Source organism: Polynucleobacter sp. MWH-Braz-FAM2G (genome assembly GCF_018687635.1).
GTDB lineage: Bacteria > Pseudomonadota > Gammaproteobacteria > Burkholderiales > Burkholderiaceae > Polynucleobacter.
In genome coordinates, this window is sequence record NZ_CP061300.1 from 1 (window position 1) to 452856 (window position 452856).

471 protein-coding genes, 10 tRNA genes, 3 rRNA genes and 7 pseudogenes (1 of these 491 only partly in view) are annotated in these 452856 nt (G+C 44.0%); 348 read left to right on the forward strand and 143 right to left on the reverse strand.

Going from position 1 to position 452856, the window contains the following annotated elements:
* The 26 genes from dnaA to priA all read left to right on the forward strand — a co-directional run bounded on the left by dnaA (position 1) and on the right by priA (position 26728).
* Positions 1 to 1428 carry a chromosomal replication initiator protein DnaA gene (dnaA, locus tag FD973_RS00005; protein ID WP_251368787.1) on the forward strand — a complete coding sequence of 476 codons (1428 nt, stop codon included), beginning with the start codon at positions 1 to 3 and terminating at the stop codon, positions 1426 to 1428.
* A gap of 263 nt (positions 1429 to 1691) precedes the next feature.
* Entirely contained in the window at positions 1692 to 2807 is a 1116-nt protein-coding gene (dnaN, locus tag FD973_RS00010; RefSeq protein ID WP_215323660.1) for a DNA polymerase III subunit beta, read from the forward strand.
* An 11-nt stretch (positions 2808 to 2818) separates the two neighbouring features.
* Positions 2819 to 5317, forward strand: coding sequence for a DNA topoisomerase (ATP-hydrolyzing) subunit B (gene gyrB / locus FD973_RS00015; protein ID WP_215323661.1), 2499 nt, complete (start codon positions 2819 to 2821; stop codon positions 5315 to 5317).
* Between the two features lie 2 nt (positions 5318 to 5319).
* Entirely contained in the window at positions 5320 to 5814 is a 495-nt protein-coding gene (locus tag FD973_RS00020) for an SET domain-containing protein (protein WP_215323662.1), read from the forward strand.
* A 14-nt stretch (positions 5815 to 5828) separates the two neighbouring features.
* Positions 5829 to 6044 (forward strand): DUF3717 domain-containing protein, encoded by a 216-nt coding sequence (locus FD973_RS00025; RefSeq protein WP_215323663.1) that lies wholly within the window; start codon positions 5829 to 5831, stop codon positions 6042 to 6044.
* Between the two features lie 102 nt (positions 6045 to 6146).
* Positions 6147 to 6914: an ABC transporter ATP-binding protein gene (locus tag FD973_RS00030; RefSeq protein ID WP_215323664.1), complete on the forward strand. Its 768-nt coding sequence runs from the start codon at positions 6147 to 6149 to the stop codon at positions 6912 to 6914.
* Complete coding sequence (locus FD973_RS00035; protein ID WP_215323665.1) at positions 6911 to 7615, forward strand: ABC transporter ATP-binding protein; 705 nt, start codon at positions 6911 to 6913, stop codon at positions 7613 to 7615. The genes FD973_RS00030 and FD973_RS00035 overlap by 4 nt, the downstream gene beginning before the upstream one ends.
* A 21-nt stretch (positions 7616 to 7636) precedes the next feature.
* The gene (locus tag FD973_RS00040; protein ID WP_215323666.1) at positions 7637 to 8863 is read left to right on the forward strand and encodes an ABC transporter substrate-binding protein; all 1227 of its coding nucleotides are present in this window, start codon (positions 7637 to 7639) and stop codon (positions 8861 to 8863) included.
* Between the two features lie 16 nt (positions 8864 to 8879).
* Positions 8880 to 9800, forward strand: coding sequence for a branched-chain amino acid ABC transporter permease (locus FD973_RS00045; protein WP_215323667.1), 921 nt, complete (start codon positions 8880 to 8882; stop codon positions 9798 to 9800).
* Between the two features lie 2 nt (positions 9801 to 9802).
* A complete protein-coding gene (locus FD973_RS00050) occupies positions 9803 to 10732 on the forward strand; it encodes a branched-chain amino acid ABC transporter permease (protein WP_215323668.1) in 930 nt (309 codons plus the stop codon).
* Positions 10733 to 10847: 115 nt separating this feature from the next.
* Positions 10848 to 11579 carry a TSUP family transporter gene (locus tag FD973_RS00055; RefSeq protein ID WP_215323669.1) on the forward strand — a complete coding sequence of 244 codons (732 nt, stop codon included), beginning with the start codon at positions 10848 to 10850 and terminating at the stop codon, positions 11577 to 11579.
* Between the two features lie 113 nt (positions 11580 to 11692).
* A complete protein-coding gene (gene mnmG / locus FD973_RS00060; protein WP_215323670.1) occupies positions 11693 to 13615 on the forward strand; it encodes a tRNA uridine-5-carboxymethylaminomethyl(34) synthesis enzyme MnmG in 1923 nt (640 codons plus the stop codon).
* Positions 13608 to 14276: a 16S rRNA (guanine(527)-N(7))-methyltransferase RsmG gene (gene rsmG / locus FD973_RS00065; RefSeq protein ID WP_215323671.1), complete on the forward strand. Its 669-nt coding sequence runs from the start codon at positions 13608 to 13610 to the stop codon at positions 14274 to 14276. Before mnmG ends, rsmG begins: the two co-directional genes overlap by 8 nt.
* Before the next feature lie 14 nt (positions 14277 to 14290).
* On the forward strand, positions 14291 to 15061 hold the full coding sequence (locus tag FD973_RS00070; RefSeq protein WP_215323672.1) for a ParA family protein: 771 nt from the start codon (positions 14291 to 14293) through the stop codon (positions 15059 to 15061).
* Positions 15062 to 15084: 23 nt separating this feature from the next.
* Positions 15085 to 15975, forward strand: coding sequence for a ParB/RepB/Spo0J family partition protein (locus tag FD973_RS00075; RefSeq protein WP_215323673.1), 891 nt, complete (start codon positions 15085 to 15087; stop codon positions 15973 to 15975).
* Positions 15976 to 16044: 69 nt separating this feature from the next.
* Positions 16045 to 16539: an ATP synthase subunit I gene (locus tag FD973_RS00080; RefSeq protein WP_215323674.1), complete on the forward strand. Its 495-nt coding sequence runs from the start codon at positions 16045 to 16047 to the stop codon at positions 16537 to 16539.
* 40 nt (positions 16540 to 16579) lie between these two features.
* Entirely contained in the window at positions 16580 to 17455 is an 876-nt protein-coding gene (gene atpB / locus FD973_RS00085) for a F0F1 ATP synthase subunit A (RefSeq protein ID WP_215323675.1), read from the forward strand.
* A 45-nt stretch (positions 17456 to 17500) separates the two neighbouring features.
* The gene (gene atpE, locus FD973_RS00090; RefSeq protein WP_011901869.1) at positions 17501 to 17767 is read left to right on the forward strand and encodes a F0F1 ATP synthase subunit C; all 267 of its coding nucleotides are present in this window, start codon (positions 17501 to 17503) and stop codon (positions 17765 to 17767) included.
* A 63-nt stretch (positions 17768 to 17830) separates the two neighbouring features.
* A complete protein-coding gene (locus tag FD973_RS00095; protein ID WP_114636154.1) occupies positions 17831 to 18301 on the forward strand; it encodes a F0F1 ATP synthase subunit B in 471 nt (156 codons plus the stop codon).
* Position 18302: 1 nt separating this feature from the next.
* Positions 18303 to 18839 (forward strand): F0F1 ATP synthase subunit delta, encoded by a 537-nt coding sequence (locus tag FD973_RS00100; RefSeq protein WP_215323676.1) that lies wholly within the window; start codon positions 18303 to 18305, stop codon positions 18837 to 18839.
* 45 nt (positions 18840 to 18884) lie between these two features.
* Complete coding sequence (gene atpA, locus FD973_RS00105) at positions 18885 to 20426, forward strand: F0F1 ATP synthase subunit alpha (protein WP_215323677.1); 1542 nt, start codon at positions 18885 to 18887, stop codon at positions 20424 to 20426.
* 17 nt (positions 20427 to 20443) lie between these two features.
* Positions 20444 to 21313, forward strand: coding sequence for a F0F1 ATP synthase subunit gamma (atpG, locus tag FD973_RS00110; RefSeq protein WP_215323678.1), 870 nt, complete (start codon positions 20444 to 20446; stop codon positions 21311 to 21313).
* 56 nt (positions 21314 to 21369) lie between these two features.
* The gene (gene atpD / locus FD973_RS00115; RefSeq protein WP_215323679.1) at positions 21370 to 22770 is read left to right on the forward strand and encodes a F0F1 ATP synthase subunit beta; all 1401 of its coding nucleotides are present in this window, start codon (positions 21370 to 21372) and stop codon (positions 22768 to 22770) included.
* Between the two features lie 21 nt (positions 22771 to 22791).
* A complete protein-coding gene (locus tag FD973_RS00120; RefSeq protein ID WP_068320066.1) occupies positions 22792 to 23208 on the forward strand; it encodes a F0F1 ATP synthase subunit epsilon in 417 nt (138 codons plus the stop codon).
* A 9-nt stretch (positions 23209 to 23217) separates the two neighbouring features.
* Positions 23218 to 24336: a uroporphyrinogen decarboxylase gene (gene hemE / locus FD973_RS00125; RefSeq protein WP_215324639.1), complete on the forward strand. Its 1119-nt coding sequence runs from the start codon at positions 23218 to 23220 to the stop codon at positions 24334 to 24336.
* 265 nt (positions 24337 to 24601) lie between these two features.
* The gene (priA, locus tag FD973_RS00130; RefSeq protein WP_215323680.1) at positions 24602 to 26728 is read left to right on the forward strand and encodes a primosomal protein N'; all 2127 of its coding nucleotides are present in this window, start codon (positions 24602 to 24604) and stop codon (positions 26726 to 26728) included.
* Between the two features lie 2 nt (positions 26729 to 26730).
* Here priA and gcvH read toward each other — a convergent pair whose 3' ends face one another.
* The gene (gene gcvH, locus FD973_RS00135; RefSeq protein WP_215323681.1) at positions 26731 to 27123 is read right to left on the reverse strand and encodes a glycine cleavage system protein GcvH; all 393 of its coding nucleotides are present in this window, start codon (positions 27121 to 27123) and stop codon (positions 26731 to 26733) included.
* Between the two features lie 81 nt (positions 27124 to 27204).
* On the opposite strand from gcvH, the gene FD973_RS00140 reads away from it, so the two are divergent.
* The gene (locus tag FD973_RS00140; protein ID WP_371816863.1) at positions 27205 to 27849 is read left to right on the forward strand and encodes an MBL fold metallo-hydrolase; all 645 of its coding nucleotides are present in this window, start codon (positions 27205 to 27207) and stop codon (positions 27847 to 27849) included.
* A 20-nt stretch (positions 27850 to 27869) separates the two neighbouring features.
* Here FD973_RS00140 and FD973_RS00145 read toward each other — a convergent pair whose 3' ends face one another.
* The 3 genes from FD973_RS00145 to FD973_RS00155 all read right to left on the reverse strand — a co-directional run bounded on the left by FD973_RS00145 (position 27870) and on the right by FD973_RS00155 (position 29397).
* A complete protein-coding gene (locus FD973_RS00145; protein WP_215323682.1) occupies positions 27870 to 28055 on the reverse strand; it encodes a hypothetical protein in 186 nt (61 codons plus the stop codon).
* A gap of 41 nt (positions 28056 to 28096) precedes the next feature.
* Positions 28097 to 29248: a fatty acid desaturase gene (locus FD973_RS00150; RefSeq protein WP_371816893.1), complete on the reverse strand. Its 1152-nt coding sequence runs from the start codon at positions 29246 to 29248 to the stop codon at positions 28097 to 28099.
* A 73-nt stretch (positions 29249 to 29321) separates the two neighbouring features.
* Positions 29322 to 29397, reverse strand: a tRNA-Arg gene (locus tag FD973_RS00155).
* A 104-nt stretch (positions 29398 to 29501) separates the two neighbouring features.
* Between FD973_RS00155 and FD973_RS00160 the strand changes: the two are divergent.
* Positions 29502 to 29981 (forward strand): annotated as a pseudogene (locus tag FD973_RS00160) (cytochrome c5 family protein); the annotation flags it as partial.
* A gap of 57 nt (positions 29982 to 30038) precedes the next feature.
* On the opposite strand, the gene rsmI reads toward FD973_RS00160, so the two are convergent.
* Complete coding sequence (rsmI, locus tag FD973_RS00165; RefSeq protein ID WP_215323684.1) at positions 30039 to 30935, reverse strand: 16S rRNA (cytidine(1402)-2'-O)-methyltransferase; 897 nt, start codon at positions 30933 to 30935, stop codon at positions 30039 to 30041.
* Between the two features lie 104 nt (positions 30936 to 31039).
* Between rsmI and FD973_RS00170 the strand changes: the two genes are divergently transcribed.
* Genes FD973_RS00170 through FD973_RS00180 form a run of 3 tightly spaced genes read left to right on the forward strand, consistent with a single transcriptional unit; the run spans position 31040 to position 32698 of the window.
* Positions 31040 to 31642, forward strand: coding sequence for a phosphoheptose isomerase (locus FD973_RS00170; protein ID WP_215323685.1), 603 nt, complete (start codon positions 31040 to 31042; stop codon positions 31640 to 31642).
* A 36-nt stretch (positions 31643 to 31678) separates the two neighbouring features.
* Positions 31679 to 32329: a BON domain-containing protein gene (locus tag FD973_RS00175; protein WP_215323686.1), complete on the forward strand. Its 651-nt coding sequence runs from the start codon at positions 31679 to 31681 to the stop codon at positions 32327 to 32329.
* A 21-nt stretch (positions 32330 to 32350) separates the two neighbouring features.
* Positions 32351 to 32698, forward strand: a complete 348-nt coding sequence (locus tag FD973_RS00180; RefSeq protein ID WP_215323687.1) for a c-type cytochrome — start codon at positions 32351 to 32353, stop codon at positions 32696 to 32698.
* Here FD973_RS00180 and FD973_RS00185 read toward each other — a convergent pair.
* Positions 32695 to 33351 carry a GNAT family N-acetyltransferase gene (locus tag FD973_RS00185; protein ID WP_215323688.1) on the reverse strand — a complete coding sequence of 219 codons (657 nt, stop codon included), beginning with the start codon at positions 33349 to 33351 and terminating at the stop codon, positions 32695 to 32697. The genes FD973_RS00180 and FD973_RS00185 overlap by 4 nt on opposite strands.
* Before the next feature lie 477 nt (positions 33352 to 33828).
* On the opposite strand from FD973_RS00185, the gene FD973_RS00190 reads away from it, so the two are divergent.
* The 53 genes and pseudogenes from FD973_RS00190 (at position 33829) to dsbD (ending at position 73943) form a co-directional block, all read left to right on the forward strand.
* Positions 33829 to 35361 (forward strand): 16S ribosomal RNA (locus tag FD973_RS00190).
* Between the two features lie 59 nt (positions 35362 to 35420).
* A tRNA-Ile gene (locus FD973_RS00195) sits at positions 35421 to 35497 on the forward strand.
* Between the two features lie 30 nt (positions 35498 to 35527).
* Positions 35528 to 35603, forward strand: a tRNA-Ala gene (locus tag FD973_RS00200).
* A 267-nt stretch (positions 35604 to 35870) separates the two neighbouring features.
* Positions 35871 to 38744 (forward strand): 23S ribosomal RNA (locus tag FD973_RS00205).
* A 105-nt stretch (positions 38745 to 38849) separates the two neighbouring features.
* Positions 38850 to 38963, forward strand: a 5S ribosomal RNA gene (gene rrf / locus FD973_RS00210).
* Together the 16S, 23S and 5S rRNA genes with 5 tRNA genes alongside form the textbook arrangement of a ribosomal RNA operon.
* Before the next feature lie 105 nt (positions 38964 to 39068).
* Positions 39069 to 39153, forward strand: a tRNA-Tyr gene (locus FD973_RS00215).
* 5 nt (positions 39154 to 39158) lie between these two features.
* A tRNA-Gly gene (locus FD973_RS00220) sits at positions 39159 to 39232 on the forward strand.
* Positions 39233 to 39253: 21 nt separating this feature from the next.
* Positions 39254 to 39328 (forward strand) — tRNA-Thr (locus FD973_RS00225).
* Between the two features lie 63 nt (positions 39329 to 39391).
* Positions 39392 to 40582 (forward strand): elongation factor Tu, encoded by a 1191-nt coding sequence (tuf, locus tag FD973_RS00230; RefSeq protein WP_068320082.1) that lies wholly within the window; start codon positions 39392 to 39394, stop codon positions 40580 to 40582.
* Positions 40583 to 40595: 13 nt separating this feature from the next.
* Positions 40596 to 40671 (forward strand) — tRNA-Trp (locus tag FD973_RS00235).
* Between the two features lie 20 nt (positions 40672 to 40691).
* Entirely contained in the window at positions 40692 to 41069 is a 378-nt protein-coding gene (gene secE, locus FD973_RS00240) for a preprotein translocase subunit SecE (RefSeq protein ID WP_114637485.1), read from the forward strand.
* A 9-nt stretch (positions 41070 to 41078) separates the two neighbouring features.
* Positions 41079 to 41651 carry a transcription termination/antitermination protein NusG gene (gene nusG, locus FD973_RS00245; RefSeq protein WP_114637484.1) on the forward strand — a complete coding sequence of 191 codons (573 nt, stop codon included), beginning with the start codon at positions 41079 to 41081 and terminating at the stop codon, positions 41649 to 41651.
* Positions 41652 to 41819: 168 nt separating this feature from the next.
* Positions 41820 to 42251 (forward strand): 50S ribosomal protein L11, encoded by a 432-nt coding sequence (gene rplK / locus FD973_RS00250; RefSeq protein WP_011901890.1) that lies wholly within the window; start codon positions 41820 to 41822, stop codon positions 42249 to 42251.
* Between the two features lie 2 nt (positions 42252 to 42253).
* Positions 42254 to 42955 (forward strand): 50S ribosomal protein L1, encoded by a 702-nt coding sequence (gene rplA / locus FD973_RS00255; protein ID WP_215323689.1) that lies wholly within the window; start codon positions 42254 to 42256, stop codon positions 42953 to 42955.
* A gap of 236 nt (positions 42956 to 43191) precedes the next feature.
* Positions 43192 to 43710, forward strand: a pseudogene (gene rplJ, locus FD973_RS00260) (50S ribosomal protein L10); the annotation flags it as partial.
* 159 nt (positions 43711 to 43869) lie between these two features.
* The gene (gene rplL / locus FD973_RS00265; protein ID WP_215323691.1) at positions 43870 to 44247 is read left to right on the forward strand and encodes a 50S ribosomal protein L7/L12; all 378 of its coding nucleotides are present in this window, start codon (positions 43870 to 43872) and stop codon (positions 44245 to 44247) included.
* Positions 44248 to 44474: 227 nt separating this feature from the next.
* Entirely contained in the window at positions 44475 to 48575 is a 4101-nt protein-coding gene (rpoB, locus tag FD973_RS00270; RefSeq protein ID WP_215323692.1) for a DNA-directed RNA polymerase subunit beta, read from the forward strand.
* Position 48576: 1 nt separating this feature from the next.
* Positions 48577 to 52839 carry a DNA-directed RNA polymerase subunit beta' gene (gene rpoC, locus FD973_RS00275; protein WP_215323693.1) on the forward strand — a complete coding sequence of 1421 codons (4263 nt, stop codon included), beginning with the start codon at positions 48577 to 48579 and terminating at the stop codon, positions 52837 to 52839.
* A gap of 176 nt (positions 52840 to 53015) precedes the next feature.
* Complete coding sequence (gene rpsL, locus FD973_RS00280) at positions 53016 to 53396, forward strand: 30S ribosomal protein S12 (RefSeq protein WP_068947691.1); 381 nt, start codon at positions 53016 to 53018, stop codon at positions 53394 to 53396.
* A 170-nt stretch (positions 53397 to 53566) separates the two neighbouring features.
* Positions 53567 to 54037 carry a 30S ribosomal protein S7 gene (gene rpsG / locus FD973_RS00285; protein ID WP_068320103.1) on the forward strand — a complete coding sequence of 157 codons (471 nt, stop codon included), beginning with the start codon at positions 53567 to 53569 and terminating at the stop codon, positions 54035 to 54037.
* A 27-nt stretch (positions 54038 to 54064) separates the two neighbouring features.
* Positions 54065 to 56167, forward strand: a complete 2103-nt coding sequence (fusA, locus tag FD973_RS00290; RefSeq protein WP_215323694.1) for an elongation factor G — start codon at positions 54065 to 54067, stop codon at positions 56165 to 56167.
* Positions 56168 to 56217: 50 nt separating this feature from the next.
* Positions 56218 to 57408 (forward strand): elongation factor Tu, encoded by a 1191-nt coding sequence (gene tuf, locus FD973_RS00295; protein WP_068320082.1) that lies wholly within the window; start codon positions 56218 to 56220, stop codon positions 57406 to 57408.
* Positions 57409 to 57531: 123 nt separating this feature from the next.
* Positions 57532 to 57843 carry a 30S ribosomal protein S10 gene (gene rpsJ / locus FD973_RS00300; RefSeq protein WP_011901899.1) on the forward strand — a complete coding sequence of 104 codons (312 nt, stop codon included), beginning with the start codon at positions 57532 to 57534 and terminating at the stop codon, positions 57841 to 57843.
* Between the two features lie 198 nt (positions 57844 to 58041).
* Complete coding sequence (rplC, locus tag FD973_RS00305; protein WP_173956647.1) at positions 58042 to 58698, forward strand: 50S ribosomal protein L3; 657 nt, start codon at positions 58042 to 58044, stop codon at positions 58696 to 58698.
* Between the two features lie 11 nt (positions 58699 to 58709).
* On the forward strand, positions 58710 to 59330 hold the full coding sequence (gene rplD, locus FD973_RS00310) for a 50S ribosomal protein L4 (protein WP_114639433.1): 621 nt from the start codon (positions 58710 to 58712) through the stop codon (positions 59328 to 59330).
* Entirely contained in the window at positions 59327 to 59641 is a 315-nt protein-coding gene (gene rplW / locus FD973_RS00315; protein WP_068947693.1) for a 50S ribosomal protein L23, read from the forward strand. Before rplD ends, rplW begins: the two co-directional genes overlap by 4 nt.
* A 2-nt stretch (positions 59642 to 59643) precedes the next feature.
* Entirely contained in the window at positions 59644 to 60474 is an 831-nt protein-coding gene (gene rplB / locus FD973_RS00320; RefSeq protein WP_068947694.1) for a 50S ribosomal protein L2, read from the forward strand.
* 19 nt (positions 60475 to 60493) lie between these two features.
* Complete coding sequence (rpsS, locus tag FD973_RS00325) at positions 60494 to 60772, forward strand: 30S ribosomal protein S19 (protein WP_011901904.1); 279 nt, start codon at positions 60494 to 60496, stop codon at positions 60770 to 60772.
* Between the two features lie 7 nt (positions 60773 to 60779).
* Positions 60780 to 61112 carry a 50S ribosomal protein L22 gene (gene rplV, locus FD973_RS00330; RefSeq protein WP_197713907.1) on the forward strand — a complete coding sequence of 111 codons (333 nt, stop codon included), beginning with the start codon at positions 60780 to 60782 and terminating at the stop codon, positions 61110 to 61112.
* 8 nt (positions 61113 to 61120) lie between these two features.
* Positions 61121 to 61948 (forward strand): 30S ribosomal protein S3, encoded by an 828-nt coding sequence (rpsC, locus tag FD973_RS00335; RefSeq protein WP_215323695.1) that lies wholly within the window; start codon positions 61121 to 61123, stop codon positions 61946 to 61948.
* Positions 61949 to 61950: 2 nt separating this feature from the next.
* Complete coding sequence (rplP, locus tag FD973_RS00340; RefSeq protein WP_011901907.1) at positions 61951 to 62364, forward strand: 50S ribosomal protein L16; 414 nt, start codon at positions 61951 to 61953, stop codon at positions 62362 to 62364.
* A 14-nt stretch (positions 62365 to 62378) separates the two neighbouring features.
* Complete coding sequence (rpmC, locus tag FD973_RS00345; RefSeq protein ID WP_114637472.1) at positions 62379 to 62573, forward strand: 50S ribosomal protein L29; 195 nt, start codon at positions 62379 to 62381, stop codon at positions 62571 to 62573.
* Between the two features lie 12 nt (positions 62574 to 62585).
* Entirely contained in the window at positions 62586 to 62855 is a 270-nt protein-coding gene (rpsQ, locus tag FD973_RS00350; protein ID WP_011901909.1) for a 30S ribosomal protein S17, read from the forward strand.
* A gap of 183 nt (positions 62856 to 63038) precedes the next feature.
* Complete coding sequence (gene rplN / locus FD973_RS00355; RefSeq protein ID WP_011901910.1) at positions 63039 to 63407, forward strand: 50S ribosomal protein L14; 369 nt, start codon at positions 63039 to 63041, stop codon at positions 63405 to 63407.
* Between the two features lie 9 nt (positions 63408 to 63416).
* Positions 63417 to 63725 (forward strand): 50S ribosomal protein L24, encoded by a 309-nt coding sequence (gene rplX, locus FD973_RS00360; RefSeq protein ID WP_015420242.1) that lies wholly within the window; start codon positions 63417 to 63419, stop codon positions 63723 to 63725.
* 16 nt (positions 63726 to 63741) lie between these two features.
* Complete coding sequence (gene rplE, locus FD973_RS00365) at positions 63742 to 64284, forward strand: 50S ribosomal protein L5 (protein WP_015420243.1); 543 nt, start codon at positions 63742 to 63744, stop codon at positions 64282 to 64284.
* A gap of 9 nt (positions 64285 to 64293) precedes the next feature.
* Positions 64294 to 64599, forward strand: a complete 306-nt coding sequence (gene rpsN / locus FD973_RS00370) for a 30S ribosomal protein S14 (RefSeq protein ID WP_215323696.1) — start codon at positions 64294 to 64296, stop codon at positions 64597 to 64599.
* Between the two features lie 24 nt (positions 64600 to 64623).
* Positions 64624 to 65019 carry a 30S ribosomal protein S8 gene (gene rpsH, locus FD973_RS00375; protein ID WP_215323697.1) on the forward strand — a complete coding sequence of 132 codons (396 nt, stop codon included), beginning with the start codon at positions 64624 to 64626 and terminating at the stop codon, positions 65017 to 65019.
* A 10-nt stretch (positions 65020 to 65029) separates the two neighbouring features.
* The gene (gene rplF / locus FD973_RS00380; protein WP_215323698.1) at positions 65030 to 65563 is read left to right on the forward strand and encodes a 50S ribosomal protein L6; all 534 of its coding nucleotides are present in this window, start codon (positions 65030 to 65032) and stop codon (positions 65561 to 65563) included.
* A gap of 13 nt (positions 65564 to 65576) precedes the next feature.
* Positions 65577 to 65930 carry a 50S ribosomal protein L18 gene (gene rplR / locus FD973_RS00385; RefSeq protein ID WP_215323699.1) on the forward strand — a complete coding sequence of 118 codons (354 nt, stop codon included), beginning with the start codon at positions 65577 to 65579 and terminating at the stop codon, positions 65928 to 65930.
* An 18-nt stretch (positions 65931 to 65948) separates the two neighbouring features.
* On the forward strand, positions 65949 to 66467 hold the full coding sequence (gene rpsE / locus FD973_RS00390; protein WP_215323700.1) for a 30S ribosomal protein S5: 519 nt from the start codon (positions 65949 to 65951) through the stop codon (positions 66465 to 66467).
* Between the two features lie 24 nt (positions 66468 to 66491).
* A complete protein-coding gene (gene rpmD, locus FD973_RS00395; protein WP_015420249.1) occupies positions 66492 to 66680 on the forward strand; it encodes a 50S ribosomal protein L30 in 189 nt (62 codons plus the stop codon).
* Between the two features lie 27 nt (positions 66681 to 66707).
* Positions 66708 to 67148, forward strand: a complete 441-nt coding sequence (gene rplO, locus FD973_RS00400) for a 50S ribosomal protein L15 (protein WP_215323701.1) — start codon at positions 66708 to 66710, stop codon at positions 67146 to 67148.
* 17 nt (positions 67149 to 67165) lie between these two features.
* Positions 67166 to 68503 (forward strand): preprotein translocase subunit SecY, encoded by a 1338-nt coding sequence (secY, locus tag FD973_RS00405; RefSeq protein ID WP_215323702.1) that lies wholly within the window; start codon positions 67166 to 67168, stop codon positions 68501 to 68503.
* Between the two features lie 4 nt (positions 68504 to 68507).
* Positions 68508 to 68726, forward strand: coding sequence for a translation initiation factor IF-1 (gene infA, locus FD973_RS00410; RefSeq protein ID WP_068320132.1), 219 nt, complete (start codon positions 68508 to 68510; stop codon positions 68724 to 68726).
* Positions 68727 to 68760: 34 nt separating this feature from the next.
* Complete coding sequence (rpmJ, locus tag FD973_RS00415) at positions 68761 to 68877, forward strand: 50S ribosomal protein L36 (RefSeq protein WP_012357167.1); 117 nt, start codon at positions 68761 to 68763, stop codon at positions 68875 to 68877.
* 24 nt (positions 68878 to 68901) lie between these two features.
* Positions 68902 to 69267, forward strand: a complete 366-nt coding sequence (gene rpsM, locus FD973_RS00420; protein ID WP_215323703.1) for a 30S ribosomal protein S13 — start codon at positions 68902 to 68904, stop codon at positions 69265 to 69267.
* Positions 69268 to 69285: 18 nt separating this feature from the next.
* Positions 69286 to 69693 carry a 30S ribosomal protein S11 gene (gene rpsK / locus FD973_RS00425; RefSeq protein WP_215316691.1) on the forward strand — a complete coding sequence of 136 codons (408 nt, stop codon included), beginning with the start codon at positions 69286 to 69288 and terminating at the stop codon, positions 69691 to 69693.
* A 117-nt stretch (positions 69694 to 69810) separates the two neighbouring features.
* Entirely contained in the window at positions 69811 to 70434 is a 624-nt protein-coding gene (gene rpsD, locus FD973_RS00430; protein ID WP_215323704.1) for a 30S ribosomal protein S4, read from the forward strand.
* Between the two features lie 23 nt (positions 70435 to 70457).
* Complete coding sequence (gene rpoA, locus FD973_RS00435; RefSeq protein ID WP_215323705.1) at positions 70458 to 71438, forward strand: DNA-directed RNA polymerase subunit alpha; 981 nt, start codon at positions 70458 to 70460, stop codon at positions 71436 to 71438.
* 16 nt (positions 71439 to 71454) lie between these two features.
* Positions 71455 to 71850 (forward strand): 50S ribosomal protein L17, encoded by a 396-nt coding sequence (gene rplQ, locus FD973_RS00440; protein WP_114637458.1) that lies wholly within the window; start codon positions 71455 to 71457, stop codon positions 71848 to 71850.
* Between the two features lie 69 nt (positions 71851 to 71919).
* Positions 71920 to 72270: a divalent-cation tolerance protein CutA gene (cutA, locus tag FD973_RS00445; protein WP_215323706.1), complete on the forward strand. Its 351-nt coding sequence runs from the start codon at positions 71920 to 71922 to the stop codon at positions 72268 to 72270.
* Positions 72267 to 73943: a protein-disulfide reductase DsbD gene (dsbD, locus tag FD973_RS00450; protein WP_215323707.1), complete on the forward strand. Its 1677-nt coding sequence runs from the start codon at positions 72267 to 72269 to the stop codon at positions 73941 to 73943. Before cutA ends, dsbD begins: the two co-directional genes overlap by 4 nt.
* 31 nt (positions 73944 to 73974) lie before the next feature.
* Here the strand turns inward: dsbD and hemB are convergent, their stop codons facing one another.
* Both hemB and yihA read right to left on the reverse strand, forming a co-directional pair.
* Positions 73975 to 74997: a porphobilinogen synthase gene (gene hemB / locus FD973_RS00455; protein ID WP_371816864.1), complete on the reverse strand. Its 1023-nt coding sequence runs from the start codon at positions 74995 to 74997 to the stop codon at positions 73975 to 73977.
* Positions 74981 to 75646, reverse strand: coding sequence for a ribosome biogenesis GTP-binding protein YihA/YsxC (yihA, locus tag FD973_RS00460; protein WP_215323708.1), 666 nt, complete (start codon positions 75644 to 75646; stop codon positions 74981 to 74983). The genes hemB and yihA overlap by 17 nt, the downstream gene beginning before the upstream one ends.
* A gap of 114 nt (positions 75647 to 75760) precedes the next feature.
* Between yihA and FD973_RS00465 the strand changes: the two genes are divergently transcribed.
* On the forward strand, positions 75761 to 76489 hold the full coding sequence (locus tag FD973_RS00465; RefSeq protein ID WP_215323709.1) for a cytochrome c: 729 nt from the start codon (positions 75761 to 75763) through the stop codon (positions 76487 to 76489).
* 99 nt (positions 76490 to 76588) lie between these two features.
* Here FD973_RS00465 and lysA read toward each other — a convergent pair whose 3' ends face one another.
* Together lysA and FD973_RS00475 are read right to left on the reverse strand one after the other, a co-directional pair.
* Entirely contained in the window at positions 76589 to 77887 is a 1299-nt protein-coding gene (gene lysA, locus FD973_RS00470) for a diaminopimelate decarboxylase (RefSeq protein ID WP_215323710.1), read from the reverse strand.
* The gene (locus FD973_RS00475; RefSeq protein ID WP_251368789.1) at positions 77887 to 78078 is read right to left on the reverse strand and encodes a lipoprotein; all 192 of its coding nucleotides are present in this window, start codon (positions 78076 to 78078) and stop codon (positions 77887 to 77889) included. Before FD973_RS00475 ends, lysA begins: the two co-directional genes overlap by 1 nt.
* A gap of 17 nt (positions 78079 to 78095) precedes the next feature.
* Here FD973_RS00475 and cyaY point away from each other — a divergent pair, with 17 nt between their 5' ends.
* Positions 78096 to 78494: an iron donor protein CyaY gene (gene cyaY, locus FD973_RS00480; protein WP_251368790.1), complete on the forward strand. Its 399-nt coding sequence runs from the start codon at positions 78096 to 78098 to the stop codon at positions 78492 to 78494.
* Here the strand turns inward: cyaY and aroB are convergent.
* From aroB to FD973_RS00500, 4 genes are read right to left on the reverse strand one after another with little or no spacing between them, the layout of a single operon-like run.
* Positions 78491 to 79573, reverse strand: a complete 1083-nt coding sequence (gene aroB / locus FD973_RS00485) for a 3-dehydroquinate synthase (protein WP_215323711.1) — start codon at positions 79571 to 79573, stop codon at positions 78491 to 78493. The two genes, cyaY and aroB, sit on opposite strands and share 4 nt — an antisense overlap.
* Before the next feature lie 8 nt (positions 79574 to 79581).
* Entirely contained in the window at positions 79582 to 80106 is a 525-nt protein-coding gene (locus FD973_RS00490) for a shikimate kinase (protein ID WP_305798638.1), read from the reverse strand.
* Between the two features lie 12 nt (positions 80107 to 80118).
* Entirely contained in the window at positions 80119 to 81237 is a 1119-nt protein-coding gene (locus FD973_RS00495) for a secretin and TonB N-terminal domain-containing protein (protein WP_215323712.1), read from the reverse strand.
* Positions 81234 to 81926, reverse strand: coding sequence for a hypothetical protein (locus FD973_RS00500; protein ID WP_215323713.1), 693 nt, complete (start codon positions 81924 to 81926; stop codon positions 81234 to 81236). Before FD973_RS00500 ends, FD973_RS00495 begins: the two co-directional genes overlap by 4 nt.
* Before the next feature lie 141 nt (positions 81927 to 82067).
* Between FD973_RS00500 and FD973_RS00505 the strand changes: the two genes are divergently transcribed.
* The 16 genes and pseudogenes from FD973_RS00505 to hisD all read left to right on the forward strand — a co-directional run bounded on the left by FD973_RS00505 (position 82068) and on the right by hisD (position 100580).
* Positions 82068 to 84404, forward strand: a complete 2337-nt coding sequence (locus tag FD973_RS00505; RefSeq protein ID WP_215323714.1) for a penicillin-binding protein 1A — start codon at positions 82068 to 82070, stop codon at positions 84402 to 84404.
* Between the two features lie 12 nt (positions 84405 to 84416).
* Complete coding sequence (locus FD973_RS00510) at positions 84417 to 85121, forward strand: transposase (RefSeq protein ID WP_215323715.1); 705 nt, start codon at positions 84417 to 84419, stop codon at positions 85119 to 85121.
* 195 nt (positions 85122 to 85316) lie between these two features.
* Positions 85317 to 90059, forward strand: coding sequence for a glutamate synthase-related protein (locus FD973_RS00515; protein ID WP_215323716.1), 4743 nt, complete (start codon positions 85317 to 85319; stop codon positions 90057 to 90059).
* Positions 90060 to 90110: 51 nt separating this feature from the next.
* Positions 90111 to 91574, forward strand: coding sequence for a glutamate synthase subunit beta (locus FD973_RS00520; protein ID WP_215323717.1), 1464 nt, complete (start codon positions 90111 to 90113; stop codon positions 91572 to 91574).
* Between the two features lie 10 nt (positions 91575 to 91584).
* Complete coding sequence (locus FD973_RS00525) at positions 91585 to 92439, forward strand: ABC transporter ATP-binding protein (protein ID WP_215323718.1); 855 nt, start codon at positions 91585 to 91587, stop codon at positions 92437 to 92439.
* Between the two features lie 2 nt (positions 92440 to 92441).
* Entirely contained in the window at positions 92442 to 93224 is a 783-nt protein-coding gene (mlaE, locus tag FD973_RS00530) for a lipid asymmetry maintenance ABC transporter permease subunit MlaE (protein ID WP_215324646.1), read from the forward strand.
* A 21-nt stretch (positions 93225 to 93245) separates the two neighbouring features.
* Entirely contained in the window at positions 93246 to 93728 is a 483-nt protein-coding gene (gene mlaD / locus FD973_RS00535; RefSeq protein WP_215323719.1) for an outer membrane lipid asymmetry maintenance protein MlaD, read from the forward strand.
* Positions 93728 to 94486 (forward strand): VacJ family lipoprotein, encoded by a 759-nt coding sequence (locus FD973_RS00540; protein WP_251368791.1) that lies wholly within the window; start codon positions 93728 to 93730, stop codon positions 94484 to 94486. The genes mlaD and FD973_RS00540 overlap by 1 nt, the downstream gene beginning before the upstream one ends.
* Positions 94487 to 94531: 45 nt before the next feature.
* Positions 94532 to 95173 (forward strand): phospholipid-binding protein MlaC, encoded by a 642-nt coding sequence (locus tag FD973_RS00545; protein ID WP_215323720.1) that lies wholly within the window; start codon positions 94532 to 94534, stop codon positions 95171 to 95173.
* Positions 95174 to 95190: 17 nt separating this feature from the next.
* Positions 95191 to 95451, forward strand: a complete 261-nt coding sequence (locus tag FD973_RS00550) for a lipid asymmetry maintenance protein MlaB (RefSeq protein ID WP_215323721.1) — start codon at positions 95191 to 95193, stop codon at positions 95449 to 95451.
* A 2-nt stretch (positions 95452 to 95453) separates the two neighbouring features.
* A pseudogene (locus FD973_RS00555) lies at positions 95454 to 96137 on the forward strand (ABC transporter ATP-binding protein); the annotation flags it as partial.
* Between the two features lie 65 nt (positions 96138 to 96202).
* Positions 96203 to 96991 (forward strand): ABC transporter permease, encoded by a 789-nt coding sequence (locus tag FD973_RS00560; protein WP_215323723.1) that lies wholly within the window; start codon positions 96203 to 96205, stop codon positions 96989 to 96991.
* 30 nt (positions 96992 to 97021) lie between these two features.
* Positions 97022 to 97270 carry a BolA family protein gene (locus tag FD973_RS00565; protein ID WP_215323724.1) on the forward strand — a complete coding sequence of 83 codons (249 nt, stop codon included), beginning with the start codon at positions 97022 to 97024 and terminating at the stop codon, positions 97268 to 97270.
* A gap of 42 nt (positions 97271 to 97312) precedes the next feature.
* A complete protein-coding gene (gene murA, locus FD973_RS00570) occupies positions 97313 to 98587 on the forward strand; it encodes a UDP-N-acetylglucosamine 1-carboxyvinyltransferase (RefSeq protein ID WP_215323725.1) in 1275 nt (424 codons plus the stop codon).
* A 20-nt stretch (positions 98588 to 98607) separates the two neighbouring features.
* On the forward strand, positions 98608 to 99234 hold the full coding sequence (gene hisG / locus FD973_RS00575; RefSeq protein ID WP_215323726.1) for an ATP phosphoribosyltransferase: 627 nt from the start codon (positions 98608 to 98610) through the stop codon (positions 99232 to 99234).
* A gap of 26 nt (positions 99235 to 99260) precedes the next feature.
* On the forward strand, positions 99261 to 100580 hold the full coding sequence (gene hisD / locus FD973_RS00580; RefSeq protein ID WP_215323727.1) for a histidinol dehydrogenase: 1320 nt from the start codon (positions 99261 to 99263) through the stop codon (positions 100578 to 100580).
* A 32-nt stretch (positions 100581 to 100612) separates the two neighbouring features.
* On the opposite strand, the gene hisC is transcribed toward hisD, so the two are convergent.
* Positions 100613 to 101680 carry a histidinol-phosphate transaminase gene (hisC, locus tag FD973_RS00585; RefSeq protein WP_215323728.1) on the reverse strand — a complete coding sequence of 356 codons (1068 nt, stop codon included), beginning with the start codon at positions 101678 to 101680 and terminating at the stop codon, positions 100613 to 100615.
* 116 nt (positions 101681 to 101796) lie between these two features.
* Between hisC and hisB the strand changes: the two genes are divergently transcribed.
* From hisB to tatC, 10 genes are read left to right on the forward strand one after another with little or no spacing between them, the layout of a single operon-like run.
* Complete coding sequence (gene hisB / locus FD973_RS00590; protein WP_215323729.1) at positions 101797 to 102384, forward strand: imidazoleglycerol-phosphate dehydratase HisB; 588 nt, start codon at positions 101797 to 101799, stop codon at positions 102382 to 102384.
* A 49-nt stretch (positions 102385 to 102433) separates the two neighbouring features.
* Positions 102434 to 103096 carry an imidazole glycerol phosphate synthase subunit HisH gene (hisH, locus tag FD973_RS00595; RefSeq protein WP_215323730.1) on the forward strand — a complete coding sequence of 221 codons (663 nt, stop codon included), beginning with the start codon at positions 102434 to 102436 and terminating at the stop codon, positions 103094 to 103096.
* 18 nt (positions 103097 to 103114) lie between these two features.
* A complete protein-coding gene (hisA, locus tag FD973_RS00600) occupies positions 103115 to 103876 on the forward strand; it encodes a 1-(5-phosphoribosyl)-5-[(5-phosphoribosylamino)methylideneamino]imidazole-4-carboxamide isomerase (protein ID WP_215323731.1) in 762 nt (253 codons plus the stop codon).
* On the forward strand, positions 103876 to 104634 hold the full coding sequence (hisF, locus tag FD973_RS00605; RefSeq protein WP_215323732.1) for an imidazole glycerol phosphate synthase subunit HisF: 759 nt from the start codon (positions 103876 to 103878) through the stop codon (positions 104632 to 104634). The genes hisA and hisF overlap by 1 nt, the downstream gene beginning before the upstream one ends.
* Positions 104635 to 104685: 51 nt before the next feature.
* The gene (hisI, locus tag FD973_RS00610; RefSeq protein WP_215323733.1) at positions 104686 to 105108 is read left to right on the forward strand and encodes a phosphoribosyl-AMP cyclohydrolase; all 423 of its coding nucleotides are present in this window, start codon (positions 104686 to 104688) and stop codon (positions 105106 to 105108) included.
* Between the two features lie 41 nt (positions 105109 to 105149).
* Positions 105150 to 105551: a phosphoribosyl-ATP diphosphatase gene (locus FD973_RS00615; protein WP_215323734.1), complete on the forward strand. Its 402-nt coding sequence runs from the start codon at positions 105150 to 105152 to the stop codon at positions 105549 to 105551.
* Between the two features lie 13 nt (positions 105552 to 105564).
* A complete protein-coding gene (locus FD973_RS00620; RefSeq protein ID WP_215323735.1) occupies positions 105565 to 105921 on the forward strand; it encodes a histidine triad nucleotide-binding protein in 357 nt (118 codons plus the stop codon).
* Between the two features lie 16 nt (positions 105922 to 105937).
* The gene (gene tatA, locus FD973_RS00625) at positions 105938 to 106162 is read left to right on the forward strand and encodes a Sec-independent protein translocase subunit TatA (RefSeq protein WP_215323736.1); all 225 of its coding nucleotides are present in this window, start codon (positions 105938 to 105940) and stop codon (positions 106160 to 106162) included.
* Positions 106163 to 106208: 46 nt separating this feature from the next.
* The gene (tatB, locus tag FD973_RS00630) at positions 106209 to 106685 is read left to right on the forward strand and encodes a Sec-independent protein translocase protein TatB (RefSeq protein WP_215323737.1); all 477 of its coding nucleotides are present in this window, start codon (positions 106209 to 106211) and stop codon (positions 106683 to 106685) included.
* Positions 106686 to 106715: 30 nt separating this feature from the next.
* Positions 106716 to 107504: a twin-arginine translocase subunit TatC gene (gene tatC, locus FD973_RS00635; protein WP_215323738.1), complete on the forward strand. Its 789-nt coding sequence runs from the start codon at positions 106716 to 106718 to the stop codon at positions 107502 to 107504.
* Here tatC and FD973_RS00640 read toward each other — a convergent pair.
* On the reverse strand, positions 107480 to 108937 hold the full coding sequence (locus FD973_RS00640) for a tetratricopeptide repeat protein (protein WP_215323739.1): 1458 nt from the start codon (positions 108935 to 108937) through the stop codon (positions 107480 to 107482). The genes tatC and FD973_RS00640 overlap by 25 nt on opposite strands.
* A 208-nt stretch (positions 108938 to 109145) precedes the next feature.
* Between FD973_RS00640 and FD973_RS00645 the strand changes: the two genes are divergently transcribed.
* From FD973_RS00645 to FD973_RS00670, 6 genes are all read left to right on the forward strand, one after another.
* Positions 109146 to 110411 (forward strand): porin, encoded by a 1266-nt coding sequence (locus tag FD973_RS00645; protein WP_215323740.1) that lies wholly within the window; start codon positions 109146 to 109148, stop codon positions 110409 to 110411.
* Between the two features lie 128 nt (positions 110412 to 110539).
* Positions 110540 to 112636: a tetratricopeptide repeat protein gene (locus FD973_RS00650; RefSeq protein WP_215323741.1), complete on the forward strand. Its 2097-nt coding sequence runs from the start codon at positions 110540 to 110542 to the stop codon at positions 112634 to 112636.
* Positions 112637 to 112859: 223 nt separating this feature from the next.
* Positions 112860 to 113726, forward strand: coding sequence for an amino acid ABC transporter substrate-binding protein (locus tag FD973_RS00655; RefSeq protein ID WP_215324648.1), 867 nt, complete (start codon positions 112860 to 112862; stop codon positions 113724 to 113726).
* Positions 113727 to 113749: 23 nt separating this feature from the next.
* Positions 113750 to 114541 carry an amino acid ABC transporter permease gene (locus tag FD973_RS00660; protein ID WP_215323742.1) on the forward strand — a complete coding sequence of 264 codons (792 nt, stop codon included), beginning with the start codon at positions 113750 to 113752 and terminating at the stop codon, positions 114539 to 114541.
* 11 nt (positions 114542 to 114552) lie between these two features.
* The gene (locus tag FD973_RS00665; protein WP_215323743.1) at positions 114553 to 115221 is read left to right on the forward strand and encodes an amino acid ABC transporter permease; all 669 of its coding nucleotides are present in this window, start codon (positions 114553 to 114555) and stop codon (positions 115219 to 115221) included.
* 39 nt (positions 115222 to 115260) lie between these two features.
* On the forward strand, positions 115261 to 115995 hold the full coding sequence (locus FD973_RS00670) for an amino acid ABC transporter ATP-binding protein (protein ID WP_215323744.1): 735 nt from the start codon (positions 115261 to 115263) through the stop codon (positions 115993 to 115995).
* Positions 115996 to 116010: 15 nt separating this feature from the next.
* On the opposite strand, the gene FD973_RS00675 is transcribed toward FD973_RS00670, so the two are convergent.
* A complete protein-coding gene (locus tag FD973_RS00675) occupies positions 116011 to 117183 on the reverse strand; it encodes a Do family serine endopeptidase (protein WP_215323745.1) in 1173 nt (390 codons plus the stop codon).
* A 24-nt stretch (positions 117184 to 117207) separates the two neighbouring features.
* Complete coding sequence (gene mscL / locus FD973_RS00680) at positions 117208 to 117630, reverse strand: large conductance mechanosensitive channel protein MscL (RefSeq protein WP_215323746.1); 423 nt, start codon at positions 117628 to 117630, stop codon at positions 117208 to 117210.
* Between the two features lie 137 nt (positions 117631 to 117767).
* On the opposite strand from mscL, the gene petA reads away from it, so the two are divergent.
* From petA to FD973_RS00715, 7 genes are all read left to right on the forward strand, one after another.
* Positions 117768 to 118370 (forward strand): ubiquinol-cytochrome c reductase iron-sulfur subunit, encoded by a 603-nt coding sequence (gene petA / locus FD973_RS00685; protein WP_215323747.1) that lies wholly within the window; start codon positions 117768 to 117770, stop codon positions 118368 to 118370.
* 10 nt (positions 118371 to 118380) lie between these two features.
* The gene (locus FD973_RS00690; RefSeq protein WP_215323748.1) at positions 118381 to 119781 is read left to right on the forward strand and encodes a cytochrome bc complex cytochrome b subunit; all 1401 of its coding nucleotides are present in this window, start codon (positions 118381 to 118383) and stop codon (positions 119779 to 119781) included.
* A gap of 41 nt (positions 119782 to 119822) precedes the next feature.
* Positions 119823 to 120596: a cytochrome c1 gene (locus FD973_RS00695; protein WP_371816865.1), complete on the forward strand. Its 774-nt coding sequence runs from the start codon at positions 119823 to 119825 to the stop codon at positions 120594 to 120596.
* A 98-nt stretch (positions 120597 to 120694) separates the two neighbouring features.
* Positions 120695 to 121306: a glutathione S-transferase N-terminal domain-containing protein gene (locus tag FD973_RS00700; protein ID WP_068320223.1), complete on the forward strand. Its 612-nt coding sequence runs from the start codon at positions 120695 to 120697 to the stop codon at positions 121304 to 121306.
* 29 nt (positions 121307 to 121335) lie between these two features.
* Positions 121336 to 121743 carry a ClpXP protease specificity-enhancing factor gene (locus FD973_RS00705; protein ID WP_215323749.1) on the forward strand — a complete coding sequence of 136 codons (408 nt, stop codon included), beginning with the start codon at positions 121336 to 121338 and terminating at the stop codon, positions 121741 to 121743.
* A 17-nt stretch (positions 121744 to 121760) separates the two neighbouring features.
* Positions 121761 to 121836: transfer RNA gene (locus FD973_RS00710), tRNA-Thr, on the forward strand.
* 157 nt (positions 121837 to 121993) lie between these two features.
* Entirely contained in the window at positions 121994 to 124183 is a 2190-nt protein-coding gene (locus tag FD973_RS00715; RefSeq protein ID WP_215323750.1) for a tetratricopeptide repeat protein, read from the forward strand.
* Positions 124184 to 124244: 61 nt separating this feature from the next.
* Here FD973_RS00715 and FD973_RS00720 read toward each other — a convergent pair whose 3' ends face one another.
* Positions 124245 to 124979, reverse strand: coding sequence for a hypothetical protein (locus tag FD973_RS00720; RefSeq protein WP_215323751.1), 735 nt, complete (start codon positions 124977 to 124979; stop codon positions 124245 to 124247).
* A 403-nt stretch (positions 124980 to 125382) separates the two neighbouring features.
* A complete protein-coding gene (locus FD973_RS00725; RefSeq protein ID WP_215323752.1) occupies positions 125383 to 125946 on the reverse strand; it encodes a hypothetical protein in 564 nt (187 codons plus the stop codon).
* A gap of 208 nt (positions 125947 to 126154) precedes the next feature.
* Here FD973_RS00725 and FD973_RS00730 point away from each other — a divergent pair, with 208 nt between their 5' ends.
* Positions 126155 to 127660 carry a tetratricopeptide repeat protein gene (locus FD973_RS00730; RefSeq protein WP_215323753.1) on the forward strand — a complete coding sequence of 502 codons (1506 nt, stop codon included), beginning with the start codon at positions 126155 to 126157 and terminating at the stop codon, positions 127658 to 127660.
* Here the strand turns inward: FD973_RS00730 and FD973_RS00735 are convergent.
* Positions 127657 to 128982, reverse strand: a complete 1326-nt coding sequence (locus tag FD973_RS00735; protein ID WP_215323754.1) for an MFS transporter — start codon at positions 128980 to 128982, stop codon at positions 127657 to 127659. The genes FD973_RS00730 and FD973_RS00735 overlap by 4 nt on opposite strands.
* A gap of 195 nt (positions 128983 to 129177) precedes the next feature.
* Between FD973_RS00735 and FD973_RS00740 the strand changes: the two genes are divergently transcribed.
* Complete coding sequence (locus FD973_RS00740) at positions 129178 to 129762, forward strand: phasin family protein (protein WP_215323755.1); 585 nt, start codon at positions 129178 to 129180, stop codon at positions 129760 to 129762.
* A 107-nt stretch (positions 129763 to 129869) separates the two neighbouring features.
* Here the strand turns inward: FD973_RS00740 and rmuC are convergent, their stop codons facing one another.
* From rmuC to FD973_RS00785, 9 genes are all read right to left on the reverse strand, one after another.
* The gene (gene rmuC / locus FD973_RS00745; RefSeq protein WP_215323756.1) at positions 129870 to 131144 is read right to left on the reverse strand and encodes a DNA recombination protein RmuC; all 1275 of its coding nucleotides are present in this window, start codon (positions 131142 to 131144) and stop codon (positions 129870 to 129872) included.
* 21 nt (positions 131145 to 131165) lie between these two features.
* Entirely contained in the window at positions 131166 to 131474 is a 309-nt protein-coding gene (gene grxD / locus FD973_RS00750; RefSeq protein WP_215323757.1) for a Grx4 family monothiol glutaredoxin, read from the reverse strand.
* Positions 131475 to 131568: 94 nt separating this feature from the next.
* Positions 131569 to 132411 carry a peptide chain release factor N(5)-glutamine methyltransferase gene (gene prmC, locus FD973_RS00755; protein ID WP_215323758.1) on the reverse strand — a complete coding sequence of 281 codons (843 nt, stop codon included), beginning with the start codon at positions 132409 to 132411 and terminating at the stop codon, positions 131569 to 131571.
* A gap of 3 nt (positions 132412 to 132414) precedes the next feature.
* Positions 132415 to 133494: a peptide chain release factor 1 gene (gene prfA, locus FD973_RS00760; RefSeq protein ID WP_215323759.1), complete on the reverse strand. Its 1080-nt coding sequence runs from the start codon at positions 133492 to 133494 to the stop codon at positions 132415 to 132417.
* Positions 133495 to 134811, reverse strand: a complete 1317-nt coding sequence (gene hemA / locus FD973_RS00765; RefSeq protein WP_215323760.1) for a glutamyl-tRNA reductase — start codon at positions 134809 to 134811, stop codon at positions 133495 to 133497.
* A 286-nt stretch (positions 134812 to 135097) separates the two neighbouring features.
* Entirely contained in the window at positions 135098 to 135853 is a 756-nt protein-coding gene (locus tag FD973_RS00770) for a uracil-DNA glycosylase (RefSeq protein ID WP_215323761.1), read from the reverse strand.
* A gap of 6 nt (positions 135854 to 135859) precedes the next feature.
* Entirely contained in the window at positions 135860 to 137641 is a 1782-nt protein-coding gene (locus FD973_RS00775) for a M61 family metallopeptidase (RefSeq protein ID WP_215323762.1), read from the reverse strand.
* A 5-nt stretch (positions 137642 to 137646) separates the two neighbouring features.
* Complete coding sequence (locus FD973_RS00780) at positions 137647 to 138363, reverse strand: DsbC family protein (protein ID WP_251368792.1); 717 nt, start codon at positions 138361 to 138363, stop codon at positions 137647 to 137649.
* A complete protein-coding gene (locus FD973_RS00785) occupies positions 138356 to 139630 on the reverse strand; it encodes an FAD-dependent monooxygenase (RefSeq protein WP_215323763.1) in 1275 nt (424 codons plus the stop codon). The genes FD973_RS00780 and FD973_RS00785 overlap by 8 nt, the downstream gene beginning before the upstream one ends.
* 40 nt (positions 139631 to 139670) lie before the next feature.
* Between FD973_RS00785 and ychF the strand changes: the two genes are divergently transcribed.
* Positions 139671 to 140765 (forward strand): redox-regulated ATPase YchF, encoded by a 1095-nt coding sequence (gene ychF / locus FD973_RS00790; RefSeq protein WP_215323764.1) that lies wholly within the window; start codon positions 139671 to 139673, stop codon positions 140763 to 140765.
* Positions 140766 to 140837: 72 nt separating this feature from the next.
* On the opposite strand, the gene FD973_RS00795 is transcribed toward ychF, so the two are convergent.
* Positions 140838 to 141188, reverse strand: coding sequence for a hypothetical protein (locus FD973_RS00795; RefSeq protein WP_215323765.1), 351 nt, complete (start codon positions 141186 to 141188; stop codon positions 140838 to 140840).
* Between the two features lie 108 nt (positions 141189 to 141296).
* On the opposite strand from FD973_RS00795, the gene FD973_RS00800 reads away from it, so the two are divergent.
* On the forward strand, positions 141297 to 141866 hold the full coding sequence (locus tag FD973_RS00800) for a hypothetical protein (RefSeq protein ID WP_215323766.1): 570 nt from the start codon (positions 141297 to 141299) through the stop codon (positions 141864 to 141866).
* Here FD973_RS00800 and trpC read toward each other — a convergent pair.
* From trpC to rpe, 5 genes are read right to left on the reverse strand one after another with little or no spacing between them, the layout of a single operon-like run.
* A complete protein-coding gene (gene trpC / locus FD973_RS00805; RefSeq protein ID WP_215323767.1) occupies positions 141847 to 142650 on the reverse strand; it encodes an indole-3-glycerol phosphate synthase TrpC in 804 nt (267 codons plus the stop codon). The two genes, FD973_RS00800 and trpC, sit on opposite strands and share 20 nt — an antisense overlap.
* Positions 142651 to 142660: 10 nt before the next feature.
* Positions 142661 to 143686, reverse strand: a complete 1026-nt coding sequence (gene trpD / locus FD973_RS00810) for an anthranilate phosphoribosyltransferase (protein ID WP_215323768.1) — start codon at positions 143684 to 143686, stop codon at positions 142661 to 142663.
* Between the two features lie 19 nt (positions 143687 to 143705).
* Positions 143706 to 144272: an aminodeoxychorismate/anthranilate synthase component II gene (locus tag FD973_RS00815; RefSeq protein WP_215323769.1), complete on the reverse strand. Its 567-nt coding sequence runs from the start codon at positions 144270 to 144272 to the stop codon at positions 143706 to 143708.
* Positions 144256 to 145761 carry an anthranilate synthase component I gene (gene trpE / locus FD973_RS00820; protein WP_215323770.1) on the reverse strand — a complete coding sequence of 502 codons (1506 nt, stop codon included), beginning with the start codon at positions 145759 to 145761 and terminating at the stop codon, positions 144256 to 144258. Before trpE ends, FD973_RS00815 begins: the two co-directional genes overlap by 17 nt.
* Complete coding sequence (gene rpe, locus FD973_RS00825) at positions 145761 to 146486, reverse strand: ribulose-phosphate 3-epimerase (protein WP_215323771.1); 726 nt, start codon at positions 146484 to 146486, stop codon at positions 145761 to 145763. Before rpe ends, trpE begins: the two co-directional genes overlap by 1 nt.
* Positions 146487 to 146535: 49 nt before the next feature.
* Between rpe and apaG the strand changes: the two genes are divergently transcribed.
* Both apaG and FD973_RS00835 read left to right on the forward strand, forming a co-directional pair.
* Positions 146536 to 146910, forward strand: a complete 375-nt coding sequence (gene apaG / locus FD973_RS00830) for a Co2+/Mg2+ efflux protein ApaG (protein ID WP_215323772.1) — start codon at positions 146536 to 146538, stop codon at positions 146908 to 146910.
* A gap of 130 nt (positions 146911 to 147040) precedes the next feature.
* On the forward strand, positions 147041 to 148171 hold the full coding sequence (locus tag FD973_RS00835) for a murein transglycosylase A (protein WP_215323773.1): 1131 nt from the start codon (positions 147041 to 147043) through the stop codon (positions 148169 to 148171).
* On the opposite strand, the gene FD973_RS00840 is transcribed toward FD973_RS00835, so the two are convergent.
* From FD973_RS00840 to bioA, 4 genes are read right to left on the reverse strand one after another with little or no spacing between them, the layout of a single operon-like run.
* Positions 148168 to 149367 (reverse strand): M20 aminoacylase family protein, encoded by a 1200-nt coding sequence (locus FD973_RS00840; protein WP_215323774.1) that lies wholly within the window; start codon positions 149365 to 149367, stop codon positions 148168 to 148170. The two genes, FD973_RS00835 and FD973_RS00840, sit on opposite strands and share 4 nt — an antisense overlap.
* Before the next feature lie 57 nt (positions 149368 to 149424).
* Positions 149425 to 150144 carry a dethiobiotin synthase gene (bioD, locus tag FD973_RS00845; protein WP_215323775.1) on the reverse strand — a complete coding sequence of 240 codons (720 nt, stop codon included), beginning with the start codon at positions 150142 to 150144 and terminating at the stop codon, positions 149425 to 149427.
* Positions 150137 to 151375: an 8-amino-7-oxononanoate synthase gene (locus tag FD973_RS00850; RefSeq protein ID WP_215323776.1), complete on the reverse strand. Its 1239-nt coding sequence runs from the start codon at positions 151373 to 151375 to the stop codon at positions 150137 to 150139. The genes bioD and FD973_RS00850 overlap by 8 nt, the downstream gene beginning before the upstream one ends.
* The gene (gene bioA, locus FD973_RS00855) at positions 151372 to 152718 is read right to left on the reverse strand and encodes an adenosylmethionine--8-amino-7-oxononanoate transaminase (RefSeq protein ID WP_215323777.1); all 1347 of its coding nucleotides are present in this window, start codon (positions 152716 to 152718) and stop codon (positions 151372 to 151374) included. Before bioA ends, FD973_RS00850 begins: the two co-directional genes overlap by 4 nt.
* Before the next feature lie 89 nt (positions 152719 to 152807).
* Between bioA and bioB the strand changes: the two genes are divergently transcribed.
* From bioB to lpxC, 19 genes are all read left to right on the forward strand, one after another.
* Positions 152808 to 153857, forward strand: coding sequence for a biotin synthase BioB (gene bioB, locus FD973_RS00860; protein WP_215323778.1), 1050 nt, complete (start codon positions 152808 to 152810; stop codon positions 153855 to 153857).
* Positions 153858 to 153867: 10 nt separating this feature from the next.
* Positions 153868 to 154497: a 2-polyprenyl-3-methyl-6-methoxy-1,4-benzoquinone monooxygenase gene (gene coq7 / locus FD973_RS00865; RefSeq protein ID WP_215323779.1), complete on the forward strand. Its 630-nt coding sequence runs from the start codon at positions 153868 to 153870 to the stop codon at positions 154495 to 154497.
* Positions 154498 to 154800: 303 nt separating this feature from the next.
* Positions 154801 to 155229: a division/cell wall cluster transcriptional repressor MraZ gene (gene mraZ / locus FD973_RS00870; protein ID WP_215324651.1), complete on the forward strand. Its 429-nt coding sequence runs from the start codon at positions 154801 to 154803 to the stop codon at positions 155227 to 155229.
* Between the two features lie 12 nt (positions 155230 to 155241).
* Positions 155242 to 156192: a 16S rRNA (cytosine(1402)-N(4))-methyltransferase RsmH gene (rsmH, locus tag FD973_RS00875; RefSeq protein ID WP_215323780.1), complete on the forward strand. Its 951-nt coding sequence runs from the start codon at positions 155242 to 155244 to the stop codon at positions 156190 to 156192.
* On the forward strand, positions 156189 to 156455 hold the full coding sequence (gene ftsL, locus FD973_RS00880) for a cell division protein FtsL (protein WP_215323781.1): 267 nt from the start codon (positions 156189 to 156191) through the stop codon (positions 156453 to 156455). The genes rsmH and ftsL overlap by 4 nt, the downstream gene beginning before the upstream one ends.
* Complete coding sequence (locus FD973_RS00885) at positions 156452 to 158224, forward strand: penicillin-binding protein 2 (protein ID WP_215323782.1); 1773 nt, start codon at positions 156452 to 156454, stop codon at positions 158222 to 158224. The genes ftsL and FD973_RS00885 overlap by 4 nt, the downstream gene beginning before the upstream one ends.
* On the forward strand, positions 158221 to 159771 hold the full coding sequence (locus FD973_RS00890) for a UDP-N-acetylmuramoyl-L-alanyl-D-glutamate--2,6-diaminopimelate ligase (protein ID WP_215323783.1): 1551 nt from the start codon (positions 158221 to 158223) through the stop codon (positions 159769 to 159771). The genes FD973_RS00885 and FD973_RS00890 overlap by 4 nt, the downstream gene beginning before the upstream one ends.
* Positions 159771 to 161222 carry a UDP-N-acetylmuramoyl-tripeptide--D-alanyl-D-alanine ligase gene (murF, locus tag FD973_RS00895; protein WP_215323784.1) on the forward strand — a complete coding sequence of 484 codons (1452 nt, stop codon included), beginning with the start codon at positions 159771 to 159773 and terminating at the stop codon, positions 161220 to 161222. Before FD973_RS00890 ends, murF begins: the two co-directional genes overlap by 1 nt.
* Positions 161213 to 162382 carry a phospho-N-acetylmuramoyl-pentapeptide-transferase gene (gene mraY, locus FD973_RS00900; RefSeq protein WP_215323785.1) on the forward strand — a complete coding sequence of 390 codons (1170 nt, stop codon included), beginning with the start codon at positions 161213 to 161215 and terminating at the stop codon, positions 162380 to 162382. Before murF ends, mraY begins: the two co-directional genes overlap by 10 nt.
* A 52-nt stretch (positions 162383 to 162434) precedes the next feature.
* Positions 162435 to 164018, forward strand: coding sequence for a UDP-N-acetylmuramoyl-L-alanine--D-glutamate ligase (murD, locus tag FD973_RS00905; RefSeq protein ID WP_215324652.1), 1584 nt, complete (start codon positions 162435 to 162437; stop codon positions 164016 to 164018).
* Positions 164015 to 165286, forward strand: a complete 1272-nt coding sequence (gene ftsW / locus FD973_RS00910) for a putative lipid II flippase FtsW (protein WP_215323786.1) — start codon at positions 164015 to 164017, stop codon at positions 165284 to 165286. Before murD ends, ftsW begins: the two co-directional genes overlap by 4 nt.
* Positions 165283 to 166356, forward strand: coding sequence for an undecaprenyldiphospho-muramoylpentapeptide beta-N-acetylglucosaminyltransferase (gene murG / locus FD973_RS00915; RefSeq protein WP_215323787.1), 1074 nt, complete (start codon positions 165283 to 165285; stop codon positions 166354 to 166356). Before ftsW ends, murG begins: the two co-directional genes overlap by 4 nt.
* The gene (gene murC / locus FD973_RS00920; protein WP_215323788.1) at positions 166353 to 167789 is read left to right on the forward strand and encodes a UDP-N-acetylmuramate--L-alanine ligase; all 1437 of its coding nucleotides are present in this window, start codon (positions 166353 to 166355) and stop codon (positions 167787 to 167789) included. Before murG ends, murC begins: the two co-directional genes overlap by 4 nt.
* Complete coding sequence (locus FD973_RS00925; RefSeq protein ID WP_251368794.1) at positions 167782 to 168795, forward strand: D-alanine--D-alanine ligase; 1014 nt, start codon at positions 167782 to 167784, stop codon at positions 168793 to 168795. Before murC ends, FD973_RS00925 begins: the two co-directional genes overlap by 8 nt.
* Positions 168792 to 169649, forward strand: coding sequence for a cell division protein FtsQ/DivIB (locus FD973_RS00930; protein WP_215323789.1), 858 nt, complete (start codon positions 168792 to 168794; stop codon positions 169647 to 169649). Before FD973_RS00925 ends, FD973_RS00930 begins: the two co-directional genes overlap by 4 nt.
* Positions 169646 to 170875, forward strand: a complete 1230-nt coding sequence (ftsA, locus tag FD973_RS00935) for a cell division protein FtsA (protein WP_215323790.1) — start codon at positions 169646 to 169648, stop codon at positions 170873 to 170875. Before FD973_RS00930 ends, ftsA begins: the two co-directional genes overlap by 4 nt.
* A 48-nt stretch (positions 170876 to 170923) precedes the next feature.
* Complete coding sequence (gene ftsZ, locus FD973_RS00940) at positions 170924 to 172264, forward strand: cell division protein FtsZ (RefSeq protein ID WP_215323791.1); 1341 nt, start codon at positions 170924 to 170926, stop codon at positions 172262 to 172264.
* 112 nt (positions 172265 to 172376) lie between these two features.
* On the forward strand, positions 172377 to 172877 hold the full coding sequence (locus FD973_RS00945; protein WP_215323792.1) for a peroxiredoxin: 501 nt from the start codon (positions 172377 to 172379) through the stop codon (positions 172875 to 172877).
* A 46-nt stretch (positions 172878 to 172923) separates the two neighbouring features.
* Positions 172924 to 173838: a UDP-3-O-acyl-N-acetylglucosamine deacetylase gene (lpxC, locus tag FD973_RS00950; RefSeq protein WP_215323793.1), complete on the forward strand. Its 915-nt coding sequence runs from the start codon at positions 172924 to 172926 to the stop codon at positions 173836 to 173838.
* Positions 173839 to 173849: 11 nt separating this feature from the next.
* Here the strand turns inward: lpxC and FD973_RS00955 are convergent, their stop codons facing one another.
* A complete protein-coding gene (locus FD973_RS00955; protein ID WP_215323794.1) occupies positions 173850 to 174350 on the reverse strand; it encodes a hypothetical protein in 501 nt (166 codons plus the stop codon).
* A gap of 54 nt (positions 174351 to 174404) precedes the next feature.
* Between FD973_RS00955 and secA the strand changes: the two genes are divergently transcribed.
* The 9 genes from secA to FD973_RS01000 all read left to right on the forward strand — a co-directional run bounded on the left by secA (position 174405) and on the right by FD973_RS01000 (position 184104).
* Positions 174405 to 177170 (forward strand): preprotein translocase subunit SecA, encoded by a 2766-nt coding sequence (secA, locus tag FD973_RS00960; protein ID WP_215323795.1) that lies wholly within the window; start codon positions 174405 to 174407, stop codon positions 177168 to 177170.
* A gap of 164 nt (positions 177171 to 177334) precedes the next feature.
* Complete coding sequence (locus tag FD973_RS00965) at positions 177335 to 177811, forward strand: 4Fe-4S dicluster domain-containing protein (RefSeq protein ID WP_215323796.1); 477 nt, start codon at positions 177335 to 177337, stop codon at positions 177809 to 177811.
* A 19-nt stretch (positions 177812 to 177830) separates the two neighbouring features.
* The gene (locus tag FD973_RS00970; protein ID WP_215323797.1) at positions 177831 to 179678 is read left to right on the forward strand and encodes an aldehyde ferredoxin oxidoreductase family protein; all 1848 of its coding nucleotides are present in this window, start codon (positions 177831 to 177833) and stop codon (positions 179676 to 179678) included.
* Between the two features lie 10 nt (positions 179679 to 179688).
* Complete coding sequence (locus FD973_RS00975; protein ID WP_215323798.1) at positions 179689 to 180945, forward strand: NAD(P)/FAD-dependent oxidoreductase; 1257 nt, start codon at positions 179689 to 179691, stop codon at positions 180943 to 180945.
* 9 nt (positions 180946 to 180954) lie between these two features.
* Positions 180955 to 181209, forward strand: coding sequence for a MoaD/ThiS family protein (locus FD973_RS00980; RefSeq protein ID WP_215323799.1), 255 nt, complete (start codon positions 180955 to 180957; stop codon positions 181207 to 181209).
* A gap of 18 nt (positions 181210 to 181227) precedes the next feature.
* Positions 181228 to 181524 carry a hypothetical protein gene (locus FD973_RS00985; RefSeq protein ID WP_215323800.1) on the forward strand — a complete coding sequence of 99 codons (297 nt, stop codon included), beginning with the start codon at positions 181228 to 181230 and terminating at the stop codon, positions 181522 to 181524.
* A gap of 41 nt (positions 181525 to 181565) precedes the next feature.
* Positions 181566 to 182801 (forward strand): bifunctional glutamate N-acetyltransferase/amino-acid acetyltransferase ArgJ, encoded by a 1236-nt coding sequence (gene argJ / locus FD973_RS00990; protein WP_215323801.1) that lies wholly within the window; start codon positions 181566 to 181568, stop codon positions 182799 to 182801.
* 14 nt (positions 182802 to 182815) lie between these two features.
* Positions 182816 to 183673 (forward strand): ATP-binding protein, encoded by an 858-nt coding sequence (locus tag FD973_RS00995; RefSeq protein ID WP_215323802.1) that lies wholly within the window; start codon positions 182816 to 182818, stop codon positions 183671 to 183673.
* A 14-nt stretch (positions 183674 to 183687) separates the two neighbouring features.
* Entirely contained in the window at positions 183688 to 184104 is a 417-nt protein-coding gene (locus tag FD973_RS01000) for an NUDIX domain-containing protein (protein ID WP_215323803.1), read from the forward strand.
* Here FD973_RS01000 and zapD read toward each other — a convergent pair.
* From zapD to FD973_RS01025, 5 genes are read right to left on the reverse strand one after another with little or no spacing between them, the layout of a single operon-like run.
* A complete protein-coding gene (gene zapD, locus FD973_RS01005) occupies positions 184101 to 184853 on the reverse strand; it encodes a cell division protein ZapD (RefSeq protein ID WP_215323804.1) in 753 nt (250 codons plus the stop codon). The genes FD973_RS01000 and zapD overlap by 4 nt on opposite strands.
* An 11-nt stretch (positions 184854 to 184864) precedes the next feature.
* Entirely contained in the window at positions 184865 to 185551 is a 687-nt protein-coding gene (gene coaE / locus FD973_RS01010; RefSeq protein WP_371816866.1) for a dephospho-CoA kinase, read from the reverse strand.
* A gap of 46 nt (positions 185552 to 185597) precedes the next feature.
* Positions 185598 to 186644 (reverse strand): type II secretion system F family protein, encoded by a 1047-nt coding sequence (locus FD973_RS01015; protein ID WP_215323805.1) that lies wholly within the window; start codon positions 186642 to 186644, stop codon positions 185598 to 185600.
* Positions 186635 to 187714 carry a GspE/PulE family protein gene (locus tag FD973_RS01020; RefSeq protein ID WP_215323806.1) on the reverse strand — a complete coding sequence of 360 codons (1080 nt, stop codon included), beginning with the start codon at positions 187712 to 187714 and terminating at the stop codon, positions 186635 to 186637. Before FD973_RS01020 ends, FD973_RS01015 begins: the two co-directional genes overlap by 10 nt.
* A complete protein-coding gene (locus FD973_RS01025) occupies positions 187711 to 189003 on the reverse strand; it encodes an HlyC/CorC family transporter (protein ID WP_215323807.1) in 1293 nt (430 codons plus the stop codon). Before FD973_RS01025 ends, FD973_RS01020 begins: the two co-directional genes overlap by 4 nt.
* A 114-nt stretch (positions 189004 to 189117) precedes the next feature.
* Here FD973_RS01025 and FD973_RS01030 point away from each other — a divergent pair, with 114 nt between their 5' ends.
* Entirely contained in the window at positions 189118 to 189630 is a 513-nt protein-coding gene (locus tag FD973_RS01030; RefSeq protein ID WP_215323808.1) for a methylated-DNA--[protein]-cysteine S-methyltransferase, read from the forward strand.
* 7 nt (positions 189631 to 189637) lie between these two features.
* Here FD973_RS01030 and FD973_RS01035 read toward each other — a convergent pair whose 3' ends face one another.
* Complete coding sequence (locus FD973_RS01035) at positions 189638 to 190615, reverse strand: squalene/phytoene synthase family protein (protein ID WP_215323809.1); 978 nt, start codon at positions 190613 to 190615, stop codon at positions 189638 to 189640.
* Between the two features lie 116 nt (positions 190616 to 190731).
* Here FD973_RS01035 and FD973_RS01040 point away from each other — a divergent pair, with 116 nt between their 5' ends.
* Both FD973_RS01040 and FD973_RS01045 read left to right on the forward strand, forming a co-directional pair.
* Entirely contained in the window at positions 190732 to 192147 is a 1416-nt protein-coding gene (locus FD973_RS01040; RefSeq protein ID WP_215323810.1) for a sodium:solute symporter family protein, read from the forward strand.
* A gap of 104 nt (positions 192148 to 192251) precedes the next feature.
* On the forward strand, positions 192252 to 193271 hold the full coding sequence (locus tag FD973_RS01045; RefSeq protein WP_215323811.1) for a 2-dehydropantoate 2-reductase: 1020 nt from the start codon (positions 192252 to 192254) through the stop codon (positions 193269 to 193271).
* Positions 193272 to 193342: 71 nt separating this feature from the next.
* Here FD973_RS01045 and FD973_RS01050 read toward each other — a convergent pair whose 3' ends face one another.
* Complete coding sequence (locus tag FD973_RS01050; RefSeq protein WP_215323812.1) at positions 193343 to 194110, reverse strand: fumarylacetoacetate hydrolase family protein; 768 nt, start codon at positions 194108 to 194110, stop codon at positions 193343 to 193345.
* Between the two features lie 56 nt (positions 194111 to 194166).
* On the opposite strand from FD973_RS01050, the gene FD973_RS01055 reads away from it, so the two are divergent.
* Positions 194167 to 195102: a reductase gene (locus tag FD973_RS01055; RefSeq protein WP_215323813.1), complete on the forward strand. Its 936-nt coding sequence runs from the start codon at positions 194167 to 194169 to the stop codon at positions 195100 to 195102.
* Here the strand turns inward: FD973_RS01055 and FD973_RS01060 are convergent.
* On the reverse strand, positions 195099 to 196103 hold the full coding sequence (locus tag FD973_RS01060; protein ID WP_215323814.1) for a polyprenyl synthetase family protein: 1005 nt from the start codon (positions 196101 to 196103) through the stop codon (positions 195099 to 195101). The genes FD973_RS01055 and FD973_RS01060 overlap by 4 nt on opposite strands.
* 75 nt (positions 196104 to 196178) lie before the next feature.
* On the opposite strand from FD973_RS01060, the gene rplU reads away from it, so the two are divergent.
* The 4 genes and pseudogenes from rplU to proB all read left to right on the forward strand — a co-directional run.
* The gene (rplU, locus tag FD973_RS01065) at positions 196179 to 196490 is read left to right on the forward strand and encodes a 50S ribosomal protein L21 (RefSeq protein ID WP_011902040.1); all 312 of its coding nucleotides are present in this window, start codon (positions 196179 to 196181) and stop codon (positions 196488 to 196490) included.
* A 19-nt stretch (positions 196491 to 196509) separates the two neighbouring features.
* Positions 196510 to 196770, forward strand: coding sequence for a 50S ribosomal protein L27 (rpmA, locus tag FD973_RS01070; RefSeq protein ID WP_215323815.1), 261 nt, complete (start codon positions 196510 to 196512; stop codon positions 196768 to 196770).
* A gap of 87 nt (positions 196771 to 196857) precedes the next feature.
* Complete coding sequence (gene cgtA / locus FD973_RS01075; RefSeq protein WP_215323816.1) at positions 196858 to 197946, forward strand: Obg family GTPase CgtA; 1089 nt, start codon at positions 196858 to 196860, stop codon at positions 197944 to 197946.
* Positions 197947 to 197967: 21 nt separating this feature from the next.
* A pseudogene (proB, locus tag FD973_RS01080) lies at positions 197968 to 198747 on the forward strand (glutamate 5-kinase); the annotation flags it as partial.
* On the opposite strand, the gene FD973_RS01085 reads toward proB, so the two are convergent.
* Both FD973_RS01085 and FD973_RS01090 read right to left on the reverse strand, forming a co-directional pair.
* Positions 198747 to 199319 carry a CNP1-like family protein gene (locus FD973_RS01085; protein WP_215323818.1) on the reverse strand — a complete coding sequence of 191 codons (573 nt, stop codon included), beginning with the start codon at positions 199317 to 199319 and terminating at the stop codon, positions 198747 to 198749. The pseudogene proB and the gene FD973_RS01085 sit on opposite strands and share 1 nt — an antisense overlap.
* The gene (locus FD973_RS01090; RefSeq protein WP_215323819.1) at positions 199316 to 199915 is read right to left on the reverse strand and encodes an RNA pyrophosphohydrolase; all 600 of its coding nucleotides are present in this window, start codon (positions 199913 to 199915) and stop codon (positions 199316 to 199318) included. The genes FD973_RS01085 and FD973_RS01090 overlap by 4 nt, the downstream gene beginning before the upstream one ends.
* A gap of 48 nt (positions 199916 to 199963) precedes the next feature.
* Between FD973_RS01090 and FD973_RS01095 the strand changes: the two genes are divergently transcribed.
* Positions 199964 to 201706: a proline--tRNA ligase gene (locus FD973_RS01095; protein ID WP_215323820.1), complete on the forward strand. Its 1743-nt coding sequence runs from the start codon at positions 199964 to 199966 to the stop codon at positions 201704 to 201706.
* Here FD973_RS01095 and ffh read toward each other — a convergent pair whose 3' ends face one another.
* Positions 201707 to 203089: a signal recognition particle protein gene (gene ffh / locus FD973_RS01100; RefSeq protein ID WP_215323821.1), complete on the reverse strand. Its 1383-nt coding sequence runs from the start codon at positions 203087 to 203089 to the stop codon at positions 201707 to 201709.
* A 20-nt stretch (positions 203090 to 203109) separates the two neighbouring features.
* Between ffh and FD973_RS01105 the strand changes: the two genes are divergently transcribed.
* The 5 genes from FD973_RS01105 (at position 203110) to FD973_RS01125 (ending at position 209868) form a co-directional block, all read left to right on the forward strand.
* Positions 203110 to 203958: an inner membrane protein YpjD gene (locus tag FD973_RS01105; protein WP_215323822.1), complete on the forward strand. Its 849-nt coding sequence runs from the start codon at positions 203110 to 203112 to the stop codon at positions 203956 to 203958.
* A 3-nt stretch (positions 203959 to 203961) separates the two neighbouring features.
* Positions 203962 to 204780 carry a 1,6-anhydro-N-acetylmuramyl-L-alanine amidase AmpD gene (gene ampD, locus FD973_RS01110; RefSeq protein ID WP_371816867.1) on the forward strand — a complete coding sequence of 273 codons (819 nt, stop codon included), beginning with the start codon at positions 203962 to 203964 and terminating at the stop codon, positions 204778 to 204780.
* A gap of 331 nt (positions 204781 to 205111) precedes the next feature.
* A complete protein-coding gene (locus FD973_RS01115; RefSeq protein WP_371816874.1) occupies positions 205112 to 208030 on the forward strand; it encodes a ribonucleoside-diphosphate reductase subunit alpha in 2919 nt (972 codons plus the stop codon).
* Positions 208031 to 208075: 45 nt separating this feature from the next.
* Complete coding sequence (locus tag FD973_RS01120; RefSeq protein WP_215323824.1) at positions 208076 to 209260, forward strand: ribonucleotide-diphosphate reductase subunit beta; 1185 nt, start codon at positions 208076 to 208078, stop codon at positions 209258 to 209260.
* Between the two features lie 332 nt (positions 209261 to 209592).
* A complete protein-coding gene (locus FD973_RS01125; RefSeq protein ID WP_215323825.1) occupies positions 209593 to 209868 on the forward strand; it encodes a hypothetical protein in 276 nt (91 codons plus the stop codon).
* 230 nt (positions 209869 to 210098) lie between these two features.
* Here the strand turns inward: FD973_RS01125 and FD973_RS01130 are convergent, their stop codons facing one another.
* The 7 genes and pseudogenes from FD973_RS01130 to FD973_RS01155 form a co-directional block, all read right to left on the reverse strand.
* Positions 210099 to 211058 (reverse strand): carbohydrate kinase family protein, encoded by a 960-nt coding sequence (locus FD973_RS01130; RefSeq protein ID WP_215323826.1) that lies wholly within the window; start codon positions 211056 to 211058, stop codon positions 210099 to 210101.
* Between the two features lie 44 nt (positions 211059 to 211102).
* Positions 211103 to 211717, reverse strand: a complete 615-nt coding sequence (locus FD973_RS11035) for a DUF3426 domain-containing protein (protein WP_251368854.1) — start codon at positions 211715 to 211717, stop codon at positions 211103 to 211105.
* Positions 211700 to 212620, reverse strand: a pseudogene (gene prmA, locus FD973_RS11040) (50S ribosomal protein L11 methyltransferase); the annotation flags it as partial. The gene FD973_RS11035 and the pseudogene prmA, both read right to left, overlap by 18 nt.
* Positions 212621 to 212636: 16 nt before the next feature.
* The gene (gene accC / locus FD973_RS01140) at positions 212637 to 214001 is read right to left on the reverse strand and encodes an acetyl-CoA carboxylase biotin carboxylase subunit (RefSeq protein WP_215323828.1); all 1365 of its coding nucleotides are present in this window, start codon (positions 213999 to 214001) and stop codon (positions 212637 to 212639) included.
* Between the two features lie 67 nt (positions 214002 to 214068).
* Positions 214069 to 214539 carry an acetyl-CoA carboxylase biotin carboxyl carrier protein gene (gene accB, locus FD973_RS01145; protein ID WP_215323829.1) on the reverse strand — a complete coding sequence of 157 codons (471 nt, stop codon included), beginning with the start codon at positions 214537 to 214539 and terminating at the stop codon, positions 214069 to 214071.
* 36 nt (positions 214540 to 214575) lie between these two features.
* A complete protein-coding gene (aroQ, locus tag FD973_RS01150; protein WP_215323830.1) occupies positions 214576 to 215025 on the reverse strand; it encodes a type II 3-dehydroquinate dehydratase in 450 nt (149 codons plus the stop codon).
* A gap of 249 nt (positions 215026 to 215274) precedes the next feature.
* Positions 215275 to 215802: a TlpA disulfide reductase family protein gene (locus FD973_RS01155; RefSeq protein ID WP_215323831.1), complete on the reverse strand. Its 528-nt coding sequence runs from the start codon at positions 215800 to 215802 to the stop codon at positions 215275 to 215277.
* 26 nt (positions 215803 to 215828) lie between these two features.
* Between FD973_RS01155 and mpl the strand changes: the two genes are divergently transcribed.
* The 6 genes from mpl to mtgA are packed head-to-tail and all read left to right on the forward strand — an operon-like array spanning position 215829 to position 222651.
* A complete protein-coding gene (gene mpl, locus FD973_RS01160) occupies positions 215829 to 217229 on the forward strand; it encodes a UDP-N-acetylmuramate:L-alanyl-gamma-D-glutamyl-meso-diaminopimelate ligase (RefSeq protein WP_215323832.1) in 1401 nt (466 codons plus the stop codon).
* 44 nt (positions 217230 to 217273) lie between these two features.
* Complete coding sequence (fabG, locus tag FD973_RS01165; protein ID WP_215323833.1) at positions 217274 to 218008, forward strand: 3-oxoacyl-ACP reductase FabG; 735 nt, start codon at positions 217274 to 217276, stop codon at positions 218006 to 218008.
* 2 nt (positions 218009 to 218010) lie between these two features.
* Complete coding sequence (locus tag FD973_RS01170; RefSeq protein ID WP_215323834.1) at positions 218011 to 220053, forward strand: ribonuclease catalytic domain-containing protein; 2043 nt, start codon at positions 218011 to 218013, stop codon at positions 220051 to 220053.
* Complete coding sequence (locus FD973_RS01175) at positions 220037 to 220924, forward strand: energy transducer TonB (protein ID WP_215323835.1); 888 nt, start codon at positions 220037 to 220039, stop codon at positions 220922 to 220924. The genes FD973_RS01170 and FD973_RS01175 overlap by 17 nt, the downstream gene beginning before the upstream one ends.
* Positions 220925 to 220981: 57 nt before the next feature.
* Positions 220982 to 221890 carry a shikimate dehydrogenase gene (gene aroE / locus FD973_RS01180; RefSeq protein ID WP_215323836.1) on the forward strand — a complete coding sequence of 303 codons (909 nt, stop codon included), beginning with the start codon at positions 220982 to 220984 and terminating at the stop codon, positions 221888 to 221890.
* A 5-nt stretch (positions 221891 to 221895) separates the two neighbouring features.
* Entirely contained in the window at positions 221896 to 222651 is a 756-nt protein-coding gene (mtgA, locus tag FD973_RS01185; protein WP_215323837.1) for a monofunctional biosynthetic peptidoglycan transglycosylase, read from the forward strand.
* A 24-nt stretch (positions 222652 to 222675) separates the two neighbouring features.
* On the opposite strand, the gene pyrF is transcribed toward mtgA, so the two are convergent.
* The gene (gene pyrF, locus FD973_RS01190) at positions 222676 to 223521 is read right to left on the reverse strand and encodes an orotidine-5'-phosphate decarboxylase (RefSeq protein WP_215323838.1); all 846 of its coding nucleotides are present in this window, start codon (positions 223519 to 223521) and stop codon (positions 222676 to 222678) included.
* Positions 223522 to 223594: 73 nt separating this feature from the next.
* Here pyrF and corA point away from each other — a divergent pair, with 73 nt between their 5' ends.
* Positions 223595 to 224560, forward strand: a complete 966-nt coding sequence (corA, locus tag FD973_RS01195) for a magnesium/cobalt transporter CorA (RefSeq protein WP_215323839.1) — start codon at positions 223595 to 223597, stop codon at positions 224558 to 224560.
* Between the two features lie 18 nt (positions 224561 to 224578).
* Here the strand turns inward: corA and FD973_RS01200 are convergent, their stop codons facing one another.
* The 3 genes from FD973_RS01200 to thiL are packed head-to-tail and all read right to left on the reverse strand — an operon-like array spanning position 224579 to position 226640.
* On the reverse strand, positions 224579 to 225058 hold the full coding sequence (locus tag FD973_RS01200) for a CinA family protein (protein WP_215324656.1): 480 nt from the start codon (positions 225056 to 225058) through the stop codon (positions 224579 to 224581).
* Positions 225058 to 225618, reverse strand: coding sequence for a phosphatidylglycerophosphatase A (locus FD973_RS01205; RefSeq protein WP_215323840.1), 561 nt, complete (start codon positions 225616 to 225618; stop codon positions 225058 to 225060). The genes FD973_RS01200 and FD973_RS01205 overlap by 1 nt, the downstream gene beginning before the upstream one ends.
* Positions 225615 to 226640 carry a thiamine-phosphate kinase gene (thiL, locus tag FD973_RS01210; protein ID WP_215323841.1) on the reverse strand — a complete coding sequence of 342 codons (1026 nt, stop codon included), beginning with the start codon at positions 226638 to 226640 and terminating at the stop codon, positions 225615 to 225617. Before thiL ends, FD973_RS01205 begins: the two co-directional genes overlap by 4 nt.
* A 106-nt stretch (positions 226641 to 226746) precedes the next feature.
* Here thiL and FD973_RS01215 point away from each other — a divergent pair, with 106 nt between their 5' ends.
* Positions 226747 to 229068, forward strand: a complete 2322-nt coding sequence (locus tag FD973_RS01215; RefSeq protein ID WP_215323842.1) for an NADP-dependent malic enzyme — start codon at positions 226747 to 226749, stop codon at positions 229066 to 229068.
* A gap of 128 nt (positions 229069 to 229196) precedes the next feature.
* Complete coding sequence (locus FD973_RS01220; RefSeq protein ID WP_215323843.1) at positions 229197 to 229817, forward strand: barstar family protein; 621 nt, start codon at positions 229197 to 229199, stop codon at positions 229815 to 229817.
* Positions 229818 to 229850: 33 nt separating this feature from the next.
* On the opposite strand, the gene FD973_RS01225 is transcribed toward FD973_RS01220, so the two are convergent.
* Complete coding sequence (locus tag FD973_RS01225; protein WP_215323844.1) at positions 229851 to 230612, reverse strand: 16S rRNA (uracil(1498)-N(3))-methyltransferase; 762 nt, start codon at positions 230610 to 230612, stop codon at positions 229851 to 229853.
* A gap of 44 nt (positions 230613 to 230656) precedes the next feature.
* Here FD973_RS01225 and tkt point away from each other — a divergent pair, with 44 nt between their 5' ends.
* Both tkt and gap read left to right on the forward strand, forming a co-directional pair.
* Positions 230657 to 232648 (forward strand): transketolase, encoded by a 1992-nt coding sequence (tkt, locus tag FD973_RS01230; RefSeq protein WP_215323845.1) that lies wholly within the window; start codon positions 230657 to 230659, stop codon positions 232646 to 232648.
* A 41-nt stretch (positions 232649 to 232689) separates the two neighbouring features.
* The gene (gene gap, locus FD973_RS01235) at positions 232690 to 233718 is read left to right on the forward strand and encodes a type I glyceraldehyde-3-phosphate dehydrogenase (RefSeq protein ID WP_215323846.1); all 1029 of its coding nucleotides are present in this window, start codon (positions 232690 to 232692) and stop codon (positions 233716 to 233718) included.
* 123 nt (positions 233719 to 233841) lie between these two features.
* On the opposite strand, the gene fur is transcribed toward gap, so the two are convergent.
* The gene (gene fur, locus FD973_RS01240) at positions 233842 to 234294 is read right to left on the reverse strand and encodes a ferric iron uptake transcriptional regulator (RefSeq protein ID WP_215324657.1); all 453 of its coding nucleotides are present in this window, start codon (positions 234292 to 234294) and stop codon (positions 233842 to 233844) included.
* Between the two features lie 49 nt (positions 234295 to 234343).
* Here fur and FD973_RS01245 point away from each other — a divergent pair, with 49 nt between their 5' ends.
* The 10 genes from FD973_RS01245 (at position 234344) to hemL (ending at position 245086) form a co-directional block, all read left to right on the forward strand.
* Entirely contained in the window at positions 234344 to 235060 is a 717-nt protein-coding gene (locus FD973_RS01245) for an outer membrane protein assembly factor BamE (RefSeq protein ID WP_215323847.1), read from the forward strand.
* An 81-nt stretch (positions 235061 to 235141) separates the two neighbouring features.
* The gene (gene dapB, locus FD973_RS01250; RefSeq protein WP_215324658.1) at positions 235142 to 235942 is read left to right on the forward strand and encodes a 4-hydroxy-tetrahydrodipicolinate reductase; all 801 of its coding nucleotides are present in this window, start codon (positions 235142 to 235144) and stop codon (positions 235940 to 235942) included.
* 43 nt (positions 235943 to 235985) lie between these two features.
* Positions 235986 to 238658, forward strand: a complete 2673-nt coding sequence (gene leuS, locus FD973_RS01255) for a leucine--tRNA ligase (RefSeq protein ID WP_215323848.1) — start codon at positions 235986 to 235988, stop codon at positions 238656 to 238658.
* Between the two features lie 52 nt (positions 238659 to 238710).
* Entirely contained in the window at positions 238711 to 239208 is a 498-nt protein-coding gene (lptE, locus tag FD973_RS01260; RefSeq protein WP_251368797.1) for an LPS assembly lipoprotein LptE, read from the forward strand.
* 12 nt (positions 239209 to 239220) lie between these two features.
* Positions 239221 to 240282 (forward strand): DNA polymerase III subunit delta, encoded by a 1062-nt coding sequence (gene holA, locus FD973_RS01265; protein ID WP_215323850.1) that lies wholly within the window; start codon positions 239221 to 239223, stop codon positions 240280 to 240282.
* A 58-nt stretch (positions 240283 to 240340) separates the two neighbouring features.
* Positions 240341 to 241618: a glutamate-5-semialdehyde dehydrogenase gene (locus tag FD973_RS01270; protein WP_215323851.1), complete on the forward strand. Its 1278-nt coding sequence runs from the start codon at positions 240341 to 240343 to the stop codon at positions 241616 to 241618.
* 15 nt (positions 241619 to 241633) lie between these two features.
* On the forward strand, positions 241634 to 242059 hold the full coding sequence (locus tag FD973_RS01275) for a CopD family protein (RefSeq protein ID WP_215323852.1): 426 nt from the start codon (positions 241634 to 241636) through the stop codon (positions 242057 to 242059).
* A 41-nt stretch (positions 242060 to 242100) separates the two neighbouring features.
* On the forward strand, positions 242101 to 243531 hold the full coding sequence (locus FD973_RS01280; RefSeq protein ID WP_215323853.1) for a class I SAM-dependent RNA methyltransferase: 1431 nt from the start codon (positions 242101 to 242103) through the stop codon (positions 243529 to 243531).
* A gap of 69 nt (positions 243532 to 243600) precedes the next feature.
* Positions 243601 to 243771 (forward strand): rubredoxin, encoded by a 171-nt coding sequence (locus FD973_RS01285; protein ID WP_215323854.1) that lies wholly within the window; start codon positions 243601 to 243603, stop codon positions 243769 to 243771.
* 13 nt (positions 243772 to 243784) lie between these two features.
* Complete coding sequence (hemL, locus tag FD973_RS01290) at positions 243785 to 245086, forward strand: glutamate-1-semialdehyde 2,1-aminomutase (protein ID WP_215324659.1); 1302 nt, start codon at positions 243785 to 243787, stop codon at positions 245084 to 245086.
* An 11-nt stretch (positions 245087 to 245097) separates the two neighbouring features.
* On the opposite strand, the gene FD973_RS01295 is transcribed toward hemL, so the two are convergent.
* Together FD973_RS01295 and FD973_RS01300 are read right to left on the reverse strand one after the other, a co-directional pair.
* Positions 245098 to 245937 carry a symmetrical bis(5'-nucleosyl)-tetraphosphatase gene (locus tag FD973_RS01295; protein WP_215323855.1) on the reverse strand — a complete coding sequence of 280 codons (840 nt, stop codon included), beginning with the start codon at positions 245935 to 245937 and terminating at the stop codon, positions 245098 to 245100.
* A 58-nt stretch (positions 245938 to 245995) separates the two neighbouring features.
* Positions 245996 to 247468: a deoxyribodipyrimidine photo-lyase gene (locus FD973_RS01300; RefSeq protein WP_215323856.1), complete on the reverse strand. Its 1473-nt coding sequence runs from the start codon at positions 247466 to 247468 to the stop codon at positions 245996 to 245998.
* Positions 247469 to 247687: 219 nt separating this feature from the next.
* Here FD973_RS01300 and FD973_RS01305 point away from each other — a divergent pair, with 219 nt between their 5' ends.
* The 8 genes from FD973_RS01305 to FD973_RS01340 all read left to right on the forward strand — a co-directional run bounded on the left by FD973_RS01305 (position 247688) and on the right by FD973_RS01340 (position 253915).
* Positions 247688 to 248353: a YdcF family protein gene (locus FD973_RS01305; protein WP_251368798.1), complete on the forward strand. Its 666-nt coding sequence runs from the start codon at positions 247688 to 247690 to the stop codon at positions 248351 to 248353.
* Between the two features lie 81 nt (positions 248354 to 248434).
* Positions 248435 to 249019, forward strand: coding sequence for a YqgE/AlgH family protein (locus FD973_RS01310; protein ID WP_215324660.1), 585 nt, complete (start codon positions 248435 to 248437; stop codon positions 249017 to 249019).
* Positions 249012 to 249425, forward strand: a complete 414-nt coding sequence (ruvX, locus tag FD973_RS01315) for a Holliday junction resolvase RuvX (RefSeq protein ID WP_215323858.1) — start codon at positions 249012 to 249014, stop codon at positions 249423 to 249425. The genes FD973_RS01310 and ruvX overlap by 8 nt, the downstream gene beginning before the upstream one ends.
* A gap of 40 nt (positions 249426 to 249465) precedes the next feature.
* On the forward strand, positions 249466 to 249969 hold the full coding sequence (gene pyrR, locus FD973_RS01320) for a bifunctional pyr operon transcriptional regulator/uracil phosphoribosyltransferase PyrR (RefSeq protein WP_215323859.1): 504 nt from the start codon (positions 249466 to 249468) through the stop codon (positions 249967 to 249969).
* Positions 249966 to 250925: an aspartate carbamoyltransferase catalytic subunit gene (locus FD973_RS01325; protein ID WP_215323860.1), complete on the forward strand. Its 960-nt coding sequence runs from the start codon at positions 249966 to 249968 to the stop codon at positions 250923 to 250925. Before pyrR ends, FD973_RS01325 begins: the two co-directional genes overlap by 4 nt.
* A gap of 16 nt (positions 250926 to 250941) precedes the next feature.
* Positions 250942 to 252285, forward strand: coding sequence for a glycosyltransferase (locus tag FD973_RS01330; protein ID WP_215323861.1), 1344 nt, complete (start codon positions 250942 to 250944; stop codon positions 252283 to 252285).
* Between the two features lie 8 nt (positions 252286 to 252293).
* Complete coding sequence (locus tag FD973_RS01335; RefSeq protein ID WP_215323862.1) at positions 252294 to 253196, forward strand: DUF6492 family protein; 903 nt, start codon at positions 252294 to 252296, stop codon at positions 253194 to 253196.
* Complete coding sequence (locus tag FD973_RS01340; RefSeq protein ID WP_215323863.1) at positions 253196 to 253915, forward strand: glycosyltransferase family 25 protein; 720 nt, start codon at positions 253196 to 253198, stop codon at positions 253913 to 253915. The genes FD973_RS01335 and FD973_RS01340 overlap by 1 nt, the downstream gene beginning before the upstream one ends.
* A gap of 17 nt (positions 253916 to 253932) precedes the next feature.
* Here FD973_RS01340 and FD973_RS01345 read toward each other — a convergent pair whose 3' ends face one another.
* Both FD973_RS01345 and FD973_RS01350 read right to left on the reverse strand, forming a co-directional pair.
* Positions 253933 to 254991, reverse strand: a complete 1059-nt coding sequence (locus tag FD973_RS01345) for a hypothetical protein (RefSeq protein ID WP_215323864.1) — start codon at positions 254989 to 254991, stop codon at positions 253933 to 253935.
* 3 nt (positions 254992 to 254994) lie between these two features.
* Positions 254995 to 255939 carry a glycosyltransferase family 10 domain-containing protein gene (locus tag FD973_RS01350; protein WP_215323865.1) on the reverse strand — a complete coding sequence of 315 codons (945 nt, stop codon included), beginning with the start codon at positions 255937 to 255939 and terminating at the stop codon, positions 254995 to 254997.
* 22 nt (positions 255940 to 255961) lie between these two features.
* On the opposite strand from FD973_RS01350, the gene FD973_RS01355 reads away from it, so the two are divergent.
* From FD973_RS01355 to waaC, 7 genes are read left to right on the forward strand one after another with little or no spacing between them, the layout of a single operon-like run.
* A complete protein-coding gene (locus FD973_RS01355) occupies positions 255962 to 256729 on the forward strand; it encodes a glycosyltransferase family 2 protein (RefSeq protein WP_215323866.1) in 768 nt (255 codons plus the stop codon).
* A 17-nt stretch (positions 256730 to 256746) separates the two neighbouring features.
* Entirely contained in the window at positions 256747 to 257748 is a 1002-nt protein-coding gene (locus tag FD973_RS01360) for a hypothetical protein (RefSeq protein ID WP_215323867.1), read from the forward strand.
* 34 nt (positions 257749 to 257782) lie between these two features.
* The gene (rfbB, locus tag FD973_RS01365; protein WP_215323868.1) at positions 257783 to 258841 is read left to right on the forward strand and encodes a dTDP-glucose 4,6-dehydratase; all 1059 of its coding nucleotides are present in this window, start codon (positions 257783 to 257785) and stop codon (positions 258839 to 258841) included.
* A gap of 6 nt (positions 258842 to 258847) precedes the next feature.
* A complete protein-coding gene (rfbD, locus tag FD973_RS01370) occupies positions 258848 to 259801 on the forward strand; it encodes a dTDP-4-dehydrorhamnose reductase (protein ID WP_215323869.1) in 954 nt (317 codons plus the stop codon).
* 14 nt (positions 259802 to 259815) lie between these two features.
* Positions 259816 to 260745 carry a glucose-1-phosphate thymidylyltransferase RfbA gene (gene rfbA / locus FD973_RS01375; protein ID WP_215323870.1) on the forward strand — a complete coding sequence of 310 codons (930 nt, stop codon included), beginning with the start codon at positions 259816 to 259818 and terminating at the stop codon, positions 260743 to 260745.
* Between the two features lie 2 nt (positions 260746 to 260747).
* Positions 260748 to 261308, forward strand: a complete 561-nt coding sequence (gene rfbC / locus FD973_RS01380; RefSeq protein WP_215323871.1) for a dTDP-4-dehydrorhamnose 3,5-epimerase — start codon at positions 260748 to 260750, stop codon at positions 261306 to 261308.
* 51 nt (positions 261309 to 261359) lie between these two features.
* The gene (waaC, locus tag FD973_RS01385) at positions 261360 to 262427 is read left to right on the forward strand and encodes a lipopolysaccharide heptosyltransferase I (RefSeq protein ID WP_215323872.1); all 1068 of its coding nucleotides are present in this window, start codon (positions 261360 to 261362) and stop codon (positions 262425 to 262427) included.
* Between the two features lie 17 nt (positions 262428 to 262444).
* Here the strand turns inward: waaC and FD973_RS01390 are convergent, their stop codons facing one another.
* Complete coding sequence (locus tag FD973_RS01390) at positions 262445 to 264070, reverse strand: TolC family protein (protein WP_215323873.1); 1626 nt, start codon at positions 264068 to 264070, stop codon at positions 262445 to 262447.
* 120 nt (positions 264071 to 264190) lie between these two features.
* Between FD973_RS01390 and FD973_RS01395 the strand changes: the two genes are divergently transcribed.
* From FD973_RS01395 to trmB, 4 genes are read left to right on the forward strand one after another with little or no spacing between them, the layout of a single operon-like run.
* Positions 264191 to 265036: an undecaprenyl-diphosphate phosphatase gene (locus FD973_RS01395; RefSeq protein ID WP_215323874.1), complete on the forward strand. Its 846-nt coding sequence runs from the start codon at positions 264191 to 264193 to the stop codon at positions 265034 to 265036.
* A 24-nt stretch (positions 265037 to 265060) separates the two neighbouring features.
* Entirely contained in the window at positions 265061 to 265513 is a 453-nt protein-coding gene (locus FD973_RS01400; RefSeq protein ID WP_215323875.1) for a DUF2721 domain-containing protein, read from the forward strand.
* A gap of 53 nt (positions 265514 to 265566) precedes the next feature.
* Entirely contained in the window at positions 265567 to 266502 is a 936-nt protein-coding gene (locus FD973_RS01405) for a UDP-glucuronic acid decarboxylase family protein (RefSeq protein WP_215323876.1), read from the forward strand.
* Positions 266503 to 267309 carry a tRNA (guanosine(46)-N7)-methyltransferase TrmB gene (gene trmB / locus FD973_RS01410; protein ID WP_215323877.1) on the forward strand — a complete coding sequence of 269 codons (807 nt, stop codon included), beginning with the start codon at positions 266503 to 266505 and terminating at the stop codon, positions 267307 to 267309.
* A gap of 29 nt (positions 267310 to 267338) precedes the next feature.
* On the opposite strand, the gene FD973_RS01415 is transcribed toward trmB, so the two are convergent.
* The 4 genes from FD973_RS01415 to ribBA all read right to left on the reverse strand — a co-directional run bounded on the left by FD973_RS01415 (position 267339) and on the right by ribBA (position 271111).
* Positions 267339 to 268811 carry an NAD-dependent succinate-semialdehyde dehydrogenase gene (locus FD973_RS01415; protein WP_215323878.1) on the reverse strand — a complete coding sequence of 491 codons (1473 nt, stop codon included), beginning with the start codon at positions 268809 to 268811 and terminating at the stop codon, positions 267339 to 267341.
* A 111-nt stretch (positions 268812 to 268922) separates the two neighbouring features.
* Complete coding sequence (nusB, locus tag FD973_RS01420) at positions 268923 to 269426, reverse strand: transcription antitermination factor NusB (RefSeq protein WP_215323879.1); 504 nt, start codon at positions 269424 to 269426, stop codon at positions 268923 to 268925.
* Positions 269427 to 269431: 5 nt separating this feature from the next.
* A complete protein-coding gene (ribH, locus tag FD973_RS01425) occupies positions 269432 to 269944 on the reverse strand; it encodes a 6,7-dimethyl-8-ribityllumazine synthase (RefSeq protein WP_215323880.1) in 513 nt (170 codons plus the stop codon).
* Between the two features lie 36 nt (positions 269945 to 269980).
* Positions 269981 to 271111, reverse strand: coding sequence for a bifunctional 3,4-dihydroxy-2-butanone-4-phosphate synthase/GTP cyclohydrolase II (gene ribBA / locus FD973_RS01430; protein WP_215323881.1), 1131 nt, complete (start codon positions 271109 to 271111; stop codon positions 269981 to 269983).
* Between the two features lie 155 nt (positions 271112 to 271266).
* Between ribBA and FD973_RS01435 the strand changes: the two genes are divergently transcribed.
* Genes FD973_RS01435 through FD973_RS01460 form a run of 6 tightly spaced genes read left to right on the forward strand, consistent with a single transcriptional unit; the run spans position 271267 to position 274802 of the window.
* Positions 271267 to 271563: a type II secretion system protein gene (locus tag FD973_RS01435; protein ID WP_215323882.1), complete on the forward strand. Its 297-nt coding sequence runs from the start codon at positions 271267 to 271269 to the stop codon at positions 271561 to 271563.
* A gap of 1 nt (position 271564) precedes the next feature.
* Positions 271565 to 272140 (forward strand): hypothetical protein, encoded by a 576-nt coding sequence (locus FD973_RS01440; RefSeq protein ID WP_215323883.1) that lies wholly within the window; start codon positions 271565 to 271567, stop codon positions 272138 to 272140.
* Complete coding sequence (locus tag FD973_RS01445; RefSeq protein WP_215323884.1) at positions 272140 to 272469, forward strand: hypothetical protein; 330 nt, start codon at positions 272140 to 272142, stop codon at positions 272467 to 272469. Before FD973_RS01440 ends, FD973_RS01445 begins: the two co-directional genes overlap by 1 nt.
* Positions 272462 to 273031, forward strand: a complete 570-nt coding sequence (locus FD973_RS01450; protein ID WP_256442836.1) for a GspH/FimT family pseudopilin — start codon at positions 272462 to 272464, stop codon at positions 273029 to 273031. The genes FD973_RS01445 and FD973_RS01450 overlap by 8 nt, the downstream gene beginning before the upstream one ends.
* A gap of 17 nt (positions 273032 to 273048) precedes the next feature.
* Positions 273049 to 274167 carry a bifunctional diaminohydroxyphosphoribosylaminopyrimidine deaminase/5-amino-6-(5-phosphoribosylamino)uracil reductase RibD gene (gene ribD / locus FD973_RS01455; protein WP_215323885.1) on the forward strand — a complete coding sequence of 373 codons (1119 nt, stop codon included), beginning with the start codon at positions 273049 to 273051 and terminating at the stop codon, positions 274165 to 274167.
* Positions 274168 to 274184: 17 nt separating this feature from the next.
* Positions 274185 to 274802 (forward strand): riboflavin synthase, encoded by a 618-nt coding sequence (locus FD973_RS01460; protein WP_215323886.1) that lies wholly within the window; start codon positions 274185 to 274187, stop codon positions 274800 to 274802.
* A gap of 6 nt (positions 274803 to 274808) precedes the next feature.
* Here the strand turns inward: FD973_RS01460 and queC are convergent, their stop codons facing one another.
* From queC to tolQ, 7 genes are all read right to left on the reverse strand, one after another.
* The gene (queC, locus tag FD973_RS01465; RefSeq protein WP_215323887.1) at positions 274809 to 275549 is read right to left on the reverse strand and encodes a 7-cyano-7-deazaguanine synthase QueC; all 741 of its coding nucleotides are present in this window, start codon (positions 275547 to 275549) and stop codon (positions 274809 to 274811) included.
* Positions 275550 to 275567: 18 nt separating this feature from the next.
* A complete protein-coding gene (ybgF, locus tag FD973_RS01470; RefSeq protein ID WP_215323888.1) occupies positions 275568 to 276299 on the reverse strand; it encodes a tol-pal system protein YbgF in 732 nt (243 codons plus the stop codon).
* The gene (gene pal, locus FD973_RS01475) at positions 276300 to 276803 is read right to left on the reverse strand and encodes a peptidoglycan-associated lipoprotein Pal (RefSeq protein WP_215323889.1); all 504 of its coding nucleotides are present in this window, start codon (positions 276801 to 276803) and stop codon (positions 276300 to 276302) included.
* 149 nt (positions 276804 to 276952) lie between these two features.
* Positions 276953 to 278263, reverse strand: coding sequence for a Tol-Pal system beta propeller repeat protein TolB (tolB, locus tag FD973_RS01480; protein ID WP_215323890.1), 1311 nt, complete (start codon positions 278261 to 278263; stop codon positions 276953 to 276955).
* 3 nt (positions 278264 to 278266) lie between these two features.
* Positions 278267 to 279085 (reverse strand): cell envelope integrity protein TolA, encoded by an 819-nt coding sequence (gene tolA / locus FD973_RS01485; protein WP_215323891.1) that lies wholly within the window; start codon positions 279083 to 279085, stop codon positions 278267 to 278269.
* 25 nt (positions 279086 to 279110) lie between these two features.
* Positions 279111 to 279530, reverse strand: coding sequence for a protein TolR (gene tolR, locus FD973_RS01490; RefSeq protein ID WP_215323892.1), 420 nt, complete (start codon positions 279528 to 279530; stop codon positions 279111 to 279113).
* Positions 279531 to 279553: 23 nt separating this feature from the next.
* Positions 279554 to 280210, reverse strand: a complete 657-nt coding sequence (gene tolQ, locus FD973_RS01495) for a protein TolQ (RefSeq protein ID WP_215323893.1) — start codon at positions 280208 to 280210, stop codon at positions 279554 to 279556.
* 76 nt (positions 280211 to 280286) lie between these two features.
* On the opposite strand from tolQ, the gene glyA reads away from it, so the two are divergent.
* From glyA to FD973_RS01515, 4 genes are all read left to right on the forward strand, one after another.
* The gene (gene glyA, locus FD973_RS01500) at positions 280287 to 281531 is read left to right on the forward strand and encodes a serine hydroxymethyltransferase (RefSeq protein ID WP_215323894.1); all 1245 of its coding nucleotides are present in this window, start codon (positions 280287 to 280289) and stop codon (positions 281529 to 281531) included.
* A 27-nt stretch (positions 281532 to 281558) separates the two neighbouring features.
* Positions 281559 to 282005, forward strand: coding sequence for a transcriptional regulator NrdR (gene nrdR / locus FD973_RS01505; RefSeq protein WP_215321463.1), 447 nt, complete (start codon positions 281559 to 281561; stop codon positions 282003 to 282005).
* Positions 282006 to 282100: 95 nt separating this feature from the next.
* On the forward strand, positions 282101 to 282397 hold the full coding sequence (locus FD973_RS01510) for a type II toxin-antitoxin system RelE/ParE family toxin (protein ID WP_215323895.1): 297 nt from the start codon (positions 282101 to 282103) through the stop codon (positions 282395 to 282397).
* Positions 282398 to 282700, forward strand: coding sequence for an addiction module antidote protein (locus tag FD973_RS01515; RefSeq protein WP_215323896.1), 303 nt, complete (start codon positions 282398 to 282400; stop codon positions 282698 to 282700). It begins immediately after the preceding gene.
* Positions 282701 to 282762: 62 nt separating this feature from the next.
* Here the strand turns inward: FD973_RS01515 and adk are convergent, their stop codons facing one another.
* The 6 genes from adk to FD973_RS01545 all read right to left on the reverse strand — a co-directional run bounded on the left by adk (position 282763) and on the right by FD973_RS01545 (position 286811).
* Positions 282763 to 283428: an adenylate kinase gene (adk, locus tag FD973_RS01520; protein WP_215323897.1), complete on the reverse strand. Its 666-nt coding sequence runs from the start codon at positions 283426 to 283428 to the stop codon at positions 282763 to 282765.
* 114 nt (positions 283429 to 283542) lie between these two features.
* Positions 283543 to 284307 carry a 3-deoxy-manno-octulosonate cytidylyltransferase gene (kdsB, locus tag FD973_RS01525; protein ID WP_215323898.1) on the reverse strand — a complete coding sequence of 255 codons (765 nt, stop codon included), beginning with the start codon at positions 284305 to 284307 and terminating at the stop codon, positions 283543 to 283545.
* A gap of 16 nt (positions 284308 to 284323) precedes the next feature.
* On the reverse strand, positions 284324 to 284503 hold the full coding sequence (locus FD973_RS01530; RefSeq protein ID WP_215323899.1) for a Trm112 family protein: 180 nt from the start codon (positions 284501 to 284503) through the stop codon (positions 284324 to 284326).
* 75 nt (positions 284504 to 284578) lie between these two features.
* Positions 284579 to 285670 (reverse strand): tetraacyldisaccharide 4'-kinase, encoded by a 1092-nt coding sequence (lpxK, locus tag FD973_RS01535; protein ID WP_215323900.1) that lies wholly within the window; start codon positions 285668 to 285670, stop codon positions 284579 to 284581.
* Between the two features lie 26 nt (positions 285671 to 285696).
* Positions 285697 to 286173, reverse strand: coding sequence for a biopolymer transporter ExbD (locus FD973_RS01540; protein ID WP_215323901.1), 477 nt, complete (start codon positions 286171 to 286173; stop codon positions 285697 to 285699).
* A complete protein-coding gene (locus tag FD973_RS01545; RefSeq protein WP_215323902.1) occupies positions 286170 to 286811 on the reverse strand; it encodes a MotA/TolQ/ExbB proton channel family protein in 642 nt (213 codons plus the stop codon). Before FD973_RS01545 ends, FD973_RS01540 begins: the two co-directional genes overlap by 4 nt.
* A 313-nt stretch (positions 286812 to 287124) precedes the next feature.
* Here FD973_RS01545 and xseA point away from each other — a divergent pair, with 313 nt between their 5' ends.
* Genes xseA through FD973_RS01560 form a run of 3 tightly spaced genes read left to right on the forward strand, consistent with a single transcriptional unit; the run spans position 287125 to position 288901 of the window.
* Positions 287125 to 288348: an exodeoxyribonuclease VII large subunit gene (xseA, locus tag FD973_RS01550; RefSeq protein WP_215323903.1), complete on the forward strand. Its 1224-nt coding sequence runs from the start codon at positions 287125 to 287127 to the stop codon at positions 288346 to 288348.
* A gap of 50 nt (positions 288349 to 288398) precedes the next feature.
* On the forward strand, positions 288399 to 288641 hold the full coding sequence (locus tag FD973_RS01555; RefSeq protein WP_215323904.1) for a type II toxin-antitoxin system Phd/YefM family antitoxin: 243 nt from the start codon (positions 288399 to 288401) through the stop codon (positions 288639 to 288641).
* Positions 288638 to 288901 carry a Txe/YoeB family addiction module toxin gene (locus FD973_RS01560; RefSeq protein WP_215323905.1) on the forward strand — a complete coding sequence of 88 codons (264 nt, stop codon included), beginning with the start codon at positions 288638 to 288640 and terminating at the stop codon, positions 288899 to 288901. Before FD973_RS01555 ends, FD973_RS01560 begins: the two co-directional genes overlap by 4 nt.
* A gap of 33 nt (positions 288902 to 288934) precedes the next feature.
* Here FD973_RS01560 and murB read toward each other — a convergent pair whose 3' ends face one another.
* Entirely contained in the window at positions 288935 to 289963 is a 1029-nt protein-coding gene (gene murB / locus FD973_RS01565; RefSeq protein WP_215323906.1) for a UDP-N-acetylmuramate dehydrogenase, read from the reverse strand.
* Positions 289960 to 290964, reverse strand: a complete 1005-nt coding sequence (locus FD973_RS01570; protein ID WP_215323907.1) for a nucleotidyltransferase domain-containing protein — start codon at positions 290962 to 290964, stop codon at positions 289960 to 289962. Before FD973_RS01570 ends, murB begins: the two co-directional genes overlap by 4 nt.
* A gap of 199 nt (positions 290965 to 291163) precedes the next feature.
* Between FD973_RS01570 and FD973_RS01575 the strand changes: the two genes are divergently transcribed.
* The 9 genes from FD973_RS01575 (at position 291164) to FD973_RS01615 (ending at position 296834) form a co-directional block, all read left to right on the forward strand.
* A complete protein-coding gene (locus FD973_RS01575) occupies positions 291164 to 291649 on the forward strand; it encodes a YajQ family cyclic di-GMP-binding protein (protein ID WP_215323908.1) in 486 nt (161 codons plus the stop codon).
* Positions 291633 to 292565 (forward strand): site-specific tyrosine recombinase XerD, encoded by a 933-nt coding sequence (xerD, locus tag FD973_RS01580; RefSeq protein WP_215324662.1) that lies wholly within the window; start codon positions 291633 to 291635, stop codon positions 292563 to 292565. Before FD973_RS01575 ends, xerD begins: the two co-directional genes overlap by 17 nt.
* Positions 292566 to 292603: 38 nt before the next feature.
* Positions 292604 to 293236, forward strand: coding sequence for a glycerol-3-phosphate 1-O-acyltransferase PlsY (gene plsY, locus FD973_RS01585; protein ID WP_215323909.1), 633 nt, complete (start codon positions 292604 to 292606; stop codon positions 293234 to 293236).
* Positions 293237 to 293281: 45 nt separating this feature from the next.
* Positions 293282 to 293653 carry an MAPEG family protein gene (locus FD973_RS01590; RefSeq protein WP_215323910.1) on the forward strand — a complete coding sequence of 124 codons (372 nt, stop codon included), beginning with the start codon at positions 293282 to 293284 and terminating at the stop codon, positions 293651 to 293653.
* A 42-nt stretch (positions 293654 to 293695) separates the two neighbouring features.
* Positions 293696 to 294463, forward strand: coding sequence for a GTP cyclohydrolase I (gene folE, locus FD973_RS01595; RefSeq protein WP_215323911.1), 768 nt, complete (start codon positions 293696 to 293698; stop codon positions 294461 to 294463).
* Between the two features lie 4 nt (positions 294464 to 294467).
* Positions 294468 to 295418 (forward strand): hypothetical protein, encoded by a 951-nt coding sequence (locus tag FD973_RS01600; protein ID WP_215323912.1) that lies wholly within the window; start codon positions 294468 to 294470, stop codon positions 295416 to 295418.
* Positions 295415 to 295642 carry a hypothetical protein gene (locus FD973_RS01605; RefSeq protein ID WP_215323913.1) on the forward strand — a complete coding sequence of 76 codons (228 nt, stop codon included), beginning with the start codon at positions 295415 to 295417 and terminating at the stop codon, positions 295640 to 295642. The genes FD973_RS01600 and FD973_RS01605 overlap by 4 nt, the downstream gene beginning before the upstream one ends.
* 182 nt (positions 295643 to 295824) lie before the next feature.
* Positions 295825 to 296133: a high-potential iron-sulfur protein gene (locus tag FD973_RS01610; RefSeq protein WP_215323914.1), complete on the forward strand. Its 309-nt coding sequence runs from the start codon at positions 295825 to 295827 to the stop codon at positions 296131 to 296133.
* Positions 296134 to 296291: 158 nt separating this feature from the next.
* Entirely contained in the window at positions 296292 to 296834 is a 543-nt protein-coding gene (locus tag FD973_RS01615) for an HPP family protein (protein WP_215323915.1), read from the forward strand.
* A gap of 12 nt (positions 296835 to 296846) precedes the next feature.
* Here FD973_RS01615 and FD973_RS01620 read toward each other — a convergent pair whose 3' ends face one another.
* Positions 296847 to 296987, reverse strand: a complete 141-nt coding sequence (locus FD973_RS01620) for a hypothetical protein (RefSeq protein WP_215323916.1) — start codon at positions 296985 to 296987, stop codon at positions 296847 to 296849.
* Positions 296988 to 297148: 161 nt separating this feature from the next.
* On the opposite strand from FD973_RS01620, the gene FD973_RS01625 reads away from it, so the two are divergent.
* From FD973_RS01625 to FD973_RS01850, 46 genes are all read left to right on the forward strand, one after another.
* Entirely contained in the window at positions 297149 to 298624 is a 1476-nt protein-coding gene (locus FD973_RS01625) for a mannose-1-phosphate guanylyltransferase/mannose-6-phosphate isomerase (RefSeq protein ID WP_215323917.1), read from the forward strand.
* Positions 298625 to 298675: 51 nt separating this feature from the next.
* Positions 298676 to 299803, forward strand: coding sequence for a GDP-mannose 4,6-dehydratase (gene gmd / locus FD973_RS01630; protein WP_251368801.1), 1128 nt, complete (start codon positions 298676 to 298678; stop codon positions 299801 to 299803).
* A 21-nt stretch (positions 299804 to 299824) separates the two neighbouring features.
* The gene (locus FD973_RS01635) at positions 299825 to 300802 is read left to right on the forward strand and encodes a GDP-L-fucose synthase (RefSeq protein ID WP_215323919.1); all 978 of its coding nucleotides are present in this window, start codon (positions 299825 to 299827) and stop codon (positions 300800 to 300802) included.
* A gap of 11 nt (positions 300803 to 300813) precedes the next feature.
* Positions 300814 to 302214: an O-antigen ligase family protein gene (locus FD973_RS01640; RefSeq protein WP_215323920.1), complete on the forward strand. Its 1401-nt coding sequence runs from the start codon at positions 300814 to 300816 to the stop codon at positions 302212 to 302214.
* A 17-nt stretch (positions 302215 to 302231) separates the two neighbouring features.
* Positions 302232 to 303203, forward strand: a complete 972-nt coding sequence (locus tag FD973_RS01645; RefSeq protein WP_215323921.1) for a hypothetical protein — start codon at positions 302232 to 302234, stop codon at positions 303201 to 303203.
* Complete coding sequence (locus FD973_RS01650) at positions 303200 to 303955, forward strand: glycosyltransferase family 2 protein (protein WP_215323922.1); 756 nt, start codon at positions 303200 to 303202, stop codon at positions 303953 to 303955. Before FD973_RS01645 ends, FD973_RS01650 begins: the two co-directional genes overlap by 4 nt.
* Positions 303956 to 303975: 20 nt before the next feature.
* The gene (locus tag FD973_RS01655) at positions 303976 to 305088 is read left to right on the forward strand and encodes a glycosyltransferase (protein ID WP_215323923.1); all 1113 of its coding nucleotides are present in this window, start codon (positions 303976 to 303978) and stop codon (positions 305086 to 305088) included.
* A 4-nt stretch (positions 305089 to 305092) separates the two neighbouring features.
* Positions 305093 to 306607: a lipid II flippase MurJ gene (locus FD973_RS01660; RefSeq protein ID WP_215323924.1), complete on the forward strand. Its 1515-nt coding sequence runs from the start codon at positions 305093 to 305095 to the stop codon at positions 306605 to 306607.
* A complete protein-coding gene (locus FD973_RS01665; protein WP_215323925.1) occupies positions 306604 to 307707 on the forward strand; it encodes a glycosyltransferase family 4 protein in 1104 nt (367 codons plus the stop codon). Before FD973_RS01660 ends, FD973_RS01665 begins: the two co-directional genes overlap by 4 nt.
* Positions 307708 to 307741: 34 nt before the next feature.
* Positions 307742 to 308671: an FkbM family methyltransferase gene (locus FD973_RS01670; RefSeq protein WP_215323926.1), complete on the forward strand. Its 930-nt coding sequence runs from the start codon at positions 307742 to 307744 to the stop codon at positions 308669 to 308671.
* 151 nt (positions 308672 to 308822) lie between these two features.
* The gene (locus tag FD973_RS01675; RefSeq protein ID WP_215323927.1) at positions 308823 to 309929 is read left to right on the forward strand and encodes an O-antigen ligase family protein; all 1107 of its coding nucleotides are present in this window, start codon (positions 308823 to 308825) and stop codon (positions 309927 to 309929) included.
* Positions 309926 to 311077, forward strand: a complete 1152-nt coding sequence (locus FD973_RS01680) for a glycosyltransferase family 1 protein (RefSeq protein WP_215323928.1) — start codon at positions 309926 to 309928, stop codon at positions 311075 to 311077. The genes FD973_RS01675 and FD973_RS01680 overlap by 4 nt, the downstream gene beginning before the upstream one ends.
* Positions 311078 to 311079: 2 nt before the next feature.
* Entirely contained in the window at positions 311080 to 311886 is an 807-nt protein-coding gene (locus FD973_RS01685; RefSeq protein ID WP_215323929.1) for a glycosyltransferase family 2 protein, read from the forward strand.
* Positions 311887 to 311904: 18 nt separating this feature from the next.
* Positions 311905 to 313059: a glycosyltransferase family 4 protein gene (locus FD973_RS01690; RefSeq protein ID WP_215323930.1), complete on the forward strand. Its 1155-nt coding sequence runs from the start codon at positions 311905 to 311907 to the stop codon at positions 313057 to 313059.
* Between the two features lie 24 nt (positions 313060 to 313083).
* Positions 313084 to 313644 (forward strand): sugar transferase, encoded by a 561-nt coding sequence (locus FD973_RS01695; RefSeq protein ID WP_215324663.1) that lies wholly within the window; start codon positions 313084 to 313086, stop codon positions 313642 to 313644.
* A gap of 46 nt (positions 313645 to 313690) precedes the next feature.
* Positions 313691 to 315538, forward strand: coding sequence for a nucleoside-diphosphate sugar epimerase/dehydratase (locus FD973_RS01700; RefSeq protein WP_215323931.1), 1848 nt, complete (start codon positions 313691 to 313693; stop codon positions 315536 to 315538).
* Positions 315539 to 315695: 157 nt separating this feature from the next.
* A complete protein-coding gene (locus tag FD973_RS01705; protein ID WP_215323932.1) occupies positions 315696 to 316550 on the forward strand; it encodes a Wzz/FepE/Etk N-terminal domain-containing protein in 855 nt (284 codons plus the stop codon).
* A 421-nt stretch (positions 316551 to 316971) separates the two neighbouring features.
* Entirely contained in the window at positions 316972 to 317904 is a 933-nt protein-coding gene (locus FD973_RS01710; RefSeq protein WP_215323933.1) for a GDP-L-fucose synthase, read from the forward strand.
* Positions 317901 to 319067: a DegT/DnrJ/EryC1/StrS aminotransferase family protein gene (locus FD973_RS01715; protein WP_215323934.1), complete on the forward strand. Its 1167-nt coding sequence runs from the start codon at positions 317901 to 317903 to the stop codon at positions 319065 to 319067. Before FD973_RS01710 ends, FD973_RS01715 begins: the two co-directional genes overlap by 4 nt.
* A 280-nt stretch (positions 319068 to 319347) precedes the next feature.
* Complete coding sequence (locus FD973_RS01720) at positions 319348 to 319527, forward strand: hypothetical protein (protein WP_215324808.1); 180 nt, start codon at positions 319348 to 319350, stop codon at positions 319525 to 319527.
* A complete protein-coding gene (gene galE, locus FD973_RS01725) occupies positions 319520 to 320536 on the forward strand; it encodes a UDP-glucose 4-epimerase GalE (protein WP_251368802.1) in 1017 nt (338 codons plus the stop codon). Before FD973_RS01720 ends, galE begins: the two co-directional genes overlap by 8 nt.
* Positions 320537 to 320822: 286 nt before the next feature.
* Positions 320823 to 321374, forward strand: coding sequence for a dTDP-4-dehydrorhamnose 3,5-epimerase (gene rfbC, locus FD973_RS01730; RefSeq protein WP_215323936.1), 552 nt, complete (start codon positions 320823 to 320825; stop codon positions 321372 to 321374).
* Between the two features lie 18 nt (positions 321375 to 321392).
* A complete protein-coding gene (locus FD973_RS01735; protein WP_251368803.1) occupies positions 321393 to 322592 on the forward strand; it encodes a class I SAM-dependent methyltransferase in 1200 nt (399 codons plus the stop codon).
* 311 nt (positions 322593 to 322903) lie between these two features.
* Positions 322904 to 324004: a DegT/DnrJ/EryC1/StrS aminotransferase family protein gene (locus FD973_RS01740; RefSeq protein WP_215323937.1), complete on the forward strand. Its 1101-nt coding sequence runs from the start codon at positions 322904 to 322906 to the stop codon at positions 324002 to 324004.
* Between the two features lie 25 nt (positions 324005 to 324029).
* A complete protein-coding gene (locus FD973_RS01745) occupies positions 324030 to 324647 on the forward strand; it encodes a methyltransferase domain-containing protein (protein ID WP_215323938.1) in 618 nt (205 codons plus the stop codon).
* Positions 324644 to 325363, forward strand: coding sequence for a hypothetical protein (locus FD973_RS01750; protein ID WP_215323939.1), 720 nt, complete (start codon positions 324644 to 324646; stop codon positions 325361 to 325363). The genes FD973_RS01745 and FD973_RS01750 overlap by 4 nt, the downstream gene beginning before the upstream one ends.
* Complete coding sequence (locus tag FD973_RS01755; RefSeq protein ID WP_215323940.1) at positions 325360 to 326019, forward strand: acetyltransferase; 660 nt, start codon at positions 325360 to 325362, stop codon at positions 326017 to 326019. The genes FD973_RS01750 and FD973_RS01755 overlap by 4 nt, the downstream gene beginning before the upstream one ends.
* Before the next feature lie 124 nt (positions 326020 to 326143).
* Positions 326144 to 326971, forward strand: coding sequence for a glycosyltransferase family 2 protein (locus FD973_RS01760; RefSeq protein WP_256442846.1), 828 nt, complete (start codon positions 326144 to 326146; stop codon positions 326969 to 326971).
* Between the two features lie 79 nt (positions 326972 to 327050).
* Positions 327051 to 328196, forward strand: a complete 1146-nt coding sequence (locus FD973_RS01765; RefSeq protein ID WP_215323941.1) for a DegT/DnrJ/EryC1/StrS aminotransferase family protein — start codon at positions 327051 to 327053, stop codon at positions 328194 to 328196.
* Complete coding sequence (locus tag FD973_RS01770) at positions 328189 to 328605, forward strand: FdtA/QdtA family cupin domain-containing protein (protein ID WP_215323942.1); 417 nt, start codon at positions 328189 to 328191, stop codon at positions 328603 to 328605. The genes FD973_RS01765 and FD973_RS01770 overlap by 8 nt, the downstream gene beginning before the upstream one ends.
* On the forward strand, positions 328602 to 329546 hold the full coding sequence (locus tag FD973_RS01775) for an NAD(P)-dependent oxidoreductase (protein WP_215323943.1): 945 nt from the start codon (positions 328602 to 328604) through the stop codon (positions 329544 to 329546). The genes FD973_RS01770 and FD973_RS01775 overlap by 4 nt, the downstream gene beginning before the upstream one ends.
* 67 nt (positions 329547 to 329613) lie before the next feature.
* Positions 329614 to 330327 (forward strand): hypothetical protein, encoded by a 714-nt coding sequence (locus FD973_RS01780; RefSeq protein ID WP_215323944.1) that lies wholly within the window; start codon positions 329614 to 329616, stop codon positions 330325 to 330327.
* 307 nt (positions 330328 to 330634) lie between these two features.
* Positions 330635 to 332329, forward strand: coding sequence for an ATP-binding cassette domain-containing protein (locus FD973_RS01785; protein ID WP_215323945.1), 1695 nt, complete (start codon positions 330635 to 330637; stop codon positions 332327 to 332329).
* A complete protein-coding gene (locus FD973_RS01790; protein WP_215323946.1) occupies positions 332326 to 333327 on the forward strand; it encodes a glycosyltransferase in 1002 nt (333 codons plus the stop codon). The genes FD973_RS01785 and FD973_RS01790 overlap by 4 nt, the downstream gene beginning before the upstream one ends.
* Before the next feature lie 16 nt (positions 333328 to 333343).
* Positions 333344 to 334162 (forward strand): hypothetical protein, encoded by an 819-nt coding sequence (locus FD973_RS01795; protein WP_256442837.1) that lies wholly within the window; start codon positions 333344 to 333346, stop codon positions 334160 to 334162.
* Positions 334162 to 335154: a hypothetical protein gene (locus FD973_RS01800; protein WP_215323948.1), complete on the forward strand. Its 993-nt coding sequence runs from the start codon at positions 334162 to 334164 to the stop codon at positions 335152 to 335154. The genes FD973_RS01795 and FD973_RS01800 overlap by 1 nt, the downstream gene beginning before the upstream one ends.
* Positions 335154 to 336176: a glycosyltransferase family 10 domain-containing protein gene (locus FD973_RS01805; RefSeq protein WP_215323949.1), complete on the forward strand. Its 1023-nt coding sequence runs from the start codon at positions 335154 to 335156 to the stop codon at positions 336174 to 336176. Before FD973_RS01800 ends, FD973_RS01805 begins: the two co-directional genes overlap by 1 nt.
* Positions 336177 to 336307: 131 nt before the next feature.
* On the forward strand, positions 336308 to 337198 hold the full coding sequence (locus tag FD973_RS01810) for an alpha-1,2-fucosyltransferase (RefSeq protein WP_215323950.1): 891 nt from the start codon (positions 336308 to 336310) through the stop codon (positions 337196 to 337198).
* Positions 337199 to 337861: 663 nt separating this feature from the next.
* Positions 337862 to 338866: a glycosyltransferase gene (locus FD973_RS01815; protein WP_215323951.1), complete on the forward strand. Its 1005-nt coding sequence runs from the start codon at positions 337862 to 337864 to the stop codon at positions 338864 to 338866.
* Positions 338867 to 338978: 112 nt separating this feature from the next.
* Complete coding sequence (locus tag FD973_RS01820; RefSeq protein ID WP_215323952.1) at positions 338979 to 339974, forward strand: EpsG family protein; 996 nt, start codon at positions 338979 to 338981, stop codon at positions 339972 to 339974.
* Entirely contained in the window at positions 339964 to 341004 is a 1041-nt protein-coding gene (locus tag FD973_RS01825; protein WP_215323953.1) for a glycosyltransferase, read from the forward strand. Before FD973_RS01820 ends, FD973_RS01825 begins: the two co-directional genes overlap by 11 nt.
* A 59-nt stretch (positions 341005 to 341063) precedes the next feature.
* Entirely contained in the window at positions 341064 to 342236 is a 1173-nt protein-coding gene (locus FD973_RS01830) for a glycosyltransferase family 4 protein (protein ID WP_215323954.1), read from the forward strand.
* A 4-nt stretch (positions 342237 to 342240) separates the two neighbouring features.
* The gene (locus tag FD973_RS01835) at positions 342241 to 343107 is read left to right on the forward strand and encodes an SDR family oxidoreductase (RefSeq protein WP_215323955.1); all 867 of its coding nucleotides are present in this window, start codon (positions 342241 to 342243) and stop codon (positions 343105 to 343107) included.
* Entirely contained in the window at positions 343100 to 344110 is a 1011-nt protein-coding gene (locus FD973_RS01840) for a polysaccharide biosynthesis protein (RefSeq protein ID WP_215323956.1), read from the forward strand. The genes FD973_RS01835 and FD973_RS01840 overlap by 8 nt, the downstream gene beginning before the upstream one ends.
* Entirely contained in the window at positions 344103 to 345233 is a 1131-nt protein-coding gene (gene wecB / locus FD973_RS01845) for a non-hydrolyzing UDP-N-acetylglucosamine 2-epimerase (protein ID WP_215323957.1), read from the forward strand. Before FD973_RS01840 ends, wecB begins: the two co-directional genes overlap by 8 nt.
* A gap of 5 nt (positions 345234 to 345238) precedes the next feature.
* Positions 345239 to 345973 (forward strand): sugar transferase, encoded by a 735-nt coding sequence (locus FD973_RS01850; protein ID WP_215323958.1) that lies wholly within the window; start codon positions 345239 to 345241, stop codon positions 345971 to 345973.
* 302 nt (positions 345974 to 346275) lie between these two features.
* Here the strand turns inward: FD973_RS01850 and FD973_RS01855 are convergent, their stop codons facing one another.
* The 5 genes from FD973_RS01855 to FD973_RS01875 form a co-directional block, all read right to left on the reverse strand.
* Entirely contained in the window at positions 346276 to 347349 is a 1074-nt protein-coding gene (locus FD973_RS01855; RefSeq protein ID WP_215323959.1) for a glycosyltransferase family 4 protein, read from the reverse strand.
* 102 nt (positions 347350 to 347451) lie between these two features.
* Positions 347452 to 348405, reverse strand: a complete 954-nt coding sequence (locus tag FD973_RS01860) for an NAD-dependent epimerase/dehydratase family protein (RefSeq protein WP_215323960.1) — start codon at positions 348403 to 348405, stop codon at positions 347452 to 347454.
* A 2-nt stretch (positions 348406 to 348407) separates the two neighbouring features.
* The gene (locus tag FD973_RS01865) at positions 348408 to 349394 is read right to left on the reverse strand and encodes a glycosyltransferase (protein WP_215323961.1); all 987 of its coding nucleotides are present in this window, start codon (positions 349392 to 349394) and stop codon (positions 348408 to 348410) included.
* Positions 349391 to 350659 (reverse strand): hypothetical protein, encoded by a 1269-nt coding sequence (locus tag FD973_RS01870; protein ID WP_215323962.1) that lies wholly within the window; start codon positions 350657 to 350659, stop codon positions 349391 to 349393. The genes FD973_RS01865 and FD973_RS01870 overlap by 4 nt, the downstream gene beginning before the upstream one ends.
* Positions 350660 to 350795: 136 nt before the next feature.
* Positions 350796 to 351815, reverse strand: a complete 1020-nt coding sequence (locus tag FD973_RS01875; RefSeq protein ID WP_215323963.1) for a calcium:proton antiporter — start codon at positions 351813 to 351815, stop codon at positions 350796 to 350798.
* Between the two features lie 122 nt (positions 351816 to 351937).
* Between FD973_RS01875 and FD973_RS01880 the strand changes: the two genes are divergently transcribed.
* A complete protein-coding gene (locus tag FD973_RS01880; protein WP_215323964.1) occupies positions 351938 to 352300 on the forward strand; it encodes a sirohydrochlorin chelatase in 363 nt (120 codons plus the stop codon).
* On the opposite strand, the gene cobA is transcribed toward FD973_RS01880, so the two are convergent.
* Genes cobA through FD973_RS01895 form a run of 3 tightly spaced genes read right to left on the reverse strand, consistent with a single transcriptional unit; the run spans position 352223 to position 355370 of the window.
* Complete coding sequence (gene cobA / locus FD973_RS01885) at positions 352223 to 353062, reverse strand: uroporphyrinogen-III C-methyltransferase (RefSeq protein ID WP_215323965.1); 840 nt, start codon at positions 353060 to 353062, stop codon at positions 352223 to 352225. The two genes, FD973_RS01880 and cobA, sit on opposite strands and share 78 nt — an antisense overlap.
* 35 nt (positions 353063 to 353097) lie before the next feature.
* A complete protein-coding gene (locus FD973_RS01890; RefSeq protein WP_215323966.1) occupies positions 353098 to 353673 on the reverse strand; it encodes a DUF934 domain-containing protein in 576 nt (191 codons plus the stop codon).
* Complete coding sequence (locus tag FD973_RS01895) at positions 353670 to 355370, reverse strand: nitrite/sulfite reductase (RefSeq protein WP_215323967.1); 1701 nt, start codon at positions 355368 to 355370, stop codon at positions 353670 to 353672. Before FD973_RS01895 ends, FD973_RS01890 begins: the two co-directional genes overlap by 4 nt.
* A gap of 193 nt (positions 355371 to 355563) precedes the next feature.
* On the opposite strand from FD973_RS01895, the gene FD973_RS01900 reads away from it, so the two are divergent.
* The 3 genes from FD973_RS01900 to FD973_RS01910 all read left to right on the forward strand — a co-directional run bounded on the left by FD973_RS01900 (position 355564) and on the right by FD973_RS01910 (position 357568).
* The gene (locus FD973_RS01900; protein ID WP_215323968.1) at positions 355564 to 356853 is read left to right on the forward strand and encodes a serine hydrolase; all 1290 of its coding nucleotides are present in this window, start codon (positions 355564 to 355566) and stop codon (positions 356851 to 356853) included.
* Positions 356854 to 356976: 123 nt separating this feature from the next.
* Positions 356977 to 357255: a type II toxin-antitoxin system RelE/ParE family toxin gene (locus FD973_RS01905; RefSeq protein WP_215323969.1), complete on the forward strand. Its 279-nt coding sequence runs from the start codon at positions 356977 to 356979 to the stop codon at positions 357253 to 357255.
* Positions 357256 to 357262: 7 nt separating this feature from the next.
* Positions 357263 to 357568 (forward strand): HigA family addiction module antitoxin, encoded by a 306-nt coding sequence (locus tag FD973_RS01910; RefSeq protein WP_215324666.1) that lies wholly within the window; start codon positions 357263 to 357265, stop codon positions 357566 to 357568.
* A 60-nt stretch (positions 357569 to 357628) separates the two neighbouring features.
* Here FD973_RS01910 and FD973_RS01915 read toward each other — a convergent pair whose 3' ends face one another.
* From FD973_RS01915 to FD973_RS01930, 4 genes are all read right to left on the reverse strand, one after another.
* Positions 357629 to 358000, reverse strand: coding sequence for a hypothetical protein (locus tag FD973_RS01915; protein WP_215323970.1), 372 nt, complete (start codon positions 357998 to 358000; stop codon positions 357629 to 357631).
* Positions 358001 to 358004: 4 nt separating this feature from the next.
* A complete protein-coding gene (locus tag FD973_RS01920) occupies positions 358005 to 358229 on the reverse strand; it encodes a hypothetical protein (RefSeq protein ID WP_215323971.1) in 225 nt (74 codons plus the stop codon).
* A 76-nt stretch (positions 358230 to 358305) separates the two neighbouring features.
* A complete protein-coding gene (locus FD973_RS01925) occupies positions 358306 to 359214 on the reverse strand; it encodes an amidohydrolase (RefSeq protein WP_215323972.1) in 909 nt (302 codons plus the stop codon).
* Positions 359201 to 360196, reverse strand: coding sequence for a tripartite tricarboxylate transporter substrate binding protein (locus tag FD973_RS01930; protein WP_215323973.1), 996 nt, complete (start codon positions 360194 to 360196; stop codon positions 359201 to 359203). Before FD973_RS01930 ends, FD973_RS01925 begins: the two co-directional genes overlap by 14 nt.
* An 88-nt stretch (positions 360197 to 360284) precedes the next feature.
* On the opposite strand from FD973_RS01930, the gene pcaD reads away from it, so the two are divergent.
* The 4 genes from pcaD to FD973_RS01950 are packed head-to-tail and all read left to right on the forward strand — an operon-like array spanning position 360285 to position 363024.
* Positions 360285 to 361100, forward strand: coding sequence for a 3-oxoadipate enol-lactonase (gene pcaD / locus FD973_RS01935; RefSeq protein ID WP_215323974.1), 816 nt, complete (start codon positions 360285 to 360287; stop codon positions 361098 to 361100).
* A gap of 57 nt (positions 361101 to 361157) precedes the next feature.
* The gene (locus FD973_RS01940) at positions 361158 to 361736 is read left to right on the forward strand and encodes an HdeD family acid-resistance protein (protein WP_215323975.1); all 579 of its coding nucleotides are present in this window, start codon (positions 361158 to 361160) and stop codon (positions 361734 to 361736) included.
* Positions 361737 to 361775: 39 nt separating this feature from the next.
* Positions 361776 to 361952, forward strand: coding sequence for a hypothetical protein (locus FD973_RS01945; RefSeq protein WP_215323976.1), 177 nt, complete (start codon positions 361776 to 361778; stop codon positions 361950 to 361952).
* Between the two features lie 10 nt (positions 361953 to 361962).
* Positions 361963 to 363024, forward strand: a complete 1062-nt coding sequence (locus FD973_RS01950) for an acyltransferase (protein WP_215323977.1) — start codon at positions 361963 to 361965, stop codon at positions 363022 to 363024.
* On the opposite strand, the gene yjgA is transcribed toward FD973_RS01950, so the two are convergent.
* Positions 363021 to 363548 carry a ribosome biogenesis factor YjgA gene (yjgA, locus tag FD973_RS01955; protein ID WP_215323978.1) on the reverse strand — a complete coding sequence of 176 codons (528 nt, stop codon included), beginning with the start codon at positions 363546 to 363548 and terminating at the stop codon, positions 363021 to 363023. The genes FD973_RS01950 and yjgA overlap by 4 nt on opposite strands.
* Positions 363549 to 363674: 126 nt before the next feature.
* Here yjgA and FD973_RS01960 point away from each other — a divergent pair, with 126 nt between their 5' ends.
* The 6 genes from FD973_RS01960 to FD973_RS01985 all read left to right on the forward strand — a co-directional run bounded on the left by FD973_RS01960 (position 363675) and on the right by FD973_RS01985 (position 371235).
* On the forward strand, positions 363675 to 365300 hold the full coding sequence (locus tag FD973_RS01960; RefSeq protein WP_215323979.1) for a GMC family oxidoreductase: 1626 nt from the start codon (positions 363675 to 363677) through the stop codon (positions 365298 to 365300).
* Entirely contained in the window at positions 365293 to 366201 is a 909-nt protein-coding gene (locus FD973_RS01965; protein ID WP_251368805.1) for an EamA family transporter, read from the forward strand. Before FD973_RS01960 ends, FD973_RS01965 begins: the two co-directional genes overlap by 8 nt.
* A gap of 144 nt (positions 366202 to 366345) precedes the next feature.
* A complete protein-coding gene (locus FD973_RS01970) occupies positions 366346 to 367530 on the forward strand; it encodes an ABC transporter substrate-binding protein (RefSeq protein WP_215323980.1) in 1185 nt (394 codons plus the stop codon).
* Between the two features lie 139 nt (positions 367531 to 367669).
* Entirely contained in the window at positions 367670 to 368548 is an 879-nt protein-coding gene (locus tag FD973_RS01975) for a branched-chain amino acid ABC transporter permease (protein ID WP_215323981.1), read from the forward strand.
* Positions 368548 to 370476: an ATP-binding cassette domain-containing protein gene (locus FD973_RS01980; RefSeq protein ID WP_215323982.1), complete on the forward strand. Its 1929-nt coding sequence runs from the start codon at positions 368548 to 368550 to the stop codon at positions 370474 to 370476. The genes FD973_RS01975 and FD973_RS01980 overlap by 1 nt, the downstream gene beginning before the upstream one ends.
* A gap of 30 nt (positions 370477 to 370506) precedes the next feature.
* Positions 370507 to 371235, forward strand: coding sequence for an ABC transporter ATP-binding protein (locus tag FD973_RS01985; protein WP_215323983.1), 729 nt, complete (start codon positions 370507 to 370509; stop codon positions 371233 to 371235).
* 75 nt (positions 371236 to 371310) lie between these two features.
* On the opposite strand, the gene FD973_RS01990 is transcribed toward FD973_RS01985, so the two are convergent.
* The 6 genes from FD973_RS01990 to FD973_RS02015 all read right to left on the reverse strand — a co-directional run bounded on the left by FD973_RS01990 (position 371311) and on the right by FD973_RS02015 (position 375008).
* Positions 371311 to 371811 (reverse strand): hypothetical protein, encoded by a 501-nt coding sequence (locus tag FD973_RS01990; protein ID WP_215323984.1) that lies wholly within the window; start codon positions 371809 to 371811, stop codon positions 371311 to 371313.
* A 220-nt stretch (positions 371812 to 372031) separates the two neighbouring features.
* Positions 372032 to 372475, reverse strand: a complete 444-nt coding sequence (locus tag FD973_RS01995; RefSeq protein ID WP_215323985.1) for a hypothetical protein — start codon at positions 372473 to 372475, stop codon at positions 372032 to 372034.
* On the reverse strand, positions 372472 to 373293 hold the full coding sequence (locus tag FD973_RS02000) for an FAD:protein FMN transferase (protein WP_215323986.1): 822 nt from the start codon (positions 373291 to 373293) through the stop codon (positions 372472 to 372474). Before FD973_RS02000 ends, FD973_RS01995 begins: the two co-directional genes overlap by 4 nt.
* A 7-nt stretch (positions 373294 to 373300) precedes the next feature.
* Positions 373301 to 373858, reverse strand: a complete 558-nt coding sequence (locus FD973_RS02005; RefSeq protein WP_215323987.1) for an FMN-binding protein — start codon at positions 373856 to 373858, stop codon at positions 373301 to 373303.
* Positions 373859 to 373900: 42 nt separating this feature from the next.
* The gene (locus tag FD973_RS02010) at positions 373901 to 374080 is read right to left on the reverse strand and encodes a hypothetical protein (protein ID WP_215323988.1); all 180 of its coding nucleotides are present in this window, start codon (positions 374078 to 374080) and stop codon (positions 373901 to 373903) included.
* A gap of 13 nt (positions 374081 to 374093) precedes the next feature.
* Positions 374094 to 375008 carry a DUF6662 family protein gene (locus tag FD973_RS02015; protein WP_215323989.1) on the reverse strand — a complete coding sequence of 305 codons (915 nt, stop codon included), beginning with the start codon at positions 375006 to 375008 and terminating at the stop codon, positions 374094 to 374096.
* Between the two features lie 153 nt (positions 375009 to 375161).
* Here FD973_RS02015 and FD973_RS02020 point away from each other — a divergent pair, with 153 nt between their 5' ends.
* Complete coding sequence (locus FD973_RS02020; protein ID WP_215323990.1) at positions 375162 to 375404, forward strand: DUF3820 family protein; 243 nt, start codon at positions 375162 to 375164, stop codon at positions 375402 to 375404.
* On the opposite strand, the gene FD973_RS02025 is transcribed toward FD973_RS02020, so the two are convergent.
* Complete coding sequence (locus tag FD973_RS02025) at positions 375396 to 376421, reverse strand: DNA/RNA non-specific endonuclease (RefSeq protein ID WP_215323991.1); 1026 nt, start codon at positions 376419 to 376421, stop codon at positions 375396 to 375398. The genes FD973_RS02020 and FD973_RS02025 overlap by 9 nt on opposite strands.
* 374 nt (positions 376422 to 376795) lie before the next feature.
* On the opposite strand from FD973_RS02025, the gene FD973_RS02030 reads away from it, so the two are divergent.
* Positions 376796 to 377785, forward strand: a complete 990-nt coding sequence (locus tag FD973_RS02030; protein WP_215323992.1) for a lytic transglycosylase domain-containing protein — start codon at positions 376796 to 376798, stop codon at positions 377783 to 377785.
* A gap of 90 nt (positions 377786 to 377875) precedes the next feature.
* On the opposite strand, the gene FD973_RS02035 is transcribed toward FD973_RS02030, so the two are convergent.
* A complete protein-coding gene (locus tag FD973_RS02035) occupies positions 377876 to 378223 on the reverse strand; it encodes an FKBP-type peptidyl-prolyl cis-trans isomerase (protein ID WP_215323993.1) in 348 nt (115 codons plus the stop codon).
* A gap of 59 nt (positions 378224 to 378282) precedes the next feature.
* Between FD973_RS02035 and FD973_RS02040 the strand changes: the two genes are divergently transcribed.
* Positions 378283 to 379326: a DUF6352 family protein gene (locus FD973_RS02040; RefSeq protein ID WP_251368806.1), complete on the forward strand. Its 1044-nt coding sequence runs from the start codon at positions 378283 to 378285 to the stop codon at positions 379324 to 379326.
* Here FD973_RS02040 and FD973_RS02045 read toward each other — a convergent pair.
* Positions 379323 to 380519: an MFS transporter gene (locus FD973_RS02045; RefSeq protein ID WP_215323994.1), complete on the reverse strand. Its 1197-nt coding sequence runs from the start codon at positions 380517 to 380519 to the stop codon at positions 379323 to 379325. The genes FD973_RS02040 and FD973_RS02045 overlap by 4 nt on opposite strands.
* 236 nt (positions 380520 to 380755) lie before the next feature.
* On the opposite strand from FD973_RS02045, the gene FD973_RS02050 reads away from it, so the two are divergent.
* Genes FD973_RS02050 through FD973_RS02070 form a run of 5 tightly spaced genes read left to right on the forward strand, consistent with a single transcriptional unit; the run spans position 380756 to position 385990 of the window.
* Positions 380756 to 382990 carry an NADP-dependent isocitrate dehydrogenase gene (locus FD973_RS02050; RefSeq protein WP_215323995.1) on the forward strand — a complete coding sequence of 745 codons (2235 nt, stop codon included), beginning with the start codon at positions 380756 to 380758 and terminating at the stop codon, positions 382988 to 382990.
* 54 nt (positions 382991 to 383044) lie between these two features.
* On the forward strand, positions 383045 to 383473 hold the full coding sequence (locus FD973_RS02055; protein ID WP_251368807.1) for a BLUF domain-containing protein: 429 nt from the start codon (positions 383045 to 383047) through the stop codon (positions 383471 to 383473).
* 55 nt (positions 383474 to 383528) lie between these two features.
* A complete protein-coding gene (msrP, locus tag FD973_RS02060; protein ID WP_215323996.1) occupies positions 383529 to 384491 on the forward strand; it encodes a protein-methionine-sulfoxide reductase catalytic subunit MsrP in 963 nt (320 codons plus the stop codon).
* Between the two features lie 4 nt (positions 384492 to 384495).
* Entirely contained in the window at positions 384496 to 385056 is a 561-nt protein-coding gene (locus FD973_RS02065; protein WP_215323997.1) for a lipocalin family protein, read from the forward strand.
* A gap of 10 nt (positions 385057 to 385066) precedes the next feature.
* On the forward strand, positions 385067 to 385990 hold the full coding sequence (locus FD973_RS02070; RefSeq protein ID WP_215323998.1) for an MBL fold metallo-hydrolase: 924 nt from the start codon (positions 385067 to 385069) through the stop codon (positions 385988 to 385990).
* Positions 385991 to 386103: 113 nt separating this feature from the next.
* On the opposite strand, the gene FD973_RS02075 is transcribed toward FD973_RS02070, so the two are convergent.
* On the reverse strand, positions 386104 to 386643 hold the full coding sequence (locus FD973_RS02075; RefSeq protein WP_215323999.1) for a DUF2889 domain-containing protein: 540 nt from the start codon (positions 386641 to 386643) through the stop codon (positions 386104 to 386106).
* 101 nt (positions 386644 to 386744) lie between these two features.
* Between FD973_RS02075 and FD973_RS02080 the strand changes: the two genes are divergently transcribed.
* Positions 386745 to 387470 (forward strand): pseudouridine synthase, encoded by a 726-nt coding sequence (locus FD973_RS02080; RefSeq protein ID WP_215324000.1) that lies wholly within the window; start codon positions 386745 to 386747, stop codon positions 387468 to 387470.
* A 26-nt stretch (positions 387471 to 387496) separates the two neighbouring features.
* The gene (locus tag FD973_RS02085) at positions 387497 to 387775 is read left to right on the forward strand and encodes a 4a-hydroxytetrahydrobiopterin dehydratase (protein ID WP_215324001.1); all 279 of its coding nucleotides are present in this window, start codon (positions 387497 to 387499) and stop codon (positions 387773 to 387775) included.
* Here FD973_RS02085 and FD973_RS02090 read toward each other — a convergent pair.
* On the reverse strand, positions 387772 to 387987 hold the full coding sequence (locus tag FD973_RS02090) for a hypothetical protein (RefSeq protein ID WP_215324002.1): 216 nt from the start codon (positions 387985 to 387987) through the stop codon (positions 387772 to 387774). The genes FD973_RS02085 and FD973_RS02090 overlap by 4 nt on opposite strands.
* Positions 387988 to 388130: 143 nt before the next feature.
* Here FD973_RS02090 and FD973_RS02095 point away from each other — a divergent pair, with 143 nt between their 5' ends.
* From FD973_RS02095 to FD973_RS02110, 4 genes are all read left to right on the forward strand, one after another.
* Positions 388131 to 388628 (forward strand): (2Fe-2S)-binding protein, encoded by a 498-nt coding sequence (locus tag FD973_RS02095; protein WP_215324003.1) that lies wholly within the window; start codon positions 388131 to 388133, stop codon positions 388626 to 388628.
* Between the two features lie 10 nt (positions 388629 to 388638).
* Positions 388639 to 390870, forward strand: coding sequence for a molybdopterin cofactor-binding domain-containing protein (locus tag FD973_RS02100; protein ID WP_215324004.1), 2232 nt, complete (start codon positions 388639 to 388641; stop codon positions 390868 to 390870).
* A 73-nt stretch (positions 390871 to 390943) separates the two neighbouring features.
* Positions 390944 to 391534 carry a sulfite oxidase heme-binding subunit YedZ gene (locus FD973_RS02105; protein ID WP_215324005.1) on the forward strand — a complete coding sequence of 197 codons (591 nt, stop codon included), beginning with the start codon at positions 390944 to 390946 and terminating at the stop codon, positions 391532 to 391534.
* A 99-nt stretch (positions 391535 to 391633) separates the two neighbouring features.
* Positions 391634 to 391960 (forward strand): hypothetical protein, encoded by a 327-nt coding sequence (locus tag FD973_RS02110; RefSeq protein WP_251368808.1) that lies wholly within the window; start codon positions 391634 to 391636, stop codon positions 391958 to 391960.
* A gap of 27 nt (positions 391961 to 391987) precedes the next feature.
* Here the strand turns inward: FD973_RS02110 and FD973_RS02115 are convergent, their stop codons facing one another.
* Positions 391988 to 392608 (reverse strand): SOS response-associated peptidase, encoded by a 621-nt coding sequence (locus FD973_RS02115; protein WP_215324006.1) that lies wholly within the window; start codon positions 392606 to 392608, stop codon positions 391988 to 391990.
* An 83-nt stretch (positions 392609 to 392691) separates the two neighbouring features.
* Between FD973_RS02115 and FD973_RS02120 the strand changes: the two genes are divergently transcribed.
* A complete protein-coding gene (locus FD973_RS02120; RefSeq protein WP_215324007.1) occupies positions 392692 to 393528 on the forward strand; it encodes a peptidyl-prolyl cis-trans isomerase in 837 nt (278 codons plus the stop codon).
* Between the two features lie 40 nt (positions 393529 to 393568).
* On the opposite strand, the gene FD973_RS02125 is transcribed toward FD973_RS02120, so the two are convergent.
* The 4 genes and pseudogenes from FD973_RS02125 to fdxA all read right to left on the reverse strand — a co-directional run bounded on the left by FD973_RS02125 (position 393569) and on the right by fdxA (position 395556).
* Positions 393569 to 394057 carry a dihydrofolate reductase gene (locus tag FD973_RS02125; protein ID WP_215324008.1) on the reverse strand — a complete coding sequence of 163 codons (489 nt, stop codon included), beginning with the start codon at positions 394055 to 394057 and terminating at the stop codon, positions 393569 to 393571.
* A 13-nt stretch (positions 394058 to 394070) separates the two neighbouring features.
* Complete coding sequence (locus FD973_RS02130; protein ID WP_215324009.1) at positions 394071 to 394865, reverse strand: thymidylate synthase; 795 nt, start codon at positions 394863 to 394865, stop codon at positions 394071 to 394073.
* A gap of 99 nt (positions 394866 to 394964) precedes the next feature.
* Positions 394965 to 395213, reverse strand: a pseudogene (locus tag FD973_RS02135) (ferredoxin--NADP(+) reductase); the annotation flags it as partial.
* Positions 395214 to 395232: 19 nt separating this feature from the next.
* A complete protein-coding gene (gene fdxA / locus FD973_RS02140; RefSeq protein ID WP_068322070.1) occupies positions 395233 to 395556 on the reverse strand; it encodes a ferredoxin FdxA in 324 nt (107 codons plus the stop codon).
* A 119-nt stretch (positions 395557 to 395675) separates the two neighbouring features.
* Here fdxA and FD973_RS02145 point away from each other — a divergent pair, with 119 nt between their 5' ends.
* Positions 395676 to 396689, forward strand: coding sequence for a D-glycerate dehydrogenase (locus FD973_RS02145; RefSeq protein ID WP_215324010.1), 1014 nt, complete (start codon positions 395676 to 395678; stop codon positions 396687 to 396689).
* Between the two features lie 76 nt (positions 396690 to 396765).
* Here FD973_RS02145 and FD973_RS02150 read toward each other — a convergent pair whose 3' ends face one another.
* The 5 genes from FD973_RS02150 to FD973_RS02170 all read right to left on the reverse strand — a co-directional run bounded on the left by FD973_RS02150 (position 396766) and on the right by FD973_RS02170 (position 402838).
* Positions 396766 to 397059: a hypothetical protein gene (locus tag FD973_RS02150; protein ID WP_215324011.1), complete on the reverse strand. Its 294-nt coding sequence runs from the start codon at positions 397057 to 397059 to the stop codon at positions 396766 to 396768.
* 12 nt (positions 397060 to 397071) lie between these two features.
* Positions 397072 to 398382: a gephyrin-like molybdotransferase Glp gene (glp, locus tag FD973_RS02155; RefSeq protein ID WP_215324012.1), complete on the reverse strand. Its 1311-nt coding sequence runs from the start codon at positions 398380 to 398382 to the stop codon at positions 397072 to 397074.
* Entirely contained in the window at positions 398379 to 398984 is a 606-nt protein-coding gene (gene mobA, locus FD973_RS02160; protein WP_215324013.1) for a molybdenum cofactor guanylyltransferase MobA, read from the reverse strand. The genes glp (FD973_RS02155) and mobA overlap by 4 nt, the downstream gene beginning before the upstream one ends.
* Positions 398984 to 400111: a GTP 3',8-cyclase MoaA gene (moaA, locus tag FD973_RS02165; RefSeq protein ID WP_215324014.1), complete on the reverse strand. Its 1128-nt coding sequence runs from the start codon at positions 400109 to 400111 to the stop codon at positions 398984 to 398986. Before moaA ends, mobA begins: the two co-directional genes overlap by 1 nt.
* A 93-nt stretch (positions 400112 to 400204) precedes the next feature.
* Entirely contained in the window at positions 400205 to 402838 is a 2634-nt protein-coding gene (locus tag FD973_RS02170) for an Rne/Rng family ribonuclease (RefSeq protein ID WP_215324015.1), read from the reverse strand.
* A 466-nt stretch (positions 402839 to 403304) separates the two neighbouring features.
* Here FD973_RS02170 and FD973_RS02175 point away from each other — a divergent pair, with 466 nt between their 5' ends.
* The 3 genes from FD973_RS02175 to sppA are packed head-to-tail and all read left to right on the forward strand — an operon-like array spanning position 403305 to position 405979.
* The gene (locus FD973_RS02175; RefSeq protein ID WP_215324016.1) at positions 403305 to 404318 is read left to right on the forward strand and encodes an RluA family pseudouridine synthase; all 1014 of its coding nucleotides are present in this window, start codon (positions 403305 to 403307) and stop codon (positions 404316 to 404318) included.
* A 21-nt stretch (positions 404319 to 404339) separates the two neighbouring features.
* Entirely contained in the window at positions 404340 to 405020 is a 681-nt protein-coding gene (locus FD973_RS02180) for an HAD-IA family hydrolase (RefSeq protein ID WP_215324017.1), read from the forward strand.
* A gap of 11 nt (positions 405021 to 405031) precedes the next feature.
* Positions 405032 to 405979 carry a signal peptide peptidase SppA gene (gene sppA, locus FD973_RS02185; protein WP_215324671.1) on the forward strand — a complete coding sequence of 316 codons (948 nt, stop codon included), beginning with the start codon at positions 405032 to 405034 and terminating at the stop codon, positions 405977 to 405979.
* Positions 405980 to 406012: 33 nt separating this feature from the next.
* On the opposite strand, the gene FD973_RS02190 is transcribed toward sppA, so the two are convergent.
* Positions 406013 to 406783 (reverse strand): SAM-dependent methyltransferase, encoded by a 771-nt coding sequence (locus tag FD973_RS02190; RefSeq protein ID WP_215324018.1) that lies wholly within the window; start codon positions 406781 to 406783, stop codon positions 406013 to 406015.
* Between the two features lie 22 nt (positions 406784 to 406805).
* Positions 406806 to 407417, reverse strand: a complete 612-nt coding sequence (locus FD973_RS02195; RefSeq protein ID WP_215324019.1) for a Maf family nucleotide pyrophosphatase — start codon at positions 407415 to 407417, stop codon at positions 406806 to 406808.
* Positions 407418 to 407460: 43 nt separating this feature from the next.
* Between FD973_RS02195 and FD973_RS02200 the strand changes: the two genes are divergently transcribed.
* The 17 genes from FD973_RS02200 (at position 407461) to nagZ (ending at position 422814) form a co-directional block, all read left to right on the forward strand.
* Positions 407461 to 408036, forward strand: a complete 576-nt coding sequence (locus FD973_RS02200) for a DUF177 domain-containing protein (RefSeq protein ID WP_215324020.1) — start codon at positions 407461 to 407463, stop codon at positions 408034 to 408036.
* Positions 408037 to 408141: 105 nt separating this feature from the next.
* Positions 408142 to 408321, forward strand: a complete 180-nt coding sequence (gene rpmF, locus FD973_RS02205; protein WP_011902241.1) for a 50S ribosomal protein L32 — start codon at positions 408142 to 408144, stop codon at positions 408319 to 408321.
* A gap of 83 nt (positions 408322 to 408404) precedes the next feature.
* Positions 408405 to 409418 (forward strand): phosphate acyltransferase PlsX, encoded by a 1014-nt coding sequence (gene plsX / locus FD973_RS02210; RefSeq protein WP_215324672.1) that lies wholly within the window; start codon positions 408405 to 408407, stop codon positions 409416 to 409418.
* Positions 409415 to 410401 (forward strand): beta-ketoacyl-ACP synthase III, encoded by a 987-nt coding sequence (locus tag FD973_RS02215; protein WP_215324021.1) that lies wholly within the window; start codon positions 409415 to 409417, stop codon positions 410399 to 410401. Before plsX ends, FD973_RS02215 begins: the two co-directional genes overlap by 4 nt.
* Before the next feature lie 59 nt (positions 410402 to 410460).
* Positions 410461 to 411396, forward strand: coding sequence for an ACP S-malonyltransferase (gene fabD, locus FD973_RS02220; protein ID WP_215324022.1), 936 nt, complete (start codon positions 410461 to 410463; stop codon positions 411394 to 411396).
* Positions 411397 to 411438: 42 nt separating this feature from the next.
* On the forward strand, positions 411439 to 412182 hold the full coding sequence (gene fabG / locus FD973_RS02225) for a 3-oxoacyl-ACP reductase FabG (protein ID WP_215324023.1): 744 nt from the start codon (positions 411439 to 411441) through the stop codon (positions 412180 to 412182).
* A gap of 101 nt (positions 412183 to 412283) precedes the next feature.
* A complete protein-coding gene (gene acpP / locus FD973_RS02230; protein WP_215324024.1) occupies positions 412284 to 412523 on the forward strand; it encodes an acyl carrier protein in 240 nt (79 codons plus the stop codon).
* Positions 412524 to 412544: 21 nt separating this feature from the next.
* Complete coding sequence (gene fabF / locus FD973_RS02235; protein WP_215324025.1) at positions 412545 to 413792, forward strand: beta-ketoacyl-ACP synthase II; 1248 nt, start codon at positions 412545 to 412547, stop codon at positions 413790 to 413792.
* A 50-nt stretch (positions 413793 to 413842) separates the two neighbouring features.
* A complete protein-coding gene (locus tag FD973_RS02240) occupies positions 413843 to 415291 on the forward strand; it encodes a DegQ family serine endoprotease (protein WP_251368809.1) in 1449 nt (482 codons plus the stop codon).
* Between the two features lie 136 nt (positions 415292 to 415427).
* The gene (lepA, locus tag FD973_RS02245) at positions 415428 to 417233 is read left to right on the forward strand and encodes a translation elongation factor 4 (protein WP_215324026.1); all 1806 of its coding nucleotides are present in this window, start codon (positions 415428 to 415430) and stop codon (positions 417231 to 417233) included.
* Positions 417233 to 418039 (forward strand): signal peptidase I, encoded by an 807-nt coding sequence (gene lepB / locus FD973_RS02250; RefSeq protein ID WP_215324027.1) that lies wholly within the window; start codon positions 417233 to 417235, stop codon positions 418037 to 418039. The genes lepA and lepB overlap by 1 nt, the downstream gene beginning before the upstream one ends.
* Before the next feature lie 23 nt (positions 418040 to 418062).
* The gene (rnc, locus tag FD973_RS02255) at positions 418063 to 418836 is read left to right on the forward strand and encodes a ribonuclease III (RefSeq protein ID WP_371816875.1); all 774 of its coding nucleotides are present in this window, start codon (positions 418063 to 418065) and stop codon (positions 418834 to 418836) included.
* 44 nt (positions 418837 to 418880) lie between these two features.
* Complete coding sequence (gene era / locus FD973_RS02260; RefSeq protein ID WP_251368810.1) at positions 418881 to 419774, forward strand: GTPase Era; 894 nt, start codon at positions 418881 to 418883, stop codon at positions 419772 to 419774.
* Positions 419775 to 419779: 5 nt separating this feature from the next.
* Complete coding sequence (gene recO, locus FD973_RS02265; RefSeq protein WP_215324030.1) at positions 419780 to 420514, forward strand: DNA repair protein RecO; 735 nt, start codon at positions 419780 to 419782, stop codon at positions 420512 to 420514.
* A 12-nt stretch (positions 420515 to 420526) separates the two neighbouring features.
* The gene (pdxJ, locus tag FD973_RS02270; protein ID WP_215324031.1) at positions 420527 to 421285 is read left to right on the forward strand and encodes a pyridoxine 5'-phosphate synthase; all 759 of its coding nucleotides are present in this window, start codon (positions 420527 to 420529) and stop codon (positions 421283 to 421285) included.
* 14 nt (positions 421286 to 421299) lie between these two features.
* Complete coding sequence (gene acpS, locus FD973_RS02275) at positions 421300 to 421692, forward strand: holo-ACP synthase (protein ID WP_215324032.1); 393 nt, start codon at positions 421300 to 421302, stop codon at positions 421690 to 421692.
* A gap of 45 nt (positions 421693 to 421737) precedes the next feature.
* Complete coding sequence (gene nagZ, locus FD973_RS02280) at positions 421738 to 422814, forward strand: beta-N-acetylhexosaminidase (RefSeq protein ID WP_215324033.1); 1077 nt, start codon at positions 421738 to 421740, stop codon at positions 422812 to 422814.
* Positions 422815 to 422821: 7 nt separating this feature from the next.
* Here nagZ and FD973_RS02285 read toward each other — a convergent pair whose 3' ends face one another.
* The 3 genes from FD973_RS02285 to earP all read right to left on the reverse strand — a co-directional run bounded on the left by FD973_RS02285 (position 422822) and on the right by earP (position 425619).
* Positions 422822 to 423823 (reverse strand): GNAT family N-acetyltransferase, encoded by a 1002-nt coding sequence (locus tag FD973_RS02285; protein WP_215324034.1) that lies wholly within the window; start codon positions 423821 to 423823, stop codon positions 422822 to 422824.
* 78 nt (positions 423824 to 423901) lie between these two features.
* Positions 423902 to 424462: an elongation factor P gene (gene efp / locus FD973_RS02290; RefSeq protein ID WP_215324035.1), complete on the reverse strand. Its 561-nt coding sequence runs from the start codon at positions 424460 to 424462 to the stop codon at positions 423902 to 423904.
* Positions 424463 to 424548: 86 nt separating this feature from the next.
* Entirely contained in the window at positions 424549 to 425619 is a 1071-nt protein-coding gene (gene earP / locus FD973_RS02295) for an elongation factor P maturation arginine rhamnosyltransferase EarP (RefSeq protein ID WP_215324036.1), read from the reverse strand.
* On the opposite strand from earP, the gene uvrC reads away from it, so the two are divergent.
* The 5 genes from uvrC to FD973_RS02320 all read left to right on the forward strand — a co-directional run bounded on the left by uvrC (position 425618) and on the right by FD973_RS02320 (position 428997).
* The gene (gene uvrC, locus FD973_RS02300) at positions 425618 to 427528 is read left to right on the forward strand and encodes an excinuclease ABC subunit UvrC (protein ID WP_215324037.1); all 1911 of its coding nucleotides are present in this window, start codon (positions 425618 to 425620) and stop codon (positions 427526 to 427528) included. The genes earP and uvrC overlap by 2 nt on opposite strands.
* Positions 427529 to 427558: 30 nt before the next feature.
* Positions 427559 to 428134: a CDP-diacylglycerol--glycerol-3-phosphate 3-phosphatidyltransferase gene (pgsA, locus tag FD973_RS02305; protein WP_215324038.1), complete on the forward strand. Its 576-nt coding sequence runs from the start codon at positions 427559 to 427561 to the stop codon at positions 428132 to 428134.
* 116 nt (positions 428135 to 428250) lie between these two features.
* A tRNA-Gly gene (locus FD973_RS02310) sits at positions 428251 to 428326 on the forward strand.
* Between the two features lie 49 nt (positions 428327 to 428375).
* Positions 428376 to 428449: transfer RNA gene (locus FD973_RS02315), tRNA-Cys, on the forward strand.
* An 86-nt stretch (positions 428450 to 428535) separates the two neighbouring features.
* Positions 428536 to 428997, forward strand: coding sequence for a hypothetical protein (locus FD973_RS02320; RefSeq protein ID WP_215324039.1), 462 nt, complete (start codon positions 428536 to 428538; stop codon positions 428995 to 428997).
* A gap of 71 nt (positions 428998 to 429068) precedes the next feature.
* Here FD973_RS02320 and lexA read toward each other — a convergent pair whose 3' ends face one another.
* The gene (gene lexA, locus FD973_RS02325) at positions 429069 to 429788 is read right to left on the reverse strand and encodes a transcriptional repressor LexA (protein WP_215324040.1); all 720 of its coding nucleotides are present in this window, start codon (positions 429786 to 429788) and stop codon (positions 429069 to 429071) included.
* A gap of 60 nt (positions 429789 to 429848) precedes the next feature.
* On the opposite strand from lexA, the gene FD973_RS02330 reads away from it, so the two are divergent.
* The 6 genes from FD973_RS02330 to dnaB all read left to right on the forward strand — a co-directional run bounded on the left by FD973_RS02330 (position 429849) and on the right by dnaB (position 435059).
* On the forward strand, positions 429849 to 430925 hold the full coding sequence (locus tag FD973_RS02330) for an asparaginase (RefSeq protein WP_215324041.1): 1077 nt from the start codon (positions 429849 to 429851) through the stop codon (positions 430923 to 430925).
* Positions 430926 to 431059: 134 nt separating this feature from the next.
* The gene (gene rpsF, locus FD973_RS02335) at positions 431060 to 431434 is read left to right on the forward strand and encodes a 30S ribosomal protein S6 (RefSeq protein ID WP_068948000.1); all 375 of its coding nucleotides are present in this window, start codon (positions 431060 to 431062) and stop codon (positions 431432 to 431434) included.
* Between the two features lie 53 nt (positions 431435 to 431487).
* Positions 431488 to 431787, forward strand: a complete 300-nt coding sequence (gene priB / locus FD973_RS02340) for a primosomal replication protein N (protein WP_251368811.1) — start codon at positions 431488 to 431490, stop codon at positions 431785 to 431787.
* 13 nt (positions 431788 to 431800) lie between these two features.
* Entirely contained in the window at positions 431801 to 432073 is a 273-nt protein-coding gene (gene rpsR, locus FD973_RS02345; protein ID WP_076022861.1) for a 30S ribosomal protein S18, read from the forward strand.
* A 13-nt stretch (positions 432074 to 432086) separates the two neighbouring features.
* Positions 432087 to 432539, forward strand: coding sequence for a 50S ribosomal protein L9 (rplI, locus tag FD973_RS02350; protein ID WP_215324042.1), 453 nt, complete (start codon positions 432087 to 432089; stop codon positions 432537 to 432539).
* A gap of 69 nt (positions 432540 to 432608) precedes the next feature.
* On the forward strand, positions 432609 to 435059 hold the full coding sequence (gene dnaB, locus FD973_RS02355) for a replicative DNA helicase (RefSeq protein ID WP_371816876.1): 2451 nt from the start codon (positions 432609 to 432611) through the stop codon (positions 435057 to 435059).
* A 92-nt stretch (positions 435060 to 435151) separates the two neighbouring features.
* Here dnaB and FD973_RS02360 read toward each other — a convergent pair whose 3' ends face one another.
* From FD973_RS02360 to FD973_RS02415, 12 genes and pseudogenes are all read right to left on the reverse strand, one after another.
* Entirely contained in the window at positions 435152 to 435418 is a 267-nt protein-coding gene (locus tag FD973_RS02360) for a hypothetical protein (protein WP_215324043.1), read from the reverse strand.
* 71 nt (positions 435419 to 435489) lie between these two features.
* A complete protein-coding gene (locus tag FD973_RS02365) occupies positions 435490 to 436311 on the reverse strand; it encodes a mechanosensitive ion channel family protein (protein WP_215324044.1) in 822 nt (273 codons plus the stop codon).
* An 87-nt stretch (positions 436312 to 436398) separates the two neighbouring features.
* Positions 436399 to 436800 (reverse strand): annotated as a pseudogene (locus FD973_RS02370) (C40 family peptidase); the annotation flags it as partial.
* Between the two features lie 106 nt (positions 436801 to 436906).
* Positions 436907 to 438559, reverse strand: coding sequence for a PhoH family protein (locus tag FD973_RS02375; RefSeq protein ID WP_215324046.1), 1653 nt, complete (start codon positions 438557 to 438559; stop codon positions 436907 to 436909).
* A 232-nt stretch (positions 438560 to 438791) separates the two neighbouring features.
* Complete coding sequence (locus FD973_RS02380; RefSeq protein ID WP_215324047.1) at positions 438792 to 439259, reverse strand: peroxiredoxin; 468 nt, start codon at positions 439257 to 439259, stop codon at positions 438792 to 438794.
* Between the two features lie 32 nt (positions 439260 to 439291).
* A complete protein-coding gene (locus FD973_RS02385; protein ID WP_215324048.1) occupies positions 439292 to 440209 on the reverse strand; it encodes a polysaccharide deacetylase family protein in 918 nt (305 codons plus the stop codon).
* 20 nt (positions 440210 to 440229) lie between these two features.
* On the reverse strand, positions 440230 to 441276 hold the full coding sequence (locus FD973_RS02390) for a bifunctional UDP-4-keto-pentose/UDP-xylose synthase (protein WP_215324049.1): 1047 nt from the start codon (positions 441274 to 441276) through the stop codon (positions 440230 to 440232).
* Positions 441277 to 441313: 37 nt separating this feature from the next.
* On the reverse strand, positions 441314 to 442183 hold the full coding sequence (locus tag FD973_RS02395; RefSeq protein WP_215324050.1) for a formyltransferase: 870 nt from the start codon (positions 442181 to 442183) through the stop codon (positions 441314 to 441316).
* A complete protein-coding gene (locus tag FD973_RS02400; protein WP_215324051.1) occupies positions 442184 to 443146 on the reverse strand; it encodes a glycosyltransferase in 963 nt (320 codons plus the stop codon).
* 40 nt (positions 443147 to 443186) lie between these two features.
* On the reverse strand, positions 443187 to 444353 hold the full coding sequence (locus FD973_RS02405; RefSeq protein WP_215324052.1) for a DegT/DnrJ/EryC1/StrS aminotransferase family protein: 1167 nt from the start codon (positions 444351 to 444353) through the stop codon (positions 443187 to 443189).
* Between the two features lie 24 nt (positions 444354 to 444377).
* Positions 444378 to 446060: a glycosyltransferase family 39 protein gene (locus tag FD973_RS02410; RefSeq protein ID WP_215324053.1), complete on the reverse strand. Its 1683-nt coding sequence runs from the start codon at positions 446058 to 446060 to the stop codon at positions 444378 to 444380.
* Positions 446060 to 446437: an Mth938-like domain-containing protein gene (locus tag FD973_RS02415; RefSeq protein WP_215324054.1), complete on the reverse strand. Its 378-nt coding sequence runs from the start codon at positions 446435 to 446437 to the stop codon at positions 446060 to 446062. Before FD973_RS02415 ends, FD973_RS02410 begins: the two co-directional genes overlap by 1 nt.
* Before the next feature lie 79 nt (positions 446438 to 446516).
* Between FD973_RS02415 and FD973_RS02420 the strand changes: the two genes are divergently transcribed.
* Genes FD973_RS02420 through moaE form a run of 6 tightly spaced genes read left to right on the forward strand, consistent with a single transcriptional unit; the run spans position 446517 to position 452550 of the window.
* Complete coding sequence (locus FD973_RS02420) at positions 446517 to 447773, forward strand: pyridoxal phosphate-dependent aminotransferase (RefSeq protein WP_215324055.1); 1257 nt, start codon at positions 446517 to 446519, stop codon at positions 447771 to 447773.
* Positions 447770 to 449080, forward strand: a complete 1311-nt coding sequence (locus FD973_RS02425) for a homoserine dehydrogenase (protein WP_215324056.1) — start codon at positions 447770 to 447772, stop codon at positions 449078 to 449080. Before FD973_RS02420 ends, FD973_RS02425 begins: the two co-directional genes overlap by 4 nt.
* 19 nt (positions 449081 to 449099) lie before the next feature.
* Positions 449100 to 450542, forward strand: a complete 1443-nt coding sequence (gene thrC / locus FD973_RS02430) for a threonine synthase (RefSeq protein WP_215324057.1) — start codon at positions 449100 to 449102, stop codon at positions 450540 to 450542.
* Between the two features lie 51 nt (positions 450543 to 450593).
* Positions 450594 to 451817, forward strand: coding sequence for a gephyrin-like molybdotransferase Glp (gene glp / locus FD973_RS02435; protein ID WP_215324676.1), 1224 nt, complete (start codon positions 450594 to 450596; stop codon positions 451815 to 451817).
* Between the two features lie 18 nt (positions 451818 to 451835).
* On the forward strand, positions 451836 to 452093 hold the full coding sequence (gene moaD, locus FD973_RS02440) for a molybdopterin converting factor subunit 1 (protein WP_215324058.1): 258 nt from the start codon (positions 451836 to 451838) through the stop codon (positions 452091 to 452093).
* Position 452094: 1 nt separating this feature from the next.
* Positions 452095 to 452550, forward strand: a complete 456-nt coding sequence (moaE, locus tag FD973_RS02445; protein ID WP_215324059.1) for a molybdopterin synthase catalytic subunit MoaE — start codon at positions 452095 to 452097, stop codon at positions 452548 to 452550.
* Here the strand turns inward: moaE and FD973_RS02450 are convergent.
* On the reverse strand, positions 452525 to 452856 hold the 3' portion of the coding sequence (locus FD973_RS02450) for a YbfB/YjiJ family MFS transporter (RefSeq protein ID WP_215324060.1). 925 nt of this gene lie beyond the right edge of the window; the window shows 332 of its 1257 coding nt (coding positions 926–1257); its start codon lies off the right edge, out of view; the stop codon is at positions 452525 to 452527. The genes moaE and FD973_RS02450 overlap by 26 nt on opposite strands.

The following is a 452856-nucleotide window of genomic DNA, read 5'->3' on the forward strand; positions in this document are numbered from 1 at the left end:
ATGAGCAACTTACAAAATCCCCCCGCCTTGAATTCAACTAGCCCACTGGGGTTTTGGGATGATGCTATCGGCATTTTATCCCGCGAACTGTCACCCCAACAGTTTAAAACGTGGATTCAGCCCCTTACTTTGATGTCTTTTATTGAAAGTGATGACTCACTAACAATAGGTGCTCCAAACCGATTTAAGCTCGACTGGATTAAAAAAACATTTGCTGACCGCTTTCAAGAGTTGGCTGCCCAGTATTTTGGGCGCCCCATTAATATAGATTTCACATTAGCGATTGAGCCAACAAGCCCGACCATCGCCACTCCAAACATCACCTCAGAAACAGCCCCACAACAACCTTCTGACGATGTAGCCGAACCTAGTATTTCAGTGGATGAGAGCACTTTTGAGATTGAAGACCACTCAAAATTAAACCCCAACTTAACGTTTGAAACTTTTGTAACTGGTAAGGCCAATCAATTAGCAAGAGCCGCGTCAATTCAGGTTGCTCATAACCCAGGAACATCTTATAACCCAATGTTTTTGTATGGCGGGGTGGGTTTAGGCAAGACCCACCTGATCCACGCGATAGGTAATCACCTATTAAAAGACAAACCAAACGCCAGAATTCGCTACATCCATGCAGAACAATATGTATCTGACGTTGTGCGCGCCTATCAGCAAAAAGCATTTGATCGATTTAAGCGCTACTACCACTCCTTAGATCTGTTGTTAATTGACGATATTCAGTTTTTTAGCGGTAAATCTAGAACACAGGAAGAGTTCTTTTACGCCTTTGAGGCTTTGTTAAGCAATAAATCTCAAGTCATTATTACTAGTGATACCTACCCCAAAGAAATGTCGGGAATAGACGACCGCCTCATTTCACGCTTCGACTCTGGATTGACGGTTGCAATTGAACCGCCTGAGCTAGAAATGCGGGTTGCCATCTTGATGAAAAAAGCAATAAGTGAAGGCATTCCAATGAGTGAGGATGTCGCATTCTTTGTTGCAAAACATCTTCGTTCGAATGTACGCGAGCTTGAGGGTGCTTTAAGGAAAATTTTGGCATTTGTACGTTTCCATGGGCGAGAAGTAACAATTGAAGTTGCCAGAACGGCACTAAAAGACTTGCTTTCCATCCAAAACCGCCAGATTTCAGTCGATAACATCCAAAAAGCTGTTGCCGATTTTTACAGCATTAAGGTTGCTGATATGTATTCCAAAAAGCGTCCGGCCAATATTGCTCGGCCACGCCAAATTGCGATGTTTATGGCTAAAGAACTTACCCAAAAAAGTCTTCCTGAAATTGGCGAACTATTTGGGGGTAGAGACCACACAACCGTTTTACATGCTGTTCGTAAGATTTCTGAAGAACGGGCTCATGATGGACAACTAAACCATGAAATCCACGTTATTGAACAAACTTTAAAGGCTTAATTTTTGCCTGTGGGTAAGTGTGTGGATAACCCTAGGGATAAGTTTGGGGATTTGATGTGGATAAATTGTGGAAAGACTCATGTTCATGCAAAAATAGGGTATTGATTAAAAGTTATCCCCTTTTTATGCACGCTTTATACAAAAGTTTTCCACAGGTTTTTTAGTCTTTAATGTGTTGTTTTATAAAGGGTTTTTGACTTATCCACGGAATTTCAAGCCCTTATTACTATTACTACTAAGATATATACAAGGATTTAAAAGCAATGCAACTCGTTAACACTTCACGCGATAGCCTACTAAAACCACTTCAGGTTGTTAGTGGAATTGTTGAACGTAGACACACACTTCCTATCTTGGCAAATTTGTTGTTTAAAAAGGTAGGTGAAAAGGTCTCATTAATCTCAACAGATATTGAGATCCAAATTACAACTAATGCAAATTTTGGTGTTGGGTCTGAGGATGTCACAACTACAGTTGCAGCAAGAAAGCTTTTAGATATTTTGCGTGCTCTTCCAGAGGGTCCGGTGTCGTTAAATTTAAAAGACAATCGTATGGTTGTTCAAAGCGGTAAAAGTCGATTCTCTTTGCAAACACTTTCAGCTACAGAGTTTCCTGTAATGCAAAGTGTTGGTGAAGTTACTGCATCTTGGAAGATGTCTCAAAAAAGTTTCAAACAGTTAATTGGTCAAGTGCATTTCTCGATGGCCCAACAAGACATTCGTTACTATCTAAATGGAATGCTCTTGGTTGTTGAGGGTAAAGAGGTTGTAGCTGTTGCAACAGATGGTCATCGCCTTGCTTATTCACAAGTTGAGTTAGCGGAAGCTCCAGCAGGTTCTGGTCAAAAACAAGAAATTATTATTCCTCGCAAAACAATCCTAGAGTGCCAGCATTTATTAGAGGATTCAGATGAGCCTTTAGAGATAAGTTTGACAGCTAATCAAGTGAAGTTCTCATTTGGTGATATTGAGCTAATTTCAAAATTAGTAGAAGGCAAGTTTCCAGATTTTCAAAGAGTCATTCCAAAGGGGCATAAAAACAGTTTGGTTGTTGGCCGCGATGACTTGCAGTCCGCGCTTCAAAGGGCTGCTATTTTGACGACGGATAAATTTAAAGGTGTTAGATTTTCTTTGTCACCTAATCGCATCACCATTCAATCAACTAACGCAGAACAAGAAGAAGCTCAAGAAGAGATCGAAACAAACTACACCGGCGATTCTGTGGAGATTGGGTTTAACGTTAGCTATTTACTTGATGTTCTGTCCAACTTGAAAAATGAAAACATTCAAATTAGTTTGGGTGATGCAAATAGCAGTGCCGTAATTACTCTGCCTGGCTCAGAGAGTTTTAAGTATGTTGTGATGCCAATGCGTATTTAACTTAGAAAAAAATGACTCAAGAAAACAAAGCAGTAGAGCAGTACGGTGCCGCATCGATTCAAATCCTAGAAGGTCTTGAAGCTGTTCGTAAACGCCCAGGCATGTACATCGGCGATACGTCTGATGGAACTGGTTTACATCATCTCGTGTTTGAGGTGTTAGACAACTCAATTGATGAGGCCTTAGCCGGTTATTGTTCTGAAATTACTGTAGTTATTCAAACAGATAACTCAATATCTATAGTTGATAACGGTCGAGGTGTGCCTACTGGTATTAAATATGACGATAAGCACGAGCCAAAAAGGAGTGCTGCTGAAATCGTAATGACTGAGCTGCATGCTGGTGGTAAGTTTGATCAAAATAGCTATAAAGTTTCTGGTGGTCTACACGGAGTTGGTGTTAGTTGTGTAAATGCACTTTCTAAGTGGTTAAAACTCACAATTCGTCGTGACGGTAAAACCCACTATATGGAGTTTGCGCGTGGCGTTATTCAAAATCGCAATGTAGTGGATGAAGATGGTGTATTGGTTTCTCCGATAACGATTACAGGTGATACAGAGCTCTCGGGAACCGAGGTGCATTTTTTAGCTGATGAAACCATCTTTGGAAACGTAGAGTTTCATTATGAGATTTTGGTTAAACGTATTCGCGAGCTTTCATTTTTAAATAATGGCGTTCACATAAAGTTAATTGATCAACGCACTGGTCAAGAAGAAGATTTTGCTTTCTCGGGTGGTGTTAAAGGGTTTGTTGAGTACATTAATCAAACCAAAAACGTTTTACATCCAAACATTTTTTACGCTGAAGGTGTTCGACCATCTGATCTCGGTGGGCAAATTACTGCAGAAGTGTCAATGCAGTGGAATGATAGTTTCAGTGAGCAAGTTCTTTGTTTTACCAATAACATTCCACAACGCGATGGCGGAACTCACTTAACAGGTCTTCGCGCAGCAATGACTCGCGTTATCAATAAGTACATTGATGAAAACGAAGTTGCAAAAAAAGCAAAAGTAGAAATTTCTGGCGATGATATGCGCGAAGGTTTAGCCTGCGTTTTATCAGTAAAAGTTCCGGAACCAAAATTCTCCAGTCAGACTAAAGATAAATTAGTTTCTAGCGAGGTTCGTGGTCCAGTAGAAGAGATTGTTGCTGATGCACTTAGTACCTATTTACAGGAACGCCCAGCAGACGCAAAGATCCTTTGTGGAAAAATTGTCGACGCAGCACGTGCTAGGGAGGCTGCTCGTAAAGCTCGTGATATGACGCGCCGCAAAGGCGCTTTAGATGGTTTGGGTTTGCCTGGTAAGTTAGCTGACTGCCAAGAAAAAGATCCATCAAAGTCAGAATTGTTCATTGTTGAGGGTGACTCCGCGGGTGGCTCTGCTAAACAAGGTAGAGATCGTCGCTTCCAAGCTATTCTCCCGTTAAAGGGAAAAATTCTGAACGTTGAAAAAGCGCGCTTTGACAAGATGCTCGCTAGCCAAGAGGTGGTAACCTTAATTACCGTTCTTGGAACGGGTATCGGCATTGAAGAATACAAAGCAGATAAGTTGCGCTATCACCGCATTATCATCATGACCGACGCAGACGTTGATGGTAGTCACATTCGCACGCTGTTACTCACCTTCTTTTATAGACAGATGCCTGAGCTGATTGAGCGAGGCCATATTTATATTGCTCAACCCCCACTTTACAAGGTGAAATTTGGCAAGAGTGAGCAGTACATCAAAGATGACAGTGAGCTTAACCAGTTGCTATTAAAGATTGCCCTGGAAACTGCCTCCTTACAAACCCCAACAGGTGAGGTGATTGAGGGCGAAGCACTAAACGAGCTTGCAAAACACTACCAAGTTATCCAATCGATTGTGGATCGTTTGTCGCGTACTATCGATGAAGATGCTTTACGTGCAATCGCTTCTGGCACACCACTTAATCTTGATACTGAGAAATCTGCAAATGACTCTGCCGATCGTTTAAGACGTGCACTTGCTGATTCTTTAAATCCTTTGGCGCTACCACCCGAAATTATTGTGCAAAAGGAAGAGCGCACAGAGCGGTTCCGTTTATTGCTATCGCGCCGAATTCATGGAAACCTAAAGCTTTCATCCATCAACTCTGATTTTGTGCATGGTGATGATTATCAAAGCCTTGCTAATGCAGCTGCGGTTTTGTCCGGCAAGGTGGTTCCGGGTTCAAAAGTTCGTCGAGGCGATCCCGATAAAAATCAAAAAGAACAAATAGTGAGCGACTTTAGGGCTGCTTTTGCTTGGCTGTTATCTGAGGCTGAACGGGTTCTCAGTCGCCAACGCTATAAGGGACTTGGTGAGATGAACCCATCTCAACTTTGGGAAACCACTATGGATGCGAACTCAAGAACGCTGTTGCAAGTGAAAATTGAAGACGCTATTGCGGCCGACCAAGTCTTTACCACTTTAATGGGTGACGAAGTAGAGCCTCGCCGTACATTTATTGAAAAGAACGCGCTTATCGCGCGTAACCTAGACGTTTAAATATGGCATCCAAAAAATTAAAACCACCAAAGGTGGATAGATCTTCTATTGTTGTTAAATCATCACCAATTCATGGCAAAGGCGTCTTTGTCGCAAAACCCATTAAAAAAGGTCAAGCAATTATTGAATACAAGGGGGAGCGCATTAGTTGGAAGTTGGCAGAAAAGCGCCACCCACACGACCCCAAAGATCCAAATCACACCTTCTACTTTTCTTTAGAAGACGGTCGTGTCATTGATGCGAAATATGGCGGTAATGCTGCGCGCTGGATAAATCATTCTTGCAAACCTTCTTGTGAAACTCGAGAGGATGTATTTAATGGAAAGCCGCGAGTTTTTATTTATGCAAAGCGAAGCTTAAAGGTTGGTGAAGAGTTGTTTTATGACTACTCACTAGATATTGGTGGGCGCATTACCAAAAAAATCAAAAAAGATTATGAATGTCGCTGCGGTGCTAAAAAATGCCGTGGCACTATGTTGGCAATCGAAGAGAAATAAATCATCTTTCAGTTATGTTGTTCGTAACAATTCAGGAGCTCGAGGCTGCCATTAATTATTGGCGTAGTCAGTCGCCGTCAGAAGGCGACGAGTTGCAACTTTGCCCAGAGGCCTCGGCTTTGGCCAAGCCTTATGCTTTGATGATTGTGCAGGGCGCCCAACGGGTGCCGATGGATGTTTTGGATGGTCTTGCGCGCACCGCTATCCAAGAGTTTCAGAAAAACAAATAAGTAAATATTTGGCACCCTAGAGTATTTAGGGTTATTGCTATATATAGCCAGTCTTTCTTAAGGTATTCTCATAATCTTGCTCCCAGGTAGGGGGTAGAGGGTATGAGATTGCAAGAAACAATATTAAAAACAATTGGACTGGGAAAATCTTTTAAGGGATTCTCTGCGGTCACAGATGTGAACCTCGACGTCACTCGCGGGACCATTCATGCTTTGATTGGTCCAAATGGCGCCGGCAAAACCACGTGCTTTAACTTGTTGACCAAGTTTTTGGAGCCTACAAGCGGGCAGATTTTGTTTAATGGCTTTGATATCACCAAAGAGAAGCCAGCTCAAATTGCCCGCAGGGGTGTTATTCGATCTTTTCAGATATCGGCGGTATTTCCCCATTTAACAGTTCTTGAGAATGTTCGTGTTGCACTGCAGCGAGGCTTGGGGACCGAATTTCACTTTTGGAAATCTGGCGACTCGTTAAATGTATTGAATGAGCGTGCTTTAGAGCTTCTCCATGAGGTTGGCTTGGAGGGTTTTGCTGATGAGGAAACCCTAAACCTAGCTTATGGACGCAAAAGAGCGCTTGAAATTGCAACCACTCTGGCCATGGAGCCCGAGCTGATGTTGTTGGACGAGCCCACTCAAGGCATGGGGCATGAAGACGTGGAGCGTGTAACAGAGTTAATCGATCGCGTGGCCAAGGGTCGAACCATACTGATGGTCGAGCACAATATGAAAGTCGTTTCCTCAATTGCCGATCGAATCACTGTGTTGCAGCGTGGCTCAGTGTTGGCAGAGGGCTCTTATCAGGAGGTTTCTAACAACCCATTGGTTGTTGAGGCTTATATGGGTAGCCATGGGGGAGACAACCTATGAGCACCATGGCGCTAGAGGTAAAAAATTTAGAGTCTTGGTATGGTGAGTCACACATTTTGCATGGCGTTAACTTCGCTGTGCGCGATGGCGAGGTTGTGACTCTCTTGGGCAGAAATGGCGCTGGACGAAGCACCATTCTTAAAACAATTTTAGGTTTGACTAGCAAAAGAACTGGCTCTGTACAGATTTATGGCACAGAGACAATCTCCATGCCCACTTACAAGGTTGCTCGTTTAGGGGTTGGATTTTGTCCCGAAGAAAGAGGAATTTTTGCAAGCTTAAGTACGGAAGAAAACTTATTGCTTTTGCCTGAGATTGCTCCAGGTGGTATGGGTTTGGATGAAATTTATGAAATGTTTCCAAACCTTTATGAGAGACGCAACAGCCCGGGCACTCGCTTATCTGGCGGCGAACAACAGATGTTAGCAATGGCGCGAATCCTCAGAACTGGCGCCAAACTTCTTTTGCTTGATGAAATTACCGAAGGCTTGGCACCTGTTATTGTGCAAAAACTCGGTGAAGTTGTTACTAGCCTGCGTAATAAGGGGTTCACCATTGTCTTGGTTGAGCAGAACTTCCGTTTTGCGGCGCCTTTGGCTGATCGCCATTACGTCGTCGAGCATGGAAACGTGGTTGAGGTTGTAAATCAAAACGAGCTTGCCGAAAAGGCAACGTTATTAAACGAGTATCTTGGTGTTTAGTAGTTCCTATAGGAGATAGAAATGAAGTTAAAGCAAATAACCGCGTGTCTGGTAGCGGCAACCATGTTTGGTTCCAATCCAATTTTTGCGCAAAGCTCGCCCAAAGTAAGTGGCGATGTTATTAAGATTGGTGTATTGACTGACCTTTCTTCAACTTATTCTGATTTGGCTGGTCCAGGCGCGGTAATTGCTGCAAAAATGGCAATCGCCGATTTTTCCAAAGATGGCACAGTCATTGGAAAAAAGATCGAATTGGTTAGCGCCGATCATCAAAACAAGGCTGATATTGCAGCAAATAAAGCACGCGAATGGTATGACAAAGATGGCGTCGATGTCATTGTTGAGCTAGTTTCAACCAACGTGGCTTTGGCTGTAATGGAAGTGGCAGAACAAAAGAACAAAATCACTTTAGTTTCTGGCGCAGCATCTTTGCCGATCACCAATGAAAAGTGCACCGCTAATAACGTGCATTGGACTTATGACACCTATGCGCTTTCAAATGGAACAGCCAAGGCAGTTGTAAAGCAAGGCAAAAAGAATTGGTACTTCATTACCGCTGATTATGCTTTCGGAGCTGCGTTGGAAAAAGACTCAACCAATGTAGTTAATGCAAACGGCGGTAAAGTTCTTGGCACAAGCAAGCACCCATTCCCGAACAGCGACTTCTCATCCTATCTTTTGAAGGCTCAAGCAAGTGGTGCTGATGTAGTTGCATTAGCAAATGCTGGACAAGACACTATCAATAGCGTCAAGCAAGCATCTGAATTTGGTATCAACAAAAAACAAACCGTTGTTCCATTGCTGATGTTTATTACTGATGTGCACTCTTTGGGTTTAAATGCAGCTCAAGGCATGTACCTCACAGAGGGATTCTATTGGGATAAGGATGACAAGACTCGCGCGTTTGCAAAACGTTTCATCTTGCAACACAAGCGTATGCCATCAAGCGTTCAAGCTGGCGTTTACTCATCAGTTCTTGCTTACTTAAATGCCGTACAAAAAGCTGGCACTGACGACACTCAAGCCGTAATGAAAGCTCTCAAATCAACGAATATTGATGATGGCCTATTTAAAGGCAAGATTCGTGCGGATGGTAAGTTTGAGCATGACATGTACTTGCTAGAAGTGAAGAAGCCTGCTGACTCTAAGAGCCCATGGGACTATTACAACGTGAAAGCGGTGATTCCAGCTGCTGAAGCAACACAACCACTTTCATTGTCACGATGCAAGCTGGTTACTAACAAGTAATTGATCCCTATCGCGTATGTTTGAACTTCTTGGAATTACCCCTCAAGGGTTGGTTGCCCAGCTCTTGGTGGGGCTTATTAATGGCTCGTTTTATGCTATTTTGAGCTTGGGGTTGGCCATTATTTTTGGCCTTCTCAATATCATTAATTTTGCACATGGCGCTCAGTACACAATGGGCGCCTTTATTGCATGGATTGGTTTAACCCAGATTAGCCAATGGCTTGGCTTTCCCGATCTGTCAATTAACTATTGGTTTGCATTAATTTTTGTTCCGCTTGTGTTGGCCGGCTTTGGCTTAATTCTTGAGCGAACTATGTTGCGTCGCTTGTATCACTTAGATCATCTATACGGCCTCTTACTGACCTTTGGCTTGGCGCTTATTATTGAGGGGATGTTCCGTCATTGGTATGGCATTTCTGGTGAAAGCTATCCAGCTCCAGAGATGTTGCAAGGAGCAATTCCGCTTGAGTCAATTGGAATCATTCTGCCTAAATATCGTTTATGGGTTGTGGTGATTTCTCTGGCCGTTTGTTTTTCCACTTGGTATGTTATCGAGAGAACCAAGCTCGGCGCTTATTTGCGCGCCGGAACTGAAAATCCAAAGCTGTTACAAGCATTTGGTATCAATGTTCCGCTGATGATTTCCTTGGCTTATGCCTATGGTGTAGCCTTAGCTGGTTTCGCAGGTGTTTTGGCGGCCCCCATTTTTCAAGTAAACCCCTTAATGGGCTCCAACCTCATCATTGTTGTTTTTGCGGTTGTGGTGATTGGCGGCATGGGTTCTATCATGGGCGCTATTCTGACTGGTTTGGCGTTGGGCCTTGTTGAAGGTCTGACCAAAGTGTTTTATCCAGAAGCTTCTGGCGTAGTTATCTTTGTGATTATGGCGATTGTGTTGCTGATTCGTCCTGCTGGACTGTTTGGGCGGGAGAAGTAATCATGAATCCAAAAACAAAATTACTTTACGGCATATTAGTTTTTATCGCTTTGCTATTGCCCTTCCAAGAATTTATTTATCTTGTGTTTGCAATGAAGGTTTTGTGTTTCGCCCTTTTTGCTTGTGCATTTAACTTACTCTTGGGCTTTACTGGCTTGCTGTCATTTGGTCACGCAGCATTTTTTGGAACTGCCGCTTACATCACCGCTTACTTTTGTAAAGAGGCTGGCCTATCCCCTGAACTTGGAATTATCCTAGGAGTTTTTGGATCGGGTGTATTGGGATTCTTAATTGGCTCACTAGCCATTCGTAGACAGGGCATTTATTTTGCGATGGTGACTTTAGCGCTATCGCAAATGGTTTACTTCCTGGCCGTTCAACTTCCATTTACTGGTGGTGAGGATGGAATTCAGGGTGTACCCCGTGGAATGCTATTTGGTTTGATTGACTTGAAAAATGATGTTGCCATGTACTACTTTGTGCTGGCGGTTTTCTTGTTTGGTTTTGCGGTCATCATGCGCGCCGTTTATTCGCCATTTGGCCAGGTCTTGAAGGCGATTCGTGAGAATGAGCCGCGCGCAATTTCTTTGGGCTACGACGTTGATAGATTTAAGTTGATCTCCTTCGTAATTTCTGCAGCACTCTCAGGGTTGGCAGGCTCAATGAAGTCTTTAGTATTCCAATTGGCAACATTGACGGATGTTCATTGGCATATGTCGGGCGAGGTTGTGTTGATGACTTTGCTAGGTGGCATGGGAACTATTCTAGGACCAGTTGTAGGTGCGGGCATCGTTGTTGGTTTGCAAAACTATTTGGCTAATATTGGATCTTGGAGCACGATCGCAACCGGATTTATTTTTGTTATTTGTGTTTTGGCATTCCGACGTGGTGTGGTTGGAGAAATTTCAGCGCACTTTAAAAACAAAAACTAGTTTTTGTTTTTTCCTTTTATTATTTGGTTTTAGTGCGGCGCATTCGCCGCACTCATTTAAATAAAAGAGACTCCCCATCGAATTTTCTATTTATATCTGGCCGCTACTCTTTGGCATGGCTTTTTTTGCTGGCCTAGTCGACGCTGTGGCTGGTGGCGGTGGACTTATTCAGGTCCCCGCTCTTTTTGCGGCCTATCCAGATGCTCCGCCAGCAACATTACTTTCAACGAATAAGCTTGCCTCTGTCGGGGGGACGCTTAATGCCGCCAGAAAATTTCTGCGGCATGTTGATTTGCCTTGGACTTTGGTTGGTGTTGCAATTGCGGCTGCCTTTGTTGGCTCTCTCATTGGGGCAAATGCGGTAAGTCACTTTCCTGCAGAACCTTTGCGGAAAGCCCTTCCCTTTGTTTTGGTGTTTTTATTAATTTATACCTGGTTTCAGCCTACGCTTGGCGATGCTCATGCGCCCAAGGCCCCTAGCCATTATCAAAAATTTAAAGCCCTTTTGCTTGGATTGGTGATTGGCTTTTATGATGGGTTCTTTGGCCCGGGAACGGGAAGCTTTTTGTTGTTCGGTTTTGTGCGCTTTTTCGGGTTTGATTTTTTGCATGCCTCGGCTGCAACAAAATTAGTAAATGCCGCAACTAATTTGGCTGCAATTTTGATGTTGGCTAGCCTTGGCCAGATTAATTGGCTGCTTGGTTTTGTGATGATGATTGCCAATATTGCAGGGAGTCAGTTTGGTAGCCGGCTCGCAATTAAGTATGGAAGTTCTTTTGTTAGAAAAGCTTTTTTGCTTATTGTGAGCGTGTTAATACTAAAGTCCGCATGGAACGCATATTTTTAATAATTAAATCAATGACTTAGAGTTTTATAAGTCAATATTTAATTTCATGCCCATAAATTGTTTCACGTGAAACAAACAAAATGCTATGATCATCGCCCTATCAGAGGCAAATCATGCGTTATTCCAAAAGTTTCGATGTCATTGTGGTTGGTGGCGGTCATGCCGGGACTGAGGCTGCCCTTGCGTCCGCTAGAATGGGTTGTGACACCCTGCTAATTACCCATAGCATTGAAAATCTAGGCGCTATGAGCTGTAACCCATCAATTGGGGGTATTGGCAAAGGGCACTTAGTCAAGGAAATCGATGCCATGGGCGGAGCCATAGCTGCAGCTACAGATGAAGCCGGTATTCAGTTTCGAATTCTCAATTCTAGTAAGGGCCCCGCTGTTCGTGCCACTCGTGCACAGGGTGACAGGGTTCTCTACAAAGCCGCCATCCGTCGCCGCCTAGAAAATCAACCCAACCTTAGCTTGTTTCAGGCGGCAGTTGATGATCTGCTTGTGGAGGGCGACGCGGTTCGAGGGGTGCTTACCCAAATGGGATTGGAGTTTGTCGCTAAAAAAGTTGTGCTTACTGCCGGAACATTTTTGGATGGCAAGATTCATGTCGGCTTAAATAATTATGCTGGCGGGCGAGCTGGTGACCCTGCAGCTGTTTCCTTATCTGCCAGGCTTAAAGAGTTGAAGCTTCCACAGGGACGGTTAAAGACGGGCACCCCACCCCGTATTGATGGTAGGACTATAGATTTCTCGGTCATGCTTGAGCAGCCAGGAGATTTAGATCCTGTGCCCGTTTTTTCTTATCTGGGGCGCCCAGAGCAACACCCCAAACAAGTTCCTTGCTGGATTTCTCATACGAATGAGAGAACACACGACATTATTCGCGGCGGATTAGATCGTTCCCCAATGTATACCGGAGTGATTGAGGGGGTTGGTCCGAGATATTGCCCTTCTATTGAAGACAAAATCCACCGCTTTGCCTCTCGAAATAGTCACCAGATCTTTCTCGAGCCTGAGGGCCTAACAACAAACGAGTTCTATCCAAATGGAATTTCGACTAGCTTGCCCTTTGATGTTCAGTGGGACTTGGTGCGTAGCATTAGGGGCATGGAGTCTGCGGTAATTGTGCGGCCAGGATACGCCATCGAGTATGACTTTTTTGATCCGCGCCAATTACGCCACAGCCTAGAAACAAAAGTAATTAAGGGTTTATATTTTGCGGGCCAAATTAACGGCACAACAGGATATGAAGAGGCCGCAGCCCAAGGCATGCTTGCTGGAATTAATGCTGGTTTGGCCTCTAAAGATAAAGAGCCTTGGTTGCCTAAGCGCAGCGAGTCTTATATTGGCGTTTTAGTGGACGACCTAATTACCCGAGGCGTTCAAGAGCCTTATCGCATGTTTACAAGTCGAGCCGAGTACCGTTTAAGTTTGCGCGAAGACAATGCAGATATGCGATTGACGCCTATTGCCCGTGATCTAGGGCTTGTGGATGACCATCGTTGGGAAGTATTTTGCAGAAAACGGGAGGCTGTTTCACGTGAAACATCTCGTTTGCAGGATATTTGGGTTGGCCCAAAACATGAGGCATCACCTTTGGTCTCTGAATTGTTGGGACAAGATCTCTCGCACGAATGTAATTTAACTGAGCTATTGAGGCGACCAGGCGTTACTTATGAGGCTATCACTGCTTTGGGTGATGGAATCTGGGCGCCTGATTGTTTGGATGAAGACCTTGGTCTGGCTGCGCAAATAAGTGACCAGGTAGAGATCTCAGTCAAATACCAAGGCTACATAGATAGACAAGCGGTAGAAATAGCACGCCAGGAGCATAACGAGACCTTCCCCCTTCCTGAAACGCTTGATTATTCACAGGTACTGGGTTTGTCTAAAGAGGTTCAGCAAAAGCTAAATTTGCATAAGCCCGAAACACTGGGACAGGCTGGTCGTATTTCTGGAGTAACGCCCGCAGCACTTTCACTTTTGTTGGTGCATCTTAAAAAGGGTTTGGGCCGCACCCAAGAAACACATGAGTGAGGGTTTGCTTGCTTTGGGAATACAAGAGCTTGGCCTAGAGTTAAGCGCTGCCAATATCTCTGATTTAGAGCTTTTTTTGCAAGAAATGGGGCGTTGGAATCAAGTGCATAATCTTACTGCGATTGAGGGTGAGAAAGATTCTATTAGGCTGCATCTCATTGATTCCATTGCAGTTTTGCCTGTATTAAGGCGATTTTTAAAAGAATCTCACCCCAAGATTGCAGATCTTGGGTCTGGTGGTGGATTGCCGGCAATACCAATTGCAATAGTACAACCAGAGTGGCAATTAACGCTGATTGAGGCCATTCGTAAAAAGACAGCTTTCTTGCAGCATGTGCGTGGAAAGCTAAGGCTAAAAAATATTGAGGTGCTCAGCGAGCGAGTTGAGAATGTTGCAATGCAACAATCAGCGCAGTTTGACGCTGTGATTTCTCGCGCGTTTACAAACCTTGCACGATTTTTAGAATTGTCATTGCCTTATCTAAAACCCAATGGGCTTGTGTTTGCAATGAAAGCTAAGCGTGCCGATGAAGAAATTTTAGATGTATGCATGGAAGATTGGCGTCTTGTGGCAGATGAGCCGCTTCATATTCCTAATTTAGCGGTTGAAAGACGCCTGTTGGTGTTGGCCCCCGTGAGAAAATCCCCCCTCACCTCTTAAGTAAAAAAGTAGCCATGGCAAAAATCTTCTGTATTGCAAATCAAAAGGGTGGTGTTGGTAAGACCACTACGGCTGTTAATTTAGCGGCAGGCTTGGCTGGCTTGCAACAGCGCGTATTGCTTGTCGATCTTGACCCTCAGGGCAATGCAACGATGGGTTCCGGAGTTGAAAAGGCTGATTTAAATGCCAGCGTATATCAAGTGTTAATTGGCATGACATCGGTTAAGGAATGTGCCCAGCACTGTGAAAGTTCTGGCTACGATGTGCTGCCTGCAAATCGAGACTTGGCAGGAGCAGAAATTGAATTAGTTGATTTGGATTTGCGCGAATCGCGTTTGAAAAATGCGCTTGCAGAAGTCGCGAAAGATTACGATTTTATTTTGATTGATTGTCCACCAGCGCTGTCTTTGTTAACGCTAAATGGATTGTGTGCGGCTAATGGTGTGATTGTTCCAATGCAGTGTGAATACTTTGCATTGGAAGGCCTTTCAGATTTGGTAAACACAATTAAACAAGTGCATGCGAATTTAAATCCTGATTTAGTAATCATTGGTTTATTGCGCGTGATGTTTGATGCGCGCATGACCTTGCAGCAACAAGTATCTGATCAACTGCTTGAACACTTTGGCGATAAGGTATTTAAAACTATTATTCCTCGCAATGTACGTCTTGCCGAAGCCCCGTCTTATGGGCTTCCTGGTGTTGCATTTGATAAATCATCAAGAGGTGCAAAAGCTTACTTAGAGTTTGGTGCGGAGATGGTAGAGCGCATCAAGCAGATGTAATTTCGAAAGAGAAAATAAATAATATGGTTGCAATAAAGAAAAAAGGTTTGGGAAGAGGTCTCGAGGCTTTGCTTGGAGAAAAAACTTCAGAAACAAAATCTTCGACCGAAATTAATCGCCTACCACTAACAGCATTACAAGCAGGCAAATATCAGCCTCGTCAAAAGATGGAAGCTGGCGCTCTGCAAGAATTAGCCGAGAGCATTCGTGAGCAGGGAGTAATGCAGCCATTATTGGTTCGTTTAGTCGCTTCTGGTAAATATGAAATTATTGCTGGCGAAAGACGTTTTCGTGCGGCAACGATTGCTGGCTTAAAAGAGGTCCCTGTTTTAGTTTCTGGTGCTGATGATCAGGCGGCTGCAGCGATGGCTCTAGTTGAAAATATGCAACGTGAGGATTTAAATCCTCTTGAAGAGTCTCAGGGTCTGGCTAGATTAATTGAGGAATTTGGTTTTACACATGAGCAGGCCGCAAAGGCAGTAGGAAAGTCTAGAAGTGCCATTACTAACTTATTGCGCCTCATCCAGTTGGCTAAGCCTGTGCAAGCCATGTTGCTCGCTGGTGATATTGATATGGGGCATGCGCGTGCATTGCTGCCCCTGCCAGGAGCGAGTCAGGTAGCCCTAGCCCAAAAAATTTCTGCGCAAGGTTTGTCTGTGCGTGAAGCGGAAAGGATGACTGCTGCATTAGTGATTGCGGGCGGTCAAATAGGCGACAAAAAAGCAAAAAATAAGCCAGGCGCACCTTCTCGCAGTAGCGACCCTGATATGCAGCGTTTGACGCAAGAGATTGCAGACTTGATTGGTTTAAATACCGAATTTAAGCTTAAAGGCAAGGGCGGGGAGCTCAGAATCCGGTTTAGCCAATTTGACGAACTAGATTCCTTATTAAAAAAGTTGGGTATTGAGGGTTAAATTAGGTCGAAAAATGTCCCCAAATACTTTGACATATTGCACTGCACACATTACACTTTCGGGGCTAAATTGATTCCTCAAAAAAATCAATTTTCCGAGGTAAATGAATGGGATGAGCCCGAAGAGGAAGTAATTCGGGTCTATAGCAAGGAAGAGATTGTTGCGTTGCAGCAAAACAACGCAAAAAAATACCGAGCCCTTTCGCCTTGGAAAATAATTTTGACTCAATTGTTGATAACAGCGATCAGCATGGCGGTTTGGTCATTTTTTGGGGAGCCGGTAGGGGTAAGCCTTTATACTCAGTCGGCCTTTTTAGGTGGTTTAATTAGCGTCTTGCCTACAACTTTGTTTTTAATAAGGTTGGAGTTAGCGAAGAAATCGCAAAAATTGAATCCAGGAAGATTTTTGGCGGCATTAGTTTCTGGCGAATTTATCAAAATCGTCTTGACGCTAATGATGTTTATAGGGGTTGCGTATTACATCCCTGGCGTGCTTTGGGTCCCCTTGTTGGTGACCTACCTGCTTGCCTTGAAGTGTGTATGGCTAGCGTGGTTGTGGCGTTAAGTAGTGACAATTGAGATTGAAACAAAGGACTAGTTAAGAGATGTCTAGCGAAGTACACCAAGCCCACGAGGCAGCAGAGCAAATGACGCCAACGGCGTACATTTCTGAGCATTTACAAAATCTCACCAATACGGGTGAGCGTCAATCTTCCATCATTGATTTCAGCGTTATTAATTTAGATACTATTTTTTGGGCCTCTTTGATGGGCTTCATTGCGGTATTTATCTTGTTGCTCGCAGCGCGTCGCGCAACTCCTGGTGTGCCAGGTAGATTTCAGTGCTTGGTTGAAATGATTGTCGAAATGGTGGACACGCAAGCAAAAAGCATTGTTCACGGAAACCGCACATTTATTGCACCACTCGCGCTTTTCGTATTCTTCTGGATCATCCTTCTCAATACCCTCGACTTAATTCCAGTGGATTGGGTATTGGGTGTTAATGGCTTTATTGAAAGTTTTGGTGTCCATGTGCCTCATCACAGATTAGTTCCTACAACTGATCTGAATGCCACTATGGGTATGTCCCTTTCTGTTTTGCTTTTGGTGTTCTTCTACAGCTTCAAGGTAAAAGGTTTTGGCGGCTTCTTGCATGAGTTGATTTCTGCGCCTTTCGGAGCGAAATGGTACTTAGCACCATTCAATCTTGCTTTGAACATCATCGAATATTTGGCGAAAGGCGTTTCTTTAGGAATGCGACTTTTTGGAAATATGTACGCTGGAGAGTTGGTCTTTTTGTTGATCGCTCTTCTTGGTAGCGTATGGACATTTAATTTAGATGTATCCCTGTTTGGATTGGTGGGCCACGTTATTGCTGGATCGGCTTGGGCCATCTTCCACATCTTGGTTATTTTGTTGCAGGCCTTTATTTTCATGATGTTGACTTTAGTCTACATCGGGCAGGCGCATAGCCATCACTAAGATTTTATTTTTAACTTACCTCTTTTAACTTCAGGAGTCAGCAACATGCAAGCATTTTTAGCAACTATTCAAGGTTCAACAGCTATCTGTATCGGCATCATCATCGGCCTCGGCGCGATCGGTGCATGTTTGGGTATCGCATTGATGGGTGGTAAATACATCGAAGCTTGTGCACGTCAGCCAGAATTGATGGAGCCGCTCCAAACTAAGATGTTCCTTTTGGCTGGTTTGATCGACGCTGCGTTTTTGATCGGCGTTGGTGTTGCAATGTTGTTTGCTTTCGCAAACCCACTGCTCGCAGTTATTAAGTAATTGTTTTGGCATGGGTGACCAACGGGTCATCCAACTGTTCTCAACAATACTGAAAGGAATATCGTGAATCTGAACGCGACCCTATTCGCGCAAATGATCGTTTTCTTCGTCTTATGGTGGGTTGTTGCACAATTTGTGTGGCCACCGCTAGTTAAGGCGTTAGATGAGCGTTCAAGCAAAATTGCTGATGGCTTGGCGGCAGCTGAGCGTGGCAAAGAAGCGCTTGCATTGGCTAGCAATGAAGCTGAGCAAGAATTAAATAAAGCACGTCAAGAAGGTGTTCAACGCGTTGCTGAAGCTGAAAAACGTGCACAAATGTCAGCCGAAGAAATTCGCGCTAATGCACAAGCTGAAGCCGCTCGAATCATTTCTCAGGCGCAACAAGATGCAGCACAACAGGTAACTCGTGCCCGTGAAGTTTTGCGCGCTGAAGTTGCAGTGCTTGCTGTTAAAGGTGCTGAGCAAATTTTGCGTCGTGAAATTGATGCGAAAGCGCACGGCCAATTACTTGACCAACTAAAGGCAGAACTTTGATATGGCTGATTTAGCCACTATTGCACGTCCTTATGCTGAAGCGCTTTTTCAAAGCACAAAGCCGGCTGAGCTTGCTGGATGTTTAGAGCAATTAAATGAACTAGCGCAACTAGCTGCTATGCCAGAGATTGCTGCTTTATCAAACAATCCAAAAGTATCCGCTGACGATTTAAGCAAGCTACTTTCTGGCATGGTGAAGACCAAGCTAGATGGAAAGGTTGCCAGCTTTTTAAATCTTGTAAATCAAAACCACCGCTTATCAGCTGTTCCAGAAATTGCTCATCAATTTGAGGCAATGAAGAACAAGAGCGAAGGTGCTGCAGAAGTAAACATTACCAGCGCATTCCCTTTAGAGGGTTCTGCGCTAAATGATTTGTTGTCAAGTTTGAAGAAGCGCTTTGGGGGTAAAGAATTGCGCCCAACTATTCAAGTTGATCCAACGTTGATTGGCGGAGTACGCATTCAGGTTGGTGATGAGGTAATGGATAGTTCAGTTAAGGCCCAGTTAGCTCAAATGCAAGCAAGTCTTGGCGCATAAGTGATCCCTATTAAGAACATACGAAATAAGACCCAGGAGTAAGTAATGCAACTCAACCCTTCCGAGATCAGCGAACTGATCAAAAGCCGAATTAGCGAATTGGGTGTTGACTCCCAAGTTCGCAACGAAGGCACTGTTATATCAGTGACCGATGGTATTTGCCGCGTACATGGCTTGTCTGGTGTTATGCAGGGCGAAATGTTGGAGTTTCCTAACAACACTATCGGCCTCGCATTAAACCTTGAGCGTGATTCTGTTGGTGCCGTAGTGTTGGGTGAGTACACCCACATTAAAGAAGGCGACTCAGTGAAATGTACTGGCCGCATTTTGGAAGTTCCAGTTGGTCCAGAATTGCTTGGCCGTGTTGTAAACGCGCTCGGTCAGCCAATTGATGGCAAAGGCCCAATCAATACTAAGTTAACTGACTTTATCGAAAAAGTTGCTCCTGGTGTTATCGCGCGTCAATCTGTTAGCCAGCCAGTTCAAACTGGTTTAAAGGCGATTGATGCGATGGTTCCAATTGGCCGCGGTCAGCGTGAGTTGATCATTGGCGACCGTCAAACTGGTAAGACAGCTGTTGCCGTTGACGCGATCATTAACCAAAAAGGTAAAGGCGTTTATTGCGTTTACGTGGCGATCGGTCAAAAAGCTTCTACTATTGCTAACGTTGTTCGTAAGCTCACTGAATTGGGCGCAATGGAGTACACCGTTGTTGTTGCAGCTAGTGCTTCTGAGTCTGCAGCAATGCAGTACCTCTCTGCATATGCTGGTTGCACCATGGGTGAGTACTTCCGCGATCGCGGCGAAGATGCTTTGATTGTTTACGATGACTTGACTAAGCAAGCTGTTGCTTATCGTCAAATCTCCTTGTTGCTCCGTCGCCCACCAGGCCGCGAAGCATATCCTGGTGACGTGTTCTACCTCCACTCACGCTTGCTCGAGCGTGCTGCTCGTGTAAATGCTGAGTACGTTGAGAAGTTCACCAACGGCGCAGTAAAAGGAAAAACAGGTTCTTTGACAGCTTTGCCAATTATTGAAACTCAAGCCGGCGACGTTTCTGCATTCGTTCCTACCAACGTGATTTCGATTACTGACGGTCAGATCTTCTTAGAAACTGACTTGTTTAACGCAGGTATTCGTCCTGCGATTAACGCCGGTATTTCTGTGTCTCGCGTTGGTGGTGCTGCACAAACTAAGGTAATTAAAAAGCTGTCTGGCGGTATTCGTACTGACTTAGCGCAATATCGTGAATTGGCAGCGTTTGCACAGTTTGCATCAGACCTAGACGAAGCAACCCGCAAGCAGCTTGAGCGTGGACGTCGCGTTACTGAATTGTGTAAGCAAGCTCAATATAAGCCACTCCAAGTTTGGGAAATGGCTGCCTCGCTTTACGCTGTGAATAACGGCTTCTTCGATGATCTCGATGTTAAGAATGTATTGGCTTTCGAAAAGGGCCTGCAAGATCATTTGAAATCTAAATACGCTGATTTAGTTGCGCGTATCGAAGAAACCAAAGACTTGAGTAAAGATGATGAAGCTGCTTTGCGCGCCGCTATTGAGGATTACAAGCGTTCAGCCTCCTTCTAAGAGGGCTCGCATAAATCATGGCAAGCACAAAAGAGATACGATCTAAGATCAAGAGCGTGCAAAACACGCGCAAGATCACGAAGGCAATGGAAATGGTCGCCGCATCCAAGATGCGTCGCGCCCAGGAGCGCATGCGTAATGCGCGCCCTTACGCTGAAAAAATTCGTGAGATTGTTGCCAACCTTTCTAAAGCAAATCCTGAGTTCCGCCCTGCTTATATGGCAACTCGTGAAATAAAGAAGGTTGGCACGATTTTGGTTACCACAGACAAAGGCTTGTGCGGCGGTTTAAATACCAACGTCCTGCGTTTGATTGCAAACCAAGTGCGCGACTTGCAAGAAAAAAATATTGGCATTGAGTACACCGCGATTGGTTCAAAAGGTTTGCAATTTTTGAATCGTTCAAAAGCTAAATTGATGTCTCAAACAATTCAAATTGGCGATACGCCGCATTTGGATGTTTTGATTGGTGCAATTACTGCCCAATTAGAAGCGTTTGAGCGTGGCGAGATTGATGCTGTGTATTTGGCATACACCCGCTTTGTAAATGCAATGAAGCAAGAACCTGTTTTAGAAAAACTCTTGCCTTTGGAGTCAGAGTCTTTGACCCCAAACGAGAAGACAGGCAATTCTTGGGATTACATCTACGAACCTGACGCAGAGTCCATTTTGAATGGCCTGCTTAAGCGTTACGTTGAAGCAATGATTTATCAGGCAGTTGCTGAAAACATGGCTTCTGAGCAGTCTGCACGTATGGTCTCAATGAAGGCCGCCTCAGATAATGCAAAGAACGTAATTGGCGAACTGCAATTGGATTACAACAAAACACGACAGGCTGCTATTACCAAAGAGCTATCAGAAATTGTTGGCGGAGCGGCTGCGGTTTAAGCGGTCAGCATTTAGGAATACGAAAGAATTTACGGAATTAAAAGCGGAGAAATGCGATGAGTAACGGAAATATCGTGCAATGTATCGGTCCAGTGGTGGACATTCAGTTCCCACGCGACAAAATGCCAAACATTTATGATGCGTTGACATTAGTTGAGAGTGGCGAAAAATCATTTGCTGAAAAAGGTTTGACCTTTGAAGTTCAGCAACAAATCGGTGACGGTGTAGTTCGCGCGATTGCCATGGGCGCTAGCGATGGCTTGCGTCGTGGCATGGAAGTGAAATCTACTGGCCAACCTATTTCTGTTCCAGTTGGTCCAGCAACGCTTGGTCGCATTATGGACGTATTAGGCCGTCCAATTGATGACGCAGGCCCGATCGCTACTGAAGAGCGTCGCGCTATTCACCAGCCAGCCCCAAAGTTTGATGAGCTCTCCCCTTCGGTTGACTTGCTCGAAACCGGAATTAAGGTTATTGACTTAGTTTGCCCATTTGCTAAGGGCGGTAAGGTTGGCTTGTTCGGTGGTGCGGGTGTTGGTAAGACCGTGAACATGATGGAATTGATTAACAACATTGCTAAGCAACATTCAGGTTTGTCAGTGTTTGCTGGTGTTGGTGAGCGTACTCGTGAAGGTAATGACTTCTACCATGAGATGAAAGAATCTAACGTTATCGACAAGGTAGCGATGGTGTTTGGTCAGATGAACGAACCTCCTGGCAACCGTTTACGTGTTGCGTTGACTGGCTTGACTATGGCTGAAGCGTTCCGTGACGAAGGTCGTGACATTTTGTTCTTCGTTGACAATATTTACCGTTACACATTGGCTGGTACTGAAGTTTCTGCGTTGCTCGGTCGTATGCCTTCTGCTGTGGGTTACCAACCTACTTTGGCTGAAGAGATGGGTAAATTGCAAGAACGTATTACTTCTACTAAGACTGGTTCTGTTACATCTATCCAGGCCGTTTACGTTCCTGCGGATGACTTGACCGATCCATCACCAGCGACAACCTTCTTGCACTTGGACTCTACTGTTGTGTTGTCACGCGACATCGCTGCGTTGGGTATTTACCCAGCGGTTGATCCATTGGATTCGACCAGCCGTCAGCTTGATCCACAAGTGGTTGGTCAAGAGCACTACGAAGTGGCTCGTGCAGTTCAAATGACATTGCAACGCTATAAAGAGTTGCGCGACATTATTGCGATTTTGGGTATGGACGAATTATCTCCAGAAGACAAATTGGCTGTTGCCCGCGCCCGTAAGATTCAGCGTTTCTTGTCCCAGCCTTTCCACGTTGCTGAGGTGTTCACTGGCTCACCAGGTAAATACGTTCCACTGAAAGAAACCATCCGCGGTTTCAAGATGATCGTAAGCGGTGAATTGGATCATTTGCCTGAGCAAGCGTTCTACATGGTGGGTTCAATTGATGAAGCCATCGAGAAAGCCAAGAAGCTTTAATCGAACTCATCTAGGGAAATTATGTCAACCATACGCGTCGATGTAGTAAGTGCTGAGCAATCCATTTTCAGCGGGGAAGCAAAGTTTGTTGCGCTTCCTGGTGAAAGTGGTGAGCTTGGCATTTTGCGCGGCCACACTCCTTTGATTACACGCATTCGTCCTGGTTCGGTTCGCATTGAAAAAGCCGATGGTGATGAAGAGTTTGTTTTCGTAGCAGGTGGCTATTTAGAAGTTCAACCTGATCACGTTACTGTATTGGCAGATACTGCTATTCGTGGACATGATTTGGATGAAGCTAAAGCAATTGAAGCTAAGAAACGTGCCGAAGAAGCAATGCAAAATCGCGGCACCGACTTTGACTTGGCCTTGGCTCAGTCTGAGTTTGCAATGGCTGCTGCTCAATTGGCAGCGATTGCTCGTTTCCGTCGTAAAAAGTAATAGCCGGTCATCTCCTTGTTGTTAAATGATCGGTTTTTAAAGGCCTGCCTGGGCGAAGCGGTTGATCAAACACCGCTTTGGCTCATGCGCCAAGCCGGTCGTTACCTCCCTGAATACAACGCCACGCGCGCTAGAGCTGGAAGCTTTTTAGGGCTCGCAAAAAATCCTGCTTACGCCACCGAAGTAACTCTACAGCCGTTGGATCGCTATCCATTGGATGCCGCGATTTTATTTTCAGATATCTTGACCATTCCTGATGCAATGGGATTGGGTCTGAAATTTACTGCTGGCGAAGGCCCAAGTTTTGAACACCCTCTTCGCACTGAAGATGCGGTTAAGAAATTACGTGTTGCCGATATGGATCAGCTCAAATATGTATTTGATGCTGTTTCAGAAATCCGCAAGGCACTTATTCAGGATGGTAAGCAGCGCGTTCCACTGATTGGTTTCTCCGGGAGCCCTTGGACACTTGCTTGCTACATGATTGATGGATCAAGTGCTGACGATTTTCGTCATGCTAAAACAATGATGTTTAGTCGCCCTGATTTGATGCAACAGATCCTAGAAATCAATGCTCAATCCGTTGCTAACTATTTAACAGAACAAGTAAAGGCTGGGGCACAAGCATTGATGATTTTTGATACATGGGGCGGTATGTTGCCGGACGGCTGGTATCAAAAGATTTCCTTGGCTGCAATGCAAAAAGTGATTACCTTATTGCCGCGCAATCATGAGGGCCAAAAGATACCGGTCATCATGTTTACTAAGGGCGGTGCAATTTGGTTGAATGATATGGCTCAAGTTGGCGCAGATGTTATTGCTATTGACTGGACTATGTCATTAAGTCGCGCAAGAAAGCAATTACTTGCCCTGAACAAACCATTGGCATTGCAGGGTAATTTAGACCCATTAATTTTGTTCTCTGAGCCAAAACAAATTGCAGAGCAAGCTAAATTAATATTAGAGGACTTGGCAGCTGCCCCGGCTCTTAGGTCTGATTTGCATCCATTGGATGGCCACATATTTAATTTGGGCCATGGGATTTCCCAGTTCACGCCGCCTGAGAGTGTGACTGCGCTTGCTGAGGCTGTCATCAATCGCTCAAGGTCTCTCAGGGTAAAGTCATAATACTGAGTGATTGCTAACTTGCCGCTGAAAATTTTAGCGAAAGTTATGCACAGATAGCTACAAAATTTGAAATTCAGTGAGATTGCGAATAATGGTGAAAATTCACTTTCGAATCCACTCATAACTTATTGTTTTATAAGTAAAATAACTAAAAAGCTTAAAATAGGTGCAAAAATAGAGAGCCAATAAATAGGCTTATTAATCAGAAACCTTGGATGATATCCACAGACTTATCCACAAGAAAAAAAGAAATTTGATGTAAATCATGCGCTCCCCAACAGTAGTCCAGATTGTTGTCGATAAGCCCTTGGCCCAGGGTTTTGACTATCTGTGGGATGAGGGTTTGCTGGGCGCCCCACCAAATATTGGAATGCTTGTTGAGGTTCCCTTTGGTAGGACTTCCTTGGTTGGAGTTGTTATAAAAGTAAGTACTTACTCAGATTATGAAATAGATAAATTAAAGCATGTAAGTAGATATTCTCCACTACCTCCACTTGACCCGGGCATCCTGCGCCTGATGAACTTTGCTAGCCAGTATTACATCCATGCCCTTGGTGAGACCATCATTCCGACAATTCCTCAGATGTGGAAAAAGCCAGATGAATGGGAAAAGATTCCTAATAAGTTGGTTGCCGACAAAGAGAAGCAAAAGAAAAAAAAGAAGCAAGAAGGGGCCGAAGGATTTATAGGTGTAGTCCATTTAAATGAAGGACAAAAATTCGCGCTAGAAAAATTACGCACAATTCCCCCAAACAAATTCAAAGCAATACTTTTGCAAGGTCAAACGGGGAGCGGAAAAACTGCTGTATTTTTAAATTGGCTTAGCGGAATCTTGGATGATGCAAAAGCGCAAGTTTTACTATTGGTGCCAGAAATTAATTTAACGCCCCAGTTAGAGCGTAGAGTGCGCGCTTATTTCCCAGAAAAGGAAATGGTAGTTCTTCACAGTGGCGTAAGTGAAAAAGTTAGAGGCATTGCATGGCATGACGCAATCACAGGTAAAGCCCAAATTATTTTGGGTACCCGCTTGGCTGCGCTAACACCCCTACCTAATCTGAGTGCAATCGTTGTTGACGAAGAAAACGATCCTTCTTATAAACAACAAGATGGCATCAGATACTCTGCACGTGATCTTGTAATTTGGCGAGCTCACGACCTTAAAATTCCGATCCTTTTAGCATCAGCCACGCCCTCGCTTGAAACATGGATGGCTGCCAAAGCAGGACGTTATGAACACATTCGTTTAGATCGGCGCGCTCAAGGCGCTAATTTGCCAAGTGTTCACTTAATCAACACTCGAGATCCTCAAACGCAATTTAGCCCAGGTGATGGCTGCAAGCCAAAAATAAAAAGTCCGATCACTAAGACGCTTTGTAATGCCATTAGTCAGAATTTAGAAAAAAAGCAGCAAAGCCTAATACTGATTAATCGGCGCGGCTACTCGCCTGTATTGAGTTGTAGCGCATGTTCGTGGCTATCAAAATGTGGGCAATGTAGTTCTTACATGGTTCTTCACAAAGCAGGCGCAATAAGTAGAAAGTCAGTTTTAAGTTGTCATCATTGTGGTTTGGTTAAACCAATCCCAACGCATTGCCCTGATTGTGGGAATGCTGATCTTAAGACTTTGGGACAAGGCACGCAAAAGATAGAGGATTTGGTTGAAGAGATGTGGCCTAGTGCCCGTGTACTGCGTGTTGATACAGATTCAAGCAGAAAGAGTAAGGGTGCAGAGGCGCTATTTCAGGAGATACATGAAGGAAATGTAGATATCGTCGTGGGAACCCAGATGATTGCCAAGGGACATGATTATCAAAACATTGGTTTGGTCGCCGTTTTAGACTCTGATGGTAGATTGTTCTCTCAAGATTTTAGGGCTGCAGAAAGATTGTTTGCACAACTAGTTCAAGTCGCAGGTAGAGCGGGACGTGCCAACAAAGATGGTGAAGCGGGTGGCGAGATTTACATTGAAACCCAGTTCCCAGATGCTGCCGTATTCCAGTATTTATTGCGCCATGATGTCGATGGATTTTTATCGTATACGGCACACGAAAGAAAAGAGGCGGGTTTGCCACCCTTTTCTTATCAGGCTCTGGTACATGCAGAAGCTAAAAACCTAGATAAAGCGATTCAGTTTTTGAATGTATTGAAGAGGCAAATGCATTCTCAAGGCCGGATATCTAAAGGTCTCAGGGTATACGACCCAGTGCCTAAAGCGGTGATGCGGGTCGCAGGTACTGAGCGCGCCCAACTCTTAATTGAGTCGGAAGATCGTAAAGATTTACAGGAAATACTTGAGGCAATGGATCGCTATTTGCGTGAGAATTCTCAGGGTCGGATTACCAAGGAAGGTCGTATTCGTTGGCTAATTGAACGTGATCCTATTTCCATCTAGGTTTAGGCGCCAGGACCAGCGCTGTATTCTTCTAATGTTAAGAGTCGACTTAAATCTGAAACTAGGCTTTCGTTAGATAAAGGCTTAATTTTGAAAAGCCAAATCCCGTATGGGTTTTCATTAACGAGTTCTGGTGCAGCATCTACTTCATTGTTGAGAGCAACAATTTCTCCGCTTACTGGCGCATGAATATCACTAGCTGCTTTAACCGACTCAATGACAGCAATTGCCTCACCCTGCTTTACCTGTTGACCAAGTTTGGGTGCTTGAAAAAACATCACATCACCCAAAGCCTCTTGCGCATGATTGCTAATACCTACCCATATAAGGCCATCACCTTCTTGGTCTGCCCATTCGTGAGTTTCTGCGAATTTAAAAGTTTCTTGAGAGTTCATTGTTTTTCCTTTGCTTTCATTTTATGCCGACTCTCATAAAATGATTGCTCATCCAATTATGAATTTATCTTCTATATCCATATGCCAATTAAATTAGGAATTGTTCCGGTTACGCCCTTTGAGCAAAATTGTTCAATCTTAGTTTGTCAAGAAACAGGCGATGCTGCTGTAGTCGACCCAGGCGGTGATATCGAAAAGATACTTGAAGGCGTGAAACAGATGGGAGGTAATGTTAAAAAAATATTACTTACTCACGGTCACCTAGACCATTGTGCCGCCGCTAAAGATTTGGCCGAGCAACTGAAAGTGCCTATTGAGGGGCCACAGGAAGATGAGCGCTTTTGGATTGATCAGTTGCCAGAACAAACAGTGCGTTTTGGATTTGGTCATGCGAAAGCTTTTGAGCCTGATCGTTGGTTAAATAATGGCGATCATGTTCAAGTGGGAAATGTTGATCTTGAGGTATTTCATTGTCCTGGCCATACTCCTGGCCACGTTGTATTTTTTGATAAGGAAAATCGTCTTGCAATTGTTGGTGATGTTCTATTTGCCGGATCAATTGGGCGAACGGATTTTCCACGAGGTAACCATGCAGATTTAATTAATGCAATTAAAACGAAGTTATGGCCATTAGGCGATGACGTACAGTTTGTTCCTGGACACGGCCCCATGTCTACATTTGGCCAAGAACGAAAAACCAACCCCTATGTAGGGGATGGCGCTTAAAGCATTAAATGTTTAAGAATTTAGGTTTTAGCAGAGCCAGTACGATGCGTACGGTTGTATAAGCAGCTAGCGCAAATCCAGCGCTGCTTACGATTGCTTGTGGGAATCCATGTGCCACCTTCAAGCCGTTTTTCGCGACTGCAAGAAGAGCAAAATTTCAGGCTCTGTGAGTTTTCTTGGGTAGCTGCTGGAGTCGAGGTAGTCATTGGCAATCCGGGTAAGGCAAATCTTTATACAGAGATCTATTTTACCCGTTTTGTCCCGCAGGAGCAGGGCTCAGTACAACTCGAACTGATTCCGCTGTCTTATTGCCGTCAAAATCTAACCAAGCCTTGTTTTCGAAGTCGTATAGCTTGCACTTGCGAGCAGTATCGAAATACCAAGCCCATGAGAACTTTTGCACGAAAATACGTTCAGGAAGGATGGTTTCCAAGGTCTTTTGGGCTTCTGGCAGGCGATATAGCGGCACACTCATATCCACATGATGGGCTGTGTGCTCCATGATGTGGTGCATTAAGGCGCCCCATATCCAGCTAAAAGTCAGATGAACCGTAGTGGAAACAAACGGTTGCGCCCGCAACCATTCAGATTTCTTGTCGTACCAAGATACCTTTGGATGGGTGTGATGAACATAAACCACAAATCCAATCATTCCGTTCCAGAACAAGAAAGGAACAGCAAAGCCAGTGAGCAAGCCAATCCATATGGATTGGCCAGTTGCAATTGCTCCGGCAATTAAAGTGCCAATCCAGACGATGGCAAACGCGGTAACTAGCAAATTGTCTTTTAAGAAAATTGGTCGATCACCGGGTTTATTTTTGGCGTTAGGGAAATACTCGCGTCTCCACCAAATTTCAATTAAGTAGTAGAAAACAGGGCCCCATCCACTGCGGTAAAGGCGCTCTAGAGCCTTACGCCATGGGGGAAGCGCGTCGTATTCTGATTTTGATAGGGGTGCCCATACAAAGTCAAAACCTTTTAGATTTGTTTGACCATGATGAACAACGTTATGACCAACATCCCATAAGCTATATGGTGTCAGAGATGGCAGGAAAGCAATACGCCCTAATACTTTATTTAGTTCGCGATTGGGCGTGAAGCTTTGATGGCATGCGTCATGACCCAAAATAAAGATGCGACCAGTCACAAAACCGGCAATGAGACCGAAAATCACTTTAAGCAGAACGTTCTCGACAAATATGGTTCCTGCAATACAGCCTAACCATAAAAAAGAGTCGATCATTAACAGCATGATCGCGCGCCCAGTTTCACCTTGAGCCATGGGGATGAGCCAGCTTCGAATAATTTTTCGATGCGGTAATGGTGCCTCTGGCGGCAAAGGATTCGTTAAGGACGGCTCTGAAAGGGCGGAATTTAAATGTGTAGACACGATAAGAATCAATAAGTTAGGTGCAAATGATAGCGGTTTTCGTAACTTTTCGCATGATATAGGTCAAAAACCCCTTGAATTTTGGCGCGCCCGGCAGGAATCGAACCTGCGACCCTTGGCTTCGGAGGCCAATACTCTATCCACTGAGCTACGGGCGCTAGTGAAAAAACTGGATACCCCGCTATTGTATGTGCCTATAACCCTACTCTCTAGTTATAATCACGGCAAACCTAACCTAAAACTCGTCAAACGATAAATTCTTATGAGCAATGAGCACGGAAATCTGATTAAGTCCCCAAAACAACTCATCATCATGGTGTTTGCAAGCTTTTTTGTGCCACTCATCATTATTTTGTTGTTAATGGTCTTTGTGAACAATGGCAAGCGTGGCGACTCTTCTGCGAGCACTGAGCAGTTAATTAAGCCGGTTGCTCAGTTGAATTTTAAGGATGCAAGCACTCCTAAAGAGTTGCAAACTGGCGAGCAAGTTTATAAAGCAGTTTGTGCTGCATGCCATGCTAGCGGCGCTGCAGGCGCCCCTAAATTTGGTGATGCGGCTGCTTGGGCTCCACGTTTAGGCAAAGGCTATGATGGATTATTAACTTCTGTGCTTAAAGGTAAGGGCGCGATGCCTGCACGTGGTGGAGCAAGTCCTGCTGATGTAAGTGATTACGAATTAGGTCGCGCTGTTGTTTATATGGCTAACTCCGCTGGTGGAAAATTGCCTGAACCAAAAGCGCCTCCCGCAAAGTAATAGTTTCTTATTCAATTAAAAGCTGGCCTTGCGCCAGCTTTTTTATTAATGCTCGTCTTTGGCGTCTAAAGCAATTTGGTAAGCTTCTTTTTTTGTGAGCCCTAAAGTTTGGGCAAGAACAGCGGCAATCTCTTTGCTGCTAAGGTATGGGCTAAGTGCATTGGCCCAAAGCAAGAGTGATGAATGCTCTTGAGCCTCATCTTTATTGGTTGAGCGCCCTGCTACTATGATTACAAACTCGCCTTTCAGGCTTTCGGCATTGTCTAACCAATCGTTAAGGTCTTGTGCTTGAAGGGTTGCGAGCTGCTCGAATTTTTTTGTTAATTCTCGACAAATTAAAAGAGGACGCTCAGGCGTTAAATTTTTTTTAAGTAAACGAAGTGTCTCTTTTATATGATGAGGAGATTCAAAAAAGATGCTGGCTTTTTGGCTGCCAGAGATATCTTTTATGAAGGCATCGCGCTCCTTGGTTTTATTGGGCCAAAAACCTAAAAACTGAAAACGCCCTTCTGAAGGTTGCATAACAGACCCTGCCACTGAAATTGCGCTAGATACTGCGCTAGCACCAGGAATGGGTATCACCCTCAGGCCTGCGTTTTGAACTTCGTTGACCAGTCTTGATCCGGGATCTGATACGCCTGGGGTGCCTGCATCTGAAATGTAGGCCCAGCGCTGATTATTAGAAAGATGCTCGATAACAGTTTGGGCGCCAGTAATTTCGTTGTGTTCGTGAAGCGCTATACACTTTTTATGAATGCCAAATTGTTGGAGTAGAGCTGCGCTATGTCTGGTGTCTTCACAAGCAATCCCATCGACTGCATTGAGCACGTGGAGGGCGCGCAAAGTAATATCACCCAAATTGCCTATAGGCGTCGCAACCATGTAGAGGGCACCAGCAGGCAAATCCTGCTGCTTTAAAAAATCAAATGAGCTGAGTCCCATGCTGGTTGCCTGTGAAAAGTTAATTAATTATCAAGAGCATACGTCGCTTTTGAAATAAGCTGAATGCTACTGATATTAGGGTATCTTTGGCGCATAATATTGTCATGGAAAAAAATCTCAATGAACGTTTGCGCATGCGCGCTTCCCAACATTTTCTAGATAGCATCGCTGTTAAGCAAGATGCCGAAAAAGTTTTGCCAGAAATTGTTGCTCAGGGCGTAATTGCAATGGTTAATTGTTTGCGGGCCGGCGGAAAGGTCATGGCTTGCGGTAATGGCGGTTCTGCTGCAGATGCTCAGCACTTCGCCGCTGAACTCATTGGACGCTTTGAAAGAGAGCGTCAAGAATTGGCGGCAATTGCCTTGACAACAGACACCTCAATTCTGACTGCGGTTGGGAATGACTATAGCTATGACGAAATCTTTAGCAAACAAGTACGCGGACTTGGAAAAAATGGCGATATTCTTTTGGGAATCTCCACTTCTGGAAACTCAAAGAATGTTATCAAGGCGATTGAGGTCGCAAAACAGATGGGCATCAAAATTATTGCGCTGACTGGTAATGGCGGCGGAAAAATTGCTCAATTGTTAGATAAAGATGATATTCATCTGTGTGCACCATCAACAAGGACGGCGCGCATTCAAGAAACACATTTAGTTTTACTGCATGCTTTATGTGATGGCGTCGACCACGTATTACTTGATTAAATATTTACAGTTAATTCAACTTAGAAAAATTACTCAATGAAAATTTTGCTTCTTAGAAAATTGTTTTTTTCTGCAATCATTGCATCACAACTTTCGGCATGTGCTGTGGTTGCTGTTGGAGGTGTGGCGGCAGGCGCAAGCATCATGGCAGATCGCCGTACCCCAGCAGTACAGGCGATAGATAAGGGCATTGAGTTAGAGGCAGAGAATGCTCTTGCAAAACGTTTTGGTGATAGCGCACACATCAACGTCACATCATTCAATCAGAAAGTTTTGTTGACTGGCGAAGTCAAAGATGCTGATATTAAAAATGATGCAGACGCATACGTAAAAGCAATGAAGAATGCGCGAACTGTGTTTAATGAGCTAGTGATTGGGCCTAATAGTAGCTATACCTCAAGAGCAAATGATTCTTACCTTGAATCAAAGATCAAAACCCAAATGATTTTTACAGATCAATTACCATCAAATTCGATGGCGATTGTGGCGGAAGGAAGTAGTGTTTATCTCATGGGCATCTTGACTCAAGGCGAAGCCGATCTTGCAAAAAAGGTGGCAAGCAATACGAATGGCGTAAAGGAAGTTTTTGTTTACTTTGACATCATTTCTCAAGATGAAAAAATTCGTTTAGAGAAACAGGGCAAGGCCGATCAAACGCAACCCAGTGCACCTCCTAAATTCCAATAAATTTTTAATTGGGTGATGGTAATGCTGCGCGCGATTGCCAAACTAGTTTTAATATATGCAGCGCTTTCTTGTTGCATTGCTTCTGCACAAGCGAATGTGGAGGATGAAAAAACACTCGCGCTTGCAAAGCAAAATGCATGCTTAGGTTGTCATGCAATTAATAAAAAAATTGTTGGTCCTAGCTTTCAGTCGGTTGCAGAAAAATATAAAAACGAACCGAATGCACAGGCTTTTTTAAAAAATAAAATTGCTAAAGGTGGTTCGGGATCGTGGGGTGTTGTTCCCATGCCTGCTAATACAAAATTAAGTAATACAGATTTGACTGCGCTCACAAGTTGGATATTGCGTGGCGCTCCTAGCGGGAATTAACGAGCTAGTCCAGGTCTTCCTAGGAACCACCACCATGCTTGATTAGAGCGCTTGAGATTTTCTTTTAGTGCGTAATCTAAATCTGCCCATTGTTCATTTGCCGCCTCTTCAACAATAGTTGCTGGGTTTGCGGGGGGCAATTTAAGGCAAGCATCGGCATCGCCATAGGCATATTCAACGGTCATTCCAGCCTTTTGTGCCAAGTGCATCATTGCCTTATTGTTTACGAGGCAGTGAACATACAGAGTTTCAATGCGTGTATTGCGCGAGTGGACGGCTGATCGCTCTAATAACGCTGTGCCTAAACCTTGGCCGCGCCCTTCTGGCAACACTGAAACGCCAAACTCGGCTGCCCTTGTGGCGCCCTTTTGCTCGGGGAGATAGGCTAAATGTGCCATTCCAATAAGCTTCAGGTCTAAGTCGAACACGCCAAAAATGACATCCTTGTTGAAATCAAGGTGTTCCACATAGTGCCTGATGACTTCGTTGGGAGTTTGTGTGCCAAAGCGTAGGCGTCTATCTTCCTCATTTAACTGGAGTAAATGGTTCAATATTTCTGGTCTGTACCCAGCGTGCAATTCACGAACGGGTACAGCCTGCCCTGCCGTATATGGGCTGGTAGGTAAGTGACTATTCGCTAATTTATTGTGCATAGCAATATTTTAGCAGTTTTAGAAATAAATTTCAGGGTTTTCCCTTATGTGTTGGAAATAGTCCAAATCAGGACATAAAAAGCCAATTTTTTTTGGCTATCTAGGGTCAAATTTCCAAAAAAGTTGAATTTAGTCAAAAAAGTTAAATTTTTTTAAAAATATAACCCATTGTTTTTAATGAGTTTATTTTAAAAGTAAGAAAAAACTTAGGCTTTTTTAAATAAAAGAGTACGAAAGGTGTTGACGACCCTGAAAAAGTGGGATATAGTCTCACCTCTCTGCTGAATGTTTTTTGAAATACAAAACAAATCAGCCCTCTTTAAAAATTAGTCAACCGATAATTGTGGGTACTAAGTGAAAGCATCCAGTCCTTCGGGACAGATGTAAATAAATAGTACTCATAGACAGTAAAGATTTGGTTTTTTACCAAGTCGATTTCTTGAATGAGTGCGACGATCCGCAAGGATCACAGGAATTGAACTGAAGAGTTTGATCCTGGCTCAGATTGAACGCTGGCGGCATGCCTTACACATGCAAGTCGAACGGCAGCACGGGTGCTTGCACCTGGTGGCGAGTGGCGAACGGGTGAGTAATACATCGGAACGTACCTTATCGTGGGGGATAACGCAGCGAAAGCTGTGCTAATACCGCATACGCCCTGAGGGGGAAAGCGGGGGATCGAAAGACCTCGCGCGATTAGAGCGGCCGATGCCTGATTAGCTAGTTGGTGGGGTAAAAGCCCACCAAGGCAACGATCAGTAGCTGGTCTGAGAGGACGATCAGCCACACTGGGACTGAGACACGGCCCAGACTCCTACGGGAGGCAGCAGTGGGGAATTTTGGACAATGGGGGCAACCCTGATCCAGCAATGCCGCGTGAGTGAAGAAGGCCTTCGGGTTGTAAAGCTCTTTTGTCAGGGAAGAAACACCGGCTCTAACACAGTCCGGGAATGACGGTACCTGAAGAATAAGCACCGGCTAACTACGTGCCAGCAGCCGCGGTAATACGTAGGGTGCGAGCGTTAATCGGAATTACTGGGCGTAAAGCGTGCGCAGGCGGTTATACAAGACAGGCGTGAAATCCCCGGGCTTAACCTGGGAATGGCGCCTGTGACTGTATAGCTAGAGTGTGTCAGAGGGGGGTAGAATTCCACGTGTAGCAGTGAAATGCGTAGATATGTGGAGGAATACCAATGGCGAAGGCAGCCCCCTGGGATAACACTGACGCTCATGCACGAAAGCGTGGGGAGCAAACAGGATTAGATACCCTGGTAGTCCACGCCCTAAACGATGCTGACTAGTTGTTCGGGATTTACATCCTGAGTAACGTAGCTAACGCGTGAAGTCAGCCGCCTGGGGAGTACGGTCGCAAGATTAAAACTCAAAGGAATTGACGGGGACCCGCACAAGCGGTGGATGATGTGGATTAATTCGATGCAACGCGAAAAACCTTACCTACCCTTGACATGTCACTAACGAAGTAGAGATACATTAGGTGCTCGTAAGAGAAAGTGAACACAGGTGCTGCATGGCTGTCGTCAGCTCGTGTCGTGAGATGTTGGGTTAAGTCCCGCAACGAGCGCAACCCTTGTCTTTAGTTGCTACGCAAGAGCACTCTAAAGAGACTGCCGGTGACAAACCGGAGGAAGGTGGGGATGACGTCAAGTCCTCATGGCCCTTATGGGTAGGGCTTCACACGTCATACAATGGTGCATACAGAGGGTTGCCAACCCGCGAGGGGGAGCTAATCTCAGAAAATGCATCGTAGTCCGGATCGTAGTCTGCAACTCGACTACGTGAAGCTGGAATCGCTAGTAATCGCGGATCAGAATGTCGCGGTGAATACGTTCCCGGGTCTTGTACACACCGCCCGTCATACCATGGGAGTGGGTTTTGCCAGAAGCCGTTAGCCTAACCGCAAGGAGGGCGACTGCCACGGCAGGGTTCATGACTGGGGTAAAGTCGTAACAAGGTAGCCGTATCGGAAGGTGCGGCTGGATCACCTCCTTTCTAGAGAAAAGATGCTGGATCTATAGTGCCCACACTTATCGGTTGACAATAAAAGCCACGGGTCTGTAGCTCAGCTGGTTAGAGCACTGTGTTGATAACGCAGGGGTCGTAGGTTCAAGTCCTACCAGACCCACCAATCAGTAGTGATATGGATTTAGTGGACGTTGGGGGATTAGCTCAGCTGGGAGAGCACCTGCTTTGCAAGCAGGGGGTCGTCGGTTCGATCCCGTCATCCTCCACCAACTCTTAAATGTCAAAACTAAGCGATTAGTAAATTGTTTAGTTTTGCCATTTATGGCTGTTCTTTAAAAATTTGAGTAAGCAAAGTGTCAAACGTATCTTTGAGAGTGCGTTTGACAATGTAATAAGGGTAAAGATTGAATCATCAATCAGTAATATCAAACGAGTTTTACAAAGTTCTTAACAAGTACTTACAGTTTGGATTACGGCAAACATGTCAGAAGTAGAAGTAAACCTGTAACAGGTACTAGCAATGGTGCTCGTTATAGGATCAAGTGAATAAGTGCACATGATGGATGCCTTGGCGATTACAGGCGACGAAAGACGTTATAACCTGCGATAAGCCCCGGGGAGCTGGTAAATAAGCTTTGATCCGGGGATTTCTGAATGGGGAAACCCACCACTTTTGTGGTATCCATACCTGAATACATAGGGTATGAGAAGCGAACCTCGTGAACTGAAACATCTAAGTAGCGAGAGGAAAAGACATCAACCGAGATTCCCAAAGTAGTGGCGAGCGAAATGGGAAGAGCCTTCTAGTGATAGCTCAGTAATTAACAGAATGGAATGGAAAGTCCAACAATAAAGGGTGATAGTCCCGTATGTGAAAATTATTGGGTGGTACTAGGCTAGAGACAAGTAGGGCGGGACACGTGAAATCCTGTCTGAATATGGGGGGACCATCCTCCAAGGCTAAATACTCGTAATCGACCGATAGTGAACAAGTACCGTGAGGGAAAGGCGAAAAGAACCCCGGGAGGGGAGTGAAATAGATCCTGAAATTGTGTGCATACAAACAGTAGGAGCCTCGTAAGGGGTGACTGCGTACCTTTTGTATAATGGGTCAGCGACTTACATTCAGTAGCAAGCTTAACCGAATAGGGAAGGCGTAGCGAAAGCGAGTCCGAATAGGGCGCTAGTTGCTGGGTGTAGACCCGAAACCAGTTGATCTATCCATGGCCAGGTTGAAGGTGCGGTAACACGTACTGGAGGACCGAACCCACTAACGTTGAAAAGTTAGGGGATGAGCTGTGGATAGGGGTGAAAGGCTAAACAAAACTGGAAATAGCTGGTTCTCTCCGAAAACTATTTAGGTAGTGCCTCGTGTATCACCGTAGGGGGTAGAGCACTGTCATGGTAGTGGGGTCCATTGCGGATTACTGCGCCATAGCAAACTCCGAATACCTACGAGTGCGAGCACGGGAGACAGACATCGGGTGCTAACGTCCGGTGTCAAGAGGGAAACAACCCAGACCGCCAGCTAAGGTCCCTAATATATGCTAAGTGGGAAACGAAGTGGGAAGGCTAAAACAGTCAGGAGGTTGGCTTAGAAGCAGCCATCCTTTAAAGAAAGCGTAATAGCTCACTGATCGAGTCGTCCTGCGCGGAAGATGTAACGGGGCTAAGCATATAACCGAAGCTGCGGATCACAGCAATGTGATGGTAGGAGAGCGTTCTGTAAGCCTGTGAAGGTGTCTTGTAAAGGATGCTGGAGGTATCAGAAGTGCGAATGCTGACATGAGTAGCGATAAAGGGGGTGAAAAGCCCCCTCGCCGTAAGCCCAAGGTTTCCTGTTCAACGTTCATCGGAACAGGGTGAGTCGGCCCCTAAGGCGAGGCAGAGATGCGTAGCTGATGGGAACAAGGTTAATATTCCTTGACCATTGTTAGATGCGATGGGGGGACGGATCGCGGAAAGTTGTCCGGGTGTTGGATGTCCCGGTTCTTGCGTTGGAGATGGCTATTAGGTAAATCCGGTAGCGTAATTCAAGGGCGTGAGACGAGCGAATTTATTCGCGAAGCAATTGGAAGTGGTTCCAAGAAAAGCCTCTAAGCTTCAGTCTAACAAGACCGTACCGCAAACCGACACAGGTGGGCGAGATGAGTATTCTAAGGCGCTTGAGAGAACTCAGGAGAAGGAACTCGGCAAATTTGTACCGTAACTTCGGGATAAGGTACGCCCTGGTAGTTTGAACCTGTACAAGGGGAGGACGAAAGGGTTGCAATAAAAAGGTGGCTGCGACTGTTTAATAAAAACACAGCACTCTGCAAACACGAAAGTGGACGTATAGGGTGTGACGCCTGCCCGGTGCTGGAAGATTAAATGATGGGGTGCAAGCTCTTGATTGAAGTCCCAGTAAACGGCGGCCGTAACTATAACGGTCCTAAGGTAGCGAAATTCCTTGTCGGGTAAGTTCCGACCTGCACGAATGGCGTAACGATGGCCACACTGTCTCCTCCTGAGACTCAGCGAAGTTGAAATGTTTGTGATGATGCAATCTACCCGTGGCTAGACGGAAAGACCCCATGAACCTTTACTGTAGCTTTGCATTGGACTTTGAACCGGTCTGTGTAGGATAGGTGGGAGGCGTTGATAGCAGGATGCTAGTTCTGCTGGAGCCAACCTTGAAATACCACCCTGATTTGTTTGAGGTTCTAACCTTGGCCCGTTATCCGGGTCGGGAACAGTGCATGGTAGGCAGTTTGACTGGGGCGGTCTCCTCCCAAAGTGTAACGGAGGAGTACGAAGGTACGCTTGGTACGGTCGGACATCGTACCTAAAGTGCAATGGCAAAAGCGTGCTTAACTGCGAGACCGACAAGTCGAGCAGGTGCGAAAGCAGGTCATAGTGATCCGGTGGTTCTGTATGGAAGGGCCATCGCTCAACGGATAAAAGGTACTCTGGGGATAACAGGCTGATACCGCCCAAGAGTTCATATCGACGGCGGTGTTTGGCACCTCGATGTCGGCTCATCTCATCCTGGGGCTGTAGCCGGTCCCAAGGGTATGGCTGTTCGCCATTTAAAGAGGTACGTGAGCTGGGTTTAAAACGTCGTGAGACAGTTTGGTCCCTATCTGCCATGGGCGTTGGAGATTTGACGGGGGCTGCTCCTAGTACGAGAGGACCGGAGTGGACGTACCGCTGGTGTACCTGTTGTTTCGCCAGAAGCATCGCAGGGTAGCTATGTACGGAAGAGATAACCGCTGAAAGCATCTAAGCGGGAAACTTGCCTGAAGATGAGATCTCCCGTAGGTTTAACCTACATAAAGGGTCGTTGAAGACCACAACGTTGATAGGTCGGGTGTGGAAGCGCAGTAATGCGTTAAGCTAACCGATACTAATTGCCCGTTAGGCTTGATCCTATAACCAGCACTATTGTGTTGGATGTTTGCCAGATTTAATCTGCATCCTTAATACATGCTTACTCAAATAGAGTTGTTGATTTATCAGCAACTCAACCCTCTACGCCCGGTGACCATAGCGAATTGGAACCACTCCTTCCCATCCCGAACAGGACAGTGAAACGATTCTACGCCGATGATAGTGCGGATTACCCGTGTGAAAGTAGGTAACTGCCGGGCACCAAAGCGACGCCCAGACCCTTTTAGGTCTGGGCGTTTTTACTTGTGCAAAGCGTTTAGAGTGATTGACAGAAACTCCATTTGGAGTCAGAATATTGGGTTCGCGGAGGGGTGTCCGAGCGGCTAAAGGAGGCAGACTGTAAATCTGTTGGCTACGCCTACGTAGGTTCGAATCCTACCCCCTCCACCAGATGTGCGGGATTAGTTTAATGGTAAAACAGCAGATTTCCAATCTTCGGTCAAGAGTTCGATTCTCTTATCCCGCTCCAGAATTTGTTGCATTAGATTTGGCCCATGTGGCTCAGTGGTAGAGCACTCCCTTGGTAAGGGAGAGGTCGGCAGTTCGATCCTGCCCATGGGCACCATGTTTGATTTATTAATTGTGTATTTCGTGTTTGGTTTAAGAGTTAACTAAAGGCAGATTAAAAATGGCAAAAGAAAAGTTCGAGCGGACAAAACCGCACGTAAACGTAGGCACCATCGGTCACGTTGACCACGGTAAAACCACCTTGACAGCAGCAATCGCAACCGTGCTTTCTAAAGCATTCGGTGGCGAAGCAAAAGCATACGATCAGATCGATGCTGCTCCTGAAGAAAAAGCACGTGGTATTACGATTAATACTGCACACGTTGAGTACGAGACTGCCAATCGTCACTACGCTCACGTGGATTGCCCAGGACATGCTGACTATGTGAAGAACATGATTACTGGTGCTGCGCAGATGGACGGCGCTATTTTGGTTTGCTCTGCTGCTGACGGCCCAATGCCACAAACTCGTGAGCACATCCTCTTGGCACGCCAAGTGGGCGTTCCTTACATCGTTGTTTTCTTAAACAAGTGCGACATGGTTGATGACGCTGAATTGCTTGAGTTAGTTGAAATGGAAGTTCGTGAACTTCTCTCTAAGTACAACTTCCCAGGCGATGACACACCGATCATCCAAGGTTCTGCTAAGTTAGCCTTAGAAGGCGACGAAGGTAAATTGGGTAAAGAAGCCATCATGAAATTGGCTGAAGCCCTTGACTCATACATCCCAACTCCAGAGCGTGCTGTTGACGGTGCGTTCTTGATGCCAGTAGAAGACGTGTTCTCTATCTCCGGTCGCGGTACTGTGGTGACTGGTCGTATCGAGCGCGGCATCATCAAGGTCGGTGAAGAGATTGAAATCATCGGTATCAAGCCAACCCTCAAGACCACTTGTACTGGTGTTGAAATGTTCCGCAAATTGCTCGACCAAGGTCAAGCAGGCGATAACGTTGGTATCTTGTTACGCGGTACAAAACGTGAAGAAGTTGAGCGCGGCCAAGTATTGGCAAAGCCTGGTTCTATCACTCCACATACGCACTTTACAGCCGAGGTTTACATCTTGGGTAAAGACGAAGGTGGTCGTCATACTCCATTCTTTAACAACTATCGTCCACAGTTCTACTTCCGTACTACGGACGTAACTGGTTCAATCGAGTTGCCAAAAGACAAAGAGATGGTGATGCCTGGTGATAACGTCACAATTACCGTCAAACTCATCGCTCCGATTGCGATGGAAGAAGGTTTACGTTTTGCGATCCGTGAAGGTGGCCGTACTGTTGGCGCCGGCGTGGTTGCAAAGATTTTGGCTTAAGAAGTTTTTATAAAGGGGTGTAGCTCAATTGGCAGAGCGTTGGTCTCCAAAACCAAAGGTTGGGGGTTCGATGCCCTCCGCCCCTGCCACGATTTGAACTGAAAGCAAAATGTCTCATCAAACAGCAAGTCATACTGAAGAAAAAAGCGGCTGGGTCTCTGGACTCGCTGCTTTAATCGTTGTTGCAGCGTTAGTTCTTTACTACACGTTGGTAGACCAATCCCTATTGGTTCGCCTTGCTGTTTTATTTGGTGGCATTGCAGCTGCTGTTTTGATTGTGGCGATTTCTCCTGATGGGCGTCGTTTTATCGCCTACGCAAAAGATTCTTGGTATGAAGTAAAAAAGGTTGTTTGGCCAACTCGTAAAGAGACTACCCAAATGACTCTAGTCGTATTTGGCTTTGTTCTGATCATGTCCTTGTTTTTGTGGATCGCAGACAAATTAATTGAATGGCTAGTTTTTTCAGTCTTTTTAGGCTGGAAGTGAGTAAGAAAAATGATTGATTCTGAAGTAGCCGCAAATCCTCAAGCTACCGGCAATATGCGCTGGTATGTTATTCATGCCTATTCCGGTATGGAAAAAAGTGTAAAAAAGGGTCTCGAGGAGCGCATCGCCCGTTCTGGTATGCCTGAAAAATTTGGTCGTATTTTGGTTCCATCCGAAGAGGTTGTAGAAATCAAATCCGGCACCAAATCTGTATCTGAGCGTCGTTTCTTTCCGGGATATGTCCTGATTGAAATGGAAATGACCGATGAGAGCTGGCATTTGGTGAAAAATACGCCAAAAGTGACTGGTTTTGTGGGTGGTGTTCGTAACCGCCCAAGCCCAATTTCTACAGCAGAAGTTACCAAAATAATGGATCAAATGCAGGCTGGGGTAGATAAACCTAAGCCTAAGACTCTGTTTGAGGTGGGTGAGATGGTTCGCGTTAAAGAAGGTCCGTTCACAGATTTCAATGGAAACGTTGAAGAAGTGAACTATGAGAAGTCAAGATTGCGCGTTTCTGTTACAATTTTCGGCCGCGGTACCCCAGTTGAGCTGGAGTTCGGCCAAGTAGAAAAGATGTAAAAACAAGGACTTAGTCCAGTTTTGCAGTGAAGTAGTAAATGTAGTTTTAGATGGTTATTTAGATTTTGTAATTAACCGAGGAGCGGAGCTAGAAAGCCAAAAACTAGCAAAGCGTTAACTCAACGGCGGTCTTTCTTAATGAGGTTAGGCGCGCTTAAAGGAGCATACATGGCAAAAAAGATTATTGGCTTTATTAAGCTGCAGATTCCTGCAGGTAAAGCAAATCCATCACCACCCGTAGGTCCAGCATTGGGTCAACGTGGTCTTAACATTATGGAATTTTGTAAGGCGTTTAATGCTCAAACTCAGAGCATGGAGCCTGGCCTGCCTATTCCAGTCGTGATTACAGCGTTCGCTGATAAGAGCTTCACTTTCATCATGAAGACTCCTCCAGCAACCATCATGATTAAGAAAGCTGCAAAGATCGAAAAAGGATCACCACGTCCTCATACCGATAAGGTAGGAAAAATTACTCGTGCTCAAGCGGAAGAAATCGCTAAAGCAAAAATGCCAGATTTGACAGCGGCCGATATGGATGCAGCTGTAAGAACAATCGCTGGTAGCGCCCGTTCCATGGGCATCACTGTGGAAGGTCTCTAATCATGACTAAATTATCTAAACGCGTAAAAGCAATTCAATCTAAGGTTGATCGCAATAAATTTTATCCATTAGACGATGCATTGAACCTCGTTAAAGAGTGTGCAACTGCCAAGTTTGATGAGTCAATTGATGTTGCAGTTCAGTTGGGTATTGATGCTAAGAAATCTGACCAAGTTGTACGTGGCGCAGTTGTGCTCCCAGCTGGTACAGGTAAGCATGTTCGTGTTGCTGTTTTTGCACAAGGCGAGAAGGCTGAACAAGCTAAAGCTGCTGGTGCAGAAATCGTTGGCATGGAAGATCTTGCGGAACAAATTAAAGGCGGCAAAATTGATTTTGACGTTTTGATCGCATCCCCAGACACAATGAAAATTGTTGGTACTTTAGGTCAAGTATTGGGCCCACGTGGTTTGATGCCGAATCCAAAAGTAGGGACAGTTACCCCTGACGTTGCAACTGCAGTTAAGAATGCAAAAGCTGGTCAAGTGCAATTCCGTGTGGACAAAGCCGGTATCGTTCATGCAAGCATTGGTCGTCGTTCATTCGAGCCAGCTGCATTGAAATCCAATTTACTCGCATTGCTTGAGGCTTTGAATAAAGCGAAACCTCCTGCATCGAAGGGTGTTTATTTAAAGAAGGTTGCCGTAAGCAGCACCATGGGTGCAGGCGTACGTGTTGACCAAGCATCGTTACAGGCGGCGGCTTAATTAGTCTGTAACAAAAAAGAACTTTGGGTCGACTCCCGCTTATTGAGTGAGAGTCGAACATCAAAGACCGTTGGTGAATTAGTTCTTCCAAAGAGTTAATTCTTAATCGTTACGAAAGTAATAGCCAGCGCAGATGGCGACCCTGAAAAGATTTTCACAAGAGTTTTTGTGAACAAATGATCAGACGCTGGTGTGTAACCCCAACTGGCAACAGTTGGTTTTTATGGAGTTAAACCGTGCCTTTGAATGTACAAGACAAAAAAGCGATTGTTGCTGATGTCGGCGCTCAATTGGCTGGAGCCCAAACCGTCGTGCTTGCTGAATACCGCGGTATTCCAGTAGAGCAGTTGACAAAGCTACGTGCTAGTGCACGTGACCAAGGTGTATATCTTCGTGTATTGAAGAACACATTGGCGCGCCGTGCTGCACAAGGTACACAGTTTGAGCCTCTTGCTGATTCGATGGTTGGCCCCTTGATTTACGGCATTTCTGCTGATCCAATTGCTTCGGCAAAAGTATTGCAGAACTTTGCTAAGACTCAAGATCAGCTAGTCATTAAAGCTGGCTTATATAACGGCAAGTTGTTAGATGTTGCAGGCGTAAAAGCCTTAGCAACAATTCCAAGCCGCGACGAGTTGTTATCTCAGTTGTTGGGTGTGATGTTAGCCCCAGTTTCTGCGATGGCTCGCGTATTGGGCGCAGTAGCAGCACAAAAAGCAGAAGGAGCACCAGCTGCTCCTGTTGCAGCCCCTGCAGTTGAAGCAGCAGCCCCAGCAGAAGTAGTTGCTGAAGCTGCCGCTCCGGAAGCAAGTGCTGAGCCTGCCGCCGCAGCCCCAGAAGCTGGAACAGAAGCAAACGAAACCCCTGCCGCTGAATAAGCGACAGATTAACTATTTAAGTATTAGGAGCTAAAAATGGCGATTACTAAAGAAGAAATCATTGAAGCAGTAGGTAGCATGTCCGTTATGGATTTGAATGACTTGGTTAAAGCATTCGAAGAGAAGTTTGGTGTTTCAGCTGCAGCAATGGCTGTTGCTGGTCCTGCAGGTGGCGGTGATGCTGCTGGCGGTGGCGCAGAACAAACTGAATTCACAGTCAACCTTGTCGAAGCTGGCGCAAATAAAGTTTCAGTAATTAAAGCAGTTCGTGAAATTACTGGTCTTGGTTTGAAAGAGGCGAAAGATTTGGTAGACGGCGCACCGAAGCCAATCAAAGAAGGCGTTGACAAGAAAACTGCTGAAGATGCTAAGAAGAAGCTTGAAGAAGCTGGCGCTAAAGCAGAACTCAAGTAATACAAACACTGCTGGCGCCCCTCACAAAGGGGTGTTAGCCATGTTGGGTTTGACCTCTAGAGGTCAAACCCGATTTCATTTCTGATTGAAATCGGGTTTGCCTTCTGATACGACTGCAGAATGCAAGTTTGGTCGGACACTAGATCGAAACGGTTTAGTGTTGTCCGCCAGTGATTGGTAGTGGCCAATCGCCAAATCTTTGTACAGTCGCTGAATTCGGAGATGAAATGAACTATAGCTTCACCGAACGCAAGCGAGTCCGTAAAAGCTTTGCTAAGCGAGTAAACAACCACCAGGTTCCGTACCTGATCGCAACGCAGCTGGAGTCCTACGCTAAATTTTTACAGGCCGATAAGCCGGCTACTTCTCGTATTAACGAGGGATTGCAAGCCGCCTTTACATCAGCATTTCCAATTGTGTCTAACAACGGCTATGCACGTATGGAATACGTGTCTTACCAGTTATCACAACCACCATTTGATGTTAAAGAATGTCAGCAACGTGGTTACACATACCACTCAGCCTTACGCGCAAAAGTTCGCTTGATTATTTATGATCGCGAAGCGCCTACTAAGGTAAAAGAGGTAAAAGAGAGTGAAGTCTACATGGGTGAAATTCCACTCATGACAGAAAACGGCTCTTTTGTAATTAACGGTACTGAGCGCGTGATCGTTTCTCAGTTGCATCGTTCCCCTGGCGTATTCTTCGAACACGATAAGGGCAAGACACACAGTTCAGGTAAGTTGCTGTTCTCAGCACGCATCATCCCTTACCGTGGTTCATGGCTTGATTTCGAGTTTGATCCAAAAGATATTCTCTACTTCCGCGTTGACCGTCGTCGCAAGATGCCCGTCACCATTTTGCTCAAAGCAATTGGTCTAAACAACGAACAGATTCTTGCAAACTTCTTCAATTTCGATCATTTCTCATTGACCGCTAATGGCGCATCAATGGAATTTGTGCCAGAGCGTTTGCGTGGTCAGTTAGCCAGCTTTGATGTAGTTGATAAGAATGGCGTTGTCGTTATTCAAAAAGACAAGCGTATTAATGCGAAGCATATTCGCGAGCTCGAAGCTGCCAAGACAAAGACCATCGCTGTACCTGATGACTATTTAGTTGGCCGTGTAGTTGCGCGTAATATTGTTGATCCAGATTCTGGTGAAATCTTGGCTTACGCTAACGATGAAATCACTGAAGAATTGTTGGCAACATTGCGCGATGCAGGCATCAAGCAATTAGAAACTATCTACACCAATGATTTGGATTCTGGTGCGTATATTTCTCAGACATTGCGCACTGATGAAACCGCCGATCAGATGGCTGCTCGTATTGCTATCTATCGCATGATGCGTCCTGGTGAGCCGCCTACTGAAGATGCTGTTGAGGCCCTATTCCAGCGTTTGTTCTACAGCGAAGATAGTTACGATTTATCACGTGTTGGTCGTATGAAGGTGAATAGCCGTTTGAACCGTCCAGAAATGGAAGGTCCAATGGTTCTGTCGAATGAAGATATTCTTGACACCATTAAGTCCCTCGTAGACTTGCGCAACGGCAAAGGTGAAGTAGACGATATTGATCACTTAGGTAATCGTCGTGTGCGTTGCGTTGGTGAATTGGCTGAAAATCAATTCCGTGCTGGTTTGTCACGTGTTGAGCGTGCGGTTAAAGAACGTCTCGGCCAAGCCGAAACAGAAAACCTCATGCCGCATGACTTGATTAACAGCAAGCCAATCTCTTCCGCGATTCGTGAGTTCTTCGGTTCTTCACAGCTGTCGCAGTTTATGGATCAAACTAACCCACTCTCAGAGATCACGCACAAGCGTCGTATTTCTGCATTGGGGCCTGGTGGTTTGACACGCGAGCGCGCAGGCTTTGAAGTGCGCGACGTGCATCCAACTCATTATGGACGTGTTTGCCCAATTGAAACTCCGGAAGGACCAAACATTGGTTTGATCAACTCACTCGCGTTATTTGCGCGTTTGAATGAGCATGGCTTCCTCGAGACTCCATACCGCAAGGTTTCTAATAGCAAGGTAAGTGATGAAGTGGTTTACCTCTCTGCGATTGAAGAAGCCAAGTATGTGATTGCTCAGGCGAATGCGACGATCGACAAAAATGGCAAGTTAGCTGACGAATTAGTTTCTGCTCGTCAAGCTGGTGAAACTATGATGGTTAGCCCAGAGCGTATCGATTTCATCGACGTTGCTCCTAGCCAGATCGTTTCTGCCGCTGCCTCACTCGTTCCATTCTTGGAGCACGATGATGCTAACCGTGCGTTGATGGGTGCGAACATGCAGCGTCAGGCAGTTCCTTGCTTGCGTCCAGATAAGCCATTAGTTGGTACAGGTTTAGAGCGTATTGTTGCAGTTGACTCCGGCACTGTTGTATTGGCAGCGCGAGGCGGTATTGTTGATTACGTTGATGCGAATCGTGTGGTGATTCGTGTGAACGATGATGAAACTGCTGCTGGTGAAGTTGGTGTGGATATTTATAACCTCATCAAGTACACCCGTTCAAACCAAAACACCAATATCAATCAGCGTCCAATCGTGAAGGTTGGCGATCGCGTAGCCCGTGGTGACGTAGTTGCTGACGGCGCATCTACCGATTTGGGCGAATTGGCATTGGGTCAAAACATGACTGTGGCGTTTATGCCATGGAACGGTTATAACTTCGAAGACTCAATCTTGATTTCTGAGAAGGTGGTTGCTGATGACCGCTACACCTCTATTCACATTGAAGAGTTGTCTGTAGTTGCTCGTGATACCAAGTTAGGCTCAGAAGAGATTACGCGCGATATCTCCAATTTGGCAGAGTCACAACTCTCCCGTTTGGATGAAAGCGGTATTGTTTACATCGGTGCTGAGGTTGAGGCTGGTGACGTATTAGTTGGTAAGGTAACTCCAAAGGGTGAAACTACTCTCACTCCAGAAGAGAAGTTACTTCGTGCGATCTTCGGTGAAAAAGCATCTGACGTTAAAGATACTTCATTGCGTGTTCCTTCAGGAATGATTGGGACAGTTATTGATGTTCAGGTCTTCACTCGCGAAGGTATTGAGCGTGATGCACGCGCACAGTCAATCATTCAGGAAGAATTGCAACGCTATCGTTTGGACTTGAATGACCAGTTGCGTATTGTTGAAGGCGATGCTTTCATGCGTTTAGAAAAGCTGTTGATTGGCAAAGTTGCCAACGGCGGCCCTAAGAAATTAGCTAAAGGCACCAAGATCGACAAGGAATACCTTGCTGATTTAGACAAATACCATTGGTTTGATGTTCGTCCAGCTGATGAGGAAGTAGCTTCACAAGTTGAAGCTATTAAGTCTTCTATTGAAGCGAAGCGCAAACAGTTTGATGAAGCCTTCGAAGAGAAGCGCACCAAGCTTACACAGGGCGATGATTTGCAACCTGGTGTAACGAAGATGGTTAAGGTGTACTTGGCTGTTAAGCGTCGCTTGCAGCCTGGTGACAAGATGGCCGGTCGTCACGGAAACAAGGGTGTGGTTTCTAAAATCGCTCCTGCGGAAGATATGCCATTTATGGCTGATGGACGCCCGGTTGATATCGTCTTGAACCCATTGGGTGTTCCTTCTCGTATGAACGTAGGTCAAATCTTGGAGACCCATTTAGGTTGGGCCGCTCAAGGTATTGGTAAGCGTATCGATGAGATGGTTCGTCAACAAGCTAAACAAGCTGAGTTACGTAAGTTCCTCAAGCAGCTTTACAACGAAACAGGCCGCATTGAAGATATCGATAATTTCACTGACGAGCAAATTACTGTTTTGGCTGAGAACCTCCGCCAAGGCTTGCCATTTGCAACACCAGTGTTTGATGGTGCTACTGAGGCTGAAATCGGTCGTATGCTCGAGTTGGCATATCCAGAAGATGTAGCGGCATCTTTGAGGATGACTCCATCACGTCAACAAATGGTTCTATTTGATGGTCGTACTGGTGATCAGTTCGAGCGTCCAGTAACCGTTGGCGTAATGCATGTCTTGAAACTCCACCACTTGGTCGACGACAAGATGCATGCTCGTTCAACCGGACCTTACTCTTTAGTAACGCAACAGCCATTGGGCGGTAAAGCTCAGTTCGGTGGCCAGCGCTTTGGTGAGATGGAAGTCTGGGCTCTCGAGGCATATGGTGCTTCATACGTCTTGCAGGAAATGCTGACAGTGAAGTCCGATGACGTCGCAGGCCGTACCAAGGTTTACGAAAACATCGTCAAGGGCGAGCACACGATTGATGCTGGCATGCCCGAATCCTTCAACGTACTGGTAAAAGAAATCCGTTCGTTGGGTATTGACATTGACATGGAGCGCAACTGATATGAAAGCATTGCTCGATTTATTTAAGCAAACGCAGGGTGATGAGCAGTTTGATGTCATTAAGATTGGCCTCGCATCTCCTGAGAAAATTCGCTCATGGTCTTTTGGTGAAGTACGCAAACCAGAAACCATCAACTACCGGACTTTTAAGCCCGAGCGTGATGGCTTGTTTTGCGCCAAGATTTTTGGACCAACCAAAGACTACGAGTGCTTATGCGGCAAGTACAAACGCTTAAAGTTCCGTGGTGTTATCTGCGAGAAGTGCGGTGTTGAGGTTACTCTTGCTAAGGTGCGTCGTGAGCGCATGGGCCACATTGAGTTGGCAGCCCCTGTAGCGCACATCTGGTTCTTGAAGTCCCTACCATCCCGTTTGGGTATGGTTCTCGATATGACATTGCGTGATATCGAGCGCGTTCTCTACTTTGAAGCATATGTAGTGGTTGATCCTGGCATGACTCCTGAGGGCGCAATGAAGCGCGGTCAGATCATGTCTGAAGATGAGTACATCGCTAAGACTGAAGAGTATGGTGACGGCGCATTTACTGCAATCATGGGCGCAGAAGGTATTCGTGATCTCTTGCGTTCGATCGATATTGATCGTGAAGTAGAGACAATTCGTGCCGAATTGAAAGCAACTGGTAGTGATGCCAAGATTAAGAAATACGCTAAGCGCTTAAAAGTGCTTGAGGCGTTCCAGACTTCAGGCATTAAGCCTGACTGGATGATCATGGAAGTATTGCCAGTATTGCCACCAGAGTTGCGCCCATTGGTGCCATTGGATGGCGGTCGCTTTGCTACATCTGATTTGAACGACCTCTATCGTCGCGTGATCAATCGTAACAACCGCTTGAAGCGTTTGTTGGAATTACGCGCACCAGAGATCATCGTGCGCAATGAAAAACGCATGTTGCAAGAAGCGGTTGACTCATTGCTCGACAACGGTCGTCGCGGTAAGGCTATGACTGGTGCTAACAAGCGTCCTCTCAAGTCTTTGGCTGAGATGATTAAAGGTAAGAGCGGTCGCTTCCGTCAGAACTTGTTGGGTAAACGCGTTGACTACTCAGGTCGTTCAGTCATCGTGGTTGGTCCTACATTGAAATTGCATCAGTGTGGCTTACCAAAATTGATGGCTCTGGAATTATTCAAGCCATTCATTTTCAATAAGCTTGAGACTTTGGGAATTGCAACCACTATTAAGGCTGCGAAGAAAGAAGTTGAAAGCCAGACTCCTATCGTTTGGGACATTCTCGAAGAAGTCATTCGTGAACATCCAATCATGCTCAACCGTGCACCTACATTGCACCGTCTCGGTATTCAGGCTTTCGAGCCAATGCTGATTGAAGGTAAGGCAATCCAATTGCACCCATTGGTCTGTGCGGCATTTAACGCGGACTTTGACGGTGACCAAATGGCGGTTCACGTTCCTTTGTCGCTCGAAGCGCAAATGGAAGCACGTACATTGATGTTGGCATCGAACAACGTATTGTTCCCAGCAAACGGCGAGCCATCAATCGTTCCTTCACAGGACGTGGTGTTGGGTCTGTACTACGCTACACGTGACAAGATCAACGGCAAAGGCGAAGGTATGGTTTTCGCCAACATTACTGAGGTAGTTCGTGCATACGAAGCGGGTCAAGTTGAATTGGCTTCTCGTGTTGCTGTACGTATTACTGAGTATGAAATCGTGGACAAAAAGGCAGAAGGCGATGCGCGTTTTGCTGAGAAGACCAAGATCTATCAAACATCAGTTGGCCGTGCAATCTTGTCTGAGATTTTGCCTAAGGGTATGTCTTTCGAGGAAATCAACAAGCCTTTGAAGAAAAAAGAAATCTCACGCTTGATCAATACATCATTCCGTAAGTGCGGTTTGCGTGAAACAGTGATTTTTGCTGACCGTCTCTTGCAGTCTGGCTTCCGTTTGGCGACGAATGCTGGTATCTCTGTTGCGATCGACGATATGTTGATCCCAACATCTAAGGACCGCATCATTACTGAGGCTTCTTCCAAGGTTAAAGAGTATGACAAGCAGTTCATGTCAGGTCTCGTGACCAATCAAGAGCGTTATAACAACGTGGTTGATATTTGGGGTGCTGCAGGCGACCAAGTTGGTAAGGCCATGATGGATGAGTTGTCACATGTTGACGTACTCGATCGCAATGGCAAGACTGTGCGTCAAGAGTCCTTTAACTCCATCTACATGATGGCGGATTCTGGAGCACGTGGATCTGCAGCGCAGATTCGTCAGTTGGCTGGTATGCGTGGTTTGATGGCTAAGCCTGATGGCTCCATTATTGAAACCCCAATTACTGCGAACTTCCGTGAAGGTTTGAATGTATTGCAATACTTCATCTCTACTCACGGCGCTCGTAAAGGTCTGGCTGATACGGCGTTGAAGACAGCGAACTCTGGTTACTTGACACGTCGTTTGTGCGACGTTACTCAAGACCTCGTGGTCATTGAAGAAGATTGCGGTGCAACTTCTGGCGTAACTATGAAGGCGCTTGTAGAGGGTGGCGAAATTATCGAGGCATTGCGTGATCGTATTTTGGGTCGCGTATGTATCGGCGACATTATTCATCCTGATACACAAGAAGTGATCGTTCCTAACGATACATTGCTAGACGAAGATCATGTTGATCAAATCGTTGCATTAGGTATCGACGAAGTTAAGGTTCGCACAGTTCTTTCTTGCCAAACTCGTTACGGTTTGTGCGCGAAGTGCTACGGACGTGACTTAGGTCGCGGTGGCTTGGTAAACGTTGGTGAGGCGGTTGGTGTAATCGCTGCTCAGTCTATCGGTGAGCCAGGCACACAGTTGACCATGCGTACCTTCCACATTGGTGGTGCAGCGTCACGTGCATTAGTTGCGAGCAACATCGAAGCTAAATCTAATGGTGCTTTGAAGTTCTCTGGCACGATGCGTGTTGTGAAGAACGCTAAGGGTGAGCAGATCGTGATTTCACGTTCTGGCGAAGCCTTGATCGTTGATGAAAACGGTCGCGAGCGTGAGCGCCATAAAGTTCCTTACGGCGCAACTCTCCTGTTGAAGGAAGATGCTGCAGTAAAAGCCGGTGCAAGCTTGGCAACATGGGATCCGTTAACACGCCCGATTATTTCTGAGTATGCTGGTATCGCTCGCTTCGACAACGTTGAAGAGGGTGTAACCGTTGCTAAGCAGGTTGACGAAGTTACTGGCCTCTCCACTTTGGTGGTGATTGATGGTAAACGTCGCTCTGCAGCAAGCAAAGGCGTTCGCCCAGTGATCAACTTGGTTGATGACAAGGGTAATGACGTCATGATCGCCGGTACTGATCACCCAGTAAACATTGGCCTCCAAGTAGGCGCTTTGATTACTGTTAAGGATGGTCAGAAGGTCGAAGTTGGTGAAGTATTGGCGCGTATTCCAATCGAATCACAGAAGACACGCGATATTACCGGTGGTTTACCACGTGTTGCAGAGTTGTTTGAGGCACGTTCACCAAAAGATGCAGCTGTATTGGCGAAAGTCACTGGAACAGTTTCATTTGGTAAAGAAACCAAAGGTAAGCAACGTTTGGTTATTACCGATATGGATGGTGAAGCCAATGAATTCTTGATTCCTAAAGAGAAGCAAGTTCTCGTTCATGACGGTCAAGTTGTGAACAAGGGCGAGATGATTGTGGAAGGTCCTGCTGATCCACATGACATCTTGACTCTCAAGGGCATCGAAGAGTTGGCAATCTACATCGTTGACGAAGTTCAGGACGTTTATCGCCTCCAAGGTGTGAAGATCAATGACAAACACATTGAAGTAATCGTGCGCCAGATGTTGCGTCGTGTTCAGGTAACTGATCCAGGCGATACATCCTTCATCACTGGAGAGCAAGTTGAGCGTTCTAAGCTTTATGACGAGAATGATCGCGTGATTGCTGAAGGCAAGCATCCTGCTCAGTTTGACAACGTATTGCTTGGTATTACCAAGGCATCTTTGTCAACCGACAGCTTTATTTCAGCGGCTTCTTTCCAAGAAACCACTCGTGTATTGACCGAAGCCGCAATTATGGGCAAAACCGATACACTCCGTGGCCTCAAGGAAAACGTCATTATTGGTCGTCTGATCCCTGCTGGTACCGGCTTGTCTTACCGCCGTGCACGCAAGGTCAGAGAGCAATTCGAGCGTGATCGCGCTCAAATGATTGCCGCTGAAGAGGAAGCATTGGCCAATATGCCTGTGGAAATTGAGGCTGAAGTCGTTTCTCCTACTGGGGAGGCTGATCCAAGCTAATTTGGTAATTCTGGCCAGAAATGGCCAGTTTTTTCCTTCAAGGTTGACGGAAATGGCTGGCCAAGCTAGAATGCTGAGTTCTACTGATTCAGAAGAGGGTCTTTTTGACCTAGAAATACTCTAAGTCATTGATTTTCTTAAAGAAAGCAACAAAGAAGTACTAACCGAGCTATTTTATGCCAACAATTAATCAACTATTACGCAAGCCAAGAACAAGGCTTACCGTTAAAAGCAAGAGCCCTGCGCTGCAAAACAGCCCGCAGCGCCGCGGTGTATGCACACGTGTGTATACAACCACTCCTAAAAAGCCTAACTCTGCGCTTCGTAAAGTAGCCAAAGTACGCTTAACCAATGGTTTTGAAGTTATTTCATACATTGGTGGTGAAGGCCATAACCTCCAAGAGCACTCAGTTGTGTTGATTCGTGGTGGTCGTGTAAAGGACTTGCCAGGTGTGCGTTACCACATCGTTCGCGGTTCTTTGGACTTACAAGGTGTTAAAGATCGTAAGCAAGCCCGTTCTAAGTACGGTGCTAAGCGCGCTAAGAAAGCCGCTTAATTAAAAATTAAGCAGCTGTAGTTTTGTAGCAAGTCAATTGCAGTAAGTCATTTTTGTCAGACTTAAAAGACAAGTAAGTGGTTGTTCCGTCTAAGAATTTTCTTAGATAGTAGGGCAACTGGAGTGGATGATTCATGTGGATCATCCCTAACTGAACTGAAGGAGTAGTTATGCCACGTCGTCGTGAAGTTCCCAAGCGGGAAATTTTGCCGGATCCAAAATTCGGCAATGTAGAAGTAGCTAAATTCATGAACGTCCTCATGTTGGACGGCAAGAAATCGGTTGCAGAGCGTATCGTTTATGGTGCCTTTGATCACATCGAGAAAAAAGCAAATAAAGAACCACTTGAAATTTTTTCAACAGCCATGGGTAATGTAAAGCCAATGGTTGAAGTTAAGAGCCGTCGTGTTGGTGGCGCTAACTATCAAGTTCCTGTTGAAGTTCGTCCATCACGTCGTTCCGCTTTGGCAATGCGCTGGTTGCGCGAAGCCGCTAAAAAGCGTGGCGAAAAATCAATGGCTCAACGTTTGGCCAACGAATTATTAGAGGCTGCTGAAGGTCGTGGCGGCGCAATGAAGAAGCGTGAAGAAGTTCATCGTATGGCAGAAGCTAACAAAGCTTTCTCACATTTCCGCTTCTAATTCAATAGTTAAGAAAAGGCACCAACAGTGGCACGTAAAACCCCCATCGACAAATACCGCAATATTGGTATTTCTGCGCACATTGACGCAGGCAAGACAACAACTACAGAACGCGTTTTGTTCTACACCGGTGTTAATCACAAAATCGGTGAAGTGCACGATGGCGCTGCAACCATGGACTGGATGGAGCAAGAGCAAGAGCGTGGTATCACGATTACTTCTGCTGCTACCACTACATTCTGGAAGGGCATGGCAGGCAATATGCCAGAGCACCGTATCAATATTATTGATACCCCAGGGCACGTAGACTTCACCATTGAAGTTGAGCGTTCAATGCGCGTGTTGGATGGTGCTTGCATGGTTTACTGTGCGGTAGGTGGTGTGCAGCCACAATCTGAAACTGTTTGGCGTCAAGCTAATAAGTACCAAGTTCCACGTTTGGCATTCGTAAACAAAATGGACCGCACTGGTGCGAACTTCTTTAAGGTCTACGACCAAATGAGAACTCGCCTCAAGGCAAATCCAATCTTGATCCAAATTCCTATCGGCGCAGAAGAAAACTTCAAAGGCGTTGTGGATTTGGTGAAAATGAAGGCTGTGTATTGGGACGAAGCTTCACAAGGTACCAAATTTACCTATGAAGATATCCCTGCTGAATTGCAAGCTTCCGCTGAAGAGTGGCGCGAGAAGATGCTCGAAGCTGCCGCAGAGAGTTCAGAAGAATTGATGGAAAAGTATCTCGGTGGCGAAGGCTTGACCGAAGATGAAATTAAGAAAGCGTTGCGTCAACGGACTATCGCCAATGAAATCGTTCCAATGTTATGTGGAACAGCATTTAAAAACAAAGGTGTTCAGGCCATGTTGGACGCTGTAGTTGAATTATTGCCATCACCTTTAGATGTGCCACCAGTTCCATGTGAATTAGAAGATGGAACACCTGCAACACGTAATGCTGCTGATGATGAAAAATTTTCAGCATTGGCATTTAAGATCATGACTGACCCATTTGTTGGCCAGCTTATCTTCTTCCGTGTTTATTCAGGTGTAATGAAATCTGGCGACACAATCTACAACCCAATTAAGGGTAAGAAAGAACGTGTTGGTCGTTTATTGCAGATGCATGCAAATGAACGTGAAGAAATTAAAGAAGTATTTGCAGGTGACATTGCTGCCGCTGTTGGTTTGAAAGACGCGACAACTGGTGAAACATTGTGTGACCCAGATAGCATTGTTATTTTGGAGCGCATGGTTTTCCCAGAGCCAGTGATCTCTCAAGCTGTTGAGCCAAAGACTAAAGCTGACCAAGAAAAAATGGGTCTTGCGTTGAATCGTTTGGCGCAAGAAGATCCTTCTTTCCGCGTGAAGACTGATGAAGAATCAGGCCAAACAATTATTTCCGGTATGGGCGAGCTCCATTTGGAAATTTTGGTTGATCGTATGAAACGTGAATTCGGCGTTGAAGCGACTGTTGGTAAGCCACAAGTTGCGTATCGCGAAACTATTCGCAAGACTTGCGATGAAGTTGAAGGTAAGTTCGTTAAACAGTCTGGTGGTCGCGGTCAATACGGTCACGTTGTGTTGAAACTCGAGCCACAAGAACCAGGTAAAGGTTTTGAATTCGTTGACGCAATTAAGGGTGGTGTGGTTCCGCGTGAATACATCCCTGCAGTTGAAAAGGGCATCATAGAAACATTGAACTCCGGTGTTTTGGCTGGCTATCCAGTAGTTGATGTCAAAGCAACATTATTCTTCGGTTCATACCATGATGTTGACTCCAATGAAAACGCATTTAAGATGGCGGGCTCAATGGCGTTCAAAGATGGTATGCGTAGAGCTGCTCCAGTTTTGTTGGAGCCAATGATGGCTGTTGAAGTTGAAACGCCAGAAGATTTCATGGGTAACGTAATGGGTGATCTTTCATCCCGTCGCGGTATCTTGCAAGGTATGGATGACATTCCAGGCGGCGGTAAGATCGTTCGCGCTGAAGTGCCATTGGCAGAGATGTTTGGTTACTCAACTGGCTTGCGCTCGTTGACCCAAGGTCGCGCTACCTACACCATGGAATTTAAGCATTATTCCGAAGCACCTAAGAACGTTGCTGAAGCAGTTATGGCTGCTAAAGCGAAGTAATTTATCCACATTAATTTTGAATATTGACTAGCTAAAGAAGGCAGACAAAAATGGCAAAAGAAAAGTTCGAGCGGACAAAACCGCACGTAAACGTAGGCACCATCGGTCACGTTGACCACGGTAAAACCACCTTGACAGCAGCAATCGCAACCGTGCTTTCTAAAGCATTCGGTGGCGAAGCAAAAGCATACGATCAGATCGATGCTGCTCCTGAAGAAAAAGCACGTGGTATTACGATTAATACTGCACACGTTGAGTACGAGACTGCCAATCGTCACTACGCTCACGTGGATTGCCCAGGACATGCTGACTATGTGAAGAACATGATTACTGGTGCTGCGCAGATGGACGGCGCTATTTTGGTTTGCTCTGCTGCTGACGGCCCAATGCCACAAACTCGTGAGCACATCCTCTTGGCACGCCAAGTGGGCGTTCCTTACATCGTTGTTTTCTTAAACAAGTGCGACATGGTTGATGACGCTGAATTGCTTGAGTTAGTTGAAATGGAAGTTCGTGAACTTCTCTCTAAGTACAACTTCCCAGGCGATGACACACCGATCATCCAAGGTTCTGCTAAGTTAGCCTTAGAAGGCGACGAAGGTAAATTGGGTAAAGAAGCCATCATGAAATTGGCTGAAGCCCTTGACTCATACATCCCAACTCCAGAGCGTGCTGTTGACGGTGCGTTCTTGATGCCAGTAGAAGACGTGTTCTCTATCTCCGGTCGCGGTACTGTGGTGACTGGTCGTATCGAGCGCGGCATCATCAAGGTCGGTGAAGAGATTGAAATCATCGGTATCAAGCCAACCCTCAAGACCACTTGTACTGGTGTTGAAATGTTCCGCAAATTGCTCGACCAAGGTCAAGCAGGCGATAACGTTGGTATCTTGTTACGCGGTACAAAACGTGAAGAAGTTGAGCGCGGCCAAGTATTGGCAAAGCCTGGTTCTATCACTCCACATACGCACTTTACAGCCGAGGTTTACATCTTGGGTAAAGACGAAGGTGGTCGTCATACTCCATTCTTTAACAACTATCGTCCACAGTTCTACTTCCGTACTACGGACGTAACTGGTTCAATCGAGTTGCCAAAAGACAAAGAGATGGTGATGCCTGGTGATAACGTCACAATTACCGTCAAACTCATCGCTCCGATTGCGATGGAAGAAGGTTTACGTTTTGCGATCCGTGAAGGTGGCCGTACTGTTGGCGCCGGCGTGGTTGCAAAGATTTTGGCTTAAGAAGCAAGTATTAATTAGTAAAAATATTTAGCGGTTTGCTAACCGGTGACATCAGTGCTGCTGATGTCACCGTGCTCTTTAGATGTATAACGTGGCAGCACCACAACGCTCTTTGGAATTAATATGCAAAACCAAAAAATTCGTATTCGCCTTAAAGCATTTGATTACCGTTTAATCGATCAGTCCGCAGCTGAAATTGTTGATACAGCTAAGCGTACTGGTGCAGTTGTTAAGGGCCCTGTACCTTTGCCAACACGTATTGAGCGATTTGATATTTTGCGTTCACCACATGTGAACAAGACATCTCGTGATCAGTTAGAGATCCGTACCCATCTCCGTTTGATGGATATCGTTGATCCTACAGAGAAAACCGTAGATGCTTTGATGAAATTAGACCTCCCAGCAGGCGTGGACGTCGAAATTAAGTTGCAGTAATTTGTTGTTTCCAGTCTCGGCACTTGCCAAGACTGGGTTTTCGGGATAGAATCTAAGGCTCTGCTGAGTGAATTTTGGCAGATTTTACGGTTTTATTAGCATTAAAAACGTTGTAAGTTATTGATTTAGAAGTACTTTTACTTGTAAATCACTTAAATTAATTTTGCCGACCAATCGAAGTCGGCGTGGAGCATGAATATGAGCTTAGGCTTAATCGGCCGCAAGGTCGGCATGACCCGTCTTTTTACGGACGAAGGGGAAGCGATTCCTGTCACCGTAATTGACGTGAGCGACAACAGAATCGCTCAAATCAAGACCCAGGCAACTGATGGCTATGACGCTATCCAGTTGGCACATGGCACACGTAGAGCTACTCGCGTTACCAAATCAATGGCTGGTCACTTTGCAAAAGCAGGTGTTATGGCCGGTAATGCGCTCAACGAATTCCAATTAGATGCAGCAAAAATTGCAGAGATGACACCAGGACAAGTAATTCCTGCTGACGCTGCGTTTACTGCTGGTCAAAAAGTGGATGTGCAAGGCGTAACAATCGGTAAAGGTTACGCAGGTACCATCAAGCGTTACCACTTTGCTTCTGGTCGCGCATCTCACGGTAACTCTAGATCACACAACGTACCAGGCTCTATTGGTATGGCACAAGATCCAGGTCGCGTTTTCCCAGGTAAGCGCATGACTGGCCACCTTGGTGACGTTACACGTACCGTACAAAATTTAGTTATCGCACGCATTGATGCAGAACGTAATCTCATCATGGTTAAAGGCGCTATTCCAGGTGCCCCAGGCGGTAAAGTTATTGTTACTCCAGCGGTGAAGACGCCGTTGAAGAAGAAATAAGGAGAGCGAATATGGAACTTAAGCTTCTCCAAGACAACGGTACTTTAGGTGCGGGCGTACAAGCTTCACCAGAAGTATTCGAGCGCGAATATAACGAAGCGTTGGTGCACCAAGTTGTAGTTGCTTACCAAGCAAATGCACGTAGCGGTAACCGCGCACAAAAAGATCGTGAGCAAGTTAAGCACACAACTAAGAAACCTTGGCGTCAAAAAGGTACTGGTCGTGCACGTGCTGGTATGAGCTCTTCCCCGCTGTGGCGTGGAGGTGGTCGTATATTCCCGAATTCTCCAGAAGAGAATTTCAGCCAAAAAGTAAACAAGAAAATGTACCGCGCAGGCATGAGATCAATTCTGTCTCAGTTGGCACGTGAAGGTCGTTTGAATGTTGTTGACCAATTCAATCTTGACGCTCCAAAGACTAAAGTTTTAGCTGAAAAAGTTAAAGCTATGGGCTTGGATTCAGTCTTGATCATCGTAGATCAGGTTAGCGAGAATTTGTACTTGGCATCACGCAACTTGCATAAAGTTGCCGTGGTTGAGCCACAGCATGCTGATCCATTAGCTTTGGTCCAATACAAAAAAGTATTGGTAAGCAAAGCAGCGATCGCAAAAATTGAGGAGTTGCTGAAATGAGCCAAGTCCGTAAAAACGATCACAACCTGATGAAGGTTCTGCTTGGTCCTGTTATCTCTGAGAAAGCCACTATGGTTGCAGAGAAAAACGAACAAGTAGTTTTCCAAGTAGCTCGCGATGCAAACAAGAGCGATGTAAAACAAGCAGTTGAATTGCTCTTCAAAGTGCAAGTTGACTCAGTTCAAATCGTAAATCAAAAAGGTAAGCCTAAGCGCTATGGCCGTTTTGAGGGTCGTCGTGACCACACTAAGAAGGCCTATGTGAATTTGAAGCCAGGTCAAGAAATTAACTTTGAAGCGGAGGCGAATTAATCATGCCTTTGATGAAGACAAAACCGACCTCACCAGGTCGTCGCTCAATGGTCAAGGTGGTCAATCCAGACCTCCATAAAGGTAAGCCTTTTGCTCCATTGTTAGAGCCACAGTTTCAAAAAGCAGGCCGTAACAACAACGGTCATATTACTACTCGCCATAAGGGCGGTGGTCATAAGCATCACTATCGTGTTGTTGACTTTAAGCGCAATGATAAAGATGGTATTCCAGCAAAAGTTGAACGCTTGGAATACGATCCAAACCGCAGTGCAAATATTGCATTGATCGTGTTTGCTGATGGTGAGCGTCGTTATATTCCTGCTGCTAAAGGCATGACTGTTGGCCAAGCAATCATGAATGGCTCAGAAGCGCCAATCAAGTCTGGCAACAATTTACCTATCCGTAATATTCCAGTTGGTAGCACGATTCACTGCGTTGAAATTCTTCCAGGTAAGGGCGCACAAGTTGCACGTTCAGCTGGCGGTTCAGCAGTCTTGTTGGCTCGTGAAGGTGTATACGCTCAAGTACGTTTGCGCTCCGGTGAAGTTCGCCGTGTCCTGATTGAGTGCCGTGCCACTATTGGTGAAGTTGGCAACGAAGAGCATAGCTTGCGTCAAATTGGTAAAGCAGGTGCAAATCGCTGGCGTGGTATTCGCCCAACCGTTCGCGGTGTGGCAATGAACCCAGTAGATCACCCACACGGTGGTGGTGAAGGTAGAACTGGTGAAGGCCGCGTACCTGTATCTCCATGGGGCACTCCAACCAAAGGTTATCGCACACGTCGCAATAAGCGCACAACTTCGATGATCGTTCAACGTCGTCAAAAACGTTAAGCGATAAGGATAAATAGATATGACACGTTCAGCTAAAAAAGGCCCATTCTGCGACGCCAGCTTAGTAAAAAAAGTTGAAGTTGCACAAGCCAACAAAGACAAAAAGCCGATCAAAACTTGGTCACGCCGTTCAACAATCCTCCCAGACTTTATTGGTCTGACGATTGCTGTGCATAACGGTCGTCAACACGTTCCGGTATATGTATCAGAAAACATGGTGGGTCATAAGTTAGGCGAATTTGCCTTGACCCGTACTTTCAAAGGTCACGCTGCTGACAAGAAAGTAACGAAGAAGTAAGGGGATGATGATGGAAGTTAAAGCTATTCACAAGGGTGCCCGCATTTCTGCGCAAAAAACACGTTTGGTCGCCGACCAAATTCGTGGTTTGCCAATTGCTCGCGCATTAAACATTTTGAACTTCAGCCCCAAGAAAGCTGCCTTCATTGTGAAGAAAGTTGTTGAGTCCGCAGTGGCCAACGCTGAACACAACAAAGGTGCTGACATTGACGAGCTCAAGGTAGCAGCAATTATTGTTGATAAAGGCACTTCATTGAAGCGCTTTACAGCACGCGCTAAGGGTCGTGGCAATCAAATTGAAAAACAAACTTGTCACATTAGCGTGACCTTGAGTAACTAAGGAAAAATATGGGCCAAAAGATTAACCCTACCGGATTCCGACTCGCGGTAACGAAGAATTGGACATCACGTTGGTATGCAAACAATACTGACTTCGCAAAGATGCTGAAAGAGGACGTAGATGTTCGCAGCTATTTGAAGAAGAAGTTAAAGAATGCCTCTGTTAGCAAGGTTGTGATTGAGCGTCCTGCAAAGAACGCGCGCATCACTATCTACAGTTCACGTCCAGGCGTTGTAATTGGTAAAAAAGGTGAAGACATTGAAGTGCTCCGCCGCGAATTACAAAAGCGCATGGGTGTTCCAGTTCATGTGAATATCGAAGAAATTCGTAAGCCTGAAGTTGACGCACAATTGATCGCAGACTCTATTACTCAACAGTTAGAAAAGCGCATCATGTTCCGTCGCGCAATGAAGCGTGCGATGCAAAGCGCAATGCGTCTTGGCGCACAAGGCATTAAGATCATGTCGTCAGGTCGTTTGAATGGCGCTGAGATTGCTCGTCGCGAATGGTACCGTGAAGGCCGTGTTCCACTTCATACATTGAAGGCGGATATCGATTACGCAACCTCAGAAGCTGAAACAACATACGGCATCATCGGTGTAAAAGTTTGGGTATACAAAGGTGACACATTGGGTCGTGGTGCAGAAGCTCAGGTTGCTGCACAAGCTGCTGAACCCGCTGCCGAAGAAAAGAAAACTCGTCGTGCCCCAAGCAAGACAGCTGCACGTAAACCAGCTGCTGGCGCAGACAAGCCATTAGTTGCTGCTAAACCAGCAGTAAAGCGTGTGCGTAAGGTTGAAACACCAGCCGCAGATACGCAGAAGTCAGGAGAGTAAGCATGCTACAACCAAAGCGTCGCAAGTATCGTAAGGAACAAAAAGGCCGTAACACTGGCGTGGCAACACGTGGTAGTTCTGTAGCCTTTGGTGACTTTGGATTGAAGGCCGTTGGCCGTGGTCGTTTGACAGCTCGTCAAATTGAGTCAGCACGTCGTGCAATGACTCGTCACATTAAACGTGGTGGCCGTATTTGGATTCGCATTTTCCCAGATAAGCCAATTTCACAAAAACCCGCTGAAGTACGTATGGGTAACGGTAAAGGTAATCCTGAGTACTACGTTGCTGAAATTCAACCAGGCAAAGTGCTCTACGAGATGGACGGTGTTGACGAGCAATTGGCGCGTGAAGCTTTCAAGCTTGCTGCTGCTAAGTTGCCTTTACAGACCACTTTCGTGATTCGCCATTTAGGTTGATCGGGATAGAGATTATGAAAAATACAGAATTAGCATCAAAAGATCTGGCTGCTTTAAATGCAGAGTTAACCGAGTTGCTTAAAACCGGTTTTAAACTCCGTATGCAAAAAGGCACTCAGCAACTCACAAATACCAGTCAATTGGGTAAGAATAAGCGCGACATCGCTCGTGTGAAGACTTTTATTGCCCAAAAGACTGCACAGAAATAAGGAAAAAGGGATATGACAGAATTATCTAAACCCTTGCGCCGTACCCTAGTGGGACGCGTTGTTAGTGACAAAATGCAAAAAACTGTGACGGTGTTGGTTGAGCGTCAAGTTAAGCATCCAGTGATTGGTAAGTATGTTGGCCAATCCAAAAAGTACCATGCGCATGATGAAGCTGGTACATACAAGATGGGTGATACCGTTGAAATTGCTGAATCTAAGCCAATTTCTCGCACTAAATCTTGGGTTGTGACCCGTTTAGTAGAAGCTTCAAAGGGTATTTAAAGAAATATTGGGGATTTTGGCGAACTTTATTGCCAAATCCCTGTTTTGCGTAGTAGAATAGAAGGCTTCTCTGGTTTTATTGGAGAAGCAGTGTTTTTCATTAATTCCGGGTTTTAATTTTCGTTAAAACCCATAGACGGAACCAAGACTGTTTGCCTTTGGCCAATAAGTTGGGGATTAGAAATGATACAAACCGAAAGTAGATTACAGGTTGCCGATAACACAGGCGCCAGTGAAGTTTTGTGCATCAAGGTATTGGGCGGCTCAAAGCGTCGTTACGCCAGTATTGGTGATGTCATCAAAGTCAGCGTTAAGTCTGCTGCTCCACGTGGCCGTGTAAAAAAAGGTGACATTTATAACGCAGTTGTGGTGAGAACTGCAAAAGGTGTTCGCCGTCCAGACGGTTCATTGATTAAGTTCGATGCAAACGCAGCGGTATTGCTCAACGCAAAGTTAGAGCCAATTGGCACACGTATCTTTGGACCTGTCACACGCGAATTGCGTACTGAGAAGTTCATGAAGATCGTTTCTCTCGCCCCCGAAGTTATTTAAGAGGCTGATATGAAAAAGATTCGTAAAGGTGATTCCGTAGTTTTATTGACTGGCCGCGATAAAGGCAAGCAAGGGACTGTAACGGCCGTTCTCGAAAACAAATTAGTAATCGAAGGCGTGAATATCTACAAAAAGAGCGTTAAACCTAATCCAGCTGCTGGTGTTACTGGCGGCATGATTGATAAGACGATGCCTGTTCACATTTCTAATGTGGCTTTGGTTGACGGTAACGGCAAGCCATCACGTGTTGGTATCAAACTCGTTGATGGTAAAAAACAGCGTTTCCTCAAAACCACTGGCGCAACTTTAAGCGCATAAGGGGTACGGAGAAATTATGAGCACACGTTTTCAAGAGCACTATCAAGCTAAAGTTGTTGCAGATTTAATTGCCAAATTTGGCTACAAGTCTGTAATGGAAGTTCCACGCATTACTAAAGTAACCCTGAATATGGGTCTTGGTGATGCAGTGAACGACAAGAAAATTATCGAAAATGCAGTTGGTGATTTAACTAAAGTTGCTGGTCAAAAGCCAGTTGTAACTAAAGCTAAAAAAGCGATCGCTGGTTTCAAGATTCGTCAAGGTTACCCAATCGGTGCCATGGTGACATTGCGTGGTCAACGCATGTACGAATTCTTGGATCGTTTCGTTACTGTTGCATTGCCACGCGTTCGCGATTTCCGCGGTATTTCTGGTAAAGCATTTGACGGCCGTGGTAACTACAACATCGGTGTAAAAGAACAGATCATTTTCCCTGAAATCGAATACGACAAAATTGATGCCCTCCGTGGTCTCAATATCAGTATCACAACGACTGCTAAAACTGACGAAGAAGCAAAAGCTTTGTTGGCAGCATTCAAATTCCCTTTCCGCAATTAAGAGGCTAACGTGGCAAAACTATCCCTAATTGAGCGCGAAAATAAGCGCGCTAAAACTGTAGAGAAGTACGCTGCCAAGCGTGCTGAACTCAAAGCGATCATTGCTGATAACTCACGCAGTGATGAAGAGCGCTACGAAGCTCGCTTGAAACTACAGGCTCTTCCACGTAATGCAAGCCCGATTCGTCAAAGAAATCGTTGTTCATTAACCGGTCGCCCACGTGGCACATTCCGTAAATTCGGTTTGGCTCGTAGCAAGATTCGTGAAATCGCCTTCCGTGGCGAAATCCCCGGTTTAACCAAGGCCAGCTGGTAAGCGGCGAAAGAATTAGGAGAACTCATGAGTATCAGCGATCCAATCGCCGACATGTTGACCCGGATCCGCAATGCGCAAGCAGTGCAAAAGCCGATCGTCACAATGCCGTCGTCCAAAGTTAAAGTAGCCATCGCAAAAGTTTTGCAAGATGAAGGCTATATCGAAAGTTTTGAAATCAAAGGTGAAGCAGCTAAGCCAGTGCTCCATATTGATCTTAAATACTATGCAGGCCGTCCTGTTATCGAGCGTATTGACCGTGTATCAACACCAAGTCTGCGTATCTATAAAGGCCGTCATGACATTCCAGAAGTTATGAATGGCTTGGGCATTGCAATTATTTCAACCCCTCAAGGCGTAATGACAGACCGTAAAGCACGTGCAACAGGCGTGGGCGGCGAAGTTATTTGCTACGTAGCTTAAGGAGCGAAATATGTCCCGCGTAGGTAAATCACCCATTACAGTTCCAAAAGGTGCTGAGATCAGCATTAATGGCGCAAACATTACTGTTAAAGGCCCATTGGGCACATTGACACATAACTTGCATCCTTCAGTTGGATTGAAGCAAGAGGATGGCGTATTGACAGTTGTTTTGAATAACGACACACCAGAAGCTGGTGCTCAGTCAGGTACAGCACGTGCCTTAGTAAACAACATGGTAGTTGGCGTAACTACTGGCTTTGAGCGCAAGCTTAGCTTGGTTGGCGTTGGTTATCGTGCTGCTGCTCAAGGCGAAACATTGAAATTGCAGTTAGGTTTCTCACACGACATTATTTACAACCTACCAAAGGGCGTAAAGGCTGAGACTCCATCGCAAACCGAAATCATTATTAAAGGCTCCAACAAGCAGCAAGTTGGCCAGGTCGCAGCAGAAGTTCGCGCATACCGTTCACCAGAGCCATACAAAGGCAAGGGTGTTCGCTACGTGGATGAGGTTGTGCATCTGAAAGAAACTAAGAAGAAGTAAGCGAGATTAGAAAATGAATAAAGACGAATCCAGACAAAGACGTGCTCGGCAGACTCGTATTCGCATTGCTGAAGCACAAGCAAATCGCTTAACAGTTATCCGTAGCAATTCACATATTTCTGCTCAGGTTTATAGCCCATGCGGAACCAAGGTTGTGGCAGCTGCTTCAACAATGGAAAAAGATTTGCGCCAAGCAATCAAAAACGGCGGCAACGCTGAAGCGGCTAAACAAATCGGCAAGTTAGTTGCTGAGCGTGCTGTTAAGGCAGGCATTGTTGATGTTGCTTTTGATCGTGCCGGTCATCGTTACCACGGCCGTATTAAGGCCTTAGCTGAAGCTGCGCGTGAAGCCGGCCTGAAGTTCTAATAGGGTTTAGGAAAAAACATGGCAAAAATGCAAACTAAGATGCAAAACGAAGAGCGTGATGATGGTCTTCGCGAGAAGATGATTGCTGTTAATCGTGTTACTAAAGTGGTTAAGGGTGGTCGTATTCTCGGCTTCGCTGCGCTCACTGTAGTTGGCGATGGCGATGGTCGTATCGGTATGGGCAAAGGTAAGTCTAAAGAGGTTCCAGTTGCAGTTCAAAAGGCAATGGACGAAGCTCGTCGCAAGATGATCAAGGTGCCTTTACGTAAAGGTACATTGCAGCATTCAGTGATTGGTCAACATGGCGCATCGCGCGTTTTGATCTCTCCAGCAAAAGATGGTACGGGCGTTATTGCTGGCGGCCCAATGCGCGCTATTTTTGATGTGATGGGTGTAACAAACGTTGTTGCTAAGTCTCTTGGCTCAACAAACCCTTACAACATGGTTCGCGCAACTATTGATGGTTTAAGCAAGATGAGTACTCCTGCTGAGATTGCTGCTAAGCGCGGTAAGTCAGTTGAAGAGATTCTCGGCTAAGACCAAAAGATTAGGAATCTACAAATGACAACATCAAACTCCAAAGTCAAACTGCAATTAGTACGCAGCTTGATCGGCACACGCGAAAGCCATCGTGCAACTGTACGTGGCTTAGGTCTTGGTCGAATCAATTCAGTTTCTGAATTGGAAGACACTCCAGCTGTTCGCGGCATGATTAATAAAGTTTCTTATCTAGTTAAAGTCATTGGCTAATAACTAGCAAGTAAATAGGCGAAGAATATGCAACTCAACACAATTAAACCCGCAGAAGGCTCTAAGAAAGCACGTCGTCGCGTAGGACGCGGCATTGGCTCTGGTCTTGGTAAAACTGCTGGCCGTGGTCACAAAGGTCAAAAATCCCGTTCTGGTGGTTTCCACAAGGTTGGATTTGAAGGCGGTCAGATGCCTATGTATCGTCGTTTGCCAAAACGTGGTTTCGTGTCTTTGACACGTCGACATGTTGGTCAAATTACTTTGAACGACTTAGCAAAAATCAACTTGCCAGAAGTGGACTTGTTGGTATTGAAAGCTCATGGCTTTGCTGGTGAGCAAATCAACGCGGTTAAGGTTATCAAAACTGGTGAACTCAAGATTGCTGTAACTCTCAAGGGCATCACAGCAACCGCCGGCGCAAAAGCAGCTATTGAAGCGGCTGGCGGCAAATTGGTTGAATTGGCTTAATAGGCTTTTTAGTAGATATGGCATTAGCACCTACCAATAACGCAAGTACTGCAGCATCAGGTGGCAAGTTTGGCGAATTACGTCAACGCTTAGTCTTCCTGGTGTTGGCTTTGCTCGTGTTCCGTTTGGGTGCTCACATTCCAGTTCCTGGAATTGATCCAGACCAATTAGCGCAACTGTTCTCTGGTCAAAAAGACGGTATCTTGGGGATGTTCAATCTATTCTCAGGCGGAGCCTTATCTCGCTTTACTGTTTTTGCTTTGGGAATCATGCCTTACATTTCTGCATCGATCATCATGCAGTTAATGACGATTGTTGTTCCTTCTTTGGAATCCTTGAAAAAAGAAGGTCAAGCTGGTCAACGTAAGATTACTCAGTACACCCGCTACGGCACTGTGTTCTTGGCAACATTCCAAGCATTGGGTATTTCGGTTGCGCTTCAAGCTCAGCCAGGTTTGGTTATCAATCCAGGTTTGATGTTTGAATTGAATACAGTGGTTACTTTGGTAACTGGCACGATGTTCTTGATGTGGCTTGGTGAGCAGATTACCGAGCGTGGTTTGGGTAACGGCATCTCCATCATCATTTTTGGCGGTATTGTTTCTGGTCTGCCAAATGCATTAGCAAGCTTGTTAGAGTTGGTTCGTACTGGATCAATGAATATTGTTTCCGCATTACTGATCGTGGTAATTTGCGTTGCGGTAACTTACTTTGTGGTGTTTGTAGAACGCGGTCAACGCCGTATTTTGGTTAATTACGCTAAGCGTCAAGTTGGCAACAAGATTTATGGCGGCCAATCTTCATATTTCCCATTGAAGTTAAATATGGCGGGTGTAATTCCTCCAATTTTTGCTTCTTCAATCATTTTGTTTCCTGCAACGATTGCTGGCTGGTTTACATCAGGCGAGCCAACCAATATGTTCAGCAGGATTATTAAAGATTTGGCGGCGACTTTGGCCCCGGGTCAGCCTGTTTACACCATTTTGTATGCAGCTGCGATTATTTTCTTCTGTTTCTTCTATACCGCATTGGTGTTTAACAGTCGTGAGACTGCTGAGAATTTGAAGAAGAGCGGTGCATTTGTTCCGGGTATTCGTCCAGGGGATCAGACAGCGCGTTACATAGACAAGATCCTGGTGCGTTTGACTCTAGCGGGCTCGATTTATATGGTTCTGGTTTGCTTGTTGCCAGAATTCTTGGTGTTGAAGTACAACGTGCCGTTTTATTTTGGCGGTACTTCATTGTTGATTATTGTGGTTGTTGCAATGGATTTCATGGCTCAAGTTCAGTCATTTGTTATGCAACAGCAGTACGGCTCTTTGATGAAAAAAGCCAACTTTAAGATGGGCGCTTAACTGAATGTCTAAAGACGATGTAATTCAGATGGCGGGTGAAGTTGTTGAGAATTTGCCGAACGCGATGTTTCGCGTAAAGCTTGAAAACGGACATGTGGTTCTTGGGCACATTTCTGGAAAAATGCGGATGCATTACATCCGAATTTTGCCAGGAGACAAGGTAACGGTGGAGATGACTCCTTACGACCTGACGCGCGCCAGAATTATTTTCCGTGCGAAGTAAAGATTAAGTAGTACCTATTTTTAAGAGGTGAGTTATGAAAGTTTTAGCATCCGTTAAGTGTATTTGCAGAAATTGCAAGATCATTAAGCGCAAACGTGTTGTGCGCGTGATCTGTTCTTCAGACGCACGTCATAAGCAGCGTCAAGGCTGATCTGGTTAATTAAGAGGAAATCTCATGGCACGTATCGCTGGGGTAAACATCCCAAATCATCAACATACTGTTATCGGTTTAACAGCAATTTTTGGCATTGGCACAACACGTGCACGTCAAATTTGCCAAACCACAGGTGTTGCAATCGACAAAAAAGTTAAGGATCTTACCGACGCTGACTTGGAAAAGTTGCGTGATGAAGTAGGTAAGTTCATCACCGAAGGCGACCTTCGTCGTGAAGTAACTATGAGCATCAAACGTTTGATGGACTTAGGTTGCTACCGTGGCGTGCGTCATCGTAAAGGCTTGCCTGTACGTGGTCAACGTACTAAGACTAATGCGCGTACACGCAAGGGCCCGCGTAAGTCTGGCGTGCAACTGAAGAAATAATCAAGAAAGTTTATTGACATGGCACAACAAAAATCTGCAGCAGCCGCTTCACAGCGCGCTCGTAAGAAGGTTAAAAAGAACGTTGCTGATGGTATTGCACACGTTCACGCTTCTTTTAATAACACCATTATTACGATCACTGATCGTCAAGGAAATGCGCTTTCATGGGCAACTTCTGGCGGACAGGGTTTCAAGGGTTCACGTAAATCAACACCTTTTGCTGCTCAGGTAGCTGCAGAAGTTGCTGGCAAGGTGGCAATTGAATGCGGTATCAAGAACTTGGAAGTTCAGATCAAAGGTCCAGGCCCAGGTCGCGAATCAGCAGTACGTGCTTTGAACTCATTGGGTATCAAGATCACTGAGATTCAAGACGTTACTCCAGTTCCCCATAATGGTTGCCGTCCTCCTAAGCGTCGTCGTATCTAAGCTAGGAAGTTGGCAGTACAAGTTTTAGTAGTTTTTTTATTAAAGCCCACTGTTCGCCTGATTTAAAGGGCGAACTCACCGCCGGTCGTAAGGCTGCGGCAAAGAAAGGAAAGCATCGTGGCACGTTACTTAGGGCCTAAGGCCAAATTAGCTCGTCGGGAAGGTACCGACTTATTTTTAAAGAGCGCACGTCGCGCCCTGTCAGACAAGTGCAAGTTAGATACTAAGCCTGGTCAACATGGTCGTACATCTGGCTCAAGAACATCAGACTACGGTAATCAATTGCGTGAAAAGCAAAAGGTTAAGCGTATCTATGGCGTATTAGAGCGTCAATTCCGTCGTTACTTCGCAGAAGCTGAGCGTCGTAAGGGCAATACTGGTGAAACATTGCTCCAGTTGTTAGAGTCACGTCTCGATAACGTGGTCTATCGCATGGGCTTTGGTTCCACTCGCGCTGAAGCACGTCAGTTGGTTTCTCACGGCGCCATCATGCTTAACGGCAGCGCAGTGAATATCCCATCTATTCAGGTTAAGCCTGGAGACGTTGTTGCTATTCGTGAAAAAGCGAAGAAGCAGGCGCGTATTGCAGAATCACTCAACTTAGTTGGACAAATGGCGGCTGTTACTTGGGTATCAGTTGACGCAACTAAGCTTGAGGGAACATTTAAGCAAGTGCCTGACCGCGAAGATATTAGCGGTGAAATTAATGAAAGTTTGATTGTTGAATTGTATTCACGCTAATTAGGCACTCTCAAGGAAAAAATATGCAAACAAATTTGCTCAAGCCAAAGATTATTTCTGTTGAAGCGCTTACCGCCAACCAAGCTAAGGTTGTTATGGAGCCGTTCGAGCGTGGCTATGGCCACACACTCGGAAACGCATTACGTCGTGTACTTTTGTCCTCTATGGTTGGTTATGCACCAACTGAAGTGGCTATTGCTGGTGTTGTTCATGAGTACTCCACATTGGATGGAGTTCAAGAGGATGTTGTGAACCTCTTGTTGAACCTCAAAGGTATCGTATTTAAGTTGCAGTCACGTGACGAAGTTACTATCAATTTGCGTAAAGAAGGTCCAGGCGTTGTTACTGCAAAAGATATTGATTTGCCACATGACGTTGAAATCATGAACCCAGATCACGTAATTGCTCACTTATCTGCTGGTGGTAAGTTAGACATGCAGATCAAGGTTGAAAAAGGCCGTGGTTATGTACCAGGTAACGTGCGTCAGTACAGCGATGAAGCAACCAAGATTATTGGCCGTATTGTGTTGGATGCTTCATTCAGCCCAGTAAACCGTGTTAGCTATGCTGTTGAATCTGCTCGTGTCGAGCAACGTACTGACCTTGATCGTTTGGTAATGACTATTGAGACTAATGGTGTGTTGTCTCCTGAAGAAGCAATTCGTCAAGCAGCAAGCATCTTGGTTGATCAATTGGTTGTATTCGCAGCTCTTGAGAGCAGTGAAGTTTCTGGTGATTTAGCACCAAGCCGCTCTTCAATGGTTGATCCAATGTTGATGCGTCCAGTAGATGACCTCGAGCTCACAGTTCGTTCTGCAAACTGCTTGAAGGCTGAGAACATTTACTACATCGGTGACTTGATTCAACGTACAGAGAATGAATTGTTGAAGACGCCTAATTTAGGTCGTAAATCTTTGAATGAAATCAAAGATGTATTGGCGGCTCGTGGCTTAAGTCTTGGCATGAAACTCGAAAGCTGGCCTCCAGCTAACCTCGAGAAATAATTAGAAAGGAAGCATCATGCGTCACGGAAACGGCTTACGCAAACTAAACAGAACATCATCACATCGCTTGGCGATGCTGCGCAACATGTCCAATTCACTTTTGGAGCACGAAGTCATTAAAACGACTTTGCCAAAAGCAAAAGAATTGCGCATGGTTGTCGAGCCTTTGATTACCCTGGGTAAAAAAGACAATTTGGCAAATCGCCGCTTAGCATTTAACCGCACTCGCGATCGCGATATCGTGACTAAACTCTTTACAGAGCTCGGTCCACGTTACGCAACACGTCCAGGTGGCTACCTTCGTATTTTGAAGTTTGGCTTCCGTCATGGCGACAATGCGCCAATGGCTTTGGTTGAGTTGGTAGATCGTCCTGAAGTTGAAGAAACAGCTGTTGTAGCTGAAGAGGCTTAAGTCTCGCACTTATAGTAAAAAGCCAGGCTTCGGTCTGGCTTTTTTCATTTATCAAGTTAAAAATACAGAATGCCTGAAATTTCAGCAGTCAATTCCAGTAAGCTTTTGGTAGTTGTAACCAGTCTTCCTAATATGGAGGCTGCAAAGAGCCTAGCTCGTAAACTGGTAGAGGAAAATTTGGCCGCTTGCGTGCAAATGCAAGATGGCATGCTATCAGTCTATCGATGGGGGGATAAGATTTGCGAAGAGCAAGAGGTATTGCTATCTGCAAAAACCACCGAAGCAAAGTGGCTCGAAATCAGCGCTTTTATTAAAAATGCGCACCCATATGATCTTCCTGAAGTATTGGCTTTTTCTCCAGAGCAATATGAGGAACAATACGGCAAGTGGGTGAAGTCTGAGGTAAATTCGAAGTCATGAAATTTCATACTTTTGGGGCAAAGATTTTTGGGCTATTGCTGTTGCTATCAGCGCAAGTATTTGCCGCACAAGATTTTTTGCCGCCTGAAAAAGCGTTTCGAGTGGAGGCTACTTGGTTAGAAAACTCCAATCAAATTGAACTTGAATTTTTGCCAGCCAAGGGCTATTACATCTATCAAGAATCGCTAAAATTTCAAGCGGGTACAAAGTCTGATAAGCTAGTAAATATAAGGCCTGCGCTCCCAGCGGGATTAGAAAAATTTGATGAAACTTTTCAAAAAAAGTTACAAGTTTATAAAGAGCCATTCCTAGTTTTTCTAGATATAAAGCCTGTAGTTGGTCAGCCTATGTATCTGGAAACTACCCTACAAGGGTGTGCAGAAGCAGGTATTTGTTATCCGCCGATGACACTTAAATTTTTACTTGCCGGACCTGGCGTTAAAGCCGGTCCAATCCCGGATGTTTTAGAGAGTGCTCCTGCATCCGATGCTCAAAAAACTGCGCAATTTAGTTTGGCAGACTTATGGCGAGAGCGTGATGATATCAATGCCATTAGTCGTTTTTTAGAAAGCACTTCAACTAGCTATTTATTTTTAGCGTTCTTTGTATTAGGTCTTGCTTTGGCATTTACCCCTTGTGTGTTACCCATGTTACCTATTTTGTCCAGTGTGATTTTTGGTACTCAGGGCGGCAAGGCGATATCTAAAAGTCAGGCCAGTATCTTGGCGATGGCTTATGTAATGGGTATGGCTCTGATATATGCCTTAGCCGGTGTACTTATGGCAGCCCTTGGCGGAAGTGTTCAGCGTGCTCTCCAAAGCCCCTTTGCACTAGCCACCTTTGCTCTGTTACTCCTGATGCTTTCGGGTAGCTTGTTTGGTCTTTATGACCTGCGTTTGCCACATTCATGGCATCACCATGTGGATAAGCTAGCTGGTCGGCAAAAAGGAGGCAGTGTTTTTGGTGCCTTTGCATTGGGCGGCATTTCAACTATGGTGGCTAGTCCTTGCATAACCGCTCCTTTGGCAGGCGTCTTAGCCTTTATTGCCCAAACAGGTTCTATGAGCTTGGGCGCAGGGCTGCTCTTCGTTATGGCCTTAGGAATGGGTCTGCCATTGTTATTTATTGCTGTTGAAGCCCGCATATTGATTCCATCCACTGGAATTTGGATGGTTTACTTGCAACGCACTTTGGGGGTATTATTAGTTGCTACGGCAGCTTGGATTGCCTCGCCATTGCTTCAAAAAAATGAGACTGTTGGGGCAATTAAAACAAGCAATGGACAGAGTATTCACCAAGTGGGCGATTTATCTTTTGCAGTGATTTACTCTTCAGCAGAACTAGACGCACAACTGATTAAAGCTAAGCAAGAGCAAAAACTAGTTCTTCTCGATTTTTATGCAGACTGGTGTATCAGTTGCAAAGAAATGGAGATAAATACTTTTGCAAACCCAGAAGTTGCCAATCAGCTCAAGCAAATGGTTTTATTACAAGCAGACGTGACGGCAAATAGTGCTGAGAACCAAGCATTATTGAAGCGTTTTGGATTATTTGGCCCCCCAGGCATTTTGATTTTTAATCAAAATTCAGAAGAACAAAAGGATCAACGCGTAATTGGCTATATGCCACCACAGCGCTTTATTGAGCGAATAAGAAATGTATTGAAAAATTAAAGACGCTAAGCAGTAATCAACTACTTATAAATTATTTCTTAGTTTCTTTAATGAGGCGCGCCGCTTCAAGCGCAAAGTAAGTCAGAACTCCATCTGCGCCAGCGCGTTTAAATGCTAGAAGCGATTCCATCATTACAGCATCATGATCTAACCAACCATTTTGTGCGGCAGCTTTTAACATTGCATATTCACCGCTCACTTGGTAGGCATAAGTAGGGTAATTAAACTCTTCACGAACGCGGCGCACGATGTCCAAATAGGGCATACCAGGTTTGACCATCACCATATCAGCTCCTTCGCTGATATCGAGTGCAACCTCCCGCAAAGCCTCGTCGCCATTGGCGCAATCCATTTGATAAGTTTTTTTATCGGCCTTGCCTAGGTTTTTTGCAGAGCCCACAGCATCTCTGAATGGTCCGTAAAAAGCGGAAGCATACTTAGCAGAGTAAGCCATGATGCGGGTATGAATTAAATTCTTTTGTTCGAGTGCCTCACGAATTTTTCCAATCCGCCCATCCATCATGTCTGACGGTGCAACTATATCGACGCCAGCTTCGGCTTGAGCAATTGCTTGTTGAACTAGGATTGCAGTCGTCTCATCATTGAGAATGCGACCTTGATCATCGAGCACACCATCTTGGCCGTGACTTGTGTATGGATCAAGGGCTACATCAGTCATGATGCCTAAATTAGGAAAACGTTTTTTGAGTTCACGTACTGCGGTTGGAATCAGCCCGCTTGGATTGAAGGCTTCTTTGCCATCAGGCGTTTTTAGCGCAGCATCAATAACTGGAAAAAGCGCTAAAACTGGAATGCCTAAATCTACGCATTCTTGTGCGACTGGATAAAGTAGATCTAAAGATACGCGACTCACGCCAGGCATTGAGGCAACGGCTTCTGATTTACCTTGGCCTTCTAATAAGAATATTGGATAGATCAAATCATTTACAGAGAGGCTATTCTCTTGCATTAGACGACGCGACCAATCTTCACGACGCATACGGCGGGGTCGATGCCCAGGAAAGTTAAGCAATGAATTAGTTGGTGATTTCATCTTCTTTAGTCTCTGCTTCAAATAACCATTTAAGAACAATATTGTCGGCCTCTTCAAGTCCAATGCGTTTGGTGCTTGAAAATAATTGTGCCGTAAGTTGCTTGGACTCACCATTACCATCGGGTAGGGCGGGGTCATATTGTTGCAATTGCTTGCGAACCGCTTCTAGCGCATGCTTGCACTCACTTTTATTGAGTTTGTCACATTTACTGAGCAAAACATGGATTGGCTTGCCAGTAGGCACAAACCACTCAATCATTTGCTCATCTAGATCTGTAATACCGCGCCTAGAATCCACGATCAGAATCATGCCTACTAGTTGATCCCGTTCCTGCAAATAATCACTCAAGAGGGTATTCCAGTGGTATTTGGTCTCATGATTAACGGCTGCATAGCCGTAGCCTGGCAAATCCACTAAATAGGCTAATAGTTCATCTTTGGCAAAAAGGCCAAAATAGTTGATATGTTGGGTACGCCCAGGGGTTTTACTAGCAAAAGCGAGCCTTTTTTGATTGCAGAGGACATTTATGGCGCTAGATTTACCCGCATTTGAACGCCCAGCAAAGGCCACCTCACGCACGGGTGTGGCAGGCAGGCAATGGGTGTCATTGACGGTGGTGGCGAATCGGGCTTGAAAGAGTTTAGACATGTCCAGAAGCTATTGTAAAATCACGCAAAATCATGAAATATCTCATGGTGTTTGGTAAAAGGTTGTAAATGCAGGGCCCAAACACTTTTAGGAATTTTTGCCAAGGTAAACATAATGCGTCAAACCTCTCAAATCTCCAAATTAACTAGCTTACGTGCTGGTTTTGCGGCTTTCTCTATTTTCGCCTTGATTGGCGTTTCAGGTGCAGCTTTTGCTTCCGATGCCGCTCCTGCGGCGCCTGCTGCTGCAGAAGCTAAGGCTGCTGTCCCAGGCAAACCAAAGGTTGATGCTGCAGCTGGGGAAACTTTATATTCAAACGGGGATTCGTCCCGTGGCGTTACAGCCTGTTTGACTTGCCATGGCCCTAAAGGCCAAAGCGCTGTTGGAACATGGCCTAAGTTATCGGCTCAGCATGCCGCATACACCGCCAAGCAATTGAAAAACTTTAAAGAAGGTACTCGTGCTAATCCTGTAATGATGGGCATGGCAGCAACCTTGACCGAGCAAGATATGCAAAACATCGCGGCTTACTTGGTTAAACAGCCTGTTTCATTGGGCGTCGCGCAAGATAAGGCAACTATTGAATTAGGTCAAAGTATTTACCGTGGTGGTATCGCATCAAAAGGCGTACCAGCTTGTGCTGCTTGTCATAGCCCAACTGGCGCTGGAATTCCGGCACAGTATCCGCGTTTGGGTGGACAGTGGGCCGAATACACTAACGCGCAGTTGCTTGCTTTCCGTGATGGGGTTCGTAAAAATAGTACTCAGATGACTACTATTGCAGGCAAGATGTCAGATTTAGAAATGAAAGCAGTTTCTGATTACATTGCTGGTTTGCGTTAATAAGTAAAGCACCAAAAAATAAAAACCCCGCTCAAGCAGCGGGGTTTTTATTTGCCTAAAACCGTTAAGAAGTATTTCAGAAGATTTCTGTTGTTAGTTTTAACTTGGTAAGACAGTTTCTGAAGAAAATAAATCGTTGGTTCTTTCGCGCTTACGAATGACGTATGCATTTTTTCCATCAACCATAATCTCAGCAGGTTTTGGGCGCGTGTTGTAATTTGATGCCATTACAAAACCATAAGCACCAGCCGAAAGAATAGCGAGAAGATCACCCTCTTCCACCGCAAGGTGACGATCTCTTCCAAGCCAATCGCCAGATTCACAAACTGGGCCAACGACGTCATAAGTTAAGGCTTTAGCTTCTTTCTTTTGAACGGGTACTATGCCGTGATGTGCTTCATATAAGGCTGGACGCATTAATTCAGTCATAGCCGCATCAACAATGCAGAAGTTCTTTTCAGCACCTGGCTTTAGGTATTCAATGGTTGTTAAGAGTACGCCGGCATTACCGACTAATGATCTGCCTGGTTCAAGCACAATATCTAGATGGCCAAATCCACGCTCAGCCACTCGATTTAAAAGGGTGTTTGTAAATTCGGTAATGTCAGGCGGCGTTTCGTCGCTATAAGAAATTCCAAGGCCACCACCGAGATCAAGATGGTGAATCACAATACCTTCTCTTTTGAGATGTTCTACCAGATCTAAAACTTTATCTAGTGCGTCTAAGTATGGTGCGGTAGTGGTAATTTGTGAGCCGATATGACAATCAATTCCCACCACATCAATTTGTGAGAGTTGCGAGGCTTCACGATAAGTTTTTAAAACCTCATGATAGGCAATGCCAAATTTATTACCTTTTAACCCAGTTGAAATATAGGGATGTGTTTGTGCATCCACATCAGGATTAACGCGCAAGGAGATGGGTGCGCGGAGATTAAGTTCAGTCGCCACTCGATTGATCTTGTGGAGTTCAGCAATGGATTCAACGTTGATGCATTTGACACCAGCTTTGAGAGCAGTAGCAATTTCTGAGGCAGACTTGCCTACACCTGCAAATACTAAGCTTTTAGGATCTGCGCCTATTGCTAATGCACGAGCTAATTCACCACCACTAACTAAATCAAATCCAGCCCCCAATTTTTTAAAGCAATCAATTACTGCTAAATTGCTATTGGCTTTCATTGCATAGTGGACGCGCGCACGACGTTTGCCGCTACTATCAACACATGCTTTGTCATAGGCTTTATAGGCTTCAGTCAGCGCCTTTTTGCTATAGATATACAGCGGCGTTCCAAATTCTTTTGCCAAATCGGTGAGTGGGATTTCTTCGGCATACCAGTTACCATTAATTTCAGAAAAACCGGATAACTTTGGGAGTGGAAGTGATTTACTTGTCATTACTTGGTCGATGAAGAATTGTTTGGGCTAGTAGGCGTTTGGGGTGGGTAGAGCTTCCCTTTGGGTTCTGGCTCTGTAGGTGCTGGTGGCACTGGTGGCACATTTGGCATATATAGTGGTCCTCTAACCCCACATCCAACAAGGGATATTAAAAGGCCAAGGCAGATGGTTCTATTAAGAATCGCTATCATGAATATCTCTAAAACGAATGATTGAATATAGCATGCAGGACTCCATAAATAATTCAGGCGTAGAAACTATTGATGACAAGCAGTTTCATGCACTCGGAAGCCATTTATTGCACTCTATTGAAGTGGCATTAGAGACCGCAGATGACGAATTAGATCTGGACTTAGATGTTGAGCGTCAGGGCGGAAATGTTATCAATATTCGCTTTAAGGATAAAAGTGTCATTGTGGTCAATACTCAGCCACCCTTACATGAAATTTGGGTGGCGGCCAAATCTGGTGGTTATCACTACCGCTGGGCTGGCACTATGGCAAAACCCTTATGGCTAGATACTAAAACCGGTAATGAGTTATTGGCTGATTTGGCAGGCTTTGCGAGTGCTCAAGCTGGACACGCTATCAAGATTAGTTTGATTTAAGCTGCGCCAGTTGCGTTTAAGGTTTCAATTACAGTAGCGTCGTCAACACTTTTAATTAGAGCTTTGCCAATCTTTTCTAAGACTACGTAACGGATTTGACCACCTTCAGTTTTTTTATCAACCTGCATGAGTTCCATGTAGCGTTTCGCACCAAACTTTGGCGGCGCAATAGGTAAGTTCATAGATTTGATAATTTGGGTAAGGCGCTGAAGATCAGTTTCGCTGATGTAATTGAGACGACGTGATAAATCTGCGCCGAGCACCATGCCGCAGCCAACCGCTTCACCATGGAGCCATTCACCATAACCCATGCCAGCTTCAATTGCGTGACCAAAGGTATGTCCGAAATTCAGAGTTGCACGAATGCCACCCTCTCTTTCATCGGCAGAAACTACGGCAGATTTTATTTCGCACGAACGCAAAACTGCATGCCCCATCGCTTCAGTGTCACAGGCTAACAAGGCCTTGGCATTTGTTTCAATCCAATCTAAGAATTGAGCATCTGCAATGGCGCCGTGTTTAATTACTTCTGCAAGTCCAGCAGAGAGCTCTCTTGGAGGAAGTGTTTTGAGGGTATTGAGGTCGGCGATCACGGCAACAGGTTGATGAAAGGCACCAATCATATTTTTGCCGAGTGGATGATTAATGCCAGTCTTACCACCTACTGAGGAGTCCACTTGAGCAAGCAATGTTGTTGGCACTTGAATGAAACGAATGCCACGCATGAAGCTGGCTGCGGCAAACCCAGTCATATCGCCAATGACTCCACCACCCAAGGCCACCAAGATGGTTTGGCGATCAGCACCAAACTTTAAAAGATAGTCAAAAATTAACTGAAGGTTTTTCCAGTCTTTGTAAGACTCACCATCAGGCAGCACAATTGTTCTAACTGGTTTGCCAAAACTGTTTAGTGTGTTAGTTAGGCGCTCTGCATAAAGAGGAGCTACTGTAGTGTTACTAACAATGTAAATAGATGTTGCTTTTTCACAAGCGCCAAATAAGTTGGGTTGATCAATGAGATTTGCGCCAATATAGATTGGATAGCTTCGGTTTCCAAGGTCAACTTCGAGTGTTTTCATGGTTCTGCTCAAGCGGAAAGTTCAAGTTGCATAATTAAGGTGTTTACCAATTGATTAACGCTTGGCTTACCAGTTTCAATTACATGGTCAGCAATTTCGCGATAGAGTGGGTCGCGAATTGCATATAAATTCTCTAAGATTTTTTTGGCATCACCATTTTTTAGAAGTGGGCGTCCTTCTCCACCTTTGGTGCGATGCCAAAGTTCAATGGGGTTTGCATGTAAATAAATTACTGTGCCATGTTCACTTAACGCTTGACGGTTCTCGGGCAACAAAATGGCACCACCACCAGTGGCCAGAATAATGCCTTGCTCTGCTGTAATTTCTCGTATAGCTTGAGCTTCTCGTTTTCGAAAACCTTCTTCGCCTTCCATCTCAAAAATAACTGGAATTTTTACGCCACAACGTTCTTCAATGACATGGTCGGCATCTAGAAAACGGCGCCCCAATTTTTTTGCCAAGACTTTGCCGACGGTCGATTTCCCCGCGCCCATCAGGCCGATTAGAAAAATATTGTTTGTCGCAGAGTTCACCCTTCGATTTTATTAGGGTTTATCTAGAACAGTCGGAGTTAAAAAGACCAGTAGCTCTGTTTTATCTTGTAACTTGGATTTATGGCGGAAAAAATGACCAATTAAAGGGATATTCCCCAATAGAGGAATTTTGACTTCATCCTCACGTTCCGTGGTTTGGAAAATTCCACCAATAATGGCTGTGCCACCGTTTTCCACAGTAACTTCGGAGCTTAGACTTTTGGTGTCAATGGCATAGCCTTGCTCTGTTTTCATTCCAACAGTGTCTTTATTGATGCCTACCAACAAGGATATTCTGCCGTCAGGATGAATTTTGGGTAAAACCTCTAAACGCAAATTGGCCTTTCTGAATTGCAATTTGCTGCCATTTTGGCTGGAGGTTTGATACGGTAATTCGGTCCCTTGCTCAATAGTGGCCTTTACCTGGTCCCCAGTCATGATTCGTGGATTAGAAAGAATTTTCCCTTGTCCCTCCGACTCTAGGGCTGAAAGTTCGGCTTGAAGGATGCGACTGGCATTTTTGGATACCAAGGTAGCGGCCATTGTGGCTGGGTTGAATCCACTTAAGCCCGATCCGCCTAAATCCATGTTACCCATCATTTTTTGCTCTGAATTGCCTCTTATTCCTTGTGCTTGATACCCCAGCTTTATGCCTAGTTCTCTGGCAAAACGTTCATCTGCTTCAACAATGCGCGCTTCTATGAGGATCTGCCTCGGACTGTTGACATGATCTCCTCCAAAGGGAAGGGCTGCGTCTTCTCGACGGAACTTCTGGAAGGCTTGAATCTCTGCATGGGGGCCAATCCAATAAATGTCACCATTACGTAGCAGGCGTAAACCTCGACTAGCCAAAATTGAATGAAGTGCGGTTTGCCACGGGGTATTCCTTAGATCAACTGAAATCTTGCCCTTAATAGACTCGCTTAATAAAAAATTGGTATTACCCAATTTTGCTAGTGCCTGTAAAAGTTCGGATATTTCAATGTCGGTAAATTGCAAACTAATAGGGCTTTGTAAATGATTTGGTGGGGTATTTCCAAGGGTGTTGTTGGCTGTAAAAAGCGCTAATACAAAAAGGTAATAGCGAAACCTGTCCAAGCATTTTTTAAAGCAAGTCGTATGTGCTTTCATTCGCTTTTGATTGCCTTTAGAGCTAGAGATTTACCTTGAGGGTGGGTAAGAATGACAAGATCTTTCTCTATATTGCTAAGGCGCCAATCCCCTAGGATTTGAGCCCCTTTCTCATATGTAACATTTCCTTTTCCCGTGTCAAAAAATGCCTGATGAGACAGACCCATTTGTGCTGCCCCAAGAAAGCGCCAACGGCGGAGCTCAGCTTCATAGATGCTCACTGACGGCTTGCTAAAAACTTTGGTTGCTGGCTTTTTATCTTTTAAAGAGTGAATACTTACTTCTAATTCATCAATTAATACGTATAGGTCATTTTGGTCTTGCTCAATCTCGCTGCGCATTAATGACATGTCCCTTTTAAGCTCCGCAATCAATTTTTTTGATTCATCTAAAAAGACTTGGGAATGCTCATTAGCCGCCTTGGTTGCAACAAAAAATGCCACAAGACCAGCAATCAACACCCCTGTAAGGGCTATCAAATTACCCAACTTAGGGATTAAATTTTGGATCTCAAAGCTGTTTAGAGCCTCAATAAATGATCCCCCTTGGCTTTGGCTTATGGGTTTTGGAGGGGCACCCCTTGGGGTGTTAGGTTTTCGAATTCCGTGAGGATCTGGGATGGCAGGGTCATCGCCAAGATCACTCAAAATTTCATCAAATGATTGGGTGGAAATATGGCGTGTAGGCATGCCATATTCTTCCGTTTTGAGAACTGAAAATCCATCAGGCCTGCTTGAACCCTGCGTCAGAAATTAGAACTTCAATTGTTTGCAAAACAAGGGTTTTGGAGCTTTTAGGGAAATTGCCTAAGCACCCTATAATTTGGAAATATGGCCTTACCCCCAAAAGACAAGCCGCCTGTAAATCAGCGATCCGTTCGTCAGCCCGATAGGCGTCCACGGCATCATCGACATAATCCTATCCCGCCTCGGAAGAGTTCAAGCAATCCGCTGATAAAGGCCTTGCTGATTATTGGTGTCGTTTTTGCTTTGGTGGTAACTCTAATGCTTGGCTATGCCTTTTTAGTAGCCAAACCTAACCTTCCCAAAATTTCCGCCTTAACTGATTACAACCCAAAGACGCCTTTACGTATTTATACGGCTGACAAGGTCTTGATTGGTGAGTTTGGGGAAGAGCGTCGCAAAGTAATTCCGTTAAATGAAATACCTCAAAGCATGCGCAATGCTGTTTTAGCTATCGAGGATGATCGCTTCTACTCGCATGGTGGTGTGGACTATGTAGGAATTCTGCGAGCAGCGGTAACTAACTTGCGTGGGCATCTTTCTCAAGGGGCCTCTACTATCACCATGCAGGTGGCGCGTAATTTTTTCCTCAGTAATGAGAAAACCTTTAGTCGAAAAATTTATGAGGTTTTGTTGGCTTGGGAGATTGAGTCCCAGCTAACAAAGGACAAGATTCTTGAAATCTACATGAATCAGATTTTTTTGGGACAGCGGGCATTTGGTTTCTCAAGTGCAGCGCAGATTTATTTCGGCAAAGAGCTAAAAGACATCACCATTGCTGAGTCAGCTATGTTGGCGGGGTTACCAAAGGCTCCATCGGCATATAACCCTGTTAACAATTTCCGTAGAGCAAAGATTCGTCAAGAGTACATTCTTCAACGAATGCGCGATCTGGGTTACATCACACCTGACGAATACCAAAAAGCAATGATTGAGGAATTGCATATTCGTGGCCTTGGTAACGAATTTGCAGTTAGAGCCGATTTTCCAGCAGAGATGGTTCGCCAATTACTTTTCGCTCAGTATGGTGAGGCAATCTACTCTCAAGGGATAGATGTTTACACCACCATATTGAAGGCAGATCAAGATGCTGCCTATAAAGCCGTACGTCGCGGAATTTTTGAATACGATTTGCGTCATGCTTATCGTGGACCAGAGGGCTTTATTGATCTTCCAGAAGATCCAGTAAAACGTCAAAGAGCAATTGATGAGGCATTGCTTGCTTATCCACAGTTGGATGATTTGCAGTCTGGAGTTGTGCTTGATGTAAAGCCAAAAGAAATGCAGGTCATGATTGCAACAGGCGATACCATTACCATAAAAGGCGACGGCATGAAATTAGCCGCCGCATCCATCACAGATAGCACTCAACCTAAAAAACGTTTGCGTCCTGGTGCGGTCGTACGTCTTTTGTCGGATGGAGGAGTTTGGAAGTTGGCGCAGTTGCCGCAAGTGGAAGCAGCCTTTGTCTCAATGAATGCGGAGACTGGCGCAATTCTATCTTTGGTAGGTGGGTTTGATTTCCGTCGCAACCAATTTAATCACGTCACGCAAGCCTTGCGTCAACCAGGATCCTCATTTAAACCTTTTATCTATGCCGCTGCACTTGAAAAAGGCTTTACGCCAAGTACGATGGTGAATGATGCTCCTTTGTCAATTGGCAGTATGGAGACTGGCAGCCAAGCATGGGAACCTAAAAACTATGATGGCAAATACGACGGTATGATGCGTCTGCGTAATGCTTTAGCAAAATCGAAAAATTTAGTATCGGTTCGTATTATTCGAGCAATTGGGCCATCCTATGCACAAGAATATATTCAGCGTTTTGGTTTTGAACCAGAGAAGCATCCTCCTTATTTAACAATGGCCCTGGGCGCTGGTTCAGTAACGCCATTACAAATGGCATCTGCTTATAGCGTTTTTGCAAATGGCGGCTATCGAGTTGACCCATTTTTGATCGACAAGATGGTCGACTCCAAAGGCACAGTTTTATTTGAAGCAAAACCAACTCGTGCGCGCGAGGATGCAACTCGTGTATTGGATGCAAGGACTGCTTTCGTAATGGATAGCATGCTTCAAGAGGTAACCAAAACAGGAACTGCAGCGTCTGCACGTGGAAAATTGGGTCGCACAGATATCGCTGGAAAAACAGGCACAACAAATGATTCTCATGACGCATGGTTTGCGGGTTACAACCCTAAAGTAGTGGCTATCGCGTGGATTGGTTTTGATAAACCTGCAAGCCTAGGAGATCGAGAGACGGGTGGAGGGCTTGCTTTGCCAATGTGGATTTCTTATATGTCGACCGCATTAAAAGATGTTCCTCAAGAGGCGCGAGAAGTCCCTAGTGGCGTTACTCAGGTTGATGGTGATTGGTTTATTCCTGAGTTTTCTAGCGGCGGTGGCGCACGCGAGCTGCAATAGTTCGTTTTCAACATGGCACGGCAAGCGCGTACTGTAATACCAGGCCAAGCAATGCATGTGATGGTTCGCGGCAATAACCGTGAGACACTTTTTTTTACTGATGAAGATCGGCGCACTTACTTGGAGTGGTTGCGTGAGGCGGCAAGACAATTTGGGTGCGCAGTTCACGCTTTTGCTTTGATGCCCAATCATGTTCACTTGTTGATGACTCCACAAAACGAAGACTCGCTTGCAAAAACGATGCAATCTTTAGGACGTCGTTATGCGCAGTACTTCAATCAACAACATCGACGCTCAGGAACCATTTGGGAGGGTCGCTACCGTTCATCTCTTATTGACCCAGACTATTTTTTACGTTGCCAACGTTATATTGAACTCAATCCGGTTCGTTCTGGTTATGAGTCAAATCCTCAATCTTCTTCCTGGACTAGTTTTGCAACCCACATTGGCGGTAATGCTGAACCCTGGCTAGTGGATCATCATTATTTTTGGAAGCTTGGGAATACGCCTTTTGAAAGACAGATGAGCTGGTCAAATTTTGTCAAAGAGGGTGCGCCCCATTGGGAAGATCGGCAAATAACCGAAGCCTTAATTCGCTCTAAACCTTGGGTAAGTGATATTTATGCAAAAAGGCTCTTTAAGGACTCTCCAGAATTGGTTTTGATACGTCATCGTGGGCGCCCAAGAAAAATAAAATCATTAAATTCAGTAGCTTAGACTTACTAAGTCCAGCTCTGGTTTTTAGTGAATGCATTGAAAATAATGACTCTGTCCCCATATATGGAATTCATATTGGTGCGATAACTAAAAAAACGGGACAGACTCATTTTATTTCTATTGCATCAGTGTGGGTATTCACCTATATTTGATCCTCCAAAAGTAATTAGGCCTTTGTCGCCCCTCGGAAATACTATGACTACACAATTAAATTCAAATCTTCGCCCTATCGCTCATGGTTTATATGACCCTAGTAATGAGCATGACGCATGTGGTGTCGGATTCGTGGCCCATATTAAGGGAAAGAAATCGCATGAGATCGTTTCTCAGGGCTTGAAGATTCTTGAGAACTTAGACCACCGGGGTGCTGTCGGTGCTGATCCATTGATGGGAGATGGCGCTGGTATTTTGATTCAGATACCAGATACTTTGTATCGCGAAGAAATGGCTAAGCAAGGTGTGACATTGCCGCCATTGGGTGAATATGGCGTGGGCATGATTTTCTTGCCTAAGGAGCATGCCTCACGCTTGGCGTGCGAACAAGAATTAGAGCGCACTGTTCGTTTAGAGGGTCAAGTTGTTTTGGGTTGGAGAGATGTTCCGGTAGATGTCAAATTACCGATGTCACCAACAGTGCAAATGACTGAGCCATTTATTCGTCAAATTTTTATTGGTCGCGGTCGTGACATCATGACAACCGACGCACTCGAGCGTAAGTTGTATGTGATTCGTAAGACAGCGAGTCACGCGATACAAGATTTGCATCTCAAGCATGGCAAAGAATATTTCGTTGCCTCAATGTCTGCTAGAACTATTGTTTACAAAGGTTTGCTGTTGGCAAACCAAGTGGGTGCTTATTACCAAGACTTACAAGATAAGCGCACTGTATCCGCACTTGCTTTAGTCCATCAACGTTTCTCAACTAATACTTTCCCTGCTTGGGAGTTAGCGCACCCCTATCGCATGATTGCGCACAACGGTGAAATTAATACAGTTAAAGGAAACGTTAACTGGGTTAATGCGCGCGAGGGAGCTATTAGTTCTCCAGTGCTCGGCGATGATTTACAAAAACTCTGGCCATTGATTTATCCTGGCCAATCAGACACAGCCTGTTTTGATAACTGTTTAGAGTTATTGGTGATGTCTGGTTACCCACTTGCGCAAGCCATGATGATGATGATCCCAGAAGCATGGGAACAGCATGCTTTGATGGATGACAATCGTCGCGCATTCTACGAATACCACGCATCAATGATGGAGCCATGGGATGGTCCTGCGGCAATGGCATTTACCGATGGTCGTCAAATTGGAGCGACTTTAGATCGCAATGGTTTGCGCCCAGCTCGTTATTACGTAACCGATGATGATTTGGTCATCATGGGATCTGAAGCAGGTGTTCTGCCAATTCCTGAAAGCAAGATTGTTCAAAAATGGCGTTTGCAGCCAGGCAAGATGTTCATGATTGACATGGAGCAAGGTCGCATCATTGACGATGTTGAGTTGAAGAATGCTGTTTCTAAAGCTAAGCCATATAAGAGCTGGATCGATGCTGTTCGTGTGAAGTTAGATGAAGTTGATGCCAGCAAGGCAGACTTGATTGATGAGAAAACAACGATTCGTCCAGCAGCTAAATTATTGGATCGCCAGCAGGCCTTTGGTTACACCCAGGAAGATATTAAATTCCTCATGGCTCCAATGGCCATGAATGGTGAAGAGGCTATTGGTTCAATGGGCAATGACAGCCCTTTAGCCGTTCTCTCTAATAAGAATAAGCCACTTTATAACTACTTTAAGCAACTCTTTGCTCAAGTTACTAATCCTCCAATCGATCCGATTCGTGAGAATCTGGTGATGTCTTTGGTTTCTTTTATTGGGCCTAAGCCTAATTTATTGGATACCAATAACATTAATCCTCCAATGCGCTTGGAAGTTAGTCAGCCGGTTTTAGATTTTGATGACATCACTAAGATTCGCCATATTGACCATTACACCAACGGCAAGTTCCGCTCTTACGAATTGGATATCTGTTATCCAGCTGCATGGGGCAAAGCGGGCATTGAAGCCCGTCTAGCATCCTTATGTGCTGAAGCGGCTGATGCTGTGCGATCCGGTTACAACATCTTGATCGTGAGTGATCGTCAGGTTGATGAGAAGCACGTAGCCATTCCTGCTTTGTTGGCAACTTCTGCAATTCATCAGCATTTAGTGCAAAAAGGTTTGCGCACCAGCGTTGGCTTGGTGGTGGAGACTGGTAGTGCGCGTGAAACGCATCATTTTGCGCTTCTTGCTGGCTATGGTGCTGAAGCAGTTCATCCATACCTTGCTATGGAAACCTTGGCTGAAATGGCTAAAGGCTTGTCAGGTGATTTGTCTGCTGAAAAAGCAGTGAAGAACTTTGTGAAAGCAATTGGTAAGGGTCTACAAAAAGTGATGTCCAAAATGGGTATCTCGACTTATATGTCCTATACCGGCTCACAGATTTTTGAGGCGATTGGTTTAAATCGTGACATCATCGATCAATACTTCAAAGGTACACCATCTAACGTTGGTGGTATCGGAGTATTTGAAGTGGCGGAAGAAGCATTGCGTATGCATACCGCTGCTTTCGGTAATGACCCCGTCTTAACTAATATGCTTGATGCTGGTGGTGAATATGCTTTCCGTATTCGTGGCGAGAATCACATGTGGACTCCTGACACGATTGCGAAACTACAGCACTCCACACGTATCGGTCCAGAGAAGGGTTATCAAACATATAAAGAGTACGCCAACATCATCAATGACCAAACTAAACGTCAGATGACATTGCGTGGATTATTTGAGTTCAAGATTGATCCAGCAAAGGCGATTCCTTTAGATGAAGTTGAATCTGCAAAAGAAATCGTAAAACGTTTTGCTACAGGTGCAATGTCTCTAGGATCGATCTCAACTGAAGCTCATGCGACTTTAGCGATTGCGATGAACCGTATTGGTGGAAAGTCTAATACTGGTGAAGGTGGTGAAGATCCAAATCGTTATGTTAATGAGCTCAAAGGTATTCCTATTAAGAAGGGCGAGTCTTTGGCTAGCATCTTGGGTAGCGATGTAGTTGAGGCAAACATTCCTTTGCAAGATGGTGATTCATTGCGCTCTAAGATCAAACAGGTTGCTTCAGGCCGGTTTGGTGTCACTACAGAATATTTACGTTCTGCTGATCAGATTCAGATCAAGATGGCGCAGGGCGCTAAGCCAGGCGAGGGCGGTCAGTTGCCTGGTGGCAAGGTCTCTGACTACATTGGTAAATTGCGTTTTTCAGTACCTGGTGTTGGATTGATCTCTCCCCCTCCGCATCATGATATTTATTCAATTGAGGATATTGCCCAATTGATTCACGATTTAAAAAATGTGAATCCTGCGGCTGATGTTTCTGTGAAGTTGGTCTCTGAAGTGGGTGTTGGCACGGTTGCTGCTGGTGTTGCAAAAGCAAAAGCAGATCACGTTGTGATTGCTGGCCATGATGGCGGAACTGGCGCATCACCACTCTCATCTATCAAGCACGCTGGCTCTCCATGGGAGCTGGGCTTGGCTGAAACACAACAAACATTGGTTCTTAATGGTTTACGTAGCCGTATTCGTGTGCAGGCCGATGGCCAAATGAAAACTGGTCGTGACGTAGTAATCGGTGCTTTATTGGGTGCGGACGAGTTTGGGTTTGCAACAGCCCCATTGGTAGTTGAGGGTTGCATCATGATGCGTAAGTGTCATTTGAATACTTGCCCAGTAGGCGTAGCTACTCAAGATCCAGAGTTGCGTAAGAAATTCTCTGGTAAGCCAGAGCATGTAGTGAATTTCTTCTTCTTTATTGCTGAAGAGGCGCGCGAAATCATGGCGCAATTAGGTATTCGCAAGTTTGATGACTTGATTGGTCGCGTTGATTTGTTGGATACCCGCAAGGGTATTGAGAACTGGAAAGTTCATGGCTTGGATTTCAGTAAGATATTTGCTGAACCTCAAGTTGCTGCAGAAGTTCCGCGCTATCAAGTACTCACACAAGACCATGGTTTGGCAAATGCGCTTGACAATATTTTGATCGAGAAGAGTGAGCCCGCATTGGAGCGTGGCGAGAAAGTGTCTTTCATTGTTCCAGTGAAAAATGTCAATCGTACTGTCGGCGCAATGCTTTCTGGAGAAGTTGCTCAGCGTTATGGCCATGCAGGCTTGCCTGATGACACAATTCATATTCAATTAAATGGCACTGCTGGCCAAAGCTTTGCAGCGTTCTTAGCTCGTGGTATCACTTTAGATTTAGTTGGTGATGGCAATGACTACGTTGGCAAGGGATTGTCAGGTGGTCGCGTCATTGTGCGTGCTCCCCATGAATTCCGTGGCGATACAGTTCAGAACATCATTGTTGGTAACACCGTTCTCTATGGCGCAATTGCTGGTGAAGCTTTCTTCAACGGAGTGGCTGGCGAGCGTTTCGCAGTGCGTAACTCTGGTGCTACAACAGTTGTTGAGGGTACTGGTGACCATGGTTGTGAGTACATGACTGGTGGAACAGTAGTTGTATTGGGTGCAACAGGTCGTAACTTTGCTGCTGGTATGAGCGGTGGAGTTGCATACGTTTACGACGAAGATGGTTTGTTTGATCAGCGCTGCAATACCAGCATGGCTACCTTAGAAAAGGTGTTGCCTTCCAATGAGCAGATTGCCAAAGTTCCACAATCACAATGGCATGCCCCAGTAGATGTAAAAGATGGTGGCGAACGTTTGACTGACGAGCAAATTTTGAAGAGCTTGGTTGAGCGCCATTTCCGTCACACTGGTTCTGAGCGTGCTAAAGCAATCTTGGCTGATTGGGAAAATGCTCGCGGACGTTTTGTGAAGGTTCTTCCAACCGAGTACAAGCGTGCTCTTGGTGAATTGTGGGAAAAAGCACAAAACACAGTTGCTGCTTAATTTGCTTAATTAACTCAAATAGACATTAAGAAAAGATACTAAGGATTCGATATGGGTAAGGTCACTGGATTTATGGAGTTTGAGCGCGTCGATGAATCGTACGAAGCGCCGGTTAAACGCCTCCATCATTACAAAGAATTTGTTGCTGCTTTAACCGATGAGGAAGCCAAGATTCAGGGTGCACGTTGCATGGACTGCGGCATCCCGTTCTGCAATAACGGCTGTCCAGTCAATAACATTATTCCTGACTTCAATGACCTAGTGTTTCATAGTGACTGGAAGAATGCATTAGATGTATTGCAATCAACCAATAACTTCCCAGAATTTACTGGCCGTATTTGCCCAGCGCCTTGCGAGGCTGCTTGTACTTTAGGAATTAATAACACTGCGGTGGGTATCAAGTCTATTGAGCATGCCATCATTGATAAGGGTTGGGAAAATGGTTGGGTTAAACCACAGCCATCAAAGACTAAGACTGGTAAAAAAGTAGCAGTTGTTGGTGGCGGTCCTGCTGGCATGGCTGCTGCCCAGCAATTAGCTCGGGTTGGTCATGATGTTACGGTGTTTGAAAAGAACGATCGCATTGGTGGGTTGCTTCGTTACGGTATTCCTGACTTCAAAATGGAGAAGTGGTTAATTGATCGTCGCGTTGAGCAAATGCAAGCTGAGGGCGTGAAATTTGAAACTGGTGTTTTTGTTGGGAAAGAGGCAATTGGCGCGGAAGTAAAGAACTACTCTTCTAAAACAGTTTCGCCTGATCAATTGATGAAAGATTTTGATGCGGTTGTCATCTCTGGTGGTGCAGAACAGCCCCGTGACTTGCCTGTACCTGGTCGTGAATTGGCTGGTGTGCACTTTGCATTGGAATTTTTGATTCCGCAGAATAAAGAAAATGCTGGCGATTTTAAAAATGAAATTCGTGCCAAGGATAAGCATGTAGTGGTTATTGGTGGCGGTGATACTGGTTCGGATTGCGTTGGAACTTCAAATCGTCATGGCGCTACCAAGATTACGCAATTTGAATTGCTTCCACAGCCGCCAGAAGTCGAGAATAAGCCTTTGGTTTGGCCATACTGGCCAACAAAGTTGCGTACTTCCTCTTCCCATGAAGAAGGTTGTGATCGCGACTGGTCTGTTGGAACAAAGCGTTTTGAAGGCAAAAATGGCAAAGTTGAAAAACTAATTGGCGTTCGTTTGGAATGGAAAGACGGAAAAATGTCAGAGGTTCCAAATTCTGAATTTGAAATTAAGGCGGATTTAGTACTTTTAGCAATGGGTTTTGTGTCACCAGTGCAACAGGTTCTTAATGCTTTTGGCGTTGAAAAGGATGCCAGAGGTAATGCAAAAGCGACTGTAGATGGTCAAAATGCTTATCAAACCAATGTTCCGAAGGTATTTGCTGCTGGCGATATGCGTCGTGGCCAGTCTTTGGTAGTTTGGGCAATTCGCGAAGGTCGTCAATGTGCCCAAGCAGTAGACGAGTATTTGATGGGGTCATCCGTTTTACCTCGATAATATCGAGGATATGAATAGTTATCAGCCCAACTCATTGGATGTAAATAAACCAGTCGCGGGTGAAGTTGTCGTTTCTATTAGAGACGTTGACTTTTCCTATGCGGCAGGTGAGCGGCAGATTTTGTCGGGTCTCAATATGGAGTTCCGACGTGGTCAAGTTGTTGCCGTTATGGGTGGCTCAGGTTGCGGTAAAACTACCATTCTTCGTTTGATCGGCGGGCAATTCTCCGCCCAATCAGGACAAGTGCTTTTTGAAGGCCAAGATGTTGGCAAAATGAATACTGACCAGTTGATGGCAGCTCGTCGACGTATGGGTATGTTATTTCAATTTGGCGCTTTGTTTACTGACCTCAGCGTTTTTGAAAATGTTGCATTTCCCATGCGTGAACATACCAATCTTAGCGAAGAGCTATTACGTTCATTGGTGTTGATGAAGTTAAATGCAGTAGGGTTGCGTGGCGCACGCGATTTGATGCCATCACAAATTTCAGGTGGTATGGCAAGACGTGTTGCCTTGGCTCGAGCGATTGCGTTGGATCCACCGCTCATCATGTATGACGAGCCATTTGCTGGTCTTGATCCAATTTCACTTGGAATTACCGCGCGCTTGATTCGTGACCTTAATGATGCCTTGGGGGCTACTAGTTTATTGGTTACACATGATGTAGAGGAGACTTTTGCAATTGCTGATTATGTGTATTTCATTGCGAATGGCCGCATCGGCGCAGAAGGAACTCCTGAAGAGTTGAGTCGATCAACAGATCCATTTGTGAGACAGTTTTTGGATGCGGCTCCTGATGGACCTGTGCCATTTCACTATCCAGGAAAAAGTTTGGAAGATGATTTTGGGGTAAGCCTCTCATGACTATGCTTCTAAATTTATTTGGCGATCTAGGGTTCTTTGTACGCCGTAATTTGAGTAGTCTTGGTTTGGCTGCCAGAATGTTTGTGGCAGTCATTGTGCGTTCAGGCTTTTTGCTGAAAAGACCTCGTCTAGTGGTAGATCAAATTTTATTCGTTGGTAATCATTCTTTTGTCATCATCGCAGTTTCAGGATTATTTGTTGGTTTTGTTTTGGGCTTGCAGGGTTACTACACCTTAAATCGTTATGGTTCAGAGCAGGCGCTTGGTTTATTGGTAGCACTTTCTTTGACTAGAGAGTTGGGCCCAGTGATTACAGCTCTACTTTTTGCGGGCAGGGCGGGCACCTCTTTAACTGCAGAAATTGGTCTTATGAAGGCTGGTGAGCAGCTGACTGCGATGGAGATGATGGCGGTTGATCCATTGGGTCGAGTGATCGCACCACGACTTTGGGCGGGCATTATCTCTATGCCAATTCTGGCGACAATCTTTACTGCGGTCGGCGTTCTGGGCGGCTATCTGGTTGGTGTTCCATTAATTGGGGTCGACTCAGGGGCTTTTTGGTCTCAGATGCAAGGGGGCGTGGATTTATTTTCAGATATTGGCAATGGCTTAATCAAAAGCATGGTGTTTGGCGTGGCAGTAACTTTTATTGCCTTGTATCAAGGCTATGAGTCAAAGCCTACGCCTGAAGGTGTTTCGCAAGCCACTACTCGTACAGTGGTGATCTCCTCTTTATCGGTTTTAGCATTAGATTTCTTGCTAACCGCGATGATGTTCTCAAATTAGAAAGAATAAACTGGGGCTCTTATGAGAAAAAGTGCAATTGATATCTGGGTAGGAATTTTTGTTGCCATTGGTTTATTGGCAGCATTATTTCTTGCTCTCAAGGTTGGCAATATGAATGCTGTGTCATTTGCGCCAACATACAAAATTTCTGCGCGCTTTGACAATATCGGCGGCCTTAAACCACGTGCACCTGTGAAGAGCGCCGGCGTTGTTGTGGGTAGAATTGCCAATATTTCGTTTGATGATAAAACCTACCAGGCAACAGTGGTCATGACCATCGAGGATTCTTATAAATTTCCAAAAGATTCTTCAGCGAAGATTTTGACATCTGGTTTATTGGGTGAGCAGTATATTGGTCTTGAGGCGGGTGGCTCTGATGATATGTTGACTAATGGCGAAAAGATTTCGCAAACACAATCAGCAATTGTTTTGGAAAGTTTAATTAGTCAGTTCCTCTATAACAAAGCGGCTGATAGTGGCCAAGATAAAGGCACCGCTAAATAATGACATTGATTGTCAAAGTGATTGGCGGCATCAAGCAAAGTATTCTGCTGAGCATGGTCACGATATTGGTTGGTTGCGCATCAATACCTGCTGGCGTTGAACCTTCCCCTAACGATCCATGGGAGCCATTTAATCGTTCAGTATTTGAATTCAATGAGGGTTTAGATGCTTATTTACTTAAGCCAGTAGTTGCTGGCTATCGTTTTGTATTGCCTGAATTTGTTCGCGAAGGAATTTATAACTTTTTTAGCAACTACAACGATATTTACACAGCGCTGTATAACTTATTGCAAGGCAAACCAGACTATGCCTTTAATGATTTAATGCGTGTAGTTGTTAATACCACAATGGGTTTAGGTGGCTTATTAGATATAGCTACTCCTGGCGGTCTTGAAAAGCATAAAGAGGATTGGGGTCAGACCTTGGGTGTTTGGGGTGTGCCCTCAGGACCTTATGTAGTACTGCCTTTCTTTGGGCCGAGCAATGTACGCGATACTTTTGGTACTGTCGCCGACTTAGAGTCCGATTACCTATTTAGATTGTTGCCTAACGTTGCTTTGAGAAATAGCCTTACTGGACTTCGTGTAGTAAATGCACGTAACACTTATTATGAAGCAGGCGACTTGTTAGATGGCGCGGCAATTGACAAGTACAGCTTCATGAGGGATGCGTATATTCAAAGACGTGCATATCAAATCAATGAAGGACGGGAAGACGAAGAGCCGATGATGCCTGTCTACGAGAATGCATACGAGTAAATTACAGCCTTTTTCTATTTAATTAACAGATAACAAAACATATTCATGAAAATCTATCAAGTGATGACTCAATGGTTGGTAGCGCTTTTGCTTTTGGCTGTTGCCCCAGTATTTGCTCAGACACCAGATCAGGCTACAGCGCCAGATGCTTTGATTAAATCAGTCGTGACAGATGTTATGGCTTCAGTGAAGGCTGATCCGGAAATTCAAAAAGGGAATATCCCCAAGATTGTTGATTTGGTGGAAAAGAAAATTGTTCCTTATACCGATATGCGTCGTACCACCGAAATGGCTATGGGCCCTAATTGGAAGAAGGCCACCCCTGAGCAACAGGCCCAATTAACTGCAGAATTTAAAAACTTACTTATTCGCACTTACTCCGGAGCCTTGAGTCAATTGCGCGATCAAACAGTGCAATTTAAGGCTTTTCGTGCCGCCCCGGATGACAAGGAAGTGGTTGTGAAGACTGTTGTGCTTGGACGCGGTGACCCAGTGCCATTAGATTATCGTTTGGAAAAAACAGCCAATGGTTGGAAAGTGTATGACATGAACATTATGGGCGTGTGGTTGGTTGAGGCCTATCGCAACCAGTTTTCGAATCAAATTAGCCAGAACGGTATTGAGGGCCTTGTGAAATTTTTACAAGACCGTAACAAGCAACTGGCATCTGCTAAGCCAACGAATTAACTGCCAGATATATAAATATGTCTTTTTTATTGCCAGCAGTTGTAACGCACAAAAATGCCCTACAGTTACAAAATGAAGGTCTGCTAGATACGGCAAGCCTGCGATTGATTGATTGCTCTAAGCTGCAGGATTTTGATTCTTCAGTGCTTACTGTTTTATTGGCTTGGCAAAAAAAAATGCTCGTATCAGGTGAATCTATTTCCATTGAGCGTGCCCCAGAAAAACTGAGAGTCTTAGCAGGTGTTTATGGTGTAGCGAAATTACTTGGCTTGGAATAGCAATGCATTCAGCCATATCAATCCAGAACATATCCAAGCAGTATGGAGCTCTTCAGGCTTTAGATGATGTTTCTTTAGTCATTGAGCCAGGGGAATTTTTTGGTTTGCTGGGTCCCAATGGGGCGGGCAAAACTACTTTGATTTCTATTTTGGCTGGCTTGGTAAAGCCCTCCCATGGCCACGCAGCAATTATGGGTGCTGATGTTCAGAAAGCATTTCGTGATGCGCGGCGCATGCTTGGGGTGGTTCCACAGGAGCTCGTCTTTGATCCCTTTTTTACTGTTCGTGAGACTTTGCAGTTTCAGTCCGGTTATTTTGGTATCCGTAATAACGAGGCGTGGATCGATGAAATCATGGCCAATCTTGATCTCATCTCTAAAGCAGATAGCAATATGCGCTCTTTATCGGGTGGCATGAAGCGTCGTGTGCTAGTTGCTCAAGCTCTAGTTCATCGTCCGCCAGTCATTATTTTGGATGAGCCTACTGCAGGGGTGGATGTTGAATTGCGTCAATCACTATGGCAATTTATAAGCCGATTGAATCAGGATGGTCATACCATTGTGTTGACTACCCATTACCTAGAAGAAGCCGAAGCTTTGTGTCAGCGGATTGCTATGCTCAAACAAGGTAGGATTGTGGCTCTTGATACAACCGCTAACTTATTAAATCGTTATGGTTCTGTCAAAAAAGATGGTGAAGGTAAAACCGACTTAGAAGAAGTTTTCGTCAATATCATGTCGGGGGGTGCTCTATGAAGCATGACCTTAATCGACCTGTCTTGGAATACGGTAGCGGCTTTCCCACTCTTCTATATAAAGAAATAAAGCGCTTTTATAAAGTCGCCTTTCAGACGATCGCTGCACCTGTTTTGACGGCAGTGCTCTATCTAATGATCTTTGGTCATGTGCTAGAAGGAAGAGAAGTTTATGGCCGCTTAAGTTACACAGCCTTCTTAATACCAGGTTTAGTAATGATGAGCGTTTTGCAAAATGCTTTTGCGAACACATCTTCTTCCCTGATTCAATCAAAAGTTACCGGAAATCTAGTGTTTGTTCTCTTAGCACCTTTAAGTCATTTTGAGTTTTACTCAGCCTATATTCTTGCAGCAGTGTTTCGAGGCATTGTTGTGGGTCTGGGGGTTTTGCTGATTACGATGTGGTTTGCAACACCTTCGCTAGAGTATCCGTTATGGGTTTTAGTATTTGCATTTTTGGGTGCTGCAATTTTAGGTAGTCTTGGATTAATAGCTGGCATATGGGCTGATAAATATGATCAGTTGGCTGCTTTTCAAAACTTCATCATCATGCCTGCGACTATGTTGTCGGGCGTTTTCTACTCGATTCATTCTTTACCTGCGGCTTGGCAGGTGGTGTCTCACTTCAATCCATTCTTTTATATGATTGATGGTTTCCGTTATGGATTCTTTGGTATTTCAGATAACTCCCCTTGGAGTAGCTTGGCGATTGTTTTCTGTTTCTTCATCGCTGTATCTGCCGTTGCCTTATGCCTGTTACAAAAAGGCTATAAGCTCCGTTACTAATTATTTATTTCGTATTCATCAGGAGACTTAATGCTACCAACCCCCGAACAAATTGAAGGCTACATCAAGCAGGGTATTCAATGTACCCATATTCAAGTTGAAGGTGATGGGCAACACTTCTTTGCGACTATCGTAAGCCCTGAGTTTGAGGGAAAACGTTTGGTGCAGCGTCACCAATTAGTTTATGGGGCAATGGGAGATCGCATGAAGGCTGAAGTTCATGCCCTATCTATTAAAGCATTTACGCCTGAAGAGTTTAATCAGAACCCATCAGCATAAGCATTACATCTTTAATTACTCAGTTTTAACTGGAATCGTTTCATGGATAAATTACGAATGGTTGGCGGAACTCCTCTGAATGGAGAGGTAGTCATTGCTGGTGCCAAAAATGCCGCATTACCCATTCTGTGCGCTTGTCTATTGACCGATCAACCAGTGGAATTGCGCAATGTCCCAGACTTGCAAGATGTTCGTACGATGCTCAAGCTTTTACAAGAGATTGGCGTGACTGTTAATTTTCCCAATGCAGGCGATCGCAGTCATATGGTCTTATGTGCAGCGGTAATCAAAAGCTCAGAAGCTACCTATGAGATGGTGAAGACCATGCGCGCTTCTATCTTGGTTCTTGGCCCACTCTTAGCAAGAATGCACAGCGCCAAGGTTTCTTTGCCAGGTGGTTGTGCTATTGGTGCGCGACCAGTTGATCAGCATATCAAGGGCCTGAAAGCAATGGGCGCCAGTATCAAAATTAAGAGTGGCTATATTCAGGCGGATACGAATGCTGAGTCTGGACTTCTTCAGGGGGCATCGATTCTGACCGATATGATTACTGTTACTGGTACAGAAAATTTATTGATGGCAGCGACTTTGGCTTCAGGAACAACCATTCTAGAAAATGCAGCTCGTGAACCAGAAGTGGGTGATTTGGCGGAGCTCTTAGTAAAAATGGGTGCGAAGATTACCGGCATTGGCACAGATCGACTTGTGATTGAGGGGGTTGAAAAGCTCCATGGTGCAGAGCATTCGGTAATTCCAGATCGCATTGAGGCTGGTACTTTCTTGTGCGCAGTGGCCGCCACTGGTGGCGAGATTACAGTCAAGCATTGTCGTCCCGATACTCTGGATGCTGTCATTGTTAAATTAAAAGAGGCCGGTCTAAAGATAGAGATTGGTCCAGACTGGATTAAGGCCTCCATGCAAGGCCGTCCAAAAGCAGTCAATTTTCGGACATCTGAATACCCTGCATTTCCTACAGATATGCAGGCGCAACTCATGACTGTAAATGCAATTGCCGTAGGTAGCTCAACTATTACTGAAACTATATTTGAGAACCGCTTTATGCATGTTCAGGAGCTCAACCGCTTGGGGGCTGACATTGCAATTGAGGGTAATACTGCGATTGTCCAGGGAGTGGAAAAGCTTTCAGGCGCGATAGTCATGGCTACGGATCTGCGGGCCTCGGCTAGTTTGGTGATTGCAGGGCTGGCCGCTCAAGGTGAAACCCAAGTTGACCGTATTTACCATTTAGATCGTGGCTATGACCGGATGGAGCAGAAACTAACCCTTTTGGGCGCCAAGATTGAGCGCGTGAAGTAAGGCTGATGGATAATTAGCCCATGAAATTGACTTTAGCCCTCTCTAAAGGGCGTATCTTCGAAGAAACCGCAGAAATCTTGGCCAAGGTTGGCATTGTGCCGCTGGAAGATCCTGAGAAGTCACGCAAGCTTATTATTGAGACAACGAATCCAGATGTGCGTTTAATTATTGTTCGTGCATCAGATGTGCCTACCTACGTGCAATTTGGTGGCGCGGATTTTGGTGTTGCTGGTTTGGATGTGTTGATGGAAAAAGGTGCCGATGGTTTGTATGTGCCCTTTGACTTAGATATCGCAAAGTGCCGCATGTCAGTTGCGGTGCGAGAAGGATTTGATTATTCGGCCGCTGTAAAGCAGGGCTCACGTTTAAAAGTGGCAACTAAGTACGTTAATTGTGCGCGTGAACACTTTGCCAATAAAGGTGTGCATATCGATACGATTCAGCTGTATGGATCCATGGAACTTGCTCCATTGGTGGGTTTGGCCGATGCTATCGTTGATTTGGTTTCTACTGGAAACACGCTTAAAGCTAATGGCTTAATTGAAGTTGAGCCGATTGCCGATATTAGCGCTCGCTTAGTCGTTAACCAGGCTTCTTATAAGCGAAAGCGTGCGCAATTGCAGCCCATTTTTGATTTGCTGAAGTAAGCAAAAGAAATTTCGCACTTTAAAAAATGTCTTCAGCACAAATTAAGCGTCTCAACAGCAAGGATGCAGATTTTAGAAAAATTCTGTTGTCTAGTCTTTCATTGCCCACCGCCGATGATGAAGCGATAGATTCCGCAGTCGTCAAGATTTTGGAAGCGGTGAAAGAAAAGGGTGATGAAGCAGTCCTGAGTTTTACAAAACAGTTCGATCGCTTGAATGTTGCAAGCGTTTCTGAATTGGAAATACCTCGTAAAGAATTAGAACAGGCTTATGAGTCTTTGGTGGCTGAACAAAAAAATGCTCTGGATATTGCTGCGAAAAGAGTTCGTGCTTATCACGAGCAGCAGAAAATTGAGGCAGGTTGTCATTCTTGGGAATATGAGGAAGCTGACGGTACTCGTCTAGGTCAAAAAGTGACTGCTTTGGATCGCGTGGGGATATATGTGCCTGGTGGTAAGGCGGCTTACCCTTCTTCGGTTCTGATGAATGCTATCCCTGCAAAAGTAGCTGGTGTTGCAGAAGTTGTGATGGTTGTGCCTACCCCAGACGGCGCTCGTAATCAATTGGTTTTAGCAGCAGCCTATATTGCTGGTGTTGATCGTGTTTTTACTATTGGCGGCGCTCAGGCGGTTGCTGCATTAGCTTATGGAACTCAAGCGATTCCTGCGGTCGACAAAATTGTTGGCCCAGGAAATGCTTATGTTGCTGCTGCCAAGCGAAGAGTTTTTGGTATTGTGGGTATCGACATGATTGCAGGCCCCTCAGAAATTTTGGTTCTCTGTGATGGTTCGACTAATCCAGATTGGGTTGCGATGGATTTGTTTTCTCAGGCAGAGCATGATGAGCAAGCCCAATCGATATTGTTATGTCCCGATCCTCTATTTATTGAGCAGGTGCAAGCGAGCATCAGCAAGTTGCTTCCAGCAATGCCCCGTGCCAAGGTAATTGAAGCTTCACTAAGTAAGCGTGCGTTATTGATTCAAGTAAAAGATATGTTGGAGGCCTGTGAGATTGCTAATGCGATTGCGGCTGAGCATTTAGAAATTTGTGCAATTGAACCTCGCAAGTGGGCGGAGAAAATTCGTCATGCTGGCGCAATTTTTATGGGTAACTACACCAGTGAATCGCTTGGTGACTATTGTGCGGGCCCTAATCATGTATTACCAACAGCGCGAACCGCGCGTTTTTCATCACCCTTAGGTGTCTATGACTTTATTAAGCGTTCTAGCATGATTGAAGTTAGTGAGGCGGGTGCACAAACTTTGGGCGCCGTTGCCAGTACTTTGGCGCATGGTGAGGGCTTGCAAGCTCATGCGCGTGCTGCCGAGATGCGTTTGAAGAAGTAAACGCAATACGCTTACTTACTTCTTAAAAAATCTTAATTTAGGATTTCTTTTAAAGCGGTGACGAGATCACCGCTTTGCTCGTCTGTGCCAATGGTAATGCGTAAAAACTCTTCAATACGTGGGGACTTGAAATGACGAACGATGATACCTCGATCTCTTAAAGCTTGATAAAGCTTTGCGCCAGCATGCTGGGGATGACGAGTAAAAATAAAATTGGCAGTTGAGGGTAGGGTATCAAATCCTAGTGCATCGAGTTGTTCAATTAATTTAATACGCGTTTGAATTACTTTGGCAGAGGTTGCTTCAAGATGTGCTTGGTCTTCAATCGCTGCAATCGCACCAGCTTGCGCAAGACGCCCTAGAGGATAAGAGTTAAAACTATTTTTTACTCGTTCTAAACCTTCGATTAAATCTGGATGGCCAACTGCAAAGCCAACGCGCAGCCCAGCTAAGGCTCGTGACTTAGAGAGGGTATGCACTACTAAAAGGTTTTCTGGATAGTTATTACCTTGCAATAAAGGAATGCAAGATTGTGTGCCGTAATCAACGTATGCTTCATCAATCACCACTACTGAATCTTTATTGCGTTTTAATAAGTCTTCAATTTCTGAGCGAGGAATGGATCGACCTGTTGGGGCATTTGGGTTAGGGAAAATAACTCCGCCGTTTGGTGTTTGGTAATCGGAGGTGGTGATTTCAAACTTTTCACTTAAGGGTATGGTTTGGTAGTCAATTCCAAAAAGCTTGCAATAGACAGGGTAGAAGCTATAGGTAATATCCGGAAAGAGGATGGGTTTGCTATGTTTTAGTAGGCCAGCAAATATATGGGCTAAAACTTCGTCTGACCCATTGCCTAAAAAAACTTGCTTAGGATCTAATTTGTGAAGTTTGGCAATAGCCTGTTTAAGGGCGGTGCCTTCTGGGTCTGGATAAAGGCGCAAATCCGCCGTATTTTGACTTTCGATGGCAGCCAGCGCTTTTGGCGAGGGTCCATATGGACTTTCATTAGTGTTGAGTTTGACCAACCGCTGCATTTGCGGTTGCTCCCCTGGAATGTAAGGGGTTAATGTTTGAACAACAGGGCTCCAAAAACGGCTCATGAGGGTTCTCAGGTCAAAAATCAGAATGAAAGTACAGGAATACCGATATTTAAATCTCTTCTAGGAATGATATTATGAGGCTTCAATCAACACTTCGCCTCGCGGCGTAATGAAGCATGCGGCAAGCCGACGTTACCCGAAACACTTCGGAAACCAAAATTCAGATTTCCATCAATTTAGATGGTACCGGTAAGGCTGAGCTAGCCTCCGGCGTTCCTTTTCTCGATCATATGTTGGATCAAATTGCCCGTCATGGCATGATTGATCTCAAAGTGGTGGCTAATGGCGATACGCATATTGATGATCACCACACTGTTGAAGATGTAGGTATTACCTTGGGGCAGGCTTTTGCTAAAGCGGTTGGCGACAAAGCAGGCATTACTCGGTATGGACATTCCTATGTTCCTTTGGATGAGACTCTTTCACGTGTTGTGATCGATTTCTCTGGAAGACCAGGTTTGGAATTTAATGTTCCTTTTACCCGTGCGCGCGTTGGTGACTTTGATGTGGATCTCAGTATTGAGTTCTTCCGTGGTTTTGTGAATCACGCTGGGGTGACTTTGCACATCGATAATTTGCGCGGTATTAACGCGCATCACCAAATTGAAACGGTGTTTAAGGCTTTTGGTCGCGCCTTACGGATGGCCTTAGCGGTTGATCCTCGTGCTTCTGGCTCTATTCCATCAACCAAAGGCAGCCTCTAATCTAGATCTTCTAGTTGCCCATTTAATAAAAGCAGAGATAGGCTAAATTTTGGCGCAAACCATTGCGATCGTTGACTATGGAATGGGTAATCTCCGTTCTGTCTTTCAGGCATTTCATCATGTTGCCCCTGATGACAATGTTTTGATTGCGCATAGTCCTGAAGAAATTCGCTCGGCCGATCGAGTGGTTCTACCGGGTCAAGGTGCAATGCCTGATTGCATGAAGCATTTGGCTGAATCTGGTTTACTAGAGGCATTGCTGGAGACTTCTAAATCCAAACCTTTTTTGGGTGTATGTGTGGGCGAACAAATGCTATTTGATCAAAGCTCAGAAGTGCGTAGCGACGGGGTTGATCAATGGACGCCATGTTTAGGCTTAATGCCAGGGAAAGTTCAGCGCTTTGAATTGGCTGGCAGAAAGCAATCTGACGGTTCGGCTTACAAGGTGCCTCATATGGGCTGGAATCAAGTGCGTCAGGATCGCAAGCACCCCTTATGGGAAGGAATACCTGATCTGACGAGCTTTTATTTTGTACACAGCTACTTTGTGGTGCCGCAACGCACTGAAGATATTGTCGGCTCCACTGAATATGGCGATTGGTTTACTTCTGCGGTGGCGCGAGATAATATTTTTGCAACTCAATTTCATCCAGAAAAAAGTGCAGAATACGGATTAAAGCTTTATAAAAATTTTGTTTCTTGGCAACCTTAATATTTTTAACTTTTTGCTATGCTGCTGATTCCCGCAATTGATCTTAAAGATGGCCACTGTGTTCGACTCGAGCAAGGTGACATGGATAAAGCCACGATTTTTTCTGAAGATCCTGGCGCCATGGCAACACATTGGATTAGCAAGGGTGCGCGACGCCTACATTTAGTTGATCTGAATGGCGCTTTTGCAGGCAAACTCAAAAATGAGTCAGCAATCAAATCGATTCTTAAGGCAGTTGGCGATGAAATCCCCGTTCAACTGGGCGGTGGAATTCGTGATCTTGAAACTATAGAGCGTTTACTAGATGATGGTATTAGTACCGTCATTATTGGAACCGCAGCCGTTAAGAATCCAGGTTTTGTGCAGGATGCTTGCACTGCATTTCCAGGTCATGTCATGGTTGGCTTGGATGCGCGTGACGGTAAGGTTGCCACCGATGGTTGGAGCAAGATAACGGGTCACGAGGTGATTGATCTTGCTAAGAAATTTGAAGACTGGGGTGTAGAGGCAATTATCTACACAGACATTGGTCGCGATGGCATGCTAAAGGGTGTCAATATTGACGCTACTGTGAAGTTGGCTCAGGCGATACGCATCCCTGTGATTGCTAGCGGAGGTTTGTCGAATAACCAAGATATAGATGCGCTATGCAAGGCGGAAGAAGAGGGCGTCATGGGCGTGATAGCTGGTCGCTCTATCTATGCTGGTGATCTTGATTTGGCTGCCGCACAAAAATACGCTGATGAGTTGACACTTAAATATAAAAAGAAAATTACCTAGTGTTAACTAAGCGAATTATTCCTTGCCTTGATGTCACAGCAGGGCGCGTAGTTAAGGGTGTGAACTTCGTGGGTTTGCGTGATGCAGGTGATCCTGTCGAAATTGCTAAACGATACGACACGCAAGGTGCAGATGAGCTCACCTTTTTAGATATCACTGCAACTTCTGATGGTCGCGATCTTATTTTGCACATCATTGAAGATGTTGCGTCACAAGTATTTATTCCCTTGACTGTTGGCGGTGGGGTGCGTGCGGTAGCGGATGTGCGCCGTTTACTAAATGCTGGTGCAGATAAGGTGAGTATGAATTCCTCTGCGGTAGCTAACCCAGATTTGGTGTCTGATGCCGCCGCTTACTATGGTTCGCAGTGCATAGTGGTCGCGATTGATGCCAAACAGACAGAGGCTGGTAATTGGGAAGTGTTTACCCATGGTGGCAGAACTGCTACGGGAATAGATGTAGTGGAATGGGCTCAAGAAGTTGCTAAACGTGGTGCTGGTGAAATTTTATTAACCAGCATGAATCGCGATGGCAGCAAAGATGGCTTTGATTTGTCTTTAACGGCAGCGGTAAGTGATGCAGTCTCAGTTCCGGTTATCGCTTCAGGCGGTGTTGGCAACTTGCAGCATTTAGTGGATGGCATTACCAAAGGGCATGCAGATGCTGTCTTGGCTGCGAGTATTTTTCACTATGGTGAATACACTGTTGGTCAGGCAAAAGAGTACATGGCTGCCCAAGGAATTCCCGTTCGAATTTAAGTCAACACGGGCATTTTGGCCTGCTAAGACTATTCGCTGTAAAGTTTAGGTATGAGCAAATCTCAAAACACTCTAAGTACCTTTGCCCCAATACAAAATTTGCAAGCTGGTGCATGGCTAGATGCTGTCACTTGGAATGAGCAAGGTCTAGTTCCCGTAATTGCCCAAGAAGTGGGTAGTGGTGATGTCTTGATGATGGCATGGATGAACCGAGATGCTCTCTTGGAAACCTTGCGTTTAGGTGAGGCTGTTTACTGGACACGTTCTCGACAAAAGCTGTGGCACAAGGGTGAAGAGTCAGGCCACATTCAAAAAGTAAAAGAAATTCGCTTGGATTGTGATGGCGACACTATTTTGCTATTGGTTGAACAAAAAGATGGCATTGCTTGCCATACTGGGGAACACAGTTGTTTCTTTTTGCAGTGGGACTCAGCCAAAGCCGCTTGGGTTGATGAGTCTATTTCAAAAAAGTAGCAGAGCCTAGATCTCATACATAAAAGACATAAAATGACCATATGACTAGTTCTGCAAATAAACCCTCAAATCTAGATTCTGCGTTTGCCCACTTGGCTGATGTGGTTGATCAACGTCGTGATGCGTTTAAGGCTGGTCAAGCAGACCCAAAAACTTCTTACACTGCTTTGCTTTTTTCAAAGGGTGATGATGGGATTCTGAAGAAGATTGGTGAGGAGGCGACTGAGGCTGTGATGGCGGCAAAAGATGCCCGCAACTCTGGTTTGGCGACTGAGCAGCAAAAATTGTTAGTTGGGGAAATGGCTGACTTATGGTTTCACTGCTTAATTGCGCTTTCTCAATTTAATTTGCGTCCTGAGGATGTGATTGCCGAGCTCGATCGTCGTTTGGGTACTTCAGGCATAGATGAAAAGGCGGCTAGAAAGGCTGCCAGCAAAGAATAAATAAGAGATAAATATGTCACATGATCCAAATTGCCTGTTTTGCAAGATCTCTCAAGGCTTAATTCCTTCGCAGAAAGTCTACGAAGATGAAGAAATATATGCTTTTAAGGACATCAACCCAGCAGCCCCCGTCCATTTTCTAATGATCCCCAAGAAGCACATTCCTATGCTGGAGTCGGCCGAAAGCATCGATGTGCCTTTGCTAGGTAGAATGATGGAGTTAGCGCCACGTCTTGCCAAAGAGCAGGGCTGTCGTCCTGGTAAGGATGGTGGTTTTAGGTTGATGGTGAACAATGGCGCAGATGGTGGGCAAGAGGTTTATCACTTGCATTTACATGTAATGGGTGGTCCGCGCCCCTGGAAAAAATAATCCTAGGAGATTAAAAATGGGTTCATTTAGCATTTGGCATTGGTTGATTGTTTTGGTCATCGTGATGTTGGTATTTGGTACCAAAAAATTGCGCAACATCGGTCAAGATTTGGGTGGGGCTGTTAAAGGCTTCAAAGATGGCATGAAATCTGCTGACGAGCCTAAAGAGCAAATTCAGCAAAGTTCTACTGCCTCAGAAAAGACAGTTGATGTGCAAGCTAAAGATATCAACAAGTCTTAAGATTTTGCAGATAAAACTTCATCCAGCCTTTAAACGAATGGTTTAAATGATTGATCTTGGAGTTTCTAAACTCGCGCTGATTGCGGTAGTTGCTTTGGTGGTGGTGGGGCCAGAGCGCTTGCCTAAAGTTGCACGTATGGCTGGTAATTTATTTGGCCGTGCACAACGTTATATGGCTGATGTGAAATCTGAAGTTAATCGTCAGATGGAAGTTGAGGAGTTTAAAAAGTTTCGGGAAGAAACCGCCGCCACTCTCAAAGAGGTTGAAAATAGTATCGGCTCAACGGTTCAGGAAGCTAGCGCCAATCTTAGTGATCAAGCCGATATCTTTGAAACTAACTTTGAAAAGCCACCGCTTGATGAAAAAGAAGTACTCCGCAAAACACGTCGTCAAGGTCGCAATAGCTGGGGAGTGCGTCGTGCCGCAAGGCCAGTCTGGTTCAAGCGTTCCGCAGGCATTCGTGCGCGAGTACAGTCTGGTGCTGCCAGAATGAAGCGCTTTCATCATAGCGCTAACAAGTAGAAAATAAAAAAAGAATACAAATATCTACGCATGACTGAAAACAATTCAACTGAAGATTCCGGATTGCAGGAAACTTTTCTATCTCATTTATTTGAGTTACGTGATCGCGTTATTAAAGCAGCGTTGGCAATTATTGTTGTCTTCGTTTGTTTGGTGTATTGGGCACCAGATATCTTTCATTTATTTGCCCAGCCTTTATTAGAGGCATTGCCGGCCGGCGGCAAGATGATAGTGACTGACGTTACGGGATCTTTTTTTGTGCCCATGAAAGTCACGATGTTGGTGGCATTCATTATCGCTTTGCCAGTAGTGATTTATCAGCTCTGGGCTTTTATTGCACCCGGTTTGTATTTGCATGAAAGAAAACTTATATTGCCTTTAGTGGTGAGTAGCTACACTTTATTCATTATCGGTATGGCATTTGCTTACTTCCTAGTGTTTCCCACAGTATTTAAATTTATGGCTAGTTACAACGCTCCATTGGGTGCTGAGATGTCTACGGATATTGATAACTACCTGAGTTTTGCCATGACCACCTTCTTGGCGTTTGGTATTACTTTTGAAGTGCCTGTTGTAGTAGTGGTCTTGGTGCGGATGGGCATGGTGCCATTGGCCAAGTTGAAAGAAATTCGACCTTATGTCATTGTGGGCGCTTTCGTGATTTCTGCCATCGTTACACCTCCGGACGTGCTATCTCAATTACTTTTGGCAGTGCCTATGACCTTGCTCTACGAGCTAGGGTTAGTGATCGCACGTTTTTATGTGCCCAAACCATCTGAAGAGGATGTGGGTGATCAATCAACTTCCGCATCCGCTTGATTTTCAGAAAACGTAGACATTAACCAACTGGTGACCCGATCAAAGCGGTAACGTCTTTGTCGTAAGTTTCCCTCAATATCTATTTCTGAACTGGCAAAAGCTTTTCCAGCGGCGAGAAGGGCTCGTCTTTGTTGGATAGTTTCAATCTGAATTAGGCGAGGCAGGATTTTGGGTAACTCCCAGCGTATATCAATCACTACGCAGTGTTCATGCTGCAGTTGACCAACTTCACATAAGAGCAACTCTGCTTTGCTGAAATTAAACTGATTGGCAATAATGATGCGATGACAAAGTAGTAACCAATCTTCATCAAGTTTATGTTCAGCGTGGTGATTAAGTGCCTTTTCAGCGCATCGGGCTAAATCAAACCATTCATTCATTTTTGGATCGGGGCAACTAACCAATATTTTGCTGAGTAATTCTTTGGCTTCAATTACTCCTTGTTGGTGTGCTTGCCAAATCCAATATGAGGCTTGTAATCCGCGAACCTTCTCCTCTAACTTTTCACGCTTACGCCAAAGATTGGCTCCTTTGCGCAATTGAGCTTGGGGATGCCCTAGATCAGCAGCGCGATCAAAACATCGATCGCTTTCTGTAGCGTTATATCCCGAGAATTGAGGGCGACGATAAATTTCACCTAATGAATACCAGGCATCGCGATCACCATCTTTGGCGGCTAACTCCAACCAGTGCGCCGCTTTTTTTAGTGAGGCATTTGATTTAGTTTGCGGATCGTCTTCGCGACCATCTAATTGCGCAAGACGCAAACCTAAAGTTAATTTAGCAATCGTTAAACCAAGCTCTGCTGCCTGAATGAGAGCATCTTCATTTTGTTCTTCAATCCAAACTTTCCATAAAGAGCTGAGTGCTTCATTTTTTGGCTGCAGTTTAATTAACAACTCTTTTGCTTTAAGGGTAAGCGCAGAATTACTTTCTGAAATTTCAATGAGATATTGTTTTGCTAATTTTTGGAGTCCAACTAAATCCAATTTCGAGATTTTTTCTGAGGAGGACGTGTGTTTCTTGAGCCACTCGACTAACTGAGATTGCAGTTCTTGATTCTGTGGGTTGATAAGTAAGTTGACAATCTGCCACTTTGCAGACAAAGCGGCATCAGATTCATCATTAGATAGTGCAAGTTTCCAAAAGGCATCCCATCCAAAACCAAAAGCTGGCGTGTTAAAGGTTTCGGCAAGAGGGACTGTAGCAATCTGCTTAAAAAGATCTGTGAATTTGCTATTGCTTAAGAGATCCACCTCAAATAATTGGTTTGCGAGCGAAAAATAAGTTTTTTCTAGCCAAATCAAGGCATTAGCTGGCTGAATGGGAGTTTTAAAGGCACCAGTTAGGTATGCGTCAGCTAATTTTTGTTGCGCAGATACATCACCTAAACGAGCTGAACTGAGGATTTTTAAGAATTCACGGCTTGCCATATGACAATTTTGGCATCTTGAGCTTCAAAAAGACACAAAACAGGGGTCTTGTTGCCGAGATACAACGAAGAAAGCCAAAAAACTACCTTTTGACAAGCAAAAAGAGTTCCTAAATACCCTGATCCCCAGTCTAGTAGGGCAAAAGAAGCAAAATTCATAGGTCCCAGCTTTATTTGGGCATTACTTTTAATTTTTGGAGATTTAAAGAATGAAAAAATCGCTATTCGCAGTTGCAGCTTTGTCAGCTATTGCTGGCGCTGCACAAGCTCAATCAAGCGTAACCGTATACGGCATCTTGGATGTTGGTTATGTTGGTTACAACACACGTGTTGCTACTGGTAGCACACAAAGCTCACAAGCTGTAAACAAGACAACTGGTAATGCATTTTCATCATCTGGTGAGTCCACATCACGTTTGGGTTTCAAAGGTACCGAAGATTTAGGTGGTGGTACATCAGCATTCTTTACTGTTGAAATCGGCGTAACACCTAACTCAGCTCAGAACATCTCTACTTCTGGCACATCAAACCGTCAAACATTTGCTGGCTTGAAGAAAAATGGTATTGGCCAATTCGCATTGGGTACTCAGTACACTGTTGTTCATAACGCTGTTGCAGCTACTGATCCAGGTCAAGCGAACAACATCGCTGGTAACGTTATTTACCCAGCTATTACTGAAGGCGTTGGCGGTACTGAAAACTCCACAGGTGCAGCTTACACAGTTCGTACAAACAACCAATTATCTGTAAACAGCGATACATTTGCTGGTTTCCAAGTTAATGGTATGTTGGTTGCTAACAATAAGAACCAAAACGAAACTATTACTGTTTCTGGTACAACAACAACTTCTACTGGTGGTTTGAATAACCAAAACGGTTGGGGCTTGGGCGTAAATTACACATTCCAAAAGTTCTACGCTACTGTTAACTACCAAGCTTTGACATCTAAGCAGTCTACACAGACTGTTAACACTGCTGGTACTACATTGGCAACATGGTTGCCAGCTGGTGCTCCAGCAACTGGTTATGCTGGCGGTGCTTCTGCTCCTGGTACTAACGTACAAGACAATCAGTTCTATGTTGCTGCTACTTATGACTTCGGCATCTTGAAGGCATATGCTCAATACATCACACGTAAGGTTTCTGCACAACAAGACAACACTTACTACTTGAAGCGCTCTGGCGAGCAAATTGGTGTACGTAGCTTCATTACTCCAACTATCGAAGCTTGGGCATCAGGTGGTTTGGGTCGTTACCAAGGTTATGGTGCTAACACAGCTAACCTAACTGCATGGCAAATTGGTTCTAACTACTGGTTGAGCAAGCGTACAAACTTGTACGCGATCTACGGTATGACTGGTACATCTAACGCATCTTTCCCAACAGCTGTGAATGGTGCTGCAGTGAACACCAACATCAACCCAGCGTCTACAAACATCAGCAACTACGCTGTTGGTATTCGTCACACTTTCTAATTTAATGCTAGCTTAGGCTAGTATTTATTAGATAGAGGTTGAGAAGTAAATTAACCCACCGTGTTTGCACGGTGGGTTTTTTCTTTTGGGTTGAGCCCCCAACATGATGGTTCTAGTAATATCAAGACATGAATTTTCAGATAGTGCAAATTTTGCAAAATGCGATTGCAGCCATTCAGGCGAATGAGTTCATTGCAGCGCAGTCGTTGTTAAACGAAGTCCTGAGAATTGAAAAAAATCAGCCTGACGCATTGCGATTTTTAGGTGTTATAGCCGCACTTCAAAAAGATTGGGATCAGGCGTTGCGCCTGATAGATCTGGCCATTGAATGCAATCCTCAAAATGGAGTAGCTCATAGTAATCGGGGAAATATTCTTATTGAGCTTGGTCGATCTGAGGAGGCATTATTGGCCTATGAAAATGCCATCAATTTGCAGCCAAGCTATGCTGAGGCTCATAGCAATAGAGGAAATGTTTTGCAAGCCTTGGGGCGCTATCAAGAGGCTTTAACCTCCTATGAAAAAGCGGTGCAAATTGATCCAAATTATGCGCAAGCCTTTTACGGAGTCGCTCGCCTCTTTTTATTGCGTAAACAGTATGACTACGCATTTGGGTGTTGTGAGCAGGCGCTGAAAATTAATCCTCGCTATGAGGAAGCATTAGCATTGAAAGGGGAAATTCTTTTTGAGATAAAAGATTATTCAAAAGCGCTCACGGTATATGACGAGCTTTTATTGCTCAATTCAAATTCTTGCGAAGCATGGATCTCAAAAGGAAATATTTTTTCAGAAATAAAGCAGTTTCAAGAAGCTGAAATTTCATTTAGAAGTGCCTTAGCTATTGCACCAGACACGGAATTTTTGTTGGGACTTTTAATTCAGAATCGCTTGCAAATGTGCAAATGGGAAGGGCTCGATAAGGAGGTAGAGGATCTGGCTCGTATGGTTGAGGCGGGAAAAAAAGCTGCTATTCCCTATAACCTGATCTCTTTGCTTGATGATAGGAGGCTAATCAGACGCTCAATTGAGATTTATGCTGATTCAATGCGAGGAAGTATCACCCGTGTTCAGCAAGTTGGTTTTGCTCAAAAAGAAAAAATTCGACTTGGATATTTTTCGGCTGATTTTCATGATCACCCCACAGCTCATTTGATTGCTGAATTGTTTGAATGTCACGATAAAAGTAAATTTGAATTGATAGCATTTGTATTTGGCAGAAATACAACCGATGCAATGCGCATGCGACTGGAAAAATCATTTGATCAATTTATAGATGTGAATGATCGTACCGATAAGGAGGTTGCAGAGCTATCGCGTGAAATGGAAATTGATATCGCTATTGACTTGAAAGGCTTTACTGGTGAGGCTAGACCCAAAATTTTTATGTATGGAGCAGCGCCTATCCAGATATCCTATTTAGGGTTTCCGGGAACTATGGGCTCATCTTCTTTTGATTATGTGGTTGCTGATTCCGTCCTGATTCCTGAGGCGAATCAAGATGGTATGGCAGAAAAAATAATTTACATGCCAGATACTTATCAAGTAAATGATAAAAAAAGACCAATTGCTCCCCTAATAAAATCTCGTTTAGATTTTGGCTTACCAAGTTCAGGTTTCATTTTTTGCTGCTTTAATAATAATTACAAAATCACGCCAGTTGTGTTTGATGGATGGGTAAGAATTTTAGACTCTGTCAAGGATAGTGTTCTTTGGTTGTACGAAGACAATCCGTATGCAAAGGAGAACTTAAAACAAGAATTTAGAAAGCGTGGATTGGATGCTAATCGCTTAATTTTTGCTGGTCGCATGGATTTGCCCAATCATTTGGCGAGATATCAATTGGCAGACTTATTCTTGGATACGACTCCATGTAATGCACATACTACAGCGAGCGACGCACTATGGGCCGGGTTGCCGGTACTTACGGTTATTGGACAATCGTTTGGGTCTCGAGTGGCTGCCAGCCTATTGAAGTCGGTTGGACTTCCTGAGCTAATAACCAATAATCAAGCAGAATACGAGCGTCTTGCAATTGAGTTGGCAACTAAACCAACAAAGATCCATGAATTTAAGTCGCGTCTAAAAAGAAATATCTTACATACCCCATTATTTGACACCGTAAAATTTACTAAGAATTTAGAAATTGCGTTTCAAGAAGTATTTAGGCGCAAGCACGCGAATTTAGCGCCAGACCATATTCATGTAAGTCAAGTTAACCCAAGGTAAGCATTCTAAATTAACGTTTTAATCCGCAATATTTTTGTAAAACTCGGCTGGGAGTGGATTAAAGTGTAAAAGTCTGCTAAAAATGAGATTGGAGATAAATCAGCAATTTAAAGATTTTCTTAATTTCAACTACCAAGAACCTTATGTAAGAGGCAAAAATATGCGAAATATGAACTGCAATCCTGTTTTCTCTAAAGTCCTGTGTTTCTTGACTGTCCCTCTAATGCTTATTGGATCCAATGCCCAAGCCGCTAGTGCAACCATGGACAAAATGAAGTCCACTGGCGCAGTAACAATGGGTGTTCGTGAATCATCCATTCCAATGTCTTACACCACTGGCGATAGTCGTTTTGACGGTTATCACGTTGAGATTTGCCGCATGATTTTGGGGGATATCAAAGACAAGTTAGGAATGAATACTTTGCGAATTAATTATCAGCCTGTAACTTCTCAAAACCGCGTGCCTCTGGTGCAAAATGGGACAGTTGATATTGAGTGCGGCACCACAACTAACAACGTAAACCGCGCTAAAGATGTCGGTTTTGCCAATACTCTATACGTAGAAGAGGTTCGAATAGCGGTTAAGGCCAACTCGGGCATCAAGTCGATTGCTGATTTAAATGGCAAAAAAGTGGCCACTACAACTGGTACAACTTCGGTTCAGTTATTGCGTAAGCATGAAAAAGCTACTGGGGTTAATTTTGACGAAGTCTTTGGTAAAGACCATGCTGACAGTTTCTTGTTGCTTGAATCTGGACGTGCAGATGCTTTTGTGATGGACGGATCAATTTTGGCGGGTAACATTGCTAATTCCAAAAACCCTAAAGACTACAAGATCGTTGGTGAAGTATTAAGCACAGAGCCAATCGCAATTATGGTCCGCAAAGATGATCCTGAGTTTAAGGCGGCAGTTAATGCTGCAATTGCCAAGATAGTGTCTAACGGCAAAATGCCAGGCTTGTGGAATAAATGGTTTTTATCCCCAATTCCACCAAAAAATATCGTAGTAGGTCTTGAGTTGTCGCCAGCAACAAAAAATGCATGGGCTAACTTGAATGACAAACCTGCTGAAGATTACAACAAGAAGTAATTTACTCAGAATAAGCACTTTTTATGGCTCTAGATTTAGGAGTTTTTTGTAAGAGCACCTTAGATGGGGAAGTGGTTGAACACTGCTTCTCCTCAATTTTTGGGCTTGGTCAAAACGCAGATCCTAGCTATTTGGATTGGCTTATGCGAGCCTGGGGCTGGACTTTGGCTGTAGCAGGTCTTGGTCTTGCTATTGCCTTGGTAGTTGGTGCTGTGATGGGTACCCTCAGAACGTTGCCTGATAATGGTGGCTTGAGTCGTTTTTTGGTTCGATTTTCAACTGCATGGGTTGAGCTGTTTCGCAATATTCCTGTCCTCGTGCAGGTATTTCTTTGGTATCACGTCATCCCTGCCTTTGTACTACCTTTAAAGTCTTTGCCTTCTTATTGGCTGGTCAGTATTGCCCTTGGGTTTTTTACTTCTGCCCGAATTGCTGAACAAGTTCGTGCAGGTATTCAGTCGCTTCCTAGTGGGCAAAGAGCTGCTGCAACTGCATTGGGTCTGACAACCGCTCAGTCATATCGTTACGTTATTTTGCCAATGGCATTGCGCATTGTCATTCCGCCTCTCACCTCAGAGAGTATGAACGTGATTAAAAACTCCTCGGTGGCATTTGCGGTGTCTGTCCCGGAGCTCACATTATTTGCGATGCAGGCACAAGAGGAAACATCACATGGAGTGGAGATCTATCTTGCAGTAACAGCACTTTACGCACTTTCTGCATTTGCTGTAAATCGCGTAATGGCTATTATTGAAAAACGTAGCCGTATTCCTGGTTTTATTGCCGCATCAAATGATGCGAATTTGGCTCATTAAATGGGTTTGATATGTTGAGCTTAGATCTAAGTTTTTATAACTGGGAACTCTTCACTAATTACATTTTGAAGGGCTTGCTTTTTAGTGTTCAATTAACTGTCATTGCTACTGTTGGCGGGATTGTTGTAGGAACCTTTTTAGCGCTGATGAGACTTTCTGGAAAGTCTACTTTGGTGTATCCAGCAACATTTTATGTAAATACAATGCGCTCCATACCATTGGTAATGGTTATTTTGTGGTTTTTCTTATTAATACCCATGTTGATTGGCAAGCCAATAGGCGCAGACCTTTCTGCAACTATCACTTTTATTGCCTTTGAGGCAGCTTTTTTCTCTGAGATCGTCAGGGCTGGAATTCAATCTGTACCTAAAGGTCAAGTTTATGCTGGCGAAGCCCTAGGAATGACCTATGGTCAAAATATGCGACTGGTTGTATTGCCACAAGCCTTTAGAAATATGATTCCTGTCTTTATGACTCAGACCATCATTTTGTTTCAAGACACCTCTCTAGTTTATGCAATTGGTGCTTATGACTTACTCAAAGGTTTTGAGATTGCTGGCAAGAACTATGGGCGTCCTATTGAGACCTACATTTTGGCTGCCGCAACATATTTTGTAATTTGTTTTTCACTTTCCAAAGTCGTGCGAACTATTCAGGCAAAAGTTGCCATCATTCGTTAAAAAATATTACATATTTCCCTTAAATAAATATAGACCATCATGATTGAACTTCAAAATGTTTCTAAATGGTATGGCGCTTTTCAGGTTTTAACTGACTGCACAACCACAATTAATAAGGGCGAAGTGGTGGTAATTTGTGGACCTTCGGGATCTGGCAAATCTACCCTAATAAAAACCATCAACGCATTAGAGCCTTTTCAATCAGGCGAGATTTCAGTAAATGGAATTCGTCTACGCGACCCCAAAACAAATTTACCAAAACTACGTTCTCATGTTGGAATGGTGTTTCAGCATTTTGAACTTTTTCCACATTTAAGTATTACCGAGAATTTAACGCTTGCTCAAATCAAAGTGTTGGGGCGATCGGCTGACGAAGCAAAAACCCATGGTTTGAAATATCTCGAGCGAGTGGGGTTAATTGCGCAGAAGGATAAATTTCCCGGTCAATTATCTGGCGGACAACAACAGCGTGTTGCAATTGCGCGCGCACTCAGTATGGACCCTATAGTAATGTTGTTTGATGAACCAACATCTGCTCTTGATCCTGAGATGGTGGGAGAGGTTCTAGATGTGATGATCAAGCTTGCAAACGAGGGAATGACTATGTGTTGCGTTACACATGAGATGGGCTTTGCTCGCAAAGTTAGTAATCGCGTGATCTTTATGGATCATGGGCATATTGTTGAAGATTGCGCTAAAGAAGAATTCTTTGGCAATCCTGATGCACGCTCTCCAAGAGCAAAAGATTTTTTATCCAAAATATTGGCTGGATAAATAATCCTTTCTCAACTAGTTTGTGGTTTTGGGTTTTGGTCTTTTTCCAGTTTGAACTTTTAGAACCAGTTCTTTGTCTTTGCGTAAAACTTTGAGCGTTGCTTCATTACCAGGGCCAATCTGTGCTATCTGATTTAATAGTTGCCTAACATCTTTGGTGCTATTGCCATTGACGGCTATAAGAACATCGCCAGGTTTAACTCCACCCCTTGCTGCTGGACCCCCCTCTAGTACACCCGAGATTAGAATGCCAGAAGTATTTGCAGGCAAACCCAGTGATTCGGAGAGTTCCTTTGAGAGGTTTTGAGGCTCAACTCCAATCCAGCCTCGTGATACCCCACCATTGTTGATGATCGCCTCCATTATTTGTTTTGCCAAGTTCACTGGTATCGCAAATCCAATGCCCATAGATCCGCCATTATTTGAATAAATTGCAGTATTGATTCCAATGAGATTCCCGCGGGTGTCAATTAGGGCGCCGCCAGAATTTCCGGGGTTAATTGCGGCATCCGTCTGAATGAAATTTTCAAAAGTATTAATCCCAACATGATCGCGACCTAGGGCTGACACAATCCCTGAAGTTACTGTTTGGCCAACACCAAATGGATTTCCAATCGCCAATACAACGTCACCAACTTTTACAGATTCAATTTTTCCAAAGGTGATTGGAGGGGGAAGTTGTTTGGGGTCAATTTTTATTACTGCAATATCAGTTTCTGGATCGCTGCCGATAATCTTAGCTTTCATTTTTCGACCATCTGAAAGCGCAATATCAATATCATCTGCATCGCTAATGACATGATGATTGGTTAAGACTATTCCCTCTGGACTCACTAGAACGCCCGAGCCAAGACTTGAGCTAGGTTCTTCATTGGGCGGTTGCTCACCAAAAAAGAATTTGAAAAAAGGATCTGATGTGTCAGCGCCTTTTCTAGTCTTTGGTTTTGAGGCACTTTTAGTGGTAAAAATATTGACTACTGCTGGCATCGATTTTTTTACAGCATCATGATAAGAGCCAGGGTTGTTTGATGAACTATCGTAGTCACCCTCTTTTATGGTGATGCTGTCTACTATTGAGTTCATGGGCGTATTGGATAGCCATGTTGGTTTGAGAGTAGCCACAATGAACCAAGCGGCCAAAAGAATAGTGACCGCTTGAGCAAACATCAGCCAAAGCCGATTAAACATATTGATTTTTTAATCTACCCATAATTATTTTTTTAAGCTATCGCGTATTTCACGCAATAGCGTGATTTCTTCTGGGGTGGGGGGAGGAGGTGGCGCATCCATTACACGCACCTTGTTAACAACCTTAACCATTTGAAAAATAACAAAGGCTAAAAGTATGAAGTTAATGGAAATGGTAATGAAATTGCCGTAAGCAAAAATTGGGACACCAGCTTTTTTTAGGGCATCAAATGTTCTGGGAACGCCTTCTGGAATGCTCCCTAACACTATAAAAAGGTTCGTGAAGTCAATATGACCCCCTAAAAGGGTGGAAATAACGGGCATTACTATGTCATTTACTAGGGAATCTACAATTTTCCCAAAGGCTCCGCCGATGATCACGCCGACCGCTAAATCGATCACATTACCCTTTACAGCAAAGTCCCGAAACTCTTTTAAAACGCTCATAAATGCCTTTCTTTCGTATTAGATACAGATTAACCCGAAATTAACCCCATAACTTTCTTGCTTACCCCACTTTTTACTTTAAAATCCTACCTTTAAGCAATTTCCACCCATAAATACCCTTTCTAGGAATTTTGTAAATGAGTGACAAGCCCTGTATGGACAAGGATCGCCGCAATTGGTTGATAGCCACTTCGGCCGTAGGTGGTGTCGGTGCTGCCGCAGCCCTATACCCTTTTGTGGACAGTTTTGAGCCTTCTGAGCGTGCGAAAGCAGCCGGAGCGGCCGTTGAAATCGATATTGCTGGCATGCAGCCAGATGAGATGAGAATGGTTGAATGGCGCGGTAAGCCAGTATGGGTGGTTCGTCGCACCCCTGAGCAAGTAGCCGAGCTATCGAAGATTGATGGTGAATTGGCTGACCCAGACTCTTTGCGTGATCCAGCTCAATTTACGCCTCCTTATGCCCAGAATCAGTGGCGCTCTATTAAGCCTGAGTACTTGGTGGTGGTTGGCATTTGCACCCACCTGGGTTGCTCGCCAACCCCTAAATTTGAAGCCGGTGCCCAGCCCTCTTTGCCAAGTACTTGGCCAGGAGGCTTCCTTTGCCCATGCCACGGCTCCACATTTGATATGGCAGGCCGCGTATTTAAGAACAAACCAGCCCCAGACAACCTTGAAGTACCGCCACATATGTATTTGAGCGATACCAAGATTCTGATCGGTGATGATAAGAAGGCCTAAGGAGAGATAAATGGCATTCCACGAAAAAGAAGTCCCAGCAGACGCTCCAGTTGCGCAGAAGGTCTTGGCCTGGGTTGATTCGCGTTTTCCCCTCACATCCTCGATTAAAGCCCATTTAACCGAGTATTACGCCCCTAAAAACCTTAATTTTTGGTACTTTTTTGGTTCTTTAGCGATTGTTGTGTTGGCATTGCAAATCATTACCGGTATTTTCTTGGTAATGAACTACAAGCCTGATGCTGCTAAGGCTTTCGAGTCTGTTGAGTACATCATGCGAGAAGTTCCATGGGGTTGGATGATTCGCTATCTGCACTCCACTGGCGCCTCCATGTTCTTCGTGGTGGTCTATCTGCATATGTTCCGTGGTTTGATCTACGGCTCCTATCGCAAGCCACGTGAATTGATTTGGATTTTTGGTTGTGCGATTTTCTTGTGCTTGATGGGTGAGGCCTTCTTTGGTTACTTGCTCCCATGGGGTCAAATGTCCTACTGGGGCGCACAAGTTATCGTGAACTTGTTCTCTGCAATCCCATTTATTGGTCCAGACTTGTCTTTATGGTTGCGTGGTGACTATGTGGTGGGTGATGCAACCCTAAACCGCTTCTTTGCATTCCATGTGATTGCAATTCCATTGGTCTTGATTGGTTTAGTTGCTGCTCACATCATTGCTTTGCATGAAGTTGGCTCAAATAATCCTGATGGCGTTGAAATCAAGGAAAATTTAGACGCGAATGGTCATCCAGTTGATGGCATCCCTTTCCATCCTTATTACACCGTTCATGACGTATTTGGTCTCGGTGTTTTCTTGATGATTTTTGCTTGTATCGTATTTTTTGCCCCAGAAATGGGTGGTTATTTCCTTGAGGCAAATAACTTCATACCTGCAAACCCATTGCAAACGCCTCCGCATATTGCCCCAGTTTGGTATTTCACGCCGTTTTACTCAATGTTGCGTGCAACAACTACCAACTTCCTATTGCCATTGTGGATCTTCTTGGCTGTGATTCTTGGAATGTTTGCCAAGAGTACTCAAGATATCAAGGTTAAGGGTGTGTGTGCAGCCATTGCGGTAGTGTTGGCTGGCGGTTTCTATATGTTCGATGCTAAGTTTTGGGGCGTTGTGATCATGGGCGGTTCTGTTGTGATCATGTTTTTCTTGCCTTGGTTAGATAGATCGCCGGTGAAATCCATTCGCTATCGTCCACAGTTCCATAAATATATTTATGGTGTGTTTGTGGTGAGCTTTGTGATTCTGGGTTACTTAGGCATCCAGCCTCCATCACCAGTGTTTGAAAAGATTTCTCAGGTATGCACTATTTATTATCTGGGCTTCTTCTTGGCAATGCCGTTTTGGAGCACGCTTGGCACGTTCAAGCCTGTTCCAACACGCGTTACTTTTAAGTCCCATTAATTCACGCCTGAGATACTGGCAAAGAGAAATTAGGAATTAGTATGAAACGAATTCTGCAAACTTTGATGGGCGTCTGCCAAGCAACAGTATTGGTTGCGGCCCTTGGTTTTGGTGTTGCTGCCAATGCAAATGAAGGTGGCTTTCCTTTAGATAAAGCACCTGACCGTGTGAGTAGTAATGCCTCATTGCAAAATGGCGCAAAGCTATTTGTAAACTATTGCTTGAACTGCCATGCAGCTTCTAGCATGCGTTACAACCGCTTGCGCGACATTGGCTTGACTGATCAGCAAATCAAAGACAACCTCATTTTGACTGATGCCAAAGTGGGTGATTTGATGACCATTTCAATGACCCCCAAAGAAGGTAAGGCTTTCTTTGGTAAGAACCCACCTGATTTATCCGTTGAGGCTCGTGCTCGTGGGATTGATTGGCTCTATACATACTTCCGCACTTTTTATAAAGACGACACCACTCAAACTGGTTGGAATAATTTGGTATACCCAAGCGTAGGTATGCCACATGTTCTCTGGCAGCTACAAGGTGAGCGTGCTGCTAAGTTTGAGGAACATAAAGATCCGCATGATGAAAGTAGAACAGAGAAGGTATTTGTTGGCTTTGAGCAGTTAACTCCGGGCACGATGAAGCCACAAGAGTATGACGACAACATTGCTGACTTAGTAGCTTTCATGTCATGGATGGCTGAGCCAGTGCAATTAGAGCGTAAGCGCCTTGGTGTAGTGGTGCTATTGTTCTTGGCAATCTTCACTATTTTGGCTTGGCGTCTCAATAAAGCTTATTGGAAAGATATTCACTAATTTAGTTTTCGGGTCCTAGCATAGGACCCGTTAATGAAAAAGATGTAACACTGATGTGCGTTTGTTGTATTGAAGTAGAAATTTAAGGAAATAAATTTATGATGGTGTTGTACTCGGGTACTAATTGCCCATTCTCGCAACGCTGCCGTTTGGTGCTTTTTGAAAAAGGCATGGATTTTGAAATCCGTGATGTCGACTTATTTAATAAGCCTGAAGACATCTCAGTAATGAACCCGTATGGCCAAGTGCCCATCTTGGTCGAGCGCGATTTAATTTTGTATGAATCAAACATCATCAATGAGTACATTGATGAGCGTTTTCCTCATCCACAATTGATGCCGCCTGATCCAGTTGCTCGCGCACGTGCACGTCTTTTCCTCTTCAATTTTGAGAAAGAGCTATTTGTGCATGTGGCTGCTTTGGAAAATGAAAAAGGTAAAGCTGCAGAAAAAGTGCACGAAAAAGCGCGTTTAGCAATTCGTGATCGCTTAACTCAATTGGCACCAATTTTTGTTAAAAACAAATATATGTTGGGTGATGAGTTTTCTATGTTGGATGTAGCAATTGCACCATTGCTGTGGCGTCTTGAGCACTATGGCATTGACCTTTCTCGTAACGCGGCGGCCCTCTTGAAATATGCTGAACGTATTTTTAGTCGTCCTGCTTACATTGAGGCATTAACACCCTCTGAGAAAGTGATGCGCCGCTAAGTAACCATAGCGGTTCATTACTCGTCGGCATGTCTGACATTCCAAGCAATAAACCTTACTTAATCCGTGCTCTACATCAGTGGTGCACGGATTTTGGTTTTACACCCTTCATAGCGGTTTTTGTGGATACTAGGGTGGAAGTGCCTATGGAGTTTGTTAAGAATGATGAAATTGTTCTAAATCTCTCGCTGGAGGCATGTCATCAGCTTCAGATGGAGAATGACTGGATAAGCTTTCAGGCAAGGTTTGGAGGGGTTCCAAGAAAGATTATGGTTCCCGTTAGTCATGTTTTGGCTATCTATGCCAGGGAGAATGGTCAGGGCATGTCTTTTCCTTTTGATCCCTCTCAGAGTCGCGATCTTCATATTGCTGACTCTGCTGATGAAGGGTCAGAAAAGCCTAAAATTGGAAGACCGTCATTGAAGATTGTGAAATAGGATAAAATAACACCATTGCCCCTTTAGCTCATCTGGTAGAGCAACTGATTTGTAATCAGTAGGTGGTCTGTTCGAGTCGGACAAGGGGCACCAAAAAATTAAAAGCCTCTAATTAATTTAGAGGCTTTTTCTTTAGCTTGTCTGTTTAAGTGATGGCTGTGGTAATTTACATTCATGAAATGAGACTCAGTCGCTTATCTGATCTGCCTAGCGGTTATAAAATAAATTCATGAATCCGCAGATCCAATTAATGCTTCAGCAAGCTATTCAAGCTTTCCAGTCCAAAAATTATGAGAGGGCGGAATCAATCCTGAATAGGGTGATTAAAGAGGCGCCAAAAAACCTACCAGCGTTACACATTTTGGGTTTGATTAAGGCATCACAGAAAAAATTTAAAGAGGCTGCTGATCTATTGGGAAAGGCAGCTCGACTGAATCCAAATGACGCAGCCATTGAATATAACCTTGCCAAGGCTCTTACAGATTCTGGAATGGTAATAGAGTCAATTGCTCATCATAAAAAAGCAGTCGGATTGGCGCCACATAATGCTGACGCATGGATGAATTATGGAAGAGCTCTCTCTAGCTTGTCGCAGCATGAATCTGCTCTTCAATGTTTTGACAGGGCGGTAAGCATTAATCCAAATTATGCTGATGCTCATCTTAATAAAGGTTTGGCGCATAAAGAGCTTAAGCATTTTCCAGATGCTATCGCCTCCTTTGATATGGTAATCAATTTGATTCCCGAATCCGATCAAGCATGGCTGAATAAAGGAGATATTTTTTATCGATTTAAATATCTAGACGATGCTTTGAATGCAGTCGATAAAGCTATCAGCTTTAAGCCTGATTCAATAGAGGCTCATATTAACCGAAGTGCTATTTTGTGTGAACTGAAGCGTTTCGAAGAGGCCCTCGCGAGTTGTAATAAAGTTATTGAACTTAATCCAGATAATCCACTTTCTTATTTTAATAGCGGTGTAATTCTAAAGGAGTTAGGTCAAACGGCTGATGCTAAAAAGTCATTCACTAGAGCCATAGAGATTAAGTCAGATTACCTTAACCCTAGATGGGCAATGCCTTTTCTGAATATACCAAGCATCTTTCCGAATATTGAAAATTTACAAGAGCTTAGAGCGAAATTCACAAAAGAATTCGAAGAATTAAATCAATGGCTCACTACGGAAAAATTAGATGGTGCTCATGAAGTAATTGGTACTGCTCAACCCTTTTATTTAGCCTACCAAGAATTAAATAATAAAGAGATTCTTTCTAAATATGGCCATCTTTGTAATCGGATTATGGATCGTTGGCAAAACCTGATTAACCTGAAACATGTAGAAAAAAAAGATTCAGGAAAAATTAGGGTTGGTATTGTTAGCGACCATATTCGAAATCACTCTGTATGGCATGCGATTATTAAAGGCTGGCTTCAGAATCTAGATAAAAATAAGTTTGAGGTGTATATATTTCATTTGGGAAGTGTAGTCGATGAAGAAACTCATCTTGCGCAAACACTTGTGACCTCCTTCATTGAGCAACAGGATTCATTACTAGGGTGGGCGACGGCTATTTGTGAAAAAAGTATTGATGTGTTGATTTATCCAGAGATTGGCATGCATCAAATGACTACCCAGTTAGCTAGCCTGCGACTTGCCCCAGTACAAATCGCTTCATGGGGGCATCCAGAAACCAGTGGCCTACCTACAGTAGACTACTACTTATCTGCCGAATTATTTGAGTCTGTAGATTCTTCAGCTGCCTATACAGAAAATTTAATTCGATTGCCAAACTTGGGTTGTAGCTATTCACCTCTATCAATCGTTTCTTCTGAGTTTGAAGTCAAACAATTAGGAGTTGAATCCAATACCCCAATTCTTTTATGCCCCGGTTCTCCATTTAAATACGCACCTCAGCATGACTGGATATTGGTTGAGATTGTTAAAAAACTTGGAAAATGTAAGTTAGTATTTTTTAATCAACAGGATAGTTGGACAAAAATATTGCAAGGGCGTTTGGAAAGGGTCTTTCAAGATGCTGGCTTGATATTTAATGATTGCATTGTTTTTATTCCATGGCTTGAGGCTGATAAATTTTATGGTCTTATGAAGAGCGCAAATGTTTATCTAGATACTATTGGGTTCTCTGGTTTTAATACCGTTATGCAGGCTATGGATTGTGCGTTGCCTGTAGTGTCTAAACAGGGTAATTTTATGCGGGGGCGTCTTGGCAGCGGAATTCTAAGGAGAATGGGGATTCCGGAGCTAATAGCCAATTCTGATGAGGAATATATAGAGCTTGTAGTGCGGATAGCCAACGATGATTCATACCGTAATCAAATGAGCAAAAAAATAATTAATCAGCGCAATATTCTATATAACGATATCGAACCTATTCGTGCGCTAGAACGCTTTATTTTGGAAAAATATAGAAATATATAATTCAAGCGCTTTTAAACTTTTGCTTACAAGAAAGCGCTCATTGAATAGGGCCCGGTTATGTCTATTCAAGCCTTAGTTTTTGAATTACTAGGTTTACTATTGATTTATATAAATTTAAATACTCTACTTTTCCATTGAGGGCGTAAGCCATTTTTAATGCGTCCATTTGTATTAAGGCATTACGTTCTTTCGAAATTAAGCCATTGGAGAATGGGAGTTCTAGCGGGTTATAAGCTTTTACATTCCAGTCGCTATCGGTTGCCAAAATAAGCGATGCAATTCTTTCAATTACAAAAGTTTTTATTGCTGCTGGGCTATCGTGCCCCTCGGCTATTGCATTTAAGCCTTTTGCAGTTGGGGTCTTATTGGCTTCAGCTTCTGCCCATATTAACTCGCATTTTTCTAGCCAAACTTTCCAAAATCTGGGCTTGGCCACAAAAAAGTTGCAGAAAATGTTATTGCCAGAGTGCATCACTATTTCATTGATTTCAGCTGGAAAGCTTAATATTTTAAGTGCGCCCTCCATTGGAATTTGTAAATTTGGATGCTGAGGAATTGCTTGAAGAATGCTGTTTTGATACCAGGCGCCTAAATCAAAAAAAGGCGAAAATGAAAATACATCAACTTCATTTGATTGGTTATTGATAAACTTCAGACAATCTTCAGCGGACAATCCAGTTTTGTTCTTAAATTTTGGGGAAAAGAATCCATACCAACTCTCAGGATTAAGTTGATTATTTAGTAAGTAATTTCTGATGGGCCAGTACTCTCTCCAGTCTGGCCTAAGATTAGACATATTATCTAATGGAAGAAAACCCGGATCATTCGACCCTTTGGTCGGTTCACTGTAAAAAATTTGGAAAATATTTACATTTTTCATAAGCAAAAAGTAGTGTATTTGTGCTGAATATAGTGTGGTTAAAAATTAGGCGACTATATAAAGTATTTTTCTTTTGGGTGCGGCTGCTTAAATTGAATTTCATTGCGAATTTTTAAATACATATTTAAATAAGAATCATCTTTTGTGCACACAAATTTTTCCTTAAGTAGATCGCAGGTCTGGAGCATCTTTCTAGTTCTTGGGTTGTTATCAAATAGTTGGTCGAAGATGGGGGCGGATTGACCAAAATCTAAGGCTAGTGTTTTAAAGTTGCCCTGTGATAAAACTAATGAAGCCAGTCTTTCCTGTATAAAAACCTTCATTGGCCCCAATTTATTTCTTGAGTCAAGATAAGATGTTTCGCCGAGTTTTTTTCTTGTGAAAATTTGTAAAACTGTTCGGCAATGTGTAGCCATTTATTCCAATACTCAGGCTTTGCTATGATGAAATTTGAGAATACTGATGTAGAGGAGTAAGTTACCAGTTTTGTTAGGTCTATATTTAACGATATTTCATTAATAAATTGCTGTGAAATCTCAAGTAGACCTGGGTGGGCAAACTCGCCCTGCTCAAAAGGATTTTTAAAATATGCTAGCTGGTCCCATGCGGGAGAAAAAATTGCTACATTTGCATGCGTGGCATATCGATAAATAATATTGATTAATTCAAAAGCTGGGATGCCGGTTTTCTGTTGAAACTTGGGTGATAAAAATCCATACCAAGCATCTTCTTGCAATTTAGTTTTCTGAAGGAAATCCATGATTGGGTAAAATTCGAACCAATCAGATGGACCATTGGTGTTGTCTAGTGGAATTAACTGAGGATCCAACGAATTTTTTGAAATGTCGTCATAAAAAATTTGATGTATAAAAATATTATTCATGATCAATTTTAGCTAGATAAAGACCTTAAAGTCTTATTTTTACCATTCATTTCTTTATAGCAATTTTTATATTGCAACAGAGGTCATTATGATCCTTAATTGGTATTTCTGATTTCATTTGGACACCATAAATAGTTGTTAAACTTAGTGTAAGTTGTATTTATCGGCATATTTTCTTTGCCTATCTTATTATTCTTGGTTAATTTTCATGAACCAACTTGATCCAAATTTTTTTCAGAATGTATTGAATTGTATTAATGATAAAGATCTCGTGCAGGCAGAGGATTTGCTGTTGTGGGCATTAAATACAAACCCTAAAGACGCTGATGTTCTCAGGCTCTTGTCGGTTGTTGCCGCTCTTAAGTTTGATTTTAGGGCTGCACTGGATTTAATTGATCAAGTGCTTGTACTAACCCCTCAAAATGGCGTGGCCTATAGCAATAAAGGAAATATTCTGAAGGAATTGGGTCAATATGAGGAGGCTTTAAAAAATTATGACATTGCAATACAACTAATGCCTGGCTATGCAGAGACCTATAACAATAAGGCGAATGCATTGCAAGACCTTCACCGCTACGAGGAGTCAATTATCTGGTATGACAAAGCTATTGCCATTAACCCTCAATATGTAGAAGCTTTTTGCAACAAGGGGAATGCTCTTGAATGGCTTGGTCGCCACCAAGAAGCAATGAGTTATTTTGATAGGGCTACCGCACTCAATCCTCAATATGTAGATGCCTATTGGCAAAAAGGTTTAAGCCAGCTTGCAAGTGGGAACTTTGAATTGGGTTGGCAAAACTATGAAGCAAGATGGACAAAGTCTAATCCAGTTAAGTTTGAATATTTAGAAATACCAAGACTACGGGGGACCGAAGGCATTGCTGGTAAGAAAATATTAATTTGGGCCGAGCAAGGTCTAGGCGATACCATTCAGTTTTGTAGATATATTGAGCTTTTATGCCGACTTGGAGCAAAGATAACCTTTTTAGTTCCAGATGCTCTTTTAAATATCCTGAGTCCCATTCAGAAATTTTGTGATTTGAGATCAAATTTAGTATTTCAGGTGAATGAATTTGATTTTCAATCTCCTTTGTTGTCTCTTCCCTTGCTATTTGGCACAACTTTAGATTCAGTTCCATGTGACATTCCATATTTAAACGCGGAAGAAGAAAAGAGAAAAATTTTGCAGTCCCAAATTCTGCCCTCATCAAACATTAAAGTGGGAGTGATTTGGAGTGGGGGTTTTAGGCTGCTGTATTCTGACGGGTATCTTGCGGGGTATCGTCGTAATATCGAACTTGACCTAATAGCAAAGCTCCAGGAGATTCAAGGGGTTGATTTCTATAGTCTGCAGAAGGGTGATCCAGCTGAGTCTGAATTAAAGTCACGAAAAGATGAGCTCTGGCCAGGCATTATTAATTGCTCCTATCTCATTAAAGACTTTTCAGATACCGCTGCGTTAATAGAGTGCATGGATTTAATTATTTCTGTTGATACATCTACAGCTCACCTTGCGGGGGCTTTGGGAAAGCCTGTTTGGATCTTGAATCGCTATGATTCTTGTTGGCGATGGTTGAGAGGTAGAACGGATAGTCCTTGGTATCCCACTGCAAAAATCTATCACCAAAAACAGCCGGGTAACTGGGATGAGGTTATAGAAAGGGTGAAGATTGATTTAAGCGAATATGCGCAGAGGAAGACTACAGCCCCTTAAATATTGAGGTTGACCTTTTTTGTTTCTGGCAAATATATAAAAGCCGCTACAGCAGCGCATGCTAGGAAAATAGTGGGATACCAAAGGCCGGCCGTATCCGTTCCCCAATATTGGTTTATCCAGGTAACAATCAGTGGTAGTAAGCCGCCTATCCATCCAGCAGCTAGATTATGGGGTAATGTTGCAGCGCTATTACGTGATTTAGCAGGAAATAATTCCGCAAGCAATGCAGTTTGTGGCCCCACTACTAAAGCAAGTGCAAATGATAGGCAGCTAAATAACCCGCCTATTAGTAGCAGGCTAAGTAGACTTCCCTGCTGCAGAAATTGATTCCCCAATGACTGGAAGGTGTTAAAAGCTGGAGTTGTAATTAATGATCCTAGTATGAGTCCACCGACGACAATTGGCTTCCTTCCCACCTTATCGGAGAGCCAGCCACTTAATACCGTTAGGGGTAGAAGACATATGATTGCCCAAACACTTAACCAATCCACTATCTCAGAGGGTAACTTCACAGATGTTTTCAAAAAAATTGCGGTGTATACCTGGACACAAAAAAATAAGATAGCTCCTCCAGAGGAAATGCAAAAGAAAAGCAGAAACATCCGCTTACGTATTAGCGGATCACGAAAATTATTAATTACTGGATTGTCAGATTTTTGATTCGCCTTGCTTAACTCTAAAAACACCGGTGTTTCCTCTAATGCCATGCGAGCTTTGAATGCAATTAATAACAACACAATAGAAATCCAAAAAGGCACGCGCCATCCCCACGTTAAGAATTCTTCTGGCGAGAGGAAGTTTCTTAGCAAAGCAATTTGCAGGGTAGAGAAGAGAATTCCCAATGGCCCCATGAGTTGCAGAAAACTGGTTTTAAACCCTCTATATTCATTGCCGGCATGCTCGGTAAGATAAACAGCGCTTCCACCGATTTCTCCACCCGCAGAGAGTCCTTGGAGTAGGCGCAAGCTTACTAGCAAGATGGGCGCCCAAATTCCGACTTGAGCATAGGTAGGCAAAAATCCTACGCTCACAGTAGCAATACCCATTAATACGATGGTGACCATGAAAACTGGCTTTCTACCTATGCGATCGCCTAGGGACCCAAAAATTGCGGCTCCAAGGGGTCTTACAACCATCCCAACACCAAAAGTCGCTAGGCTTGCCAGAAGGGCTGTATTGGGGTCGGTGGAGGGGAAGAAAAGGGGGGCAAAAACTACTGCCAGAGTGGCAAATGTTAAGAAGTCATACCACTCTAAAAAAGTGCCAAAACAAGCCGCAATAGCAATTTTTCTATAGGAATGAGTGCTTTGGTTATTCATTAAGTTATTGATTATATTGAATTTATTTATTAATTACCATAAATTTGTTGCATAGCAACAAATAGTTCTTGATTTGTCATTTTCAATCAGTTACAGTTTAATGGTGCAGTGCAATATTTAAGGTGTCTGAAGTTTCCATTTCTTGAATCGTGCACTTAATTGACTAGTTGTACCACTTAATTTCTGGAGAAATACATGAACCAAGATCAAATCACCGCTAAGTTGTCACAAATTAACAGCAAAGGCCTCGAGGCTACATTTTCTTTGAGTGAAGCAGCTTTGGAAAATGCTCAAAAATTAGCCGAGTTGAACTTTGCGGCTTCTAAGGATGCATTAGTAAATACTCAAGACAGCATTCAGCAAGTTTTGACAGCTAAGGATCCAAAGCAAGTTACTGAATTGTTTAATGCTGAAGCATTGCAATCTGCTGGTAATCAAGCTGTTGCTTACCAAAAGAAAGTAAGCAAAGTATTGCGTGATAGCAATAAAGAATTTGTAAATGTTGTTGATGCAAGCATTGATCAATTACAAGATGGTTTCCAAGATTGGATTAATACTGTTGCAGCAAATGCGCCTGCAGGTTCTGATGCATTCTTATCTTCATTCAAGACTGTATACGGTAGCGCATTGCAAGGCTTTGAGCAGTTCCGTGCTGCAAGTAAAGAAGCTTTTGCAACAGCAGAAAAAAATGCTGATCAAGCAATCGAAACTGTGCAAGGTCAAATTGCTCAAGTGAAAAAAGCCGCTACTCCTGCATCACGTAGCCGTAAGTCTGCTTAATTAGAGTATTAGTTTAAGCACTACGTTATAAAAAAATCCCGCCTGGTGAGAACTAGGTGGGATTTTTGTTTGAAGAAATGAATCTAAGCTTTTAGGGTTGTACAGATTTATTCAAAGTCTGAAGACGATTCAAGCAATGGTGCTGCTAAATTTTTGCTGGGTTTTACACCAAGTTCGCGAACCCTTTCAGCTGACCGAATAAGATTGCCTTTACCAGTTTTCAATTTATTAAAAGCATCGTGATAACTAGTCTGTGCTTGATCTAGGCGCTGACCTAACTTCTCTAAATCATCTACAAAACCTACAAACTTGTCATAAAGGTTGCCACATTGTTTTGCGATTTCTAATGCGTTGCGATTCTGATGATCTTGTCGCCATAGATGCGCAACAGTTCTTAGTGTGGCCATAAGAGTGCTTGGGCAAACTAACACAATGTTTTTGGCTAGGGCTTCTTGATAAAGATTAGGAGCAGTTTTTAATGCTAGTAAAAATGCTGGTTCAATAGGGACAAACATCAAAACAAAATCGACTGAGTTGGCGCCATATAGAGAGCTATAGTTTTTGCCTGAAAGTCCTTGAATATGTTGACGTAGCGACTGAATATGTGCTGATAGTTCTTGCTCTGCAACAACTGGATCTGTGGCTTCTGCATGTCGAGCATAAGCTGTAATAGAAACCTTACTGTCAACAATTAGACTCTTGCCCTCAGGTAATTTAATCACTACGTCAGGCTGTAAGCGAGAGCCATCGGATTGGGTGTGGCTGTCTTGAACAACATATTCTTCGCCTTTACGTAAACCAGAAGATTCAAGAATGGATTCCAGTACTAACTCGCCCCAATTTCCTTGAACCTTAGAGTCCCCTTTTAACGCTTGCGTCAGTGAGCGTGTTTCATCAGACATGCGTAAATTAAGGTTAGCTAAACGCTCAATTTCACTTTTGAGTGCGTGCCTCTCACGTGCTTCGTTCCCATAAGATGTGCTGACTTGTTCTTTGAACTCAGCAAGCTTGGTTTGTAGTGGTTTGAGTAAAGCGTCGAGGTTGGCTGTATTTTGTTCGGTAAAACGTTTAGATTTATCTTCTAGGATTTCGTTGGCTAGGTTTTTAAATTGATTTGTAAGAGCTTCTTTAGCTTCGTTTAACGATTCAATTCTTCCGAGCCCTTGTTTGCGTTCAGAGTCTAATTCAGCCTCTAACCGAATAGCATTTTGTATTGCTAGATCACGTTCATCGCGAAGACTTTGAGTGAGGGCAATTTCCGTTTGGGTTTGCAGTTCTGCGCGAGAGAGGGCGGAGCGAAGATTGAATACATAAACTAGAAGGCCTGCACAAATTACAACTGGCAGGCCAAAAAGTAAAAGAGAGCTTAAATCGAAAGTCACAGAAATCAGACTGAGGATTTATTAGGCTTTAATGAGCTTTTGGAGTTCACCTGACTGAAACATTTCGGTCATGATGTCGGAGCCCCCAATAAATTCACCATTGATATAGAGCTGTGGAATAGTGGGCCAATTGGCATATTCTTTGATGCCTTGACGAATTTCTGCGTCTTCTAAAACGTTAACGGTATGCAGTTTTTCTACGCCACTAGCACGCAAAATATTGACTGCGTTGCCAGAGAATCCACACTGCGGAAATTGCGCAGTTCCCTTCATAAACAACACAACAGGGTGGCTAGTAACGATTTCTTTAATTTGAGCTTGGGTATCCATAAATTCTTTCTAGTAAGGCGGTCTTTTTTAAAGACGGTTAGCAAATTGGTATGAATAGATTTTAAGACCTAATGTAGAAAAGGGTTATTCCAGTCTATTTTCTGCCGGAGGCCACGCGATAATGGCCAGCCAAATCCAGTCGCGCTTGGACATCGCGAAATCCCGCCATTTTTAAGAGGGTCACTACAGCATCTGATTGATCAAAGCCATGCTCAACAGCAATGAGACCATTTGGATTGAGATATTCCATAGCCCCAGAAATAATGGTTTCTATGCAAGAAAGACCATTTCCTTGGTCGGTAAGGGCAGATCGAGGTTCAAAGCGGAGATCGCCTTGATCAAGATGTGCGTCATGGGTGGCTATATATGGGGGGTTGCTAAGGATAATGTCAAAAGATGCACCAGTCTCCAGGGGTTCATACCAGTTTCCATGAATAAATCGAACGCGAGATGCCATGTTTAATCGGTTGGCATTTATTTTGGCGATATCTAAAGCCTCCGGTGATTGATCGATGGCAGTCACTTTAGCTTGGACTGCATCATGAGCTATCGCTAGCGCAATGGCGCCAGAGCCAGTGCCTAAATCTAGAACCGTTGCCGAGTCACCAATACGGTTTATTTCAAGTAAGCCAATTTCAACTAGCAATTCAGTTTCAGGGCGTGGAATGAGAACGCCAGGAGCTACATAGAGCTCAATATTATGAAATCCTCGTTTACCAATTAGATAGGCTATTGGCTCTCCAGCCAATCGTCTAGATTCAAGGTTTTGCCAATCCGCCATTGCTTCTGAATGTAATTGCAGATCATCCCGCGATAATAGGGCGGAGCGGGGAAGCTGATAATGTTTCTCAAGAATGTGAGCCATGAGGATTTTTGCCTCTGACGCTGCAAGCATGGATGCATTTAATAAAGAGCGCAGGCTCAGACTTCCATCCATTGTTTAGTTATCGCCTAGTGCTGCAAGCAACTCCGCTTGATGTTCTGATGCAAGGGCATTGCATAAATCATCTAAATCGCCATCCATCATGGCATCAATTTTGTAAAGAGTGAGGTTGATGCGGTGATCGGTAATGCGTCCTTGTGGAAAGTTGTAGGTGCGGATACGATCACTACGATCCCCTGAGCCAATTAGAGATTTGCGAGTCTGCGCTTCTAATTGATGTTTCTCACGTTCACGGGCGTCCATGATGCGAGACACCAATACCTTCATCGCCTGTTCGCGATTGCGGTGTTGGCTGCGGTCATCTTGGCATTCAACCACTGTGCCAGTTGGTAAATGTGTAATACGTACTGCAGAGTCAGTTTTATTAATATGTTGACCGCCAGCACCAGATGCTCTGAAAGTATCGATACGCAATTCAGCGGGATTAATTTTGACTGCTTCAAGCTCGTCTGCCTCTGGCATCACAGCGACAGTACAAGCTGAAGTGTGTATGCGGCCCTGGGTTTCTGTTTGTGGGACACGCTGCACGCGATGACCGCCCGATTCAAATTTGAGACGAGAGTAGACTGCTTGACCAACTAGGCGTAATACAACCTCTTTATAACCACCCAAATCTGATTCAGCGGCGCTGACAATCTCTACTTTCCAGCCTTGGCGCTCCGCAAAGCGGGTGTACATCCTTAACAGATCGCCTGCAAAAAGTGCGCTTTCATCACCACCAGTTCCTGCACGAATTTCTAAAAAGACATTGCGCTCATCGTTTTCATCTTTAGGAAGTAGTAGTTTTTGGAGGGTGCTTTCAAGCTCTTCCATAGTAGCTAAAGCTTGTTTTTGCTCATCATCCGCAAAATCTTTCATTTCAGGATCTTTACGCATTTCTTCTGCCGCTTGGGCATCTGCCTCGGCTTGCTTGTAAAGGCTAAATTGCTCTACTACGGTCGCAATATCAGAATGTTCGCGTGTGAGCTTCCGATAAGAATCCATATCTTTAGTGGCTTCTTCGGAGGTTAAAAGGGAGTTGAGTTCGGCTAAGCGCGTATCTAGGTGGTCTAGCTTAGCCCGCATGCTGGGCTTCATCTAATGGTCTTCTGGCTTTGAATGCGAGGCGAATAATTTAGGTAACAACTTAATCAAGGCGTCACGCTCAGCGCCATTAGAGTGTTGCAAAGCATGGAGTGAACCATGCAAAAATTTGTTTGTTAGACCTTGAGCCATTGCGTTGAGCACTTCCTGTGGATCATCCCCACGCATAAGGCGCTTCATCGCGCGTTCTAATTCTAGTTGGCGTAAGCGTTCACCTTGCTGCTGAATATCCTGAATGAGTGGAACAGCATTGCGAGCCTGCATCCAATGCATAAAGTTATCAACGCGATCTTCGATGATGACTTCAGCTTGACTTACAGCGGCTTGACGCAAGTTGGTACCAGTCTGAATCATGACTCCTAAGTCATCAACTGTGTATAGGTAAATATCATCTAGCCTGGAAATCTCAGGCTCAAAGTCTCTAGGTACTGCTAAGTCAATCATCACCATCGGTTTGTGGCGGCGTTGCTTTAGAGCGCTCTCAACCATGCCTAGTCCAATAATGGGTAGGGATGAAGCAGTGCTAGAAACAATAATGTCGAATTCATGTAAACGACTTGGTAATTCAGATAACTTAAATGATTCTGCTTGCACATCTTGTGCTGAAATAGAATCTGCGAGCTCTTGGCCGCGTTCAATAGTGCGATTTGCGATCGCTACATTTTTTGGTTTACGTGCAACAAAATGCGTTGCACATAAGGTAATCATGTCGCCAGCGCCAATGAATAGAATTTTCTGATCAGAAATTTTTTCAAAGATACGCTCTGAGAGACGCACTGAAGCTGCTGCCATGGAAATAGAGTGCGCACCAATTTCGGTAGAGCCCCGAACCTCTTTAGCAACTGCAAAGGTTTTTTGGAAAAGCTGATTCAGGTATGTTCCCAAAACGCCAGCATCATTTGCGGTTCGAACGGCATCCTTCATTTGACCCAAAATTTGGGTCTCACCAATCACCATCGAATCTAATCCACAAGCAACCCTAAATGCGTGTCGTACCGCATCCGATTGTGGCAAAGAATAAATATGTGGCTCGAGACTGCTTGGAGCTAGCTTTTGAGTTTTAGCTAACCAGTCGAAAGTAGCCTCATGAAGAACGCCTGCTGCATTTTCGTCATTAGCAGCGCAATAGACTTCAGTTCTATTGCAAGTTGACAAAATCGTTGCTTCTGGGAGCCCAGCGTGATTCGCGCCAACCAAATGTTGGCGAAGATCGTGTAACGCTTCTTGAAGAAATTCAGGGTCAAAAGCGACTTTTTCCCGAATGGCTACCGGCGCTGTGTGATGATTGATGCCAAGGGCTAACAACTTCATAATGGGGATTATAGATTTGATAGTGGTATTAATGGGGGTATGAATGGGGTTTTTGGCTTTTCTGGTGATTGGGAGTATCTCTGGGGTATCTGCTTGGATTTTTTATCCCAGACCATCCAGAGGGGCTAGATCTGGGAAAATTTTCATCGCCCTTACGCTGGGATTTGTAGCTGCAGCTCTTAGCTCATATTTGGGCCAATTTTTAGGGTTTTTTCAATCTGGCCAAATTCTAGAATGGGCCAGCGCTATTTTTGCGGCCTCCGCCGTAGGCGGTATTTTTGCTGCTTTAGCTAAATAAATCTGTCTGAGAGTTTTCCACCCAACGAATGGGTATCAAATTATGGCCCTCTAACCATTTGTTGGCATCAGTAAAGTGCCTACAACTACCTTTGCCTCCAGGCTGCAAAAATGGCTTATCAGTTTTGTATACGCCTAAGCCAGATGGGTGGGAGGATTGCATAACTAATTGATCAACGCCATCTTTAATTAGGGGTAGCTTTGACTGAGCATGACCGCCCCATAGCATCCAGATTAAATGGGGTTTTTGCTTGGCAAGGGCGCTAATTAAGAAGTCAATTAAGCTCTTCCAGCCCAAATTGGTGTGACTACCTGCCTCGCCTAATTTGACGCTTAAAGCAGTGTTGAGAAGTAGCACCCCTTGTTTTGCCCAGTGATGTAAATCACCATGGGGCAGTTGACCAAATCCCTCCAGAGCAAGCGCCTTGCTAATGTTCCGAAGAGAGCTAGGAAATACGCGTGAGTTAGGAGCAATATCTGCAGGTATAGAAAATGCTAAACCTTGTGCTAAATCCGGTGAGTGATAAGGGTCTTGTCCCAAAATAATCACCTTTACTGAATTCACTGGACAGAGCTTTAGTGCTTTAAAAAAGTTATGAGGCTCAGGTCTTACTAAGTGGGGATTGGAATCTAAAACAGCTTGTAAATTTCTCGTTAATGATTGCCAGTCTGTTGACTCAAAGTAGTCGTGCAATAGTTCACGCCAATCACTTGGAATATCGTCCTTTGAAAATAGAGGCTTCAATTTCTATTAAGCTGCTTTCTTAGGTTTTAATTCATATTGTGTTGGTACGGCAATATTTTGGAGCGATACCATGCGCTCATACTCAAGATCATCTCGAAAGAAGGTGATGCGAACATGAGTGTTTTCAGAGAGGCTGCCTAGAACTTTATCCCAGCGTGCATTCGTGACACGCTGACCATCAATGCTAACTAGTAAGTCTCCAGCAGCTAAGCCTGCAGCTTGCGCAATGCCACCATCGAGTACATGGGTAACCTTGAGCCAACCATTGGCATCGGTATGTCGCATTCCAAGCTGCAATTTTAATTTTGCTAATGCGGTATGAGATTTTTCTTCTACGGAGATCAGCTTTGAAGCAATCCATTTTTGAAGTGGAATATCTTCAACGCCAAAAATATAGCGTGCCTTTATTTCGTTCCAGATTTTATTAAAACCATTGCCGAGCAATTCAGAAACTAAATGGTCTAGACCATCCTCGGTAAGTCCGTCAGAGTTAACGCCATGCCTTTTCCAAAGCAAGCGCATTAAGTCATCAAGGGATTGTTGATTTTTTGTGAATGCGCGGATTTGTAAATCTAGGCCCAGTGCTAGTAAGGCACCTTTCCCGTAGTAGCTGACAACCGCGTTGGGAGTGTTTTCGTCGATTTGGTAATACTTTGTCCAAGCATCAAACGAGCTGTCGGCCAGGCTCTGTTTCTGACGTCCAGGTCCGCGCAGAATGGCATTCCAATTGTCCGCAACCAAATTTAAATATGTTTTGAGGTCAATTCGCTTGCTTCGCAATAACTGAAGGTCATCGTAGTAGCTGGTAAAGCCTTCAAATATCCAAAGCAAGCGGGTATGGTTTCGCTTGGATAGGTCATAGGGCTGGAATGCCTTTGGCTGTATGCGCTTGACTAACCATGCATGGAAATACTCATGACTACACAAGCCCAGAAATTCTCTATAAGCAGACTCTTCAAAGAGAATGTTTTCTTGGGGTATCTGATCTCGTCTACAGAGTAATGCAGTGCTATTGCGATGTTCGAGACCACCATAGCCATTCAAAACAGCATTTACTATGAAAAGATATTCACTAAAGGGGGCCTGCTTTGTTTTTGGCTCAAAGAGGTTGATGGTGGTCGAGCAAATTGCCTGTAAGTCTTGCGATAAGCGTTTGGCATCAATAATGTGGTTGCATCCTTGAATTGCCATGCGATGTGGTACGCCATTTGATTCCCAGTGCACCAGTTGAAATTCTCCAATAGCAACTGGATGGTCTAGTAAATCATCATAATTTTTTGCGAGATAAAAACCAAACCCACGTTCATCAGTTTTGGCTGCTCTTAAGGTGGTCTGCACAGTCCAGTGATCGGCAAATGCCAACTTTGGCGGAACAATAGCTAGTGAGCATGGTAAGTGCTCTTGTCCATTAACGGCCAAGCACAGACTAGTTGCATTAAAAAATGCACGTTCTGTATCAAGATAAGCCGCACGCACCGATGAATCAAATGCATAAACGGTCGTTAGCACTTCGACTGGACCTTTGCTCGGAGGCAATTGCCAATGATCATTATCAATGCGTTCAAGCATCAATTTTTTATGATTATCTGAAGCGGAGTAGGCTTCAATGGTCTCAATATGTTTACTGAAATCGCGAATTAAATAGCTTCCTGGTATCCAAGCTGGCATTTGTAAAATCTGACCGCTTGGATTAGGGTTTGCAATATGTAGTTTAACGCGAAAGCGATGGGCATGAAGATCCGCTGGCCAGACTGTGTATTGAATTGCAGGCAAATCAACAGTGCTCATAGTATTTATTTCAGTGAATTAAATTTCTTCTCAATATCAGTGATTTGAACCGCCCCAGGAAAGCGACTGCCATCAGTAAAAAATAAAGTGGGGGTGCCAGTGATGCCATATGTTTTGGCAAACGCCAAATTTTTATCTAGAGGTGCATTGCACTCACCTTTACCACTTGGCGCAACACCATTGACCATCCAGTCAATATAGGATTTGTAAGGATCAGAGGAGCACCAAATTTGTTTAGACTTTTGTGCCGAATCAGCAGATAAGATCGGTATTAAATAAGTGTAGATAGTGACGTTATCTAATTGTTGTAATGATTTTTCTAGGCGTTTGCAGTAACCACAGTTAGGGTCTGAAAAAACCGCTAATTGACGACTGCCATTACCGCGAACATTCTTAATAGCATTCGCTTGGTTTAGCTCACTCCATTTAATACGGTTAAGGTCTGCCTGTCTTTGTTCGGTAATATTTTTACCGGTAGAAAGATCAATGATTTCACCTTGAATAAGATACTTTCCTGAGGCATCAGTATAAAAAATATCATTGCCCACCAATACTTCATAAAGACCTGATACGGGTGCTGGAGAAACACTTTTTACTTTTGCATTAGTGCCTAGTTTTTTTTGGATTTCAGTTTTTACTTGTTGCTCTTGTTGAGCATGAAGTGGGCTTACGCAAATGAAAGTTGCCCCGATAAATGCAATTGCAGTTAACAATTTATTCAAAATCAATTTCTCCCAAAGCGCGTTCAATCAAGTGCTGTTTTATAAAGTGGCTTTTATTTACAAGACCTAATCCCCAGTTACGAAGTTGGCGTTCTGTATTGCTGGTCGCAGAAAACAATTTCTTTAGTTTGTCAGTGACCCACAAAAGTGCGCTTGTGTCTCCCTGCCGTTGACGTTCATAACGTCGCAGTAATACTAGATCATTAGGTTGGCGAAAGGGTTCTCTTTTGCTCAAAGTATTCAGCAGTACTGCTACATCTCGTAAACCCAGATTGAGGCCTTGTCCAGCTAGTGGGTGCATGACGTGTGCTGCATCTCCGATCAATGCTACTCTCGGAGAAGCTTTGGGACCGATAAAACGTTGGGCGCGAATTTTTCTTAAAGGGAAGGCAGCTGGTGTTGAGTTCAGTGTGAGTTCGCCTAACTGTTTTGGAATTGCTCCATTGGCAATAGATGTAAATTGATCTAACCATTGCGCTTGAGTTAACTTTAATAAATCTGCAGCATGCTCAGGAGAAGTAGACCAAACCATCGAAACTTGCTTCCCTGGTAAAGGCAGCATGGCAACAATATCACCGCCTGGTAAAAACCACTGAAAGGCGGTTTCCAAATGAGGATAGGTGCAAGTCCAGTTTGCAACTACAGCGCTTTGTGAATAACTTTCTTCGGTGGTGCTAATACCAAGTTCATTGCGAATTGGAGAGTTCGCACCATCTGCTGCGATCACTAGTTTTGCACTGAGTGTTCCACCGTTTTTTAGGTGCAGGGTGGTTTTTTCAGGATCAACATCAATCTTTTCTACGGCATCACTGATTCGTTCCAATTTATTTTGAAAACGACAAGCCTGATCAATTGTGTGCTCAATTAGGTTGGATTCGCCAATCCAGGCTAATTGAGGTGTTCCCGCTTCAAATGCTGAAAGGTGAAGGCAGTCCTCTTTTCCACCCCTGTCACCATAGATTCGCATATCTCTGACCGTCTGCAGTCGATCATGATCTATTGCGTCCCAAATTTGTAGGTGGGCTAATAATTTTTGGGTGCTGGGAGAGAATGCATAAATTCTCTGGCCCCATTGATTGCCTTGTGGGCTGGGGATGGTTTGTCCCAAATCAGGGGCAATCTCTATTGTCTGAAAACCTTGCTGTGCAAGACCTAGGGCGCATGCCTTGCCCACAATGCCTCCGCCGACCACAATCACGTCCGCGGTCCGGTTTTGGGGGTGTGGGGTTAAAGGTTTGGAGGGGTGTTTAGTGTGAACTTCTGACATAACTCGATGATATCGAAACAAGCACCTTTACAATACGGGTATGTCTTTGAAATGTGGCATCGTCGGCCTGCCTAATGTCGGCAAATCTACCCTTTTTAACGCGCTTACCAAAGCTGGAATCGCTGCGGAAAACTATCCTTTCTGCACGATTGAGCCCAATGTAGGTGTTGTTGAGGTCCCTGACCCACGTTTAGCCGCATTGGCTGAAATCGTGAAGCCTGAGCGCATACTGCCTGCAGCTGTCGAGTTTGTCGATATTGCGGGTTTAGTCGCTGGGGCATCAAAGGGTGAAGGCCTTGGAAACCAGTTTTTGGCGAATATTCGTGAAACGGATGCCATTACCCATGTAGTGCGGTGCTTTGAGGATCCAAACGTCATTCATGTGGCCGGAAAAATCGACCCAATTGCAGATATTGGAGTAATTGATACTGAATTGGCTTTATCTGACCTAGGAACGGTTGAGAAAACATTGAACCGCTCTAGTAAGGCGGCTAAGTCCGGTAATGACAAAGAGGCAGCGGCCTTGGTAGCAGTGCTTACCAAGGTTCAAGCCCATTTGGATTCTGCCTTGCCAGTCCGAAGTCTGAATCTTAGTGATGATGAAAAGCTATTGATCAAGCCCTTGTGCTTAATTACCGCCAAGCCTGCAATGTATGTTGCGAACGTGAAGGAAGACGGCTTTACTGATAATCCGCACCTCGAGGCTGTCAAACGACATGCCGCAAAAGAAAATGCCCCTGTCGTAGCAGTGTGTGCTGCCATTGAGGCCGAGATAGCGGACTTAGATGATGCTGACAAAGTTGAGTTTTTGGCCGATTTGGGCATGGATGAGCCAGGCCTAGATCGCGTTATTCGGGCAGGCTATTCATTGTTGGGTTTGCAAACTTATTTCACCGCCGGCGTGAAAGAGGTTCGCGCATGGACTATTCGTGTAGGTGATACCGCACCTCAAGCAGCCGGCGTTATTCATACTGACTTTGAGCGTGGTTTTATTCGTGCCCAGACTATTTCTTACGATGACTTTGTAAAGTTTAGGGGTGAGGCGGGCGCTAAGGAGGCTGGCAAGATGCGTGCAGAGGGTAAGGAGTACATTGTTAAAGACGGAGATGTCTTGAATTTCTTATTTAATGTGTAAGCCAACTCAGCTTGTTAATCAAAAAAGCCCTGAAAAGGGCTTTTTGTTTATATATAACTAAATCTTTAGTGCTTAGGCTGTTTTGACCGCTTTTTCTAGGCACTTAGAGAGTTCTTCATAGCGTTTCAGAGCCATCTTAGTGGGCAGTACTTCCTTTTTTCGACCGTCTACATTGGCTGCCATTTTGATGTAACCCATAGCGCTTAGATTTTTAAGGCGCCCATGTAAAGTAGCTTGCGAACCTAGCTCAGTAAGTGATATTAAATCGCCTACTAAGATAGGTTGATCGGCATGAGCGCAAGCAACAATCTTATCAAGCAAGCCTTCCTCAATACAGTCCAGCTTTTTACCAGGATTGATTCGATCTAGTGCGTCAATTAAGTTAAGAAACTTAATATAGGGAGAATTTTGTGAAGTTGGCATATAAATGATGGCTATCTAGTACAGGCTTTTAAGCTAGTATGAGTGTATTACTAGTACCCAGTAATAGCAATTGATGAGCGTCAATCAAAAATAAATCTATTAATTCCAATGTCTAAATTATTCAATACTTCTTTGGAGTGGTTTCTAGGATGTGTTATTAGTTTTTTAGCGTACGGACTACTCTTTTATTTCAATGAGTGGCTTACAAATCAATTAGTTTTTAGTTTGGGAGTGAACTGGATTTATCTTCCTGCAGGCTTGCGATTATTTCTGACATTGATTTTTGGATTTCCTGGGGCGCTTGGAATTGGTATTGCTTCCTTTTTAATTAGCTATTTTGGCGCTTTCTCTCATGATTTGACGGTGTGTATAGGTATTGGGCTCATTTCTGGATTTGCGCCTTACTTGGCCAGAATTTTTGTTTTGAGCAACCTTAGTCTTGAGCCTGACTTAAGTAATCTAAATTTCCCCAAGGTTGTTGCTTGCATTTTAATTTATGCCTTGCTCTCGGCAGGTTTGCATCAATGGTGGTTCTCTACGATGGGACTAGAAAATGCTGGTGGCTTGAATCATTTTTTTGTGATGTTTATGGGTGACGTCCTAGGTGCATTACTACTCATTTCGCTAATTAAATATTGCTTAGATCTATTAAAAAAATCTAGGAGAACAGCTCACTAAGTGCTTCACCTGGATTTGGAGCGCGCATAAAAGCTTCGCCGACTAGAAAGGCGTTAACTTGATTATTGCGCATGAGTTCTACATCGGCTCGACCTAAAATTCCTGATTCAGTTACCAAGGTCTTATTGTTTGGAACCATTGGTAAAAGCGATAGAGTGGTTTGTAGCGTCACCTCAAAGGTTTTGAGATTGCGATTATTGATGCCAAGAAGTGGCGTTTTAAGCTCTAGTGCTTGTTCTAGCTCTGGAGCGTTGTGAACTTCAACCAGAACATCCAATCCGAGTTCATGGGCGCACGCTTCAAGTTCCTTCATCTGGTTGAGCTCTAAACACGCCACAATTAATAAGATAGCATCAGCGCCAATTGCACGCGCTTCATAGACCTGGTAAGGATCTATAGTGAAGTCTTTGCGCAATACTGGAATGTGGCAAGCAGCTCGGGCTTGTTGAAGATAATTATTGCAGCCCTGAAAGTAATCGACATCTGTTAGGACTGATAGACAAGCAGCTCCATGTTTTTCGTAGGATTGAGCTATATCAGCGGGCACAAAGTTATCACGTAATATTCCTTTGCTAGGACTTGCCTTTTTGATTTCTGCGATAACGCCAGCCTTGCCAGCAAAAATCTTTTGCTCAATCGCACGAATAAAGCCCCTTGGCTTCAGGAGCGGGTCTAAATTATTGGCTTCCGCTTGCTCACGTTGATTAGTAAGGGATAAACGCTGAAGACAGTTGGCAACTTCTAGCTTTTTGGTTGCAACGATTTTGTCGAGGATATCGCTCATGAAGAATGATTTATTTTGATTGAGTTGCTGCAACAAATGCATCCAGCTTTTGACGAGCGGCTCCAGAATTAATGGCTGATTTAGCCAAAGAAATACCGCTGGCGATATCTGGAGCTATTCCAGCCACATAAAGCGTAGCTCCCGCGTTTAGGCAGACGATGTCACTTGGTGACCCAGATTTTCCATCAAGTACATCCAGCACAATTTTTTTAGACTCTGCGGCATTAGCCACTTTAAAACTGCTGGTTGGGGCTGGAGTTAAACCGAAATCTTTTGGATGAATTTCATATTCACGAACTATGCCGTCTTTTAGTTCGCCCACTAGGGTTGGTCCTTCTAGGGAGATCTCGTCAAGACCATCGCGACCATAGACTACTAGCGCATGTTCCATGCCTAAGGCTTGTAATACGCGAGCCTGAATGCCTACAAGATCAGCATGAAATACGCCCATCAAAATGCGCTTAGCGTCAGCGGGATTGGTAAGAGGACCTAGGATATTAAAGATAGTACGCACACCGAGCTGTTTACGAATTGGCACCACATTTTTCATTGCTGGATGATGATTGGGAGCGAACATAAATCCTGCTCCTATGGTGGAAATACAACGAGCCACTTGATCAGCGGATAGCGCTAGATTAACGCCTAATGCTTCTAATACATCGGCGCTACCTGATTTGCTGCTGACGCTACGGTTGCCATGTTTAGCAATCTTTGCGCCAGCACCAGCAGCAACAAACATCGCCGCTGTTGAGATGTTAAAGGTGTGCGCTCCATCTCCACCAGTACCCACTACATCAACTAAATGACTACGGTCTTCTACATGTACCGAGGTCGCAAACTCACGCATCACTTGCGCGGCAGCTGCAATTTCCCCAACAGTTTCCTTTTTGGTGCGCAATGCCACTAACAGGCCTGCCACTAACTCCGGTGCCATTTCACCACTCATGATCAGGCGCATCATATCCGTCATCTCATCATGAAAGAGTTCGCGATGTTCAATGCAACGTTGCAGGGCTTCTTGTGGAGTGATTGGCATAGCTCTCGTGATTAAACAGTTATTGATTTTGCAAAAAATTCTTTAGTAGGGCGTGTCCATGCTCAGAAAGAATTGATTCTGGATGAAATTGCACGCCCTCGACAGCAAGATCGCGATGACGTACGCCCATGATTTCTCCATCAGAAGAAGTCGCAGTAATCTCTAGCGATGAGGGTAATGAGCTTCTCTCAATCGCTAGTGAGTGGTAGCGAGTCACTTTGAATGGGTTGGGGAGGTTTCTAAATACTCCCAGTCCAGTGTGATGAATGCTGTCAGTTTTGCCATGCATGACTTTTTGGGCGCGAATCACTTTGCCGCCGAATGCCTCACCAATCGCTTGGTGTCCTAAGCAAACCCCCAGGATCGGAATTTGACCAGCATAACGTTTGATGGTTTCAACGGAAATTCCAGCCTCAGCAGGACTGCATGGGCCTGGAGAAATGCAGATGCGTGCTGGGTTGAGCTTGGCAATATCCTCCACAGCAATTTCATCATTACGAAATACTTTCACTTCCTCGCCTAGCTCAGCAAAATATTGCACGAGGTTATAAGTAAAGGAGTCATAGTTATCAATCATTAGGAGCATCGAGTCCTCCTTGCACTAAATCGGCAGCAGTCAAAACTGCACGTGCTTTTGCTTCCGTTTCTTTCCACTCAGCCGTTGGGTCTGAATCAGCGACTACACCAGCGCCAGCTTGAGAATGCAACATCCCATCTCGGATAACTCCAGTACGTATAGCAATTGCTACATCCATATCTCCCGAGAAGGAGAGATAGCCTACTGCGCCACCATATACACCACGTTTCACAATTTCCATTTCATCAATGATTTCCATTGCTCGGATTTTAGGCGCCCCCGATAAAGTCCCTGCTGGAAATGTTGCGCGTAGTACATCCATATTGCTCATATTGTTTAAAAGATCACCCTCTACTGAGCTGACGATGTGTTGAACATGTGAGTACTTTTCAATGGACATCGAGTCAGTTACCTTGACCGAACCAGTTTTGGCAATTCGCCCTACATCATTACGCGCTAGATCAATTAGCATCACGTGCTCAGCGATTTCTTTGGGGTCTGCCAAAAGCTCTTTAGCTAGTCGCTCATCTTCCTCGGGGTTTGCACCGCGAGGACGTGTACCTGCGAGTGGGCGTATCGTCACAATCTTCTCGGAGGCTCTTTTTTCTTGGCGCACCAAAATTTCTGGGGATGAACCAACGATCTGCATGTCCCCAAAGTCATAGAAGTACATATAGGGCGAAGGATTGAGTGAACGCAATGCACGGTAGAGTGCTAATGGTGAATCGGTGAATGGTTTGCTAATCCGTTGCCCAATAACTACCTGCATACAATCACCAGCCAAAATATATTCTTTGGTTTTTAAAACAGCTTGCTCAAAATCTGCCGCTTTGAATTTGCGAATGAGATCAGTCTTAGTGCTTGGTAAAGATGGCGGCATTTGCGCTGGTTTCGCAAGACATTTAAGTAATTCTTTTAACCGATCTTGGGCATTCTCAAATGCATTTGGAGTAGTAGGATCTGCATAAATAATGAAGTAGATTTTTCCAGCAACGTTATCAATGACTGCCAATTGCTCAGTCAACATGAGTTGAATATCTGGAACGCCTAATTCATCTGGAAGTTGGTGATTGGCTAAGCGAGATTCGATATATCGTACGGTGTCGTATCCAAAGTATCCTGCGAGACCACCACAAAAACGTGGCATACCAGGCTGCAATGCAACCTTAAAACGATTGAAATATTTATCTACAAAGTCGAGAGGATTGTCGGTATTAGTTTCTACAACTTTTCCATCGGTGACGACTTCATTGATTGGAGAGTGAGGAGTTCCAACCGCTCTTACAATTGTTCGAGCAGGTAATCCAATAAAGGAGAAGCGCCCAAAACGTTCCCCACCTAAAACGGACTCCAATAGGTAAGTATTTTTCTGACCAAATGTTTGACTGAGTTTGACGTAAAGAGACAGTGGAGTTTCAAGATCCGCTAATACTTCTTTAACCAGTGGAATACGATTGAAACCCTGTTTTGCCAGAGCATTAAATTCTTCGCGCTGCATTACGATCTTCCTGACTTTTTTAGTTCAGTGCGCATTGCTGCAATCACTTCAGCATAGTTATCTTTTCCGTAAATTGCAGAGCCCGCAACAAAAGTATCTGCGCCTGCTTGGGCAACGGCTGCAATATTGTCAGTCTTAATTCCGCCATCTACTTCAAGACGAATGTGTCGCCCTGTTTCAGCCTGATGAAGATCTAAGCGTTCGCGTACTTGAGTAATCTTGCTAAGGGTGCTTGGAATAAATGATTGACCACCAAATCCTGGATTGACAGACATAAGTAATACTAGGTCTAGTAGATCCAAAGTATGGTCAAGATGATCAAGAGGTGTTGCTGGATTTAGTACTAAACCGGTTTGACAACCTTGATCTCGAATTAAATTTAATGTGCGATTAACGTGAGGGCTCGCCTCGGGATGAAAGCTAATTAAATTAGCACCCGCTTTGGCAAAGTCAGGAACGATCCGATCGACCGGCTCGATCATCAGGTGCACATCAATTACGGCAGGCTTGCCATTTTTATTTGCGTAAGGGCGAATAGCCTCACAGACCAAGGGGCCAATTGTGAGATTCGGCACATAGTGGTTATCCATCACATCAAAGTGAATCCAGTCGGCCCCAGCTTTTAAAACGTCCTGAACCTCTTTGCCTAGGCAGGCGAAGTCGGCAGACAAAATAGATGGAGCAATGACAAATTGACTGTTTGAGGATGATTTTTGACTTTCCATCCCTAGATTCTAGCTTGCAGTTGACCTTAGGATGGAGCAGAATTCGATCATGAATCCTCACGAAATGAGCATTACGGTCAAAGCCCAGTATCTTCCAGAGCAATCTGACCCCGATAATCGCCAATTTGCCTTCGCTTATACCGTCACCATCCGAAATACGGGGGCAGCCAGTATTCAACTGATTGCGCGCCATTGGTTCATTACTGATGGCGATAATGATGTTCAGGAGGTGCGAGGTTTGGGGGTGGTTGGTCAGCAACCATTACTTCGCTCAGGAGAGCATTTTGAATACACCAGCTGGGCTACTTTGCCTACCCCAGCCGGAACGATGCGTGGAGAGTATTTTTGTGTAACTGAAGATGCCCAATTCTTTCAGGCCCCAATTCCAGAGTTTGCTTTAGTGATGCCGCGTACTTTGCATTAATGTGGGGTCCCTGAAGCTTTATTTTTTGCCTTTTCCCGTCCAAAGAACAATAAATAATAAAAGCCCCAAAGCAACAGCGCCTTCAAATGCAAACAGTAGCATTGGGTATTCATCGAGTAAATTAGCAATCATGATTTTTAAATTTAAGTTATTGCTAACTAGTGTATTCCTTATCTTGTTAGCCAGTTTAATTGGTGGATGCTCTGTTCCTCCCACTCGTAGTGCTGGTTCTCGCTCTGGCAGTTCGGGTGCCGCTCCATCGAGCTATAGCTCTCCTATTGCAAGTTTTAGTGCTGTTTCTTGGCAGGCTTTACCAGGATGGCAAGAGGATGATATGACTCAGGCATGGCCAGCTTGGTTAAAGAGTTGCGACGCTTTGCGCAAAAAAAATAGTGAAGTAAATTGGCGCCAAGTATGCGCTCAAGCAGGTAATGTTTCTGGTGGTGATATTCAGTCAATTCGTAAGTATTTTGAAAGTAATTTTCAGGCCTATGAAATTCGTACGAGCTCTGGAAGTGATACAGGCTTAATCACTGGTTATTACGAGCCTGTGATGAAGGGTTCGCTGACTCGAACAAGTACTTATAGTATTCCGCTTTATGGTTACCCTAATGCGTGGCGCAAATCGAAACCTAATCCAGCTCCAAGCCGTGCTGAACTGATGAGTTCAGGTGTTTTGCAGGGTTCTGAAATCGCGTGGGTGCAGGATCCTGTGGCTGCGGCGTTTATGCAAATTCAAGGTTCGGGAAAAATTCGCCTTGAAGATGGTCGGACTATTCGTCTTGGCTTTGCGGGGACCAATGACCAACCCTTTAAATCATTTGCACAATGGCTCTTGGATCGTAAAGAAATTACCCGCAGTGAAGCGACGATGCAGGGCATATCGCAATGGGCTAAACGTAATCCTGGCCAAGTGAATGAAATGCTTAACGCCAACCCACGTTTTGTGTTCTTTAAAGAATTGCCAGGAAATGTAGCGGCAGATTTAGGTCCCAATGGAGCCCTTGGTGTGCCATTAACTAGCGAACGCAGTATTGCAGTTGATTTACAGGCCTTGCCAATAGGGGCACCAGTATTTTTGGCAACAACTAAACCGCTAAGCAGTCAGCCTTTGCAAAAACTAGTAATGGCGCAGGACACTGGCAAAGCAATTGTTGGTGGTGTACGAGCTGATTACTATTGGGGATCGGGAGATTCTGCTGGAGAGATGGCTGGTCGCATGAAGCAGAATGGTCGAATGTGGTTGCTGCTTCCCCGCTAGTTAGTTTTTTCTAAGAAACGTTGAGCTAGTTTGACCCAATAGCTCACGCCTACTGGGATCAATGCGTCATTGAAATCATAAGAAGGGTTATGCAAATGGCATGGGCCCATACCGTGACCTACCGAGCGATGATCACCATCACCATTGCCCAAAAACACATAGCAGCCGGGTTTCTCTAGCAACATAAATGCAAAGTCTTCCGCACCCATTGTGGGGTCGATGGATTCATTTACATTTTGTTTGCCAACTAGTTCACTCATCACTTCAGTAGCAAATTTCACTTCTTCGGCATGATTAATGAGCGGTGGGTAATTTCTTGAGAAGGTGATTTCGGCTTTGCAATCAAAAGCGCTTGCAACACTGTGAGCGATTTCTCGAAGGCGTTGTTCGATGAGGTCGAGTACTCCTAAAGTAAATGTGCGTACCGTTCCGCCAATAAACGCGCTATCAGGAATGACATTGCTTGTTTCGCCCGCATGAAATTGCGTGATGGATAAAACTGCGGCATCTACAGGGCGCTTATTGCGCGTGATGATGCTTTGCAATGCCAGCACTATTTGTGCTCCAGTCAATACTGGGTCTGCGCTATTGTGAGGTAATGCCGCATGCCCACCTTTGCCTGTGATGGTAACTTCAAAAGCATTGCTTGACGCCATCATTGGGCCAGGCGTCACACCAAAATGGCCCTCTGCTAAGCCGGGCCAGTTATGCAATCCAAATACAGCGTCGCATGGAAAATCTTTGAAAAGACCATCATTAATCATTTCTTTGGCGCCCGCACCACCTTCTTCGGCTGGCTGGAAAATAAAAATTACCGTACCTTTGAAATCACGATGATTCGATAAATATTGTGCGGCACCCAATAGCATGGCGGTATGGCCATCATGGCCACAAGCATGCATCTTTCCAGGATTTTTTGAAGCATGAGCAAAGTTGTTGTGCTCTTGTAAGGGCAGTGCATCCATATCGGCGCGCAGACCAATCATCTTGCCTGGTCCTAGGTCGCCATCCAAACGACCAACCACCCCAGTTTTACCCATGCCACGATAAACAGTAATACCCCAGCTAGAAAGCGCTTCCGCAACTAAATCGGATGTGCGATTTTCTTCGAAACGCAGTTCAGGGTGCGCATGAATATTGCGTCTAATTTCCTGAATGGTTTCTGCTGAGTCAGTAATTTCAGAGAGTAAATGCATATCTTCATCTTATCCGAAAGTCTATTAATTTGCCTCTTTTGGGGTGAGGGCTATTAATTAACTCTTCGGTAGTTGAATGTGCTGTGCAGCAAAATTTAGAGCTTCAATTGAATACGGGCTATTGGGTGGCTTGCGCAGCTCTTCAGGTAGGGGCGGAACACATCCTAAAAAAGGTGCTGAGATTCTAGTTTTTAGAGTCCGAAGATTTTCTTGTAGAAATGGCATTTCTTCGGACAGGGAATTTGCTATCCATCCCACAAACTTCAAATTACGCAACTTAATAGCTTCATAGGTTAGCAGGGCATGATTAATGCAACCTAATTTCATGCCCACCACTAGAATGATCGGCAAATCAATTTCTTTTGCAAAACTACTCAAATCTTCATGATCATTTAAGGGAATGATTAAGCCGCCGGCACCCTCAACCACCACGCAATCTGCCTGATCTTGAATCTTTTGAAAGGCCTTTGCCATTACATCCCTTTTTAATAGCAAACCTTGTTGAATGGCAGCTAGATGAGGCGCTGCGGGTGTTTGCAACACATAGGGGCATATATTCAAGTCATCAGAATTTAGATTTGATGCCACCCTTAAAGTTTCTATATCTTCATTGAAGATTTCGCCATCTGGGTTGGTATAAGTGCCAGCCACGACCGGTTTAAAACCAAGGGTCTTAATTTCTCGCTCGCGTAATTTCAGTATTAGCGCACCAGCTACTAAAGTTTTACCAATTTCAGTGTCGGTGCCGGTTACAAAAAACCCTTTGGGCTTATTCATGATCCGCCCTTTGAATGACTGTTTGCTCAATTTTTTGTAGAGTTGAAATGAGTAGGCGCAAATCTGCTTCACTGTGATTTGCTGAAAATGTAATACGTAATCTGGCGCTTCCGCTAGGTACGGTTGGTGGGCGAATGGCCGGAATCCAGTAACCTGCCTCATCTAATAATTTGGCTGCAAGTAAGGCATTGGCGTTGCTACCCAAAATTACAGGTTGAATAGCGGTGCAGGAGGGGACTTTTTCCCATTGAGAAAAATGCATCTCTTCCTGCCATATCTTAATTAATTTATTTAAATGAGAGCGACGACTACTTCCTTCGAATCCATGAATTATTTCTAGGCTCTTTGAGAGGGTGTGTGCGATTGCGGGTGGAGTAGCTGTGCTGTAAATAAAGGGACGCCCCTTTTGTATTACCCATTCAATCAATGTTTGTTCTGCGCAAACAAAAGCACCGCTAACTCCTGCCGCTTTTCCAAGAGTGCCGATATACACAATTCGATCAGAACAAATATTTTCTTGTTCCAAAATGCCGTGACCATTTTTTCCTAATACGCCAAAACCATGTGCATCATCTATCAATAGCAATGCGTCATATTTTTGAGCAAGCCCCAATAATTTTTTAACGGGAGCTAAATCACCATCCATACTAAAGACTCCATCGGTGACAATAATCTTTAGGAGGTTTTTATCCGTTTTAAGTGTTTCATTTAATGTATCGAGTTGCGTATGGTCGAACAAGGTGACATTCGCTTTTGTTTGAGCAGTCGCCAAACGAATGCCATCAATTAAGGATGCATGATTTAACCTTGCTGAATAAATGCTAGTAGCTCCATGAGGCGCAAGTTTTACCAAAGAGGTGATAGCGGTAATATTTGCAAGATACCCTGTGCTAAAAAATAACGCGCGTGCATTTGGTATATGGTCTTTTTGAAATGTTGCCAGTTCTTTTTCTAGGGCCTCGTGTGCGACGCTGTGACCACTAATTAAATGCGAGGCACCACTACCAACCCCATATTTTTGACCGCCTTCCGCAAGTGCTGCAACCAAATCGGGATGATTAGCCAGCCCTAGGTAGTCATTGCTACAGAATGTTTTTAGTTCTCGCCCTTCAATCGTAGCTTTTGTATCGCACGGAGATTCTGTTGCTCTTAATGTTCGTTTGAGTAATTGCGATTCAAGTTTTGCAAGTTGCTCATGCGCCAAATGCAAGGCTTTAAATGAGTTCGTCATGCCAATGTTTTCTTAAGTGCGTCTTGCACTGAGGTGCCTAGTTGCAAAGTTTCGCTCGGAGACAAAATGTATGGAGGCATCACATAGATGGTGTTACCTATAGGCCTAATCAACACCCCTCCTTCTAAGCCGTTAGCAAACATTTCTCGAGAAAATGTTTTAGGATTTTTTAAGAAATCATTTTTGACATCAAATGCCAAAATCATTCCTTGCTGGCGCCAATGTTCAATTCGCAAATCACTCTTTGCCCACGCAAATGCATTGGCTAAATCATTAGAGCGCTCAATATTTTTTTCCAACACTTTGTCAGTGGCAAAAATATCTAGACAAGCGAGTGCAGCAGCGCAAGCCAATGGATTTCCAGTGTATGAATGAGAATGTAAAAATCCTTGCTGAGTTTGATCGCCATAAAAGGCTTGGTAAATTTTGTCGGTAGTAAGACAAAGAGAAAGTGGCAGGTAGCCACCGCTTATGCCCTTAGAGAGAGTTAAGAAGTCTGGCCAAATGCCTGCGTGTTCGCATGCAAAAAATTTGCCGCTTCGACCACAGCCTACTGCAATCTCATCCGCAATTAAATGTACATCGTAACGATCGCACAGTTCCCTTACCAGTCGAAGATACTCAGGTGAATGCATCGCCATTTGTCCGGCACATTGCACTAGCGGCTCAACGATGATGGCGGCAATATTGTGGTGCTCTTTTGCAAATAACTTCTCAAGTTCTTTTGCCGCATTTTTGGCGACGCCTTCTGCGCTTTCGCCAGATTTTGCTTTACGTGCATCGGGCGAAGAGACGGTGAACACATCTTGTAATAGCAACCCATATGCTTCACGAAAGATGGCAACATCAGTTACCGCTAATGCGCCAAGTGTCTCGCCGTGATAACCGTTCTCGAGACATACAAATTTTTTCTTTTGTGTTTGACCATTGAGCTGCCAATAGTGATGACTCATCTTTAGTGCAATTTCAACTGCAGAGGCGCCATCAGAGGCGTAGAAGGCATGTCCTAAATGATGATGAGTTAATGCAGAAAGTTTTTCAGATAGCTCCACAACGGGGGTATGAGTAAAGCCAGCCAACATCACATGCTCAATTTTTTCTAATTGCGCAGTGATTGCTTGATTGATGCGTGGATTTGAATGGCCAAATAAATTTGTCCACCATGAACTAATTGCGTCAAGTAGCGCATGGCCGTTTTCGTCGTATAGCCAAGCGCCTTTCCCTTTTGAGATGGCAACTAGCGGAAAGGACTCATGCTGTTTCATTTGTGTGCAGGGGTGCCAAACGGTGGCGAGACTGCGATCGACGAGCGGAGTTTGATTTAAATCAGAAATAACCTTCATGTTTGATATTTGAACACTAGTTTTTCCAAATTTAGGTCTGTATCTGTTATGTTTATGCCTTGAATCTACCTAATTTCTGGAATTTGCCCATGCAGGACGCTCAAACTGTTGAAAAACCCTTAACCCAATTTAAATCAAAGGCTGATTTGCACCAAGGGGCAAATGCTGAAATTGGGGCGTCTGGAGAGTGGTCAGTTGCTCAAATTGAGGCTTTATTTGCCCTGCCTTTTAACGAATTAATGTTTAGGGCCCAAGAAATCCATAAAACTTACTTTCCTGATGGTGATGTCGAATTGGCAACCCTGTTGTCCATTAAGACTGGCGGATGTCCTGAGGATTGTGGTTACTGCCCTCAAGCTGCTCGCTATGACACTGATGTCAAGGCTGAAAAACTCATGGGCCTGGAAGAGGTGTTAGAGGCCGCCAAAGCCGCAAAAGCGGCTGGATCAAACCGTTTCTGTATGGGTGCTGCTTGGCGTGAGCCAAAAGATCGTGACATTGAAAAAGTCACTGCCATGATTAAGGGTGTTAAGGCCTTAGGTCTTGAAACCTGCGCCACTCTAGGAATGCTGGAGGCTGATCAGGCTCAAGCGTTGCAAGAAGCTGGCCTAGACTTTTATAACCATAATTTAGATACGAGCGAAGACTTTTACCGTTCTGTGATTTCAACGCGAGGCTATCAAGACCGCTTGGATACTATTTCGAATGTCCGTGCTGCAGGTATGTCAGTTTGTTGCGGGGGAATAGTGGGTATGGGCGAATCTAGAGAGCAGCGGGCGGCATTTTTGGCTCGTTTAGCTAACTTGAGTCCATATCCTGAATCAGTCCCAATTAATCACTTAGTCCCAGTGGCAGGGACGCCATTGGCTGACCAAAAGCCTCTAGATCCATTGGAGTTTGTCAGAACTATTGCGGTCGCTAGAATTACGATGCCTAAAGCCCGCGTCCGCTTATCGGCTGGTCGTCAGGAGCTTGGTAGGGCGGTTCAGGCTATGTGCTTCTTGGCTGGCGCCAATTCCATTTTTTATGGTGAGCAATTACTCACTACCGGCAATCCTGAGGCAGAGCAAGACCGTGAGCTTTTGGCTGAGCTCGGTTTAAAGACCAAACAAAGCTGTAAGGCAGAGGTTTTGGTCTAGTTTTTTTGAAATGTCTCCAATAGATCGTCTAATTCTGGAGTTTGATACTGCACTTCGATCAGTGGTCGGAGGTGCTCATGCTCAGAGACCAACCCCAGGATCTGATTTTGGGAGTAGTTTGGGGCTAGACGCAGCCGAACGTAAACATGCGGCAGGGCTGATGCGCGTAAATCACGTTGGTGAAGTCTGCGCGCAAGCGCTTTATCAGTCGCAAAAATTAGTCGCCCGAAATCCGCAAATTCAGGAGATGCTGGATCATTCCGGCCAAGAAGAGATGGACCACTTAGCTTGGTGCGAAACTCGCCTTCAAGAGCTTGGATCCCACACGAGTTATCTCAATCCAATTTGGTATGCGGGATCCTTTGCAATCGGCTTGGCAGCTGGCTTAGCGGGTGATAAGTGGAGTTTAGGTTTTGTTGCAGAAACAGAAAAACAAGTTGAGAATCACTTGGAAAGTCATCTCGAAAAATTGCCCAAAGAAGACCAGCGTTCACGTGCAATTGTTGATCAAATGCGTATCGATGAAATTGCTCATGGGCAGGCTGCAAAAAATGCTGGTGGCGTAAATTTGCCAGATCCAATTCAAAAAATAATGCAGGCGATGTCCAAGGTAATGACCACTACTGCTTACAAAATTTAAAACTGAAATACGAGTTATTTTTTTACGCTATTTCAGATTAATTTTTTTGTTATATTTTTTCATATTACTGGTTATAAATACAGTATATTTATTGATTATTAACTCAAATAGCTAAGATCTATTCTTAAGTATATTTTCCAAGCCATTGTTTCAAGAAGCTATTTTATTATTAGTATTTTCTGAACACATCACGCTAAGTGTCTGTAAACACTAGAGAAATTCCCCAAAAAACTCCTAAAAACACTTGACCCTCTTATTGCGATCCTCTAAAGTGGGAGGAAGTGTGAAAAAGTGGGGTAAATGGTGTTTCAAGGCGCGTCAGCTCTTAATTTAGATGCAAAAGGTCGTATGTCGGTACCGGCCAAGCATCGTGACGCCTTGTTGGTTCAAGGCGAGGGTCGAATTACGCTTACTAAACACCCTGATGGATGCTTATTGCTCTTCCCTCGGCCTGAGTGGGAGACCTTTCGAGCTAGGGTTGCTCAACTTCCCATGGATGCCCATTGGTGGCGCAGAATTTTTCTAGGCAACGCAGCCGAAATTGATCTTGATAGCGCTGGTCGAATATTAGTCAGCCCTGAATTACGCGCAGCTGCAGGAATTGAAAAAGAAGTGATTTTGCTTGGGATGGGCAGTCACTTGGAGTTGTGGGATGCAGCAACCTATGCAGCAAAAGAGCAGGCTGCCATTGCGCAAGGCATGCCTGAAGCACTCAAGCAATTTAATTTTTGATGACGGGGTGCCATGAACATAACTCATCGCCCAGTGTTGCTGGCCGAGGCGGTGACAGCGCTAATTGGCGGTCCGCTGATTCAAAATCAAAACGAAGTAAGCAAAATTTTGATGATCGATGGAACCTTTGGGCGCGGTGGTCATACGCAAGCATTACTCAAAGAGTTGAATTCTTCTGCAAGAGTGATTTCCTTCGACAAAGATTTAGATGCGATTGCAGTAGCCAAGAACATCCACGATCCCAGGTTGAAAATTGTGCACGACAGTTTTGCGCAGATGGATCAATACGCAGAGGCGGAGTCAGTCGATGGCATTTTGTTGGACTTAGGTATCAGTTCACCTCAGGTGGACGAGGCACATCGCGGTTTTTCATTTCGTCGCGAAGGTCCGCTCGATATGCGCATGAATACCGATCATGGCTTGACTGCAGCAGAGTGGTTAGAGAAGGCGTCACTGGAGGACATCACCCAAGTGATTAAGACTTACGGAGAGGAGCGTTACGCATTTCAGATCGCAAGAGCTATCGTTGCCAAGCGAGAGGAAGGCTTATCTCCAAAAACAACCACGCAGTTAGCAAATTTAGTTGCTAGCGTAGTGCGTACGCGTGAAGCTGGTCAAGACCCTGCTACCAGAACTTTTCAGGCATTACGTATTTTTATTAATCGCGAGTTGGAAGACTTAGAACTTGGATTAAAGGCTGCTTTGCGATTATTAAAGCCAGGCGCAAGACTGGCAGTAATTAGTTTTCATTCTTTAGAAGATCGCATAGTGAAGCAATTCATGCAGGCACATGCAAAAGTAGCGATACCTCGTGGCTTACCTGTGCGAGAAAAAGATTTACCGCAAAGTGCGCTTGCGATTATTGGCCGTATTAAGCCAAGCGATATCGAAATTTCTGAAAATCCACGTGCTCGCTCAGCAATTATGCGTGTAGCTGAAAAGCGTATCGGAGTCGCTGCATGAATCGAGCCACTTTCACTTTGCTTGCCTTGCTGTTGATTTGCGCCTTGTCCTTGGTAGCCGCTCAGCAGCGTGCACGTAAGCTATTTATTCTTCAAGAACGTGCGCAGATTGAAGAGCGACGATTAAATCAAGATTGGTTGCGCTTGGAATACGAGCAACGCAATCTTTCAAAGTCTGCAAGGATTCGCGAAGTTGCTCGCAATCAATTGCATATGTCTCCCATAACTCCTGAACGTACTTTGTATCTGAAGGAGGCTAAATGAGGCCGGTCGGATTTTCTACTACGCCCAATTTAGTCTTGCGCCTGCCAATGTGGCGGTCGCGTTTAATGCTATTCCTTTTATTCTTCGTTTTCATGATGCTTTTGCTACGCGCATTTTGGATTCAAGGGCCAGGCAATGCATTTTATGAGGCAAAAGGGGTGCGTGGTACTCAGCGCGAATTAGAGTTGCCTGCTAGCCGCGGAAAAATTTTGGACCGCAATGGCCAAGTCATTGCTACAAGTCTCGAGGCGAAATCGGTTATCGCTTATAACGACACAGTACCCGATGATTTGGCTGCTGAAAAAGTGCAGAAGCTAGCTAGTCTATTGCAAATCAGTGAAGCAGAGTTACGTAAAAAACTTAAAGAAGAGCGCAAGCAAATCTTTTTAAAACGTCAAGTAGACCCAGCTGTCGCTCAACAGATCAAGCAGTTAGAGATCCCGGGCATAGGTTTAAACAATGAATATCGTCGCTTTTACCCTGAAGGTGAAGCGATGGCTCATGTAGTTGGCTTTACAAATGTGAACGATAAAGGTCAGGAAGGCATGGAGCTTTCCCGTGAGAATGAGCTCGCAGGACATCCTGGGCAAAGGCGTGTAGTGGTTGATCGCTTGGGCCGTGTTGTTGAGGATGTTGCAATCTTGCAGTTGCCGCAAAATGGTAAAGATCTCAATCTCTCTATAGATAGCAAGATTCAGTTCTTGGCATACAACGCCGTAAAAGATGCGGTTGAAAAGCATCATGCTAAGGCTGGTGGTGCAGTTGTGCTCGATACACAAACGGGTGAGATTTTGGCTTTAGCAAATTATCCAAGCTACAACCCAAATGATCGACGGTTTTTGACGGGCGAACAACTTCGCAATCGCGTTTTAACAGATACCTTTGAGCCTGGCTCCACGATGAAGCCTTTGACAATTGCGATTGCGCTTGAAAAAGGATCTGTCAAACCAGAAACTAATATGGTGATCGGCGCGCAATATCTAGTTGGTCCGAAGCCAATTACCGATACACATCCATACGGAAACTTAACTGTTGCGCAAATTATTCAAAAGTCTAGCAATATTGGTACTGCAAAGATTGCAATGAATAATCTTTCTCCTGAAGAAATGTGGGATTTTTATACTGCAGTTGGTTTAGGTCAGGCTCCTAAGATTGGTTTCCCTGGTGCCGTTGCAGGAACAGTGCACCCATATAAAAAATGGATGCCTACCGACCAAGCGCGTATTGCTTTTGGATACGGAATCTCTGCATCGCTATTTCAAGTGGCACGTGCTTATACAGTCTTTGCTCGCGACGGAGAGTTAGTTCCTTTAACTATTGAGCGTAGCCCAGAATTTAAGCAGGGCACAAGGGTGCTCTCTCCAAAAACAGCGATTGAGATGCGCAATATGATGGAGGCTGTGACTGAGCCAGGTGGAACTGCAATTAAAGCTCAGGCTGAAGGTTTCCGTGTGGGTGGTAAGACGGGAACGGCACATAAGTTGGTTGGCAAAGGATATGGCAATAAATACCGTGCTTACTTTGCTGGTTTAGCGCCAATAAGCGCTCCACGAATTGTTGTGGCAGTAATGATTGATGAGCCTACTGGCGGAAGTCATTACGGTGGTGATGTTGCGGCTCCAGTATTCTCCACAATTGTGAGCGAAACATTGCATACCCTAAATGTTTTGCCTGATAGCAAAGTAAAGCAAATGGTTTTGCAAGATAAGAATCCAGAAGAGATTCATGTTGCTAATGCTCAAGCTCAACATGTGGTTTTGAAACGATGAGGGTGGCCTTGAAAATAGACACCAATCATTTGATTGAACATCTGCATACCTTAGCTAATTCTTCCGCTAAAGTAAGTGCGGATAGTCGCCAGATTAAAGCTGGAGATATCTTTTTTGCCTATCCAGTTGGTCATGGCAATGCATTGCGCGATGGCCGTCAATTTATTGATGCTGCTTTAGCAAATGGGGCCGCTGCAGTTGTGTTTGATTCTGCTGAAATGAGCAGTCAAATTGAAGATCATCCACAGTGCTTTGCAGTAGAGAATCTTGCAGCAAAGGCGGGCGAATTGTGTGCTCAATGGTATGGTCACCCTAGCAAAGAATTAAACATTATTGGTGTCACTGGTACCAACGGAAAAACTAGTATTACTCAGTGGCTTGCTCAAGCATTGGATGCTAGTAATCATCGCACTGCGGTTTTGGGTACTCTAGGTACTGGCTTTCCCGGTGCTTTGGTGCAGACGGGCTATACAACCCCAGACGCTCCTAAACTGCAGACTCAATTGGCAGAATTGCGTAGTGCTGGAGCAAAACAAGTGGTGATGGAAGTATCTTCACACGCACTACATCAAGAGCGAATCGCTGGAACAGATATTCATTGCGCAGTATTTACCAATTTGACTCAAGATCATTTGGATTACCACGGCAGTATGGCTGATTATGCCGAGGCAAAAGCCAAGTTATTTCAACATGCTGGTCTTGAGCATGCCGTGATCAATTTGGATGATGCCTTTGGCCGTGAATTAGCTATGAATTTATTGGCGAGAGAAGATTTGAAGGTCTGGGCATATGCATTATCACGATCGGCATTTCAAGGATTTGAAAAATTTGGTGATCGTTTACAAAGAATTTATGCAAACAACACCGTACTGAGCAGTGCGGGTTACAAATCAAGTTTTGTTTTAGATGGAGTGTTAAGTTCGGAATTACACATTCCATTATTGGGTGAATTTAATTTAAGTAATGCGCTTGCAGTGTGGACTGTTTTGCTCTCACAAGGCATGAGCTGTGATTCAGCTACGCAAAAAGTAAGCCAATTAAACCCAGTAGTTGGTCGCATGGAGTTGATTCGACTTGGCAGGCATCACAAGGCTGATGGATTATTGGCGGTTGTCGATTATGCACATACGCCAGATGCTCTCGAGAAGACTTTGCAAGCATTGCATCCGATCGCTGAACAACGTGGTGGAAAGATTTGGTGTGTGTTTGGTTGTGGTGGTGATCGTGATGTGGGCAAACGCCCTTTGATGGGCGCTGTTGCCGAGCGCAATGCCGATAACATTCTCATTACTAGTGACAATCCCCGTTCAGAAGATCCGCAAGTCATCATGCAAATGATTCGTAGTGGTATGAATACGGATTTGGCAAATGTTCAAATGATTGCCGATCGAGCTGCTGCAATTATGGCCGCTATTCGTCATGCAGATTCTCGTGACATTGTTTTGGTTGCCGGCAAAGGCCATGAGACTACTCAAGAGATTAATGGCAAGAAATTTGATTTTTCTGATCAAGAACATATTCGATTGGCAGCAGGAGGAAGTGTCTGATGTCTATCATGACAACTCTTGCTCAAGCACAGGCTATGTTGCCAAGAAGCATATTAATTAACACCACAGCAGAGTCTGCTCAGAAGCTATCTATTTCTCGAGTTGGCACAGACAGTCGTCAAATTGATTGTGATGAATTATTTGTGGCACTTGTAGGCGAGCGTTTTGATGCGCATGATTTTTTATCCGATGTAGCTAAAGCAGGCGCTCGAGCTGCTCTCATTAGTAATGCAGATAAATGCCCTGCGGACTTACCGGCAATTTGTGTTTCAGATACACGTATAGGATTAGGCGAATTAGCAAAAGCTTGGCGAGCAAGCCATCCAATTCCTCTAGCTTTGGTTACTGGTAGCAATGGTAAGACTACAGTTAAAGAAATGATTGCCTCTATTTTCAAGGCAGCAGTCGGAGAAGATCATGCTTTGGTAACTAAAGGTAATCTGAATAACGACATTGGCTTGCCTTTAACGCTATTGAAATTACGCTCTTCTGACCGGCTTGCTGTGATTGAGCTTGGTATGAATCATCCTGGCGAAACAGCTCAATTAGCTGCAATTGCACAAGCCAACATTGTTTTGATTAATAATGCCCAACGCGAACATCAGGAGTTTATGGCAACAGTGGAAGCCGTCGCCGAAGAACACTCTGATGCCATTCGTGCTTTACCAAAGGATGGAATTGCTGTATTTCCTGCCGACTCTGAATTTGTAAGTGTTTGGCATAAGGCGGCAGCTGGTCGAAAAGTAATTGATTTTGTATTAGCGTCTGGGCAAAACAAAATTTCAGCTGCTGTCACTGGAAATTTATTGAGCAATGGTCTTGTGCAAATTCAAACTGAACTAGGCGTTATCGAGGTTCAGCTAAACACTTTGGGTAGCCATAATGTGCGCAATGCTCTGGCTGCTAGTGCAGTTGGTATTGCAGCCGGTCTTGGTCTTGACAAGATTAAGTTGGGACTCGAGTCATTCTTACCAGTCAATGGGCGAATGCAAGCAAAGGCGATTGATTCGAATCACACCCTCATAGATGATAGTTACAACGCTAATCCAGATTCAGTAAGAGCTGCTATCGATGCTTTAAAGCAATCAGGTAATTTATCCTGGTTGATTCTGGGTGATATGGGTGAAGTTGGCAATCAAGGGCCAGAGTTTCATCGAGAAGTTGGTGCTTACGCTGCCGAACAGGGGGTTTCCAGATTATTTGTCTTGGGAGATCAGTCCCAGTTTGCACTTCAGGGATTTGAAGGCGTGCATAAGAATGGTGGAACAACTACATCTACTGCAAAACATTTTGTAGATATGGATAGTTTGATAGCGCAACTGAGGGATGCGCTCCATGCTCAGGCTACTGGTAGCAATCAACACTTAAATATTTTGGTAAAAGGTTCACGGTTTATGCGGATGGAGCGTGTAGTTCAAGCCTTGTTAGAGGAGGCTAAAACATGCTCTTAATGTTGGCGCAATGGTTGCAAGATGACTTTGGATTTTTCCGAGTGTTCAACTACATCACCTTTAGAGCGGTGATGGCAACGGTTACTGCTTTATTAATTGGTTTGGCAGCTGGACCTTGGGTAATTCGAAAATTAGCTGCTTTGAAGATTGGTCAGGCTGTTAGAACTGATGGACCTCAAACTCATTTAGTGAAGTCTGGTACTCCAACGATGGGTGGTGTATTGATTTTGCTTGGCATATTTATTTCCTGCATGCTATGGGCTGATCTAAGTAATCGATTTATATGGATTGTGATGATCGTTACATTTGGTTTTGGTTTAGTTGGGTGGGTGGATGACTATCGCAAAGTGGTCTACAAAGACCCTAAGGGTATGGCCTCAAGAGAAAAGTTCTTTTGGCAAACCATCATTGGTCTTTTCGCAGCAATCTATCTAGCCTTCTCTGTTTCAGAGGTGAATAACTTCAAGGTACTGCAGTTATTTTATGAATGGCTAAGAAGTGGATTTGCATTGGATCTCCCAGCTAAAACTAATTTACTGTTGCCATTCATAAAAGAAGTTAGTTACCCATTGGGTGTAATGGGCTTCATCATTTTGAGTTACTTAGTGATTGTTGGTAGCAGCAACGCTGTCAACTTAACAGATGGTCTAGACGGTTTAGTCATCATGCCGGTGATTTTGGTAGGTGCAGCCCTAGGCGCATTTGCTTATGTAATGGGTAATGCAATTTATGCAAAGTACTTACTTTTCCCTTACATTCCTGGCGCTGGCGAGCTAATGATTTTTTGTGGGGCGATGGGGGGTGCTGGATTGGCATTCCTTTGGTACAACACACATCCTGCGCAAGTATTCATGGGCGATGTTGGTGCGCTTGCATTGGGTGGCGCACTTGGAACAATTGCTGTGATTGTTCGTCAAGAAATAGTTTTGTTTGTGATGGGCGGTATTTTTGTTGCGGAAACTGTTTCAGTGATGTTGCAAGTATTTTGGTTTAAGTTCACTAAGAAACATTTTGGTGAAGGTCGTCGGATATTCCGGATGGCGCCATTACATCATCATTTTGAATTAGGTGGTTGGAAAGAGACTCAAGTAGTGGTGCGTTTCTGGATTATCACCATCCTTCTTGTCTTAATTGGCTTATCTAGTTTGAAGTTACGGTGATCCAAAAGTAATTATGTTGATTTTAGAAAACGCCTTTGCAAATTCAGCTTTCATGAGTAATGAAGGTTACCAAGCGCCAAACCGATTCCTTATTTTGGGATTGGGGGAATCTGGCATAGCTATGGCTAAGTGGTGCTTGAGAAACGGCGCCGAGGTGCGTTTAGCAGATACGCGTGACCAAACTGCAATGACCGAACGTCAAAATGCATGGCTAGAAGAACTTCGTATTGCGGGTCTAAAGGATATTTGTTTTGGACCTTTAGATGACGACTTGCTCAAAGATATCGATGTGATAGGTATCAGCCCGGGCTTGTCTCCGCTTCAAGAGCCAATCAAAACTTTCTTGGTCAAGGCTGAGAATGTTGAAATTGATGTATGGAGTGAGATTGAATTTTTCGCACGTGCAATTTCAGCATTAAGTCGTATGGCTGAAGTTCAACAATCGACTTATAAAACTTCAGTATTAGCAGTTACTGGAACCAATGGCAAAACCACCACCACTGCATTAACTGGACAATTATGTGAGCGCGCTGGTAAGAAAGTCGCGGTGGCAGGAAACATTAGTCCTGCAGCTCTAGAGAAACTGATGAGCTGCTTGGATTTGGCTGATCAAATTGAAGATATGCCTGATATTTGGGTATTGGAGTTATCTAGCTTTCAATTAGTCTATACCTATACATTTAACGCTACAGCCGCAACAGTATTGAATATCACTCAAGATCACTTAGATTGGCACGGTGATCTTCAGGCATACGCACAGGCAAAGTCAAGAATATTTGGCGCTGATACAGTTTGCATTCTGAATCGCGATGATTCTTTAGTGATGAGTTTGCTTCCTGAAGAACAAAAATCAGAAAAGACTATTGTGACCTTTGGCTCCAATCGTCCTGATGAGCAGGGTGCCTTTGGTATTGAGCATGACTTACGTGCTGGCGGAATTGATTGGTTGGTATGGGCGGAAGTGGACGAAGATGTAGAGCCAAAACCTAAACGTCGTCGTAAGTCTGCGGTTGTAGAGGATGATGAGCCACTACGTCTTAAGCGCTTGATTCCTGCAGACGCTTTAAGAATCCGTGGACGACACAATGCATTAAATGCGTTGGCTGCACTGGCTTTAGCACGTGCCGCTCATTTGCCCATGAATGTTTTATTGCATGGTCTGCGTGACTACCATGGTGAGCCACATCGTGTACAGAGTATTGCGGTCGTTAAAGATGTTGAATATGTTGACGATAGCAAAGGAACTAATGTTGGTGCAACTGTCGCAGCCTTGAATGGTCTCGGTAGTAATGAGTCTGGAAAGCGCATTTGGTTAATAGCTGGCGGCGAAGGTAAAGGCCAAGACTTCAGTCCATTACGTGAGCCAGCATTACGTTTTGTAAAAGGCGCATTTTTAATCGGTAAAGATGGTGCCGCTATTGGTGAGGCTTTGGGTTCCGAGATTCCAAGCACTAATTGTGGAGATTTGGTTTCTGCAGTTCAAGCGGCTGCAGCTAAAGCAATTTCCGGTGATTTAGTTCTACTATCTCCGGCATGTGCGAGTCTAGATCAATTCCGTGACTATGTTGAAAGAGCTCAGGTTTTTGCTGCAGAGGTAGAGGAGCTTGGAATGCGCTTTGAGGGTGTTCAGGTATGAATATAAAAGAAAAATTATTTCCTGAGAATCGCCTTGGCTTAAATCGCTTTTGGAATTTTTCTAGAGGTGGAATTGATAACTTCCGCACTGGCTTGCGTGATGCAGCTTCGGGTGTTGAGCGGACCCGTTCTCGTATGATGGATTATGACCAGTTACTAGTGTGGGCAGTTTTATCGCTGATGTTAATCGGTCTAGTGATGGTGTACTCCGCATCCATTACTTTGGCTGACGGGCCAAAGTATGCTAACTACAGCAGTAATTTCTTCTTAATCCGCCACATGATTTCGTTGGTGATTGCGATTGGAGTCGGAGTTTGGGTATTCAATATTCCCACGAAGGTCTGGGATCGTTATTCCCCAATCATTTTTGGTATTACGGTTTTATTGTTAATTGTTGTTTTGATTCCAGGTTTAGGTAAGGGTGTCAATGGCGCTAAACGTTGGATTCCTTTGGGGTTAATGAATTTTCAGCCATCTGAGTTGATGAAATTTGCAGCAGTCATATTTGCAGCCAGCTATACAGTTCAGCGCCAAGAATATTTGCATTCGTTTGTTAAGGGCATGTTGCCTATGGGCATTGCCGTTGCTCTAGTTGGAGGTCTCCTAATGGCTGAGCCAGATATGGGCGCCTTCGTAGTAGTTGCATTAATTGCTTTTGGAATTCTCTTTTTGGGCGGTATCAACGCAAAATTATTTGGTGGCCTAATTGCTGTTGGTTTATTAAGTGGTGCAACCATGATTGCGCTCTCTCCATTTCGTCGCGGACGTATGTTGGCATTTATGGATCCTTGGCAAGTGGATAACGCTGCTAATAAAGGCTATCAGTTAACCCATTCACTCATGGCATTTGGGCGAGGTGAATGGTTTGGTACTGGACTTGGCGGTAGTGTTGAGAAACTGCACTACTTACCAGAGGCGCACACCGATTTCATCATGGCCGTAATTGGTGAAGAGCTTGGATTTGTTGGTGTGGTAGTCATGATCTTTTTGTTTTATTGGATAGTTCGTCGTGCATTCTTGATTGGTCGCACTGCTTTGCAATTGGATCGTAGTTTCGCTGGCTTAGCTGCCAAAGGAGTGGCGATTTGGATAGGTTGGCAGGCTTTTATCAACATGGGCGTGAATCTTGGGCTGCTTCCAACTAAAGGTTTGACTTTGCCATTGGTAAGCTATGGCGGCTCAGGAATCCTAATGAATGCAGTAGCTATAGCTATGTTACTTCGTGTGGATTATGAGAATCGCATCTTGATGCGCGGAGGGAAGCTTTGACTAAACCCTCAATTCTAGTAATGGCTGGTGGTACTGGCGGGCATATTTTCCCAGGACTGGCTGTCGCTGAATATTTGCGGATTTGTGGCTGGAACGTTTCTTGGTTAGGAAATCAAACTGGCATGGAGTATCGCTTGGTGAAGTCTTGCGATTTTCCATTTGAGGCAGTTGAGTTTGGCGGCTTACGCGGTAAAGGTTTAATGACAAAGTTGATGTTACCCATCAATCTCATGCGTGCTTGCTTCCAAAGCTGGAAGATCATGCGTCGATTAAAGCCGAATGTAGTACTCGGAATGGGTGGATATATCACCTTCCCAGGCGGTTTGGTCACAAAACTTTTGAAACGCCCATTAGTCTTGCATGAGGCTAATTCAATTGCTGGTAGTGCTAATTTAGCGCTGAGCAAAATCGCCATGCGTACTTTGACTGGATTCCCAGACACGATGGCAAATGCAGAATGGGTTGGCAATCCCATTCGTGAAGAATTTGATCATATGATGGCGCCTGCAGTTAGATACGAACAGCGTCAAGGGCCTTTATCTATTTTGGTAGTCGGTGGTAGCTTAGGGGCTGCGGCTCTTAATGAAAATATTCCTGCTGCCTTGGCCCTCATTCCAGAAGAGTCACGTCCTAAAGTCATTCATCAGGCTGGCGATAAGCATTTAGTAGATCTTCAAAAACGCTATGCAGATTTAGGTGTGACTGCAGATATTCGTCCTTTTATTGATGATATGCCAGCAGCATACTCACAAGCGGATTTGGTGATTTGTCGCTCAGGAGCTATGACAGTTTCTGAGATTGCGGCTTGTGGGGTCGCGTCTTGTTTGATTCCATTCCCCTTTGCAATTGATGATCATCAAACTGCTAATGCAGAGTTTTTATCAAATGCGGATGCAGCAATTTTATTGCCGCAACAATTTCTGAATCCACAGGATTTAGCTTTAATGATCCAAAATTTAAATCGTTCAGCGCTGAAAGAGATGGCACTACGCGCACATTCATTGTCTAAGCCGCATGCTACGCAACGCGTGGCCGAAGTATGTGCAGACTGCGCGGGGGTGGGTATATGAAGCATATAGTTCAGCAAATTCATTTTGTCGGTATCGGTGGTGCTGGTATGAGCGGTATTGCTGAGGTGCTTTTGAATTTGGGATATCAAGTCTCAGGCTCTGACCTTGCTGAAGGTGCAGTTACTAAGCGATTGAAAGATTTGGGGGCTGTAATTCATATTGGGCACGACCCTAAAAATATTGGCACTGCTGAAGCGGTGGTGATCTCCACCGCAGTCGCCGGAAATAACCCAGAAGTTTTAGCTGCACGCGCCGCAAAGGTTCCTGTGATCCAGCGTGCCGTGATGTTGGGTGAATTAATGCGCTTGAAGCAGGGCATTGCGATTGCAGGAACACATGGCAAAACAACCACTACCAGCTTGGTCGCATCAGTGTTGGCGGAAGGTGGCCTTGATCCAACTTTTGTAATTGGTGGAAAACTAAATTCTGCAGGTGCTAATGCACGCTTAGGGCGTGGTGATTTTATTGTGGTTGAGGCAGATGAATCTGATGCTTCATTCTTGCAATTGTTTCCAGCAATGGAGGTTGTTACCAACATTGATGCTGATCATATGGAAACTTACCAGCATGATATGGCGCGCTTGAAACAAGCATTTGTCCAGTTTATTCAACGCATGCCATTTTATGGTGTGGCGGTACTTTGTATTGATGATGCAAATGTACGGGACATCATTCCATTTGTATCTCAACCAGTTCTTCGTTACGGGCTATCGGAAGATGCGGATATTCGTGCGAGTAATATTCGCGCTGATGGTGCTCAAATGCACTTTACCGTAGACCGTCGTACGGTTCGAAGACATGGCAATAAACCGGGACCACTCAACATTACCCTGAATTTGCCTGGCTTACATAACGTTCGCAATGCACTGGCTGCTATTGGAATAGCTACTGAATTAGGCGTCGGAGATGAGGCCATTACTAAAGCGCTCTCGGAATTTGGGGGAGTTGGCCGTCGCTTTCAGCGACATGGAGAAATTGGATTAGCAAAGGGTGGCAGATTCACATTGATTGATGACTATGGGCATCATCCTGTAGAGATGGCAGCCACTTTAGCTGCTGCAAGAGGGGCATATCCAGGCCGTCGCTTGGTATTGGCATTCCAGCCGCATCGCTTCACAAGAACTCGCGATTGCTTTGGTGATTTTGTTCAAGTCCTAAAAAGTTTTGATGCATTAGTGTTGACTGATGTGTACCCAGCGGGCGAGGCAAAGATACCAGGAGCAGATGGAAAAAGTTTGATGAAGGCCGCTATTGCTGAAGATAAAAGTTCTAAATCATTATTAAATTCAGACGCGGTTGCCTATGCTGCAAATGTCGCTGAGATGCCAGAAAAACTAAGTCAAGTTTTAAAAGATGGGGATGTATTAATTACGATGGGTGCAGGATCAATTTCTGCCTTGCCGCATATGTTGGTGGAGGCAAAGTATGTCTAAGGTGAGTGCTAATTTGAGCTCTTGGGGCGAACGTGTTCAGGCCAGTTTGGCTGGCTTGGATGTAAAGTCATTGGGTCGCGTAGGTGTATTGCTTGGCGGCAAGTCTGGTGAGCGAGAAATCTCACTGATGTCAGGCAATGGTGTTTTAGATGCATTACGGTCAAAAGGTGTTGATGCTTATGCCTTCGATACGGGTATGCGTTGCCCCACAGAATTGGCGAAAGAAAAATTTGACCGAATTTTCATTTCTCTGCATGGCCGCTTTGGGGAAGATGGAACGATTCAAGGTTTATTAGAGTTGTTAGGATTACCTTACACAGGTAGTGGTGTTTTGGCTTCTGCTTTAGCTATCGACAAGATTGCAACAAAACAAATATGGATTAGCAATGGGCTGTCTACTCCTGATTATGTGGAATTAACAGCATCAAGTGATTGGAATGCAGTTGTTCAGCATTTAGGTTTGCCGCTAATTGTGAAGCCTGCGCACGAAGGCTCCTCTTTGGGTTTAACTAAAGTGAAATCCGCTGAAGAATTGCCAGCCGCCTACAAACTTGCTGCTGGATTGGATAAAAAGGTTGTTGCAGAAACCTGCATTATTGGCGATGAGTTGACTTGCCCATTGGTGGGATATGGCAGTACGGCTGAAGCTTTGCCAGTGATCAAAATTATCCCCCCGCAGGCTAATTATGATTTTCACAATAAATATTTCTCTGATGAAACTCAGTATTTATGTCCAACTGGTCTTTCTCCAGAAGTCAATTCCACTGTTCAGGAATTAGCTTTGGCAGCATACAGAGCATTAGGTTGTCGTACATGGGGTCGTGCGGATGTGATGTTGGATCAAAAAACCGGCAAACCCTATCTACTGGAAATGAATACTTCACCAGGAATGACTTCGCACTCTTTGGTGCCAATGGCTGCCAAAGCTGCTGGCATTGAATACGCTGATTTAGTGCTTTGGCTATTGAGTCAGACATTGAAGCAAGGGGAGAGTGCTCCTGCATGAGTAACTTCATGGACCGATTTGGTGAAATTTTCTCTATGTTGATGGCTCCACTTTGGAATCACTCTGATCGCATGGAAAAGCTGAGTCGCCTATTGATGCGTTGCTTTACGGTGATGTTGGTTGTTGGCGTTTTATTTTGGTTAAGTCAGCGCCCTGTTTTCGCTTTGAAACAAATTCAAATTGAGCCAGTTGCTGGACAAACTCTGAAACATATTAATAAGCCTATCGTTAAGCAACAGGTATTAGAAACGGTACAGGGTAATTTCTTCAGCGTTCGCTTGGAAGATGTGAAACGTGGTTTTGAAAGTATGCCCTGGGTCCGACATGCTAATGTGCGTAGGGTTTGGCCAAATGGATTGATAGTGAGTATCGAGGAGCAAAAGCCTTTCGGTACCTGGGGTGGATCAGAAAGTCATACCCTCATGAATACACATGGCGAGTTATTTGCTGGACGTGTTTCCGAGGTGAGTGAGGATATACGTTTGATCGATTTCTATGGCCCCGCAGATGCAGGCAAAGAAGTATTGAGTCTTTATGAAAGAGCCAACAATTGGTTTAAGCCATGGGGAGCAGAGGTAACTAGTCTTGCTCTCACTGAGCGCTATGCATGGCATGTAAAGCTCTCTAATGGAATGAAGATTGAGTTCGGTCGCGATGAAGAAAGCTCTGATAAAAATTTAACCGAGGAACGTGTCGCACGCTTATTTAAGTATTGGCCCCAAGTACAGGAAAAGTGGGCAAACCGAATTGATGCGGTCGATTTACGTTATGCAAATGGTTTTGCTGTTCATCTTGCTTCTGCAAGCTTGAAAAAGAATGAAGTAGACGGGAAAAAAAGTGAGTTGAAGCAATGAGTAAAGACAATCGAGATATTTTGGTTGGTTTAGATATTGGAACATCCAAGGTGGTTGCCTTGGTTGCTGAATTAGCCCCTGATGGTCAATTCAATGTAGTTGGTGTTGGCCAAACAGCATCTAAAGGACTTAAAAAGGGCGTTGTAGTCAATATTGAAGCTACTGTTCAGTCGATTCAGAAAGCGCTTGAAGAGGCTGAAGTGATGGCTGACCGTCAGATCGTCCAAGTCTTTACTGGCATTGCAGGTAATCATATCGTTAGTTTTAACTCTAGCGGCATGGTTGCAATACGCGATAAAGAGGTTAGCTCAGGAGATGTTGAGCGAGTGCTAGAAACGGCAAAAGCAATCAACATTCCAACGGATCAGCAGATCCTACACATTCTTGTTCAAGAATTCATCATTGATGGTCAAGAAGATGTGCGTGAGCCAATTGGTATGAGCGGTTTGCGTTTGGAGGTAAAGGTTCACATTGTTACTGGAGCTGTGAGCGCCGCACAAAATATTGTGAAGTGTGTACGCCGTTGTGGTCTTGAAGTGAATGATCTTATTTTGCAGCCTCTAGCTTCAAGTCTGGCAGTGTTAACTGAAGATGAGAAAGAGCTAGGTGTTGTTTTGGTCGATATTGGTGGTGGTACGACGGATATCGCAATTTATTGTCAGGGCTCTATTCGCCATACTGCTGTTATTCCTATTGCGGGCGATCAAATTACAAATGACATTGCAATGGCATTACGTACACCAACGATTGATGCTGAAGATTTGAAGATTGCATACGGTATCGCGCGTCAAGAGATGGCTGATCCAACTGCAATGATTGATGTGCCTGGTGTGGGTGATCGTGAGCCGCGCCCAATGTCTAAGCAAGCCCTTGCAGCGGTTATTGAACCACGAGTTGAAGAATTATTTACTCTCGTAAGAGGTGTGGTTCGAGACTCCGGCTATGAAGATATGGTTTCTTCCGGAATTGTGCTGACTGGAGGGACTGCATTAATGCCAGGCATGGTGGAGTTGGCAGAGCAAGTCTTCTTAAGGCCGGCTCGCATTGGTACGCCTGAGTACCGCGGACATTTACATGAGGTTTTGCGTAGTCCTAGATATGCCACCAGCATTGGTTTGCTGATGGAAGGTCAAGCTCAATTATTGCGTGGTCGTCGTGTATCCCAATCGGGAGCGCTGCAGGGAGTGATCTCGCGTATGAAAGAATGGTTTACTGGAAATTTTTAAGTTTTTTCGTCGTCGTCAATGTAGTTTGTTTTTTACCTAGGAGGGTATATGGAATTTGAAATGTTAGATCAAGAAACAGCTGGCAAGACCATTATTAAAGTGGTTGGAGTCGGTGGTGCTGGCGGCAATGCTGTGCAGCATATGATCCGTCGCGGAGTGAGCGGAGTAGAGTTCATTTGCATGAACACCGATGCGGGCGCTTTACAGCGTTCTGAAGCATCTGTGAATTTGCAATTGGGCTCTAGCGGATTAGGCGCTGGTGCTAAACCTGAAATTGGAGCGGCTTCAGCTGAAGAGGCGCGTGCTCGCATTGCGGATACATTGCAAGGCGCGCATATGGTGTTCATTACTGCGGGTATGGGTGGCGGCACTGGAACGGGTGCGGCTCCAATTGTGGCTCAAGTAGCCAAAGAAATGGGCATTCTCACTGTTGGAGTAATTAGTAAGCCATTTGATTTTGAAGGTGTAAAACGTCTAAAGGTTGCAGAGAACGGTGCTGCCGAACTTGAGTCTTATGTAGATTCACTGATTGTTGTTCTCAATGAAAAACTTTTCGAAGTAATGGGTGAAGATGCTGAGTTTGACAAAGCATTTGCTTGTGCTGATGACGTATTGCATAACGCTGTGTCTGGTATTGCAGAAATTATTAATGTTCAAGGTTTGATTAACGTTGACTTTGAAGACGTTAAGACAGTCATGGGCGAGCAAGGCAAGGCAATGATGGGAACAGCAACTGTTTCCGGTATGGATCGTGCACGTTTAGCTGCTGAAGCTGCAGTTGCATCACCTCTGCTTGAAGGTGTCGATCTATCTGGTGCGCGTGGCGTATTGGTAAACATTACTGCTAGCCGTTCATTGAAGTTATCTGAAACTCGTGAAGTAATGGCTGCTATTCGTGGATATGCTGCAGATGATGCAACCGTGATCTTCGGTACTGTGTATGACGAGAGCTTAGGCGATGCCTTGCGCGTAACTGTAGTTGCTACTGGTTTGAATAATCCTCAAGCCCGAAAAAATAATCAGCCTGAAGTTGTCTGGAGGCAAGCTACTGGTACGCATGATGCAATCCCAACTATGGCAGATTTAAATAGCTTCGCTCCTGCTAGCGCATCAGCAGTTATGAGTAAGGTGAACGTTGATTCTGCCTTAGGTACAAGTGCAGGTATGGCGTTAACCGGTTCTGGTGCTGCACCTGTTGCTCCAAGTACATCAGCAAGTAGCGGGGTTGATTACAGTCAATATGATTTGCCACGGGTGTTTCGTAGCTCTCGTGAGGCGAGTCCTGCGCCTACATTAGGCGCTGATAGCTCGCCTCAGGCTAAATCCATGTTGGATAAAGGGGCTGATTACTATGAAATCCCAGCCTTTTTGCGTAAACAAGCAGATTAATTAACTGCTTAATACAATAGGTAATTGCAAAATGCCAGCGCGGCGCCCCTCCGGACGACGAATCCCGCGCTTGCGTTGGCATGCTTACTAACAATTATTTATTGGAGATGTCATGATTGCTGTTGGACAAAAATTACCGAACGCCACTCTTTACGAATTTTTTGATGAAGAAAGTGAAGGTTGCTCTTTGGGGCCAAATGCTTTTGAAGTGGAGAAATTGGCAGCAGGAAAAAAGATTGTAATTTTCGCTCTACCTGGCGCATTTACACCAACCTGCTCTGCAAAGCATGTGCCTAGTTATGTTGAGCACTACGATGCTATTAAGGCTAAGGGTGTTGATGAGATTTGGTGTGTTTCAGTGAATGACCCATTCGTAATGGGTGCATGGGGGCGCGATCAAAAAGTAGGTAAAAAGATACGCATGTTGGGTGATGGTAGTTGTGAATTCACCAAAAAACTTGGCTTGGAGTTGGACTTAGTTGCCCGTGGTCTCGGCGTTCGCTCTGATCGTTATGCAATGATTGTTGAAGACGGTGTAGTGAAATCTTTGGATCGTGAAGCACCTGGCAAGTATGAAGTAAGTGATGCTGCTTCTGTCCTCAAAAAACTATAATTTGCATCGGTTAGTCTATTAAGCCCCTGAATTTAGAGATGTCATTATGATGAAGCAAAGAACCATTGCCACCCCCGTTAAAACTGTGGGAATTGGTTTGCATTCTGGTCGTAAAGTGACGATTTCTATTAAGCCAGCACCTATTAATTCAGGGGTGCAGTTTGTTCGAGTCGATACACCAGACCAGGCGGTCGTTCCCGCAACTGCTTTAGCAGTATGCGACACAAGATTGGCCTCTGTAATTCAAAAGGATGGTGTTCGTGTCTCTACAGTAGAACATTTACTATCCGCATGTGCGGGTCTTGGCCTAGATAATTTATTGATTGAGCTTGATGGCGAAGAGGTTCCCATCATGGATGGTAGTGCCGCTTCATTTCTATTTCTAATTGAATCTGCTGGTATTGCCGAGCAAGAGGCGCCACGACAGTTTTTGGTTATGAAAAAACCAGTAGAGGTACGCGAGGGCGATAAGCTTGCGCGACTAGAGCCGTTCTTTGGATTTAAGTTGGATTTCACAATCGACTTTAAACATCCTGCCGTAGATAAAACTGGCCAACGTTTTATCGTCGACTTTGCTGAACACGCTTATCGTAGTGAGATTGGTCGTGCGCGTACTTTTGGATTTGCTCATGAGGTCGAAGCATTACGTGAGATGGGTTTGGCACGCGGCGGCAGTTTAGATAATGCGATTGTTTTAGATGAACACCGAATTTTGAATAACGAAGAGCTTCGTTATGAAGATGAATTTGTAAGACACAAAATCTTAGATGCTATTGGCGATCTTTATCTCATTGGACATCCTATTGTGGGTGCCTATGTTGCTGAGAAATCTGGTCATGCTCTCAATAATGCACTTTTACGTAAGCTTTTGGAGGACCCAAGTGCTTATGAAATCTGTTCTTTTGCTGAAAACAAAGCCCCAGCAGCGTATTCTCAAGAGAGCCAACCCCTCTTTTTTTAAGGGTTTTTTAATTACCTGGGTTTATTTTTAAGTAGTTTCTCAATGGAGGAACGAAGGCTCGAACCTGGTTCTAATTTTTCTAAAAGAGCTTCCCAAGATTTTCTGGCTGCTTCGTTGAGTCCTTTTGGCTTGTCAAGCTGAGGGTCTAAACGAGGTTTTACTTCCCATGGGGGCGGAGCGGGCTTTACTTTTACCTTAATTGCCCTACAAGGTATGCCTAATTTAGCTAACTCATTGATTAAGCTAGGTAAAATTTGCTGTAAGCGGGTAGCAATACTAGCGCTACTTACTAATAGAAATAGCTCATTTTGGGAGTCAGAGCGCCATCCAGCCTCAATTTTAGGGGTTAGGTGACCTAAATCAAGTTTGTTAAGAGCGGCGCCAATACTTACCTTGAGTTTGACCAGATCTTCTGTTTTAGCTAAAACTTTCCCAAGACCATTGGATTCACGTAGGTAATCCATCCAGTCGTGTGCGGTGTGCTTACGGGATGGTTTGGGGGCAAAGTTCATAAAAATAGGGGTTACGGGTGATAAACTCAAGGACTTAATTTTCTTCAATATCCCATGGTAATCGGTCTTCTTAAAACCCTGGTCGGCAGTCGTAACGACCGCCTCTTAAAACAGTATCGCAAAGTTGTTGCCAAGGTTGGCGCTTTTGAGCCAAGCCTGCAATCTTTGGATGATGCTGCGCTTGCTGCAAAAACTGCGGAATTCAAATCTCGTCTATCAGCTGGAGAGTCAATTGATGATATCGCTGCTGAAGCTTTCGCAGTTGTTCGCGAGGCAAGTGTACGCGTGATGAAAATGCGTCATTTTGACGCCCAGATTTTGGGTGGTTTGGCCTTGCACCAGGGAAAAATTGCGGAGATGGGCACTGGTGAAGGTAAAACCTTAACCGCTACTCTTCCTGTTTACTTAAATGCGCTCACTGGTAAAGGTGTGCATGTTGTAACGGTCAATGATTATTTGGCACAACGTGACGCTGAGTGGATGTCCAAGCTTTATAACTTTTTGGGTATGAAGGTGGGTGTGAATTTATCCCAAATGGATCACACCGCTAAACAAGAAGCTTACGCTGCTGATATCACTTACGGCACCAATAATGAGTTTGGTTTTGATTACTTGCGCGACAACATGGTTCAGGATCTGAATCAACGTGTGCAGCGCGGATTAGCCTACGCGATTGTTGACGAAGTTGACTCCATTCTGATTGATGAGGCTCGCACCCCATTAATCATTTCTGGTCAAGCAGAAGATCACACAGATCTCTACATCAAAATAAATGCATTGCCATCTCATTTAGAGCGTCAAATTGGTGAAGAGAAGGCGGATGGTACTGGTGTTGAAAAGCCAGGTGATTACTGGGTAGACGAAAAGTCTCAGCAGGTATATCTGACAGAGCAAGGACATGACAAGGCCGAAGCGGTATTGGTTCAGCTCGGAGCTTTGAATGATGGCGATTCTTTATATGCGCCTCAAAATATTACTTTGATGCACCACGTGTACGCAGCATTACGCGCACATTCTCTATATCACCGCGATCAACATTATGTTGTTCAAAATGGTGAAGTAATCATTGTGGATGAATTCACAGGTCGTTTAATGCAAGGTCGCCGTTGGTCGGATGGATTGCATCAAGCGGTCGAAGCAAAAGAGGGCGTGCAGATTCAGAATGAGAATCAAACATTAGCGACGATTACTTTCCAAAATTATTTCCGCATGTATGGAAAGTTGGCTGGTATGACAGGTACGGCTGATACAGAAGCATATGAATTCAAGGAAATTTATAACCTTGAGACGGTAGTGATACCTCCCAACCGAATCAGTCAACGAAAAGATAGACAAGACCAAATATACAAGTCTTCTCGTGAGCGTTATGACGCTGTCATTAAAGATATCGAAGATTGTTATGAGCGTGGTCAACCAGTTTTGGTGGGCACTACATCAATTGAAAATTCTGAGTTGATCGCAAAGTTACTTGATCAGCGCAAGTTGCCGCATCAAGTATTGAATGCGAAACAACACGCCCGTGAAGCAGAAATTATTGCTCAGGCTGGACGCCCAAAAATGATTACGATTGCGACCAATATGGCAGGTCGCGGTACTGATATTGTTTTGGGTGGTAATGTGGGTAAGCAATCTTCCTTAATTGAGGCGGATGACTCGCTGACTGATGCAGATAAAGCGCTCAAGATTAAGCAGTTGCAGGATGAATGGCAAAGTATTCATGACCAAGTTCTTGCAGCAGGTGGTTTGCATATTATTGGTACTGAGCGTCATGAGAGCCGTCGTATTGATAATCAATTACGAGGTCGTTCAGGTCGCCAAGGCGATCCGGGCTCCTCTCGTTTTTATCTTTCTCTTGATGATTCACTGCTGCGGATTTTTGCGGGCGACCGTTTGCGAGCTGTTATGGATCGCCTCAAGATGCCTGATGGAGAGCCTATTGAGGCGGGAATGGTTACTCGCTCTATTGAATCTGCTCAGCGCAAAGTGGAAGGTCGTAACTTCGACATTCGTAAGCAACTGCTTGAATATGACAACGTTGCAAATGATCAACGTAAAGAAACATATCGTCTCAGAAATGAAGTGCTTGAGAGTGGCGACATAGGCGACTTAATTGCTAATTTACGAGAAGATGTTTTGCGCTCGCTATGTTCAGTTTACGTACCCCATGAATCCATGGAAGAGCAATGGGATCTCACAGGATTAGAGAATGTTTTATCCAATGAATGGGGTCTAGTAATTGATCTGAAGAATTGGGTAGAGGGCGCTGAGACCGTCGATGAAGCGGAGATCGTTGATCGAGTATTGCAGGCGGCTAAAGATGCTTACGATGCGAAGGTTGAACTTTCTGGCCGTGAATCTTTTGCTGGTTTCGAGCGCTCAGTCCTTTTGTATAGCTTAGATAGTCACTGGCGTGAACACTTGGCCGCTTTGGATCATTTGCGTCAGGGCATTCATTTGCGTGGTTATGCTCAGAAGGATCCAAAGCAAGAATACCGTCGTGAAGCATTTGAGCTGTATGGTGAATTGCTGAACGTTATCAAGAATGATGTTGTGAAAAGCATCATGACAGTGCAGATTAGAAGCGCCAATGAATTGGATCAAGCTTCTGAATCAATGAATGATGACTTGGCTAAGTTATCCGATGTTCAATATCAGCATGCGGATCCAGAGAGAGAAGTTGCTGGTTCAACTGGTGATCGTGGTGCTGCCATCGATATTCAGCCAGCTCCGCAGCGTACTGGTCCAAAAATTGGTCGCAATGATCCTTGTCCCTGCGGTAGTGGGAAGAAGTACAAGAATTGTTGCGGTGCATTAGCTTAGGCAAAAAATCGCAAAACATTCTTTTATGGGGGTCTCTACCCCCATTTCTTTTGGGTGCGAGTTAAAGTAATTCAGGGCTTTCCCTAGCTATCTAGGAGCGTCAATATAGATGATTATGTGCGCTTATATGCAAAAAATTGCATTTATGAGCAAAAGGAATCGTCATGCAAAAGTCCCTGCACATCAACGCAGATAAATGCACTGGCTGTCTTCAGTGTGAAATGGCCTGTAGTTACGAGCACTATGGCGTTTTCAACAACTCTAAGTCTCGAATTAAGGTTTTTGAATTTCATAAAACCGGCAAAAAAGTTCCTTATACCTGTACTCAGTGTGCTGAAGCATGGTGTCTACAAGCTTGTCCTGTAGATGCAATCCGCGTGGATTTAGTGACAGGCGCCAAGGTTGTTTCTGACGATACCTGTGTTGGATGCAAGGTTTGTACCATTTCCTGTCCTTTTGGCACCATCAATTATGTTCAGGAGACTGGCAAAGTACAGAAGTGTGATTTGTGTGGCGGAGATCCTGCTTGTGCGACCGCATGTCCAACTCAAGCGATTACCTATATAGATGCAAATTGGACTGGTTTAGACAAGATGCGTGAATGGGCCGATAAGCTCGGCAATCAAGATAGCGCTAACTAGAAAGCATAGGAAAAATATCATGTCATGGGCTGGAAAACTTCTCCGCGTTAACTTAAGCAAGGGCACTTGCCAATCTGAACCTCTGAATATGAAGTGGGCCAAAGAATATCTTGGTTCACGTGGCTTAGCCTCTAAATATTTAGTTGAAGAGATCGATCCAAAAGTGGATCCACTTTCTCCGGAAAATAAAATTATTTGGGCAACAGGTCCCCTAACTGGAACTACCGCCTCTACAGGGGGGAGGTATACCGTAGTCACCAAGGGTCCTTTAACTGGAGCCATTGCTTGCTCTAACTCTGGCGGTTACTGGGGGGCAGAGTTAAAGATGGCCGGATGGGATATGGTGATATTTGAGGGTAAGTCACCTAAGCCAGTCTATCTTTATATTGAGAACGATAAAGCAGAATTAATTGATGCCTCTGATTTATGGGGAAGATCAGTTTGGGAAACTGAACCTACAATCAAAATTAAGCATCAAGATCCACAGATTCGAGTTTCTTGTATTGGGCGTGCTGGAGAAAATCAAGTTCTTTATGCGGCGATTGTGAATGATTTGCATCGAGCTGCTGGAAGATCTGGAGTTGGTGCGGTCATGGGTAGCAAGAATTTAAAGGCCATAGCAGTACGCGGCACTAAAGGTGTTGGTAATCTAAAAAATCCTAAAGCGTTTATGGAGTCTGTAGCTGCGGGTAAGGCAGTTTTGGCCGGTCATGCTGTTACTGGTCAAGGACTCCCCACCTATGGCACACAGGTATTAATGAATGTCATTAATGAGGTGGGTGCGCTTCCAACTCGTAACCATCAAGATGTGCAATTTGAAGGCGCTAAGGACATTTCCGCTGAGGCGATGGCGGAACCACGTGCAAGTGATGGCAAAACTCATTTAGTCACAAATCAAGCTTGTTTTGCATGCACCATTGCCTGCGGCAGGATTTCTAAAATTGATGACACTCACTTCTCTATTGAGAATAAACCTCAGCATATGCATGCTTCTGGTGGTCTTGAGTATGAGGCTGCTTGGGCTCTTGGAGCAGCGAATGGCGTAAATGATCTAGAGGCTTTGCAATACGCAAACCAGTTATGCAATGAACAAGGTTTAGATCCTATTTCATTTGGCGCTACTGTTGGTGCTGTGATGGAGTTGTATGAAATGGGTGTGTTGACTAAGGAACAAATTGGGATTGAAGCTCCATTTGGATCAGCTAAAGCGCTTTGTTATTTGGCTGAAATCACAACAGAAGGGACCGGCTTTGGAAAAGAGATAGGTCTTGGCTCTGCGCGTCTCACTAAAAAGTATGGATATCCAGATCTTTCAATGAGTGTTAAAGGGCAGGAATTTCCAGCTTACGATGGACGAGTAATTCAGGGTATTGGTTTGGCTTATGCCACATCAAATCGAGGTGCTTGTCATCTGCGTGGATACACTATCGCATCCGAAGTGTTGGGTATTCCAGTTAAAACTGAGCCAACCGAGACAGAGGGTAAGCCAGGATTGGTGAAGGCATTTCAGGACGCTACTGCTGCTTTTGATTCAGCTGGAATTTGTATCTTTACAAGTTTCGCTTGGACATTGGCTGATGTGGCTCCACAGTTGCAGGCTGCCTGCGGTGATGAGTTTACGGTAGAGAATCTAACCACTATTGGTGAGCGCATTTGGAATATGGAGCGAGACTTTAATAATCGCGCTGGCTTTACAAACAAAGACGACAAATTGCCTAAGCGCTTAATGGAAGAGGCTGCTAAGACTGGCCCAGGTAAAGGTACGGTTAGTGGTTTAGAAAAGATGCTGCCTGAGTATTACCAAGTTCGTGGATGGGATGCGGAAGGTCGTCCAAGTGCGGAAACATTGAAGCGCTTGGGTCTTTGAGTCGACAGTCATGAAGCACGTCATCTTGGGTAATGGCCCAGCAGGAGTTATTGCCGCAGAAATTATTCGTAAGCGAGCTCCTGGTGATCAAATTGTGATGATAGGATCTGAGGATGTTCCCCCGTATTCTCGAATGGCCATTCCTTATTTGCTCATGGGCATTATTGAAGAATCAGGCACCTATTTACGTAAGGATCCTGAACACTTTCAAAAACTGAAGATTGAGCAGATTCATGGCAAAGCCCGTTCTGTTGATCCCAAAGCAAAGAAGTTGGATCTAGAGGATGGTCAGTCTATTTCTTTTGATAAGTTGCTAATTGCAACTGGTTCTATCCCTGTTCAGCCACCAATTCCTGGTATTGATTTACCTGGTGTGCATTCCTGTTGGACTATGGAGGATGCACGCGCAATCAGGAAATTGGCCAAACCAGGCTCACGCGTTTTACAGATGGGCGCAGGTTTCATTGGTTGCATCATTCTGGAGGCGCTTGCTAGTAGAGGGGTTGATCTGACAGTTGTAGAAATGGGCGATCGGATGGTGCCACGCATGATGACAACTGTTGCGGGCGGCATGATAAAAAAATGGGTTGAAGCAAAAGGCGTTCAAGTACACACCAATACCAAAGTAGAAGCCATTACTACAACTAATTCTGGTCTGATGGTAATGCTTTCCAATGGAAAATCACTTGAGGTTGACTTAGTCATTTCTGCGACCGGGGTGCGACCTAACGTTGCTTATTTAAAATCATCTGGTATTGAAATCCAAACCGGAATTTTGGTAAATGAGATGATGCAAACCTCTCATCAGGATATTTATGCCGCGGGGGACGTGGCTGAAGGGATTGATTTTTCTACTGGTGAGCGAATAGTAAACGCAATCCAACCCAATGCTGCTGAGCAGGCCAGAATTGCTGCGATTGCAATGACCGGCGGGGATTGCGAAAGTCTGGGCGCACTGCAGATTAATGTTTTGGATACTTTAGGACTTATCTCATCTTCATTTGGACTATGGTCTGGCGCTAAAGGCGGTGATCACGTTGAGTTGGTAGATTTGCAGCAGTACAAATATCTTCGTTTAGAGTTTTTAGGAGATGTTTTGATTGGTGCTACTTGCGTTGGGACTACAGACCATATAGGTGTGCTTAGGGGCTTGATTCAGGGAAAGATTGCCTTGGGCGGATGGAAAGAAACCTTAATGGGTGATCCGACCAAGGTCATGGATGCCTATCTAGATGCAGGGCAAGCGCAGTCAAGCTGGTTCAATTAAGCTCTAGGGATGAAAATTACCCTCAAATTGTTTGCCAGTTTGGCAAGTTATTTACCGCCCAACAAAAAAAACGGCATTGAAGCGGATATTGATGTTGCTGATACTTGTACTATAGGCGACATAATTTTGCTATATAAGATTCCCAGCAAATCAGCTCATTTAGTGATGGTAAATGGGGTTTACATTAAACCCGCCGAGCGTGACCAATATATTCTCAAGCCTAACGATGCCTTAGCTATTTGCCCTCCAGTAGCCGGTGGGTAGTGCTTTCTGATTTAGCGAATGTTGCAATTTGAAAGAAAGATGGGTTGCACCACTGCAGACTTGTTGCGGTGGTTACCCGAAGCGCTAGGCGAGCTTTACCCGCATACCAGTCTTTTTGTTGATGGCCAATTGTTAAGAGATGTGCATAACCCGCGCTTGCAAATTTTTGGGTCAAGCCAGCCTAAACGCAAAATCGCGCTTCTAGAGATCCCAGTGCTTGAAGTGAATTTGCGGTTTTCTGAAGACTGGACCGAAAGCGACTGTCAGTCTGTCCTAAATCGATTTGATCTTTATACTCGCAGGGGTGGAGGCTAGTCCTCAAAACCATTATTGATTTCAATTTACAGAGTACTTTTATGGCCGTTAATTTACCTCTCCCCAAAAAATCTGAACTCAAGCCTGTAAAAGGTTTTGAGATGGGTATCGCCGAAGCTGGAATTAAGAAAGCTAATCGTAAAGATTTATTGGTGATGACGTTATCTCCAGGCTCCCAGGTGGCCGGTGTTTTTACCTTAAATCGTTTCTGCGCTGCTCCAGTACAAGTTTGTCGCGAGCATTTGGCGCAAGAGGGTCGTAATGGTGAGATTCGAGCCCTGGTGGTGAATACCGGTAATGCCAACGCTGGTACAGGCGAGTCAGGTATGAAGCATGCCTTAGAAACCTGTGCAGCTTTGGCAAAAGACCTCAAGATTAATCCAGAGCAAATTCTGCCGTTTTCAACTGGGGTCATTCTCGAGCCACTTCCGATTGAAAAAATTGTTGCCGCTCTACCAAAAGCAGTAGCTAATCTAGGTGAAGATAATTGGCTTGATGCAGCTGAGGCCATCATGACTACAGATACTCAGCCTAAAGCTACTTCAACAACGGTGCAGTTGCCTAGTGGTCCGGTAACTATCACTGGTATTTGTAAGGGCGCCGGCATGATTCATCCAAATATGGCAACCATGCTCGGCTTTATTGCTACTGATGCTGGATTTGCGCCTGGACTTTTGAGAAACCTGACACGTGAGATAGCCGATCTTTCATTTAATGCCATCACGATTGATGGTGATACCTCAACCAATGATTCATTTATCGTTATGGCTACTGGCCAGTCTGCGGTTCAGATTCAATCGGTCAATGATCCCAGCTATGAAGTTCTGCGTGATGCATTAATTGCTCTGGCTAAAAAGCTAGCTCAAATGATTGTTCGCGATGGAGAGGGGGCGACTAAATTAATGACGATTGAGGTTGTGGGTGGAAAAACTCCTGAAGAGTGCCGCTTAGTTGCCAAAGCAGTGGCGCACTCACCTCTAGTAAAAACAGCTTTTTTTGCCAGTGACCCAAATCTAGGACGAATCCTAGCGGCCATTGGCTATGCAGGCATTGCAGATTTGGATGTAAGTCATGTCCAAATGTGGCTGGGTGATGTTTGGGTTGCCAAAGATGGCGGTCGTAATCCAGATTATCAAGAAGCGGACGGCCAGCGCGTGATGCAGGCCTCAGAAATCACCATCAAAATTGACTTGGGCCGCGGTACTGCAACGCAAACCCTATGGACATGTGATTTATCTCATGATTACGTATCTATTAATGCAGACTACCGTTCATAAAAGGCAGATCAAATATGAATGAAAAATTAGACCGCCTTTTAGATCATCTAGATACTTTTTTGCCTAAACCATTAACTGAAGAGCAGTGGAAATCTTCAACTGCTTATAGATGGCGCCGGCGAGATAGTATTTTTGGCAGTATTGGATTTTTACAGCCTGTGAAGCATGTAGCTGATATCACCTTTGAAGATTTGCAGAATATTGATCGTCAGCGCGATGCGATCCGTGATAACACCAAAAATTTTATTCAAAAAAAACCAGCTAATAATATTTTGCTTACTGGGGCACGAGGAACTGGAAAGTCTTCTTTAATTAAGGCCAGCTTGCATGAGTTTGCCAGCCAAGGATTGCGTCTGGTTGAGGTAGAAAAAGAGCATTTAGCAGACTTGGCTGACATTACGGACCTTTTGGCAGACCGACCTGAGCGTTTCATCATTTTTTGCGATGACCTATCCTTTGAAGATGGTGAATCTGGATACAAAGCCATGAAATCAGCTCTAGATGGCTCTGTTTCAGCACAAGTTGACAATATTTTGATCTATGCCACTTCCAATCGTCGTCACTTGTTGCCGGAGTATATGAAAGATAATGAGTCATATATTCATAACGACGATGGCGAAATTCACCCTGGTGAAGTAGTAGAAGAAAAAATCTCTTTGTCTGAGCGTTTTGGTCTTTGGTTGTCTTTTTACCCGCCAAAGCAGGACGAGTACTTAGCAATTGTGGCGCATTGGTTACAACATTTTGGTTTAAGTTCTGCGCAGATTGAAGCGGCTCGGGCGGAAGCATTGGTTTGGGCTCTCGAGCGTGGTTCGCGTTCTGGTCGTGTCGCTTGGCAATTTGCTAAACATTGGGCCGGCTTACAAGCTTAAAGTGAATAAGCTCGATGAATGAAAATCAACGCCCTATTACTGAAGTGGCGGCAGGAATCTTGCTCGATGACAAAGGTCGTTATCTTTTGGGTCAGAGACCGGCAGGCAAACCCTATGCGGGTTACTGGGAGGTGCCTGGTGGAAAAATCGAAAAGGGAGAAACTGTTCTCGATGCACTCAAACGTGAACTCCAGGAAGAGCTTGGCATTGAAATTCAATCAAATGAAGAATTGACTGTTTTAGAGCATGATTACCCGCATGCCTATGTTCGTTTGCATGTCAGCATTATTCGCGAATGGAATGGTACTCCAAAGGGCTGTGAGAATCAGGCGTTATCTTGGGAATTACTTACAGCAGATAAGCCTAGTGTTGAACCTTTATTGCCGGCCGCTTGGCCAATGTTGGAAAGGCTTAAAGACCTTTTAACTTAGAGCTGACAAAGCGTTAGCTTAAAAGGAATATCTGCATTTACCAGTTGCGCCTTTTTATCTCGATCAGACTTAAGGAAGCGCACTGAGAGTAAATACTTATTTGCGCTAATTTCTGAAAATAAGGTGTCATCATCAATAGCAATGCGCATTAATTGATATACCTTACCTGAAGGTGCCTGCTGAAAAGACCCATTGTGAGCAATGACATCTTTGGCTTCGCCTGATTGACGCAATAGGCGCAAAAATAATTGGCATGCTTCATGCCATGGCAATAGGGGGCTTATATATTTTTCAAGCAACTCACGACGTTCACTTGTCGGGCTATTTTTCCAAGCGTGATAGCTAGGCAAATCGATTGGGCTTGTACCCCCAGGAATATTTAACCTAGTGCGAATGGCATTTAACCATTCACTTTCTGTAATGACGGAGTTAGGTCTGCCAGCGGATTGGTTAATACTGCTTGCAACATTGTCAATTTCAGTAAGTGTTTGCGTAAGCGCTTCTTGATCTACTTTCTGAGAAGACTTTAATCCATTGAGCGAATATTTTTGACGTTCAAATTCCTTAAGGAGTAAGGACTTAATATCGCCTCGGGCTCCAATATCCCCAAGATCAAACAAAATAGAGATCGCATTGTGATGTAACTCGGGATCGTCTGAACGGATAAAGTGATTAAAACGGGCGAACAAATACTCCAGCCGAAGCATGCTTCGAACTAATTCATTGAAGGGGTATTCGTAGACAATCACAAGCCCATATTCTATGACGAACTGAGCCGATCTTCCTGAATCTGTAAGATTTTTTGATGCAACTTGGCCACTTCTGTCTTTAAGTTCTCCAGCGAGCTTTGGTTTTCAATGACCATATCTGCCTTTGCTAGACGTTCTAGTCTGCTACTTTGGGCCTTAAGAATTTTTTCGACCTCATTTCGAGACAAATTGCTGCGCTGCATCACTCTTTCAATCTGCATTTCTTCTGAGCAGTCAACCACTACTAAGTAGTCAAGTAATGGCTGCCAATTGCCGGACTCGAGCAATAAAGGAACCACAAAAACAATGTATGGAGCATCTGATGCGAGCAAGCGTTTGGCTTGGAGAATGGTTTCCTCGCGTATCAGTGGATGCGTAATATTCTCTAGGGCTTTTCGGGCTTCTGGATCTGAAAATACGAGGGAACGCATTTTGTCCCTCATGAGCGCTCCCTCAGAATTGACAAAGTCAGGGCCAAACTGCTTTTGTATTAATGGAATGGCTGCACCATTCGGGGCTGTAATTTGATGGGCTATTAGATCGGTATCTACTACGCCAGCCCCCAATTTTGAAAGTTCTGCGCTCACCGCACTTTTCCCAGAACCTATTCCACCAGTGAGACCGACAAAGGGTATTGACCCCTTTAACAGGGCTAAGCCATCTTTTGAAAGGGAAGGGGTTGAGCGGTCAATTGCCATAACAATTGAATGATGCCAGCAAACTCACCAAAATAGACGTGACTCATCAAACAATCTGCCCTAAGTTAAAAATGGGTAGGTACAGGATGATGACTAAGCCACCAATAATCAGCCCAACAATAATGATTAATAAAGGCTCTAAGCTTTGGCTTAAGGTATTTAGCCTACTGCTTAATTGGGATCCTAGAACCATTGAGCGTCTTTGAAGCATGTCCGCAAGTGCGCCGCTTTCTGAGGCAATTTTTAGCAGTTGTAAGGTTTCCAAGTCAAATAAAAGATGCCTGGGATCTGCTTTAACTATCGAATCACCCAGAGGCCAGCCGCGAGTTAAATGTTTGAATATTTCAGCGGTGTAGTCATGGCTGAGCCAATGATTTGATGATTGGGCTGTGACCCTCAAGGCGTCTAGTAGAGGCAATCCAGAACTAAGTAGGTGGCCCAATGTCCTACACCAATATGTCAGCGTTGCTAGCCTGAGGAGTTGGCCAATGAGAGGAAGGCAAAAACTGGCTCGATCACAATACTTTTGCAGTCGAGGAAGTTTTACCCATGCAAAGCCAAAAAGAGTCATCGAGATAAATAAAATAAAAATGATTTCAATACAGAATTCTTCTAGCCAGGAAGATGCTTCAATCAGGGCTTTTGTGGGCCCAGGTAACTCGGCTTGAAATTGGTCGAAAACTTCCTTAAAGACAGGTACGACCCAAATCATCATGACAATTACCAAAAGACATGAGCTTGCCAGCGTGATGAGGGGATAACTCATAGACTGCTGAATTTTTCGGCGTAACTCAATTTGAGCTTCGAGCTGTTGGCAGATTGTTTTAAGTGCTAAGCAAAAGTCACCAGTTCGTTCGCTCACTTTAATTAGGTTGATGAACTCAATAGAGAATTGATTATTTTGGTTACGTAGGCACTGTGAAAAACTTTCTCCTTTTTTGAGTTGGGCGTGAATGCTGCTTAAGCAAGGTAGCCAACTTTTTGGTGCGGTCGAATATATGAGCTCTATTGCATTTAGAAGGGGTAGGCCAGCATCTAGAAGAGTTAAGAGTTGTTCGGCAAAGCGAAGTTGATCATGCTTTTTTAATGCCATGAGCTGATTTCTGAGGCTAATGACGCTGAATTAATGAGGCCTGATTGAATATGTTCTAAGCCAGCTTCATGCATCGAGAGATATGGGATGGTGAAATCAGAAAGATGGGACTGGCCTAATACTTCATGAATTCCAATGCGTCCAAAATAACCGCTCCCTTTGCAGAAAGAACACTTATCCCTCATGTCTGCATTTAGCTCAAAGCACTTATGGCAAATCTTGCGAACTAAACGTTGCGAGCTCACAATTAGTAAACAGGATTCAATAGCCTCCTGATCAACCCCAAGATTTTTAAGTCTGGTAATTGCCCCCCGAGCATTGCGGGTATGTAGTGTGCTTAAAACTAGATGTCCAGTTTGCGCTGCTTGTATCGCAAGCTGGGCGGTTGCTCCATCGCGAATTTCGCCAATCATAATGACATCAGGGTCTTGTCTAAGGAGGGCGCGAATGATGATTGGGAAATCTAAGCCCGCACGTGGGTGATATGCCACTTGATTAACTCCAGCTAATCGAATCTCTATCGGATCTTCTATTGAGCAAAGATTGCGATGCTGTTGGTTTAGATGACGTAAGCAACTATACAAGGTACGCGTTTTGCCGCTTCCTGTTGGTCCAGTGACCAAAATGAGTCCATTTGATTGGGATAATCCTTTTTGGAATATTTCCAGCTGACATGACAAAAGACCGATTTCTTCTAAATTAAGATCATCAACACAATTGGGCAGTATTCGAATGACTGCCTTTTCGCCATATAGTGTGGGCAAAATCGATACGCGGCAATCGATGTTGGGTTTGGCGAAATCGTGACCGATACTTAGTCGCCCATCTTGTGGAAGGCGCTTTTCAGCTATGTCTAGACGTGCCAGAACTTTGATGCGTGTAATTAGACGGTCATGCAATTCAATCGGACAATATGACTGTATTTGCAGGAGGCCATCAACGCGTATGCGTATAAGGGTGGCCTCGGTGCCTGCCTCAATATGAATGTCACTCGCTCTAGCATGAAGAGCACGAGTGGCAATTTCATACCAAGTTCGAATGATTAGTGAGTCATCTTGAGCAATGCTCAATCTTGATCTTGGGTCAAGGTGGTTGGTCGATAGAGTTTTACTGTTTTTACGCCATACTCATCAAATTGGACGATTTCCATGACAATGCCAGCAATACGAATGCTGACGTCGTGGTCAGGTATTGCTTCAAGCTTTTCTAGAATAAGGCCGTTTAAAGTGCGTGGCCCATCTAATGGAAGGTTAAGATTGAGAAGTCGATTGAGATCTCGCAAAGATGCTCCACCAGATGCTATATAGGTTCCGTCATTTAGCCAGCGTGGATTAGTTGATAAGTTTGAGAAAGAGGTGGTGAATTCACCAATTAATTCTTCAACGATGTCTTCAAAAGTGACTAAACCTAAAACCTCGCCATATTCATTCACCACTAGACTTAATCGTTGTTGGTTATCTTGGAAAAATTGCATTTGCTGCAATACAGGTGTACCGCTAGGGATGAAGTAGGGCTCGTTTAGTAAAACTCTAAAATCATCATGCTTTAGGTCAGTGTCGCCAAGCAGGGATAGAGCTTTTTTCACCGAAAGAATGCCAATAATTCGATCAGAGTCACCGTCGCTAACGGGCAATTTATTGTGATAGCAGGTTTCAAGTTGCTGAACTACTTCATCAATTGGCCTTGATAGATCCAATACTTCTATTTTCGATCTAGGCGTCATGACATCATCAACAGTAATATTTTCTAGATTGAATAAGTTGAGCAGAATATTACGATGATGGTTGGATACAAAACGATTTGATTCCAAAACTAAACTGCGCAACTCTTCCTTGCTCATGGCTCTACTGTCGGAAGAGGATTGCAAGCCCGATACTTTCATTAAGCCCGAAACAAAGCTATTGATAAACCAAAGCAATGGCTTTAGTGCGAATGTGAGGGGCAAGATAAACCAACCGACATTAGAAGCAATTTTTTCAGGAAATGCGGCACCAATTACTTTGGGGGTAATCTCACTAAAAATGATGATGAGTAAAGCCACGACCAAAGTAGCAATGGAGAGTACAAATCCGTTGTCCCCGAAGATATGTAGAGCTATGCCTGTAACCAAAATTGGCAAAATTGTATTAATCAAGTTGTTGGAGATCAGCAATACAGATAGCAATGAATCAATTCGCTTCAGGAGTCTTTCGGCTAAAGCCGCACCAGTATTACCACTATTAGCCATGGCACGTAGACGATGGCGATTGGATGAGAGCATGCTGGTCTCTGCCATAGAGAAAAAGCCAGAGAGCGCAAGTAAAAATAGGACTAGAGCAACTTGACTGTAAAACGGCCAATCGTCAAAAAAGGTGTCCATGAGGTCTGCCTGAAAAAGTAAGGATGAGTCAATATAGCAAAGTGCTATTTGGCAAGCTATAGCTAAAGAGCAAAGATCTGTCATCTTGCCTGTTTATTTATGTCAGAATCAGCTATGGCAAGATCAAATACTCTAAAACACGGCGAAGGTGTTAGTTATTGTGTGGTAGCAGCGCCTTTTGGGCGACTTGGAATTTTGACGGAGTTGGTCGACGGAAGTTTAATGCTGTCTAAGATTGACTATTTGCCACGGGATGCCAAATTAAGTTCTCCTAAGAATGCATTAGCTAAGGAGGTTGCGCTTCAATGCACGGCTTACTTCAAGGATCCAAATTGGATATTTGATTTACCCATCAAACCATCTGGTACAGAACATCAGAAAAAAGTGTGGGACAGTATTCAAGAGATACCAGCTGGAAAAACAAAAACATATGGAGAGGTGGCTAAGAAAATTAAGAGTGGGGCGCGTGCCGTGGGAACAGCATGTGGTGCAAATCCTTACCCCTTAATTACACCCTGTCATCGAGTAGTATCCGCTCAAGGTATCGGGGGGTTTATGAAAGAGAATTCTCCTGGCCTGTATCGCCAAATTAAATTGTGGCTTTTAAAGCATGAAGGTGCTTTATAGAAATAGCTTACTTAACCAATGATTTGCTAAATAGGTAGAAAAAAGACTTCATGAGGGTATCGCTTTTTACTGCAATCTTCGTAAAGCCATAAAAACTCATAACGCTTTTTCTAGTAAGTTTTACCTCATCTTTGTTGCTAAATTCTGTTCGATTAGCAATCTTTGAAAGAGTCATAACGGCTAAGCCAAAAGCTAAAAAACAAAAACGCCTAATACCACTCTCTTGCCTAGGTATCAAAAGAATGTAATTTAGGGAGTCTTGTAATTTTTGATAGGCTAGTTTCAAGAGGTCCGCTTGACTGGTGTCCACTGGCTTCCAAGAAACTCCGCGTGCCTTATCCTCAGGTGAATCTTTGAGTATGTTTGTCATTTGCAGCGCTTGCCCAAATGCAATTGCTAAATCTTCATGCCCAGCCATTCTCTCTTTAAATGCGGGAGAGTGGTTGCCAAAAACAGTTGTTAGCAATTCTCCAACGACCCCAGCGACAACATAACAATATTGCTCAAATTCGGCGAGATCTTGGAGGCCAGCTTGATTTTGTTTTCCATGAAAAAAAGACATCCCTTCGGACATGATGGAAACGCAGCGACTCACAGCATCCTGATCTTGCCTATTAAAAGTATGCAAAATTCTAAGAACTGTGGGCGTATGAGAGATTAAATCCAATTCATCCTGGTTGCCGTAATGCTTTAAAGCCTCAAGACAGGGGGTGACAAAATTATTTACGGGTGATTTTTCAAGTACAGCATCTAGAAAGAGTGCTGAGAGTAACTGCTTGGTTTGAACATTTAAATCCGCGGCATCTTCAATGGTGTCTACGATACGGCAAAGTAAATAGGTGTTGCCAACAATATTTTCAATGTTGGGGGGTAGAAGTGGAATCGTCAATGCGAAGGTGCGAGAAACAGAGCCTAGAATGGCTTTTTGATACGCCAGATCTGCTGATGGGTTCGTTGTAGGGCTTTGTTTTGATGGTCTCACCATTGAATTATGTCAGACCAAAGCGTTTTAGTGAGTGCCCCAAATGGGTAGGCATTTGTTATCTGCCAAAAGTGACAAAGCCATATAATTTCATCAAATTTCTGAAGGAGCATTCAGGCGTGCTTATTTGGTTCGTCATCATTTATTGGGTTATTTCGGTTGGTATCGGCTTGTGGGCGGCATTGCGAGTGAAAGATACCGCTGACTTCGCTGCGGCTGGACACAGCCTGCCCTTACCAATTGTGACTGCCACTGTATTTGCAACTTGGTTTGGTTCAGAGACTGTTTTAGGAATTCCTGCAACTTTCTTAAAAGAAGGTCTTGGAGGTGTCGTTGCAGACCCCTTTGGCTCTTCCCTCTGTTTGATTTTGGTAGGCCTCTTTTTTGCTCGTCATCTATATAACCGTCGCATGCTCACTATTGGCGATTTTTTCCGTGAAAAGTATGGTCGCACTGTAGAGGTTTTAGTCACGCTCTGCATTGTTGTTTCTTATTTAGGTTGGGTTGCAGCTCAAATTAAAGCTCTTGGGCTTGTATTTAATGTCGTATCTGAAGGTAGTATTTCTCAGACGGGTGGCATGTTGATAGGGGCAGGTAGTGTTCTTATTTACACCTTATTTGGTGGTATGTGGTCTGTGGCGATTACTGACTTTATTCAGATGATCATCATCGTAATCGGCATGTTGTATATCGGCGGCGAAATGACTACTCAAACTGGTGGCGTATCTGTGGTGATTGAGCACGCGGTGGCGGCCGGTCAATTTAGTAATTTTTGGCCAGATATGAATTTAGCGTCCATCTTGGGATTCGTGGCAGCTTTATGCACCATGATGTTAGGTTCTATTCCTCAGCAAGATGTATTCCAGCGAATAACTTCTTCTAAAAATGTCAATATCGCAGTTCAAGCGGCTTTGCTGGGTGGGGTACTTTATTTTATTTTTGCTTTTGTGCCGATGTATTTGGCTTACTCCGCAACTTTGATTAGTCCAGACCTAGTCAAAGAATACTTATCAACCGATCCGCAAATGATCTTGCCTAAATTGATTTTGGGTCATGCGCCAATCATTGCGCAGGTAATGTTCTTCGGGGCATTGTTATCCGCAATTAAAAGTTGTGCGAGTGCAACTTTATTGGCTCCATCGGTAACTTTTGCTGAAAATATTGTCCGAGGATTTTTTAAGCATTTATCTGATCAAGATTTATTGAAAGTCATGCGGATTACGGTCCTATGCTTTGCTGTGGTAGTCACTTTCTTTGCTGTGAATTCAGAATTATCTATTTTTAAGATGGTGGAGAGTGCTTATAAAGTCACTCTGGTGGCTGCTTTTGTGCCACTTGCATTTGGGGTCTATTGGCCAAGAGCAAACTCTTTAGGCGGCCTGTTGGCAGTTGTAGGGGGCTTAACTATTTGGATAAGTTGCGAAATCTTGGCACCAAATGCCATATTGCCACCTCAATTAGCCGGCTTATTTGCCAGCATTGGAGGCATGATTTTGGGTAGTCTGGTGCCAAAAGATTCATTAAAAGCAGTCTAGAGCAGGAGTTGCTTAAAAATTAGGCAAAAATATTATATTGCACCGCAAAATATTCTCCTCTAAGATGATGTTAATTAAAAATTTTTAGTTCTTATGGAGTTGTTATGAAAATCTGTGTGATCGGTGGAGGTGGCGCCATTGGTGGCTACCTAGCTGTTATGTTGGCTCGAGCGGGCAATGAAGTAACTGTTGTCGCACGTGGCGCTACTTTGGCAGCAATTAAAGAGCGTGGTCTTGCTCTGATTATGGATGACCAACCAGAGCCTTTAGTTGCCCAAGTGAAAGCAGTGGAAAAAATTCGGGATGCTGAGACTCCGGATGTAATTATTTTGGCTGTAAAAGCCCATCAAGTTGAGCCGATCATTGATGATTTAGCAGCCATCATGGGACCAGAAACGATTCTGATACCAATGCAAAACGGTATTCCTTGGTGGTATTTCCAAAAGCTTGGTGGCAAGTATCAAGACCATTCTGTGGAGACGGTGGATGCTGGTGGCGTCGCTAAAAATGCAATTAACCCAAATAACATCATCGGTTGTGTCGTGTATCCAGCAACCTTTACTCAAGCACCTGGCGTTATTCGTCACGTCGAGGGGAATCGTTTCCCTTTAGGCGAGTTGGACGGCAAGACAACTGAGCGGATTCAAAAGATGTCAGAGATGATGGGTGCTGCTGGTTTTAAGTCCCCAATTTTGGACGACATTCGTTCTGAAATCTGGCTCAAGCTTTGGGGCAACATGACTTTCAACCCAATCAGTTCTTTGACTCACGGAACACTCGAGGGCATTTGCCAATATCCTTTGACCAAAGAATTGGCGCGCAACATGATGGCTGAAGCACAGACAATCGCCGAGAAGTTAGGGGTCACTTTCCGGGTTGATATTGAACGTCGTATTGCTGGGGCGGAAAAAGTTGGTAAACATAAGACTTCCATGTTGCAGGACTTAGAAGCGGGGCGTAGTTTAGAAATCGATGCTCTACTGGGATCGGTGATCGAACTCGGCAAGATCACACAAACACCCACACCTTGCTTGAATACCGTGTTTGCTCTAACCAAATATTTGGATGAAAACGTGCAAGCCTCCAAAGGCAGTTTAGCCTTGCCTTCTGTCTCAGGTTATTAATTAGATTTACGTATTAAAAACCCCTTGCTATGTTGAGTAGCAAGGGGTTTTATTCTTTGTGAAACTTTTGTTTATTCGAAGCGATTATTGAGTTGTCCAACGCCATCAATAATGATGCTCACATTGCTGCCAGGTTTCATGGTCCCAACGCCTACAGAGGTGCCGCACGCAATAATGTCACCCGCTTCAAGTGGGACATCTTGTGAAATTAAGCTCACTAATTTTGCAGGCGGGAAGATCATATCTGCGATTGGGTAGTTTTGACGCTCTTGATCATTAAGAATTGTTTTGATCGTAAGCTTGCTTGGATCTACATCGGTGGTGATGTAAGGGCCAAATACACCAAAGGTATTAAAACTTTTGGCACGAGTCCATTGGGCATACCCGGGATCGCGATTCAGTATTTCGATAGCTGTCACATCATTAATGCAGGTGTAACCAAAAATGGCCTGAGATGCTTCTGTTTCATCTGCTTCATGGCATCTCTTCCCAATCACAATGCCAAGCTCTCCTTCGTAAACTACTTTTCCAGAGTAGGATTTGGGGGTGCGAATAACTTGGTTGGCGGCCAAAAAAGAATTGTTACCCTTAAGGAAGTACAAAGGCTCGGCAGGTACTGCATGCTCAAGTTTGGTTACCAATGCGTGAAAGTTATCGACCATAGCAACCATTTTGGATGGTACGCAAGGAATGTCGATTGTGACATCGGCTAACTTAAGAGTTTCACCCGTTGCCCTTGGCTCATTAAATAAATCGCCATCGAAAACTGCGATTTCATCGCCTTTTACTTGCCCTAAACCACTTTTTCCTTGATGCTGAAATCTAAGCCACTGCGCCATAATAAGTTCCTATGAAGTTAAATATTTGATATGCAATATCTTACAGGGATGAATTGATGTCTAAAACTTCTGAGCTCGTTTTTGCACCAGAACAAGATCAACCAGTTCGTTATATGGAGCGCACCCGAAGCTATTATTTGGGTCTAGGCTATGACAATCCATATGTATGGGCACACTATGTTGATGTGCCATTTAGTCCTATTAAGAAACCACTCTCAGACTCTGTATTGGGTCTTATAACTACTGCCGTTCCTTATGACCCAGATAAAGGCCCGCAAGGACCAGGCTCTCCTTACAACGCGGCAGCAAAGTTTTATCAGCCCTACAAACAAAGCATCACAGACAATATTGATCTGAGAATTTCCCATGTGGGGATTGATCGTAAACATGCCAATATGGAAGATATTAATTGCTGGTTTCCATTGGAGGCTGCTAAAAGGGCGGTTGCGGCAAAAGTAATCAAGGCACTATCACCACATTTTTATGGCTTGCCTACCAATCGGAGTCAGCGTCATACATTAGAAATTGATGCCCCTCAAATTTTGGAAATGCTGAGGGCGGATAGTGTGGATGTTGCGATATTGATTCCAAACTGCCCAATATGTCATCAAAGTCAAAGTTTATTAGCCAGATATTTGGAGGCTGCAGGAATTTCTACTGTTGTAATGGGCGCGGCTAAAGATATTGTTGAATATTGTGGCGTTCCTAGATTTTTATTTTCTGATTTTCCTTTGGGTAATGCCGCAGCTAAGCCAAACGATGTTCATTCTCAGGATTTAAATTTCTCCTTGGCTCTAGGCTTGATTGAGGTGGCTCCCTCTGCACGTACAACAGTGCAGTCACCCTTAAGATGGTCTTCTGACCCGTCATGGAAGTTGGAGTACTCCAATATAGAAAAACTATCCCAACAGGAGATTTCTCGCTTGCGCGAGGAGGCAGAGCAAGTGCGTATTACCGCACGAGAACTCAGATTAAATAGCTTGGGTACTTAAGTTTGTCTTGTGAGAGAGTATGCACACAAGGCCTCCAGCGCTTTAGTGGCTTCATTTACGGGGAAGTCCTTTAGGTAAGAAAGGGCTAAGTCTGCTTCACGCTTGGCGACTGCTTGTGTGTAATCTAGGGCGCCAGAGTTTTGTACGGCAGCTAAAATTTGCGCAAATACATCATCAGGTAAATCTTGGTTTTGCTCAATTGCTGCGCGAACTAAAAGTTGTTCTTCACTAGTGCCATTTTCTAATAAGTAAATGAGAGGTAGGGTCGGTTTACCCTCGCGAAGATCATCCCCAGCGTTTTTCCCCATCTGAGCAGCGCTAGCGGTGTAATCGAGTAAGTCGTCCATTAACTGAAAGGCAGTACCAATATGGCGACCAAATGCCGCAGCTTGTTCGCGTTGAGTATCGGTGGCATTTGCCAAAATAGCGCCTAGTTCTGTGGAAGCTTCAAAAAGCTTCGCAGTTTTGTAGCGAATGACTTGCAGATAACTAGCTTCATCCACTTCGGGATCGTTCATATTCAGGAGTTGCAGAACTTCGCCTTCAGCAATCGTATTTGTCGCATCTGACAAGATTTGCATTACTCTAAGGTCGTTGGGTCTCACCATCATTTGGAAGGCGCGAGAGTATAGGAAGTCTCCAACCAGGACGCTTGCCGCATTGCCAAAAGCGGCATTGGCTGTCTCGCGACCCCTGCGGAGGGTCGATTCATCGACTACATCATCGTGTAAGAGGGTGGCTGTATGAATGAATTCGACAACAGCGGACATTTCTAAGATATGGGCAGTTTCTTTGCCATTTGCTAGGGCTTTTGCCACCAACATCAAGAGCGCAGGTCTGACCCGTTTGCCGCCAGCCTGGATGATATAGGTGGAAATTTGGTCAATTAAGGCCACTTTTGAGGCCAAACGTTGACGAATAACCTCATCTAAAGCCTTGAAATCTAAGGCAATTGGGGCCAGGATTTGGCTTAAGTCATTGATTTTGACAGTGCTAGGCATGCAAGATATAATAATCGGCTTAGCTAGTCCAGGGTGGATTAGCTTAAATGTAAATATTAATTGAGGTTTCAATCCATGTACGCGGTCATAAAAACCGGTGGCAAACAGTATAAAGTTGCCGCAGGCGAAAAATTGAAAATAGAACAGATACCAGCGGAAATCGGCAGCGAAATCACTCTTGACCAAGTCCTCGCCGTTGGCGAAGGCGCTTCACTGAAATTAGGTGATCCATTGGTTAATGGTGCAGCTGTGATGGCCACTGTCGTCTCCCAAGGACGTCACGATAAAGTGACAATCTTTAAGATGCGCCGTCGCAAGCATTATCAAAAGCACCAAGGCCATCGTCAAAATTTCACTGAAATTTTGATCAACACGATTAAAGCCTAATTCAAGGTAGGAGAAAGATATGGCACAGAAAAAAGGCGGCGGCTCAACACGAAATGGTCGCGACTCAGAATCGAAACGTTTAGGCGTTAAGGTATTTGGCGGCGAGCATATTAATGCTGGCGGCATCATTATTCGTCAACGCGGTACCCGTGTTCACCCAGGTGCAAACGTTGGTATTGGTAAAGATCACACTTTGTTCGCCTTGGTTGACGGTCAAGTGGAATTCGGCGTTAAGGGCGCCTTGAAAAAGGCCCAAGTTTCAGTTCTGCCTCGTTCATAAGGCGCCTGACTGAGACTCGTTTGATTCAGATTTATTCCGAATTTAACTCTTAGGAACAGGCCTCGCTAAGCGAGGCCTTTTTTATTCATGAAATTTATAGACGAAGCACGTATTGAAGTGATTGCCGGGCAAGGTGGTGCCGGAAGCGCCTCTATGCGCCGTGAAAAGTTTATTGAATTCGGTGGTCCAGATGGTGGTGATGGCGGTAAAGGCGGAAGTGTTTGGGCTATTGCTGATCGCAATATCAACACCTTGATTGATTACCGTTACGCAAAAACGCACACCGCAAAAAATGGTGAGCCTGGCCGCGGGGCAGATTGTTATGGTCGTGCAGGCGATGATATTGAATTGCGTATGCCAGTGGGCACCATCATTTCCGATTATGAAACCGGCGAGCCTATTGCTGATTTAACTACGCACGGCGAGCGCCTTTGCTTGGCGCAGGGTGGCGTTGGTGGTTGGGGCAATATTCACTTTAAGAGCAGCACCAATAGAGCGCCACGCCAGAAGACAAATGGCAAACCAGGCGAACGTCGCAAATTGAAATTGGAATTAAAGGTGTTGGCTGATGTGGGTTTATTGGGGATGCCAAATGCAGGCAAATCCACCTTAATCACTGCTGTTTCAAATGCACGACCAAAGATTGCTGATTATCCATTTACAACTTTGCACCCTAATTTGGGTGTCGTGCGCATTGGTAATGAACGTAGTTTTGTTATCGCCGATATTCCCGGTTTGATTGAAGGTGCTGCTGAAGGCGCAGGTCTGGGACATCGTTTCTTGCGTCACTTGCAACGTACTGGAGTTTTGCTTCACTTGGTAGATATAGCTCCATTTGATGAGAATGTTGATCCAGTGGCCGATGCAAACGCAATCGTCAATGAGTTACGTAAGTACGATGAAGCTTTGGTGGAGAAGCCTCGCTGGTTAGTGCTCAATAAAGTCGACATGATCCCTGAAGAGGATCGCAAAAAAGTTATAGCTGACTTTGTGAAAAAGTTTAAGTGGAAAGGTCCTGTATTTGAGATTTCCGCTTTAACTGGTATGGGCTGCGATAAGCTTTGCTACTCCCTGCAAGATTATTTAGATTCTGTACGACGTGATCGAGATAATGCTGATGAACGTGCTCAAGATCCTCGTTATCAAGTTCAGTCAGAAGATAAAAAACCGGATTAACTAGTTAATTGGCTCTTTGTTATGAACGCTAAAAAAACTCTACGGATTGTTGTTAAAGTGGGCTCTAGTTTAGTTACCAATAACGGTGAGGGACTAGATCATGCTGCGATAGCAAAGTGGGCTGAGCAAATGGCAAGCCTACTAAAAACTGGACATGAAGTGTTAATGGTTAGTTCGGGCGCTATCGCTGAGGGTATGCAGCGCCTCGGTTGGACTAAAAGACCACAGGAAATTCATCAATTACAGGCTGCTGCAGCGGTTGGTCAGATGGGTTTAGTTCAGGTGTATGAGAGTTGTTTTGCGCGTTTTAATTTGCGTAGTGCGCAGGTCTTACTGACAAATGCGGATTTGGCGGATGCAGAACGAAATGCCAATGCTCGGGCTACTTTGGATACCTTGTTGAGATTAGGAGTAGTTCCAATTATCAATGAAAACGATACAGTTGTAACTGATGAAATTAAATTTGGTGATAACGATAGTCTTGCTGCGTTAGTGACCAATTTAATAAACGCAGATCTCTTGATAATTTTGACTGATCAGGGTGGATTATTCACGGCTGATCCCCGCCAAAATCCTGATGCAACATTACTGACCAATGCCACTGCAGGTGATCCTGCTTTGGAAAAAATGGCTGGTGGAGCAGCGAGTGAGCTCAGTAAAGGTGGAATGCTTACTAAGGTATTTGCTGCCAAAATAGCAGCTAAAACTGGGGCCAATACGATTATTGCCTCTGGCCGCGAAGATCAAGTCCTGATACGACTAATGCAAGGTGCGCCAATTGGTACGTTTTTAAAAGCTCGTTAATAGCCAATTATTTGTCCCATTGAATTACTGGGTTTAGTTCCACCGGTAAAGCTATTTGGATTGAGTGAATTTAAAACCGTTGCAATACTTTTCTCTTGAGTATTGAAGTTGCAAAAGGCTCCAGAAGCTAACGCTGCTTGATAACGATTAGTTACTTTGGGTTTAATGTCATTCCAGCTGCTTAATGGGTTTTTAATCCACTTATTATTTTCAAGAGTCCCATACAGTCGCCATTGATATGAATCACAGCGAATTCCCTCATATTGCACCTGTTCCCCACCGCTTGGATTGGTTATTACTACTGTATATCTAGTGACGCCATCGGCAGCAATTAGGATGGAGCTTGTATCAATTGCAAACTTGAAAATAGTTCCCTGAGAAACATAGAACGGCAGTAATGTAGACTTATTGGGGGCACTTAACGGCAATGTAGTTTCACCTTCTTTAAAAACCATGGGTGCAAAGGGATCTAGACCACTTTGCATAGGATCTCCTGAGCAGGCTATTAAGCCGAGCCCAATAGAAATGCTGGTTCCATATTGTTTGAGTTTTTTAATGGCAGGGTTCATTTTTGTTTGCCTGATTCTTTTGAAGAGTTGGAATTTTCTTCGCTGCTGGCATAAAAAGACTGGAATAGGTCAAGCGGAGTGCCCCAGGCTAGCTGTTGCATACGCATGCCTCGGGAAAGATAACGGGCAAGTTCAGATAGTGCTAATTGATAGACTTCCCTCTTAAAGTCGATCACTGCATCTAGTTGTATCCAAAAGGGCACCCAGCGCCAAGCATCAAATTCAGGGTGTTCTGATGCTCGTAACTGAATATCGCTATCTAAACCTACTAGGCGCAATAGAAACCAAATTTGTTTTTGGCCACGATAGGCAGCGCGATGAATACGGCTTGAATGTTGGCGACGCAAGTATTCCTCGGGGACGTCATAGCGAAGCCAGTCCCTAGTCCGTCCAATAATTTGGACATGCTCCGGTAGTAAGCCAACCTCCTCTTGCAGTTCGCGGTACATAGCCTGTTCAGGGCTTTCACCATGCTGAATCCCGCCCTGCGGGAACTGCCACGAATGCTGCCCAACGCGTTTTCCCCAGAAAACCTCGTTACGGCTGTTGAGGAGGACAATGCCGACATTCGGGCGATACCCTTCACGGTCAAGCATGATCGTGCCTCAAATCCTTTAAAATCAATGATTTGATTATATCCATACATGAAAGCATCACAATCATTTCTCGCCACGCTAAAAGAAGCCCCCTCTGACGCTGAGGTGGTTTCGCATAAGCTAATGGTGCGCGCAGGTTTAATTCGCAAGCTGAGTGCAGGCATTTATAACTATTTGCCACTCGGTTTAAAAGTTATTCGTAAGGTAGAAAATATCATTCGCGAAGAAATGAATCGAGCAGGTGCAATCGAATTATTGATGCCAATGATTCAGCCTGCTGAACTTTGGCAAGAGACAGGTCGCTGGGAAAAGATGGGGCCAGAGTTACTCCGTATCAAAGATCGTCATGATCGTGATTTCTTAATTCAGCCTACCTCTGAGGAGGTAATTACTGATTTAGCTCGCAATGAAATTAGGAGCTATAAGCAACTGCCAGTCAATTTTTATCAGATTCAAACCAAGTTTCGTGATGAGCGTCGTCCTCGTTTCGGCATCATGCGTGGTCGTGAGTTCAGCATGAAAGATGCTTACTCTTTTGATCGGGATGTGGAAGGTCTAAAGAAGTCTTACCAAATCATGTTTGATGCATATACCCGCATCTTCAAGCGCATGGGTTTACAGTTCCGTGCGGTAACAGCAGATAACGGCGCTATTGGAGGATCTGGTAGTCAAGAGTTCCACGTGATTGCCGATACGGGTGAAGATGCGATTGTGTATTGTCCAAATTCTGATTACGCAGCCAACTTGGAGGCTGCTGAGTCATTGTCTTTGATTGCGGAACGCGCTGCTGGTACTGTTGCAATGGCAAAAGTTCCAACTCCAGAAAAGACAAACTGTGCAGACGTTGCAAAGTTGCTGAATATTCCTCTAGAGAAAACAGTGAAGTCTTTATTGTTTGCTGCAGACCAAGAAAACAGACCAGCAAAACTCTTCATGTTGTTAGTGCGTGGCGATCATGAGCTTAATGAGGTAAAGGCTAGCAAGGTGCCTGGAATGGCTGAATCACGTTTTGCTACGGAAGCAGAAATCAAGCAAGCCTGCAATGCTCCAGCGGGTTACTTGGGACCGGTTGGTGTAAGGGCAGATGTAACCGTTGTGGCAGATCGGACCGTTGCCAATATGTCTGATTTTGTTTGTGGTGCAAATGATGCGGGTTATCACTTGACCGGTGTGAACTGGGGTCGTGATTTACCTGAAGCATTGGTTCTTGATATTCGTAATGCGGTGATCGGGGACCCTTCGCCTGATGGTAAAGGGATTGTTGATATTTGTCGTGGTATTGAAGTCGGTCACGTCTTCCAGTTGGGCACGCGTTATTCAGAGGCAATGGGTTGCACATACTTAGACCAGCAAGGTAAAGCTCAGCCCATGGTGATGGGTTGCTATGGCATTGGTGTTACTCGCTTACTGGGTGCTGCGATTGAGCAAGGTCATGATGAGAAGGGCATTATTTGGCCAATTTCAATGGCGCCATTTGAGGTGGTGATTTGTCCTATGGGATACGAAAAATCAGAGGCCGTTAAAGTTGCATGCGATCAATTGCATGATGAGCTATTAGCAGCTGGCATCGATGTGATTTTGGATGATCGTAATGAACGTCCTGGAGCGATGTTTGCTGACTGGGAATTAATTGGGGCACCGTTCCGCGTAGTGATTGGCGATCGTGGCTTAGCGGATTCTCAAGTAGAGTTTAAGAGTCGAACTGATGCTGAATCTCAAAACATTCCATTGGGCGATATCAAGGCAAAAGTCATTTCTGCAGTCAACACTGCAAAAAACTTGGTTAGTTAATTATTTTTTAAAGAGACCGCCAATGCCTTTGGCGGCTCCTTTTGCAGCCATGCTAGCCATGGCACGTGCCATTTTCCCACCTTTAAATTGTTTCATCATTGCTTGCATTTGCTCGAACTGAGCGAGTAGACGATTTACTTCCTGTACTTCTACGCCAGAACCTGCGGCTATACGACGCTTACGGCTTGCTTTGAGTAATTCAGGTTTTCGGCGCTCTTGAGGTGTCATGCTGTCAATGATTCCGCGCATGCGTGTAGTTTGTTTATCGGCATTACTAAGGTTTGCCTTGGAGGCTGCTTGAGCTACTTGACTTGGTAGCTTATCCATTAAGCTAGCCATGCCACCCATCTTTTGCATTTGCATCAGTTGATCACGAAAATCTTCTAGATCAAAGCCGCCTTTAGAAATCTTATTAGCTAATTTCTCCGCTTTGGCAACATCAACGTGTTGTTGAGCTTGTTCTACTAATGCCAGAATGTCGCCCATGCCCAAAATACGATTGGCCATGCGCTCGGCATCAAAGGCCTCAAGACCATCCATCTTCTCGGCTACACCGATAAATTTGAGTGGTACACCTGTTACTTGGCGAACAGAAAGCGCGGCACCACCTCGGGAGTCGCCATCCAGTTTTGTAAGGATTACTCCAGTGAGTGGTAGTGCCTCGTGGAAAGCTTTAGCGGTGTTGACCGCATCTTGACCAAGCATGGCATCAACTACAAATAATGTTTCGATGGGATTGAGGCTGGTATGCAAGGTTTTAATTTCTTGCATGAGTGCCTCGTCAATACCCAGGCGACCTGCCGTATCTACCAGCACTACATCGAAGTAATGGCGACGCGCCCAGTCAAGGGCGGCTAGGGCGATATCAATCGGCTTTTGATTAATATTGCTTGGAAAAAATTCTGCGCCAACTTGCTTAGAGACAGTCTCTAGTTGCTCAATCGCAGCTGGCCGATAAACGTCGCAAGAAACAGTAAGTACTTTCTTCTTCTTTTTCTCTTGTAACCACTTTGCTAGTTTTCCAACCGAGGTGGTCTTACCCGCACCCTGTAAACCAGCCATCAAGATGACAGCTGGTGGCTGGGTCGCTAGATTAAGGTCACCACTTTGGTTGGGGTCACCCGTCATGACTTGGGCAAGTTCGCGCTGGACTACCCCTACAAGAGCTTGCCCCGGACTAAGGCTACCAACCACTTCTTCGCCAAGGGCTTTAAATTTAATTTGTTCCAGTAAAGACTTCACTACTGGTAGGGCTACGTCAGCTTCCAATAAGGCTAGACGGATTTCCCGTAGCATTTCTGCGGTATTGGCTTCAGTGAGGCGAGCTTGACCCCGCATTGTTTTAACAACGCGAGATAAGCGGTCGGTGAGGTTTTCTAGCATTTATCGATTAGACTTTCTAGATGGATATTTTAGGTTACTCAAGTTACGGATGGCTCCCTTCTGTACTTTATTTAGTTCTTTTGCTGCTTTTAAGCTTTAAAGCCAAGAGTGGTGTGGAGTCTAGGCTCTCAACTGTCTTGGTGCAAGCTGCCATTTTTGTGATTTTGGTGATTCATGGAGTTCAACTTCATGACTCCGTCTTTACTCCCCAGGGCTTTGTATTTGGGTTTGCGCAAGATTTATCCTTGATTGCCTGGGTTGGTTTGGCGTTTTATTGGTTTCAGTCCTGGTTTTTACCCATCGCTAGCTTGCGCTGGATGGCTTTAATGTTTGCGCTGATTTGCGCTTTTCTTCCAAACATTTTCCCTGGGGTGGTGATATCGCCAAAGGCAGTTTCAGATCCTTGGTTTAAGGGTCACTTTGTTGTGGCTACCGTGTCTGTGGGTTTACTAAGCTTGGCGGCAATGCATGCCATGCTGATGAGTGTTCAGGATCGAGCATTGCATCGTCAACTAGCCATTATTCCTAATAGTCGGTTTGCAAATTGGCTGGAAGACCTCCCTCCACTGATGACTATGGAAAGCCTTTTATTTAACTTACTGTATGTTGGATTTGCCTTACTTAGCTTGACGGTCTTTTCTGGCTTGTTGTTTTCACAGACCTTATTTGGCAAGCCACTCGTCTTTGATCACAAAACAATCTTTGCTTTGGTATCTTGGGTTTTGTTTGGTGGACTTTTGTTGGCTCGTTGGCGGGTAGGTCTTCGTGGTAGAGCCGCTATTCGTTGGGTATTGAGCGCTTATACGGCTTTATTGCTGGCATATGTAGGCAGTCGGTTTGTATTGGAAGTCATTCTTCAGAGAGTCTAATTCTTGTTTAAGTGGCTTTTATTGTTTGCTGGCGCAGGTCTTTTTTACCTTTGGATTAAAGGTAAAAAACAGGCTAAGCTTGATTCAGAAAACCCTCAAGATCCTAATAAGAGTAAGACTAAGAAGGTCATGGATCCGGAGGTTATGGTGCAATGCCAATACTGCAAATTGCATCTTCCAGAATCAGAAGCACTCGCATATGACAGTCGTTTCTACTGCTCAAAAGAGCATCTACATGCTCTAGATTCGAGTGGATGGATAGGCGATGCAAAGTGGTGTGTTTCACCCAATCAAGATGCTAGGCCAGAAAACATCACGCCCGATTTGGTGGTGATTCATCACATCAGCCTTCCTCCCGGTGAATTTAAGAATCAATCTTCCAGTCACCATATCGTTCATTTTTTTCAAAATAAGCTTGACCCCAATCTACATCCTTATTTTGCGGAGATTGCCGATCAAAAGGTATCTAGTCATTTTTTAATAAGCCGTTCTGGCGAGTTAATACAGTTTGTATCGACTCAACATAAGGCTTGGCATGCTGGTAAGTCATCTTATTTTGGTAGAGAAAAATGCAATGATTTTTCTATTGGCATTGAGTTGGAGGGCGATGGTGAAACACCATTTTCAGAGGCTCAGTATGAAGGTTTGAATAATCTTATTGGGAAATTGGCATGTGCTTATCCCCATTTGCAATTTGTTGGACACAGCGACATTGCGCCTGGACGCAAAACTGACCCCGGAATTTATTTTGACTGGTCAAAGTTCCAAAAAGAAGCGGGAATTTCTGCAGAAAATCTGCCTTTTGGTTTGAGTTCTCGGTAAGTTCATTTTTGTATGTGAGCGTACGCTTACTTTTCTAGCCTTTGTCTAAAAAGGGCTCAAAAATTCGCACCAAAATGACTCAAAAATAAGTCAAATAATTAGTAAAAATACTAATAAAGAATTGTCATAAATAGCTTACCAAATACTAAATATTTCCCTATACTTAGTGCCTAATGCACTTTAAAACACTAGATGTAGTGTTTAAGTGAAGCAATACCTTATTGTTTTTTAACGATATTTTGTCCCAATAACTATATATAGACGCAGGAGCATCATGACATACGCTAATCCACAGACAGCAGGCCAACCAACCGGGGCTAATAATCCAGGAATGAGTCCTGCGGGGGCAATCAATCAGGCTCCTTCCGCTAGTTTTGTAGCCGGCGGTGTGGGTGGTAGCCAGGCGACCCAGTTGTCCGATTACAAAATTATTCGCCGCAATGGTTCAGTGGTTGCATTTGAGCCATCCAAAATTGCAATTGCAGTAACAAAAGCGTTTTTGGCGGTCAATGGCGGTCAGGGCGCGGCATCTGCGCGCGTTCGTGAACAAGTTGAGCAGTTAACGCATTCAGTGGTTCGTGCCTTATTGCGTAGTCGACCAAATGGTGGCACTTTCCACATTGAAGATATTCAAGATCAGGTGGAATTGGCTCTGATGCGTAGTGGTGAGCACAATGTTGCCCGTGCTTATGTTCTTTATCGCGAAAAGCGCAATCAAGAGCGTGCAGCTCAGCAAGAAGTTTCTCAAGAGACACAAACTGCGAATCAAGCTGGTGAGTCTGGCATCAAAGTAACAGATAACGGTGTCGAAAAGTGGCTCGATATTGCCGCTTTGCGCACAGTTATTGAGGCGGCTTGTGAAGGTCTAGGTAATCATATTGACGCTACCCCAATCATCACCGAAACCATTAAGAATTTGTATGATGGTGTTCCGATGGCGCAAGTATATGATTCCGCCATCTTGGCATCCCGCACATTGATTGAAAAAGATCCCGCATACAGCCAAGTAACAGCGCGCATCTTGATGCATGTGATCCGCAAAGAAATCTTGGGCAAGGAAGTATTGCAGGGTGATATGCAAGCTGAATACAGCACTTATTTTGCTAAGTACATTAACGAAGGCATCTCTGCTGAGTTGTTGGATCCACGCATGCGCGAGTTTGATTTGCCACGCTTGGCCGCTGCTTTGAACGCCAGTCGTGATTTGCAGTTCAATTACCTTGGTCTACAGACTTTGTATGATCGCTATTTCTTGCACATTGAAGATCGTCGTATTGAAATGCCTCAGGCTTTCTTTATGCGAGTTGCGATGGGTCTTGCGTTAAATGAGTTGGATCGTGAGCGTCGTGCGATTGAATTCTATGAAATCCTATCCACATTTGATTTCATGTCCAGTACACCAACCTTGTTCAATTCAGCTACAACCCGTCCACAGCTTTCTAGCTGCTACTTGACCACTGTAGACGACGATTTGGATGGCATTTACGAGGCATTGAAAGAAAATGCGTTGTTGTCTAAGTTTGCTGGTGGTTTGGGTAATGACTGGACCAATGTTCGCGCATTAGGAAGTCATATCAAAGGGACTAACGGTAAATCACAAGGTGTTGTGCCATTCTTAAAGGTAGTGAATGACACTGCCGTTGCCGTGAATCAAGGCGGTAAGCGTAAGGGCGCAGTTTGTGCCTATTTGGAAACATGGCACTTAGATATTGAAGAGTTCTTGGAGTTACGTAAGAACACAGGTGATGACCGTCGTCGTACCCATGATATGAATACTTCGAACTGGATTCCTGACCTGTTCATGAAGCGTGTAATGGAGAACGGTGATTGGACTTTGTTCTCACCATCTAATACCCCAGATCTGCATGATAAATATGGCAGAGCATTTGAAGAAGCCTATGTTGCTTACGAGCAAAAGGCAGATCGTGGTGAATTGAAGCCATTCCGCCGTATTCCAGCTCAGCAATTGTGGCGCAAGATGCTCGGCATGTTATTTGAAACTGGTCACCCATGGATCACTTTCAAAGATCCATGCAATATTCGTAGCCCACAGCAGCATATTGGCGTAGTTCACTCATCTAATCTTTGTACTGAGATCACTCTCAATACAAACGAGACTGAGATTGCAGTTTGTAACCTGGGTTCTGTGAACTTAACCGCTCATATGACTACCGATGCCAATGGCAAGATGATTCTCGACCATGAGAAGTTGCAGAGAACTGTTCGTACAGCAATGCGTATGCTTGATAACGTGATCGATATCAACTACTACGCTGTTGCTAAGGCACGTAATTCAAATTTGAAGCACCGTCCAGTCGGTATGGGCATCATGGGCTTCCAGGATTGCTTACATATGCAGCGCATTCCTTATGCCAGTGAGGAAGCTGTGAAGTTTGCGGATTCCTCTATGGAAGCAGTTTGCTATTACGCTTATCAGGCTTCTAATGAATTGGCTGAAGAGCGTGGCGTTTACAGTACATACAAAGGTTCTTTATGGGATCGTGGCATTCTTCCGCAGGATTCAGTGGCAATGTTGGCAGCAGAACGTGGTGGCTATGTAGAGGTGGATAACTCTTCTACTATGGATTGGAGTGGTTTGCGTGCACGTATTAAGCAACACGGTATGCGCAACTCCAATTGCGTGGCAATCGCACCCACAGCGACAATTTCTAACATTATTGGTGTGTCTGCTTGTATTGAGCCAACATTCCAGAACTTGTTTGTGAAATCCAACCTTTCTGGCGAATTCACGGTAGTGAATGAGTACTTAGTGCGTGATTTGAAGGATCGCGGTCTTTGGGATGAAGTGATGATTGCCGACTTAAAGTACTTTGATGGCACTTTGTCGAAGATTGATCGCATTCCACAGGATTTACGTGATTTGTACGCAACTGCCTTTGAGGTTGAGCCAACCTGGTTAGTTGAGGCGGCTTCTCGTCGTCAGAAGTGGATTGACCAAGCGCAGTCATTAAATATTTACATGGCTGGCGCATCTGGTAAGAAATTGGATGACACCTACAAATTGGCATGGTTGCGTGGCCTGAAAACTACTTACTATCTCCGCACAATGGCTGCAACCCACGTTGAGAAATCAACTGTTGCCAGCGGTCAATTGAATGCGGTATCTAGTGGTGGTGGCGTAAGTGGTACTGATGCCGCAAGTGCAGCAGGTGGAGTTGAGGCCGATGGCCCAGTTTGCACAATGCGCCCAGGTGATGCAGGATTTGAAGAATGTGAAGCATGCCAATAAGCCATTTGCTTATTGCTTAGAAATAAAAGAATTTAGGAGAAAGTTATGTTGAATTGGGATGAAGAAGTTGCCCCAGCACTAGCAAAAGCTGGTCTTGCGCCCCAGCCGGTTGCTGTAGAACCGCAACGCCCTCAGGCGGATCAGGTGGCTTTGACACCTCAAGCTACTGCTTCGGCACAAGAGCAAAGTGCTTCGGTGGCTGGCATGGAAACTCGTCGGGTTAATGTGGCGGATAAACGTGTTATCAATGCAAAGACTGATGTTAACCAGTTGGTGCCATTTAAGTATAAGTGGGCTTGGGAGAAATACTTAGCTGGTTGCGCAAACCACTGGATGCCACAAGAGATCAATATGAATCGCGATATTGCGCTTTGGAAGGATCCAAATGGTCTTACAGAGGATGAGCGACGTATTATTAAGCGCAATCTGGGTTTCTTCACAACTGCCGACTCTTTGGCAGCAAACAATATTGTTTTGGGAACTTATCGTCAAATTACCGCTCCAGAATGCCGTCAATACTTATTGCGTCAGGCTTTTGAAGAGGCTATTCATACCCATGCGTACCAATATATTGTTGAGTCTCTTGGCTTAGACCAAGGTGAAATCTTCAATGCGTATCATGAAATTGATTCAATTCGTGCAAAAGATGAGTTCTTAATTCCATTTATTGATGTATTAACTGATCCAACATTTAAGACTGGCACATTAGAGAATGATCAAAAACTACTTCGTTCTTTGATTGTTTTTGCTTGCGTGATGGAAGGTTTGTTCTTTTATGTTGGTTTTACGCAAATACTTGCAATGGGTCGTCAAAACAAAATGACTGGTGCTGCTGAGCAGTATCAATACATCCTTCGTGATGAGTCAATGCACTGTAATTTTGGTATCGATTTAATTAACCAAATTAAGCTGGAGAACCCGCAGTTATGGACTTCCGCGTTCAAAGACGAGATCAAATCAATCTTCGAAAAAGCAGTTGAATTGGAGTACCGTTATGCTGAAGATACGATGCCTCGTGGAGTGCTTGGATTGAACGCTCCGATGTTCAAAGGATACCTAAGATACATTTGTAATCGTAGATGTTTGCAAATAGGACTTGACGCGATGTTCCCAAATGAAGAGAATCCATTTCCATGGATGTCAGAAATGATTGATCTGAAAAAAGAACGAAACTTTTTTGAGACACGCGTTATTGAGTATCAAACCGGTGGTGCGCTAAGTTGGGAATAGTAAAAAAGTAATAAAGCGCACAACTGGCTAAATAGGAGATTAGACGGTTGGATAGTTTTAGAAGTCAGCAAAACCAGACTCAAATCCGAAAACCCTTGTTCAAGGGTGCCTGGGCTACTCTCTCTATTTTTTCAAACGTATTTAAGAAGCCGTTGTCCTTCGGGGCCACGGCTTTTTTTCCAGGATTCATTAGCGTGCAGCACCTAGCATCAAGCCGTGCGCCGATGAATGGCTCGCTCGTCAGATCCAAACGATTGCAAAATCACGCGGAAATGAATGGTCGGGTCTTCTTAATGTAGTTTGTACTAATCCTCACGTGAAGGAGCAATACTATGGCAACTGCCAAGAAAAAACCTGCTGCAAAGAAACCAGCTGCTAAAAAAGTAGCTGCAAAGAAACCAGCTGCTAAAAAAGTAGCTAAAAAAGCTGCTGCTAAAAAGCCAGCTGCTAAAAAAGTAGCTAAGAAGCGTCCTGCTGCTAAAAAAGCTGCTGCTAAAAAGCCAGCTGCTAAAAAAGTAGCCAAGAAGCGTCCAGCTGCTAAGAAAGCTGCTGCTAAAAAGCCAGCTGCTAAAAAAGTAGCAAAAAAGCGCGTAGCAAAAAAAAAGTAAGTAAGCCTGCTGCGAAGAAAGCGGGCCCAGCTGTTAAAAAGCCCGCGGCTAAAAAAGCTGCTGCACCAGCGCCTAGTGCGTTGAATCCTGCCGCTGCTTGGCCCTTCCCAACTGGCACACGTCCTTAATAGACGGGTGTTACTAGAAGGGGTCTCTCTCGAGACCCCTTTTTTTATTTCTGGATAGAGTGACGGTAGGGGGCTGACCTAAGCTAAGCCCCTAAATACAAACTAGAAGCTAAAACCAAATGCCTGTTTAAATTGAACGGCGATTTCATCTTTGCTTAATTGGTGATTTTGTGGCCCTTGATGGGTAATTTTGATTGAACCCATTAGGCTAGCGAGGCGACCGGTAGTCTCCCAATCCATGCCGTTTTCCAATCCAAAGAGCAGGCCGCCACGGAATGCATCACCACAACCCGTTGGGTCAACTACTTTTTCTGCTGGTACGGGTGGAATTGCAATACATTTACCATCAAAGTAGATGTCAGCACCTTCAGCACCCTTGGTAACAATGAGTGCTTTGACTCGCTCGGCGACCTTTGACAAACTGAGCCCCGTTCTTTGAGACAGCATTTCTCCTTCGTAGTCGTTTACCGCCAAATAACTGGCGATATCAACCAGTTCAAGAAGTTCTGGGCCATTAAACATCGGCAATCCTTGGCCTGGATCGAAGATAAATGGAATGTTTGCGTCTGCTAATTGATGGCAGTGCTCCCACATTCCTTGGCGACCATCAGGCGCAACGATCCCGAATTTAGTTGCGCTTTTGGAGTTTTTGCTGCGTTCCGCTATTACTGCCGATACTTGATTTAGGTGTGATTCGCCCATCGCGCCTGGATGGAAGGCGGTAATTTGGTTATTGGTTTGATCGGTTGTAATCATGGCCTGTGCAGTGAATGCGTTCTCGATCTGCCTAATATGACTTGCATCGATCTGAAGTTGCTCAAGTCTATTCATATAAGGTGCGGCATCGGCACCCACTGTTGCCATGATGATGGGTTCACCACCTAGAAGATTTAGGTTGTAGGCAATATTGCCAGCACAACCACCGAATTCACGACGCATGGTGGGAACTAGAAAGGCCACATTCAGAATATGAATCTGCTCAGGAAGGATTTGATCGGCGAATTTGCCTTCAAAGTTCATGATGGTGTCGTAGGCAATAGAGCCACAGATCAAGCTAGCCATAAATTACTTTCTTATAGGTGGTAAGTGTGATGTTGATAGATAAATTAGGGGTAAAGGACGCGAACACGATAGCCTGCGGTGTTTTGCGTTAACGAAATCGGTAATTCCACTTGAATGATTTCTCCAGATGGAATTCCTTTTTTTAAAAAATCTGGGTGTGACTCTTGCCACGAAGTAGGTAACCATTCTGCTGGGGTGTATTGCAATGATTTGATCTCATTTTCCTCTGCATCAGTCAGAGTGATTTCTAAATTCGGGGCCAATACTGCAATAGCAAGTCGATTTTGTATATCTACTTGCAGCATAGATGGATTTACAGCGCTTTTAAGACCCTCTCTGGCGTTTTCTTGCGAAAGTGTGGCAGAAGTAATTTTCCATGCAGAAAAATCGCTCACCGTGCGATCTAGGCATCCCAATGCACTACAGAGTTTTGTATCAATGCGTTGCAAGACTGAAAACAAAGTAACTGAAATTGAATTTGAAGTGCCATCGACACGAGGCGCTAAGGCAGGAAGCAAGGTATTTCTAGAGAGATGCTCACCAAAAACCAGCAACAGTAAAAATAAACTAACGAGTAAAGCTAACTTGAGACTTTTTTTTTGAGCCGGTGCATCAAAAGAGGTTTTTTGGTCAGCATTTAATGTGCCATGTAGACACACCCAACCTTCACTCTCTTTCCACACAGTGAGTTTTAGCCATTGACTATAAGTAGCAATCACTTCTTCAGCTTGGCGAGCAAGCACGCCAGATAGAACAATTTGTCCGCCAGGACGCATTTTGTTTACCAGTGCTGGCGCTAATACTTGCAGTGGATTGGCCAAAATATTAGCCATGACAATATCGTATTTAGTCTCCGCGGCAAGTTCAGGAGCCCCTTCGTTTGGCAGTACGAAGTTGATGATGGTTTGATTGATTTCAGCATTGCTACGGGCGGCGACCATCGCCTGAGGATCAATATCCGTACCTACTACTGGATTGCAGCCCAACTTAGCAGCGGCAATAGCCAAAATACCAGAGCCACATCCATAGTCTAGAAGACTTTGATTTTTTAATTTGGAATGTTCTTCTAACCATAAAAGACATAAGTGTGTGGTCGGATGGCTACCCGTACCAAATGCCAAACCCGGATCAACAGCGAGACAAATTGCATCCGGATCAGTGGGAGCATCGTGCCAAGAAGGCACTACCCAAATACGCTTTCCAATCTGAATGGGCGCAAATTGACTTTGAGTTAGCCTGACCCAATCTTGCTCTTCAACGATTTTTTCTTGAGGTGGGGATAAATTAAAACCAGCCTCTTTGAGTGAGTTCAGGAGTTCAGCAATAAATTCTGCGCTATCAGAGGAGTCAATTTCGGGATTGAAGAGGGCTGTAACAGCGGAGCGATCCCACGCTTGTACTTCCGGTGAGAGTCCAGGCTCTCCATAAAGTGGATTTTCGTCGTAACCGCCTGCTGCGTCATCTTCAACGGTGACGGAGAGGGCGCCTAACTCTAAAAGAGCATCACCAAGAGGTTCTGCGGTTTCAGCAGCTACCGTGAAAACAAGTTCACGATAAGACATGAAGTACTCGCATCAATTAAGGTTTGCCGCGACTAGCAGCTTGTTCTTCTAGGCGATGCTCCAAATAGTGAATGCTGGTGCCACCTTCAATGAAATTGGGGTCAAGCATGAGTTCACGATGGAGTGGAACATTGGTTGTAATGCCGTCAATCACCATTTCAGAGAGGGCAATTTGCATACGGCGAATCGCTTGCTCACGTGTATTGCCGTATGAAATTAACTTGCCAATCATGGAATCATAGTTTGATGGAACCACGTAACCGCTGTAGGCGTGGGAGTCGACACGAATGCCGGGACCACCAGGCATATGGAAAGATCCAATTTTGCCGGGGCTAGGCGTGAACTTAAATGGATCTTCAGCATTTAGACGGCACTCAATGGCATGACCGCGGAACACAATATCCTTTTGGCGATAGCTCAACTTCAGGCCAGCGGCAATTCGAATCTGCTCTTGAACAATGTCAACGCCAGTAATCATTTCAGTAACGGGATGCTCCACTTGAACACGGGTGTTCATCTCGATAAAGAAGAACTCACCGTTTTCGTAAAGAAATTCGAAGGTGCCTGCGCCGCGGTAGCCAATTTTTCTACAAGCTTCAGCACAGCGTTCGCCAATCTTTGCGATTAAGCGACGATCAATTCCTGGGGCAGGCGCTTCCTCAATCACTTTTTGATGGCGACGTTGCATTGAGCAATCGCGCTCACCTAACCAAATAGCATTCCCATGGGTATCAGCCAAAACTTGAATTTCTACATGGCGAGGTTTCTCTAAAAACTTTTCCATATAGACCTCAGGGTTTCCAAAGGCTCTGCCCGCTTCTTCTTTGGTCATATTGACTGCATTCAGAAGGGCGGCTTCGGTATGTACAACACGCATACCGCGTCCACCACCACCACCGGCTGCCTTAATAATGACTGGGTAACCTACTTTTTTTGCAGTAGCAATGATTTCTTTGGGATCATCTGAAAGAGCGCCTTCTGATCCAGGTACGCATGGCACTCCTGCTTTAATCATGGCCCTTTTTGCGGAAACCTTATCACCCATCAAGCGAATAGATGCTGCAGTGGGTCCAATAAACGCAAAGCCAGATTTTTCGACACGCTCTGCAAAGTCTGCGTTTTCAGAGAGAAAGCCATAGCCAGGATGAATTGCTTCTGCGTCAGTTACTTCGGCCGCAGAAATAATCGCTGGCATATTGAGATAACTCAGTGGCGATGGCGCTGGTCCAATACAGACGGCTTCATCAGCAAGCTTTACATACTTGGCTTCTTTGTCTGCGGTTGAGTAGACCACCACAGTTTTAATTCCCAACTCGCGACATGCGCGTTGGATGCGGAGAGCAATTTCTCCCCGATTGGCAATCAGAATCTTATCGAACATGTCGGCTCTGAGTTAAGTGTTAATGGTGAAATGAATAGATCTAGTGACAATCAACAATTCTGACCGACTAAGCGATCACAAAAAGCGGTTGATCAAACTCAACGCCCTGGCCGTTTTCACAGAGAATCTCTTTAACAACGCCCGCTTTCTCTGATTCGATTTCATTGAGTAGCTTCATTGCCTCAATAATGCAAAGCGTTTGACCCACTTTGACAGTATCGCCAATATTGACGAAGTTCGGCGATTCTGGGTTGGGCGCGCGATAGAAGGTTCCCACCATTGGAGAACGAGCAACAAAACCAGTTTCAACAGCTGGTGCTTCAGGAGCTGGCGCTGCAACAACCGATGGAGCACTAGCTACAGGTGCGGCCTGAATGGTTGGTGCTGGCGCTGGGTTGGTGTACACCACTTGGCCAGATTGGGCTGGAGATCCTGAATTGACAATACGAACACGATCTTCACCTTCATTTACTTCCAGCTCTGAAATCCCAGATTCAGAGACTAAATCGATCAAGGTTTTTAGTTTTCTCAGATCCATACGGGTGCTTCCTCTCTTGTGATTCTTTTATTGGGGTTATTTCTGTAAACGAGTAATGGCCGCTTGAAGAGCTAATTCGTAACCAATTGCTCCAAGCCCACAAATCACCCCAGTTGCTATATCAGATAGATAGGAGTGTTTGCGGAATTCTTCGCGCTGATGAATATTGGATAAGTGAACTTCGGTAAAAGGAATAGCCACTCCAGCCAGCACGTCACGCAATGCGACGCTAGTATGGGTAAATGCGCCAGGATTGATGATGATGAAATCAACCCCGTCTTGTTTTGCCTTTTGAATGCGATCAATTAGCTCGCCTTCATGATTGCTCTGAAAAGTGCTGAGATCTACAGACTTAGCATTGGCCAGTTCACCAAGCTTCTGATGAATGTCCTCAAGGGTTGTTTTGCCGTAAACCTCAGGTTCACGGATTCCTAATAGATTTAGGTTTGGGCCTTGAACTACGAGAATTGATGCTTTTTTCGACATAGATCTCTGTTTTTAGATGCAGTTAGGCGTTAATTGATTGCATGGGCTTAAAGCCCTGTGTGCAACCTCATGCTTGATTGCTGATGAGGGGAGTATACCTTTATATAACTGTAATAAGGCTAAAAAATTTCTCAAAAAATATGAATTTTCACAACTTTTAGACGAAGATATTGAGAAATGTGCTCTTATTTGCTTAATATTTAGGCGAAAAATGAAGTGATAGAAAATATTAAAGAACTCTAATATTTCTTATAATGCAGATTTTATAGCGCTTCTTACGTCTTCTTCGTTTATCTTCCCTAATTTGCTATAAGTAGATTTCCCTTTGGCATTAATAATGATTGTGTAGGGGAGTGCGCCCTGGGAATTCCCCATTTGTTTGGAGAGGTTGCTTCCTTCAAGGCCGCCAATGACGATTGGGTATGAGACAGGGGTTTTTGAAAGAAATTCACGAATATTAGATGATGAATCAATGCCGATGCCTACAAATAAGACATTTTGTTGTAAAAACTCTTTTTGAAGCTTGTCTAAGGAAGGCATTTCCTCAACGCAGGGCGGGCACCAAGACGCCCAAAAGTTCACAACAAGAACTTTTCCTTGCCAATTTTGCGTTTCGACTGTTTTTCCGTCAGGTGATTGCCAGTTGTTAGCAAAAAAAGCTTTTATGGAGGGTTCACTTGCCAGCCCAGTTTTCGTAATCCATTGCGAGGTGAGGACGCCTCCAAGGAGTGCTAAAAAACTGATTGCGACGATGATGATCCATTGTCTACGGTTCATTACAACTCCTTCGCTAAAATTCACTAATGCATATACATATCTTGGGCATTTGCGGTACTTTCATGGGCGGTATTGCCGCAATCGCTCGGCAGGCTGGACACCGCGTTACTGGTTGTGATGCCAACGTGTATCCACCAATGAGTATTCAACTTGAAGCTCAAGGCATCGATCTCATTGAGGGATTTACCCCTGATCAATTATCTCAGTTTGAGACCATGCCCGATTTATTCGTGATTGGTAATGTGGTTTCTCGCGGAAATCCCTTGATGGAGGCTATCCTGAATCAAGGGTTGCCATATATCTCTGGGCCGCAATGGCTTGGCGAACAAGTTTTGTATGGAAGACATGTTTTGGCAGTGGCTGGCACACACGGTAAGACAACCACTTCAGCCATGTTGGCTTGGATTTTGGAGTTCAATGGCTATAAGCCAGGTTATCTGATTGGAGGTGTGCCTCTGAATTTCACGGTGTCTGCACGCTTGGGTGAGAGTAAATATTTTGTGATCGAGGCTGATGAATATGACACGGCTTTTTTTGATAAGCGCAGTAAATTTGTTCACTACCGCCCACGCACGGCTTTATTAAATAACCTAGAGTTTGATCACGCTGACATTTTTGCGGATCTTGCGGCAATCGAAACCCAGTTTCATCATTTAGTGCGGACAGTCCCCGGTGACGGTTTGTTAGTAGTGAATGGAGAAGAGCCTGCTTTGGTGAGTGTTATCACACGTGGCGCGTGGGCACCTGTAGAGCGTTTCGGTCAAGCGCTTACAAACGATTGGTCTTTGGTTTCTCAAGAGGCCGATGGTTTTATTGTTCGCAAATTAGGCGAGGATGTGGCAACAGTGAAGTGGGCACCAGATTCAGGCGTGATGGGTCGACACAATCAACTAAATGCCTTAGCAGCGATTGCCTCAGCCAATCACATTGGTATTTCACCTGCTGATTCAGCACGTGCACTTGCAGAATTTAAGAATGTGAAGCGTCGCTTAGAGACAATCGGTGTTGCAAACGACATTACGGTATACGATGATTTTGCGCATCACCCAACTGCAATCACCACTACAGTCGATGGATTGCGTCGTCGAGTTGGTAACGCCCGAATCCTGGCAGTATTAGAGCCGCGTTCTAATACGATGAAGCTCGGCGTCATGAAAGCTCAACTTCCAAGTAGCCTTGAGGCTGCCGACAAGGTGTTTGCCTATGGAGCGAGTTCTGGTAAAGAATCATTGGGTTGGGATTTGTCTGAAGTCTTAACTCCACTTAACCAAGAAGAGCAATCTAGAGCGCGTGCTTACGATGATCTTGATGCTTTGGTTAAGGCGGTATTGAAAGAAGCAAAGCCAGGCGATCACATTCTGGTAATGAGTAATGGCGGGTTTGGTGGTGTGCATCAAAAAATATTAAATGCTATTTCGGCGCAGTAAAAATAACAAAGTTATCAAAGAAAAAATAGATTAAGAAAGCAAAAATGGGCGATAGATTAAAAGATAAAGTAGCTATCATTACTGGTGCGGCTAAAGGTATTGGTTTTGCTACTGCCCAGCGTTTTGCACAAGAGGGTGCAATAGTCATCATTACCGATATTAATCAGGAATCGGTCAATGGGGCAGCTGCGCAGATGCCTAATGCGGAAGGCTACGCCATGAATGTCACAGATCGCGCGAGTATTCAGGCGGTGATAGATCAGGTAATGCAAAAACATGGGCGCATTGATATCTTGATTAATAACGCTGGTATTACTCAAGATGCGCGCTTGATTAAGATGACTGAAGCGCAATTTGATACGGTAATTGATGTGAATTTAAAAGGCGTCTTCAATTGCACGCAGTTGGTTGTTCCGCATATGCTTGAAGCGGGTTCTGGTGCAGTTGTTAACGCATCTAGTGTTGTAGGTATCTATGGCAATTTTGGCCAAACCAATTACTCTGCAACAAAATTTGGTGTTATTGGATTTACAAAAACATGGGCGCGAGAGTTAGGGCCTAAAGGTATTCGTGTAAATGCAGTCTGCCCTGGGTTCATCGCTACCGAAATGGTGAAAGCGATGCCAGAAAATATCTTGCAAGATATTGAGAGACGTAGTTGGCTTGGGCGTTTGGGTACTCCAGCAGAAATGGCTAATGTGTATTTATTTTTAGCTAGCGATGAAGCAAGTTATGTGAATGGGGTTGCATTAGAGGCCAGCGGCGGGATCTCGCTTTAAGCATGAATCTTGTATATGAAGAAGGTGGGGAAATCAAGATTGCCTCCGTACAGTCTGCATCCGGCGCAGGAGATGCTGAGACTTGGCAAGCCACAAGTCTTTCTGGGAAAAAGATCAAATTAAAAGCTAAAGAGGTATGGTTACGTTTTGAAAAGCCAGACGCTCAAGTGGCTATGGATGAAGCTGGTGCACTGACAGAAGAGATTGATTTGCAGTTTCTTTGGGATTGCGCGCCAGACGAAGAGTTTGGTTTGGTTGATGTGGCACATGAGTATTTTGGTTCACAGGCTAGCGTTGCCCAAAAGCTTGCCTTGGCGATTGCTCTACAAGGTGCCCCAGTATTTTTCCGCCGCAAAGGGCGCGGTCGTTTTCAGCGGGCCCCACTTGAGCAGTTACAGGCAGGTTTAGCAGCGTTGGAAAGAAAGCAAAAAGAGCTGGAGCAACAATCAATTTGGCAACGGGAGTTAGTGGGCGGCATTTTTCCGGAAACACTGAAATCCTCAGCTAAGCAATTACTATTCTCCCCAGATAAAAATACTTCCGCTTACAAAGCCCTGATTGCTGCTTGTAACGAGACAGGTGAATCCCCTGCTCAGCTCATGATTCGATGTGGGGCAATTGACTCTCCATTGGCTTATCACCAAGGACTATTTCTTAAAGCGCATTTTCCAAATGGAGCGACTCACGAGCCTAGTATTGCTATCGAGCAAGATGTTTATGACGCTGCGATCGCCGAGCTGCCACTCGCTCAGGTGCAAGCCTTCTCAATCGATGATTCTGGAACTACTGAAATTGATGACGCTTTATCAGTTACAGAATTACCCGAGGGTGGTTATCGAGTGGGTATTCATATCGCTGCACCAGGATTGGCAATCTCTAAAGATGATCCACTAGATCAAGTTGCGCGCAATCGTATGTCCACAGTGTATTTTCCTGGCGACAAAATTACGATGCTGCCAGATTCGGTGATTGAACAATTTTCATTGGATGAAGGTATGCCAAGGCCTGCCTTATCAATTTATGTAGATCTTGATGAGCAGGGCTTGGTGAATCGAGATAGTTTGCAGATGCGTGCTGAATTGGTCCCGATGGCGGCTAATCTCCGCTTGGAGGATATAGAGCATCTCGTTAGCGAGGAAAGCTTATTAGACGAGGCCGCTAGTTATCCATATCGCAAAGAGTTGGCAATTTTGTGGCGGGCTGCTAAACATCTTCATGCTGGACGCCAAGAAAAGCGGGTAGCAAGCGGTCTCCGCGCTGAGCAATTGGGTTTGATTGATCCCAATACTTTAGCTAGAGACTTTCATTTTCAGATTCAAGAAATTGATGGAGTGCAGCGAGTTGATATTGTGCCGCGTCAACGCGGATCTATTTTGGACACTATCGTCGCAGAATGGATGATTTTCTGTAATAGCGTTTCGGGACAACTGCTAGCAGATCACGGCCTACCAGGATTATTCAGAACTCAGAAGGGTTGGGGTCCGCAGCGTACTCGTATGCAAACCACCCCAGGCCCCCATGAAGGTCTAGGTATAGATTATTACGCGTGGTGCACTTCCCCTTTACGTCGATATTCCGATTTAGTGAATCAATGGCAATTAATTGCGCTTGCTAAGCATGGGGTAACCGCCAAAATGGTTGCCCCTTTTCCGCCGCGCGATGCAACGCTAATGGGAATTGCGGCCGACTTTGAATCGTGCTATCAAGCGTATGGTGAATTCCAAGACCGCTTAGAAAAATATTGGTGTTTGCGCTGGATGATGCAAGACGGCGAATCCAAGACTGTTCATGTACGCCATTTAAAGGATGGTATGTCTCGAGTGGAGTTAGTGCCTTTGCACCTGCCCATTCCTGAACTTGCCAGCCACCCGCGCTTGACACGGGCAGAAGTCGTGATTACAGAGATTGATTTATTGCAACTGAGTGCAGGAGTTCGAGTGCTCGAAATAGAAGCAAAATCAGAGACTGCCAAAGAGATTCCGATCGACACCGTTACAGAAGTAGAGTCAGAAAATAACCCAGAAGAAGATGCTAGCCCAAATTAAATCGTTTGAGTTTTCATTTCCTCAGAAGCTGAGCGGGGTCTTGCAATTCATTCGGCATACTTGGAATCGCTATCCATTTCGCTTTGCGTTGTGCGTATCTATTCTGATACATATTGTCTTTTTATCTATTCGTTGGGGTGTTGGAGAAATTCAGAGTCGCAGACTTAACACTCCACTGAGCGTAGTTTTGGTAAATGCCAGCAATAAAACACCTCCTCAGAAATCAAGCAAATTGGCGCAAGCTGATTTGCAGGGGGGTGGCAAAACAGAAAGCCAGAATGCTACTGCAATTCATCGTGCCAGATTGGGCGCAGAGGCGCGTCTTGAGATTTTAGAAAAGCAACAAAAGCAAATGCTGGCCAAGTTGGAGGAGCAGCGTGTTCGAGCAGGTGGCCAAAAGAGTGGCGATGAGCAAAAAATAACTCCGCAATTGAACTCTTTAGAAGCTGAACTGGCCAAACGACTCCAGACGGATAGCAGGCAGCCTAAACGTAAAGTATTAACTGGAGCCAATACAAAGGCAGTGAGTTTTGCCCATTACTACGATGCCATGCGCCAAAAAATAGAAGCCTATGGCAGCGCATTTTTTCCAAGGGTAAATGGTCGTCCTATTTATGGAAGTTTAGTGATCGTAGTCAGTATTGATAATCAAGGAAGAATAACCACGAATGCCCAGGGCAAGGATGGTCTTTCTATTGGGCGCAGTTCTGGCAACCCCGAGCTTGATCGGCAAGCCTTGGCCATCGTCAGGGCTTCAGCCCCATTTGGCCGTTTCCCATCAGAAATGCGCAACCAAATAGATGTTTTGGATTGGGTTTCTACCTTTGAGTTCACTAGAGATGGGGTGGACCGACTTGAGCTACGTCGTTAATGTAATTTAGAAGTCTTTACTAACTCAATTTCTAAATTCGCTTATTCTGTAGTCATCATGAGTTCAGTCAACACACAAATTTTGCAAACCGATCCAAGTCTTTTTACTGGCGTGGATGTTTATGCTGTGGCTGGCAATCCGATTTCTCATAGCAAGTCTCCATTAATACATCAACGTTTTGCGGAACAAGCAAATCAGCGTATGCATTATGGGCGTCTTCAGCCTGAGTTAGATTCATTTGCACAAGCAGCCAAATCATTTTTTGCTGCGGGTGGCAAAGGCATGAATGTCACTGTGCCATTCAAGCTTGATGCACAAAATTTTGCCGATGTGCTTACACCTCGCGCCCAACAGGCAGGCGCAGTCAACACTTTATGGAAGGCAGAAGGCAAAATTTTTGGCGACAATACTGACGGAGCAGGTCTCGTGCGCGATCTATTGGCACAAGGCATTACTCTGCATAGTGCTCGTATTTTGTTAATAGGTGCTGGAGGTGCTGCTCGAGGCGTGATTGGTCCTCTATTGGAGCAATCGCCTAAATCTTTCATTATTGCCAATCGCTCTAATGCTAAAGCGGATGAGCTAGTAAGACTATTTGCCGATCTTGCAGCGTCTAAAGAGGCTGCACTGGAGTCACGCACATTGGCTGACTTAGAAGACTCTGCAAAAACCCAGTATCCATTTGATTTAGTGATCAATGCCACTGCCGCTGGTTTAACAGATGAGTCTCCTTTGACATCGAAAGCAGTTGCTAATGTTTTTGTTCCCAGCTCTTTCGCTTATGACATGGTCTATGGCAAAACGACGGCATTCATGCAACAAGCTCTGCAACGGGGTGCGAGGGTAAGTGATGGTCTAGGTATGTTGGTTGAGCAGGCAGCTGACGCATTCTTGTTATGGCGCGGCGCTCAGCATGCAAATGCGATTGACCCACGTAGCGTTTTAGCTGAACTGCGTATTAATTAATCTCAATGCGCTGGCTTTTTTATCCAGTGAAGTGTTTGCTAGCCGGATTTGTGGCAATGCAAATCTTTTTCGCGCTACAAATTGCCTTATGGGCCACCTTAGATCCTAGTAGCACCGCTTTTCAGAGAGCGGAACGTTGGCGTCTTTGTTCTTGGCATTGGAATTGTTCAGTGCAGTCCAAATGGGTTCCTTATGACAAGATCTCTAGCAATCTGAAGCGTGCTGTTTTGGTGAGCGAGGATGATATTTTCTTTCAGCATAAAGGCGTGCGAATTGAGGATATGCAAAAAGCTTGGCAGAAAAATCAACAGCAGAACCAGCAAAAATCTCAATCGAGCAATAAAACTAAAACTGCTTTGCGAGGTGGTTCGACAATTACCCAACAATTGGCTAAAAATTTATTTCTTTCATCTGAGCAAAGTTATCTCCGTAAGGGGCAAGAGCTCATCATTACTGGTCTTTTGGAGTTAATCCTTTCTAAGCAGAGATTATTTGAAATTTATCTCAACTCAGTAGAGTGGGGTGAGGGTATTTTTGGAATTGGGGTTGCGTCTCAGCGCTACTATGGAATTTCACCCGCAGTACTGGATCGAGATCAGTCTGCCGCACTAGCTTCAGCGCTACCGGCGCCCAAGTGTTTTGATAAACAACAGTATTGCCGTAAAGCCAATATTCACTTTCCAACTCGCCAAGAATTTATCTTGGAGAATATGGATCGGGTGGCTTTAGCGCCTTACCCCAAGAACAACCTGAACAAGTAAAACTAAAGTTAAAGAATTTAGTCCTTATTTGCTTGCAGCACTCCGAAGTGCGTCTCGCGTGTTCATTGCAACTTTTCTAGCGGCTTGAGCAAAATCTGCGCCCGTGCTGGCATACAAAATTGCCCTAGAAGAATTGATGATCATTCCAGTGCCAGGCTTGCCTGTGATTTTTCCAGCGCTCACAGTGGCATTAATATCACCGCCTTGAGCGCCTATTCCTGGAATTAATAAAGGCATATCGCCAACAATTGAGCGAACCTTTGCGATTTCTTCTGGAAAAGTCGCTCCAACTACCAAACCAATTTGTCCTGAGCTGTTCCATTGCTGGGCCGCTAGCTTGGCAACATGCAGATAAAGGGGCACCCCATTGGGGGCAATATTGAGAAACTGCAGATCTGACCCACCAGGGTTGGATGTGCGGCATAGCACGATCACTCCTTTGCCTGTGTGCTTGAGGTAGGGTTCGAGTGTGTCATAGCCCATATAGGGGTTCACAGTTATCGCATCGGCGCCATAGCGTTCAAAGGCCTCTAAAGCGTAATGGTCCGCAGTACTGCCAATATCTCCTCGCTTGGAATCTAGGATTACTGGAATATGGGGGTATTTATCTTTTAGGTGTCTTATCAATTTTTCTAGTTGGGCCTCTGCTCTTTGGGAGGCAAAGTAGGCAAACTGAGGTTTAAAAGCACATACCAAATCTGCAGTTGCATCAGCAATCTCGCGGCAGAACTCGTATATAGATTCAGGCTTTCCTTGGAGTTCTAGGGGTAGGCGCTTTGGGTCTGGGTCAAAGCCAACGCACAACATGCTGCCTTGAGAAGCCCATGCAGACTGGAGTTGCTGGGTAAAGGTATTTGTGGGAGAGTTCATGGGAATTGGCTTATTTTAGTGAAACTGTCATGTTCTATAGGATAAACTAGCGCACATTCCTTAGGAGTTCACCATGATCAACTTGTTCGTCCTGCAAAATGGCCGCCTCTCTCAAGAGCAAGTCGAAGATCGCAATGAATTGTTGCAGTACGCTAATCCTATCTGGATTGACGTCGTGGATCCAGAAGAAGAGGAATTGATTTGGATTAAAGAGGCGTTTGGCGTGCTTTTGCCTGAGCTGGATGACTTGGGTGATTTGGAAGCTTCCGCGCGTTACTTTGAGGCTGACGATGGTCACCTTCATATTCGTACCGATTTCTTATTGGACGAAGAAGAAACGTCTCGCAACGTTCGAGTAGCTTTTGTCCTCACCAAGCAAGTACTGTTTTCGATTCATGATGAAGATTTGCCAGTGTTCCGTTTGGTTCGCTTGCGCGCACGTTTACGTCCTGGATCAGTCAGTAATGCGAAAGATGTATTGCTTGACCTCTACTCTACAGATGCCGAATACTCCGCTGATGCTTTGGAAGAGGTTTATGAAAATCTCGAACAAGCAGGTAAGCGAGTTTTGCAAGACGATATTAATGATGCTGATGCTGAGCAGGTCCTCGAGACGATTGCAAAAGAGGAAGATACCAATGGACGCATTCGTCGTAATGTGATGGATACCCGCAGGGCTTTGTCTTTCTTGATGCGCAGCAAGTTGCTCTCCGATGAGCAGCAAGAAGAAGCGCGTCAAATTTTGCGTGACATCGATTCCCTAGAAAACCATACCGCTTTCTTATTCGATAAGATCAACTTCTTGATGGATGCGACCGTGGGTTTTATTAACTTGAATCAATCTAAGATTATTAAGATCTTCTCGGTGGTATCTGTAGCCTTAATGCCACCTACATTGCTAGCAAGTGTTTGGGGTATGAACTATAAGCACATGCCTGAATTAGATGAAACATGGGGCTATCCAATGGCAATAATAGCCATGGTGATATCTGCCATCATTCCGCTTTGGTATTTCCACAAAAAAGGTTGGATGAAATAAAAAAGAGGTAATGGGGCTTTAACTTCTGAGTAATGCAATTAGCTCAGTCAGCGCAAATTCGGTTGCTTGTTGCCTTATTCCTTGGCGATCACCATCAAAAAGCATGGTTTTAGTTACAGTCTGATTTTCCGTAGACCAGCCAAAACAAATTGTTCCAACAGGCTTCTCTGCTGAACCACCTGTTGGACCAGCGATGCCAGTGATGGAGATGGATACATTACTTCCAGAGTTAATCCGAGCGCCAACAGCCATGGCTTTGGCCACCTCTTCGCTAACAGCACCGTGGCTTTCAATCAACTGGAATGGGACATCAAGACATTCTGCTTTAGCTTCGTTGCTATAAGTAATATAACCACGTTCAAACCACTCGCTTGAGCCTGCCAGCTCAGTAAGCGTTGCGCAGACAAGCCCGCCTGTACAAGATTCAGCAAGGGCAATTGTCCAGTTCTTTGAGAGCAATATCTGAGATAAGGTTTTGGTGAGTGCGCTTGCGTTCATCATTTCATAAAGAACTGTAAAAGTGCCATTACAAGTAGTGTGAAAAAAGCAGCAGCAAGATCGTCGACCACAATGCCAAACCCACGCCAAATTATTTCCAAGTAGGTGGAACGATGAGAGCTATCACTTACAGTATTTTTAAAGTGACGATCGATCATACCGATTGGGCCGGGCTTGATCGCATCAAAAAAACGAAACAATGCAAATGCTAGTGCTTGCATCCATATATTTGTTGGCATGATGAAGATGAGTACTAACCAAAATGCAACGATTTCATCCCAAACGATTCCACCAAAGTCTTTCTTTCCTAACTCTTCACTGACAGATCCGCAAATCCAGCAGCCGAGTAGAAAGCCTCCGCCAATAATCCACAGAAAATCTTCTGTAGTAAAAAAGTACTCGCCTATTAAAAATGTACCCCAAGCCCAAAGAGAGCCAGCTGTGCCTGGTGCTATAGGGCTTAAGCCACTGCCAAAACCAAAAGCAACGGTGCGACCAGCGGTTTGAAAAACCCATTTGAAATTAGGTTTCACTGCGTCGGGGTAACGAGTGTCTGTCATGATGCAAAGTGATCAAATGATTTTAAAAAAGGTTTTGCTTCAGCATCGTTCAGTGGATTGCCGGATGCATCTATTAGATATATTTTTTCTCGATCAGCTTTTTTTGGTAGCGACTTACCAATTAAGGTTATTGGCAATTGGAGAGAGTTACTAATTTCTTGAATTCTCTCGCGTTGATTGGTCGGTGCAGTAAAACAAATTTCATAATCATCTCCTCCGCATGCCGCAAATTGATTTTGAATAAATGGGTCTTGTTTTCTTAAAGTGGCGGATTTTGGAATGCAATCTAAATGAATTTCAGCATCGACTTGCGATTGATGCAAGATGTGACTTAGATCCCCGAGTAAGCCGTCAGATACATCTAGGGCTGCACTTGCCACATCTCGCAAAAGAATTCCTAGTTCTACTCTTGGTGTGGGTTGGTGCATGCGGTGTTGAATCTGTTTGAGATCATTTGCGTCGAGATTAATTTCATGACGCAGTGCAGCAAGAGTGAGTCTTGCATCACCTAAGGTTCCAGATACCCAAATATCCTCATGAGGATTTGCCCCTGATCTGCGTATGGCTTTCCCTTTTGGGATGCTTCCTAAGGCTGTGATTGAGATTGTGAGGGGTCCGGCTGTGGTGTCACCCCCTATCAAAGGGCAGGAATACTCCTTGGCAATTGCAAAAAGCCCCTTAGAAAAGCCCTCCAGCCATGTTTCATCTACTGTCGGTAAGGAAATTGCCAATGTAAATGCCAACGGTTTTGCCCCCATGGCCGCTAGATCTGAAAGGTTGACCGCTAGGGCTTTGCGGGCCAACAATGCAGGATCAGCGCCCTCAAAAAAATGCCTCCCTTCAACCAGCATGTCGCTGGTAATGGCGATTTCTTGATCAGCGGGAGGATTGATGAGAGCACAGTCATCCCCAATACCCAGACCGATGGCTTGATCTAAATTTTTGCGTGGGGAATCTGAACTCGCTTTAAAAAAACGTTCAATGAGGTCAAATTCCCCTAGGGGTCTGGAATGAGAAGACATGACTTATTTTATGGCTGTTGTGTGTCTATTGTCCGAGAGGAATAGAATTGAACCCTTAACGGTCTTAGATAAAACGAAGATAAGACAAAAATTAGCGAGTTAGTGAATGAGCAAAGAAAATAATAAAGAACAACAAATTGCAGCTTTAAGAGAGGCAGCCCTTCAGTATCACGAGTTTCCTACGCCAGGAAAAATTGAAATTGCGCCAACGAAGCAGCTTACAAATCAACGCGATCTGGCGCTTGCATATACTCCTGGCGTTGCCGCGCCCTGTGAGGAGATTGCTAAGGATCCTGCGAACTCTTTTAAGTACACCGCGCGTGGAAATTTAGTTGGAGTTATTACAAACGGAACTGCCGTATTAGGTTTGGGAAATATCGGACCGCTGGCAAGTAAGCCTGTAATGGAAGGTAAAGCAGTTCTCTTCAAAAAATTTGCTGGGATTGATGTTTTTGATATTGAAGTAAATGAAAACGATCCCGAAAAGTTAGTTGAAATTATTGCCGCATTAGAACCGACATTTGGTGGCATTAATTTAGAGGATATCAAAGCACCAGATTGCTTTGTTGTCGAGCGCAAGTTGCAAGCTCGCATGAAAATTCCAGTCTTTCATGACGACCAACACGGTACAGCAATTGTGGTTGCAGCCGCCATCCTCAACGGCTTGAAGGTGGTTGGTAAAAAAGTAGAAGATGTAAAGCTAGTTACATCGGGTGCTGGCGCGGCTGCTTTGGCTTGTTTAGATCTTTTAGTTGACCTAGGTATCCAACGCAAAAATATTTGGGTAACCGACTTAGCTGGCATTGCTTACAAAGGCCGTAAAGAATTGATGGATCCCGAGAAAGAGCCATTCTGCCAAGAAACAGATTTGCGCACCTTGGATCAAGCAATTGAAGGTGCTGACATTTTCTTGGGTCTTTCTGCCGGTGGCGTATTAAAGCAGGACATGGTTAAGAAGATGGCTCCAAAGCCATTGGTTTATGCCTTAGCAAATCCAACCCCAGAGATTCTTCCGGAAGAAGTGAAAGAAGTTCGTCCAGATGCTGTGATGGCAACTGGTCGTACCGATTACCCCAATCAAGTTAACAACGTATTGTGTTTCCCATTCATATTCCGCGGTGCATTGGATGTGGGTGCAACAACGATTACACGTGGCATGGAAGTTGCGGCAGTCAAGGCTGTAGCTGAGTTAGCTCAAGCTGAGCAGAGCGAAGTGGTTGCTTCTGTTTATGGCATTGAGAGTCTGTCATTTGGTCCCGAATACTTAATTCCAAAACCATTTGATCCACGTCTGATTACAGTTATTGCTCCCGCCGTCGCCAAAGCGGCGATGGATGATGGTGTAGCTCTTCGTCCGATTAAAGATTTCGATGCCTATCGCAATCAGTTGCAACAATTTGTGTACCACTCTGGTACTTTGATGAAGCCACTGTTTAGTATTGCTAAGCGAGTACCAGCAAATCAAAAACGGATTGTGTTTGCCGAAGGTGAAGATGAACGTGTATTGCGTGCCGTACAGATCATTATTGATGAACACCTTGCCACACCAATTTTGATTGGCCGTCCAGCAGTTATTGAGCATCGCATTGAGAAGTTCGGCTTGCGCATGAAAGCGGGAGATGACTTTGAGATTGTGAATCCAGAGAATGACGCCCGCTATCGTGATTTCTGGCAAACCTATCTTGCCCTTACCGAACGCAAGGGTGTGACAGAGTCATTTGCCAAACTGGAGATGCGTCGTCGAAATAGTTTGATTGGTTCAATCATGATCAGCAAAGGTATGGCTGATGGTATGGTTTGTGGCACAGTTGGTAACTCTGCAACCCATCTAAAGTATGTTGATGAGGTAGTTGGTCACGAGGCTGGTGCAAATGTATACGGCGCAATGTCTGGTTTGATTCTGCCTGGTCGTCAAGTATTCTTGGTAGATACACATATCAACATTGATCCTAGTGCGTGTGAGTTGGCTGAACTCACTTTGATGGCTGCTAGTGAAATGCGTAAGCTGGGCTTGGTTCCAAAAGTTGCCTTACTTTCCCACTCTAACTTTGGATCCAGTAATGCTCCTTCTGCAGTAAAAATGCGTGAAGTATTAGCGATCATTCAGAAGGCAGATCCAACTTTAGAGATTGATGGTGAAATGCATGGCGATAGCGCATTGGATGAAACTATTCGTGCAGGCGCAGTTACTTCGTCTCCATTAAAAGGCGATGCAAACTTGTTAGTTTTGCCAAATATTGATGCTGCAAATATTTCTTATAACTTGTTAAAAACTGCAGCTGGCAATGGCATTGCAATTGGTCCATTGTTGTTAGGTGTGGCTAAGCCTATTCATATTCTGACTCCTGCAGCTACAGTTCGTCGTATTGTGAATGTGACAACTTTGGCGGTAGTTGAGGCTGCGAGCAACGCTAGAGGTATTTCTTAAGTGTTGGTAATTTATGTAAGTTAGTAATAACTTACATAAATTATTTCTTTATAAATCAGTGTGTTAGGTAAAATGCACTGTAATTGGGCTTGATTTGATGGCGTGTTAAGGGTAACCTAGCACCCATCATGAATAATCGCTCTGAAAACAGCAATACAGCCAGTTTCGAAGAACAAAGCCGCGCTGAAAGTTGGGATAGTAATGATCGACTCGAATCCGAATCATCAGCTGCCAACATTTATGCTGAAGGTGGCTTATCTCGTTTACAAACCTATGCAGCAAATCAAGTTTCGGGGAAAAAAGTGACAGCTTCTTGGCGTGCCGCTTTGGCCGTTCGCGATGCCGGACCGCCGGCAATGTTGCGCAGTGTGCGCCCAAATATCGTGCAATCTATCCGTGCATTCCGCACTCCCGATCTTCAGGAGGCTGCAACGGAACTCGGTCAACACTTCATTTATGCCAATTGCGCTAACGCCGTGACTAAGGGTGAGGTTTTGGAGTCTATTGCGATTGCGTATTCATTTACGAAGCAGCAGGCGAAGAACTATGACCCTTTATTGGATGCGTTAACCACTACGGTTGACAAGTCAGGCCCACAGCCTGGTTTTGTCGTGGTGCTTGAAGGCTTGCCTTGTACTCAGAAGTTTGACAAAGAAGCTCGCGAAACTCTTTTAGATGTTTTCCGTGATGCCGTAGATTTCTGGGCTGAACGCCGAACCCCATATCGGGTTTTCTATTCTTTTGCTTAACTTCTAAAGAGTTAAAAACTGCACAAATCGCCTCTATTTGAGGCGATTTTGCATTTCAGGGTTCCATACGCTATGGACTGCTGTAATCGCCACCACCCCCGCCGTTTCAGTTCTCAATATGCGTTCACCAAGTGAGACCAGTTGATATCCCGCGGCCTCTGCTTGGGCTTCTTCCTCTGGAGAGTGCCCGCCTTCTGGCCCAATCATTAAGACAATATCTTGCGGATCATTTTCAAGTAATACTGAGTACAAGCTTTTTGAAGCATCCGGACTGAGTAATAACTTCAGCGCGGGTTTGGGACTTTCTTTTAAATAAGCTTCAAATGTCTGAATGGGCTCTAGGTTTGCAAAGACGGTCCTATCGCATTGCTCACAGGCAGCTTGAATGATGCCTTTCCAATGCCCAAGTCGTTTCTGGGCACGCTCTAAGTCGCTAGAGCGCGTTAATTTTAAAATTGAACGCTCACATTGGATGGGGGCAATATTTTGCGCGCCAGTTTCAATAGCCTTTTCAACAATCCAGTCCATTTTGTCACCGCCTGCTAGGCCCTGAGCCAGAGTAATGGCATATGGGGTCTCTCTATGGGTGTCTAGGCGGATATCTGTAAGTCGAACTTGACCAGTTTTTCCGCTTAAGGATAGGAGTTCTCCGGTGGCAACCTGGCCTTTTCCATCAAATATCGGAAAGAATTCACCAGTTTGGATGCGGCGTACGCGTAAATGATGAGCAAGCTCAGGGGTGAGCATGTTTGGCTTTTCGGATTCCCATGGTCCGGGAAGATAAAATTGAGGCATTACTGAAATATAGCCAATTTATTTTTCTCGAGACCAAATTTACGATGTCAAACCTTCAAATTCGCATGGCTAATGCCATTCGCGCTTTATCCATGGATGCGGTACAGCAAGCAAATTCAGGCCATCCTGGCATGCCAATGGGTATGGCAGATATTGCAGTTGGACTTTGGAATGAGCATTTAAAACACAATCCAACGGATCCACATTGGATTGATCGAGATCGTTTTGTTTTGTCTAATGGTCACGGCTCAATGTTGCTGTATTCACTTTTACATCTCTCAGGCTATGACTTGCCGATTGAAGAGTTAAAGAATTTCCGCCAATTGCATAGCAAGACACCAGGACATCCTGAATATGGAATCACTCCTGGAGTAGAGACAACGACTGGACCATTGGGTCAAGGGATATCGAATGCAGTAGGAATGGCATTAGCTGAAAAATTACTCGCCGAAGAATTTAATCGCCCAGGACATAACATCATCGATCACTACACCTATGTATTTTTAGGTGATGGTTGTTTGATGGAGGGTATCAGTCATGAAGTGTGCTCATTAGCGGGCACATTAAAGCTGAATAAATTGATTGCATTATGGGATGACAATGGCATCTCGATTGATGGCAAAGTAGTTTCTTGGTTTAACGAAGATACTCCAAAGCGTTTTGAGGCTTATGGGTGGAATGTGATTCGTGATGTTGATGGCCATGATGCAGAAGCTGTATCGGCTGCAATCACAAAAGCTAAAAAGAGCGATAAACCTACTTTGATTTGTTGTAAGACTGCGATTGGTCAAGGCTCGCCAAATATGGCTGGCAGCGACAAAGTGCATGGTTCCCCGCTAGGCGCAACAGAGATTGCCGCCACTCGTGTTGCTTTAAATTGGCCTTATGCTCCTTTCGAAGTGCCAAAGGATATTTATGCTGCTTGGGATTTTAAAAAACGCGGTCAAGCTGCTGAGCATGAGTGGAATAAAGAGTTTCAAAAATATAAAAATAAATATCCAGAGCTAGCTTCTGAATTACAGCGTCGCATGGAAGGTGAGTTATCAAAAGATTTTTCCTCAACATTAAATGCGTATTTAAAAACTTGCCAATCGAAAGCGGAAACGATTGCTACTCGTAAAGCAAGTCAAAATGCAATTGAAGCATTGGCTCCTGCTTTACCAGAATTTATGGGTGGCTCCGCTGATTTAACAGGTTCTAATCTCACTAACTGGTCAGCGTGTAAAGCTGTTCGCGCTGATCAATGGGGTAACCACATTAACTATGGTGTGCGTGAATTTGGTATGAGCGCCATCATGAATGGTATTGCCTTGCATGGTGGTTACATACCTTTTGGCGGCACTTTCTTAACTTTCTCTGACTACAGTCGCAATGCATTACGTATGGCTGCGTTAATGAAATTACGCAGCATATTTGTATTTACTCATGACTCTATTGGCTTGGGTGAGGATGGTCCAACTCATCAGTCTGTAGAACATGTCGCTAGTTTGAGACTGATTCCTAACCTCATGGTTTGGCGTCCATGTGATACCACAGAGAGCGCTGTGGCTTGGGGTGCAGCGATTGAACGTAAAAATGGCCCATCTGCTTTGATCTTTAGTCGTCAGAATTGCCCATTTGTATCTCGTACATCCGCGCAAATTAAAGATATTGCACGTGGAGCTTACGTGCTACGAGATCCATCGGGCAATATTGATGCAGTCATTATTGCGACTGGTTCTGAAATTGCTTTGGCATTACAAACGGCAGAAAAATTAGAAAAAGATGGTCTCGGTATTCGTGTAGTTTCAATGCCTTCCACTACAGTCTTTGATCAACAAGATGCTGCGTATAAAGCAAAAGTTTTACCAGCTAACATTCCACGTATTGCTGTTGAGGCCGGCGTGAGCGATTTTTGGTGGAAGTATGGTTGTGCAGCTGTGCATGGTGTCGATACTTTTGGTGAGTCAGCTCCAGCTTCACAGTTGTATGAATATTTTGGATTAACAGTCGATCAGATTGCCAAGACTGTGAAGCAATGCATCGCAATTCAATAATCGAAGTACGAAACAAATTCAATATTAGCAAGGGGAAATCAATGACAATTCGTGTTGCAATTAATGGTTATGGACGTATTGGACGCATGGTCTTACGTGCCTTATATGAAGATCAAGTCAATGGCAAACCACGCCGCGATATTAAGATCGTTGCTATTAACGCCATGGGCGATATTGCTATTAATGCTCATTTAACTCAATACGATTCTGCACATGGCCGCTTCCCTGCTGAAGTTTCAGTAGATGGCGATTGCATGGTTGTGAATGGCGATCGCATCAAAATGTTCTGTACACGCAATCCCGCTGAAACTCCATGGGGCGAGTTGGGTGTTGATTTGGTTTTGGAATGTACTGGTAAGTTCACTTCAAAAGAAAAAGCCATGATTCACATTGAGCAGGGCGCAAAGAAAGTATTAATTTCTGCTCCAGGTGAAAAAGATGTGGATGCCACAATCGTATACGGCGTAAATCAAAATGTATTGAAGCCAAGTGACGTGGTGGTATCTAATGCAAGCTGCACAACAAACTGTTTAGCTCCATTGGTAAAGCCATTGTTAGAAAAGATTGGCATCGAGTCGGGATTGATGACAACGATTCATGCCTTTACAAACGATCAAGTATTAACGGATGTGTATCACAAGGATATGCGCCGCGCTCGCTCTGCTGTTACCAGCATGATCCCAACAAAAACTGGCGCAGCGAAAGCGGTTGGTCTAGTTTTACCGGCATTAGCAGGTCGTTTTGATGGCTTTGCAATGCGCGTGCCTGTAATAAATGTTTCAGTGGTGGATTTAACTTTTGCTGCTAGCCGAGCTACTAGTGTGGATGAAGTAAATGCGATTTTGAAGACTGCTAGTGAAGGTGAGCTCAAAGGCATTTTGGGCTTTAATACCTTACCGTTGGTTTCAATCGACTTTAATCATGATCCCCGTCCAAGTATTTATGACGCGTCTCAAACTCGCGTATCAGCAGACGGTAAGCTGGTTAAGGTTTTGGCTTGGTATGACAACGAATGGGGTTATTCAGTGCAGATGCTCAATGCCGCAGAAGCTTTAATGGCTGTAAAGTAATCAAAAGTCGTTAAAAGTAGATAAAAGTCGTCAAATATCGATTAAATCTTCTTTTTTAAGCTTTATTTATGTAAAAAGACCTCAATTTGAGGTCTTTTTTGCTTCTGAGGTATCAAAAATTGGCTATTTTGTTTGCTTATTGCGGCAATTTTTCTTCTGGCAGTGGCCGTACATTGCTAAAGCATGCTCTTGAAGCTTAAAACCGAGGTTTTTGGCGATATCCCGCTGCCTTTTTTCAATAGCCTCGTCCACAAACTCCTCAACATGGCCACAATCAATGCAAACCAAGTGATCATGGTGCTGACCCTCATTCAGTTCATAGATCGCTCTACTGTCACCTTTGCTGGATTCAAAATGGCTCCGAAGGAGCAGTCCGGCACGCTCAAACTGGGTTAGGACCCGATAAACCGTTGCCAACCCGATTTCTTTATCTTCTTTTGCAAGCGCCATAAAGACATCTTCAGCGCTAAAGTGGGTTCCCCCATTTTGATGGAAAAAATCCAAAATTTTCATTCTTGGCCCAGTCGCTTTTAGGCCAATATCTCGTAAATCTTCAGGGGTACGGTTTTGGGTCATATTTATGGCATTGGGAGCTAAAATCAATGTCTTAATGATACGGCCAGCCATGCAAAATTGCCTTGAACTTTTTACCTGTCCTTTGAACTCGGTTTTCAAGGGTTTTTCTCTTCTTCCGCGCTTAGGAGTTCTGGCTGCATCCATCGCAATTGCTTTAGGTACTGTTGGTTGTACTTCCGCAGTTGACGAAACTCAGCGCGCTTGGATGAATAAGATTTTCAGACCCTATGTTCCTGATATCGTGCAGGGCAATTTTATTTCTAGCGAGCAATATGCCAAATTGCAAGTAGGAATGAGTCGCGAGCAGGTTCGTCAAATTTTAGGTACTCCACTCCTAGCAAGTTACTTCCATGCCAACCGTTGGGATTACATTTTTGAATTCAAGCGTGCTGGTCAAGTTGTTGGTAAAGAGCGTCACGTGACCGTATTTTTTAATGGTGACAAAGTAGTCAAGTTTGAAGGTGATGCACTGCCGACTGAAGTGGAATTGGTGGCTGAGATTGACGGCTATGCAAAAACGAAACGCTCCTTTTGGGATGTTATTACTGGATCAAACAAGCCGCCAGTGACGCCGCCATTACAGCAACCTGAAGTGCTGGTTCCAAGCAAAACAGATAACTTACCTGCTGGTGCGGTTGTTCCTGCCGCTGAAACAAGTGGCTCCTTCTGGGACTTTTTTAGTTTCTCCAAAAAGGATCCGCAACCACAGCCTCAGCCTTTGGGTCCTGGCGCATTAAATGATGTGCCAGCTAGTGAAGCTAAGTAAAAATACTTTGAATACTTTGTGTTGTTGCTGAATTTAGTTTCCTCAGCAATGTTTAATGAATAAGAAACGAAGAAACAAATGATGAAGATCGCAATTGCAGGGGCTACTGGTCGTATGGGAAAAATGTTGATTGAGGCAGTGCTCAATTCGACAGATGCAACACTTGTTGGCGCTTTGGAGCATGCCTCATGTCCGCAACTTGGTGAAGATGCAGGCGCATTCTTAGGTAAGAAAACGGGCGTCATGATTTCTTCTGATGTTGCGCAAGTGTTATCTAATGCGCAATTTCTCATTGACTTCACTAGGCCCGAAGGAACCATGTCTCATTTGGCGGCCGCCGAAAAGACCGGCACCAAAATGATTATTGGCACAACTGGCCTAACTTCCGAGCAAATTAATAGTTTGAAAAATGCTTCCGCAAAATTGGCGATTGTGTTTGCGCCAAATATGAGTGTTGGTGTGAATGCCACTTTTAAGCTTTTAGAAATTGCCGCCAAGATGCTCAATCAGGGTTACGACATTGAAATTATTGAGGCGCATCATAAGCACAAGGTTGACGCTCCTTCAGGAACTGCGCTCAAGATGGGTGAAGTTATTGCGGATGCCTTGGGGGAGAAGCTGGATGACGTTGCGGTCTATGCACGCGAAGGGCACACGGGCGAACGCAAAGAAGGTTCAATTGGTTTCGCAACCATTCGTGGTGGCGATATCGTAGGTGATCACACCGTTTTGTTTGCTGGTGATGGTGAGCGTATTGAAATCAGTCACAAATCCTCAAGCCGTCAGTCCTATGCGCAGGGATCTTTGCGTGCAGCGCGTTTCTTGCAAAATCAAAATGCTGGCTTATTTGATATGCAAGATGTTCTAGGCTTACGCAAATAATTACCTTATCAATTAAAAAATAGAAGAAAAGAGTTGTTCAAGAATGAGTAAGGATTACGACTACCGCAGTATTGAAGCGGCAGCGCAAGCTGATTGGGAAGCTGCGCAAGTCTATCAAGTGGCTGAAAATGCGGTGGATTCGCAGGGTAAACAAAAGCCCAAGTACTATGCCTGCTCTATGTTGCCTTACCCATCTGGCAAGCTCCACATGGGGCATGTGCGCAACTACACGATTAATGACGTGATGGCACGGCAACTGCGGATGCAAGGTTATAACGTGCTGATGCCTATGGGTTGGGATGCTTTTGGGATGCCTGCAGAAAATGCAGCGATTCAAAATAAAGTTCCGCCAGCAAAATGGACTTACGACAACATTGCTTATATGAAGAAGCAAATGGCTGCGATGGGTCTAGCAATTGACTGGTCGCGTGAAGTTGCCACTTGTAGTCCTGATTACTATCGTTGGAATCAATGGCTCTTTTTGAAGATGCTGGAAAAAGGTATTGCCTACCGCAAAACGCAAGTAGTAAATTGGGATCCGATAGATCAAACAGTTCTGGCAAACGAGCAGGTGATTGATGGTCGTGGATGGCGCTCTGGTGCATTAGTAGAGAAGCGTGAAATACCTGGTTATTACTTCAATATCACCGCTTATGCTGAGCAATTGCTTTCTGGTTTGGATGGATTGGGTTGGCCTGAACGCGTTAAGACAATGCAGCAAAACTGGATCGGAAAAAGTCGTGGCGTGCGTTTTGCTTTTAAGCATGAGATCGCTGACGATCACGGTAACTTTATTCAAGATGGTCTGTTGTACGTTTTCACTACACGTGCTGACACCATTATGGGAGTTACTTTCTGTGCAGTAGCGGCTGAGCATCCTCTTGCCACTAAAGCAGCTGTCAATAATCCTGCCTTAGCTCAATTTATTGAAAAATGTAAAACAGGTAGCGTAATCGAGGCTGATTTAGCCACCCAAGAAAAAGAAGGGATGTTTACTGGTTTGTATGTCACCCATCCATTGACGCATGAACCTGTTCCAGTCTGGGTTGGTAATTATGTGCTGATGTCTTATGGGGACGGTGCCGTAATGGGTGTGCCGGCTCATGATGAGCGTGACTTTGCGTTTGCACTCAAATACGACTTACCCATTAAACAGGTGATTGCACTCAAAGATGAATCCCCAATGTTTAATGCAACTCGCTGGGAAGATTGGTATGCCCAAAAAGAAGGTGTAGTTTGCTTTAACAGCGCTCAGTTTGATGGCTTATCGCACGAAGAGGCGGTGAGTGCGGTTGCAAAAGAATTAGAAAAGCTTGGTGTTGGAGAGATTAAAACCACTTATCGTTTGCGCGATTGGGGCATTTCTCGCCAGCGCTATTGGGGAACGCCAATTCCCATCATTCATTGTGGCGATGAAAATAATCCAGGATGTGGTGCTGTGCCAGTTCCAGAGACGGATTTGCCAGTAGTATTGCCAGAGGATTGTGTTCCAGATGGTAGCGGTAATCCATTAAATAAGCGCGCTGACTTTTTGAATGTGAAGTGTCCAAAGTGCGGTAAGCCGGCTCGTCGTGAGACGGACACCATGGATACTTTCGTGGACTCTTCTTGGTATTTCATGCGTTACACCGGTCCTGATGCAAAAACGATGGTTGATGATCGTAATGAATATTGGATGCCGATGGATCAGTACATTGGCGGTATCGAACATGCCATCTTGCATTTACTATATGCGCGCTTCTGGACCAAGGTCATGCGTGACCTCAACCTTATTACTTTTGGTGAGCCTTTCCAGAACTTATTAACCCAAGGGATGGTGCTCAATGAGACTTACTACTCTGAGGATTCATCTGGCAAGAAGACTTGGCTTAATCCATTAGAAGTGGAATTGGATCTTGATGAAAGAGGGCGTCCGCAAGGTGCCAAGCTAATTGGTGATACATCAAACACGCCGGTTGTTATTGGTGGCGTGGAGAAGATGTCTAAAAGTAAAAACAATGGCGTTGATCCACAAGCTTTGATTGATCAGTACGGAGCAGACACCGCGCGTCTTTTTGTTATGTTTGCCGCTCCTCCAGAGCAGCAATTGGAGTGGTCTGGCGCGGGTGTAGATGGCGCATCTCGTTTCTTGCGCCGTGTGTGGATGTATTCAAGTAGCCAAGCCAATACCTTGCGTGACGTATCGGATGTTTTACCTAACGATTTAAATGATGCTGAAAAAGAATTGCGTCGTGAAGTGCACACTATTTTGAAGCAAGCTAATTTTGATTATCAGCGTCGTCAGTACAACACAGTAGTTTCTGCGGCTATGAAAATGTTGAATATTCTTGAGCCAATCAAGCTTGATCAGAATGCCACTATTAGTGCACCGGTTTTGCGTGAGTGCTTAAGTATCTTGTTGCGCATTCTCTATCCAGTTGTACCGCATTTAACCCATGTCCTGTGGAAAGAGCTTGCCTATGAAAAGAGCTTTGGCTCATTACTAGATGCACCATGGCCATCAGTAGATGAAACAGCTTTGATTCAAACTGAAATTACTCTCATGTTGCAGATCAATGGCAAGTTACGCGGTGATATTCGGGTGCCAGCAGAAGCTAGCAAAGAACAAATTGAAGCTTTTGCTCTACAAAGCGAGCCGGCGCAAAAGGCCTTAAATGGCAATGCACCTAAAAAGGTGATTGTGGTACCAGGTCGTTTGGTAAATATTGTTGCCTAACCTTTTTATAGAAAATAAAGCGATGAGCGTAAATTTCCTAAGACGTTCAATAATGAGCCTAATTGTTACTGCTCCTTTGGGTGGTTTGATGGCTTGCGGCTTTCGCTTAAAAGGTATGGTGGATTTGCCTTACAAGGTAATTGCTATCACTGGTAATCCTTCTCCTCCTATGAGAGCGGATTTGCAAACCGCAATTTTGACGGGCACTGACGCTAAAGTGGCGATTAATCCAAAAGATGCAGATTTAATTTTGGAGATCACCAATGATATTAATGGCCGTGAGATATTGGCCTATAACTCTAATGGTCAAGTATCTGCGTATCGTCTCAACATCCGTGTTGGCTTTAGGGCATATGATCTAGCCGGCGCAGAAATAGTGCCAGAAGCAGAAATTTATATGACTAGGGATATGGACTTTACGGTTTCTACTGTTTTGGCTACCGATGTTCAGATCCAGCAATTCCTCACGTTGATGCGCAAAGATTTGGCAATACAAATCTTACGTCGTGTAGCTGCTGGTGCAAGAGCGCCACAAACAAAGTCATTCTAGAGGCGAAAAGGCATGGTTAAAGTAGATGCCTTGCTGGTGCACCTGAAGTCATTAAGTTCTGGCGGGGTGTTGTCGCCGCTTTATATATTTTCTGGCGATGAACCGCTCCTGATGATGGAGGCTATGGATCAATTAAGAGCTGCCGCCAAAAAGCAAAACTTTACTGAACGGGAAGTGTTGTTGCAGGAGCGTGGATTTGATTGGAGTGCTTTGCTAAATTCAGGGCAGACTATGTCTTTGTTTGGAGATAAGCGCTGGGTTGAGTTGCGCATTCCGACAGGTAAGCCTGGTCGTGATGGGGCTGATGCATTAAAGCAGTTTGCCTCACAAATTACCTCTCAAGCAGTTAGTCCGGAGGGTCCAGATACGGTTGTGTGTATGGTGTTGCCTCGGTTGGATGGCAAAACCAAGACATCAGCATGGTTTAGCGCTCTAGATGATGCGGGTATGGCGATTCAGATCGACTCTTTAGACCGCAGCCATTTGCCTCAATGGATCGCTGGCCGTCTAAAGCGACAGAATCAGGAAGTAGAGTCAGGTCCAGAGGGCCAGCGCGCTCTAGAGTTTATTGCTGATCAGGTCGAAGGAAATCTGATCGCCGCTCACCAAGAAATTTTGAAGCTGGGTTTGTTGTACCCCCCTGGAAAATTAACCGAGGAACAGATTCGTACATCGATTCTAAAGGTGGCTCGCTACAACGTCTTTGAGTTAACCGAAGCAATGCTTGCTGGTGACTTAGCTCGTTTAAATCGAATGTTAGATGGCTTAAAGGGCGAAGGCGAACCTTTGGTGCTAATTTTGTGGAGCGTAACCGAGGAGCTTCGGATACTATCTAAATTAAAGGCGGCTAGCGATGCGGGTGAGTCTGTGCAGAATTTAATGCGTGCGAACCGTATTTGGGGGAACAAAGAGCGTTTGTATCCAGCAGCCTTAAGAAGAATTCAGCCACTAAAGTTGCGCAAAGCAATGCAGGTTGCCGCAGGGTTAGATCGTCAGGTGAAAGGGCTGTATGCAGCTGATTTGCCGGCAGACCCTTGGGATGGTTTACGTTTAGTTGGAAATTTATTGCGTTGATGAGAGTGCAATGCAATTAAGCAAACAAGTGAAGTAGAAAGTAATTAGAGAGTTAGAAATGAGTTCATCCATTCAAGAAATGATGCAAGACATTGGTAAGCGAGCGCGTGCCGCTTCGCGCGCAATGGCGCGAGCCTCAAACGAACAAAAGAACCAAGTCTTAATGCATATTGCTGCAGCTGTTCGTCAACAGGCTGGTGAGATTCAGGCGGTCAATCAGGTAGATGTGGAACGAGCTAAAGCTAACGGTCAAGATGCTGCTTTTATCGATCGCCTTACCATGACCCCCAAAACTATTGAAACAATGGCTCTTGGTTTAGAGCAAATTGTTTCATTAGAGGATCCCATTGGGACCATTACTCCATTAAAAAAACAAGCTTCTGGAATTGAGCTTGGTCAAATGCGTGTGCCATTAGGAGTCATTGGTATTATTTATGAGTCTCGTCCAAATGTGACGATTGATGCCGCTGCTCTGTGTCTGAAATCAGGCAATGCGGTAATTTTGCGTGGTGGCTCTGAGGCAATAGATTCCAATACCTTGTTAGCTCAGATTATTCAAGAAGGCTTGGCTGCAGCTGGTTTGCCCAAAGATGCGGTGCAAGTAGTTTCCACAACTGATCGCAGTGCTGTAGGTGAAATGATCACCATGACTCAATACATTGATGTGATTGTTCCTAGAGGTGGCAAGAGCTTAATTGCTCGTTTGATGGCTGAGGCGCGGGTTCCAATGATTAAGCATTTGGATGGTATTTGCCACACTTATATTGATGCTGATGCAGATGTTGCCATGGCTGTGAAAGTCTGCGATAACGCCAAGACACAACGCTATGCTCCCTGTAATGCAATGGAAACATTATTGGTGAACCAAGAGATCGCTCAGCAGGTATTGCCCACTCTATGTAAGATTTATCAAGACAAAGGCGTGGAGTTACGGGTTGATGAAATGACTCGTAAAACTTTAGAGTCGAATGGCTTCAAGAATTTAGTGGATGCCACCGAAGAAGACTGGCAGAGCGAATACTTAGCTCCAATCCTCTCGATTAAGACAGTAGCTAATATTGATGAGGCTATGAATCATATTGAGCAGTATGGCAGTAAACATACTGACGCCATCATTACCAATAATCAGGCACATGCTGCTCGTTTTTTACGTGAGGTTGATAGTGCTAGCGTCATGGTCAATGCAAGCACCCGATTTGCTGATGGTTTTGAATATGGCTTGGGCGCAGAGATTGGTATTTCAAATGACAAATTACATGCACGTGGCCCTGTTGGTCTAGATGGTTTGACCTCTTTGAAATATGTAGTTATGGGTCATGGCGAGATTCGAACCTAAATAAAGACATTTACTATGAGTAACGCCTATCTCTGGGTCAAAACCTTTCACATTGTATTTATTACTTCTTGGTTTGCAGGTTTGTTTTACCTGCCTAGAATTTTTGTGAATCTGGCTGAAGAGAAGAATGAGGAAGCATATTATCGTCTGCTTGGAATGGCTGATCGTCTATTCAGGTTTATGACTATTTTGGCAATTCCAGCGGTCTTGCTGGGATTGACTCTCTGGCTTTATTTTGGCATTGGCGCTGGTGATGTTTGGATGCATGCCAAATTATTTTTTGTGATTTTGATAGTTGGCTACCACCACGCATGTTTCAGCCTGCTCAAGAAGTTTCGTGCCAGAGTAAATGGGCGATCTGGGGTTTGGTTTCGTTGGTTTAATGAATTCCCCGTCATTTTGCTTGTGATTATTGTGGCCTTAGTGCTCTTTAAGCCTTAATTACTCATCTCTACTTTTATTTATATAAGGCTATTAGCCCCATGAGATTTTTTGTTGTTTGTCCCGGCGGTTTGGAGGTGGCCCTTGCTCAAGAGTTGGCAGAGATTGCCGCACGCCCAGAATGTAAGGCTTTGGGAGCATGGGTAATAGATCCCACTCCAACTAGTCCTACTGGCGGCATTGGGTTAGCGGCTCCGATATCTGCAGCGATGGCGCTCAATTTGCATTCTCGTATTGCAAGCCGAGTCTTGCTGCAAATGGCTCAAGCACCATATCGACAAGAGGAAGACTTGTATAAGCTGGCAAGCGGTTTAGCTTGGGAGGAATGGTTTACCTCTAAACAAACCTTACGTGTTGATGTCACTGCACATCGATCACCTTTGAAGAGTTTAAATTTTGCGACCCTTAAAATTAAGGATGCCATAGTTGATCGTTTGCGTGATGTGACTGGCGATCGACCTAGTATTGATACTGCCTTTCCAGATGTACGAGTGCAGGCACATTTGACTGCAACTCAAATAACAATTTATTTGGATACTTCAGGTGAAGCTTTATTTAAGCGTGGTTGGCGCGATGAGAAAGGTGATGCACCCCTAAAAGAAAACTTAGCTGCTGGAATCTTATTCATTACTTCTTGGAAGCCTGGGCAACTCTTGTTTGATCCTATGTGTGGAAGTGGCACTTTTTTAATTGAGGCCGCACAAATGGCTTTGGCTATTCCTCCTGGAGCTATTCGTGCTGGGATATATGGCAATGATGCTAAACCGAGTCGATTAGCCTACCGTCCTTTAGTCACCTCCGTCCATGGTTTTGGGTTTCAAAGACTTAGGCCATTTAACGAGGCTGCTGAGCAAAAGCGTTGGGAGGGTTTAAAAGAAGCGGCCCTCGCTTTGATGCTAGAAAAACGTAAGCAGTTTCCTGGTGCGGATTCTTTGAAAATTTCTGGTGGCGATATTAATGAAAAATTAGTATCGATGTTTAAAGGTAATTGGCAAAGAGCTCAACTGCCCGAATTGCCTATTGTGCGACAAATTGATGCTTTGGCCGCAAAGCCGCCTAGTGATAGTAGTGATGGTGTTATGTTATTAAATCCGCCTTATGGCGAGCGTTTAGTCATCAAGGGTGGGCGTGGTCAGGAGCGAGTAGCACGTTCTGAGAATATGGATGAGCCTGATAATCGTTTTGAGCTAAATTTGGAAACAGGCCGTCAGAGCGCTAAACGTTCTAGTCGTGAATCGTTGAAAAAACTTCAGGCTCAAGAAGAGCAAGATCCCAAATTTATTGAGTTTTTGCGTCAGTTTGGACAGCACCTTAAAGACGATTTTGGTGGGTGGAATATTTTTGTTCTTACTGCAGATATGGCATTACCAGGACAATTACGGATTAAAGAATCTAAGCGCACACCTTTATTTAATGGTCCTCTTGAGTGTCGTTTATTTAAGTTTGAAATGCATTCAAGGCGTTCTGCTTAATAAAGATATAAATAAAACCTTAAAATAAATAATGAACTTAAAGAAGCGAAAGATTAACGGAGCAAGGTGATGGAATTTAAAACATATATGTGTTTGATTTGTGGCTGGGTGTATGACGAAGCTGCTGGTTTGCCTGATGAGGGTATTACGCCTGGAACTCTGTGGCAGGATGTGCCGATGAATTGGACTTGTCCAGAGTGTGGCGCGCGTAAAGAAGATTTTGAAATGATGGCGATTTAATTTGGAAGCAATGATGGCTAAGGTAGATCAAAACGAAGTTTTATTCAGTCGTGCGCAAAAGACGATTCCTGGGGGTGTGAACTCCCCAGTGCGTGCATTTCGTCAAGTCGGCGGAATTCCCCGTTTTGTCTCTAAAGCTAAAGGCCCTTATTTTTGGGATGCTAATGATCAGCGTTATATTGATTTGATTATGTCTTGGGGTCCCATGATTGTGGGGCATGCCAACCCTGAAGTGGTGGCAGCGGTTCAGCAAGCTGCAGAAACCAGTTTTAGTTATGGCGCACCTACTGAAGGTGAAATTGAGTTAGCCGAACGTATTTGTGCGTTGATGCCAAGTGTTGAGCAAGTGCGTATGGTTTCTAGTGGAACCGAAGCAACGATGAGTGCTTTGCGTCTTGCACGCGGTCATACTGGACGTGACTTAATTATTAAATTTGAGGGGTGTTATCACGGTCATGCCGACAGCCTTTTGGTTAAAGCTGGTTCTGGCCTTCTGACGTTTGCTGACTCTACCCAAAATGCACCTTCTTCAGGTGGCGTTCCGCAAGATTTAGTAAAGCACACTTTAGTTTTGCCTTATAACGATGCGGCTGCCATTGAGGAGGTTTTTCAAAAGCAGGGCGATCAGATTGCTGCAGTGATCTTGGAGCCCATTGCGGGCAATATGAATTTAATTAAGCCTTCGAAAGAATTCCTGATAACAATTCGTAATCTGACAAGTAAATATGGCAGCGTTTTAATCTATGACGAAGTGATGACTGGGTTTAGAGTTGCCTTAGGGGGTGCTCAATCTTTACAAGGTATTACCCCGGATCTCACTTGTCTAGGAAAGGTGATGGGGGGTGGAATGCCAATGGCCGCCTTTGGGGGTAAGAAAGAAATCATGTCTAAGTTAGCTCCATTAGGTAATGTTTATCAGGCCGGTACTTTGTCTGGCAATCCAGTAGCAGTAGCTGCTGGATTGAAGACTCTTGAGATTATTTCTCGTGAAGGTTTTTATGAATGCTTAACCGGTCAAACTGAAAAGTTAATGGCTGGTTTAAAGCAAGCTGCAGATACGGCGGGCATACCTTTTGCTGTAGATAGCGTTGGGGGGATGTTTGGATTTTACTTTGCAGATCAAGTGCCCACCTCTTACGAGGCAGTTACTAAAACAAATATTGAGGCCTTCAAGAAATTCTTTCACCTCATGTTGGATGAGGGTGTGTATTTCGCACCTTCCGCATATGAGGCTGGATTTACCTCAATCGCTCATGACAATACAGTTATTGATGCTATTGTGGTTGCCGCTCAAAATGCATTTAAAAAGCTTTAAATAGTTTTTGCTTACATACGAAGTGGGTGATCATAGCCACTCACTTGAATAAGCTCAAGACGTTTCGAATCTTTATTTGTGCTTGATATCTCAATTGCACTTAACTTGCCACCCCAAACGCAGCCAGTATCTAAGCCCACTACATTATGTTGGCGCAATAAGCCTAATGTAGACCAGTGCCCAAAATAAGTCAGGGTGTCCTTAGTTTTTCTGGTGGGGACTTTAAACCATGGAATATATCCTTTGGGACCTTGTTCAAGACCCTCTTTGCTATCAAACTCCATATGTCCAGTTGGAGTGCAAAAACGCATTCTGGTTAAGGCATTTGTGATTACTCGTAATCGCTCATTACCTTTGAGTGAGTTTTTCCACTGGTTTGGAGTATTGCCATACATGTTTGCAAGAAAATCTTTATAAGACTTTCTGCGCAATGTTTTTTCGACTTCTTGAGCGCACTCAATAGTTTGCTGTAAGTCCCATTGAGGTAGAACGCCAGCATGGACAGCTAATACATTGCCATTACTTAGTGCTAATGGTCGATTCCGTACCCACTGAATCAGTTCTTTGCGATCAGGTGCAGTAAGTATTGGTTCAATCGTATCAAGGCTTTTCGTTTTCCGAAGACCGGCATCTATTGCAAGAAGGTGTAGATCATGATTGCCGAGAATGCATTCAGCGCGACCCGCTTCTTGTAGGGATTTAAGCTGACGTAACGCGCCAAGAGAATCGGGGCCGCGATTGACCAAATCTCCTAAAAAAATCAACTTTGATTTTTTGGGAATCTTTTTAAGGAGGGCTTTGAGTGAAGGGGCACATCCTTGCACATCCCCAACGGCATAGATCTTACTCATACCCTATATTAAATCGAATCTGTAAATACTTATTGGTTTTGTTGAAAACAAGCACGCATTAAGAAATCTTCTTTACTACGCTATAGCGTATCAAGGTGTTTTTACGGGCTTCGTCATGATCCACCACGGGGAATGGGTAGTCTCGACCTAGGGTTATGCCAGCTGACTCCAATTCAATATGCCCCGCCTTCCAGGGTGCATGAATCGATTTTTTAGATAGCTTTTCAAGTTGGGGTAAGTAGCGCCGAATGAATTTTCCTTCGGGGTCAAATTTTTCTGATTGAGTAATAGGATTAAAGATGCGGAAATAGGGTTGTGCATCGCATCCCGATGAAGATGCCCATTGCCACCCACCATTATTGGAGGAGAATTCAAAATCGTTTAGATGTTCAGCAAAATAAGCCTCGCCCCAACGCCAATCTATGCCAAGATCTTTGGTTAGGAAGCTAGCTACTACCATGCGCAAGCGGTTATGCATATAACCACTTTGGTTGAGTTGATGCATGGCTGCATCAACCAGCGGATAGCCAGTTTGCCCTTTGCACCAAGCGTTAAATAATTTTTTGGCATGAGCACCAGACTCCCAAGCAATATTGTCATATTCAGGTTTAAATGATGCGCCGGAGGCTAAGCGTGGATGATTGGCTAAAATCATAAAATAAAAATCTCGCCAAATCAGCTCGCTTAACCAAATGGTTGCACCCATACTGCCCGCCAGCATACGTCGGTGTGCCTCTCGTACCAAACCTCTAATGGATAGCATGCCAAATCGTAGGTGAGTAGAGAGATAGCTAACTCCTTTTATAGCGGGAAAGTCTCTGCCTATTTGGTATTGATCAATCCGCGAGAGAAAATCTTCTAAGAAGATTTGACCACCATTCGAACCAGGTGGGAGATAGCTCTCTATGCCGGTGGCACAAAAGCCCATGGACTCAAGAGATGGCAATTCATGATTGAGCTTTTTGGGAATAGAAGCTATTTGTCCTGGCTTAGGCTTGCATTCATATGCTGCTAAATCTTTTTCCTGCAGTGTCTTTAGCCAATTATTCTTGTATGGGGTGAAGATAGAAAAGACTGTGCCTGAGTTAGTGAGAATTTCCTTCTTTTCAAAAATAACTTGATCTTTAAAGTCTTTAAATTGAATGCCTGATTTTTCTAGTACGGCCTTCACTGCAAGATCTCGCTCTATTGCCGAGGGTTCGTAGTCATGATTGACATACACAGCTTCAACACCAAGTTCATTGGCAATCTCTGGAATACACTCGGCAGGCTTTCCGAAGCGAACAATGAGACCCCCGCCTTGCTTTTGGAGTTCCTCATCTAGTTGTTTTAAGCCCTGCCAAATAAAGTCCACTCGACGGTCATGTTTCAAGCCATTGGCATCCAGCTCACCCTTCAGCAGTGGTTTAAGAATGTCGGTGTCAAAGATAAAGGCAAGCCAGACTTGCTTGCTTTCTTTAAGGGCGTGGTGAAGGGCGGCATGGTCATAAAAACGAAGATCACGGCGGAGCCAAACAAGAGCTTTTTCCATAGCCCCTATATTAGGGCTTATTGAAGAGAAATGCAGGAGCAGACTAGGAATATAGGGTTAAGATCTTAAGAAAATATGGATACGATCTTTTTTGTTTTGTCGAAAGTAGTGCAATTTTGCATAGAGCCCCTGAATTGGGTGCCTATCTTCATTCTTATTGCTTTACTCTTTTTGTCTCTTCGGAAAATGCATCTTTGCAAGAGGTTTTTAGTATTAGCATTGGTTGATATTGTCTTAGTTGGATGGTTGCCCGCATCTGAAATTTTTCTGCAAGCCCTTGAAGGGGCTATTTCTAAAACGGCTCTTTTAAAAATTTCCGAGGATGATCTTGGCGGTATCATTATTTTGGGGGGTGCTATCGAGGGCGGAGAGATTGCTATAGATCGTGGTGAGATTTCTATCTATTCATCAGCAGAACGAGTTACAAAAGCCTTTGAACTGATTCGAAAGTACCCAAATCTTCCGTTTGTATTTAGCGGATACTCAGGACGCATTGCCCCTAAGGGGTTATCTGAAGCCGATAGTTTTAAGCAGTTGATTCAAGAGCAGGGCTTGAGCGAGGCAATGGCGCATTATGAAGATCGGTCTCGCAATACTTATGAAAACGCCCTCTTTATGAAGCCAATGATTCAAGAGTTTGGACTCAGAACAGACTCGGGACAACTAAAACCATGGTTATTGATCACATCCGCTAGTCATATGTATCGCTCAACTAAGGTTTTTCAAAGACTGGGATTAGATGTGCTGCCTATGCCAGTGGATTATCAAACCGCCCATCATCTTCGCTGGGGAAAGTTTGATTTGGTAGATGGAGCCCAAAACTGGAACATCTTGGCCCATGAAATAGTTGGTCTTTTTGCTTATTGGATTACTGGAAAAATCTAGATATTCGGTAAAATAAGTCCCATGACCTCGGCTAAAAAAGCACCTTCTGCTACAGAACCAGATTCTGTGCGAGAGTCATCTATTTCCTTATCTGCTGATCATCTTGCCAATCAGTTTTTGATAGCAATGCCTGGGATGGTCGACCCCAATTTTGCTGGATCTCTTATCTATCTTTTTGAACATACCGAAAGAGGGGCAATGGGTTTAGTAGTTAATAGGCCCACTGAAGTTGATTTAGAGACGCTTTTTGAAAAGATTGAGTTGAAATTAGAAATTGCTCCTTTATTGAAGCAGCCAGTATATTTTGGGGGCCCCGTTCAAATTGAGCGCGGTTTTGTTTTGCATGAAACTGAGCCTGGCACCTCTTATAGTTCTTCTTTGATTATTCCAGGCGGCCTTACGATGACTACCTCTAAAGATGTTCTCGAAGCCGTTTCGACAGGAAATGGCCCGAAACATTTTTTGATGACTCTGGGTTATGCGGGTTGGGGCGCTGGTCAACTGGAAGAAGAAATTACATTAAATGGCTGGATGAATGTGCCACTTGCCCGCGAGCAAATGAGCGACATTATTTTTAAAACGCCATCCAGCCAGCGCTATGAAAAAGCAATAAGTCATCTTGGTTTTGATTTGTCTGATTTATCTGGTGAGGCTGGTCATGCATAAGCCATCTACGATGATGGCATTTGATTATGGGACTCGCAGAGTAGGTGTGGCAGTAGGAAATTCAATCTCCAAGCGGGGGCAAGCCATAAAGACAATTGCTGCGCCTAGTAGTGATGTTTTATTTAAAGAAATTGACTGCCTCCTTAAAGAATGGCAGCCAGATCAATTGGTAGTTGGGCGTCCTGTTCATCCTGATGGCGCATCTCATGAGATGACTGCCAAGGCGGTTCGCTTTGGCAACCAGCTTCATGGACGCTTTCATTTGCCTGTGCATTGGGTGGATGAGCGCTATACCTCTGTTGTTTTAGAAGGGAATGCGGATGTGCGTGACAATCTAGATGCGCATTCTGCAGTGATCATTCTGGAACAATTTTTTGCAGAACAAAATATTCAATCTTCAAATTAATTTACTAAAAAATAAATCTCATTAGAGTCCGGACTAGAGAATGAATGCAGAACAGTTGTATGGAAAGTTATTAGAAAATCTTCAACGGAGATTGCAAAAAAGTTCTTTTGAGCTTGCCGGTCTTGCCATGGGAGGTGCTTGGATAGCTGAGCGTTTGGCTCATGATCTGAAGCTGCCGCATTTTGGAGTTATCAATGTAGCCTTTCATCGAGATGATTACGCCGAGAAAGGCATGACTGCCTTGCGTACTGCCAGCACAATGACGACACATTTGCCTTATGAGGTTGCTGGCGCAAGCATCATTTTGATTGACGATGTTCTCTTTACTGGGCGAACAGTTCGAGCAGCGCTAAATGAGCTATTTGATTTCGGTCGGCCAGCGCAAGTGGAGTTAATGGTTTTGGCTGATAGAGGAAATCGTGAACTACCTATTTCAGCTAATTTTGTGGGTGAGCAGGTAGAGGTTTCAGAGAATCAGATTCTTGTTTTAGAGAGAGATGCTGCTGGCAATTTCAGCTTTCAGTTAGAGGAGCGTGCGCAATGAATCAGCCAGTAAACCAATTTAATTCTGCTGGAGAGCTAACTCATCTTCTAACTCTTGAAGGACTTCCAAAGGAGCAAATTCTTCATATTTTGGATACAGCTCAACAATTTGTGAGTGTGACGGATCCTTCTCGTGAAGTGAAGAAAGTGCCTTTATTGCGAGGTAAAAGTGTGTTTAATCTCTTCTTTGAAAACTCCACCAGAACAAGAACTACCTTTGAGATTGCTGCTAAGCGTCTTTCAGCTGATGTAATTAATTTGGATATTTCTACCTCATCTACCGCCAAAGGTGAAAGTCTGTTAGATACGATTGATAACTTGGTAGCTATGCAGGCAGACATCTTTGTTGTTCGTCATAGCGTTTCAAGAGCGCCCATTGAAATTGCAAGCCATGTGCCTGCACATGTGCACGTAGTGAACGCTGGTGACGGAAGTCATCAACATCCGACCCAAGGTTTGCTGGATATGTATACCATGCGACACTTTAAGAAAAATTTTAAAGGCTTAAAAGTGGCGATCATTGGCGATATTGTTCATAGTCGCGTTGCGAAATCTAATATTCATGCTCTCACAACTTTGGGGTGCGAAGATATTCGGGCTATTGGCCCAGAGAGTTTGCTACCAAGTGATTTGGATATGCTGGGTGTGAAAGTTTTTCACAGCATGGAAGAGGGCTTAAAGGATGTTGATGTGGTTATGACTTTACGTATTCAAAAAGAGCGCATGGAGGCCGGTCAAGTGCCCGAGGGAGAGGCCTTTTTTAGGCAATATGGTTTAACCCCTAATCGCTTAGCATTGGCAAACTCAGACGCGATTGTGATGCACCCTGGTCCCATGAATCGAGGAATTGAGATAGATTCAACTGTAGCCGATGGTCCGCAATCGGTGATTTTGAATCAAGTGACTTTTGGAATTGCTGTCCGAATGGCGGTGATGTCAATAGTAGCTGGTAACTAATTCAATACCTTAGACTATGTCGATAAATAAATTAACTAAGAACCGATGGTTAATTTTGTCGCATGGATTTAATATGGATGGGCGCGCTTCAAGCCAGACTATTACCGATAAGATTCCGTATTTACTTAAAGCTGGCATTAAGCCAACCGTCTTTAGTGCAATCACTGGAATAAAAGATACCCGTTTCCCACACTCTCAATATTTAGCTTGGGGTCCTGCGGCATTTCGTTTTGATTTTCGTCACTGGATTGCTAATAAATATGGACGTGGTTTTATCTATAAACTACTTACTCGTTCGGTCTCCATTTTATTGGCGCCGATAATCGGACTTGAGAAACTTATTTTGGGTTATTCCAGTCAGTGGTCCTGGTCTATGCCAGCCTTTATTCATGGCTACAAATTGGTTCGTTCTGGCAAGGTTGACTTGGTGTACTCCACCGGTGGGGCTTGGTCTGCACATTTAGCGGGTTTATGGTTAAAAAAAATGACGGGAATTCCATGGATAGTAGAAATTCATGATCCTTTAGTCATTCGAAAAAGTCCTGTGGACGAAGGATCAGAAAGGCCCAAGCAACGAGATGCTCGCTTTAGGCATTATTTAGAAGGGCAAATTATTCGCTACGCAGACTTTGTGTGGTGGTTTACTGATGGCGCGGTCCATTTTGCTAAGGCGCGAAACCCAAATCTAAATACTCCAGGTAATGCGCATGGTTTCATGGTGCTCCCTGGAGCGGAACCGCCAGGTGGATTAAGGGCTGCCAAAAAACATCTTTATTCGGACACATTGAATCTTTCTCATTCTGGTTCTCTAGCTAACGACCGTTCTCTCTCCACTATTTTGACTGCATTACAGGCTTTATTTAAGAAGCACCCAGATGCTCGGCAAAAAATTCGAGTACATGCATATGGTGCGGCACTAGATTCATTAACAGTTGACGCTATTGCGAAGTTGGGATGTCAAGATGTATTAATTGCCCATGGTCGTCTTGAGGTGGATCCTGTTAGTGGTAAGTCTGGGCGCGAAAGAGTAGTTGAAAAGATGCAAGATGCGGATGTATTAATTTTGTTGCATGGAAATGATGAATGGTGTGCAGAATATATTCCCTCTAAGTTCTACGAATACCTTTGGACAGGGCGCCCGATTTGGGCTATTACTCATCGTAATTCGCAGTTGGATCAAATGCTATCAGAGAGAGGTGGGTATTTGAGTCATGAGGGCGATAAAATTGGCATTGAAATGGCTCTTGAAAGAATATGGTTAGACTGGCAGGAACGCAAGCTCATTGAGCCTAAATGGCTTCCTCTTGGTGTTGACCAAGCGGTAGAGCGAATTCTGTCCGAAATTCAATATAAAAGCTAGGAAGCCCATTGAAAGATTTCGTTCTCTATTGCAAGTCCTATCGAAATGACTTTCTACGCCTCAAAAGATTGTTGATTTCTATCGAACAATTTAATGCAGATCGATTGCCGTTTTACATTTCTACGCCCGCTGCAGATAAGGGATTATTAATTGAAACCCTGGGAAACCAATTGAATTATCAATGGGTGGCTGATGAAGAAATTGTAGATGCCAATCCACGAGCATCTTTGGAGAAATATCAGGCTATGTCTGGTGGCTTATCCCAGGCAATTATTAAGTCTGAGTTTTGGCGTCTCGGTATAGCAGCGAATTATCTTTGTTTAGATTCAGACTGTGTATTTATCCGACCTTTTTATCTCTCGGATTTTATGAATCGTGAAGGTGTCTTATTTACAGTGCTTCATCAAAATAAAGAATTCTTTCAGCTCGCTCGTAATCGTCGCGAATCAAAGGTTGAGAGCAACTTGCGCGCTGAAGCACAACGCGTTCAGAAACTATTTGATAGATCGGGCCCTGAATTTTATTGCGCTCCCGCTCCATTTATATGGTCCGCAAAGGTTTGGGAGTCACTTGATCGTGAATATTTGCAACCCAAGGGGATTTCACTTTGGGATCTAGTGACGCCTGATTTCCCTGAAACCTTGATTTATGGGGAGGCTTTACTTAAATACCGGGCTATCCCGCTAATTGCGATTGAGCCTTTATTTAGGGTGTATCACTACGATTGGCAATACTATGTCCTTAAGCGTATCGGTGAATCTGAGGAGACGCTTAAAGCTAACTATCTAGGTGTTCTTTATCAGTCAAATTGGGAATCGAATTTGAATTCTGGAGATAGTCAGAAATCATTGCCTTCACTTCTTTTAAAACGCATGAAAAGATTTTTACGTTACTTGCAGAGTTATATCTAATGTCAGATATCCAAGTCTTAGTTATTTCTTTAGCGGGCTCGTATGCTCGCCAGCAAAAGGTGAGTGCGGAACTAAGTAGAACAAGTTTCCAATGGCGTTTTTTAGATGCTATACGAGGTTCTACGTTAAAGACAATACCCGATGAATATAAGCCTAAAAAAGTAAAGAATTTGTTAGGATTTGAGTTAACGCCCAATGAGCTTGGTTGTTTCTTGTCCCATAAAAAAGCTTGGCAGCAGTGTGTCGATAAAAATGTTCCAACAATTATTTTCGAAGATGACTTTTATTTGTTGCCCCATTTTGAAAGAGCTATTTATTTTTTACAAAATGAATGCAACGCTTGGGAAGCAGTCAGACTTCAGGGATTGAATGAGGTTCCTCAAAAGCTAATATTTAGTAATGGTGACATTTCCCTAGTCAGAAACATAGGTGATGCTGTTGGCGCTACTGCCTATATTTTGAAGCCTAGTGCTGCTCAAACATTGATTAATGCAGCTAGCGATATTTATGAGCCTCTCGACCATTTTTTGGAGCACCATCAAAAACACCATTTGGAATTTTTGGCAATTAATCCTTATCCAGTCGGGATTACTGGGGTAGAAACTACTATTGCAGATCGCCCAGGAAGATTACCAATTAAGGGTTGGGTTAAAACTAAACGCTCAATACTGAGGGCGCTTGATCGTCAATTCTCTAAAAATCCTTGGTTTCCAAAGTAGACAAGACTTAAATTCCTTCACTGGTAAAGTTTTTTTCTTAAATTACGTATTTTTCTATCAAGGCGGTATTTCTGGATCATTAGGCGATCAAACGATGAAATTTGGATGTCACTCAGATTTTTTCCTTGAATAAAAACATCATTAAATTGGCGCATGATGACTTTTGGTGAAAAATTCAATGAATAGGCATCCCAGTTTTTTTGATGCTGAATTTCACGGCTAAAGTTTTCTAGTATTTTGATTAGTTCTTTTTTCCCATTATAGAGAATTGCTTTATCACCCAAGATCTCAATGTGACTGCGCTGAGGTGATAATGCATAGGTGATAACTGGCTTACCCTTGATTGAAAACTCCCCACAGGCAAGACCAAAGCTTTCACCTATTCCACGTGCATGCAGCATACCATCGCAGGTATTAATAAAATGCACTTTGTAATAAAGATCGGAGTTTCCTGGCAAGAAAATAAGCCTCTCATGCTCAGAGAAGGGATTCATATTCATAAATAGGAAGTAGAGATCCTTGCGCTTCTGTACAGCAGTAATCACTGCATCTTTGGCAAAGGCAATGTTAAAGCTATCGGATCCCCCATACCAGCCTATTACAGTTGCCGTTTCTGGTATACCTAATTCTGAACGAAGGTTGCCATCTACCTCTGGTAATTCAATCATATGTGGCACAAAGGGAATTTTGTTGTTCGAGTATTCCTTTGCAAGCCATTGGGAGACAAAAGCATATTTATCCCCATGAAATTCTTCGGGTTTAGTGGGGAATACTGCATGAATCAAGGTTGGCGAACTCTCGCAAATAGCGTCATCTCGCTCACCTGATTTGATGAAGTAAGTTAGATCAATTTTTTCTCGCTCAATAAGTCGATTTAGTTCTAGCTGACCATCATATGGAAATAATTTAAATTGCTTCTCAAACTTTTCTAAAACGGATTGGTTAATTAAGTTATTTTTTCGATAAAAGACGATTGATTCATTTCCCAACAATTGTTGGTTGTGATGTGCATAGTCGTATAGGGCTATCTCTGTGCCGCGGAGAGAAAGTCCATTGGTATGAAAGCCAAGTTTCATTTTTTAACTTGATGCTTCTTCTAGTATGCGCTTCACAAAATCTCGAAATGGTAAGATGCTTGGGGCTTTGAGAAGCAATGCCTGAGAGGCATAGTTCTCCAAGAGAAGTGGGGTAGCAATAATTTCTTCAAGCGGTTTGTAATTGCACCAGGTCATTGGCGCAAGATTAATAAATGCATCAGGATTAAAGTCGACCTTTACATTTTCATCTGCCCAAGTAATAGGTAAGCAATCAGCAAAAAAAGCTTCCGGAATTTTTTCGGTGTAATACCCTGGATACATTCCATTTTCTGGACAGAGGTTAAATCCAAATTCATGAAGTAGTTCACGTTTTAAAAAACCACTGCGATGATGATTTTCGATCTTTTTGTCAAAATAAGCACCAAACCCACTAACAGGCATTACCTTCTGAACGGCTTCAAATAATGTTTTGCGAGGCTCACGAAGATGTGAGCTTAAAAATGCAGCAGCGCGCGGTTTTTTTAGAAAATCTGTTCCAAGTGGCTGCATAAGGCGCTTGATATTCAGTAATTCGCCATAACGAGGATTCTGATTACCAACAATTCCTTCGTTTGACCAATCAATCATCTCCATCCAGTAAGGCAGACGGAAATGATTGGGCGACCCTATATTTAAATCAAATGAAATGCTGTAATCGGCAGGAACAGAGTCATGACGGAGATTTTCTGCGCTATGGAAAACCCTGAGCGGAGAGTTTTTTCTAGAAGAGGTCAAGCTTAGGGCTGCGTTTATAGTCGGACGTAATGGCCTAGGACACCATTTTAACTTTTTGGCATCCACCTTAATAAACGGACCCAGAATTAATAAATCGGCTTGATTTGGTTTAACCCAATTTAGCTGATATCCAAGGGTTTGAGCGATAATTGGAAATAAGCCCTGTGAATAGTCGCTTGGACATCCAGAAGTTGAAATTCGTATGCTTCTCATCCCTTAATACTAATTTATTTTTATGTCTGTGCATCCTGCTCCCTATTCGGTAGTCATTACCACCTTTGATAAGCGTTTTGATGCCCATTTGGTCCCTTTATTGGCTCAAATCAAGTCTCAGCGCCCAAATCTTGAAGTGATTGCTGTTATTAATGGACCAGCGAAGGCAGATTTTGATGAAGTTTATCGAGAAAATATTTTGTCTTATTTAGCTCGCTTCCCGAAGGTATTTCCAACCATGTTTCCTTCGTTTCAATCTCTCGCAAAATTATGGAATCGGGGAGCTTTAACATCTAGTCACGAGCGCATTTTAATTTTGAATGATGATTTGGATTTAAGGGCTGAAAATGGAATCTGCTTCTTTGATTGTCTTGAAACCGCAATGAGTGCTCAGCAAGGCACTTTTAAAATTAATGGAAGCTTTTCTCACTTCATATTAGATAAGCGTGAGCTGATAGAGGTTGGATTCTTTGACGAGCGCTTATTGGGGCTTGGCGAAGAAGATGGAGATTTTTATTGGCGCTTTTACAAAAAATATAAAAAAGAGATTCCCAGCGTTGAAATTGCATTGATTGATAATATCCAGTCGGACTTAGCGGATGAGGGTTATACAAAAGGCATTCGCACAGCATCCAAATTTAATCGAGAATTCATTCAGCAAGAAAAATATAAGACCGCTTTATTGGGCGGCTATCGAGGTATGTTTGACAAGAGAGTCAATCAGATCCTTGAGGATGAAAAGCAGTACCCATATGAAACTTTTTATCTTGAAAACAAAAAAAAGATCTGAGTAGGTAAAAGTCTGTAATGCGTCTTCTTTTTTTCTTTCTTAAATTTATTATTTCTTTTAGGAACTTATTTTCTGAGAAAAGTTATCAAGTTTTTCTCATTAATCAGAAAGCTATATTTATTTATCGTAGTAACCCAGAGATAGTAGTGCGAGATTATTATTTTTATGTTCAAGGATTGCTTCTTGATTCTTTAGTGGCTCTTAACAGCAAATGCTTAGTTTTTTTTGAATGTCCAGGGTTAAAGTTATTGAAAATATGTTTACCTTTTTATGAGATTTATTTGCAGATAGAGCACACATTATTGGATCCAAAAGCAACCAAAGAATTCAAAACTTTGCCTGGAAAGCTTTCAACTGGTGATGGTAGTGAAAATTATCTTGTCCGCATTGCTGAATTTGAAAAGCTTAACCAAGCTAGTCTGGTGATTGACTATAGTCGGGTGAACTTATTCAATATTGCATCGTCAGAATTATTAAAGAACTTTCGACTGAAGTCGTTTTGCATCAGCCCAAGTCTTTATCCGATTGATACCAAAACTAGTGGACGGTCGGGAGTCATAACTTTGTTCGGAAATCCAGAAATTCCCAGACGAAAATTATTCTTAGAGGCATTAAACAATGCGCAGATTGAATTCAAAAATGTTCGTGGAATGTATTTTGGTGTTGAAGAAGTCTACCGAAAGGCCAAGATTATTGTTAATGTTCGTCAAACCGACATTTTTTATACGCTAGAGGAGTTGCGTGTATTGCCAGCTCTACGATCTGGGGCGATAGTAATTAGCGAGGTAGCGCCGTATATCAAAAAAACTGCGTATTCAAAATTTATAATATTTGGCACTATTGAAGAGTTACCAGGTTTAATTAAGGAAGTAGAGCAAAACTACCAGGTAGTGCACCAGCGTATTTTTGGTGATGGCTCTGAGAATTCTCATTTTATGAAAAGGATGAGAAGAATTGAAAAGTGTAATGTCCTATCAATGCAGAGAGCGGTTAACTACCTGAATAGCTCTGCAAGATAATTTGCACTGCAAACCAGTAAATAATGGAGTTGAAATGATTTTAGTAACAGGTGGCGCAGGTTTTATTGGTGGCAATTTCGTGTTGGATTGGCTTTCAAATCCAACAGCCGAAGGAATCATCAATCTTGATAAGCTCACTTACGCTGGTAATCTAAGCACCTTAGACTCTTTAAAAAATGATCGTCGTCATATTTTTGTGCATGGCGACATCGGTGATAAAGAGCTAGTTTCAGAGTTATTACAGGAGCATCAACCTCGTGCGATTATTAATTTTGCCGCTGAGAGCCATGTGGACCGCTCAATTCATGGGCCTGCTGAATTCGTGGCCACCAATATAGTTGGCACCTTTAATTTGCTGGAATGCGCCCGTGAGTATTGGAATACTTTGGATGAAGAAGCAAAAAAAACGTTTCGTTTTCACCATGTTTCAACCGATGAGGTTTATGGATCACTTTCTCTGACTGATCCTGCATTTACGGAAACAAATCCTTATGAGCCTAATAGCCCCTATTCAGCCTCTAAGGCGGCTTCGGATCATTTAGTACGCGCGTGGTTCCATACCTATGGCTTTCCAGTGGTGACGACCAATTGTTCTAATAACTATGGCCCTTACCACTTTCCAGAAAAGCTTATTCCACTAGTAATTTTGAATGCACTTAATGGCAAGCCTTTGCCAATTTATGGTGATGGCCAGCAAATTCGAGATTGGTTATATGTAGGCGATCATTGTTCAGCAATTCGTGAGGTGCTTTCACGGGGTAAATTGGGTGAGACCTACAACATTGGTGGTTGGAATGAAAAGGCGAACATCGATGTTGTCAAAACGATTTGCAAAATATTAGATGAGCTAAAGCCTCGCTCTGATGGCCAATCGTATGCAAAGCAAATTACCTTTGTCAAAGATCGTCCTGGGCATGATCGTCGCTACGCAATTGATGCTAGCAAAATTGAGCGTGAGCTTGGCTGGCGCCCAGCTGAAACATTTGATACTGGTATACGTAAAACAGTCCAGTGGTATTTAGATAATCCTGTGTGGATAGAGGGTGTAGTAAGCGGCTCTTATCGTGACTGGATGCAAAAGCAATACAACTGATTACTTATGAATATTCTGGTATTGGGGAAGGATGGCCAATTAGGAAAAGCTTTTAAAAGCCTTTTTAATTCTTTGGCTATTCCTAAAGAAGTTAGTATTGAGTACGTTGGTCGGGCTGAGTGTGATCTCGGTAATGCTAGTGAACTAGAATTTTTATTGGTAAATAAAAATCCAAATTTAATTATTAACGCTTCTGCCTATACTGCAGTTGATAAAGCGGAATCTGAAACAGATTTAGCATTTGCAGTTAATGCCAAAGCACCTGAGCTGATGGCTCAGTATGCGGCTCAGAATGATGCCACTTTGTTGCATTTCTCGACAGATTATGTTTTTGATGGCAATAAATCTGGTTTTTATCTCGAGGATGATCAGCGCAATCCTTTGGGTGTTTATGGGAAGAGTAAGGCGGCAGGGGAGGTGGCAATTGAGAAAACTTTTGCAAATTCTCAGCGTGGCCAGTTTGCCATTCTGAGAACGAGTTGGGTTTATGGAAATGGCGGCAATTTCATTCGAACTATTTTGCGGTTGGCAAAAGAGCGTGAGGAGTTGAAAATTATTCATGATCAGCATGGAGTTCCGACGAGTGCTGATTGGCTCGCACAAGTTAGTTTGGATTTGGTGTTGGATTATCAATTCAATTTGAGGCGGTTTTCATCGGGCATATATCACGCTGTTCCTGCTGGCGAGACCACATGGTATGAATTAGCTACATTAGTGGTTCAAGTAGCCAAGAATGCGGGAATTGAGCTTAGGGTCAAGGCGGGTTCCATAAAACCCATTTTGGCTATTGATTACCCCTTGCCAGCTCCTAGACCCATGAATTCTCGGTTAGATCGTTCCAAACTCAGCAAAGCACTAGAGCTACAAGGGGATATGTCAAAATTAGACTCATTTAACAAGCCATGGATGACCGCAGTAGAGGGTTATGTTCAATCATTAGCAAATAACGGACTTATTTAAAAAGGTTTAAAAGAATGGCGGGTAATCGTAAAGGAATTATTTTGGCTGGGGGGTCGGGGACTCGTCTCTACCCCGTTACTCAAGCGGTGTCTAAGCAGTTAATGCCGGTTTATGACAAGCCAATGGTTTACTACCCACTTACTACCTTAATGTTGGCAGGCATTCGAGATATCTTATTAATTTCCACTCCTCATGACACGCCTCGATTTGCAGAGCTTCTAGGAGATGGTTCTCAATGGGGTCTTAATATTGAGTATTGTGTCCAGCCCTCGCCAGATGGGTTAGCACAGGCATTTACTTTAGGCAAAAAATTTGTTGGCAATCATCCTAGTGCTTTAGTGCTGGGAGATAATATTTTTTATGGTCACGAATTGGTAGATCAGCTAAATAATGCCGACGCTAGGCAGCTTGGAGCAACTGTCTTTGCATATCACGTTAACGATCCAGAACGCTATGGTGTAGTAGAGTTTGATCAGAGTTATAAAGCACTTTCAATTGAAGAGAAGCCTGCAAAACCGCGTAGTAGTTATGCAGTTACTGGTTTATATTTTTACGACAACCAAGTCTGCGATATTGCTGCGTCGATTAAACCCAGCGCTCGCGGGGAGTTAGAAATTACCGATGTTAATCGTATCTATCTTGAGAAAAATGAGCTGAGTGTCGAGATTATGGGCCGAGGATTTGCATGGTTAGATACTGGTACGCATGATTCTTTGCTGGATGCAGCAGGTTTTATTGCAACTCTTCAAAAGCGTCAGGGCCTGATGGTAGCCTGCCCCGAAGAAATTGCTTATCGTCAAGGATGGATTAGTGCTGAGACTGTTGAAAAAGTAGCTTCGCAATTAAGCAAGAATAGCTATGGCCAATATCTCAGCAAGATTCTTGACGAATTAAATACCTCAACCCAGCATACTGTGCCCTCAATGAAAAGACCTGGGATTTAAGTATGACTCAAAAATTAACAATTCTCCCGACGGCTATACATGATGTATTTATCATAGAGCCAAAAGTATTTGGGGATGAACGAGGGTGGTTTACTGAGTCATTTAATGCCAAAGATTTCAGAGAGGCTACTGGATTAGATGTTGAGTTTGTGCAAGACAACCATTCTTTTTCTCGTCAATGGACATTACGCGGGTTACATTACCAATTAGAAAAAACGCAAGGTAAGTTGGTGCGGGTAGTTGTCGGTAGTGTTTTTGATGTGGTGGTGGATATTCGTAAAAACTCTCCAAGCTATGGCAAGTCGGCGGGAGTCGAATTAAGCGCAGAAAATCATAAACAAATGTGGATACCAGCCCAATTAGCTCATGGTTTTCTAGTGTTATCTGAGACTGCAGAATTTCTTTATAAGACCACCGATTACTACCATCCTCAAAGCGAGGTCTGTCTTGCTTGGAATGATCCTGCTGTGGGGATCAAGTGGCCCTTACCGCCAGGCATAGAGCCCAATATGAATGCCAAGGATTCCGTAGGTTTGTCATGGGACGATGCGCCTAAATTCTGAACGTAGTCCGAACTTCATTCTGATGCCCAAAAAACATAAGATAATGCTCCTATGAGCAATGTATCTGCCAACGTATTGAAAAAGGTTTCCCAAAACCCCAAAATTCTATTGGTGAAGTTATCCTCATTGGGTGATGTGTTGCATAACTTGCCCATTGTGTGGGATTTGCGCGCGCGTCTTCCTAATGCTCAAATTGATTGGGTGGTGGAAGAAGGGTATGTCAATTTACTAACGCCACTACTCAGTAATAAGGACTTTAAAGGTATTGATCACATCATCCCATTTGGTTTGCGTCGCTGGAAAAAGAGCCTGTTTAAATTGTCATCATGGAAAGAATTTTTTTCTTTTAAACATCAGCTCCAAGAAACGTCATACGACATCATTATTGAAACTCAAGGACTTTTAAAGTCCGCATTAGTTTGTGCGCTTGCGAAAAAATCATCGCATGCAGTCATTGCTGGGCTGGCAAATAAAACCGAATTTTCTGGATATGAACCGATTGCAAGATACTTTTATAACCAGTCTGTTCTGGTGCCTAATCAATGTCATGCAGTCGATCGCTCGCGTTGGGTGTTGTGCTCCGCATTGGATTGGTCGCTGATTGATCATGCAAGTACCCCGCAGTTCTACTCTGAGGGTTTTATTGATGCTTTAAATGGTGGATCGGGGATAGTTTCTCGGGAATGGAGGCGACCCTATATTCTCTGCTTTCATTCAACTGCCAGAGAAGCAAAGCGTTGGCCCAATGAGAGCTGGATTGCCTTAGGTAAAGAATTGGCTAGCAAAGGCTATCAAATAGTCTTGCCATGGGGTAACAATTTGGAAAGGTCGGTCAGTACTCTGATTGCTGATCACATTCCAAATGCTATTGTTCCAGAGGCTTTTACTGTTGAAGATGCATTTTCGATTATCAAAAACGCTGCTTTAACGATCGGGGTCGATACGGGTTTAACGCATCTGGCTGCAGTAATCAACCAGCCAACTATTGAAATTTATTGCGACTCACCTTTGTGGAAAACCGAGGGTTATTGGTCTGACAAGATTCGCAATTTAGGTGATATGCAAAAACCGCCTACAGTAGCTCAAGTTTTGCAAGCAGCCAAAGACTTACTATCCTAGTTTTTCTTCGCCTGAAGTTAGCGTAGTAAAGCATTGATTGAAATTAAGTCTTCATCTGTCAAAGCAGCAGCATGTGCTTTTAACTTTATAGCATTCAAAATAGTGTTGTAGCGCGCTTGTTGCAATAAGGAGCGCGTATTTATTAGTGAATCTAAGGCAATTAATACATCTATATTAATCAAGGTGCCTACTTGAAATCCTAGCTTGCTTGATTCCAGTGCGGATGCTGAAGAGCGTTCGGCAGCTTCATACGCTTTAACACTAGCTAAGCCACCATAAAATCCTGTGAATGCTGCACGAGTATTTTGAGCTGCGGTACGACGATAGTTGTCGTAATTTGCTTTAGCTGCATCGACTAATGCTGCATTTTGGCGAATCAAAGAGCTGTTGTATCCGCCAGAAATTAAAGGGATCGTCATCTGTAAGGCAAGTGTATTGTTGTACACATTGGTGTTCGATGGCGTGTAATTATTGGGCGTACCATTTGAAGTGTTGTATCCAGAAGTTCCCACTAAATTAATCGTAGGGTAATTTAGAGCTTGTGCGCCACGATAAGTGCTCTCTGCAAGGCTAACCGAAAGTTGTCCCGCTAAAACATTAAAGTTTGCTGATTCTGCTTGATTAATCCAATCATCCAAAGTTTGTCCTGGTGGTAGGCTTGGATTAACGCTATCTGCTATCGGATAGCCTTTGGCGTCTTTGGGTTTGCTACGAGGATCTTTTAGAACGCCTTCAATTTTGGCATCCTTAACGAGAGGTTTTAATGCGCCCACTGGGCGTCCCACGATTTGCTCTAGGGCACCGCGCTTCACAATCAGATCTGCTTGAGCTGCAATCTCTTGGGAATTGGCTAGGTCTAGGGCTGCTTGCGCAGTATTGACGTCCACGATCGTTGCTAAGCCAGCGTCAAATTTGGCTTGTGCGGCTTCTAATTGCTGCTTAATTAAGTCCTTCTTATTTTTAAATAGCGCTACGTTATCTTGGCTAGTTAAAGCATCAAAATAAGCTTGTGATACACGCAGAATTAGGTCTTGTTGCGCTGAGAAAAAACGCATATCAGCTAGTTTGGTGTTGAGGTCACCTTGTTTAAAAAGCTCTAGCGCACCAATATTAAAAACGGGTTGCGTTAAGGTAACTGTATAACTTTTCTGGTCAAAGACCCGAGAGTTTCCAGAATTATTTGATACTACTGTGCTGCCAGTGCCATGTTGGTAGTAACGAGTTCCTCCAGGCGTGGCATTTGCTTGAGGCATTAAAAGAGAAAATCCTTGCCAGTACAGCTCTTTACTGGCTTGATAATTAAAACGGGCAGCGGTTAAAACTGGATCGCTAAAGGCCGCTTCTTGATACAACTGAATTAAATCGTTTAATTGTCCTTTGGATTCATCAGTCTTATTACCCATTAAATTTGAAGGGGCAGTCACTGCGGGTACTGCGGGTTTCGTTGGTAATGGTGCAATCTGTGGCGGCTGCTCTAGTCCAATGAGGGTTGAGGTGCTCATTGGGGTAGGTAAAGCGGACCTGCTTACGCCATTAGGGCTCTGTGCCACTACATCGAAGGACCATGTGCTAAGCCCAAGCCCTTGACTAAGGATCAAACCAAATACGGTAAGTCTAGAAAGCCTAGAGCGGGTTGGTCTCATGTAATTCAGATACTTTTTAATGTGCCATGCAGTTTAAGGCTAATTTGCTCAAAATGCATATTTGGATACTATTTTGCCAAATCCCTAATATTGCTCTCATATGCCTATAAAATTTGGTATATGGATCTCATTTTATTATTTAAGGCAGTCATTTTGGGGGTGGTAGAGGGACTAACGGAGTTTTTGCCGATCTCTAGTACTGGTCACCTAATATTGGTGGGGGATTTGCTGAATTTTAATGATGATCGAGGGAAGGCCTTTGAGGTCATTATTCAGTTCGGTGCCATTTTGGCTGTTTGCTGGGAGTTTCGCCAAAAACTTCTGAAAGTAGCGACCTCTTTTTTTTCAAGCCCTGAGTCTCGTCGTTTTGTTCTGAATTTACTTATTGCCTCTATTCCGGCAATGGGTCTAGGTTTCTTATTTGGAAAGCACATCAAGGCGGTGCTGTTTGCCCCAATTCCGGTGGCGAGTGCATTTATTGTTGGCGCATTCATAATTATTTGGGCTGAACGGCGCCAGCAAAATCGAGTAGATGTTTCAAGCCTTATTAAGACTGTTGACGATTTAACAGCTGTAGATGCGCTGAAGGTGGGTTTGGCGCAATGTGCGGCTTTAATACCAGGCACCTCTCGATCTGGAGCGACCATTATTGGTGGGATGTTATTTGGCCTTCCTCGTGCTGTGGCAACAGAATTCTCTTTCTTCTTGGCGATACCGGTCATCGGTGGAGCAACTGCGTATGAATTGCTCAAGTTATGGAAGGCGCCAGTAGCTTTCTCAGGAGACTTTGCATTGGCGACCATTGTTGGTTTTGTGGCCGCTTTTATTTCAGCATTTGTATGCGTTCGGTGGCTAATTCATTATGTAGCTCATCATAATTTCATTCCATTTGCCTGGTATCGCATAGCTTTTGGTTTGTTGGTATTGGTCACTTCATTTAGTGGCTTGATTGCTTGGTCACATTAATAAAGAACTAGTTTAGGACTTGTCATGGATGCATCAATAGACGCAATTACCAATAATATTCAACTAGCTTTAGCGCCAGTGTTTTTATTAACAGCAGTCGCCACTTTGATCAATGCGATTTCAGGGCGTCTAGCACGATCAGTAGATCGTATGCGGTCGATTCGAACAGCTATAGAAGATGGTCTAGTGAAAGATCCAGTTCGTCTTGATCACATGAATAAGGAGGCTGAAGAAGCTAAAGTGCGAGGTCGACTTTGTACTGCAGCAATCTTCTTTGATGTGTTGAGCGGTGTTTTTATTTCACTAACAGTATTGGAGCTATTTTTCTTTCAGGCTGGCGCTATACGTTCTTTGCAAACTACTTATGTGATTTGGACTTTTGTGCTGGGATTGCTTTTTTTTATGACCTCTCTTTCAATTGTCTTGGCGGAGGTAGTCTATGCTTATCGCTCTGCTGGTTGGAATGCCCCTCATTAAGCTCATTACCCTTTTACGCTGACATTTAAATTAACTAATAAATAAGATTAACTATGAACAAAATCCTTATCACTGGTGGCGCAGGCTTCTTAGGCTCGCATCTTACCGAGAGACTCCTTAATGAAGGTGAGGATGTTTTGGTAGTGGATAACTACTTCACTGGTACTAAAGAAAATTTAGCACATTTATTGCCCAACCCCCGCTTGGAGCTCATGCGTCATGATGTGACTTTTCCGCTGTATGTAGAAACGGATCAGATTTATAACCTAGCCTGTCCAGCTTCCCCTGTTCATTATCAGTATGATCCTGTGCAAACCACTAAAACTAGTGTGCACGGTGCGATTAATATGCTTGGCTTGGCCAAGAGAACTAGGGCGCGTATTTTGCAAGCCTCTACGAGTGAAGTCTATGGCGATCCCGAAGTGCATCCTCAGCCCGAGGAATACTGGGGCAAAGTGAATCCCATTGGTATTCGTTCATGCTATGACGAGGGCAAACGTTGTGCAGAAACCCTTTTTTTTGATTACAACCGCCAACATGGTCTAGATATCAAAGTGGTGCGGATTTTTAATACCTATGGACCGCGTATGCACCCCAATGATGGGCGTGTAGTGAGCAACTTTATTGTGCAAGCTTTGCAAGGCAAAGACATCACTATTTATGGCGATGGTCAACAAACGAGAAGTTTTTGTTATGTAGATGATTTGATTGATGCGATGGTCAAAATGATGAACTCCGAAAAGGGCTTCACTGGGCCTGTCAATATTGGCAATCCGGGTGAGTTCACTATGTTGCAATTAGCTGAAGCTGTTCTAAAGCTCTCAAATAGTAAGTCGAAAATTATCTACCAAGCATTGCCTTCTGATGATCCTAAGCAACGTCAGCCTAATATAGAACTTGCCAAAGCAAAGCTAGGTTGGCAACCAAAAGTTAACTTAGAGGATGGTCTAAAAGAGACCATTGCTTACTTTAGGAAGGTAGTCTGCTAGATGGTGAGCGCCAGCTCGACCTCTTCTGAGAAAGGTTTTGAGCGTATTCGCTCTTTTGTATTGAGGGCTGGTAGAACTACAGCTGGGCAGCAACGGGCCATTGAAGAGCTAGGCCCTCAGTTCATGATTTCTTATCGAGCATCCACTCTTGATTTGGTTGAAGCGTTTAATGGCTCGAGAAAACCAAAAATCTTGGAGATCGGTTTTGGCATGGGCGAGACTACAGCCAAGATTGCTGCCTTAAGAGCAGAAGATGATTTTTTAGCTATCGAGGTTCATCTGCCTGGGGTTGGTGCTTTATTAAAGCTGATCGGCGAGAATCAACTTACTAATTTAAGAATCATTCGCCATGATGCTGTAGAGGTATTGGAGAATATGCTCTCTCCGGATTCTTTGGATGGTATTCATATTTACTTTGCGGATCCTTGGCATAAAAAACGTCACCATAAGCGGCGCTTAATTCAGGCAGAGTTTGTCAAGCTGTTGGTATCCCGATTGAAGTCCGGCGCTTATCTGCATCTTGCAACGGATTGGCATAACTATGCCGAGCAAATGCTGTTGGTATTGAATGCTGAAGCTTCTTTGCAAAATACATCTAATGAGTTAGTGAGAGTAGAAACTTTCACCAAAGAGGATATTGCAATCTCTGGAGGGTTCTCTAATGAATTTAAGCCCACTCTTGAGCAATTACATAGCCAGCATGCTGGCTATGTAGAAAAGCCTGCTTATCGACCATTAACTAAGTTTGAAAATCGCGGTATCAAACTAGGTCATGGTGTTTGGGATTTGGTCTACAAGAAAAAATAAGCAATATAAAAGTAAGTTACTTGGCTTATTTATAGGCCAATGCAAACATATTTCATCTCGAGGTATTCATCCATGCCAAAGACGCTGCCTTCGCGTCCAAGTCCTGATTGTTTGATGCCGCCAAAAGGCCCAACCTCATTAGAAATTAATCCGCTATTTACCCCAACGATGCCATATTCAAGGGCTTCGGCCACTTTCCAGATGCGACCGATATCTCGGCTATAGAAGTAGGATGCCAAACCAAATTGACTATTGTTAGCGAGCTTGATGACTTCTTCATCGCTTTCAAAAGGAATGATTGGTGCTACAGGACCAAATGTTTCCTCATAAGTAATCAGCATATCCTTAGTCACATTAGCCAAAATGGTTGGCTCATAGAAATTTTTGCCTTGGATTCTTGCTTTTCCGCCAGTAACTAATTTTGCACCTTTGCTAATCGCATCAGCAACATGCTTTTCTACTTTTTCAAGAGCAGCAGTTTCTATTAATGGGCCTTGGGTAATGCCAGACTCCATTCCATTGCCCACCTTAATAATAGAAAGCGCTTTGGTAAATTTTTCCACAAACAAATCGTGTACTTTTTTGTGAACATAAAAACGGTTTGCGCAAACGCAGGTCTGGCCAGAGTTTCTGAATTTTGAAGCCATTGCTCCGGTGACGGCAGCATCAATATCTGCATCTTCAAACACAATGAATGGTGCGTGACCACCAAGCTCTAAGGCTAGTTTTTTGACGGTTGGCGCACACTGCTCCATGAGAATACGACCCACCTCAGTTGAGCCTGTGAACGATAGATGACGCACAGTTGGAGAAGCGCAAAGAGTTTTACCAATCGCAATGGATTGGCTTGCGTCAGCAGTCAAAATATTAATCACGCCGTCAGGGATACCAGCACGTTTTCCTAGCTCAGCTAAAGCTAAGGCGGATAAGGGGGTTAGTTCGGCGGGCTTAATGACAATCGTGCAGCCTGCTGCAAGCGCAGGCGCGATTTTGCGTGTGATCATAGCGATCGGAAAATTCCATGGCGTAATCGCTACACATACACCTATTGGTTGCTTTAAAACCATGAGGCGCTTATCGCTCCAGGTGCTTGCAAGGATGGAGCCCTCTACACGTTTTGCTTCTTCTGCAAACCACTCCACAAAAGATGCCCCATAGACTACTTCGCCCGCCGCTTCGGCTAAAGGCTTGCCTTGCTCGAGCGTCATGAGGGTTGCTAGGTCTTGGGTGTTTTCAATAATGAGATCAAACCATTTGCGCATGATTTGAGCGCGTTCTTTGGCCAATTTATTGCGCCATGCTGGTAGTGCTTTTTCAGCAGCGGCGATGGCTAATTCAGCATCATGGGTTTCAAGGTTTGCTACAGCGGCAATGACATCGTCCGTCGCTGGATTAGTCACTACGAATGAGTTTTTAGACTTTATCCATTTTCCATCAATAAAAGCCTCTTCTTTGAAAAGAGTGGCATCTTTTAATTGACTGCGAATATCTACTGTACCCATGATTTTTTACCCCGATATAGATGAAAGTCATTTTATCCTTCAATGAGCAAGAAAGCCTCGAAGCTTTTAGGGCTTAGAGGCTTTAGTTTTAGGCTGAAATTGAATCGTTACTTAACTTGATTGGGTCTCCGCGGTACGTAACTTTTGCGCAAGTAGGTCTAAAACGCCATTGACGTACTTGTGGCCATCCGTGCCACCAAATGTTTTAGCCAGCTCTACCGCTTCATTGATGGCTACTTTGTAGGGAACCGAGAGGTCGACAGCTAGCTCATATACCCCTATGAGAAGTGCAGCATGCTCTACAGGGGAGAGTTCATTAATAGGACGATCTAAAGCCGGAGTGATGATGGCTTCTAATTCATCGGTACGGGCTAATACGCCGTCAAAAATCCCCTGAAAGAGATCTAGTTGGCAACGACGAAATGCTGGGTCTTCAGCAAGCTGTTTAGCGATTGCAGCACTATTTGGGATGCTGCCAGCGCGCCGCATCACTAAGCTTTGATAGACCCCTTGTAAGGCATACTCTCTGGCGCGACGCCGTGGGGTCAGTGAGCGTTTTGGAGCAGGCTTAGTTTCCTTGCTTGCCTGAGGGGTAGTATGGTTTTGGCTAGACATGCAAATTATTCTTCGCTCGAGTTAATTTCAATATCGATATCAGGGGTTAAGGCTAGAGCAAGATTCGCCATCTCCACCACAGCTTGAGCGCATTCAGCGCCTTTTACTTGAACGCGGGCATGAGCCTGCTCATCTGTGTCGCAAGTTAATACACCGTTAGCAATTGGTAATCCTGAATCAATTGAGATGCGGGTAATACCGGCAGCGGATTCATTGGAGACCAACTCAAAGTGATAAGTTTCGCCACGGATCACTGCTCCAAGAGCAACCAAGCCGTCAAACTCGCCAGTCTCTGCTAATTTTTGCAGGGCAAATGGAATCTCCAGTGCACCAGGGACAGTAACTAGCTTAATGTCCGCTTGCAAAACCCCAAGGGAAAGTAGTTCGTTAATGCAGGCATTGGTTAAGGCAACACAATGATCTTCATTGAAACGCGCTTGCACGATGCCTATACGTAGATCTTGACCATTTAGGTCTGCTTCAAGAACGCCTACAAAATCATTCGTTGAGTTGGTCATGTCAATTTTCTTAAAAATTATTTAGATCTGTGAGATTTAAGGGGTGTAAGGTTTGTAACCTGTAACTTCGAGCTTATAGCCAGATAGACTTGGTACAGGACTTGGATTAGCAAGTAAGCGCATTTTGCCTACGCCAATATCTTTTAAGATTTGTGCGCCTATGCCATAACTTCTGAAATCTGTTTTTCTGGTTAGCGGTTTCTTAGCCTCATCTTGCGACTGATTCAGTTTTTGAAACTGGACTAACCAATCTTGACCATTGGGGGCGGCGATGCCAGATGCGTTGAGGAGCACTGCTACCCCAGCAGGCGAAGAGGCAATTTGCTCTAGAGCTTTTGCCAGCGGCCAAGAATGAGTACTCACATTCGAATCCAGAAAATCTAATACGGTAACTGGCTCATGAACACGCACCAATGTTTCTTGGGTCTCAGAAGGTTTGCCGTGAATGAGAGCGACGTGCATGCAAGAGCTCGGAGTGTCGCGATAAACGATGCCTTGGAATTTTCCCCAGGGTGTAATGAATTCGCGAGAACCTTCACGAACCACAATGCTTTCATTTTGGCTGCGGTACTGAATCAGGTCGGCGATACTGCCAATTTTTAGTTGGTGCTCTTTTGCAAACTCTAGAAGATCAGGAAGGCGAGCCATACTGCCATCATCTTTCATGATTTCGCAAATGACCGAAGTGGGTGAACATCCAGCCATGGCAGCTAAATCGCATCCTGCCTCTGTATGTCCCGATCGAATTAATACGCCGCCTGGTTGAGCCATCAATGGAAAAATATGACCAGGTTGAACTAAATCATTTGGTTTAGCATTTGGTGCAACTGCTGTTTTGATAGTCAATGCACGATCTGCAGCTGAGATGCCTGTAGTCACTCCGCTAGCCGCCTCAATAGACACCGTGAAATTGGTTCCCATCGATGTGCCGTTATCTCTCACCATTAGGGGGAGATTTAGTTGTTGGCAGCGCTCACGAGTTAAGGTTAAGCAGATGAGTCCACGACCATGTTTTGCCATGAAATTTACGGCATCTGCAGTCACATGATCAGCCGCCAAGACTAAATCGCCCTCGTTTTCGCGATCTTCTTCATCCACGAGGATCACCATTTTGCCGGCACGGAGCTCAGCAATAATTTCTTCGGTGGAGGCAAGGTTATTTGGCATAGCCCTCTATTTTAAGCGCAGGAACGACTTGTTGTTCGCTACTACCCCAATATCGCAAATTTCTGACAGTAAGAGCTTTGGAGAGGAGTTTTGAGAATGAACTCTACCGTTGAAAATAAGGCATGTCAGATCAAAAACCCCTTAATGGAAGTTTCATGGCTATAAATAGCCAGGGTTTCATTTTGCTTGAGGTTTTGGTGGCTATGAGCATGATTTTGGGGGTTTGGATTGCATCGGTGGGTATTTATCACCGCTTAGCTTTCAACCTGGTAAAGCAAGAAAGCAAAAGGTCGCAACTCAGAAAGGAAATGGATACCTTTGAAATACAAGAACAAGTTAGGGCTAATCTTGATTTATCTATCAAAGGTCTAAGCAATGACATTGCTCGAGTGTCTGATCGGAATCGCTCTATGCGCACTGCTACTCAATCCATTATTAAGAACAAGCGCTGATTTGGTTATCAAACAAATTGAATATGAAAAAACACAGGCACTGATTTCAGAAGCAGATCGCGCTTTTGAATTGATTGGTCGTGCCATTCGTATAGCGGGCTATCAAAACTTGAAACCCTCAGAATCATTGAAGTCTACTTCAGGATCTAAAGAATCAAGCGTTGATTCATACCTGCAAATACAAAAGGGAGGGGGATATAAAAATTCTGATTCACTTACTATTCAATACGAATTATCAAATGGCGTTGACTATGATTGTATTGGCAATGTAATTACTAAGGAGCGCACTAGGAATCATTTGGCACTCCAAGGATTTTTAGTAAATCATCAAGCAGGAATTCCAAAAGGACAAAAAGTAAATGGTGGTTCACTGATATGTCAATCGCTTGATCGTCAGGGAAAAATCCAAAACACTAGTTTAATGAATGGCATCAATGGGTTTTTTATTGAAGAAGTAAGCCCCCCGCAGGCCCAATCAGTCAAAGGTCAGAAGCTCTTTAGGATTAAGTTAAAAATGACCGATGGAGCAAAGTTAAATCTAGACTTTGAGCGCAGTTTTTCAACCCGGAATCTCTGATGATTTTAGCGTGGGTAATTTCACTGCTATTGTTATGTACTGCCTTAGTCGCGCATTTAGAGAGGCTAAATGCAATACGCATAGTAGAAGTAGAAACGTTGACAGTAGCTCAGCAACATTTCATCGCTGCAGAAAAAGCTGTGCTTGAATGCGAACAAAACATTACTGCGCTCTCTAATCTAAAAGAGAATAGTTGTTTTGTTCAGCCCGCAGGAAAAAATCGTTGGCTTATCTCTAGTAAAGAAAAGCCAACGATTCAGATTGGTGTTGTCATAGATGATAAGACGGGTATAGCTAGACGTTTCAATTGGCGCCAAGCATTTGATTAAAAGCCAAAACTCAAGCTCAATTCGGCAATTAGGTTTTAGTTTGCTAGAGCTTATGGCGGTAATCTTAATTATTGCGATTATGGCCATGATGACTATGCCATTATTGCAAGAGCAAATCGCCGCTCGAGAAGTGGAAACGATTGCTAGAAGATTTATTGCTCATGCTCAGTTTGCCCGTCAACAAGCTCTATATTTGGGTCAATCGGCGCATATCGTGCCTAGATCCCAAGATCAATGGGAAGCTGGATGGATTGTTCAAAGTGGATGTATTGGGAAGTCGGTAAAAGCAGCGTGTACTAGCAGGCAATGGTTCTCACAGGCGAGCATTGAACCCGTTTACTTTAAGGGCGGAGGTAAGCAATTTATTGATCCAAACTCAGGCAAAAAGGGGATCCTTTTTAATGCGGCGGGAGCGGCTAAAACGGCTCATGGTGGATTTGTGGCCAATCGCTTAATTTTGGGCCACCTGAGAGTTCCTAGCATAGAGCGCCAAATGATTTTGGGTAGTGGAGGGCGTTGGCGCATCTGTAATCCAGCATCTGATGCGAAGCGTTGCCATTGAATGGTTTAATAGACCCTATGTATAACGCAGCTGACCATCAGTTCATGGGCGAGGCCTTGGCCGAGGCTCAAAAAGCACTCTACCTATCAAATCCTAACCCTAGAGTGGGTTGCGTGATTGTTAAGGGCGGTCAAGTGATTGGTAAGGGGTTTACTCAAAGGGTTGGGGGTGCTCACGCAGAGGTGCAGGCCCTAAGTCACGCAAAAGCTCTTGGTAATGATGTAGCCGGTTCAACCATCTATGCGACCCTTGAACCATGTAGTCATACTGGAAGAACACCGCCTTGTGTTGATGCCTTGATCGAGGCAAAACCTGCTACCGTATTTGTTGCCATGTCTGACCCTAATCCCTTAGTCGCTGGCAAAGGCTTAGAGCGCTTAAAAGCGGCTGGAATCAAGGCTCATTGTGGTCTGATGGAGTTGGAGGCGCGTGCACTAAACCCAGGTTTTATTTCTAGGATGACACGAGGACTACCTTGGGTGCGCATGAAAATTGCCGCAAGCTTGGATGGCAAAACGGCTTTGCCTGATGGTCGCAGTCAGTGGATCACAGGACCACTTGCAAGAGCGGATGGGCATCATTGGCGTGCGCAAGCGTGCGCCATTCTAACGGGAGTGGGTACTGTCAAAGAAGACGATCCCAGTCTAAATGTTCGGGATGTGCAAACTGAGCGTCAGCCTTGGCGTGTCATTGTGGATTCGAAATTAGAAACGCCATTGACTGCAAAAATTCTAAAAAATGTAGAACAATCTGGTGTCATCATTGTTTGCGCCAATCTAGAAAGCCCTGAAATCGAGCTGAAGGCTAAGGCATTAAGAGAGAGGGGGGTAGAGGTGATTGCAATGGCAAATGCATTTAGCAAAGTCGACCTTCCTCAATTATTTTCTTATCTCGCAAAAGATCGTGAAATGAATGAGATTCATGTTGAGGCGGGTTTTAAGTTGAATGGCTCTTTACTTCGAGAAAATTGCGTAGATGAACTTCTGTTGTATTACGCACCATTTTTTATGGGTGAAGGTATTGGTATGGCCAATATCAACCCTTTAAGCTCTTTAAATAACAGACAAGATTGGAAACCTATTGATCAAACCCTGTTTGGATCTGATCTTCGAATGCGTTTAATTAAAAATAGTTAAGAACTAAAATCCCGCTTATGTTTACTGGAATCATTACTGCAGTTGGTCAAATTAAAAGCACTCAAGTAAAGGGTGATGGCCTGCATTTGGAGGTTGAAGTACCTGCGGGTTATTTAGATGATGTTGCCTTAGGCGACAGCATTGCTATTCAGGGTGCTTGCATGACAGCAACTCAACTGAATGACTCTAGTTTTTCTTTGGACATTTCACGAGAGTCACTCAATAAAACGGTTGGCCTAGATAAAGTCGGACCGGTTAACCTTGAAAAAGCCATGCGCTTGAATGATCGTTTGGGCGGGCATTTAGTTAGCGGACATGTAGATGGCGTTGGTAAGGTTGCGCATTTTGCTCAAGTAGCGAATGATGCTTATGGATCTTGGTTGCTTCGTATTGAGGCGCCAAAAGAGTTAGCTCAGTACCTAGCTTATAAAGGCTCTATTGTTGTCAATGGAGTATCACTCACAGTCAATCAAACTGAGGACACACCAATTTCATGCATTATTGATATCAACATCATTCCACATACTTTGCAGAACACAACACTAGGTAATTTAAAGGTAGGTGATGCTGTGAATCTAGAAGTGGACCTTATCGCACGCTACGTTGCGAGAATGATGGAAGTGCAGCCAAAATAATTTGAATTACTTTTTTTGATAGCGAGTAGGATCACTCACATTAGCTTGTTTAAAGCCCGCTTGCCTTAAGCGACAAGATTCGCACTCACCACACGCCTCACCTAGGTCATTTGCTTGGTAGCAAGAAACGGTTTGCGAGTAATCAACGCCTAAAGTGTTTCCTAGTTGAATGATTTCTGCTTTAGTAAGGTTAATAATGGGTGCGTGCACCCTAAAGCGATTCGAATCATTAATGGCCTCTACACCAGCTTTAGTTGCAAGATTAGCCATCTGCTCAAATGAGGCAACATACTCTGGGCGACAGTCTGGATAGCCTGAATAATCCACCGAATTTGCGCCATAAAAAATATCAAGACCACCCAAGGATTCAGCCCAGCCTAATGCGAGGGATAGCAGAATCGTATTGCGTGCAGGCACATAAGTAATTGGAATCTCTTGATCATTGCTTGGGGTGGTGGGAACTGCAATAGATGAATCAGTTAGCGCTGATCCACCAAATCTTGTAAGGTCTAAGTTCACCACTTCGTGACGAGCCACCCCAATTTGTTTTGCAATATGTTTGGCTGCCGCTAGCTCTGATGAGTGGCGTTGACCGTAGCCTACTGAAAGGGCATAAGGCGTGTATCCCAGATCTTTCGCCAAGGCCAGAACAGTGGTTGAGTCGAGTCCACCAGAAAACAGAATGACTGCAGGGGCTCCAGGCTTGCGAGGGGCAAGTGATGTAAATGCTGCAGACAAATCGGGCATGGGTTATTTATTGCTAAATTATTTTGTACTACTCATCAACTGCTGCGCTTCTTTAGCGGCTTCAGTGTCTGGATATTTGGCAATGATTTCGCTAAATGTTTTTTTGGCCGCTGTTTTGTTGCCACTTTCTAATTGAGAATTTCCCAAAGTCACCATGGCTGCAGATATCCGTGGATGATTTGGATAAAGCTTAATTAGACGCTGGAGTTGACTGATAGCACCTGCATAATCCTTGCTAGCGTATTTGCTATTACCGCCCCAATACAGCGCGAGAGGTAAATAGGGGCTACTGGAATATTTGGCTACGAAAGCAGAAAAAGCCTGATCAGCCTTTTTTAAATTACCTGCCTGAAATGCTTTTAATGCATCGTCATAAGCTTTCTTTTCGCCAGGCTGTACTGTGCCACTCACGCCCTCAATGGTGATGGTGCGTGGTTCAAAATTACCCAAGCGTGTATCAAGATCTTGGTAGTACGTTTTTTGGCTGGCGTTGATATCTTCGCCTTGCTTTTCAAGTTCTTCTACTTTGCCGCGTAGCTCGGCATTCTCGGCTTTGAGCTTATCTATTTGTCCTTGTAATTCCAGCTGGGTCGTAGCTAAGGACTTACGCAGATCCAAAATAGCCTTGCGTGCTTCATCGTCAGAGAAAAGAGCCCAAGCGCTGGTTGATGTACTTAAGCAAATTAGGGTGGCACTTAAACAAAACGCTCGTGAGAGCGTTTGTTTGATTGAGCTTGAAGACATCATCATTTAGTTGGTGATATAAACAATATCTGCGCGACGATTCTCTGCCCAGGCGGCCTCGTTGTCACCCTCAGCCTTTGGTTTTTCTTTGCCAAAACTGACAGCTTCCATTTGATCATCGGAAACACCCATCAAGTTCAATGATTTACGAACGGCATCTGAACGACGTTGGCCGAGTGCTAAGTTGTACTCAGCAGTACCGCGATCATCCGTGTTTCCTTGAATGATGATTTTCTGTTTTGGGTTGGCTTTGAGATAGCTTGCGTGCGCAGATAACATCTTTTGATATTTAGTCTGAACGGTGTATTCATCAAAACCAAAGTAAACACTCTTTTCAAATAGTGGGCTCTTCGGATCATTCCAAGGTTGGGAACCAAAGTTACCATTGCCACCACTGCCGTTGGCGCCATCCACGTCATCTAATTTAACGCTTGAGCAAGCAGCCAGTACGAGAGCTGTAGCGCTAATTAAGGCCAATGTTGCTGCACGACGTGCGATAGAAATCTTCATGATCTTTCCTTTTTCCTACAAGCCAAATGACAAAACTAGTTACTGAGACGCTCCAAAGGAGCTAATTAGTAATATTATGCCCCCAAGAACATCAAAAATGACTTTTTGAGCTCCTAAAGGGGCTTTGAGGGATAAGTTCGATCCAGGCCTTAGTCCATAAATGGACCCCAAGAAGGCTGACGAACGTCATATCCTGGAATGCTCAGTACCTGTTTAGAATTTCCGTCTACTGAAACTGCTGCAAGAACGCGTTTGCCACCTACTTTAGTGGAGTAGAGAACGTAGCGACCATTTGCGGCAAAAGAGGGGGATTCATCACTAGTGCCATCGGTAAGAGCCTGAGCATCCCCTGTAGCTAAATTCAGAATGTAGAGTCGATAGGCGCCGCCAACGTTGGCAATATATGCCAAATATTTTCCATCTGGCGAAATACGAGGCGACGTGACGAATCCTTGTTTAAAGGTAACCCGTTTCACTCCCTCTGCTTGCTCGCCTTCAGCGCTCATTCGATAGATTTGAGGGTTGCCGCCACGATCACTAGTGAAATAGATGTAGCGACCATCAGCAGAGTACTGGGGTTCAGTGTCGATCGTATTGCCGCGTGTTAAGCGATGCAAACCTGTGCCATCGGCATTGATTCCATAGATCTGAGTATTCCCGTCTTTGGAGAGTGAGATGGCGAGCTTTTTACCATCGGGTGACCATGCTGGTGCACTGTTATTGCCCTTTTGATTGGAGAGCGATATGCGACGACCCGTAGCTAGTTCATGCACATAGATTACTGGTTTGCGATCTTCAAAAGAAACATAAGCCACTTTTTTGCCATCGGGTGACCAAGATGGCGAGATGATCGGCTCGCTACTATTCATAGCGTTGCGGATATTTTGGCCATCGGCATCAGAGATAACGAGGCGATAACGCTTACCGTCTTTGATGACATAAGACAGGCGGGTGGAGAAAACGCCACGTTCACCGAGTAACTTTAGGATGATGTCATCAGCGATCTTATGGGCCACTGCACGTAAGTTATCTGCGCTGGAGTTGAGGTTTAAGCCCCCAAGACTTTGGGATTTGCGAATATCAAACAGTTTGTAATGAATCTCAAATTGAGATCCTCCAGTCTGCACCACTGAACCCACTACGAGAGCATCGGCACCTCGCGCCGCCCAAGATTTGTAATTGGGGGTGCCGTCATCACTTTCAACTGCATTGCCATTTTCAGTATTTTTAAAGTATCCGCTGCGTGCTAAGTCTTGCCGAATGATTTCTGTAACGCTAGTCGGTAATTTATTTTCATCCTTAAAGCGCATCACTGCGATTGGGTAGAGTGACTGACCTACACCAGTGATTTCAATATTCATCTGTGCAAGTGCAGGTGTCGCAAAGCTGATACATACGGCAATAACTACCAAGCTAAAAGAGTTCAGTGGCGCTAACAATCTTTTTGCAGTTTGCAACATGCATTAATCCTTTGGTTTAAAGGTGAGTTTTACTTCGCGTTGAGGAATTTTGCCATTGTCGTCTTTTGGCAGACTCTCTGCACGAGAAAGAGCGAGTAATACCGCCCGATCCCAACTGGCATTGCCACTAGATGACTGAATACTAGTGCTCAAAATAGCTCCATCTGGCGCAAGATTTACCAAGATGACGGCTGCAGGATTTCCGCTGACCGATTCTGGGTTAAAGACGATGAGTGGCTTTACTTTTTTAATGACTTTATCAGTCCACCCTGGCGGAGCATTACCTCCTCCACCGACACCACTGCCAACCGTGCCTCCACTTCCACCCTCAGCTCCAGCAGCAGCGCGCAAGCGTGCCAACTGATCCGCACGCGCTTTTTCTGCTGCGGCATTCGCTTTAGTTTCAGCGGGAGACTGGGCCTTTGGAGCTTCAGTTTTTTTCGGCTTCTCTGGCTCTTTTTCTTTGACCTTCTCCTTTGGTGGAGGAGGTTTTGCAGCTTTGGACGTTTCTTTTATTTCTTTCTTTGGAGGCTCTTTCTTAACTTCCTTTTTCTTGATGGCAATGTCAGCGGCTTCTTCTTTAACTTCCGTTTTGACTTCAGGTTCAGGTGGTGCCTCAACTTGAGGTGCGGAATCCCAAAGCTCCACTTCAACACCAGAAGAAGTTTTGTTATTCCAATTAATGCCAACCATGAGCAAGGCAAGCAACCCCAAATGCGCGATGAGTGAAAATGTAAACGCGCGCTTGGTACTCTCTTGTTTTGTGTATTTGCCTCGCTTAAATGGCGAGAAGCGTGGTTGAAAAGTAGGGGCGCTATTCATAAAAATGAAGATTGACCGTTAGACCTTATTGGGTCTTGACTGCAAGGCCAACGCGCTTGACACCATTCTCTTTGAGTTTGGACATGACATCCATCACGGTCTCGTATTTGATCGATTTATCTGCTGCAATCACGATTGGTTGATCAGCAGATTTTTCTGCTTGCGATCTTGCGAAAGTACCAAGTTCAAATTTATTCAGTGTTTGCGTGGGATCACCATCTTTTCGAACGATGACATTTTCATTTGCATCAATCGTTAAAAACACGGGTGGTAGAGTTTGCACTTTGGCGCCACCCACGGTTGGTAGATTCACTACGCCAGGATTTACCATTGGAGCGGTAACCATAAATATCACCAGCAATACCAACATCACATCGATATAGGGAACGACGTTGATGTCGGACATTGCCCGACGTTTATTTTTTCGTAACGATGATGCGGCCATAATTTTTTCGCTTATTGGTCCAATTAACGCCCTGCAGTTTGGCGCTGCAAAATATTAGTGAACTCTTCAATAAAAGTTTCGAAGCGAATGGAGAGGCGATCTACATCAGTCGCTGCACGGTTATAGGCAACCACAGCGGGAATAGCCGCAAACAAACCAATCGCTGTAGCAATAAGCGCTTCAGCAATACCAGGAGCTACTGCAGATAGAGTTGCATTCTGGACATTTGCTAAGCCACGGAAGGAGTGCATGATTCCCCAGACAGTGCCAAAAAGGCCAATATAAGGAGAAACTGAGCCAACAGATGCCAAAAAGGGGAGGTTTGCCTCAAGCAGGTCCATTTCTCGTTGGTAGGTAGCCTTCATCGCGCGACGGGCTGCATCAATTTCCCGTACTTTCATGAACTCTTGCATGCCAGCCTCGAAAATATGCTCTAAAACCGCGTCACTGCGGGTATTGCGTTGAGCAGCTTCCAAAAGGGTATGGAGGTCTCCACCAGCCCAAAAGTCACGCTCAAAGCGGTCAGTATCCTGTCTTACCCCACGTAGAACCGCTGTTTTCTTGAAAATGATGGTCCAAGAGGCAATTGACATCCCTAGTAATAACAACATTACCAACTGTACTAATAGGCTGGCATTGAGGACTAGGGATAGGAATGAGAGGTCTTGTGTAGAGGTCATGGTGGATTTTGTATGATGTAGGTTGATTTTACTAAGTTAATTCACTAAGCAATCCAACTTCATCAGGATTATCACCATGTTTGACCGTCAAAATACTTTAGCCAAAACCGACCCACAATTGTGGGAAGCCATTCAGAACGAAAATAAGCGTCAAGAAGACCATATTGAATTGATTGCTTCTGAAAACTACACCTCACCAGCGGTGATGGCAGCCCAAGGCTCCCAGTTAACCAATAAATACGCTGAAGGCTATCCAGGTAAGCGCTATTACGGCGGTTGTGAATTCGTGGATGTTGCTGAGCAATTGGCAATTGATCGCGTGAAGGCTTTGTTTGGCGCTGAAGCAGCAAACGTGCAACCCCATTGTGGCGCATCTGCTAACCAAGCAGTATTTTTGGCTTTCTTAAAGCCTGGCGATACCTTTATGGGCATGAGTCTGGCCGAGGGCGGGCACTTGACTCACGGCATGGCTTTGAACATGAGTGGTAAGTGGTTTAACCCTATCGCTTACGGCCTCGATAAAAACGAAGAAATTGATTACGAGCAAATGGAACGTTTGGCTCGTGAACACAAGCCAAAATTAATTATTGCTGGCGCATCCGCTTACTCTAAGAAAATTGATTTTGAGCGCATCAGCAAATTAGCCAAAGAAGTGGGCGCGATTTTCATGGTCGACATGGCTCACTACGCTGGATTGGTTGCGGCAGGTGTTTATCCAAATCCAGTGCCTCATGCGGACATCGTTACCTCTACTACGCATAAAAGCTTGCGCGGACCTCGTGGTGGCATCATCTTAATGAAAGCTGAACATGAAAAAGCCATTAATTCAGCCGTATTCCCTGGTTTGCAAGGCGGCCCTTTGATGCATGTGATTGCTGCTAAAGCAGTCGCATTTAAGGAAGCGGCTGAACCTAGTTTCAAGGAATATCAAAAGCAAGTGGTAGCGAATGCAAAAGCACTCGCGGAAACTTTGATTGAGCGCGGACTTCGGATTGTTTCTGGAGGCACTGATTCTCATGTGATGTTGGTGGATTTGCGTGCCAAGAAAATGACTGGCAAAGAAGCTGAACGTGTCTTGGGCGAAGCCCATATCACTTGTAATAAAAATGGTATTCCGAATGATCCAGAAAAACCTATGGTGACCAGTGGCATTCGTTTAGGTTCCCCTGCCATGACAACTCGTGGCTTTAAAGAAGCTGAAGCCAGACAAGTTGGAAACTTTATAGCGGATGTGTTGGATAACCCAAATGATCCAGACAATATCGCTAAAGTGCGTGCGCAAGTTGCCGAACTTACTAAACGTTTTCCTGTTTACGGTTAAGCAACTGGCTTAAAGAAAGAGGACTCATTGCGCTGCCCTTTTTGTCATAACGAAGACACCCAAGTACTCGATACTCGGGTGTCTGATGAAGGCGATACTATTCGCCGCCGCCGCCGTTGTGCAAAATGCGATAAGCGCTTTACGACTTATGAGCGTGTAGAGTTAGTGCTTCCGGCTATCGTCAAAAAAAATGGTAGCCGTGTGGAATACAGTCACGATAAGTTAGCTAGCTCGATCAAGCTAGCATTGCGCAAACGACCAGTCTCTTCAGACTCCGTGGATGAATCGATTGCCAGGATTGAAGAAAAGCTTTTGAGTCTGGGGGAGAAAGAGATCCCAAGTGAGCGCGTGGGCGAACTCGTGATGCGTGAACTCAAGCGCCTTGATAAGGTTGCCTATATTCGTTTTGCTTCTGTTTATCGAAGCTTTGCAGATATTGAATCTTTTGAGAGCGCTCTTAAAGAGCTTAAGTAGTTTCACTTCACAAACCCCCTGCAGCACTTTTTAAAGACTATTTCATGGATGTGGGTTCTTGATATATACTGTAACCAATTGATTACAATTTGGGTATGTTTGAAATACGTAAAACACCCCAATTTGACGAATGGTTAAACGGCATTCAAGATTCACTAACAATTAAACGGTTATCAAAAAGGCTTAGTAAAGTTGCTCTAGGAAATTTTGGTGATGTAAGTCCTATCTCTGATGGTATTTGGGAAATGCGTGAGCATTTTGGAGCTGGCTGGCGTATGTATTACATCCAGCATGGAAAGGTAATTGTTGTTATGTTGGGCGGTGGATGCAAGGCCACTCAAGTGGCAGATATTAAAGAGGTAAAAAAGATAGCTCGATCCTTGGAGGCTTAAATGACAAAAAATAAAAAAATAAAAATTAGCGATTTGCCTAAGTTTGATGTTGTTGATTATCTGAAGACAGATAAAGATATAGCCGAATATCTGACGGTAGTTCTCGAGGATGGTGATCCTGCTTTGTTTGTTGCTGCTATTGGTGATATTGCTAGAGCAAAAGGAATGAGTGAGATTGCAAAAAAGAGTGGAGTAACAAGAGAGTCCTTATATAGGGCTTTAAAGATAGAGGCTCGCCCACGATTTGAGACGGTGACCAGAGTGATCCATGCTTTAGGGATGAAATTAAGTGTTCATGCCTAATTAAAAAGGGGCTGCAAAGCAACCCCTTTTTAATCTAGCCAAAACAAATTAATTGACTGCCATTATTTCAACACCTCGAAGATCGAGGCAGTAATGTCTTCAACGCTACCAGTACCGCTCACCTTACGATAAGCAGGCGCTTTCACCTTGTCAGTTGGGCTGGCTTGCGTAGCCCATGTAGAGTAGTACTCCACAAGTGGACGAGTTTGATCGTCATAAACTTGAAGACGTTTGCGAACAGTTTCTTCTTTGTCGTCATCGCGTTGAATCAATGGTTCGCCTGTCACATCATCTTTACCCTCTACTTTTGGTGGGTTGTATTTGATGTGATAGGTACGACCAGAGGCTGGATGAACCCGGCGTCCACCCATACGATCAATGATTGCCTCAAATGGCACATCAATTTCTAATACGTAATCAATGGGCACGCCAGCATCTTTCATGGCCTGTGCTTGAGGAATGGTTCTTGGGAAACCATCAAACAAATATCCTTTGCTGCAATCTGGCTGAGTCAGACGATCTTTAACGAGACCGATAATGATGTCGTCGGAAACAAGCCCGCCCGCATCCATGATTTTTTTAGCAGCAATACCGAGTTCGGTTCCTGCTTTTACAGCCGCACGCAACATATCGCCTGTAGAAATTTGTGGAATACCGAATTTTTCGCAAATATACTGAGCTTGTGTGCCTTTTCCAGCACCTGGTGCACCGAGCAGAATCAACCGCATTGTTTTCCCCTTAGAAGAGCTGACATTGTCCCGTATTTTGTTGGGATGATGGATACCTTTTGCCTAGGATTATCCCCGAGAAACTGCAAACAGCATGAACTATGAAGGATGGGCTTAGATTTGAGCTAGCAGTAACCGAACTCGTTCTAGGTCCTCTGGGGTGTCAACCCCTGCTGGAGGCGCCTCTAAGGCGGTATGGACTGCAATACGGTAGCCATTCCAAAGGGCGCGTAACTGTTCTAAAGCTTCCGCTTCCTCGGGTGGGGCTGGTTCTAGGCGGGTATAGGCTTGTAAAAAGTCAGCTCTGTAAGCGTAAATGCCCAAATGACGCAAATATTCCGTATTTTGATTGCTTTTGGGGTCTCTGACAAAAGGAATTGTTGCCCTTGAAAAATAGAGCGCTTCTCCAGATCGATTCAGGACCACTTTGACTACATTCGGGTTGTTAATCTCCGATGGATCTGAAATCGGTACTGCTACCGTTGAGATAGCGCATTGGGCATGCTGAGCTAATGTGCTTGCTACTTGATTAATCAGTTCAGGAGGAATCAATGGCTCATCCCCTTGGACATTCACAATAATTGAATCATTTGGGAGTTTGAGCAATTGAGCTACTTCAGCAATTCGATCAGTGCCCGTCGGATGATCCGCGCTGGTCAGTAAGCACTCAATTCGGTGCTCATCGCAAACTTCTTGGATTTCTGGCGAATCAGTCGCAACGACAACGCTATGAGCCTGAGATTGCCGAGCACGTTCTGCTACTCGAATCACCATAGGTTTTCCAGCAATATCCGCCAATGGTTTACGGGGTAAGCGAGTGGAGCCCAGTCTAGCTGGGATGACCACTAAAAAATCTAGCGCAGAAGAACTATCGTTCATTGAGTGAGTGGCCGAATTAATTAATTTCTTCTGGAGTGAGGCTGCGAGCCTCCTCTACTAGCATCACAGGAATATCGTCACGAATTGGATAGGCCAAACGATCTGCTTTACAAATGAGTTCATTCTTATCGGCATCTAAATGCAATTGGCTTTTACACAAAGGGCATACCAAAATATTGAGTAGTCGTTTATCCATAATTTTTTTTGTAAGGCTTCTAAATAAGAGTGATCACGATCAAGTGCTATCAGTGTAGCGTTATGTATAGCAAACCTACAAGTTGTAGCGATAAGGATCAGGCCGTTGCAAGATGGATTGCAACCATTCGGCTAGGCTGTCTGGCAGGGTGAGAGACATTGGCACCACCCAAATGCGATCATCTTTGATGTCGGCGCACTTTACTGCATCCTTTTCAGTAATCAGAATGCATTGCGTGTGAATCTTTGCAAAAAATTCAGGAGCGTAGCTTGCATGATCTGGCAGAGGAATCGTTTTAGCGGCGATACCTTGCTTAAGAAGATCGTCAAAAAAACGTTGTGGATTTCCCAGGGCGGCAACAGCAGTGATGTTATTTAGTAAATAACTGTCTGCAATTTGTGCGAGTGTTTGATGATTGCTTGGATTTATTAATTGATATGCGTCACCTAGATAGCTTAAGAGCGAAAATCCACGTCGCCCTAAAAAGTACTCGTCTTGTGGTTGTGCTGCGCGATCACCATTTGCTGTCTTTCCAGTAAAGAGAGTTGCATCACGCCCTCGTGTAGCTGGTTCACGCAATGGACCTGCGGGCAATAAAAAGCGATTGCCTTCACCACGCCCATCACGCACTACAAATTCGATATCGCGTCCACCTTCACGCGCTGGCCAGCGGGCCAATCCGCTATGTTGCAAACCATCATCGCTAATAATCACATTGACGTTCGGTGAATGCTTGAGTAAAGCCTCTATGCTTTTCTGACGCTTTGGAAAGACCCAAATCGGAAATTGATCATGTGTGCGCCTGGCAATCAACACAGGTTCATCCCCCACTAATGCAGGATCTGAATGACTACTGACTTGTACTGGCTCAGTCTGTGTAGAAGAGCCGTAACCGCGACTGATAATTCCAGGGTGCCACCCTAGTTGGACTAAGCGTTCTGATAAAGCAATCACGATGGGAGTTTTGCCAGTTCCACCTACGCGAATATTGCCAACAATAATGATGGGGACAGGGGCAGGCTTAGGTTTAACTAAGCCAGTATCTTGAATCAGTTTACGTACTCGCAATACCAAGCCATAAAGCCAAGAAAGTGGCCATAGTAATAAGCTGGTAGGTCCACGTCTCTCCCAGAACTGCGGAGCTTTACGGAAAAAAGAAAAGGTCATAAAAATATGTCTTCTTTGTTCACAACTTATTTCTTGGCTTGGTTATTGAATTGACTACTAAAGACAATATTTGAGAGATTGGCATCTCTTGCTGCTTCAAGAACAGTCATCACTGCTTGATGAGGCGCTCTGGCATCGGCATCTATGTTGACCTGAAGCGAGCTTGCTGCATCCTTTTGCGTACCTTGTCCGCTGAGTTGCATTAGTACACCGCTTAACTGTGAGCGCTCAGTTACTTTGCCGTTAATGGCAAAGCGACCATCACGACTGACTGCAATATGAATTTGTTTAGGCTCGGTTTGGCTTTCACTGCCATTAGCAATTGGAAGGGTAATAGCTAATTCTTGATAACGAGTAAAGGTGGTGGAGATCATCAAAAAAATTAATACCACCAACAACACATCAATAAAAGGGATGAGATTGATTTCGGGCTCAACGGGCGCGGTGCTACTACCGAGCGAAAATCGTTTTCTAGTTTGAGGATGGGTTTCTAACCAACTCATTTACTGAAATCACTCGGATAGAGTTTCTTAAAAAGCTGGCGAGTAAATTCTTCGCACTCACGTTGACGTTGATTGGCGATTGCGCGCAAGCCACGCCACGCAGCTAATGCTGGAATAGCAATGAGTAAACCAAATGCAGTGTTGTAGAGTGCCACGGAAATTCCATGTGCTAATTGCTGTGGACTACCAGTCGCGCCATTAATCGAGCCCTGGCTGCCGAATATTTCGATCATGCCCACCACAGTGCCAAACAACCCCAATAAGGGAGCAATGGTGGCAATCGTGGCAAGTGCACCAAGATAGCGGTCTAATTTTTGCCAAGTTGCTTGTGCTGTCGCTTGTAGCTCTTCAAGAGCCGAGTCAGGGCTACTGCCCAAGAGTTTTTCTTTAAGGGTGCAGGCCAATAGTGGGCTTGCCGGAGAAATGGTGGCTAATTGAGCAATTTGTAGCTCAGAAACGGCAGATTTTTCTTTAACCATCTGATTTGCAAGAGAAAAAGCTGTTTCTAGACAGTTTTTTGGAAATATATGGGTTTGGCGCAAATACCAGCTGCGCTCAAGAACAATCGCTAAGCCAATAATGGAGATAATGAGTAGGGGCCAAATGGGCCAACCAGCGGATAGTAAGATGGAGTACATAAGCTCAGTACTTTAGCTGAATTAAAAAGCCTGTTTCAGAAAGCTAGCCTGTGGATAACTCTGTGCAAAACTTTTTGGAATAGATACTGTAAGTCCTTGATTGATGGTAAGTCCGTATTTAGACTGGGAAAATCCTGGATAAATGGCTGAATAAATAACATTATAAATCAATGACTTATGATATCTATGTTGGATTTATGAGACGTTTTGGGTCAGTAATTACTTACTTATAGGCGCTTCATTCAGGGTTCATCAGTATCTGTGGATATTTATTGGCGCCCAAGCCTGATGGTTACATGATTAAAGAGAAAAAATGTCGGAAATATCAAGGGAAATTCTGAGTGTTGGCGATCTAAACCGCGCTATAGCGGCATCCTTAGAGGACCGCTTTGATACTGTATGGGTAAGCGGGGAGATTTCGAACTTCAAGGCTTATGACAGCGGGCATTGGTATTTTTCTCTGAAGGACGAAGAGGGTCAGATTCGCTGTGTGATGTTCCGTGGGCGCAATGGCCAGGTTGGATTTATGCCGCAATCGGGTGATTTGGTTGAGGTGAGTGCTAACTTAGGAATGTATGTTCCCCGTGGAGATATTCAGCTTACGATTCAAACATTGCGTCGCGCTGGGATGGGTGGTCTTTACGAGGCTTTTTTAAAGCTCAAAGCCAAGTTAGCCAAGGAGGGCTTATTTGACGAAGAGCGCAAGCGTGATATTCCACTGCACCCCAGATCAATTGGCATCATTACCTCACCACAAGCGGCAGCGCTTAAAGACGTACTGAGTACGTTGGCAAGAAGAGCGCCACATATTCCCATCGTTATCTATCCAACCTTGGTGCAGGGTCCTGATGCGCCTGCTGGAATTATTTCTGCATCAAAAGCTGCAGAAAAAGAAAAAGCCGTTGATGTCATATTGCTTGTGCGGGGCGGTGGCAGTATTGAGGACCTTTGGGCATTTAACGATGAGCAGTTGGCATATGCCATTGCGCAGTCCAGTATTCCAGTTGTCAGTGGTGTTGGGCATGAAACTGATTTCACCATTGCAGATTTTGTTGCTGACCTAAGGGCACCAACACCCACTGGCGCAGCAGAGTTAGCCGCTCCACGCCGAGATCAATTACTACAAGAGCTTGAATCCATCAAGCAGACTTTGCTACAGCGAATCAATCAACGAGTGGAGCGTGAGGCGCAAACTTTAGATCAACTCGCTTTGAGATTAAGTCATGCCTTACCAAACCCAGAAAGGATGCGCGAGCAAATTCAGAGTTGGCAACAAAGACTCAATCAGGCTTGGTCTGTGCGTCTAGAAAATTGGCGACGCAATCAATCTCACTATCTGTCACAACTGGAGATGCTGAATCCACAGAGAACTCTAGAACGTGGTTATGCAGTGATTTTAAGTAAAGAGAAAAATGGATTGCATGCGGTTCGGAAAGCGGATGAGCTCAATACGGAAGATGTATTTCAGGTGCATTTGGCAGACGGCACAACAGACGTTCGCTTTTCACAAACGGCATTGAAAACCGAGAATCCTTAGTTTGACAAAGCGTACGCTTTTGCGTACCATGAAATTACAGGAGATACATCATGACAACACTCACCGCAAGCGAGGCCAGGGCTGGACTTTATCGCTTGATAGATCAAGCTGCTCAGACTCATCAGCCGGTATTAATTTCTGGAAAAAGGGCAAATGCTGTCCTCATTTCTGAGGAAGATTGGACTGCCATTCAGGAGACACTGTATCTCTTGGCAGTACCAGGTATGCGTGAATCAATTAAAGACGCCATGTCCGAGCCTTTAAGTAAAAGCAAGAAGGGTCTGAAGTGGTGAATTGGAATTTGGTTTATTCCAAATATGCCATTAAAGACGCAAAAAAACTCTCGAAGGCTGACCTAAAAGAAAAGGCGCAAAATTTACTTCTGATTTTAGAAATTGATCCATTCCAAAATCCGCCTCCTGATGAAAAATTAATTGGAGACATAAGTGGTGCTTACTCAAGAAGAATTAATATTCAACATCGCCTAGTGTATGAAGTATTTCGGAAAGAAAAAACGGTCCGTATTTTGAGAATGTGGACCCATTACGAATAAGTACTACTTGAAAGCGATCAAGCTTCGACTGATTTACAAGATATTGGGCTCTATTTGTAAGGTAACGCCAAATTTATCGTGTACCTTTTCGCGAATGCATTTAGCTAGACCAAGAATATCTTGCGCGGTCCCGCCACCATGATTGACTAGTACTAAGGCTTGGTTTTCATAGACTCCGACTGAGCCCATGCGTTGACCCTTAAAACCACATTGATCAATGAGCCATCCTGCTGCGAGTTTTCGTTTGCCGGGTGCATCCGGATACGACACAAGGGATGCATGCGCTTTTAGTAAAGTTTCAAATTGCTCATTAGGAACAATCGGGTTCTGGAAAAAACTTCCAGCATTGCCAATGATTTTTGGATCCGGAAGTTTTCGAGTACGAATTTTGCAAACAGCCAAGAAGATATCTTCAGGGCTTGGATTGCTATCAGCAGAAAATTGCTTGGCAAGATCTGCGTAATGTATGTGCGCCTTCCAAGCTTTAGGGATTTTAAAAATGACCTTAGTCACAATGCATCGATTGGGATGCTGTTTAAAGTAGCTATCGCGATAGGCAAATTGGCATGCCTCCTTTGTCAGGGTGATAAAGGTTTGTTCTTGTGCATCAAAAGCTTCGATACATTCAATGTAATCTGCAATCTCAACGCCATAAGCACCAATATTCTGAATCGGTGCTGCCCCTGCAGTTCCTGGAATAAGCGCTAAGTTTTCTAGGCCAGGGAGATTGTTTTCTAGCGTCCAAGCAACGAGTTCATGCCAATTGACGCCAGCCCCTACCGCCAAGCGGGTAGCATCCCCATCGGAGGAGAGAATTTCTTGTCCTGTGATATTCATGAGCAGAGTAACGCCCGACAGTTTTTTTGGAAGAATTACATTGCTGCCGCCACCTAAAACGCGCCACGGCATTTTCTGCTGGGTAATGTCTACGAATACGGCAGCGATCTGATCGGCAGAGGTGATTTCGTAAGTGAACTCAGCAGTGGCATCAAAACCAAAGGTATTTCGATTCTTGAGGCTATAGTTTAAATACCGTTGCGGAAGTTGGCGATGGTCGATCATTTTTTAAGATTTGAGAGATCAAGCATTGACTTGGAAATAACCTTCTTGGGAAGGTAACGCAAATGCTCTGTTTCTATTGGGAGATTTGGTAAATATTCTTGCACTAAATATAGAACCATTAAAGCTTGGTTAAGATCACGTTGTTTTTTAACTGGCTCTCGATCTGGCTGTTGAGAAAGCCATGCTTTATGAATAGCATAAGCTCTTGGATCGGGAACGGGCATTAATACGGGCGAGCCATTTGCGGCAATCACGACTTGTTCTATGCGCGGTGCATTTGCTAGCCACTCTAAGTTGGGAACTTCCATGATTTCTAAATCTCCCGAGGCAATGAGTTCTGGCTTGGGTGAAGACATTCCCTTGTCTTGCCCAATCAGATCAACCATGAAGCCATCTTTATTGATGGCTCTAAATCCTTGTGCCGAAGAAATTTCGAATGATTTATCTACTTTTTTAAGTAGACCGAGTATGCCTTCACCATGTAATTTTTTAGAAATTAATGACATCTTTTTTCGCACATCAAATAACAAATCAATGTCTCCGGATGCCAATAGCTCCATCTTGAGTTCAACTGCTGCCATTGACTCATAAGCAAATATAGCGTGTGTGCCAACTACTCGTAATTCAGAGAGGGCTTGCGTTTTATCCAGTGCCAATAAAATTTCGCCAATAATGCTGGGGAGGCGACCTAAGCGAATAGCACGATTTAATTTGCGCTGGGATTCAATCCGCGCCTTGAGTGATTGAAATTTTTCATCAGTATTGGTTTTGCCCTCCTGAAACTGTTTATAAATAGACTCGGTTTCGGGAGTGCGAGGCCCAAGTGATTTGCTGTTTCCAGTGGCGCTTGTTAGGCGTAATAAGTAATCTTTGCCATTGATATTTCTCCACCGCATGCCATACTTGTATCCTTGATGGCGCCGAAGTACCTCCCGCCATGCCCTATAGAGTTGGTCGGATTCGACTAAAAAGAGTCGCTGCTGATCAGATAGGGGTTTCATCTTTTCCCTGTATTTATGTAATTTGAAAATTTACAGGGAAAAATGAGTTAAATCAAGCATTTTCTTAAGAAGGTTTATGCAAAATGGCCCGTTTTAGGGGGTATCAAGCAATGATGTCTCATAGATAAAATCAATAGGTGAAAAGAAGATGCTAATTCTATTGATGAAATTGAATAACTGAAAAACCAAAGGAATTGAAATGCCATCATTTGACGTAGTGTGCGAACCAGACATGGTTGAATTAAAAAATGCGATTGAGCAATCCAATAAAGAAATCAGCAATCGCTTTGACTTTAAGGGTTCTGATAGTCGTGTAGAGCAAAAGGATGAGGCCTTAATTTTGTTTGGTGACGACGACTTTAAATTAGGCCAAGTTCGCGATGTGCTGATTAATAAGATGGCCAAGCGCAATGTGGATGTTCGTTATCTCAAGGACGACAAAACAGAAACTATTGGTGGCGATAAGCGTAAGCAAACCATGAAGATTCAAAAGGGCATCACTTCAGAGTTGGCCAAAAAAGTAGTGCGCATTATTAAAGACAGCAAACTGAAAGTTCAAGCCAGTATTCAGGGCGATGCTGTGCGTGTGACTGGTGCCAAGCGGGATGATTTGCAAGAAACGATGGCTCTTCTTAAGAAAGAAGTAACTGAAGCGCCATTAGGTTTTAATAACTTCCGTGACTAAAGATGTTTTAAATATTGCCCCGACAAGCCAAGAGGCTATTGAGCGCTTCTCTGATGCTTGTTGGTTAGAAGATGGGTTGGCACAAAATAGTTTGTCGGCCTATCGTCGTGATCTTTTGCTTTTAGCGCAGTGGCTTTATAAGGACTCGGGAAGGGATCTCTATTCTGTTACTGAGAAAGATTTGACTGCATATATTGCTTATCGGCGTGCCGATAAGGCGACAACAGCAAATCGCCGTTTAACGGTCTTTAAGCGCTTTTATCGTCATGCGCTACGTATCAATTTAGTGAAAAGTGATCCCTGTATTGGCCTGCGTGCTGCTAAGCAAGCTTTACGCTTTCCAAAGACGCTAAGTGAAGACCAGGTCACTGCTTTACTCAACGCTCCCGATATCGATACCCCTTTGGGATTGCGTGATCGTACTATGCTGGAATTGATGTACGCCAGTGGTCTGCGCGTATCAGAAATCGTATCCTTAAAAACGGTCGCTTTAGGTTTAAATGAGGGCGTAGTGCGGGTAGTCAATGGCAAAGGCGGCAAAGAACGTTTGGTGCCATTTGGTGGAGAAGCAGGGCAGTGGCTAAGGCGTTACTTGGCAGAAGCGCGTACACCCTTGTTAGAGGGTAAAACTTCTGATGCAGTTTTTGTGGGACGGCATACTGGTACTGGCATGACCCGTCAAGCCTTCTGGGCATTAATTAAGCGCTACGCCACGGTAGCGAATATCCCTGTGGCTTTGTCACCCCATACACTGCGGCACGCATTTGCAACACATTTGCTTAATCATGGGGCCGATTTAAGGGTGGTGCAGTTGCTCTTAGGGCATGCCGATATCTCAACTACCCAGATATACACTCATGTGGCCAGGGAAAGACTCAAATCCATTCACCAGCAACACCATCCGCGGGGCTCATAGCTCTCTCATCTATATCTATAAGTGTTTAAGATAGCGGTATGGACCTCACTTTAGATCTTCTGCTAATTCCGCTGGCCTATCTGATTGGCTCTGTTTCTTTTGCGGTAGTCGTCAGTAAATGTATGCGTTTGCCTGATCCCCATTCTTATGGTTCGGGTAATCCTGGCGCGACCAATGTTTTACGTACTGGCAATAAATTGGCTGCAGTGCTCACCTTGATCGGCGATGCTTTAAAAGGATATCTTGCGGTCATGCTTGCGCGAGTATTACTTGGTGATGAGTCTCTCACTTCCACATTGCATTCGTGGCTATTGTGTGGCGTTGTAATTGCAGTGTTTTTGGGACACCTATTCCCAATCTTTCATGGCTTTAAGGGTGGTAAAGGTGTTGCAACGGCGTGCGGTATTTTGTTTGGAATCAACTGGATCTTAGGTTTAGCAACTTTAAGTACCTGGATCATTGTTGCTGTGTTTATGCGTTATTCATCGCTTGCCGCTTTAGCGGCCGCTGTATTTGGTCCCATCTATTTTGTATTTTTGTTTGGTTTCCAGCCGATGGGTATCGCACTTCTGACTGTTTGCGTATTGCTGATTTGGCGCCATCGTAGCAATATTCAAAATTTGCTCAATGGCACTGAGAGCCGTATTGGTAGTAAAAAGACTCCGAAATAAATATTCCCCACACCTACAGATAAAGATAATTTAAAGAAAGTTTCTATGACGATTGCCTACGCTTGTGTGCTCTTTATGGGGTTGTTTCCTTATGTAGCAGCTGGAATAGCCAAAAAAGGTTTTGAAGGCTACGACAACAGCATGCCTAGGCAATGGCTGGCAAAGCAAACTGGCTTTAGGGCTCGCGCTAATGCTGCGCAAGCGAATCTCTTTGAGTCCTTACCTTTATTCTTTGCTGCGGTGATTATTGCCTCCATTGCTAATGCGCCACAAAACAGAATTGATTTGCTTGCTGTAGGCTTTGTGCTTGCGCGAATCGCTTATCTCGTTTGTTATGTTGCTAACTGGCCAACTACCCGTTCGATTGTCTGGTTGTTTGGTCTTATATGTGTAGTGGCATTGTTTTTTCAGATGTAAATAAAAATTCATAAAAACTATATTCGAGACAAGAAAATATTTATGCCAACTAAAAAAATTGCCACCAAGCAAATTGCAACTAAAGCTGTTGCTAAAAAAGTCGTAAGAAAAAAGACTATTACTAAAGAAGATGGCGGGACACCATTATCCGTCGTTATTCGTCGACGGATCGAAGCCCAGAAAGCGCGTTTTCACGCCAATGACAATATTTCTGCATTTATCAAACCGGGTGAGCTCGAGGGTTTGGTTGAAGAAGTGGCAGAGAAGATGCAAGCTGTATTGGAAAGCTTAGTGATTGATACCAAAAATGATCACAACACTCAAAATACGAGTCGCCGTGTAGCAAAAATGTATGTCCAAGAGGTATTTAGTGGGCGTTATGTAGATCAACCTACCTTAACCAAGTTTCCTAATGTGAGTCGCCTCAATGAGCTCATGATCATTGGGCCCATTACTGTTCGCAGCGCTTGTTCACACCATCTTTGCCCCATTATGGGTCGTATTTGGATTGGAGTGTTGCCCAGTAAAGAATCAGCATTGATTGGACTATCAAAATACTCGCGATTAACAGAGTGGGTCATGTGTCGCCCTCAGATTCAGGAAGAGGCTGTAGTTGAGTTAGCAGATATGCTCGAGAGAAAAATTAAGCCAATTGGCGTAGCGGTAGTCATGGATGCTGATCACTTTTGCATGCAATGGCGCGGCGTTAAGGATCGCGATTCCAAAATGATCAACAGTGTTATGCGTGGCGCCTTCCTTAAAGACTCCAATCTACGTAGAGAGTTTCTTGCCTTGATTGAGCGAAAATAAGGTAATGAAAAAACTCCTCATTCTTTTAGCTTTAGTTGTCGTTGGCTGCACTTCAGGTCCCAGGCGACAGGATTATCAAGAGATGATGAGTGAGAAAGTCGAGTCCCCCTTCTTTTATGTTCCCCCCTTAAATCAAAAAGATTATGAAGAGCGTACGTGGATTTTGTTGGCTGAATCGAAGTCCAAGATCTGGTTTTATGACCCTTACACCTTAAGCGAGGATGAAGATGGAGTTATTACTTTTGACGCATTGATAGCGCCAAGAGAAAAAAACAATCTTGCGCCATATAACCCAACAATCGTAGGTCCTTATCGCCAAAAAATCGATTGCTTTAGCAATCACCAGTGGTCAGAAACTCTATACACTCAGAATCTACTGGCACAGCGGCCTTTGATGGGAGACATCAAGTCAGTTAATGGCTCTGGATGGGTCAAGATTGCACCTAAAACTGCCATGGCATATGTGCGCTCACGCTTATGCGGTCGGCAATTTATCGATGATGCAAACGTCAATTACTTTTTATTTCAGGAGGGTACTTTGCCAGCCCCAATAGCCAGAAGGGCTCCCGCAGAAATCATTGATGAGAAACAAAACAAGCAACTGGTTAGTGCCAATAAGGTGATAGCAGAGGATGCAGTCACTGAGACGGCGAATGCCAAGCCACCAGTCTTTTATGAGGTCATTAATAACGAAGTCATCATCGTTGATTCCAAAAAAGATATACGTCAGCTACGATTAAGTTCTTATTTGCTTAATAAAAACTTTACCAAGCAAGCGGATCTCATGTTTACAGCCAATTGCCTTGAAAATTCTTACTCCTTGACTGGTTCAGGGGTCAATCAAAAATCGAGCGGCTTGGTTGGAGCAAAAGATTCTTTTGCAGCTGTGGCATTTAATCGTGCCTGCGGCAATCATGGCGCTTATATGAAGATGCCTTCACGGAGTAAAAAGTGAAGGCAGTTATTTCGAATTGTGTGATCATCTCATTCTTGTTGTTGATCGGAGCTGGTCTCATGGCTTGCGAGAGTATGCCAACGCAGAATCAGGATTCTGCAAAAAATAATAAAGCGACCTACAACAAAGATTTAAAAGAGTGCAAAGAAGATTACCCAGAGTTGGGATCGGGTTTACATATTCGTCAGTGGATCAATTGCATGAACTTAAAGGGTTGGAAATAACGAGTCTTTGCGCTCGTATTTTTATGAGAACAATTCTCATCTATATTTCTTTATAAATCATTAACTTACGCAGGTAGTGGCTTGATGAAATCTTCTCCACTATGATCACAACTAGCATTTAAGCCTGCGTATTTTTGTTGATGCGTTAATGCTTTATTTACTGTTTTATTTTTGGAGAATCCATGAAAAATAGTCGTCGCCAATTTATGATTTTGTCTGCTGCTGGTGCCTGTACTTTGGCATTGAACGGTAAAGTTCAAGCGCAAGCAATGGTTGCAGAAACCGATCCACAAGCTGCTGCATTAGGCTACAAGGCAGATGCGTCTAAAGTAGATAAAGCGAAATACGCAAAATACGCTGCTGGCCAACAATGTGATAACTGCGCGTTGTATCAAGGCAAGCCAGGTTCTGCTTCTGGCGGTTGCTCTTTATTTGCTGGTAAGCAAGTTGCTGGTAAAGGTTGGTGTTCTGCATACGCTAAGAAGGCATAAGCAACTTATCCGCGTAAATCGAGTACTTCCGTACTCGGCGTCCAAGAAGACTGTACGGTGCGAGCCTGCAGTCTTTTTATTTTGGATTGTTGTCACTCTTGAAGTTCATTATTCTTGTTTGGTGAATTAATCTTTCCAAGATAAACATTGAGATCTGCATGAGGCATACATTTCGTTACTTGAAGAAGCACTACTCTTTCTATCTTGGAGGGGATCAGCCTCCCGTGAACTGGTTAGAGAGATTTCGCTCTTCTTTTGGCGCATTAATTGGGTTAATGCTGGTTTTTGCTTTGGCGCAGTATATTGGCGAACTCAGCGGAGTTAATGAGTGGCTGATGGCCTCATTGGGGGCGAGCGCTCTGCTGGTGTTTGTTTTACCAGGTAGCCCGATGGCTCAACCGTGGGCTGTCATCGCAGGAAATACCCTATCGGCTCTCGTCGGAATTAGTTGTTTTCATCTGATTGGGCATCCATTGCTAGCACTACCCATGGCTGCCTCTGTATCAATCTTTGGAATGTTTATGCTGCGCTGCTTGCATCCGCCCGCAGCGGCTGTAGCTTTGATTGTGGTGCTAGGGGGTATAGGACATTACCGTTATGCCTTTTTCCCAGTAATGATCGACTCTATTTTGCTGATATTGGTGGGGGCGGCTTACGCTAATTTGACAGGTAAGCGCTACCCCAATAGGCCCAGGAACTAGTTCGCTTGGTTTTTACTTAATTTTGCTTGCGGCAATGGAAGCAATGCAGTCTTTAATGGTGTAGTTCTGGTATTTCCCAGCATTTTCCTTGCGAACGGATTGACTGCATTCAGTTACTGAGTTGCGTAGCTTGATGTGGGGGATATTGCCCATTTTGAAGACTCCTTAAAGATTATTTTAGTTTTAACAACAACGGGGCTTATTTTGAGCCCCTTTGAATTTTAATAAATTCTGAAGCTTTGCTAAAGAGTGGCAATAAACCCTTTAAAATCAGCTTTTCTTCATAAAAAGCATAAAAAGTGCTTTGACCCTACATGGCATTAGTGATTCCAGTCATTTTGTGCGGCGGCTCCGGAACGAGGCTTTGGCCTTTATCTCGTGCAGGTTTTCCTAAGCAATTTTTAGTGCTCTCAGGGGATGACAGTAAACAGAGTCTTTTCCAGCAAGCGGTTGAGCGGCTCAATTCGTTAAAGAGCTCGGAAATTACTATCGGCAATACCCTCGTGGTTACCAATGAAGAACATCGCTTTTTAGTATTGGATCAGTTACGTGAATTGCAATACATCGATGCTCGCTTATTACTAGAGCCAGTGGGGCGGAATACTGCGCCTGCCTTAACGATGGCTGCCTTGTGTGCCCAAGAGATCGGTGATGATCAGGATCCTATTCTGGTGATTTCACCGGCGGATCAGACCATTCAAAATACAGCAGCCTTTACAAAGGCACTAAGTGACTGTATCCATACGGTAGAGACTGCCAACAATATGGTTGCCATTTTGGGGATTACACCAACAGCTCCAGAAACCGGATATGGCTATATTCAGCGCGCTGGTGAAAAAGACCAAAATAATGCATTTAAGGTGAACCGTTTTGTTGAGAAGCCTGACGGTAAAACTGCCCAAGACTATATAGCGCTGGGCACTTACCTTTGGAATAGTGGCATGTTTGTTCTTAGAGCAAGTACTTGGTTAGCGGCTTTAAAAGAGTTTCGTGCTGACATCTTCGAGGCATCCCAAAAAGCATGGGCAGTTAGGTCGGATGACGATACTGGGGGCTCTAACTTTGTTCGCCCTGGGAAATCAGAATTTGAAAGCATCCCTAGTGAATCGATTGACTACGCAGTCATTGAGAAGTGTCCTGGATCCAATTTTCCTATCAAGATGATAGAACTTAATGCTGGTTGGAATGATCTGGGCGCATGGGATGCGGTATGGCAGGTGGGGCGGCAAGATCAAGATGGAAACGTCACCACCGGTGACGCATTATTAACTAATACTAAAAACTCATTGGTGCATGCTAATAGTCGATTAGTCAGTGCCGTCGGGGTTGAGGATTTAGTCATTGTTGAAACGGCTGACGCAGTTCTGGTAGCCAATAGAAGCAATAGCCAAGATGTCAAAAATATTGTGACCCAGCTAGAAGCGCAAGGACGTGCGGAGAAAAACCTCCACCGAAAAGTATCTCGGCCATGGGGTTGGTATGACAGCGTAGATGAGGGCGAACGTTTTAAAGTGAAGCGTATTCAAGTCAAGCCAGGGGCGAGTCTTTCCTTGCAAATGCACCATCACCGTGCTGAGCACTGGATTGTAGTGAAGGGGGTTGCGGAAATTACCAATGGCGATCAGGTCATCACCTTGAAAGAGAATCAAAGCACTTACATTCCGCAAGGCCAAATCCATCGTTTAGCCAACCCTGGCTCAGAGCCTTTGGAGATTATTGAAGTTCAATCGGGTAGCTATTTAGGTGAAGACGATATTGTGCGATTCGAAGATACCTATGGTAGAAGTTAGAATTATTTATTAAATTCAGAAGAAATATTTAAGCAAATGGAAACATTGAGCATGAGCAAGCAAAAAGTCGCCCTGATTACTGGGATCACGGGCCAAGATGGTTCTTATCTGGCTGAGTTTCTGTTAGATAAGGGTTACATTGTTCACGGCATTAAACGCCGTGCTTCATCTTTTAATACCGATCGGATTGATCACATTTTCCAGGATCCCCATGTAAATCACCCTAATTTGATCTTGCATTATGGCGATTTAACAGATACCAGTAATCTGGTGCGCATTATTCAGGAATCTCAGCCTGATGAAATTTACAACTTAGGCGCACAATCGCATGTAGCAGTGTCATTTGAGTCCCCCGAGTACACGGCGGATGTTGATGCTATCGGCCCTTTACGATTATTGGAAGCCATTCGTATTTTGGGCTTGGAAAAGAAAACCCGTTTTTATCAAGCTTCCACCTCTGAGTTGTATGGCTTAGTCCAAGAAATTCCACAAAAGGAAACTACGCCGTTCTATCCACGCAGTCCCTATGCAGTAGCAAAGATGTACGCCTATTGGATTACGGTGAACTATCGTGAAGCTTATGGCATCTACGCATGTAATGGCATTTTGTTTAATCATGAATCAAAGCGTCGCGGTGAAACTTTTGTTACCCGTAAAGTGACGCGTGGATTAGCCAATATTGCGCAAGGCTTAGAGAAGTGTCTGTACATGGGCAATATAGATGCTTTGCGTGACTGGGGTCATGCCAAAGATTATGTGCGCATGCAGTGGTTGATGTTGCAGCAAGAGCAGCCTGAAGATTTTGTGATTGCCACAGGAGTGCAGTTTACCGTCCGTGAATTTATTATTCGCAGTGCTAAGCAACTGGGCATTACCCTCAAGTTTGAAGGTGTGGCTGAAAATGAAAAAGCAATCGTTGCATCGATTGAGGGTGATCAGGCGCCTGCATTGAAGGTGGGGGATGTGATTGTGCAGATTGATCCACGCTATTACCGTCCAACTGAAGTAGAGACTCTTCTTGGCGACCCCTCTAAAGCAAAAGCGAAACTGGGTTGGGTGCCAGAAATTACACTCGATCAAATGATCATTGAAATGGTAGCGAATGATCTTGATCAAGCCAAGCAACATGCCTTATTGACTAAGCATGGATTTTCAGTAGCAGTTGGCACTGAGAAATAACTCCTTATCTAAGAAACTTGAATGAATTCAGATTTGAATCAGAAAATCTATGTAGCGGGTCATCGGGGGATGGCAGGGTCTGCCATCGTTCGCAACTTAGTGGCTCAGGGTTATCAAAATATTATTGGCCGCACGCATACCGAATTGGATTTAACGAATCAAGCGGCAGTAGCTCACTTCTTTAGCGAACAAAGACCAGATCAAGTGTATCTAGCAGCCGCCAAAGTAGGTGGGATCCATGCAAACAATACCTTTCCTGCAGAATTTATTTATAGTAACTTAATGGTGCAGAACAATGTCATTCATCAAGCTTTTGAGAGTGGCGTTAAAAAGCTTTTATTCTTGGGTTCAAGTTGCATCTATCCCAAGCTTGCGCCGCAACCAATGGCAGAAAATGCTCTTCTCACTGGTAAGTTAGAGTCAACGAATGAGCCGTACGCCATCGCAAAAATTGCGGGTATTAAATTGTGTGAAAGCTATAACCGTCAATATGGTGAATCACATGGCATAGACTACCGCTCCGTCATGCCAACCAATCTTTATGGCCCTGGGGATAATTATCATCCTGAGAATAGCCATGTAATTCCTGCGTTGATTAGAAGATTTCACGAGGCTAAAGTAAATGAGGCTTCCGAGGTAGTAATTTGGGGAACGGGTACCCCCAAAAGAGAATTTTTATACGTAGATGACATGGCTGCCGCATCCGTCTTCGTGATGAATTTGCCAAAATCAACTTATGACGAAAATATCGAGCCGATGGAAAGTCATATTAATGTGGGCTACGGAAGTGATATTACTATTTTGGAATTAGCCCATGCTGTAGCAAGGGTAGTTGGGTATGCGGGCAAGATTACAACCGATCCAAGTAAGCCTGATGGCACCCCTAGAAAGCAAATGGACTCGAGTAAATTAAATGATCTTGGTTGGCAGGCCCAGTACGATTTGGGTACAGGGCTTGTGCTTGCGTACGCTGATTTTCAGAAGAATTATGGCGTATAAATATTGACCCAATGACGCTATCGATTACTCAATCATCTGTCCGTGTATCAAACCTGCCTGATTGGGTGATTCGTTTGCAATGTGCGGCTTTTGTGCTGCTCTATGCTGTTTGGATTCTTCCGGAGATTGTTGGCTTTCGTAATGTGGCCCTAGTTGTTGGGGCTTGTACAGGGATCTATTCGATTTGGCACTATCGTCAGCTGGTTTTGCAAGTGCGGGCTTTACCTCTTTACTGTATTGCAGCTCTATTTGTTTGGGCCAGTTTTCATTTAGTCTTTTTGAGTCAGAATCCTGAGCTCTCCAAGATGGAATATGTACGTATTTGGAAATATACCGCTTTGGGGGCCGTGATGGCGGCAGGCTTGGGGCTATCTTTAATACGAGCCGATCCAAAGGATTATTGGCGTGTCATCTATTTTGGTTTGTGTGCACCAGTTCTCATTTATTTATTTAAGTTTGGCGTCTCAAAGATTGGTCTCGGCTTGGGATTGGATGTCCCCGCAGCAATTCGGGTGTATGAGGTATCGCAACCTTTTTATGTTCCTAAAACTGATTATGTAGCGTTTTGTTTGCCTGCGCTTTCAGTGGCGCTGGGACGTTTACTTGCTTTGTCCCATCTTCATACCCGCTGGCGCTCTCAGAATTTTTTCGACTTGTTGATTCAAATTTTCATTAGCGTCTCAACACTATTTCTATTTACAGCGCAGAATATTAAAAATGGTTTTGCTTATGCTGTCTTACTGATCATCATTTTTACCGTATTTTTATTCTTTGAATCAAGAGCTAAGCTGAGTTGGCAGAAGCTTTCAGTCATACTGTTGGTCATCGCCATATTTGGCGGAGCCGCTAGTCTTCATTCGCAAAAGAATAGTTCTTGGAAAAATCTGATTGCCGATGCCAAGATTGGTGCGCAGTTAGATGTCTATCCGCAGTGGAAGTATGCGAGCGAACAAGGCTACCCTTTGAATGAGTTTGGTGTTCAAGTATCCCCCACCAATTACGATCGTGTTGCCTGGGCAATTGCCGGCTTTCAATTATCGCTAGAACATCCCCTAGGGTATGGATTAATTGAGGATTCATTCGGTAAGTTAGCCAAGCTTCGTTGGCCTGAGGTTAGCCCGAATTTATCTCATAGTCACAGCGGTTGGTTGGATCTGATCTTGGCAGTTGGTTATCCTGGATTTGGACTGATTTTTTCTGCACTTCTACTGACCCTGTTCCATGCGAAATCAATCAAGGAGCCATGGGGGAGCTTTGTTTTTTGGGCTCTCCTATCAAATCTACTTTTATGGTGCACCACTGAAGTATCGGCAACGGTGACATTTGCAACACTCATCTTTTGGATATGCTTAGGTAGTGGGCTGAGCCTGGTAAGGAACACATCGTTACTTGCGGCTGATGAAATTGCATAAGTGAATGATTCGTTGATATGAGCCTGAAGATAAACTACATTTCCTACGTAGATCCAACGCGTCATCGGGGTGGCGGGGAAATGGTAGGCTTAGATATTATTCAGGCTGCTAAAGCTAGGGGACATACGGTTTCAATCACGTCCGTAAGACCGAGTATGCATACAGGGTTTGATCCTTCAGCTGATTTGGACTTGGTTGTTGATTTATTCAACTATCCAAGTACTTTAAAGAGTCTTGGTGCATGGCTAGATTTTACAAGTGCCTTTCGCGAACAAATCCTGCGTAGAAAAAAGTTTGTGCACTTAACAAATGCCTATTCCGATATCTGCAACGAACCATACTTACCTTGCTCGGGATTTGCCAAAACAGAATGCCCCTCTAAATCTGTTTTGAAAATTGCAAATAATCTAGCCCTTAAAGACTTTAGTGGAAAGTGTTTTTCTACTCGCTCAGAAATTAAAGATTTTTTTAGCCAGTCTAAACTCAATATATTTGTATCGCCCATGCACCGTGATGTATCAATGGACATCTTGCATTTGGATAATGTCCCGCCCAGTTATATTTTGAAACCCACCGTTGATAAAACTCGCTTTTTTAATCAGAATGGAGTGCGAGATATTGAGTATCTCTTTGTTGGGGTGATTGGAGAGGCAAAGGGTCTAGAGGAGATGCGTAAGCGCTTTTCAGGTAGCGATATTCATTTTGCTGGCAAGTTATTTCCTGGGGCCAAGCTTGATTTTGGGACGTATCATGGTGCAGTCACTTATGATGAAGTTCCTAAGTTGATGAATAGAGCAAAGAACTTTGTGTTTTTGCCGCGCTGGCCTGAGCCTCAAGGTAGGGTGGTGATCGAAGCAGCTTTATGTGGCTGTAATTTAATTGTGAATGAGCGCGTAGGTGCTTGTTCATTTCCGTTTGATATTAGCAATCCACAAAATTTTGATAATCCTACCCAAGAGTTTTGGGATGAAATAGAGAAAGTATTATGAGTCATCTAAAAAATCCCAAGGTCAGCATCATTATTCCTGTTCTTCATTGGAAAAGGCCTTTAAATAAAAAACGTTTTTTTATGCCACGGCAAACTCTTGTCGAAACCTTGGCGGACATTAAGAAGAATGTGCAACTCTCATATGAGGTAGTAGTGATCTGTAATGGCCAAGATCAAGAGTTGCTTGACTTTATTAAGGCTAGCCCAAACATTGATAAATATGCTATCAATAGTGTCAACGTTGGAGTAGCCCGTTCTTGGAATATGGGCGCTCAATTGGCTGAAGGAGAGTTTCTCTGTTATCTAAATGATGATGTTTCTATAGGGCAAAATGCTTTAGAGATTCTATTGGAGCACTTTAACAATCCTCTGGTTGGTGAGGTTGGACCAGAAGGTTCATATTGGCGTGATTGTGCGCACCATAGCTTTCCAGAAAGCAAGGAACCAGTAGTGACGGATGTAGTGTCTGGATTTTGTTTTTTGGTGCGATCTAGAGTATTTCATGAGCTTGGGGGATTTGATATTGCCTATAGCCCAGCAGGTTGCGAAGAGATTGACTTTAGTTATCGCATTCGTCAAGCAGGACTGCAGTGCCTAGTAGATCCAAGAGTGAATATCAAGCATTTTCATCATCACAGTGTGAGCTCCCAAAAAATAGATATTCATTACCTCAGTAAAACCATTGATACTGAAGCGCTTCATTTACGAAATACGGCGTATTTTCGGAAAAAATGGGCAGGAGTATTCCCCTAGACCAGGGTAATTAATTGCACATGAAAAAGATCGCTCTAGTTAGCTCCCTTAAATCGACTGCTACTGCCAATTATTTTCTTAAGGCATTTCAGGATTTGGGTTGTCTAGTTTTTGTGATTTCGGATGTACCCCATCCATTAGCCAATGTGGTTGTGTCTGGTGCTGTAGATCTGCCAGAGATATTGAAAAAAAATCACTTCCAGCCTGATCTAGCCCTTTTTATTGAAGGTGGAACAATGCAATTGTTCCCACAAGGTCTCGAGAAGATGTCTTGCATGACTGCCTGGTATGGGATAGATACCCATATGGATTATGCAAAGCATTTGCGTATTGCTCACTTATTTGACGTTACTTTTATCGCTCAACAGGAGTATGTTGCGAAATTAGTTGCTGATGGCATCCCGCAGGTGTTCTGGTTGCCACTTGCATTTGAGCCTAGCTTGCATCCAGCGGGCAATCTAGAGCGGATATATGACATAGGATATGTTGGTTCTGATAACGCACAAATGCATCCAGTAAGGCATCGCATACTGAAAAACCTGAGTAATCATTTTTCGAAGATGTGGAAGGGTATGACCAGTCCACAGGAGATGGGTGTTATTTATGCGCAAAGTAAGCTTGTTTTTAACAAGAGCGTCAATAACGATTTAAATATGCGCTACTTTGAGGCAATGGGCGCTGGCGCAGTATTAATGACTGACCCGATTCAAAACAATGGAGTAGAGCAGTTATTTGATGGGGGTAAGCATTTCCTGCGATATGACAGCGAATCCGATGCCCTTGAATTAGCCAAGACTGTGTTAGCCGACCCTGAGCGCCTTCAGCAAATAGGCCAACAAGCTCGCGATGAAGTTCTTGCTAAGCATACCTATTTACATCGCGTCAAAACTCTTCTGGAAATTTTGCCAAATTATCGTAAATTGGATAAACCGAGCCTTGAAAATTATTTCCCTGTCTACATGGCTTTAGGCATGTCTGTTGATGCATTAGCTATTGTCAGTAAGGTTCTGCGCAGTAACCCAAAAGGGCGTCGAGAAAAACTAGTCAATCTGACTCTAGCTATTGCCATTGATATGATTTTATTGCCCGCTCGTCTAATTACTGGCCTATACCAGCGTCTTCGGTCGCGCTAAGTGTATGGTAGCTAGTTTTCGAAAAAATGTATTTTGGACTGTGCTATTAGCGGCTGGAGCTTTTGTATTTAGCTTTGCCAGTCAAATTGTTATTTCCTATTTTTATGGGACTTCTGCAGAGCTTGATGCTTACTGGGCTGCTTTGGCGATTGTCAATTTATTAATTTTCCCTATTCATCCCTTTAGAGAGTCCCTTGTTCCTGAAATCCATCGACGTTCTCTTGAGGATTCTCAAAAAAATGCTTCTGACTATTTTAGTAAGGCGCTTACATTAATTCTGATGATTGCAGTAGTCGGCTTAGGCTTAAGCTTCCTATTGCCTAATTTTTTAGCTGGTTTGGTGGTTAGTTCAACTTCAGAGCATTTGCAGTCATTAGTATCACAGCAGTTATTGTGGTTGGCGCCAGCCATTATCTTGCTGGCGCTCTCGGAAACATTTAACTCCTTATTGGCTTCTTATCATGCAGTAATTCTGCAGTCGGTTTCTCGCTTGCTGGCAGCTGGATCTACCTTAGTAATTATTGCCATGATGGCAGGAGTGGTTGGCATCCACGCATTAGCTTTAGGTTTTATGGGTGGTCAATTAATCACAGTGATAGCTCTATATATGGTGATTAGAAAGCATGGTTTGCGCTATCGTTTTGCCTGGCCTACAAATTTGGGTAAAGCATTCTTTACTCTTGGAGGGGCTTTGCTGATTAATTACTCTGCCAGCCAAATTTATTCCATTTATGAGAAATTTATTTTCTCGGGATTTAGTAAGGGCTTAATCTCAGCTTTTCAGTATGGCGTTTCGTTAACCAATGTTCTCATTACAGTTTTAGGGCTAAGTTTGGCAAGCGTTTTCTGGCCCCGTTTTTTAGGGTATGCAGCTAGTCAGGATCTTGATAAGGCTAACCGAGATATGACTATTGCGTTGAAGATGATCCTTTTGGGTATGGGTGTAATTTGCGCAATCATCTACTGTAATGCCGAAACTATCATTGATATTTTATTTTTTAGGGGTGCTTTTGACTCAGAGTCAGCCATTAGAACAAGTCAAGCGTTGAGGGCAACTATCTTTACTGCTATTCCTATTGCCGCATCATCTATCTTAGGTAGGGCATTGATTTCATTTGGAGCAGCAAAGAACGTTATGATGATAGGCATCCTCACTGCTATCTCTGGATTGCTAATTTTATATTTTTCACAGCAATTTAATCTTTATGAGATGGCGATATTACATTGGCTTTTTGCTAATGTAATTAGTTTTGCAGTTTCTGGTTTTTTATTTCTTCAGCTTCTAAATCGCCCGATTAAATACTACTTATTATCATGCTGGTGGGTTTTGCGCTTCATTGCAATGTTGCTGATTGCGATATCCATCAATCAATTATTAATTAGTGCTTTTTTTGATGGCAATCATGGCATTGTCATTGTGTTTATTTCCTCATTGCTTATGGTTATTTGTGGTGGAGTGATTGCCTATTTATTTGGTTTTCTCAGAGGGCTCCCTTCATTTGCAGGTTTTGCACGATGATTCGAGTGCTAATGATTGTCCCGCGCTTTGAAAGCACTGGTAGAGGGGTGGAAGTATTTGCAAGATATCTTGCTACTGGTCTTGACAAAGCACGATTTAGTGTGACGATTCTATCGGGCATACATTCAAGCGTTATACCTGATGTAGATTGCATTCAATTTCCAATTGTTACACGCGAAACTTTATCTGCTAAGTTCATTAATCGGATACTAAAGTTTTTACCGGCACGTTTTTTGTGTACGCCTGTTGATCTTGAGTCTCTATCACTAGTTTGGCGCGCGCGTCATTACTTAAGGAATCATTCATTTGATGTCATTTTGCCTTTCGGTGGCACATGGACTTATCGTTTTGCAAATTGGTATAAAAAGGATGCAAAAATTATTTCAGTGGGGCATGCGGGTCCTTTGAAGGCTGATTTAGCAGTATCAGATTTTTTTGTGGCGTTAACGCCTACTGATGAAGAGCAAGCAAATCAACTAGCTCCACATGTATCAACAAAAGTCATTCCAAACGGAGTGGACCTAAAGGCGTTTTATCCCTCAACGCTTTCAAAGAAAAATCTTGCGAGACAAACCATATTGTGTGTTGGCGCTTTTTCAGACGACAAGCGTCAAGATCTATTATTGGATGCTTTAGCATTCTTGGACCCCAAGATTCACTGTATATTGGTTGGAAAAGGTCCCAGAAAAAAATTACTCGAAGAGCATCCTCAAGCAAGGTCAGGAAGAGTCCAATTTATGGAGTTACCCCATCAAAAGATGCCCCACCTTTACCAACAAGCAGATGTGTTCAGCTTGCCAGCACCCTATGAGGCATTTGGTTTGGTTTTTTTAGAGGCTCTAGCATCGGGTTTACCAGTGGTTGCCAATGATGGGCCGAGGCAACGGTTTGTCATTGGAGATGAGGGAATTTTTTGCGATGTGACTGATCCAAAGGCGTATGCAAGAGCCTTGGAGGTGGCCCTCGCTCTTCCATCTGCAACCATAAGCGCAAGACAGGTCAATAAATTCTCATGGCAAGATATCATTGGGCAGTATGAGCAGTTATTGTTGGATATAAATGGGAATGCTTGCCATGGGGCAAAGAAGGATCACATCTAGATTAAAGGCGCTTTTGGAGAGTTTTCCTATAGTATTGGCTGATATTGGCGCGGCGGGCGGCATCCATGAGCGTTGGAGTGAGCTGGGTGCTGGTTTAAAGGTAATGGGGTTTGAGCCTGATCAGCGTGCATTTGCGGGTCTTATTAAAAATGAGCAAATGGTTTGGATTAACGCCGCACTCGCAGACTATGAAGGTGATGCGACACTTTTAGTTACCCGTCATCAAACCAATACTTCTTTATTGAAACCCAATAGACTTGTTATAGATTCGATTTATCAAAACCCAAGTGACTTTGATGTGGTTAAGGAGGTTACGGTTCCATGTACCACTCTAGATAAAGCAAGCTTGCAAAGCGGGCTTGCACCGACGGCCATCAAAATTGATACGCAAGGTACAGAACTATCAATTCTAAAAGGCGCTCTTAACTGCTTGAAGAATTCATTACTTGTGATTGAGTTAGAGGTAGAGTTCGTTGAGCTCTATCAACATCAACCACTTTTTGGGGAAATTGATTCATTTCTGAGAGATCAAGGATTTGTCTTATTTGATCTGGGCAATCTATTGATGTTAAAACGCGGATCTTATGGCTTTTCCCAAGAACGAAAGGGGCAGATTATTGCTGCTGATGCGCTGTATTTCAGGACGCCGGATAATCTTGCAAAACTATTAGATTCTTTAAATGGTGAAAGTGCAATCAATTTGATTGCTCAATACTGTGGAGTATGTTCTCTGTATGGATATCGTAATTTAGCCTTAGAGGCGTTGCAACTGCTGCATCAAAAAAATCTCATTTCAAAAAAAGTATTTGAAGATTTTTGCAATGCCATTTCCTTTTCTGGTGCCGCTGGAAAAGATGTATTTTGGCCAGGACAAGGAAGATTACATGCTTGGCTTAAAAGGTGGGTTAACAAATTAGAACCAAGACAAAATTCCATTTGGATTAATGACATAGGTAACGAGTAGTATGTTGCGCGTATTCAATCGTTTTACCCAAGACAAGCCAATGCTCTTCATGTGGCTACTAGGTACCTATTATGTGCTGATACTGAATCAGCATTTCAATGTCCCGCTTCGAATTATTCCTTGGTTGCTCATTGGGTTTGCTGGCTATATTTTGTGGAAAAAGTACAAAGAACTTTCTCCAAATGCTATTCATATCGTCGATTTATTTTCTTCACCTACTATTAAAAGCCTGATGCTTTCGCTTGGTGTAGTTAGCCTTTGCTTTTTCATCGCAACCCTTGCGCAACCATCAGGTACTAAAGGGTTGTATGACTTATTAACCATTTATATTGGCCCCATTACTTTAGGCATCTTGGCCTTTATAGTCTTCCCAAAAAAGATTGAAAGTATCGAGTTTTTGAATTTAGCATGTGCGGCCTCAGTAATTTTTTTGGGGTTTACTGATATTTTTCACTACGGTCGTGAGCTTTACCAGCAGGGAACATTCGGACACCCATACACTCATCGTTGGTTTAGTGATGGGTATTTGTTTTTTATGCCATGGCTACTTATGAGATTTTTTTCAAATAACAGAGATTTGAAAAAGTTGGGTTGGTTTTTTTTAATTACGATGATTTTAATTTTATTGCTAGCTACCGGCGGTTCTAGAGGCTCTATGGTAGTTGTTATTTCTCAAATTTTAATTTTTGTCTGCCTTTACTCTAATAAACGCTCTTTTTTCTTTGGTGCTGCACTCCTATTGATGATGTTAGGTATTGGATTTTGGGGTGCACTACAACTTGCTCCTAAGGCTATAAGCATTTCTTTGGAAAAGGGTCTATTTGTTGGGGACAGAATGAATGATGCATGGTTGCCTGTTCTTGATTTTATTCGACATGACTTTTGGATTGGCCATGGCTTTGGTCGAGCGGTGTGGGATCAAGCATATGCTATTTTTTTAACTCAACACGAGAGATGGCCGGGCATTAATTGGGGTGGACCGCACAATCAAGTGCTAGATGTCGCCTTTATAGGTGGCGTGTTTGCAGTTATTGCTTACTGTGTAGCTTGTTTTTTGATTGTAAAAATCCTATTTACATTGGCACGTAGGAGTAGTCCTGAAATTGCTGGCGCCGCTCTTGCCACTCTCTGTTCCTTTGTTGGTCTTTACTTGGTGCGTGGTCTGGTAGAGTCGATTCGTTGGGAACCGCTTGGCATTATCCTAACTTGGTGCTTGTACTTAAGCTATCTTAATCAGAATCAATCGGCTGAAGAATGAAGATCTTAGTGGATCTCAAAAATCTAGCCTTATATAACGGCGGTATAGCCCACTGGATTCGGCCTCTAATAATGAATTGGATTCAAAGTCTAAATGTGTCAAGCCAAGTGATCAGTGTTTTTCCTGCTTCACCTGATTTGAAAAAGATTGATATTCCAGTTGAGGAAATTGTGGCGATTCCATGGCCAATCGGTTTGCCTAGAAATCTGCGTCATCCGTTTTATGACAACTGGTTATTCCCTAAAGCGCTTAAACAAATCCATCCACAGTTTTTATTCTCTCCTTACCACGACTTACGTATTCCAAAGAGGAGTAATTTAATTTTTGCTGTGATTACCGTTCATGATCTTTGTTTTATTGATGTGCCCCAAAGTTATCCATTCTTTATTCGACAATATTATTTATGGATGATGCGATTAAATATTGCACGTGCTCATCATATATTGACTGTTTCTGAATCCACTAAGCAGCGATTGATTAATCAATTTGCTTTAAAAGAAGATGTAATTTCGGTAGTCCCGAATGCACTGGAGGAAGAGTTTTTAAATTCTGAACCTTCTTCTTCGAGTATTGGTGGGTGGCGACAGCTTCATCAAATAAATGGTGCCAAGATAGCTTTGTATGCTGGAGGTATTGAGTACCGCAAAAATGTTGAAAGACTGATTTCAGCTTTCAGAGTGCTGTGGCAACAAGGATATTTAATATCACTATGTATTACTGGAAAGTTAGATTTTCGCTGGCAGCATCTGTTTTCTGAGGGGGAAATTAGCTCTGGCAAGATTAAGTTTTTAGGTTACCTGTCACTTTCTGAGCTGCGTATAGCATATTCTTCTGTAGATTGCATCGTCTACCCCTCGTTGTGTGAAGGCTTTGGTAGGGTGTGTTTAGAAGCAATGGCATGCGGCACACCATTAGCTTGCTCTAATTTGGCAGTTTTTCATGAGGTAGCCGGCGACTATCCTCATTATTTTGATCCCACAGACGTTGAAAAGATGGCTATCTCCATAAAATCTGCTGCTGAACAAGGGCGTCAAGAACCTTTTGAGGATGATCGCTATCGCCTTGCGACGGTACAAAAGAAATTTACAACAGTGATGAATAACCTAGTCGATCAAGCCAAGTGTTTATTCAATTCAGGGCTTGCCTGAATATGAGTACAAAACAGATACCCGTCTCTGTTGTGATTCCTTGTTATAAATCTAAGGGCACCATAGAACGTGCTCTGAATTCGATATTGGATCAAACTGTTTCTCCGGCTGAAATTATCTTGGTAGATGATGCTAGTCATGACGGAACTTATGAAAAATTATTATCTTTACAAAAGCAATTTCCACTTGCCAATATCATTGTTGATGTTTTAGATAAAAATGGTGGACCTGGTGAGGCTCGTAACCGAGCATGGTCGCTGGCTAGTCAGCCTTGGTTGGCATTTTTGGATGCTGATGATGCGTGGTGTGCCGACAAATTGAAAACCCAATGGGATTGGATCGAGCATCATCCTGATGCGGTGGTGGTAGGTCATTTGACTAAAGAGGTTTCACAAGATGATTTCAATAAAGTTTGTTTTGGACATTCTGCTGATTTGACTGATGCTAAAAGCATTACTTTTCTCGACATGTTGATTGCTAATCGATTTTTTACTCGAACTGTGATGTTAAGGGCAGATGTTCCGTATCGTTTTCAGTGTCGTAAATTTACGGAAGATTATTTACTTTGGCTTGAGATTGTTTTATCGGGTGCGTCTGCATATGTATTGAATCGAGTGATGGCAGTAAGTTTTAGACCAGAATTTAGTGCTGGTGGGTATAGCGGGCAGCTATGGAAGCATGAGAAGCGCGAATTACGTTCTTGGATTTTTTTATATCAACAGAAGAAAATTTCAGTATGGATATTAATTGCAGCACTTCCTTGGTCTTATCTTAAATATCTCAGACGTGCTTGGCGAAGAAGTATTTAGTGTCTTAAAGAGAATTTCATGAGCTCATCTAAAAAGAAAGTATGTATGTTGGCAGCCACTCCGCTGACTATCCATTTCTTTTTGAAGCCACATTTGATTGAATTAGCAAAAGAATATGATGTCACTTTAGTCCTCAACTTGCAGAATGATTCATATCTTCCACCATTAGATTTACCAATTGAGATTATTGACATCTCGATTGCTAGAAAAATTTCTCCACTAGCCGATCTAACTTGTTTGTTTTCTTTAATTCGTTTGTTCAAGAAAAATAAATATGACTTATTAATTACCGTAGTGCCTAAGGCGGGTCTATTGGGTATGCTGGCCGGAGCCTTTGCAGGCATTGCTAAACGCATTCATATCTTCCAAGGTGAGGTATGGGCTAATCGTTCTGGGTTTGGACGTTGGTTATTGAAGACTTGCGACCAAATTACTGCAACCCTTGCTACTAAGGTATTGGCGGTAAGTGCATCCGAAAAGGATTTTTTGGTGCGAGAGGTTGTAATCAATACCAATCGTATAGAAGTCTTAGGTAAGGGGTCTATCGGGGGTGTTGATTTAAAGCGCTTTGCCCCCAATCCAGAAAAAAGAGTAGAAATACGTTCTTCGTTGGGCATTCCCCAAGATGCAATAGTGATCTTGTTCATGGGCCGCTTAGTTGCTGATAAAGGTATTTATGAGTTGGCGCAAGCTTATTTCCAAGCCGTCCATCATCATCCAAATCTTTGGCTATTACTTGTTGGTCCCGATGAGGAGGGTGAGTTAAATAATTTAGATTTTGGTAGGTTTGTGACTCAGGTAAAGCGCGTGCCTTACACCACTGAACCTGAATCGTATTTGGCTGCATCCGATTTATTATGTTTGCCAAGTCATCGAGAGGGTTTTGGAGTAGTCATTATTGAAGCTGCCGCAACAGGTATTCCAGCTATTGGATCTAAAATTTATGGAATTAGTGATGCGATCATTGATGGGCAAACAGGCTTATTGTTTGAGTGCGCCAATGTACAAGCGTTGCAGGCATGTATTGAGAGGCTGGTGTCAGATGTGGAGCTTAGAAAAATGCTTGGGAATCAAGCCCGATTGAATGTAGAAAAACACTTCAGCAATGCTCAGGTAGTCAATCACTATATTGAATATATTCGGAATACTTTAAACACAACAAGCGCTCACTAATAGATCAAGAATATTCAAAATATGATTAAGCGCATCTTTGATTTAATTGTTGCGGTAGCGGTCGGAATTTTATTTTTGCCGCTGATTTTGTTGACCTATTTATTAGTCAGGCTAACTTCAAGTGGACCTGCAATTTACTGGTCCAAGCGTGTTGGTAAGAATAATCAACTTTTTGAAATGCCCAAGTTTCGGAGTATGAAAATAGATACTCCAGCACTCGCAACGCATTTGCTAGCTAATCCAGACAGTCATTTAACCCCAGTGGGTGGATTTATTCGCAAGACTAGCTTAGATGAATTACCCCAGCTATGGAGTATTTTGGTAGGGGACATGAGTTTGGTGGGCCCTCGTCCAGCACTCTTTAACCAAGATGATCTCATCGCGATGAGGACTAAGCTTGGTATAGAAGCCTTGACCCCAGGTTTGACAGGCTGGGCCCAAGTGAATGGACGCGATGAATTGGACCTGCCAACTAAGGTAGACTTCGACTATCAGTATTTGCAACGCCAGTCCTTGGGGTTTGACCTCAAAATCCTCTGGTTGACATTTCTGAAAGTGTTGCGCTCTGAGGGCGTAACTCATTGATTGATATAAGTAGTTTAGAAAGTCTGCAGTGCTTAACAGTTTAATAATGCCCATCCTGAGTTTGCCTCGCTTGGCTAAGCGTCTCTTAGTCTTTGGTGTGGACGCTTTCCTATGCATTTTTACTGTTTGGTTAGCCTATTACTTGCGTATGGGTTATGTGGTTCCGCTAAAGGGTGAGCCACTTATTGCAGTTGGAATTTCTTTAGTATTAGCGTTACCCATTTTTGTTAGCAGTGGTTTATATCGCGCCATCTTCCGATATTCAGGCTGGCCAGCTTTATTAACGGTAGCAAAGGCGTGCCTTATTTATGGCTTTGCTTATGCCAGTGTGATTGTCACTATGGGTTTCCAAGGCGTTCCTAGAACCTTAGGATTTATTCAGCCAATCCTGCTACTTTTTTGTGTGGGTTTCACTCGTTCATTTGCTAGTTATTGGTTGGGAAGTTCGTATCGTCATCAGCTAAAACTGGGTGCAGTACCTAGGGTGTTGATATATGGCGCAGGTTCTGCTGGCAGACAATTAGCAGCCGCTTTACGCAATAGTCATCAAATGCGTGTAGTGGGATTTTTAGATGATGCTAAAGAATTGCAAGGGCATGTATTAAATGGCATCACGATTTATAAGCCTAGTGATCTTAGTAATTTAGCCAGTTCTCTTAGGGTCAATGATGTGCTCTTGGCTCTGCCTTCAGTGAGTCGCCAAAGACGTAATGCCATTCTAGAGCTCATTACTAAATCAAAACTAGCAGTACGCACTCTGCCGAGCGTAACCGATCTTGCTAAAGGTAAAGTCACTGCATCAGATATTCATGATCTGGATATCGAGGACCTACTGGGTAGGGATCCGGTGGCTCCTAATCCAGAGTTACTTGCAAAAAATATTACTGGTCAAGTGGTAATGGTAACAGGCGCTGGCGGCTCTATAGGAAGTGAGTTGTGTCGTCAGATCATCAGGCAAAAACCGAAGATGTTGATCTTGTTTGAGCAAAGTGAGTACGCCCTATATTTAATCGATCAAGAGCTCAGAAATAAGTTAGATGAAAACTCGACAGTTGAGTTGGCTCCTACTTTGGGTTCTGTGCAAAATGCTTCGCGCGTTGATGAAGTTCTGAGTCTTTATAAACCCTATATTATTTTTCATGCAGCGGCATATAAGCATGTGCCCTTAGTGGAGAGCAATCCTAAGGAAGGTATTGAAAATAATGTGTTTGGAACGCAAGTGCTGGCAACAGCGGCAATGAACCAAGGTGTGCAACACTTTGTTTTAGTAAGTACCGATAAAGCAGTTCGACCTACCAATGTCATGGGTGCCACTAAACGACTTGCTGAACTGGTGCTCCAAGCATTGGCTCAAGAAGTTAAAAATGGTGAGACTATTTTTTCCATGGTCCGCTTTGGAAATGTTCTGGACTCTTCTGGCTCAGTAGTCCCGCTTTTTAGAAAGCAGATTAAAGATGGGGGTCCCATTACTCTGACTCATCCAGAGGTCACGCGCTATTTCATGACCATTCCTGAGGCAGCTCAATTGGTGATTCAGGCAGGTGCCATGGCAAAAGGTGGGGAGGTGTTTGTCTTGGACATGGGTCAACCCGTCAAGATTGCTGATTTAGCCCACCATGTCATTAAGTTATCAGGTCTAGAGTTAAAGAATGAAGAAAATCCCGAGGGTGATATCGAAATAGAGATTACAGGTCTTAGACCAGGGGAAAAGCTCTATGAGGAGCTATTAATAGGGGAAAACCCAGAACCTACTACTCATCCTAGAATTCTGAAGGCTAATGAGGAATTTATTGAATTGGAAGTGTTAGAACAGCGCCTTGCAAGTATTCATTTGACCTTCAGAACTGGAAATCAAGTTGAAATTAGTAACCAATTACGAGCTACCATTGTCTGATATGTCCCCGCCGTTAATGTAGTTTATGGAGGCTGTGTTGCTGTAATTGATCGTCAAAATGTCGGTTGAAATGCTGATTGCTTTTATAATTAGCTCGAAAATGAAAGGCATAACGAGCAGGCTTTTACTATTGAAACCTAGAGTCTAGAAAATATTCGTGAGCGTATATAGTGAACATCAAAAAAATACTGAGCAAGGTGAAATCTCTCTTGTTGGTATTCTACTTTTTCTCAAAGGAGCCAGTCGAATCCTTGTAGTCACTGGCGTTATCGGACTAGCCCTTTCTATTGTCTACTTGGGTATTGTTCCTAAACAATACGAGGCTGTTGCCCAAATACAGGTTGCGCAAATTATTGTTGGAAACAATAATCTCAATCTTACAACTACTAATGTTGAAGAACCGCCTTTTGTTATCGCTCGCTTCTCGCAGCCCACTAGCTTTACTCAGCAAGTTCTAGTTGCCTGTAGGGTGGATGGGGATACCAACCCGGGCGGAATACTCGCTAAGTCTATCAAAATGACGTCACCCAAGGGGCTCCCTAACTTAATCGAACTCAGGACCTATGCAGCTTCACCCCATGACGCGCAGTCCTGTGCCCAAGCAATTTTTGAGCTTATAAAATCCACCCAAGCGCTGATTGTAGCGCCTTACATAGACAGTGCAAAGACTAGGCTGGCAGGGGATGAAGAGCGTCTTCTTAAGGTCAAAGATCTGCTGGTCAAGGCCGACAAGTCACGCTCGGCCGTGGGGGCAACCTATCTGGCAACCAGGGACGAGATACGCTCCCTGTTAGATGAGATTGCGATCCTCAATAACATCATATCTAGTAACCAAATTGGAGTAACTCGCTTGCTTAGTCCGATCTATGCAAACGATACACCAATTGCTCCTAAAAACCGCCTAGTTTTATTGGTTGGTTTGTTGAATGGGCTATTGTTCGGTTTGCTGCTCGCCTTTGTGCGTCAGATGACCGCTAATCTAAAAAATGATATGGGTGGTGGCTCATGGTGAAATGGATGCAGATTGGGTTAGCGTTTAAGAGATCCTCTAGATCGGGCGCCAGAAGGCTCATTCTTTAAGAATGAACAATTAATTTATCTTTCATGCTGTCGATGAACATTCCAATAGATGCTAATAACTACGCTGTTAGTCACAGGACCATGGTGGCCTTCCTCATCGGAGCCCCTCGCATTTAGGGGTATATACTATTGGCCTATGAATAACGCTTTTTGGCGACCCCTTTAAATCAAAAGTGAATCTGGGTTTGAATCTTAAATTACTCTAGATAAAATAACTTTTGAAATGGTGTTTAAAAACCTGGTCAGGCAAACAACTTATCATATCGAGTAAGCAAGTTTTTTCATTAGCCGTTTAAGGGGAGAGCTAAATTCATGCCTTATGTTTACTTAAACCTTAATCATCAAGGTAAAAAATGAGTATAAAACCCATAGTTTTATTAACCGGTGGGCGTGGAATGGTGGGTCGCAACATTCTGGAGCATGCTATGGCGCCGCAATTTTCTTTTTTGGCGCCAACTAGCAAAGAGTTAGACTTGCGAGACTTTGCTAAAGTTCAAGAATATATTAATACTTATTCACCAGAACTTGTAATTCATGCAGCTGGGTTAGTCGGTGGTATACAGGCAAATATGGCCAGTCCAGTCGATTATTTAGTTGAGAATATTGATTTGGGACGCAATGTAATCCTAGCATCCCGCAATGCAGGTATTAAGAAATTATTAAATCTTTCAAGCTCCTGCATGTATCCACGTAATGCTTCTAATCCTCTGACTGAGGATCTCATTCTTAGGGGTGAGCTTGAGCCTACTAATGAAGGATATGCCCTAGCTAAAATATTTGCTACGCGTCTTTGTGAGTACATACATAAAGAAAATATAGCATTTCAATATAAAACATTTATCCCTTGTAATTTATATGGACGTTTTGATAAGTTTGATCCTAAACATTCCCACTTAATTCCAGCAATAATCCATAAGGTGCATCTGGCAAAGCTAAATCAACAAAAAACTGTTGAAATTTGGGGGGATGGTGGCGCGCGTCGTGAATTTATGTATGCGGGTGATTTGGCTGATGCAGTGCTAAAGGCTATTAATGATTTTGATCGAGTGCCATCTCTTATGAATGTAGGTCTTGGGCACGACCATAGCATCAACGAATACTACGAGGTTGTTTCTAGGATAATTGGTTGGAATGGTGAATTTACCCATGATCTTAGTAGGCCAGTTGGTATGAAGCAAAAGTTGGTTTCTATTGAGCGGCAAAAAATTTGGGGATGGCAAGCAACCACATCTTTGGCTGATGGTATTTCGAAGTCCTATAATTTTTATTTAAAGAGCATTCAATGAATTTTAAATATCCATTGGCTACCGAGACCTGGGATAAGGCCGAATACCAAGCTTTGCAACATGTTATTGAAAGTGGTAGATTTACGATGGGCCCCAAAGTCGCAAAGTTTGAGTATGACTTTGCAAGTTACATTGGTAGCAAATATGCAGTAATGGTCAATTCTGGATCTTCAGCAAATTTGCTAATGGTGGCAGCACTTTTCTATACCAAAAACTCTTATCTAAAACTATATCCAGGCGATGAGGTGATTGTTCCCGCAGTTTCGTGGAGCACTACGTACTACCCTTTATATCAGTATGGTCTGAAGATAAAGTTTGTCGACATTGATCTTAATACCTTGAATTATGATTTAGATCAACTACGCTTGGCGGTTACTGATAAAACTCGAGTAATAATGGTTGTCAATTTATTGGGTAATCCTAATGATTTTTCAGTAATTCAAAATATTATTGAGGGTCGCAATATTGTTATGATTGAAGACAATTGCGAATCTTTAGGCGCAGAATTCAATGGTAAAAAGGCGGGTACTTTTGGGGTCATGGGGAGTTTTAGTTCGTTTTTTTCTCACCATATTTCCACAATGGAAGGTGGCATCGTTGTTACTGATGATGAGGAGCTTTATCATATACTTTTGTCCTTGCGAGCTCATGGCTGGACTAGAAATCTGCCTAATGAAAACCTAGTTTTCGGAACCAAAAGTGATGATCCCTTCGAGGAATCCTTTAGGTTTGTTCTTCCAGGCTATAACGTAAGACCGCTTGAGATGTCTGGTGCACTGGGGATTGAACAAATAAAAAAATTACCTCATTTAATTGCTGAGCGTCGTAAGAATGGCTGTTTGCTTCAAAAAGCTTTATTTAACCACCCAGAGCTATTGATTCAAACAGAAATTGGTCAAAGTAGTTGGTTTGGTTTTAGCTTAGTAATTAAGTATGGCTCAAGGTGGACTAGGAAAGGGTTGGTGCAAAAGCTAAATAATTTAGGGTTTGAATGTAGACCTATTGTTGCTGGTAACTTTGCCAAAAATGAGGTGGTGAAGTACTTTAACTCTGAGGTATTTGACCGGCTAATTAACGCTGAGCATGTTGATAAAAATGGACTCTTTATCGGAAATCATCATTACCCAATTGAAGATGCTATTGCCACTTTACGATGCTTATGATTTCATGAAATGAAAACATAACACACTTATGGGGATTAAACTTAACTTATGATTCTGATGAAATTGTGTCAAGTAACTTTTTGATTGAACCCTTTACTAATTAAGACTGCAAAATACTTAACCCATCCACACCATTCTCAAATTTTATTGCGAATGAAAGCCTCAAAAGGAGGCACGAGGTCGTGCGCCTTAATAATTTTGTCATGAAGGAAGGATCATATATCTTCTGCGCCCATAAAGTTCAGGGCATAATTAAGCGCATCAAGGCCAAGGGTATGAAATGATTGTTCATGAACGCGCGCTAAAGGAAGTGGGGTTTTACAACCCCTGCATGGAGGGCAATTGGACTCAGTTCAGGCTCCATGCTGTTATGATCATTGCCAATCGCAATGCATCAGCACTTTTGGAGGTTAACTCTACGATGGGCAGTCAGGACTTTTCGGGGTGGACTGGTGAGTAGGCTCTTGATTACGGGCGGGACTGGTTATATCGGCAGTCATTCCGCTGTTGCACTATCCAAAACTGGCCATCAAGTTGTGCTTTACGATAACCTATCGAACAGTAACCGTACTATTCTTCAAAGCCTAGGCTTAATAGTTGGGCATCATATGTCTTTTGTGGAGGGTGATGTACGCGATACCAAGTTACTCATAAGTACGCTCACTTCCCACAATATCGATGCTGTAATCCACTTCGCAGGACTGAAGGCGGTCGGCGAGTCAGTTGAAAAGCCAGTCGACTATTACGCTAATAATGTCCAGGGCGCCATCAGTTTGCTACAGGCAATGCAGTTTGCTCAGGTTAAGACACTCGTATTCAGTAGTAGCGCCACAGTTTACGGTGAACCACGCTATCTCCCATTGAACGAAAGTCATTCCACGATTGCTACTAACCCTTACGGTCGAAGCAAGTTGCACGTTGAAGAAATGCTTGCTGACATTGCTGCATCAGATGCGGACTGGCGTATCGCCTGTCTGCGTTATTTCAATCCAGTAGGAGCTCATGAAAGTGGCTTGATTGGTGAGAACCCTAGTGGCATTCCCAATAATCTCATGCCCTACCTTGCCCAAGTGGCTACTGGACAGATCCCAGAACTTAGTGTGTTTGGTGATGATTATCCTACTACCGATGGTACGGGTGTGAGGGACTTTATCCATGTTATGGACTTGGCGGAAGGACATATTCTCGCATTAACTTACCTATCTCGAAACACTGGGTGGCATGCTGTTAACTTGGGCACTGGAAAAGGTTATAGTGTGCTAGATATGATTCAGGCGTTTGAAAAAGCATCTGGCCGCCAGGTGCCCTACAAAATTGCTCCCCGTCGCGCAGGTGATGTGGCCATCTGCTATTCTGACCCCAAAAAGGCAAGTGAACTATTAAAATGGCGTGCTGCCCGCACATTGGATGACATGTGTGCAAGTACTTGGCGCTTCCATCAGTTTCGAAGATTGAGTGTTGAGTCATGAGTCACTCAATGAGAGTGCGCCAGTTAACCTTTTTGAGGACTCTAGTATCTTTCTGCGACCACTTTGCGGGCAGCCTTCCTGAGCAGTTTCTGTTTATGATGGATCTTAGTGCTGTAAAGATATTTGACTTTAAAATCATAGCTAGAATGCCAAACAAAAGTGCGGTCGAAGAGAACAGTTTATTTTTTTGCAATTATCACTACTGCTTGGAATTCGATTTTAGCTGTCTTGCTAGGAATCTTAAGAATTTGATCTGCGATTTCAAAAATATGGAGGGGGCGATACCTTGAGGGTTCAGTCGACAGCGATTGCTGGTGCTTTATTGATCGAATTAGATGTCCACAGTGACAACCGAGGATTTTTTCTAGAGTCTTATCAGTCCAAACGCTACGCTGAGTTTGGTATTGATCACGTTTTTGTTCAGGATAATCATTCTTGTTCAGAAAAGGGTGTCGTGCGTGGAATACACTATCAAATAGAGCATCCGATTGGTCATTTGATATATGTGACTAAGGGCCATATCCTTGATGTTGGTGTTGATCTTCGCCCCGCTTCTCCGACATTTGGGCGGCACATAAGCTTCGAATTGAGTGCTGAGATGCATCAGCAACTCTTCCTGCCTCCCGGAGTAGCGCATGGCTTTTCTGGTCTTGGGGAGTGGAACGAGATTTGGTACAAATGCACCGACTTTTACTATCCCGAGGATGAAGCAGGCTTGTTGTGGAATGATCCAGATCTTGGTATAGACTGGCTTATCAACTCACCAAATATTAAGGTTGGAGATATATTTTTTCCGCGTTTGCGCGACATACATCCATCTCGACTACCCAGAATTTAAAATACAAAGAGGTTTTTTATGAAATGCAGGATTTGTAGTCACGAAATTACACCATTCATGACCTTTGGGCGCATGCCCATCGCCAATGGCTTTTTGACTCCAAAAGATTTCAAGGATGAATATTTTTTTGAGTTAAAGCCAGCTTTCTGTACGGAATGTTTAACTTTTCAGGTCGAAGATCAACCTCCCCCCGAAATGATGTTCCATGAAAACTACGCCTTTTTTTCGAGGACGTCCGCACACATGCAACGTCATTTCAAGGATTATGCCGAGTGGGTCATGGAGAATCATCTTCGTGGTGCCGATCCTTTGGTCGTTGAGCTTGGTAGCAACGATGGCATCATGCTTGAGAATTTTGCCAAGCGTGGCATTCGGCACTTAGGTGTAGAGCCTTCAGCAAATGTTGCTGAAATAGCCCGTCAGCATGGAGTGAATACTCTGGTTAGGTTCTTTGGAGCGGAGGCCGGTACTGATATCGCTAAGGAATATGGTCATGCCGCCGCGCTAATGGCCGCCAATGTAATGTGCCATATACCTGATATACATGGTATCGCCAAAGGGGCGGATGCACTACTCTGCTCGGATGGCGTTTTGATCTTTGAAGACCCCTACTTGGGTGCAATGATTGAGAAAACTTCCTATGACCAAATTTACGATGAGCATGTCTATATCTTCTCGGCGCTCTCGGTTGCAAATATGTTTGCACCTTATGGCTTTGAATTGATTGACCTTCTGAAGCAGGAAACTCACGGTGGATCGATGCGCTATGTTTTGGCGCGAAAGGGATCTCGTCCAGTTGCGCCTTCCGTGGAGATGATTCTTGCCGAAGAGAAGGCTGCGGGTCTCCATTTGCCGGAAACTTATGAAAAATTTCGCCAAGCTTGCGAGTCTTCCAAGGAGCGTCTAGTGCGACTACTTAACGAAGAAAAGAAGGCAGGTCGTCGCGTGATTGGCTATGGTGCAACTTCTAAGAGCACGACCATCCTAAACTATTGCAAAATCGGTCCCGACCTCATCGAATTCATCTCCGATACAACGCCGATCAAGCAAGGCAAGTTCACACCAGGTATGCATATTCCAGTCAAGCCATATGAGGCATTTGCTGAGAATCCACCCGATACTGCGCTGTTGTTTGCTTGGAACCACAAGAGAGAAGTAATGGACAAGGAGAGGGCTTTTACGTTGGCAGGCGGGAAGTGGATATGTCATCTCGATTAAGCTAGTTATTTAAAATTGAATAGCCTTTTGTTTTTTGAATTCAGAATCAAGTAATGAAAGGCTTAGGATTTTTACTATTTAGTGGGAAAATTTACTTGCCTAACCATAGAGAGATTGTCTGCTTCCATTCTATTGTCTTCGACGATAGATTGGCTAAATTTTTAGTTCTATTAATGTATTTTTAAATCTACTTTTTAAATGCTTTAGATTGCTAATCTTGAAAACTTAAGATGTTATTTCCCCCAAGTTTTGACATCAAACTAAAATCTGGATAGACCACTAAAACTTCCCTCTAAAGAATAATCCAGCCAATGATTCCATTTGCATCTCCGCATTCACAATATAAAAAGCTCAGCAAAGAAATACAAGCCGCTATTCGATTAGTTCTCACAAGCGGGGAGTACATACTTGGACCTCAGGTAGATTCATTCGAAAAAGAATTTGCTGCCTATCTCAATGTTCCGGATGTCGTTGGTTGCGCGAATGGTACAGACGCCCTTATGCTTGCTCTTCGGGCGCACAACATTGGAGTGGGGGATGAAGTCATTATCCCATCACATACCGCAACCGCTTCAGTCGCAGCGGTATCTATCTGTGGAGCAACGCCTATATTCGCAGATATAGAGTTGGATTACTATACGCTGGACATACGAGATGTCATGCGCAAGTGCACGAGCCGAACTAAGGCCATTATTGCAGTTCACCTTTATGGTCAGCCAGCAAATATGAAAGAGCTACTTTCAGTTGCTCGTAAACATAACTTGATATTAATTGAAGACTGTGCCCAAGCCGTAGGTTCAGCTATTAATGGGCAAAAGCTCGGTAGTATTGGCGATATAGGTTGTTTTAGCTTCTTCCCAACCAAAAATCTCGGTGCTTTCGGGGATGCTGGTGCAGTCGCTTGCCGGAACCCCGCAATAGCAGTTCGTTTAAAGCGATTGCGTCAATATGGTTGGAACGAAGAGCGTATTAGTGTAGAGTCTGGCTTGAATAGTCGACTTGATGAGTTGCAAGCTGCCATCCTTAGAGTAAAACTACCACGGCTTGATGCAAACAATGAAGAGCGTTTAATTCAAGCAAATCGCTATCATTCTGCTTTTTTAAAGCTCCCGGTTCGCAGCCCATTAGTGCGACCAGGGGCTCTCCATAGCTATCATCTATTTGTTATCCGCGTGGCAGCATGCGATCGCGATCTCCTTGTGAGCTATTTAGCTAAAAAAGGAATTAAATGCGGAATACATTATGCTACCCCCGTTCATAAGATGCCTTACTTTGCTAGCAAAGTTGCACTTCCTAATACCGAAAAAATTGTGAACGAGATTGTGAGTCTGCCACTATTTCCCGGTCTCAAATTGCATGAACAAAAACGAGTAATAACTGCAGTCCACAGTTTTTTTGATGAAAAGATGTAGAATTATTTAAAATAAATGTGAATTAATGAAAAAAATCAAAATAAACATAGGCTGTGCATCGCGCCCATTATCAGGGTACATAAATATCGATCTTGATACGATAGAGCAAATTCGAGCTCGCTACCCCAATATAACCATTCCCGAAAATATTGAAATTTTTCAATATGACATTTATGCTTTACCTTTTGAAAATTCAACAGTTGCAGAAGTCCGGTGCGACTCTTTGCTAGAACATCTATCCTTCATAGAAGAGAAAAAGTTTTTCTACGAAGCGCGCCGGGTTCTTTGTAAAGGGGGTAAGCTTATCTTTTCTGTACCAGATTTCGAAGATACAGTTCGAAAGTGGTTGGCTGCAGAAGATGATTGGAAAGATTTTTTTAGGGATGATCCAGAAGCGATAGAACTTGAGCATTGGTTTGGACAGTATTCATACTCAACCAGTAATAGATGGGGCTATTTAACAGCCAGCCTATTCGGACCGCAAAATAGTTTGGGGCAGTTTCACAAAAATTGCTACACAGAGAAGAAAATTCAAAATTTACTTGCTAAGATCGGATTTGAAATTACAAAATTAGACCGCTATCAATGGAAGGTGGATAGGGATCTTATGATTCAAGTAGAAGCTCAGAAGGTTTGCTTATGAATATCTGGACTGGTGAAATTAGGGAAGATCGGGGTACACAGAGCAACTCAGTTTTTTCGAGGGAGCTTTGGGTTGAACGACAGCTTGAGTCACTTCGACAGTATTTAAAACAGCTTGATTCCAGCTCCCTCCCTGTTTATCCTCCGAGGTACTCTACACTTCCATTAATCTTTCCGACAATTGATGTAAGAAGATTGCTGGATTATGGAGGGGGAAACGGCTGGACTTTCTATCACCTGCAGAACGTTGCAAATACAGAAAATCTTGAGTCTTATTGGGTTCTGGAAAATAAAGAGCTCGTATCAAAAATAAAACATAGCTTTGCACCCAAAATAAAACTTACTTACTCTCATATGCTCCCGCAAGAGTATGTTGATCTTGTGTATGCGAATAGTGTTTTGCAGTACGTTGAAGATAAAGATTTTTTCGCGGTCGTTAATAGCACTTCTCCTCAGTTCGTTTTGATTGATAATTTTCTAGCAAACAGTAAGAACTTCTACACAGAACAAAATTTTTATTCCGAAAAAATAAATGTAAAATTCCGAGACTTAAATTTATTCTCTGATGCGATGAGGCTGCATGGTTACGAAAAAATATGGGTATCCCCCTATTACAGTTTTGTTTTAGGTAGTTTTCAGGGGCTTAAAACAGAAAATTTCCCACCTGAGTACAGAATAGATAGGTCTTTCTCACTACTTTTTGAGCGTTTAGATTGAAAATTTTTGTCTATGGTGCTTCAGCGCAAGCAAAAAATGTGCTGGAAGTAATTGAGCGCGTTGGAATTTACGATATTGAGTTTTTTTACTCGGACTGGGTCAGTGAGACCACTGAAATTTGTGGCATTGAGGTAGTTTTTGGTCCCCAAGAGCTCAAGAAGCGGTTAGAGGCAATTGAGGTCGACTCCCCCTTCGGATTTGTGACCGCAATTGGAAATCCACGAGGAAACGAAAGAATCAATATTTCTGAAAGTCTTGCTGATATCGGATTGGAGCCAGCATCAATAATTTCGGATCAAGCATATGTTTCTCGCCGAGCAAAACTTGGTAGAGGAGTTCAAATCATGCCAGGATGTATTGTCATGTCGGACGTGTCGATCGGAGATTTTGTCATCCTAAATCCAAAATCAAGTGTCGCTCATGACTGTCTAATCAGCCAAGGCTGTGAACTATCCACAGGAGCTACACTGGCAGGCAACGTCATTCTTGAGAAGAATGTCTGGGTTGGGGCTGGAGCGACTGTAATGCCACGAATTAGGATTGGAGAAAATTCAATTATTGGCGCGGGATCCGTTGTAACGAAAAACATCCCTGCTAATTCAGTATGTGCAGGAATTCCATGCAGAGTAATTAGAGAACGTGGTTCTACAGAATGAAATATCGGCCTAACGATCGCCCCACTTAGAAAACCAGAAGTTTCAAAATAATTGAAATTGGAGATTTGCTATAGCGAAGAACTATAAAGAACGTTATGTAGAAGCCCCTTTAATCTCAGTCGGAATTACCGCTTACAACAGGGCTGATTATCTTGAATGCGCGATTCTGAGTATTATTAATCAGACTTACACGAATTTAGAGATTATCGTTTCGCTAGACCTTTCTGAATGCGAAGAAACTCAAAATATTGTGATGAAATATGCAGCTCAGGACGTTCGTATAAAACCATATTTCCATAAAAAGAGAGTTGGGGCGGGAGCAAATATTCGGCATGTGTTGACCTTAGCAACAGGCGAATATTTTGCTTGGGCTGACGAAGATGATTATCGAGATCCCAAATGGTTTGAGCGGGTTATTAGGCTTTTTGATCGACCAGATGCTGTTATTGGAATGAGTAATATTGTTTCAGTCAATTCTCTTGATCAAATATTTCGTATTTACAAGCCTTTTAACTACGAGGGTATTCGGCTCGCAAGAGTTGCTCGGTATTTTCTTGCGGAAGAGAGGAATGGGAAATCTAATATTGTTTGCGGAATGTTTAAAACATCTTTTATAAGAAAAACCAAACATTGGAGTTTATATACTTTTAATAGGTACGAAGGGGGGGATTTATTGTTCTGTTTGGACTGCGTGCAACGCGGGAACATTTACGTTGATACCAGTGTAAACCTCTATAAACGTCTACCAAAATACACTGATGAATTCTTAAAAAGCGGTCCAAATCACTTTGAAAAAGCCAAAAGATACTTCGAATATATGTTAAGCTGTATCGAGGTCGTCAACGGTGTAATGCCAAAGCTTTTGTTGCTTGCACTCATTCCGGTTCGCACAGTACGAACTTTGTTTTTTCAAATTAAAACGCAGTTAATATCGAGGTTAAAAAATTTGTAACTAATTACTTTTACACTTTGCAATTGGCTAAAAAATAACTCATTCATACGAACCATATTTTTTCATTAAACATACCTAAATGAATTCAATAACAGAGCTTTTTGGCCCCTCGATAACAGAACTTGAGCTTAAGACAGTCATGGATGCAATGCAAAATGGCTGGTATGGCAGTCAAAAGTATTGGTATGTCGAGAAATTCGAGAGGGAATTCGCCCAATACCACGGCCGAAAATACGCCATGATGACGCCTAACTGCACCTCAGCAATTCATTTGCTGCTATTGGGCCTAGGCATTGGTCCTGGTGACGAAGTCATCGTACCCGAGTGCACTTGGATTGCTTCCGCGACGAATATTACTCACATCGGTGCCAAGACTGTATTTGCCGATATTGATGAAAATACTTGGTGTATGTCGGCGGAGAGTCTAGAGCGCGTCATCACCCCAAAGACCAAAGCGGTCATTGTCGTCGATCTGTATGGCAACATGCCTGATATGGATGCTATCCGTAGCGTGACCAAAAAGCACGGAATTTATCTCATAGAGGATGCAGCCGGTGCGCTAGGCTCTGTTTATCGCGACAAAAGGGCCGGCAGCTTTGGCATAGGCTCAGTGTTTAGCTTTCACCGTACAAAGACCATCACTACTGGCGAGGGCGGCATGCTACTGATCGATGACCAAAAACTGTACGAGCGTTGCCATTTCCTGCGTGACCATGGCCGTTCTAGGGATAAACACTACTTCAACGATGAGGTGGCATACAAATATATGCCCTGTAACCTACTGGGCTCACTCGGTTATGCCCAGTTCCAACGTGTGGAAGAGCTAGTGCAAGCCAAGCGCCACTTGCTTGAGTGCTACCGTCTAGTTTTTGCCGATGTGCCAGACTTATATTTAAATCCTGAGCCTCCTGAGGGGAGAAATGGGGCTTGGTGTACTGCTCTAATCTTCGGCCGTAGCCACAAAATCAACAAGGAATATATAATAAGTGAGCTTGCCAAGAGGGGCTTCGAAGGTCGTCCCTTCTTCTATCCACTAAGCAGTATGCCGGCCTACGGTAGTCGTGGCGCTGAGATGGCCCTTAAGAACCCCATTGCCTACGACCTCTCATGCCGCGGTATCTGTCTACCTGCCGCATTCAGAACCAGCGACACCCAATTGCTTGAATACAGCAACGCTATCCGATCCGTACTCGGTCTGGCGCCGAAAATCGATTTGAATGAATAATCTGGATAATATCCGCTTTGTTGATGTCCCCTGCTATCCCGACAGGCAGGGCTTGCTTGTTGCTTATAATGAGATTTCTGATTTTGGAATCGATATACGGCGCGTCTTTGTTGTCGCAGGACATGCCAATTCGATGCGAGGTAAGCATGCTCACAAAGCACTTACACAGATTTTGATATGTGTGCAGGGTACTTGCTGCGTTGTCTGCGATGATGGTACTCAGCGCAGAGAGTTCATACTTGATCAGGCCAATCGCGCCCTCATCCTTCCGAATGGCATCTGGTCCGAACAATTCTATGTCGAAGAGGGCACGGTTCTTGTCGTACTGTGTGATTTGCAGTACGATGAAAGCGACTATATACGCGACTATGAATCTTATCTAGCTTTCCGTAAACGAGGCGTTGCGTGAAGGCGGTTATCACTGGCGGCCTTGGTCATATTGGATCACGCCTGATCCGCGAATTGCCAATAGTTTTTCCAAGTATGGCAGTTGTCATTGTCGATAATCTAGCAACTCAGCGCTACGTGTCCCTATTTAATTTGCCGTCAACTGTAAAATATTATTTTGTGCAGGGCGATGTCACCCAGATTGATCTTGCGCCGGTCTTCGCTGGTGCTGATGTAGTCATCCATCTTGCAGCGCTAACTGACCCGGGGGCTAGCTTCGATCATCCCGAAGCAATGGAACAAATTAATTATGCAGCAACTCAGCGTGTGGCTGAAGCGTGTGTAGAGGCTGGTGTGCCGCTGATTCACGCTTCTTCCACCAGTGTTTATGGAACAGAGAAAGATAGCGTGGACGAATTTTGTGGTCCTGAGGATATCTCACCGCAAAGCCCCTACGCAGAAATAAAACACAAGGAAGAGCTCTTCGTCAAGGACCTGTGCCACAGTGGCAGCCTCAGGGGTATGAGCTTTCGCTTTGGTACCATCTTTGGTATATCTCCCGGTATGCGCTTCCATACGGCAGTAAACAAGTTTTGCTGGCAGGCGGCCATGGGACAACCCTTGTCTGTTTGGAATACTGCTTACGATCAGATGCGCCCTTATCTCGACCTAGGAGATGCCGTGCGCGCCATACAATTTGTCATCCAACATCAGCTTTTCGACGGCGGTATTTACAATGCAGTTTCAATTAATATAAGTGTGCGCGATGTCGTGGATACCATAGGTCGGTATATCCCTAATCTGAAAATCGAGTTAGTGGACAGTCGCATTATGAATACCCTCTCCTACCGCGTGCTCAATACTCGCCTGACCCGGCATGGCTTCTTGTTTCAGGGCGGGCTAGATGAAGCAGTACGGACCACCTTGCAGCAGTTGAGAAATGCAAACTCAGTGTGTGTTTAACTTTGCACCTCAATTTCGGCCCGGGCGATGATCATAAATTAATTGCTCAAGTAAATGAAAGAACAATATGAAACTTTTAAACTTTCTCCGTAGGAATAAGATCAAAAACTGGCGAGTGTCCCAAGATTATGAGCTTAGGGCAACTTTAGAGTTTATGGATTCGGATTTCTTTCGGGCAAGAGCGCAAGAAATACATTCTGGCCAGAGAAATGCAAGCGTAGGATTTTTTGATGACATTTTATTAAAAGAGTTTTTTGATGGAAAAGAGACATATTTTAAGGAATTCATTGCCCATATCACGAATAGAGCCTGCCTAGACATAGGTCCATGTGTAGCGACGCCACTTAAGTCTTGGGATGTGACTAATGAGAAATTTGTAATAGAACCTCTGTTTGACACAATCAATAATTGGCAAATCGAGAACTATGGATTCTCGCTTTATGAAGGAATAAAGTGCTACCCCATTCCGGCCGAAAATAGAATAGAAGAACTTGTTGGGAAAATAGATGGTGTTATTTACTGCAGAAATTGCATTGACCATACACCACACTGGCCATTTATTTTGTCAAACATAAGTCATTATGCAAAGTCTGGCTGTAAATTAATGCTATGGAATGATTTATTTCATGGCGAAGGTGTTGACGATGGTCACTATAATATTACTGAAGCCCCCGAGAACTTCAGTCAGTTAATTGAGGCACTTGGGTTTCATGTCGTTCGAGAATTTAGGGATTTCAACCGATTAAGTGTAAATTGGGGATGTTTTGCCGAAAAGAAGTGAAGTAGCTTTGGCTACAAAAGAGCTTTTGGTCTCGATTAGAATAATTGCCCACCCATTTGACAAGTCATTATTTGACCTTGATCCAAGAGCGTCAGCAGCAGGCTCCGGTTTTTCAAGCGGGCCACTATTGTCTTCGCCTTGAAAGATGTTTCAAGCGCATTTTGGCCGCTAAACCAACGTCGCATAAATAGGTTGCAGGCTCTGTTTTCATCCTGCTCGAACCATAATGGAAAATCTTAATAACACGCACCAAACCCTGCTTACCAGTTGGCACCTGCTTGGCAGTCAGCGGCGGGAACTGCCGCTAGTGCTAGCGGCATCGGTTTTCATTGGTTTAATTGATGCCGTGAGTGTTGCTTTATTCGGCCCATTTATCGCCAGTATGATCTCACCAGACCTAATCAAAACGCGCGTCTGGTACCAATGGACTGCCAACTTCATTGGCATGTCAGACGAAAGCCCTGTCTTCACAATGGTAGTTATTTTGATTGGTGTTTTCGTAATTAAGCTAGCCGGTGCCACTCTATTGCTGCGAAATATATTCAATTTTTGCTCGCGTTTAGATCGACGTCTACGTCACCAGTTGCTCGATCGCTATTTTGCCATTGACCTGTCGAATCTTGCTGAGTCATCCTCTGCTAACATCGTTCAAGTCGTGCATGGCTATACCAGCCAATTCTCTTATGGTTTAGTAGGGGCGCAGTTGCGTTCTTTCACTGAGGTGTTGATCGGCTTTGCGATCCTCCTCTATCTGCTTTATCTCAACCCGCTTGCTTTGTTGATGTTAGTACTATTGGTTAGCTGCCTAATCATTGTCTACGATCGCATTCTTAAGAAGCGTATACATGATTTTGGCGAAGAATCGTCCAGGTTGGGTGAAGTGCTTATACACTCTGTACAGCAAGTAGCGATGGGCATCCGCGAGATTCGCGTCTATGGCGTCGATAAACGACTCTTGGGCATTGCGAAAGATGCTGCAAGCCAAGCCTCTAATCTAAGTGCTCGTTACCAATGGTTCCAGGCAATACCTAAATATTTTATCGAGTTTTCTCTGATGGTTACGGTGTGCTTGCTAGTGCTGCTAATGCAGCACGAACGCATGCCCAAGGAAGAAATGTTTGCTCTCATGGGCGTCTTCGGTGTAGCAATCATGCGCTTAACGCCGGCAGCTAATTATGTACTTAGCGCGCTTTCACAGCTACGTTTCATTGATTTTGTTGTTAATAAGCTGGCAGAAGCCTTGCTTAAAGAGCCGCTAGTTAAACAAAGTGATACTGAAGCTGATGGCCTTTCTTTGGAGAGGTTCGAGTCAATCGAACTGAAATCCATCGGATTTCGTCATACCCCCCATTGTCAGGACCTGTTTTCAAATATTGACTTGTTTATACGTCAGGGAGATTCGATTGGCTTGATTGGTCCATCTGGTGGCGGTAAGACCACGTTAGCGGAATTGATTCTTGGTCTTCGCCAGCCCACCAGCGGCGAAGTACTGATTAATGGGGTTGCCAACACCAAATATCGTAACTCCGAGAAATTCCGTCACTTTGCCTATATTCCTCAGCAACTATTTATAGTTCGGGGGTCAATCATTGACAATGTTTCACTTCTAGATGATGGAGTAAATGTTGAGAATAGGGTCGATATTGCTCTTTCTAGCGCCCAGTTGTCGGAATTTATCCAACAACTTCCCCACGGTTTAAATACCTCATGCGGTGAAAACGGTGCAATGCTTTCAGGCGGTCAGCGCCAACGTATTGCCTTGGCTCGTGCTTTTTATCACAAACGCTCTGTGCTGGTAATGGATGAAGCAACCAGCGCCTTGGATTACGAAACGGAAAAGGAAATTATCCGCGAGGTGCGCGCCTTAAAGGGTAGTGTGACGTTGATTGTAATTGCTCATCGTTTAGAGACAGTGAAGGATTGCGACCGAATATTTAGGGTTGCAAATGGCGCGGTAGTAGAGGTTTCCAGCGAAGAGTTAGAAATACTGAGCACAAGATGAGTGTAGAGTCACCTCGAATTTCGGTTCTTCTACCAGTTTACAACGGCGCTTCTTTTCTGGCTGCATCCATTGAAAGTATATTGTCCCAGTCATTCGAAGATTTCGAATTGTTGATACTTAACGATGGCTCGACAGATGACTCTGCAGCTATTGCTAGAACCTATGCGGATGAGCGTATTCGCTATTTCGAGCACCCTAATATGGGTTTGGCAGCGACTCTTAATAAAGGTGCGTATATTGCACGCGGAGAATTTTTGTTTCGGCAAGATCAAGATGATCTCTCCTACCCAGAACGTTTCGCTCTTCAGGTTGCATATTTAGATAAGCATCCTGATGTGGCTGTGCTTGGAACCTGGGCTAGAATATTTGTAGATGGTGATTCGGCCGTTACATATCGTTATCACCGCCACCCAACCACACATGTTGCCATTGCCTTTAACTCTATTTTTGACTCAACATTTGTGCACAGTAGTGTGGCTATGCGACGATCGGCTTTCGAAGCTATAGGCGGGTATAGTTGTGATCCTTTGCGCCAGCCACCTGAAGATTTCGAATTGTGGTCGAGAATGTGCAGGCAATATAGGGTAGCTAATCTTGACAAGGTTCTAATTGATTACCGGGAGGTAACCAGTAGTATGTCGCGTGTGTTGCGTGAGGATTTCTCTCAGCGTATGCTCAGAATTAGTATCGAGAATCTGCGCTTTTGGTTGGATGGCAGTCCCTTTGCTATGTTTTCTGAAAGGCTTGCCAGCATCTTTCGTCTAGATGGTCTGCTGCCTACTCAGGCCACAGATAAGCCTATGATCGATCTTACGTTAAACCAACTTGGTCAAACTATTGGTGTCTCTAGAGATGTTCACAATTGGGAATATATCCATGAGTTGCAACGCATCCGTCACCGGCTAATGCGTAATTACTGGTTAGGGCGCAGTCGACAAATTTGGGTACGCCTAGCTGTGAAAGTCGTGTTTCGAGTGTTAAAAGGTCTGCACGGTTAGAATTGAGGCAGTCACCATGGATATTCTTTACATTTTCAATTTTGAATCTCAGCAACTAGAAAGTGCGTTAGCTCGATTCCGGTTTTCGCTGGCAAGTTTAGCGACGCAGCGTGTACGTATTTGCGTATCCAATAATTCAGAATACTGCATCCTTTCTCGCATTGAAGATGTTGTTCCTGATTTAGCTTATGTGCACCGACCCTACCGTGGAAAGTTTAGTCGCGCTCACGCCATTAATTTCGGTGTTAGATCTTTAGTCAGTTCTGAGTATTTCATGATTTCGGATGTGGACCTTATCTATCGACCCGATCACATTGATGCAATAAAACACAAGTTACAAAAAGCCTTGCAAACAATAAAGCGACCTCTGCGTATGGTGTTTTGGAACTACAACCTGCAACCACGTTTCGAGCCAGCTTGGATGAATATACGCTTTCTGCGTCGATTTGCATCAACCAGCCCACTAATGGAATGCTCGGATTACGAAACGTTGTCTAAGCTACCAAATAATGGGGGTGGCTTCGCACATGGTAACGGCATCATCCATCTTGAAACCTTCATGCGATTACGTGGTTACGACGAGGAGATGATTGGCTACGGTCCTGAAGATGATCTTTTTAACACCCGTATTGGCAAGGTTAACGATATCATCTACGACAATTCCGACGATACGGCTTCTATTCATCTGTGGCATCCACGCCTACAGCTAATACAGCTAAAGAAGAATATGAGTATCTGGCGAAAGCGCAAAGCCTATTATGAAAGCCTTAACGCCCCAGATTGGAGCGATGTCATCGCGAACAAGAATAGGCCAAACTGGGGGGAGATTTCCTAATGAGTTCTGATACCTTTGTCTGGACCGAGGTGTACAACTGTGGTGAGATTGGCGCAGTTGCTATCAGTTCATTCCTAAAGCACCATCCCAACATAGTCGTGCATGTCTTCGGTTCTGCCGAAGACTTATTGCTTATCCCAGATTCAGCCACAGTCATGAAGATAATGCTTCCCTCCGGCTTTGGTAGAGGGTTATCCTCATGGTTGTGGCGTAAATTGGGTGCTGGATCATCTTCTATTACCGAGGATTATTTGAAAAATGGTTTCGCTCGTGGCCATCTTGGCACCGCACGTTTATGGGCCTATCTTATCAATTGCCGACCAGAAGCTAAGATGATTCACTTTGATAGCGATATTATCTTTCTTGGTGATGTGGTAACTGAGTTGAAAAAAAGATTAGACACCTACGATTTAGTAGGTCCTGTACGTAATTACAAGCATAACCCCAACAACCTCGATCACGTCCGTCATCTAGCTGATGTGACGCAAACCTACTGTTTTGGCTTTAACAAGCACAAGATAAATTGCCACCGCTATGGCGAGTTAGTCAGGATGTGTTTGGGCTCCTACAACCCTAAAGAGCATCCAGTGATTGACTTCTTTGATCCAGTCATGTTCGAGATTTTGGGGAATCGAGGAAGTATCTCCTTTTTGAATCACGATGAAGTTGGTGGCTGCAATCTGCAGGGCAGTCGTCTAAATGCATTCTCCGCAGTCAATGACTTTGCGACACCATTCAAGATAGATTTCGGCAGCAAACTTATTCATTTCTCAGCAGTCGGCTCTGGAGTTAATATATATCGCAATAAGACTGTACGTATGCCGGAGAGCTATCGCAAGTATGCATTGGATCGCTACGCTCTCTTTACCAAAGTCTTTTATAACCACGATATAGGGATAGATCTTTCATCCTATGAAACTTTGATCGAGCATCTCAAGAAGATCGATACCAAACAATGGATCTACCAAAATGATTCTATTAAAGTAGGGTAATGAAAATCGCCTTTGTTGTTCCACCTTTCTTCAAAAAAGGGCGTATTTTTGCAGAACATGATTTGGTAGCAAATCGAGATGACTGTTTGCGCCCCTTTATCGAACTGCATAAAGCACTGGCTCAAGAGGGAATTATTCTGGCTACGGCTGATGAATTACCAATATGTGAAGCGGACGCAGTGCTGTGTCTAAATATGCCCCAGTATGATCATTTGATGTGGCAAAAGGTTGTTGAGCGTGGCATACCAGTACACGTTATTGCCTTAGAAAGCGAATATATTCACCCCTTAAATGCAGACCCAACACTTATCGCACGCTGTACAACTATCTTCACATACCGCGATGATGTCGTTGACGGAGTTAAATTCCAGTCAATTCGTTTTGCTCAGCAACTGCGTCCGCCACTAAGGCGACCTTGGGTCGGTCGTAAGTTTGCTTGCATGGTGTCTGGCAATAAGGCTTCCTCCCACCCAAATGAATTGTATTCACGGCGTTTGGAGCTGATACGTTGGTATGACAAACACCATCAAGATATGTTCGACCTATTTGGTACTGATTGGGAGGTACCTGCACCTTCCAACTTATGTATGCGTGTAGTACGTCGACTGCCAGTCCTGAAGAATCTAATGGCGCCTAAGCTGAGAGTATATCGCGGCACTATTAGTCAGAAGTTAGATACTCTTGCAGGTTATCGCTTTAACTTCTGTTATGAGAACTTTAATTCTCCTGAAGGCTGGATCACTGAAAAGATTTTTGATGCCATGTTCGCCGGTTGCGTTCCTATCTATTGGGGGCCTAACAACATTTCGTATCATATTCCAGCTAGCTGCTACATAGATGCATCAAAATTATCTGAGCCACAGGCTATTCACGAACAACTCATGTCTCTCGACGACGCTCAGTGTAATGGTATTATCGAATCTATTGAAAGTTATTTGCGGAGCGATCTTGCGGCGAAATTTTCAGTAGAAACTTTCGTAAAAAAAGTTGTGCAACGATTGCAAATGGTGTCAGGAAAATAAAAATGAAGACTCATGATGGAGTCCCTGCGACAAATAGAATTAGCTTTATTAAGGTTAAATTATGCAATCGACCTGATATTGTTCTGGATGAGGGTTTACTCGTCCCTTCGTTGTTTTGGGGTTGATGATCAGTGTCTGATTCTGAATATGGCGTGATTGTCGTCCGAATTGTCGGAGGACTAGGTAACCAGATGTTTCAATATGCCTGCGGTCGAGCGGCGGCCATACGCAGTCGCAGACAACTCCTACTGGATATATCAGCTTTTGATCGTTACAAGACCCACCAATATGGTCTAGATGGTTTTCGCATTATTGCGCAAATAGCCTCCCGTAAGTTACAGACAGATTCAAGGCTTCGGGCTAGTCTGCGCCATCTTGGCTTGTCTACGAAAATGCAGATGAATTTGCAAGGTTTTCACTACCTTAAGGAAGCCGAGGATCTAGCGTTTCAGTCTAGTATGCCAGGGAATTGCATTAAGACTTATTTGGATGGGTATTGGCAGAACGAAGCATATTTCGCCGATTCCTCCAATATCATCCGAGCTGAATTTCAGCTCCGTCGTGCTGGAGCTGCGCCAGATGTGCGTGCAATAGCTGGTGATGATTTGCCATTAGTATCTCTGCATATCCGCCGTGGTAATTATGTTAACGATCCGAAGGCTAATGCAGTACATGGTGTTCTCGATTTAGGATATTATCTCGATGCTATTGCGCTGCTGACAAAACGTATAGGTGAAGGCTTCCATATTGTGGTGTTCTCAGATGACATAGAATGGGTCCGCCAGAAATTAGTCTGCAAGCAACCTCTATCTTTCGTCTCTGGTTCAACAGCTGTGCCGCATGAGGATTTGCACTTAATGGCATCCTGCGACCACCATATTATCGCCAACAGTTCCTTTAGTTGGTGGGGTGCTTGGCTTAATCCATCTCCAAAGAAGATGGTTATTGCACCTAAAAATTGGTTCGTTTCACCAAAATTCTCCCATCAATATATTTGCCCCTCATCTTGGGTGCAAATTTAGATTGCTATCATTCCTGTCAAAATTGTCCATGGTTTTCGTTGCCACTCATAAACCTTCAGCATGAGTTACCAGTACGGATAAGAGTGCCATGAAGCAAAGCCCATAAAATTTTTGAATTGAATCTCACCTATGTCACCACTATGGAATGCATACTGGTGGATCTAAAAGAAGGTTGATCTAAGCTATAAAACGGCCATCAAGATAGCGATTGAGATTAAGGCGCTCCTTGGGTATCTATAGATTTACAAAATTTCTTGGTTTAAGCAGTACATTTATGGTCTAAGCAGTATCCAAATGTCATGCACTTTATTTGCCAAAATAATATCTTAAGAGTGCAAGTAAAATATATTTCAAGGTAATATTGGATTAGATTTTTATAAATAACTAACAGTATTGCTTAGGAACTTAATTTGCAAAAGATTTTGAGTATTGATCTTTTGGGATAGCATTGAAAAAATTCTTTATTCTTTTGTAAAAGGATTTTTTTAAAGCAATATCGTATGCTACTTTTAGCGGTTGGGTTCTCGGATTAACCCTTATGTAGGCAAAGAATTTATTTCTTTTTAGTAACTTATCTCAATTAATAAATAGTTTAGTGTGGAATCTTCCTATTTGGGTAGACCTGTATTTGAAATTTAATTCTTAAGCACATAAAAAATGACCATGATTAGCGTTATCCTTCCAGTTTTTAACTCTGTGAAATATATTCTTGCTTCTGTTAACAGTATTTTAAATCAGTCATTCTCGGATTTTGAGCTAATTATTATTGATGATGGATCAACTGACGGGTCTTATGAAATTCTTACATCCATATCTGATCCGCGTATCCGTCTTGTACGTAATGAAAAAAATATTGGTTTGGTTGATTCGCTGAATTTAGGTTTGCAATTGGCAAAAGGAGTTTACATAGCTCGAATGGATCATGATGATATTTCTCTGCCACTTCGACTTGAAAAGCAATTTAGATTTTTGTCCAGCAATTCAAATATAGGCGTCCTTGGTACAGGGTATCAATTAATTGATCAACTAGGAAGACGTGGGCATGTTTATCAGCAACCAAGCTCGCATGAAGAAATTGCTTGGGCAATGTCTTTTTTGTGTCCAATTGCTCATCCAACGGTCATGTTTAGAAGCTCAATAATATGGAATGAACCAGCATATTTGAAATTAGCCAGTTATGCAGAGGACTACGAATTATGGGAGAGATTAAGTCTCAAATACAATTTTGCCAACCTTCCTGAGCCTTTGCTTTTATTGAGGAAGCATGAAAGAAATATGACTAATATTTGGAGTAAAGAAGGATTTGATATTGCGTCAACTATTTCAAAGAGGAGGGTCGAGAAAGCGTTGGGTCGGTCAGTTTCTTATCAAAATATTAGCTGCCTATATTCTCAAGGAAGACTAAATAGAGATAGGGCATTAGCATGCTCAGTGTTAATTATAGAGTTGCTTAAGGTCTATCGAAATGAGAATATACATGTATCCACCAATGTTCTTTGCGACGCCGCTAAGAGAATTCTGTTAATGGGTCTGCGATCACGGAATGTATGGACAGTGATGTTATGTCTAGCTAAATCCCTAAGAATTACAACAAAATTTATAAAACCCCTTGTATTAAATGCTTATATTCGATTAAGTGGGAATGGAATAATTAAGATTATTGGATGAGATAGGATTTGGATTATGAATAATGAATTATGTTAGAACGAATTTTTGATTCAAAAATAATATGAATATAAAATTTTTTCCCGTATTCACCATAATAGCGATTACAGCGTTCATGGCTTTTGAGTATTTATATGAAATAAAGCCGTTTATGATTGCTATTGCAAATGGAGATGAAGGATTAAGACCATTTTTGATGAATTCTGATACTTCAGTTTATATTTTATTGCATAAAAATAACGATTTATATTCTATATTAACGGATATTTTTGCCACAAAAAACGCATACGGACCAATTTTGCTTTTGAGCATTTTTTCAGGAAATTACGATTTTATTTTATTATTTTATTTGGGAATATTTTTATTTGCATTGATTAAACTTAAAAAGTATTTTAGTATTAACATTTATATATTCACAGCTCTGTTTCTATTGAATCCTTTAAATTCTATGTATTTTCTTAGTGTAAATAAAGATATATTGGCTGTTTTTATCATTATTTTTCTATCGATCTATGCCGCATCAAATAAAAAAATATATATTACCCTGTCTTTATTGCTATCGATATTTTGTAAATTTGAGATGACTATATTTATTTGTCTGTATTATTTTATTTCTCAACTTAACCAAAAGATGAGGTGGACGGCTATAATTTGCTTTCTAATAATTATAACGTTTTCCTATTCAAATCTACCTGGTATGGCTGAAAAAATTTTAGTTCTAAATGAAGCTCAAAATACAAAAAGTGTTGGGATAACTCTATTTGCAAATGAGTTATCTATGAATTATTATTTATATATAATTACTATAATTCCAATGATTTTAATGTCAATTATAGAGGGGATTATAATTTATTTTAAGTATGATGAGTTTAATGTTGATTTTATTCCAATCTATCTATCATCATTATTGACAATATTTGCTTTATTTCTCTCAATTAAAAAAATCAAATTTATCATTTATAATAATTATTCATTGTTATTGATATTATATATATTGTTGGTTTCGCTTGTTCCATTTCCGCATCATCGGTACATATATCCTATTTATACTTTATTTATATTAGCAATTTGTTCAAAAAATACTAATTTATTTAGATTAAATGACCAATAAAAAAATAATCTATGCCCCAAATTTGAGTAAAGGGGGCGGTCGAGTCATACTTGAAAATTTAATATTTTCCTTGCCTGATTTTTCCAACTTTACTCTTTATGTAGATGCGCGTTTGAAGGGTTTGTTATCAGCCCTTCCTGGGGCGCAAATATTTTATGTTGAGCCTTCTATAAAGGGTAGATTACTATCTGAGATGCATATTCTGCGTTTATGTCAAACTGGCGACAAAATTTTTTTTATGGGTAGTCTTGGACCTCTATTTAAATTAAGGGCTAAAACTTTTTTGTATATTCATAATATTTATCTTGTAACCAATAAAAGTATGAAAGGTTTGAAGTGGACTACAAAACTTAGACTTTCAATAGAAAAAATATGGTTGTTAGTTAGTTTAAAAAACATAGATGAAGTTATTGTGCAAACAATTTCCATGAGACGCTTTCTTTTAGATTTAAAAATAGCGCCCAATAAACCTATTCATGTTTTACCAATTTTTGACAGTAAAAAATTCTTTGAAGAAATAAAAAAAATAAAAATATCCTCCAGCAGTATTGATTATTTTTATCCTGCATCAGGAGACGCGCACAAGAATCATAAAAATTTGATTTTTGCCTGGGTTGAATTATCTAAGATAAATTTATATCCATCGCTATATATAACAGTAGACCCGAGAGAGTATGGCGAGTTATTTAAATTTATAAGTTATAACACAAGAAAATATAATTTAAATATTATTAATTTAGGGACACTATCTTATTCTGAAGCTATTGCGAGATATATGGAAACTAAAGCTATAATATATCCGTCTTTATTTGAGTCTTATGGCTTACCTCTTTATGAGGCTAGATTATTAAATTTAGATGTTTTAGCAAGTGCCGCTGATTTTGTAAGGGAGTTAGTTGAGCCAGCTCAGACCTTTGATCCAAGCTCGCCATATTCAATCGCTAATGCAGTGATGCGACATATGAAAATTCCCACACCAAAGATTGAGACTACCCACTTTGATGGATGTACTTTTTTTCAAAAATTCTAATTTTGAATATATTAATTTTTTCTCAACACTTTTACCCGGAGTCATTTCGTATTAACGAGTTGGCTGAAGAGCTATCGGCGAATGTAGATAATGTTTTTGTTTTGACTGGTAAGCCAAATTATCCTAATGGGGATATTTACCTGGGATATAGTGCTTTTGGACTTCAGATTGAAAGGCAGAAATCATTCACAATTTTTCGCGTGCCTTTGATTCCAAGAGGCAAAGGCGGGGCAATTAAAATGTTGTTAAACTATCTTTCATTTATTATCAGCGCGCTATTTCTGGCACCAATATTGTTACGAAAACTTAATATTGATGTTATTTTTGTATATGGCACATCTCCCTTAATTCAAGGCATATCTGCAATTCCTTTGCGGTATCAATTTAAGGCAAAGCTTATTACTTGGGTTCAAGATTTATGGCCAGAGGATCTTGCATCTACTGGTTATATAACTAATAAATTTTTATTGAAAATAAATGAGTGGCCTGCTAGGTTATTATATTTTTTCTCAGACAGAATATTGGTGCAGTCAAATGCGTTTTTAGGCCCTGTAAGACGCCTGACTAGTAATCCTGAAATTTATGTTTTGCCAAATCCAGCAGAAAGACATGTTTTTTTTCAAAATCGGTCTATTGAGATTCCAAAATTAATGGACCAAATGCTTGGAAAGTTCAATGTAGTTTTTGCTGGAAACATTGGTAATAATCAGTCAATCCAAACGATTATTGAGGCTGCTGAAATAATCAAATACCATAAAGAAATTCAAATTATTATGGTTGGAAGTGGTAGCTATAGTGAGAGGCTAAAACAAGAGATTAGCGAGCGCAACTTAAATAATTTGGTTGCTGTCGGTCGCTATGATTCTGAATACATGCCATCCATTTTTGAGTGCAGTGACGCATTATTAGTTACATTGGGCGCAAAAGAGAATTTAGGGTGGACAGTGCCTTGTAAGGTTCAAACCTATATGGCTGCTGGAAGGCCAATTATCGGATCAATTAGCGGAGAGGGTAAGTTAGTAATTGAGGCATCTGGTGCTGGTTTGACTGCTGACGCTGAAGATCCGGTTGGATTGGCAAATTGCATAATTCAATTATTCGGGATGGACTCTCAGTCTAGGGCTGTTATGGGTAATGCGGGAAGGCAATTTGCAGAAAAAAATTATCACCCTCAAAAAATTTCACAAATTCTGATGGATCATTTTAAAAGTGCATTGGGGGGCAAGGGGTAAAAGTATGAATGTGCTCATATTAGGAGTAACTGGATTGATTGGGTCAACATTAGCCAGATATTTGGCTCAAGACAAGCAAATGCAGGTTTTTGGTTCAACTCGTAAAAGTGAATTTAATGCTGGATTGGTTGGATTGGAAAATGATCATATATATAAAAATATCAATATTGAGGATATTGATAGCCTAGTTGCGATGCTGGAAAAAAGTATGCCATCAATTGTGATCAATTGCGCTGGAATTACTAAGCACCTTATGGAATCAAATAATCCAATTGCGGTATTGCCCATCAACTCCATATTTCCCCATCGTTTGGGTAAATTATGCGGCTTGATGGGCATACGATTGATCCAAATTAGCTCTGATTGTGTATTTTCAGGCGCTACCGGTTCATATACCGAAGAGAGTATTGCGGATGCTCTTGACTTGTATGGGAGATCTAAGGCGTTTGGTGAAATAGCTAACCAATGCAACTGTATTACATTAAGAACCTCGACTATTGGTCATGAAATCGAAACGCGGCATGGTTTGCTTGAGTGGTTTCTTCATCAAAAAAGCATCTGTAGTGGATTCGGTAAAGCCATATTTTCTGGCTTAACTTCTTTTGAGTTGGCAAAGGTAATAAAAAATTTCGTAATTCCAAACCAAGCAATTTATGGTTTGTACAACATAGCTGCTGAGCCAATATCCAAGTATGACTTACTTTGCCTGATTGCAAATGTTTATCATAAAGATGTGATGATCGTGAAGAATGATGAATTCGTGATTGATCGCTCCCTTATTCCTGAAAAGTTCTTCAAATCAACTGGCTATAAAGCCCCAAGCTGGATTAACATGATTAGTGATATGTACAATGCGAGGCCAAATGTTTAAAGATAAAGTCTTAATGATCACCGGGGGAACAGGATCTTTTGGGACTGCAGTTTTAAAAAGATTTCTTCTCACTGACGTGAAGGAGATTCGTATTTTTAGTAGGGATGAAAAGAAGCAGGAAGATATGCGAATTACTTATGCAAATGAAAAGCTAAAATTTTGCATTGGAGATGTAAGAAATTTATCTAGCATCAATGATTCGATGTGTGGTGTTGACTACGTCTTTCATGCCGCTGCTTTAAAGCAAGTTCCATCATGTGAGTTTTATCCAATGGAGGCAGTTCAAACTAATATACTTGGAACTCATAATGTTTTGACATCTGCAAGCGCGTTTGGAGTAAAAAAGGTAGTGGTTCTAAGCACTGATAAAGCTGTATACCCAATAAATGCAATGGGGATTTCAAAGGCGATGGCCGAAAAAGTGATGATTGCTAAATCCAGAAATCAAGCTAAGGGCGAGACAATTTTTTGCGGAACACGTTATGGAAATGTGATGGCCTCAAGAGGATCGGTAATACCCTTGTTCATTACCCAATTGTTGGAGGACAAGCCTATAACAATTACGGATCCTGATATGACTAGATTTTTAATGTCGCTTGATGAGTCGGTTGATCTCGTATTGCATGCATATTACGAGGGGCGCCAAGGCGACATACTTGTCCAGAAGTCTCCCTCCTCAACCGTGGCTGATTTAGCTCAAGCGTTAAAAGAAATTTTCTCCAAGAAAAATAAAATTAACGTGATTGGGACGAGGCATGGTGAAAAGCTTTATGAGTCACTTGTATCGCGTGAAGAAATGGCAAGATCCGAGGATATGGGAAAATATTATAGAATTCCCGCAGATAATCGCGATTTAAATTACGCAAAATATTTTAGCGAGGGGGAGGAAAAGATATCTTATCTTGATGATTACACCTCCCACAGTACGACACGATTAAATGTTGAGCAGTTAAAAGAGCTTCTACTCAATTTGGATTATGTGAAAAAGGCTTTAAATGTATAAGGTAATGACAATTGTTGGTACGCGACCAGAGCTAATAAAAATGAGTCGAGTCATTGCCGAATTTGACAATAATCTTAATCATATTCTTGTGCATACTGGGCAGAACTATGATTATGAGTTAAATCAACTTTTCTTTGAAGATTTGGGAATCAGAAGGCCTGATTATTTTTTAGAGGCCGTTGGGGAAAATGCCGCACAAACTATTGGCAGAGTTATAGAAAGTGCAGATGTGGTTTTTGAAAAGGAAGAGCCTGATGCAGTTATGTTATACGGAGATACAAATTCTTGCATGGCGGTAATAGCAGCAAAACGCAGAAAAATCCCTGTATTTCATATGGAAGCGGGAAACCGATGTTTTGATCAACGAGTGCCAGAGGAGTTAAACCGTAAAGTATTGGATCATTTAAGTGACATCAATTTAGTGCTAACAGAGCACGCAAGAAGATATCTAATCGCCGAGGGTATACGACCAGAAACAATTATTAAAACAGGCTCGCACATGCGCGAAGTTCTAGATTTTTATATGCCGAAAATATTAAAATCTAAAGCATTAGAGGAAATGGGTCTTGGGTCTAAAGGGTATTTTTTGGTAAGCGCCCATCGAGAGGAAAATGTTGATTCACAGTCAAACCTTAAAGATTTAATCAACACACTTAATGGATTGGCTGAAAAATATAATTTACCAGTAATAGTCTCCACCCACCCTAGAACTAGGAAGAGATTAGATGCATTAAGGGTGAATGATTTTGATGCTAGAGTTAAATTTTTAAAACCTTTTGGATTTTGCGACTATATTAAATTGCAAATGGAGGCTCTTTGTGTGATCTCTGATAGCGGGACGATTACGGAAGAGGGCTCCCTTTTGAATCTGCCGGCAATTACTATTCGCAATGCGCATGAGCGACCAGAGGGAATGGATGTTGGTACATTGATAATGTCTGGCTTAAAGAGGGAGAGAGTGCTTGATGCAGTGCAAGTTATCGTATCTCAACACTCTAATGGCTATAGAGTTATGCCACCTGTGACAGATTATGAAACTCAATTTGCATCTAAACAATTATTAAGAATTGTATTAAGTTATATTGATTATATTAATCGAACTATTTGGTCTAAGGCTTCATAAGCAATATGCTTACTCATAATGAGGTTATCTCTGAACCTAAAGAGGCATTTCCTTACAAGCCACCTAGTGCAGAAATTCTCCAAGGTTATCCTCATATTTTTCAAATAAACGAGCCTCTTTCTCCAAGATTTTTTAAGGTGCTGTTTGATAAATTTGTGGCAATTATTTTTCTTTTGCTTGCTGCACCTATTTTTTTAATATTGAAGTTAGCATTTGTGATTGAAGGTTTGTTGAGCCCTGAAAACAGTGGCCCCATGTTTTTTTATTACAATGCAGTTAGTGCTGGAAAAATTATTCCTAAATATAAAATTCGACTGATTAAAAAAAAGTACATAGAGCCTGAGGGAGCAAAGCGACATGACTGGATTGCCTATTCCGCCGAGTGGACTCCTGATAGTCGTACTCTTGTGGGGCAATTTGTTAAAAAGTATTACTTAGATGAGTTGCCTCAGTTTTGGAGTGTTCTAAAAGGGGATATGAGTATTGTGGGTCCTCGCCCTTTGTCAGTTTTACACTACGAGAGAGATCGTGCGCAGGGTAATGTAACTAGATTTTTATTACGTGGAGGATTGCTGGGTTTGGGCCATATTAATAAAGGCACTCCTGAGATGGGTAATCCTATTTATGAGTATGAGTATGTAGATCAGTATCTTAAGCGATCTTCTTTTGGTCTCCTGTGCCTTGACCTTTGGATCATCTGGAGGGGGGTGTTAGTAATTGTCAGGGGGGGTGGTTACTGAGTTATGATTTAGTCCGTTAGTAATATTTAGGGCCCCATTTAAAATCTCTCGAAATTTGTGCCAATGTGAAGATTAAAAACTGTTGTGTAGAGCAGTTTGTGCTTGAAAAAGAATTACTTGGAATTTCATTTTATATTTAATAAGTAAAGCCACTCTTTTCATAAGGTATGATGATTTGAGGATTGCTGGGGATGGGACCACTTTAGCGCCCGTCTATATCTTGAATTTCGAATCAATATAGCTATATTTACTGGTGATTTTCTGGTCGTGAATATTAAATCAGCATAGAACAAAGTTAAATCTCAGAGGTGTAGACACTTAGGGGTTTTAAATTTCACAATCCTGGTGTAAGTCCAAACATAGATGATAGTGAAGAGCAGGGTTGCAATCATGAGAATGGTGCTTGATTGCCACCACAGAATAGCGGGTGTAACACTAATCACTGCCAAAATCCAAAGGTAGGGAGCCGTTCTAGCGTTAGTAGAGAACCAATTCTTATCTTGATGGCTTGAGCTAAGCACGCGGCGATAGATCAGCGTATGAAAGTGAATGCCATCTGGCTGGCCTGGACTTTTGCCTTGGTGGATCTTTCTTCTGTAAATTGTGAAGAGCGTTTCCAAGATAGGGTATCCATTAATTAACAGGGCAAACCATGGCGAGACTTCTGGGTGTCTGGAGGTGAGCATGACGGATAGTGTTGCAATCCAGAAGCCAATCAAATAAGCACCGCCATCTCCTAAAAATATGAGGCCACGCGGATAATTCCAAATAAAAAAACCTAAGATAGCGGCAGCCATTACCAGCGCTAGATAAATCATGGCATAGTCTGAAAAAACATAGCCTAAATAAGCAAGTGCAAGCAGAGTAATGATTCCCACCATACTTGCTAGGCCATTAAACCCATCAATAATATTGTAGGCATTTGCAACGCCTGTAATAGCAAAAATGGTGAATATCGCACTAATACCTGGAAGCGCTAGGATGATGTCCAATACAGGAATATCTAATCTCACCACTTGTGCTTGCAATAAATAAATTGCCAATGCAGCAGAGACCGCAGTGAAAAACAGACGCTTTTTAACGCTAATTTTTTTTGTCAGATCTTCTGCTAACCCAATTAGGAATGTGGGAATGGCGCAGACTAAAAGAGTTAACTCCATTAAATAGTTTGGAGAGTTTGTTAGCTTTAGTAGGATGGCGCATAAAACTGAAAGAGCGATAGAGACACCGCCAATACGCGGGACAACTATAGTGTGAAATTTTTGAGGACCCGAGAGATCAAAGTCACCTGTTGTTCCGCTATGTAAATGTTTAAAGCGGATAATTAAAAAGGTCGCAATAAAAGATACAAAGAATGCGGTTAATAGGCTAGACATTGAATTATTATAAATTCTCCAATCAATATTTACCTGAAAACCTGAGGGTATTACTGAGATAAATTGCTTTAAAAGGGCATTTATTGGGGTAGTTGCTAGTGCTTATCGTTGGCTTGATCGACCTTTTGCATTCTCTTGCTGAATCACTCTGAGTAATTCAGCAATTCCTTCTGCGAGGTTCGATTGACTCGCAATAGGGTTTGGAATTACTACTTCAGACCTAAACTGCACCGCGCGTTGGTATTGCGTACTTTTAATATCCGCTTGAGTGACTATTCTGAGATTGCGTTTGTAGATTCTCTTGAAGATGGCGAGCATTTGCGCAATTGAAGTCGAGACTTCGGAGGCAATAATCTTGATATGGATTCCTGATGTTTTTTCAAGATGATTGACTGTGTAGATGATTTTCTGGGCTGCAACCCTGGCGCTAATATAGTCCCGCATGGTTTCAAGAGGAACGTAAATATGAATCACTTCATTCGATATTGCTCTGCGCACCATCTCCGCTAGCAGTCCTTGTTGCTTACCATTTTTTTGTTTAAAGCCATACAGCGTGGTAATGCGACAAGAAATGACGGTAGACCCCTCTCCATGCTGGTTTAGGGCATTCGCAATCGATTCTTGCTGTAATTTGCTGTGTCCGTAGGCATTAATGGGTGATGGTAGGGTTGACTCATGAATGGGTTCATCATGTTTTCCAGCGTAAATAGCGCCTGCAGAGCTTGCAAATACAAAGGTTCCGACCTTTAGATTGATCCCTTCATTGGTTAATAAAGTATCAATGAATGACTTCAGAATATAGGTTTCATCTGCCAATTCTTCAGCAGTGCTGTGCATCGTACCAATACCTGCAGCCCAGTATATTTGCCAATGTCGTCCTTGGACTTGTGAAACGAATTCACATACTGCATTTTTAAATTCTTCGCAGGCACGTTCTTTGTTATGCCAGCTTAATTGAATTTGAGGATCAAATAGAGTATCTGAGGAAGAAATGAACTCTTGGCATAAGGCGCCACCTAATAAGCCCCCTTTACCAATCACCCAGATGAAAGCCATGGTTATTTAGATGGTCGAGTGGGTTTGGATGTCACCACATATAGCGGTTTGCCCATCACAATGCCTGTAGTCAGGGCAAGGTACTCAGCCACTACCCCCAGTGAGACCATGATCAGTCCAGAGAAGAAGGAAATGATGATCAGCAGAGAGGTCCAGCCTTGTATTGGAGTAGATTCTATAAATTTGGAGTAGAGTGCGTACCCCGATAAAAATAGCGCAAGGAAGAAAGAGATGCCGCCCATGATGGTGATGAGTCTTAATGGACGGGTGCCCGATGTCAGCACCATTCTCCAAAAATGATTTAACAACATGCCAAAGGAATAGCTTGATGGCCTATCTTCACCTCGCAGGAGCATTGGGGCATAGCCAACTCTATTCGCAATCCAAAATAAGGCTACATCTAAATACACACCATTCCCGCAGTAGGCTGCCAAGATTCTGGCGATTTCTCCTTCTATGAGGCGAAAGCTATTAAATACACCGCTTTGATATTGCGCTCCCAAAAATTGGAGCGCTAACTTTTTGGCAAATTTGCTACAGAAGTTTCTAAAGACACCATGCGGCGGAGGATTGATGGGTTGAGCATAAATAATTTGAAAATTACCCTCCACAGCAATATCTAGCATAGCTCCAATTTCATGAGGATTTTGTTGACCATCTTCATCCATGGTAACTACCCAATTGCCAGCAGCGCTTGCCATGCCTGCTAGAGTTGCTGCATGCTGACCAAAGTTACGGGATAACCAAATGGGTTTAACGAACCTATATTGCTCGGCCAGCTCCTCCAATACGCGATCCGAACGATCGGGACCACTATCGTGAATCAAGAGCACTTCTTTAATGGTGAATGCTATTCCCTTGGGCGAATGATGAATGCCATTTGTAAAAGTCGATATCTCTTGAATGAGTCCCGGCAAGCTACTTTCACCCCTGTAAACAGGAATCACAACTGAAATCGTTATAGGAGAGTCATCTATCGAAGCGTTCATTTGGGTGTCTGAATAACTATTGCTGGGGAGGTATCTTTGGTGGGAAAGTAATAACCGAGCTCCATTGCGCGTTGCAAAGTTTTTACTGCATATTCTGTAGAGGGATGTTGCAATACCCCGCTTTCTAGATCATTGTATCTGGCGGCAATATTTTCTTGGCCATGAGCAAACCAATAGCTGAAAATGATGAGTGAGAAGAAAAATCCTGCGCCTACTGCCCTTGCTCTTGTTCTCGCTGAAGACGCACTTAATAAACACGTTAAGTACACGATTGCGGTCAGTATGAGGGAATAGGTGGTATATCTACTGCCTTGACCAGTCCGTATACCAATTCCACCTCGCGTAATGGCATTCGTTACAGCAGTTACCCCTAGATAGGCTGTCAGCCAGAATAAAAAAGGATATTTCGCATGCAGGAACTTCGCTCTTAATAGAAGATAGGCGGTGAAGATGATTCCAAGCCCGATGGAAACCTTGTAGGTATTTCCAATATTGCCCAAAAAGCCAAATGCATAAGTAATTAAATATAGGGGATTTTGTAATGCCAGCAGCACATTAGGATGGCTTGCGGGTTGAACGTATCCAAGGATGGGGAAGTAGATTAGTAATACAAGTCCAACCACTACAACGCTAATAAAAAGATGACGCCATTCTTTTTGAGATAGGTAGTAAAGAAAAATGACTGGTACAACGCAGATACCTCCTCCGCTAGTGAAGATGGCGCAAATAAAAAAACTCAGGGCAAGCGCTACGCTCCCAGAAGTTAAAAAATAAATGGATAAGAGACAAAAGAAGACTTGGAAATAGTGCTGTACCCCAGCCATTGCCATCGTCATTAATTCGTAATGAGAAAGGCACATCATGCCAATTAGAATCGGAGAAAACTCTATTAAGTTAACTTGATTACTTTTGGCATATTTCCAAAAAAACAGAACAATCAAAAACCAGCCCAGATTGCCAATCCAAATCATCCAAACAAAATCAAATCTTCCAGTCAGTTTCACCATAGACAAACTAATTAGGTTGTCTAGAAATATCCGGTGCTCATTGTTTTGAGAGAAAAGATGAAGGAATTTCTGAGTAAAACTAAGGTCTGGGAGCGGATTTAGAAATCCAAAAATTGCATCGAAATCATCTCGGTAGGGCATTCCGCTTGCATAGCGATGAATGATGTACAGGTGAATAACCGTAGCAAGAAGAGAGCAGCCAATGACGCACCAAAAATAAAAGGCGCGCGGGCGATGCGATAGTTGGCTTACAGTCATTAGGAAATTATAATATTTATAGCTGTTTTATGACTTTTAATGGTCTAACCCTGTTTAAGACAGTATCCTCAAAAGTAAAGTCAGTGCTTTGTTTGGATTCATTTACTAATGAAGATGCTCAGAAAGCGCTACTGTTTTAAGGCACCAAACTTAAGAACAAATACTCTAAGAAAATGATGATATGAACGATACCTTGCAGTAGGGTAGTTCTGCCAATGGCCAGCGTGAGTGCCCCAATAAAGAAGCTGAGATACATCAACACCATATTCAGTTCGCTAATACCTAAGCTCAGGGGTAAATTGAAAAAGATGGCAATCGCTGCCACAGTCGGAATCGTTAAGCCAATACTTGCTAAAGCGGAACCTAGGGCTAAGTTCAGACTGCTTTGTAAGCGATTGGCTTTGGCTGCTCGCACCGCAGCAAAGCCTTCAGGCATTAAGACGAGAAGTGCGATGGCAATACCAACAATGGTCTTGGGTGCACCAGCAGCATCAACCGCTCTTTCTATGGCAGGGCTGAGTAATTCTGCAAGACCGACTACCGTAATGAGTGAGAGTATTAATAACACTGCACTGACGCTCGTTTTCAGATTGCTGGGCTTTTGGGCATGTACATTTTTATCGGTTTTCTTCTCTTTTGTTTTGGGTAAGTAGTAGTCACGATGAGTCACTGTTTGAAAGAACAGAAAAGCAATATAGAGAGAAAATGAGGCTATGCCTGCAAAAGCCAATTGGCTTTTAGTAAAGTCGGGGCCTGGTGTCGTCACGGTGACATTGGGCATCACCAAAATAAAGGTTGCCAATGCGGTGAGGACTGCCAATGCGGAGTTCGTGCCTTCATTTCGAAAGCTCATTTCGTGATGGGTCAGGCCACCCATAAAAATACATAAACCAATCACACCGTTAATCACAATCATGACGGTAGCAAATACCGCATCTCGGGCAATAAATTCTGCTCCATCATGACCGGTCAGCATCATCGAGATAATTAAAGAGACTTCAATAATGGTCACGCTGATAGAGAGCACTAAAGTGCCATACGGCTCACCGGTCTTATGAGCAATTACTTCCGCATGATGAACTGCAGAGAGAACTGCACCAATTAGTGTGATGCTCATCAGAACAATGAACCAAGTTTGGCTAAGTAAGGCAGTCATGAGGATGTCATTTCGAGATGGTCAGTAAGAATGTATTTGTAAATCAGAGTAAGCTATGAACATTCAGCATTAGGGGCGGTTTACCTATGCTAATCCTTCATTATGAGAGTGTATAACTATCCATGAAAGCTATTATTTTATTTGGTCACGGGGCACGAGATCCTCGCTGGCGTGAGCCATTTGACCGACTGGCAAGCTTATGGCAAATGCAGCATCCTGATATTTTGGTAGAGCTAGCCTTTTTGGAGATGATGCAACCCTCACTGGAACAAGCGGTTGCTAGTTTGGTCGCCAAGGGTGCAAATGAACTAACTATCGTGCCAGTATTTTTCGGGCAGGGCGGTCACTTAAGAAATGACTTTCCACTGCTATTAGAAGAGTGCAGGGTGAAATTTCCGAATGTGCAATTACGCGCGACGAGCGCAGTCGGTGATGATGATGCTGTCTTGCAAGCGATTGTCGATTTCGGAGCGAGAGCTCTCTGAGTGTTCGCTGCTGGAAGAGTGCTTTCTTAAAGCCTCGCCAATCATGATGAGTGCTGGTGAGTTGCTGTCAAACCATTGATCTGCTTTTCCAGAGGCCAAATCTTGTAGTGTGCTAGTCCATAAGCGTTCGCGCGCAGTACTGACTGCCTCCAAAATATGAACAGGAGTATCGCTTTTTTGATTCGGGCTTTGCTCAATGAGATGCTGGGCAATATGCGCTGCATCTTTGCGACCCATGTAATAGACTAAAGTATCTGCAGCGGGATTGGAGATCGGCCCTGTAGGGAGATGATCAGGAACATTCTCTGTTCCTTGGGAAAGTGTCACAAATGCCACGCTACGAGAAACTCCACGTAATGTGAGCGATTGCTGAATACTGGCTGCTCCCGCTAAAGCCGCAGTAATCCCTGGCACCACTTCAACTTCAATACCTTCTTGTTTTAGAGTCTGAATTTCTTCATCGGCACGACCAAAGAGCATGGGGTCTCCGCCTTTGAGGCGAACAATGACTCGGTGCTTTTGCGCAGCATCTACAAGGCGCTTATTAATGAACTGCTGGGCTGAAGAAAGTTTGCCGCAACGTTTACCTACCTCAACCAAAACCGCTTGAGGACAGAGTGTCAGCATCTCAGGATCTACCAAGGCATCATAGAACACAATATCTGCTTGAGCTAACAGTTTGGCGCCTCGAACTGTAATAAGGTCTACTGCACCAGGGCCAGCACCCACGAGATAGACTTTTCCAAGTGGATGGCTGTTCATTTCGATACTAGTGCCCCGGATGGTCATGATGACTTTTAAGCGCTCAAGGTAGCTAAAGTGGTTCTTGCTCCACGCCAACTATTTTGAGTAGCCACTGTATAAAGATCAAATTGCTTGAGGGCAATGTCTAAGTTTTGATCTGGACGAAGCGCAAAACTATCAAAGCCCACACGTGCACCTTGTAAGAGTTGATCGATGAGGACATCACCAATCGCACGGATCTCACCAGTCCATTGAAAACGGTCTCTGAGTAGGGCTGCAGTACTAAAGCTTCTGCCGTCCCTAAAAATTGGGAAGTGCGCAGCCACTAAAGGCCAAACGGATTTGCCAGCCTCAATCACATCCGCATGCTTAAGGATGTCGTCATCAGTAGCAAACCAAACGCCAATCTGACCATTCTGAGCTTTGGCAATCACATCAGCTTCATGATGATGCTCAAGCCACCAAGTAAACGGGACTAAAACTTTGTGAGCACCATGATCTAAATCGGGCAGGCCACCCTCATCTTGGCTGCCACTCCATACTTGCCATTCATTTGGAATCAGCACAGGCTTTCCGCCCTTGGGAAAATACACAATTTCTGAATGGGAGGTGATATTCAATTGGCTCATGCTACTTCCCTATCTTTTTTCTTGGCGTTCTTGTATGCCGCCTCTTTAAATGGAATTACGCCTAGGCGACGATAAGTCTCAATGAAAGGCTCATCACCATTACGCTGAGCAACATAAGTATTGATGATGTTGGTCATCACATCTGGAATTTCATCGGCATAGAAAGAGGGTCCAATCACTTTACCAATCGAGGCATCGTTGCCTTGCTCACCACCTAAGGTGATTTGATACCACTCTTCACCATCTTTATCGACACCTAAAACACCAATATTGCCAACGTGATGGTGTCCACAAGAATTGATGCAACCAGAAATGTTCAGGCTGATATCACCTAGATCAAACAAGTAATCAAGATCATCAAAACGTTCTTGAATCGCTTTAGCAATCGGAAGTGATTTGGCATTGGCTAATGAGCAGAAATCCCCGCCTGGACAAGCAATGATGTCAGTAAGTAATCCAATGTTTGGCAATGCTACTTTTTGCCTCTTCGCTTCTTGCCATAGCTCATAGAGCTTGGCTTGTTCAACATCGGCTAGCACCAGATTTTGTTCATGGGTAACGCGTAGTTCGCCAAAGCTATATTGGTCTGCCAGATCTGCAATCGCATACATCTGCGCAGTAGTGGCATCACCAGGGGCTACCGAACCATGAGGTTTGAGTGACAGAATCACGCTGGCATAGCCTAGCACTTGATGCGGTTTGACGTTGCGCTCTAACCAACGTGTGAAAGCTGCTTTGTCCGCTTCAGAAGCTTGGTTAATTACTTGCTCGAAACTTAATGCAGGTAAATTTTTGTAAGCAGGTTTGGTGAAGTGTTTGGCAACACGCTCCCACTCGGCTTGGGTGAAGTTGTCATTCCCATTTTTAATGTGAGCCCATTCACCTTCAACTTGGCGAGCAAATTCTTCTGGACCCAAAGCTTTGACTAAAATCTTGATGCGAGCCTTATATAAGTTATCTCTTCTGCCGAAACGGTTATAAACCCGCAGCAAAGCGGTGAGATAGCTGGGCAAGAATTGCCAAGGTAAATCCTGCTTAATGAGTGAGCCTAGGATTGGTGTGCGACCCATGCCGCCTCCCGCATAGATGTCAGCAGTTAGTTCACCATTATTTATATTGGGGGTTTTCTTGAGCTCGATACCAACATCGTGGCAGAGTAATACAGTACGGTCTTCTTTAGCCCCATTGACTGCAAATTTAAATTTGCGTGGCAGGTGGGCGAATTCTGGATGAAGCGTAGACCATTGACGTAATAGTTCACAAATTGGACGCGTATCAACATACTCATCAGCGGCAACCCCTGCAAATGCATCGCTCGTAATATTACGAATACAGTTGCCTGATGTTTGAATCGCATGCATTTCTACTTTGGCAAGCTCAGCCAAAATATCGGGCGTCTCTTCGAGAGTGACCCAGTTGTATTGAATGTTCTGACGGGTTGTGAAATGACCATAGCCGCGGTCATACTTTTCAGAGATGAGTGCGAGCGTACGTAATTGTTTTGCACTCAATAATCCATAAGGGATAGCAACACGCAACATGTAAGCATGGCGTTGGTGATACAAACCATTTTGTAAACGTAAGGGGCGGAATTCTTCTTCGGCTAAGCTACCGTTTAAACGTCTGGTAACTTGGTCGCGAAATTGGGCAACTCGTTGATCTACAAGGGTTTGGTCAATGGCGTCGTATTTATACATAAGACCGTTATTGTCATATTTCGTAGATATTCCCACAAATAATTAAAAGTTGATTCTATATATCTAAAAACATATATAGATATGAAAAAGCCTGAATAAAGCCAAAAATCTGCTTCAATAGCCTCTGAGGGATAAAAATCCCCTGTTATTGCAAGCAATTACAACAATAAGAAACACAGACTGGAGACAAAAAATGAAGAAATTACAGGCTCTTAGCCTGAGTATGGCTTTGAGCGCAGGTTTATTTACCAGCGCAACCCTATTTGCAGCTGACACTGCAAAAGCACCACTACCACTCAGCGCAACTCCAGGACAGGGATTTAGCCAAGAGGGTTTGAAAAGAATCGATGCCTTTTTTGCGGATCAAATTGCTGCGAACAATATGGCAGGAGCAGTTTTAGCAGTTTCTAAAAATGGCAAGCTCACCATTTTTAAACCGTATGGGTATCTGGATAAAGCCAATAACAAACCCATGACAACCGATGCGATTTTTAACTTGGCATCGATGACAAAAGTCATGGCGTCGGTCGGTGCGCTCACCTTTTATGAGGAAGGCAAACTTCCCTTAAATGCGCCTATCTCCAATTGGTTACCCCAATTTAAGGATATGAAAGTAGGCAAGATTGATGCTGAAGGTAACCTCACCACAGTACCAGCAAAAAATCCCATTACCGTACAAGATCTGATGCGTCACACAAATGGCTTAACGTATGGTGGTCGTGGAGCAACGCCTGTTCACAAAATGTATCCCGCTGGTTCTGCTCCAGCAGCAGTCCAATACACGGCCCAAGAGTTTATCGATAAGTTAGCCAGCAATCCCTTGTTATATGAGCCAGGTACTGCTTGGGATTACGGTTTTGGTTTAGATGTGCTGGGCATTATTGAAGAAAAAATTGCTGGCAAGTCTTTAGGCGCAGTAATGCAAGAGCGCATCTGGAACAAAGTGGGCATGCCCAACACAACTTTTGATCTAGCTGAAAAGGATCGTCCGAGACTTGCTCAACCCCTACCAATCGATCCATTAACTGGTAAGCCGCAAAAGGTAGATATTCATACACAAAAAGTGAAGTTTGATTGTGGCGGCTCATGCGCTTATTCCACAGCAGGGGATTACATTCGCTTTGGACAAATGCTGCTCAATGGCGGAAGTCTGGACGGCAAGCGCGTACTTGGTCCACAAACAGTTGCTTTCATGACATCTAATCATTTGAATAAAGACATTAAAAATAATGTGAGTGGTACAGAGCCAGGCCGTATGGGTTATGGCTTTGGATTAGGTGTTGCAGTCAGAACAGACCGTGGCTTGTCTGCTATTAATGGCAACGTTGGAGACTTCACATGGAACGGCGCCTACGGAACGATATTCTGGGTTGATCCAAAAGAGCAGATGGTAGTTGTCATGATGGGTGTTGCTCCCGGTGAAATCCGTAAGGTGCATCGTGAGCAACTCAATGCAGTGATTTATGGGGCATTAGATAAGTAGGCTTATCTTTGAAGAATAAAAAACCCTGAATAATCGGGGGTTTTTTTATTCACCATCATAGATCTTGAAGAATGTATCAAAAGTTCCATTTGACAGATTCTGTTATACAGAATATTATTGCGCATGATCTGCTCATTTTCATGTCAACAAACTGAAGATTTATTTAATAGCAAGCCTTCACGACAGTTTGGAAGCATTGAACGAGTTGCTCGAAGAAAATTATTGCAATTACATGCAGCTATTACTTTATTAGACTTACGAGTTCCGCCTGGCAATATGCTGGAATCTTTGAAGGGAAAGCGCAAGGATCAGCACAGTATTCGTATTAATGGGCAATGGCGCATATGTTTTGTATGGAAAGGGGATGGAGCCTACAACGTAGAAATTGTGGATTACCACTGAGAAGATGATGAAGACAAAATTACTTGAAGAAATTCACCCCGGAGAAATTCTCTTGGAAGACTTTATGAAGCCTATGGAAATTACTGCTCGCCAGTTAGCGGCTGATATTGATGTTTCTCCTAGCCGAATCAGTGAGATTGTTCATGGAACTCGGCCGATTACTGCGGATACAGCTTTGCGTCTCGGATTATTTTTTTCTATGGAGCCGCGCTTTTGGCTTAACTTGCAGTCGGAATACGATATGCGTGTAGCCAAAAGAAATCTACAAAAAGAGATCGAGCCAAGGATCAGAGTTTTTAAAATGGCAGCATGATTAAATAAAAAGTCCCAACAAATGGGACTTTTTATTTGGCGCTGTTACGTTCTTGCTGATCTAAAGCCCAAACTCCCGATAGTGCCTATAAAGATTGGCAATGGAAGCAAAGCCCAGTACTACGATCAGCACAGAAAATACATACTCGGTTGTGAGATAGGTAAAGACGCCTATCTGAATCAAGATGGTTGCGCCAATAAAAGTAGCAATCGATCCGAAGGCCACCAACTTAAAGTTGGGAACAAAAGCACCCAAGGTAATTGCAATAAAAACGATGTATAGATCCGAGACCAATTGATCTGCCGTTACAAAGATGCTGTTGGTTAATTCTGGATTAATGAATTTACCTAAAACGGCAATGATCAAAATGGAACCCAAAATCGCAAAGTTCAACTTTGCTTTGAGAAGCATTGTTTTTAATTGATCGTTCATATCTTTAAGAGGCGTTGCCGTTAAACACTAAGCTCATGCCAATCCAAAGAATGATGAAAGCAATCAAAACAGTGGAACCAATTTTCTTTAAGAAGTATTCGAGGCTATCCATATAGACCTCATCGTTTCTGCCGAAGTAATGATCAAAACGCTTCCAAAATAGGCGCCCTACTAGCAAAGGTAAAAGCATGGCAACAATGCCTAAAACTACCGTGAGAGTTGTATCCATATTTTTTCTGTTCTCTTATTCTTTATTGCTTAATGCACTAATTGTGACCTGTAGCTTGCGATGCTTTAATCATTGACTACTTGTAGGCCGGAAAGTCATACAGGATACAGGGGTTGTCGACCAATATGGATTTTCTTATATTGGCGTCTTGTACCCATTCACCTAGAAGGTCGCAGAGGTCAGCATCGTGCGGCATTTGTCTCTTGACCATCACATGAGGCCAATCGCTGCCCCAAATCAAGCGATTGGGGTTTGCTTCTAATGCAGCGTCATTGAAAGGGCGCATATCTTCGTATGGAAGATTGCCATCGCAAATACGATAGGGTCCTGTCATCTTGACCCAAGCACGCTGACTCTTCATTAACTCTAATAGCCCCTGAAATCCCTTGTCCGCAATTCCATGCTTCGCATGGCTATAACCAAAGTGTCCAAATACTAAATCAACCGGAAAGTCTTCAAAGGTCTTGGCAAGATTGGGGTATTCATTCACATGCATTAGCAATTCGAGATGCCAGCCTAATGGTTCAATTCGTTTGGCTAAATTGCGTAGTTGCTCGATTGGTAGTCCAGCAGACTTATCAGCAATATCCACAATATTGCAGCGTAGCCCCCGAATGCCTGCCGCATGCAAATCAGCGAGTTCTTGATCGCTGCTTGCTTTGGGATCATTCGAAATTACTGCCACACCTCGAAATTGCTGGGGATTGGAACGTAGAGCGGATAAGAGTGCTCGGTTATCCGTTCCATATACACTGGGTTGCACCAGAACTGCGCGATCTATCCCCAGCATCTGCAAGAGCGTTTGATAGCTCTCAAGAGTAGCATCTGGTGGTGTATAGATGCGCTCTGGCGCATAGGGAAATTGACTAGCAGGCCCACATACATGCGCATGACAGTCTACTGATCCTGCGGGAAGAGTTAGTTGTGGCGAGCGCACTTCTGCGCTCGGGGCCTGGCATAGTGGTGCTGGATTATTGCGGTTCAATTGCAGCTTCTTTAGCAATCTTTTGATATTTGTTCATTTCTTCGCGCACAAATTTTGAAAATTCTGCAGGACTCATTGGCGTTGCTTTAATCCCTTTGCTTTCATATGCGGCTTTGACTTCAGGATCTAGCATTGCTTGATTAATATCCTTATTAATCTTATTCACAATTGCGCTAGGAGTAGCGGCTGGTGCCCAAACTCCAAACCACAAACCAATTTCAAAATTGGCATATCCCTGTTCTGCAACGCTTGGAATATCCGGAATGGCAGGGTTACGCGTTTTGCTGGTTACACCGAGCGCACGTAATTTGCCACCCTTGAGTTGTCCGATTGCAGTGTCTAAGGGCGCCATATAAAAAGCAGTGCGCCCAGACATGGTGTCCTGAATGGCTTCAGGCGATCCCTTGTAGGGAACGTGTGTGAGTTTGATGCCCATCATTTGATTAAAGTATTCCGCCGCAAGATGAGTTGAACTGCCAACCCCAGCCGAGGCAAAAGTAATTTCATCTGGCTTGGACTTGGCGGCGATCACGAGATCGCGAATGGTTTGATAAGGGCCATCAGCAGCAGTAACCATCACATAAGGAGTTTGTCCCAAGATCGCCACATCAGTTAAGCTTTTGAGTGGGTCATAAGGAAGCTTCTTATAAATAGCGGGATTTGCTGCGTATGAGGCTGATTGAACTAATAAGGTGTATCCATCAGGATCAGCGTTCACCACCACACCAGTACCTATCAGTCCACCAGCGCCTGGACGATTTTCAATAATCACTGATTGTTTCCAAGTTTCTGAAAGGCTCTTGGCGACCACACGACCGGCAATATCCGCACCTGAACCCGTAGTGAGGGGAACTATCATTTTCACAGTGCGATTGGGATAGCTTTGTGCATGGCTACATGCCATACCAATAGCAAGGCCTGTAGCCAGAATGATCTTGCTGAACTTATGGCTAGGCAGCCCCAGTTTTAGGAATGTAAACATAGCGTCTCCTTAGTATTTTTATTGTTTCGTTAGATAATCTAACATGCTCTAAGAAATAGATAAATAATGAGAAATAAGGTGGAGAACAATGACGCAATTACATGATGTAAAGAAGGTGAAGGTGGACGGAACGGATGTAGCCTACCGTTTTGATGGCCCAGAAGATGGACGCGTTGTACTAGTGGCAAATAGTTTGATGGCCAATGGCAGTATGTGGGATGGCAATGTAGCTGCGCTAGCTGATCGTTATCGCGTATTGCGTTATGACAAAAGAGGGCATGGTGCCTCAGGAGTAAGTGAGGGTCCCTACACGATTGCTCAGTTAGCGGATGATGCTGTTGGCTTGCTGGATGCTCTGAAGATTGAAAAAGCCCACTTTATGGGCTTGTCAATTGGCGGCATGATTGGACAGCAACTCGGGGCACGTTACCCTGAGCGAATTCTTTCACTATCACTTTGTAATACTGCTTCTGAAATGCCGCCGCGTAGTTTATGGGAAGAGCGCTTTGAAATTGCCCGCACCCAAGGTATTGCTGGTCTAGTCGACGGCACGATTAAGCGTTGGTTTACAGCAGCTTTTATTGAACGTGCGCCTCAAGAAATTGAAAAAGTGCGGCAAATGATCTTGGGCACCAATCTAAATGGCTATATCGCATGTGGAAGTGCGGTACGTGATATGGCGCAAAGTACAATGCTGCTAAAGATTAAGGCTCCGACTTTGGTTTTATCTGGACGCGATGACCCAGCATGTACCGTAGACCAAGGCACTGTTTTACATCGCCTCATCGATAATTCGAAGATGGTAATCATTGAGCAAGCGGCGCATTTATCGAATATTGAGCAACCAGAGATCTTTAATCGTACCGTGCGCCAATTTATAGATTCCGTTGATGATGCTTTGTAAGTCGTCATCAGAATTTAGTTTTATTTAATTTCATTTATTACAAAAGAAAGTATTTTTATGACCGAACTATCTAATGCTCAAATTGAAGAGATTCGTGCAAAAGTATTGGGCGCTGCTGCCAAAATTCCGGGTACATTAATTGGCTTAGGAATTTTATTTATTGTGCTGGGCATGATTGGTATCGCTGGTCAAACTTTGTTTTCATTTATCTCCGTAAACGTCTTGGGCATTTTCTTGTTTGCTGGAGGTGTATTGCAGGGAGCGCATGCACTCAAATCGCAAGGTTGGAAAAGCGTAGGAGTGCAATTAGTATTAGCGGCTATCTATATTGTTGCAGCCATATTCACTTGGGCTTTCCCAATTCCAGCACTAGAAGCAATTACTTTATGGCTTGCTGCAATCTTTTTTGTGACTGGAGTACTTCGCTTGATTTCCGCATTACAGCATCGTCATTTCCGTGAATGGTTCTGGTTGGTTTTATCTTCAGCTCTCTCGATCTTGATGGGCGTATTAATCATGAATGGCTACCCAGAATCTAGTCTTTGGCTTCCGGGGATGTTGATTGCGATTGAGCTGTTGTTGCAAGGTTGGTCGTTGTTGTTTATGGGCTTGGCAGCCCGTTCGCTAACCAAGTAATTCAGTATTGAATTTGCAATAGAACAAAGAGCCTTCATCATGGCAATGAAAAAAACCGATCTTTATAAGAATTTAGCTTTGAAAACTGCGCAAGGCATGAAAAATGCCACCAAAGCACCGAAGCTCGGAGCTGCTGAGAAGGCAAAATCCAAAAAAGAACTAGCAAGTGCCAATCCCTTGCTAGCTTCTTTGATGGGCAAAGCTAAATCGAAGTAATCAAATCTTTTTGAAGCAAATAAACTCACTTTTTCTGATCGATTTTTTGAAGGTTCTTGCGGCCTTATTGATCATCTTGCATCATCTCTCAAGCTATGGGCAAATTGCGCAAGACGCTCGATTGATCTTGCCGGGTTTGATGACTTGGCTATTTGAGTATGGCCGTTATGCAGTCCAGATATTTCTTGTGATGGCGGGTTATTTAGCTGCGCAGTCTTTGAGTCGATATGCAAACGCAAAATTTAGCGCTCATGGATTGCTTAAACTAATTTTAAACCGCTACTTACGTCTATTTGCACCTTACGCTGCTGCCCTTATCTTTACTATCGCGTGCGCTTACATTACGCGCTTCTGGGTAAATGATGAATTTGTTGGTCAGTCAGAAACCCTTGGGCAATTTTTGGCGCATCTCTTTTTTATTCAAGGAATATTAGGTCTCGATTCAATTTCTGCTGGGGCTTGGTATGTTGCAATAGATTGGCAACTCTACTCAGTGTTGGCTATCTTGTTTATATCTTTTCCCCGTTATCAAGCATTGATTTGGATGATTGGAATTTTGGCGGTGAGTTCCTTATTGTTTTTTAATCGCTCGAGTGACTACGAGGCATATTTTATTTACTTTATTGGATCCTATGGTTTGGGTGTTTTGGCTTATTTGGCTAGCCAATTTGAGGATGCGAGAGTGAAACGTTTAGCAAAATCGGTATTAATTTTGATTGGTCTTGTGATTGCTGCTGCCTCACTTCAGCAAATCTGGTTAAGAAATTTCTTGGCTTGGTTTGTAGCGCTTGCATTGTTTTTATGGGGCAATACTAAATATCCTAAAGATTTTGAAGGGAGCGGTTTATTAAAAGCGATTGCATGGGGAAGCAAGCGATCTTATTGCGCTTTCTTGATTCATTTTGCATTTATTCTGCTAGCAAACACCCTCTATATTGCATTTGGATTGCACACTCATGAGAGCGGTGTGATTGCGATCTTGCTGATGTTGGGTGTGATTATCTGCAGTATCTTTACTGCAAATTATTTTTATCGTTGGATAGAAATACCATCCAGCAAGCTCAAAGTCTAAAGCCCTAGCTCTTTCAAAACGCGAAAGATCTCTCGGTAAGCTTTTGGCGGTTTGTTTTGCTCTTTTTCTCGACGCGCATTACGAATTAAAGTGCGCATATTCTGAATATCCATATCTGGATATTGCTCGATCATTTTGGTAAATGCATCATCGCTGGCAATCAATCGGTCGCGATAACTCTCTAGAAAATGGAGTTTGGCAGTTTCTGCTTTACTAACACCTTGAATTGCATCCAAGCGCTTTTGAATAGCCTCAAGCTCTTCTTCATCTAAGAAGCGCATTAACTTGCCAAGATATTGCTTATGGCGACGTATCGCCTCGAAACTTTTAATTTTGTTGGTTTCTGCAATGGCGGTTTTAATGGCTTCGTCCAGAGGGATTGTTTTTAAAGCATCGCTACTAAGGGCAGCCAAAACTTCTGCCAATTTTTGACGTTCAGTCATTTGGCGTTTTAGCTCTGACTTACTTGGACCCTCGTCAGCATCAACTAGCTTGGGAGTCCGATTCTTCTCGTTAATATGCATATGGTCATTTTAGAGGGTGTTGTGAGCAGGGCTAAGATGTCTAATTTGCTAGAGTGGTAAATAATAGACAGTACAGCTGTAAATTGACTGGCAACCTTTATTAACGCTTTAAATTAACGCATAAAGATGACTCAAGCGAATACTTACGACTACATCATCATTGGGGCAGGTAGTGCTGGCTGTATGTTGGCTAAGCGTTTAACCGAGAACCCCAATAAGAAAGTCCTGTTGATTGAGGCGGGCAAGAACGACAACTACATCTGGATTCATGTACCAGTGGGGTATTTGTATTGCATTGATAACCCTAGAGCAGATTGGCGCTTTAAGACAACTTCTGAAAAGGGTCTCAATGGTCGATCTTTGTTATATCCCCGTGGTCGCGTACTGGGAGGATGTTCATCTATCAACGGCATGATTTATATGCGTGGCCAAGCAGGTGATTATGAATCTTGGGTTCAGGCTACTGGCGATGAATCTTGGTCTTGGGAAAACGCGCTCAAGCGCTATAAGTCATTTGAGGACTACCACGGCGCAAGAAATGAGTGGCATGGCAAGGGTGGTGAGTGGACGGTTTCAAAACAACGTCTTCGTTGGCCAATTATGGATCGCTTCAAAGAGGCGGCGGTGGAGGCGGGGATACCAGCTTCTGATGACTTTAATCGTGGAGACAACTTTGGGGTGGGTTATTTTGACGTAAGTCAGCGCGCAGGTTGGCGACTAAATACTTCTAAGGCTTTTTTAAGAGACGCTGCAAAGCGGAGCAATCTGACGGTTCTCACCGAAGCAATAGTAAGCAAGTTAAAAATTGATCCGCAAACCAAAAATTGTCTCGGTGTTGAGTACAAAAAAAATGGGATTGCGTCTGAAGCGCTCTGCAATATTGAGCAGGGTGGCGAGGTATTGCTCTGTGCTGGCGCAATAGGCAGCGTGCAAATTTTGGAACGTTCTGGAATCGGTTCTGCTCAGTATCTGCAATCCTTGGGTATCCCAGTAGTTGTTGATCTACCTGGTGTTGGTGAGAATTTGCAAGATCATTTACAACTGCGCATGGTCTATAAGGTTGACGGTATCAAGACTTTAAACACTAAGGCGAATACTCTTCTAGGTAAGCTGTTGATCGGCTTGGAGTATGTCTTCAAACGCTCTGGACCAATGTCAATGGCACCCTCACAACTCGGTGCATTTGCATATAGCTCACCAGAGCAAAAGAGCGCCAATGTGGAATATCACGTGCAACCTTTGTCATTGGAAAAGTTTGGCGACGACTTGCATACCTTTAATGCATTTACAGCCAGTGTCTGCAATCTGAGACCAACTTCTCGTGGCAGTGTCCATATCAACTCGATTGATCCAGAGGCCCCACCAGTAATTAGTCCAAATTATTTATCCACCGATGAGGATCGTAAAGTAGCGGCAGAGTCTTTGCGTTTAACTCGTCGCATTGTGGATCAGGCCGCTCTTCGACCATATTCTCCTGAAGAGTACAAACCAGGCGTGCAATATCAAACCGATGATGAATTGGTAAAAGCTGCGGGTGATATTGGCACTACTATTTTTCATCCAGTGGGCACTTGTAAGATGGGTCGTGATAATGATCCGATGGCCGTGCTTGATTCTGAGTTGCGCGTACGAGGTATTCATCATCTGCGCGTGGTAGATGCTTCTGCGATGCCAACCATTACTTCGGGTAATACTGCCGCTCCTACAATGATGATTGCTGAGCGCGTTGCGGAATTACTCACCAGTGAATAAACCCCTGCAGAAAAGTTACGAATTACCGACAAGTCATCTATTGCTTGCGCTAGCCATCGTGGCAGTGTGGGGGACGAACTTTGTGGTAATTAAGTTATCGCTTGAGGCTTTTCCACCATTTTTATTTGCAGCCCTGCGTTATACCTTTGCCTTGCTGCCGCTGGCATTTTTTCTGCCAAGACCAAAAGTGTCTTGGATCAATCTTTGTATTTATGGTCTCGCAGTCGGGGTAGGGCAGTTCGGGATTTTGTATTTTGCGATTGACGGACGCATTTCTCCGGGTTTAGCTTCGTTGGTAATTCAGACTCAAGTATTTTTCACGATTGGCTTTGCAATGCTGTTTGCTAAAGAACGTTTGCGTCTTTATCAAGCTTTGGCCGTATTAGTTGCGATGATGGGCCTGGTAATTATTGCGCTGCACACTGATGCGACAACGACTTTTGTGGGTCTACTGCTGGTTGTCTTTTGTGGTTTTTCTTGGGGTATTGCCAATACTGTTAGCCGCAGGGCGGGCTCTATTAATATGCTTGCCTATGTGGTTTGGGCGAGTGCATTTGCTATGCCACTTTTATTTGCCATCTCCTTTGTGTTTGAGGGTGGGTGGGGACATATGCGTGCCGCTATAACCTCTGCGCCATTAGGGGCATGGGCCGGTGTTTTATGGCAATCATGGGCCAATACCATTTTTGGTTATGCAGCTTGGGCTTGGTTGTTATCGAAGCACCCTGCAGCCGTGGTGGGGCCAGCCCCATTACTGGTGCCCATCTTTGGTATGGGCGCAGCTGCCTATTTTTTAAGTGAACCACTACCATTTTGGAAGATTCTGGCGGCGAGTTTGGTGATCGTTGGATTAATCATTAACCTTTTTTGGCCGAATATTGAGCGCAGCCTAAAGGGGTGACATTCTTAAGTTTTTAAGGCTAATGTAAAACCCTAATATAAAGCCCTTTTTTTGCCTTTGTATTAACAGTAAGATAACTGTTCGTTTCAGTATTACCTATAAAAAAGCATTTATTAATTAGTAATTTTTAGTCATGGAGACTTTATGAATATTCGTCGTCACATTTTTGCAGTAGCCGCTACTGCAATGCTCTCATCAGGCGCTTACGCTGCCGATATCAAGCTTGGTGTTTCAGGCCCATTTACTGGTGGTTCATCTTCAATGGGTGTGAGCATGCGTGATGGTGTGCGTCTTGCCACAAAAGAAATTAATGCTGCTGGCGGCATCAATGGCAACAAGATTGTTTTGATCGAGCGCGATGATGAAGCGAAAAATGAGCGCGGTGTGCAAATTGCGCAAGAGTTGATTAACAACGAAAAAGTGGTTGCAACTTTGGGCTACATCAATACCGGCGTTGCATTGGCTTCTCAGCGTTTCTATCAAGATGCCAAGATCCCAGTAATGAACAACGTTGCCACTGGTTCTATTTTGACGAAGCAGTTCCCTAACGCAGCAGAGAACTATGTTTTCCGTAATGCAGCCCCTGATAATATTCAAGCGCCATTGGTTGCTAAAGAGGCTGTTGAGAAGCGTGGCCTGAAGAAGGTGGCAATTTTGGCTGACTCTACAAACTATGGTCAGCTGGGTCGTGAGGACTTAGAGAAAGCCCTTAAAACCTATGGCGTTACACCAGTAGCAGTTGAGAAATTCAACATTGGTGACGTTGATATGACTTCACAATTGCTCAAAGCCAAAAATGCTGGTGCTGAGGTAATTTTGACTTACGCAATTGGGCCTGAGTTGGCGCAAATTGCTAACGGTATGGCTAAGTTGGGTTGGAAAAAGCCAATGATCGGTAGCTGGACATTGTCTATGGCTAGCTTTATTGATACAGCGGGTAAGAATGGTGACGGCGCAACAATGCCACAAACATATATTCAGTCCCCATCTACTACTCCTAAACGTAAAGCTTTCCAAGAAGCTTACTTGAAAGAGTTCAAGCCAAAAAATAACAACATCGCTTCTCCAGTTTCTGCTGCTCAAGGTTACGACTCTGTATACCTCTTGGCTGCAGCGATCAAGCAAGCTAACAGTACCGAAGGACCAAAGATCTTGGCAGCACTGCAAGACCTTAAAACTCCAGTTGATGGTGTAGTTATCACTTACAACAAGCCATTCTCCGCATCTGATCATGATGCTATTAAGATGAAAGATGTTGTGATGGGCGTAGTTGAAAACGGACGCGTTGAATTCTTGAACGCTGAGGACGCAACAGCTAAGAAGAAATAACAGACTAGCTTTAGCAGGCAAACCTTTTAATTTTGCACTGCAACATTAGTAAATACAAAGCGCCGCCCAAAAAGCGGCGTTTTGCTTACAATGTCGGATTAATTAATAAAACAGTATTAAATAAATTTAGGCAGACACCATGGAAATGCTTGCACAAATCCTTTCGAGCGGTATAGCGGTAGGGATGATCTACGCGGTCATCGCTTTTGGATTTCAGCTCACTTTTGCCACATCTGGCACTTTAAACTTCGGACAAGGTGAAGCGCTGATGTTGGGCGCACTCGTTGGTCTGACTTGCGTAGATACCTTTGGCATGAACTATTGGGTGATGATTCCCGTAGTGTGTTTATTCGGTATGTTGCAAGGTAGTTTTGTTGAATTAATCGGCGTTCGGCCTGCGATCAAAATTAAATCTGAGTTCGGCTGGATTATGTCCACGATTGCTCTCGGAATCATTTTCAAAAACGTTGCGGAAAATATCTGGGGACGCGATGCATTGCCATTCCCATCTCCGTTGCCAATGGAGCCAATGAATTTATTAGGCGCGAATATTCTGCCAATGGAAATCTTGGTAGTTGTTGGTGCCTTGGTGATGATGTTGTTAGTGGAATTCTTCAACCGTAAAACAATTTACGGCAAAGCAGTGGTTGCTACCGCAAATGATCGCGATGCTGCAGGATTGATGGGTATTAATACCAGCGTAGTAATTACCTTCTCTTATGCGCTTTCCTCGCTTACCGCTGCATTTGCGGGCGTACTTATTGCGCCTTTGACTTTGACAGGCGCAACCATGGGTGGCGCTCTTGGTTTGAAAGCGTTCGCTGTAGCGATTATTGGCGGCCTTTCAAGCGGTCTCGGAATTATTGTGGGTGGCTTGATTCTCGGTATTGTTGAAACTGCTACCGGTTTCTATATTTCTACTGGTTACAAAGATGTACCAGGTTTGATTTTGCTATTGCTCGTATTGGCATACAAACCATCTGGTCTCTTCGGCAAATCTGCAATTAAGAAAGTTTAATGATGAAGAAGTCTCTATTACCTATATTAATTGCGATAGCGGGACTTTTTTGCCTGCCTTTGTTTATTCACAATCCGTATTACATTCACTTAGTTGAAACGATTCTGATTTACACCATTTTGTTATTTGGTTTGGATATCGTGGTGGGTTATGTGGGTCAGGTTTCTCTGGGTCACGCCGCTTTATTTGGAATCGGCTCTTACACCGCTGGTGTTCTCTTTTTCCATTTTGGATGGACTATTTGGGGGACCATTCCTGCTTCCATCATCATTACGGCAATCTTTGGCGGAATCTTGGCATTACCAGCACTGAAGGTTATCGGCCCATATTTAGCGATGGTGACCTTGGCATTTGGAACGATAGCGCAGATTCTGATTAATGAGATGACATGGATGACTGAAGGTCCTTTGGGCATCAAGATTCCAAAGCCAGATCTGATGGGCGTGCCAATGACCAAGGCAGAGTACTTCTGGATGGTTTCAGCAATTCTCATCATTTCATTGATCGTGGTAGATCGTTTTGTGAAGTCGCAAATTGGTCGCGCATTTGAGGCATTGCGTGATAGTCCAATTGCTTGTGACTGTATGGGTGTTTCTGTCTATCGCTTTAAGGTGATCGCGTTTGTGATTAGCGCTGGCTTTGCTGGTTTGGCTGGTTGTTTATATGCATATTCTGAGCAATATATTTCACCAAACACCTATAACAATGAACTAGCAGTTCTCTTCTTGCTCGGCATCATTATGGGTGGTAGAAAGTCTCGTCTTGGTGCGATAATTGGTGCTGCCATCATCGTGCTGCTACCAAAACTGTTGGACGATATCTTCTTGTTCCGTATCGTGGCCTCGATTATTGCAATCGTGGTGGTGGTTGGTGCAGCAATGGCTTTATCCAAGAAAATCACAACCCCACGTCGTGTAGCCGTTCCAATTGCCGGTGTTGTAGGTCTAGCTGCTTTCTCATTCTGGCTCAATAGTATTTCGGACTGGCGCTTGAGTATTTTCGGCTTCATGATTTTGCTCGTGGTCTACTACTTGCAAAACGGTATCGTTGGTTTTGCGAAGAGCTTCTACCAATCGATCATCGGCAAAGCAAAAACGACTCGTGGTGGCGATCATGAAGAAGTTGACGACTCTATTAGCTTTATCAGCGCTGTTTCTAATACAAACTCTGGCGCCGAGCTATTAAAAGTCGATTCTGTTTTGATGCAGTTTGGTGGTCTGAAGGCATTGAACAATGTGGATCTCAGTATTAAGCGTGGCACGATTCATGGCCTGATCGGTCCTAACGGTTCCGGTAAGAGCACCATGATGAACGTCTTGACTGGTATTTATGTTCCGACGGCTGGTAATGTTCTTTACGCTGGCCAAAGCGTTGTAGGTAAGACGTCTTCTGATATTGCTTTATCTGGCATCGCCCGTACTTTCCAAAACGTGCAGCTTTTCGGCGAGATGACCGCCATCCAAAATATTTTGGTTGGCTTGCATCACACCTTCAAATCTAATATGTTGGAGGTTGCCTTACATCTCCCGCGTTATAAGAAAGAAGAGGCTGACGCGCATGCGCGCGCAATGGCGCTACTCAAGTTCGTTGGTCTAGATGATTTGGCTAATGAAGAGGCGCGTAACTTGCCATATGGTAAGCAACGCTTGCTCGAAATCGCACGTGCCTTGGCATTGGATCCTGAGCTGCTCTTGTTGGATGAGCCAGCTGCAGGTTTAACTGCTCCTGACATTAAAGAGCTCTTGCGCATCATTCGTAAGATCCGCGACAACGGTATTACTTTCATCCTGATTGAGCACCATATGGATGTGGTGATGTCAGTTTGCGATACGGTTTCTGTATTGGACTTCGGTCAGAAGATTGCAGAAGGTAAGCCAGCTGAAGTTCAGGCAGACGAGAAGGTGATTCATGCCTACTTGGGTACTTAATCACTAGAACATATTGAATCGGTAAATACCATGTTATCTATTAAGAATCTTGAAGCAGGCTACGGTAAGGTAAAAGTCCTCCATGGCATCAATATTGATGTTCCTAAAGGCCAAGTGATTACCTTGATTGGCTCAAACGGTGCAGGCAAAACTACTACTATGCGAGCTATTACCGGCATGATTAAGCCCACTGCTGGTGAAGTCACTCTAGGCGGTGAAAAAATTGATGGTTACGACTCTCATAAAATCGCTCGTTTGGGTCTAGCGCATAGTCCAGAAGGTCGCCGCGTATTTACGACGATGTCTGTAACTGACAACTTACTCTTAGGCGCTTTTCCGCGTTTTACTGGTAGCCGCCCTAAAGGCGATATTAAAAGTGACCTAGAAAAGTCTCTTGAAATGTTCCCACGCCTCAAAGAGCGTCGCAATCAATTGGCTGGAACCTTATCTGGTGGTGAACAGCAAATGCTAGCGATGGCTCGTGCTGTGATGTTAAATCCAGAGATCATTCTCTTGGATGAACCATCAATGGGTCTTGCCCCAATTTTGGTTGAGGAAGTGTTTAAGATTATTTCTAATTTGAAGTCACAAGGTGTAACCATGTTGTTGGTTGAGCAGTTTGCTGCTGCAGCATTGAACGTGGCTGATTATGGCTACGTTCTTGAGAACGGCAAGATTGCTACACACGGACCCGCAAATAAACTCATGGATGACCCGGCGGTAAAGGCGGCTTACTTGGGTGGTGCAGGTGGTCACTAATTAGTAAATAAAGCTACAGCCAACAAAAAGCCCTTAGTAATAAGGGCTTTTTTTGTGGGAGTTGTGTCAATCTCATTAGCTCGACAAAAGCTTGATTGCCTCTCGAATTAATAGGGCGTGATAACCCATATATAAGGCAACTAAAGTAAATCCAAATAAAAAAAGTTTTGGAATGATCGCACCTTCAATAACGAGTTCGCTATTCAGCAATCCAATTGCGATGGCAAAGAAGAAGATGGCACCCAAGAATAGGACGATCCAATTCTCATTGCTGATCACTGCTTGGGTTTTGTTGTTATAGGCTAGAACTTGAAAGGCATTGTCTTTCTGGTACCCCGAGACTGTGACCTGATCGCCATCGGCAATCTTCATTGGCGATGAGAATTTGGCTTCGATGACTCTATTGTCTAGATTAAATTTAGAGATAAAAAAGCGTTTGTAATAAACCGAAGAATGGTCGTGGGTAGGTTTTTCTGGGTTTACATACTCTAGTACTTCATTATTCAGGTTGCTAACTGTTCCCGATATAGCGCTAATAGAGCTAGAGAGAAAAGTATTTGGCTTCGTAAGAGACATCAGTAGAACTCCTAAAAGGCTGAATATAAGAATATAGATCAAAGATGCTAGAGGCTTTTTCATGGATCGTTAATTCATTTGATTGTTAAGCTGAAAGCAACGCTAAATTTAAACACTAAGAAAAGTTGCTGTAATCATGGGTAGCCCAAACAATAGACCTAAAGAAGTGTCCAGCAATAATGAAAAAGCCATTATTCATTTTATAGGAAGATAAGCTGAACTAGTGCCTTGGATTGCCTTTGAGGTGATGGTCTCCATTGCGAGATTTTGTAGCTATATGAACTGTAAAAATGGCAATAAAAATTAAGCCGCTAATCCAATGGGTATCGATGACTCCATCTCGAATTTCTTCGGGGCCGTAGTAAAGCAGTGCCCCAGAAATAACTAACACCGCCAAGAAGCTTAATTGACTAAAGCCGCTTATCCACTTGTTCTTTGACTTATAGCCCGCTTTGATATGAAAAGTCAGCACCGAACCAAGCGCAAGAGTGGCAAGCATTGCTGCAATGCCATGGGCAACCAAAACTAGATGAGTTCCAAGCATAGCGCATTGGATCTGAAATTGATGTCCTAGTAAATAAAGTAAGCCCGTGATGGAGCAGGTGATCATGCCATATAGGACGAAGGATTTTTGCCAGCTAGGCATTTTTCCAAGTCGGCTCATGCGGCAATCCTTAATGCTTGCGCCGAAAAGTACTTAAAACAAGGGTGATGAGTATTGTGAGATAAGGCTAGAACTTTAGTGAGTGCATCGGCATAGACACATTCTTTAGCAAGAATGGAAAAAGACTCATGTACTTCAACATGCGCTTCAGAAGAGTGTTGTGCGATGGGATTAATGATATGGCTTTGCAATTGATCTCTTTTTGCAAAGTAAAGACTACTTGTTGCGATTGCCCCATTGATCAATGAACCTATTTCAACGACCTCATCAGGCAGGATTGGATTGCGAACCTGAATTTGTCGAGATGTATCGCCAAATACTCTTAAGTCTCCTCCTGCATTCACAACGCCCGACTGTATACCTTCAGAGATTAATACTCTGACTGCCATGTCTACCGCAAAGCCCTTGGCTATACCACCAAGATCTAGACAAACTGGACGAGAAGACCTGATTAGATCGGGTGCTAAAAATTGAATATCTTGTATACCCCCTAAATTGTGGTTGCTAAGCGTGATGTGATTAGGTAGCAGGCCGGCAGCAACTAGGCGATGACCGATGCCACAATCAAAAAGGCCGTTGGATTTCTGATTTATCTCTTTGGAAATCTTCAGTACTTGCGCAGTCCATGGATGAATTTCTACCGCTTTAACATGAGCTTCTTGATTAATGCGACTTAATTCACTTTGCGAATTGTGAAAGCTCATCAAATCATGAACTATTTGAATGGCGCTGAACGCATTATCGACTGCCGCTTGATTCTCGGGTCCATCAATGGTGATCTCAACATAGGTGCCCAATAAGGGCTTGCAGCGAACCATAAGTTATTTATTTCCCGCTAATGATTTTGGCGGGTGTATTTTTTAGAGCCAAGTCGTATAAGACTGTCACTCGTTTCACGCCATCAGTAATATGCTTACACGAAAGCGTTGCTCCGCCGATATTTTGTATATCCTGGTTAAGCTTAATAGGGTCGCTGATTGTTTTGCCTACAAATTGTTTACGCCATTGAGGTTCTGCTACCTCATACCCATAAGATTCAACGTATTCCAGAATTTCAATCCCCAAAATCGCGCCTGCTGGACTAAGGGCTACTGCATAAGTAACCATTTCGTGTTTACCAATTACCTCGTCAATAACTAGCCAGCTACCATCAGATGCTTTCCAGATGCGCTCACCTTGAAATGCATGGCGAATGCTGGAGGCTACGCGCATCTTCTCTTGAAGGTCTTCGGTAATGATGATGGGGTTTTTGCTTAGTGTCTTATTTGGGAAAAGAATTTTCTGAGCTTGCTCTGCAGAAATATAAATTTTTGCTTGAGCAATGATCGGTGTGCTCATGATTGCCACACCAAGAATTGCTAGGGGATTGGGTTTCCAGTACATAGGGTATAAACAGTAGAGTTTGAAATTAAGTATGCAAATGAATTACGTAGCGAGTAACTCATTCACTTCACAGCAAAGTTCTTGAATATTGGGATCCAGGTCTTGTTGTTCAGCCAATGCTTCAAATAGTAGTAATGCTCTACCTCTTGCGAATGGGCATTGAGTGGATTGAAACTTAACCAGATAGCTTAGGGCGCCTACTAATAAATTCTGAATTTCCATATGTGTTCTCCAATCAATTCAGAGGGAAGCCAACTTTGACAATAAATTCATTCACGGAGTGGCTATCCCACACGCGAGCATTCGAGCACTCTGCTTCGCCACCGCCCATACAGGTTCCGCCTGCAAGTTGGTAGCGCCATGCTCCAGTGACCCACCAATCTTTTGCTGCATAGTGCATATTTGGGCCAATGAAGGTGGCGCGCTGAACCTGATTGCGTAAATTCAATTCTGAATAGTCGTTATGAAACCGAGCCTCTACACCCGCAGACCATTTAGGTGCAAATCGATAGCTAGCACCTATTAAAAAATCCAACATTGATTCAGGTACATTACCGTTTTCAATAAACTTCAAGCGCTCATTGGCAACTACGACGTTACCTGCCAGAATAAGTCGATCATCAATAAAGTTTGACTGCAGCAATAATCGCGCTTCAATCTCATCTTTGTTTCTACCCCAAGTCGGCTCAAGATAGAGGCCCACTCCCACTGGCGAAGTTACTGGATTGGTGATGCGGTAGATTGCCTCTAGAGAGCCGCCTTCGATTCCACTTTTTCTATAGGGGGTAGAAGGATCGTGAGAAGAAGGGACGCCATAACCGCCCGTACAAGTGGGCGAGTCACCGCATGCCTCAGGGTTTGTGTAATTTTGATTTGCGCTCGTGTAGTAGGAATTGATGTACCCAGCGATTTGCAAATCATTGGTCAACCCATATTCAAGTTCCGTTCTTGCAGTCCAGGCGTTATATGTACCTGATGCTTGCTGCTGATTTAGTTGTAGGCGCTGCTCAAATTCAAGCTTACCTTTTGGCTGTAAATCAAGCGTATAGATCCAGCCAAATACCCCCTCTCCAGCATGAGCAAAAGAAAGATGAAGGGTGGTAACAAGAAAGATGCTAAAGGCAACGAGTCTTTTAATGGTCAATTTCATGGTCATTTCAGGTGGATTGAAAAAATCTCTAATTGAGAACGATTCTCAATATAACATTAAATGAGAATGATTCTCAACTGATGTAAATGACCATGGTTTAAATAATGACGAAATCTGTAAGCTTTTTATCCTTTGCTTGTAAGATTTCTAGAAATGAGTCCTGAATCCTTGGAAAAACTGGTTTTAATGAAAATGCCCTTTGGAAAATATGCGAGGCATGCGTTGGCCGATTTACCAGGCAATTACTTGGCATGGTTTGCTCGAGAAGGATTTCCCAAGAGCGAGCTCGGTCAACTATTGGAATTGATGCATACCCTTGACCACAATGGTTTACGTGGTTTATTGGCGCCAATACAGCGCGCTCATGGAATACAAGCTAAATCTAAATTACTTTGAACGAACGATGAGAGTAACGCGATTACGTTCGTAACTTACAGAGGTGGACTCTGGCGGGCTGCTTTGTAAGATACTGACCTGGAGTTTGGTTTGAGTTTCAATTTGGGTGGCAATCTGTTTTGCTAAATTTTCATTGCGATCGTATTGAATCTGAATGCTTTCAACTCTACCTGCCTTGATGTTGCTGATGACACTATTGAGTTTATTGGCTGAATATTCATCAAAAAATACGGGGTACCAACCTCCTATCAAAGGCTTTACCTCTTTTGCTATTGGTGGCTCTAAGGTTTTGTTAGTGCCTCCAGTTGAGGTATTGCCAATCGGAAGTTGAAAGTCGATTCCTGTTTTTTGGACCAATTCTGCATAGGAGATGGGTGGAGTCATCCGAGCCTCATTCGTATTCTCAATCCAGTATGCCCAAGCATGATTTTTGGCTGGATCGTAAACCAGCTTATATAAATGGCTGGGAATAGTGACTTGGCTTTTGCCGATACTCCCAGCTTTACCCGTAGAGCCTGTAAAGACATAGACATCTCCAGGTGCTCTTTTAACGTATGCCCGCGTGGGCTCCTCCACATTCTTGGCCCAAATGCCCTGATTATTCTGTCTTGCTTGGGGCATCATATTGGCTAGAGAGAAGGATTGAGCCATTGAGCGCTCATTACTCATATCTCCAGCAGGCGCATTATGGCCACGGTCGTACCCACTGCCGCGGTAATCCGATAGCAGGGATCTTTCAGAAAAGGGCAGTCTAGCTTCTTCATAGAATTGATTGCTTCTACGTGGGTGGGGAGCTGACAACTGTTCTTTGTTTAGCTTCTCCACTGTATAGATGGGCTTCTTATCCTCGGGTGAGTACAAGATCGCAAAACTATCCATGCAGAGGTCGCGACCTACCTGTGAGCTACTTGGAATTTTCTGGTTTGGAAAGAGGTCCTTGCAGTCATCAAATAGTGCAAAGGCATTTAATGAGATGGTTAGCGCGACTAGGGCAAAGACTTTTTGAAGAATTCTCATGGGTTCTAAGTGTAGGACTTGTTGCGACCGTCCGGTACTACCCGTAGAAAATAAAGCCCTGAAAAACACTAGATGTATGGTTTTGGAGACGAAAAATTTATTCCAAATCGTAAAAAAGTCGTATTTCACCCATTTTTTTATAGAGTGAAATTAGTGCTTCTTAACTTTTATAAGCTATTGATTTAGTTGAACTATATGCCAACTGGGAAGTTCTTATTAGGGATCTCCCGAATTTATAGATCAAAAAGTTATGAATATTCATTCTTATATTCTTGACTTGATATAAGAAACTTCTTAGGATGACCCATGTTTTTTAAATATTGCGATGCAACATATATCTAAATTTTAGTTATATGTGGTTCCGCAAAAAATGAATGAGTAAATGTCTATCAAACAATTTGAATGAAATGCAGGGTGTGCAGCCTAATGTGCTGACCGCCAAAGAACTGCTTTCCCATGCCATGGCTCCAGTCTATCGAGTCATCAATGGCTTGCTCGTTGTTACTGTATTCATGGTGGTTGGACTTTGGCTTTCTGGTAATGGAACCGGTGCTGGCGCCTTTGACCTGGCTCGTATCTTGGTTCCTGACGAAGCGCGCCACATTGTTTGGAGCAACGGCTTTGGCATGCTCAATCAATCTTCAGAGGCCCATGAGGCTGCGGCTCAAACCGCGGATAACGATATTGCGGCGGTGATCTATAACAAGTCTAAAGTGGCAAATGCCGCCGGCTTTGAGAGCGCCAAACAGCAAACAGTCGCCTTGCTGATGCCTTCAGTTGCTCAATTGCAAGTGAAATCCATTTCACACTTATCTGATCGCATCCCTACTTCCAAGATAGATCCTCAGGCTTTAGATAGCAATTTAATGGGGTCTATTCAGAATCAACGGGCTGTCGCTGATTTCTACGAAAAAAAATACAACCTTGATCGTGCCAAGATAGAAGAATATGTATCTAAAACTATTTTGATTGCAAAAGAAGTCAATATTGATCCAGTGCTTTTATTAGCGGTGATAGCTGTAGAGTCAAATTTCAACCCAAATACTAAGAGCCATGCAGGTGCCGAGGGTCTCATGCAAGTGATGACTTCTGTACATAAAGATAAATATGCAATCTTTGGTGGAACTACAGAGGCTACTAAACCCGAAGTGAACATTCGTGTTGGCGCCTATATCTTGAAATATTTAATTGCCACAGCTGGTTCATTGCGTAATGGTTTGAAATACTATGTTGGCGCAGCGAATGCAGATGATGATGGTGGATATTCAGATAAGGTGATGGCTGAAAGAAATCGCTTAATTGGCTTGTGCCAAAATCGTTCTACCAATCGCTTAACTTTAAATGGCAAAGACATTCGTTCTTAAGATTTAAAGTTTCGTAGTCAATTAATATAAAAGCCACCCTAGGGTGGCTTTTGTTTTGCTGTAATTGGCAATCAGTTATAGGTATTGTGATTAGTTAACGCCATGTAATTCCACATCAAATACTAGGGTGGCATTAGGAGGTATTACGCCACCAGCGCCACGCGGTCCATAGCCCATTTCTGAAGGAATGATGAGTGTTCGCTTACCACCAATTTTCATACCAGCTACGCCTTCATCCCAACCCTTAATAACATGTCCGGCGCCCAAGGGAAAGCTGAAGAGTTGACCACGGTCTAATGAGCTGTCAAATTTCTGCCCTTTATGTTCGGGTGCATTTTCATCATAGAGCCATCCTGTGTAATGAACGTCTACATGATTTCCAGCCGTTGCTTCTTTTCCGTCCCCAACTACAGTATCGATTTTCTTAAGTTCGCTCATGATTTTTTCCTATTTCACGCAAATTGAGTGGCTAGTATATTCTGAGCCCTGAAACATTGATGGCAAACCAACTAAAGCTAAAGCACATGACAAACTATTGGGTAAATTCTGGATACAACTCCCTAGCAATTAGCCCTGACAACCAATTGCTGGTCACGGACGACTTTTTGCGAACTTATATGGAGAGACCAGAGCTTAAGTTAGTGCCTGAGTCTTGTTCGGTTGAACGTGCCTTGCATCAACGTCTAGTTGAAAGCCCTCGATCTGACGTAAGTGAAGACGAAATTAAGGGCATGGCTGACGAGGATACTCAGGAAAACTATCGTGTCTGGTTGCGTTATCGATCACGCCTGTTATCAGCAAGCTCATTAGAGGCTTTTTATATGAGTTTATTTAAAGGTGCTGGCGTTGATGTCCCGCCCTTATTTGTATCTCAGTTAGCCCAAATTTTTGTAAGACATATTCTTGGGGATAAGGCGCATCCTTTAGAAGTACGCATGAGCGAGCTATTTTTTAGAACCCAGAAGATTAGTGTCATAGAGGATGGCATTGTGATGGGTGCTGATGAAGAGGTAGTTGCCCGCAATGCGCAAGCTGGGGATGCTGGAAACATTATGGATTTACTGAAGGGTAAATCGATGAAAATGCGTTCGGCTGATCTAGACGTTATTTATGAAGAAAATGCAGAGCAATACTGGGGTCGAAATGAAGATTTTGATTTAGCCGTCCAATTGAATTTTGGTCATGAGCCTATTAATCATTTTTGTCGTGTCTTAGAAAAATGGATAAACCATTTCTTAGGTGTTGTCGTACGCATTACACCGATGCAACAGATTATTGATCCCAAGTGGTCATGGCATGTTGGCCTAGATGCGTCAGCCACTCAGATACTCAATAAGCTATACAACAAAGAGCTAGTTGAGCAAGATGAGTTGGAGAGGGTGATTTGTTTGTTTCGCTTGGACTTTCTTGATGAGGCGGCGGCAACTCAAGCGCAAAGCGGTAAGCCTGTATACATGGCAATTGCTATGAATGAACAAAATCAGTTGAAGTTAAAACCCCAAAACCTGCTATTCAACCTACCGCTTGCAAAAACTTCCTAGATTGATGCTTGTGACTTTTTGTGATGCTGTGCGAGCCAGAAAATTGCTAGCCCACTTATTATCACTGGAATAAGAGAGCCCCAATTCAGAATGCTCCAGCCTTGAGAGGTAACCAGTGCTCCAGACCCAAAAGAGGTAAATGCCATCGTTGCAAAGACGCAAAAGTTAATTGCAGCTTGCGCCTTATCTCGCTCATTTGGTTTGTAGGCATTGATTGCTAATGAGGTGGCACCAGTAAATAAGAAATTCCAGCCGACACCGAGTAAAAATAAAGCCATAAAGAACTGATGAAGATTGGTCCCAGTTAGTGCGATTGCAATACAGGTGAAATTGAGTAAAACGCCGACTGACATAATTCTGAGCGTGCCAAACCGCTGTATTAATGATCCTGTAAAAAATCCAGGGGCAAACATCCCAATCACATGCCATTCAAGCACTAAGGCAGTATCAGAGAATGGTAGCCCGCATACTTGCATCGCTAGTGGTGTAGCGGCCATTAGGAGATTCATGACCCCATATCCCAAGGCGGCGCCGATAATGGCAACCACAAAAACAGGTTGCTTCAGAATTTCTTTAAGCGGACGACCATCAGAAAGCGAATGCTCGGTCTTCGATTCGCGGGGAAAGTGAATGAACTGCATGACAAAGATGCCAATTAATGCGGCAATGGAGAGCGTGAGGTAGGCTCCCAAAAAAGGGGTATCGAATAGGTTTCTTGTCCAGGACGCTAGATTGGGTCCAATAACCGCTCCTAGGATGCCACCAGCCAATACCCAAGAAATAGCCTTATCGCGTTGCTTAAGCTCGGTGAGCTCTCCAGCAGCAAAGCGATAAAGCTGACCATTGGCACTGTAATAGCCGGCAATAAAGGTTCCTGCGATCAAGAGCCAAAAATTATGGCTAAGGGCAGCATAGGCGCATAAGAGGGCGGATAGCACGGCAACAAGTAGGCCTAACTGAAAAGAGATCTTGCGGCCGAAATAATTTTGGGATTTAGCCACAATAGAGGTTGAAAAAGCGCCTCCAACCACATAGCCCATGACAGGTAGGGTTGCCATCCAACTTGCTGGCGCAAGACTGAGGCCTACCAAGCCGTTAATGGCAATAAAGGTGACATTGTTGGTTAGGAACAGACCTTGGCAAACAATGAGTAAGACCAAATTTTTATTGAGTAAAGGATGTCTGTTGACCATGTCTTGCAGTTTACGGTGAATTTGTAACTTGGGACGTCTTGGTGGATTCCCTTAAATTGGCCTTTATTGGGGATTTTTAGGTACAAATCCACCATTTTTATCAAGTTCGATGATTTAAAATGGAAGACTCGCCTCATTAGCAAAAGGAGCGCTAAAAGCGACTTGCAAAATGTGGGTTTGAGAGCGACAGGGTAAAAACCTGACTCTGTAATTTTTTCAATATTGAGGAAACATTCATGGCTTCAGAGAAATCAAAGATTATTTATACGCTGACAGACGAAGCGCCGCTTTTGGCGACTTGTGCATTTCTGCCAATCATTCGTACTTTTACGGCACCTGCTGGCGTAGAGATCGTTAAGAGTGACATTTCTGTTGCTGCTCGTATCTTGGCTGAGTTTTCTGATTGCCTCACACCTGAGCAACAGGTTCCTGATAACTTGGCCGAACTCGGCAAAATGACTTTGTTGCCAGACACCAATATTATTAAGCTGCCTAACATTAGCGCCTCTGTTCCTCAGTTGCTAGCAGCTATCAAGGAGTTGCAGTCTAAGGGCTACAAGATTCCGAATTTCCCTGAAGATCCAAAAACGGATGAGGAGAAAGCGATTCGTGCTCGCTACTCTAAGTGCTTAGGTAGTTCGGTTAACCCAGTATTACGCGAAGGTAACTCTGACCGCCGTGCGCCACCCGCTGTGAAGCGTTACGCACGTAAAAATCCACACTCCATGGGAGAGTGGAGTCAAGCTTCTCGTACGCACGTATCCCATATGCATGGCGGTGACTTCTACTCTAGCGAGAAGTCAATGACGATGACTAAGGCTTGTGATGTGAAGATGGACTTGGTAACGAAGAGCGGTAAGACAATCGTTCTAAAGCCAAAAGTCTCTTTGCTGGCTGGAGAAATTATTGACAGCATGTACATGAGCAAAAAAGCGCTTTGCGAATTCTATGAAAAAGAAATTGAAGATGCTTATAAGACTGGCATGATGTTGTCCTTGCACGTTAAAGCTACGATGATGAAAGTTTCACATCCAATCGTCTTTGGTCATGCAGTGAAGATTTTCTACAAAGATGCATTCGAAAAGCATGCAAAATTGTTTGAAGAATTGGGTGTGAATGCCAATAATGGTATGAGCAGCTTGTATGAAAAAATCAAGACTTTGCCAGAATCTAAGCGCGAAGAAATCATTCAAGATTTACATGCTTGTCATGAACACCGTCCAGCCTTGGCGATGGTTGATTCTGCCAAAGGTATTACCAATCTCCATTCCCCAAGTGACGTGATTGTGGATGCGTCCATGCCGGCAATGATCCGTGTTGGCGGCAAGATGTGGGGTGCAGATGGTCGTTTGCATGACACCAAAGCTGTGATTCCAGAAAGTACCTTTGCCCGTATCTATCAAGAAATGATCAATTTCTGTAAGACCCACGGTAATTTTGATCCAACTACGATGGGTACAGTACCTAACGTAGGTTTAATGGCTCAACAAGCAGAAGAGTACGGCTCACATGACAAGACTTTTGAAATTCCAGAAGCTGGTGTAGCGCGCATTGTTGCTGACGATGGCACTGTATTGCTCGAGCAAAATGTTGAAGAGGGTGATATCTGGCGTATGTGTCAGTGTAAAGATGCCCCGATTCGTGACTGGGTGAAGTTGGCTGTGAACCGCGCGCGTCTCTCTAATACACCAGCAGTATTCTGGCTTGATGAGTACCGTCCACACGAAGCAGAGTTGATCAAGAAGGTGAAAACCTATCTCAAAGATTACGATCTTGAAGGCGTAGATATCCAGATCATGTCCCAAACTCGTGCAATGCGTTACACCCTAGAGAGAGTGATTCGCGGTAAAGATACGATCTCTGTAACGGGCAATATTTTGCGTGACTATCTCACCGACTTGTTCCCAATCATGGAACTAGGTACCAGTGCGAAGATGCTCTCGATTGTTCCATTGATGGCCGGTGGCGGCCTGTTTGAAACTGGCGCTGGTGGTTCTGCTCCTAAGCATGTGCAACAGTTGGTTGAAGAAAACCATTTACGTTGGGATTCTCTTGGTGAGTTCTTGGCTTTAGCCGTTTCTCTTGAGGATATCAGTGATAAGACTGGCAATCAAAAAGTGAAGATTTTGGCTCGCACTTTGGATGAGGCAACTGGTAAGTTGTTGGATAACAATAAGTCGCCTTCACCACGTACTGGTGAGCTAGATAACCGCGGCAGTCAGTTCTACTTGGCTATGTATTGGGCAGAAGCTTTGGCAGCTCAAACTGAAGATAAAGAATTGCAAGCGTACTTTGCGCCTCTAGCTAAATCTTTGGTTGAGAATGAGAAGAAGATTGCAGAAGAGCTTAAAGCTGTTCAAGGCAAGCCAGTCGATATTGGTGGCTACTATGTAGCAGATCCAGAGAAGTGCAAGGCCGTAATGCGTCCGAGTGCCACTTTCAATGCAGCTCTGAAGGCAGCGCGAGGCTAATATTGCTTATTTAGTCTAGTATTTAAAAGGCAAACTTAAGGGTTTGCCTTTTTTATGACCACTAATATCCAAATCATGGCTAAACAAAAAGATCTGATTGAATTGAGTTATCTGAGCGAAGCAGTCTCGGATTTTTCTTTTCTTGGATTAATGCGACTCTTGGATTCGGCTCGTACGTTTAACAAAAACAATGGAATTACTGGAATTCTGTTGTATGACAACCAGCAATTTGGGCAAATTATTGAGGGGGAGCGAGCAAGTGTCATGAAGGCATGGAGGCGTATCCAAGACGATAAGCGCCACCACCGCATAGAACTATTGGAAATTCGTGAGATCACAGAGCGAAGCTATCCTAATTGGCTATTGCGCTTTTATGGTGGAGAGACACTGACTCGGGACTATCCGCCTTTAATAGAAATGGTTGGTGGAATGGATCAATTTAGCCTGGATTTAATGAATAAGATGCGCTCTCATCAGTCCTAAGCAGGAATTTGTTATTGGTAGCACAATAGGCTCATTACATATATGAGAGGTGCTTATGGGTTTTATTGATAAGACCATTCTTGCTAGCGACATTACTCCTCAAGCTGTATTTGAAAATCGTCGAAGTATTATTAAAACTGCTGCTGCAGGCGGTTTTGGTATGGCTTTGGCGCCTTGGTTTTCTAGGCAAGCATTGGCAGTCACTCCTGAAAAGCTAGCTGCTACGATCAATCCAGCATTTGCAAATAAAGATGGCTTAACTTCATACAAGTACGTAACTAGCTATAACAATTTTTACGAATTTGGTACTGACAAAGCCGATCCTGCGGCAAATGCGGATAGCTTGCAAACACGTCCTTGGACTATTTCGATAGAAGGATTGGTAAAAAAGCCGATGACTCTTGATATTGATGCTCTTCTCAAGCTAGCGCCCATGGAAGAGCGAATCTACCGCATGCGTTGCGTAGAAGGTTGGTCAATGGTGATTCCATGGGACGGTTATTCTTTATCTAAACTTATTAATAAGGTGGAGCCACTTGGATCAGCAAAGTATGTCGAATTTATTTCGCTTGCTGATCCGAAGCAAATGCCTGGGGTAAAGAGCAATATTATTAATTGGCCCTATCGAGAAGGTTTGCGTATGGATGAGGCCATGAATCCATTAACTCTGCTTACTTTTGGCTTATACGGTGAAGTTTTGCCAAAGCCTAATGGAGCGCCTGTTCGTATTGTGGTTCCTTGGAAGTATGGTTTTAAGAGCGCTAAGTCGATTATCAAAATCCGATTTACAGAGGAGATGCCTAAGACCAGCTGGAATCAATTTGATGCACGAGAGTATGGTTTTTACTCCAATGTAAATCCTGAGGTTGATCATCCGCGATGGAGTCAGGCTACCGAAAGGCGTATCGGAGACCCCAAAGGAATATTTGCTCCGAAAATTAAAACGCAGATATTTAATGGCTATGGTGAGCAGGTGGCTAGCATGTACAGTGGTATGGATTTAAAAAAATACTATTAATGTGATGAGCAATTTATATTCGGCACTTTTTTGTACGTTCATATTTATATCCAGTTTTACTGCTTATGCTCAAGGATCCGATGTTCCTGTAAAGACTATTCCCACTTTAGATGTACAGCGTTATCTTGGTACATGGTACGAAGTGGCTAAATACCCCAATTGGTTTCAGAAAAAATGTGTTAGCAACACCAAAGCAGTTTATTCAGTAAGGCCTGATGGTAATTTAAAGGTTCTCAATAGCTGTAAAACTGCCGAGGGTAATGTTTCTGAAGCAGAAGGTGTGGCGCGTCAAATTGGAGGGAAAGATTCTCCAAAGTTGGAGGTAAGGTTTGCACCGGCTTGGCTTTCCTTTATACCCATGGTTTGGGGAGATTATTGGATCATTGATCTAGACGGCCAATATCAAATAGCAGTCGTTAGTGATCCGCGACGAGAATATCTTTGGATTCTGTCGAGATCGCCGCAAATAGATCGTAAATCTTATGAAGACTTACTACAGCGTTTACAAGCTCAGCATTATGACGTTCGCAAGTTAGAGCTAACAACACAGACCGAAGCAAAGTAAGCAAGCAAAGATGGATCATAAGTTGCCGCCTGGTATTGAGGTATTTGAAAGAGGGTGGCTTTCCGCCAATAATATTTTGCATTTTGGTGAGCAAGATACATCTTTGGTGGATTCTGGATATTGGAGTCATCAAAATTTAACAGTAGATTTAGTGCGACTTAGTCTGCAGAGACATGGCATGAAGGCGCTAAATAAGCTTATTAATACCCATCTTCATTCTGATCACTGTGGGGGTAACGCCGCTTTAGCAAAAACATTTGACTGCCAGGTGTATATCCCATTTGCTGAACAAGCGGCCGTTAGTAATTGGGATAGTGCCTTATTGAGCTATGAAAATCTTGGTCAAGAGTGCCCTCGTTTTACTTATCAAGGCTTGCTAATACCTGGTGATGAAATCCTGCTAGGAAGATATAACTGGAAAATACTAGCTGCGCCAGGACATGACCCTCATTCAGTGATGCTCTATCAAGCGGATTATCGGATCTTAATTTCAGGGGATGCGTTATGGGAGGATGGATTTGGCGCCATTTTCCCTGAGATATGGGGTGAACCAGGATTTGAAGAGGTTGCGCAAACTTTAGACCTCATCGAGACGCTAGCTATTGATTGTGTTATTCCAGGCCATGGTGCGCCATTTTCCGATGTTACTAAGGCTTTGGCAACAGCGCGATCTAGATTGGATTATCTTGCTTCTGATCCAAGTCGCAATACGCGTCAGAGCGCCAAAGTATTGTTGAAATACCGATTATTAGAGTGGCGCAATCGAAATATTTTGGATGTGAGGAATTGGATTGCTAGTACCCCCGCATTAATTGGTGCAGCAAAAATGCTCAATATGGAGATGAGTGAGTTTGCTCAATGGCTACCGATGGCTTTAGTAAAGTCAGGTGTGGCGAAAATAGAGGGTGACCAGTTAATCGATATTGCTGGATAGATTTTTGAGGGATTATTAAGCAACTCTTCTAGATCGAATCGCAACCTTGAGCTATAAGAATGAGAGAAGGGTTGGCAAATTTTTACGTCACACTTCACTTGGCGCTTTTAAGTTTAAGACTTATCTTTCCATTGGTAGAACTTGGGAAAAACGCGCATAACAACGGGTCCATTAAAGTCCCAGGATTTACAGGTTCCAAGATATAAAGGGGGTTTGTTTCCTTCTGGGTCAGAAAAAGACCCGGGAATAGATTGGAATGCTGCAGTGGCGAGATTTGCTAGCAGTTCTCTTAAATGAGTGCATCCTTTGATTCCGCCTAAATGGCTATCGATGGTTTTGCGCCAACCTTTTCCTAGGCGCGAGCCAATTAGTGCGTCCATTGGTGGGATTACTTCAGTGCACTCTGGATGAGGATGTCTATCCATGACCACTTCAATTTCTTTTATGACAAGTTCTTGATTAACAGTGACACGAACCCACATATCATGAAAAGCTTCTCCAGGCTGCCAAGTTTTGGTACTCGTCTGAAATGGGTTTGCTTTGAAATCTTTTAGATGTCCTTCAATATCCCAAAGACCATCTTCTCTGGCGAAACCTTGAAAAGTAATTTCACGGGTATGCAGGAGAGAGCGTGGTTTAGGATCAGAGAGCATGGAAGGAGTGGTTTGAAATCAGGGCGGTGTCTAATGATAATGAATTTAGTCATCTAGGGGCGACTCGCATTTGACTGGCTCTGTAGTATGCTCTCTAGCATATGGCAAAACCGATTTCTCTAGAAAAAATTCTTTTTAGCCAAGGCTTTGGGACTCGTCGTTATTGTAGCGACCTGGTATATGCTGACCTCGTTAAGGTAAACGGAGTATTGGCCGAAGATCCTGATGAAAGAATTTCCACCGAAGGGCTTATTCTCAATGTGGAAGGAAAAGATTGGGAATATCACGAGAAGGCTTACCTTGCATTTAATAAGCCAGCAAATTACGAGTGCTCTCATAAAACGACTCATCACCCAAGTGTTTATAGTTTGCTACCCAGTCCATTTGTCGAAAGAGGATTGCAGTGTGTAGGTCGCCTAGACTATGACACAACAGGATTGTTATTGATTTCTGATGATGGCCAATTTATCCACAAGATGACTACGCCCAAGAAAAATATCGGCAAGGTTTATGAAATTACAACCCCAGAACCAATTACACAGAAGCAAATAGATCATTTACTCAATGGCGTCGTCCTTGATGATGACCCAAAACCTTGCTTTGCTGCAGCATGTAAATTAATTGCAGAGAACGTGCTTGCAATGACCATCGTTGAAGGACGTTATCACCAAGTTAAACGTATGATGGCTGCGGTTGGAAATCATGTTCACCAACTACACCGAACTGAAATTGGCGCTTACCGCATTCCTGCTGATTTGGCTGAAGGGGAGTGGCGGTGGCTTTATCCAGAAGACTTAAAGCAGCTCTCCCAAAGTATTTCTACTTAAAGGTTTTTATCTTGAAGATCTAAGAGTTGAATTTAGAAAAAGAGCTTCCATTGTGGTCAGTGGTAGCGGAAGGAAAAGCGATTGCGCGGAAATTTGTTTTTGCAGATTTTAAGCAAGCTTTTGAGTTTATGACTCTAAGCGCACAATACGCTGAACAGATGAATCATCATCCTGACTGGTCAAATTCTTGGAATACGGTCACCGTTCAGTTAAGCACCCATTCAGAAGGTCATTTGACTAAATTGGATGTTGAATTGGCAAAAGCAATGGATGTTTTTGCCGCTAAAGCAATGAACACGAATTAGTGTTCATCGCCATCATGTTCTTCTTCGTTCATGCTCATTAAGATGGTGGCTAGTAAGCCATAAACTACCTCGGTGGAGATCATGCCATCTTCATCAAGTTCATCAATTAAGTCGTTGAGTCGATCCTCCGTGGGCTCATTGAGCAAGGCCATTGCGCATTCACACCCAAAGTCAAAATCTTCATCATTTTGGGCTTGGTTTTCGTTAGTCATATTTATCCTTAATTGAGCTTTCAGGATAGCAAATTACAGCCCGATTCGATAGGATTTTGATTTGGTAGCAAGCCTTTTATGTGCAAGCGCAAAAAGATCAGAATGATTTATAGTCATCTGAAAAGATAATCATAGGAGGCAATATGCAGTTAGATATTAACGGGCAGATTCAAAATATTGATGTTGAGCCCAATATGCCCTTGTTGTGGGCAATTCGTGAGGTAGTGGGACTGACGGGAACTAAGTACGGTTGCGGTGTGGCTCAATGTGGTGCCTGTACCGTTTATCTCAATGGTGAGCCTATTCGTTCTTGCTCTATTCCAGTATCTGCGGTCGGTAAAGCCAAAATCACTACTATTGAAGCTTTATCTAAGAACTTGATGCATCCTGTGCAGCAGGCTTGGATTGCTCTTGACGTGCCTCAGTGTGGCTACTGCCAATCTGGCCAAATAATGGCAGCAGCAGCTCTCTTAAAAAGAATTCCAAAGCCTACTGATGCCGATATTGATAATGCGATGGGAAATCTATGTCGTTGCGGCACTTATCAAAAGATTCGCGATGGAATACATGTAGCTTCCGGTCAAAAGAAATTGCAAGATGTATTGGCGCAATATGGCGCTTCTCCTGCAACTCGTGGTTAAGGGGGTAAATATGACTATTAATAAATCGTTTGCCCATTTAGAAAATTCTGCCCGCCGTGATTTCATTATCAAGGGCACCATGATTGGTGGTGGTTTGATGTTGGGAGTAGGGTCGTTGCCAGATGACGCTCATGCACAGACTCTAGGGGCGCATGATCCTAATGCGCCCACTCAAGCTGGAGAATCCGAAGTTAACGCCTGGGTTAGCATCAAGCCGGATGAAACTGTCTTCATCCGAATTGCACGCTCAGAAATGGGTCAAGGTACTAGGACGGGTTTAGCGCAACTAGTTACAGAAGAGTTGGAATGTAATTGGAAGAAGGTAAAAACCCAATCCGCTACGCCAGCTCAAAGCCTGGCACGAAAGCGTGTTTGGGGCGAGCATGGTACCGGGGGTAGCCGAGGTATTCGTATTTCTGAGGATTATGTTCGCCGGGGTGCGGCAGCAGCTCGAATTATGCTGATGCAAGCTGCAGCCAATCAGTGGAATGTACCTGTCAGTGAACTAGTGGTGGATAAAGGAGTCATCACGCATGTCCCTACCGGCCGTAAAACAACTTATGGCAAAGTGGCCGAATTGGCCTCGACCTTAACGCCACCTGATCCACAGACAATTACCCTTAGAGATCCGCGGAAGTGGAAAGTTGCAGGGCAGCCCTATGCTCGTATTGATACTGCAAATAAAGTCAATGGATCCAAGGTGTATGGCATCGACTTGCAACTCCCTGGCATGCTTTGTGCCTCAGTCAAGGCGTGCCCAGTATTCGGTGGGAAATTAGTGAGCTATGACGAAGCCAAGATCAAGGATATGCGTGGCGTAAAAGGTGTTGTCAAAATTAATGACAGTACGGTTGCAGTGGTGGCTGATACTTGGTGGCATGCAAATACGGCTTTAAATGCAATGCCTATAGTTTGGGATGAAGGTGTCGCTGCTAAGGTTTCACAAGATGGTATTAATAAGATGTTGCGCGAAGGATTGGATGAGCAGGGCGACTTTTGGCAACGCAAAGTAGGTGATGCGCCTGCTGCAATTAATGGTTCCGCGAAAAAAGTGGAGGCCATTTATTACACGCCTTATCGCGCTCATGTCACGATGGAGCCAATGAATGCTACTGTCAAAATCACGGGTGATCGTGCTGAGGCTTGGGTACCAACCCAAAATGGAGAAGGCTCTTTTGCTGCACTATCTGAAGCTACAGGATTTCCGCTTACCAATTGTGAGGTCTATAAATTAGATTCTGGTTGTGGACTGGGTCGTCGTGGATCGACTCAAGATTTCACAACCTTAGCGGCTAAAGTGGCGCAAAAATTTCCAGGCGTTCCTGTCAAAGTGATCTGGAGTCGAGAGGAGGATATGACTCATGATTACTATCATCCTATTGCAATGGCCAAAATGACTGCTGGCATTGATGGTTCTGGAAATGTCACTGGTATGCACATTAAGGTTGCAGGTCAATCAATTAATGCAACCTTAGCTCCACAGAGCATTAAGAATGGTAAGGATGAGCGTCAACTTCAAGGATTTTATGAAAATGGACCAGACGCACAACTTGGTTACACCTTCCCTACCCTCTTAACTGAATATGTTATGAAGAATACCCACGTACCTGTTGGTCCATGGCGTGGTGTGAATACGAATCAGAACGGCATCTTTATGGAGTGCTTTATGGACGAATGTGCCAAAGCAGCCGGAAAAGACCCATTGCAATTTAGACAAGTGTTAATGCAAAGTCACCCAAAGCATTTGGGAGTATTAAATGCTGCTGCTAAAAAAGCGGAGTGGGATAAGCCATTACCTGCTGGAACGTTTCGTGGTATTGCGCAGTTCATGGGTTATGCCAGCTACTCGGCTTGTGTGGCAGAGGTGACGGTGCAGAATAATGTAGTGAAAGTCACCCGTCTAGTATTTGCTTTAAATTCAGGACATGTGGTTAATCCTTATTTAACTCGTGAGCAAATTGAAGGGTCTGTAGCGATGGCGTTAGGAGCCATCTTCTTACCTGAGATCTCTGTAGAAAATGGTCGCATCAAACAGCAGAATTTAGATTCTTACCCTCTGCTGAGATTGGCCTCTACCCCCAGAATCGAAACAGTTCTAGTACCTAGTTATGATTTTTGGGGTGGGGTGGGTGAGCCTACGATTTGTGTGGTTGGTCCAGCAGTTGCAAACGCAGTTTCTGCCGCTATCGGAAGACCAGTGCGCAATTTTCCACTAAGCAAAGAAGGATTGAGTTTGGCTTAGAAGTTAATTCAGGCCGTTATAAATAAATAGACCCTACTGGTTTAAAAATCAGTAGGGTCGTTTAATATGGCTTATGAATTTTCTTAAGACAGTCGTCTTTTTGCTGGCGTTGACACCGCTAGTTCGCTTGATTTGGCTTGGTGCTCATGAAGATCTAGGTGCAAATCCAATTGAGTTCATTACTCGCTCGACCGGCACTTGGGCGCTAATCTTTTTGTGCATCACCCTTGCCATGACTCCATTACGCTTGCTTACCAACAATGCTGCTTGGGTGAAGTTACGGCGCATGTTAGGTCTGTATTGTTTCTTTTATGCCTGTATTCATTTTTCTATCTGGTTTTGGCTAGATCAAAACTTAGATCTTCGGTCGATGTGGGGCGATGTTTTGAAGCGACCGTTTATCACTATGGGTTTTATCACTTTAGTATTGCTAACCCCTTTAGCCTTGACGTCAAATCAGTGGGCTATTCGTAAATTAGGAAGACGCTGGACTATATTGCACAAGCTTATTTATTTAATTGCTTGTACTGCTATCGTTCACTATTGGTGGCATAAGGCTGGTAAAAATGATGTAGAGGTGGTTGCTATTTATGCCGCAGTCTTGCTCGTATTGCTTATTCTTCGGCTTCCAACACTGAGGCATCTTATTCAACGCAAGGGATGAGGGTGGTTTGAGTAGTGTGCCATGGTCCGATACAAATAACTTCTCAATATTGCATTTATTAATAAATGTAAATTGCTAGCCTCGCCTACAATGGTGGATATGTTTAAGTACCTTATCTGCTTATTCGCAAGTCCGCTATTAATCAGTTTTTCTGTATTGGCGCAAACACAAGAACCAAGCACGGGAATGCAGACTTATTCTCCATACACCCCGCAACAGATTAAAGAGCTGAATAATCAGCCCCTTTCTCCAGTAGAAGGACCATTTGGACCAGTATCTCCAAGCGTAAAGGCAATGGATTTATCCAAGAAAAAATCAATTGATTCGAATTTCTACAGCCAGCCGAAGGGCGAGGAAGAGGCTGAGGCTTTAGAAACAGAATCTGCAGCGCCTTATCAGCCTATCAGCCCTGTGATCAGTTTTTAGATCTTTAGTAACTACCGAAATACTTCATTAGGCAATAGTTAACTCAGGTATTGAATTCAAATTAAGTAATGCTCGCGCTTCATCTGGCGTTGCATTGAGCCACGCCTTAAATAGTTCAGGCTTGAGGGGCACTACCGTGCGTTTTTCATCTTCCGCTTTATGCATACGTCGCATTATTGGATGGGCACTTGCATCTATTGTCAGCATTGAAAATGAAGCAATAAGCTCGCCAGTTTCTGGTTCAGTCCAGGTATCCCAGATCGAAGCAATTGCCATGGGTTCATGATTCGCTTGTTTAATCGCAGTACGCTCTGCTTTTCCACTCTCGTAACAGGGCTCATAGAAGGCATCCGCCAAGGCTAAGGCGTAATGGCGCTGTTTCCATGCGTATTGATACGATGGTTTTTGATCTACCGTCTCCACCCTAGCGTTATAGGTTTTTCTGCCAAAGGTCTCCTCCTTTGCCCATGAGGGTATCAGGCCAAAACGTGCCAAACCTATTGCAATTCGGTTGGTGTTATGACTTTTAAGAACGATGGGGCCAGGGTAGGTCGGAAATACCTCATGAACATTGGCCATCGGCAGATCAAGATCAAAATGGGATTTAACCCAGTCGATATTGACGGTAGTGATGTATTGAACGCACATGAAGTCATTTTAGCTTGACGTATTGGGGCGTGCTTTACCGCTACTGTTAATATTGGGGTTAATTTTAGAAAGACTAAATTCTCATGAAACCTTTTGTATTTAATCTCAAATTTATTCGTATCGTTGTTGCTGGATTGTTAGCTGGCGCATTTTTCAGCGGCGCTTATGCGCAACAAAGCGGATTACCAATCAATGCCGCAGCTTCTGTGAATGGAACCATTATTACCAATGACATGGTAGAGCAGGGCATTAAGGTTGCTATTTCCCAAGGGCAAAAAGATTCTCCAGAATTACGTAAGGCTGTAGTGCAAAAATACATTGAAGTGTTATTGCTTGCTCAACAGGCAGAAAAAGATGGTCTAGCAAATTCTGAGAGAGCAAATACTCAGTTGATGATGATTCGCCAAAATTACTTAGCCGATTTAGAGCTATCTACATATATGGCAAAAAATCCCATTACAGATGCGGATGTCGAAGCTCAATACAAGAAAGAGATTGCTTCTCTTGGACCTCAGGGCATGATTAATGAATACAAGGTGAGCGATATTGCAGTGGCTTCTGAGGCGGATGCTCAAGCTGCATTGGCTCGTATTAAAAAAGGGGAGCCATTTGATAAGGTTGCAAAAAGTGTTTCCTTGGCTCCCAATAAGGCCCAAGGTGGCGCTGTTGGTTGGATTCAGGCTGGACAAGTTACCCCTCAATTAGCGAGCGTTATCACTAGTCTTGCTAAGGGTCAGGTTTCACAAACTCCAATTCAAATGCAGCAAGGTTGGTATTTAATCAAGCTTGAGGATAAAAGATCAACTAAGCCGCCAGCGCTAGAGCAAGCTAAGCCTGCTATTCGTGCTGCATTGACACAAAGAAAACAATTTGAGTATTTAAGCCAGATCGCTAAAGATGCAAAAATTGTTGTTCAGTAATTTGATGTTGCTTTGAAAAAAGGACTCTGAGGAGTCCTTTTTATTTGCGCATTAGCGTAACGAAGTTGAAAGTGATATCACCCTCCGATCCTGGAGTGCGCTCCACCTCTTTCCAATCAGTTTCTTTTGGCACTTCAAAAAAAGTGTCCCCACCTTCAACATCTAAATCAATCTCAGTAATGTAAATCTGGTCTGCAATATCAAACGCTTGCTTAAATAGTTGCTCGCCACCAATTACAAATACACGAGGAAATGCACTTAGGCGACTTAAGGCTTCATTTAAGGAGCTGGCTAGCTCTGCACCCGTGAGTTGAAGATTGGCATTGCGACTCACTACGATATTGCGACGACCAGGCAAAGGGCGCCCGATTGATTCCCAGGTCTTACGACCCATAATCACGGGATGTCCCATAGTGACACGTTTAAAAAACTGTAAATCAGCAGATATCTTCCAAGGCATTTGATTGTCACGACCGATTACATGGTTACGCGAGCGCGCGACGATCATTGAGATGGCAGGTTGCGTCATAGGATTTAGATTCTTAAATTGCTACAGGAGCTTTAATGTGTGGATGGGATTCATAGCCGACGATTTCAAAATCCTCAAACTCATAATCAAAAATTGAGGCAGGTTTGCGCAAAATATTCAGTTTAGGCAAGGGAAAGAAATCTCTTGAGAGCTGGAGTTCAACTTGCTCTAAATGATTGCTATATAAATGACAGTCTCCACCAGTCCAAATAAAGTCACCCACTTCCAAATTACATTGTTGGGCCATCATATGAGTCAGTAGTGCGTAGCTAGCAATATTAAAAGGTACGCCCAAAAAGATATCTGCGCTTCGCTGGTAGAGCTGACATGACAACTTGCCATCAGCTACATAAAACTGAAAGAACGCATGGCATGGCGCTAAAGCCATACGCGGAATGTCTGCTACATTCCACGCAGAAACAATAATGCGACGTGAGTCAGGATTTTTCTTAATGGTCTCTACTACTTCAGAGATTTGATCAATGTGTTGTCCATTAGGGGCTGGCCACGAGCGCCATTGATAACCATAAATAGGTCCAAGGTCGCCATCTGGTGCGGCCCACTCATTCCAAATGGATACGCCACGCTCTTTTAACCAATTGTTGTCTGTGCTGCCCTTAAGAAACCAAAGTAATTCATAAATGATGGATTTGAGATGGAGTTTTTTGGTGGTCACCATCGGAAAGCCATCAGCCAAATTAAAGCGCATCTGGTGCCCAAATACCGAAACAGTCCCAGTCCCGGTTCTATCGGATTTCTGGACGCCTTTTGCAAGGACTTCTTTCATGAGATCGTGGTATTGACGCATATATGGGCTAAAAGTGAATGGGTATTAATGAATAAGGATAGCTTACTCGAATGTTGGCGACTTGACTCCTAAAGCTTTGTGGAGCTTAGGTGAGGTTGTGGTATGTCCAAAGGGTTCAATTTGTTTCAATAGATTATTGGTGAGCTCGCGTCCCGTACAAACTGGAATTGCAGGAGTGTCATAGATTGGTTTATCTGGATAGAGCTCAATGCATTGCCCACCTGCTTCAGGCAATGAATCAATGACATGCGCTTTAATTTCTAAGAGGCCTAATTCAAAGACCTGAAAAAGACCCACAGGACCGGCGCCAATGATGACGGCATCGGTTTGTGTGGGTGAGTGCAACACAATTTATTTTGCTAGTAAATTACTTTACAAGCTGATCAAGTTTATTTTTAACGTCTTTCCATTCTTCAGCATCTGGAAGAGCTGCTTTGGACTTGGTAATCGAGGTCCAAGAAGGCGAGAGTTCAGCATTGAGTTTGATGAAGGCTTGTTGATCGCCAGGAACATCATCTTCAGCATAAATGGCATTTACTGGGCACTCTGGGACGCATACAGCGCAGTCAATGCACTCGTCCGGATCAATGACCAAAAAATTGGGACCTTCGCGGAAGCAGTCGACTGGGCAAACATCGACGCAGTCGGTGTATTTGCAGCGGATACAGGATTCGGTAACAACGTAAGTCATGGTGGTTTTGTTTCAAGAGCTCCCAAAAGTTGGGCGCTAGGTTATAAAAGATCAATTTTAGCCGAAATAGCCTATTTTTCAGGCGAAAGGGTCTATTTAGTTGAGGTAAAGTTCCACCTATGAAAACACAGTCAAATTCTTTACTCGGTAGCTCAAAACCCAAAATTTTGGTAGCAAGAGCGATATTTCCAGAGGCTTTAGCCAAGCTGGAGGAGTCTTTTGATGTGAGATCAAATCAAGAGGATCGGATTTTCACTCCTGAAGAGCTGCAAAAAGAGCTTTCAGGGGTTGTAGGGGCTTTGGTAGCTGGTAGTGAACGAATTGATGCTAATGCTTTGGCGCACGCAGAAAATCTGAAGATTGTGGCTAATATTTCTGTTGGATATAACAACTTTGATGTCCCAGCAATGACTGCGGCAGGCGTCATGGCCACTAATACCCCTGATGTATTAACCGATACCACGGCTGACTTTGGGTTTGCATTGCTCATGGCAACGGCAAGACGCATTACTGAGTCTGAGCACTGGGTTAGAGCTGGTCAATGGGATAAGTGGTCTATCGTGAATAACCCGCTTGGTATGGATATACATCACAGCACACTGGGTATCGTCGGCATGGGGCGAATTGGTCAAGGAATAGCTAAGCGCGCCCTAGCTTTTGGAATGAAGGTGATTTATCACAATCGTAGTCGTCTATCAGATGCTGATGAAAAGGCTTGTGGTGCCAAGTATGTTTCTAAAGAAGAATTACTTCGTACTGCTGACCATGTAATGCTCGTATTGCCATATAGCGCACAGAGTCATCACACCATTGGTGCTAAAGAAATCGCACTCATGAAACCCACTGCCACTCTCATCAATATAGCCCGTGGAGGTATTGTGGATGACGCTGCATTGGCACAAGCGCTCAAAGAAAAAAGAATTTTTGCTGCTGGTTTAGATGTATTCGAGGGGGAGCCAGTTGTTCATCCTGACTTACTTAAATTAAGTAATGTCGTGCTTGCTCCGCACATTGCGAGTGCTACTGAGGCTACACGTAGAGCAATGGTTGATTTGGCAATTGAAAATTTATGCGCAGCACTAGCAGGAAAAAAACCACCGAGTTTAATTAACGTGGAAATTTATTCAGGCTAAAAGTTTAGGGGTGATAAAAAATAAAGCCGAGCATTTGCTCGGCTTTGCTAATGAGATGAACTTTAGTTGTGATTAATTATTCAGCATCAATCTCTTCTGGAAGTTCGCGCATTGCTAATTCGATGCCACCAAATTTTCCTGCAACCCAGTTGTAGACTTTGCAGGCAATCCATAGCAAAGCAAATCCAAGAAGAGCATTCAGAATTAATGCGGATAAGACAGTAAATCCTGGGATTGCTCCATCACGGATAAAGGCCACAAATAGTGCCAATAAAACGATTGGTACGGAGAAACAAAGGTAAACCAAAACTAAGGTTTTGGCTGTGTGCATCGGGTCTAGGAAGGCTAGTTCTTTTTTGGTAAGTTTCATGATGACGCAATCTTAAAGCAGTCCATCGAAAAGCGCTACATCTACCCAGTCTCCAGCTGCAATGTTTCCCTGGTCATGCCCGAGAATGACAAAACAATTTGCTTCACTCATCGATCGTAAGATGCCAGCACCTTGGCTTCCAGTTAGCCTGACGGTTGGTTTCCCATCAGTCCCACGCCCCAAGATGGCGCGTTGAAACTCAGTGCGACCAGGCTTTTTCCGAATAGGCTCCTCGGCAATGGCCTGAGTTAGTGGTGGTTCTGTTTGGTTTGCACCATTGAGCTGCAATAGGGCGGCACGAACAAACTGATAAAACGTCACCATGACTGCTACTGGATTACCAGGTAAGCCAAAAAAGAGGGTCTTGCGAGCATTTCCGGGTGTTGGTTTTAATACACCAAATGCCATAGGTCGACCTGGACGCATAGCAATTTTCCAAAAGCCGACATCCCCGAGTTCTTGCATGATTTGTTTAGTGAAGTCCGCTTCACCAACTGAAACACCTCCAGATGAAATAAGCACATCTGCTTTGCCCGCTGCCTCAATAAAGGCCTTTTTTAATGAGGTGGGGTCATCGCGCACAATGCCGCAATCGATGATGTCTAAATTGAGGCGATTGAGTAAGCCAGTCAGGCTGTAGCGATTGCTGTCATAGATGCTTCCCGCATCCAACTCCTGCCCTAGGGTGCGTAGCTCATCGCCCGAGGACAAAATTGCAACCTTCAGTCTTCGCTTCACTTGCAACGAAGCTATACCTAAAGATGCGGCTAAACCCAGATCGGAGGGGCGGAGTAGTCTGCCAGCTGCAATTGCCGGCTTGCCTTTTTGAAGATCTTCGCCACGTAAGCGTCGATTCTCACCAAGCTTTAATTGATCGCTTTTGAACTCAATGGAATTCTCAGTGATGGCGCTGGTAAATTCTTGTGGAATAACGGTGTCGCAACCTGCTGGCATAACTGCCCCGGTCATGATTTTGAGGCAGTCACCAGGAGCAACCGATCCTTCATAAGGCTTACCTGCAAAGACGCTACCCACTATGCGCAATGTAATGTTCGCGCTACCTGTATTTAGGCATTTACCGTCAAATGCAAAACCATCCATGGCTGAGTTATCCGCAGCTGGTACATCTATCGGCGATAGTAAGTCTATAGCCAAAATGCGATCAATCGCTTGATCTAAAGAAACCGTTTCAATGGCGTCATGATCATGAAGGGCTGTCGATTCTTGGATAAGATCATTTACTAATCCTGCAATCGCCTGGCGTGCATCATCAACATGAAGTGATGAAGTCAAGAGGATGGGTTCGTTTGGGGAATGGCTCATGATGATGCTTCTTCTAGCGCTTTCAACTCTTCAGGTGTATTCACATTGGCAAAGGTTTGCGGATCATCAAAGATTACGGTGCTGCTGTGTAGTTCCTGAAACCAACGATCAATTTTTAGATTGCCTGTTTTGAGAAACTGATTCAATGAATCTTGTAAGTTACTACGCATCAGGCAAAAAACAGGTTGAGCCCAAACTTTCCCATCGGATTCTTTACTAGAGGCATATACCAGTTGAAAATCTCCGCGTTCCATTTCGGCAATCAATAGTTCAGCTAAATTTTTAGGAAGCAGAGGGGAGTCGCAAGGGGAGGTTAGTAGATAGGGAGTTTTGCAGAATTTCAGACCTACTGAAAATCCAGCCAAAGGACCAGAAAAATCGGGCGCTTCATCCATGACTACGGGATATCCGTAAGCCGCGTATTTTGTAATGTTGCGGTTTGCGTTAATGAGGATTGTTTGAGTCTGAGGCTTTAGTCTGGCGATAGTCGACTCAATGAGTGGTTGCCCATGAAAAGGGATTAAACCTTTGTCGATGCCGCCCATGCGTTGCGCTCGTCCGCCTGCAAGAATGAGCCCCGTAATATCTTTAGTGAAAATCATTAACCACCAATATATGACATTTCAACCTTACGGTTATTGGATGATTGGGTGTCGGTATTTAAGCCCCGAATTTCTGAATAGTGATCATCACGGGTAGACCAGGTATTCATTACTGCGTTGGCTATTTCAAGATCACTTTTTCCAGAGCGCAATAAGGTTTTGAAATCAAAGCCTTCATTCGCAAACAGGCAGAGATACATTTGACCATCAGTGGAAATTCGTGCTCTGGTGCATTCATGGCAAAAGGTTTGGGTAACGCTCGAGATCACACCAATCTCCCCTGTGCCATCGAGATAGCGCCAACGCTGTGCAACTTCACCAGTGTAGTTTGCTTCAATCGACTCAAGCGGGAACACTTCGTTAATTCTGGCAATCACTTCTTTGGATGGCAGCACTTGATCCATATTCCATCCATTCGAGCTGCCGACATCCATAAATTCAATAAAGCGCAGAATGACACCGCTACCTTTGAAGTGTTTAGCCATTGAAACAATCTCGTGATCGTTGGTGCCTTTTTTAACAACCATATTCACTTTGATATTCTCAAAGCCAACTTCTTGAGCTGCTTGAATTCCATCCAGTACATCGGCTACCGGAAAATCAACATCATTCATTTTCTTAAAGATGGCATCGTCTAAGCCATCTAGACTGACTGTTAATCTTTGTAGACCAGCAGCTTTTAATGCAGCCGCTTTTTTACGTAAGATACTGCCGTTAGTCGTTAATGTAAGATCTAGCGGCTTGCCATCAGATGTCTGAATTTGTGCCAGCATTTCAATGAGCACTTCTAAGTTTTTGCGCAATAAAGGTTCGCCACCAGTTAGTCTAATTTTTTCAACACCCAAAGTAGAGAAAATTGTCGTTAGGCGAGCTATTTCCTCAAAGCTTAATAATTCTTTATGAGCTAGATAAGGATAGTTTTGATCGAATACTTCTTTTGGCATGCAATAGGTGCAGCGAAAGTTGCAGCGATCAGTTACAGATATGCGCAGATCTCTTAGGGTGCGGCCGCGAGCGTCTTTAGTTTGACCATGTGGTTGAAGTAGGTGAGTGCCAATAGACGGAGTTAGTCCTCTGCCTTCATCAATGCGTATAGGAATCACTTTGGGGATTGCTTTTTCAACCATATTCTCAATTATGGCTGTGAAATGGGGATTCTGCCAAACCGCCAAATATCCTTTTGGGATAAATGGCGGTCTAGAGAAAAAGCTGTAGATGGTTTAAACCGTTTTTTCCTGACCGCCGGTTTCAACTAAAACCATTGGACCATCTGGAAGTTGGGCGGCGGGCTTAGGGGCTCTGCCGAGGTTATGAACCACAGGCTCTGCCTGAATCTGGTTTTGCGCTTCAGCATGCTTAGATGAGTCGGTGCTGACCCAAATCATGCCTGCAGATTGCACAACACTGTGTAACGGAGTCTCCTCAAGAGCTTGGAAAGATACTTTAGGAAGTTCTGGTGCCGGCTTAGTAATTACCTCTACTGTTGCCACTGAAGCAACAGCCACTACTGGTGTCGGTGTAGTTACAGGATTTGCAGCAGAGTCTTGCGCAGGGCGATTGGATTGACGTGGAGCACGTGGTGCACGCTCTGATCGCTCTTGTTTTTCTGCTACAGGTTTTGCATTGCTAAAGCTACTGACGATGTTCTGAATCGGCATGCTTGCAGATGCGCCAGCCATACCAACGGGCGGACCTGCAAATGGATTGGCTGTTATCGCAGTGGCTGGTGCATTCGCTGCATCGTTACCACCCTCAGTACGTTCGCCACGTTCACGTTGACCACGACCACGTCCACGACGGTTTCGACCACGTCCACGACGCTCTTCGCCATCAGCACTCGGAGTAGTTTCGCTACCAGGAGCAGCTTCAGTTGCAGGTGTAATTGCAACTGGGTTAGCTTGGCGTTCTGGTTTCGGACCATTTTGATTGCCTTGATTACGGTTTCCGTTACGGTTGTTACGATTGCGATTGTTGTTGCCGCCTTCTGTTGGCGCGCTACTCTCGGCCGCATTCGCTACTGGACGCTCAGTGCGATCGGTACGTTCACCGCGGCGATTACGGCCACGATTACGATCGTTGCCACGCCCTTGGTTGCGACCACGATTATTGCTTGGCGCTGGCTTTGCTTCTTCTTTAGGTGATGAAGCGAAGAGTTTCTTAATAAATCCAAAGAAACCACCAGAGCTTTCTGTTGCCACTTTTTCAGTACGAGCAGGACGAGGTTGGCTCATTGGTGCAGGTTGTGTTGGAGTAATGCCTTTAACAGCAGCTTCCGGACGTGCCTTCACATCGGCATCTTTTTTGCTCACTGTTGTATCTGTTTCCAATTCACGCGCAGCTTCTTCAGCCATTACATAGCTTGCTTTTTGATCATCTAGACGTGGATCGTCGTGACGCAAACGCTCTAATTTGTAGTGTGGAGTTTCTAGATGCTTGTTCGGCACCATCAATACATTGACTTTGAAGCGTGTCTCAATCTTGATCACTTCAGCGCGTTTTTCATTTAACAGGAAGGCAGCCACTTCGACTGGCACCTGTGTATGAATTGCAGCCGTGTTTTCTTTCATTGCCTCTTCTTGAATGATGCGCAGAACTTGCAATGCAGAAGATTCAGTATCGCGAATATGGCCTGTACCGTTACAACGTGGGCAGGTTACATGACTACCTTCAGAGAGCGCTGGACGTAAGCGCTGACGAGACATTTCCATTAAGCCAAATTTGGAGATCTTGCCCATTTGAACGCGAGCGCGGTCATGACGTAATGCGTCACGTAAACGATTCTCAACATCTTTCTGGGCTTTGCTGGATTCCATGTCGATGAAGTCAATAACGACTAAACCTCCCAAGTCACGTAAACGTGCTTGACGGGCGATTTCATCTGCAGCTTCTAAGTTAGTGCGGGTAGCAGTCTCTTCAATGTCGGAACCACGGGTTGCGCGTGCCGAGTTCACGTCCACAGAAACCAAAGCTTCTGTGTGGTCGATTACGATTGCGCCGCCAGATGGCAGTGGCACAGTACGTGAGTACGCAGTTTCAATTTGATGCTCAATTTGGAAACGCGAGAACAAAGGCACATCGTCTTGATAGCGTTTTACTCGCGGCAAGTTGTCTGGCATAACAACAGACATAAATGCAGCAGCTTGTTCATAAATGTCATCGGTATCGATGAGAATCTCGCCAATATCTGGCTGGAAGTAATCGCGAATCGCGCGAATCACCAAGCTTGATTCTAGGTAGATCAATAGTGGGGCTGAATTGCCTTTAGCGGCTTCATCAATCGCTTTCCACAATTGCATGAGGTAACTTAAGTCCCATTGCAATTCAGTAGCATCACGACCAATGCCAGCTGTACGAGCAATGATGCTCATACCATCTGGTACTTCCAATTGAGACATGGCTTCACGAAGTTCTTGACGGTCTTCGCCTTCAATGCGGCGGGAAACGCCGCCTCCGCGCGGGTTATTTGGCATTAAGACCAAATAACGGCCTGCCAAGGAGATAAATGAGGTGAGGGCAGCGCCTTTTTGGCCACGCTCTTCCTTTTCTACTTGAACAATGATTTCTTGACCTTCGCGTAAGGCGTCCTTAATAGAGGCATTACGGACGTCGATGCCCTCTTTAAAATAGCTGCGGGCAACCTCTTTGAATGGCAAAAAGCCATGACGTTCTTCGCCATAATTGACAAAGCAGGCCTCTAAAGAGGGCTCAATACGGGTAATCACACCTTTGTAAATATTGCCTTTGCGTTGTTCACGACCGGCAGCTTCGATATCGATATCAATGAGTTTTTGACCATCAACGATGGCAACTCGCAACTCTTCTTGTTGAGTTGCATTAAACAACATGCGTTTCATAACACTCTCTCCTGTGTAGGGAGGGCGTCGTTGCGCGCTGCGTTAGGGGACAGGTTAGGGACCGCTTAGGACTGAGCCTAGGGCGGTTTATGAGTGTGGATCATGCAAATCTAGACATTTTTTGCCTAGTTCACCCAGTTAACGGTTGGTTAAATCGGTGCCACACTTGACGATCGCCGCAGAGACCTCCTTTAGGTCATCAATGCAGGCGCGCGCCTGAAAACTGTCTTCTAATCGCGGGTCGCGGCATACGGCACACCAACCCTGCGCCTCATTACAACGGGGGAGGGGCAACCCCGGGAGTCTATTAAGGGCGACTCCAAGCTCCACGATTCAAACCTGACTTCAGGCTGGTCTCGGGCCAATAAATTGGCTAGAGCGTTGATTATACGGCACAAGTTGCATGACAATGGGGTATTGTTGAGTCCCTTGTGGTCCCCCATTGGGTTTGCGAGAGAGATAAATCATGAAATCCGAACCCATTTCCAGATCCTTAAAGGTAAAAACGCCTTCTTCATCAGCGCCTGCTGCAGTGCATCTTCAGACTATTGGTCCGGAAGAGGCTGGTCAACGTTTAGATAACTATTTACTACGTTGGGCTAAAGGCGTCCCGAAAAGTCATGTTTATCGAATTATTCGGTCGGGTGAGGTGCGGGTCAATAAAAAGCGGGCTGAGCCAACAACCCGCTTAATAGAGGGGGATGTGGTGCGGGTTCCACCCGTTCGAATTGCTGAACCTGCCCAAATGGCTGCCGTGAATTCTGCTCAGACTAAGTCTAGAGCGCATGGCTACTCAGACAAAATGCCTATTCTTTTTGAAGATGAGGCCCTTTTAATAGTAGATAAACCAGCGGGTTTAGCTGTTCATGGTGGTTCGGGTATCGCTCTTGGGGTTATTGAAACCTTGCGGATAACCCGTCCAGAGCTCAAGTTTTTGGAATTAGTTCACCGTTTGGATCGAGATACTTCAGGAGTATTGCTCTTGGCCAAAAAGCGTAGCGCTTTAGTTGAGCTCCATCGTCAAATCCGTGAGGGCCAAACCGACAAGCGCTATTTCTTGCTTGCACATGGAGAAATTGTGCAAGGCCCCCAAACGATGCAACTCAAATACCCGCTTCATAAATATCTTCTCGCCAATGGCGAGCGTCGGGTTCGCGTCGACCCAGATGGTTTACCGAGCCATACGGCATTGAGGGTAACTAAAACCTTTAAACGGGATGATGCAGCGATTACTCTGGCTGAAGCTCAGCTAAAAACTGGGCGTACCCATCAAATTCGGGTGCATCTTCAAAAGCTGGGTCACGCGATTCTGGGGGATGACAAATATGGTTTTGAAGATATCGATAAACTAATTAAATCTAAGCGCTTATATCTTCATGCGCATTTGGCAGGTTTTACGCATCCCCGTACTGGGGAGAAGATGCGGATTGAATCGCCATTGCCTCCAGAATTTACTGCCATGATGAAAACATTTGAGTAGTGCAATTAAAGTAACTTAAGTATGTCGCAAGCCAATAAATTAAATCGTCCTTATGATCTCATTGTTTGGGATTGGGACGGAACCATTATGGATTCCACGCCAACGATTGTGCATTGCATACAACAGGCTTGTCGTGATTTAGGCTTTAAGGAGCCCGATGACAAGTTAGCGAGCTCGGTCATTGGTTTGGGAATTCAGGATTCATTGCGAAGAGCGGTACCTTGGATTGAGCCAATTCATTTTCAAAAGCTGACCGATCGATTCAGATATCACTATCTGGCTAAAGATCACGAGCTTGATTTGTTTGTCGGCATACGAGATTTGCTTGAGGAATTGCATGCGGAACAATATCTATTGGGCGTAGCGACTGGTAAATCTCGCGTAGGACTGGATCGCTCACTGAAGCACCATCAAATTGGACATCTTTTTCATGAAACCCGCACGGCCGATGAGTCTTTTTCAAAGCCGCATCCAGGCATGTTGTTGGAGCTGTCCGATGCCACTCAAGTGCCTACACGTCGTATGCTCATGATTGGTGATACCACGCATGATTTGGATATGGCAGCCAATGCGGGGGTAGACGCTGTTGCGGTTACTTATGGCGCTCATCCACCTGATACCTTGAAATCTTCGCCTTCCTTAGCGCATGTGGACAATGTTGCTCAACTATCTCAATGGCTTAAAAATAATTTGCAACACTAGGAAATGAAATGATGGAAAACAATCCAAATCAAAATTGGGAGCGACAAGCGCTTGAACACCTCTTGTTGGAGAATTTAAAAGAGACACGTAAAGCGCGTCGCTGGAAGGCTGTATTACGAGTACTTACATTGCTTGTGATTTTGGGAGCCTTACTTTCTATATTTGATTTTCATCTTCCTGGAAAAGGTATGGGTGTTGAAAAACATACAGCTTTGGTTACTCTTGAAGGAGAAATTTCCTCAAGCTCGATGGCCAATGCAATGGATATCAATTCATCCTTGGTTTCGGCGTTTGAGAATGAACATAGTGCTGGAGTTGTCTTGCGCATTAATAGTCCTGGCGGTTCCCCAGTTCAGGCCGGCATGATCAATGATGAAATACATCGCTTACGCAAGTTATATCCCAAGAAACCATTTTATGTAGTAGTTGAAGATATTTGCGCATCTGGCGGATACTACGTAGCAGTCGCTGCAGATCAAATCTTGGTTGATAAGGCAAGTCTTGTGGGATCTATCGGCGTCATCATGGAGGGTTTTGGATTCACTGGCTTAATGGATAAGCTTGGTGTGACTCGTCGCATGATTACTTCGGGCTCCAATAAGGGCATGCTTGATCCATTTAGTAAAGAAAATCCCAAGCAAGTTGAAATGGTGAAAACCATGATTGATGAGATTCATCAACAATTTATTAAGGTAGTTAAAGAAGGTCGTGGCGATCGTTTAAAAGATATTCCCGATTTATTCTCCGGTCGAATTTGGAATGGTGAGCAAGCAGTCAAGATTGGACTTGCAGATGGTTATGGCACGGTTGATACGGTTGCGCGCGATATCTTTAAGGCTCCCGATATCTTTGACTACACCATGAAAGAAAACTTTGCTGAGCGAGTAGCTAAGCGCTTTGGAGCTGAGGCCGGAGCCGCTGCAGGCAAAGCGTTGGTTAAGACACCAGACCTTAAGTAATAAAGCTTAAGAATTGCTTATGTAATTCTTAAGCTAGGCCAATAGTAGAAATACTGTTGGCCTATTTTGTAATGACGCACAAGCTGTTTCATTGGGGTAACGTTTACGCCATTCAGCAATCGAAAGAGTTGTGACCATCTCAGATTTGAGACTGAGATCCACGCCAAGACAAAGCAGGCTTTGTGGTGCTAACGAATGAATGCAAGCCATGAGCATGGCAGCATTACGATAAGGTGTCTCAATCCATATTTGAGTTTGCTGAAATTTTCTAGATTCAATCTCCAGTTGTTTGAGTTTGCTGGTGCGTTCATGGGCGTCATGTGGCAAGTAGCCCTGAAATGCAAAACGTTGCCCATTAAGACCGCTTGCCATTAGTCCCAGCAATATGGAGCTTGGACCAACCAATGGCTTCACCTGAGCACCCAGTTTATGAGCTTCTAGAACTAATTCAGCACCTGGGTCTGCTACGCCCGGAACCCCCGCTTCGGACATTAAACCCATATCGTTACCTGCAAGTAGCGGCTTGAGCAAATCAACAGGTTTTATTGAGTCACCATACTTGGCATTGCGTGCTGCACCACGCCACTCACTCATTTGCATTTCTTGAATAGTACATGTCAGCGCAGAAACGGTATCAATAGCTTTTAATAGAGCTCGTGCTGTTTTGGCATCTTCCACAATCCAGTGCCTTAGCTTGGCTGATTGCGCAATGGTTTCGGCAGGCAATACCCAGGGGAGCTGATCTGCGCGGCCATCATCACCTAGGGTGTTGGGAACTAAATACAGTGTGCCGAGTTTGCTCATAGATAACTTCTTCTATTTTCTATTAATTAGTTTTTGATGGAATCGCAAATCCTGCATCGCGTAGTAAACCGGTTAATGCAATGAGTGGTAAGCCAATTAAGGCTGTTGGGTCCTCGCTTTTGATCGACTCTAATAGGCTGATGCCTAAACCTTCAGATTTTGCGCTACCTGCGCAATCATAAGGCTCCTCAGCCAGTAAATAGTTTTCTAATACATCATCGGGGAGCTTGCGAAAAGTGACTTCGGTTGGAACGCTTAATGTAGTTTGCATTTCACCTTTCATAAGACATAGTGCTGTATGAAATGTCACGGTTGCACCACGCATCAATTGCAACTGCGCTAATGCTCTTTCGAAATTACCAGGCTTGCCAATGGCTGCTCCGCAAAGATCTGCAACTTGATCAGATCCAATAACCCAAGCATGAGGATGTAATTTTGCAACTGCCGCTGCTTTGGCATGAGCAAGACGAAGGGCTAATTCAAGAGTGCTCTCGTTGGTAAGCGGGGTTTCATCAACCTGCGGAGAAATCACTTCAAAGGGAATGCGCAGACGCCCTAAAAGTTCGCATCGATATTTAGATGTTGAGGCCAAGATGAGATTTGGATTTTTTGGGGCATTCGTAGCGATACTCATATATAACTGTGCTTTCTAGCTTGCATTCATTTAGACTGATGTCATGAATCGTAATCAAGTTTTACCTCAAGTCGAACTACCTACTGAGCCAAATGCTTTAAAAAAGGTGGATTTTTGTGCTCCACAATCCTATAAGGGTGCTGGTTTTTTGGGCATCTCAGATTTACCTAGGGTGGCTGAGGAAGTGTCAACTGCCATCCCAGGTGACGGCTTTGATTGGTCAATTGAGACTCATTTTGAAGATTCACCGGGAAGCGAGCCCCATCAAATTTTAGATTTAGGTCTAAAAGGGCGTCTGCACCTAGTTTGCCAGCGCTGTTTGCAAGATTGTGCGGTCGAATTGGATGAAAAGCGCCGCTTTGTGCTCGTTTTGACTGAAGCCGAGGCGGATGCTTATCCCATTGAGGACGAGGAGCAGGAGCCTTTGGTGGTAAATCAGCATTTCAACCTCCTTGAAACCATAGAAGACGAAGTTTTGTTGTCATTACCCCTCATTCCTAAGCATCCAGATGGCTTTTGTGAGCCCCACGTCTCAAGCTTCGGTGATGAGGCGGACGAAGAGGTGTCAAATGAACGTGAAAATCCCTTTAACATATTGAAAAATATGAAAAAAAACTGAAATCAGGGGTTATATTTTTACTGTTGTTTTGAGTACGAGCGCTCGATAAATCAAGCATTTAGGCGCTTTTCCATGCTAGAATGTCGCCTTGCTTAGGAGTTCAATATGGCCGTTCAACAAAACAAAAAATCACCTTCCAAACGTGGCATGCATCGTGCGCACGACTTTTTGACCGCACCTGCTACGGCTGTTGAAGCCACAACTGGTGAGGCTCATTTGCGCCACCACATTTCACCTAATGGCTACTATCGTGGCCGTAAAGTTGTTAAAACAAAAAACGACTAATTTTTTAGTCCAAACAGATAGAAGCGGCTCTATATAAAGCCGCTTTTTTCTTGGATAAATCACTTGCAGCAATCAATGAGTTTATGAGCGTTACTCTAGCAATTGATGCCATGGGCGGAGATCATGGAGTCGTCGTGACGGTTCCTGCTGCCTGCGATTTTTTAGAAAAACATTCTGATGTCAAGATTGTCCTAGTGGGCGATCCCGACTTGATCAAGCAAGTTTTAAGTAAGTCCCCCAAGGCTCCCATGGAGCGCATTCAAATCACCCCCGCTAGTGAAGTGGTGTTGATGGATGATCCTATTGAAGTTGCTTTGCGTCGCAAAAAAGATTCGTCTATGCGCGTTGCAATTACACAAGTCAAGGAGGGCGTAGCGGATGCCGTTGTCTCTTCTGGCAATACCGGTGCCCTGATGGCGATTTCTCGCTATATTCTGAAAACACTTGAAGGTGTAGATCGTCCTGCCATTGCGACTGCTATTCCAAATGAGCTAGGTCTCGGAACAACAATGTTGGATCTGGGCGCTAATGCTGATTGCGAGCCAATGCACTTAGTGCAATTTGCGCAAATGGCAAACGTTATGGTGCAGGTGGTTGATGGCAAACCGAATCCATCTATCGGGTTGCTGAATATCGGTGAGGAAGTCATTAAGGGTAATGAAGTGGTGAAGCAAACAAGTGAGTTGTTGCGTCAAACTTCGCTCAATTTTTATGGCAACGTAGAAGGCAATGATATTTTCAAAGGTACCACCGATATTGTGGTGTGCGATGGCTTTGTTGGAAATGTGGTCCTTAAGGCAAGTGAAGGCTTGGCAAAAATGATGAGTGGTTTTATTCGGGAAGAATTTAATCGCTCATGGCTCACTAAGCTTATGGCTGTTTGTGCGATGGTACCTTTGCTCAGAGTGCGTAAGCGTGTTGATCACCGTCGTTATAACGGTGCAGTATTGTTGGGTTTGCGCGGATGTGTGATTAAGAGTCATGGGTCAGCTGACCGTTTTGCATTTGGATTTGCTTTAGATCGCGCATATGAAGCGGCTAAAAATCGTATGGTGGAGCGTATTGCAGCAGCCTTTGTGGTGGAGACAAAAGTATGAGTATCTTTGCAAGAGTGGCCGGCACTGGAAGTTATCTTCCGGAAATGCGATTGACCAATCAAGATCTAGTAGAGCGCCTTGCTAAAACTGGTCTCGAGACCAGTGATGAATGGATTAAAACACGTAGCGGAATCTCTGCACGTCATTTTGCTGCTGAGAATGAGCTCACTAGCGACTTAGCAGTGAAGGCTTCGCAAGCAGCGCTTGAGAGCGCTGGCATTACATCTGAAGAATTAGACCTCATTATTTTGGCAACATCTACACCCGATCATTTAGGCGGCTTTCCAAGTACGGCCTGTGTGGTGCAAGACAAATTAGGAGCTCATACTGCATGTGCTGCTTTTGATGTACAAGCAGTTTGCGCTGGTTTTACATACGCTCTCGCGATTGCCGATGCTTTTATTCGTGCGGGAAGCTATCGGAAAGTGTTGGTGATTGGCTCTGAAACATTTTCACGCATCCTGAACTTTCAAGATCGCGGTACTTGTGTTTTGTTTGGTGATGGCGCTGGTGCAGTAGTTCTTGAGGCTTCAAATGAGGCGGGTATTCTTTCAACAGCATTACATGCTGATGGTAGTCAACGCGATATTTTGTGTGTTCCTGGGCGCGCAGGTAATGGCGAAGTGCATGGTTCTCCATATATGACCATGGATGGTCAAGCGGTCTTTAAGCTAGCTGTTAAGGTGCTAGAGCAAGTAGCTCATGAGGCATTAGCAAAGGCTAATCTCAAGCCAGAACAAATTGATTGGCTGGTGCCGCATCAAGCCAATATTCGGATTATGGAAGGCACTGCCAAGAAGATGGGCATGTCTATGGATAAGGTTATTGTCACGGTGCATGAGCACGGCAACACCTCCGCTGCATCGATCCCATTAGCACTAGATTCGGGTGTGCGCTCTGGACAAATTCAGCGCGGTCAACATCTTCTATTAGAGGGTGTTGGTGGAGGCTTTGCATGGGGCGCGGTTGCCATTAAGTATTAGAAATTTTTCATACAAACGATTCACTATTTTTATTTATTTCTTTTTAGCGAATTAATCACATGACATTTGCATTTGTATTTCCAGGCCAAGGTTCTCAATCTGTTGGGATGCTCAATTCGATTTCACAGCGACCAGAAGTAAAGGTGACCTTGCAAGAAGCCTCCGATGCTTTGGGCGAGGATGTTGCAAAACTGATTGCTGAAGGTCCTGCGGAGGCTTTGTCTCTAACTACCAATACTCAACCAGTCATGTTGACCGCAGGCGTGGCTTTTTATCGTTCATGGTTGGCTGCAGGCGGTCCTGTTCCTAAGGTAATGGCAGGACATAGTCTTGGGGAGTACTCTGCCTTAGTTTCATCAGGCGTTATTTCATTTAAAGATGCAGTGCCTTTGGTTCGCTTTCGTGCTGAGGCAATGCAAAGTGCGGTGCCAGTCGGTACTGGTGGTATGGCGGCGATTCTTGGTTTAGATGATGCAACTGTGATCAAGGTATGCGCTGAAGCGAGTGCTGCTTCGGGCGGTATAGTTGAGGCAGTTAATTTTAATGCCCCTGGTCAAGTGGTAATCGCGGGTGCAAGTGATGCTGTTACTAAAGCGTGCGAGTTACTAAAGGCAGCAGGTGCTAAACGTGCATTGCCATTACCAGTATCCGCTCCATTTCACTCTTCCTTATTGCAGCCAGCCTCTGAAAAGCTCCAAGGCTATTTAGCTAATATTGAATTTAAAGCACCGACTATTCCGGTAATAAATAACGTAGATGTAGCTATCTTGAACGATCCTGTCGCGATTAAAGATGCTTTGGTGCGACAAGCAGCCAAGCCTGTGCGTTGGCAAGAGACCATTCAGGCGATGGCTCAACAAGGTATTACCCAAGTAGTGGAGTGTGGTCCGGGTAAAGTTTTGGCTGGACTCACTAAGCGTATAAATGATCAGCTTACTGGCGTACCCGTGTTTGATGAAACTAGCTTGAATGAAGTTTTGGTAAGTCTCAAATAAAAATTCAAATTAAAGAAATATAGAAATCAGCGGAAGACAATTATGAATCTCGATTTAAGTGGACAAATTGCTTTAGTAACTGGAGCATCGCGTGGCATTGGTCAAGCGATTGCAGATGAATTGGTGAAGTGTGGGGCCAAAGTGATTGGTACCGCCACTTCAGAGAGCGGCGCGAAAGCGATTGATGAACGTCTAAAGTCTTCAGGTGGTGCTGGCAAAGTATTAAACGTGACTGAGCCAAATGCGTGCGAAGAAATCATCGATTTGATTGTTAAAGAGTATGGCGGTATCAATATTCTGGTGAACAATGCTGGTATCACACGTGATAATTTGGCGATGCGTATGAAGACGGATGAGTGGACTGATGTAATCGATACGAATTTAAGTTCGGTATTTCGTTTATCTCAAGCAGTCATGCGTCCAATGATGAAGGCTCGTGGCGGTCGCATTATCAATATCACTTCTATTGTTGGACATATGGGTAACCCTGGGCAGGCTAATTATGCCGCTGCAAAAGCAGGTGTTTCAGGTATGACCCGCGCTTTAGCTCGTGAGATTGGAAGTCGTAATATCACTGTCAATTGCGTGGCGCCAGGATTTATTGATACCGACATGACGCGTGCCTTAAGCGAAGAGCAACAAAATGCACTAAAAGTGAACATTCCTTTGGCTCGTTTAGGCAGTCCTGAGGATGTAGCTCAGGCGGTGGCTTTTTTGGCCTCCCCAGCTGCTGGTTATATTACGGGTAATACCCTACACGTCAATGGCGGACTATATTTAGCCTAACGGCAAAGCAAGGATTTTGTCATTTTTAGGCGAATTTGCTAATTCGGTCTACCAAACTGATAAAATCTTTCCATCGTTTTTTACAACCCCTGGGGAAATTAATGGATAACATCGAACAACGCGTTAAGAAAATCGTCGCTGAGCAATTGGGCGTCGCAGAAGCAGATATCAAAAATGAATCTTCTTTTGTGAACGACTTGGGCGCTGACTCTCTTGACACTGTTGAGCTGGTAATGGCTTTGGAAGATGAATTCGGCATCGAAATTCCTGATGAGGAAGCTGAAAAGATCACCACAGTTCAGCTCGCGATCGACTTCGCTAAATCAAAAGCTCAGGGTTAATTCCCTAGCCTAGGTATTACTGTGTCAGCATCAAATGGCCGACGCCGGGTAGTAGTAACCGGTCTTGGCCTCATCTCGCCTGTTGGTAATTCTGTTGATGTAGCTTGGTCAAACTTGCTTGCAGGCAAGTCTGGCATTGCTACCATCACCAAGTTTGATCACACTCCACTTAGCGTTCATTTCGCTGGAGAGGTGAAAGATTTCAATGTCGAAGATTATGTCAGCGCTAAAGAGGCGCGCCATATGGATACATTTATCCATTACGGCATCGCAGCGGGTACGCAAGCGATTCGTGATAGCGGACTAGAAATTACTGAGCAAAACGCCGAGCGTGTTGGTGTGATGGTGGGCTCAGGAATTGGCGGCTTGCCAATGATTGAGGATACAAGCGCTGAGATGCTAGCGCGGGGTCCTCGTCGTATTTCCCCCTTCTTTGTTCCAGGTTCAATCATCAATATGATTTCGGGGCATCTGAGCATTTTGTTTGGGCTTAAAGGACCAAACGTTGCTGCTGTTACTGCCTGTACTACTGGATTGCATAGCATTGGTTTGGCTGCCCGTTTAATACAGTATGGTGACGCTGATGTCATGGTTGCTGGTGGCGCCGAATCTACAATCTCAGCTTTGGGCGTGGGTGGTTTTGCCTCCGCTAGAGCGCTCTCTACTCGAAACGACGATCCTGCTACGGCATCCCGCCCTTGGGATAAAGATCGAGATGGCTTTGTACTGGGCGAAGGCGCTGGTGTAGTGGTGCTTGAAGAATACGAACATGCAAAAGCACGTGGCGCAAAAATTTATTGCGAACTTCTCGGCTTTGGTATGAGCGGTGATGCGTATCACATGACTGCACCAAATATGGATGGTCCGCGTCGTTGCATGGTCAACGCAATGCGTGATGCCCAACTTAATCCGGATCAAATTCAGTATCTCAATGCGCATGGCACTTCTACACCATTAGGTGATAAGAATGAAACTGAAGCAATCAAGGCCGCTTTAGGCGATCATGCTAAGAAAGCCTTAATTAACTCTACTAAGTCAATGACTGGCCACCTTTTAGGCGGCGCGGGTGGCTTGGAATCAGTGTTTACTATTTTGGCGCTTCATAACCAGAAGTCACCACCTACGATCAATATCTTTAATCAAGACCCTGAATGCGACTTGGACTACTGCGCCAATACCGCTAGGGATGTAAAGATTGACCATGCAGTCAAAAACAATTTTGGCTTTGGGGGTACTAACGGTACCTTGATTTTTGGCAAATTGACCTAATATTCTCAATATCTTTATTGTTGGTCTTTACCAAGTAGGTCTTTAGCATTATGAAAAAGTTCTTAATTACGCTCATGGCTATCTTTAGTCTTGGGCAAGCTGCATTTATCCCAACAGCCTCTGCACAAAACCCGCGAGTAACTATTCCGGATTTTGCTGACTTGGTTGAGCGAGCTAGCCCAGCGGTGGTCAATATCCGTGTTACTGAAAAAGTGGCGGTACAACAGACTCAAGGCGGTATTCCAGGAATGCCTGAAGATCAAGCGGAATTCTTCCGTCGTTTTTTTGGCGTTCCTATCCCTGGAATTCCGAATGGTCCAAAGCAACCGCAGCCAAATTCTGGAAAACCACAAGAAGCAGATCGAGGTGTGGGCTCTGGATTCATTATTGAATCCAATGGTTTGATTTTGACAAACGCTCACGTAGTAGAAGGTGCAACCACTATCTATGTCACCCTAACCGATAAACGTGAGTTCAAGGCGAAGTTGATGGGTATGGACAAACGCACTGATGTTGCGGTTGTGAAAATTGAAGCACGTGATTTACCAAAACTTCCTTTGGGTGATTCTTCCAAGGTGCGGGTAGGAGAGTGGGTGCTTGCAATTGGCTCTCCATTTGGACTTGAGAATACGGTCACTGCAGGTATTGTGTCCGCCAAAAGTCGTGATACTGGAGACTATTTGCCCTTTATTCAAACGGACGTTGCAGTCAATCCTGGTAACTCCGGCGGCCCGCTTTTAAATACTGCTGGTCAGGTCATTGGTATTAATTCGCAAATCTTTAGTCGTTCTGGTGGCTACATGGGAATTTCATTTGCGATTCCTATAGATGAGGCGATGCGAGTGGCAGATCAATTGCGTACCAATGGAAGAATGACTCGTGGTCGTATTGGCGTAGCTTTGGGTGAAATGACTAAAGAAGTGGCTGAGAGTTTGGGTTTAGGGAAACCTCGTGGCGCTTATGTTCGTAATGTCGAGCCAGGTGGTCCTGCTGCCAATGGCGGCATCGAAGCTGGTGACGTGATTCTGAGCTTTAATGGCCGCGAAATTACTAAGTCAACAGATCTTCCAAGATTGGTTGGTGAAACAAAGCCAGGTACTTCGGCGAGTGTTCAGGTATGGCGCAAAGGGGGAACGCGCGATTTAACGGTAACCGTGGCCGATTCAGAATCCACTCAGGCAAATAATAAGAAGTCTGATGCTCCGGCGGCTAATGGCAATAGCGCCAACTCCCTTGGCGTTGCTGTTGCCGAGTTATCCGATGCCAAAAAGAAGGATCTCAATATTAAGGGCGGGGTTGAGGTAACGGGATTGGGTGATGGCCCCTTGGTTAAGGCTGGTATTCGACCTGGAGATGTCATTATTCGGGTCGCAGACGCTGATATAACAAGCGTTAAGCAGTTTGAAGCCTTGGTAAAGGGTTTGGATGCCAATAAGGCTGTTCCGGTCTTTATTAGGCGTGCAGACAGTACCTTGGTGGTCCCTGTAAGGCCAAAATAACCCAATTCTGGGGTTAAAAATGGGGTTCGGCGCCTTTGGGGCGCCACCCATTACAATCACTTCAAGACGACTTTTTGCAGCGCATCATTGTGGTGCGTTCTGACAAGGCGTTTTTTAAATGACTTATTAAGACGCTATGGATTTAATCCGCAATTTTTCTATCATCGCTCATATTGATCACGGCAAATCAACGCTTGCTGATCGCATTATTCAACTTTGTGGCGGTCTTTCTGATCGCGAAATGGAAGCGCAAGTTCTAGACTCAATGGATATTGAGCGCGAGCGTGGCATTACGATTAAGGCTCAAACTGCTGCTTTAAATTACAAAGCGAAAGACGGTAAGGTCTACAACCTCAATCTGATTGATACCCCTGGGCACGTTGACTTCTCTTATGAAGTAAGTCGTTCTTTGTCCGCTTGTGAGGGTGCTTTGTTGGTGGTCGATGCCAGCCAGGGTGTAGAAGCCCAAACGGTAGCAAACTGTTACATGGCTCTTGAGTTGGGTGTTGAAGTGGTGCCTGTGCTCAACAAAATTGATTTGCCGCAAGCCGATCCTGATCGCGCTAAAAAAGAAATTGAAGATGTGATTGGTATTGATGCATCAGATGCGGTGACTTGTTCGGCCAAAACAGGTCTAGGCGTTCAGGATGTCATTGAAGAGATGATTGCTAGGGTGCCTCCGCCAAAAGGTAATGCAGCGGAACCATTACAAGCTTTGATTATTGATTCTTGGTTTGACAACTACGTAGGTGTTGTCATGTTGATACGCGTTGTTAACGGCACCTTGAAGCCAAAAGAAAAAATTACCTTAATGGCAAATGGCTCAAGCCATTTAGTTGAGCATGTTGGTGTATTTAGTCCTAAGTCAGTTGATCGTCCAGAATTGTCTGCTGGTCAAGTGGGCTTTGTGATTGCCGGCATTAAAGAATTAAAGGCTGCCAAGGTTGGCGATACAGTGACCCATTCTTCTGGGCAACAAGGACGAGTTCCTGCTGCTGAGCCATTGCCTGGTTTTAAAGAGGTGAAGCCGCAAGTATTTGCCGGTCTTTATCCAGTAGAGGCGAGTGAATATGATCAACTGCGTGAATCACTCGAAAAACTCAAATTAAATGACGCTTCTCTCTTGTATGAGCCAGAGGTTTCTCAGGCTCTAGGATTTGGATTTCGTTGCGGGTTCTTGGGGCTACTCCATATGGAGATTGTGCAAGAACGCTTAGAGCGTCAATACGGTATGAATCTGATTACTACTGCTCCTACGGTGGTGTATCAGGTGCAACAGTCTGATGGCACGATTTTGATGGTGGATAACCCATCTAAGATGCCGGAGACTAGTAAGGTTGACACCATCATGGAGCCGATTGTGACTGTCAATCTGTACATGCCTCAAGAATACGTAGGTTCAGTCATTACCTTGTGTGTCGGGAAGCGTGGTATTCAGACGGGTATGAACTATCTCGGTCGTCAGGTACAACTCACATATGAATTGCCAATGGCAGAAATTGTTCTGGATTTCTTTGACAGGCTGAAGTCCATTTCGCGCGGTTACGCTTCAATGGATTACGAATTTAAGGAATACCGACCTGCCGATGTAGTTAAGGTAGATATTTTGATCAATGGTGATCGCGTTGACGCTTTGTCAGTCATTGTGCATAGAAGTAATAGCCAGCATCGCGGGCGCGAAGTCGTTGCAAAAATGCGTGGCATTATTCCACGCCAAATGTTTGATGTAGCTATTCAGGCTGCAATAGGTAGCAATATTGTTGCTCGTGAAAATGTGAAGGCTTTACGTAAGAACGTATTGGCCAAGTGCTACGGTGGCGATATATCCCGTAAACGCAAACTTCTAGAAAAACAAAAAGAAGGTAAGAAACGCATGAAGCAGGTGGGTAATGTGGAGATTCCACAAGAAGCGTTCTTGGCTATTTTGCAGGTGGAGGATTAATGAACTTTGCTCTAATCCTTTTAATTCTAGTTGTCACAACTGGCATCGCATGGGTTGCTGATAAGCTTTATTTTGCTCCCCAAAGACGATTGGCTGGTATTGATCGTATACCTTTGTGGTTGGAGTACACGGCTGGTTTTTTCCCAGTAATCTGCGCAGTGTTTGTCTTGCGTTCTTTTATTGCAGAGCCCTTCAAAATTCCATCGGGATCAATGATTCCAACATTGCAAATTGGCGATTTTATTTTGGTAAATAAATTTACCTATGGAATTCGTCTGCCAGTGCTGAATCAAAAAATCGTTGACCTCGGTTCACCTAAACGTGGAGATGTGGTGGTATTCCGTTATCCTCGCGATGAGTCCGTGGATTACATTAAGCGTGTAGTGGCCTTACCTGGCGATGAAATCACATATGAGAATAAACGTCTGACTATCAATGGTCAGCCCTTGCAGTACAGTGGCGGCGAATCTTATCTCGATCCTGAAAATATGCGTTACGCCAAGCGTTTCACCGAAACTTTTCCGGCAGACTTAGGCGGTAATCGTCACGAGATCCTCAATGATCCTGATCGTCCTGCTACCGTTTTTCCAACAGAGCGTTTTCCGGGATTTGAATTCTGTCAATATCAGCCAAATGGCTTGACATGCAAAGTGCCTCCTGGTCATTATTTCGCTATGGGCGACAACCGAGATAACAGTGCAGATTCACGCTACTGGGGTTTTGTGCCAGACAAGAATATTGTTGGCAAGGCATTCTTTGTTTGGTTAAATCTCGGTAATCTAGGTCGCATAGGCGGCTTCGAGTAATCATCATGAATGCACGTGCCGTCATTGATACAGGACCGCTGCAAGATCGCCTTGGCTACGCATTCAAGAAGCCAGAGTTATTGAATCAGGCATTGACTCACCGCAGTCATAGCAAGAAGAATAATGAACGCCTTGAATTTTTGGGTGACTCCATTCTAAATTGCGTTGTCGCTGAAATGCTTTATGAGCGATATTCAGATTTAGATGAGGGAGATCTCTCTCGTGTGCGCGCGAACTTAGTCAAGCAACAGGCTTTATATGAGATTGCGCAAACTTTATCCTTGTCCGATTACCTGCGCCTAGGTGAAGGAGAGCTTAAAAGTGGTGGCTTTCGTCGCCCCTCTATATTGGCTGATACATTGGAGGCAGTTACAGGCGCTATTTTTGTAGATGGCGGTTTTGAAGCGGCTAAAACTTGTTTGCGTAAACTATATTCCATCATTTTGGCGAATGTAGATCCCAAGACATTGGGTAAGGACGATAAAACTCTTTTGCAGGAATGTTTGCAAAGCTATCAACTACCTTTGCCGACATACAACGTGACTGGTACAACTGGCGCTGCCCACAATCAGCAATTTGAAGTTGAATGCTTGATTCCTAATCTCAAGGTGGCCGTTAAAGGTGAGGGCGCATCTCGTCGCGCTGCAGAACAAGCTGCCGCAAAAATGGCTTTATTAGCAGTGCTAAAAGCCTTGCCACAAGAATCACGTAAACCCAAGAAAACTCGGTCTGCCAAGAAAAAGGCGGCTAAAAAAGAAGCAACTGAAGAACAATTAAATCTTAAGCTGAAGGGCTAATCGTGTTTAGATGCGGCACCATCGCCATCGTTGGGCGTCCCAATATGGGCAAATCAACCTTGCTCAATGCGCTAGTTGGTCAAAAAATTAGCATTACCTCGCGTAAGGCGCAAACTACTCGTCATCGGATTTTAGGGATTCAGAATCGGGAAGAAGCGCAATTTATTTTTATCGATACGCCTGGTTTTCAAACGCGCTTGATGAATACCTTGAACAAGGCGCTGAACCGAACTGTCACCACTGCTTTACAGGATGTGAATGTGGTCTGCTTTGTGGTTGAAGCTGGCTACTTTGGTGAAGACGATAAGAAAGTATTGAAGCTACTCCCGGATGATTTGCCGGTGGTTCTAGTTCTAAATAAGCTGGACTTATTTAATAGCAAATTTCAAGCGCCCTCTGAGCGTGATCAAGCATTGTTGAGTTTTATTAAGGAAATGGCTCGCCCTTGGTGTGAGTTGGGTGGTCATGAGGATCAGAAGTGTGAGTTTGCTGAAATCGTTCCCATGAGTGCAAAGAGTCCAGGTGATATCGAAAGATTGCTGGATGTCCTTGAGGGGTATCTACCTGAAGCTCCAGCTGTTTACGACGGCGATACTATTACGGATCGTAGCGAGCGTTTCTTGGCAGCTGAAATTCTGCGTGAAAAAGTGTTTCGCTTTACGGGCGAAGAGTTGCCTTACACCAGCACTGTAGTGATTGATCAATTTAGGATGGATGGCAAAATGCGTCGCATAGCGGCGACCATTTTGGTCGATCGCGACAGTCACAAGGCAATGATTATTGGGCAAAAGGGCGAGCGCCTCAAAAAGATTTCAACGGATGCTCGTATCGATATGGAGAAGCTTTTCGACGGCAAGGTTTTCTTGGAGACCTGGGTCAAAGTGAAGCGTGGCTGGGCGGATGATCGTGCCGAACTTCGGGCGCAAGGGTTGGAATAAGTTAAATGGCTTCGATTCGCGTTGCTGACGAGCCTGCCTTTGTATTGCACAGCATCCCCTATAAAGAAACAAGCTTAATACTGGACGTTTTTACTCGGCAGTATGGACGCATGGCCTTGATCGCCAAGGGTGCTAAACGTCCGCATTCAACTCTTAGGCCTGTATTGCAACGCTTCCAACCACTTCTGGTTTCTTGGAGTGGTAAATCTGAACTCCGTACCCTAACTAAATCTGAGTGGGTCGGTGGCATGCCATCCTTGGTGGGTGACGCTTTGCTCTGCGGGTTTTATTTAAATGAATTGCTAGTCAAGTTTTTAGCGCGTGAGGATGATTACGAAAAGTTGTATGACCGCTATGCGGAAACAATTAACGCTTTATCTAATCTAGAATTTGGGTCAAAGGGCTTAGAAGAAATTTTGCGCCCATTTGAGTTATCGCTTCTTCAAGAGACGGGGTATGCGGCGGCCCTTGATCGTTGTGTTGAAACTAATGAAATGCCTATTGCCCATGAGCAGTATGTATACCAACCAGAGCGAGGTGTTCGTCCTATTCAGGTGGACGATCCAGGGCATTGGCCAGTACTCACTGGAAAATCGCTATTAGCAATTGCCGTGGGAGATTTTTCTGATCCAGACACGCTTTCAGAAAGCAAGCAATTGATGCGTTTTTTGCTAGGCTTGCATTTGCAAGATCAGGTTTTAACAACTCGTCAAATTTTGATTGATTTAAAGAAAATCTAGTAATCTACTGAGATGAAGCGCCCCCCAACCCTAGAGCTCGGAATTAATATTGATCATATTGCTACGCTGCGTAATGCGCGTGGCACGGTATATCCCGATCCATTAAAGGCGGCACAACTGGCAGAAGAGGCTGGCGCTGATTTAATTACTTTGCATTTACGTGAAGACCGACGCCATATTAAAGATGCAGATTTATTTGCCCTGAGACCATTGATACAAACACGCATGAATCTCGAATGTGCAGTCACGCCTGAGATGATCGATATTGCTTGTAAGGTGCGTCCTCATGATGTGTGCTTAGTACCAGAGAAGCGTGAGGAAGTGACAACCGAGGGCGGTCTGGATGTATTGGGTCATTTTGAAGCCACTAAAGCAGCAACCAAAAAGTTGGTTGATGTTGGGATTCGGGTGTCATTATTTATTGATCCTGAAGAAAAGCAAATTCAGGCTGCTAAGGACGTTGGTGCAACTGTGGTGGAGTTACACACTGGCCGTTATGCGGATTTATCGGGAGCAGATCAAGTTAAAGAATTGGAACGTATTCGGAAGGCAGCTATCTTTGGCAAAAGCATTGGTCTTAGGGTCAATGCTGGTCATGGGTTAAATGAAGGTAATGTCATGCCCATCGCAGCCATCAAAGAGTTATCCGAGCTTAATATTGGGCACGCGATTGTGGCTGAAGCTGTATTCAAGGGTTGGCAAAATGCAATTGAGGATATGAAAGCCTTGATGGTTCGCGGTCGCAACCCAGATCATGTGCCAACTGTTTAGTGGCTGGAAACATAATGATCATTGGAATTGGAACCGATATTCTTCAAATTGAGCGTTTGCAAGCGGCCTACGAGCGCACTAAAGGACGCCTAGCTGAAAAAATTTTAGGCCCTGATGAGATGGTGATATTTCAGCATCGTTTGGCTAGAAATCACAAACGTGGCATGGCTTTCTTGGCAACCCGTTTTGCAGCCAAAGAAGCATTTTCAAAAGCAATCGGCTTGGGTATGAGGATGCCAATGACATGGCGCTCGCTGCAAACTTTAAATGAATCAAGTGGAAAACCTGTGACAAGCTATTTGGGAAAGTTAGCTCAATTTATGCAAGAGAAGAATTGGGAGGCTCATGTAACAGTCAGTGATGAGCAAGATATGGCGATTGCTCATGTAATCGTTACTCAAAAGTAAATTTAATTAATTATCTTTAGCAATCATCTCGAGGAAGAGGAATAGATGAGCAAATCAATCATGGCGCCTGGGCCAGTCACTTTAGATGTCATTGGTCTTGAGTTAAATGCTGAAGATCGTCGTCGCATCCTCCACCCTCTTACTGGAGGTGTAATCTTATTCGGTAGAAACTTTTCTAATCGTCAGCAACTGACTAAATTAACAGCCTCTATTAAAAAGCTACGTCCTGATGTTTTGATTTCAATCGATCATGAGGGTGGGCGTGTGCAGCGCTGTAGAGCAGATGGTTTTACCCATTTACCAGCAATGCGTAAGCTAGGTGACTTGTGGGGGGTAAAAAACAAATCAACGCATCCTGCTGAATCTGCTGCAATCGCTATGGCTGCGGCGACTGCTTGTGGGTATGTGCTTGCCTCTGAATTGCGCGCATGCGGAGTTGACTTTAGTTTTACCCCAGTATTGGATTTAGACTTTGGCCGCAGTGGCGTGATTGGAGATCGATCATTTAGTCGCGATCCTCAAATTGTCTTTGCGTTGGCGAAGAGTTTAAATGAGGGTTTGCGCCTCGGGGGAATGGCTAACTGTGGAAAACATTTTCCCGGGCATGGTTGGGCTGAAGCAGATTCTCATGTGGCCATACCAGTGGATGAGCGTAGCTTAAAGCAAATTCTGAATGATGATGCCAAGCCATATGAATGGTTGGATTTAAGCTTGGCAGCTGTGATGCCAGCTCACGTAATTTATCCGAAGGTGGATAAAAATCCAGCGGGTTTTTCAAAGATCTGGCTTCACTCCATCTTGCGACAAGAGTTGGGATTTGAAGGCGTAATCTTTAGTGACGATCTTTCGATGGAAGGTGCCAGTGTTGCAGGGTCGGTAGTTAAGGGCGCTGAAATGGCCTTGGATGCTGGCTGCGATGCAGTGTTGATCTGTAACCGTCCGGACTTAGCAGATCAGCTTTTGAGTAAGCTTAAGGTATCAAAAGCTAAGCAGGAAGAATCAAAAGAGCGTTTAAATAAATTAATGCCAACTGCAATATCACCTGCTTGGGATGCACTTCAAAGCGAGTCTGAATATCAGCATGCCAAAGGTTTGCTGCAGCAGTTAGACTTGATTGACTAGATATAGCCTATTTTTTGCTAATTCTCTCCCATTCGGAGAGAACATATTTTTTAATGTCATATCCTTGTGGTCTTGCGCAAACAATAGTCTCTACATCGACGGGCTGATAAATTTTCTGGAGTCTGAGTGAATCACCTTTGGTAGAAAAATTTGGCATCCAAGATCCCCAAAAAAACCCAATACTTTCGAGTTCAATATAGGCATTTGCTGCTGCCTCTTGCTCAATAGGGATATCTAAATAGATTGAGGCAAGCTTCATGGTCTCTAGTTTTCGAAGCTCATGTTTTACTGCGGCGATTAAATCACCACCAATGCGATCAATAGCAATGTTAGCGGTTTGGATGCTGGAATTCACTACGGTATGAAAGGTTGTTGCGCCGTTCGCCCTTAAATTAGTACTCACTATTTTGCGTGGCAGATTTAAATCAAGTGCTAATGATTGAGCATGTTCGATATGCTGAGATGGAATATAGATCGTATGCGGACGGTCATTGAGTGGCAAATAAAATGCCAATAATGACATGCGGGTATCTGGGTGATTTTCCAATCCCTTCATGGAAATAGTTGCAGGCGTATCCCCAATAAATAATCCCGTTTCCTTTGCATTAAATGCGATCATTTCATGCTGGCTATACGGGTGATTGGTAACACACTCTGTCCAAAATCCTGGTAAAGAGAGTTCTTGGGCAATCTCGATTCTTTTTTTTGCCATGATTTCAGCAATGTGGCGCCCCCTGAAATTGGGATCCACCATCATTTTTCCTGCTTCTGGCGAAACGTTGTGGGCGCCATCAAAGGTTAGCGCACAGTGTCCAATGATTTGACCATCATCAAGTTTAGCGACGACTGAGTGCATCAACTTACTCTCGATAATTTCTTGTAGTTGGTCGATGTTGTACATGATGGTGTTGGGATAAGTATCTCCATAACAGCGACGCACGCAATCAATTAATTGCGGTAATTCGCTAATTGCAAGTCGAGAAATTTTCAAGGGAAGATTGCTATTCATAGTGTGGATATTATGAGGCTAAGCTACAAATTAAAAAAGCCCGGATAACCGGGCTTTTAGGCTTCAGCAGATAGCTAATTAGTTAGCGCGGCTGCGGTATTCGCCTGTACGAGTATCGATTTCGATTTTATCGCCAGTGTTGCAGAACAAAGGAACTTGCAATTCATAGCCAGTTGCCAATTTTGCGCTCTTCAATACTTTGCCAGAACTGGTATCACCTTTAACTGCAGGTTCTGTGTAAATGATTTCACGAACCAATGAGTTTGGCATAGCTACTGAGAGTGCTTTACCTTCGTAGAACACAACTTCGCAAGGCATACTTTCTTCGAGGTAGTTTAGTGCGTCACCCATGAACTCAGCCTCAACTTCGTACTGGTTGTATTCAGTGTCCATAAAGACATACATTGGATCTGCAAAATAAGAATAAGTACATTCTTTCTTGTCGAGAATCACAACATCAAATTTGTCATCAGCTTTGTAGACGCCTTCGTTCGGAGCGCCAGTTAACAAATTTTTAAATTTCATTTTCACAACTGAGGAGTTGCGGCCTGAGCGGCTGTATTCGGCCTTCAAAACGACCATGGCATCAGAGCCAATCATTACTACGTTACCAACGCGGAGTTCTTGTGCTGTTTTCATATTGCTATTCCTGGGGCAGAGCTATTTTTCTGCAGTTTTTATCAAAAACAAGATTGTAACCGCCCGCCAGCCTTTATTGCTTGGGATTAAGCGACGAAGCGGATTAAACGCGCTGGCAAGCCTCCATCCCCTTGTTTTTGGAGTAAATGCGCTCGCCAGTGCTCTGCATGGATCTTCCAGGTATCTAGGCTATCTAGCCATTCATCGGGCATAGCCCAGGTCATGGCCGCAATAGTTGCAAGTCTTAAGGCTTGGTTTGCTTCTTCAAGATAGAGATCCAGAAATGCAGCTAATTTCACTTCATGAGCTCGATCTTCTTGGGGGTAAATATGCCAAATAAAAGGTTTTCCGGCTAACTGTGCGCGCACAAAAGAGTCTTCGCCACGTACGATATTGAAATCGCATTGGGAGAGGACCCAATCAAAGTCATCTTGAGAAACAAATGGCATTGACAATAATTGCAAATGGTTTGGTAAGGTGAGTGGTTGCTCGCCATAGAGATTTAATTGCTCTATATGCCCATGTGCAAGCAAGATATCAATGTCTTCATTACGCTGAGCTAAATTCTCTAGCCATTTTTTTAAAGGGGCGCCTGGATAGCAAAAAATACTCATCCGTTTAGCATTTGGGCGCAATTTTGACCAAATATTTTTCAGATCTTTTGGTATTTGCTTTACAACTAGCTGACCTTCAGGTGGAATGGGGTCGAGCAATAGACCACCGACTTCATCTTGAAAACCGGGAAAGAAGAAGTATTTGGGGATGCCGTGAGACTGGGGGGATGCTTTGCCGTGGAACTCAGCTACCCAAGGTTCCGCACTGAGATACTCTAGATTAATTATGAGGGGCTTAACCGGTGCGACAAATAGACCTGCCAGATAGCGCTCTGGCAGTTCACAGCCAAAAGCTTCAATAACTATGTCTGGAGTTTGCACGGGATGACGAGCATTGCTGTAACTAGCTTCCCATGGCTGGATATCAATTTTTTGTTTAATCGAAGAATCTATACCCGATGAGAGTAAATTAAGGACTGGTAGATCATCGCAAAATATACGGACCTCTTGCCCATGAATACTTGATAAGCTACGGGCTAGACGCCAGCAAACGCCAGCATCACCAAAGTTGTCTACGATTTGACAGAAAATATCCCAACGCATGAGCAATTCGCTTTTCGAAACCCTTCAAAAGGATGTTAAACGGCTACCCGGTTTGCCGGGGGTGTATCGCTTTTTTGATGAAGCAGGACATATTCTGTATGTAGGCAAAGCACGTAACCTTAAAAAGCGTGTCTCAAGTTATTTTCAGCGTACCCAGTTGTCACCGCGTATTGAACTGATGGTGGGCAAAATTGCTCGCTATGAAACTACGGTAACACGAACTGAAACTGAAGCCCTCATTCTAGAGAACAATCTCATCAAAGAGTTGGCTCCCCCATTTAATATTTTGTTTCGTGATGACAAGTCATACCCTTATGTAATGTTGACCGGGCATCAATTTCCAAGATTAGCTTCATATCGTGGAAAGGTAGATAAGCGCAATCATTACTTTGGACCCTTTCCCAATAGTTGGGCGGTACGAAATAGCGTGCAAATACTGCAAAAAGTATTTCGACTAAGAACCTGTGAAGATTCTGTATTCAAGAATCGTAGCCGTCCTTGTCTTTTGCATCAAATACATCGCTGTAGCGCTCCTTGTGTTGGTCGCTTGAGTGTTGAACAGTACGGTCAAGATGTCGCGCAAGCTACACGATTTTTGGAAGGCGATCATAGTCGAGTTCTCTCAGAGCTTGAAAGGGAAATGCACAAGCATAGCGAGGCGATGGAGTTTGAAATGGCCGCAGTATTACGTGATCGGATCGCAGATCTGTCTAGCGTTCTACAACAGCAGGCTATGGATGCGGTTGCTGAAGGCGAGGGGGATGTGGACATCATCGCTGTGGCGCAGATGGAAGGGATGGTTTGTGTCAATCTCGCAATGGTTCGTGGCGGACGTCACTTGGGGGATAGGGCTTATTTCCCTAAAGGATTACGTACTACCTCTGGTGAACTGCCGTCCCCCGCGGAAATATTAGAAGCCTTTATTACCCAGCATTATCTTGAGGAGAGTGCTGAAGATGCGACAGGTAATTTAATTCCGCCTGTATTGGTTTTAAATCATGCCTTGCAATCAGCAAATGATGATCTCACCCAGCTGAATGAATCACCGCCAGAAGATTTGCATGAGCTATTAAATGCTCAGGCGGGTAGAAAAATTTCCTTCTTGCATCAACCTCAAGGGCAAAGACGCCACTGGCTTGCAATGGCTGAGGGTAATGCAAAGATTGCCCTTACTAAAAGGCTGGTAGAAACCGGAGGTCAATTGGCCAGGGCGCGCGCTTTGGCTGATGTTTTAGGTTTAGATTTAGAAAGCCTTGAGCAACTTCGAATTGAATGTTTTGATATCAGTCATACCTCTGGCGAAGCTACTCAAGCATCATGCGTGGTGTATGCCAAGAATGGAATGCAGTCGAGTGAGTATCGACGCTTTAACATCAAGGACATTACTCCAGGTGATGACTATGCCGCTATGCGTCAAGTATTGCATCGACGTTATGCTAATTTTCAAGAGCTTCCATTAGAAAAAATTCCACAAGTCATTCTGATTGATGGTGGCAAGGGTCAAGTAGAAATGGCGCGTCAGGTTCTTTCTGAGTTCGGAATGGATGTGGGCTTGATTGTTGGTGTAGCTAAAGGTGAGGGGCGCAAAGTGGGTCTAGAAACCCTCATTTTTGCCGATGGCCGGCCTGCTCTAGAGTTGGGGATTGATAGCGCTGCTTTGCTATTGGTGGCTCAAATTCGAGATGAAGCGCATCGCTTTGCGATTACAGGCATGCGAGCAAAAAGGGCTAAAGCGAGAACGATTTCGCGCCTTGAGGAGATCGAGGGAATTGGTGCCAAGCGCCGTCAAAAATTACTGGCGCGTTTTGGTGGTCTAAGGGGGGTTGCTAACGCAAGCATTGAAGAGATAGCTAGCGTAGAGGGCGTTTCCTTAACTCTTGCCGAGCAAATTTATCGACAGCTTCACTAGCCCCATCACCACTTGGTTTATGCTTAACGAATGCCCTTTAATTTACCGATCGCCTTAACTTGGTTGCGTGTTGCAGCGATTCCACTGCTGGTGGCTGTCTTTTATCTTCCGAATAGTTGGCTGACTCCGTTTGAAAAGAATCTGATTGCAGCAATCATTTTTATCTCTGCTGCGATTACCGATTGGCTCGATGGTTTCTTAGCCCGTCGTTTAAAACAGGAATCAGCATTTGGACAGTTCTTAGATCCTGTCGCGGATAAGCTTATTGTTGCCGCTGCTTTGTTGGTGTTATTGAATATGGATCGTGTACAGGTTTGGGTAGCACTGATCATTATTGGTCGTGAAATTACGATCTCGGCATTAAGAGAGTGGATGGCTTTATTGGGCGCAGGTAAAAGTGTTGCTGTGCATATGGTTGGTAAGTTGAAAACAACGGCCCAGTTAGTGGCAATTCCTTTTTTATTGCTCAATGACACGCTGTTTGGTTGGCTCAATTGCGCTCAAGTTGGCACATGGTTAATTTGGATTGCATCCTTTTTAACGCTTTGGTCGATGTTTTATTACATGAAAAAGGCTTTACCGCAACTGGTAGGAAAAATTGACTAGAGCCTAGAAAGCCCAGCCAGTTAAGCTTTTCAAGGAAATCACATTCCTCTAATTTTTAGGTTTTACTAGGAATAATGCTTTCTTTGCGATTGTTTGTTAAACTATCGCCCTGTTATGCGGGAATAGCTCAGCTGGTAGAGCGATACCTTGCCAAGGTATAGGTCGGGAGTTCGAACCTCCTTTCCCGCTCCAAGTTCGATGGGAAGCCCTAAAAAGCTTCCCATTTTTGATTCAAATGTTTGGCGCGTTGGCCGAGTGGTTAGGCAGGAGCCTGCAAAGCTTCGTACGGGGGTTCGATTCCCTCACGCGCCTCCAGTAATTTGTCTTGACGATTTAGGCGCATCACCTAAAATACTTTTAACTAATGTAAGTAAAAGTGTTACTAACTTAATAAAGTACAAATGATCAAATTCAGGACTCTTAAATTCAGCGCTCATGCATTGTTTTTGGCAACTGCATTAGGTGCCTGCGCAAGTTCTGGCGACTCCCCTTCTGGTTCACCGCAAGAAGTTCAAGAAGTGCAATCGCAATTATTGGGTGATATGTTGTTGCCCCAAGGTGCGCGTCTGAATGGGTCTGATTCGATCATTATTGGTCGCGGCAATGAATGGGTTGGAAGAGCCACGGTGAATGCGCTTCAAGGCGCAACCGATGTATACGCATTCTTTCAGTCTGAGTATCCCAAGAATGGCTGGACAACAGTTACTGCAGTGAAAGCTAAAACTAGTATTTTGGTTTTTACAAAGGCCGATAGAACTGCCACCATTGAAGTGGTTGATGGATCGCTCGGAGGACCAAAATCAGTAATTGTGATTACATCATCACCTAAGAATGCCAATGTTCAGGCTCCAGTTCGGAAGTAATCACTATTACTTGAGCGGTAATTATTAAAAAGGCCTCTAACAAGAGGCCTTTTATCTAATGGAGTTCTGACTTAAAGTCCCTCGGCCCGAATAAGGCCGACCGCCTGACCTTCAATAGCAAAATTGGGTTGACGGTCGTCAACCAAAATATTTTTGAAGTCTGGATTTTCTGCTTGCAGTTCAATGACCATTCCATTGGCGGTTTTCTTTTGTTGCCAACGCTTCACTGTAACTTCGTCATCAAGGCGAGCTACTACGATGTCACCATTACGAACTTCAGTTGTTTTTCTGACAGCCAAATAGTCGCCATCCAAAATTCCTGCATCGCGCATGCTCATGCCTTTTACCTTCAACAAGTAATCAGCACCCTTGCTAAATAAGCTCGGATCAATCGGTATGTGTTTTTCAATATGCTCAACAGCCATGATTGGCGAACCAGCAGCAACTCGCCCAATTAAGGGTAGGGTAAGTTGTTGAAGTGCACCCGATGGTAAAGAGAGTTGGCGATATTTATTGCTGTTGTGCGATTGGTTATAGCGTTGCGCAATACGAATGCCACGTGAGGTACCAGGAGTCAGTTCGATATAACCTTTTTTTGCTAAAGCGCGAAGATGTTCTTCCGCTGCATTTGCAGAGGCAAATCCTAGTTGGGTCGCGATCTCTGCGCGTGTTGGTGGAAGGCCGCTCTCATCGATAGCCTTGGTAATTAGCTCCAAGATCTCATTCTGGCGTGGAGTGAGTTTGGGGAGGGCAGTTAGCTCCTCTGGGAAATCGACTGTGTTTATGTCCATACTGGGATTGTATACAGCAGTTTTTGATATTTCAAGCAATTTTGAGGGGATAATGGAGCAATGAGCACAATTGAAAATAATGCAGAGCATTCACCTCATATTTTGGTTTTAGGAATGGGAGGTACGATTGCTGGGGTAGCCGGTAGGCCTGCTGAAAATCCCATGCAATATGAAGCTGGACAGATTGAAATTGCTTCCTTGTTGGCGCATATTCAAGCAGCTGTACCTGGGGATATCAAGCTTGTTTCCCAGCAGGTAGCCAATATCAATAGTCGAAATCTGACGGAACCATTATTGAGCCTTCTTGGCGAGACTGTAAGAGTGGCCCTTGATAATTCAATGGTCAAAGGGATAGTGATCACTCACGGAACAGATACGATTGAAGAAACTGGGGTCTTTTTGCAGCTGACTTGCGGGAAATTTGCTCAAAATTTAGGCAAAAGAGTGATCCTAACCGGAGCTATGTTACCCGCCAATGCTCCTAAAGCGGATGGGCCATCCAACCTATTGGATGCCATTCGTTGGGCTTCTACTCCCATTGATAATTGTCCTGGTGGCATATATGCCGTCATGCATGGTAGGGGGTGTTTGGCCATGGACTTGGCTAAACGGCATGGAACTGCCTTAAATGCACCTATTCAGGCGTCTCCCAGTAGTTCGGTAGGTCTTATTAATCCGTCTTGGTTATCGGGGGTGAAAGCGGTTCAAGCCCTCTGGAATGAGGATTTGCCTATTCCTAAGGGAAATGAGTGGCCTTGGGTGGAAATATTGACTAGCCATGCTGGCGCACGTTCAGAAACAATCACTCACTGGCTAAGTTCTAAGGTTAAGGGGCTAGTCCTTGCAGGAACGGGTATGGGTGGCTTTCATGATGCGTGGAGGGAATCTCTGGTTGCAGCAGTTAAACATGGGATTGCTCTAGTTAGAACAAGTAGAACGGGGGCCGGTGAAACGGCGCAGGATCTTCCAGAGGCTGACATCGTTGGGTGCTTGGCGTCGGGCAGTCTTTCTGCCCCTAGGGCCAGAATTGCGCTCCAATTGGCCTTGAATGCTGAAAAACAAGCTCAATCAGCGGGTAAATCCCTGACTTGGCAGGATTTTTTTGCTAGAATAGCAGTCTTGCCAGTAATTCGGTAAGCGCTGAAAAGCGGTTGTAAAAGTGTTGTATGCAGTACCTACAATTTGTTACTACCTTGTCACACTGGCGCTGAGTTCGCAACCATCAGAACTTAGCAAGACGCCCAGGTGACTTTATCCTTAAGGAGTGTTTGATGCGTCATTATGAAATCGTCTTTATCGTCCATCCGGACCAAAGCGAGCAAGTGCCAGCGATGATTGATCGCTACAAAGCTACATTAGCAGCTGCGGGCGGCAAAATTCATCGTATTGAAGATTGGGGTCGTCGTCAGATGGCTTACATGATCGACAAACTTGCTAAAGCCCACTACGTTTGCATGAACATTGAGTGTGACCAGAAAACTCTGGAAGAGCTCGAGCATGCGTTCAAATTTAACGATGCTGTTTTGCGTCACCTCATTATCAAGACTAAGAAAGCTGAAACAGAGCCTTCCATCATGATGAAAGAAGTGCAACGTGAAGAAGCGCGCAAATCAGCTCAATCCGAAGCTCCTGTAGCAGCGGAATAAGTTAGAAATTTGAAGAGGAATACACAGACTAGAAAACGTATAAGAGAAGCGGAGTGGCGTTGAATCATTTCACCCTCACTGCAATCTTGGTATCTAAAGACGCGATTCGATTTACACCTGCAGGAATACCTGTGATGCATTGTCTGCTAGAGCATAGTGGCCAAGCAAACGAGGTAGGAGTAGCAAGGAAGATTCAGATGAATGTTGAAGCCATCACAATCGGTCCGTTACAAAAGGATCTAGAGCAAATGGATTTAGGTGCTGAGGCGGTGTTTGAAGGATTCTTGGCACCCAAGACTCTACGTAATCAAAGACTTGTTTTCCATATTACCCATATTCAATTGAAAAATTAAAGAGGAAATCATCATGGCGTTTGGAAAGAAACCCGATTTCAAAAAGAAACCAGCTCAGAACCCATTGTTCAAGCGTAAGCGTTATTGCCGTTTCACTGTTGCTGGCGTAGAACAGATTGACTACAAAGATGTAGATACATTGAAGGACTTCATTGGCGAAAACGCCAAGATTACTCCTGCTCGTTTGACAGGCACAAAAGCAAAATATCAGCGTCAGTTAGACACTGCTATCAAGCGTGCTCGTTTCTTGGCTTTATTGCCATTCTCCGATCAACATAAGAAATAATTAGGAGCCCTCAATGCAAATCATTCTTTTAGAAAAAGTAATTAACTTGGGCAACCTTGGCGACATCGTTCGCGTTAAAGACGGTTATGCTCGCAATTTCTTAATCCCACAACGTAAAGCTCGTCGTGCTACTGATGCAGCGATTGCTGATTTTGCAGTTCGTCGCGCTGAACTAGAAAAAGTTGCTGCTGAGAAATTGGCTGCTGCTGAAGCGATTGGCGCAAAGCTCAAAGACTTGGTTCTTGAAATCGGTCAAAAAGCTGGTGTTGACGGTCGTTTGTTTGGTTCTGTAACCAATCACGATATCGCTGATGCTTTGAAAGCTAAGGGCTTCACAATTGAGAAGTCTTCAGTACGTTTGCCTACTGGCCCATTGAAAATGGTTGGTGATCACCCTGTAGCGGTAGCTGTTCATACCGATGTTGTTGCAGACATCACTATTCGTGTAGTTGGCGAGCAAGCTTAAGTTTTAAATCTGTAAACTAGCCTCATGGCTGAATCCCGTTCACGTTCCGTTACGCTGAATCCCAGCATGATGGGCTCTGGGGATGCAGTCGTGCAGGCTTTAAAAGTACCGCCACACTCTGTAGAAGCCGAGCAGTCTTTGCTCGGCGGCCTACTGATCGATAACTCCTCTTGGGATAACCTCGGCGGAGTATTAAACGACAAAGATTTCTACCGCCCCGAACATGCTCTAATTTACAAGGTCATTGCACGTTTGGTTGGCGACAATCATCCTGCTGACGTCATCACTGTTTACGATGCGATTAAATCTGAGCAGGGTGGTGATTTAGTCAGTATTGATTACCTCAATTCATTAGCTCAAAACACTCCTAGCGCAGCCAACATTAAAGGCTATGCTGACATCGTTCGTGACCGCAGTATTTTGCGTCGCTTGATTGAGGTCTCAGACAGTATTGTTAATTCTGCTTTTGTGCCAGAAGGTCGCACCGTAAGAACCCTTTTGGATGAGGCCGAGTCACGCATTCTTCAAATTGGTGAAGAAGGTAGTCGTAAAGCTGATTATCTCGAGATCGAACCTTTACTAAAAACGGTGGTTGCTCGAATTGATGAGTTGTATAACCGTCAAGGCGGTAGCGATATAACGGGTATTGCTACAGGATTCATTGATCTTGATAAGCAGACTAGTGGTTTGCAAAAAGGCGATTTGGTCATTGTGGCTGGAAGACCCTCGATGGGTAAAGCCCAACCTCTTGATGCAAAAGTAAAGACTGTAGACGGCTGGAAATTGATGGGTGACCTTAAGTTTGGTGATCGACTCGCATCGGTTGATGGTGAGCACTCCATGGTTACAGGTATCTATCCGCAGGGCATTAAGCAAATTTATAAAGTTGTTTTTTCTGATGGGCGTGAGGCTGAATGTTGCGCTGAACATCTATGGCGAGTGATGTACCGTGACTGGGCTGAGCCCAAAGTAATTGACACTGCTCGTTTAATGGAAATGTTGGGCTCTGTTCGTTATAAAAATAGGTTATGGATCGAACCTGTGACCGGAGATTTTGGGCATACAAATGAATTACCAATTCACCCTTGGGTGTTTGGTGCTTTATTGGGTGATGGCACTCTAGCGCTCTCTCACAGCAGCGTATTGTTTTCCACAAAATCTCCCGAGCTGGTTGAGCGTATCAATGCTCTCGCGGGTTATGAGATGGAACTTGTGCATGCTAATGCTTACGATTGGAGACTGGTTTCTAAACAGCGAATTGCTGCTAATGGCGCTAGACAGTCTGTCCCAATAAATTATTTCAGGGCTGCCTTACAAGATTTAGGTGTGCTAGGTTGCAGAAGCTTTGACAAATTTATACCTGCAACTTATCTAGAGGCCAATCGGAATGCTCGACTTGCGTTATTCCAGGGTCTAATGGATACCGATGGGTGGATTGAAAAGTGGGGCTCAATTCGTTTTTGCACTGCTAGCAAGCGACTTGCTCAGGACGTTGCCACTTTAGCGAGATCCTTGGGGGGGTTCTGTTCAATCGCTAATAAACAAACTAGCTATACCTACCTAGGTGAAAAAAAACAGGGTCGCTTATCGTTTGTTTTGAATATGAGTTTTGGTGCTGGCTTTCAAGCATTTAGCTTGCCCGAAAAGAAGGAAAGATTAAGAGCGAGTTGGGATCGTCAGCGTCGCCTAACTTTCAAGAGTATTGAGCCATCAAGAGTGACTCAAGCGCAGTGTATTTCTGTAAGCCATCCTCAGAGAACTTACATTACTGATGATTATGTTGTTACGCACAACACCGCATTTGCGCTCAATATCGCTGAAAACGTTGCCCTAGCCGAAGGTTTGCCGGTTGTTGTTTTCTCGATGGAGATGTCGGGTGAGCAGTTGGCAGCGCGTCTACTTGGATCTGTTGGGCGTGTTGATCAAGGTCGTATGCGTACAGGTAAGCTCCAAGATGATGAGTGGCCACGCGTAACCGATGCGATTGCTCGTTTAAGTAATACGCAAATTTTGATTGATGAAACTGGTTCACTATCAAGTCTAGAGTTACGTGCGCGTGCTCGTCGTATAGCTAGAAACTTCGGTGGCACCCTTGGTTTGGTAGTGATAGATTACCTGCAACTGATGAGTGGTTCTGGTTCTGAAAACCGTGCAACAGAAATTTCTGAAATCTCTCGTTCACTCAAATCACTCGCAAAAGAACTGCAGTGTCCAGTTGTGGCGCTATCTCAGTTAAATCGTGGTCTTGAACAGCGTCCCAATAAACGTCCAATCATGTCTGACTTGCGTGAATCTGGTGCTATTGAACAAGATGCGGACTTGATTATGTTTATTTATCGTGATGAGGTATATCACCCAGATACCACTACCGATAAAGGCGTAGCCGAGATCATAATCGGTAAGCAGCGTAATGGTCCAATTGGTACCGTGCGTTTAAGCTGGCAAGGCCCTTATACGAAGTTTGATAATTTAGCGCTGGGTTCTATTGGTTATTCTTCGGGTGGATACGAGCCGTTCTAAAAGAAAAACTTATTCAATAACTTAGAGATAAAAGAAAAAGCCTCGCATTGCGAGGCTTTTTTCATATTGCAGAGAAGATTCTCCAAGTATCCTTATTTGGCACCTTCACACTTTTTAATAGAGGCAGCCTTAGCAGCGCCATATAGTGGCTTACCATCTTTGCTAACCGCCTTGGCTTCACAATCATTTGGTTTAGCATCGCCCATACATTTTTTAATAGAAGCATCTTTAGCAGCGCCATACAACGGCTTACCATCTTTACTTACTGCCTTGGCTTCACAAGCTGCCTGATCGGCAAATGCGTAAGTCGGAAGTGCAAAACTGAGTGCAATACTTAAAGCGGTAATGATTTTTTTCATGCTCATTCTCCTTAATAGTTGGATGTACTTCTGCTGCAGATAGACACTACGATTGATTCTAATCTTAAATACTAGTTCTGTTTCACAATCATATTCTGAGATGCCACTGGAGTTGGGAATCCGGCTGCAGCAAGCGCTTCACTCATGACTCGGTTGCTATCAAAATATACCTGCCAATAATGATCATTGTTGCAATATGGGCGAACGGACAAGACCGGGCCTACTAGATTGAACTCTAAAATATTTACCTCAACAGCTGGCTCCTGAAGAACATTAGGAATTGCTGCAATCTTTTCGCGCAGTAAAGACATTGCAGCATTTTGATCGGCGGCACCCGAGAGTTGGCACTTAAGATCAACGCGACGATAAGGGCTGTTACTAAAATTTTGGATAGTGTCACCCAAAATCTTGGTATTGCCAATCATGGTGGCAATATTGTCTGGTGTATAGATAGTTGAGGAGAACAAACCAATCTCTTTGACGGTACCAGTAACTCCGCCTGCAGTAATAAAGTCCCCCACTTTAAATGGACGCAACACAATTACAAATACCCCTGCTGCAAAGTTAGAGAGTAAACCTGCCCATGCCGCTCCAATGGCTACACCTGCTGTAGCAATTAAAGCGGCAAAGCTGGTGGTTTGAATTCCAAAATATCCAAGAATTCCGACAACAAGCAGGATATTCAAAGTTACCGAAACGACCGAGCCAACATAACGCAGAATGGTAGGGTCTAACTTTTGTGCTTCCAATCCTCGGCGAATAATATTTAGGGCTAGACCAATTAACCAACGACCAATTACCCAAAAGGCAATCGCCGCCAAGATCTTCAGTCCAATATCAGTAGCAGTTGTTACTAATATTTCTTGTATACGGTTTAAATCCATTTCTTTCATTGCCACTTTCCAATCTCGTTACGATAAAAATACTTCAAATCTAGAAAATATTATTTCCTAGTGGGGTGATATTGGGCGTTAGTCCTAAGGCGCTATACGTCGCGCCTCTGTAAATTTAGCTGCCCAATATGGCGTGGTGATGTAGTCCAAGCGCACCGTACCTCCAGCGCTGGGGGCGTGCACAAATCTTCCTTGCCCAACATAGATGCCGGCATGTGAATACTTTTCTCCAGTGGTATTAAAAAATACTAAGTCACCTGGCGCAGGCGGCTCATTCTCGACACTACGTCCCTTGCTACTCATCTGCTGAATGGTTCTTGGTAGCTTAATACCGGCTGCTTTGTTGTAAACATAAACAATGAGACCGCTACAGTCAAAACCACCTTTGGGTGTATTGCCACCAAAGCGATAGGGAACATCCACTAAACCTACTGCTGCAATAGAAATATCTTCAGTACCAACACTCGTATCTTGCTTAAATTGAGCAATTTTGGGATTGGGTGATTTATTGTTGGTGGTGCTACACCCGTTAAGTGCGATAAGAGCACAAATAAAAATGCCGCACCCAATTAGAGTGCGGCATGAGGTGTATTTTTTAAAGCGCGTCAGCTGCATGATCCGCAAGACGTGAACGCTCACCGCGAGCTAAGGTCACATGACCACCATGACGCCAGCCTTTGAAGCGATCAACTACGTAGGTTAAACCTGAAGAGCCTTCGGTTAAGTAAGGTGTATCAATCTGAGCAATATTGCCTAGGCAAATAATCTTGGTTCCTGGTCCAGCGCGGGTAACTAAGGTCTTCATTTGTTTTGGAGTTAAGTTTTGTGCTTCATCAATGATGACAAACTTGCTAACAAACGTTCTACCACGCATAAAGTTCATACTCTTTACTTTAATACGCGACCGGATCAGTTCTTGCGTAGCTGCGCGACCCCATTCTCCAGCGCCACCATCATCATTGCGTTGCAATACTTCTAAGTTGTCGTCAAATGCACCCATCCATGGCTGCATTTTTTCTTCTTCAGTACCAGGTAAGAATCCAATATCTTCGCCTACTGGCACTGTTGCGCGCGTGATGATAATCTCGTTGTAGCGTTTGCTATCAAGCACTTGTTCTAAGCCTGCTGCTAATGCCAACAAAGTTTTACCAGTACCAGCTTGGCCAAGAAGCGTCACAAAATCAACGTCAGGGTTCATCAAGAGATTCATGGCAAAGTTTTGCTCACGGTTGCGGGCGGTTACACCCCAAACATTATTCTTTTGGTGAGAGAAATCTCTTAGGGTTTGAAGTAGAGCGGTCTTACCGTTGATTTCTTTTACTTGTGCATAGAAGGGTGTTGAGCCATCTGGGTTTTCTTGGTAAACAAACTGATTCACCAACATATTCATGACTGATGGACCAGTAACACGATAGAACATCGTGCCAGATTTAGAGTCTGCCCAACTCTCCATGTCCTTGCCGTGCTTTGGCCAAAAATCGGCAGGCAATGTCATTACACCCGCATACATCAAATCACGATCTTCTAGCACTTGATCATTGAAGTAATCTTCTGCTGGCAAACCTAATGCACGCGCTTTAATGCGCATATTGATATCTTTTGATACCAATACCACCTCTTGGCCTTTGCGAGTTTTTTGTAGTTCACTTACAACCGCCAAAATGAGATTATCGCCTTTTCCTTCAGGAAGTCCTTCGGGTAATGGTTGGGTTGAGAGTTTGGTTTGAAAAAATAGACGACCAGTCACATCTTGGTTGCCAAGCTTATTCAGTGGAATGCCATCATCTAGAGTGCCGCTTGTACCAGCAATTAACTGATCCAGGGAGCGACTGACTGTACGGGCATTGCGGGCCACTTCAGTCATTCCTTTTTTGTGGTTATCCAACTCCTCAAGAGTAGTCATAGGCAGGTAAAGATCATGTTCCGAGAAACGGAACAATGAACTTGGATCATGCATTAATACGTTCGTATCTAATACGAACAAGCTTGGAGGGCCTGTACGAACAACGCGTTTTGGTTTGGAAGGCACAGGTGCTTTATTCTCATTGCGAAGTGGACTGCGATCTGCTTTGATTTTTTCAAGAGCTACTTCTGCCGCTGATAAATCTTCTTCTGCATCGTTGGCCCAATCTGAAGTTTCCACTACCACTGGTTTTGCTTGAGCAGGACGTTTTTTTAAGTCAGGAGTATCCTTGCGACTGAGTTTCACTTGATCAGCAATTTGAGTGGGGATTGGGGGCAGTGGCATGGACTCTCCTAAAAGAAAAAACCGCCAAGCGGAGTGCATTGACGGTTTATTGCGAAATGGGTTGCGGCGAGATTAGAAAAGTGGAGGGGGTTACTCCCCGCACCTGATCTCAGATATTCAGGCTTACGATTCAAACGGATTGTCAGACTTTCCCGTCGTTTACGGTGCATATGAATCACTTTACCCCAAAATTTGGGGTTTGCAAGCACCCTACCAAAAATTGTTGTAAAAATTACTTGGTGGCTTGGGCGGCTTGCAATACCTCTGTCACATGGCCGGGAACTTTAAGACCGCGCCATTCTTTAACTAAGTTGCCAGACGAGTCAAAAAGAAAGGTGCTGCGCTCTACACCACGAACCTGTTTGCCATACATATTCTTCATTTTCATGACGCCAAAGAGTTGGCAAAGAACTTCTTCGGTGTCTGCAACTAGTTCAAATGGGAGCTCTAATTTGCTACGGAAGTTGTCATGCGATTTGAGGCTATCTCGGGAAACCCCTACGATTAATGTGTTGGCTTTAGTGAAGGCATCAATATTGTCTCTAAATTCACCTGACTCAGCGGTGCAGCCTGGAGTCATATCTTTAGGGTAAAAATATAAAACCAATTTTTTGCCTTTGGCAGAGGCGGGGGTAAACGTTAATCCAGATGTTGCTGGAATCGCACATTCAGGTATAGGTTGACCAATAGCTACTGTCATGATGATTCCTCTAAGGTTGGTTGTCTCAAATTCTAATTATTTTGAATGATTAGTTCGCCGCTACGATTGGGTATTTCACCCCAGGTTAACGGGAGTACGGCTATTTTATCCAACTGTTTAGTGGCTTCCCAAGATTTATGCAGTTCGCCCATGGTTACTAAATCGTGACCTTGATTTAGCCACCCGACCAATAACTGCTCAAATGCGGGCAAAAGCTTCTGCCCTTCAAGTTCAGCGTGAAGCGTAAATACCTGGTCATTTGGGTTGCTTTGGGTAATTTCTAAGAGTTTTTTGACTGCGCCAAATTCATCGGCGCCATCAATGCCAATGAGTTCGTCAAAGGTGGGAAGTGTGGTTGGGTATTGGACGTGTTTGGCTTTGCCAGAGGGTAGATCAATACGATAAGGCATTAAGTTGGGTTCTGCTCTACCATCTGAGGAGTAAGCAATACCCCATTGATCTAATTGCTCAAAAGCGGTTGCATTCATTTGCCAGCCAGCAGCGCCATAAGTCACAGGAGCATGACCAAAAATTTCAACAAAGCGATCCCAACTTTTTTGCATCATAGCTTTAGTCCAAGATGCATCTTGATTTCGAACGGCATCCTGCCAAGCAACATGATCCCAAGTGTGAATGCCAGTTTCATGGCCTGCTTGGTCAATGGCGCGCATTTCTGCGGCAGCCTTCTTGCCAATGTCAGGTCCTGGTATTAGGACGCCGTATAGCAATGTTTTGATGCCGTAGTGTTCCACTACAGAAGTGCGACTAACTTTTTTTAGAAATCCTGGACGAAAGATACGTTTTAGAGCCCAGCCAGTGTGATCAGGTCCAAGACTAAAAAGAAAAGTTGCTTTTAAGCCAAAGCGCTCTAGAGTGCGAGCAAGATTCGGAACGCCCTCTTTGGTGCCGCGTAAGGTATCAACATCTACCTTGAGAGCAATCTTAGCCATGAACCTTTTATTTAATTTACTTATTCTTTATCAACTAAAGTGCGTGCCTTTTCTACATCCTCGCGATAGGCTTCAAAGATATTCTTTAGTGCATCAGACATAGTAGTAGTCGGCTTCCAGCCCAGTTCATTCATGGTGTTATCAATTGCTGGCACGCGATTTTGCACATCCTGATAGCCTTCGCCGTAATATGCGCCAGAAGTAGTTTCTACAATCTTCACTTCATTCGCAGTCTTTGCATACTCAGGAATGCTGCGTGCAATTTCTAGCATTTGATTGGCTAGTTCACGAATTGAGTGATTGTTCTTTGGATTACCAATGTTGTAGATCTTGCCATTAGCTACCCCATCTTTGTTGTCAATGATGCGCATTAATGCATCGATACCGTCGTCAACATAGGTAAAGGCTCGTTTTTGCGCACCACCATCCACGAGATTAATGGATTCACCACGAACAATGTGTCCGAGGAATTGAGTGACAACACGAGAGGAGCCTTCTTTTGGTGTGTAGATGCTATCTAAGCCAGGCCCAATCCAGTTAAATGGGCGGAAAAGGGTAAACCGCAAGCCTTCCATGCCATAACCCCAAATCACGCGATCCATTAGTTGTTTGGAGCATGCATAAATCCAACGAGGTTTATTAATCGGGCCGTAAATCAGATTTGATTTGGCAGGATCAAATTCACTGTCATCGCACATTCCATAGACTTCGGATGTGGATGGAAATACTAAATGTTTTTTGTATTTGACTGCTGAACGCACGATCGGTAAATTGGCTTCGAAGTCGAGCTCAAATACTTTTAATGGCTGCTGTACATAAGTTGCTGGAGTGGCAATGGCAACTAGAGGTAGGATCACATCGCATTTACGAATGTGATACTCAACCCATTCTTTATTGATGGTGATGTCACCTTCAAAAAAGTGCATACGAGGATGGTTAATTAAATCCCCTAAGCGATCATTTTGCATATCCATGCCATAGACATCCCAATCGGTTGTCTCCAGAATGCGCTTGGAAAGGTGGTGACCAATAAAGCCGTTAACACCAAGAATGAGTACTTTTTTCATCTCTACTGCCTCGTTTTAATCTAATTTGCGTTGCTTTTTATTTGTCTACTGGAAACCATTCCAAAACTTCAACTATTTGGCGGTCTCCACAAATGCCGAATACTCGATTATCAACCACTTGGATGCCGCAAAGCCCAAGATCAAGATTGGCTGGAAATGGCCCTTTTAGGCTGGTGCGGGCCACAATCATGGTCTTTCCCTCATAGTCTGTAAAGGCGCCCGGATATGGGGGTGCAACCGCTCTCACCAGGTCGTGGACCTGTTTGGCGGCCTGATTCCAATGAATTTGCCCATCAGATGGCTTTCTGCCGCCAAAATAACTGCCTTTTTGCAGCTCATTTGGCTTGCGGGGGACAATACCCTTTATCAAGCTAGGCAATGCTTGGTTGATAACATTTACAGCGGCTTTACTTACTTTGCTAAAGACATCGGTAGCAGTTTCATCTGGACCAATATCCACGGTAGCCTGTCCGACGATATCTCCAGCATCTGGTTTTGCTTCCATGATATGCAAAGTGGCGCCAGTTTGAGTTTCACCATGCAGAATCGCCCAATTGACTGGCGCACGTCCACGATATTTGGGTAGTAGTGAGCCATGCATATTGAGTGCCGCGATTTTTGCGCACGCCAAAATCTGCTCGGGAATCATGTAGCGATAGTAGAAAGAGAAAATGTAATCTGGCGCTAAAGATTGAAGTTTTGGAACTAACTTCAGTAGCTCACTTGAGTTGGGTGTGATGTACGAAATGTTTCTTTCGACACACAGTTTCGCAACACTTCCAAACCAAACATTTTCATTGGGATCATCATGATGTGTAATTACTAGATCAATTTGAATGCCTGCATTAAGAAGTGCTTTGAGGCAGTTGACACCAACATCGTGATAAGCGAAGACGACTGCGTGCAATTATTTTTTCTCTAGAACAGTTTGCACAACGTAGCGTGGACGCTTGCGAATTTGCTGATAAATGCGGCCAATATATTCACCCAAGAGACCTAGTCCAAATAGCATCACGCCAATGAGGAAAAAGGTGAGTGCAAAGAGGGTGAAGACGCCCTCAACCTCAGCGCCCAGAACAAAGCGACGCACGAGTAGGTAAGCGAATAAGCTGCCTGCTGCTAGGGATAGAAGCATGCCAAGAATCGAAAAGATCTGCAGTGGCATGATAGAGAAGCCAGTGACTAAATCGAAGTTCAAACGAATCAGTTGATACAAAGTATATTTAGATTCCCCGGCAAAACGTTCTTCATGTTTCACTGTGATTTCTACTGGATTAGCAGAAAAAGTGTAAGCCAATGCCGGAATAAATGTGTTGCTTTCATCACATTGACGAACTAGGTCAACGATGCGACGGCTATAGCCGCGCAACATGCATCCCTGATCGGTCATTGTGATGCGTGTAATGTTTTCACGTAGGCGATTCATGGCGCGTGAAGCAAATTTTCTAAAGAAGCTATCCTGACGATCAGCGCGAATAGTGCCAACATAATCGTGGCCTTTTAGTAGCTGTTCAGTAAGCGCATCAATTTCTTCAGGTGGATTTTGTAGATCAGCATCTAATGTAATGATGTATTCACCCTGAGCATATTCAAACCCAGCCATGATCGCCATGTGTTGACCAAAATTACTATGGAATAAAACAGCACGGGTGACATCGGGACGTAACTCCACCTGTTTAGAAAGAATGCCGGCAGAGCGGTCTTTACTACCATCATTTACAAATACGATTTCGTAAGTGATATTCCGCTTAGCGGCCAAAGAATCAAGTGCTGGATAAAGTCGATCAAACAGAGCCTGAAGTCCATCTTCCTCGTTATATACGGGGATAACAATGCTCAGTGTTGGGTTGGCGGCTAAGTTTGCAGTCATGCCGCAATTTTGCCTGATTCTGTGGGTTAACCCAAGAACACTAGTTTTTGCGGTGTTTCTGCAAAATTCCGACAAACCCCTTGGTAATTCGGTCCACATCTTCATCAGACATTGCTGGAAATAAAGGGAGGGTCAAAATAGAGCGCCCAATACGTTCCGCAATTGGGGTGTCTGTAGGTTTATAACCTTGATTTTTGTAGAGCGTGAAGCCGGTGATGGCTGGGTAATGAACTCCAGTGCCAATACCCAACTCTTTTAAGTCGGTCATGATTTGCGCTCGATCGGCATTCAATTGCGCCAGTGGTAATACGACCTGGAACATATGCCAATTGCTATCAGTAAAGTTCTCTGCAGGAAGTTCTAATTTCAAGTCTTCTAGTCCAGCAGCTTTTAATTCCCTGCGCATAACTTCGAAATATCGACGGGCTAATGCGGTGCGTCGCGCTTGATAGGTAGGAAGTTGTTTTAATTGCTCCAGACCAATAGCCGCATTTACATCAGTCAAGTTATCTTTTCCACCTAGGACATCAACATCCATTCCATCCATACCTTGGCGAGTTAAGCCTTGGAGACGGAATTTCTCAGCGAGTTTGGCTTCATCTGTGTTGTTTAAAACCAGGCATCCACCTTCAATGGTGGTGAGATTTTTATTGGCCTGAAAACTGAAGCTGACTAAGTCACCAAAGCTGCCGATCTTTTTACCTTTCCATTGCGATCCAAAAGCTTGAGCAGCATCTTCAATGACGCGAAGCTTGTGTTCTTTTGCCAGTGTGTAAAGCTGATCCATATTAACTGGTAGGCCCGCCAAATAGACCGGCATGATTGCGCGGGTCTTGGGTGTGATTGCGGCAGATACTTTATTTAGGTCAATATTTCGGGTGATTGGATCGATATCAACGAATACGGGCTTTGCACCAACACTCAGAATGACATTAGAAGTGGCGACCCAAGATATTGGGGTCGTAATCACTTCGTCCCCAGCACCAATGCCGGCAACTTGTAATGCAATCTTCATGGTGGCAGTGCCATTAGCAAAGCAACGCACAGGACGATCGCCAAAGTATTTGCTTAGGGTAGATTCAAATTCTGCAAGTTTAGGTCCGGAAGTCACCCATCCAGAACGCAATACCTCAGAAACAGCATCAATCGTCTCTTGATTAAAGCTGGGGCGCGTAAACGGAATAAATTCAGGGGTGGAGTTTGACATGATGACTTATCTTACTTTAATGCCTTACTGCGAAGCTTCGGGATGTTTGACGATTACTCTGCGTGAGTCGCGATCAACCTCAACCATTGGAAAGCTTTGGGCTTGAAGCGCATCAAATTGCTCGGGAACCATGAGAGCGTATGCGGTTTGATCTTCTTTCCAGCGAGCAATAAAAGCATCAAGAGTCGGCATCCAGAGTTCGGGCTCTTGATTGACGCCAAACTCGAGCTCGTCGGGGGATTCCACCATGATCATTGTTCTGCCTAAATAAAATGGAACGGTATGATCCAAAAGTCGAACTGAATAAAAGTTTACTTTTTCAGGAATGGAAGCTTTCACCCGCTCTACGAGATCGATTCCAGAGACCGCACGACCCAAGGTCTCGTGTCCTGTACCAGCAATGATGGCGCATAGAAAAAACCCGCTAGCAAAACTTACAATGCTTTGAGTGCCATTGCGTTTGCTTTGCCATGCGGCATAGGCGCTAAAACTGGCAAGTGCGGTTAATGCAGCAATTACCCAATAGGTGTATTGCGCATACGCTTCTATTTCATCTGGTCGAGCTTGCTTACCGATAGTATCGAGAAAGAAAAAGCCAACACACCCAAGAACTGAAAATGCAAGTGTTTGTAGTTTCCATGGAGTGCCCATGCTGTTAGTGTGTCCAAGCATGCGATCTAAGCGGTTGCCAATTAATAAGGCAAGCGCCGGAAAAACAGGAATGATGTATCCCGGAAGCTTTGAGCGGGACACACTAAAGAAAGCAAAGATCACCACAAACCAGCATGCTAATAACCAGCCAGCAGAAAACTCGCGACGACGCTCGCTCCAAGCCTGAGCAAGGCTGCCGGGGAGCTGAAAGACCCAAGGGAGTATGCCAATTAGGAGTAGGGGCACAAAATAATAAATAGGACCAGTTCTGCTGTGGGCGTCCTGTGTAAACCGTTGCAAGTGCTCATGGATAAAAAAGAACTCTAAAAATTCCGGATTACGCTGAGCAATTAATACAAACCAAGGAGCTGTGATTGCTAGATAAAAAACACTACCGCTAAATAGACGCAAACGAGTCCAAATTTTCCAATCCCAGGTGCTAATGGAATAAGCTACGAACACCATTGCTGGAATGGCTGCACCAATGACGCCCTTGGATAAGGTGGCCAGTGCCATAAATATCCAACAAAGCCACATCCAATTGCGACAGCTATTTTTATTGTGCGAACTTTGTGCGAGCAACAAGCTGCAAAGTGCGGCGACCAAAAAAGAGGATAGACCCATGTCCAACGAATTGAAATGACCGCTGATGACCCACATCGGACTGGATGCTAATACAACGGCCGCCAACCATCCTGCTCTGGCGTTATAAATTTTGCTACCAGTAAAGCCAATGAAAAGAATAGTTAGAAAGCCTGTTAATGCAGTCCATAGACGTGCTTGCCATTCACCAATGCCAAAAGCCTGAAATGCTGCAGCAGTTGCCCAGGCTTGAAGAGGAGGCTTTTCAAAATATTTATATCCGTTGTAACGAGGCGTAATCCAATCGCCAGTCACCAACATCTCCCGAGCGATTTCGGCATATCGTCCTTCGTCCGAAGGGATGAGGTGGCGGTAGTTCAGGGTGCCAAACCACAGTAGGGCATAAATAATGGCCAGCAACAAAATCTCGCCCGGATGTAGGGCTGATGATTGTCGAATCTGGCCAAATTGCATTAAGTGGGCTCCACAATTAGGGCTAACAGGACTTGGCGGCCTTCACCAACTAAGATGTTGTAAGTGCGACATGCGGCCTGGGAGTCCATGATCTCGAAGCCAATTTTTGCTTGAATCAAGGATTTTAGAAGTTCAGGTTTGGGAAAGCGCTGTCGATTACCCGTTCCTATCAGAATTAATTCTGGTTTTAAATCAACCATTTGCAGAAAATGACTGGGCTTTAAGTCATCAAATGCTTGAACTGACCACTCCGAGATGGCGCCATCTGAGCTCAAAAGCACAGCATGGGCATAGGGAGTCTTATTGATCTCTACGTAGCCATCACCGTAGCCAGTGATCGTATTCGCTCCGGAATGGGGGTCAGATTGAAGCTTCAAGTGGACTCTCTGTCATAATTATGTGGATTATAGCTAGCTGTTTTTTCTCATATTTCAAGAACTTACCCTTAAATTTATTGTGAAACCGATCCTAAAGTCCCAAAAGCTCGATAACGTCTGTTATGACATACGTGGGCCGGTGCTCGAGCTTGCGCAGCGCATGGAGGAAGAGGGTCACAAAATCATCAAATTAAACATCGGAAATGTAGGGGTTTTCGGTTTTGATCCACCTGAAGAAATTCAGTTGGACATGATTCGCAATTTAAGTAATGCCTCTGCGTATTCTGACTCCAAAGGAATCTTTGCCGCTCGCAAAGCCATCATGCAGTATTGCCAGGAAAAAGGCATTCAAGGCGTGGCCTTGGATGATGTCTATACTGGTAATGGCGTCTCTGAACTCATCGTGCTTTCGATGAATGCGCTTCTCAATGATGGTGATGAGGTGCTGGTGCCAACACCAGATTACCCACTTTGGACTGCTGCGGTGAGTTTATCGGGTGGAACACCTGTGCACTATCTTTGCGATGAATCCAAAGATTGGGCTCCGGACTTAAATGATCTGCGTAAGAAAATTACTCCGCGTACCAAAGCGATTGTGGTGATTAATCCTAACAATCCTACTGGTGCTATTTATTCCAAAGAGGTATTGCTAGAGTTAACGCAAATTGCCCGCGAACACGGGTTGATTTTGTTTGCCGATGAAATTTACGACAAGATGTTGTATGACGGTGAAAAGCATCTTTCATTGGCATCTTTGTCTACCGATGTAGTTGTCATTACCTTTAACGGTTTATCCAAGAATTACCGCTCATGCGGCTACCGCGCTGGCTGGATGGTGGTATCAGGGGATAAAGAAATGGTGCGTGACTACATTGAAGGTCTTAATATGTTGGCCTCAATGCGTCTATGTGCAAATGTGCCTGGTCAGTATGCGATTCAAACTGCACTCGGTGGCTATCAAAGCATTAATGATTTGGTGGGCGAAGGTGGTCGTCTTGCAAAGCAGCGCGATCTTGCATGGAAACTCATCACGGATATTCCAGGTGTGACTTGCGTGAAGCCAAAGTCAGCCCTGTATTTATTTCCAAGGTTAGACCCTGAGGTGTACCCCATTGAGGATGATCAACAATTTGTTGCTGATCTCCTGAAAGAAGAAAAAGTATTGTTAGTGCAGGGCTCTGGTTTTAATTGGGGCAAGCCCGATCACTTTCGAGTAGTGTTCTTGCCTCACGAAGATGTGCTGAAGGAGGCCATTGGCCGCCTTGCACGTTTTCTGGAGCGTTATCGTAATAAACAGGGCCGCAAGGCTTCTTCAACTGTAGCAAAGGCATCATGAAACCGATTCAAGTAGGTCTATTAGGTATTGGCACTGTTGGTGGTGGCGTATTCACTGTTCTCGAACGCAACCAAGATGAGATTACTCGTCGTGCTGGGCGCGGTATTCGTATCAATACTGTTGCTGATTTAAATGTCGAGCGCGCAAAAGAACTGGTGAAAGACCGCGCACAAGTAGTAAGTGATGCTCGTGCCGTTATTAATAACCCTGAGATTGATATCGTTGTGGAGTTAATCGGTGGGTACGGCATTGCTAAGGACTTAGTACTTGAAGCTATTGCAGCTGGTAAGCATGTGGTTACGGCAAATAAAGCCTTGATTGCTGTTCATGGTAACGAGATCTTCAAGGCTGCCCATGCTAAGGGTGTCATGGTCGCTTTCGAGGCTGCTGTTGCTGGTGGTATTCCAATTATTAAAGCTTTGCGTGAAGGCTTAACTGCAAATCGTATTGAATGGATTGCGGGCATTATTAATGGCACAACAAACTTTATCTTGTCAGAGATGCGTGACAAAGGTTTAGATTTTGAGACTGTGCTTAAAGAAGCACAGCGCTTGGGTTACGCTGAAGCGGATCCTACATTTGATATTGAAGGAGTGGATGCGGCTCATAAAGCAACCATCATGAGTGCGATTGCGTTTGGTATTCCAATGCAGTTTGAAAAAGCACACGTTGAGGGTATTACTAAGCTTGCAGCGATTGATATTCGTTACGCTGAACAATTAGGCTATCGCATTAAGTTACTTGGTATTGCCAAGAAAACACCTACTGGCGTTGAGTTGCGTGTACATCCAACATTGATTCCTTCTAAACGTTTGATTGCAAACGTTGAAGGTGCTATGAATGCAGTGCAAGTATTTGGTGATGCTGTTGGTACTACCCTCTATTACGGTAAGGGCGCTGGTTCAGAGCCAACTGCTTCTGCAGTGATTGCTGACTTGGTAGATATCACTCGCTTACTCAGTGCCGATGCCGAGCATCGTGTGCCTTACTTGGCTTTCCAGCCTGATGCTGTTCATGACACTCCTGTTTTGCCGATTGGTGAGATTACTACGAGCTACTACTTGCGTATGCGTGTTGCCGATCAGGCTGGCGTATTAGCTGACATCACTAAGATTTTGGCTTCACATGGTGTTTCAATTGATGCGCTCTTGCAAAAAGAGGCTGACGAGGGTGAAAGCCAAACTGATTTGGTGGCATTAACACATGAAACCAAAGAAAAGAATATGCTTGCTGCGATTAAAGAGATTCAGAATCTCAAGACTGTTGCTGGCGAAGTGGTGAAGATCCGTTTAGAAAATCTGTCTTAAGTAAAATTCGGCTAATTACATGCGTTACCAATCTACTCGTGGAAATAGTCCACAACAATCTTTCTTAGAAATTTTATTGGGTGGATTGGCGCCTGACGGTGGCTTGTATTTGCCAGTTCAATATCCAAAAGTGACTGCAGAGCAGTTGGATTCTTGGCGTGGTTTGTCATACGCTGATTTGGCATATGAAGTACTCAGTTTGTATTGCGACGATATACCCGAGTCTGATTTGCGTGCTCTTTTGCGTAAAACATATACTGAACAAGTTTATTGCAACGGCCGTCCACAAGATAATGCTAAAGACATCACTCCTTTGCATTGGTTAGGCGAAGAGCATGGCACTCGTATTGGTCTTCTAAGTCTTTCAAATGGACCAACCTTAGCGTTTAAGGATATGGCCATGCAATTGCTAGGCAATCTTTTTGAATATGCACTTAAGAAAAAAGGTCAGCAGCTCAATATCTTGGGCGCTACCTCTGGTGATACTGGTAGTGCTGCTGAATATGCAATGCGTGGCAAAGAGGGCGTAAAGGTATTCATGCTTTCACCACGAGGCAAGATGAGTGCCTTTCAGTCTGCCCAAATGTATTCCTTACAAGACTCTAATATTTTTAATTTGGCAGTAGCTGGTGTGTTTGATGATTGCCAGGATATTGTGAAGGCGGTAAGTAACGATCACGCCTTTAAAGCGAAGAACCAAATTGGTACAGTGAATTCTATAAACTGGGGTCGCGTCGTTGCCCAGGTGGTTTACTATTTCCAGGGTTATCTCTTAGCAACGAAGTCAAGTAATGAAAAAGTGTCATTCACAGTTCCTTCTGGCAATTTTGGGAATGTATGTGCTGGCCATATTGCTCGCATGATGGGATTGCCGATTGAACATCTAGTTGTGGCAACAAATGAAAATGATGTGTTGGATGAGTTCTTCCGCACTGGCGTATATCGTGCGCGTAAATCTGCTGAAACGCTGCATACATCAAGTCCCTCTATGGATATCTCCAAGGCGAGTAACTTCGAACGTTTTGTCTTTGACTTTATGGGACAAGATGGCAAAGCGACTGCTGATATGTTTAAGCAGGTTGATGAGATTGGTGGCTTTGATATTTCTAAGGATGCAGTTTTTAAAGATATTTCTAAGTATGGCTTCCAATCAGGTCGCAGCACCCATGAGAATCGCTTAGAAACCATTCGTGATATTTATCAGCATTATGGTGTCATGATTGATACACACACTGCCGATGGCGTAAAAGTTGCTAGAGAGCATTTGCAAGCTGGAATCCCAATGATTGTTCTTGAAACAGCTTTGCCAATTAAGTTTGAAGAGACTATTGAATTGGCTTTGGGTCGCCCAGCAGAGTGTCCACCAGCTTTTAAAGATATTAAATCTAAGCCCCAGCGCGTGGAAAATATTGATGCCGATGTTAATCAGGTGAAAGATTTCATCGCTGCGCATCTTGGTTAATTTCTTTAGCCAAACTTTCTAGGCACTATTGATCCTATGACTAAGCCACCAATGTTGACTGCGCAGCAGGCCCTTGATCATTTGCTCTCGCATGCAGTTCCTGTAAGTGAGAGTGAAAAAGTACCGATGCAAGCTGCATTAGGCCGTGTACTTGCTGAGAATGTTAATAGCCTCGTTGATGTTCCCCCGCTGGATAACACCTCAATGGATGGTTATGCTGTTCGCTGTGTAGATACGGCTACACCTGGCAAGACCTTAAGAATTGCACAGCGTATACCGGCGGGATCGATGGGTACTGAATTAGAACCTGGTACAGCTGCCAGAATTTTTACTGGTGCTCCCGTGCCACCTGGGGCTGATGCAGTGGTGATGCAAGAGGATTGCACTCTAGAGAGCCAAGCTGATCATGTGACGATTAATATTGCCCCGTCTTTGGGTCAGTGGATTCGTAGAAGAGGTGAGGATCTCTCTGCAGGCAGAACAGCTCTTATTGCAGGTACATTTTTGCGTCCACAAGAGTTAGGGGTGGCTGCATCTGCTGGTTTAACGCATCTCAATGTAAAACGTCGAGTCAAGGTGGCTGCGTTTTTTACTGGTGATGAATTGGCTCTTCCAGGGGAGCCATTAAAACCAGGCGGCATTTACAACTCTAATCGCGATACTTTATTGGCTTGCCTCAAATCTTTGGGATGTGATGCGACTGATTTGGGTATTGTCCCTGATCGTTTGGATGCCACTCGTGAAGCCTTGCGTAAAGCTAGCAAAGATCATGATTTGATTATTACCTCAGGCGGTGTATCAGTTGGTGAAGAGGACCATATAAAACCTGCTGTTACTGCCGAAGGTAGATTGGATTTATGGCAGATTGCAATTAAGCCTGGTAAACCCCTTGCATTTGGCGCAGTGCGCAAATCATCGGAGGCAAAAGATGGAGAGGCTTGGTTTATTGGTTTGCCTGGTAATCCCGTATCTAGCTTTGTGACTTTCTTATTGTTTGTTCGCCCTTTTATTTTGAAATTGCAAGGGCGCGATGTTAAACCTGTGCCAACGTATTTAATGCGTGCTGACTTTGATTGGTTAAAGGCTGATCGACGGAATGAATTCTTGCGGGTTAAGATCAATGATCAGGGAGGGTTGGACTTATTCCCTAATCAAAGTTCAGGCGTACTTACAAGCGCCTCTTGGGGCGATGGTTTGGTCGATTGCCCTCCAAATCAGCCAATTAAAGCGGGGGATATTGTGAAATATATTCCCTTTAATGCCTTACTCAAATAATCGGTTTACGATTAGCTCATGAAACTCGAATTACGCTTCTTTGCCTCCTTGCGTGAATCTCTTGGTATTGCCCAAGAAGAGATTGTGATTCCTGAGGCTGTAAAAACAATAGCGGACTTGAGAAGTCATCTTGCTGAACGCGGCGCACCTTGGTCGGATGTTTTGGCTAGCGGAAAAGTATTACGCTGTGCCCTAAATCATCAAATGGTGGATGCAAATACTGCCTTAAAAGAAGGCGCGGAAGTGGCTTTCTTTCCACCAGTCACTGGAGGCTAAAGTGTCAATCCGAATACAAACGGATGATTTTGACCTTAGTGCTGAAATTGCAGCGCTCAGAAAAGGTGATCCTCGAGTAGGTGCAGTTGTTTCTTTCTTGGGTACTGTTCGTGACATGAATGACGGGAGTCAAGTCAAAGGCATGACGCTTGAGCATTACCCAGTCATGACAGAAAAGGCTCTAGAGGAAATTCTGTCTCAAGCTAAATCACGTTGGGATATCTACCAAGTATCAGTGATTCATCGAATTGGCCCTTTACTTCCAGAGGATCAGATTGTTCTTGTTGCAGTTGCCAGCGCCCATCGTGGCGAAGCATTTGCTGCGTGTGAGTTCATCATGGATTACCTCAAAACTGCAGCCCCATTTTGGAAGAAAGAAGAAACACCTGATGGTGCTCGTTGGGTAGATGCGCGCGTTACTGACGATGCTGCTATGGCTCGTTGGAATCAAAAGTAGTTATTACTTCTAGTGGTTTTTGAGTAACAGCCACGATTGCGCCCACTGCGAGTACGCAACTGGATAGCAAGAACCCCGTTGTTAGGCTTGCAAATCGATCCGATATCCAACCCGTTAATGTTGGACCAATTACTTGGCCAATTGCAAAGACTGTTGTGAAAACGGTAATACCAGAGACCCATTGTTGTTGCGGAAGATTGTGCTTAACAAATGCCGTTGTTGAGGCTACAGCTGAGAGAAAACAACCACCAAAAATCATTCCTGAAAGATAGATTGCGCAGATACTGAATGAGCTCAAGGATTCAT

What these genes read in the sequence shown, in the direction of transcription:
- FD973_RS01740 (WP_215323937.1), top strand. Translation starts at nt 322,904, where the DNA reads ATGATTCCATTTGCATCTCCGCATTCACAATATAAAAAGCTCAGCAAA.
- FD973_RS01855 (WP_215323959.1), bottom strand. Translation starts at nt 347,349, where the DNA reads ATGTCTAGCCTATTAACCGCATTCTTTGTATCTTTTATTGCGACCTTT.
- FD973_RS01345 (WP_215323864.1), bottom strand. Translation starts at nt 254,991, where the DNA reads ATGAAACTTGGCTTTCATACCAATGGACTTTCTCTCCGCGGCACAGAG.
- rpsK (WP_215316691.1), top strand. Translation starts at nt 69,286, where the DNA reads ATGGCACAACAAAAATCTGCAGCAGCCGCTTCACAGCGCGCTCGTAAG.
- FD973_RS02170 (WP_215324015.1), bottom strand. Translation starts at nt 402,838, where the DNA reads ATGAAACGCATGTTGTTTAATGCAACTCAACAAGAAGAGTTGCGAGTT.
- trpE (WP_215323770.1), bottom strand. Translation starts at nt 145,761, where the DNA reads ATGCAGCGCGAAGAATTTAATGCTCTGGCAAAACAGGGTTTCAATCGT.
- lexA (WP_215324040.1), bottom strand. Translation starts at nt 429,788, where the DNA reads ATGGACATAAACACAGTCGATTTCCCAGAGGAGCTAACTGCCCTCCCC.
- grxD (WP_215323757.1), bottom strand. Translation starts at nt 131,474, where the DNA reads ATGGATACCCAAGCTCAAATTAAAGAAATCGTTACTAGCCACCCTGTT.
- rplW (WP_068947693.1), top strand. Translation starts at nt 59,327, where the DNA reads ATGAGCCAAGTCCGTAAAAACGATCACAACCTGATGAAGGTTCTGCTT.
- apaG (WP_215323772.1), top strand. Translation starts at nt 146,536, where the DNA reads ATGAATCCTCACGAAATGAGCATTACGGTCAAAGCCCAGTATCTTCCA.
- msrP (WP_215323996.1), top strand. Translation starts at nt 383,529, where the DNA reads ATGGGTTTTATTGATAAGACCATTCTTGCTAGCGACATTACTCCTCAA.
- glp (WP_215324012.1), bottom strand. Translation starts at nt 398,382, where the DNA reads ATGAGCCATTCCCCAAACGAACCCATCCTCTTGACTTCATCACTTCAT.
- rplE (WP_015420243.1), top strand. Translation starts at nt 63,742, where the DNA reads ATGAGCACACGTTTTCAAGAGCACTATCAAGCTAAAGTTGTTGCAGAT.
- dnaB (WP_371816876.1), top strand. Translation starts at nt 432,609, where the DNA reads ATGGGCTCTGGGGATGCAGTCGTGCAGGCTTTAAAAGTACCGCCACAC.
- dapB (WP_215324658.1), top strand. Translation starts at nt 235,142, where the DNA reads ATGAAGATCGCAATTGCAGGGGCTACTGGTCGTATGGGAAAAATGTTG.
- FD973_RS02425 (WP_215324056.1), top strand. Translation starts at nt 447,770, where the DNA reads ATGAAACCGATTCAAGTAGGTCTATTAGGTATTGGCACTGTTGGTGGT.
- FD973_RS00075 (WP_215323673.1), top strand. Translation starts at nt 15,085, where the DNA reads ATGGTTGCAATAAAGAAAAAAGGTTTGGGAAGAGGTCTCGAGGCTTTG.
- FD973_RS00740 (WP_215323755.1), top strand. Translation starts at nt 129,178, where the DNA reads ATGAACCAAGATCAAATCACCGCTAAGTTGTCACAAATTAACAGCAAA.
- FD973_RS01770 (WP_215323942.1), top strand. Translation starts at nt 328,189, where the DNA reads ATGAATAATCTGGATAATATCCGCTTTGTTGATGTCCCCTGCTATCCC.
- rplN (WP_011901910.1), top strand. Translation starts at nt 63,039, where the DNA reads ATGATACAAACCGAAAGTAGATTACAGGTTGCCGATAACACAGGCGCC.
- FD973_RS01900 (WP_215323968.1), top strand. Translation starts at nt 355,564, where the DNA reads ATGAAGAAATTACAGGCTCTTAGCCTGAGTATGGCTTTGAGCGCAGGT.
- FD973_RS00850 (WP_215323776.1), bottom strand. Translation starts at nt 151,375, where the DNA reads ATGACGAACTCATTTAAAGCCTTGCATTTGGCGCATGAGCAACTTGCA.
- rpsG (WP_068320103.1), top strand. Translation starts at nt 53,567, where the DNA reads ATGCCACGTCGTCGTGAAGTTCCCAAGCGGGAAATTTTGCCGGATCCA.
- rpmA (WP_215323815.1), top strand. Translation starts at nt 196,510, where the DNA reads ATGGCACAGAAAAAAGGCGGCGGCTCAACACGAAATGGTCGCGACTCA.
- ftsZ (WP_215323791.1), top strand. Translation starts at nt 170,924, where the DNA reads ATGGAATTTGAAATGTTAGATCAAGAAACAGCTGGCAAGACCATTATT.
- nusB (WP_215323879.1), bottom strand. Translation starts at nt 269,426, where the DNA reads ATGTCTAGCCAAAACCATACTACCCCTCAGGCAAGCAAGGAAACTAAG.
- pyrF (WP_215323838.1), bottom strand. Translation starts at nt 223,521, where the DNA reads ATGAACTCTCCCACAAATACCTTTACCCAGCAACTCCAGTCTGCATGG.
- FD973_RS01015 (WP_215323805.1), bottom strand. Translation starts at nt 186,644, where the DNA reads ATGGCATTAAAAAAGCATGATCAACTTCGCTTTGCCGAACAACTCTTA.
- FD973_RS01880 (WP_215323964.1), top strand. Translation starts at nt 351,938, where the DNA reads ATGAAAGCTATTATTTTATTTGGTCACGGGGCACGAGATCCTCGCTGG.
- mlaD (WP_215323719.1), top strand. Translation starts at nt 93,246, where the DNA reads ATGAGAAAAAGTGCAATTGATATCTGGGTAGGAATTTTTGTTGCCATT.
- FD973_RS01620 (WP_215323916.1), bottom strand. Translation starts at nt 296,987, where the DNA reads ATGGGCAATATCCCCCACATCAAGCTACGCAACTCAGTAACTGAATGC.
- FD973_RS01300 (WP_215323856.1), bottom strand. Translation starts at nt 247,468, where the DNA reads ATGGAAAAAGCTCTTGTTTGGCTCCGCCGTGATCTTCGTTTTTATGAC.
- FD973_RS02055 (WP_251368807.1), top strand. Translation starts at nt 383,045, where the DNA reads ATGACCACTAATATCCAAATCATGGCTAAACAAAAAGATCTGATTGAA.
- argJ (WP_215323801.1), top strand. Translation starts at nt 181,566, where the DNA reads ATGGCCGTTAATTTACCTCTCCCCAAAAAATCTGAACTCAAGCCTGTA.
- murC (WP_215323788.1), top strand. Translation starts at nt 166,353, where the DNA reads ATGAAGCATATAGTTCAGCAAATTCATTTTGTCGGTATCGGTGGTGCT.
- sppA (WP_215324671.1), top strand. Translation starts at nt 405,032, where the DNA reads ATGGAAAACAATCCAAATCAAAATTGGGAGCGACAAGCGCTTGAACAC.
- thiL (WP_215323841.1), bottom strand. Translation starts at nt 226,640, where the DNA reads ATGTCTTCTCATTCCAGACCCCTAGGGGAATTTGACCTCATTGAACGT.
- hisB (WP_215323729.1), top strand. Translation starts at nt 101,797, where the DNA reads ATGCGGCAAGCCGACGTTACCCGAAACACTTCGGAAACCAAAATTCAG.
- rpsL (WP_068947691.1), top strand. Translation starts at nt 53,016, where the DNA reads ATGCCAACAATTAATCAACTATTACGCAAGCCAAGAACAAGGCTTACC.
- FD973_RS01650 (WP_215323922.1), top strand. Translation starts at nt 303,200, where the DNA reads ATGAGTCATCTAAAAAATCCCAAGGTCAGCATCATTATTCCTGTTCTT.
- FD973_RS01575 (WP_215323908.1), top strand. Translation starts at nt 291,164, where the DNA reads ATGCCATCATTTGACGTAGTGTGCGAACCAGACATGGTTGAATTAAAA.
- FD973_RS01090 (WP_215323819.1), bottom strand. Translation starts at nt 199,915, where the DNA reads ATGCTTGACCGTGAAGGGTATCGCCCGAATGTCGGCATTGTCCTCCTC.
- uvrC (WP_215324037.1), top strand. Translation starts at nt 425,618, where the DNA reads ATGAGCAATTCGCTTTTCGAAACCCTTCAAAAGGATGTTAAACGGCTA.
- FD973_RS02115 (WP_215324006.1), bottom strand. Translation starts at nt 392,608, where the DNA reads ATGTGCGTTCAATACATCACTACCGTCAATATCGACTGGGTTAAATCC.
- mnmG (WP_215323670.1), top strand. Translation starts at nt 11,693, where the DNA reads ATGCGTTATTCCAAAAGTTTCGATGTCATTGTGGTTGGTGGCGGTCAT.
- leuS (WP_215323848.1), top strand. Translation starts at nt 235,986, where the DNA reads ATGAGTAAGGATTACGACTACCGCAGTATTGAAGCGGCAGCGCAAGCT.
- tuf (WP_068320082.1), top strand. Translation starts at nt 56,218, where the DNA reads ATGGCAAAAGAAAAGTTCGAGCGGACAAAACCGCACGTAAACGTAGGC.
- priA (WP_215323680.1), top strand. Translation starts at nt 24,602, where the DNA reads ATGCGCTCCCCAACAGTAGTCCAGATTGTTGTCGATAAGCCCTTGGCC.
- FD973_RS02145 (WP_215324010.1), top strand. Translation starts at nt 395,676, where the DNA reads ATGAAAACACAGTCAAATTCTTTACTCGGTAGCTCAAAACCCAAAATT.
- murA (WP_215323725.1), top strand. Translation starts at nt 97,313, where the DNA reads ATGGATAAATTACGAATGGTTGGCGGAACTCCTCTGAATGGAGAGGTA.
- prfA (WP_215323759.1), bottom strand. Translation starts at nt 133,494, where the DNA reads ATGAAGCCCAGCATGCGGGCTAAGCTAGACCACCTAGATACGCGCTTA.
- rpsJ (WP_011901899.1), top strand. Translation starts at nt 57,532, where the DNA reads ATGCAAAACCAAAAAATTCGTATTCGCCTTAAAGCATTTGATTACCGT.
- FD973_RS00690 (WP_215323748.1), top strand. Translation starts at nt 118,381, where the DNA reads ATGGCATTCCACGAAAAAGAAGTCCCAGCAGACGCTCCAGTTGCGCAG.
- fabG (WP_215323833.1), top strand. Translation starts at nt 217,274, where the DNA reads ATGGGCGATAGATTAAAAGATAAAGTAGCTATCATTACTGGTGCGGCT.
- thrC (WP_215324057.1), top strand. Translation starts at nt 449,100, where the DNA reads ATGCGTTACCAATCTACTCGTGGAAATAGTCCACAACAATCTTTCTTA.
- FD973_RS00515 (WP_215323716.1), top strand. Translation starts at nt 85,317, where the DNA reads ATGACTACACAATTAAATTCAAATCTTCGCCCTATCGCTCATGGTTTA.
- FD973_RS01055 (WP_215323813.1), top strand. Translation starts at nt 194,167, where the DNA reads ATGTCTAAAACTTCTGAGCTCGTTTTTGCACCAGAACAAGATCAACCA.
- FD973_RS00185 (WP_215323688.1), bottom strand. Translation starts at nt 33,351, where the DNA reads ATGCACAATAAATTAGCGAATAGTCACTTACCTACCAGCCCATATACG.
- FD973_RS01395 (WP_215323874.1), top strand. Translation starts at nt 264,191, where the DNA reads ATGGATCTCATTTTATTATTTAAGGCAGTCATTTTGGGGGTGGTAGAG.
- FD973_RS00520 (WP_215323717.1), top strand. Translation starts at nt 90,111, where the DNA reads ATGGGTAAGGTCACTGGATTTATGGAGTTTGAGCGCGTCGATGAATCG.
- gap (WP_215323846.1), top strand. Translation starts at nt 232,690, where the DNA reads ATGACAATTCGTGTTGCAATTAATGGTTATGGACGTATTGGACGCATG.
- FD973_RS02390 (WP_215324049.1), bottom strand. Translation starts at nt 441,276, where the DNA reads ATGAAAAAAGTACTCATTCTTGGTGTTAACGGCTTTATTGGTCACCAC.
- xseA (WP_215323903.1), top strand. Translation starts at nt 287,125, where the DNA reads ATGTCGGAAATATCAAGGGAAATTCTGAGTGTTGGCGATCTAAACCGC.
- petA (WP_215323747.1), top strand. Translation starts at nt 117,768, where the DNA reads ATGAGTGACAAGCCCTGTATGGACAAGGATCGCCGCAATTGGTTGATA.
- gmd (WP_251368801.1), top strand. Translation starts at nt 298,676, where the DNA reads ATGAGCAAGCAAAAAGTCGCCCTGATTACTGGGATCACGGGCCAAGAT.
- ftsW (WP_215323786.1), top strand. Translation starts at nt 164,015, where the DNA reads ATGAATATAAAAGAAAAATTATTTCCTGAGAATCGCCTTGGCTTAAAT.
- FD973_RS01640 (WP_215323920.1), top strand. Translation starts at nt 300,814, where the DNA reads ATGACGCTATCGATTACTCAATCATCTGTCCGTGTATCAAACCTGCCT.
- FD973_RS01155 (WP_215323831.1), bottom strand. Translation starts at nt 215,802, where the DNA reads ATGAACCGTAGACAATGGATCATCATCGTCGCAATCAGTTTTTTAGCA.
- FD973_RS02015 (WP_215323989.1), bottom strand. Translation starts at nt 375,008, where the DNA reads ATGAAATTGACCATTAAAAGACTCGTTGCCTTTAGCATCTTTCTTGTT.
- aroB (WP_215323711.1), bottom strand. Translation starts at nt 79,573, where the DNA reads ATGAAAACACTCGAAGTTGACCTTGGAAACCGAAGCTATCCAATCTAT.
- FD973_RS02360 (WP_215324043.1), bottom strand. Translation starts at nt 435,418, where the DNA reads ATGAAAAAAATCATTACCGCTTTAAGTATTGCACTCAGTTTTGCACTT.
- ribH (WP_215323880.1), bottom strand. Translation starts at nt 269,944, where the DNA reads ATGACCAACTCAACGAATGATTTTGTAGGCGTTCTTGAAGCAGACCTA.
- coq7 (WP_215323779.1), top strand. Translation starts at nt 153,868, where the DNA reads ATGTCTCCAATAGATCGTCTAATTCTGGAGTTTGATACTGCACTTCGA.
- FD973_RS02410 (WP_215324053.1), bottom strand. Translation starts at nt 446,060, where the DNA reads ATGCAATTTGGCCAGATTCGACAATCATCAGCCCTACATCCGGGCGAG.
- corA (WP_215323839.1), top strand. Translation starts at nt 223,595, where the DNA reads ATGATCAACTTGTTCGTCCTGCAAAATGGCCGCCTCTCTCAAGAGCAA.
- pyrR (WP_215323859.1), top strand. Translation starts at nt 249,466, where the DNA reads ATGAATGCAGAACAGTTGTATGGAAAGTTATTAGAAAATCTTCAACGG.
- rpsC (WP_215323695.1), top strand. Translation starts at nt 61,121, where the DNA reads ATGGGCCAAAAGATTAACCCTACCGGATTCCGACTCGCGGTAACGAAG.
- dnaA (WP_251368787.1), top strand. Translation starts at nt 1, where the DNA reads ATGAGCAACTTACAAAATCCCCCCGCCTTGAATTCAACTAGCCCACTG.
- FD973_RS01295 (WP_215323855.1), bottom strand. Translation starts at nt 245,937, where the DNA reads ATGAGTAAGATCTATGCCGTTGGGGATGTGCAAGGATGTGCCCCTTCA.
- atpG (WP_215323678.1), top strand. Translation starts at nt 20,444, where the DNA reads ATGGCAAGCACAAAAGAGATACGATCTAAGATCAAGAGCGTGCAAAAC.
- FD973_RS01000 (WP_215323803.1), top strand. Translation starts at nt 183,688, where the DNA reads ATGAATGAAAATCAACGCCCTATTACTGAAGTGGCGGCAGGAATCTTG.
- FD973_RS00465 (WP_215323709.1), top strand. Translation starts at nt 75,761, where the DNA reads ATGCGTCAAACCTCTCAAATCTCCAAATTAACTAGCTTACGTGCTGGT.
- FD973_RS01030 (WP_215323808.1), top strand. Translation starts at nt 189,118, where the DNA reads ATGGCAAGATCAAATACTCTAAAACACGGCGAAGGTGTTAGTTATTGT.
- FD973_RS01095 (WP_215323820.1), top strand. Translation starts at nt 199,964, where the DNA reads ATGAAAGCATCACAATCATTTCTCGCCACGCTAAAAGAAGCCCCCTCT.
- FD973_RS01765 (WP_215323941.1), top strand. Translation starts at nt 327,051, where the DNA reads ATGAATTCAATAACAGAGCTTTTTGGCCCCTCGATAACAGAACTTGAG.
- FD973_RS01025 (WP_215323807.1), bottom strand. Translation starts at nt 189,003, where the DNA reads ATGGACACCTTTTTTGACGATTGGCCGTTTTACAGTCAAGTTGCTCTA.
- FD973_RS00970 (WP_215323797.1), top strand. Translation starts at nt 177,831, where the DNA reads ATGTCATGGGCTGGAAAACTTCTCCGCGTTAACTTAAGCAAGGGCACT.
- rpmC (WP_114637472.1), top strand. Translation starts at nt 62,379, where the DNA reads ATGAAAAATACAGAATTAGCATCAAAAGATCTGGCTGCTTTAAATGCA.
- FD973_RS01120 (WP_215323824.1), top strand. Translation starts at nt 208,076, where the DNA reads ATGTTGAATTGGGATGAAGAAGTTGCCCCAGCACTAGCAAAAGCTGGT.
- tatC (WP_215323738.1), top strand. Translation starts at nt 106,716, where the DNA reads ATGACTGAAAACAATTCAACTGAAGATTCCGGATTGCAGGAAACTTTT.
- FD973_RS01635 (WP_215323919.1), top strand. Translation starts at nt 299,825, where the DNA reads ATGAATTCAGATTTGAATCAGAAAATCTATGTAGCGGGTCATCGGGGG.
- rpoB (WP_215323692.1), top strand. Translation starts at nt 44,475, where the DNA reads ATGAACTATAGCTTCACCGAACGCAAGCGAGTCCGTAAAAGCTTTGCT.
- FD973_RS01245 (WP_215323847.1), top strand. Translation starts at nt 234,344, where the DNA reads ATGCAAAATTGCCTTGAACTTTTTACCTGTCCTTTGAACTCGGTTTTC.
- mscL (WP_215323746.1), bottom strand. Translation starts at nt 117,630, where the DNA reads ATGAGCGTTTTAAAAGAGTTTCGGGACTTTGCTGTAAAGGGTAATGTG.
- FD973_RS01800 (WP_215323948.1), top strand. Translation starts at nt 334,162, where the DNA reads ATGAGTTCTGATACCTTTGTCTGGACCGAGGTGTACAACTGTGGTGAG.
- FD973_RS00620 (WP_215323735.1), top strand. Translation starts at nt 105,565, where the DNA reads ATGTCACATGATCCAAATTGCCTGTTTTGCAAGATCTCTCAAGGCTTA.
- FD973_RS02005 (WP_215323987.1), bottom strand. Translation starts at nt 373,858, where the DNA reads ATGTACTGGAAACCCAATCCCCTAGCAATTCTTGGTGTGGCAATCATG.
- FD973_RS01170 (WP_215323834.1), top strand. Translation starts at nt 218,011, where the DNA reads ATGAATCTTGTATATGAAGAAGGTGGGGAAATCAAGATTGCCTCCGTA.
- gyrB (WP_215323661.1), top strand. Translation starts at nt 2,819, where the DNA reads ATGACTCAAGAAAACAAAGCAGTAGAGCAGTACGGTGCCGCATCGATT.
- hemL (WP_215324659.1), top strand. Translation starts at nt 243,785, where the DNA reads ATGGCTAAGGTAGATCAAAACGAAGTTTTATTCAGTCGTGCGCAAAAG.
- acpS (WP_215324032.1), top strand. Translation starts at nt 421,300, where the DNA reads ATGATCATTGGAATTGGAACCGATATTCTTCAAATTGAGCGTTTGCAA.
- FD973_RS01700 (WP_215323931.1), top strand. Translation starts at nt 313,691, where the DNA reads ATGCCCATCCTGAGTTTGCCTCGCTTGGCTAAGCGTCTCTTAGTCTTT.
- FD973_RS01995 (WP_215323985.1), bottom strand. Translation starts at nt 372,475, where the DNA reads ATGAGCCGACTTGGAAAAATGCCTAGCTGGCAAAAATCCTTCGTCCTA.
- FD973_RS00985 (WP_215323800.1), top strand. Translation starts at nt 181,228, where the DNA reads ATGTTGCAATTTGAAAGAAAGATGGGTTGCACCACTGCAGACTTGTTG.
- FD973_RS00965 (WP_215323796.1), top strand. Translation starts at nt 177,335, where the DNA reads ATGCAAAAGTCCCTGCACATCAACGCAGATAAATGCACTGGCTGTCTT.
- FD973_RS01105 (WP_215323822.1), top strand. Translation starts at nt 203,110, where the DNA reads ATGGATATTTTAGGTTACTCAAGTTACGGATGGCTCCCTTCTGTACTT.
- FD973_RS01035 (WP_215323809.1), bottom strand. Translation starts at nt 190,615, where the DNA reads ATGGTGAGACCATCAAAACAAAGCCCTACAACGAACCCATCAGCAGAT.
- FD973_RS00835 (WP_215323773.1), top strand. Translation starts at nt 147,041, where the DNA reads ATGATTTTTAAATTTAAGTTATTGCTAACTAGTGTATTCCTTATCTTG.
- FD973_RS01610 (WP_215323914.1), top strand. Translation starts at nt 295,825, where the DNA reads ATGAAAAATAGTCGTCGCCAATTTATGATTTTGTCTGCTGCTGGTGCC.
- FD973_RS02240 (WP_251368809.1), top strand. Translation starts at nt 413,843, where the DNA reads ATGAAAAAGTTCTTAATTACGCTCATGGCTATCTTTAGTCTTGGGCAA.
- bioB (WP_215323778.1), top strand. Translation starts at nt 152,808, where the DNA reads ATGCAGGACGCTCAAACTGTTGAAAAACCCTTAACCCAATTTAAATCA.
- FD973_RS02070 (WP_215323998.1), top strand. Translation starts at nt 385,067, where the DNA reads ATGGATCATAAGTTGCCGCCTGGTATTGAGGTATTTGAAAGAGGGTGG.
- FD973_RS02065 (WP_215323997.1), top strand. Translation starts at nt 384,496, where the DNA reads ATGAGCAATTTATATTCGGCACTTTTTTGTACGTTCATATTTATATCC.
- ribD (WP_215323885.1), top strand. Translation starts at nt 273,049, where the DNA reads ATGTATAACGCAGCTGACCATCAGTTCATGGGCGAGGCCTTGGCCGAG.
- FD973_RS02090 (WP_215324002.1), bottom strand. Translation starts at nt 387,987, where the DNA reads ATGACTAACGAAAACCAAGCCCAAAATGATGAAGATTTTGACTTTGGG.
- FD973_RS02405 (WP_215324052.1), bottom strand. Translation starts at nt 444,353, where the DNA reads ATGTCAAACTCCACCCCTGAATTTATTCCGTTTACGCGCCCCAGCTTT.
- rplR (WP_215323699.1), top strand. Translation starts at nt 65,577, where the DNA reads ATGAATAAAGACGAATCCAGACAAAGACGTGCTCGGCAGACTCGTATT.
- FD973_RS00980 (WP_215323799.1), top strand. Translation starts at nt 180,955, where the DNA reads ATGAAAATTACCCTCAAATTGTTTGCCAGTTTGGCAAGTTATTTACCG.
- trpD (WP_215323768.1), bottom strand. Translation starts at nt 143,686, where the DNA reads ATGCCAATCACTCCACAAGAAGCCCTGCAACGTTGCATTGAACATCGC.
- rplC (WP_173956647.1), top strand. Translation starts at nt 58,042, where the DNA reads ATGAGCTTAGGCTTAATCGGCCGCAAGGTCGGCATGACCCGTCTTTTT.
- FD973_RS01405 (WP_215323876.1), top strand. Translation starts at nt 265,567, where the DNA reads ATGAACAAAATCCTTATCACTGGTGGCGCAGGCTTCTTAGGCTCGCAT.
- trpC (WP_215323767.1), bottom strand. Translation starts at nt 142,650, where the DNA reads ATGAGCGATATCCTCGACAAAATCGTTGCAACCAAAAAGCTAGAAGTT.
- atpD (WP_215323679.1), top strand. Translation starts at nt 21,370, where the DNA reads ATGAGTAACGGAAATATCGTGCAATGTATCGGTCCAGTGGTGGACATT.
- FD973_RS00545 (WP_215323720.1), top strand. Translation starts at nt 94,532, where the DNA reads ATGAAAATCTATCAAGTGATGACTCAATGGTTGGTAGCGCTTTTGCTT.
- FD973_RS01735 (WP_251368803.1), top strand. Translation starts at nt 321,393, where the DNA reads ATGAAATGCAGGATTTGTAGTCACGAAATTACACCATTCATGACCTTT.
- FD973_RS02040 (WP_251368806.1), top strand. Translation starts at nt 378,283, where the DNA reads ATGGCAAACCAACTAAAGCTAAAGCACATGACAAACTATTGGGTAAAT.
- rplA (WP_215323689.1), top strand. Translation starts at nt 42,254, where the DNA reads ATGACTAAATTATCTAAACGCGTAAAAGCAATTCAATCTAAGGTTGAT.
- FD973_RS01790 (WP_215323946.1), top strand. Translation starts at nt 332,326, where the DNA reads ATGAGTGTAGAGTCACCTCGAATTTCGGTTCTTCTACCAGTTTACAAC.
- wecB (WP_215323957.1), top strand. Translation starts at nt 344,103, where the DNA reads ATGTATAAGGTAATGACAATTGTTGGTACGCGACCAGAGCTAATAAAA.
- lepA (WP_215324026.1), top strand. Translation starts at nt 415,428, where the DNA reads ATGGATTTAATCCGCAATTTTTCTATCATCGCTCATATTGATCACGGC.
- FD973_RS00775 (WP_215323762.1), bottom strand. Translation starts at nt 137,641, where the DNA reads ATGAGCACTGTTGATTTGCCTGCAATTCAATACACAGTCTGGCCAGCG.
- FD973_RS02080 (WP_215324000.1), top strand. Translation starts at nt 386,745, where the DNA reads ATGGCAAAACCGATTTCTCTAGAAAAAATTCTTTTTAGCCAAGGCTTT.
- FD973_RS01515 (WP_215323896.1), top strand. Translation starts at nt 282,398, where the DNA reads ATGACAAAAAATAAAAAAATAAAAATTAGCGATTTGCCTAAGTTTGAT.
- holA (WP_215323850.1), top strand. Translation starts at nt 239,221, where the DNA reads ATGGTTAAAGTAGATGCCTTGCTGGTGCACCTGAAGTCATTAAGTTCT.
- FD973_RS01115 (WP_371816874.1), top strand. Translation starts at nt 205,112, where the DNA reads ATGAGTCCTGCGGGGGCAATCAATCAGGCTCCTTCCGCTAGTTTTGTA.
- pcaD (WP_215323974.1), top strand. Translation starts at nt 360,285, where the DNA reads ATGACGCAATTACATGATGTAAAGAAGGTGAAGGTGGACGGAACGGAT.
- trmB (WP_215323877.1), top strand. Translation starts at nt 266,503, where the DNA reads ATGGTGAGCGCCAGCTCGACCTCTTCTGAGAAAGGTTTTGAGCGTATT.
- cobA (WP_215323965.1), bottom strand. Translation starts at nt 353,062, where the DNA reads ATGAACAGCCATCCACTTGGAAAAGTCTATCTCGTGGGTGCTGGCCCT.
- rsmG (WP_215323671.1), top strand. Translation starts at nt 13,608, where the DNA reads ATGAGTGAGGGTTTGCTTGCTTTGGGAATACAAGAGCTTGGCCTAGAG.
- FD973_RS02000 (WP_215323986.1), bottom strand. Translation starts at nt 373,293, where the DNA reads ATGGTTCGCTGCAAGCCCTTATTGGGCACCTATGTTGAGATCACCATT.
- FD973_RS01835 (WP_215323955.1), top strand. Translation starts at nt 342,241, where the DNA reads ATGAATGTGCTCATATTAGGAGTAACTGGATTGATTGGGTCAACATTA.
- FD973_RS01805 (WP_215323949.1), top strand. Translation starts at nt 335,154, where the DNA reads ATGAAAATCGCCTTTGTTGTTCCACCTTTCTTCAAAAAAGGGCGTATT.
- FD973_RS02380 (WP_215324047.1), bottom strand. Translation starts at nt 439,259, where the DNA reads ATGACAGTAGCTATTGGTCAACCTATACCTGAATGTGCGATTCCAGCA.
- murD (WP_215324652.1), top strand. Translation starts at nt 162,435, where the DNA reads ATGAGTAATGAAGGTTACCAAGCGCCAAACCGATTCCTTATTTTGGGA.
- FD973_RS01930 (WP_215323973.1), bottom strand. Translation starts at nt 360,196, where the DNA reads ATGTTTACATTCCTAAAACTGGGGCTGCCTAGCCATAAGTTCAGCAAG.
- FD973_RS01085 (WP_215323818.1), bottom strand. Translation starts at nt 199,319, where the DNA reads ATGAACCCTGCCATTAAAAAACTCAAACAATATGGAACCAGCATTTCT.
- FD973_RS00795 (WP_215323765.1), bottom strand. Translation starts at nt 141,188, where the DNA reads ATGCCAACTTCACAAAATTCTCCCTATATTAAGTTTCTTAACTTAATT.
- FD973_RS01350 (WP_215323865.1), bottom strand. Translation starts at nt 255,939, where the DNA reads ATGAGAAGCATACGAATTTCAACTTCTGGATGTCCAAGCGACTATTCA.
- rpoC (WP_215323693.1), top strand. Translation starts at nt 48,577, where the DNA reads ATGAAAGCATTGCTCGATTTATTTAAGCAAACGCAGGGTGATGAGCAG.
- FD973_RS00890 (WP_215323783.1), top strand. Translation starts at nt 158,221, where the DNA reads ATGAGGGTGGCCTTGAAAATAGACACCAATCATTTGATTGAACATCTG.
- FD973_RS01130 (WP_215323826.1), bottom strand. Translation starts at nt 211,058, where the DNA reads ATGGCTAGCTTGATCTGTGGCTCTATTGCCTACGACACCATCATGAAC.
- murB (WP_215323906.1), bottom strand. Translation starts at nt 289,963, where the DNA reads ATGATCGACCATCGCCAACTTCCGCAACGGTATTTAAACTATAGCCTC.
- cyaY (WP_251368790.1), top strand. Translation starts at nt 78,096, where the DNA reads ATGATTGAATATAGCATGCAGGACTCCATAAATAATTCAGGCGTAGAA.
- FD973_RS02375 (WP_215324046.1), bottom strand. Translation starts at nt 438,559, where the DNA reads ATGCCACTGCCCCCAATCCCCACTCAAATTGCTGATCAAGTGAAACTC.
- FD973_RS00675 (WP_215323745.1), bottom strand. Translation starts at nt 117,183, where the DNA reads ATGTTTAATCGGCTTTGGCTGATGTTTGCTCAAGCGGTCACTATTCTT.
- cgtA (WP_215323816.1), top strand. Translation starts at nt 196,858, where the DNA reads ATGAAATTTATAGACGAAGCACGTATTGAAGTGATTGCCGGGCAAGGT.
- FD973_RS02050 (WP_215323995.1), top strand. Translation starts at nt 380,756, where the DNA reads ATGGCTTCAGAGAAATCAAAGATTATTTATACGCTGACAGACGAAGCG.
- FD973_RS01415 (WP_215323878.1), bottom strand. Translation starts at nt 268,811, where the DNA reads ATGGGTACAGTAGATATTCGCAGTCAATTAAAAGATGCCACTCTTTTC.
- FD973_RS01330 (WP_215323861.1), top strand. Translation starts at nt 250,942, where the DNA reads ATGTCGATAAATAAATTAACTAAGAACCGATGGTTAATTTTGTCGCAT.
- FD973_RS01720 (WP_215324808.1), top strand. Translation starts at nt 319,348, where the DNA reads ATGATTGTTCATGAACGCGCGCTAAAGGAAGTGGGGTTTTACAACCCC.
- FD973_RS01545 (WP_215323902.1), bottom strand. Translation starts at nt 286,811, where the DNA reads ATGTACTCCATCTTACTATCCGCTGGTTGGCCCATTTGGCCCCTACTC.
- era (WP_251368810.1), top strand. Translation starts at nt 418,881, where the DNA reads ATGGGCAAATCAACCTTGCTCAATGCGCTAGTTGGTCAAAAAATTAGC.
- FD973_RS01400 (WP_215323875.1), top strand. Translation starts at nt 265,061, where the DNA reads ATGGATGCATCAATAGACGCAATTACCAATAATATTCAACTAGCTTTA.
- rpsF (WP_068948000.1), top strand. Translation starts at nt 431,060, where the DNA reads ATGCGTCATTATGAAATCGTCTTTATCGTCCATCCGGACCAAAGCGAG.
- FD973_RS02130 (WP_215324009.1), bottom strand. Translation starts at nt 394,865, where the DNA reads ATGCGTCAATACCACGATCTCATGAAAGAAGTCCTTGCAAAAGGCGTC.
- rpsH (WP_215323697.1), top strand. Translation starts at nt 64,624, where the DNA reads ATGAGTATCAGCGATCCAATCGCCGACATGTTGACCCGGATCCGCAAT.
- accC (WP_215323828.1), bottom strand. Translation starts at nt 214,001, where the DNA reads ATGTTCGATAAGATTCTGATTGCCAATCGGGGAGAAATTGCTCTCCGC.
- FD973_RS00650 (WP_215323741.1), top strand. Translation starts at nt 110,540, where the DNA reads ATGAATTTTCAGATAGTGCAAATTTTGCAAAATGCGATTGCAGCCATT.
- FD973_RS02020 (WP_215323990.1), top strand. Translation starts at nt 375,162, where the DNA reads ATGAGTCCTGAATCCTTGGAAAAACTGGTTTTAATGAAAATGCCCTTT.
- FD973_RS01220 (WP_215323843.1), top strand. Translation starts at nt 229,197, where the DNA reads ATGAATAATCGCTCTGAAAACAGCAATACAGCCAGTTTCGAAGAACAA.
- FD973_RS00730 (WP_215323753.1), top strand. Translation starts at nt 126,155, where the DNA reads ATGAACCAACTTGATCCAAATTTTTTTCAGAATGTATTGAATTGTATT.
- lpxK (WP_215323900.1), bottom strand. Translation starts at nt 285,670, where the DNA reads ATGACCTTTTCTTTTTTCCGTAAAGCTCCGCAGTTCTGGGAGAGACGT.
- rplP (WP_011901907.1), top strand. Translation starts at nt 61,951, where the DNA reads ATGCTACAACCAAAGCGTCGCAAGTATCGTAAGGAACAAAAAGGCCGT.
- hisA (WP_215323731.1), top strand. Translation starts at nt 103,115, where the DNA reads ATGCTGCTGATTCCCGCAATTGATCTTAAAGATGGCCACTGTGTTCGA.
- atpA (WP_215323677.1), top strand. Translation starts at nt 18,885, where the DNA reads ATGCAACTCAACCCTTCCGAGATCAGCGAACTGATCAAAAGCCGAATT.
- acpP (WP_215324024.1), top strand. Translation starts at nt 412,284, where the DNA reads ATGGATAACATCGAACAACGCGTTAAGAAAATCGTCGCTGAGCAATTG.
- FD973_RS00120 (WP_068320066.1), top strand. Translation starts at nt 22,792, where the DNA reads ATGTCAACCATACGCGTCGATGTAGTAAGTGCTGAGCAATCCATTTTC.
- yjgA (WP_215323978.1), bottom strand. Translation starts at nt 363,548, where the DNA reads ATGCATATTAACGAGAAGAATCGGACTCCCAAGCTAGTTGATGCTGAC.
- FD973_RS00180 (WP_215323687.1), top strand. Translation starts at nt 32,351, where the DNA reads ATGCTGCGCGCGATTGCCAAACTAGTTTTAATATATGCAGCGCTTTCT.
- rplU (WP_011902040.1), top strand. Translation starts at nt 196,179, where the DNA reads ATGTACGCGGTCATAAAAACCGGTGGCAAACAGTATAAAGTTGCCGCA.
- FD973_RS01050 (WP_215323812.1), bottom strand. Translation starts at nt 194,110, where the DNA reads ATGGCGCAGTGGCTTAGATTTCAGCATCAAGGAAAAAGTGGTTTAGGG.
- rplQ (WP_114637458.1), top strand. Translation starts at nt 71,455, where the DNA reads ATGCGTCACGGAAACGGCTTACGCAAACTAAACAGAACATCATCACAT.
- FD973_RS02120 (WP_215324007.1), top strand. Translation starts at nt 392,692, where the DNA reads ATGAAACCTTTTGTATTTAATCTCAAATTTATTCGTATCGTTGTTGCT.
- FD973_RS00550 (WP_215323721.1), top strand. Translation starts at nt 95,191, where the DNA reads ATGTCTTTTTTATTGCCAGCAGTTGTAACGCACAAAAATGCCCTACAG.
- FD973_RS01360 (WP_215323867.1), top strand. Translation starts at nt 256,747, where the DNA reads ATGCGTCTTCTTTTTTTCTTTCTTAAATTTATTATTTCTTTTAGGAAC.
- FD973_RS00500 (WP_215323713.1), bottom strand. Translation starts at nt 81,926, where the DNA reads ATGCCTACACGCCATATTTCCACCCAATCATTTGATGAAATTTTGAGT.
- FD973_RS00100 (WP_215323676.1), top strand. Translation starts at nt 18,303, where the DNA reads ATGGCTGATTTAGCCACTATTGCACGTCCTTATGCTGAAGCGCTTTTT.
- FD973_RS01970 (WP_215323980.1), top strand. Translation starts at nt 366,346, where the DNA reads ATGAATATTCGTCGTCACATTTTTGCAGTAGCCGCTACTGCAATGCTC.
- secE (WP_114637485.1), top strand. Translation starts at nt 40,692, where the DNA reads ATGTCTCATCAAACAGCAAGTCATACTGAAGAAAAAAGCGGCTGGGTC.
- hisC (WP_215323728.1), bottom strand. Translation starts at nt 101,680, where the DNA reads ATGAGCCGTTTTTGGAGCCCTGTTGTTCAAACATTAACCCCTTACATT.
- rpmJ (WP_012357167.1), top strand. Translation starts at nt 68,761, where the DNA reads ATGAAAGTTTTAGCATCCGTTAAGTGTATTTGCAGAAATTGCAAGATC.
- FD973_RS01710 (WP_215323933.1), top strand. Translation starts at nt 316,972, where the DNA reads ATGAGTATAAAACCCATAGTTTTATTAACCGGTGGGCGTGGAATGGTG.
- FD973_RS01445 (WP_215323884.1), top strand. Translation starts at nt 272,140, where the DNA reads ATGATTTTAGCGTGGGTAATTTCACTGCTATTGTTATGTACTGCCTTA.
- mobA (WP_215324013.1), bottom strand. Translation starts at nt 398,984, where the DNA reads ATGATTTTCACTAAAGATATTACGGGGCTCATTCTTGCAGGCGGACGA.
- FD973_RS01225 (WP_215323844.1), bottom strand. Translation starts at nt 230,612, where the DNA reads ATGCCTCAATTTTATCTTCCCGGACCATGGGAATCCGAAAAGCCAAAC.
- rpoA (WP_215323705.1), top strand. Translation starts at nt 70,458, where the DNA reads ATGCAAACAAATTTGCTCAAGCCAAAGATTATTTCTGTTGAAGCGCTT.
- atpB (WP_215323675.1), top strand. Translation starts at nt 16,580, where the DNA reads ATGTCTAGCGAAGTACACCAAGCCCACGAGGCAGCAGAGCAAATGACG.
- FD973_RS01985 (WP_215323983.1), top strand. Translation starts at nt 370,507, where the DNA reads ATGTTATCTATTAAGAATCTTGAAGCAGGCTACGGTAAGGTAAAAGTC.
- FD973_RS01865 (WP_215323961.1), bottom strand. Translation starts at nt 349,394, where the DNA reads ATGAACGCTTCGATAGATGACTCTCCTATAACGATTTCAGTTGTGATT.
- FD973_RS01340 (WP_215323863.1), top strand. Translation starts at nt 253,196, where the DNA reads ATGTCAGATATCCAAGTCTTAGTTATTTCTTTAGCGGGCTCGTATGCT.
- FD973_RS00040 (WP_215323666.1), top strand. Translation starts at nt 7,637, where the DNA reads ATGAAGTTAAAGCAAATAACCGCGTGTCTGGTAGCGGCAACCATGTTT.
- FD973_RS00655 (WP_215324648.1), top strand. Translation starts at nt 112,860, where the DNA reads ATGCTTATTGGATCCAATGCCCAAGCCGCTAGTGCAACCATGGACAAA.
- FD973_RS00560 (WP_215323723.1), top strand. Translation starts at nt 96,203, where the DNA reads ATGAAGCATGACCTTAATCGACCTGTCTTGGAATACGGTAGCGGCTTT.
- FD973_RS00050 (WP_215323668.1), top strand. Translation starts at nt 9,803, where the DNA reads ATGAATCCAAAAACAAAATTACTTTACGGCATATTAGTTTTTATCGCT.
- FD973_RS01355 (WP_215323866.1), top strand. Translation starts at nt 255,962, where the DNA reads ATGTCTGTGCATCCTGCTCCCTATTCGGTAGTCATTACCACCTTTGAT.
- FD973_RS00495 (WP_215323712.1), bottom strand. Translation starts at nt 81,237, where the DNA reads ATGAAAGCACATACGACTTGCTTTAAAAAATGCTTGGACAGGTTTCGC.
- FD973_RS00700 (WP_068320223.1), top strand. Translation starts at nt 120,695, where the DNA reads ATGATGGTGTTGTACTCGGGTACTAATTGCCCATTCTCGCAACGCTGC.
- FD973_RS01540 (WP_215323901.1), bottom strand. Translation starts at nt 286,173, where the DNA reads ATGAGTTGGTTAGAAACCCATCCTCAAACTAGAAAACGATTTTCGCTC.
- ftsL (WP_215323781.1), top strand. Translation starts at nt 156,189, where the DNA reads ATGAATCGAGCCACTTTCACTTTGCTTGCCTTGCTGTTGATTTGCGCC.
- FD973_RS02180 (WP_215324017.1), top strand. Translation starts at nt 404,340, where the DNA reads ATGTCGCAAGCCAATAAATTAAATCGTCCTTATGATCTCATTGTTTGG.
- rfbA (WP_215323870.1), top strand. Translation starts at nt 259,816, where the DNA reads ATGGCGGGTAATCGTAAAGGAATTATTTTGGCTGGGGGGTCGGGGACT.
- FD973_RS00035 (WP_215323665.1), top strand. Translation starts at nt 6,911, where the DNA reads ATGAGCACCATGGCGCTAGAGGTAAAAAATTTAGAGTCTTGGTATGGT.
- waaC (WP_215323872.1), top strand. Translation starts at nt 261,360, where the DNA reads ATGAGCAATGTATCTGCCAACGTATTGAAAAAGGTTTCCCAAAACCCC.
- FD973_RS00930 (WP_215323789.1), top strand. Translation starts at nt 168,792, where the DNA reads ATGAGTAACTTCATGGACCGATTTGGTGAAATTTTCTCTATGTTGATG.
- secA (WP_215323795.1), top strand. Translation starts at nt 174,405, where the DNA reads ATGGTAATCGGTCTTCTTAAAACCCTGGTCGGCAGTCGTAACGACCGC.
- FD973_RS01655 (WP_215323923.1), top strand. Translation starts at nt 303,976, where the DNA reads ATGAAAAAGATCGCTCTAGTTAGCTCCCTTAAATCGACTGCTACTGCC.
- FD973_RS01660 (WP_215323924.1), top strand. Translation starts at nt 305,093, where the DNA reads ATGGTAGCTAGTTTTCGAAAAAATGTATTTTGGACTGTGCTATTAGCG.
- FD973_RS00695 (WP_371816865.1), top strand. Translation starts at nt 119,823, where the DNA reads ATGAAACGAATTCTGCAAACTTTGATGGGCGTCTGCCAAGCAACAGTA.
- FD973_RS01510 (WP_215323895.1), top strand. Translation starts at nt 282,101, where the DNA reads ATGTTTGAAATACGTAAAACACCCCAATTTGACGAATGGTTAAACGGC.
- tkt (WP_215323845.1), top strand. Translation starts at nt 230,657, where the DNA reads ATGTCAAACCTTCAAATTCGCATGGCTAATGCCATTCGCGCTTTATCC.
- FD973_RS01285 (WP_215323854.1), top strand. Translation starts at nt 243,601, where the DNA reads ATGGAATTTAAAACATATATGTGTTTGATTTGTGGCTGGGTGTATGAC.
- FD973_RS00510 (WP_215323715.1), top strand. Translation starts at nt 84,417, where the DNA reads ATGGCACGGCAAGCGCGTACTGTAATACCAGGCCAAGCAATGCATGTG.
- aroE (WP_215323836.1), top strand. Translation starts at nt 220,982, where the DNA reads ATGAGTTCAGTCAACACACAAATTTTGCAAACCGATCCAAGTCTTTTT.
- FD973_RS01870 (WP_215323962.1), bottom strand. Translation starts at nt 350,659, where the DNA reads ATGACTGTAAGCCAACTATCGCATCGCCCGCGCGCCTTTTATTTTTGG.
- FD973_RS01910 (WP_215324666.1), top strand. Translation starts at nt 357,263, where the DNA reads ATGAAGACAAAATTACTTGAAGAAATTCACCCCGGAGAAATTCTCTTG.
- rsmI (WP_215323684.1), bottom strand. Translation starts at nt 30,935, where the DNA reads ATGGGACTCAGCTCATTTGATTTTTTAAAGCAGCAGGATTTGCCTGCT.
- FD973_RS00800 (WP_215323766.1), top strand. Translation starts at nt 141,297, where the DNA reads ATGTCTAAATTATTCAATACTTCTTTGGAGTGGTTTCTAGGATGTGTT.
- FD973_RS01205 (WP_215323840.1), bottom strand. Translation starts at nt 225,618, where the DNA reads ATGACAGACACTCGTTACCCCGACGCAGTGAAACCTAATTTCAAATGG.
- fabD (WP_215324022.1), top strand. Translation starts at nt 410,461, where the DNA reads ATGACATTTGCATTTGTATTTCCAGGCCAAGGTTCTCAATCTGTTGGG.
- tolB (WP_215323890.1), bottom strand. Translation starts at nt 278,263, where the DNA reads ATGTTGCAAACTGCAAAAAGATTGTTAGCGCCACTGAACTCTTTTAGC.
- FD973_RS01275 (WP_215323852.1), top strand. Translation starts at nt 241,634, where the DNA reads ATGAGTAACGCCTATCTCTGGGTCAAAACCTTTCACATTGTATTTATT.
- FD973_RS00975 (WP_215323798.1), top strand. Translation starts at nt 179,689, where the DNA reads ATGAAGCACGTCATCTTGGGTAATGGCCCAGCAGGAGTTATTGCCGCA.
- FD973_RS01820 (WP_215323952.1), top strand. Translation starts at nt 338,979, where the DNA reads ATGGCTTTTGAGTATTTATATGAAATAAAGCCGTTTATGATTGCTATT.
- ftsA (WP_215323790.1), top strand. Translation starts at nt 169,646, where the DNA reads ATGAGTAAAGACAATCGAGATATTTTGGTTGGTTTAGATATTGGAACA.
- moaA (WP_215324014.1), bottom strand. Translation starts at nt 400,111, where the DNA reads ATGGTTGAAAAAGCAATCCCCAAAGTGATTCCTATACGCATTGATGAA.
- plsX (WP_215324672.1), top strand. Translation starts at nt 408,405, where the DNA reads ATGAGCGTTACTCTAGCAATTGATGCCATGGGCGGAGATCATGGAGTC.
- FD973_RS00175 (WP_215323686.1), top strand. Translation starts at nt 31,679, where the DNA reads ATGAAAATTTTGCTTCTTAGAAAATTGTTTTTTTCTGCAATCATTGCA.
- FD973_RS02195 (WP_215324019.1), bottom strand. Translation starts at nt 407,417, where the DNA reads ATGAGTATCGCTACGAATGCCCCAAAAAATCCAAATCTCATCTTGGCC.
- FD973_RS00925 (WP_251368794.1), top strand. Translation starts at nt 167,782, where the DNA reads ATGTCTAAGGTGAGTGCTAATTTGAGCTCTTGGGGCGAACGTGTTCAG.
- lepB (WP_215324027.1), top strand. Translation starts at nt 417,233, where the DNA reads ATGAACTTTGCTCTAATCCTTTTAATTCTAGTTGTCACAACTGGCATC.
- hemA (WP_215323760.1), bottom strand. Translation starts at nt 134,811, where the DNA reads ATGAAGTTGTTAGCCCTTGGCATCAATCATCACACAGCGCCGGTAGCC.
- rpe (WP_215323771.1), bottom strand. Translation starts at nt 146,486, where the DNA reads ATGGAAAGTCAAAAATCATCCTCAAACAGTCAATTTGTCATTGCTCCA.
- prmC (WP_215323758.1), bottom strand. Translation starts at nt 132,411, where the DNA reads ATGGATGGAAGTCTGAGCCTGCGCTCTTTATTAAATGCATCCATGCTT.
- FD973_RS01125 (WP_215323825.1), top strand. Translation starts at nt 209,593, where the DNA reads ATGGCAACTGCCAAGAAAAAACCTGCTGCAAAGAAACCAGCTGCTAAA.
- FD973_RS01685 (WP_215323929.1), top strand. Translation starts at nt 311,080, where the DNA reads ATGAGTACAAAACAGATACCCGTCTCTGTTGTGATTCCTTGTTATAAA.
- lysA (WP_215323710.1), bottom strand. Translation starts at nt 77,887, where the DNA reads ATGACAAGTAAATCACTTCCACTCCCAAAGTTATCCGGTTTTTCTGAA.
- FD973_RS00565 (WP_215323724.1), top strand. Translation starts at nt 97,022, where the DNA reads ATGCTACCAACCCCCGAACAAATTGAAGGCTACATCAAGCAGGGTATT.
- pal (WP_215323889.1), bottom strand. Translation starts at nt 276,803, where the DNA reads ATGAAGATTTCTATCGCACGTCGTGCAGCAACATTGGCCTTAATTAGC.
- FD973_RS01270 (WP_215323851.1), top strand. Translation starts at nt 240,341, where the DNA reads ATGAGTTCATCCATTCAAGAAATGATGCAAGACATTGGTAAGCGAGCG.
- FD973_RS01815 (WP_215323951.1), top strand. Translation starts at nt 337,862, where the DNA reads ATGATTAGCGTTATCCTTCCAGTTTTTAACTCTGTGAAATATATTCTT.
- infA (WP_068320132.1), top strand. Translation starts at nt 68,508, where the DNA reads ATGTCTAAAGACGATGTAATTCAGATGGCGGGTGAAGTTGTTGAGAAT.
- FD973_RS01645 (WP_215323921.1), top strand. Translation starts at nt 302,232, where the DNA reads ATGAGCCTGAAGATAAACTACATTTCCTACGTAGATCCAACGCGTCAT.
- FD973_RS02030 (WP_215323992.1), top strand. Translation starts at nt 376,796, where the DNA reads ATGAGTAAATGTCTATCAAACAATTTGAATGAAATGCAGGGTGTGCAG.
- FD973_RS01945 (WP_215323976.1), top strand. Translation starts at nt 361,776, where the DNA reads ATGGCAATGAAAAAAACCGATCTTTATAAGAATTTAGCTTTGAAAACT.
- FD973_RS01975 (WP_215323981.1), top strand. Translation starts at nt 367,670, where the DNA reads ATGGAAATGCTTGCACAAATCCTTTCGAGCGGTATAGCGGTAGGGATG.
- FD973_RS00785 (WP_215323763.1), bottom strand. Translation starts at nt 139,630, where the DNA reads ATGTCAGAAGTTCACACTAAACACCCCTCCAAACCTTTAACCCCACAC.
- FD973_RS00725 (WP_215323752.1), bottom strand. Translation starts at nt 125,946, where the DNA reads ATGAATAATATTTTTATACATCAAATTTTTTATGACGACATTTCAAAA.
- yihA (WP_215323708.1), bottom strand. Translation starts at nt 75,646, where the DNA reads ATGTCTAAACTCTTTCAAGCCCGATTCGCCACCACCGTCAATGACACC.
- atpE (WP_011901869.1), top strand. Translation starts at nt 17,501, where the DNA reads ATGCAAGCATTTTTAGCAACTATTCAAGGTTCAACAGCTATCTGTATC.
- FD973_RS01940 (WP_215323975.1), top strand. Translation starts at nt 361,158, where the DNA reads ATGACCGAACTATCTAATGCTCAAATTGAAGAGATTCGTGCAAAAGTA.
- gcvH (WP_215323681.1), bottom strand. Translation starts at nt 27,123, where the DNA reads ATGAACTCTCAAGAAACTTTTAAATTCGCAGAAACTCACGAATGGGCA.
- FD973_RS02215 (WP_215324021.1), top strand. Translation starts at nt 409,415, where the DNA reads ATGAGTATCTTTGCAAGAGTGGCCGGCACTGGAAGTTATCTTCCGGAA.
- FD973_RS00645 (WP_215323740.1), top strand. Translation starts at nt 109,146, where the DNA reads ATGAAAAAATCGCTATTCGCAGTTGCAGCTTTGTCAGCTATTGCTGGC.
- recO (WP_215324030.1), top strand. Translation starts at nt 419,780, where the DNA reads ATGGCTTCGATTCGCGTTGCTGACGAGCCTGCCTTTGTATTGCACAGC.
- FD973_RS01665 (WP_215323925.1), top strand. Translation starts at nt 306,604, where the DNA reads ATGATTCGAGTGCTAATGATTGTCCCGCGCTTTGAAAGCACTGGTAGA.
- rplX (WP_015420242.1), top strand. Translation starts at nt 63,417, where the DNA reads ATGAAAAAGATTCGTAAAGGTGATTCCGTAGTTTTATTGACTGGCCGC.
- FD973_RS01200 (WP_215324656.1), bottom strand. Translation starts at nt 225,058, where the DNA reads ATGAACGCAAGCGCACTCACCAAAACCTTATCTCAGATATTGCTCTCA.
- accB (WP_215323829.1), bottom strand. Translation starts at nt 214,539, where the DNA reads ATGGATCTGAGAAAACTAAAAACCTTGATCGATTTAGTCTCTGAATCT.
- cutA (WP_215323706.1), top strand. Translation starts at nt 71,920, where the DNA reads ATGCCTGAAATTTCAGCAGTCAATTCCAGTAAGCTTTTGGTAGTTGTA.
- FD973_RS01750 (WP_215323939.1), top strand. Translation starts at nt 324,644, where the DNA reads ATGAATATCTGGACTGGTGAAATTAGGGAAGATCGGGGTACACAGAGC.
- tolA (WP_215323891.1), bottom strand. Translation starts at nt 279,085, where the DNA reads ATGAATAGCGCCCCTACTTTTCAACCACGCTTCTCGCCATTTAAGCGA.
- FD973_RS01715 (WP_215323934.1), top strand. Translation starts at nt 317,901, where the DNA reads ATGAATTTTAAATATCCATTGGCTACCGAGACCTGGGATAAGGCCGAA.
- FD973_RS02025 (WP_215323991.1), bottom strand. Translation starts at nt 376,421, where the DNA reads ATGAGAATTCTTCAAAAAGTCTTTGCCCTAGTCGCGCTAACCATCTCA.
- FD973_RS01570 (WP_215323907.1), bottom strand. Translation starts at nt 290,964, where the DNA reads ATGAAACCCCTATCTGATCAGCAGCGACTCTTTTTAGTCGAATCCGAC.
- FD973_RS01850 (WP_215323958.1), top strand. Translation starts at nt 345,239, where the DNA reads ATGCTTACTCATAATGAGGTTATCTCTGAACCTAAAGAGGCATTTCCT.
- FD973_RS01795 (WP_256442837.1), top strand. Translation starts at nt 333,344, where the DNA reads ATGGATATTCTTTACATTTTCAATTTTGAATCTCAGCAACTAGAAAGT.
- FD973_RS00670 (WP_215323744.1), top strand. Translation starts at nt 115,261, where the DNA reads ATGATTGAACTTCAAAATGTTTCTAAATGGTATGGCGCTTTTCAGGTT.
- rsmH (WP_215323780.1), top strand. Translation starts at nt 155,242, where the DNA reads ATGAACATAACTCATCGCCCAGTGTTGCTGGCCGAGGCGGTGACAGCG.
- FD973_RS02125 (WP_215324008.1), bottom strand. Translation starts at nt 394,057, where the DNA reads ATGACGCAACCTGCCATCTCAATGATCGTCGCGCGCTCGCGTAACCAT.
- mpl (WP_215323832.1), top strand. Translation starts at nt 215,829, where the DNA reads ATGCATATACATATCTTGGGCATTTGCGGTACTTTCATGGGCGGTATT.
- FD973_RS00705 (WP_215323749.1), top strand. Translation starts at nt 121,336, where the DNA reads ATGTCTGACATTCCAAGCAATAAACCTTACTTAATCCGTGCTCTACAT.
- FD973_RS00030 (WP_215323664.1), top strand. Translation starts at nt 6,147, where the DNA reads ATGAGATTGCAAGAAACAATATTAAAAACAATTGGACTGGGAAAATCT.
- rfbC (WP_215323871.1), top strand. Translation starts at nt 260,748, where the DNA reads ATGACTCAAAAATTAACAATTCTCCCGACGGCTATACATGATGTATTT.
- FD973_RS02100 (WP_215324004.1), top strand. Translation starts at nt 388,639, where the DNA reads ATGACTATTAATAAATCGTTTGCCCATTTAGAAAATTCTGCCCGCCGT.
- FD973_RS02285 (WP_215324034.1), bottom strand. Translation starts at nt 423,823, where the DNA reads ATGAATAGCAATCTTCCCTTGAAAATTTCTCGACTTGCAATTAGCGAA.
- dnaN (WP_215323660.1), top strand. Translation starts at nt 1,692, where the DNA reads ATGCAACTCGTTAACACTTCACGCGATAGCCTACTAAAACCACTTCAG.
- FD973_RS01460 (WP_215323886.1), top strand. Translation starts at nt 274,185, where the DNA reads ATGTTTACTGGAATCATTACTGCAGTTGGTCAAATTAAAAGCACTCAA.
- rpsR (WP_076022861.1), top strand. Translation starts at nt 431,801, where the DNA reads ATGGCGTTTGGAAAGAAACCCGATTTCAAAAAGAAACCAGCTCAGAAC.
- FD973_RS01600 (WP_215323912.1), top strand. Translation starts at nt 294,468, where the DNA reads ATGAAAAAACTCCTCATTCTTTTAGCTTTAGTTGTCGTTGGCTGCACT.
- efp (WP_215324035.1), bottom strand. Translation starts at nt 424,462, where the DNA reads ATGAAAACAGCACAAGAACTCCGCGTTGGTAACGTAGTAATGATTGGC.
- FD973_RS02365 (WP_215324044.1), bottom strand. Translation starts at nt 436,311, where the DNA reads ATGAAAGAAATGGATTTAAACCGTATACAAGAAATATTAGTAACAACT.
- FD973_RS02010 (WP_215323988.1), bottom strand. Translation starts at nt 374,080, where the DNA reads ATGGAAATTCAGAATTTATTAGTAGGCGCCCTAAGCTATCTGGTTAAG.
- ribBA (WP_215323881.1), bottom strand. Translation starts at nt 271,111, where the DNA reads ATGCCAAATAACCTTGCCTCCACCGAAGAAATTATTGCTGAGCTCCGT.
- FD973_RS00525 (WP_215323718.1), top strand. Translation starts at nt 91,585, where the DNA reads ATGAATAGTTATCAGCCCAACTCATTGGATGTAAATAAACCAGTCGCG.
- rpsE (WP_215323700.1), top strand. Translation starts at nt 65,949, where the DNA reads ATGGCAAAAATGCAAACTAAGATGCAAAACGAAGAGCGTGATGATGGT.
- FD973_RS02035 (WP_215323993.1), bottom strand. Translation starts at nt 378,223, where the DNA reads ATGAGCGAACTTAAGAAAATCGATACTGTAGTTGGGGACGGAAAAGAA.
- FD973_RS01875 (WP_215323963.1), bottom strand. Translation starts at nt 351,815, where the DNA reads ATGACTGCCTTACTTAGCCAAACTTGGTTCATTGTTCTGATGAGCATC.
- FD973_RS02190 (WP_215324018.1), bottom strand. Translation starts at nt 406,783, where the DNA reads ATGAGCAAACTCGGCACACTGTATTTAGTTCCCAACACCCTAGGTGAT.
- glp (WP_215324676.1), top strand. Translation starts at nt 450,594, where the DNA reads ATGTTGACTGCGCAGCAGGCCCTTGATCATTTGCTCTCGCATGCAGTT.
- rpsQ (WP_011901909.1), top strand. Translation starts at nt 62,586, where the DNA reads ATGACAGAATTATCTAAACCCTTGCGCCGTACCCTAGTGGGACGCGTT.
- rplL (WP_215323691.1), top strand. Translation starts at nt 43,870, where the DNA reads ATGGCGATTACTAAAGAAGAAATCATTGAAGCAGTAGGTAGCATGTCC.
- FD973_RS02045 (WP_215323994.1), bottom strand. Translation starts at nt 380,519, where the DNA reads ATGGTCAACAGACATCCTTTACTCAATAAAAATTTGGTCTTACTCATT.
- rplF (WP_215323698.1), top strand. Translation starts at nt 65,030, where the DNA reads ATGTCCCGCGTAGGTAAATCACCCATTACAGTTCCAAAAGGTGCTGAG.
- lptE (WP_251368797.1), top strand. Translation starts at nt 238,711, where the DNA reads ATGAGCCTAATTGTTACTGCTCCTTTGGGTGGTTTGATGGCTTGCGGC.
- nusG (WP_114637484.1), top strand. Translation starts at nt 41,079, where the DNA reads ATGATTGATTCTGAAGTAGCCGCAAATCCTCAAGCTACCGGCAATATG.
- FD973_RS00715 (WP_215323750.1), top strand. Translation starts at nt 121,994, where the DNA reads ATGCTTCAGCAAGCTATTCAAGCTTTCCAGTCCAAAAATTATGAGAGG.
- rplB (WP_068947694.1), top strand. Translation starts at nt 59,644, where the DNA reads ATGCCTTTGATGAAGACAAAACCGACCTCACCAGGTCGTCGCTCAATG.
- FD973_RS01045 (WP_215323811.1), top strand. Translation starts at nt 192,252, where the DNA reads ATGAAAATCTGTGTGATCGGTGGAGGTGGCGCCATTGGTGGCTACCTA.
- FD973_RS00735 (WP_215323754.1), bottom strand. Translation starts at nt 128,982, where the DNA reads ATGAATAACCAAAGCACTCATTCCTATAGAAAAATTGCTATTGCGGCT.
- ruvX (WP_215323858.1), top strand. Translation starts at nt 249,012, where the DNA reads ATGCATAAGCCATCTACGATGATGGCATTTGATTATGGGACTCGCAGA.
- FD973_RS01905 (WP_215323969.1), top strand. Translation starts at nt 356,977, where the DNA reads ATGATCTGCTCATTTTCATGTCAACAAACTGAAGATTTATTTAATAGC.
- FD973_RS01680 (WP_215323928.1), top strand. Translation starts at nt 309,926, where the DNA reads ATGAAGATCTTAGTGGATCTCAAAAATCTAGCCTTATATAACGGCGGT.
- FD973_RS00955 (WP_215323794.1), bottom strand. Translation starts at nt 174,350, where the DNA reads ATGAACTTTGCCCCCAAACCATCCCGTAAGCACACCGCACACGACTGG.
- rplD (WP_114639433.1), top strand. Translation starts at nt 58,710, where the DNA reads ATGGAACTTAAGCTTCTCCAAGACAACGGTACTTTAGGTGCGGGCGTA.
- FD973_RS01215 (WP_215323842.1), top strand. Translation starts at nt 226,747, where the DNA reads ATGAGCAAAGAAAATAATAAAGAACAACAAATTGCAGCTTTAAGAGAG.
- hemB (WP_371816864.1), bottom strand. Translation starts at nt 74,997, where the DNA reads ATGAAATCACCAACTAATTCATTGCTTAACTTTCCTGGGCATCGACCC.
- queC (WP_215323887.1), bottom strand. Translation starts at nt 275,549, where the DNA reads ATGCCCGATTTGTCTGCAGCATTTACATCACTTGCCCCTCGCAAGCCT.
- FD973_RS00885 (WP_215323782.1), top strand. Translation starts at nt 156,452, where the DNA reads ATGAGGCCGGTCGGATTTTCTACTACGCCCAATTTAGTCTTGCGCCTG.
- FD973_RS02110 (WP_251368808.1), top strand. Translation starts at nt 391,634, where the DNA reads ATGTTTAAGTACCTTATCTGCTTATTCGCAAGTCCGCTATTAATCAGT.
- FD973_RS00140 (WP_371816863.1), top strand. Translation starts at nt 27,205, where the DNA reads ATGCCAATTAAATTAGGAATTGTTCCGGTTACGCCCTTTGAGCAAAAT.
- hisG (WP_215323726.1), top strand. Translation starts at nt 98,608, where the DNA reads ATGAAATTGACTTTAGCCCTCTCTAAAGGGCGTATCTTCGAAGAAACC.
- FD973_RS01625 (WP_215323917.1), top strand. Translation starts at nt 297,149, where the DNA reads ATGGCATTAGTGATTCCAGTCATTTTGTGCGGCGGCTCCGGAACGAGG.
- FD973_RS01060 (WP_215323814.1), bottom strand. Translation starts at nt 196,103, where the DNA reads ATGCCTAGCACTGTCAAAATCAATGACTTAAGCCAAATCCTGGCCCCA.
- FD973_RS01840 (WP_215323956.1), top strand. Translation starts at nt 343,100, where the DNA reads ATGTTTAAAGATAAAGTCTTAATGATCACCGGGGGAACAGGATCTTTT.
- tatB (WP_215323737.1), top strand. Translation starts at nt 106,209, where the DNA reads ATGATTGATCTTGGAGTTTCTAAACTCGCGCTGATTGCGGTAGTTGCT.
- ybgF (WP_215323888.1), bottom strand. Translation starts at nt 276,299, where the DNA reads ATGATGATGTCTTCAAGCTCAATCAAACAAACGCTCTCACGAGCGTTT.
- earP (WP_215324036.1), bottom strand. Translation starts at nt 425,619, where the DNA reads ATGCGTTGGGATATTTTCTGTCAAATCGTAGACAACTTTGGTGATGCT.
- mtgA (WP_215323837.1), top strand. Translation starts at nt 221,896, where the DNA reads ATGCGCTGGCTTTTTTATCCAGTGAAGTGTTTGCTAGCCGGATTTGTG.
- FD973_RS02075 (WP_215323999.1), bottom strand. Translation starts at nt 386,643, where the DNA reads ATGCTCTCTGATCCTAAACCACGCTCTCTCCTGCATACCCGTGAAATT.
- FD973_RS01590 (WP_215323910.1), top strand. Translation starts at nt 293,282, where the DNA reads ATGACGATTGCCTACGCTTGTGTGCTCTTTATGGGGTTGTTTCCTTAT.
- adk (WP_215323897.1), bottom strand. Translation starts at nt 283,428, where the DNA reads ATGCGGTTGATTCTGCTCGGTGCACCAGGTGCTGGAAAAGGCACACAA.
- FD973_RS01530 (WP_215323899.1), bottom strand. Translation starts at nt 284,503, where the DNA reads ATGGATAAACGACTACTCAATATTTTGGTATGCCCTTTGTGTAAAAGC.
- tatA (WP_215323736.1), top strand. Translation starts at nt 105,938, where the DNA reads ATGGGTTCATTTAGCATTTGGCATTGGTTGATTGTTTTGGTCATCGTG.
- tolQ (WP_215323893.1), bottom strand. Translation starts at nt 280,210, where the DNA reads ATGACCTCTACACAAGACCTCTCATTCCTATCCCTAGTCCTCAATGCC.
- FD973_RS01615 (WP_215323915.1), top strand. Translation starts at nt 296,292, where the DNA reads ATGAGGCATACATTTCGTTACTTGAAGAAGCACTACTCTTTCTATCTT.
- hisI (WP_215323733.1), top strand. Translation starts at nt 104,686, where the DNA reads ATGAGCAAATCTCAAAACACTCTAAGTACCTTTGCCCCAATACAAAAT.
- FD973_RS02330 (WP_215324041.1), top strand. Translation starts at nt 429,849, where the DNA reads ATGAGCACAATTGAAAATAATGCAGAGCATTCACCTCATATTTTGGTT.
- lpxC (WP_215323793.1), top strand. Translation starts at nt 172,924, where the DNA reads ATGATGAAGCAAAGAACCATTGCCACCCCCGTTAAAACTGTGGGAATT.
- tuf (WP_068320082.1), top strand. Translation starts at nt 39,392, where the DNA reads ATGGCAAAAGAAAAGTTCGAGCGGACAAAACCGCACGTAAACGTAGGC.
- FD973_RS01920 (WP_215323971.1), bottom strand. Translation starts at nt 358,229, where the DNA reads ATGGATACAACTCTCACGGTAGTTTTAGGCATTGTTGCCATGCTTTTA.
- rplO (WP_215323701.1), top strand. Translation starts at nt 66,708, where the DNA reads ATGCAACTCAACACAATTAAACCCGCAGAAGGCTCTAAGAAAGCACGT.
- FD973_RS00815 (WP_215323769.1), bottom strand. Translation starts at nt 144,272, where the DNA reads ATGCTCCTAATGATTGATAACTATGACTCCTTTACTTATAACCTCGTG.
- FD973_RS00505 (WP_215323714.1), top strand. Translation starts at nt 82,068, where the DNA reads ATGGCCTTACCCCCAAAAGACAAGCCGCCTGTAAATCAGCGATCCGTT.
- ychF (WP_215323764.1), top strand. Translation starts at nt 139,671, where the DNA reads ATGTCTTTGAAATGTGGCATCGTCGGCCTGCCTAATGTCGGCAAATCT.
- nagZ (WP_215324033.1), top strand. Translation starts at nt 421,738, where the DNA reads ATGAGCAAATCAATCATGGCGCCTGGGCCAGTCACTTTAGATGTCATT.
- mraY (WP_215323785.1), top strand. Translation starts at nt 161,213, where the DNA reads ATGCTCTTAATGTTGGCGCAATGGTTGCAAGATGACTTTGGATTTTTC.
- FD973_RS00945 (WP_215323792.1), top strand. Translation starts at nt 172,377, where the DNA reads ATGATTGCTGTTGGACAAAAATTACCGAACGCCACTCTTTACGAATTT.
- FD973_RS00170 (WP_215323685.1), top strand. Translation starts at nt 31,040, where the DNA reads ATGGAAAAAAATCTCAATGAACGTTTGCGCATGCGCGCTTCCCAACAT.
- glyA (WP_215323894.1), top strand. Translation starts at nt 280,287, where the DNA reads ATGTTTGACCGTCAAAATACTTTAGCCAAAACCGACCCACAATTGTGG.
- dsbD (WP_215323707.1), top strand. Translation starts at nt 72,267, where the DNA reads ATGAAATTTCATACTTTTGGGGCAAAGATTTTTGGGCTATTGCTGTTG.
- FD973_RS01175 (WP_215323835.1), top strand. Translation starts at nt 220,037, where the DNA reads ATGCTAGCCCAAATTAAATCGTTTGAGTTTTCATTTCCTCAGAAGCTG.
- FD973_RS01745 (WP_215323938.1), top strand. Translation starts at nt 324,030, where the DNA reads ATGAAAAAAATCAAAATAAACATAGGCTGTGCATCGCGCCCATTATCA.
- FD973_RS02095 (WP_215324003.1), top strand. Translation starts at nt 388,131, where the DNA reads ATGCAGTTAGATATTAACGGGCAGATTCAAAATATTGATGTTGAGCCC.
- bioA (WP_215323777.1), bottom strand. Translation starts at nt 152,718, where the DNA reads ATGAAGGTTATTTCTGATTTAAATCAAACTCCGCTCGTCGATCGCAGT.
- FD973_RS00145 (WP_215323682.1), bottom strand. Translation starts at nt 28,055, where the DNA reads ATGACTACCTCGACTCCAGCAGCTACCCAAGAAAACTCACAGAGCCTG.
- murF (WP_215323784.1), top strand. Translation starts at nt 159,771, where the DNA reads ATGTCTATCATGACAACTCTTGCTCAAGCACAGGCTATGTTGCCAAGA.
- FD973_RS02400 (WP_215324051.1), bottom strand. Translation starts at nt 443,146, where the DNA reads ATGACTGCAAACTTAGCCGCCAACCCAACACTGAGCATTGTTATCCCC.
- FD973_RS00840 (WP_215323774.1), bottom strand. Translation starts at nt 149,367, where the DNA reads ATGCATTTACTCTCTGAAATTACTGACTCAGCAGAAACCATTCAGGAA.
- FD973_RS01690 (WP_215323930.1), top strand. Translation starts at nt 311,905, where the DNA reads ATGAGCTCATCTAAAAAGAAAGTATGTATGTTGGCAGCCACTCCGCTG.
- FD973_RS01915 (WP_215323970.1), bottom strand. Translation starts at nt 358,000, where the DNA reads ATGAACGATCAATTAAAAACAATGCTTCTCAAAGCAAAGTTGAACTTT.
- fur (WP_215324657.1), bottom strand. Translation starts at nt 234,294, where the DNA reads ATGACCCAAAACCGTACCCCTGAAGATTTACGAGATATTGGCCTAAAA.
- moaD (WP_215324058.1), top strand. Translation starts at nt 451,836, where the DNA reads ATGAAACTCGAATTACGCTTCTTTGCCTCCTTGCGTGAATCTCTTGGT.
- FD973_RS00020 (WP_215323662.1), top strand. Translation starts at nt 5,320, where the DNA reads ATGGCATCCAAAAAATTAAAACCACCAAAGGTGGATAGATCTTCTATT.
- FD973_RS01280 (WP_215323853.1), top strand. Translation starts at nt 242,101, where the DNA reads ATGAGATTTTTTGTTGTTTGTCCCGGCGGTTTGGAGGTGGCCCTTGCT.
- FD973_RS01980 (WP_215323982.1), top strand. Translation starts at nt 368,548, where the DNA reads ATGATGAAGAAGTCTCTATTACCTATATTAATTGCGATAGCGGGACTT.
- rpmD (WP_015420249.1), top strand. Translation starts at nt 66,492, where the DNA reads ATGACAACATCAAACTCCAAAGTCAAACTGCAATTAGTACGCAGCTTG.
- ffh (WP_215323821.1), bottom strand. Translation starts at nt 203,089, where the DNA reads ATGCTAGAAAACCTCACCGACCGCTTATCTCGCGTTGTTAAAACAATG.
- coaE (WP_371816866.1), bottom strand. Translation starts at nt 185,551, where the DNA reads ATGGCAATTGACCGCTCAACCCCTTCCCTTTCAAAAGATGGCTTAGCC.
- bioD (WP_215323775.1), bottom strand. Translation starts at nt 150,144, where the DNA reads ATGAATAAGCCCAAAGGGTTTTTTGTAACCGGCACCGACACTGAAATT.
- FD973_RS02320 (WP_215324039.1), top strand. Translation starts at nt 428,536, where the DNA reads ATGATCAAATTCAGGACTCTTAAATTCAGCGCTCATGCATTGTTTTTG.
- pgsA (WP_215324038.1), top strand. Translation starts at nt 427,559, where the DNA reads ATGCCCTTTAATTTACCGATCGCCTTAACTTGGTTGCGTGTTGCAGCG.
- rplV (WP_197713907.1), top strand. Translation starts at nt 60,780, where the DNA reads ATGATGGAAGTTAAAGCTATTCACAAGGGTGCCCGCATTTCTGCGCAA.
- FD973_RS00070 (WP_215323672.1), top strand. Translation starts at nt 14,291, where the DNA reads ATGGCAAAAATCTTCTGTATTGCAAATCAAAAGGGTGGTGTTGGTAAG.
- pdxJ (WP_215324031.1), top strand. Translation starts at nt 420,527, where the DNA reads ATGAAGCGCCCCCCAACCCTAGAGCTCGGAATTAATATTGATCATATT.
- FD973_RS00045 (WP_215323667.1), top strand. Translation starts at nt 8,880, where the DNA reads ATGTTTGAACTTCTTGGAATTACCCCTCAAGGGTTGGTTGCCCAGCTC.
- FD973_RS00055 (WP_215323669.1), top strand. Translation starts at nt 10,848, where the DNA reads ATGGCTTTTTTTGCTGGCCTAGTCGACGCTGTGGCTGGTGGCGGTGGA.
- rpsS (WP_011901904.1), top strand. Translation starts at nt 60,494, where the DNA reads ATGACACGTTCAGCTAAAAAAGGCCCATTCTGCGACGCCAGCTTAGTA.
- FD973_RS01325 (WP_215323860.1), top strand. Translation starts at nt 249,966, where the DNA reads ATGAATCAGCCAGTAAACCAATTTAATTCTGCTGGAGAGCTAACTCAT.
- FD973_RS00540 (WP_251368791.1), top strand. Translation starts at nt 93,728, where the DNA reads ATGACATTGATTGTCAAAGTGATTGGCGGCATCAAGCAAAGTATTCTG.
- fabG (WP_215324023.1), top strand. Translation starts at nt 411,439, where the DNA reads ATGAATCTCGATTTAAGTGGACAAATTGCTTTAGTAACTGGAGCATCG.
- FD973_RS01960 (WP_215323979.1), top strand. Translation starts at nt 363,675, where the DNA reads ATGACTCAAGCGAATACTTACGACTACATCATCATTGGGGCAGGTAGT.
- FD973_RS00475 (WP_251368789.1), bottom strand. Translation starts at nt 78,078, where the DNA reads ATGATAGCGATTCTTAATAGAACCATCTGCCTTGGCCTTTTAATATCC.
- FD973_RS01895 (WP_215323967.1), bottom strand. Translation starts at nt 355,370, where the DNA reads ATGTATAAATACGACGCCATTGACCAAACCCTTGTAGATCAACGAGTT.
- kdsB (WP_215323898.1), bottom strand. Translation starts at nt 284,307, where the DNA reads ATGAACGATAGTTCTTCTGCGCTAGATTTTTTAGTGGTCATCCCAGCT.
- rpmF (WP_011902241.1), top strand. Translation starts at nt 408,142, where the DNA reads ATGGCCGTTCAACAAAACAAAAAATCACCTTCCAAACGTGGCATGCAT.
- FD973_RS01825 (WP_215323953.1), top strand. Translation starts at nt 339,964, where the DNA reads ATGACCAATAAAAAAATAATCTATGCCCCAAATTTGAGTAAAGGGGGC.
- FD973_RS02200 (WP_215324020.1), top strand. Translation starts at nt 407,461, where the DNA reads ATGAATCGTAATCAAGTTTTACCTCAAGTCGAACTACCTACTGAGCCA.
- FD973_RS01555 (WP_215323904.1), top strand. Translation starts at nt 288,399, where the DNA reads ATGACAACACTCACCGCAAGCGAGGCCAGGGCTGGACTTTATCGCTTG.
- FD973_RS01435 (WP_215323882.1), top strand. Translation starts at nt 271,267, where the DNA reads ATGGCTATAAATAGCCAGGGTTTCATTTTGCTTGAGGTTTTGGTGGCT.
- FD973_RS02105 (WP_215324005.1), top strand. Translation starts at nt 390,944, where the DNA reads ATGAATTTTCTTAAGACAGTCGTCTTTTTGCTGGCGTTGACACCGCTA.
- FD973_RS01890 (WP_215323966.1), bottom strand. Translation starts at nt 353,673, where the DNA reads ATGAGCCAATTGAATATCACCTCCCATTCAGAAATTGTGTATTTTCCC.
- FD973_RS00025 (WP_215323663.1), top strand. Translation starts at nt 5,829, where the DNA reads ATGTTGTTCGTAACAATTCAGGAGCTCGAGGCTGCCATTAATTATTGG.
- FD973_RS01780 (WP_215323944.1), top strand. Translation starts at nt 329,614, where the DNA reads ATGAAACTTTTAAACTTTCTCCGTAGGAATAAGATCAAAAACTGGCGA.
- mlaE (WP_215324646.1), top strand. Translation starts at nt 92,442, where the DNA reads ATGCTTCTAAATTTATTTGGCGATCTAGGGTTCTTTGTACGCCGTAAT.
- aroQ (WP_215323830.1), bottom strand. Translation starts at nt 215,025, where the DNA reads ATGTCGAAAAAAGCATCAATTCTCGTAGTTCAAGGCCCAAACCTAAAT.
- FD973_RS00615 (WP_215323734.1), top strand. Translation starts at nt 105,150, where the DNA reads ATGACTAGTTCTGCAAATAAACCCTCAAATCTAGATTCTGCGTTTGCC.
- FD973_RS00665 (WP_215323743.1), top strand. Translation starts at nt 114,553, where the DNA reads ATGTTGAGCTTAGATCTAAGTTTTTATAACTGGGAACTCTTCACTAAT.
- rpsM (WP_215323703.1), top strand. Translation starts at nt 68,902, where the DNA reads ATGGCACGTATCGCTGGGGTAAACATCCCAAATCATCAACATACTGTT.
- fdxA (WP_068322070.1), bottom strand. Translation starts at nt 395,556, where the DNA reads ATGACTTACGTTGTTACCGAATCCTGTATCCGCTGCAAATACACCGAC.
- rfbB (WP_215323868.1), top strand. Translation starts at nt 257,783, where the DNA reads ATGATTTTAGTAACAGGTGGCGCAGGTTTTATTGGTGGCAATTTCGTG.
- FD973_RS01390 (WP_215323873.1), bottom strand. Translation starts at nt 264,070, where the DNA reads ATGAGACCAACCCGCTCTAGGCTTTCTAGACTTACCGTATTTGGTTTG.
- plsY (WP_215323909.1), top strand. Translation starts at nt 292,604, where the DNA reads ATGGACCTCACTTTAGATCTTCTGCTAATTCCGCTGGCCTATCTGATT.
- rplK (WP_011901890.1), top strand. Translation starts at nt 41,820, where the DNA reads ATGGCAAAAAAGATTATTGGCTTTATTAAGCTGCAGATTCCTGCAGGT.
- FD973_RS02175 (WP_215324016.1), top strand. Translation starts at nt 403,305, where the DNA reads ATGAAATCCGAACCCATTTCCAGATCCTTAAAGGTAAAAACGCCTTCT.
- FD973_RS00720 (WP_215323751.1), bottom strand. Translation starts at nt 124,979, where the DNA reads ATGTCTAATCTTAGGCCAGACTGGAGAGAGTACTGGCCCATCAGAAAT.
- secY (WP_215323702.1), top strand. Translation starts at nt 67,166, where the DNA reads ATGGCATTAGCACCTACCAATAACGCAAGTACTGCAGCATCAGGTGGC.
- tolR (WP_215323892.1), bottom strand. Translation starts at nt 279,530, where the DNA reads ATGGCCGCATCATCGTTACGAAAAAATAAACGTCGGGCAATGTCCGAC.
- rplI (WP_215324042.1), top strand. Translation starts at nt 432,087, where the DNA reads ATGCAAATCATTCTTTTAGAAAAAGTAATTAACTTGGGCAACCTTGGC.
- FD973_RS01990 (WP_215323984.1), bottom strand. Translation starts at nt 371,811, where the DNA reads ATGTCTCTTACGAAGCCAAATACTTTTCTCTCTAGCTCTATTAGCGCT.
- FD973_RS00660 (WP_215323742.1), top strand. Translation starts at nt 113,750, where the DNA reads ATGGCTCTAGATTTAGGAGTTTTTTGTAAGAGCACCTTAGATGGGGAA.
- FD973_RS01860 (WP_215323960.1), bottom strand. Translation starts at nt 348,405, where the DNA reads ATGGCTTTCATCTGGGTGATTGGTAAAGGGGGCTTATTAGGTGGCGCC.
- folE (WP_215323911.1), top strand. Translation starts at nt 293,696, where the DNA reads ATGCCAACTAAAAAAATTGCCACCAAGCAAATTGCAACTAAAGCTGTT.
- rfbD (WP_215323869.1), top strand. Translation starts at nt 258,848, where the DNA reads ATGAATATTCTGGTATTGGGGAAGGATGGCCAATTAGGAAAAGCTTTT.
- FD973_RS00995 (WP_215323802.1), top strand. Translation starts at nt 182,816, where the DNA reads ATGAATGAAAAATTAGACCGCCTTTTAGATCATCTAGATACTTTTTTG.
- hisD (WP_215323727.1), top strand. Translation starts at nt 99,261, where the DNA reads ATGTCTTCAGCACAAATTAAGCGTCTCAACAGCAAGGATGCAGATTTT.
- FD973_RS02150 (WP_215324011.1), bottom strand. Translation starts at nt 397,059, where the DNA reads ATGAAACTTACCAAAAAAGAACTAGCCTTCCTAGACCCGATGCACACA.
- FD973_RS02385 (WP_215324048.1), bottom strand. Translation starts at nt 440,209, where the DNA reads ATGGCTAAGATTGCTCTCAAGGTAGATGTTGATACCTTACGCGGCACC.
- FD973_RS00640 (WP_215323739.1), bottom strand. Translation starts at nt 108,937, where the DNA reads ATGGCAAGCCGTGAATTCTTAAAAATCCTCAGTTCAGCTCGTTTAGGT.